General features: G+C 69.8%; 414 protein-coding genes, 3 tRNA genes, 11 pseudogenes and 1 riboswitch (2 of these 429 running past the window's edge). Of the genes and pseudogenes, 180 read left to right on the plus strand and 248 right to left on the minus strand.

Annotated features, from left to right (window positions below; translation table 11 throughout):
- Together OHA11_RS13430 and OHA11_RS13435 are read left to right on the plus strand one after the other, a co-directional pair.
- Positions 1-770 carry the 3' portion of an AIM24 family protein gene (locus OHA11_RS13430; protein ID WP_266495752.1) on the plus strand. 28 nt of this gene lie to the left of the window's left edge, so 770 of the gene's 798 nt are visible here — the last part of the coding sequence; its start codon lies beyond the left edge, outside the window; it ends in the stop codon at positions 768-770.
- A 92-nt stretch (positions 771-862) separates the two neighbouring features.
- Positions 863-1339, plus strand: coding sequence for a MarR family winged helix-turn-helix transcriptional regulator (locus tag OHA11_RS13435; protein WP_266495754.1), 477 nt, complete (start codon positions 863-865; stop codon positions 1337-1339).
- A 19-nt stretch (positions 1340-1358) separates the two neighbouring features.
- Here OHA11_RS13435 and OHA11_RS13440 read toward each other — a convergent pair whose 3' ends face one another.
- Together OHA11_RS13440 and OHA11_RS13445 are read right to left on the minus strand one after the other, a co-directional pair.
- Positions 1359-2804, minus strand: a complete 1446-nt coding sequence (locus OHA11_RS13440) for a HAMP domain-containing sensor histidine kinase (RefSeq protein ID WP_266495756.1) — start codon at positions 2802-2804, stop codon at positions 1359-1361.
- A complete protein-coding gene (locus tag OHA11_RS13445) occupies positions 2801-3466 on the minus strand; it encodes a response regulator transcription factor (RefSeq protein ID WP_266495759.1) in 666 nt (221 codons plus the stop codon). Before OHA11_RS13445 ends, OHA11_RS13440 begins: the two co-directional genes overlap by 4 nt.
- Before the next feature lie 145 nt (positions 3467-3611).
- Between OHA11_RS13445 and OHA11_RS13450 the strand changes: the two genes are divergently transcribed.
- A complete protein-coding gene (locus OHA11_RS13450; protein ID WP_266495761.1) occupies positions 3612-4322 on the plus strand; it encodes a PepSY domain-containing protein in 711 nt (236 codons plus the stop codon).
- A 123-nt stretch (positions 4323-4445) separates the two neighbouring features.
- Here the strand turns inward: OHA11_RS13450 and OHA11_RS13455 are convergent, their stop codons facing one another.
- Positions 4446-8222, minus strand: coding sequence for a helix-turn-helix domain-containing protein (locus OHA11_RS13455; RefSeq protein WP_266495764.1), 3777 nt, complete (start codon positions 8220-8222; stop codon positions 4446-4448).
- Positions 8223-8381: 159 nt separating this feature from the next.
- Between OHA11_RS13455 and OHA11_RS13460 the strand changes: the two genes are divergently transcribed.
- Entirely contained in the window at positions 8382-8798 is a 417-nt protein-coding gene (locus OHA11_RS13460; protein ID WP_266495767.1) for a hypothetical protein, read from the plus strand.
- A gap of 16 nt (positions 8799-8814) precedes the next feature.
- On the opposite strand, the gene meaB is transcribed toward OHA11_RS13460, so the two are convergent.
- Positions 8815-9771 carry a methylmalonyl Co-A mutase-associated GTPase MeaB gene (gene meaB, locus OHA11_RS13465; protein ID WP_266495770.1) on the minus strand — a complete coding sequence of 319 codons (957 nt, stop codon included), beginning with the start codon at positions 9769-9771 and terminating at the stop codon, positions 8815-8817.
- An 83-nt stretch (positions 9772-9854) separates the two neighbouring features.
- The gene (locus OHA11_RS13470; RefSeq protein ID WP_266495773.1) at positions 9855-11057 is read right to left on the minus strand and encodes an acetyl-CoA C-acetyltransferase; all 1203 of its coding nucleotides are present in this window, start codon (positions 11055-11057) and stop codon (positions 9855-9857) included.
- A gap of 146 nt (positions 11058-11203) precedes the next feature.
- On the opposite strand from OHA11_RS13470, the gene mce reads away from it, so the two are divergent.
- From mce to OHA11_RS13505, 7 genes are all read left to right on the plus strand, one after another.
- Entirely contained in the window at positions 11204-11644 is a 441-nt protein-coding gene (gene mce, locus OHA11_RS13475) for a methylmalonyl-CoA epimerase (protein WP_266495776.1), read from the plus strand.
- A gap of 232 nt (positions 11645-11876) precedes the next feature.
- Positions 11877-15725, plus strand: a complete 3849-nt coding sequence (gene scy / locus OHA11_RS13480) for a polarized growth protein Scy (RefSeq protein ID WP_266495779.1) — start codon at positions 11877-11879, stop codon at positions 15723-15725.
- Positions 15726-15907: 182 nt separating this feature from the next.
- Positions 15908-16843 (plus strand): hypothetical protein, encoded by a 936-nt coding sequence (locus OHA11_RS13485; RefSeq protein ID WP_055617802.1) that lies wholly within the window; start codon positions 15908-15910, stop codon positions 16841-16843.
- A 143-nt stretch (positions 16844-16986) separates the two neighbouring features.
- On the plus strand, positions 16987-17979 hold the full coding sequence (locus OHA11_RS13490; protein WP_266495784.1) for an ATP-binding cassette domain-containing protein: 993 nt from the start codon (positions 16987-16989) through the stop codon (positions 17977-17979).
- Positions 17980-17983: 4 nt separating this feature from the next.
- Complete coding sequence (locus tag OHA11_RS13495) at positions 17984-18754, plus strand: ABC transporter permease (RefSeq protein ID WP_266495787.1); 771 nt, start codon at positions 17984-17986, stop codon at positions 18752-18754.
- Between the two features lie 128 nt (positions 18755-18882).
- Positions 18883-20103, plus strand: coding sequence for an ABC transporter ATP-binding protein (locus OHA11_RS13500; RefSeq protein ID WP_266495790.1), 1221 nt, complete (start codon positions 18883-18885; stop codon positions 20101-20103).
- On the plus strand, positions 20100-20915 hold the full coding sequence (locus tag OHA11_RS13505) for an ABC transporter permease (RefSeq protein WP_266495793.1): 816 nt from the start codon (positions 20100-20102) through the stop codon (positions 20913-20915). The genes OHA11_RS13500 and OHA11_RS13505 overlap by 4 nt, the downstream gene beginning before the upstream one ends.
- A gap of 33 nt (positions 20916-20948) precedes the next feature.
- Here the strand turns inward: OHA11_RS13505 and OHA11_RS13510 are convergent, their stop codons facing one another.
- A complete protein-coding gene (locus OHA11_RS13510; RefSeq protein WP_266495796.1) occupies positions 20949-21281 on the minus strand; it encodes an ATP/GTP-binding protein in 333 nt (110 codons plus the stop codon).
- Between the two features lie 218 nt (positions 21282-21499).
- On the opposite strand from OHA11_RS13510, the gene OHA11_RS13515 reads away from it, so the two are divergent.
- Positions 21500-22528: an LLM class flavin-dependent oxidoreductase gene (locus OHA11_RS13515; RefSeq protein ID WP_266495799.1), complete on the plus strand. Its 1029-nt coding sequence runs from the start codon at positions 21500-21502 to the stop codon at positions 22526-22528.
- A 379-nt stretch (positions 22529-22907) separates the two neighbouring features.
- Here OHA11_RS13515 and OHA11_RS13520 read toward each other — a convergent pair whose 3' ends face one another.
- On the minus strand, positions 22908-23300 hold the full coding sequence (locus tag OHA11_RS13520; RefSeq protein WP_266495801.1) for an SCO5389 family protein: 393 nt from the start codon (positions 23298-23300) through the stop codon (positions 22908-22910).
- A 341-nt stretch (positions 23301-23641) separates the two neighbouring features.
- On the opposite strand from OHA11_RS13520, the gene nucS reads away from it, so the two are divergent.
- The gene (gene nucS / locus OHA11_RS13525) at positions 23642-24313 is read left to right on the plus strand and encodes an endonuclease NucS (protein ID WP_266495803.1); all 672 of its coding nucleotides are present in this window, start codon (positions 23642-23644) and stop codon (positions 24311-24313) included.
- Between the two features lie 111 nt (positions 24314-24424).
- On the opposite strand, the gene OHA11_RS13530 is transcribed toward nucS, so the two are convergent.
- The 4 genes from OHA11_RS13530 to OHA11_RS13545 form a co-directional block, all read right to left on the minus strand.
- A complete protein-coding gene (locus OHA11_RS13530) occupies positions 24425-26944 on the minus strand; it encodes an ATP-binding protein (protein WP_266495805.1) in 2520 nt (839 codons plus the stop codon).
- Positions 26945-27422: 478 nt separating this feature from the next.
- Complete coding sequence (locus OHA11_RS13535) at positions 27423-27746, minus strand: STAS domain-containing protein (RefSeq protein ID WP_030672301.1); 324 nt, start codon at positions 27744-27746, stop codon at positions 27423-27425.
- A gap of 223 nt (positions 27747-27969) precedes the next feature.
- Entirely contained in the window at positions 27970-28818 is an 849-nt protein-coding gene (locus OHA11_RS13540; protein WP_266495815.1) for a 3-hydroxyacyl-CoA dehydrogenase family protein, read from the minus strand.
- A 169-nt stretch (positions 28819-28987) separates the two neighbouring features.
- Positions 28988-29629 carry a TetR/AcrR family transcriptional regulator gene (locus tag OHA11_RS13545; RefSeq protein ID WP_266495818.1) on the minus strand — a complete coding sequence of 214 codons (642 nt, stop codon included), beginning with the start codon at positions 29627-29629 and terminating at the stop codon, positions 28988-28990.
- Positions 29630-29719: 90 nt separating this feature from the next.
- Here OHA11_RS13545 and OHA11_RS13550 point away from each other — a divergent pair, with 90 nt between their 5' ends.
- Genes OHA11_RS13550 through OHA11_RS13560 form a run of 3 tightly spaced genes read left to right on the plus strand, consistent with a single transcriptional unit; the run spans position 29720 to position 31873 of the window.
- On the plus strand, positions 29720-30502 hold the full coding sequence (locus tag OHA11_RS13550) for an ABC transporter ATP-binding protein (protein WP_266495821.1): 783 nt from the start codon (positions 29720-29722) through the stop codon (positions 30500-30502).
- Between the two features lie 35 nt (positions 30503-30537).
- On the plus strand, positions 30538-31287 hold the full coding sequence (locus OHA11_RS13555) for an ABC transporter permease (RefSeq protein ID WP_266495823.1): 750 nt from the start codon (positions 30538-30540) through the stop codon (positions 31285-31287).
- A 13-nt stretch (positions 31288-31300) separates the two neighbouring features.
- Positions 31301-31873 carry a cob(I)yrinic acid a,c-diamide adenosyltransferase gene (locus OHA11_RS13560; protein ID WP_266495826.1) on the plus strand — a complete coding sequence of 191 codons (573 nt, stop codon included), beginning with the start codon at positions 31301-31303 and terminating at the stop codon, positions 31871-31873.
- A gap of 18 nt (positions 31874-31891) precedes the next feature.
- On the opposite strand, the gene OHA11_RS13565 is transcribed toward OHA11_RS13560, so the two are convergent.
- Positions 31892-32476, minus strand: coding sequence for a hypothetical protein (locus OHA11_RS13565; protein WP_266495829.1), 585 nt, complete (start codon positions 32474-32476; stop codon positions 31892-31894).
- 152 nt (positions 32477-32628) lie between these two features.
- Between OHA11_RS13565 and OHA11_RS13570 the strand changes: the two genes are divergently transcribed.
- From OHA11_RS13570 to OHA11_RS13580, 3 genes are all read left to right on the plus strand, one after another.
- Positions 32629-33813, plus strand: coding sequence for a sensor histidine kinase (locus OHA11_RS13570; RefSeq protein WP_266495832.1), 1185 nt, complete (start codon positions 32629-32631; stop codon positions 33811-33813).
- A complete protein-coding gene (locus OHA11_RS13575; RefSeq protein ID WP_266495835.1) occupies positions 33810-34451 on the plus strand; it encodes a response regulator transcription factor in 642 nt (213 codons plus the stop codon). The genes OHA11_RS13570 and OHA11_RS13575 overlap by 4 nt, the downstream gene beginning before the upstream one ends.
- Positions 34452-34580: 129 nt before the next feature.
- A complete protein-coding gene (locus tag OHA11_RS13580; RefSeq protein ID WP_266495837.1) occupies positions 34581-36440 on the plus strand; it encodes a glycoside hydrolase family 18 chitinase in 1860 nt (619 codons plus the stop codon).
- Between the two features lie 120 nt (positions 36441-36560).
- Here OHA11_RS13580 and OHA11_RS13585 read toward each other — a convergent pair whose 3' ends face one another.
- From OHA11_RS13585 to OHA11_RS13705, 25 genes are all read right to left on the minus strand, one after another.
- Positions 36561-37007, minus strand: coding sequence for a DUF2550 domain-containing protein (locus OHA11_RS13585; protein ID WP_055614422.1), 447 nt, complete (start codon positions 37005-37007; stop codon positions 36561-36563).
- Positions 37008-37136: 129 nt separating this feature from the next.
- Positions 37137-37511, minus strand: coding sequence for a F0F1 ATP synthase subunit epsilon (locus OHA11_RS13590; protein ID WP_266454205.1), 375 nt, complete (start codon positions 37509-37511; stop codon positions 37137-37139).
- Between the two features lie 129 nt (positions 37512-37640).
- Complete coding sequence (gene atpD, locus OHA11_RS13595) at positions 37641-39077, minus strand: F0F1 ATP synthase subunit beta (RefSeq protein ID WP_266495846.1); 1437 nt, start codon at positions 39075-39077, stop codon at positions 37641-37643.
- A complete protein-coding gene (locus OHA11_RS13600; RefSeq protein ID WP_266495849.1) occupies positions 39077-39994 on the minus strand; it encodes a F0F1 ATP synthase subunit gamma in 918 nt (305 codons plus the stop codon). The genes atpD and OHA11_RS13600 overlap by 1 nt, the downstream gene beginning before the upstream one ends.
- Positions 39995-40014: 20 nt before the next feature.
- Entirely contained in the window at positions 40015-41607 is a 1593-nt protein-coding gene (gene atpA / locus OHA11_RS13605; protein ID WP_266495851.1) for a F0F1 ATP synthase subunit alpha, read from the minus strand.
- A 155-nt stretch (positions 41608-41762) separates the two neighbouring features.
- Positions 41763-42578 carry a F0F1 ATP synthase subunit delta gene (locus OHA11_RS13610; RefSeq protein ID WP_266495852.1) on the minus strand — a complete coding sequence of 272 codons (816 nt, stop codon included), beginning with the start codon at positions 42576-42578 and terminating at the stop codon, positions 41763-41765.
- Positions 42575-43129 carry a F0F1 ATP synthase subunit B gene (locus tag OHA11_RS13615; protein WP_266495855.1) on the minus strand — a complete coding sequence of 185 codons (555 nt, stop codon included), beginning with the start codon at positions 43127-43129 and terminating at the stop codon, positions 42575-42577. The genes OHA11_RS13610 and OHA11_RS13615 overlap by 4 nt, the downstream gene beginning before the upstream one ends.
- A gap of 41 nt (positions 43130-43170) precedes the next feature.
- Entirely contained in the window at positions 43171-43407 is a 237-nt protein-coding gene (locus OHA11_RS13620; RefSeq protein ID WP_019060721.1) for an ATP synthase subunit C, read from the minus strand.
- 73 nt (positions 43408-43480) lie between these two features.
- Positions 43481-44302 (minus strand): F0F1 ATP synthase subunit A, encoded by an 822-nt coding sequence (gene atpB / locus OHA11_RS13625; RefSeq protein WP_266495857.1) that lies wholly within the window; start codon positions 44300-44302, stop codon positions 43481-43483.
- Between the two features lie 225 nt (positions 44303-44527).
- Positions 44528-44965, minus strand: coding sequence for a hypothetical protein (locus OHA11_RS13630; RefSeq protein ID WP_266495859.1), 438 nt, complete (start codon positions 44963-44965; stop codon positions 44528-44530).
- A gap of 295 nt (positions 44966-45260) precedes the next feature.
- Positions 45261-46679 carry an MraY family glycosyltransferase gene (locus tag OHA11_RS13635; RefSeq protein WP_266495862.1) on the minus strand — a complete coding sequence of 473 codons (1419 nt, stop codon included), beginning with the start codon at positions 46677-46679 and terminating at the stop codon, positions 45261-45263.
- Positions 46680-46805: 126 nt separating this feature from the next.
- Positions 46806-48059 (minus strand): serine hydroxymethyltransferase, encoded by a 1254-nt coding sequence (gene glyA / locus OHA11_RS13640; protein ID WP_266495864.1) that lies wholly within the window; start codon positions 48057-48059, stop codon positions 46806-46808.
- A gap of 70 nt (positions 48060-48129) precedes the next feature.
- Entirely contained in the window at positions 48130-48783 is a 654-nt protein-coding gene (locus OHA11_RS13645) for a protein-tyrosine-phosphatase (RefSeq protein WP_266507139.1), read from the minus strand.
- A gap of 23 nt (positions 48784-48806) precedes the next feature.
- Positions 48807-49454 carry an L-threonylcarbamoyladenylate synthase gene (locus OHA11_RS13650; protein WP_055614410.1) on the minus strand — a complete coding sequence of 216 codons (648 nt, stop codon included), beginning with the start codon at positions 49452-49454 and terminating at the stop codon, positions 48807-48809.
- Positions 49455-49538: 84 nt separating this feature from the next.
- Entirely contained in the window at positions 49539-50384 is an 846-nt protein-coding gene (prmC, locus tag OHA11_RS13655; protein WP_266495867.1) for a peptide chain release factor N(5)-glutamine methyltransferase, read from the minus strand.
- Positions 50385-50482: 98 nt separating this feature from the next.
- Positions 50483-51559 (minus strand): peptide chain release factor 1, encoded by a 1077-nt coding sequence (gene prfA, locus OHA11_RS13660; RefSeq protein ID WP_266495870.1) that lies wholly within the window; start codon positions 51557-51559, stop codon positions 50483-50485.
- A gap of 171 nt (positions 51560-51730) precedes the next feature.
- On the minus strand, positions 51731-51952 hold the full coding sequence (gene rpmE / locus OHA11_RS13665; RefSeq protein ID WP_266495873.1) for a 50S ribosomal protein L31: 222 nt from the start codon (positions 51950-51952) through the stop codon (positions 51731-51733).
- 244 nt (positions 51953-52196) lie between these two features.
- Entirely contained in the window at positions 52197-53330 is a 1134-nt protein-coding gene (locus OHA11_RS13670) for an LCP family protein (RefSeq protein ID WP_266495875.1), read from the minus strand.
- A 396-nt stretch (positions 53331-53726) separates the two neighbouring features.
- On the minus strand, positions 53727-55805 hold the full coding sequence (rho, locus tag OHA11_RS13675) for a transcription termination factor Rho (protein WP_266495877.1): 2079 nt from the start codon (positions 55803-55805) through the stop codon (positions 53727-53729).
- A 385-nt stretch (positions 55806-56190) separates the two neighbouring features.
- Positions 56191-57108: a homoserine kinase gene (thrB, locus tag OHA11_RS13680; RefSeq protein ID WP_266495880.1), complete on the minus strand. Its 918-nt coding sequence runs from the start codon at positions 57106-57108 to the stop codon at positions 56191-56193.
- Between the two features lie 375 nt (positions 57109-57483).
- Entirely contained in the window at positions 57484-58542 is a 1059-nt protein-coding gene (gene thrC, locus OHA11_RS13685) for a threonine synthase (protein WP_266495882.1), read from the minus strand.
- 6 nt (positions 58543-58548) lie between these two features.
- The gene (locus tag OHA11_RS13690; protein WP_266507140.1) at positions 58549-59847 is read right to left on the minus strand and encodes a homoserine dehydrogenase; all 1299 of its coding nucleotides are present in this window, start codon (positions 59845-59847) and stop codon (positions 58549-58551) included.
- Positions 59848-60012: 165 nt separating this feature from the next.
- Positions 60013-61404: a diaminopimelate decarboxylase gene (lysA, locus tag OHA11_RS13695; RefSeq protein ID WP_266495885.1), complete on the minus strand. Its 1392-nt coding sequence runs from the start codon at positions 61402-61404 to the stop codon at positions 60013-60015.
- Between the two features lie 26 nt (positions 61405-61430).
- Positions 61431-62513, minus strand: coding sequence for an ArgS-related anticodon-binding protein NrtL (gene nrtL, locus OHA11_RS13700; protein ID WP_266495887.1), 1083 nt, complete (start codon positions 62511-62513; stop codon positions 61431-61433).
- Positions 62514-62935: 422 nt separating this feature from the next.
- Positions 62936-63442, minus strand: coding sequence for a response regulator (locus tag OHA11_RS13705; protein WP_266495890.1), 507 nt, complete (start codon positions 63440-63442; stop codon positions 62936-62938).
- Between the two features lie 140 nt (positions 63443-63582).
- Between OHA11_RS13705 and OHA11_RS13710 the strand changes: the two genes are divergently transcribed.
- Positions 63583-63654, plus strand: a tRNA-Arg gene (locus tag OHA11_RS13710).
- A 479-nt stretch (positions 63655-64133) separates the two neighbouring features.
- On the opposite strand, the gene OHA11_RS13715 is transcribed toward OHA11_RS13710, so the two are convergent.
- Positions 64134-64298: a hypothetical protein gene (locus tag OHA11_RS13715; RefSeq protein WP_266495900.1), complete on the minus strand. Its 165-nt coding sequence runs from the start codon at positions 64296-64298 to the stop codon at positions 64134-64136.
- Positions 64299-64732: 434 nt separating this feature from the next.
- Entirely contained in the window at positions 64733-66625 is a 1893-nt protein-coding gene (locus OHA11_RS13720; protein ID WP_266495903.1) for a S9 family peptidase, read from the minus strand.
- Between the two features lie 563 nt (positions 66626-67188).
- Here OHA11_RS13720 and OHA11_RS13725 point away from each other — a divergent pair.
- The 5 genes from OHA11_RS13725 (at position 67189) to OHA11_RS13745 (ending at position 73267) form a co-directional block, all read left to right on the plus strand.
- Positions 67189-67842, plus strand: coding sequence for a GPP34 family phosphoprotein (locus OHA11_RS13725; RefSeq protein WP_266495905.1), 654 nt, complete (start codon positions 67189-67191; stop codon positions 67840-67842).
- 1222 nt (positions 67843-69064) lie between these two features.
- The gene (locus OHA11_RS13730) at positions 69065-69319 is read left to right on the plus strand and encodes a hypothetical protein (RefSeq protein WP_143638266.1); all 255 of its coding nucleotides are present in this window, start codon (positions 69065-69067) and stop codon (positions 69317-69319) included.
- A 1543-nt stretch (positions 69320-70862) separates the two neighbouring features.
- On the plus strand, positions 70863-72446 hold the full coding sequence (locus OHA11_RS13735; protein WP_266495910.1) for an MFS transporter: 1584 nt from the start codon (positions 70863-70865) through the stop codon (positions 72444-72446).
- Positions 72447-72499: 53 nt separating this feature from the next.
- Positions 72500-72997: an FBP domain-containing protein gene (locus OHA11_RS13740; protein ID WP_266495913.1), complete on the plus strand. Its 498-nt coding sequence runs from the start codon at positions 72500-72502 to the stop codon at positions 72995-72997.
- A 108-nt stretch (positions 72998-73105) separates the two neighbouring features.
- Positions 73106-73267: a hypothetical protein gene (locus OHA11_RS13745; protein WP_266495916.1), complete on the plus strand. Its 162-nt coding sequence runs from the start codon at positions 73106-73108 to the stop codon at positions 73265-73267.
- A gap of 56 nt (positions 73268-73323) precedes the next feature.
- Here the strand turns inward: OHA11_RS13745 and OHA11_RS13750 are convergent, their stop codons facing one another.
- Positions 73324-74520 (minus strand): HAMP domain-containing sensor histidine kinase, encoded by a 1197-nt coding sequence (locus OHA11_RS13750; RefSeq protein ID WP_266495919.1) that lies wholly within the window; start codon positions 74518-74520, stop codon positions 73324-73326.
- Positions 74517-75173, minus strand: a complete 657-nt coding sequence (locus OHA11_RS13755; protein ID WP_190072163.1) for a response regulator transcription factor — start codon at positions 75171-75173, stop codon at positions 74517-74519. The genes OHA11_RS13750 and OHA11_RS13755 overlap by 4 nt, the downstream gene beginning before the upstream one ends.
- 130 nt (positions 75174-75303) lie before the next feature.
- On the opposite strand from OHA11_RS13755, the gene OHA11_RS13760 reads away from it, so the two are divergent.
- The 6 genes and pseudogenes from OHA11_RS13760 to OHA11_RS13780 form a co-directional block, all read left to right on the plus strand.
- Positions 75304-75816 (plus strand): hypothetical protein, encoded by a 513-nt coding sequence (locus tag OHA11_RS13760; RefSeq protein WP_266495923.1) that lies wholly within the window; start codon positions 75304-75306, stop codon positions 75814-75816.
- Positions 75817-75830: 14 nt separating this feature from the next.
- Positions 75831-77048: an efflux RND transporter periplasmic adaptor subunit gene (locus OHA11_RS13765; protein WP_266495925.1), complete on the plus strand. Its 1218-nt coding sequence runs from the start codon at positions 75831-75833 to the stop codon at positions 77046-77048.
- Positions 77045-77758 carry an ABC transporter ATP-binding protein gene (locus tag OHA11_RS13770; protein WP_266495928.1) on the plus strand — a complete coding sequence of 238 codons (714 nt, stop codon included), beginning with the start codon at positions 77045-77047 and terminating at the stop codon, positions 77756-77758. Before OHA11_RS13765 ends, OHA11_RS13770 begins: the two co-directional genes overlap by 4 nt.
- Positions 77752-78942 carry an ABC transporter permease gene (locus tag OHA11_RS13775; protein ID WP_266495931.1) on the plus strand — a complete coding sequence of 397 codons (1191 nt, stop codon included), beginning with the start codon at positions 77752-77754 and terminating at the stop codon, positions 78940-78942. Before OHA11_RS13770 ends, OHA11_RS13775 begins: the two co-directional genes overlap by 7 nt.
- 134 nt (positions 78943-79076) lie before the next feature.
- Complete coding sequence (locus OHA11_RS48515) at positions 79077-79550, plus strand: leucine zipper domain-containing protein (RefSeq protein ID WP_353962951.1); 474 nt, start codon at positions 79077-79079, stop codon at positions 79548-79550.
- Positions 79447-79763, plus strand: a pseudogene (locus tag OHA11_RS13780) (NADP-dependent oxidoreductase); the annotation flags it as partial. The gene OHA11_RS48515 and the pseudogene OHA11_RS13780, both read left to right, overlap by 104 nt.
- On the opposite strand, the gene OHA11_RS13785 reads toward OHA11_RS13780, so the two are convergent.
- The 5 genes and pseudogenes from OHA11_RS13785 to OHA11_RS13805 all read right to left on the minus strand — a co-directional run.
- Positions 79702-81366 (minus strand): MDR family MFS transporter, encoded by a 1665-nt coding sequence (locus tag OHA11_RS13785; protein WP_266507141.1) that lies wholly within the window; start codon positions 81364-81366, stop codon positions 79702-79704. The pseudogene OHA11_RS13780 and the gene OHA11_RS13785 sit on opposite strands and share 62 nt — an antisense overlap.
- Before the next feature lie 282 nt (positions 81367-81648).
- Positions 81649-82302: a TetR/AcrR family transcriptional regulator gene (locus tag OHA11_RS13790; RefSeq protein WP_266495933.1), complete on the minus strand. Its 654-nt coding sequence runs from the start codon at positions 82300-82302 to the stop codon at positions 81649-81651.
- Positions 82303-82531: 229 nt separating this feature from the next.
- On the minus strand, positions 82532-83209 hold the full coding sequence (locus OHA11_RS13795; RefSeq protein WP_266507143.1) for a DUF3159 domain-containing protein: 678 nt from the start codon (positions 83207-83209) through the stop codon (positions 82532-82534).
- Between the two features lie 768 nt (positions 83210-83977).
- A complete protein-coding gene (locus OHA11_RS13800) occupies positions 83978-84739 on the minus strand; it encodes a MerR family transcriptional regulator (protein ID WP_266495936.1) in 762 nt (253 codons plus the stop codon).
- A 221-nt stretch (positions 84740-84960) separates the two neighbouring features.
- Positions 84961-85135 (minus strand): annotated as a pseudogene (locus OHA11_RS13805) (IS5/IS1182 family transposase); the annotation flags it as partial.
- Positions 85136-85147: 12 nt separating this feature from the next.
- On the opposite strand from OHA11_RS13805, the gene OHA11_RS13810 reads away from it, so the two are divergent.
- Positions 85148-85567: a hypothetical protein gene (locus OHA11_RS13810; protein WP_266507880.1), complete on the plus strand. Its 420-nt coding sequence runs from the start codon at positions 85148-85150 to the stop codon at positions 85565-85567.
- Positions 85568-85612: 45 nt separating this feature from the next.
- On the plus strand, positions 85613-85993 hold the full coding sequence (locus tag OHA11_RS13815; RefSeq protein ID WP_266495939.1) for a hypothetical protein: 381 nt from the start codon (positions 85613-85615) through the stop codon (positions 85991-85993).
- A 628-nt stretch (positions 85994-86621) separates the two neighbouring features.
- Here OHA11_RS13815 and OHA11_RS13820 read toward each other — a convergent pair.
- Positions 86622-87185 (minus strand): GrpB family protein, encoded by a 564-nt coding sequence (locus tag OHA11_RS13820; protein WP_266507145.1) that lies wholly within the window; start codon positions 87183-87185, stop codon positions 86622-86624.
- A gap of 298 nt (positions 87186-87483) precedes the next feature.
- Positions 87484-88179 carry a transposase gene (locus tag OHA11_RS13825; protein WP_323186559.1) on the minus strand — a complete coding sequence of 232 codons (696 nt, stop codon included), beginning with the start codon at positions 88177-88179 and terminating at the stop codon, positions 87484-87486.
- 2 nt (positions 88180-88181) lie between these two features.
- Here OHA11_RS13825 and OHA11_RS13830 point away from each other — a divergent pair, with 2 nt between their 5' ends.
- On the plus strand, positions 88182-89033 hold the full coding sequence (locus tag OHA11_RS13830) for a thioesterase family protein (RefSeq protein WP_266495941.1): 852 nt from the start codon (positions 88182-88184) through the stop codon (positions 89031-89033).
- A gap of 361 nt (positions 89034-89394) precedes the next feature.
- On the opposite strand, the pseudogene OHA11_RS13835 reads toward OHA11_RS13830, so the two are convergent.
- Positions 89395-90528, minus strand: a pseudogene (locus OHA11_RS13835) (IS701 family transposase); the annotation flags it as partial.
- Positions 90529-90691: 163 nt separating this feature from the next.
- On the opposite strand from OHA11_RS13835, the gene OHA11_RS13840 reads away from it, so the two are divergent.
- Positions 90692-91629 (plus strand): IS5 family transposase gene (locus OHA11_RS13840; RefSeq protein ID WP_266495944.1). Its coding sequence is split into 2 segments (ribosomal slippage): positions 90692-91136 and positions 91136-91629, totalling 939 coding nucleotides; the frame shifts between segments, so codons are not numbered across the junction.
- Here OHA11_RS13840 and OHA11_RS48520 read toward each other — a convergent pair.
- Complete coding sequence (locus OHA11_RS48520) at positions 91624-92073, minus strand: DUF6283 family protein (protein WP_353962952.1); 450 nt, start codon at positions 92071-92073, stop codon at positions 91624-91626. The genes OHA11_RS13840 and OHA11_RS48520 overlap by 6 nt on opposite strands.
- Before the next feature lie 22 nt (positions 92074-92095).
- Between OHA11_RS48520 and OHA11_RS13845 the strand changes: the two are divergent.
- Positions 92096-92542 (plus strand): annotated as a pseudogene (locus OHA11_RS13845) (transposase); the annotation flags it as partial.
- Between the two features lie 119 nt (positions 92543-92661).
- Positions 92662-92817: pseudogene (locus OHA11_RS13850) on the plus strand (IS5/IS1182 family transposase); the annotation flags it as partial.
- Positions 92818-93067: 250 nt separating this feature from the next.
- Here the strand turns inward: OHA11_RS13850 and OHA11_RS13855 are convergent.
- Both OHA11_RS13855 and OHA11_RS13860 read right to left on the minus strand, forming a co-directional pair.
- Positions 93068-93886, minus strand: coding sequence for a hypothetical protein (locus OHA11_RS13855; RefSeq protein ID WP_266495947.1), 819 nt, complete (start codon positions 93884-93886; stop codon positions 93068-93070).
- The gene (locus OHA11_RS13860; protein ID WP_266495949.1) at positions 93883-94425 is read right to left on the minus strand and encodes a SigE family RNA polymerase sigma factor; all 543 of its coding nucleotides are present in this window, start codon (positions 94423-94425) and stop codon (positions 93883-93885) included. Before OHA11_RS13860 ends, OHA11_RS13855 begins: the two co-directional genes overlap by 4 nt.
- Before the next feature lie 668 nt (positions 94426-95093).
- On the opposite strand from OHA11_RS13860, the gene OHA11_RS13865 reads away from it, so the two are divergent.
- The 6 genes from OHA11_RS13865 (at position 95094) to OHA11_RS13890 (ending at position 101814) form a co-directional block, all read left to right on the plus strand.
- Positions 95094-95450 carry a hypothetical protein gene (locus OHA11_RS13865; protein WP_100599322.1) on the plus strand — a complete coding sequence of 119 codons (357 nt, stop codon included), beginning with the start codon at positions 95094-95096 and terminating at the stop codon, positions 95448-95450.
- 125 nt (positions 95451-95575) lie between these two features.
- The gene (locus OHA11_RS13870) at positions 95576-96310 is read left to right on the plus strand and encodes a CocE/NonD family hydrolase C-terminal non-catalytic domain-containing protein (RefSeq protein ID WP_266495957.1); all 735 of its coding nucleotides are present in this window, start codon (positions 95576-95578) and stop codon (positions 96308-96310) included.
- Positions 96311-97313: 1003 nt separating this feature from the next.
- Complete coding sequence (locus OHA11_RS13875) at positions 97314-98819, plus strand: amidase (protein ID WP_266495959.1); 1506 nt, start codon at positions 97314-97316, stop codon at positions 98817-98819.
- A gap of 23 nt (positions 98820-98842) precedes the next feature.
- Entirely contained in the window at positions 98843-99280 is a 438-nt protein-coding gene (locus OHA11_RS13880) for an HIT family protein (protein WP_124275108.1), read from the plus strand.
- A gap of 145 nt (positions 99281-99425) precedes the next feature.
- Positions 99426-100187: a MerR family transcriptional regulator gene (locus OHA11_RS13885; protein WP_266495964.1), complete on the plus strand. Its 762-nt coding sequence runs from the start codon at positions 99426-99428 to the stop codon at positions 100185-100187.
- Positions 100188-100257: 70 nt separating this feature from the next.
- The gene (locus OHA11_RS13890) at positions 100258-101814 is read left to right on the plus strand and encodes an FAD-binding oxidoreductase (protein WP_266495966.1); all 1557 of its coding nucleotides are present in this window, start codon (positions 100258-100260) and stop codon (positions 101812-101814) included.
- 326 nt (positions 101815-102140) lie between these two features.
- On the opposite strand, the gene OHA11_RS13895 is transcribed toward OHA11_RS13890, so the two are convergent.
- Positions 102141-102857 (minus strand): TetR/AcrR family transcriptional regulator, encoded by a 717-nt coding sequence (locus OHA11_RS13895; protein ID WP_266495967.1) that lies wholly within the window; start codon positions 102855-102857, stop codon positions 102141-102143.
- A gap of 256 nt (positions 102858-103113) precedes the next feature.
- On the opposite strand from OHA11_RS13895, the gene OHA11_RS13900 reads away from it, so the two are divergent.
- A complete protein-coding gene (locus OHA11_RS13900) occupies positions 103114-104874 on the plus strand; it encodes a CocE/NonD family hydrolase (RefSeq protein WP_266495970.1) in 1761 nt (586 codons plus the stop codon).
- Positions 104875-105169: 295 nt separating this feature from the next.
- Here the strand turns inward: OHA11_RS13900 and OHA11_RS13905 are convergent, their stop codons facing one another.
- Complete coding sequence (locus OHA11_RS13905) at positions 105170-105712, minus strand: TetR/AcrR family transcriptional regulator (protein ID WP_266495972.1); 543 nt, start codon at positions 105710-105712, stop codon at positions 105170-105172.
- Positions 105713-105805: 93 nt separating this feature from the next.
- On the opposite strand from OHA11_RS13905, the gene OHA11_RS13910 reads away from it, so the two are divergent.
- The gene (locus OHA11_RS13910; protein ID WP_266495974.1) at positions 105806-106552 is read left to right on the plus strand and encodes an alpha/beta fold hydrolase; all 747 of its coding nucleotides are present in this window, start codon (positions 105806-105808) and stop codon (positions 106550-106552) included.
- Here OHA11_RS13910 and OHA11_RS13915 read toward each other — a convergent pair.
- A complete protein-coding gene (locus OHA11_RS13915; RefSeq protein WP_266495976.1) occupies positions 106521-107897 on the minus strand; it encodes a transposase in 1377 nt (458 codons plus the stop codon). The genes OHA11_RS13910 and OHA11_RS13915 overlap by 32 nt on opposite strands.
- On the opposite strand from OHA11_RS13915, the gene tnpA reads away from it, so the two are divergent.
- Positions 107896-108354 (plus strand): IS200/IS605 family transposase, encoded by a 459-nt coding sequence (tnpA, locus tag OHA11_RS13920; protein ID WP_266495977.1) that lies wholly within the window; start codon positions 107896-107898, stop codon positions 108352-108354. The two genes, OHA11_RS13915 and tnpA, sit on opposite strands and share 2 nt — an antisense overlap.
- 201 nt (positions 108355-108555) lie before the next feature.
- On the opposite strand, the gene OHA11_RS13925 is transcribed toward tnpA, so the two are convergent.
- On the minus strand, positions 108556-109203 hold the full coding sequence (locus tag OHA11_RS13925) for a hypothetical protein (protein WP_266495978.1): 648 nt from the start codon (positions 109201-109203) through the stop codon (positions 108556-108558).
- Between the two features lie 293 nt (positions 109204-109496).
- Between OHA11_RS13925 and OHA11_RS13930 the strand changes: the two genes are divergently transcribed.
- Both OHA11_RS13930 and OHA11_RS13935 read left to right on the plus strand, forming a co-directional pair.
- On the plus strand, positions 109497-110747 hold the full coding sequence (locus OHA11_RS13930; RefSeq protein WP_266507148.1) for a beta-propeller fold lactonase family protein: 1251 nt from the start codon (positions 109497-109499) through the stop codon (positions 110745-110747).
- 292 nt (positions 110748-111039) lie between these two features.
- Positions 111040-111573: a TerD family protein gene (locus OHA11_RS13935; protein ID WP_266495979.1), complete on the plus strand. Its 534-nt coding sequence runs from the start codon at positions 111040-111042 to the stop codon at positions 111571-111573.
- A gap of 104 nt (positions 111574-111677) precedes the next feature.
- Here OHA11_RS13935 and OHA11_RS13940 read toward each other — a convergent pair whose 3' ends face one another.
- Positions 111678-111857, minus strand: coding sequence for a hypothetical protein (locus tag OHA11_RS13940; RefSeq protein ID WP_266495981.1), 180 nt, complete (start codon positions 111855-111857; stop codon positions 111678-111680).
- Between the two features lie 794 nt (positions 111858-112651).
- Here OHA11_RS13940 and OHA11_RS13945 point away from each other — a divergent pair.
- Entirely contained in the window at positions 112652-112861 is a 210-nt protein-coding gene (locus OHA11_RS13945; protein ID WP_266495983.1) for a hypothetical protein, read from the plus strand.
- 24 nt (positions 112862-112885) lie between these two features.
- On the opposite strand, the gene OHA11_RS13950 is transcribed toward OHA11_RS13945, so the two are convergent.
- Entirely contained in the window at positions 112886-113398 is a 513-nt protein-coding gene (locus tag OHA11_RS13950; protein WP_323186560.1) for a sugar nucleotide-binding protein, read from the minus strand.
- Between the two features lie 455 nt (positions 113399-113853).
- Here OHA11_RS13950 and OHA11_RS13955 point away from each other — a divergent pair, with 455 nt between their 5' ends.
- Entirely contained in the window at positions 113854-114873 is a 1020-nt protein-coding gene (locus OHA11_RS13955) for a DNA-directed RNA polymerase subunit alpha (protein WP_266495985.1), read from the plus strand.
- Positions 114874-115060: 187 nt separating this feature from the next.
- Here the strand turns inward: OHA11_RS13955 and OHA11_RS13960 are convergent, their stop codons facing one another.
- From OHA11_RS13960 to OHA11_RS13970, 3 genes and pseudogenes are all read right to left on the minus strand, one after another.
- A complete protein-coding gene (locus tag OHA11_RS13960; RefSeq protein ID WP_266495987.1) occupies positions 115061-115882 on the minus strand; it encodes an MHYT domain-containing protein in 822 nt (273 codons plus the stop codon).
- Positions 115883-116682: 800 nt separating this feature from the next.
- Positions 116683-117534, minus strand: a complete 852-nt coding sequence (locus OHA11_RS13965; protein WP_266495989.1) for an SDR family NAD(P)-dependent oxidoreductase — start codon at positions 117532-117534, stop codon at positions 116683-116685.
- Between the two features lie 10 nt (positions 117535-117544).
- Positions 117545-117880 (minus strand): annotated as a pseudogene (locus OHA11_RS13970) (SDR family NAD(P)-dependent oxidoreductase); the annotation flags it as partial.
- Positions 117881-117924: 44 nt separating this feature from the next.
- On the opposite strand from OHA11_RS13970, the gene OHA11_RS13975 reads away from it, so the two are divergent.
- Positions 117925-118830, plus strand: a complete 906-nt coding sequence (locus OHA11_RS13975) for an AraC family transcriptional regulator (protein ID WP_266495991.1) — start codon at positions 117925-117927, stop codon at positions 118828-118830.
- A 51-nt stretch (positions 118831-118881) separates the two neighbouring features.
- Here the strand turns inward: OHA11_RS13975 and OHA11_RS13980 are convergent, their stop codons facing one another.
- Positions 118882-119739 carry an LLM class flavin-dependent oxidoreductase gene (locus OHA11_RS13980; RefSeq protein WP_266495992.1) on the minus strand — a complete coding sequence of 286 codons (858 nt, stop codon included), beginning with the start codon at positions 119737-119739 and terminating at the stop codon, positions 118882-118884.
- A gap of 100 nt (positions 119740-119839) precedes the next feature.
- Positions 119840-122557 carry an AfsR/SARP family transcriptional regulator gene (locus tag OHA11_RS13985; protein WP_266495994.1) on the minus strand — a complete coding sequence of 906 codons (2718 nt, stop codon included), beginning with the start codon at positions 122555-122557 and terminating at the stop codon, positions 119840-119842.
- Positions 122558-122896: 339 nt separating this feature from the next.
- On the opposite strand from OHA11_RS13985, the gene OHA11_RS13990 reads away from it, so the two are divergent.
- From OHA11_RS13990 to OHA11_RS14000, 3 genes are all read left to right on the plus strand, one after another.
- Positions 122897-123586, plus strand: a complete 690-nt coding sequence (locus OHA11_RS13990; protein ID WP_266495997.1) for a TetR/AcrR family transcriptional regulator — start codon at positions 122897-122899, stop codon at positions 123584-123586.
- Between the two features lie 205 nt (positions 123587-123791).
- Complete coding sequence (locus OHA11_RS13995; protein WP_266495999.1) at positions 123792-125336, plus strand: MDR family MFS transporter; 1545 nt, start codon at positions 123792-123794, stop codon at positions 125334-125336.
- Between the two features lie 80 nt (positions 125337-125416).
- Positions 125417-126628 carry an NAD(P)/FAD-dependent oxidoreductase gene (locus OHA11_RS14000; RefSeq protein ID WP_266496001.1) on the plus strand — a complete coding sequence of 404 codons (1212 nt, stop codon included), beginning with the start codon at positions 125417-125419 and terminating at the stop codon, positions 126626-126628.
- Between the two features lie 152 nt (positions 126629-126780).
- On the opposite strand, the gene OHA11_RS14005 is transcribed toward OHA11_RS14000, so the two are convergent.
- Complete coding sequence (locus tag OHA11_RS14005; RefSeq protein WP_266496003.1) at positions 126781-128016, minus strand: IPT/TIG domain-containing protein; 1236 nt, start codon at positions 128014-128016, stop codon at positions 126781-126783.
- A 368-nt stretch (positions 128017-128384) separates the two neighbouring features.
- On the opposite strand from OHA11_RS14005, the gene OHA11_RS14010 reads away from it, so the two are divergent.
- A complete protein-coding gene (locus OHA11_RS14010) occupies positions 128385-129218 on the plus strand; it encodes a PIG-L family deacetylase (RefSeq protein WP_266496005.1) in 834 nt (277 codons plus the stop codon).
- A 267-nt stretch (positions 129219-129485) separates the two neighbouring features.
- Here OHA11_RS14010 and OHA11_RS48335 read toward each other — a convergent pair whose 3' ends face one another.
- The 5 genes from OHA11_RS48335 to OHA11_RS14035 form a co-directional block, all read right to left on the minus strand.
- The gene (locus OHA11_RS48335; RefSeq protein ID WP_323186764.1) at positions 129486-129776 is read right to left on the minus strand and encodes a VOC family protein; all 291 of its coding nucleotides are present in this window, start codon (positions 129774-129776) and stop codon (positions 129486-129488) included.
- A 287-nt stretch (positions 129777-130063) separates the two neighbouring features.
- A complete protein-coding gene (locus tag OHA11_RS14020; RefSeq protein ID WP_266496008.1) occupies positions 130064-131365 on the minus strand; it encodes an MFS transporter in 1302 nt (433 codons plus the stop codon).
- A complete protein-coding gene (locus tag OHA11_RS14025) occupies positions 131362-132507 on the minus strand; it encodes a PLP-dependent cysteine synthase family protein (RefSeq protein WP_323186561.1) in 1146 nt (381 codons plus the stop codon). Before OHA11_RS14025 ends, OHA11_RS14020 begins: the two co-directional genes overlap by 4 nt.
- Before the next feature lie 142 nt (positions 132508-132649).
- Positions 132650-133063: a hypothetical protein gene (locus tag OHA11_RS14030; protein WP_266496012.1), complete on the minus strand. Its 414-nt coding sequence runs from the start codon at positions 133061-133063 to the stop codon at positions 132650-132652.
- A 266-nt stretch (positions 133064-133329) separates the two neighbouring features.
- Positions 133330-133794 (minus strand): hypothetical protein, encoded by a 465-nt coding sequence (locus tag OHA11_RS14035; protein WP_266496014.1) that lies wholly within the window; start codon positions 133792-133794, stop codon positions 133330-133332.
- Between the two features lie 264 nt (positions 133795-134058).
- Here OHA11_RS14035 and OHA11_RS14040 point away from each other — a divergent pair, with 264 nt between their 5' ends.
- From OHA11_RS14040 to OHA11_RS14105, 14 genes are all read left to right on the plus strand, one after another.
- Entirely contained in the window at positions 134059-134502 is a 444-nt protein-coding gene (locus tag OHA11_RS14040) for a DUF6153 family protein (RefSeq protein ID WP_266496016.1), read from the plus strand.
- Between the two features lie 156 nt (positions 134503-134658).
- Positions 134659-136218, plus strand: a complete 1560-nt coding sequence (locus OHA11_RS14045; RefSeq protein WP_266496018.1) for a multicopper oxidase family protein — start codon at positions 134659-134661, stop codon at positions 136216-136218.
- Between the two features lie 427 nt (positions 136219-136645).
- The gene (locus OHA11_RS14050) at positions 136646-137674 is read left to right on the plus strand and encodes a hypothetical protein (protein ID WP_266496021.1); all 1029 of its coding nucleotides are present in this window, start codon (positions 136646-136648) and stop codon (positions 137672-137674) included.
- A 107-nt stretch (positions 137675-137781) separates the two neighbouring features.
- Positions 137782-139050: an FAD-dependent monooxygenase gene (locus tag OHA11_RS14055; RefSeq protein ID WP_266496023.1), complete on the plus strand. Its 1269-nt coding sequence runs from the start codon at positions 137782-137784 to the stop codon at positions 139048-139050.
- Between the two features lie 189 nt (positions 139051-139239).
- Positions 139240-140637, plus strand: a complete 1398-nt coding sequence (locus OHA11_RS14060) for an MFS transporter (RefSeq protein WP_266496025.1) — start codon at positions 139240-139242, stop codon at positions 140635-140637.
- Between the two features lie 70 nt (positions 140638-140707).
- Positions 140708-141556 carry a xanthine dehydrogenase family protein subunit M gene (locus tag OHA11_RS14065; protein WP_266496027.1) on the plus strand — a complete coding sequence of 283 codons (849 nt, stop codon included), beginning with the start codon at positions 140708-140710 and terminating at the stop codon, positions 141554-141556.
- A 26-nt stretch (positions 141557-141582) separates the two neighbouring features.
- Positions 141583-144003, plus strand: coding sequence for a xanthine dehydrogenase family protein molybdopterin-binding subunit (locus tag OHA11_RS14070; protein ID WP_266507149.1), 2421 nt, complete (start codon positions 141583-141585; stop codon positions 144001-144003).
- Positions 144000-144572, plus strand: a complete 573-nt coding sequence (locus tag OHA11_RS14075) for a (2Fe-2S)-binding protein (RefSeq protein WP_266496029.1) — start codon at positions 144000-144002, stop codon at positions 144570-144572. Before OHA11_RS14070 ends, OHA11_RS14075 begins: the two co-directional genes overlap by 4 nt.
- A 3-nt stretch (positions 144573-144575) precedes the next feature.
- Positions 144576-145301 (plus strand): SRPBCC family protein, encoded by a 726-nt coding sequence (locus OHA11_RS14080; protein ID WP_266496031.1) that lies wholly within the window; start codon positions 144576-144578, stop codon positions 145299-145301.
- Entirely contained in the window at positions 145298-145960 is a 663-nt protein-coding gene (locus tag OHA11_RS14085; protein ID WP_266496033.1) for an isochorismatase family protein, read from the plus strand. The genes OHA11_RS14080 and OHA11_RS14085 overlap by 4 nt, the downstream gene beginning before the upstream one ends.
- Before the next feature lie 74 nt (positions 145961-146034).
- The gene (locus tag OHA11_RS14090; RefSeq protein WP_266496035.1) at positions 146035-146907 is read left to right on the plus strand and encodes an alpha/beta fold hydrolase; all 873 of its coding nucleotides are present in this window, start codon (positions 146035-146037) and stop codon (positions 146905-146907) included.
- 165 nt (positions 146908-147072) lie between these two features.
- The gene (locus OHA11_RS14095; RefSeq protein WP_266496038.1) at positions 147073-147555 is read left to right on the plus strand and encodes a MarR family winged helix-turn-helix transcriptional regulator; all 483 of its coding nucleotides are present in this window, start codon (positions 147073-147075) and stop codon (positions 147553-147555) included.
- 131 nt (positions 147556-147686) lie between these two features.
- Positions 147687-148436 carry an Asp/Glu racemase gene (locus OHA11_RS14100; RefSeq protein WP_323186766.1) on the plus strand — a complete coding sequence of 250 codons (750 nt, stop codon included), beginning with the start codon at positions 147687-147689 and terminating at the stop codon, positions 148434-148436.
- Positions 148437-148562: 126 nt separating this feature from the next.
- Positions 148563-149315, plus strand: a complete 753-nt coding sequence (locus OHA11_RS14105; protein ID WP_266496041.1) for a DUF4142 domain-containing protein — start codon at positions 148563-148565, stop codon at positions 149313-149315.
- Positions 149316-149339: 24 nt separating this feature from the next.
- On the opposite strand, the gene OHA11_RS14110 is transcribed toward OHA11_RS14105, so the two are convergent.
- From OHA11_RS14110 to OHA11_RS14135, 6 genes and pseudogenes are all read right to left on the minus strand, one after another.
- The gene (locus OHA11_RS14110) at positions 149340-149873 is read right to left on the minus strand and encodes a MarR family winged helix-turn-helix transcriptional regulator (RefSeq protein ID WP_266496043.1); all 534 of its coding nucleotides are present in this window, start codon (positions 149871-149873) and stop codon (positions 149340-149342) included.
- A 144-nt stretch (positions 149874-150017) separates the two neighbouring features.
- On the minus strand, positions 150018-151106 hold the full coding sequence (locus tag OHA11_RS14115; protein WP_266496044.1) for a LacI family DNA-binding transcriptional regulator: 1089 nt from the start codon (positions 151104-151106) through the stop codon (positions 150018-150020).
- Between the two features lie 93 nt (positions 151107-151199).
- The gene (locus OHA11_RS14120) at positions 151200-153710 is read right to left on the minus strand and encodes a beta-galactosidase (RefSeq protein ID WP_266496046.1); all 2511 of its coding nucleotides are present in this window, start codon (positions 153708-153710) and stop codon (positions 151200-151202) included.
- A complete protein-coding gene (locus OHA11_RS14125) occupies positions 153710-155476 on the minus strand; it encodes a beta-galactosidase (RefSeq protein ID WP_266496049.1) in 1767 nt (588 codons plus the stop codon). Before OHA11_RS14125 ends, OHA11_RS14120 begins: the two co-directional genes overlap by 1 nt.
- A gap of 72 nt (positions 155477-155548) precedes the next feature.
- A pseudogene (locus OHA11_RS14130) lies at positions 155549-156223 on the minus strand (sugar MFS transporter); the annotation flags it as partial.
- A gap of 218 nt (positions 156224-156441) precedes the next feature.
- Positions 156442-156678, minus strand: a complete 237-nt coding sequence (locus OHA11_RS14135; protein WP_266496052.1) for a hypothetical protein — start codon at positions 156676-156678, stop codon at positions 156442-156444.
- Here OHA11_RS14135 and OHA11_RS14140 point away from each other — a divergent pair.
- On the plus strand, positions 156674-157858 hold the full coding sequence (locus OHA11_RS14140; protein WP_266507151.1) for a cytochrome P450: 1185 nt from the start codon (positions 156674-156676) through the stop codon (positions 157856-157858). The two genes, OHA11_RS14135 and OHA11_RS14140, sit on opposite strands and share 5 nt — an antisense overlap.
- A gap of 481 nt (positions 157859-158339) precedes the next feature.
- Here the strand turns inward: OHA11_RS14140 and OHA11_RS14145 are convergent, their stop codons facing one another.
- The 4 genes from OHA11_RS14145 to OHA11_RS14160 are packed head-to-tail and all read right to left on the minus strand — an operon-like array spanning position 158340 to position 159353.
- Positions 158340-158612: a hypothetical protein gene (locus OHA11_RS14145; RefSeq protein ID WP_266496054.1), complete on the minus strand. Its 273-nt coding sequence runs from the start codon at positions 158610-158612 to the stop codon at positions 158340-158342.
- Positions 158609-158893 carry a hypothetical protein gene (locus OHA11_RS14150; RefSeq protein WP_266496056.1) on the minus strand — a complete coding sequence of 95 codons (285 nt, stop codon included), beginning with the start codon at positions 158891-158893 and terminating at the stop codon, positions 158609-158611. The genes OHA11_RS14145 and OHA11_RS14150 overlap by 4 nt, the downstream gene beginning before the upstream one ends.
- Positions 158890-159081 carry a hypothetical protein gene (locus OHA11_RS14155; protein ID WP_266496059.1) on the minus strand — a complete coding sequence of 64 codons (192 nt, stop codon included), beginning with the start codon at positions 159079-159081 and terminating at the stop codon, positions 158890-158892. Before OHA11_RS14155 ends, OHA11_RS14150 begins: the two co-directional genes overlap by 4 nt.
- Positions 159078-159353, minus strand: a complete 276-nt coding sequence (locus OHA11_RS14160; RefSeq protein WP_266496062.1) for a hypothetical protein — start codon at positions 159351-159353, stop codon at positions 159078-159080. Before OHA11_RS14160 ends, OHA11_RS14155 begins: the two co-directional genes overlap by 4 nt.
- 221 nt (positions 159354-159574) lie before the next feature.
- On the opposite strand from OHA11_RS14160, the gene OHA11_RS14165 reads away from it, so the two are divergent.
- Positions 159575-160729: a helix-turn-helix domain-containing protein gene (locus tag OHA11_RS14165; protein ID WP_266496064.1), complete on the plus strand. Its 1155-nt coding sequence runs from the start codon at positions 159575-159577 to the stop codon at positions 160727-160729.
- Between the two features lie 237 nt (positions 160730-160966).
- Here OHA11_RS14165 and OHA11_RS14170 read toward each other — a convergent pair whose 3' ends face one another.
- On the minus strand, positions 160967-161107 hold the full coding sequence (locus OHA11_RS14170) for a hypothetical protein (RefSeq protein ID WP_266496066.1): 141 nt from the start codon (positions 161105-161107) through the stop codon (positions 160967-160969).
- A gap of 40 nt (positions 161108-161147) precedes the next feature.
- On the opposite strand from OHA11_RS14170, the gene OHA11_RS14175 reads away from it, so the two are divergent.
- Complete coding sequence (locus tag OHA11_RS14175; RefSeq protein ID WP_266507882.1) at positions 161148-161345, plus strand: hypothetical protein; 198 nt, start codon at positions 161148-161150, stop codon at positions 161343-161345.
- Between the two features lie 499 nt (positions 161346-161844).
- On the opposite strand, the gene OHA11_RS14180 is transcribed toward OHA11_RS14175, so the two are convergent.
- Positions 161845-162915, minus strand: a complete 1071-nt coding sequence (locus OHA11_RS14180; protein WP_266496068.1) for a Ku protein — start codon at positions 162913-162915, stop codon at positions 161845-161847.
- Positions 162916-162977: 62 nt separating this feature from the next.
- Here OHA11_RS14180 and ligD point away from each other — a divergent pair, with 62 nt between their 5' ends.
- Complete coding sequence (gene ligD / locus OHA11_RS14185) at positions 162978-163859, plus strand: non-homologous end-joining DNA ligase (RefSeq protein ID WP_266496071.1); 882 nt, start codon at positions 162978-162980, stop codon at positions 163857-163859.
- 121 nt (positions 163860-163980) lie between these two features.
- Here ligD and OHA11_RS14190 read toward each other — a convergent pair whose 3' ends face one another.
- Positions 163981-164784: a nuclease-related domain-containing protein gene (locus OHA11_RS14190; RefSeq protein WP_266496073.1), complete on the minus strand. Its 804-nt coding sequence runs from the start codon at positions 164782-164784 to the stop codon at positions 163981-163983.
- A gap of 90 nt (positions 164785-164874) precedes the next feature.
- Between OHA11_RS14190 and OHA11_RS14195 the strand changes: the two genes are divergently transcribed.
- The 7 genes and pseudogenes from OHA11_RS14195 (at position 164875) to OHA11_RS14225 (ending at position 171173) form a co-directional block, all read left to right on the plus strand.
- The gene (locus OHA11_RS14195) at positions 164875-165381 is read left to right on the plus strand and encodes a protein phosphatase (protein ID WP_266507152.1); all 507 of its coding nucleotides are present in this window, start codon (positions 164875-164877) and stop codon (positions 165379-165381) included.
- A 13-nt stretch (positions 165382-165394) separates the two neighbouring features.
- Positions 165395-165538, plus strand: a pseudogene (locus OHA11_RS14200) (two-component sensor histidine kinase); the annotation flags it as partial.
- A 163-nt stretch (positions 165539-165701) separates the two neighbouring features.
- Positions 165702-166076, plus strand: a complete 375-nt coding sequence (locus tag OHA11_RS14205) for an SH3 domain-containing protein (protein WP_266496075.1) — start codon at positions 165702-165704, stop codon at positions 166074-166076.
- 157 nt (positions 166077-166233) lie between these two features.
- Positions 166234-167730 carry an FtsW/RodA/SpoVE family cell cycle protein gene (locus OHA11_RS14210; RefSeq protein WP_266496078.1) on the plus strand — a complete coding sequence of 499 codons (1497 nt, stop codon included), beginning with the start codon at positions 166234-166236 and terminating at the stop codon, positions 167728-167730.
- A 17-nt stretch (positions 167731-167747) separates the two neighbouring features.
- The gene (locus OHA11_RS14215) at positions 167748-169205 is read left to right on the plus strand and encodes a penicillin-binding protein 2 (protein WP_266507154.1); all 1458 of its coding nucleotides are present in this window, start codon (positions 167748-167750) and stop codon (positions 169203-169205) included.
- Positions 169206-169262: 57 nt separating this feature from the next.
- Entirely contained in the window at positions 169263-169787 is a 525-nt protein-coding gene (locus tag OHA11_RS14220) for a DUF3291 domain-containing protein (RefSeq protein ID WP_266496080.1), read from the plus strand.
- Between the two features lie 120 nt (positions 169788-169907).
- Complete coding sequence (locus OHA11_RS14225) at positions 169908-171173, plus strand: IS701 family transposase (RefSeq protein WP_266493618.1); 1266 nt, start codon at positions 169908-169910, stop codon at positions 171171-171173.
- Between the two features lie 111 nt (positions 171174-171284).
- On the opposite strand, the gene OHA11_RS14230 is transcribed toward OHA11_RS14225, so the two are convergent.
- On the minus strand, positions 171285-172391 hold the full coding sequence (locus OHA11_RS14230) for a ferritin-like domain-containing protein (protein WP_266496082.1): 1107 nt from the start codon (positions 172389-172391) through the stop codon (positions 171285-171287).
- 178 nt (positions 172392-172569) lie between these two features.
- On the opposite strand from OHA11_RS14230, the gene OHA11_RS14235 reads away from it, so the two are divergent.
- Positions 172570-173505, plus strand: a complete 936-nt coding sequence (locus OHA11_RS14235) for a diiron oxygenase (protein WP_266507156.1) — start codon at positions 172570-172572, stop codon at positions 173503-173505.
- A 180-nt stretch (positions 173506-173685) separates the two neighbouring features.
- Here OHA11_RS14235 and OHA11_RS14240 read toward each other — a convergent pair whose 3' ends face one another.
- The 6 genes from OHA11_RS14240 to OHA11_RS14265 all read right to left on the minus strand — a co-directional run bounded on the left by OHA11_RS14240 (position 173686) and on the right by OHA11_RS14265 (position 178274).
- Positions 173686-174318: a GAP family protein gene (locus OHA11_RS14240; RefSeq protein ID WP_266496084.1), complete on the minus strand. Its 633-nt coding sequence runs from the start codon at positions 174316-174318 to the stop codon at positions 173686-173688.
- A 95-nt stretch (positions 174319-174413) separates the two neighbouring features.
- Positions 174414-174836: a hypothetical protein gene (locus tag OHA11_RS14245; RefSeq protein WP_266496086.1), complete on the minus strand. Its 423-nt coding sequence runs from the start codon at positions 174834-174836 to the stop codon at positions 174414-174416.
- A gap of 400 nt (positions 174837-175236) precedes the next feature.
- Entirely contained in the window at positions 175237-175815 is a 579-nt protein-coding gene (locus tag OHA11_RS14250; RefSeq protein ID WP_266496088.1) for an HAD domain-containing protein, read from the minus strand.
- 29 nt (positions 175816-175844) lie between these two features.
- Complete coding sequence (locus OHA11_RS14255) at positions 175845-176537, minus strand: class I SAM-dependent methyltransferase (protein ID WP_266496090.1); 693 nt, start codon at positions 176535-176537, stop codon at positions 175845-175847.
- The gene (locus tag OHA11_RS14260) at positions 176538-177449 is read right to left on the minus strand and encodes a phosphotransferase (RefSeq protein WP_266496092.1); all 912 of its coding nucleotides are present in this window, start codon (positions 177447-177449) and stop codon (positions 176538-176540) included.
- A 75-nt stretch (positions 177450-177524) separates the two neighbouring features.
- Positions 177525-178274, minus strand: coding sequence for a hypothetical protein (locus OHA11_RS14265; RefSeq protein ID WP_266496095.1), 750 nt, complete (start codon positions 178272-178274; stop codon positions 177525-177527).
- A gap of 225 nt (positions 178275-178499) precedes the next feature.
- On the opposite strand from OHA11_RS14265, the gene OHA11_RS14270 reads away from it, so the two are divergent.
- The 5 genes from OHA11_RS14270 to OHA11_RS14290 all read left to right on the plus strand — a co-directional run bounded on the left by OHA11_RS14270 (position 178500) and on the right by OHA11_RS14290 (position 183079).
- Positions 178500-179861: a tetratricopeptide repeat protein gene (locus OHA11_RS14270; RefSeq protein ID WP_266496096.1), complete on the plus strand. Its 1362-nt coding sequence runs from the start codon at positions 178500-178502 to the stop codon at positions 179859-179861.
- 36 nt (positions 179862-179897) lie between these two features.
- Complete coding sequence (locus OHA11_RS14275; RefSeq protein WP_266496097.1) at positions 179898-180410, plus strand: NUDIX domain-containing protein; 513 nt, start codon at positions 179898-179900, stop codon at positions 180408-180410.
- 174 nt (positions 180411-180584) lie between these two features.
- On the plus strand, positions 180585-181310 hold the full coding sequence (locus OHA11_RS14280) for a TetR/AcrR family transcriptional regulator (RefSeq protein ID WP_266496099.1): 726 nt from the start codon (positions 180585-180587) through the stop codon (positions 181308-181310).
- Between the two features lie 10 nt (positions 181311-181320).
- On the plus strand, positions 181321-181677 hold the full coding sequence (locus OHA11_RS14285) for a hypothetical protein (RefSeq protein WP_266496100.1): 357 nt from the start codon (positions 181321-181323) through the stop codon (positions 181675-181677).
- 106 nt (positions 181678-181783) lie between these two features.
- A complete protein-coding gene (locus OHA11_RS14290) occupies positions 181784-183079 on the plus strand; it encodes an NlpC/P60 family protein (protein WP_266496101.1) in 1296 nt (431 codons plus the stop codon).
- Here OHA11_RS14290 and OHA11_RS14295 read toward each other — a convergent pair.
- The 6 genes from OHA11_RS14295 to OHA11_RS14320 all read right to left on the minus strand — a co-directional run bounded on the left by OHA11_RS14295 (position 183076) and on the right by OHA11_RS14320 (position 189712).
- Positions 183076-183717: a DNA alkylation repair protein gene (locus tag OHA11_RS14295; protein WP_266507158.1), complete on the minus strand. Its 642-nt coding sequence runs from the start codon at positions 183715-183717 to the stop codon at positions 183076-183078. The genes OHA11_RS14290 and OHA11_RS14295 overlap by 4 nt on opposite strands.
- 74 nt (positions 183718-183791) lie before the next feature.
- Complete coding sequence (locus OHA11_RS14300) at positions 183792-185045, minus strand: styrene monooxygenase/indole monooxygenase family protein (RefSeq protein ID WP_266496102.1); 1254 nt, start codon at positions 185043-185045, stop codon at positions 183792-183794.
- 39 nt (positions 185046-185084) lie between these two features.
- On the minus strand, positions 185085-185678 hold the full coding sequence (locus tag OHA11_RS14305) for an ATP/GTP-binding protein (protein ID WP_266507160.1): 594 nt from the start codon (positions 185676-185678) through the stop codon (positions 185085-185087).
- A 58-nt stretch (positions 185679-185736) separates the two neighbouring features.
- Positions 185737-186138: a DUF742 domain-containing protein gene (locus OHA11_RS14310; protein ID WP_266507161.1), complete on the minus strand. Its 402-nt coding sequence runs from the start codon at positions 186136-186138 to the stop codon at positions 185737-185739.
- 5 nt (positions 186139-186143) lie between these two features.
- Positions 186144-186647, minus strand: a complete 504-nt coding sequence (locus OHA11_RS14315) for a roadblock/LC7 domain-containing protein (RefSeq protein ID WP_266496104.1) — start codon at positions 186645-186647, stop codon at positions 186144-186146.
- Positions 186644-189712, minus strand: a complete 3069-nt coding sequence (locus OHA11_RS14320; RefSeq protein ID WP_323186562.1) for a nitrate- and nitrite sensing domain-containing protein — start codon at positions 189710-189712, stop codon at positions 186644-186646. Before OHA11_RS14320 ends, OHA11_RS14315 begins: the two co-directional genes overlap by 4 nt.
- 357 nt (positions 189713-190069) lie before the next feature.
- On the opposite strand from OHA11_RS14320, the gene OHA11_RS14325 reads away from it, so the two are divergent.
- Positions 190070-190855 (plus strand): protein phosphatase 2C domain-containing protein, encoded by a 786-nt coding sequence (locus tag OHA11_RS14325; protein ID WP_266496109.1) that lies wholly within the window; start codon positions 190070-190072, stop codon positions 190853-190855.
- A gap of 223 nt (positions 190856-191078) precedes the next feature.
- Here the strand turns inward: OHA11_RS14325 and OHA11_RS14330 are convergent, their stop codons facing one another.
- Positions 191079-191585 (minus strand): MarR family winged helix-turn-helix transcriptional regulator, encoded by a 507-nt coding sequence (locus OHA11_RS14330; protein ID WP_266507167.1) that lies wholly within the window; start codon positions 191583-191585, stop codon positions 191079-191081.
- A gap of 326 nt (positions 191586-191911) precedes the next feature.
- Here OHA11_RS14330 and OHA11_RS14335 point away from each other — a divergent pair, with 326 nt between their 5' ends.
- Positions 191912-192787, plus strand: coding sequence for a lysozyme (locus tag OHA11_RS14335; protein WP_266496111.1), 876 nt, complete (start codon positions 191912-191914; stop codon positions 192785-192787).
- A 207-nt stretch (positions 192788-192994) separates the two neighbouring features.
- On the opposite strand, the gene lon is transcribed toward OHA11_RS14335, so the two are convergent.
- Positions 192995-195412, minus strand: coding sequence for an endopeptidase La (gene lon / locus OHA11_RS14340; RefSeq protein WP_266496112.1), 2418 nt, complete (start codon positions 195410-195412; stop codon positions 192995-192997).
- A gap of 249 nt (positions 195413-195661) precedes the next feature.
- On the opposite strand from lon, the gene OHA11_RS14345 reads away from it, so the two are divergent.
- From OHA11_RS14345 to OHA11_RS14360, 4 genes are all read left to right on the plus strand, one after another.
- On the plus strand, positions 195662-196468 hold the full coding sequence (locus tag OHA11_RS14345; protein ID WP_266507169.1) for a TnsA-like heteromeric transposase endonuclease subunit: 807 nt from the start codon (positions 195662-195664) through the stop codon (positions 196466-196468).
- Positions 196469-196506: 38 nt separating this feature from the next.
- Positions 196507-197511: a LacI family DNA-binding transcriptional regulator gene (locus tag OHA11_RS14350; protein ID WP_266496114.1), complete on the plus strand. Its 1005-nt coding sequence runs from the start codon at positions 196507-196509 to the stop codon at positions 197509-197511.
- A 137-nt stretch (positions 197512-197648) separates the two neighbouring features.
- On the plus strand, positions 197649-198956 hold the full coding sequence (locus OHA11_RS14355) for an MFS transporter (RefSeq protein WP_266496116.1): 1308 nt from the start codon (positions 197649-197651) through the stop codon (positions 198954-198956).
- Positions 198957-198964: 8 nt separating this feature from the next.
- On the plus strand, positions 198965-201616 hold the full coding sequence (locus tag OHA11_RS14360; RefSeq protein WP_266496118.1) for a glycoside hydrolase family 3 C-terminal domain-containing protein: 2652 nt from the start codon (positions 198965-198967) through the stop codon (positions 201614-201616).
- 165 nt (positions 201617-201781) lie between these two features.
- Here the strand turns inward: OHA11_RS14360 and OHA11_RS14365 are convergent, their stop codons facing one another.
- Positions 201782-202672: a rhomboid-like protein gene (locus tag OHA11_RS14365; RefSeq protein ID WP_323186563.1), complete on the minus strand. Its 891-nt coding sequence runs from the start codon at positions 202670-202672 to the stop codon at positions 201782-201784.
- Positions 202673-202839: 167 nt separating this feature from the next.
- Here OHA11_RS14365 and OHA11_RS14370 point away from each other — a divergent pair, with 167 nt between their 5' ends.
- The 4 genes from OHA11_RS14370 to OHA11_RS14385 all read left to right on the plus strand — a co-directional run bounded on the left by OHA11_RS14370 (position 202840) and on the right by OHA11_RS14385 (position 210063).
- Positions 202840-203541 (plus strand): spermidine synthase, encoded by a 702-nt coding sequence (locus OHA11_RS14370; protein WP_266496119.1) that lies wholly within the window; start codon positions 202840-202842, stop codon positions 203539-203541.
- A gap of 112 nt (positions 203542-203653) precedes the next feature.
- Positions 203654-204391, plus strand: a complete 738-nt coding sequence (locus tag OHA11_RS14375) for a response regulator transcription factor (protein ID WP_266496121.1) — start codon at positions 203654-203656, stop codon at positions 204389-204391.
- A gap of 502 nt (positions 204392-204893) precedes the next feature.
- The gene (locus OHA11_RS14380; protein WP_266507173.1) at positions 204894-205958 is read left to right on the plus strand and encodes an ATP-binding protein; all 1065 of its coding nucleotides are present in this window, start codon (positions 204894-204896) and stop codon (positions 205956-205958) included.
- A 307-nt stretch (positions 205959-206265) separates the two neighbouring features.
- Positions 206266-210063 carry a multifunctional oxoglutarate decarboxylase/oxoglutarate dehydrogenase thiamine pyrophosphate-binding subunit/dihydrolipoyllysine-residue succinyltransferase subunit gene (locus tag OHA11_RS14385; RefSeq protein ID WP_266496124.1) on the plus strand — a complete coding sequence of 1266 codons (3798 nt, stop codon included), beginning with the start codon at positions 206266-206268 and terminating at the stop codon, positions 210061-210063.
- 112 nt (positions 210064-210175) lie between these two features.
- Here OHA11_RS14385 and OHA11_RS14390 read toward each other — a convergent pair whose 3' ends face one another.
- The 4 genes from OHA11_RS14390 to OHA11_RS14405 are packed head-to-tail and all read right to left on the minus strand — an operon-like array spanning position 210176 to position 216989.
- Positions 210176-213187: an SAV_2336 N-terminal domain-related protein gene (locus tag OHA11_RS14390; RefSeq protein WP_266496126.1), complete on the minus strand. Its 3012-nt coding sequence runs from the start codon at positions 213185-213187 to the stop codon at positions 210176-210178.
- Between the two features lie 3 nt (positions 213188-213190).
- A complete protein-coding gene (locus OHA11_RS14395) occupies positions 213191-214165 on the minus strand; it encodes a MoxR family ATPase (protein ID WP_266496128.1) in 975 nt (324 codons plus the stop codon).
- Positions 214166-214182: 17 nt separating this feature from the next.
- Positions 214183-216543, minus strand: coding sequence for a trypsin-like peptidase domain-containing protein (locus OHA11_RS14400; RefSeq protein ID WP_266496130.1), 2361 nt, complete (start codon positions 216541-216543; stop codon positions 214183-214185).
- 20 nt (positions 216544-216563) lie between these two features.
- On the minus strand, positions 216564-216989 hold the full coding sequence (locus tag OHA11_RS14405) for a CU044_2847 family protein (protein WP_266496133.1): 426 nt from the start codon (positions 216987-216989) through the stop codon (positions 216564-216566).
- A gap of 226 nt (positions 216990-217215) precedes the next feature.
- Between OHA11_RS14405 and OHA11_RS14410 the strand changes: the two genes are divergently transcribed.
- The 3 genes from OHA11_RS14410 to OHA11_RS14420 all read left to right on the plus strand — a co-directional run bounded on the left by OHA11_RS14410 (position 217216) and on the right by OHA11_RS14420 (position 220050).
- Positions 217216-217398, plus strand: coding sequence for a DUF6104 family protein (locus tag OHA11_RS14410; RefSeq protein WP_018571400.1), 183 nt, complete (start codon positions 217216-217218; stop codon positions 217396-217398).
- Between the two features lie 386 nt (positions 217399-217784).
- A complete protein-coding gene (locus tag OHA11_RS14415; protein ID WP_266496139.1) occupies positions 217785-218930 on the plus strand; it encodes a DUF4097 family beta strand repeat-containing protein in 1146 nt (381 codons plus the stop codon).
- 1 nt (position 218931) lies between these two features.
- On the plus strand, positions 218932-220050 hold the full coding sequence (locus tag OHA11_RS14420; protein ID WP_266496140.1) for a PadR family transcriptional regulator: 1119 nt from the start codon (positions 218932-218934) through the stop codon (positions 220048-220050).
- 285 nt (positions 220051-220335) lie between these two features.
- Here OHA11_RS14420 and OHA11_RS14425 read toward each other — a convergent pair whose 3' ends face one another.
- The 4 genes from OHA11_RS14425 to OHA11_RS14440 all read right to left on the minus strand — a co-directional run bounded on the left by OHA11_RS14425 (position 220336) and on the right by OHA11_RS14440 (position 223885).
- Complete coding sequence (locus tag OHA11_RS14425; RefSeq protein ID WP_266496142.1) at positions 220336-220935, minus strand: Clp protease N-terminal domain-containing protein; 600 nt, start codon at positions 220933-220935, stop codon at positions 220336-220338.
- On the minus strand, positions 220935-221144 hold the full coding sequence (locus OHA11_RS14430; RefSeq protein WP_010984411.1) for a helix-turn-helix domain-containing protein: 210 nt from the start codon (positions 221142-221144) through the stop codon (positions 220935-220937). Before OHA11_RS14430 ends, OHA11_RS14425 begins: the two co-directional genes overlap by 1 nt.
- Before the next feature lie 113 nt (positions 221145-221257).
- The gene (locus OHA11_RS14435; RefSeq protein WP_266496144.1) at positions 221258-222223 is read right to left on the minus strand and encodes a zinc-binding dehydrogenase; all 966 of its coding nucleotides are present in this window, start codon (positions 222221-222223) and stop codon (positions 221258-221260) included.
- A gap of 438 nt (positions 222224-222661) precedes the next feature.
- Complete coding sequence (locus OHA11_RS14440; RefSeq protein WP_266496146.1) at positions 222662-223885, minus strand: NADP-dependent malic enzyme; 1224 nt, start codon at positions 223883-223885, stop codon at positions 222662-222664.
- Positions 223886-224571: 686 nt separating this feature from the next.
- Between OHA11_RS14440 and OHA11_RS14445 the strand changes: the two genes are divergently transcribed.
- Genes OHA11_RS14445 through OHA11_RS14455 form a run of 3 tightly spaced genes read left to right on the plus strand, consistent with a single transcriptional unit; the run spans position 224572 to position 227307 of the window.
- Entirely contained in the window at positions 224572-225534 is a 963-nt protein-coding gene (locus tag OHA11_RS14445; RefSeq protein WP_266496149.1) for an ABC transporter substrate-binding protein, read from the plus strand.
- A gap of 34 nt (positions 225535-225568) precedes the next feature.
- Positions 225569-226516 (plus strand): amino acid ABC transporter permease, encoded by a 948-nt coding sequence (locus OHA11_RS14450; RefSeq protein WP_266496152.1) that lies wholly within the window; start codon positions 225569-225571, stop codon positions 226514-226516.
- Positions 226513-227307: an amino acid ABC transporter ATP-binding protein gene (locus OHA11_RS14455; protein ID WP_323186564.1), complete on the plus strand. Its 795-nt coding sequence runs from the start codon at positions 226513-226515 to the stop codon at positions 227305-227307. The genes OHA11_RS14450 and OHA11_RS14455 overlap by 4 nt, the downstream gene beginning before the upstream one ends.
- Positions 227308-227540: 233 nt before the next feature.
- Here the strand turns inward: OHA11_RS14455 and OHA11_RS14460 are convergent, their stop codons facing one another.
- A complete protein-coding gene (locus OHA11_RS14460) occupies positions 227541-228299 on the minus strand; it encodes a trans-aconitate 2-methyltransferase (protein ID WP_266496154.1) in 759 nt (252 codons plus the stop codon).
- A 98-nt stretch (positions 228300-228397) separates the two neighbouring features.
- Here OHA11_RS14460 and OHA11_RS14465 point away from each other — a divergent pair, with 98 nt between their 5' ends.
- Positions 228398-229027, plus strand: a complete 630-nt coding sequence (locus tag OHA11_RS14465; protein WP_266496156.1) for a CGNR zinc finger domain-containing protein — start codon at positions 228398-228400, stop codon at positions 229025-229027.
- Here the strand turns inward: OHA11_RS14465 and sodX are convergent.
- Positions 228931-229365 (minus strand): nickel-type superoxide dismutase maturation protease, encoded by a 435-nt coding sequence (sodX, locus tag OHA11_RS14470; protein ID WP_266507177.1) that lies wholly within the window; start codon positions 229363-229365, stop codon positions 228931-228933. The two genes, OHA11_RS14465 and sodX, sit on opposite strands and share 97 nt — an antisense overlap.
- 145 nt (positions 229366-229510) lie before the next feature.
- On the opposite strand from sodX, the gene sodN reads away from it, so the two are divergent.
- On the plus strand, positions 229511-229906 hold the full coding sequence (gene sodN / locus OHA11_RS14475; RefSeq protein ID WP_007491258.1) for a superoxide dismutase, Ni: 396 nt from the start codon (positions 229511-229513) through the stop codon (positions 229904-229906).
- A gap of 79 nt (positions 229907-229985) precedes the next feature.
- Here the strand turns inward: sodN and OHA11_RS14480 are convergent, their stop codons facing one another.
- The 4 genes from OHA11_RS14480 to OHA11_RS14495 form a co-directional block, all read right to left on the minus strand.
- Positions 229986-230384, minus strand: coding sequence for a nuclear transport factor 2 family protein (locus OHA11_RS14480; RefSeq protein ID WP_266496159.1), 399 nt, complete (start codon positions 230382-230384; stop codon positions 229986-229988).
- Between the two features lie 170 nt (positions 230385-230554).
- Positions 230555-230803: a hypothetical protein gene (locus OHA11_RS14485; RefSeq protein WP_266496162.1), complete on the minus strand. Its 249-nt coding sequence runs from the start codon at positions 230801-230803 to the stop codon at positions 230555-230557.
- Positions 230797-231623, minus strand: a protein-coding gene (locus OHA11_RS14490; protein ID WP_266496164.1) for an IS5 family transposase whose coding sequence is annotated in 2 segments (ribosomal slippage) — positions 230797-231263 and positions 231263-231623 — 828 coding nt in all. Because the reading frame shifts where the segments join, the coding sequence is not laid out codon by codon here. Before OHA11_RS14490 ends, OHA11_RS14485 begins: the two co-directional genes overlap by 7 nt.
- A gap of 78 nt (positions 231624-231701) precedes the next feature.
- Entirely contained in the window at positions 231702-231881 is a 180-nt protein-coding gene (locus OHA11_RS14495) for a hypothetical protein (RefSeq protein WP_266496166.1), read from the minus strand.
- Between the two features lie 86 nt (positions 231882-231967).
- Here OHA11_RS14495 and OHA11_RS14500 point away from each other — a divergent pair, with 86 nt between their 5' ends.
- Complete coding sequence (locus tag OHA11_RS14500; RefSeq protein ID WP_266496168.1) at positions 231968-232384, plus strand: helix-turn-helix domain-containing protein; 417 nt, start codon at positions 231968-231970, stop codon at positions 232382-232384.
- Positions 232385-232498: 114 nt separating this feature from the next.
- Here the strand turns inward: OHA11_RS14500 and OHA11_RS14505 are convergent, their stop codons facing one another.
- From OHA11_RS14505 to OHA11_RS14520, 4 genes are all read right to left on the minus strand, one after another.
- The gene (locus OHA11_RS14505) at positions 232499-233734 is read right to left on the minus strand and encodes an RNA polymerase sigma factor (protein ID WP_266496170.1); all 1236 of its coding nucleotides are present in this window, start codon (positions 233732-233734) and stop codon (positions 232499-232501) included.
- Between the two features lie 47 nt (positions 233735-233781).
- Positions 233782-234195, minus strand: a complete 414-nt coding sequence (locus OHA11_RS14510) for a YciI family protein (RefSeq protein WP_266496173.1) — start codon at positions 234193-234195, stop codon at positions 233782-233784.
- A 138-nt stretch (positions 234196-234333) separates the two neighbouring features.
- Positions 234334-234597, minus strand: a complete 264-nt coding sequence (locus OHA11_RS14515) for a hypothetical protein (protein ID WP_266496175.1) — start codon at positions 234595-234597, stop codon at positions 234334-234336.
- Between the two features lie 59 nt (positions 234598-234656).
- Entirely contained in the window at positions 234657-235241 is a 585-nt protein-coding gene (locus tag OHA11_RS14520) for a dihydrofolate reductase family protein (protein WP_266496177.1), read from the minus strand.
- Positions 235242-235360: 119 nt separating this feature from the next.
- Here OHA11_RS14520 and OHA11_RS14525 point away from each other — a divergent pair, with 119 nt between their 5' ends.
- A complete protein-coding gene (locus tag OHA11_RS14525) occupies positions 235361-235957 on the plus strand; it encodes a TetR/AcrR family transcriptional regulator (protein WP_266496179.1) in 597 nt (198 codons plus the stop codon).
- A 189-nt stretch (positions 235958-236146) separates the two neighbouring features.
- On the opposite strand, the gene OHA11_RS14530 is transcribed toward OHA11_RS14525, so the two are convergent.
- The 3 genes from OHA11_RS14530 to OHA11_RS14540 form a co-directional block, all read right to left on the minus strand.
- Positions 236147-236785, minus strand: coding sequence for a GNAT family N-acetyltransferase (locus OHA11_RS14530; protein WP_266496182.1), 639 nt, complete (start codon positions 236783-236785; stop codon positions 236147-236149).
- A 474-nt stretch (positions 236786-237259) separates the two neighbouring features.
- Positions 237260-238366: a family 2 encapsulin nanocompartment cargo protein polyprenyl transferase gene (locus OHA11_RS14535; protein WP_266496184.1), complete on the minus strand. Its 1107-nt coding sequence runs from the start codon at positions 238364-238366 to the stop codon at positions 237260-237262.
- A 124-nt stretch (positions 238367-238490) separates the two neighbouring features.
- Positions 238491-239897 (minus strand): family 2B encapsulin nanocompartment shell protein, encoded by a 1407-nt coding sequence (locus OHA11_RS14540; protein WP_266496186.1) that lies wholly within the window; start codon positions 239895-239897, stop codon positions 238491-238493.
- A 264-nt stretch (positions 239898-240161) separates the two neighbouring features.
- On the opposite strand from OHA11_RS14540, the gene OHA11_RS14545 reads away from it, so the two are divergent.
- From OHA11_RS14545 to OHA11_RS14555, 3 genes are all read left to right on the plus strand, one after another.
- Positions 240162-240395 carry a hypothetical protein gene (locus OHA11_RS14545; RefSeq protein ID WP_266496188.1) on the plus strand — a complete coding sequence of 78 codons (234 nt, stop codon included), beginning with the start codon at positions 240162-240164 and terminating at the stop codon, positions 240393-240395.
- A 138-nt stretch (positions 240396-240533) separates the two neighbouring features.
- Positions 240534-241124, plus strand: a complete 591-nt coding sequence (locus OHA11_RS14550; RefSeq protein ID WP_266496190.1) for an N-acetylmuramoyl-L-alanine amidase — start codon at positions 240534-240536, stop codon at positions 241122-241124.
- A gap of 140 nt (positions 241125-241264) precedes the next feature.
- Positions 241265-242203, plus strand: a complete 939-nt coding sequence (locus OHA11_RS14555) for a 1-aminocyclopropane-1-carboxylate deaminase/D-cysteine desulfhydrase (protein WP_266496192.1) — start codon at positions 241265-241267, stop codon at positions 242201-242203.
- Position 242204: 1 nt separating this feature from the next.
- Here OHA11_RS14555 and OHA11_RS14560 read toward each other — a convergent pair whose 3' ends face one another.
- A complete protein-coding gene (locus OHA11_RS14560) occupies positions 242205-243797 on the minus strand; it encodes a Na+/H+ antiporter (RefSeq protein WP_266496194.1) in 1593 nt (530 codons plus the stop codon).
- Between the two features lie 61 nt (positions 243798-243858).
- Here OHA11_RS14560 and OHA11_RS14565 point away from each other — a divergent pair, with 61 nt between their 5' ends.
- From OHA11_RS14565 to OHA11_RS14575, 3 genes are all read left to right on the plus strand, one after another.
- Positions 243859-244119 carry a UBP-type zinc finger domain-containing protein gene (locus OHA11_RS14565; RefSeq protein WP_266496197.1) on the plus strand — a complete coding sequence of 87 codons (261 nt, stop codon included), beginning with the start codon at positions 243859-243861 and terminating at the stop codon, positions 244117-244119.
- Positions 244120-244370: 251 nt separating this feature from the next.
- Entirely contained in the window at positions 244371-244784 is a 414-nt protein-coding gene (locus OHA11_RS14570) for an anti-sigma regulatory factor (protein ID WP_266496199.1), read from the plus strand.
- The gene (locus OHA11_RS14575; protein ID WP_266496201.1) at positions 244781-245929 is read left to right on the plus strand and encodes an RNA polymerase sigma factor SigF; all 1149 of its coding nucleotides are present in this window, start codon (positions 244781-244783) and stop codon (positions 245927-245929) included. Before OHA11_RS14570 ends, OHA11_RS14575 begins: the two co-directional genes overlap by 4 nt.
- 245 nt (positions 245930-246174) lie before the next feature.
- Here OHA11_RS14575 and OHA11_RS14580 read toward each other — a convergent pair whose 3' ends face one another.
- Positions 246175-246624, minus strand: a complete 450-nt coding sequence (locus tag OHA11_RS14580) for a hypothetical protein (RefSeq protein WP_266496204.1) — start codon at positions 246622-246624, stop codon at positions 246175-246177.
- A gap of 271 nt (positions 246625-246895) precedes the next feature.
- Here OHA11_RS14580 and OHA11_RS14585 point away from each other — a divergent pair, with 271 nt between their 5' ends.
- Together OHA11_RS14585 and OHA11_RS14590 are read left to right on the plus strand one after the other, a co-directional pair.
- Entirely contained in the window at positions 246896-247864 is a 969-nt protein-coding gene (locus OHA11_RS14585) for a diacylglycerol kinase family protein (protein ID WP_266496206.1), read from the plus strand.
- 318 nt (positions 247865-248182) lie between these two features.
- Positions 248183-248440 carry a WhiB family transcriptional regulator gene (locus tag OHA11_RS14590; RefSeq protein WP_006380970.1) on the plus strand — a complete coding sequence of 86 codons (258 nt, stop codon included), beginning with the start codon at positions 248183-248185 and terminating at the stop codon, positions 248438-248440.
- 278 nt (positions 248441-248718) lie between these two features.
- On the opposite strand, the gene OHA11_RS14595 is transcribed toward OHA11_RS14590, so the two are convergent.
- The 3 genes from OHA11_RS14595 to OHA11_RS14605 all read right to left on the minus strand — a co-directional run bounded on the left by OHA11_RS14595 (position 248719) and on the right by OHA11_RS14605 (position 252342).
- On the minus strand, positions 248719-250194 hold the full coding sequence (locus tag OHA11_RS14595) for a sensor histidine kinase (RefSeq protein WP_266496208.1): 1476 nt from the start codon (positions 250192-250194) through the stop codon (positions 248719-248721).
- A 401-nt stretch (positions 250195-250595) separates the two neighbouring features.
- The gene (locus tag OHA11_RS14600; protein ID WP_266496211.1) at positions 250596-251228 is read right to left on the minus strand and encodes a TetR/AcrR family transcriptional regulator; all 633 of its coding nucleotides are present in this window, start codon (positions 251226-251228) and stop codon (positions 250596-250598) included.
- Positions 251229-251319: 91 nt separating this feature from the next.
- Positions 251320-252342 carry an SIS domain-containing protein gene (locus OHA11_RS14605; RefSeq protein ID WP_266507179.1) on the minus strand — a complete coding sequence of 341 codons (1023 nt, stop codon included), beginning with the start codon at positions 252340-252342 and terminating at the stop codon, positions 251320-251322.
- Between the two features lie 351 nt (positions 252343-252693).
- Here OHA11_RS14605 and nagB point away from each other — a divergent pair, with 351 nt between their 5' ends.
- Positions 252694-253479 carry a glucosamine-6-phosphate deaminase gene (gene nagB, locus OHA11_RS14610; protein WP_266496213.1) on the plus strand — a complete coding sequence of 262 codons (786 nt, stop codon included), beginning with the start codon at positions 252694-252696 and terminating at the stop codon, positions 253477-253479.
- Positions 253480-253667: 188 nt separating this feature from the next.
- Here the strand turns inward: nagB and OHA11_RS14615 are convergent, their stop codons facing one another.
- The 4 genes from OHA11_RS14615 to OHA11_RS14630 all read right to left on the minus strand — a co-directional run bounded on the left by OHA11_RS14615 (position 253668) and on the right by OHA11_RS14630 (position 258457).
- Positions 253668-255233, minus strand: coding sequence for a glycoside hydrolase family 3 protein (locus OHA11_RS14615; protein WP_266496215.1), 1566 nt, complete (start codon positions 255231-255233; stop codon positions 253668-253670).
- Positions 255234-255240: 7 nt separating this feature from the next.
- Positions 255241-256080 (minus strand): carbohydrate ABC transporter permease, encoded by an 840-nt coding sequence (locus tag OHA11_RS14620; protein ID WP_266496217.1) that lies wholly within the window; start codon positions 256078-256080, stop codon positions 255241-255243.
- On the minus strand, positions 256077-257069 hold the full coding sequence (locus tag OHA11_RS14625) for a carbohydrate ABC transporter permease (RefSeq protein WP_266496220.1): 993 nt from the start codon (positions 257067-257069) through the stop codon (positions 256077-256079). The genes OHA11_RS14620 and OHA11_RS14625 overlap by 4 nt, the downstream gene beginning before the upstream one ends.
- 104 nt (positions 257070-257173) lie before the next feature.
- Entirely contained in the window at positions 257174-258457 is a 1284-nt protein-coding gene (locus OHA11_RS14630) for an extracellular solute-binding protein (protein WP_266496221.1), read from the minus strand.
- A 429-nt stretch (positions 258458-258886) separates the two neighbouring features.
- Between OHA11_RS14630 and OHA11_RS14635 the strand changes: the two genes are divergently transcribed.
- From OHA11_RS14635 to OHA11_RS14675, 9 genes are all read left to right on the plus strand, one after another.
- Positions 258887-259651, plus strand: a complete 765-nt coding sequence (locus tag OHA11_RS14635; protein WP_189837546.1) for a GntR family transcriptional regulator — start codon at positions 258887-258889, stop codon at positions 259649-259651.
- Between the two features lie 199 nt (positions 259652-259850).
- Entirely contained in the window at positions 259851-262028 is a 2178-nt protein-coding gene (locus OHA11_RS14640; RefSeq protein WP_266496231.1) for a carbon starvation CstA family protein, read from the plus strand.
- Positions 262000-262212 carry a YbdD/YjiX family protein gene (locus tag OHA11_RS14645; protein ID WP_266496233.1) on the plus strand — a complete coding sequence of 71 codons (213 nt, stop codon included), beginning with the start codon at positions 262000-262002 and terminating at the stop codon, positions 262210-262212. Before OHA11_RS14640 ends, OHA11_RS14645 begins: the two co-directional genes overlap by 29 nt.
- Positions 262213-262489: 277 nt before the next feature.
- Positions 262490-262705 (plus strand): DUF3311 domain-containing protein, encoded by a 216-nt coding sequence (locus tag OHA11_RS14650; protein ID WP_266496236.1) that lies wholly within the window; start codon positions 262490-262492, stop codon positions 262703-262705.
- Complete coding sequence (mctP, locus tag OHA11_RS14655; protein WP_266496238.1) at positions 262702-264330, plus strand: monocarboxylate uptake permease MctP; 1629 nt, start codon at positions 262702-262704, stop codon at positions 264328-264330. The genes OHA11_RS14650 and mctP overlap by 4 nt, the downstream gene beginning before the upstream one ends.
- A 237-nt stretch (positions 264331-264567) precedes the next feature.
- A complete protein-coding gene (locus OHA11_RS14660) occupies positions 264568-265557 on the plus strand; it encodes a nucleoside hydrolase (RefSeq protein WP_266496241.1) in 990 nt (329 codons plus the stop codon).
- Positions 265558-265642: 85 nt separating this feature from the next.
- On the plus strand, positions 265643-266179 hold the full coding sequence (locus tag OHA11_RS14665; RefSeq protein ID WP_266496244.1) for a GNAT family N-acetyltransferase: 537 nt from the start codon (positions 265643-265645) through the stop codon (positions 266177-266179).
- A 44-nt stretch (positions 266180-266223) separates the two neighbouring features.
- A riboswitch (cobalamin riboswitch) is annotated at positions 266224-266395 on the plus strand.
- A gap of 138 nt (positions 266396-266533) precedes the next feature.
- Entirely contained in the window at positions 266534-268975 is a 2442-nt protein-coding gene (locus OHA11_RS14670) for a ribonucleoside-diphosphate reductase subunit alpha (RefSeq protein WP_266496247.1), read from the plus strand.
- Complete coding sequence (locus OHA11_RS14675; protein WP_266496249.1) at positions 268975-270027, plus strand: ribonucleotide-diphosphate reductase subunit beta; 1053 nt, start codon at positions 268975-268977, stop codon at positions 270025-270027. The genes OHA11_RS14670 and OHA11_RS14675 overlap by 1 nt, the downstream gene beginning before the upstream one ends.
- On the opposite strand, the gene OHA11_RS14680 is transcribed toward OHA11_RS14675, so the two are convergent.
- Complete coding sequence (locus OHA11_RS14680; protein WP_189837538.1) at positions 269940-270176, minus strand: hypothetical protein; 237 nt, start codon at positions 270174-270176, stop codon at positions 269940-269942. The genes OHA11_RS14675 and OHA11_RS14680 overlap by 88 nt on opposite strands.
- 93 nt (positions 270177-270269) lie before the next feature.
- Here OHA11_RS14680 and OHA11_RS14685 point away from each other — a divergent pair, with 93 nt between their 5' ends.
- Complete coding sequence (locus tag OHA11_RS14685) at positions 270270-271232, plus strand: helix-turn-helix domain-containing protein (protein ID WP_266496255.1); 963 nt, start codon at positions 270270-270272, stop codon at positions 271230-271232.
- A 29-nt stretch (positions 271233-271261) separates the two neighbouring features.
- Here OHA11_RS14685 and def read toward each other — a convergent pair whose 3' ends face one another.
- From def to OHA11_RS14725, 8 genes are all read right to left on the minus strand, one after another.
- On the minus strand, positions 271262-271915 hold the full coding sequence (gene def / locus OHA11_RS14690; RefSeq protein WP_266496258.1) for a peptide deformylase: 654 nt from the start codon (positions 271913-271915) through the stop codon (positions 271262-271264).
- 159 nt (positions 271916-272074) lie between these two features.
- A complete protein-coding gene (locus tag OHA11_RS14695; RefSeq protein WP_266496261.1) occupies positions 272075-273055 on the minus strand; it encodes a hypothetical protein in 981 nt (326 codons plus the stop codon).
- A 117-nt stretch (positions 273056-273172) separates the two neighbouring features.
- Entirely contained in the window at positions 273173-274426 is a 1254-nt protein-coding gene (locus OHA11_RS14700) for an HD-GYP domain-containing protein (protein WP_266496264.1), read from the minus strand.
- Positions 274427-274592: 166 nt separating this feature from the next.
- Positions 274593-276032: an HD-GYP domain-containing protein gene (locus OHA11_RS14705; RefSeq protein WP_266496267.1), complete on the minus strand. Its 1440-nt coding sequence runs from the start codon at positions 276030-276032 to the stop codon at positions 274593-274595.
- Positions 276033-276270: 238 nt separating this feature from the next.
- On the minus strand, positions 276271-276591 hold the full coding sequence (gene rsrA / locus OHA11_RS14710) for a mycothiol system anti-sigma-R factor (RefSeq protein ID WP_266496270.1): 321 nt from the start codon (positions 276589-276591) through the stop codon (positions 276271-276273).
- Complete coding sequence (sigR, locus tag OHA11_RS14715; RefSeq protein WP_266496273.1) at positions 276588-277268, minus strand: RNA polymerase sigma factor SigR; 681 nt, start codon at positions 277266-277268, stop codon at positions 276588-276590. Before sigR ends, rsrA begins: the two co-directional genes overlap by 4 nt.
- 256 nt (positions 277269-277524) lie before the next feature.
- The gene (locus OHA11_RS14720; protein WP_266496276.1) at positions 277525-278181 is read right to left on the minus strand and encodes an alpha/beta family hydrolase; all 657 of its coding nucleotides are present in this window, start codon (positions 278179-278181) and stop codon (positions 277525-277527) included.
- A gap of 47 nt (positions 278182-278228) precedes the next feature.
- Positions 278229-279044: an SOS response-associated peptidase gene (locus OHA11_RS14725; protein ID WP_266496279.1), complete on the minus strand. Its 816-nt coding sequence runs from the start codon at positions 279042-279044 to the stop codon at positions 278229-278231.
- Between the two features lie 105 nt (positions 279045-279149).
- Here OHA11_RS14725 and OHA11_RS14730 point away from each other — a divergent pair, with 105 nt between their 5' ends.
- The 4 genes from OHA11_RS14730 to OHA11_RS14745 all read left to right on the plus strand — a co-directional run bounded on the left by OHA11_RS14730 (position 279150) and on the right by OHA11_RS14745 (position 282945).
- On the plus strand, positions 279150-279872 hold the full coding sequence (locus OHA11_RS14730) for a M50 family metallopeptidase (RefSeq protein ID WP_266496281.1): 723 nt from the start codon (positions 279150-279152) through the stop codon (positions 279870-279872).
- Between the two features lie 173 nt (positions 279873-280045).
- Positions 280046-281362, plus strand: a complete 1317-nt coding sequence (gene aroA, locus OHA11_RS14735; RefSeq protein ID WP_266496282.1) for a 3-phosphoshikimate 1-carboxyvinyltransferase — start codon at positions 280046-280048, stop codon at positions 281360-281362.
- A 16-nt stretch (positions 281363-281378) separates the two neighbouring features.
- Positions 281379-282389 carry a ribosome small subunit-dependent GTPase A gene (gene rsgA, locus OHA11_RS14740; protein WP_266496284.1) on the plus strand — a complete coding sequence of 337 codons (1011 nt, stop codon included), beginning with the start codon at positions 281379-281381 and terminating at the stop codon, positions 282387-282389.
- 232 nt (positions 282390-282621) lie between these two features.
- Complete coding sequence (locus tag OHA11_RS14745) at positions 282622-282945, plus strand: multidrug efflux SMR transporter (RefSeq protein ID WP_200395956.1); 324 nt, start codon at positions 282622-282624, stop codon at positions 282943-282945.
- Between the two features lie 112 nt (positions 282946-283057).
- Here OHA11_RS14745 and OHA11_RS14750 read toward each other — a convergent pair whose 3' ends face one another.
- Positions 283058-283669, minus strand: coding sequence for a TetR/AcrR family transcriptional regulator (locus tag OHA11_RS14750; protein ID WP_266496289.1), 612 nt, complete (start codon positions 283667-283669; stop codon positions 283058-283060).
- Between the two features lie 242 nt (positions 283670-283911).
- Here OHA11_RS14750 and hisN point away from each other — a divergent pair, with 242 nt between their 5' ends.
- Positions 283912-284712 carry a histidinol-phosphatase gene (gene hisN, locus OHA11_RS14755; RefSeq protein ID WP_266496292.1) on the plus strand — a complete coding sequence of 267 codons (801 nt, stop codon included), beginning with the start codon at positions 283912-283914 and terminating at the stop codon, positions 284710-284712.
- Between the two features lie 37 nt (positions 284713-284749).
- Here the strand turns inward: hisN and OHA11_RS14760 are convergent, their stop codons facing one another.
- The 15 genes from OHA11_RS14760 to OHA11_RS14830 form a co-directional block, all read right to left on the minus strand.
- Positions 284750-285985 carry a site-specific integrase gene (locus OHA11_RS14760; RefSeq protein WP_266496294.1) on the minus strand — a complete coding sequence of 412 codons (1236 nt, stop codon included), beginning with the start codon at positions 285983-285985 and terminating at the stop codon, positions 284750-284752.
- Between the two features lie 87 nt (positions 285986-286072).
- Positions 286073-286318, minus strand: coding sequence for a helix-turn-helix domain-containing protein (locus OHA11_RS14765; protein WP_266496296.1), 246 nt, complete (start codon positions 286316-286318; stop codon positions 286073-286075).
- Between the two features lie 291 nt (positions 286319-286609).
- On the minus strand, positions 286610-288157 hold the full coding sequence (locus OHA11_RS14770; protein WP_266496297.1) for a YfjI family protein: 1548 nt from the start codon (positions 288155-288157) through the stop codon (positions 286610-286612).
- Positions 288154-288516 carry a hypothetical protein gene (locus tag OHA11_RS14775; RefSeq protein ID WP_266496299.1) on the minus strand — a complete coding sequence of 121 codons (363 nt, stop codon included), beginning with the start codon at positions 288514-288516 and terminating at the stop codon, positions 288154-288156. The genes OHA11_RS14770 and OHA11_RS14775 overlap by 4 nt, the downstream gene beginning before the upstream one ends.
- On the minus strand, positions 288513-289457 hold the full coding sequence (locus OHA11_RS14780; RefSeq protein ID WP_266496301.1) for a bifunctional DNA primase/polymerase: 945 nt from the start codon (positions 289455-289457) through the stop codon (positions 288513-288515). The genes OHA11_RS14775 and OHA11_RS14780 overlap by 4 nt, the downstream gene beginning before the upstream one ends.
- 91 nt (positions 289458-289548) lie before the next feature.
- Positions 289549-290829, minus strand: a complete 1281-nt coding sequence (locus OHA11_RS14785; protein ID WP_266496303.1) for a DNA cytosine methyltransferase — start codon at positions 290827-290829, stop codon at positions 289549-289551.
- A gap of 91 nt (positions 290830-290920) precedes the next feature.
- Complete coding sequence (locus OHA11_RS14790; RefSeq protein WP_266496305.1) at positions 290921-291388, minus strand: hypothetical protein; 468 nt, start codon at positions 291386-291388, stop codon at positions 290921-290923.
- 11 nt (positions 291389-291399) lie between these two features.
- Positions 291400-291708, minus strand: a complete 309-nt coding sequence (locus OHA11_RS14795) for a hypothetical protein (RefSeq protein ID WP_266496307.1) — start codon at positions 291706-291708, stop codon at positions 291400-291402.
- A gap of 203 nt (positions 291709-291911) precedes the next feature.
- Complete coding sequence (locus OHA11_RS14800) at positions 291912-294029, minus strand: ATP-binding protein (RefSeq protein WP_266496309.1); 2118 nt, start codon at positions 294027-294029, stop codon at positions 291912-291914.
- 23 nt (positions 294030-294052) lie between these two features.
- On the minus strand, positions 294053-294607 hold the full coding sequence (locus OHA11_RS14805) for a hypothetical protein (RefSeq protein WP_266496311.1): 555 nt from the start codon (positions 294605-294607) through the stop codon (positions 294053-294055).
- 28 nt (positions 294608-294635) lie between these two features.
- The gene (locus tag OHA11_RS14810; protein WP_266496313.1) at positions 294636-295013 is read right to left on the minus strand and encodes an RRQRL motif-containing zinc-binding protein; all 378 of its coding nucleotides are present in this window, start codon (positions 295011-295013) and stop codon (positions 294636-294638) included.
- Complete coding sequence (locus tag OHA11_RS14815; RefSeq protein ID WP_266496315.1) at positions 295013-296098, minus strand: conjugal transfer protein; 1086 nt, start codon at positions 296096-296098, stop codon at positions 295013-295015. The genes OHA11_RS14810 and OHA11_RS14815 overlap by 1 nt, the downstream gene beginning before the upstream one ends.
- Complete coding sequence (locus tag OHA11_RS14820) at positions 296095-296544, minus strand: Pycsar system effector family protein (protein WP_266496317.1); 450 nt, start codon at positions 296542-296544, stop codon at positions 296095-296097. Before OHA11_RS14820 ends, OHA11_RS14815 begins: the two co-directional genes overlap by 4 nt.
- On the minus strand, positions 296541-296807 hold the full coding sequence (locus OHA11_RS14825) for a DUF6284 family protein (RefSeq protein ID WP_266496319.1): 267 nt from the start codon (positions 296805-296807) through the stop codon (positions 296541-296543). The genes OHA11_RS14820 and OHA11_RS14825 overlap by 4 nt, the downstream gene beginning before the upstream one ends.
- Before the next feature lie 464 nt (positions 296808-297271).
- On the minus strand, positions 297272-297988 hold the full coding sequence (locus OHA11_RS14830; RefSeq protein WP_266496320.1) for a GntR family transcriptional regulator: 717 nt from the start codon (positions 297986-297988) through the stop codon (positions 297272-297274).
- 56 nt (positions 297989-298044) lie between these two features.
- On the opposite strand from OHA11_RS14830, the gene OHA11_RS14835 reads away from it, so the two are divergent.
- The 3 genes from OHA11_RS14835 (at position 298045) to OHA11_RS14845 (ending at position 300360) form a co-directional block, all read left to right on the plus strand.
- Positions 298045-298863 (plus strand): bifunctional 2-polyprenyl-6-hydroxyphenol methylase/3-demethylubiquinol 3-O-methyltransferase UbiG, encoded by an 819-nt coding sequence (locus OHA11_RS14835; RefSeq protein ID WP_266496322.1) that lies wholly within the window; start codon positions 298045-298047, stop codon positions 298861-298863.
- A 343-nt stretch (positions 298864-299206) separates the two neighbouring features.
- Positions 299207-299599, plus strand: coding sequence for a cyclic nucleotide-binding/CBS domain-containing protein (locus OHA11_RS14840; protein ID WP_266496324.1), 393 nt, complete (start codon positions 299207-299209; stop codon positions 299597-299599).
- A gap of 344 nt (positions 299600-299943) precedes the next feature.
- A complete protein-coding gene (locus OHA11_RS14845) occupies positions 299944-300360 on the plus strand; it encodes a Fur family transcriptional regulator (protein WP_266496326.1) in 417 nt (138 codons plus the stop codon).
- 164 nt (positions 300361-300524) lie between these two features.
- Here the strand turns inward: OHA11_RS14845 and OHA11_RS14850 are convergent.
- The 4 genes from OHA11_RS14850 to OHA11_RS14865 all read right to left on the minus strand — a co-directional run bounded on the left by OHA11_RS14850 (position 300525) and on the right by OHA11_RS14865 (position 306037).
- A tRNA-Met gene (locus OHA11_RS14850) sits at positions 300525-300598 on the minus strand.
- A 273-nt stretch (positions 300599-300871) separates the two neighbouring features.
- Complete coding sequence (locus OHA11_RS14855) at positions 300872-302677, minus strand: sel1 repeat family protein (RefSeq protein ID WP_266496328.1); 1806 nt, start codon at positions 302675-302677, stop codon at positions 300872-300874.
- Positions 302678-302994: 317 nt separating this feature from the next.
- Positions 302995-303068: transfer RNA gene (locus tag OHA11_RS14860), tRNA-Met, on the minus strand.
- Between the two features lie 41 nt (positions 303069-303109).
- Entirely contained in the window at positions 303110-306037 is a 2928-nt protein-coding gene (locus tag OHA11_RS14865) for a UPF0182 family protein (protein WP_266507181.1), read from the minus strand.
- A 137-nt stretch (positions 306038-306174) separates the two neighbouring features.
- Here OHA11_RS14865 and OHA11_RS14870 point away from each other — a divergent pair, with 137 nt between their 5' ends.
- Positions 306175-306732, plus strand: a complete 558-nt coding sequence (locus tag OHA11_RS14870; protein ID WP_266496331.1) for a PPA1309 family protein — start codon at positions 306175-306177, stop codon at positions 306730-306732.
- An 82-nt stretch (positions 306733-306814) separates the two neighbouring features.
- Here OHA11_RS14870 and OHA11_RS14875 read toward each other — a convergent pair whose 3' ends face one another.
- The 4 genes from OHA11_RS14875 to OHA11_RS14890 all read right to left on the minus strand — a co-directional run bounded on the left by OHA11_RS14875 (position 306815) and on the right by OHA11_RS14890 (position 310266).
- On the minus strand, positions 306815-307909 hold the full coding sequence (locus OHA11_RS14875; RefSeq protein ID WP_266496333.1) for a PDZ domain-containing protein: 1095 nt from the start codon (positions 307907-307909) through the stop codon (positions 306815-306817).
- Between the two features lie 73 nt (positions 307910-307982).
- Positions 307983-308237 (minus strand): hypothetical protein, encoded by a 255-nt coding sequence (locus OHA11_RS14880; RefSeq protein WP_266496335.1) that lies wholly within the window; start codon positions 308235-308237, stop codon positions 307983-307985.
- 155 nt (positions 308238-308392) lie between these two features.
- Positions 308393-308854 (minus strand): molybdenum cofactor biosynthesis protein MoaE, encoded by a 462-nt coding sequence (locus OHA11_RS14885; RefSeq protein ID WP_266496337.1) that lies wholly within the window; start codon positions 308852-308854, stop codon positions 308393-308395.
- A 299-nt stretch (positions 308855-309153) separates the two neighbouring features.
- On the minus strand, positions 309154-310266 hold the full coding sequence (locus tag OHA11_RS14890; protein ID WP_266496339.1) for an SDR family oxidoreductase: 1113 nt from the start codon (positions 310264-310266) through the stop codon (positions 309154-309156).
- A gap of 190 nt (positions 310267-310456) precedes the next feature.
- Between OHA11_RS14890 and OHA11_RS14895 the strand changes: the two genes are divergently transcribed.
- Both OHA11_RS14895 and OHA11_RS14900 read left to right on the plus strand, forming a co-directional pair.
- Entirely contained in the window at positions 310457-311905 is a 1449-nt protein-coding gene (locus tag OHA11_RS14895) for a zinc-dependent metalloprotease (protein WP_266496341.1), read from the plus strand.
- Positions 311902-312423, plus strand: coding sequence for an NUDIX hydrolase (locus OHA11_RS14900; RefSeq protein WP_266496343.1), 522 nt, complete (start codon positions 311902-311904; stop codon positions 312421-312423). Before OHA11_RS14895 ends, OHA11_RS14900 begins: the two co-directional genes overlap by 4 nt.
- 215 nt (positions 312424-312638) lie before the next feature.
- On the opposite strand, the gene OHA11_RS14905 is transcribed toward OHA11_RS14900, so the two are convergent.
- From OHA11_RS14905 to OHA11_RS14920, 4 genes are all read right to left on the minus strand, one after another.
- Positions 312639-313394 carry an AIM24 family protein gene (locus OHA11_RS14905; RefSeq protein ID WP_266496345.1) on the minus strand — a complete coding sequence of 252 codons (756 nt, stop codon included), beginning with the start codon at positions 313392-313394 and terminating at the stop codon, positions 312639-312641.
- Positions 313395-313407: 13 nt separating this feature from the next.
- Entirely contained in the window at positions 313408-314088 is a 681-nt protein-coding gene (locus tag OHA11_RS14910) for an AIM24 family protein (protein ID WP_266496347.1), read from the minus strand.
- Positions 314089-314101: 13 nt separating this feature from the next.
- Positions 314102-315820: a TerD family protein gene (locus OHA11_RS14915; protein WP_266496349.1), complete on the minus strand. Its 1719-nt coding sequence runs from the start codon at positions 315818-315820 to the stop codon at positions 314102-314104.
- Between the two features lie 143 nt (positions 315821-315963).
- Complete coding sequence (locus tag OHA11_RS14920) at positions 315964-316560, minus strand: M48 family metallopeptidase (protein ID WP_266496352.1); 597 nt, start codon at positions 316558-316560, stop codon at positions 315964-315966.
- A 210-nt stretch (positions 316561-316770) separates the two neighbouring features.
- Between OHA11_RS14920 and OHA11_RS14925 the strand changes: the two genes are divergently transcribed.
- Together OHA11_RS14925 and OHA11_RS14930 are read left to right on the plus strand one after the other, a co-directional pair.
- On the plus strand, positions 316771-317964 hold the full coding sequence (locus OHA11_RS14925) for a TOMM precursor leader peptide-binding protein (protein ID WP_266507182.1): 1194 nt from the start codon (positions 316771-316773) through the stop codon (positions 317962-317964).
- Positions 317957-319360, plus strand: coding sequence for an AarF/ABC1/UbiB kinase family protein (locus OHA11_RS14930; RefSeq protein WP_266496354.1), 1404 nt, complete (start codon positions 317957-317959; stop codon positions 319358-319360). Before OHA11_RS14925 ends, OHA11_RS14930 begins: the two co-directional genes overlap by 8 nt.
- Positions 319361-319550: 190 nt before the next feature.
- Here the strand turns inward: OHA11_RS14930 and OHA11_RS14935 are convergent, their stop codons facing one another.
- The 4 genes from OHA11_RS14935 to OHA11_RS14950 form a co-directional block, all read right to left on the minus strand.
- The gene (locus OHA11_RS14935; protein ID WP_266496356.1) at positions 319551-319874 is read right to left on the minus strand and encodes a hypothetical protein; all 324 of its coding nucleotides are present in this window, start codon (positions 319872-319874) and stop codon (positions 319551-319553) included.
- On the minus strand, positions 319871-320239 hold the full coding sequence (locus tag OHA11_RS14940) for a WhiB family transcriptional regulator (protein WP_266496359.1): 369 nt from the start codon (positions 320237-320239) through the stop codon (positions 319871-319873). The genes OHA11_RS14935 and OHA11_RS14940 overlap by 4 nt, the downstream gene beginning before the upstream one ends.
- 174 nt (positions 320240-320413) lie before the next feature.
- Positions 320414-320728 carry a hypothetical protein gene (locus OHA11_RS14945; RefSeq protein ID WP_266496361.1) on the minus strand — a complete coding sequence of 105 codons (315 nt, stop codon included), beginning with the start codon at positions 320726-320728 and terminating at the stop codon, positions 320414-320416.
- Positions 320729-320892: 164 nt separating this feature from the next.
- Entirely contained in the window at positions 320893-323154 is a 2262-nt protein-coding gene (locus OHA11_RS14950; protein ID WP_323186565.1) for an ATP-dependent DNA helicase UvrD2, read from the minus strand.
- A gap of 303 nt (positions 323155-323457) precedes the next feature.
- Between OHA11_RS14950 and OHA11_RS14955 the strand changes: the two genes are divergently transcribed.
- Positions 323458-323700, plus strand: a complete 243-nt coding sequence (locus OHA11_RS14955; RefSeq protein ID WP_107020145.1) for a mycoredoxin — start codon at positions 323458-323460, stop codon at positions 323698-323700.
- A 12-nt stretch (positions 323701-323712) separates the two neighbouring features.
- Here OHA11_RS14955 and nudC read toward each other — a convergent pair whose 3' ends face one another.
- From nudC to OHA11_RS14980, 5 genes are all read right to left on the minus strand, one after another.
- Positions 323713-324660, minus strand: coding sequence for an NAD(+) diphosphatase (gene nudC, locus OHA11_RS14960; protein WP_266496369.1), 948 nt, complete (start codon positions 324658-324660; stop codon positions 323713-323715).
- A gap of 110 nt (positions 324661-324770) precedes the next feature.
- Positions 324771-326174: a dipeptidase gene (locus OHA11_RS14965; RefSeq protein WP_266496371.1), complete on the minus strand. Its 1404-nt coding sequence runs from the start codon at positions 326172-326174 to the stop codon at positions 324771-324773.
- 10 nt (positions 326175-326184) lie between these two features.
- Complete coding sequence (locus OHA11_RS14970; RefSeq protein ID WP_266496373.1) at positions 326185-329760, minus strand: UvrD-helicase domain-containing protein; 3576 nt, start codon at positions 329758-329760, stop codon at positions 326185-326187.
- A gap of 217 nt (positions 329761-329977) precedes the next feature.
- Complete coding sequence (locus OHA11_RS14975; RefSeq protein ID WP_266496375.1) at positions 329978-333676, minus strand: UvrD-helicase domain-containing protein; 3699 nt, start codon at positions 333674-333676, stop codon at positions 329978-329980.
- 347 nt (positions 333677-334023) lie between these two features.
- Positions 334024-334389, minus strand: a complete 366-nt coding sequence (locus OHA11_RS14980) for an MGMT family protein (RefSeq protein ID WP_323186566.1) — start codon at positions 334387-334389, stop codon at positions 334024-334026.
- Between the two features lie 185 nt (positions 334390-334574).
- Between OHA11_RS14980 and OHA11_RS14985 the strand changes: the two genes are divergently transcribed.
- The 3 genes from OHA11_RS14985 (at position 334575) to OHA11_RS14995 (ending at position 340748) form a co-directional block, all read left to right on the plus strand.
- On the plus strand, positions 334575-337391 hold the full coding sequence (locus tag OHA11_RS14985) for a lysylphosphatidylglycerol synthase transmembrane domain-containing protein (RefSeq protein ID WP_266496380.1): 2817 nt from the start codon (positions 334575-334577) through the stop codon (positions 337389-337391).
- 143 nt (positions 337392-337534) lie between these two features.
- Positions 337535-339085 carry an alpha/beta hydrolase gene (locus tag OHA11_RS14990; RefSeq protein WP_266496382.1) on the plus strand — a complete coding sequence of 517 codons (1551 nt, stop codon included), beginning with the start codon at positions 337535-337537 and terminating at the stop codon, positions 339083-339085.
- A 118-nt stretch (positions 339086-339203) separates the two neighbouring features.
- Positions 339204-340748, plus strand: a complete 1545-nt coding sequence (locus tag OHA11_RS14995) for an alpha/beta hydrolase (protein ID WP_266496387.1) — start codon at positions 339204-339206, stop codon at positions 340746-340748.
- 188 nt (positions 340749-340936) lie between these two features.
- Here the strand turns inward: OHA11_RS14995 and moeZ are convergent, their stop codons facing one another.
- The 7 genes from moeZ to OHA11_RS15030 form a co-directional block, all read right to left on the minus strand.
- Positions 340937-342115: an adenylyltransferase/sulfurtransferase MoeZ gene (gene moeZ, locus OHA11_RS15000; protein ID WP_266496389.1), complete on the minus strand. Its 1179-nt coding sequence runs from the start codon at positions 342113-342115 to the stop codon at positions 340937-340939.
- A 63-nt stretch (positions 342116-342178) separates the two neighbouring features.
- Complete coding sequence (locus OHA11_RS15005; RefSeq protein ID WP_266496391.1) at positions 342179-342940, minus strand: spherulation-specific family 4 protein; 762 nt, start codon at positions 342938-342940, stop codon at positions 342179-342181.
- On the minus strand, positions 342928-343887 hold the full coding sequence (locus OHA11_RS15010; RefSeq protein ID WP_266496393.1) for an NAD(P)-dependent oxidoreductase: 960 nt from the start codon (positions 343885-343887) through the stop codon (positions 342928-342930). Before OHA11_RS15010 ends, OHA11_RS15005 begins: the two co-directional genes overlap by 13 nt.
- A gap of 147 nt (positions 343888-344034) precedes the next feature.
- Complete coding sequence (locus OHA11_RS15015; protein WP_266496395.1) at positions 344035-345330, minus strand: hypothetical protein; 1296 nt, start codon at positions 345328-345330, stop codon at positions 344035-344037.
- Positions 345331-345950: 620 nt separating this feature from the next.
- On the minus strand, positions 345951-347813 hold the full coding sequence (locus OHA11_RS15020) for a DUF3492 domain-containing protein (protein ID WP_266496398.1): 1863 nt from the start codon (positions 347811-347813) through the stop codon (positions 345951-345953).
- A 344-nt stretch (positions 347814-348157) separates the two neighbouring features.
- A complete protein-coding gene (locus OHA11_RS15025) occupies positions 348158-349921 on the minus strand; it encodes a DUF3152 domain-containing protein (RefSeq protein ID WP_266496400.1) in 1764 nt (587 codons plus the stop codon).
- Positions 349922-349928: 7 nt separating this feature from the next.
- Entirely contained in the window at positions 349929-350918 is a 990-nt protein-coding gene (locus tag OHA11_RS15030) for an alpha/beta fold hydrolase (RefSeq protein WP_266496402.1), read from the minus strand.
- Positions 350919-351328: 410 nt separating this feature from the next.
- Between OHA11_RS15030 and OHA11_RS15035 the strand changes: the two genes are divergently transcribed.
- From OHA11_RS15035 to OHA11_RS15050, 4 genes are all read left to right on the plus strand, one after another.
- On the plus strand, positions 351329-351544 hold the full coding sequence (locus tag OHA11_RS15035) for a hypothetical protein (RefSeq protein ID WP_266496404.1): 216 nt from the start codon (positions 351329-351331) through the stop codon (positions 351542-351544).
- 182 nt (positions 351545-351726) lie between these two features.
- Positions 351727-352368, plus strand: coding sequence for a TetR/AcrR family transcriptional regulator (locus OHA11_RS15040; RefSeq protein WP_266496407.1), 642 nt, complete (start codon positions 351727-351729; stop codon positions 352366-352368).
- A gap of 134 nt (positions 352369-352502) precedes the next feature.
- Positions 352503-352730 (plus strand): DUF3107 domain-containing protein, encoded by a 228-nt coding sequence (locus OHA11_RS15045; protein WP_266496409.1) that lies wholly within the window; start codon positions 352503-352505, stop codon positions 352728-352730.
- Between the two features lie 204 nt (positions 352731-352934).
- Positions 352935-353204, plus strand: coding sequence for a hypothetical protein (locus OHA11_RS15050; protein WP_266496412.1), 270 nt, complete (start codon positions 352935-352937; stop codon positions 353202-353204).
- 227 nt (positions 353205-353431) lie between these two features.
- Here the strand turns inward: OHA11_RS15050 and OHA11_RS15055 are convergent, their stop codons facing one another.
- Positions 353432-354169 (minus strand): ferritin-like fold-containing protein, encoded by a 738-nt coding sequence (locus tag OHA11_RS15055; protein ID WP_266496415.1) that lies wholly within the window; start codon positions 354167-354169, stop codon positions 353432-353434.
- Between the two features lie 478 nt (positions 354170-354647).
- On the opposite strand from OHA11_RS15055, the gene OHA11_RS15060 reads away from it, so the two are divergent.
- Positions 354648-357266 carry a DEAD/DEAH box helicase gene (locus OHA11_RS15060; protein ID WP_266507183.1) on the plus strand — a complete coding sequence of 873 codons (2619 nt, stop codon included), beginning with the start codon at positions 354648-354650 and terminating at the stop codon, positions 357264-357266.
- A gap of 183 nt (positions 357267-357449) precedes the next feature.
- Entirely contained in the window at positions 357450-358382 is a 933-nt protein-coding gene (locus OHA11_RS15065; protein ID WP_266496417.1) for an alpha/beta fold hydrolase, read from the plus strand.
- Between the two features lie 244 nt (positions 358383-358626).
- Here the strand turns inward: OHA11_RS15065 and OHA11_RS15070 are convergent, their stop codons facing one another.
- Positions 358627-359529 (minus strand): NYN domain-containing protein, encoded by a 903-nt coding sequence (locus OHA11_RS15070; RefSeq protein WP_266496424.1) that lies wholly within the window; start codon positions 359527-359529, stop codon positions 358627-358629.
- Between the two features lie 260 nt (positions 359530-359789).
- On the opposite strand from OHA11_RS15070, the gene OHA11_RS15075 reads away from it, so the two are divergent.
- Complete coding sequence (locus OHA11_RS15075) at positions 359790-359942, plus strand: hypothetical protein (protein WP_266496426.1); 153 nt, start codon at positions 359790-359792, stop codon at positions 359940-359942.
- Positions 359943-360066: 124 nt separating this feature from the next.
- Here OHA11_RS15075 and OHA11_RS15080 read toward each other — a convergent pair whose 3' ends face one another.
- The 4 genes from OHA11_RS15080 to OHA11_RS15095 form a co-directional block, all read right to left on the minus strand.
- Entirely contained in the window at positions 360067-360672 is a 606-nt protein-coding gene (locus OHA11_RS15080; RefSeq protein WP_266496428.1) for a MarC family protein, read from the minus strand.
- A 234-nt stretch (positions 360673-360906) separates the two neighbouring features.
- Entirely contained in the window at positions 360907-361773 is an 867-nt protein-coding gene (locus tag OHA11_RS15085; RefSeq protein WP_266496431.1) for a PHP domain-containing protein, read from the minus strand.
- Positions 361774-362101: 328 nt separating this feature from the next.
- Positions 362102-362743 carry a DUF6758 family protein gene (locus OHA11_RS15090; protein WP_266496433.1) on the minus strand — a complete coding sequence of 214 codons (642 nt, stop codon included), beginning with the start codon at positions 362741-362743 and terminating at the stop codon, positions 362102-362104.
- A gap of 274 nt (positions 362744-363017) precedes the next feature.
- Positions 363018-363623, minus strand: coding sequence for a suppressor of fused domain protein (locus OHA11_RS15095; protein WP_266496442.1), 606 nt, complete (start codon positions 363621-363623; stop codon positions 363018-363020).
- A gap of 512 nt (positions 363624-364135) precedes the next feature.
- Between OHA11_RS15095 and OHA11_RS15100 the strand changes: the two genes are divergently transcribed.
- Together OHA11_RS15100 and OHA11_RS15105 are read left to right on the plus strand one after the other, a co-directional pair.
- A complete protein-coding gene (locus OHA11_RS15100) occupies positions 364136-365248 on the plus strand; it encodes a magnesium and cobalt transport protein CorA (RefSeq protein ID WP_266496445.1) in 1113 nt (370 codons plus the stop codon).
- Positions 365249-365499: 251 nt separating this feature from the next.
- Positions 365500-366051 carry a hypothetical protein gene (locus OHA11_RS15105; protein ID WP_266496447.1) on the plus strand — a complete coding sequence of 184 codons (552 nt, stop codon included), beginning with the start codon at positions 365500-365502 and terminating at the stop codon, positions 366049-366051.
- A 174-nt stretch (positions 366052-366225) separates the two neighbouring features.
- On the opposite strand, the gene OHA11_RS15110 is transcribed toward OHA11_RS15105, so the two are convergent.
- Positions 366226-366984, minus strand: coding sequence for a hypothetical protein (locus OHA11_RS15110; protein ID WP_266496449.1), 759 nt, complete (start codon positions 366982-366984; stop codon positions 366226-366228).
- A gap of 209 nt (positions 366985-367193) precedes the next feature.
- On the opposite strand from OHA11_RS15110, the gene OHA11_RS15115 reads away from it, so the two are divergent.
- Genes OHA11_RS15115 through OHA11_RS15125 form a run of 3 tightly spaced genes read left to right on the plus strand, consistent with a single transcriptional unit; the run spans position 367194 to position 370282 of the window.
- Positions 367194-368516 (plus strand): CBS domain-containing protein, encoded by a 1323-nt coding sequence (locus tag OHA11_RS15115; RefSeq protein ID WP_266496452.1) that lies wholly within the window; start codon positions 367194-367196, stop codon positions 368514-368516.
- Positions 368506-369105, plus strand: a complete 600-nt coding sequence (locus OHA11_RS15120) for a DUF1003 domain-containing protein (RefSeq protein ID WP_266496455.1) — start codon at positions 368506-368508, stop codon at positions 369103-369105. Before OHA11_RS15115 ends, OHA11_RS15120 begins: the two co-directional genes overlap by 11 nt.
- A gap of 43 nt (positions 369106-369148) precedes the next feature.
- Positions 369149-370282, plus strand: coding sequence for an Mrp/NBP35 family ATP-binding protein (locus OHA11_RS15125; protein WP_266496458.1), 1134 nt, complete (start codon positions 369149-369151; stop codon positions 370280-370282).
- Positions 370283-370567: 285 nt separating this feature from the next.
- Here OHA11_RS15125 and OHA11_RS15130 read toward each other — a convergent pair whose 3' ends face one another.
- The 5 genes from OHA11_RS15130 to sigE all read right to left on the minus strand — a co-directional run bounded on the left by OHA11_RS15130 (position 370568) and on the right by sigE (position 376114).
- Positions 370568-371224, minus strand: a complete 657-nt coding sequence (locus OHA11_RS15130; protein ID WP_266496461.1) for a hypothetical protein — start codon at positions 371222-371224, stop codon at positions 370568-370570.
- A 418-nt stretch (positions 371225-371642) separates the two neighbouring features.
- Positions 371643-372104 (minus strand): sec-independent translocase, encoded by a 462-nt coding sequence (locus OHA11_RS15135; RefSeq protein WP_266496462.1) that lies wholly within the window; start codon positions 372102-372104, stop codon positions 371643-371645.
- Between the two features lie 224 nt (positions 372105-372328).
- Positions 372329-374284, minus strand: coding sequence for a trypsin-like peptidase domain-containing protein (locus tag OHA11_RS15140; RefSeq protein WP_266496465.1), 1956 nt, complete (start codon positions 374282-374284; stop codon positions 372329-372331).
- Positions 374285-374423: 139 nt separating this feature from the next.
- Positions 374424-375380 (minus strand): anti-sigma factor, encoded by a 957-nt coding sequence (locus tag OHA11_RS15145; protein WP_266496467.1) that lies wholly within the window; start codon positions 375378-375380, stop codon positions 374424-374426.
- Positions 375377-376114: an RNA polymerase sigma factor SigE gene (gene sigE / locus OHA11_RS15150; protein WP_266496470.1), complete on the minus strand. Its 738-nt coding sequence runs from the start codon at positions 376112-376114 to the stop codon at positions 375377-375379. Before sigE ends, OHA11_RS15145 begins: the two co-directional genes overlap by 4 nt.
- A 214-nt stretch (positions 376115-376328) precedes the next feature.
- Here sigE and OHA11_RS15155 point away from each other — a divergent pair, with 214 nt between their 5' ends.
- Positions 376329-377027 (plus strand): O-methyltransferase, encoded by a 699-nt coding sequence (locus OHA11_RS15155; RefSeq protein ID WP_323186768.1) that lies wholly within the window; start codon positions 376329-376331, stop codon positions 377025-377027.
- Between the two features lie 144 nt (positions 377028-377171).
- Here the strand turns inward: OHA11_RS15155 and OHA11_RS15160 are convergent, their stop codons facing one another.
- Positions 377172-377339 carry a DUF3117 domain-containing protein gene (locus OHA11_RS15160; protein ID WP_003966491.1) on the minus strand — a complete coding sequence of 56 codons (168 nt, stop codon included), beginning with the start codon at positions 377337-377339 and terminating at the stop codon, positions 377172-377174.
- A 371-nt stretch (positions 377340-377710) separates the two neighbouring features.
- Between OHA11_RS15160 and OHA11_RS15165 the strand changes: the two genes are divergently transcribed.
- A complete protein-coding gene (locus tag OHA11_RS15165; protein ID WP_266496473.1) occupies positions 377711-378517 on the plus strand; it encodes an enoyl-CoA hydratase/isomerase family protein in 807 nt (268 codons plus the stop codon).
- A gap of 130 nt (positions 378518-378647) precedes the next feature.
- On the opposite strand, the gene OHA11_RS15170 is transcribed toward OHA11_RS15165, so the two are convergent.
- Positions 378648-379226 (minus strand): DNA-3-methyladenine glycosylase I, encoded by a 579-nt coding sequence (locus OHA11_RS15170; RefSeq protein WP_323186567.1) that lies wholly within the window; start codon positions 379224-379226, stop codon positions 378648-378650.
- Positions 379223-379576, minus strand: a complete 354-nt coding sequence (locus tag OHA11_RS15175) for a DivIVA domain-containing protein (RefSeq protein WP_266496475.1) — start codon at positions 379574-379576, stop codon at positions 379223-379225. Before OHA11_RS15175 ends, OHA11_RS15170 begins: the two co-directional genes overlap by 4 nt.
- 148 nt (positions 379577-379724) lie before the next feature.
- On the opposite strand from OHA11_RS15175, the gene folP reads away from it, so the two are divergent.
- Entirely contained in the window at positions 379725-380585 is an 861-nt protein-coding gene (gene folP / locus OHA11_RS15180; RefSeq protein WP_266496478.1) for a dihydropteroate synthase, read from the plus strand.
- A 92-nt stretch (positions 380586-380677) separates the two neighbouring features.
- Here the strand turns inward: folP and OHA11_RS15185 are convergent, their stop codons facing one another.
- Together OHA11_RS15185 and dapE are read right to left on the minus strand one after the other, a co-directional pair.
- Positions 380678-381436 (minus strand): TIGR00730 family Rossman fold protein, encoded by a 759-nt coding sequence (locus tag OHA11_RS15185; protein ID WP_055618012.1) that lies wholly within the window; start codon positions 381434-381436, stop codon positions 380678-380680.
- A 106-nt stretch (positions 381437-381542) separates the two neighbouring features.
- Positions 381543-382622, minus strand: a complete 1080-nt coding sequence (gene dapE / locus OHA11_RS15190; protein WP_266496484.1) for a succinyl-diaminopimelate desuccinylase — start codon at positions 382620-382622, stop codon at positions 381543-381545.
- Positions 382623-382947: 325 nt separating this feature from the next.
- On the opposite strand from dapE, the gene OHA11_RS15195 reads away from it, so the two are divergent.
- Together OHA11_RS15195 and OHA11_RS15200 are read left to right on the plus strand one after the other, a co-directional pair.
- A complete protein-coding gene (locus OHA11_RS15195) occupies positions 382948-383895 on the plus strand; it encodes a heavy metal transporter (RefSeq protein WP_266496487.1) in 948 nt (315 codons plus the stop codon).
- Positions 383896-384259: 364 nt separating this feature from the next.
- The gene (locus tag OHA11_RS15200; protein WP_266496489.1) at positions 384260-384697 is read left to right on the plus strand and encodes an ATP-binding protein; all 438 of its coding nucleotides are present in this window, start codon (positions 384260-384262) and stop codon (positions 384695-384697) included.
- Between the two features lie 165 nt (positions 384698-384862).
- Here the strand turns inward: OHA11_RS15200 and OHA11_RS15205 are convergent, their stop codons facing one another.
- Complete coding sequence (locus OHA11_RS15205; protein ID WP_266496491.1) at positions 384863-385957, minus strand: bifunctional succinyldiaminopimelate transaminase/glutamate-prephenate aminotransferase; 1095 nt, start codon at positions 385955-385957, stop codon at positions 384863-384865.
- A 213-nt stretch (positions 385958-386170) separates the two neighbouring features.
- Positions 386171-386491: a ferredoxin gene (gene fdxA, locus OHA11_RS15210; protein WP_019058397.1), complete on the minus strand. Its 321-nt coding sequence runs from the start codon at positions 386489-386491 to the stop codon at positions 386171-386173.
- 142 nt (positions 386492-386633) lie between these two features.
- On the opposite strand from fdxA, the gene OHA11_RS15215 reads away from it, so the two are divergent.
- Together OHA11_RS15215 and OHA11_RS15220 are read left to right on the plus strand one after the other, a co-directional pair.
- Positions 386634-387758 carry a GNAT family N-acetyltransferase gene (locus tag OHA11_RS15215; protein ID WP_266496494.1) on the plus strand — a complete coding sequence of 375 codons (1125 nt, stop codon included), beginning with the start codon at positions 386634-386636 and terminating at the stop codon, positions 387756-387758.
- Between the two features lie 17 nt (positions 387759-387775).
- A complete protein-coding gene (locus OHA11_RS15220) occupies positions 387776-388627 on the plus strand; it encodes a transglutaminase-like domain-containing protein (RefSeq protein ID WP_266496497.1) in 852 nt (283 codons plus the stop codon).
- 124 nt (positions 388628-388751) lie between these two features.
- Here OHA11_RS15220 and OHA11_RS15225 read toward each other — a convergent pair whose 3' ends face one another.
- Genes OHA11_RS15225 through OHA11_RS15240 form a run of 4 tightly spaced genes read right to left on the minus strand, consistent with a single transcriptional unit; the run spans position 388752 to position 392276 of the window.
- Positions 388752-389366 carry a response regulator transcription factor gene (locus tag OHA11_RS15225; RefSeq protein ID WP_266496500.1) on the minus strand — a complete coding sequence of 205 codons (615 nt, stop codon included), beginning with the start codon at positions 389364-389366 and terminating at the stop codon, positions 388752-388754.
- Positions 389363-390547: a sensor histidine kinase gene (locus OHA11_RS15230; RefSeq protein ID WP_266496503.1), complete on the minus strand. Its 1185-nt coding sequence runs from the start codon at positions 390545-390547 to the stop codon at positions 389363-389365. The genes OHA11_RS15225 and OHA11_RS15230 overlap by 4 nt, the downstream gene beginning before the upstream one ends.
- Positions 390544-391284 (minus strand): ABC transporter permease, encoded by a 741-nt coding sequence (locus OHA11_RS15235; RefSeq protein WP_266507187.1) that lies wholly within the window; start codon positions 391282-391284, stop codon positions 390544-390546. Before OHA11_RS15235 ends, OHA11_RS15230 begins: the two co-directional genes overlap by 4 nt.
- Positions 391285-391334: 50 nt before the next feature.
- Positions 391335-392276, minus strand: a complete 942-nt coding sequence (locus OHA11_RS15240) for an ABC transporter ATP-binding protein (protein ID WP_266496505.1) — start codon at positions 392274-392276, stop codon at positions 391335-391337.
- A 190-nt stretch (positions 392277-392466) separates the two neighbouring features.
- Between OHA11_RS15240 and OHA11_RS15245 the strand changes: the two genes are divergently transcribed.
- Positions 392467-393297 (plus strand): MBL fold metallo-hydrolase, encoded by an 831-nt coding sequence (locus OHA11_RS15245; protein WP_266496507.1) that lies wholly within the window; start codon positions 392467-392469, stop codon positions 393295-393297.
- 27 nt (positions 393298-393324) lie between these two features.
- On the opposite strand, the gene OHA11_RS15250 is transcribed toward OHA11_RS15245, so the two are convergent.
- The 7 genes from OHA11_RS15250 to OHA11_RS15280 form a co-directional block, all read right to left on the minus strand.
- Positions 393325-393474, minus strand: a complete 150-nt coding sequence (locus tag OHA11_RS15250) for a hypothetical protein (RefSeq protein WP_266496509.1) — start codon at positions 393472-393474, stop codon at positions 393325-393327.
- A gap of 193 nt (positions 393475-393667) precedes the next feature.
- Positions 393668-396475: a hypothetical protein gene (locus tag OHA11_RS15255; protein WP_266507189.1), complete on the minus strand. Its 2808-nt coding sequence runs from the start codon at positions 396473-396475 to the stop codon at positions 393668-393670.
- A gap of 84 nt (positions 396476-396559) precedes the next feature.
- Positions 396560-396985, minus strand: coding sequence for a DUF6113 family protein (locus OHA11_RS15260; RefSeq protein WP_266496511.1), 426 nt, complete (start codon positions 396983-396985; stop codon positions 396560-396562).
- A gap of 98 nt (positions 396986-397083) precedes the next feature.
- The gene (gene mshB, locus OHA11_RS15265) at positions 397084-398001 is read right to left on the minus strand and encodes an N-acetyl-1-D-myo-inositol-2-amino-2-deoxy-alpha-D-glucopyranoside deacetylase (protein ID WP_266496513.1); all 918 of its coding nucleotides are present in this window, start codon (positions 397999-398001) and stop codon (positions 397084-397086) included.
- A gap of 75 nt (positions 398002-398076) precedes the next feature.
- Positions 398077-398997 (minus strand): hypothetical protein, encoded by a 921-nt coding sequence (locus OHA11_RS15270; RefSeq protein WP_266496516.1) that lies wholly within the window; start codon positions 398995-398997, stop codon positions 398077-398079.
- Positions 398998-399025: 28 nt separating this feature from the next.
- Positions 399026-399991: a helix-turn-helix domain-containing protein gene (locus OHA11_RS15275; protein ID WP_266496518.1), complete on the minus strand. Its 966-nt coding sequence runs from the start codon at positions 399989-399991 to the stop codon at positions 399026-399028.
- A 229-nt stretch (positions 399992-400220) separates the two neighbouring features.
- A complete protein-coding gene (locus OHA11_RS15280; protein WP_266496520.1) occupies positions 400221-400718 on the minus strand; it encodes an ATP-binding protein in 498 nt (165 codons plus the stop codon).
- Positions 400719-400862: 144 nt separating this feature from the next.
- On the opposite strand from OHA11_RS15280, the gene OHA11_RS15285 reads away from it, so the two are divergent.
- Positions 400863-401741, plus strand: coding sequence for a helix-turn-helix transcriptional regulator (locus OHA11_RS15285; protein ID WP_266496522.1), 879 nt, complete (start codon positions 400863-400865; stop codon positions 401739-401741).
- Positions 401738-402010 carry a DUF397 domain-containing protein gene (locus OHA11_RS15290; RefSeq protein WP_266496524.1) on the plus strand — a complete coding sequence of 91 codons (273 nt, stop codon included), beginning with the start codon at positions 401738-401740 and terminating at the stop codon, positions 402008-402010. The genes OHA11_RS15285 and OHA11_RS15290 overlap by 4 nt, the downstream gene beginning before the upstream one ends.
- Before the next feature lie 29 nt (positions 402011-402039).
- Here OHA11_RS15290 and OHA11_RS15295 read toward each other — a convergent pair whose 3' ends face one another.
- The gene (locus tag OHA11_RS15295) at positions 402040-402234 is read right to left on the minus strand and encodes a hypothetical protein (RefSeq protein ID WP_266496526.1); all 195 of its coding nucleotides are present in this window, start codon (positions 402232-402234) and stop codon (positions 402040-402042) included.
- Positions 402235-402430: 196 nt separating this feature from the next.
- Between OHA11_RS15295 and OHA11_RS15300 the strand changes: the two genes are divergently transcribed.
- Positions 402431-404548 carry a S9 family peptidase gene (locus tag OHA11_RS15300; protein WP_266496528.1) on the plus strand — a complete coding sequence of 706 codons (2118 nt, stop codon included), beginning with the start codon at positions 402431-402433 and terminating at the stop codon, positions 404546-404548.
- A gap of 177 nt (positions 404549-404725) precedes the next feature.
- On the opposite strand, the gene OHA11_RS15305 is transcribed toward OHA11_RS15300, so the two are convergent.
- The 5 genes from OHA11_RS15305 to OHA11_RS15325 all read right to left on the minus strand — a co-directional run bounded on the left by OHA11_RS15305 (position 404726) and on the right by OHA11_RS15325 (position 410557).
- The gene (locus OHA11_RS15305) at positions 404726-405847 is read right to left on the minus strand and encodes an ABC transporter ATP-binding protein (protein ID WP_266496530.1); all 1122 of its coding nucleotides are present in this window, start codon (positions 405845-405847) and stop codon (positions 404726-404728) included.
- The gene (locus OHA11_RS15310) at positions 405840-406886 is read right to left on the minus strand and encodes an ABC transporter ATP-binding protein (protein WP_266496532.1); all 1047 of its coding nucleotides are present in this window, start codon (positions 406884-406886) and stop codon (positions 405840-405842) included. The genes OHA11_RS15305 and OHA11_RS15310 overlap by 8 nt, the downstream gene beginning before the upstream one ends.
- Positions 406887-406891: 5 nt before the next feature.
- Positions 406892-407866 (minus strand): ABC transporter permease, encoded by a 975-nt coding sequence (locus OHA11_RS15315; protein WP_266507191.1) that lies wholly within the window; start codon positions 407864-407866, stop codon positions 406892-406894.
- A 37-nt stretch (positions 407867-407903) separates the two neighbouring features.
- Positions 407904-408827 (minus strand): ABC transporter permease, encoded by a 924-nt coding sequence (locus OHA11_RS15320; RefSeq protein ID WP_266496534.1) that lies wholly within the window; start codon positions 408825-408827, stop codon positions 407904-407906.
- Between the two features lie 83 nt (positions 408828-408910).
- A complete protein-coding gene (locus OHA11_RS15325) occupies positions 408911-410557 on the minus strand; it encodes an ABC transporter substrate-binding protein (RefSeq protein ID WP_266496536.1) in 1647 nt (548 codons plus the stop codon).
- A 140-nt stretch (positions 410558-410697) separates the two neighbouring features.
- Here OHA11_RS15325 and OHA11_RS15330 point away from each other — a divergent pair.
- Positions 410698-410802, plus strand: a pseudogene (locus OHA11_RS15330) (dipeptide/oligopeptide/nickel ABC transporter ATP-binding protein); the annotation flags it as partial.
- 28 nt (positions 410803-410830) lie between these two features.
- Positions 410831-411409 (plus strand): Uma2 family endonuclease, encoded by a 579-nt coding sequence (locus OHA11_RS15335; protein WP_266496539.1) that lies wholly within the window; start codon positions 410831-410833, stop codon positions 411407-411409.
- Between the two features lie 51 nt (positions 411410-411460).
- Here OHA11_RS15335 and OHA11_RS15340 read toward each other — a convergent pair whose 3' ends face one another.
- Together OHA11_RS15340 and OHA11_RS15345 are read right to left on the minus strand one after the other, a co-directional pair.
- Positions 411461-411661, minus strand: coding sequence for a DUF397 domain-containing protein (locus OHA11_RS15340; protein WP_266496541.1), 201 nt, complete (start codon positions 411659-411661; stop codon positions 411461-411463).
- 11 nt (positions 411662-411672) lie between these two features.
- A complete protein-coding gene (locus OHA11_RS15345) occupies positions 411673-412557 on the minus strand; it encodes a helix-turn-helix transcriptional regulator (RefSeq protein WP_266496543.1) in 885 nt (294 codons plus the stop codon).
- 134 nt (positions 412558-412691) lie between these two features.
- Between OHA11_RS15345 and OHA11_RS15350 the strand changes: the two genes are divergently transcribed.
- From OHA11_RS15350 to OHA11_RS15360, 3 genes are read left to right on the plus strand one after another with little or no spacing between them, the layout of a single operon-like run.
- Positions 412692-413099 carry an ATP-binding protein gene (locus OHA11_RS15350; protein WP_266496545.1) on the plus strand — a complete coding sequence of 136 codons (408 nt, stop codon included), beginning with the start codon at positions 412692-412694 and terminating at the stop codon, positions 413097-413099.
- A gap of 50 nt (positions 413100-413149) precedes the next feature.
- A complete protein-coding gene (locus OHA11_RS15355; protein WP_266496548.1) occupies positions 413150-413419 on the plus strand; it encodes a hypothetical protein in 270 nt (89 codons plus the stop codon).
- On the plus strand, positions 413416-413799 hold the full coding sequence (locus OHA11_RS15360) for a hypothetical protein (RefSeq protein ID WP_266496549.1): 384 nt from the start codon (positions 413416-413418) through the stop codon (positions 413797-413799). The genes OHA11_RS15355 and OHA11_RS15360 overlap by 4 nt, the downstream gene beginning before the upstream one ends.
- Before the next feature lie 38 nt (positions 413800-413837).
- Here OHA11_RS15360 and OHA11_RS15365 read toward each other — a convergent pair whose 3' ends face one another.
- The 9 genes from OHA11_RS15365 to OHA11_RS15405 all read right to left on the minus strand — a co-directional run bounded on the left by OHA11_RS15365 (position 413838) and on the right by OHA11_RS15405 (position 426368).
- Positions 413838-414314 carry a GNAT family N-acetyltransferase gene (locus tag OHA11_RS15365; protein ID WP_266496552.1) on the minus strand — a complete coding sequence of 159 codons (477 nt, stop codon included), beginning with the start codon at positions 414312-414314 and terminating at the stop codon, positions 413838-413840.
- A 9-nt stretch (positions 414315-414323) separates the two neighbouring features.
- Positions 414324-414749: a VOC family protein gene (locus OHA11_RS15370; protein WP_266496555.1), complete on the minus strand. Its 426-nt coding sequence runs from the start codon at positions 414747-414749 to the stop codon at positions 414324-414326.
- Positions 414750-415043: 294 nt separating this feature from the next.
- Positions 415044-416174 carry an ABC transporter ATP-binding protein gene (locus OHA11_RS15375; RefSeq protein ID WP_266496558.1) on the minus strand — a complete coding sequence of 377 codons (1131 nt, stop codon included), beginning with the start codon at positions 416172-416174 and terminating at the stop codon, positions 415044-415046.
- A gap of 12 nt (positions 416175-416186) precedes the next feature.
- A complete protein-coding gene (locus OHA11_RS15380; protein ID WP_266496561.1) occupies positions 416187-417248 on the minus strand; it encodes an ABC transporter ATP-binding protein in 1062 nt (353 codons plus the stop codon).
- Between the two features lie 10 nt (positions 417249-417258).
- Positions 417259-418236 carry an ABC transporter permease gene (locus OHA11_RS15385; RefSeq protein ID WP_266496563.1) on the minus strand — a complete coding sequence of 326 codons (978 nt, stop codon included), beginning with the start codon at positions 418234-418236 and terminating at the stop codon, positions 417259-417261.
- A gap of 105 nt (positions 418237-418341) precedes the next feature.
- Positions 418342-420147: an ABC transporter substrate-binding protein gene (locus tag OHA11_RS15390; protein WP_266496566.1), complete on the minus strand. Its 1806-nt coding sequence runs from the start codon at positions 420145-420147 to the stop codon at positions 418342-418344.
- 100 nt (positions 420148-420247) lie between these two features.
- A complete protein-coding gene (locus tag OHA11_RS15395) occupies positions 420248-421285 on the minus strand; it encodes an ABC transporter permease (RefSeq protein ID WP_266496568.1) in 1038 nt (345 codons plus the stop codon).
- A 455-nt stretch (positions 421286-421740) separates the two neighbouring features.
- Positions 421741-423648: a translational GTPase TypA gene (gene typA / locus OHA11_RS15400; RefSeq protein ID WP_266496570.1), complete on the minus strand. Its 1908-nt coding sequence runs from the start codon at positions 423646-423648 to the stop codon at positions 421741-421743.
- 221 nt (positions 423649-423869) lie between these two features.
- Positions 423870-426368 (minus strand): ABC transporter family substrate-binding protein, encoded by a 2499-nt coding sequence (locus OHA11_RS15405; protein ID WP_266496572.1) that lies wholly within the window; start codon positions 426366-426368, stop codon positions 423870-423872.
- Positions 426369-426782: 414 nt separating this feature from the next.
- Between OHA11_RS15405 and OHA11_RS15410 the strand changes: the two genes are divergently transcribed.
- The 4 genes from OHA11_RS15410 to OHA11_RS15425 are packed head-to-tail and all read left to right on the plus strand — an operon-like array spanning position 426783 to position 430712.
- Positions 426783-427073 (plus strand): hypothetical protein, encoded by a 291-nt coding sequence (locus OHA11_RS15410; protein WP_266496574.1) that lies wholly within the window; start codon positions 426783-426785, stop codon positions 427071-427073.
- Between the two features lie 59 nt (positions 427074-427132).
- Positions 427133-427954, plus strand: coding sequence for a hypothetical protein (locus OHA11_RS15415; RefSeq protein WP_266496577.1), 822 nt, complete (start codon positions 427133-427135; stop codon positions 427952-427954).
- The gene (locus OHA11_RS15420) at positions 427954-429939 is read left to right on the plus strand and encodes a fumarate reductase/succinate dehydrogenase flavoprotein subunit (protein WP_266496579.1); all 1986 of its coding nucleotides are present in this window, start codon (positions 427954-427956) and stop codon (positions 429937-429939) included. Before OHA11_RS15415 ends, OHA11_RS15420 begins: the two co-directional genes overlap by 1 nt.
- The gene (locus OHA11_RS15425; RefSeq protein WP_266496580.1) at positions 429936-430712 is read left to right on the plus strand and encodes a succinate dehydrogenase/fumarate reductase iron-sulfur subunit; all 777 of its coding nucleotides are present in this window, start codon (positions 429936-429938) and stop codon (positions 430710-430712) included. Before OHA11_RS15420 ends, OHA11_RS15425 begins: the two co-directional genes overlap by 4 nt.
- On the opposite strand, the gene OHA11_RS15430 is transcribed toward OHA11_RS15425, so the two are convergent.
- From OHA11_RS15430 to OHA11_RS15460, 7 genes are all read right to left on the minus strand, one after another.
- Positions 430687-431685 (minus strand): phosphotransferase family protein, encoded by a 999-nt coding sequence (locus tag OHA11_RS15430; RefSeq protein ID WP_266496582.1) that lies wholly within the window; start codon positions 431683-431685, stop codon positions 430687-430689. The two genes, OHA11_RS15425 and OHA11_RS15430, sit on opposite strands and share 26 nt — an antisense overlap.
- A gap of 132 nt (positions 431686-431817) precedes the next feature.
- Positions 431818-434505 carry a SpoIIE family protein phosphatase gene (locus OHA11_RS15435; protein WP_266496585.1) on the minus strand — a complete coding sequence of 896 codons (2688 nt, stop codon included), beginning with the start codon at positions 434503-434505 and terminating at the stop codon, positions 431818-431820.
- 499 nt (positions 434506-435004) lie between these two features.
- Positions 435005-435412: an ATP-binding protein gene (locus tag OHA11_RS15440; RefSeq protein WP_266496587.1), complete on the minus strand. Its 408-nt coding sequence runs from the start codon at positions 435410-435412 to the stop codon at positions 435005-435007.
- A gap of 554 nt (positions 435413-435966) precedes the next feature.
- Positions 435967-436386, minus strand: coding sequence for a (deoxy)nucleoside triphosphate pyrophosphohydrolase (locus tag OHA11_RS15445; RefSeq protein ID WP_266496589.1), 420 nt, complete (start codon positions 436384-436386; stop codon positions 435967-435969).
- A gap of 42 nt (positions 436387-436428) precedes the next feature.
- On the minus strand, positions 436429-436620 hold the full coding sequence (locus tag OHA11_RS15450; RefSeq protein ID WP_266496591.1) for an SPOR domain-containing protein: 192 nt from the start codon (positions 436618-436620) through the stop codon (positions 436429-436431).
- A 463-nt stretch (positions 436621-437083) separates the two neighbouring features.
- Positions 437084-437836 (minus strand): GntR family transcriptional regulator, encoded by a 753-nt coding sequence (locus OHA11_RS15455; protein ID WP_266496592.1) that lies wholly within the window; start codon positions 437834-437836, stop codon positions 437084-437086.
- A 147-nt stretch (positions 437837-437983) separates the two neighbouring features.
- On the minus strand, positions 437984-439288 hold the full coding sequence (locus OHA11_RS15460) for a DUF4190 domain-containing protein (RefSeq protein WP_266496593.1): 1305 nt from the start codon (positions 439286-439288) through the stop codon (positions 437984-437986).
- A gap of 267 nt (positions 439289-439555) precedes the next feature.
- Here OHA11_RS15460 and OHA11_RS15465 point away from each other — a divergent pair, with 267 nt between their 5' ends.
- A complete protein-coding gene (locus tag OHA11_RS15465) occupies positions 439556-440662 on the plus strand; it encodes a threonine synthase (protein WP_266496594.1) in 1107 nt (368 codons plus the stop codon).
- A gap of 128 nt (positions 440663-440790) precedes the next feature.
- Here OHA11_RS15465 and OHA11_RS15470 read toward each other — a convergent pair whose 3' ends face one another.
- The 3 genes from OHA11_RS15470 to OHA11_RS15480 form a co-directional block, all read right to left on the minus strand.
- Positions 440791-443082: a DEAD/DEAH box helicase gene (locus tag OHA11_RS15470; protein WP_266507193.1), complete on the minus strand. Its 2292-nt coding sequence runs from the start codon at positions 443080-443082 to the stop codon at positions 440791-440793.
- A 136-nt stretch (positions 443083-443218) separates the two neighbouring features.
- Positions 443219-444994, minus strand: a complete 1776-nt coding sequence (locus tag OHA11_RS15475) for a helix-turn-helix transcriptional regulator (RefSeq protein ID WP_266496596.1) — start codon at positions 444992-444994, stop codon at positions 443219-443221.
- A gap of 493 nt (positions 444995-445487) precedes the next feature.
- Complete coding sequence (locus tag OHA11_RS15480; RefSeq protein WP_266496597.1) at positions 445488-446096, minus strand: rhomboid family intramembrane serine protease; 609 nt, start codon at positions 446094-446096, stop codon at positions 445488-445490.
- 157 nt (positions 446097-446253) lie between these two features.
- Between OHA11_RS15480 and OHA11_RS15485 the strand changes: the two genes are divergently transcribed.
- Both OHA11_RS15485 and OHA11_RS15490 read left to right on the plus strand, forming a co-directional pair.
- A complete protein-coding gene (locus OHA11_RS15485) occupies positions 446254-446637 on the plus strand; it encodes a hypothetical protein (RefSeq protein ID WP_266496598.1) in 384 nt (127 codons plus the stop codon).
- 51 nt (positions 446638-446688) lie between these two features.
- A complete protein-coding gene (locus tag OHA11_RS15490; protein ID WP_266496600.1) occupies positions 446689-447906 on the plus strand; it encodes a serine hydrolase in 1218 nt (405 codons plus the stop codon).
- Positions 447907-447918: 12 nt separating this feature from the next.
- Here OHA11_RS15490 and OHA11_RS15495 read toward each other — a convergent pair whose 3' ends face one another.
- The 5 genes from OHA11_RS15495 to OHA11_RS15515 form a co-directional block, all read right to left on the minus strand.
- A complete protein-coding gene (locus OHA11_RS15495) occupies positions 447919-448524 on the minus strand; it encodes a hypothetical protein (protein ID WP_266496603.1) in 606 nt (201 codons plus the stop codon).
- Positions 448521-449783 carry an MAB_1171c family putative transporter gene (locus OHA11_RS15500; protein WP_266496605.1) on the minus strand — a complete coding sequence of 421 codons (1263 nt, stop codon included), beginning with the start codon at positions 449781-449783 and terminating at the stop codon, positions 448521-448523. Before OHA11_RS15500 ends, OHA11_RS15495 begins: the two co-directional genes overlap by 4 nt.
- Before the next feature lie 10 nt (positions 449784-449793).
- Positions 449794-450432, minus strand: a complete 639-nt coding sequence (locus tag OHA11_RS15505) for a hypothetical protein (RefSeq protein WP_266496608.1) — start codon at positions 450430-450432, stop codon at positions 449794-449796.
- Between the two features lie 329 nt (positions 450433-450761).
- Positions 450762-451268, minus strand: coding sequence for a helix-turn-helix domain-containing protein (locus tag OHA11_RS15510; protein ID WP_266496611.1), 507 nt, complete (start codon positions 451266-451268; stop codon positions 450762-450764).
- A 320-nt stretch (positions 451269-451588) separates the two neighbouring features.
- Positions 451589-452056, minus strand: a complete 468-nt coding sequence (locus OHA11_RS15515; protein ID WP_266496612.1) for an SRPBCC family protein — start codon at positions 452054-452056, stop codon at positions 451589-451591.
- 380 nt (positions 452057-452436) lie between these two features.
- On the opposite strand from OHA11_RS15515, the gene OHA11_RS15520 reads away from it, so the two are divergent.
- On the plus strand, positions 452437-455370 hold the full coding sequence (locus tag OHA11_RS15520) for an ABC transporter substrate-binding protein (RefSeq protein ID WP_266496614.1): 2934 nt from the start codon (positions 452437-452439) through the stop codon (positions 455368-455370).
- Positions 455371-455472: 102 nt separating this feature from the next.
- Here the strand turns inward: OHA11_RS15520 and OHA11_RS15525 are convergent, their stop codons facing one another.
- Entirely contained in the window at positions 455473-455892 is a 420-nt protein-coding gene (locus OHA11_RS15525) for a hypothetical protein (protein ID WP_266496616.1), read from the minus strand.
- A gap of 270 nt (positions 455893-456162) precedes the next feature.
- Here OHA11_RS15525 and OHA11_RS15530 point away from each other — a divergent pair.
- Positions 456163-456393, plus strand: a pseudogene (locus OHA11_RS15530) (two-component sensor histidine kinase); the annotation flags it as partial.
- 19 nt (positions 456394-456412) lie between these two features.
- Positions 456413-456894, plus strand: a pseudogene (locus OHA11_RS15535) (LuxR C-terminal-related transcriptional regulator); the annotation flags it as partial.
- Positions 456895-456967: 73 nt separating this feature from the next.
- Here the strand turns inward: OHA11_RS15535 and OHA11_RS15540 are convergent.
- The 4 genes from OHA11_RS15540 to OHA11_RS15555 all read right to left on the minus strand — a co-directional run.
- On the minus strand, positions 456968-457393 hold the full coding sequence (locus OHA11_RS15540) for an NUDIX hydrolase (protein ID WP_323186568.1): 426 nt from the start codon (positions 457391-457393) through the stop codon (positions 456968-456970).
- Between the two features lie 179 nt (positions 457394-457572).
- Entirely contained in the window at positions 457573-458244 is a 672-nt protein-coding gene (locus OHA11_RS15545; RefSeq protein WP_266496620.1) for a hypothetical protein, read from the minus strand.
- Positions 458245-458535: 291 nt separating this feature from the next.
- Positions 458536-459201, minus strand: coding sequence for an LppP/LprE family lipoprotein (locus OHA11_RS15550; RefSeq protein ID WP_266496622.1), 666 nt, complete (start codon positions 459199-459201; stop codon positions 458536-458538).
- Positions 459202-459211: 10 nt separating this feature from the next.
- Positions 459212-461373: the 3' portion of a TIR domain-containing protein gene (locus OHA11_RS15555; protein ID WP_266496624.1), read on the minus strand. Its footprint extends 844 nt past the window's final position; the window shows 2162 of its 3006 coding nt (coding positions 845-3006); its start codon lies off the right edge, out of view; it ends in the stop codon at positions 459212-459214.

The following is a 461373-nucleotide window of genomic DNA, read 5'->3' on the forward strand; positions in this document are numbered from 1 at the left end:
TGATCCACGACCCGTCGACACTGCCCGTCGACGACAACGTCAACGCGTACACCTTCTGTGTGGAGCTCAAAGGGAGCGAGTGGTTCCTGCAGAAGGGCAAGATGATCGCCTACTACGGCTCGATGGAGTTCAACGGCATCGGGCACGGCCGTCTCGACCGTCTGGTGCGGACGAGTTTCCATTCGCCGTTGCACGCGAGCGACTGGGTCGTGGCCTCCGGTTCGGGCAAGATGCTCCTCGCCGACCGGGCCTTCGACGTGAACTCCTTCGACCTGGAGGAGGGCAACCTGACCATTCGCTCGGGCAATCTCCTCGCTTTTCAGCCAAGTCTCGCGCTCAAGCAGTCGATCGTGCCGGGCTTTCTGACCTTGATCGGGACGGGCAAGTTCGTCGCCGCGTCGAACGGGCCGGTGGTGTTCATGGAACCCCCGATCAGGGTCGACCCGCAGGCCCTCGTCGGCTGGGCCGACTGCCCCTCGCCGTGCCACCACTACGACCACGGGTACATGACAGGCCTGATGGGCGGCCTGCGTGCCATGACGGGCCTGGGCGGGGCCTCCGGCGAGGAGCACCAGTTCGAGTTCGTGGGCGCCGGTACGGTGCTGCTCCAGTCCAGCGAGGCGCTGATGGCCGAGCAGGCCACGGGCGCGGTCCCGGACCAGGCCGGAGTGCCGGGCGGCGGCGGGACGCCTGGCCACCAGGGGCAGCAGGCCGGCGTACCGCGTCTTCCCGGACAGCTGGGGGACCTCCAGCGTCGCTTCGGGCTGTGAGCGGTAGTCTGCGGAGTGTGACGTCGAACGTGTGCGCGCCGTCACGCCACCCTCACTAGTTCGCTTTTCAACATCTTAGGTAGAATTCATACATGGAGACTGAGACGGCCACTCGCTGGCTGACCGATGCGGAGCAGTGCGCCTGGCGTACCCACCTGGAGGTCAACCGGCTGTTGACGTACCAGCTCGAAAGGGACCTCCAGCCGTTCGGTCTGACGATGAACGACTACGAGATCCTGGTGAACCTCTCCGAGTCGGAGGGCGATCGGATGCGGATGAGCGACCTCGCGACCGCCACCCTCCAGTCCAAGAGCCGCCTCTCGCACCAGGTCACCCGCATGGAGAACGCGGACCTGGTCAGGCGCGAGCACTGCGAGTCCGACCGCCGCGGGCTGTACGCCGTGCTCACGGACCACGGCATGGAGACGATGAAGAAGGTCGCGCCCCATCATGTGGCGTCGGTGCGGCGGCACTTCATCGATCTCCTCTCACCGGAGGCCCTGGCCGAGCTCCACAAGTCCCTGACTCCGATCGCGGAGCACCTGCGAGGGCAGCGCGGGCGTTCGTGACGTACCACCGGTCGGCGGGCTAGGCCAACGGCAGGCGGAGTTCGAACAGGGCTCCGCCTGTCGGCGTTTCCCGGACCGTGAGTGATCCGCCGTGCCGTACGGCGACGTCCCGGGCGATGGCCAGACCGAGACCGGCTCCGCCGTCGTCGCGGGTACGGGACTCGTCGAGCCGTACGAACCGCTCGAAGACCCGGTCGCGCTCGGCGGCGGGCACGCCCGCGCCGTCGTCGGCGACCCCGAGGACCGCCCACTCCCCCGCGCGCCGCACGGTCACGACGACCGAGGACCGCGTGTGCCGCTGCGCGTTGTCCAGCAGATTGCCCAGCACGCGCGCCAACTGCCCGCGCGATCCGGCCACTTGGACGGGCTCCGCGTCCACGGGCCCCGCGTCCACGGACTCCGTGTCCACGCACACCGCGACGCGGTCCCCGACGCGCTGGCTCGCCTCCTCGCGGACGAGGGCCGACAGGTCCAGACGCGTGTCCGCGACCCGCTCCCCCGCGTCCAGCCGGGCGAGCAGCAACAGGTCGGCGGCCAGCCGCTGCAGCCGTACGGTGTCCTCGACGGCCCCGTCCACGTCGAGCAACTCCGGGTGCGCGACGCCCACTTCGAGCTGGGTACGCAGTGAGGCGATGGGGCTGCGCAGCTCGTGCGAGGCGTCGGCGACGAACCGCCGTTGCCGCTCCACGGACTCCTCCAGAGCGGCGAGCGTCTCGTTGGTCGTCCGGGCCAGCCGCGCGATCTCGTCGTGCGTGTCCGGTACGGGGACCCGCCGGGTGAGGTCCTCGGACGCGGTGATCGCGGCCATCTCGCCGCGGATGCCCTCGACGGGTCTCAGGGCCCGCCGGGTGACCAGCCAGGTCACCAGGGCCACGAGTGCGAGCAGCAGCGGGAACCCGATGAGCATGACGGTCAGCGCCGTGCTCACGGCCTCCTGCTCGGCGGTCAGCGGCGCACCCGCGTGGACGGTGAAGGTGCCTTGTCCGTCGATCTCCACCGGCACGGTCGCGAAGCGGTAGTCCGCCGTCTCCCCGTCGATGGTGGCGGAGCCGCTGCTGGAGGACGCGTCCCCGATCTCGCCGGCTTCGAGGGAGTCCTCGTCCTCGTCCGCCTTGTCGTCATCGTCGTCGCCGCTGGTGCCTGCCGGGGCCTGTGGCGTCACCCGGTCGACGCCCGAGCCACTGATGCGCTCCAGGTCCTCGGTGACCGCGACCAGCCTTCCGCCGCTGTCGACGACCTGGACCGGCTCCTCGTCGTCCAACGAGAGGTTGGTGTAGGTCCGCTCGGCCGCGAGCCGGGAGGCCACCTCCCGCGCCGTCCGCTCCGCCTGCGTGCCCGCCTGTCCGCTCAGGTTGGACCACAGGGACAGCAGGACGGCCGCGCCCGCGGCGGCCAGCGCGATGGCCACCACGGCGCTCGCGGCGAGCGTGGCCCTGGCCCGTACGGACCCGAGGACGCGCCTCATCCCGCCTCCATGCGATAACCGGCGCCGCGTACGGTCCTGATCAGCGCGGCCCCGAGCTTGCGGCGCAGCGTGCTGACGTAGACCTCGACGATGTTCGGGTCCCCGTCGTAGGCGAAGTCCCAGACGTGCTCCAGGATCTCGGACTTGGACACCACCTCGCCCGCGCGCCCGACGAGCTGTTCGAGGACCGAGAACTCCTTGGTGGTGAGGGCGATCTCGTCCTCACCGAGGTGGACGCGCCGGGCGGCGGTGTCGACCTTGAGACTGCCGAGCACATGCACGGGCGAGGCCCCGCCCGAGGGACCGCGCCGCCGCAGCAACGCCTTCACCCGCGCCACCAGGACGACGTACGAGAACGGCTTGGTGAGGTAGTCGTCCGCCCCGGTGTCCAGGCCCTCCGCCTCGTCGTACTCGCCGTCCTTGGCGGTGAGCATCAGGATCGGCATGTCGTGCCCGGCGGACCGCAGGGCACCGCACACCCGGTAGCCGTTCATCCCGGGCAGCATGATGTCGAGGATGACAAGGTCGTACGAGCCCTCGCCGGCCATGTGCAGCCCTTCCAGGCCGTCGTGGACCACGTCCACGGCGTAGCCCTCGGCCGTCAGGCCCTTGGCGAGCGACAGGGCGAGCCGCTTTTCGTCCTCCACGATCAACAAGCGCATGCGTAAAGAGTCGCAAACGGAACCTGAAGACGGCTTCAGGGTTCTTCAGCCTGCCTTCAGCGTCGCTCAGCCAGATTGGTCCACGTCGAAACGCACTGAAGACGACCGACATCTGGTTGAAGCGGATGATCCCGGAGGAACTCTCATGAAGCGCAACATTGTCATCGCCACCGTCGCGGCCGCGGCCCTCGTCGGCGGCGGTACGGCAACGGCCCTCGCGGTTACGGGCGACGAGGACACACCGGTGAAGAAGTCCAGCGTGCGGGTGTCGGACGACGACCGCGACAACCGTGACGACCGCGACGACTCGGTCGAGGTGGCCGACGACAACGACAACGATGCGGACTCCGAGGACGCCTCCGAGGCGAAGGCCGCGAAGGTCACCGCGGCCGACGCGATCACGGCCGCGCTGAAGAGCGTCCCGGGTACGGCGGTCTCGGCGGACCTCGACGACGAGGGCACCAGCCTGGTCTGGGACGTGGACGTGCTGTCCTCGGGCGGCGCCTGGCACAGCGTGAAGGTCGACCCGGGCACGGGCAAGGTCCTCGGCTCGCACACCGAGCGGGACGACGCCGACGACACCGCGCAGGCCCGGGCCGCCCTGAAGGGCACGTCCGTCTCCGCCGCGGAAGCCGCGAAGGCCGCCGCCGCGAACGGCAAGGTCACCTCCGTCGACCTCGACGAGGACGGCCGGACCCACGCCTGGGACGTGGACACGACCGCCTCGAACGGCACCGAGAAGGGGTGGAACGTCGACCTGAACTCGGCCAAGGTCACGGCGGACAGGGCGTCGGACGACAACTTGGACGACGACGCCCGTGACAACGACTCGGACGACGACGGTTCGGACGACTGACGACTCGGACGACCGGCGGTCAGCGACCAACGGTCAGCGGACCGGCTGTTCGGCGGCCTCCCCGGTGCGTACTGCCTCCGGGGAGGCCGCGGGGTGACCGGTCCGCCATCCACGCGTCCGGGGTCAGCCGTCCCCGAAGCACGGCGTCCGGTGGTCGAGGCCGGGAAACCTCCGCTCCCACTGGGACCTGCTGAGCGGCGCGGTGATCGTGGCGCAGACCCGTCGGGTCACGGCCTCGGTGTCGGTGGTCCACAGCCGCGCGGTGTACCGGTCCGCCGTGAGCACGGTCCTGCCGTCCCCGCTCACCGTGGCGTCGTCGAACGTCTCGCCGGGGCTCTCCAGCCGCTCCCGTACGACGGGTTCGGGGCGACCCACGTCCCACAGCAGGGCCACGCCGTCCACGCCCGCCGTCATCAGGCCGCGCCCTCGTGACGCGAACGCCAGGGCGGCGATGTGCCCGGTGTGGCCCAGCAGTCGCTGTCGGCGCACGACCCGGGGCCCGCCGGGGTTCTTCGCGTTGATGCGCCTCAGCAGGACGACGCCGTCCTTGCCGCCGGAGGCGAGGAGGCCGCCACCGGCCGCGAACGCCACGTCGGTGACGATGCCTGTGTGGCCCGTCAGCTCCCGCACCGGAGCCTGTTCGCCGTGGCCGCGCGCGTCCCACAGGCGGACGAGGCCGTCGGCCTCGGCCGTGGCGACCAGCGCGCCACCGAGCCCGTGGGCGACGGCCTGCACGCCCTTCGCGCCGTTGAGCCGGGCCCGTACGGTGAGTCGGCCGCGCCGGGAGACGTCCCACAGCACCGCCCCTGTCTCACGGGCCCCGCTGGCCAGGCCGTTTCCGTCGGGGGAGAACGCGACGTCGTTCACCTGGCTCTGGTGGCGTCGACGGTGGTCGAGGCGGTCCGGGTGCGCCGGCCGGGTGACGTTCCACAGGGACACCGTTCCGTCCCAGCTGCCGGTGGCGAGCCGGGTGCCGCTCGGGTCGAAGGCCACGGCCGAGACCCCGGCCGGGTGCGGCAACGTCCCCAGACGCCGGGGACGCGCCGGGTCGCGTACGTCCCACAGCGCGGCCGTGCCGTCCAGCGACGCGGTGGCCGCCCTGGCGTGCCGGTCGTCCAGGGCTACGGCGTACACCTGCCCGGCGTGCCCGAGGAGCAGCGGCAGGGACAGCCACACGGAGGCGACGCCGCCGCTCGCCCCGCCGACGAACAGGCTCCGGCCCTCGGGTGTCCAGGCCAGGGACTGCAGCGGAGTCGGATGCGGGAGGGTCGCCAGCACCAACCCGCCTGCCGCCTCCCGCAGTTGGACCCCGCCGCTGTCCCCCGCGATGGCGAGCAATGAGCCGTCGGGGCTGAAGGCCATGCCCGCCGCGTAGCCGACGGCGCGCTCCGCCCTGACCGGTTTCGCGCAGCGGCCGTCCGGATCGAGGGCGCACAGCCACACCTCACGGTTACTGAGGCCGATGGCGAGTCGCCGGCCGTCCGGGCTGAGCGCCGCCTCGCTGACGCCCACGCCGCGGAACGGCACGGTGGCGGTCTCCCGGTACGCCAGGCGGCCCTCGGCCCGCGCCCACACCGTGGTGCGCCCGTCGGCGGCGCCCGCGGCCAGGCGGGAGCCGTCGCGGCTGAACGACACGGAGTACAGGGCGTGCGAGGCGGCGTCGCCGTGGCCGTCCTCGCCCACCGTGCCGACGACGACCGGACCGCCTGGGGCCGCCGGGTCGGTGAGGTCCCACAGCCGCAGTCCGCCGTCGGCACAGGCGAGGGCGAGCGTGCGCCCGTCGGGCGAGACCCGGGCGTCGCGGCCCCGGCCGTCCGCCCACAGCACGGCTTCCGCGCGGGCCGTGCGCCCGTCGTCGGACACCCGCCACAGCCGGGTCTCGATCGTGTCCGCCACGACGAGACCGCGCCCGTCCCCGGCGAAGGCGAGCCCCCACACCGCATGCCCCGCACCGAGCCGCACCGTGCCGAGCGGGCGTGGCACCGGGCCCGTACGGTCCCAGAGCCGTACGACGCCTTCGCGCGTGCCGATGGCCACCAGCCCGTCGCGCCCGAACGCGAACGCGGACACGGCGTTGCCGTTGCCCGGCAGTTGCGTGGGGTGCGGCAGGCCCGAGTCGGCGAGGAGCGTGCCGCGCGCCCGGAGGAGGCGGGGCGCCTCCTCGTGGGCGGCGACGGAGAGCAGGGCGGCGAGGGCCGGGTCGGCGGTACGGAGCGCCGCGACCCGCTCCGCCATGGCGATGGCGTTCGCCGTCCGCGCCTGGCGCCGGGAGTCCTGCCACTGCACGGCGATGATTCCCGTGGCGACGAGTACCAGGCCCATCAGCCCGGCGAGCGCCGCCAGCGCGCGCCGCAGCCGCCGCAGCCCGCGCTGCGCCTCCCGGCGACCGGCCGCGAGGAACTCCCGCTCCACGGCCCCGGCCCGCCCCGGATGGTCGGCCGACCACTGCTCGGCCACCGCCAACGCGGCCCCTTGGAGCAGTAGTTCGGGGTTGCGGCCGTCGTCCGCCCAGGCACGCGCGGCCTCGGTCAGCCGCTGATGCGTACGCAGTCCCGCCCGGTCCGCGTCGATCCAGCCGGCGAGCCGTGGCCAGGCGCGCAGCAGGGCCTCGTGGGTGATCTCGACCCGTTCGTCGTCCACGGTGAACAACCGGGCGCGGGTGAACGCCTCCAGCGCCTCGTCCGACCCGGGCACGAGCCGGTCCCGCGCCACGCGGCGCCTGCTGTCCGCACCCTCCTCGCCCACCCTGACCAGCTGGAGCGTCAACTGCCGTGCCACATCGCGCTGCTCGACGGTGAGGTCGAGGTAGGTGCGCTCGGCGGTGGCGGCCACGGCGCCCTGGATGCCGCCGGTCGCGCGGTATCCGGCCACCGTGAGGCGCTTGCCCGTGCGCCGTCGCCAGGTGGAGAGCAGGGCGTACGACAGCAACGGCAGGGTTCCCGGCTCGTAACCCTGGCCTCCCGGGTCGAGGTCGTGCAGCAGTACGTCGAGGAGGCCCGGCTCGATGTCCACCCCGGCGAGGGCCGCGGGCCCCGTCACGCACTCGGCGAGTTCCTCGCGGCTCATCGCGCCGAGCGCCATCGTGTCGCGCTGGACGACGCCGACGAGCGCGGGATGGGTGAGGCAGCGGTCGAAGTAGTCGGCGCGGACGGCGAGCACGGCGAGCGGCAGGGCGCACACGGCGTCGATGTACGCGGCGCGCTCCGCCTCGTCCTCGCAGAGCGTGAACGCCTCCTCGAACTGGTCGACGACCAGCAGCAGCCTCCCTGCCCCGGTGGCCCCCAGGGGCTCACCCGCCCTGATCCGCCGGGCGAGTTCGGCCTCGTCGGTCGCGAGCGGTTCCTGGAGGGCGCGGGCCAGGGCGTCGACCGGTCGGCCGGTGGGGGTGACGACGATGCTGCGCCATGGTCCCTCCGCGCGTGCGGGCAGCGCCCCCGCCGCGACGGCCGGCAGCAGCCCGGCCCGCAGCAGCGAGGACTTGCCGGAGCCGGAGGCGCCGAAGACGACGACTGGCCCCGAGGTACGGGCCGCCCGTGCGACCCGGTCGACCAGCGCGGTGGTGGCCCGGGCCCGGCCGAAGAACCAGCGCGCGTCGTCCGATCGGTAGTGGTCGAGTCCTCGGTACGGGCACGGGGTGGCCCGCTGTCCCGGCTGCGTGCCCGGCACCTCGCACAGGCTCCGCAGGGCACCGCCCGCGTTCAGGGCCGTGTCGAGCACGTCGGCGAGGTCGCGGTGCGGGCGCTTGCGGCCGTTCTCCACGTTCGAGAGGTGGCTCTTGCTGTACGCCGTCAGCTTGGCGAGCCGGGACAGTGACACTCCGTTCGCGTCCCGGATCCGGCGCATCGCCGCCCCGAAGTCTTCCGGGCCCGTCTCCTCGTGCATCGCGTTCCCCCAGTTCATCGGCCGTATTCCAGGACCTCTGCGAGGGGGATACGCGCCGTGTCTAGCGTGCCGCTCCGGGGGTGGGCAGTGTGCTGTCAGCGGGCCGGGATCAGCACTTTGAGTGACGGAATCCCATGGCCGGCGATTCCCTTCCTCGACCTGAACGGAGGCATTTCCATGCCTGGAAAGACGAAGCTCGCGGTGATGGCGGCGACCGCTGTGGCGGCCGTCGTGACGACGGTGGTTCCGGCCCAGTCGGCACCGTCCGTGGACGTGGGCGCGGCGCATTCCACGACGTGCTCGGTCGGCGGGTGGCCCAAGAGCGGGGCCCGCGCGGACATCTCGTGGACCAGCCGCACCGCCACGGTCAAGCTCACCGTGTGGGACAAGGACACGTGGCTGCGCCCGACCAAGGCGTTCATCGAGGGTTTCGCGGGACGCACCTACGTCGGTGACCGCGACCTCACCGCCGATGAGGGTCAGCAGACCGCTTCCTTCACCCTCAGCACCAGCAAGCCCGGCGGCATCACGCTGATCAAGCTGTGGTCCAAGTCGGGAGCCAACAACAGCGTCGTGCGCCACTGCGCGCGCTGACGCGACCCGGCGGGGCTCACGCCTGCGTGAGCCCCGCCACCAACTCGTCCGCCGCCCGGTACGGGTCCAGCTCCCCCGCCACGATCCGCTCCGCCAGTGTGCTCAGCCGGCGGTCGCCGTGGAGGTCGCCGATCCGCTCCCGGAGGGCGGTCACGGCGATGGCCTCCACCTCATGGGCGGCGCGGGCGAGACGCCGCTCCGCGAGCACCCCCCGCTCCTCCATCCATGCCCGGTGCTTCTCCAGCGCCTCGACGACCTCGTCGATGCCCTCGGCCCGCGCCGCGACCGTCTTCACGATGGGCGGGCGCCAGTCGCCGGGACCGCGGGATTCGCCGAGGCCCAGCATGTGGTTGAGCTCGCGGGCGGTGGCATCCGCCCCGTCGCGGTCGGCCTTGTTGACCACGTACACGTCGCCGATCTCCAGGATTCCCGCCTTGGCGGCCTGGATGCCGTCGCCCATGCCGGGGGCCAGCAGCACCACACTCGTGTCCGCCTGCGAGGCGATCTCGACCTCGGACTGGCCGACGCCGACCGTCTCGACGAGGATCACGTCGCAGCCCGCCGCGTCCAGGACGCGGATGGCCTGCGGGGCGGCCCAGGCGAGCCCGCCGAGGTGCCCGCGCGTCGCCATGGACCGGATGTAGACGCCGGCATCCGTCGCGTGCTCCGCCATCCGCACCCGGTCGCCCAGCAGCGCACCGCCCGAGAAGGGCGACGACGGGTCCACGGCCAGCACACCGACCCGCTTGCCCTGCCGCCGATAGGCGGTCACGAGCGCCGATGTGGATGTCGACTTGCCGACACCGGGCGACCCCGTGAGGCCCACGACGTACGCGTTGCCCGCCAGCGGCGCCAACGCGGCCATGACCTCGCGGAGCTGTGGGGACGCCCCCTCCACCAGGGAGATCAGCCGGGCCACGGCCCGCGGCCGGCCCTCCCTGGCCTGGGCCACCAGCGAGGCGACGTCCTGCATCACAGCTCCGATCACTAGGCCACTTGGGGTCGGCACGGCATCGCGTACGAGATCACGTACGGGATCACGTACGAAATCGTGCGTCAGGCCTTTGGTACCCGCACGATCAGTGCGTCACCCTGCCCGCCGCCACCGCACAGCGCGGCAGCGCCCACGCCGCCGCCGCGCCGCTTCAGTTCGAGGGCGAGGTGCAGGACGAGCCGGGCGCCGGACATGCCGATCGGGTGACCGAGGGCGATGGCGCCGCCGTTGACGTTCACCTTTTCCGTGGAAACCCCGAGGTCCTTCATTGACTGGACCCCGACGGCGGCGAAGGCTTCGTTGATCTCGATCAGGTCAAGATCCTCGACGCCGATGCCCTCCTTCTTCAGCGCGTGCTGGATCGCGTTCGACGGTTGCGACTGCAATGAGTTGTCGGGTCCCGCGACGTTCCCGTGGGCGCCGATCTCCGCGATCCACTCCAGGCCGAGCTCCTGCGCCTTGGTCTTGCTCATGACGACGACGGCGGCCGCCCCGTCGGAGATCTGGGAGGCCGAACCGGCCGTGATCGTGCCGTCCTTCGTGAACGCGGGCCGCAGCTTGCCCAACGACTCGGTGGTCGTCTCACCGCGGATGCCCTCGTCCTCGCTGAAGACGACGGGCTCACCCTTGCGCTGCGGAATCTCCACCGGAGTGATCTCCGCCTCGAAGAGGCCGTTCTTCCGCGCGGCGGCGGCCCGCTGGTGCGAGAGGGCCGAGAAGTCGTCCTGCTCGGGCCGCAGGATGCCGAGGCGCGTGTTGTGCTTCTCGGTCGACTCGCCCATGGCGATGTTCTCGAAGGCGTCGGTCAGCCCGTCATACGCCATGGCGTCGAGCATCTCGATCGCGCCGTACTTGTAGCCCTCCCGGGACTTCGGCAGCAGGTGGGGGGCGTTGGTCATCGACTCCTGGCCGCCCGCCACGACCACGTCGAACTCGCCGGCGCGGATCAGCTGGTCCGCGAGCGCGATGGCGTCGAGGCCCGACAGGCACACCTTGTTGATGGTGAGCGCCGGGACGCTCATCGGGATGCCCGCCTTGACCGCGGCCTGGCGTGCCGGGATCTGCCCTGCCCCGGCCTGGAGCACCTGGCCCATGATCACGTACTGCACCTGGTCGCCACCGATACCCGCACGGTCGAGGGCGGCCTTGATCGCGAAACCACCGAGGTCGGCGCCGGAGAAGGACTTCAGAGAGCCCAGCAGCCGCCCCATGGGCGTGCGGGCGCCCGCGACGATCACCGAGGTTGTGCTGTTCGTTCCAGACATGAGGTGCGATCCCCTTTCAGCTGCACAGCTGAGGAGTGAACGAGGGTTTACTTCGAATGTACTGAGCGGTACGACGCCCGTCATCCGGCCAGGTGTGTGATCGCGCGCACGTTGCGTAACCACCTCCGGAGCGCTGCACTAGCACCATGCTGACGCGAATCGACCACATCGGGATCGCTTGCTTCGACCTCGACAAAACTGTCGAGTTCTACCGGGCGACGTACGGCTTCGAGGTCTACCACTCCGAGATCAACGAGGAGCAGGGCGTACGCGAGGCCATGCTCAAGATCAACGAGACGTCCGACGGAGGCGCCTCCTACCTTCAGCTCCTCGAGCCCACCCGCGAGGACTCCGCAGTCGGAAAATGGCTGGCCAAGAACGGTGAGGGCGTGCACCACATCGCCTTCGGCACGGCGGATGTGGACGCGGACGCGGCCGCCATCGGGGACAAGGGCGTACGGGTGCTGTACGAGGAGCCGCGCAGGGGTTCGATGGGGTCGCGCATCACCTTTCTGCATCCAAAGGATTGCCACGGCGTCCTGACAGAACTGGTCACATCGGCGCCCGTTGAGTCACCTGAGCACTGACCCGCGTACATAAGGGCCGGTAGGGTTGGGGACGGCCGCCGCCTCTTCGGGGCGGTCGCGGGTCCTCATCGTCAGGATCCGAGGGCCGGGGTCCAGGTTTCGGGGGACAAGCGTCGGGGCGGCAGGGTGCGCTCCGCCGTTGATCTGACACCATTCCCCGGGGGCCCCGTTCGGCGGATGGACGGTGCTCGTTTGGAGAGACTTGCGACCAGGGGACGGATGGGACCGCGCAGTGCGGGGCTACGAACGCCAGGAGCGAGAGCCGGCGGCTGACGTCGACCACCTCTCTCGGTTCGAGGCCGAGATGGAGCGGCTGAAGACCGAGCGGGAGAAGGCCGTCCAGCACGCCGAGGACCTCGGCTATCAAGTCGAGGTGCTGCGCGCCAAGTTGCACGAGGCGCGCCGCAATCTGGCGACCCGGCCTGCCTACGACAGTGCCGACATCGGCTACCAGGCCGAGCAGATGCTCCGTAACGCCCAGATGCAGGCCGACCAGCTGCGCCAGGACGCCGAGCGGGAGCTGAGCCAGGCCCGCGCGCAGACGCAGCGGATCCTCCAGGAGCACGCCGAGCAGGCCGCCCGCCTCCAGGCGGAGCTGCACCAGGAGGCGGTCACCCGCCGCCAGCAGCTCGACCAGGAGCTGTCCGAGCGCCGGCAGAGCGTCGAGTCGCATGTCAACGAGAACGTGGCGTGGGCCGAGCAGCTGCGCGCCCGCAGCGAGCAGCAGGCCCGCCGACTGGTCGACGAGTCGCGTGGCGAGGCCGAGAAGGCCCTGGCCGCCGCCCGCGCGGAGGCCGAGCGGGTCGCCGCGGAGGCCCGCCAGCGGCTGCAGGCCGACGCCGAGCAGGCGCGCGCGGAGACCGAGGCGCTGCTGCGCCGGGCCCGTACGGACGCCGAGCGGCTGCTGAACGCGGCGTCGACGCAGGCCCAGGAGGCCACCGACCACGCCGAGCAGCTGCGCAGTTCGACCGCCACCGAATCGGACAGCGCGCGCCGCCAGGCCACCGAGCTGAGCCGGGCAGCCGAGCAGCGCATCAGCGCGGCCGAGGCGGCGCTGCGCGAGGCGCAGGCCGAGGCGGACAAGGTCCTCGCCGAGGCGAAGGAGGCCGCGGCCAAGGCGCTCTCCAGCGCGGAGTCGGCGAACGAGCAGCGCGCGCGTACGGCGAAGGAGCAGGTCGCCCGGCTGGTCGGCGAGGCCGTCAAGGAGGCCGAGACCACCAAGGCCGAGGCCGAGCAGGTCGTCGCGGACGCCAAGGCCACCGCCGAGAAGATCGTCGCGGAGGCCGAGGAGAGCGCGCGCAGCCTCACCGCCGAGGAGACCGCCTCCCAGCTCTCCAAGGCGGCCCGTACGGCCGAGGACGTCCTGAACAAGGCGTCCGAGGAAGCCAAGTCGACCACCAAGGCCGCGGCCGAGGAGGCCGAGCGGATCCGCGCCGGGGCCGAGGCCGAGGCGGACCGGCTGCGGGCCGAGGCGCACGACATCGCCGAACAGCTCAAGGGCACGGCGAAGGACGACACCAAGGAGTACCGCGCCAAGACGGTCGAGCTGCAGGAGGAGGCGCGCCGGCTGCGCGGCGACGCCGAGCAGCTGCGCGCGGACGCCAATGCCGAGGGCGAGCGGATCCGTTCCGAGGCCCGGCGTGAGGCCGTCCAGCAGATCGAGGAGGCGGCCAAGACCGCCGAGGAGCTGCTCGCCAAGGCGAAGGCCGACGCGGACGAGCAGCGGTCGAACGCGACGACGGAGAGCCAGCGGCTCCGCACCGAGGCCATCGAGCGCGCCACGACGCTGCGCCGGCAGGCCGAGGAGACCCTGGAGCGCACCCGCGCGGAGGCCGAGCGGCACCGGGCGGAGGCCGTCGAGCAGTCCGAGGGCATCACGGCGGAGGCCGAGCGCGCCGCCCGCGAACTGCACGACGACACCGAGCGGGCCATAGCCGCTCGCCAGGCCGAGGCCGCCGAGGGGCTGACCCGGCTGCACACGGAGGCCGAGGAGCGCCTCGTCTCCGCCGAGCAGGCGCTGACGGACGCGCGCGCGGAGGGCGAGCGGATCCGCCGTGAGGCCGCCGAGGAGACCGACCGGCTGCGCGGCGAGGCCGCCGAGCGGATCCGTACGCTCCAGGCGCAGGCCGAGACGGAGGCCGAGCGGCTGCGCAACGAGGCCGCTTCCGACGCGTCCGCCTCGCGTGCCGAGGGCGAGGCCATCGCCGTACGGCTGCGTTCGGAGGCCGCGGCGGAGGCCGAGCGGCTGAAGTCGGAGGCCCAGGACACCGCGGACCGCGTACGGGCGGAGGCGCAGGCCGCCGCCGAGCGGCTCGCCACGGAGGCCGCCGAGGCGCTGTCCGCCGCCCAGGAGGAGGCCGCCCGGCGCCGCCGCGAGGCCGAGGAGCTGCTCGGCGCCGCCCGGCAGGAGGCCGACCAGGAGCGGGAGCGGGCCCGCGAGCAGAGCGAGGAGCTGCTGGCCTCGGCGCGCAACCGCGTGGAGGAGGCCCAGACCGAGGCCGTACGGCTGGTCGAGGAGGCGGACCGCCGGGCGACCGAGATGGTGTCGGCCGCCGAGCAGACCGCGCAGCAGGTACGGGACTCCGTGGCCGGGCTGCACGAGCAGGCCCAGGAGGAGATCGCAGGCCTGCGCAATGCCGCCGAGCACGTGGCGGAGCGCATGCGCACGGAGGCGCAGCAGGAGTCCGACCGGGTCCGCGCCGACGCGTACGCGGAGCGGGAGCGGGCCACCGAGGACGGCAATCGCGTACGGCGTGAGGCGCGGGACGAGGCGGAGGCCGCCAAGTCCCTTGCGGAGCGCACGGTTTCGGAGGCGATCGCCGAGTCCGAGCAACTGCGTTCGGATGCCTCGGAGTTCGTCCAGCGGGCGCGTACGGAGGCGTCGGACACCGTCGCGACGGCCGAGCAGGACGCGTCGCGGACGCGGGCCGAGGCCCGCGAGGACGCCAACCGCATCCGGTCGGACGCGGCGACGCAGGCCGACACCCTCATCACCGAGGTGACGGCGGAGGCGGAGCGGCTCACGGCGGAGACGAACGCGGAGGCGGAGCGGGTCCGTTCCGAGTCCGTGGCGAAGGCCGACCGGCTGATCTCGGACGCGACGAGCGACGCGGAGCGGCTGCGCGCCGAGGCGGCCGACACGGTCGGTTCCGCGCAGCAGCACGCCGAGCGGGTCAGGTCGGAGGCGGAGCGCTTCAAGAACGAGGCCGCCGCCGAGGCCGACCGGCTCATGTCGAACGCCCGCGACGAGGCCGACGACACGCTGGACAAGGCGCGCAAGGAGGCCAACAAGCGGCGCTCCGAGGCGGCCGAGCAGGTCGACACGCTGATCACGGAGACGGCCGCCGAGGCCGACAAGCTGATCACCGAGGCCCAGCAGACGGCGCACAAGACCACCGCGGACGCGGAGGGGCACGCCGACGCGATGGTCGGCGCCGCCCGCAACGAAGCGGAGCGGCTGGTCTCCGAGGCGACCGTCGAGGGCAACTCGCTGGTGGAGCGGGCCCGGACGGACGCGGACGACCTGCTGGTCGGTGCGCGCCGGGACGCCACGGCCATAAGAGAGCGTGCCGAGGAGCTGCGGGACCGGGTCACCGGCGAGATCGAGGAGCTGCACGAGCGGGCCCGCCGGGAGTCCGCCGAGACGATGAAGGCGGCGGGCGACCGCTGCGACGCGCTCATCAAGGCCGCCGAGGAGCAGCTGAAGGAGTCCGCGGCGCGGGCCAAGGAACTGGTGTCGGAGGCCAACTCCGAGGCGGGCAAGGTCCGGATCGCCGCGGTGAAGAAGGCGGAGGGGCTCCTCAAGGAGGCCGAGCAGAAGAAGGCCGCGCTCATCGCCGAGGCCGAGGCGATCAGGTCCGAGGCGGTGCGGGAGGCGCGGGCCGCGGTCGAGGAGGGCAAGCGCGAACTCGAGGTGCTGGTCCGCCGCCGCGAGGACATCAATGCCGAGATCTCCCGTGTCCAGGACGTCCTTGAGGCGTTGGAGTCGTTTGAGGCCCCGTCGAGTGGCAAGGACGGTGGCGTCAAGGCGGGCGCTGCGGCCGGCGCGACTCGTTCGGGTGGCAAGCCGTCGGAGGGCTAGCCAAACGGCCAACTTCTGTGCTTGCCGGAGGCCTTCAACAGGGTCTCTGGCAAGTGCTCCGGCAGTTAGCCACCGAAAAGGGTGTCATTCTCCATATCAATCGGGCTACTGCTCGATGACACACCGTCTTGACCCCTAGGATTCCCCCTATCACCTCACCGGTCTCATTCGACAGGAACCCCATGAGCGACACTTCCCCCTACGGCTTCGAGCTTGTGCGGCGTGGGTACGACCGCGCTCAGGTGGACGAACGCATTTCGAAGCTCGTCTCCGACCGTGACAGCGCTCTGGCCCGTATCACTGCTCTGGAAAAGCGCATCGAGGAGCTCCATCTCGAAACGCAGAACGCCCAGGCCCAGGTCAGCGACGCCGAGCCGTCGTACGCCGGCCTCGGCGCGCGCGTCGAGAAGATCCTCCGCCTCGCCGAGGAGGAGGCGAAGGACCTGCGCGAAGAGGCCCGTCGCGCGGCGGAACAGCACCGTGAGCTCGCCGAGTCGGCGGCCCAGCAGGTGCGTAACGACGCAGAATCGTTCGCTGCGGACCGCAAGGCCAAGGCGGAGGACGAGGGCGTCCGGATCGTCGAGAAGGCCAAGTCCGACGCTTCTCAGCTGCGTACCGAGGCTCAGAAGGACGCGCAGTCCAAGCGTGAGGAGGCGGACGCCCTCTTCGAGGAGACCCGTGCGAAGGCCGCTCAGGCCGCCGCCGACTTCGAGACGAACCTCGCCAAGCGCCGCGAGCAGTCCGAGCGTGACCTGGCCTCGCGTCAGGCCAAGGCGGAGAAGCGTCTCGCGGAGATCGAGCACCGCGCGGAGCAGCTCCGTCTGGAGGCCGAGAAGCTGCGTACGGACGCGGAGCGTCGCGCCCGTCAGACGGTGGAGACGGCTCAGCGCCAGGCCGAGGACATCGTGGCCGACGCGAACGCCAAGGCGGACCGGATCCGGTCCGAGTCCGAGCGCGAGCTCGCGGCTCTGACGAACCGTCGCGACTCGATCAACGCCCAGCTGACGAACGTCCGCGAGATGCTCGCAACGCTCACCGGTGCGGCGGTCGCTGCCGCGGGCTCTCCGGCCGAGGACGAGCCGATCTCTCGTGGGGTGCCGGCGCAGCAGTCTCGGTAGGTACGGGTTGTGGGTGAGCTGCGGGCCGGTTGTGGCTGGTCGCGCAGTTCCCCTCGCCCCTGACGGTGCGCGGGACCCTCAAAGGCAAAGAGCCCCCTGTCGTTGAAGTGGCAGGGGGCTTTGTCGCGTTTTAGCGTGGGCCCATGATCGAGCTTGAGGGGCTTACCAAGCGGTACGGCGAGAAGATGGCGGTGAATCATCTGACGTTCACCGTGCGGCCGGGGATCGTGACCGGGTTTCTGGGGCCGAACGGGGCCGGGAAGTCCACGACGATGCGGATGCTGCTCGGGCTCGACCGGCCGACCGCTGGTGACGTACGGATCGACGGGCAGCACTACGACCACCTCAAGGACCCGCTGAAGTACATCGGGGCCCTGCTCGACGCGAAGGCCATGCACGGCGGCCGCAGCGCGTTCAACCACCTCCTGTGCCTCGCGCAGAGCAACGGGATTCCGAAGGCGCGGGTGCATGAGGTCCTCGACACCGTCGGCCTCACGGCGGTGGCGAAGAAGAAGGCGAAGGGCTTCTCGCTCGGCATGGGGCAGCGGCTCGGCATCGCGGGCGCGCTGCTCGGCGACCCGCGGATCCTGATGTTCGACGAGCCGGTCAACGGGCTCGACCCCGAGGGCATCCACTGGATCCGGAACCTGATGAAGTCCCTGGCCGCCCAGGGCCGTACGGTCTTCGTCTCCTCGCATCTGATGAGCGAGATGGCGCTGACCGCCGACCACCTCGTCGTGATCGGCCAGGGCCGGCTGCTCGCCGACACCTCCATGGCCGACTTCATTCGGCAGAACTCACGGTCGTACGTACGGATCCGGTCGCCCCAGCGGGAGCGGCTGCTCGATGTGCTGCACGAGGCCGGGATCACCGCCGTGGAGACGGGCGGCGGGTCGCTGGAGGTGGACGGCGGGAAGCCGGAGCTCATCGGTGAGCTGGCCGCGCAGCACCAGATCGCGCTGCATGAGCTGAGCCCCCAGCAGGCCTCGCTGGAAGAGGCGTTCATGCAGCTGACGGCGGAGTCGGTGGAGTACCACGCGCACTCGGACCCGGGGCTCGGCGGCACCGGGCCGCCCGCCGCGCCGCCCGCCGGGCAGCAGAGGCCCCAGTGGGGCAACGACTGGAAGAAGGGCTGAATCCATGGCCGCGACCCAGGTCGTCCGGTCCGAGTGGACCAAGATCCGGTCGGTGGCGTCCACGGTGTGGACGCTCAGTCTCGCCGCGGTGGTCACCGTCGCACTCGGCGTGCTCATCTCGCTGCTGTCCAAGAACGAGTTCGACGATCTGAGCACGAACGACCGCCTCTCCTTCGACCCGACGTTCATCAGCTTCGCGGGGATGAGCCTCGGTCAGCTGGCGATGATCGTGTTCGGCGTGCTGGTGGTGTCCAACGAGTACAGCACCGGCATGATCCGTACGTCGCTCGCCGCGGTGCCGCAGCGCGGCGCGTTCCTCTTCAGCAAGATCGCGGTGGCCACCGGACTCGCCTTCGTCGTCGCCCTCGCCACCAGTTTCGTCGCCTTCTTCCTCGGCCAGGCGATGCTCGGCTCGCACCGGGCGTCGATCGGCGACCCGGGTGTCCTGCGCGCGGTCATCGGCGGCGGCCTCTACATGACCCTCGTCGCCGTCTTCTCGATGGGCGTCGCCACGATGCTCCGCAGCCCGATGCTCTCCCTCGGCATCCTGATGCCCTTCTTCTTCCTGATCTCCGCCATCCTCGGCAACGTCTCCGCCACCAAGAAGATCGGCCAGTTCCTCCCGGACCAGGCGGGCAGCAAGATCATGCAGGTGGTGACCCCGGTCGACGACGACGTCCCGTACGGACCCTGGGGCGGCCTGGGCATCATGGTCCTGTGGGTCGTGGTGGCGGTGGCGGGCGGATACGCGCTGCTGAAAAGGCGGGACGCGTAGGCGTAGGCGCAAGAGCAGGGACAACGATTCTGCTCGGCTTTGAGGGGAACCGTCTGCGCCCCGCTATCCTCCTATCCCTTACGGGGGCCTGTGCCCCGAAGTCCTGAACCTTTCGATGGGTGCGGAGAATGATCGAGGCAGTCGGCCTGACGAAGCGCTATGGCGACAAGACAGCCGTATACAACCTTTCCTTCCAGGTAAGGCCGGGTTCCGTCACCGGCTTCCTCGGGCCCAACGGGTCGGGCAAGTCGACGACCATGCGGATGATCCTCGGGCTCGACAACCCCAGCTCCGGCCAGGTGACGATCGGCGGATTCCCGTACCGCAAGCTGCCCAACGCCCCCCGCCAGGTCGGCGCGCTCCTTGATGCCAAGGCCGTGCACGGTGGCCGGCACGCCCGCAACCACCTCCTGTGCCTCGCGCAGCTGTCGGGCATCCCGGCCCGCCGGGTGGACGAGGTGCTGGGCGTCGTCGGCCTCCAGGACGTGGCGAAAAAGCGCTCCAAGGGCTTCTCGCTCGGTATGGGCCAGCGGCTCGGTATCGCCGCAGCGCTGCTCGGCGACCCTCAGGTGCTGCTCTTCGACGAACCGGTCAACGGACTCGACCCCGAGGGCATCCTCTGGGTACGGAACCTGATGAAGTCGCTGGCCGCGGAGGGCCGGACCATCTTCGTCTCCTCCCACCTCATGAGCGAGATGGCCCTCACCGCCGACCACCTCATCGTGATCGGCCGCGGCCAGCTGCTCGCCGACATGAGCATCCGCGACTTCATCTCGCACAACTCCGCCGACTTCGCGCGTGTACGTACGTCCGACACCGAGCCCCAGCAGCGCGAGAAGCTGACGGCGGCACTGACCGAGGCGGGCGGCCAGGTGCTGCCCGAGCAGGACGGCGCGCTGCGTGTCATGGGCCTGCCGCTCCCCCGCATCAGCGACGTCGCGCACGACTCCGACGTACGCCTGTGGGAGCTCTCCCCGCACCAGGCCTCGCTGGAGGAGGCGTACATGCGGATGACGCAGGGCGCCGTCGACTACCGCTCCTCCATCGACCAGCGCGAGGGCCTGGGGCCGGAGCTGCCGCCGGGCGCGATGCCGCCGCCGCAGATGCCGGTGCCGGGCCAGGGCCAGCCGGGCTGGTACGCCCCGCCGTCGCCCCAGCAGGGCGGGCAGCCGTTCGCGATGCCGCAGGCACAGCCGCCCGCGGGCCCGTACGGCGCCCCGGTCGCCCCGGCCGCGCCCGGAGCGGGCGAGCCCAACCCGTACGCCCAGCCCGCCGGCACCCGGCCCACGGCCGCCGCCGCGCAGCCCTCCGCCGCCCCCGACCTGACCAAGCCCGAGGACGCCCGATGAGCACGCCCCAGCACCAGATGCAGCAGCCGGCCGCCCCTGCCCCCAACTGGCAGGGCGCGCCCGGGACTTCGTACACCTCTCCGATTCCGGTCACGCGCACCCACCTCGGTCACGCGCTCGCGTCCGAGTGGACGAAGATCAAGTCGGTGCGTTCCACGATGTGGACGCTCGGTGCCTTCCTTCTCCTGGTCGTCGGCATCGGCTTCCTGGTCGCCGCCCATCTCACCGAGACGGGCTACGACGACTCCCCGTACACGCTCCCCGCCTTCTCCGGGCTGCTCCTCGGGCAGCTCTGCCTGATCACACTGGGCGTGCTGGTGATCTCGTCGGAGTACGGCACGGGCATGATCCGTGCGACCTTCACGGCGTCGCCCCAGCGCCACCGGGTGCTCACCGCCAAGCTGCTGATCTTCTTCGTCGTCGCGTTCGTCGTGTCGGCGCTCGCCATCGGGGTGGTCGGCCTGATCACGTCGGGCATGGACGGCGGGACGTCGGACACGCCGTGGGGCGGGACCGTCCTGATGGGCGCGCTGTACGTGTCACTGCTCGGCGTCCTCGCGCTCGCGGTGGGCTCGATGCTGCGGCACTCCGCCGGCGCGATCACCGCGATGCTCGGTGTGGTGCTGGTGCCCGCGGTCCTGCCCTTGATGCCCAAGAAGATGATGGAGTACAACGCTCCGAACGCGCTCGCCCAGATCTTCCACCTCGACTCCGAGGGCGGGAACGGCGGCCCACAGCTCGTCTTCCTCGCCGTGGTGACCGCGGCGGCGATCGCCGGCGCCTACGTACTACTGGAGAAGCGGGATGTGTAAGACATAGGGGGCACAAGAAAAACGTTCGAAGGACTAGAACCTTGGCGCGTTCCTGGACCGCTGCACCCGTGTGGTGCGGCGGTCCTTCGCGTTCCAGCACGCCTTGTGCCAGTGGCGCCGCTCGTCCACGCCGGAGTGCTCGGGCCAGGCGACCACGTGCGGCAGCCCGGAGGGAATCTGCTGGTCGCAGCCCGGGCAGCGGTACGTCTTGCCCTGCGCGCTCGCACCCGCCACGTGCCGCACGCTCCAGGCCTCGCCCTGCCAGCTCTCCGTCGACTGCCAGCCGCCGTAGCGGTCGGCCGGATCCGCCTCCGCGCTCCGGCCGGAGTCACCGGCACCCTTGGGACGGTTGCGACGCGGGGACACAGGACACCTCACGGAGCTATACAGGGAGCACGGGCTGTGTCCAGCCTACGCGGAGCACCCAGGGGTACGTGTACGTCGCCAACCCCCACAGATCCCCCGCACGGCCGGCTCATTCTGCAGACAATCCGCCAATCTCTCCGACAGGCCGTGTCCTTGGCACGTGTCAGACGGTTATGCGGGATGGGGGAGTCGCGTCGGCACAAGGAGGCAGGAGTGCGATGCGCGTAGGAAGTTTTGTACTGGCGGCCCAGTTCCCGGGGCAAGGTCAGGGGGAGGCACTGCACCGTGCGGTGCGGTCCGCCGAGGTCGCCGAAGAAGCCGGGCTCGACGCCGTATGGCTGGCCGAGCACCACTTCGTGCCGTACGGGACGTGCCCGTCGGCCATCACGCTCGCGGCGTTGCTGCTCGGCCGCACCCGGCGGATCCGGGTCGGCACGGCGGTCAGCGTGCTGCCCACCGTGCACCCCGTGGCGCTCGGCGAGCAGGCCGCCCTGCTGCACGTGACCTCCGGCGGGCGGTTCTCTCTCGGGGTGGGACGCGGCGGCCCGTGGGTGGACCTGGAGGTCTTCGGGGCGGGTCTCGAAGCGTACGAGAAGGGGTTCCCGGAATCACTCGATCTGCTGGTGCGCTGGCTGCGCGACCCGTCCGTCGCGGGCGGGTCCGAGCGCTTCGGCTTCCGTGAAGTCCCTGTCGTACCAAGGCCGTCGGAGGCGCTGACGGGCGGTGAGCGCCCCGAGGTCGTCGTCGCCTGCACCTCACCGGCGAGCGTCAAGCTCGCCGCCGGGCGCGGGCTGCCGATGCTCCTCGGGATGCATGTCGGCGACGAGGAGAAGGCGGAGATGGTCGCGCTGTGGCGAACGCACGCGCGCGACGCGGGGTACTCGCCGGACGAGATCGCGGACGCGGCCCATGTCTCGGCCGGCATCGCCCAGGTCGCGGACCGGCGCACGGACGCGGTCGAGATGCTCCTCAAGGCCATGCCGGGCTGGCTGAAGCAGGGTCTCGACGCCCATGTGACCGTGGACGGCCGCGCCCGCTCGATGCGGGACCCGGTGGCCTACACCGAACTGCTCTGCGGCCTGCACCCGGTGGGCACGCCCCGCCTGTGCGCCGACCGCCTCGCGGCGACGTCCGAGCGCACGGGGATCACGCGCTTCGCGCTTCTCATGGAGGGCTCGGGCGACCTGGCGGCGACCGAGGAGAACGTACGACGACTCGGGGACGAGGTGCTGCCACGACTGCGGTGAGCGGGGCCCCGCCCGGACCCAACGGAACCGCGTCCCGGCCGAGCCGGGATGCTTCCTGGCCCAACCGGCGTACGCCTGCTGGGGATTGGGCCGGGTTGGGTCAGGACAGGCCTGCGTCTGATCGCAACAGGCCCGTATACGACCGCTGCAGGCCCCCGTCCGGTCGCAACAGGCCCGTACACGACGGCTACAGGCCCCCGTCCGGTCGCAACAGGCCCGTACACGACGGCTACAGGCCCCCGTCCTGCCGCAACAGGCCCGTATCCGGCCGGAACAGACCCTTGTCCGGGTCCGATCGGCGCGCGTCACGGGAAGCTTGCCGCCCCAGTACAAAAGCACCTCCCGCGTACGGAGCGGCAAGCCGTGCGTCATCGCCGCCTCAGCAGTCCCGGAACTCCGGCGACTGATTCAACAACTGACTGCGCACCGAGGTGAAGCGAGTCAAGGTGTCGTCCACCGAGCCGTCCAGCGGGAACACCGCCACCCGGTGGCAGTTCTGGAAGGCCAGGCGCACCCCGAAGTGCCGCTGCAGCGCACCGCGTATCGCGTCACTCGCGAGCGCACGCAGCAGCTGGCCGCGCGCCTGCTCATCCGGCGGAGGCGTCTGGTTGTCGGCGAACTTGCCGCCGTCCACCTTCAGCTGGGCCACCAGGGAGCTGATCATCTCCCATGCGTAAGGCAGGGAAATCCGGACGCAGTCGACAAATTCCGCTTCGTCGACCTCGCCTCGCTCGGCCTTTTCGAGTAGGGCCGGTGAGACGTCCAGCGACATGGGTTCTCCTCTCGCACCCCCTCGGCAGAGGGGGTTGACGGACAGGGAAGGAGACCGCGACGCCGAACACGCTGAGTACACGCATCGCGACCTCCCGTTTATACGGTAGGCAACTGTTCGTGGCCGCACCAGGACATTGAGAAACCAGGGGAGACTCAACCTGCACACAACCGGCCACTTTCGAACAGGGCTTATCCGGGGAAACAGGGGCGACGGCGCGAGCTCCGGTCAAGCTGACCGGAGATAAATGGGGCGAACCGAAGGTTCTCGGATGAGGGTGGCGGTGGGCGACGGGTGGGCAGATCGCGCCGACCCGTGCGGGTCGAGTAGCGTTGCCGACCATGCGTCTCGTCATTGCCCGCTGCTCCGTTGACTACGCGGGCCGGCTCACCGCCCATCTTCCGTCCGCCCCCCGCCTCATCCTTGTGAAGGCGGACGGCAGTGTCTCGATCCACGCGGACGACCGGGCCTACAAGCCCCTCAACTGGATGTCGCCGCCCTGCACGCTGAAGGAGGGTTCGGGGGACGACGAGGGTGTCTGGACCGTCATCAACAAGGCGGACGAGAAACTCATCATCACCATGGAGGAGATCCTCCACGACTCCTCGCACGAACTCGGCGTGGACCCCGGCCTGATCAAGGACGGCGTGGAAGCACACCTCCAGGAACTCCTCGCCGACCGCATCGACACCCTCGGCGAGGGCTACTCGCTGATCCGCCGCGAGTACATGACCGCCATCGGCCCGGTCGACATCCTGTGCCGTGACGCCGACGGCCAGACCGTCGCCGTGGAGATCAAACGACGCGGCGAGATCGACGGCGTGGAGCAACTCACGCGCTACCTGGAGCTGTTGAACCGCGACCCGCACCTCGCGCCGGTCCGCGGCATCTTCGCCGCCCAGGAGATCAAGCCGCAGGCCCGCGTCCTCGCCACCGACCGGGGCATCGGCTGCGCGGTCCTCGACTACAACGCGCTGCGCGGCATCAAGGACGACAAGCTGCGGCTGTTCTGAGTACAACTGGTGCGTACGGCATGACAGTGGGCCGGGTCCTGGTAATGGACCCGGCCCACTGTCATGCCTGTGTCGTAGGCGGTTGTCGTAGGCGGTGGCCGTACCCGCCCGTCAGATCACCGACGTCCCGGTCGTGCCGGAGCCGGTCGGCGACCCGGGCGCGGTGCTGTCCGTCGGGCTGCTCGCGGTACTCGTGGTCTCGGCCGGGCTGGAGGCCGGGCCGCTGGCCGAGTCGGAGGTCTCCGGTGTCGTCGGCGGAGTCTCGCTCGGCTCGGTCGGTGTGGGAGTCGGAGTCGGTGTAGGTGTGGGTGTCGGCGTCGGACTGGTCGACGGCGTCGGCGAAGTCGGCGGCCTGGTCGAAGACGGCGGCTTCGTCGGGGACTTCGTCGGGCTCGGATCCTTGGACCCACTCGGGTCGTCCGACGGCTCCGTGCTCGATGTCGGCGTCGGGTCGTCCGAGGTCCCGATGATCCCGTCGTCGCCCGGGTCGGTCGGACGGCTCGTCGAGTCCGCGTCGCTGCTGCCCTTCTTGGGCCGGTCCGCGCCGAGTCCGTCGCCGCCCTCGCCCGCGCTGGCCGACGGGTTGACGCCGACCCGCTCCGACGGCGGCTTGTCGTCCGGGTTCGAGGTCGCGCCCAGCGTCACCACGGTGCCGAGCACGGCGGCGAGGAGCGCGCCCGCGCCCGCCGCCACGAGGTTGCGCCGGGTGCCGTTGACCAGGCCCTGGACGCGGCCGGACTTCCCCGAGGAGGCGGACCCACTGCGGTTCGTGATCAACGTGGCGGGCTCGCCGGGCTGCTGGAGCGACGGGACGGGCGTGTACCCGGCCGGTACGCCGCCGGGCGGCGACGCCGACTCCTCGTACCGCGCGTCGGGCACCTCCTCGCCCGACGTCGAACCGATCCCGGCCGACGGTGTGGTGCCGGTGCGGTCCGCGACCAGCGCGAGGGCACGGCGGCCCGCGACGGTGCCGCGCTTCTCGGCGAGGGCGCTGCGCAGCCCGATCGAGGCCTCCAGTTCGGAGCGGGCCCGGTCGAACTGCCCGACGCAGACCGCGACGATGCCCAGCTCGTGGTGGAAATAGGCTTGATCCGAGACCTCGCCGGACACCCGGGCCGCCTCGGCGCCGGCGCGCAGCGCACGCTCCCAGGCGCTCCAGTGCAACCCCGCGGCGAACGCGGGCGCGGCCGTACGCGCCAGCCGTACGGCGGTGGAGCCCTCCTCGTCGTCCGTCGACGGCACCGTGACCGACTCCAGGGCGGTCAGCGCGGCGAGCACGGCGTCCGCCTCGGCGGCGACCCGCTCCGGGGTGACCGACGGATGCCCCGCCCACCAGGCGTAGTGCTCGGCGGCGCTGAGCGCCCTCTCCTCGGTGTCGGACGCGTACCCGACGGCCTCCAGCTGGGTCTGTACGCCGGCCGCGAGCCGGTAGTGCGAGCCGACCGGGGTGACGAGCGCGCAGCCGACGAGCTCGGCGAGCGCGGCGTCCGCGTGCGTGTCCCCCACCAGGGCGGGCAGATGCGCCTGGTGCGGCACCTCGCCGCCCAGCGCGACGGCGAAGCGCAGCGTGGCGCGCGCCGACTCGCTGAGCCGGGACGCGAGCAGCGCGGCGGGCGCGGCGCCCTCGGCGAGCGACGGCAGCGGTACGTCGTGGCCGTCCTCGGCGTCGAAGGGCGCGTCCACGGGCGCGTCCTCGTAGTAGCCGAACTCGTCGAAGGCGTTCGGGTCGGCGCGCAGTTGGTCGCGCTGCCGCAGCAGTGCACCGGCCTGCACGAAGCGCAGCGGCAGTCCCTCGGACTCGAACCAGAGGTCGCCCGCCCAGTTGGCCTCGTCCTCGGTCAGGACGCGGCCGACGGCGCGCTCCAGCAGTTCGAGACCGCCGCCGCGGCCGAGGCCGCCGAGGAAGACCTCTTCGAGGAGCGAGTCGGTGGACGGCGCGGGAACATCGGGTGTCGCGGAGATCAGGAAGGCGCACTCGGGTGTCGCGTCGAGCAGTTCGTCGAGCGCGCCGCCGCCGAAGTCCACGTCGTCCAGGACGACGACCGCGCCGATCTCGTGGACGAGCGCGAGCAGCGTCGCCCGCTCCGGCCGGTACAGCGGTGCGTTGTAGACGGTGGCGAAGAGGTCGTGCAGGAGATCGTCCGCGGTCCGGCGGTGGCCGCTGAGGCGCACCACGCCGTCCGGTGCGAGGTCCGCGCAGTCGTCGGCGACGGCGTCCAGGAGCGCGGTGCGGCCCGAACCCGAAGGTCCGGTGAGCCGTACGGAACGCCCGCGCGCGAGCAGCCGCACCAGGCGCTCGCGCTCCTCCTGCCGCTCCAGCAGCGGCAGTCTGGGCAGCGAGGGCCCGGGCGGTACGGGCGGACGGGCCGCGCGGGCCAGTTCGGCCCGCTCGGCTGCGCTGAACTTCGTGGGTCGCGGCGGCCGCTCGCCCGGTGGGCAGAGCTCGATCTCGCTGCCGTCGACGGGATTGACGGTGAGCAGCTGGTCGCCCGACACGAGTTGGACGGTGCGGGCCAGTGCTGGCGTGTGCTGACCGAAGTCGGACGTCAGAGGATCGCGCGGCGGGCGCTGTCTGGGCGCCGCGCCGTCGTCATGGCCGTACTCTTCGGGTCCCCGGTTCATCGGGTCCATAGGTCCAAGCCCCCCAAAAGCGTGGTGTGCGGGTCCTGTCGCCGGACTCCCGTCGTCCGCCCGCAGGGCGGGCCGCGCGGCGTCTGGTACGTGCGGTCGCAAGGCGCCGAAAGGTCCTCGTAGCGGAGCTACCAGGGCCTTTCGGCAACGCCGCGAGCGTGCGTGCCAGGCGTCGTGCGGCAGACGGGAGTGCGGCGACAGGACCCAGGCCCCTCCCGGCCTTGCTGCACACTGCGCTGTCGCTTCTGGTCCGGTGCCCGCTCACGGGTTCATCAACGCGGGCAGCCGAACCCTAAACCTTCGCACAGTATCTACGAACACACGGGGTACCGCGCCGTCCGAGACGTCACAGCTTCGTGAGGATTGTGGGCGAGATACGTTTCGTACGGCGCTTCTATACCCGATCTTCGCCGTTTGCGACAGTGACGCGGAGTCACATCCGGAGGTGCCTCGGGGCCGTGCCCCGGGCGACGAGGGGTCACACCCTGGGCAGTGACTCGACCCCGATGCCGCCCTCGATCGCCAGGATCCGGTGAAGCCGGGTGGCCACCAGCAGGCGCTGCATCTGCGGCGGGACGCCGCGCAGCACAAGCCTCCGGCCGCACCGCCCCGCCCGCCGGTGGGCCCCCATGATGACACCGAGTCCGGTGGCGTCCCAGGAGTCCAGCTCTGACAGGTCGAGCACCAGGTCGCCGACACCGTCGTCGACGGCCGAGTGCAGGACCGTACGGGCGTCCGCCGCGCTGCGTACGTCGAGGCGGCCCCCGACGACCAGCTCGGCGTGGTCGCCCCTGATGTACATATGCGCTCCCCGAGAGTGCGTTTCGTACGCTGCGTCTTCGTCATGTCCTGTGTTGCCAGGACTGACTGCCGTACCGGGGCAGAAGTTGCCCTCTGTAAGCGAACCGATACCGAATTCACCCCGAGGAGTGATCGGCGGAAGATCACCCCGGAGTCAGTACGTGTGTCTGTGGGTCTGTCTGTGCGTGTGAGTGTGCGTGTGCCTGTACGTGCGTCTGTGCGTGTCAGTACGTGTAGAAGCCTTGCCCGCTCTTGCGTCCGATGTCACCGGCGTCAACCATCCGGCGCATCAGCTCGGGCGGGGCGAACTTCTCGTCCTGGGACTCCGTGTAGATGTTGCTGGTCGCGTGCAGGAGGATGTCGACACCCGTGAGGTCGGCGGTGGCGAGGGGCCCCATCGCGTGACCGAAGCCCAGCTTGCAGGCGAGGTCGATGTCCTCGGCGCTGGCCACACCCGACTCGTACAGCTTGGCCGCCTCGACCACGAGGGCCGAGATGAGCCGGGTGGTCACGAAGCCGGCCACGTCACGGTTGACGACGATGCAGGTCTTGCCGACCGACTCGGCGAACTCCCGCGCGGCGGCGAGCGTTTCGTCGCTCGTCTTGTAGCCGCGGACCAGCTCGCAGAGCTGCATCATCGGGACCGGCGAGAAGAAGTGGACGCCGACGACCCGCTCCGGGCGCTCAGTGGCCGCCGCGATCTTGGTGATCGGGATGGCGGAGGTGTTGGAGGCGAGTACGGTCTCGTCCTTCACCAGCTTGTCGAGCGTACGGAAGATCTCGTGCTTGACTTCCAGCTTCTCGAAGACGGCCTCGACGACGATGTCGGCGTCGGCGACCGCGTCCAGATCGGTGGTCGTGGTGATGCGCCCCAGCGCCGCCCCGGCCGCGTCGGCGTCCAGCTTCCCCTTGCTCACGAACTTGTCGTACGAGGCCTTGATGCCGTCGGTGCCACGGGTCAGCGCCTCGTCGGTGACATCGCGCAGGACGACGTCCCAGCCGGCCTGTGCGGAGACCTGGGCGATACCTGAACCCATGAGTCCGGCCCCGATGACGGCGAGCTTGCGTGCCACTGTCCGACTCCCCTGCTGCGTATTCCCTGCGGCGTTGACCATCGCGAGACAACCCCGGGTAACACGCTGTCGGGTTGCCTCTTCGGCGGACCCTAGCGCTCGTCAGGCGCTGTGTGACCGGTAAGTAACGCGCGTCACGTCTCATAGGACGGACATCACACCGAGCGGCTCATTCCGGGGCCCGTACGGCGTAGTTGAGGACCTTCTCGCTCAAAAGGTCCTCCATGCCGTCGAGGAGGTTCAGCACCTCCCGCGACACCTCGGCCGGATCGCGGCACGCCATCATCTCGCGGCCGACCGTGCTCATCACCGTCTGGTGGAGCCAGCCGATCTGGCCGGCCATCAGACCGGGCGTCGGATCGTCGGGATCCGCGCCCGTCTCCTCGCGCAGGGCCGCTTCCAGGTCGTCGTGGACCTCCTGCTGGAGGCTCCACAGCCGGGAGCGGAGGGCGGGCGCGTCATGGATGACGCGCATGAAGCGGTCGTACCCCGCCATCAGGCCGACCCGGGGCGAGACGGCCTCGACCTCCTCGCGCAGCTCGCGCAGGACGGCGGCGGCGGCCGACTCCCCGACCTGTCGGGCGCGCACCCAGCGCGAGAGCCGGTCGACGACGCCCTTGCTGCGGTCGAAGAAGAGGTCTTCCTTGGCCGGGAAGTAGTTGTACACGGTGTTCACGGAGACGTCGGCCGCGTCCGCGACCTCGGCCATGGTCACCGTCACGAAGCCGTGCTCCAGGAACAGCCCCGTGGCGATGTCCGAGATGCGCTGCCTGGTCTCGCGCTTCTTCCGCTCCCTGAGCCCCTCTGCCATGGCTTCATCGTAGGCCGGACCGATAATTTCTGGCCTCTCTGAAACTTTGGTGGCATTGCAAAATTTAAGTCCCTCTGTTTTTCTTGGCGCATGCCCATCATCAGCACGGCCGGCCTGGCCCGGACCTTCCAGACCAAACGCGGCCCCGTCGAGGCGGTCCGCGGCATCGACCTCACCGTGAGAGCGGGCGAGATCCTCGGCTTCCTCGGCCCGAACGGAGCGGGCAAGACGACCACGCTCCGGATGCTCACCACCCTGCTGACCCCGACCGGCGGCGCCGCCACCGTCGCGGGCCACGACCTGGCCACCGACCCGGAGGGCGTCCGCCGCGCATGCGGATACGTGGCGCAGTCCGGCGGCGTCGACCCCCAGGTCTCCGTACGCGAGGAACTGGTCACCCAGGGCCGCCTCTACCGCCTGACGAAGGATCAGGCGGTCGAGCGTGCCGAGGAGTTGGCCCGCGACCTCGACCTCACCGACCTCCTCGACCGGAAGACGTCGGCGCTCTCCGGCGGCCAGCGCCGTCGTCTCGACATCGCGCTCGGCCTCACCCACCGTCCGAAGGTGCTGTTCCTCGACGAACCGACCACGGCCCTCGACCCGGCGAGCCGCGCGGACCTCTGGGATCTCGTCCGACGCCTGCGCGACGACTACGGCACGACGGTCTTCCTCACCACGCACTACCTCGACGAGGCGGACGCGCTCGCCGACCGGCTCGTGATCGTCGACCAGGGCGTCGTGGTGGCGGAGGGCACACCGAGCGCGCTCAAGCTCCGGTACGGCGGATCGATCGACGCGACGCTCCAGGACACGTTCCTCGCCATCACGGGCCGCGGCCCGGCACCGGCGGACTCCACCCCCGTAGCCGTCTGACCGCCGATCCCTCTATTCGCCCAGGACGTGACGACATGCTTCTCCAGGACACCGCGCTGATCTTCGAGCGCTATCTCCGCCAGACCCTGCGCTCCAAGTTCGCGATGCTCTTCGGCGTACTGATGCCGCTGCTGTACCTGCTCTTCTTCGGCCCGCTGCTCACCGATCTGCCGCTGGGCGGCGGCGGGAGTTCCTGGCAGATCCTGGTCCCCGGGCTGCTGCTCCAACTCGGCCTGTTCGGGGCCGCGTTCGCCGGTTTCATGATCATCGTCGAGAAGAGCCACGGGGTCGTGGAGCGGATGCGCGTCACCCCGGTCAGCCGGCTCGCGCTCCTGCTCGGCCGGGTGCTGCGCGACGCGGCGGTCTTCGTCTTCCAGGCGGTCCTGCTGGTCCTGGCCGCCCTGGTGATGGGCCTGCGCGCACCGGTCGCGGGCATCCTGATCGGCTTCGCGTTCGTCGCGCTGCTGACGGTCTCGCTGGCCTCGCTGTCGTACGCGCTGGCCATGAAGACCAGTACGCCCCACGCGTTCGGCCCGACGATCAACGCGCTGACCATGCCGTCCATGCTCCTGTCCGGCCTGATGCTTCCCATGTCGCTGGCGCCCGGCTGGCTGGACGCCCTCTCGCACGTCATGCCGTTCCGCTATCTGGTGGACGCGATGCGGGACGCGTACGTCGGCTCGTACGCGACCTCCTCCATGCTGTACGGCGTCCTGGTGGCCGTCGGCCTCACGGGAATCGCCGTGACGGTGGGCACACGAGTGTTCCGGGAGGCCGGGGCGTAACTACGCTGGCCATATGGTCAATCTGACGCGCATCTACACCAGGACCGGCGACCGGGGCACGACGAACCTGGGCGACATGAGCCGGGTGCCCAAGACCGACCTCCGCATCGCCGCCTACGCCGACGCGAACGAGGCGAACGCGGCGATCGGTACGGCGATCGCCCTCGGCGGCCTCGACGAGGAGATCGTCAAGGTCCTCACCCGCGTCCAGAACGACCTCTTCGACGTGGGCGCGGACCTCTCCACGCCGGTCGCCGAGAACCCCGAGTTTCCGCCCCTGCGGGTCGAGCAGTTCTACATCGACAAGCTGGAGACGGACTGCGACCACTTCAACGAACAGCTGGAGAAGCTCCGCTCCTTCATCCTCCCCGGTGGCACCCCGGGCGCGGCCCTCCTCCACCAGGCGTGCACGGTGGTCCGCCGCGCCGAGCGCTCGACGTGGGCGGCCCTGGAGTCCCACACCGAGGCGATGAACCCCCTGACAGCGACCTACCTGAACCGCCTCTCCGACCTCCTCTTCATCCTGGCCAGAACGGCAAACAAGGAGATGGGGGACGTCCTGTGGGTCCCGGGCGGAGAACGCTGAGGGTTCCCCGGCGGAGCCTCACTTCTTGGTGAGGCTCCGCTCCTCCGACGCCCCCTCCCCCGCGGAGCGCTCCGGGGCCTTCTTGGGCCAGATCAAGTAAGTCAACGCCACCACCCCATGAATTCCGGCCACCCGCCAAGCCACATACCGCCAGCTCTCCAACGACTCCGTACGCCCCGAATCCCCGACGTACCAGATAGCGACCTGCAACAACACGGTCGCGACGGCCGCGGCGGTCACCGATCCCAGCCACACCTTGACCTCGTGCCGCGCACGAGCCATCCCGTACCGCGGCGCCCCCGCCGGCCGAGGCGCACCCGCGAGCCGGTGGGCGGCGTGCCCGTCGAGCCACTTCACGGTCCGGTGGCCGTGGCCGACGGTGTAGCCGATGTACAGCGCGGCCAGCCCGTGCTTCCAGCTGGGCTCCGTGCCGTCCTTCAGGTCCAGCGCGGTGACCACCAGCAGCAGGACCTCCAGCAGCGGCTCGCACAACAGCAGGGCCAGCCCCGTACGGGGCATCTTGAACAGGTAGCGGAAGGCCAGGCCCGCGGCCAGCAGCACCCAGAAGCCGACTTCACAGACGACGATCAGCGTGATGATCACGACTCGCTCCTCTCGGTCACCCTTCCAGGCTCCCGGCGCCCCACGCCCCGATCGTCGTCGCCAGTGACGAAACGGCGCTGCATCCTTCGATGTAGGCGGGGACCGTCCCCGGGGATCAGGCGCCGGTCGCGCACTCCGTGTTGGATGGAGTCATGGCCCGCCCAGACCTCCGCCCGCACCGCTTCGACGTGTACCTCGCCGTCGGCGGGCTGCTCGGCGGGCTCGTGTTCTGGTCGCTCGGGTTGTATACGTCGGGCAGCGGGCTGATCTCGATGACCTGGGGCCTGATCCCCCTCACCGTGATGGCGAGCCTGGAGCTGCTGCGCCGCACCCGACCGCAGGTCGCCCTGGTCGTCGGCACGCTCGCGCTCGTCGCCGACCAGTTCACCCCGGGCAACGCGGCGACGATCCTGATGTTCACCGACCTCGCCTACTCGGCCGTCCTGTACGGCACCCCGGCCGCAGCCCGCCGTATCCCGGTCACCACCGGTCTGGTCACCCTGGCCACGACACTCGGCTTCCTGATCTGGTGGCGCGAGCCGCAGGCCCTGCTCGTCGGTGTCGGCACCGGGCTCGTGGCGTTCGGCCCGGCCGCCACGGGCGCGCTGGTCCGCAACCACCGCGACGCCGCCGAGGCGGCCCGCCTGCGCGCCGAACAGACCGCCCTGCTCGCCGAGATGGACCGCACCCAGGCCGTCACCGCCGAACGCGCCCGCATGGCACGCGAGTTGCACGACATGGTCGCGGGCCACCTCTCCGCGATCGCCATCCACTCCACGGCCGCGCTCTCGCTCGACGACCCGGACACCTCGAAGCAGGCCCTCGGCGTCATTCGCGAGAACAGCGTCGAGGGGCTCGCCGAGATGCGCCGTCTCATCGGCATACTGCGCGACAGCAGCGGCGACGCGGAGCCGACCGCCGCGCCCACGCTCGACGGACTCGGCGCACTGGTGGACCACGCCCGTGCCAACGGCCTCGACGTGCACCTCGACTGCACGCACGCCGCGCTTCCCGCCCCGGTCGAGCTGGCCGCGTACCGCATCGTGCAGGAGTCCCTGACCAACGCCCTCAAGCACGCCTCCCCGGGCCGGGTCACCGTGGGCCTGGCCCAGCGGGACCACTCCCTCGACGTGCGGGTGACCAGCCCGTACGGCGGCGGCCGGGGCGACGGCCCACGCGCGCCCGGCTCGGGCGCCGGCCTGGTCGGGATGCGCGAGCGGGTCGCCCTGCTGCGCGGCACGTTCGAGGCGGGACCCGTCGAGGACCCGGCCTCCGCCGACGGCAGGACCTGGACCGTACGCGCCACCCTCCCGATCACCGAAGGAGAATCCGAATGATCCGCGTGCTCGTCGCCGAGGACCAGTCCGCCGTACGCGCCGGTCTCGTCCTCATCCTGCGCAGCGCCCCCGACATCGAGGTGGTCGGCGAGGCCGCGGACGGCGAGCAGGCGGTGGCCCTGGCCCGGGAACTGAGGCCCGATCTCGTCCTGATGGACATTCAGATGCCCCGTCTCGACGGCGTCTCCGCCACCCGCCAGGTCGTCGACGAGGACCTCGCCGACGTACTCGTACTGACCACGTTCGATCTCGACGAGTACGTCTTCGGCGCGCTGCGCGCGGGCGCCTCCGGCTTCCTGCTGAAGAACACCGAGGCACGCCAACTCCTCGACGCCGTACGGACGGTGGCGGGCGGCGAAGGCCTGATCGCGCCCGCGGTGACCCGTCGGCTGATCTCCGAGTTCGCGGCGAAGCCGGTGCGCCGGCCGCCGGCCGACCCGTCCGTTCTCGACTCGCTGACGCGCCGGGAGCGGGAGGTGCTGTCCTGCCTCGGGGAGGGCCTGCCCAACGCGGAGATCGGCGCGCGTCTCGACATGGCGGAGGCGACGGTGAAGACGCACGTCAGCCGCCTGCTGGGCAAGCTGGAACTCCGCAGCCGGGTCCAAGCGGCGGTCCTGGCACAGGAGTTGGGCGTGTAGCGCGGGGCCGGCCGGCCCTTGTAACAAGTAATCGCCCAACACCGCTTCACTGGTCTGGACCTATTGACCTATGGTCCAGACCTTTCTATTGTCCAGCGCACCCCATCAAACTCCCCCAAGGAGACGCGGATGCGCCTCAGACCCAGCCGCAGACCCCGCCGCAGACTCGGATTCGGGCACCGAGCCGTGGCAGGGCTCACCACCCTCCTGCTGCCGCTCGCCGCCCTGGTCGGGCTCGCGAGCCCCGCCTCCGCCGCCACGTCGGCGACCGCCACGTACGCCAAGACCCAGGACTGGGGCTCCGGCTTCGAAGGCAAGTGGACCGTCAAGAACACCGGCACCACGGCCATCGCTTCCTGGACCGTCGAGTGGGACTTCCCCTCGGGCACCTCGGTCACCTCCTCCTGGGACGCCGACGTCACGAACTCCGGCACCCACTGGACCGCCAAGAACAAGTCCTGGAACGGCACCCTCGCCCCCGGCGCCTCCGTCTCCTTCGGCTTCAACGGCTCCGGCACCGGCTCCCCCGCCAACTGCAAGCTGAACAGCGGCAGTTGTGACGGCGGCAGTGTCCCCGGCGACTCCGCCCCCTCGGCCCCGGGCACCCCCACCGCCTCCGACATCACCAACACCTCGGTGAAGCTGTCCTGGAGCGCGGCCACCGACGACAAGGGCATCAAGAACTACGACGTCCTGCGCGACGGCGCCAAGGTCGCCACGGTCACCGGCACGACGTACAGCGACAGCGGGCTGACCGCCGGCACCGACTACTCGTACACGATCCAGGCGCGCGACACCGTCGACCAGACCGGACCGGTCAGCGGCTCGACCGCCGTGCACACCACCGGCGGCACCACCGAACCGCCGCCCACCGGCAACAAGATCAAGCTCGGCTACCTCACCGAGTGGGACACCTACGTCCGCAACTACCAGGTCAAGAACCTGGTGACGTCCGGCACCGCCTCGAAGATCACGCACATCAACTACGCCTTCGGCAACGTCACGGGCGGCCAGTGCGCGATCGGCGACTCCTACGCCGACTACGAGAAGTCCTTCACCGCCGACCAGTCGGTCAGCGGCGTCGCCGACACCTGGGACCAGCCGGTGCGCGGCAACTTCAACCAGCTGCGCCAGCTGAAGGCCAAGTACCCGAACATCAAGATCCTCTGGTCCTTCGGCGGCTGGACCTGGTCCGGCGGCTTCGGGCAGGCCGCGGCCAACCCCGCCGCGTTCGCCCAGTCCTGCTACAACCTGGTCGAGGACCCGCGCTGGGCCGACGTGTTCGACGGCATCGACATCGACTGGGAGTACCCGAACGCCTGCGGTCTGTCCTGCGACACCAGCGGGCCGGCGGCCTACAAGAACCTGATGTCCGCGCTGCGTACGAAGTTCGGCTCGAACAACCTGGTCACGGCCGCCACCACCGCGGACGGCACCTCCGGCGGCAAGATCGACGCCGCGGACTACGCGGGCGCGGCCCAGTACGTCGACTGGTACAACGTGATGACGTACGACTTCTTCGGCGCCTTCGACGCGGACGGCCCGACCGCCCCGCACTCGCCGCTCACCTCCTACAGCGGCATCCCGACGCCCGGCTTCACCTCGGCCGACGCGATCGCCAAGTTCAAGTCGAAGGGGGTCCCCGCGAGCAAGCTGCTCCTCGGCATCGGCTTCTACGGCCGCGGCTGGACCGGCGTCACCCAGGCCACCCCGGGCGGCACGGCCACGGGCCCGGCCACCGGCACCTACGAGCCGGGCATCGAGGACTACAAGGTCCTCAAGACGACCTGCCCGGTCACCGGCACCATCGCCGGCACGGCGTACGCGAAGTGCGGCAGCAACTGGTGGTCCTACGACACACCGGCCACCATCGCAACGAAGATGGCGTGGGCCAAGACCCAGGGTCTCGGCGGCGCGTTCTTCTGGGAGTTCAGTGGCGACACCACCAACGGCGAGCTGGTGACCGCGATCAACAGCGGCCTGAACTAGCGACCGTCAGCACCAACACGTGAGATCAAGCACCACCACGTGAGATCAGGCACCATCAGGCGACATTGACGCTCCCCCAGACTTCGTCCGGGGGGACCCCCAACCAACGAGTGAACGTGGCTACGCCACGTTCACTCGTTGTCCGGGCGGGGCTGCTTCAAGCCACGCGAGAAACCCGGTCAGCGCGTCCTCGCTCATGGCCAGCTCAAGGCGCGTACCGCGATGCACGCAGGCGAGGATGATCTGGTCGGCCAGCAGCGCCAGCTCTTCCTCGCCGTCCGGGGTGCGACGGCCGGCCACTTCGATCGCCGAGCGCTCCAGGACACGGCGCGGGCGGGGGGCGTACGAGAAGATGCGGAACCACTCGATGCGGTCGCCGTTGTAGCGGGCGATGCCGTAGCCCCAGCCTTTGCCGCTGGTGTCGCTTTTCTCGGGGGCGTCCCAGCGGAGGCTGCAGTCGAAGGTGCCACCGGAGCGCTGGATCAGTCGGCGGCGCAGATGGAACACGAAGAGTGCCACCGCCACCAGCACCACTACCAACCCGCACACAGTCAGAGCGAGGACCATCGACACCGACCTCCTCGTCTCCTAGGTAACGGAAAGGAAAAAAGCACCCGCATCGCCTCAGCCGCGACCCGGTCCGGAGCAAGCTCCGGTCCTGGCCGCGGCTGAGTCACTTCTCGTCGCGCGCTGGTTTCAGTGCGTCGACACCGCTCGCAGACGGACGTCCGCGCGGCGCTCGGCGGAGGCATCGCCCTCCGCCTTCGCGCGCTCGAGCTCCCGCTCCGCGCGCTGGACGTCGATCTCGTCCGACAGCTCGGCGATCTCGGCCAGCAGCGACAGCTTGTTGTCGGCGAACGAGATGAAACCGCCGTGCACAGCGGCGACGACCGTTCCACCATCACTCGTACGGATGGTCACCGGGCCCGACTCCAGCACACCGAGCAGCGGCTGGTGACCGGGCATGACGCCGATGTCGCCGGACGTGGTGCGCGCGACGACCAGGGTGGCCTCGCCGGACCAGACACTGCGGTCCGCGGCGACGAGCTCGACATGCAGCTCAGCAGCCAAGGTGGGCTCCTCGGGTCACCACCCGGCTTTCGCTGCCGGGTGTTGGGTCAAAGTCTAATGGGCGTAGTGAGGGGGGCGGGACGCACCCCGCGAGGCGCGACCCCGCCCCCCTCACCGAGAACACGAGGTTCAGGAGACGCCGAGCTCCTTGGCCTTGGCCTTGAGGTCCTCCAGGCCACCGCACATGAAGAACGCCTGCTCCGGGAAGTGGTCGTACTCGCCGTCGCAGATCGCGTTGAAGGCCGTGATCGACTCCTCCAGCGGAACGTCCGAACCGTCGACGCCGGTGAACTGCTTGGCGGCGTGGGTGTTCTGGGACAGGAAGCGCTCCACGCGACGGGCACGGTGGACGACGAGCTTGTCCTCCTCGCCGAGCTCGTCGATACCGAGGATCGCGATGATGTCCTGGAGGTCCTTGTTCTTCTGCAGGATCGTCTTGACGCGCATGGCGGCGTCGTAGTGGTCCTGCGCGATGTACCGCGGGTCCAGGATGCGGGACGTGGAGTCCAGCGGGTCCACGGCCGGGTAGATGCCCTTCTCGGAGATCGGACGGGAGAGCACCGTCGTCGCGTCGAGGTGGGCGAACGTGGTGGCCGGGGCCGGGTCGGTCAGGTCGTCCGCGGGGACGTAGATCGCCTGCATCGAGGTGATCGAGTGACCACGCGTCGAGGTGATGCGCTCCTGGAGGAGGCCCATCTCGTCGGCGAGGTTCGGCTGGTAACCCACCGCGGACGGCATACGGCCGAGCAGGGTGGACACCTCGGAACCGGCCTGGGTGAAGCGGAAGATGTTGTCGATGAAGAACAGCACGTCCTGCTTCTGCACATCGCGGAAGTACTCCGCCATGGTCAGACCGGCCAGCGCCACGCGCAGACGGGTGCCCGGGGGCTCGTCCATCTGACCGAAGACAAGAGCGGTCTTGTCCAGAACGCCGGACTCTTCCATCTCCGCGATGAGGTCGTTGCCCTCACGGGTGCGCTCACCGACGCCCGCGAAGACGGAGACGCCCTCGTGGAGGTTGGCGACACGCATGATCATTTCCTGGATCAGCACGGTCTTGCCGACACCGGCACCACCGAACAGACCGATCTTGCCGCCCTTGACGTACGGGGTGAGAAGGTCGACGACCTTCAGGCCCGTCTCGAACATCTCGGTCTTCGACTCGAGCTGGTCGAACGCGGGGGCCTTGCGGTGGATGGTCCAGCGCTCGCCCTCGTACTGCTCGTCGGTGTTCAGCACCTCACCGAGGGTGTTGAACACCTTGCCCTTGGTGAAGTCGCCGACCGGGACGCTGATGCCCGAGCCGGTGTTGGTCACCGGGGCCTGGCGGACCAGACCGTCGGTGGGCTGCATCGAGATGGTGCGGACCAGGCCGTCACCCAGGTGCTGGGCGACCTCCAGGGTCAGGATCTTCTTCTCGCCGGCGTTGGCCGGGTCGGCCACCTCGACGTGAAGGGCGTTGTAGATCTCCGGCATGGCGTCGACGGGGAATTCCACGTCGACGACCGGGCCGATGACCCGGGCGACGCGGCCCGTGGCAACGGCCGTCTCAACTGTCGTCGTCATTACCTGTCACTCCCCGCGGTCGCGTCGGACAGGGCTGCGGAGCCACCGACGATCTCGCTGATTTCCTGGGTGATTTCGGCCTGGCGGGCCGCGTTGGCAAGTCGGGAGAGTGAAGTGATCAGGTCTCCCGCGTTGTCGGTGGCCGACTTCATCGCGCGGCGCGTGGCGGCGTGCTTGGAGGCAGCCGACTGGAGCAGCGCGTTGTAGATCCGGCTTTCGACGTACCGCGGCAGGAGGGCGTCGAGGACGTCCTCCGCCGACGGCTCGAAGTCGTACAGCGGAAGGATCTCGTCCTTGGTGGACGACTCCTCCGCAACCTCTTCGAGGCTCAGGGGCAGCAGGCGGCTGTCGACCGCCGTCTGCGTCATCATCGAGACGAACTCGGTGTAGACGATGTGGAGTTCGTCCACGCCGCCGTCCGCCGTCTCCTTCTCGATGGCCTCGATCAGCGGCACGGCGACCTTCTTCGCGTCCGCGTACGAGGGCTCGTCGGTGAATCCCGACCACGACTCCGAGACGACACGCTCACGGAAGTTGTAGTGGGCCAGACCGCGGCGGCCGACGATGTACGTGTCGACCTCCTTGCCCTCGGCCTCCAGGCGCGCCGTCAGCTGCTCGGCGGCCTTGATCGCGTTGGAGTTGAAGGCGCCGGCCAGGCCGCGGTCGCTCGTGAGGAGCAGTACCGCGGCACGGGTCGCCGTCTCGGCCTCGGTGGTCAGCGGGTGCTGCGTGTTCGAGCCCGTGCCGACCGCCGTGACCGCGCGGGTGAGCTCGGTCGCGTACGGCGCGGAGGCCGCCACCTTGCGCTGCGCCTTGACGACGCGCGAGGCGGCGATCATCTCCATCGCCTTGGTGATCTTCTTGGTCGCGGTGACGGTTTTGATGCGACGCTTGTAGACCCGGAGCTGGGCTCCCATGAGTCAGGTCCCTTCCGTCGTCACTTGCCGGCGGCGGCAGGGGCGTCCTCGCCGAGCAGCTTGCCGTCCGACGTCTCGAACTGCTTCTTGAAGTCCGCGATCGCGTCGGCGATGGCCGTCAGGGTGTCGTCCGACATCTTGCCGCCCTCCTTGATGGAGGTCATGAGGCCCTGCTCCTTGCGGTGCAGGTACTCAAGGAGCTCCTTCTCGAAGCGGCGGACGTCGGCCACGGGCACCTCGTCCATCCGGCCGGTGGTGCCGGCCCAGATGGAGACGACCTGGTCCTCGGTGGCCATCGGCTGGTACTGAGCCTGCTTGAGCAGCTCGACCATCCGCTGACCGCGGTCCAGCTGCGACTTCGACGCGGCGTCCAGGTCGGAACCGAAGGCGGCGAACGCCTCCAGCTCACGGAACTGGGCGAGGTCGACGCGCAGTCGGCCGGACACCTGGCGCATCGCCTTGTGCTGTGCGGAACCACCGACTCGGGAGACGGAGATACCGACGTTCAGCGCGGGGCGCTGACCGGCGTTGAACAGGTCCGACTCCAGGAAGCACTGGCCGTCGGTGATGGAGATGACGTTGGTCGGAATGAACGCGGACACGTCATTCGCCTTGGTCTCGACGATCGGCAGACCGGTCATCGAGCCCGCGCCCATCTCGTCGGAGAGCTTCGCGCAGCGCTCCAGCAGACGGGAGTGCAGGTAGAAGACGTCACCGGGGTACGCCTCGCGCCCCGGCGGGCGGCGGAGCAGCAGGGACACCGCGCGGTAGGCGTCGGCCTGCTTCGAGAGGTCGTCGAAGATGATGAGGACGTGCTTGCCCTCGTACATCCACTGCTGGCCGATGGCCGAACCGGTGTACGGCGCAAGGTACTTGAAGCCGGCCGGGTCGGACGCCGGGGCGGCGACGATGGTCGTGTACTCCAGCGCGCCGGCCTCTTCGAGGGCGCCACGCACGGAGGCGATGGTCGAGCCCTTCTGACCGATGGCGACGTACACGCAGCGGACCTGCTTGTTCGGGTCGCCGGTGCGCCAGTTGTCGCGCTGGTTGATGATCGTGTCGACAGCCAGGGCGGTCTTGCCGGTCTGGCGGTCACCGATGATCAGCTGGCGCTGGCCACGGCCGATCGGGGTCATCGCGTCGACGGCCTTGTAGCCGGTCTCCATCGGCTCGTGCACCGACTTACGGGCCATGACGCCCGGGGCCTGCAGTTCGAGGGCGCGGCGTCCGGACGTCTCGATCTCGCCGAGTCCGTCGATCGGGGTGCCGAGCGGGTCGACCACGCGGCCGAGGTAGCCCTCGCCGACGGCCACGGACAGGACCTCGCCGGTACGCGTGACCGGCTGCCCCTCCTCGATGCCGCTGAACTCACCGAGGACGATGGCGCCGATCTCGCGCTCTTCCAGGTTGAGCGCGAGGCCGAGGGTGCCGTCCTCGAACTTCAGCAGTTCGCTGGCCATGGCCGAGGGCAGGCCCTCGACCTTCGCGATGCCGTCGCCGGCAAGGGTGACCGTACCGACCTCCTCGCGCGAGGCCGCGTCCGGCTTGTACGACTGGACAAAGTTCTCCAGCGCATCCCGGATCTCCTCCGGCCGGATCGTGAGCTCCGCCATCTGGGTTCCCTGCTCTCCTTGTTGGGCCCGAAGTTTTCTTGGGGGTCTGGGGTCAGCCCCCAGGAATCCTCTGCACGGCCCAACCAGGGCCGTAGTTCTGCGTATGACTGCTTGCTGCGTATTTACGTGTATGTACGTGTATTGAGTTGCTGCCGCTAGCTCGCCATGCGGCGGCCGACGTCCTCCAGCCGGTCCGCGATGGAGCCGTTGATGACCTCGTCGCCGACCTGCACCCGGATCCCGCCGAGGACCTCGGGGTCCACGTCGAGATTGAGGTGCATCTGGCGGCCGTAGAGCTTCGCGAGGGCGGCACCCAGGCGCTGCTTCTGCGTATCGCTCAGCGGAACCGCCGAGGTGACGACGGCGACCATGCGGTTGCGGCGCTCGGCGGCGAGCTTGGACAGGGACTCGAGTCCCGACTCCAGGCTACGTCCCCGGGGCGCCGTCACAAGGCGCGCGACCAGACGCTCGGTCGTCGCGTTGGCCCGGCCGCCGAGCAGGCTGCGCAGCAGCTCGCTCTTGGCCGCGGTGGTGGCGGCGCGGTCGGTCAGCGCGGCCCGCAGTTCGGTGTTCGACGAGACGATCCGGCCGAACCGGAACAGCTCGTCCTCGACCTCGTCGAGCTTGCCCGACTGCTGCGCGGCCGTGAGGTCGGCGGTGTCGGCCAGTTCCTCGACGGAGTCGACCAGATCGCGCGACCGCGACCAGCGGGAGCGCACCAGACCGGCCACCAGATCAGCGGTCGTGCCGCTGACCTGGCCGCCGAACAGACGCCCGGCCAGTTCGGCCTTCGCCTCTCCGGCCTGCGCCGGGTCGGTGAGGACCCGACGCAGTGACACCTCGCGGTCGAGCAGCGCGGTGACAGCGGCCAGCTCACCGGCGAGCGACCCCGCGTCGACGGACGTGTTGTCCGTCAGCGCGTCGAGACGCTCACGTGCGGCGGCCAGGGCCTCGCGGCTCGCTCCGTTCATCGCGACGCCTCGGCCTTCGCAGCGGACTCGTCGAGGCCGTCGAGGAACCGGTCGATCGTGCGGCTCTGCCGGGCGTGGTCCTCAAGGGACTCGCCGACGAGCTTGCCGGCCAGTTCGGTGGCCAGCTGGCCCACGTCCTGGCGCAGCGCGGACGCGGCGGCCTTGCGGTCGGCCGCGAGCTGCGAGTGACCGGCGGCGATGATCTCCTCACGCTGCCGCTGGCCTTCCGCGCGCATCTCGGCGATGAGCGTGGCGCCCTGCTCCTGCGCCTCCTGGCGCAGACGCGCGGCCTCGTGGCGGGCCTCGGCGAGCTGAGCCTTGTACTGCTCGAGCACGCTCTGGGCTTCGGTCTGAGCGGCCTCGGCCTTCTCGATACCGCCCTCGATGGCCTCGCGGCGCTGCTCCAGAACCTTGTTGATGTTCGGAAGAAGCTTCTTGGCGAGGAAGCCGAAGACGATGACGAAGGCGATCAGGCCGATGACCAGCTCGGGAATCGGCGGAACGAGGGGATTCTCCATCTCCTCGGCCGCGACAATGAGCAGCTGGCTCATATCAGTGCCTTTCGTCTAGTGGGCTGTCGTGAATCCGACGACTACTTGCCGTAGACGAACGGCATGACCAGGCCAATGAGGGCGAGCGCCTCACAGAAGGCGAAGCCGAGAATCTGGTTGGCACGGATCAGGCCGGCAGCCTCGGGCTGACGGGCAAGGGCCTGGGTGCCGTTACCGAAGATGATGCCGACGCCGACGCCGGGGCCGATCGCGGCAAGGCCGTAGCCGATGGAGCCGAGGGAGCCGGAGACAGCGGCGAGGGTCTCAGTGGCAGCCATGCTGATTCTTCCTTCTCTGTACGGACCGGCGGGGGTTGACCACCGGACGTTTAGGGGTTTTACAGGGGGTGGCTCAGTGGTGCTCGGCGAGCGCGCCCTGGATGAAAGTGCAGGTCAGAAGCACGAATACATATGCCTGCAGGGCCTGGATGAACAGCTCGAAGGCCGTCATGACGATCACCATGACGAACGAGACACTCGCGTAGGCGATCCCGAGGCCGTTGAGCAGGTACCAGCTGGCGATCGTGAACAGCAGCAGCAGGGTGTGACCCGCGAACATGTTCGCGAAGAGCCGCACCGCGTGCGTGAACGGCCGCACGATCAGGTTCGAGAGGAGCTCGATGAACATCGCCAGGGGGAGAACCGGGCCCAGCGACTTGTCGTATCCGGTGAAGTTCTTGAACGCCCCGACGAATCCGTGCCGCTTGAAAGTCAGCGAGACCCAGGTGACGTAGACGATCGCCGCGAGGACCGCGGGGTACGCGATGATCGAGGTGACCGGGAACTGCGCGAGCGGAACGATCGACCAGAGGTTCATCATCCAGATGAAGAAGAACAGCGAGACGACCAGAGGGACGTACTTCTCGCCTTCCTTCCTGCCGATGGTCTCGTAGACGACACCGCGGCGAATGAAGTCGTAACCCGACTCGGCGACCATCTGCAGCTTGCCCGGGACGACCTTCGGCTTGCGGAAGGCGGCCCAGAAGAAGCCGACGACGATGACCGAGCCGAGCAGCGCCAGGAGCATCGTCTTGTTGAAATAGACGCTGCTGTCCGCATCGCCCACGAGGGGCTCGAACAGGAACGAGTGCAGGCCGGGAGCCGGGAATCCACAGCCGTCAAAGATGTGGCAGTCGGTCTCAAAGGCGAGCACCTGCGTCGGGTCAGCACTCACCGCGGGCTCCTTCAGCGTGGCGCATGGGTACGGCAACCTCGTTGTGTCGGCGCGGCGAACAGCCGCGGTTCGGCACTGGACTGGTGTTACTGATGTGGGGGCGGCTAGAGGGCATCGAGCCTCGCGCTAGGGCAGGCGTCAGCTCAGATGCCCGCGCCCGCGATGCCGCAGTTGGCACCGGACGATAGCAGGATCTCTTACTCGCACTTATCCCGGCCCTACCCCTCACGACGAGTGCCCCGTCTTTTCAGGCTTGTCGCCCTTCGAGGAGTCGGGTTCGACATAGAGGATCTTTGCCTTCATGTGGGCACGCGCCTGGGCGCCGATCCACGCGAGCGTGGTGGCGACCAGCGTGATCGCGAACGCCTTGGGGTTGAACAACGTCGTGTTCTTGAAGGCGGCGACGAAGATGAACAGCAGAAGAATCTGTGCCGTGTAGAGCATCAGACCCATCGCCTGGAAAAGGTGCGGAAGCGATTTGGCGGTGCGCTGCAGAACGTACAACCCGATACCCATGAAGAGGATCACGACCAGCGTCGCAGCGACCGCCCCGATCGCCCCCTTGCCACCGGCGACCACACCACTGACGACGGCGACGATCGCGCCGACGGCAGCTGTGGGCACAGCGGCCTGGAGAAGGATCCGGACGTCGTTGGACGGCATGGCGGCAACTCCGCTTGTCAGGGGGGTAGGTGTCGTCATGGACGAGCGTAGTCCCGGACAGAGAGAGAACCTCACCGCCAATGGACCGTCGCACTGCGGTCCTTCGGCTCTGTCCTGGGTTCTCGTGAACCGTATCACAAACTATTTGATGAGGTCTTTACCTGGTTGGTGTGCTCGGCGTCACACATGAGAGTGAACCTGCACGTCTGTGCACTCAGGAGACCAACTTGTCTGGTATTGGGGCAGTTTAAGGATGTCGTCGTCGTGGCGGCTCTTGCGAGATTCTTACCTCGCGTCAGCGCGACGTTCCGGCCTTGCGCTCTTCCAGGAGACGCGAACGGGGCCCAACAGCCGTCGCCCCGTTGACTCCTGAGACACCGACGACCACCGGAGTGCGGCGTTCCTCACGCTCACCGTCGACGCCTCCGTCGACGCCTCCGTCGACGCCTTGGTCAGCTCCGGCGAGGGTCCCCGCGGGCACCTCGTGCGGTCCGTCACCGTTGGCGTACGCGAGCGACACCGCCGGCTCCGCCGACACCAGGGCCCTGCGGCGGCGGTAGCGCGGCGGCACGAAGCTCTCGGCCCAGCGCGGGGCCCGCGGTGTGAAGCGCGGCAGCAGGAGCAGGACCAGGCCCACCGCGCTGAGCGCCATGATGCCGAGCACGATCCACATGGCCCCGGAGTTCACCGAGTAGGCCAGGGCTCCGAAGGCGATCAGCGCCGACCAGAAGTACATGATGAGCACGGCCCTGCTGTGCGAGTGCCCGATCTCCAGCAGCCGGTGGTGCAGGTGGCCTCGGTCGGCGGCGAACGGGGACTGGCCGCGCCAGGTGCGCCGCACGATGGCGAGCACCAGGTCGGCCGCCGGGACGGCGATGATCGTCAGCGGCAGCAGCAGGGGGATGTAGACCGGCACCGTCTGGTGCACGGCCTCCTTCTCGGACCCGGCGAAGAGGTTCATCGCGTCCGGGTCGACCTGCCCGGTGATGGAGATGGCACCGGCCGCCAGCACCAGGCCGATGAGCATCGAGCCCGAGTCGCCCATGAAGATCCGCGCGGGGTGCATGTTGTGCGGCAGGAAGCCGAGGCACATGCCCATGAGGAGCGCGGAGAAGAGGGTGGCCGGGGCGGCGGACTCAAGCCCGTAGCCGTACCAGATGCGGTAGCCGTACATGAAGAACGCGGCGGACGCGATGCACACCATGCCGGCGGCGAGGCCGTCGAGGCCGTCGGCGAAGTTCACGGCGTTGATGGTGATCACGACGAGCGCGACGGTCAGCAGCGTGCCCTGCCACTGGGTGAGCGAGACCGAGCCGACGCCGGGGATCGGCAGCCACAGGATCGTCAGACCCTGCATGACCATGACGCCCGCGGCGATCATCTGGCCGCCGAGCTTGATGAGGGCGTCGATCTCGAACTTGTCGTCCAGGACGCCGATCAACCAGATCAGGGCGGCGCCGGAGAGCAGGGCCCGCGGCTCGTTGGAGTTCTCGAAGACCTCACTGAGGTTCGTCAGATGGTCCGCGACCAGCAGGCCGGCGCAGAGTCCGAAGAACATCGCGATGCCGCCCAGTCGCGGTGTGGGTTCCCGGTGCACGTCGCGTGCCCGGATCTCCGGCATCGCTCCGGCCACGATCGCGAACTTCCGCACCGGCCCGGTCAGCAGGTACGTCACCGCGGCCGTGATGCAGAGCGTCAGGAGGTATTCACGCACAGGCTTCCCCACAGGTCTCGCTGGCCATCTCAGCCCCACACCCTAGCTTCGTGCGCATACGGTTGGGGACTTCCGGGTAGAGCCGATGGTTGCACGAGTGGCTGTGCACACGTGGTCGGCTACCCCTCATGAGCCGGGATAGGGCGGAAATCTTCCGGTCAGATCCCGCACTTCTTCACGTACGTGACGTCCGGCGGACTCGTCCCGCACGGCCGTCGCGAACAGCGTCGCTATGCGTGCCGTCTCGGCCTCGCCCATGCCCTGGGTGGTGACGGCGGCCGTGCCCAGGCGCAGTCCTCGCACGTCGGGGTGGGGAAGGGCACAGGTGTCGAGGACCACTCCGGCGGCGGCGAGGCGGCTGCGAGCGGTGCGGCCGTCCACGCCGAGCGGGGCCGGGTCGACGGTGAGCAGGTGGGTGTCGGTACCGCCGGTGGTGACCGCGAACCCCTCGGCGGCCAGGCCCCGCGCCAGCACCCGCGCGTTCGCGACCACCTGATGGGCGTACGCGGTGAACGCCGGTGTCGCCGCCTCGCCGAACGCGACGGCCTTGGCGGCGATGGTGTGCATCTGCGCGCCGCCCTGCGTGAACGGGAACACCGCCCGGTCCACCCGCTCGGCCAGTTCGCTCCCGCACAGCAGCATGCCACCGCGCGGGCCGCGCAGCACCTTGTGCGTGGTCGCGCACACGACATCGGCGTACGGGACCGGGCTGGGCGCCGCTCCCCCGGCGACGAGACCGATGGGGTGGGCGGCGTCGGCGATGAGGTACGCGCCGACCTCGTCCGCGATCTCGCGGAAGACGGCGTAGTCGATGTGCCGGGGGTACGAGATCGACCCGCACACGATGGCCTTCGGCCGGTGCGTCCGGGCCAGCGAGCGCACCTGCTCGTGGTCGATGAGCCCGCTCTCGGGGTCGACGCCGTACCCGACGAAGTCGAACCACCGGCCGGAGAAGTTCGCGGGCGACCCGTGCGTGAGGTGGCCGCCGTGCGGCAGGCCCATCGCGAGGACGGTGTCTCCCGGGCGCAGCAGGGCGGCGTACGCGGCCAGCACGGCCGAACTCCCTGAGTGGGACTGCACGTTGGCGTGTTCGGCGCCGAACAGGGCCTTGGCACGCTCCACGGCGATGCGCTCGGCGACGTCGACGATCTCGCAGCCGCCGTGGTGCCGGGCACCGGGGTATCCCTCGGCGTACTTGTTCGCGAGCGGCGAGCCGAGCGCCGTCAGCACGGCGGGCGAGGTGAAGTTCTCGGCGGCGATGAGCTGCAGCGTCGTCGACTGCCGCGTCAGCTCCCCGCGCAGGATCTCGGCCAGCTCCGGATCCTGCCGGCCGAGCACGTCGACCGACAGCGGACCTTCAAGCGTGTGTGCGACCGGCATGGCGGACTCCGGACCTCGGCAGGGGAACGCTAAGTCCAATGTAGAACCGTGGCCCCTGCCGCGCCCGGTGTTACGTCCGAGCGGGCACACCCGTCAGGGCGGTCACCACCGGATCCAGCGCCTGCTGGATCTCGTCCCCCACCGATCTGAAGAACGGCAGCGGGGCCCCGTACGGGTCGTACACCTCGTCCGCCTCCGCCGTCGGGGCCAGAAGCCACCCGCGTAGAGCCGCCGCGGCGCGGACCAGGGCCCGTGCGCGTTCGACCATGCCGTCCTCCAGGGGAGGCAGGGTCGCGGGGTCTATCGCGCGGACCAGGCGGGTGAACTCCTTCAGGGTGAAGGTGCGCAGGCCCGCCGAGTGGCCCATGGAGATGACTTGGGCGCGGTGGTCGCGGGTGGCCGTGAGGACGAGGTCCGCCCGGATGACGTGCTCGTCCAGCAGTTCGCGGCCCACGAAGTCGGAGGGGTCCGCGCCGAAGTCCGCGAGGACCGCCTCCGCGTTGGCCTCCATGGGTGCGCCCTCGTGGCCCCAGGTGCCGGCGCTCTCCACGATCAGGCCGCCCCACAGGGGGTCGCCGAGCCGGTCCGCCAGGGCATGACGGGTCAGCCGCTCGGTGATCGGCGAGCGGCACACGTTGCCGGTGCTGACGTGGAGGATGCGAAAAGCGGAGTCCCCCGAGGCCCCGTCGCCGTAAGCCCCCGTGTACCCCGTCCCCGTACCTATGCCACGCCCCGCGTCAGGGGCTGTCAATTCGCCACCTCGAGGTCGGGGACGACCTTTCGCAGCTCCTCCGCGGACAGGGCTCCCGCCCGCAGGAGCACCGGCACCTTGCCCGTGACGTCGACGATCGACGACGGGACGTTGCCGGGGGTCGGGCCGCCGTCCAGGTACACGGAGACGGAGTCGCCGAGCATCTCCTGCGCGGCGTCGCAGTCCTCGGGGGCCGGGTGCCCGGTCAGGTTCGCGGAGGAGACGGCCATCGGACCGACCTCGGTCAGCAGCTCGATGGCGACGGGGTGCAGCGGCATACGTACGGCGACCGTGCCACGCGTGTCCCCCAGGTCCCACTGGAGGGACGGCTGGTGTTTGGCGACGAGCGTGAGCGCGCCCGGCCAGAACGCGTCGACGAGCTCCCACGCCATCTCGGAGAAGTCGGTGACCAGGCCGTGCAGCGTGTTCGGGGAGCCGATGAGGACGGGCGTGGGCATGTTCCGGCCGCGGCCCTTGGCCTCCAGCAGGTCGGTCACGGCCTCCGAGCTGAACGCGTCGGCGCCGATCCCGTACACGGTGTCGGTCGGCAGCACCACGAGCTCGCCGCGGCGGACGGCGGACGCGGCTTCGCGCAGACCGGTCGAGCGGTCGGTCGCGTCGTTGGTGTCGTATCGCCGTGCCATGTCAGCAAGCCTCCTCGAACACGCGGGCCCCGTTGGCCGCGCATTTAACGTTCTCCACGTCGTCCATGCAAGACGGCGCCGCGGTCATGGCGTCGCCCTGCGGGCGGTCGCGAACCGCGGCCGGTTGTTGAGGTCGGGGTGGTCCGCCGCATCGGCCCAGCCCCGCTCCTCGGTGAAGATCCACGGCACCTGCCCGCCCTGCGTGTCGGCGTGCTCGATGACGACGACACCGCCGGGCCGCAGCAGCCGGTGCGCGGTGCGCTCCAGACCGCGGATCAGATCGAGGCCGTCCTCCCCCGAGAACAGGGCGAGTTGGGGATCGTAGTCCCGGGCCTCCGGAGCGACGTACTCCCATTCCGTGAGCGGGATGTACGGCGGGTTGGAGATGACGAGATCGACCTGCCCGTCGAGGTCGCGGAACGCGTCCAGCGCGTTGCCCTGCCGCAGGTCGACCCTGGAGCCCTCGACGTTCTTACGGGTCCACCGCAGGGCGTCCTCGGACAGTTCGACGGCGTGGACGCGCGAGCGCGGCACCTCCTGCGCGAGGGCGAGCGCGATCGCGCCCGAGCCGGTGCACAGGTCGACGATCAGCGGCTCGACGACGTCCATCGCGCGGACGGCGTCTATGGCCCAGCCGACCACGGACTCCGTCTCGGGCCGGGGCACGAACACCCCTGGCCCGACCTGGAGTTCCAGGTAGCGGAAGTAGGCCCGCCCGGTGATGTGCTGGAGCGGCTCGCGGGCCTCGCGGCGCGCGGTCACCTCCCAGTACCGGGCGTCGAAGTCCGCGTCCTTGACGGTGTGCAGGCCGCCCCGCTTCACGCCGTGCACGAAGGCGGCGAGCTCCTCGGCGTCGTTGCGCGGCGAGGGCACGCCGGCGTCGGCCAGCCGCTGGGTGGCCTGGGCCACTTCCGCGAGCAGCAGGTTCACGCGTCCTCCGGGGCTGTGCTGTTGTCCGTCGAGCGGATGTGTTCCGCGCTGTGTACTCGTCGTGCTTGCCGATACTGCCCGTCGGGCCCGTACGTGCCTTACGCCGCGGCGAGCTTGGCGGCCGAGTCGGCGTCCACGCACGCCTGGATCACCGCGTCGAGATCGCCGTCGAGCACCTGGTCCAAGTTGTACGCCTTGAATCCGACGCGGTGGTCCGAGATGCGGTTCTCCGGGAAGTTGTACGTACGGATCTTCTCGGAGCGGTCGACGGTGCGGACCTGGCTGCGGCGGGCGTCCGCGGCCTCCCGCTCCGCCTCCTCCTGCGCCGCGGCGAGCAGCCTGGAGCGCAGGATACGCATCGCCTGCTCCTTGTTCTGCAGCTGGCTCTTCTCGTTCTGGCAGGAGGCGACGACTCCGGTGGGAATGTGCGTGATGCGCACGGCGGAGTCGGTGGTGTTGACGGACTGGCCGCCGGGCCCGGAGGAACGGTAGACGTCGATCCGCAGGTCGTTCGCGTGGATCTCGACGTCGACCTCCTCGGCCTCGGGCGTGACGAGCACACCGGCGGCGGAGGTGTGGATACGGCCCTGCGACTCGGTCGACGGCACCCGCTGCACGCGGTGCACCCCGCCCTCGTACTTCAGCCGCGCCCAGACGCCCTGGCCCGGCTCGGTGGCACCCTGGCCGCCCTTGGTCTTCACGGCGACCTGGACGTCCTTGTAGCCGCCCAGCTCGGACTCGGTGGCGTCGATGATCTCGGTCTTCCACCCGACGCGCTCGGCATAGCGCAGGTACATGCGCAGCAGATCACCCGCGAACAGCGCGGACTCGTCGCCGCCGGCTCCCGCCTTGACTTCGAGGATGACGTCCTTGTCGTCGCTGGGGTCGCGCGGGACGAGGAGCAGCCGGAGCTTCTCCGTCAGTTCCTCGCGCTGCTTCTCCAGCTCCTTGACCTCGGCGGCGAAGTCGGGGTCGTCGGCGACGAACTCCTTCGCCGTCTCGATGTCGTCCCCGGTCTGCTTCCAGGAGCGGTACGTCGCGACGATCGGGGTGAGCTCGGCGTAGCGCTTGTTGAGCTTGCGCGCGTTGGCCTGGTCGGCGTGGACCGACGGGTCAGCGAGCTTCTTCTCCAGATCGGCGTGCTCGCCGATGAGTTCCTCGACCGCCTCGAACATCTCCGGCTCCAATGGACTGCCCCCGGCTCCGTCATGGGCTCGGGGACGTAGGTACGACATGGGGTCCCCCCGGCTCGCACGAAGTCGAGTGCTGGGGGAAGGGCTGGACCGCAAAGCGCCGGTCCCAGCGCCCCCTGGACGGAGGCGCCGGAGACCGGCGCTGTGAGCTCGCTACTTCTTGGCAGCTGCAGCCTTGCCGAAGCGGGCCTCGAAGCGGGCCACACGGCCACCGGTGTCGAGGATCTTCTGCTTGCCCGTGTAGAACGGGTGGCACTCGGAGCAGACCTCGGCGCGGACGGTGCCGCTCGCGATCGTGCTACGGGTGGTGAACGACGCGCCACAGGTGCAGCTGACCTGCGTCTCGACGTACTCGGGGTGGATGTCGCGCTTCAAGGTGTCTCCTAGTTTCGGGAGGGCGCCGGGTCGCTGCCGCGGGCTGCGGAGCGTGAACCGGGGCCGACGTACCAGTCTGCCAGGACTGGTGCCATCCCCCAAAACCGGGGGTTCGCGTGGTGTATTCCCTGCGGGTCGTCCGTGGCGAAAGGCAGGGGCGCAGCCCCGCCTTTCAGGGGCGCGGGGAACTGCGCGACCAGCCCCCACCGGGCCCGCAGACAACCAACTGCCCCCAGCGGAGCTCCTAGCTCACGACGCCCTTCGCGTCACCCGTAGCCGTACCCTCCGTCGCCGACTTCGGGATCGGGCGGTCGTTCTTCAGGGCGTCCCAGACCTGCCGGGCCTTGGTCTTCTGGACGAGGACGCGGTTGCCGTCGGCCGGGTCGTACCGGACCGGCATCGTGACCATGTCCATCTTCGACGAGCTGATGCCCTTGAGCCCGCCGGCGAAGGAGGCGAGCTCGTTGACGGAGGCGAGGTCGGAATCGGTGGTGACGGTCCTGGTCGCCGTGTCGGCGAGGTCGAACAGCTTCTTCGGGCTGGTCAGTACGCCGATGCCCTTGACCTGCTCGACCAGGGCCTTGATGAACGCCTGCTGGAGCTGGATGCGGCCGAGGTCGGAGCCGTCACCGACGCCGTGCCGGGTGCGGACCAGGCCAAGTGCCTGCTTGCCGGTGAGCTGGTGCGTGCCGGCCTCCAGGTCGAGGTGGCTCTCCTTGTCGGTGATGTTCTTGGTCGTGGTGACCTTGACCCCGCCGAGTTCGTCGATGAGCTTCTGGAAGCCGCTGAAGTCGACCTCGACGTAGTGGTCCATGCGGATACCGCTCATCGACTCGACGGTCTTCACGGCACAGGCGGCGCCGCCGGTCGAGTACGCGGAGTTGAACATCACCTGGGACGCGGCGTCGTGCTCGGTGCCCTTGCTGTCGGTGCACTCGGGCCGGTCCACGAGGGTGTCGCGGGGGATGGAGACCACGCTGGCCTTCTTGTGGCCCTCGTAGACGTGCACGATCATCGCGGTGTCCGAGCGGGCACTGCCGTCGTCGGTCCCGCCGCCGAGCTCCTTGTTGCCGCCGGAGCGGGTGTCGGAGCCGAGTACGAGGATGTCCTGCGAGCCGTTGTCGACGTTCAGGGGCCGGTCGGCGCCGAGGGCCTGGTTGATGTCGACGCTCTTGATGTTGTCGTTGAGCCTGAAGTACGTGTAGCCGAGGCCGGCCCCGCCCAGTACGACGACGCCCGCCGCGGCCCAGGCCGTGACGAGGAGCGCCCTGGGGCGCTGGTTCCGCGGCTTGCGGCGGCGGCCCTTGGCGCGACGGCGCGGTGCGCTGCTGCCGGAATCCTCCGGTGTGCCGGGTTCCAGCATGCTCTCGGCAGACATGTGCTCCTCAGTCCTCGTACGTGCGGTTACCCCCTGCGGTCAGGGTCAGGCGTGGTCATCTGCCGTGACGTCCCTTTCGGGACCCGTTTGCCGTGACGTCCCATTCGGGACCCGTTCGGTCAGACGTCGAAACCGAAAGAAGGGTTGCACGACGCACTGCGACCGAGCTGTGGTCCGACACGCACACTGAGTGAGGGGCGAGGTGCGGCCGCACGCCGTTCACCTGGGCTTTCGATGGCGGACGGCTTGCTTCCGCGGACACATGACGATCTTCACATCTGTGGCGAAGGTCTCTTCACTGCCCATTTCCCCGAGGCTCCGGGCAACGCGAAGGGCCGCCCCCGTACGTGACGGGGACGGCCCTTCGCGGTACCGGCTGGGCCGGCTGTGCTGCCGTCAGTCGTTGCCGTTGCCCGGCATCGGCGTCGTCTTCTGGATCTGCAGCAGGAACTCGGCGTTCGACTTCGTCTGCTTCATCTTGTCCAGGAGCAGCTCGATCGCCTGCTGCTGGTCGAGCGCGTGCAGCACGCGACGCAGCTTCCAGGTGATGGCGAGCTCGTCGCTGCCGAGCAGGATCTCTTCCTTACGGGTGCCGGACGCGTCGACGTCCACCGCGGGGAAGATGCGCTTGTCGGCGAGCTTGCGGTCGAGCTTGAGCTCGGCGTTGCCGGTGCCCTTGAACTCCTCGAAGATGACCTCGTCCATGCGCGAGCCGGTGTCGACGAGCGCGGTGGCCAGGATGGTCAGCGAGCCGCCGTCCTCGATGTTGCGCGCGGCACCGAAGAAGCGCTTCGGCGGGTAGAGCGCGGTCGAGTCGACACCACCGGACAGGATGCGGCCGGAGGCCGGGGCGGCGAGGTTGTACGCACGGCCCAGACGCGTGATCGAGTCGAGCAGGACGACGACGTCGTGGCCCAGCTCCACCAGACGCTTGGCGCGCTCGATGGCGAGCTCGGCGACCGTGGTGTGGTCCTCCGCCGGACGGTCGAAGGTCGAGGAGATGACCTCGCCCTTCACCGACCGCTGCATGTCGGTGACCTCTTCCGGACGCTCGTCGACCAGGACGACCATCAGGTGGCACTCGGGGTTGTTGTGCGTGATCGCGTTGGCGATCGCCTGCATGATCATGGTCTTGCCGGTCTTCGGCGGGGCCACGATCAGACCGCGCTGGCCCTTACCGATCGGCGCGACGAGGTCGATGATGCGGGTGGTCAGCACGCCCGGGTCGGTCTCCAGACGGAGCCGGTCCTGCGGGTAGAGGGGCGTCAGCTTGTTGAACTCCGGCCGCCCGCGCCCGGATTCGGCCGCCATGCCGTTCGCCGAGTCGAGGCGGACCAGCGCGTTGAACTTCTCGCGGCGCTCGCCGTCCTTGGGCTGGCGGACGGCGCCGGTGACGTGGTCACCCTTGCGCAGACCGTTCTTGCGGACCTGGGCGAGGGAGACGTACACGTCGTTCGGGCCGGGCAGGTAGCCCGACGTACGAATGAACGCGTAGTTGTCGAGGATGTCCAGGATGCCCGCGACGGGGATCAGGACGTCGTCGTCGGCGACCTGCGGCTCGTTCGGACCGAACTCCTCGCGACCGCGCCGGCCACGACGGTCCCGGTAACGACCGCGGCGGCCGCGGCGGCCACCCTCGAAGTCGTCGTCGTCCTGTGGGCCGTTGTCACGCTGGCGGTCCTGGCGGTCCTGACGACCGCCGCCCTGCTGCTGGCCGCCCTGACGCTCCTGGCGGTCCTGACGCTGCTGGTTGCCGCCGCCCTGTCCGCCCTGTCCGCCCTGCTGCTCGTCGCCCTTGCCACGGCGGTCGCGGTCGCCGCGGCCTCCGCGGTCACGGTCGCCGCGGTCACGGCGGTCGCGGCGGCCCTGACGACCGTCGGCACCGTCACCGGTGTCGCCCTTGGCCTCGCCCTGGGGCAGGGTCTGGACGGCTGTCTCGGACTTCGGCTCGTTCTTCGCCTCGGCGGTGACCGTCTCGGGGCTGCCGGCCTCGGCGGTCGCGCGGCGCCGACGGCGCTCGGCCGGGGCGTCGTCTCCCGCACGCTCGGCCTCGCTCGCCCTGGAGGGGCCCCCATCGGGCTGGCCGGGGATCTCGATCTGCTGCTGGGCCACGGCCTTCTCGGCCTTGGCCTCCGCCTTCTTCTCGGCGGCAGCGGCGTCGTCGCCCGTACGGGCCTTCGAGGTGGCCCGGCGCTTCGGCTTGGTCTCGGTGGCGGTCTCGGCCTTGGCCGGAGCACCCCCTCCCGCCTGCGCCTCCTTGATGACCTCGATCAGCTGGCTCTTGCGCATCCGCGCGGTGCCCCTGATGCCGAGGCCGGATGCGACCTGCTGCAGCTCGGCCAGCACCATGCCCTCGAGGCCGGTACCGCGGCGCCGACGGGAGCCGGCACCGGTGGCAGGCGCGGAGGCGTCCGTGGCGGGCGCGGCAGCGGTCTCCTCGACACGTGCGCCCATCAGATCGGTGGTGTCGCTCACGAAGGGTCCTTCCCTGGAGCGGACGTCGGCCTGTCTGGCTCGGCGACCGGTTGTGCTGTCCGGCAGTGGTCCTTGCTGTGTGGACCGTGCCGGGGCGGTGGTCCGCCAAAAGGCGGAGGGAATTTCTGGGATGGCGATTCCCGGGGCCGTGGCACTGAGGTGCGGTGTCCATCGGCTCGGTCACGCCGGTTCCGGAGCGTGCTCAGCACCGCTCAGCGCGTAGCACCCAATGCATGGCACAAAGCGATTTGGGGGGCTCCCGGAAGAATGGTTGTCCCGGACGGGGACGTGAAGCACCTCGCCATGGTGGGGTCGGGTGCAGACTTGAGGTTAACACTACCGGATCCAACAAACATTCCCCCTCTCGAAATCCGGCGACCGTGTGTCACGGAGCAAGCGGCAGCACGCTCGCTCCCGTGGCGTCGAGGCCCAGCCGGTTGGCCGCCCAGCCCTCGCCCGCCAGTCGTGCGACCTTGTCGGCCGCGGTGTCGGCGACGAGCGCGAGCACGGTGGGCCCGGCGCCGGAGATCACCGCGGGAATTCCGTCGGCCCGCAGCCGCTCCACCAGCGCCGCGCTCTCCGGCATGGCCGGGGCGCGGTATTCCTGGTGCAGTCGGTCCTCGGTGGCGGGCAGCAGCAGCTCGGGGCGCCTGGTCAGGGCCTCGACGAGCAGTGCGGCGCGGCCCGCGTTGGCGGCGGCGTCGACGTGCGGAACTGAGCGCGGGAGGAGTCCTCGGGCGGTCTCCGTCAGAACCGGTTTCGCCGGTACGAAAACCACCGGAACGATGGAATCGGCGGGTTCCATCCTGATGGCGCGCGCGGATCCGCCCTCCATCCAGGACAGCGTGAAACCGCCGAGCAGACACGCCGCGACGTTGTCGGGGTGGCCCTCGATCTCGGTGGCGAGCTCCAGGAGCGCCTCGTCGTCGAGCTTGCTGTCGCCGCCTATGGTCACAGCGCGTGCGGCGACGATGCCCGCGCAGATGGCGGCGGACGAGGAGCCGAGGCCCCGGCCGTGCGGGATGCGGTTGGCGCAGACGATCTCCAGGCCGCGCGGCTGTCCGCCGAGCAGGTCGAAGGCGGTGCGCAGGGAGCGTACGAGCAGGTGGTTCTCGTCGCGCGGGAGTGTCTCGTTGCCCTCACCCGCGATGTCGATGTTCAGGCCGGAGTCGGCCACCCGGACGACGACGTCGTCGTACAGACCCAGTGACAGGCCCAGGGCGTCGAAGCCCGGACCGAGGTTGGCACTGGTGGCGGGGACGCGCACCCGGACGGCGGCGGCGCGGAACGCTGGACCGGCCATCGCTCGATGACTCTCCTTGAGCTTGAGCTGCGAGATTGTCGAAATCCTGCGAGACATACGAAACAAGCGGAAGACCCGGAGGCCGCAAAGACGGCGCGGCACCGCGGCATATGCGGCGGGCGGGTTAGGTACAGCCTATCGAAGGAAGGTTCTGTGGCGACATAGGGCGCACAGGAGGCGCACGATGCGTGTCGTAAGCCCCTCATGCACCCCCTCTTTTTTTGGAGCTCGGTTCGCCTCCGGGGTGCTACAGCCGGTGTCGAGAGGGCGACCGTGCTCGACCCTCCTTCGTCGGGCCTCCGCGCGCTCGCCCTCTCGACACCGGCCGCACCCCTTCGGCTCACTCGCTGTTGGTGGCCCGGCGTTGGTGTCGGGCTATGCCAGGCCGAGGCGCTCGGCGGCCGTTGCCGCGTCGACCGGGACCGTGACCGGCTGCGGGGCGCCCGCGACGGCCCAGTCGGGGTCCTTGAGGCCGTTTCCGGTCACCGTGCAGACGATGCGCTGGCCCGGGTCGACCTTGCCCTGCTCGGCGGCCTTGAGCAGACCGGCGACCGAAGCCGCGGAGGCGGGCTCGACGAAGACACCCTCCTGCGCGGCCAACAGGCGGTAGGCGCGCAGGATTTCACGGTCCGTCACCTCGTCGATGAAGCCGCCGGACTCGTCCCGCGCGGCCAGCGCGAACTTCCACGAGGCCGGGTTGCCGATGCGGATCGCGGTGGCGATCGTCGAGGGGTCCTTGACGACCTCGCCGCGCACGATGGGCGCGGAGCCGGAGGCCTGAAACCCCCACATGCGCGGGGTCTGCCGGGCGATCCCGTCGGCGGCGTACTCGGTGTACCCCTTCCAGTACGCGGTGATGTTGCCCGCGTTGCCCACCGGCAGGACGTGGATGTCGGGGGCGTCGCCCAGCATGTCCACGATCTCGAAAGCGGCGGTCTTCTGGCCCTCGATACGCACCGGATTGACCGAATTGACCAGCGACACCGGGTAGTTGTCGGAGAGGCTGCGCGCGAGCGTGAGGCAGTCGTCGAAGTTGCCGTCGACCTGGAGGATCTTCGCGCCGTGCACGAGGGCCTGGCCCATCTTGCCGAGCGCGATCTTGCCCCGCGGGACGAGAACGGCACACACCATGCCCGCCCGTACGGCATACGCGGCGGCCGACGCCGACGTGTTGCCCGTCGAGGCGCAGATGACGGCCTTCGCGCCCTCCTCCTTGGCCCGCGTGATGGCCATGGTCATGCCGCGGTCCTTGAAGGACCCGGTGGGGTTCGCACCCTCGACCTTGAGGTGGACCTCGCAGCCCGTGCGCTCGGAGAGCACCTGCGCGGGCACGAGCGGCGTACCGCCCTCGCGCAGCGTCACGACCGACGTGGAGTCGGACACCGGCAACCGGTCCCGGTACTCCTCGATGATTCCGCGCCACTGGTGGGTCATTGCTCGTTACTCTCCTTCAACCCGCATGATGCTGGCGACACCCCGCACGGTGTCGAGGTTGCGCAACGCCTCGACGGTCCCGCTGAGGGACGCGTCGGACGCGCGATGCGTGACGACGACGAGGGAGGCGTCGCCGCCCCCGTCCTGTCGCCCTTGCTGGCGAACCGTATCGATCGAGACACCGTGCTCGGCGAAAACGGTCGCAACCTGGGCGAGAACACCCGGTTTGTCCGCCACATCGAGGCTGATGTGGTAGCGGGTCACGACCTCACCCATGGGACTCACGGGCAGCTGCGTGTACGCCGAGTCGCCGGGCCCGGTCGCACCACTGAGCTTGTTGCGGCAGACGGCGACCAGGTCACCGAGAACTGCGGAGGCAGTCGGCGCACCACCGGCGCCCGGCCCGTAGAACATGAGCTGCCCGGCGGCGTCCGACTCGACGAACACGGCGTTGTACGCGCCGCGCACGGAGGCGAGCGGGTGGCTCAGCGGAATCATGGCGGGGTGCACGCGCGCGGTGACCGATCCCCCGTCGGCGGCCCGCTCGCAGATGGCGAGCAGCTTGATGGTGCAGCCCATCGCCTTCGCCGAGGCGAAGTCGGCGGCGGTGACCTCGGTCATGCCCTCGCGGTACACGTCGTCGAGACGCACGCGCGTGTGGAAGGCGATCCCGGCGAGGATGGCGGCCTTGGCGGCGGCGTCGAACCCCTCGACGTCGGCGGTGGGGTCGGCTTCGGCGTACCCCAGGGCAGTGGCCTCGTCGAGGGCTTCCTGATAGCCGGCGCCGGTCGAGTCCATCTTGTCGAGGATGAAGTTGGTGGTGCCGTTCACGATCCCCAGCACCCGGTTGACCTTGTCGCCGGCGAGGGACTCGCGCAGCGGCCGGATCAGCGGAATGGCACCGGCGACGGCAGCCTCGTAATAAAGGTCCCTGCCCTGCTCCTCGGCGAGGGCGTGCAGCGCGGCACCGTCCTGGGCGAGGAGCGCCTTGTTGGCGGAGACGACGGAGGCGCCGTGCTCGAAGGCGGTGGTGATGAGGGCGCGCGCGGGCTCGATACCGCCGATGACCTCGACGACGACGTCGATGTCCCCGCGTTTGACGAGCGCGGTGGCATCGGTGGTGACGAGGGCGGGGTCGACGCCCTCACGCACCTTGGAGGGCCGCCGCACGGCGACACCGGCAAGCTCGACGGGAGCACCGATCCTGGCGGCGAGATCGTCGGCGTGCGTCGTCATGATGCGCGCCACCTCTGAGCCGACAACCCCACAGCCCAGCAGCGCCACCTTCAGCGGACGCGTACGCATCATCCGACCTCGTTTCCTCATACCGTCACGGTGGAATCAGTCTCACTCACCGGACGGGGGTTTCTATCCCTCGTCCGGATCGTGAGACGTCTATTTCATTTGCGCGAGGGCGAACAACAGGAGATCTTCCGCCCGCTCAGCATTGTGCCGTCATTGTCATTGCTGTCAGCCGACATCGAGACGCAGAAGGTCCTCCTCCGTCTCCCGTCGGACGATCACGCGCGCCTCGCCGTCCTGGACCGCGACGACCGGCGGGCGCAGGGCGTGGTTGTAGTTGCTCGCCATCGAGCGGCAGTACGCGCCGGTGGCGGGCACCGCGATGAGGTCACCGGGCGCGAGATCGGAGGGCAGGAAGGCGTCCTTCACGACGATGTCACCGCTCTCGCAGTGCTTGCCGACGACGCGTACGAGCATGGGTTCGGCGTCGCTCGTACGGGAGACGAGAGCGACGCTGTACTCGGCGTCGTACAGCGCGGTGCGGATGTTGTCGGACATGCCGCCGTCGACGGAGACGTACGTACGCAGCCCGTCGAGGGGCTTGATCGTGCCGACTTCGTAGAGGGTGAAGGCGGTGGGCCCGACGATGGCGCGCCCGGGCTCGACGGAGATACGGGGGGTCCGCAGACGGGCGGCCTCACACTCGCGCGTGACGATCTCACCGAGGGCCTTGGCGATCTCGTGGGGCTCGCGCGGGTCGTCGTCGCTGGTGTAGGCGATGCCGAGGCCACCACCGAGGTCGATCTCGGGAAGCTCGACGCCGTGCTCGTCACGGACGGCGGCAAGGAGAGCAACGACACGACGGGCGGCGACCTCGAACCCCGCCATGTCGAAGATCTGCGACCCGATGTGGGAGTGGATGCCGATCAGTTCGAGCCCGTCGAGGGCCAGCGCGCGCCGCACGGCCTCGGCGGCCTGCCCGTCCGCGAGCGCGATCCCGAACTTCTGGTCCTCGTGCGCGGTGGCGATGAATTCATGGGTATGCGCCTCGACGCCGACGGTGACACGGATCTGCACGCGCTGCCGCGTACCGAGCGACTGGGCGATGTGGGCAACGCGCACGATCTCCTGGAAGGAGTCGAGAACGATCCGCCCGACACCGGCCTCTATGGCCTGAGTGATCTCGTCCGTCGACTTGTTGTTGCCGTGGAAGGCGATGCGGTCGGCGGGCATCCCGGCGGAGAGGGCGGTGGTGAGCTCGCCACCGGAACAGACGTCGAGGTTGAGCCCTTCCTCGTACAGCCACCGCACGATGGCGCGAGAGAGGAACGCCTTCCCCGCATAGAACACGTCGGCGTCATGCCCGAAGGCGGTACGCCAGGCCCGCGCCCGCGCCCGGAAGTCGGCCTCGTCGACGAAGTAGGCGGGGGTACCGAACTCCTCGGCGAGCCTCGCCACACCGATCCCGCCGACACTGACGGAACCGTCCTCGGTACGGGTGACGGTCTGGGCCCAGACCTTCGGGTCGAGGGTGTTCAGATCGGCGGGCGGGGCGGAGTAGTGCCCCTCGGGCAGAACATCGGCGTGACGGGGCCCGGCGGGGTGTGCGGAACGGCTCATGTCTGTTGGGCTTCCTCAGAGATGTTCTAGAGATGTTCAGGTGCGTCGATGCCGAGCAGGGACAGGCCGCCGGCCAGCACCGTCCCGGCGGCTTCGGCAAGCGCGAGCCGGGCACGGTGGGCGGCCGAGGGTTTCTCGTCACCCAGCGGAAGAACGGCGTGCTGAAAGGCGAGCATCGCGTCGGCGGTGCTGACGAGGTGCCGGGCGAGACGGTCGGGGGCGCGGTGACGGGCCGCGGTGGCGAGGGTGTGGGGATAGCCGGCGAGAACGTCGACCAGGGTGTCTGGGGCGTCCGGGGCGTCGGCCTCGCACCGTACGTCGCCGGGGGCACTGGTGAAGCCTAGGTCGGCGGCGTTGCGGGTGAGGGCCCGGGCGCGGGCATGGGCGTACCGGACCCTGAAGAGGGGGTTGGTCTCACGCTGGACGAGGTGGTCAGCGGTGATGCGGGGATGGTCGTGGGACGCGGTGTGGAGGAGCGCCCAGCGGGCGGCGTCGCGACCGAGGGGGGTGGGGTCCTTGGAGGCGGGGACGGGGACGGGGTGGAGGTCGATGTGGAGGTTGGCGGGGAGGGGGGCGCCATCGAGGGCGGCGGCCCAGGTCGGACCGGGCGCGGGATGGGGATGGGGATGGGCCTCGGCTTCGACCTCGCCGGACGTACGGACGAGGGCGCCCTGGGAGCGGAGGATCCGGGCGACGACTTGACCGGTGACGACGGCACGTAGGTCACGAGCGTGACGGAGCTGTACGAGGTCCCCGTTGGGCTCGTCGACGAACCCGTACCGTCCACCGCGCCGCAGAATCTCGGCGACGAGAACCTGCTCCCCGGTGTCGTCGAGGGTGATGTTGAGGAAACCGGGCCCGGTGATGTCGACGCTGGTCAGGCCTTGCATGCCGATGAGGTGCGACCGCAGGATCTCGGCAACCTCGTGGGGCGGGCGACAGGCAGGGCGGGCCAGCTGAAGGGCAACGTTGGTGGCGTAGTCACCGCGGCCGCCGGGCCCCGGGGGCGCGACCTGGGCCCGCTCCGGCACAGGCACGCTGAGCTCACCCGCGTCCACCGCGCGCCGCACGGCACGCAGGACGGTACGGGAGAGCTCGACGGGGGTCACGGGGCAAGCGTAGGCGAGGAGGGGGGTGGGTAGGCGAACGGGTTTGGGGAGGGTCCGGGATGTGGACGGCGGGGCGAGTGCGGGGTTGTGGGCTGGCGCGGGACGGTGGGGGTTGCTGCGCGGGGCAGTCGTGGTGAGGTCGGGACCGCGGCGACGTACCCGCATATCCGCGACCCGTCCCCGGCCTGGCGCGATGACGCGATGACGCGATGACGTGGGATCGCATTGCGGGGAACCCGGCGGGGACGCGCCATCCGCTGCGGGCGGACACGTCGCCACGCCGCCTCCGGCCGTGAGGCGGCCTGAGGGCCAACGACGGTGAGGGTCGTGGGCACCGGTGGGTGAGAGTCTTGGGCCGCTGCTTGGGCCGCTGGTCGCAGACTCAGTTGACCGAACTCAGTTGGCCGACCCGGCTGGCAAGCTCAGCTGCTGGTGCGGCCGGCGCTCTCGGCACTCTCGAAGGACGGACCGGCGGCAGCACCACCGGAACCGGTGGCCGAAGTGTCCCGCCGCGCCATCAACTGGCGTACGAGCCTGACGAGTTCGGCGGGCTCGAAGGGCTTGGCCAGGAAGGCGTCGACGCCGACATCGAGGCCGTTCTCGACCTCGTACTGGGTGCAGGCGCTCACGATGGCAAGGGGAACGTTACGGGTCCGGGGGTCGGCCCGGAGCCGGGCGGCGGTACGCAGTCCGTCCAGCCGAGGCATGACCACATCGAGGGTGACGACATCGGGCCGCACCTGGTGGATGACGTCCAGGCACTCGACACCGTCGGCCGCGGTCACGACCTCGAAACCCTCCAGCTCGAGGTTGACCCTGATCAGTTGCCGGATGACCTTGTTGTCGTCCACAACAAGCACCCGACCCGACGCGCCTGGCACACCTTGAGAGTAGGTCGGCGTGTGGGGCCGCGTCCGGCTTTTCCCCACTTCCACCCCGCTCGGGGGACCCCCGCCCCACCCGCCCACCAAGATCAGAACGACCCTCCCCCACCCCTAAAACCGGTTCATGAAGACCCCGAAAGAGCTGGTAGTGTTCAACCCGTCGCCGCGAACACCGCGCCCGACACGCCCCCGTAGCTCAGGGGATAGAGCAACGGCCTCCGGAGCCGTGTGCGCAGGTTCGAATCCTGCCGGGGGCACTTCACAGAAGGTTGCAAGATCGCGATTGCCTTTCATCCCGGTCTTCTCCTTCTTGTAGTGCTTATCGCGATCGGCGGCATCCCGTGCTAGCGGGATGGCCGCCGTTTCGTGTGTAGCCCATGCGACCGCTTCGATCGTGTCGCCGGTGAGGGTGATGCGACACAGGGCCTCGTTGGCAACCCCGTCGTAGTGGATCTCCAGTCGCAGGGCTTCGAAGAGCCGCCGGGACAGCTCGTCCGGCATGAGGGCGAGATCCAGAGGCGTCACGGGCAAGCGGCTGAGCAGGTCGGGGTTCGGCGCAGGGCCAGCTTGTGACCGCTGACTTCTGCGATCCCCGTCCTTCGTCGTCCGTTCCCAGTAGAAGTCCGACAGGTCCCCCGGACGTGTGATAGGTACCCGGCGCGATCTCCCCGACGTCCTCCGACACATCCTCCTTCTCCAGGCGTGCCACCACGCGGTAGGTGCCGTCCGAATAGGTTCACACGTAGTTGCCCTCTATCGCGGCCAGCGCCGTCTCGCCCACTTTGGGCAAAGCGAAGGCCAGGTATCTGTCGATGACCGAGACGATCACGGACCGGGACTCGTTGGCCGCCCGGTCGGGCTCCAGGGTCTTGCGCAGCCGCGAGACATTAGTGCGCAGCACGGGCACGGCCGCCGTCGGAGGGGCCTTACCCCATACGGCGTGGACGATCTCGGCGGTGATGACATGGCGCCCGCGCCGCGACGGCAGCGCCGCCGGCACCACACGCTGCTGAGGCGAGCCGAGGGTCAGCCCCTCCTCGCCCCGCCATATCCGGGGTGACCCCCCGGCGAAGCGCAGGGAGGCTTCGGTAGCTTTCCCACATCTTGGCTATGGCTGCGCGGGCTCCGTTCCGGTTCGCTGTGTTTCCCTCAGGCGCTCGCGCCTCGCGCTTCCCCGCCGTCGCTTCCCGCAACACCTCCGCAGCCGCTGGACAGAGCATCCGCTAATGGCGGCCCGGAGAATGCGGCCTCCGGGCTGCGGGTCCTCACGCATTTCCTTACGCCAACCGCCAACCGCCAACCGCCGCCCGCCTACCGCCACGGCCCGGACGACGGCTACGTAGCGTCCCGGCCGTGTCCGAGATGCTCGTCCAAGAAGCGCTCCACTGCGTGGTACACGGCGATCAAGTTCTCCGGGATCTCGATGGAGTGCCCTTCGTCCGCCATGAGTATGTACTCGACGGGGACCCCACGTGCCCGGAGAGCCTGGACCATGTTGTCGGATTCTGCCTGCGCTACCCGGGCGTCGTTGGCGCCCTGGGCGATGAGCAGCGGTGTACGGACCTGGTCCACCCGGCTGATCGGTGAGCGGGCCAGCATGTCGGCCTCCTGCTGCGGATCCGCGGGGTCGCCGACCCAGCGGAACCAGTTGGCGGCAAGGGCCGGCCGGACGAATTCCGGCTGGTTGCGCAGGAAGTTGGCGAGGTCAGAGACCCCGAAGATGTCCACCGCAGCGGCGAAGACATCGGGCGTGAAGGTGACTCCGACCAGTGCCGCATAGCCACCGTAGGAGCCGCCCAAGATCGCCACCCGGTCCGGGTCCGCGTATCCCTGCTGGATGGCCCAGTTCACACCGTCGATCAGGTCGTCGTGCATTTTGCCGGCCAACTCCCCGATGCCGGCCTTCATGAACGACTTGCCGTACCCCGTGGAGCTGCGGAAGTTCACCTGAAGCACCGCGTAGCCCCGGTTGGCCAGCAGTTGGACGAGAGGGTTGAACCCCCAGCTGTCTCGGTCCCAGGGACCGCCGTGCACAAGCAGGACCAGCGGCAGCCGGTGCGGCTCTGTCCCGATTGGCAGTGTCAGGTGGGAGGGGAGCGCGAGACCGTCCCGAGCGGTGATCGTCACCGGTGTCATCGGTGCCAGCTGCTCGGGATCCAGGTGGCCAAGGGGCCGGAACAGTAGGCGCCTCTCGCCCGAGGAGTGGTCGTAGAAGTATGTGGCCCCGGGATCGCGGTCGTGGGTGAAGCTGACGACCCACCGCTGCTCGCTCTCGTCGGACGAGATGTGGGCCAGGTCGCCATCGGACAGATTCCTCAGGTTCTCCAAGACCTCGGCGAAGTGCGGGTCCAGTGCGTTGATCACCAGTCGTTCCCCGAGGTAGCGAACTCCGATGAGCTCGCCGGTACGTCGGCTGAAGATGAGCGGCGAGGGCAGTGCGGGAAAGACACGGGCTCGTGTGTCCAGGTCGTACTGCGGGTGGGAATCGACCTCCGTCTCCTCGCCGGTTTCTGCATCCAGCCGGGCCAGGCGGAGTCTGTCCGAGCCCCGGTTCGAACCGAAGAGAACGCCGCCGGCGTCGGCGGTGACCTCCAGCGGATAGACGCCCAGCGGATAGTCCTCACCCTCGAACTGCGCGATGTGGCACAACGTCTGCGTGGCCTCGTTCCAGCGCGAGAGCCGTAGCTCGCCCTGTTCGGTGACTTCACTGGTGAAGGGGCCTTTGCTGCCGCCGTAGAAGAGGGTGGTGGCAGCGCCTCCGGGGTTCTCCGCGAGGGTCCGCAGGTCACCGGTGGCGATGTCCAGCTCGAAGAGGTCGAACGTGGCGGGATTCCGGCTGTTCGAGGAGAACACCGCCTTCCCCGGCCGCCCGGCGGGCAGCTTCAGATCCATGATGCGTGCGCCGGGGAAAGGGGTCAGGTCAGCAGCCCCTGCGTCCGGGGCTTCGAGATCGACGCGGTACAGGTGCCGGTTCTCGTCGCCCCCCTGGTCCCGGGTATAGAGCAGCCACCTCGGATCGTCGGTCCAGTGATAGCTCAGCAGGTTGCGGTCCTCGGAGGTGACCCGCCGCGCGTCCCCGGGCGCGTCGACACTCTCGATCCACAGGTTCAGGTGGTTCCCCCAAGGAGCCAGGTACGCGATCTTGGTGCCGTCCGGCGAGAGGGAGGCCCTCGAACGGACGGGAGGGGCAAAGAGCTCCTCGACGCTGATCGGCTTCGGCAGTGCCATGTGGGTCCTTCCTGTGGCTGTCCCCGGACAGCGAGTGATGAGGCCCTGATGATGGTCGGCAAGGGCTCTGAGTGGGTCCGCAGCCTGGAGCCGGTCACCGTTCAGCGAACGAAGGCTGTCACTTAATGACAGTGTCACTAAGTGACAGCAAAGGCAAGTGCGCCGCACGCCCAGCCGCTGAGGACCGTCGATTGCAGCCCCACCTCCTCTGGGCTGCCGCTCGACTGGCAGTGAACTCGTGGCGCAGGTCACATGCGCGAGGGGTGGGCAATACTGTCACTAAGTGTCAGTATTGCAGTCAGTGACACGACGGTGAGGTCGCGCAGGATGGGCTTCGGGAGAGTTGACGGCCATGAAGATCACGAGCTTCCTGCTGTGAGTCGGGTGACCGTGGTGCGGATTCATGGCGCCTTCGAGCGGCCGCAGTCCCGTCGAGTCAGGAAAAGCGCTACGCCGACAGGTCGACGGCCGAGGCCGGCGAACCCAATATGCCGTCAACGGCCGTTGTAGATCGCGCCATGCAGTAGGAACTGGTCCTGTTGCCACGTATTCAAGGAGTTCATATGGATCTCACGCTTCCGCAGCAGATCTACCTGTGCACCTACGCCTTCACGAAGAATAAGTTTCCGGCCACTCTTCTGCAGTTCCGCGGGCAGCGGGTGCGCGCTGCTGCCCTGACCGAGCTAGTCCTTGCGGGACAGGCTGAGACCGACGGGCGCCGGGTTCGCGCACTTGGAGACCAATCACCGACGGATCCGTTTCTTGCCTCTGTGTGGGAAGAGCTGCACGCGAGGCCGAAAAAGTGGATGGCACTGGTGCACAACACCGCGCACAAGGCGGAGAAACCGGTCGAAAACCAGCTGACGGCTGCTGGGATTATCGAAAAGAAGACCGGCCGCACCTTGAGTCTGCTCGGAGGGAGCAAAGTTGTCTTGCGGCGGGAAGAGGAGGCCCGAGCTGTGCAGCAAGCATTGCGCACGCGGGTCACCACCACTCCCGACCCGTCCACTCTGCCCCTGGCACAAGTGGCACTGCCGGTGATCGCACTGGAGAGCGACGCGACCATGGGGGTCGTACTGAACCGTTCCGAGCGCCGCAAACACAAGGTTACGCTTGAGGAACTCGCCAAGAAATTCGATCGAGAAATACCGGGCCTGCGCAAAGCCCTGTCAAACTCGGTGCTTTCCAGTCGGTCTGTCGGCGGCGGATGGAGCTGAGCAGGACAAACCTAAAAATGCACACGTCCGCAGAATGCGAGCCGAAGTAAAATCGAGCGACATCAAGGCCGGTGCTGGAGACTCTGGTTGCCGCGTTCGCCGCATGGTGGCTGATGGAGCCAAGTGTCGAGTTCACGTCCATCCCTTGGGCTCCGGTTGATCATCGTCGGCGCCACAGTCGTTGTGACGAGTGGCTACGGAGAAAAAATCGCGCCACGGCAAGACAAACACCACAAGGGAACACCGCCGTACCCGGACCGCGTTCCATACACCCCACAAATACCGTCCACGACCGGTGAATTCACCACCGGTGAGCGGGAACCCATCACGCCGCAGCGAGCTTTCCTGGCCGTCTGGCCGACGTCACCGGAACCGCAACCGTCCATCTCGTACTCCCGGCGGGCCCTTGCGCTGCACCCGGGACGGTCGGGGCGCCCTGGGGGCCGTCAAACGGCTTGGCAGTGCACGGCGGGAGCGGCGGTGGAGTGGCCCACTCGGCGTCGTCCAGCTCGGTCACGCGGAGGAATTCGGCGAACTCGCCCGGCGTATCGAGGGTGACGACTGCCCGTGGCAGATGTGGCCTGGTGGTCGGCCGCGCTGTGGTCGGGCATGAGGTCGACCACAGCGGTGCGCACTGCGCCACGGCTGATGCCGTGCTCGCGGGCCTGGGTAGCCGTGGCCGGCCTTCGAGGTACGCGGCGCACGTCGGCGATGGTCCTGCCCGGATAGCCGATCGTGACCACCGCCGTTGCCCTTGGCCTCGGCGACCCGCAGCCCGTCGTAGGTCGCTTCCCGCTGGAGACCGCCCTGCAGTTCGCAGGCGGCGGCGAGGCCCCGCACCATGGACTTCACGTTGGACAGACCCGCGCATCGAGCAGTCCTTGCTCACGGTGTTCAGCCGAGCGAGCGACCGGCTGGGGTGCCCCAGCCCCATCCGTTCAGGTGACGGCAGATCACCTACCAACCCTTACCGCCTTCTTGTGGCCCGTGGACTCTCTCGAGTGCGGTCAAGGTCTGCTGCCACGGCCTCAGCGTAGACACTCTGCTGTGACTCAGGTCACTCCACCGAGGATGGCCACAGAAGTCACTAAATGCCAAACTGGCGCTTAGTGTCACTCCGTAGGCGGCATGTCGATCAAGACACGCTGCAAGCCGCAGAGGCACCACGCACGGATCCCGGGTGCTTTACCTAGGGACAGTGCAGCCAACAGAAGGAGAGCTCATGAAGTCGTGGCGTTCCCGCATCACCGTCGGCCTCGCCGTCGGCGCCGCAGCGATAGCAGTCCCGCTGACCGCCACCAGCGCAGTCGCCGTCCCCCCACCCGGCAGCGGCTGGCACGTGGCTGGCGGTATGACGTATGACTCGAAGAGGCAGTGCGAGGCTGAGGAGCTGCCGAACGCCCAGCACAACGGGTATGACGAGGTGTGGTGCGACGGTCCGGGCGGTCGCGCCGAGTACACCGTCTGGGTGCGCTGACCGCTTCGCAAGGCGCAGAAGAGGCGGCCACCCTGACGCGCTGCGCAGGGTGGCCGCTCCCCGTTGTCTCACCAACAGCCCGGTCCGTCTCCTGCCGTTCGGGCCGCAGGCTCTGGGTGGGGCCCGTTCGCCCGCTGGCCAGCACGGTGGCAACCGCGTCGGGCGCAGGGTCCCCGACATCCCGCTTCCGGTAGAGCTGCCCAACGGCAAGAAAGCGTCGGTCAGCCTGTCGACGAGCTCGCACTCTCGTACTGGGGTACTCCGGGGAGCTCGGGCCCGAAGGCTGGGAGCGCACCGGTCCGTCCAAGCGCTTCCAGAACTTCATGAGGGGCACCGACCTGTTCGACAAGGGCAGGGCTACGCCTTCGTGATGGTTTATACGCGCGGGTTCGGCCGTTCCACCGGCTGTCCCGGGGGTGTCGTTGACGGACTCGATCGGCTGCCGCACCGACTTGAGCAGGCCCTCGCCCCTGCGCTTCTTCTCCCGCTTGAACGAGGGCCGCGGCAGTTCGGCCCCACGCATGACCAGGTCATTCTCGAACTCCTTGGCGGCGAAGCCCTTGTCCGCGATGATCAGCAGTCCGGGCCGGTCGGCGACCAGGTCTTCATCGACGTCGAGCATGGCCTGGAGCACTTCGCGTTCGTCGAGTTTCGGGTTCGCCGGCGCCCACAGGATCGGCATCCCGAGCCCACGGAAGCTGACGCCGAGGTCGTCGACGTCCTGTCTGACGACGTCGCCCCAGAGGAACGCCGCGCTCTGGTCGAGCGAGAGCAGCAGGACTACTCGACACCTGGGTCGTGCTGGACATCAAGCCCCGCGGCGGCCAGGCCGCATACGTGTCGGGGCTGCACCAGCAGCTGTCAGACATCGTCAACGGCCTCCCGCCCGTACTCCCGGCTCGGGGTTGGCACCACCTCTTCCCCCAGAGACTTCCCCCCTCAAGCAATCACCCATGCTTGGCGCGTGTGCGCGCGGGCGGTCGGTAATTCCGGTCGCGCGGTGGCGTCGATGGGATAAGCTGTCCGATGATTTCGCGCGGCAGGTTCTCTGCCGCCCCACTCGACGCGCTCGGCGTCGACACGCACCGCGTGCCCTGCCCGGAAGGAGGCGAGAGACATGGACCGTGCCGAATGCGTTGCGGCCATAGTTGCCTCCGGCCGTGTGCCCTCCCTCCTCTGCGGCGCGCGGTAACTCTTCCCCCTTCTCGTTTCTTGTCTTCGGCATCTTCCTGAGATGCCGCGTCACGAGATGTCCTGGCCTGCCCGGTTCGTCGCCGCGCGGCCTGCGGGGGCGCGTGCCCGAAGACGGGCCCTTCTTTTGCTGGTCACCGTGATCTCGGCACTCTCCGCCTCACGACCAGCAAGAGCGCCGGCGTGAGTGACACGCAGCTGGTGAGGCAGGCCCCGGGTGCTGTCCGCGGTACCCGCTGCCCCACTGCCATGCCGTGTCCCCGTGCTGCGTACACCGGCCCGTCGTCACCACTGCGACCGTCCCTGGCCGGCTGTCTCGACAGCACCTCGACACGAAATGTGCGCAATCGCCATGAGCAAGAAACATCCCGGAGGGGAATCCCTCCCTTCCACCCCTTCCACCCCTTCCACCCCTTCCACGGCCACCGACCGTTCCCCGGACCGCGAGGTTCCCGCCGCGACTCCCGCACCGGATCCGGCACCGGCACCGGCACCGGATCCGAAGCGCTGGTGGGCGCTGGCCGTCATCGCCCTCGCCCAGCTGATGGTGATCCTTGACGGCACCATCGTGAACATCGCGCTGCCCTCCGCCCAGCGCGCTCTCGGCATGTCGGACGCCGACCGGCAGTGGGTGATCACCGCCTACACGCTGGCCTTCGGCGGGCTGCTGCTGCTCGGCGGCCGGATCGCCGATCTGGTGGGCCGCAAGCGCACCTTCGTCATCGGCCTGGCCGGGTTCGCCGCGGCCTCCGCGCTGGGCGGCGCGGCGGCCGGTCCCGGGATGCTGTTCGCGGCGCGGGCCCTGCAAGGTGCGTTCGCGGCGGTCCTGGCGCCCTCGGCCCTGTCGCTGCTGACGACGACGTTCACCGACCCCAAGGAGCGGGCCAGGGCGTTCGGGGTCTACGGTGCGCTGGCCGGCGGCGGCAGCGCGGTCGGGCTGATCGTGGGCGGTCTGCTGACCGAGTACCTGAACTGGCGCTGGTCCCTGTACGTCAACGTGCCCATCGCGCTGGCCGCCCTGCTCGGCGCACCGGCCTTCCTGCGCGACCGCTCCGGCCGCCGGGGCGGGCACCTGGACGTGCCGGGCGCGCTGCTGGGCTGCGGCGGGCTCGTCGCCCTCGTGTACGGCTTCAGCGAGGCCGAACCTCGCGGCTGGACCAGCCCGTCGGTGCTCACGCTGCTCGCGGCCGGCGTGATCTTGCTCGCCGCCTTCGTGTGGTGGCAGAGCCGCGCGGCGAGCCCGCTGCTGCCGCTGCGCATCGTCAAGGACCGTGTCCGGGCCGGATCGCTCGCGACGATGGGCTTGGCCACCATCGGCATGTTCGGCGTCTTCCTGTTCCTGACGTACTACCTGCAGGTCGTCCTCGGCTACCCGCCGGTGCGGACGGGCCTGGCCTTCGTGCCGATTTCAGCCGGTATCTTCATCGGCGCGACCCAGATCGCGGCCCGCCTGCTGCCCCGCACGGCGCCGCGCACCTTGATGTCGTCCGGCATGGTGCTGGCCGCCGCCGGCATGGTGCTGCTCAGCAGCCTGACCGTGCATGTGCAGTACGTCTCGCACGTGCTGCCCGCCCTGCTGCTGCTCGGTCTGGGCATGGGCCTGACCTTCATGCCGGTCTACGCGACGGCCACCGCCGGCGTGCCCGCGCAGGACACCGGTGTGGCCTCGGCTGTCCTCAACACCGTTCAGCAGATGGGCGCTTCGCTGGGCACCGTACTGCTCAACACCATCGCCACCGGCGCCACCAGCCGTTACGTCCACTCGCACGTGCACGATCCGGCCCACGGCGGCGCGACCCTCAACGAAGGCATGGTGCACGGCTTCTCCGTCGCCTACTGGTGCTCGGCGGGCGTCCTGCTGCTCGCGGCCCTGGTAGCGGGCCTCACCGTACGGCACAAGACGCCGAAGCACGCCGGAAACGACGCACCGGCCTAGCGAGCCGGGGTCGTGTCCCGCCACCGTCCACCTCACCCCTCGAAGGATCCTCCATGAAACCCCTGACCGAGCACGACATCCGTACCTCGTTCGTCAACTGCTCGAAGGGCGAGGCCAAGCGCCTCCCCCTGCCCAAGAACCTGGCGGACCTCGACCACTGGGACGACCTGGACTTCCTGGGCTGGTTCGATCTGTCCGCGCCCGATCGCAGGTATCTCGTCGTCGAACGCGCCGATGAACTCGTCGGCCTGTCCCTGCGCTCCGCTTCCGGCAACCGCGGCTTCCAGCGCCGCAGCCTGTGCTCGCTGTGCCTGACCGCCCATCCCGGCAGCGGCGTCTCCCTCATGACCGCCCCCAAGGCAGGCCCGGCCGGCCGCGAAGGCAACTCGGTGGGCCTCTACATCTGCGCCGACCTGGACTGCTCGTTGTACATACGAGGCAGGAAGAAGGCGGCACCGGGCGGGCGCATGGAGGAGTCCCTCACTGTCGAGCAGCAGATCGAGCGCCTGCGCGGCAACCTCGACGCGTTCGTGGAGCGGGTCTTCCACTGAGACCGACAGGGGCTCGACGGCCATCGTCGCCGAGCCCCTGTCCACTCCTTGAACCGCCGTCTCCTCGCGGCTCCTCCGGTCTTACGCGCCGGACGCACGCCGACCGGGATGCCGATCCTGTGGGCGCCGGCGAACCCGAAACTCGACGAACGCGAAGTGTTCCAGGCCATGCTCGACGTCGATGAAGACCTGGTCGCCGACCGGCCCGGACTGCTGATCATCGCGGACGAGGGCTTCGCCTCCGACTCCAGCGCAGCGCAAAGCACTTGAGCTCGTCGGGGGTGCGCCCGAGGCACCGGAGGAAGAGCCCTTCGCGCAGGGGCCTCTCACCGTGGGAGGGTGGTGGTGACCATGAGCCCGCCGCGTTCCCGGGGGGCCGCGGTCACATCGCCGTCGTGGGAGCGCGCGATGGCTCGTACGATCGCCAGGCCGAGGCCCGAGCCCCGCTCGGAGTCGATGCGGTCCGCTCCCAGGCGGCGGAAAGGCTGGAACAGCGCCTCGATGTCCTGGCGGGCGACCACGGGGCCGGTGTTCTCGACCGTGAGGGTTGCGGCGCCGTGCGGGGTGGTGCGGGTGGTGAGGCGGACCCAGCCGTTCGGTTCGTTGTAGCGGATGGCGTTCTCGAGCAGGTTGTGGATGATGCGCTCCAGCATCACGGCGTTGCCCGAGGTGGTGGCGGGCCTGGTGTCGAGCCGGAGGCCGATACCTGCTTCGGCTGCCTGTGACCGGTGCAACTCGGCGGTGTGACGGGCGAGTTCGGTGAGGTCGACGGGTGTCCGGTTGGCGACCTCTGTCTCGCCCTTGGCCAGCGCGAGGAGGCCGTTGATCAGTCTTTCGTTGCGTTCGTTGACGGTGAGTAGTGAGGTGCCGAGGCGTTTGGTGTCTTCGGTTGCGGTCTTGCGGCGCAGGGCCACCTCGATGAGGGTCCGGTTGATGGCGAGGGGCGTGCGCAGTTCGTGGGAGGCATCCGCGATGAAGCGCTGCTGGTCCTGGAAGGACTTCTCCAGGCGTCCCATCATCGAGTCGAAGGTGTCGGCGAGCTGGGTGACCTCGTCGCGGGGGCCGGTGAAGGCCAGCCGCTCACTGAGGTCGCCGCGGAAGGTGATGCGGCGCGCGGTCTGGGAGATGCGGTTGAGGGGACGCAGCACGCGGCCGGCCATCAGGTAGCCGAACAGCGTGGCGACGACGGTGAGCACGCCCAGGGCGAGGGCGCCTTGGCGGAGCAGGGACTGCAGGGTCGCGGCCCGGTAGCGGTCCTGGAGTTCGCGTAGCTCGGGACTGCCGGCCAGTCCGGCGGCGGGCTCCGACGGGAGGTTGTGGGTGGACGCTTCGGGTACCGGGGCGATCCCGCCCTCCTTGGTGATCTGCAGGGCCACGCCGTCGAACCGGTCGGTCAGTCCCGCGTCGAGCAGCAGATAGGTCACGCCGAGCAGGATCACGCCGCAGGCCATGAACAGGGCGCCGTACAGGAGCGTGAGCCGGACGCGGATGGGGAGACCCGGCAGCCGCGAGGTGAGCCTCATGGGATCTGGTACCCCGAGCCCGGGACGGTCTGGATGACCGGCGGCGGCCCGAGTTTCTTGCGCAGTTTCATCACGGTCACGCGGACGACGTTGGTGAACGGATCGATGTGCTCGTCCCAGGCCCGCTCCAGGAGTTCCTCGGCCGAGACGACCGCGCCGTCCGCCCGCAGTAGTTCCAGCAGGACGGCGAATTCCTTGCGTGCGAGGGATACGTAGTGGCCGTCGCGGTAGACCTCGCGGCGGGCCGTCTCCACCCGCAGGCCGGCCCGTTCGTAGGTGGGCGGGCCCGCGGGCTGGGCGCGGCGGGCCAGGGCGTGGACGCGGGCGACGAGCTCCTCGAAGGCGAAGGGTTTGGTGAGGTAGTCGTCGGCTCCGATGGCGAGGCCCTCGATGCGGGAGGGTACATCGGAGGCGGCGGTGACCATGAGGATGCGGGTGCGGCCGCCGGATTCGACGACGGCCCGGCACACCTCGTCGCCGTGTACGACGGGCAGATCGCGGTCCAGGAGGAGCACGTCGTAGTCGTTCACGGAAAGGCGTTCCAGAGCGGAATCCCCGTCGTGCACGACGTCGACGGCGAACGCCTCCTCACGCAGCCCCTCGGCGACGGCGTCGGCCAGCATCCGCTCGTCCTCGGCGATCAGCACTCTCATGATCCCCAGAGTGCCAGAGGCCGGGATAACCAGAACGTAACCGCCCGCGGTTACGGAGGGGATACCGGGCCCCGCCTCTACTGGTCCCCGACGCCGGGAGAGACCCGGCACAGAAGGGACTGCCGAGCGCATGCGTACCATTTCGCGCACCAACTGGGGGCTGCTGGCAGCCATACCGCTGCTGAGCCTGAGCCTGGCCGCGTGCGGGGGCGGCACCGGCGGGAACGACGACGTCGCGTCGGCCGGCGGCGACAAGAAGGTGGGCGGGCAGCAGCTCACGCCCGCGGAGAAGAGCAAGAAGTACAACGCCTGCCTGGCCGAGCGGGGCGTGGCGCCGGGGAGCGGGAAGGCCGGCGAGGACGCGCCCGAGCAGACCGCGTCGCCGGAGGAGGTGCAGGCCGCGCTCGCGGCGTGCAAGGAGTTCGCGCCCACCGCGCAGGACGTGCAGCAGGCACCGAAACCTGACGCAAAGCAGCTCGAGCAGGCGCGCGAATACGTCAAGTGCCTGCGGGCCAACGGCTATGACGCCCCGGATCCCGACCCGGAGACAGGCGGCATGCCGCTCGACCAGGACGCGAACATGGACAAGCTGCAGGCAGCCGCCGAGAAGTGTAAGGACGTCAACCCCGCGGCCCAGCGGTGACGGGCGAGACCGACATGACGCACACACCCGAATCCACCGACGACGAGACGACCCGGATGCACCGGTTTCCCCCTCAGACAGACCCGGTAAAGGATCCGTCAGGGGCCTCGGCGGGCAGGTCACCGGACGGCCCGCGGTACGCCCCACCGCGTCGCCGCCGCGCCCGCACCACCGCCGCACTGATCGCCCTCGCGGTCGTCCTCAGCGGGGCCGGGGTGGCGGCGTACGGCTTCGGCGGCGGCAACGGCGAGAAGTCCGAAAAGAGCAGCGGTCTGCCGCCGGCGACCGCACTGGTGACCCGCTCCGACCTCGCCCAGCAGGACACCGTCACCGGCAGCCTCGGCTACGGCGACAAGCAGCCCCTGACCAGCGGCGCGTCGGGCACCGTAATCTGGCTGCCGAAGCTCGGTGCCACCATCGAGCAGGGCCAGAACGCGCTCAAGGCCGACGGTCGGCCCATCCCCCTCGTCTACGGCGACACACCTCTCTACCGCGAACTGCGCGCCGGCACGAAAGGCCCCGACGTCGCCGAGGTGGAACGGGCCCTGGCCGCCCTCGGCTACACCGGCTTCACCGCCGACGAGGAGTACTCCGACCGGACCGCGGCGGCCGTCAAGCGCTGGCAGAAGCACCTCGGAGTGCCACAGACGGGCACGGTCAAGCCCGCGGACCTGGTCGTTGCCGACGGTGAGATACGCGTCACCGGCCAGGAGGTGAAGAAGGGCCAGACACTCCAGCCCGGCTCACCCGTGCTGACGTACACCGGCACCAGCCGGCTTGTCGCCATCGACCTCGACGCGAAGAAGCAGAAACTCGTCCGCCGTGGCGACAAGGTCACCGTCGTCCTGCCCGACGGTGCACACGCGGCCGGGACCATCACCTCCGTCGGCAAGGTCGCCAGCACCGAAGGCGGGGACGGCGCTCCGGGAGAGGGCGACGGCAAGACCGTCATCAAGGTCACCGTCCGGATCGACAAGAAGGACAGGGGCAAGCTCGGCAGCTACGACGGCGCGCCCGTCGATGTGGAGATCACCTCCGCGGAGAAGAAGAACGTGCTGACCGTGCCCATCTCCGCGCTCCTCGCGCTGTCGGAGGGCGGCTACGGCGTCCAGGTCGTCAAGGGCTCCGTCAGCAGCACGGTCGCGGTGGAGACCGGCATGTTCGCGAACGGCCGGGTCGAGATCACCGGCGCCGGCCTGAAGGCGGGCGACAAGGTCGGGGTACCGCGATGAACCACAACGTCGTACGCCTCGACCACATCACCCGCTCGTACGCCGGCGGCGTCACCGCCCTCGACGGCGTCTCGCTCGACATCCGCCGCGGCGAGCTGGTCGCCATCGTCGGGCCCTCCGGGTCGGGCAAGTCGACCCTGCTCAACATGATCGGCAGCCTGGACCGGCCCAGCAGCGGCACCGTCACCGTCGACGGCCACGACATCGCCGGCCTGGGCGACCGGGAGCTGTCCGCGCTGCGCGCGCTCAGCATCGGCTTCATCTTCCAGCACTTCCACCTCACCGCGGGCGTACGGGCCCTCGACAACGTCGCCGAGGGCCTGCTGTACGCGGGCATCCCGCTCGCGGAACGCCGCCGCGCGGCCCGCACCGCCCTGGAGCGGGTCGGCCTGGGCCACCGGGTCTACCACCGGCCGCACGAGCTGTCCGGCGGGGAGAAGCAGCGCGTCGCGATCGCCCGCGCCCTGGTCGGCGGGCCGAGCCTGCTCCTCGCGGACGAGCCGACCGGCGCCCTGGACTCCCACTCCGGCACCACCGTGATGAACCTGCTGCGCGCCCTGAACGCCGACGGCACCACCGTCGTGATCATCACCCATGACCGGGAGATCGCGGCCTCGCTGCCCCGCCACGTCCACGTTCGCGACGGGCGCATCGTGCACGACTCCGCCCAGAACGCCCAGGGCGACGTTCAGGCGGTGTCCGCATGCTGAAGGTCTCCCGCATGAGCACCCGCGACGTCGTACGCGTCGGTGCCTCCGGGCTGCGCGCCCGCCCGCTGCGGGTCTTCCTCTCCGCGCTCGGCATCGCCATCGGCATCGCGGCGATGATCGGCGTGGTGGGCATCTCCACCTCCAGCCACGCCGAACTGCAGCGCACTCTCGACCGCCTGGGCACCAACCTCCTCACCGCGTCCCCCGGCCGGACCTTCACCGGCGGCGAGGCCCAACTCCCCGAGCGTTCCATCGACATGGCGGGCCGGATCGCCCCGGTCGAGTCCGCAACCGGCACCGGCAAAGTGACGGCGTACGTCTATCGCAACGACCACATCCCGGCCACCGAGACCGGCAGCATCAACGTCAAGGCCGCCCGCCTCGACCTCCTGGACACCGTCGGCGGCTCTCTCGCCCGCGGCAACTGGCTCAACGCCGCCACCGCCAAGTACCCGGCCGTCGTACTCGGCAGCGGCGCCGCCGACCGCCTGGGTATCGGGGAAGTCGGCCCGGACATCCGGGTCTGGCTCGGCGGTCAGTGGTTCAGCGTGGTCGGCATCCTCGACGAGGCGCTCCTGGCACCCGAGCTGAACGACAGCGCGCTCGTCGGCTGGGACGCCGCCAAGCGGTACCTGGACTTCGACGGACACCCCACGACAATCTACGTCCGCACCGCAGACAGCGCGGTCACGTCCGTACGCGACGTCCTCGCCGCCACCGTCAGCCCCGAGGCTCCCACCGAAGTGACCATCAGCCGCCCCTCGGACGCCCTCGCCGCCAAGGGCGCCACCGACAAAGCCTTCACGGGCCTGATGCTCGGCCTCGGCGGCGTTGCGCTCCTTGTCGGCGGGGTCGGCGTGGCCAACACCATGGTCATCTCCGTCCTGGAACGCCGCGCCGAGATCGGCCTGCGCCGAGCCCTCGGCGCACGGCGAGGCGACATCCGCACCCAATTCCTCGCGGAATCCCAGCTGTTGGCAGGACTCGGCGGGATCGCCGGGGTCGTCATCGGGGTGGGCGTCACCACCGCGTACGCCGTCGCGCAGGGCTGGCCGGCAGTCGTCCCGGCCTGGGCGATGGCGGGCGGCCTGCTCGCCACCCTCGCCATCGGGGCCCTGGCCGGCCTGTACCCCGCCGTACGCGCGTCCCGGCTGCCCCCGACGGAGGCGCTGTCCGGGGCCTGATCCCAGGCGGGCACGTCCAAGGTCCGGATGCCCGATCGCGTCGTGCCCGTCCCGCTCCGGGGCTGCTCGGTGATCCTGCTCGATACGAACGAAGACCCGCGTGCCGCAGCACGAGCTGCGGCACGCAGTGGGTCATGACTGTGCACGCGAACGCGCCCCTCACCCCGGAAGGTCGGCTCCGGTTGTGCCTATGCGTCGACGCTGGACGCCCCATCGCGCACATCGCGGCGGAAGCCGTGATCTCGCGTCGCTGCCTGGCGAAGTGGTATGCCCGATGGCGGACACACGGCGAGGACGGCCTGCTCGACCACTCCTCCCGACCGTCTGCCCGCCCTACGCGCACCAGCGAGGGCATCGCCGACCTGGTGGAAGCGCTGCGGCGGCAGACCAAGTACGGGCCCGCCCGGCTCGCCGCAGAACTTGAGCGGCTGCACGCCGTCACCGTGGCGCCGGCCACCGCATCCTCGTGCGTCGCGGCCCAAATGGACTGCGCGACCTCGACCTGCGGGGCGCACCCTTCTCGTCGAGGGTGTCGCGGAAGGCGTGGGGAGCGCGGCAGTCGAGATCGCTGTAGCACAAGGTGCCACCGTGATAGGGACAGCCAGTGAACGCAACCACTCCCCACCTCTCTCGGCGCCGTTCCCCCCACCTACGGCCCCAGGCCCCGGCCTCGCACAGCGCCTCACCGCTCTCGCTCCGCACTGCGTCGACCTGACACTCGACACTGCGGCTCCGGCTCGCTGGTCGACCTCGTCGCGATCACGGGCGACCCGACGCGCGTCGCGACGGTCGCCGACCAAGCAGGCGGGTGGCGTCTGGGCACCCTCCACTGCCTCTGGTCGACGCCTCGGCGAGGTCGGCACGGGGGGTGTCGGCGGGGGCCGGGAGGGCGCGGCCGCCGGCGGCGATGGCGCTCTCCTCGGCGAGTCGCTCCGTGCTGGTGGTCGTCTTGAGTGGCTTCTCTTCGATGAACAGGACGGCGATCAGTGCCAGCAGGGCGAACGGGGTGGCCCAGAGGAAGAGTTCGGCGATGGCGATGCCGTAGGCGTTCTCCACGAGCGCACGCACCGGGGCGGGCAGGGTCGTCGCGTCGGGGACACCGTGCCCGGCTCCGCCTCCCGGCGTGTCACCTGCCGCCGCGCGGCCGTCGGCAAGTTCGGTGGCGACGCGGTGGGCGAGGACCGCCCCCAGGACGCTGGTGCCCACGGTCCCGCCCATGCTGCGCGAGAAGGACAGGACGGAGGTCGCGCTGCCCAGAGTGCCGGCGGGCACGTCGTTCTGCGCGGCGAGGACCAGGTTCTGCGTCAGCATGCCAACGCCGGTCCCCAGGACGGCCATGTAGACACTCAGCAGAACGAAGGGCGTGTGGGATCCGATGGTGGACAGCAGGGCGAGGCCGGCGGTCATGAGGACGGTGCCCGCCACGAGATACCGCTTCCACCTGCCGGTCGCGCTGATCCGGTGTCCGGCGAACGTAGAGGCGGCGAGCGATCCCAGGACCAGCGGCAGACTCATCAGACCGGCAATCGTGGGCGACTTGCCCATGGCCACCTGGAAGAACTGCGAGAGGAAGACGGTGCCGCCGAAGAGGCCGACACCGACCAGCAGGGAGGCCAGGCTGGTCAGCGCCACGGTGCGGTTACGGAAGATGCTCAGCGGGATGATCGGCTCGGCGGCCCGGGACTCGACCCGGACAGCCGCCGCCAGCAGCAGCGTTCCGCCACCGACCAGGGCGGCCGTCTGCCAGGAGAACCAGTCGAACGTGCTGCCCGCCATCGAGACCCAGATGAGCAGCGAGCTGACACCGGCGACGATCAGGAAGGCACCGAGCCAGTCGATCTTCACATCGCGGCGGACGTGCGGAAGGTGCAGTGTGCGCTGCAGCAGCGCGATGGCAAGGAGCGCGAAGGGCACACCGATGAAGAAGCACCACCGCCAGCCGAGCCAGGAGGTGTCCACCAGGAGGCCGCCGATCAGCGGGCCGGCCACGGTGGCGCCGGAGAAGACGGCGCCGAAGACGCCGGAGTACCTGCCCAGCTTCCGCGGGGGGATGACGGCCGCCATCACGACCTGCGTCAGTGCCGTGAGTCCGCCTGCCCCCACGCCCTGCACCACCCGGCTGAAGATCAACGTGCCGACACCTTGGGAGAATCCGGCCAGGAGTGAGCCGACCACGAACAGGCCCAGCGATGTCTGGAGGAGCAGCTTCTTGCTGTAGAGGTCGGACAGCTTGCCCCACAACGGAACGGTGGCCGTCATGGCCAGCAGCTCCGCGATGATCACCCAGGTGTACGAGGATTGGCTCGCCCCCAGCTCAGCGGTAATCCTGGGCAGCGCGTTGGCCACCACGGTTCCGGCGAGGATGGCGACGAACAAACCGGCCACCAGCCCGGAAACCGCCTGAAGCACCTGCCGGGGCGGCATCGTCACCGCTTCCGGCTTCGTCGCAGGGGAATAGTCGGTAGTCACTGGGTCTTCCAATCAAGGACAGCAGGTGGCGTACACACTGGGTACCGAGCGCCACCTGACGGGAATGCTTCGAGGGATCGGGAACGGGCGGTATCCGATCCGGCGCCGGTGGATCGACCTGCCACCCGGCCTGTGTCACACACGGCGAACAGCGCGGGCAGCCCGCTCAGGCGCATGCCGAACGGGACACTCAATGCCGGTGTTCGTGCGACCTGACGGGGTCGTCGCGTACGGACCTCAGGTCGTAGCCGCGTCCCCCACGGCGCCTCCCGTGGCACTGCGGATCGCCTGGGCCAGGAGCTGGTGCGCATGTGCGAACCGGCGCACGTCGGCACCGCCGAGCAGGGCATCGCCGATCTCCTCGTTGACGACTCGTAGGGCGCCCGAGGCGGCCGCCGCGTGCACCTGCACCCTGATGTCGTCGGCCGGCAGGTCAAGTCGGTCGGCGATGCTCCCGGCCAGCTCGCGTTCTACCTGGTCACAGGCCATCAGCCAGGCCGTGCGGAGCGCGGGCTCCCTGCTGCTGAGCGCGATCATCTTCATCGCGAGCACGTCGTCGGCGCGCTCCGCCCTGTCGGCGTCGCGGCCATGCCTGCTCATCTCATCGGCGAGATGGTCGTCGAGGGAGAGTTCGGGTTTCCAGCGGCGCAGGGCGGCCATCTCCCACGCGACGCCATGCAAGATGATCGGTTCGGCGCAGCTCTCCTTGCTCCGGAAGTGCCGCCAGATGGTACGCGTCGACAGACCCACTGCTTCGCCGATCTGGTCGCCGCTGGTCGCGGCAACGCCCTGCTCCCAGAAGAGACGCGACGCCTCCCGAGAGATCATCAACCGGATCCGGCAGCGCCGCCGCTCGCTCATCCCAGGTCCGACGCGATTGCTCACCTGCATGGGGTCACCTCGTCATTCAGCCGTGGGACAAAGACGCCGTTCAGCTGCGGCTATGCCGGCGAAGGGCCAGGAAGTGCCCGGCCGTGTGCTCGCAGCGGCGGTGCGGAGGTCGGCAACCCCACAAGAGACGACGCCCACATCGGCCGTGGTCGCTCCGCGGTGCGGACGCGTGTGCCGGACGGGCCGTGGGGGCCCGTCCGGCACGGACGGGGAGCGGGGAGGGCGTCGGTCAGCTGCGCTTGGCGGGCAGCAGCCCCACGGCCTTCAGTCGCTTGTCGGAAGCCCGGGCGGCCCAGGCGACGGCCAGGAAGCCGACGGCGAGGAGCGGGTAGCCCATGGCGATCTTGGCGAAGCCCAGCGAGCCGACCTCGTCGGCCTGGTAGAGGTACTGCTGGACGGCGAACCGGGCGCCGAAGATGGCGGCCAGCACCAGGGTGGCGATGTCGTAGTAGAACCGCGAACGCTTGTCCGCCCGCCAGACGGTGCCCTTGCCGGTCGTCGAGTTCCAGATCAGGCCGGCCAGGGGCCACCGCAGCACCACGGAGAGGACGAAGGCGACGGCGCCGACCAGGCTCAGCCAGATGCCGATGAGGAAGAAGTCCTTGGCGGATCCCGTGTACCAGGAGATGCCGGCGGCGATCGCCACGCCGAACACGCCGCCGAGCGCGGGCTGGATCGACTCCTTACGCATCAGCCGCTGCACCGCGATGCCCAAGGCGACGAGCAGGGCGGCGAGGATGCCCACCTTGAGTCCACCGGCGTTGTTGGCGACGACGAACACCAGGGCGGGCAGCGCCGAGTAGATGACCCCCTTCGTGCCGCCCGCCTGTTCGAGCGCCGACTTCTTCTTCCGTTGGTCTGCCGCCTGCATGTCGGTCGCCGCCTCCTGGGGACTGGTGGTCTGCATGGTGATCAGCTCTTCCGGGTTCGTCTTGGGGGCGAAATCTTGCGTCACTAAGTGACATCTTGACATCAAGTGACGAAGGAAACCACCTCGCGCGACGTGACCTGAGTCACGCCTCGGCGAAACCCCCGCTCAGCGAGTCGCCCGTCATCACGTGGCGATCAGGGTCCCTACGACGGTGCGGCGATCGCTGTCGCGCGGCTGGCGGAGAAGGGCGCGGGCGGCACCTGTCCCGCGCCCGCCGTCTCGCTCAGTTCGTCGCCCGGACGCCTTGGACGGCTGGGGTGAAGACGCGCGGACGTGAGGGACTGGTGTTGACGGCGTTAATGCTGACCGGACCCTCGGGAGGTGTCCCGCATCGCGCAGTGGTGAACGGATCGAACAGCGCGCTGCCGCCGAACCAAACCTCAGGTCGACCGGCTCCCGCGCGGCGCGCCGACCAGCTCGTGGTCGGATGCGTGGCGTTCGAGCCGTGGCTGATGGGCCTGCCACGGTGCAGCCACACTCCGCCGCTCGCTGTCCGAAGCCTTCCTGGCGGGGCGTCGGTGCGCGGGGCGATCAGCTCGGTGATCTCTGTGTGGGAGAGCCGGATTTCGACGTGCTTTTCACACGTGGGCAGACCAGGCGATGTCGGCATCGTCTGAATCAGGGAGGAGTAGTCCGATGGCTCGAACCCCCGATGCCGCTCCGCTCACGCGAGCCCTCGGCGGCGTCGAAGCTGACCCGCGCACCCTCTCCGGGTGAGACCGGCCCCGTCGCGGGTCACGATCATTACCGCGAGCCGGTGTCCGAGTGGTCCGGTCGAGGCTGGGTGGGCTCGTCCACGATCACGTGGGTCCGGTGCAAAACGTCGAGCTGCGCCGGGTTGTACAGCTCACGCAGGACCGTCTCCATGGTCTCTCGGACGAATTTCTCCCCCCTCGGGTTGTCCGTGTACAGATCGGGCAGGTCCGGGTGGTCCTGCCGCAGCCGGCGCAGGTAGGGCACCATCCGCTCCACGAGGTCTTGGCGGAGGTGCTCGCCTGCGTCAGCGGGCAGTTCGCCGAACTCCCGATTGACCGGGTGAGCAGGCAGATTGCGCACCAGTGCACCGTAGGCCTGCAGCTGCTCCCCGTTCATCAACCGGGTCATGACCAGCAGGAGCGAGCGGTCGGTCTCGGACAGCACCGTTGCTTCGCCGGGCGTGAGTTCCATAGGCAGGTCGGCCGGGGCACGCAGGTCGATCAGTGCCGCGAGTTCGAGCCGGGCCCGCTGCAGCCGCTCGATGGTCGCGGCCAGCTCCGCGTCGAGCGTGCGCAGTGCCTGCCCGGGGTGCTCACCCTCGTCCACCGTCTCCGCGATCTGGTTCAGCGAGAACCCGAGATCAACCAGACGCTTGACCCGCAGCAGGCGGACCAGGTGCGGCACGCCGTACTGCTTGTAGCCGTTGACGCGACGCTCGGGCTCCGCCAGCAGCCCGACCTCGTGGTAATGCCGTACCGCCCGCAGACTGGTGCCGGCAAGCTCGGCGATCTCCCGAGTACTCCAGCTCATAGCTCCCAGCCAACACCGTGCCGCAACGGCACAGTCAAGCCCTCCCCCTGCCGCTCACGATCGGCATCGCGATCGGGACCGGGCTGATGCTGTTCGGCTTCCGGCTCCCGCGCGGTGAACGCTTCACCGCCGCGATCGGCAGCTTGGCCGCGTGGCGGTGGCCGCCGGCATGGTGGCCTGGACCGCCGCGTGGGGCCTTGCGCGCCGAGTAAGGCAGCCGACTTCGAGCTTTTCTTGCCCCGGTCCACAGGGTTCGGACCCGTCAGCTCCCCCCCTTTCAGGGCCCGCATGTTCGCCGAGTCGATCGTAGAACCGCCGGTGGGCTGTCGGGCCCGAAGGCCCGTACTGCGGGGGCAACTGCCGCCATCTGCACCCTGAAGTGGCCACAAAGGGGATCGCCGCAAAGACATGACGCCGCGTGACGAACGGCTCGCCGCCCTGGAGAAAGGGATCACCGAAACGGTCCAGGCCCGCACGGACCTCACCGCACGCCGGATCCTGCACAGCTATGCGGTCTGGCACCACCTGCGCCGACTCCGGCGTCGCATCGGCGACCAGCACACCACTCAGCTCCAGGACGTCAACGTTCGCTGCCATGTCACCGCCGCCGACAACTTCCTCAGCTGGCTCGCCGCCGCGGGACTCGCCCTGGGCACTTGCACGCAAGCCGACCTGGAACGCTGGATGACCGATGCCGCCTTCACCTACCGTGAGGATTCCGGCTACTTCGTCCGCTGGTCCGTACAGCACCGCCATGCCCATGGCCTCACCTTCGGCACCGTCCGCTGGACGGGCCCGCAGGGCACCATCGACAGTGAGAAACGCTGAGCCGACGCACGACGTCTCCTCAACGAGGACACCCTGCCCACGGCGATGGACCGCATCCTGGCCGGCCACCTCGAACACTCCAACGGCGCCCTGACCAACGTTGCTCTCGCGCTCGAGGCGCAAGCCCCCCGCAACGCCCTCACCCAGCGCCACCCGGACCTGAAGAACGAGTTCTACGACAAGATCCGTGCCCGCGGACAGACTCCAGACAGCGAGAAGCGGCTGCGCCAGCAGGTCAGGCGGCTGAAGGAACTACGGGCCGCAGACGCCGAAGAGATCGCCCGGCTGAGAGCCGACGTCGAAGCGCTAGTGGGCGCCCTGCACCAGTGCACCGTGGAAAACCGTGCGCTGCGACAGCAGCAGGTCGATGGTGTCGGCGTGGTGCGGATGCTGCCCGCCCAGCCCCGCCCCGGATCAGAGCCGTGAGGACTTCCGGCCTCAAGCCTCGGCACCGTCCGCCAGCTTGTTCTCGGCCTCGGCCTCGGCTCCGGTGCCGAAGACCCGTAGAACGTGTCAGGTGTCCTCGCCCGCCTCGAGCTCTTGACCTCGTACGGCCTCATACGGCCTCGTACGGCCTCGTAGCTGTTGCCGAAATCCTGGTTGTGCACGAGGAGCGGCACCCAGTGACCCGAGCGGAACGCCGCGACGATGTGCATGGATCCGTCTCGGGGTGGCAGGTGTGCCCCGCCATCTGCCAGGCGGCGTCGATCGATGCCAGGTCTGCGGCCAGGGTTCGGGTGCGTGCTTCCGTGCAGATCAGCCGGGCTTGGGCGAAGAGGCTGCAGAAGGGCGGTACGTGCAGGTCGGCGATGGCATGCGGACCCACGGTGTGGTGTCCGAGGACATCGACGAACCCGGCGTCCTCTGGGGAACACGGCGCCGAACGCCGTAGCGTGCTTCGTGTTCCACGTGGCGAAGACCCAATCCACTACGTCGACTGGGTTAGGTCCCGGCGACGGTGGAAGTTCGTGACTCATGACTGTTCTGCGCCGGTGACGTAGGCGTCGCCAGTCGAACAGATTCACAGATCACAAACCCGTGGCACCATCCCGCGTCATGGGCGAGCTGCCCTGGCTCGAGTCTTGATCGCGAGGATGACGTCGTTCTTGGCGTCGGCGTAGTCGTTCATGTCGTTCCACTGCTGGCTGAGCAGAGCTCGTTTGACACTCTCGTACAGGGCGCGATCGTCTGCATTGGTGCGCAAGTGGTCACGGAAGAGAAGGTACTCGTGCACCGCTGCGTCCCCTCGTTCATATATGTGCACGTGAACGTCGCGAGTCGGCGTACGCACGAGCCGATGTCCTGGCTCGCGAACCCGCAGTTCATAACCTGCGGCCAACAGCCCGTCGAGGTAGTCCTCCTCTGCTGTGATGTCGGCCACCGCGACGACGATGTCCACAATCGGTTTGGCGGCAAGGCCTGGAACCGAAGTCGATCCAATGTGCTCGACATCGACGTCCACTGCCGCCAACGCGTCAAGGATCCGACGCCGGTGATGCAGGTAGACCTCCGCCCACCGGGCGTCATAGCTGCCAAGGCCGACCTTGAGCGCTTCTGGACCACCGATGATCTCGACCGTCGTGACGTCCGGCCGACGAGGCTTGCTGCTGTTCATCACCAACACATCCTTTACGTCTTGCGCCAGTTCACCACCTCGATCGACGGGGCTGCGGTTGGCGGCTTCGTCGAGCCTCGCCGTCGTCACGCGGGCTCGGCGGATCGGGACCTGCGTCGCGCCGAGAGCGGCGACACGTTCCTGCTCGACCCGGAAAAGGTCGATTCTACGTGCAGCGCGACATGTTCGGCCCAGGCACAGTTGTCCTTACTCAGCGGCATGGATTGCGGCGCGCGAACCAACAGGCTTCTGAGGCGGGCCAGAGGACTGTTGGCCCCTCGGATGAGCGGCTGCCCCTCCATCAGCACTGCGGACACTTTGTCGGCGCCGGGGCTAACGATGTCGGCGTCCCTGCTGTGAGGGGGCGGTACGTGAGTTGATGTCCGTTTCTCCCTTTCGGGAGGGGCGAGCGGGCTGGCCGCGCGGCCGCCGGGCTGGGTGAACAAGCCAGCATGGCCCGCGCCGAGCGGCCGGTGATGTCGGTGACGACCGAGGACAGCTTGATCCCGGTGTCCTCCAGGAACATCGCGAGACGATTCACGTCGCGGGCCCGGTCCCGGACAGTCTCGGTGCGATACCGGGTCAGGTCCCGCAGCTGACGGATGTCACACGGCGGAACGAAAGAGGGGCGGACCAGGCCGTGTTCGACCAGCTTGCAGATCCACTGGCAATCCTTCACGTCGGTCTTGCGACCGGGAACCGTCTTGATGTGCCGGGAGTTCAGCAGCCACGGCTCGATCCCCTCAGTGGCCTCGAGCAGGTAGAACAGCGGCTTCCAGTACGACGCCGTCGCCTCCATGCCGATCCGGGCGATCCTGTTCTCCACCAGCCAGTCCCGCACCTCCAGCAGGCCGTCGTTCATCGTGGAGAACGTACGGACCTCGCAACGGGCGCGCTTGCCGGTGCCCGGGACCCGGATGCACACCTTGACATCCGTCTTGCCCAAGTCGGCGCCCCCGCACCGCTCTTCGACCGGGATGACTACTAAGGTCATCATGCATGAACACTCCTGACGATCAGAGGCTCGGTATACAGATCGATGTCCGGGTGCGACAGGCCGATCTTGGTCGAAACGGCTCGGCAAGCACAATCGGCATGGCCCGCTGGCTGGAAGACGCCCGGATCCGGCTGCGGCTGCACCGCTTCGAGCGCCTCATCGGTAAGGGTGGTTTCGGGCCGTACCAGATCTTGCTCGTCGGCCAACGGGTCAACCGGCTTGCTCCGGTCGGCCCGACCGGTACCCACGTGCAAGTGCACACCGGCGTTTGCCGGATCGGGCGCTCCTCATTCACCTTCGAACAGGTGATCATGGTCGACGGCAAGCATGTGGGCAGGGGCGGCGCCACCGTCGTGCTGGCCGACAACTCGGGGCCGCTCCAGCTTCCGGACGAGCTGATCGCCGATCTCGACGAGATGCAGCTACCGGAGACAGCCACGTCGGCAGCTGCCCGTCCACGCCCTGAACGCCTGCAACGTGCCCACTACTCGGGCTGGGTCACGCTGCGTTCCCGGGTCGGTGACGTCGACTCCAATCAGCACGTCAACTTCATCGCATTGGCCACTTGGTACGACGAGGCCGTCGCCACCTTCACCTCGCACTCGATTGGGACAAGTGGTGCGGGCTCGGTGCCAGATCTGCCCCCTTCGTCATACCAGATCCAGTATCTCGGTGAGGTGACCTACCCGGGCGACTACGAGATCGGGCTCACGGTCCGCTCCGTCGACGCCGACTCCGTGCACTACGAACTCGGTATCTTCCACGACAGCACCTGCCTGAGCGTGGCCGACGCCGTCGGCCCACGCGGCGAACTGACCTCCGAAGCCCTGAAGGCGGCCCCGACGACGGACTGACCACAGTTCTCACGGGGACAGGCCCAGGTTCATCCCGGCATCGCGGCGCCACTGGGCCCGATCCGCGACTGCGGAGAAATGCTCTGATTCTGGGACTCAATCCAGCCGACTCCTGGACGCTCTGCTGCCCCGCCCCACACCCCGCCTCGGATCCGTTGCACACGCCCTGAACTGGTGCCTCTGGCGCAGACGACACCAAGCCGCAGCCCGCCGCTGCCACTACCGAAGACGAACCAGCCCAGGCAACGATTTCTGACTGGAGTACTGGTAGGACTCCGTTAGGTCTGTCTCGATCTTGGTGTTGTGTGTGTCCTGCTGGGCAGGGGCTGTTGGCGGGTGGTGCAGATGCCGGTCCAGCACCTCAGGGTGTCCTGGAGGACGTCGAGGGTCTGGTAGAGGGTGAGCCCGGTGTGGGTGCTTTTGGGGCCAGGCGCTGTTCGGTGAGAAATGCGTGGGCGGCGGTGACGAGGGTGACGTGGTGGTGCCAGCATGGCCAGGACCGGCCTTCGAAGTGGTCCAGGCCCAGGCCGTGCTTGAGTTCGCGGTAGTCGTGCTCGATGCGCCAGCGGTCCTTGGCCAGCCTCGCCAGGTCGGCGATCGGGGTGTCTGCCGGTAGCTGGACAGCCAGTGTTCGGTGGGCGCCTCGGCACCCTCGGGCCACTCGATCAGCCAGCAGTCGGGCAGGATGCCGTCCCACCAGCCCTGTTCGGCCGAGGCGGTTGCCCGGATGGGACGCTCGACGGCCTTGCCGGCCGGGCGGACGCGCACGGTGGCGAAGTGGGAACGCAACTGGCCGCGTAAGCCCTGCCGCCAGGTCAGGGAGGTGAACGCTTCCTGACCGAGATCGGCGGTCAGGGCTGCCACCGAGGGTGCGGGCCGGCGGTAGCGAGGCTGGGCCAGCAGCCGACGGGGCCCTTGCAGTCCGGGGCCACGGGCTTCGCGTCGAACGGGTGGGCACTCACGTCCGTGCGGACGGCCCGCACGTAGTCGATTCCCCGCTGGGCCAGGCCGGCCCGTAGGTGGGCATTGGTGCCGTAGGCGGCGTCGGCCACCACGACCGGCGGGCGCATGCCCCAGCCGGCCAGCGTGTCGAGCATGTCCAGCGCCAGCCGCCACTTCTCGCGGTGAGTGATCTCGGGTGGGGTGCGGGTGGCGGTGCGGCGGTCGGTGTCCGCGGCCCACTCCTGGGGCAGGAACAGCCGCCACTGCAGCGGGCAGGAGGCCGTGTCACTGGCGCCGTGGACGCTGACCGCGAGCTGGCAGTTGGCGCGTTGACCCAGGGCCCCGCAGTACTGCGGGGCCACGGCGACCGACGTTCTTCCGTCCTTGGGCACCGACACGTCGTCGATCACCCAGACCGTCGGGGTGATCAGCGGCAGCACGCGCTCTGCGATCCGCCGCTGCACCGGCACCGGGTCCCAGGTCGACTGGTTCACGAACTGCTGCAGTTCTGCTCGTTGCCGTCCGACAGCATCGAGGCCATGACCTGGACCGACTAGGACTTGTCCGGCCGATCATCTTCCGGTTCCAGTACGCGAAGAGCCAGGCTGGTCCCCTTCGGGGCCTGGTGGCTGCATGCCCCAGGCCCCGAGGGGGAGGGTTCATCCGGTGGGGGCTCCAGGGGGTGTCTCTTCGATCAGTGACTCGTTGTTCTGGTCATGCTCAGCAGGGGGGATCTCACGGACGCCGAGTGGGCGGTGCTCGAACCGCTGTTGCCCAGGGGTAACAACCGGTGCGGCCGGTGGCGGGATGACCGACAGGTGATCAACGGGATCATCCACCGGCTCAGCACCGCCTGTCAGTGGCGCAAGCTGCCCGAACGCTCCGGCCCGTGGCAGACCATCCATGAACGCCATGCCCTGTGGCCGGTCGACCGCACCCGGGAACGACTGCTCCAGCACGTCCAAGCCGTCGCTGACGCATCGGGTGACATCGACTGGAACATCAACGTCGACTCCACCTCAATCCGGGCCCACCAGCACGCCGCTGGCGCGCCGACAGCTCCGCCATCAGCACCTCTGGGTGCTTCAAAAGGGGCCTCGCAAAGATCAGTTCACATGCGCGCGCACATGCGCCTACGCCTATTCCTGGCGGAGGCGGAACGGCAGGCGAAGCTCTCGGCCGCTCCCGCGGCGGACTGACCACGAAGATCCACCTGAGTGCGGACGGTAGATGCCGCCCGCTCTCGCTGGTCGTCACGCCCGGCCGACGGGCGGACTGCACGCAGTTCGAGCCCGTCATGGACAAGATCCGCGTTCCCCGGCTCGGCGTGGGCCGGCCACGGCGCCTTCCAGGCAGCGTCGGCGCCGACAAGGCATACAGCAACAGCCTCATCCGCTCCTACCTGCGTCGCCGCGGCATCCGACACGTGATCCCCGAGAAGAACGACTCCAAGGCCGCCCGCTGGCACAGGGCTTCAGACGGTGGCCGACCGCCCGGCTTCGACAAGACCCGATACAAAGCCAGGAACACCGTCGAGCGAGCGATCAACAAGATCAAACAGTTCCGAGCCGTCGCCACCCGCTATGACAAGCGCGGATACGTCTTCCTCGGCACCGTGACGGTCGCAGCGCTCCTCATCTGGCTCCGCTCATGACCAAGAACCGTTACTACACCAGGTCGTTGCGTGCCGAGCAATCTTGTTGATCAGGCGGCGGGCCTCCTTGACTGGCGCAGCGATGCCCGCCCCACCGTGAGCAGCGGCTTCGCTGCCTGAAGGGAACAGGGGCACCGGCGACACGTACTCGACCACAGTCCTGTACGTGGCGGCGTCGATGCAACCGTCGAGCACCGCCAGCCGCAGGGCGAGTAGTTCCTCACCCTCGTGGCATCCAGCCCAGCCAGCACAAACACGCCGGACAGCACTGTCGGCATCGGCCTGATGGCACTGGAACAGCCCTGCGGGCTGGTCTGGAGTTTCGGCGTCGTAGCGCCGGAGCTTCGCGTATTCCTCACTGGCCCAGATCCCTGCGGGTACGTCGCGTCGATAAGGACAGCTCTCGCAGGGGCGCTGCGCAGGGGGGCGAAGTGACGAGGACATGTAGCCAGTGCGGCTGCCCAACGACGTCGACCTGGCCCGCGCTATCCCTCAGCACCCAGACGCTGACATCATCTGCTGCTTCCCCTGACTGAGCATCCAGCTCGGCGCGCGGGTGCTCGCCGAGATCGGGGACGACCGCGAGCGCTTCGCCGACGCCCGCAGCCTGAAGGCGTACGCGGGTTCCTCGCCCATCACCCGAGCCTCCGGGAAGAAGTCGAGCATCACCCGCAGGTGGGTGAAGAACGACCGCCTGAACCACGTCGGCTACCTGTGGGCGTTCTCCGCCCTGAGGACCTCCCCCGGAGCCATGGCCCACTACCGGCGGCGTGACGAGCACGGAGACTGGCACGCAGCCGCCCAGCGGAACCTCTTCAACCGAATGATCGGACAGCTCTACCACTGTCTGAAGAAGCGTGAGCTGTTCGACGAACGCACCGCCTTCCCTACCGAACTCGCCGCCGCGGCTTGACAACTCAAGGTCGTGTGGGTCTGCGCAGACGCGGCATCGCACACGCCATCCCAGAGAAGACGGACCAGCAGGGGCACCGTCACAACCGCGAAAGCCGCGGCGGGCGGCCGCCAGGGTTCGACCAGGAGGCATACCACCGACGCAACACCGTCGAACGCTGTTCCAACCGCCTCAAGGGCTTCCGCGGCATCGCCACAAGATACGAAAAGACCGCCACCTTCTACGAAGCGGCGGTCACACTCGCATCATTCCTGCTCTGGGCAAGGTCCGTGTGAAGACGGACCGTAGCGGGTACCCCGACGGGGACCCGGTGCGGCGGGGTTTCCCCCGTCGCCCGGTGCGGGCGGGGAGCTGTGGGGGGCTCGTGTCACCCCGCCAGGGAGGGGAAGGGAGAGCCTCCCCCTGCCCCCGGTGCCGCGGGCGTCTTCCGGAGCCCCGGCCCGGCCCGGACGGGGCTCCGGGGGCCGCCGGGCGTCGCGAACCGTCGTCCGGCCTCGGCTCCCCGCACTCGGTCTCCCGCTTCGTCTACTTCGTCACCTTGATCCCCTCGTACGCGGTGGACTTCGGCGCCAGGCAGACGAACCAGTCGTAGGGCGAGTGCTTGGGGCTGTGGATGACCGGAACGGCGGCGTTCGCCTCGGTGGCCGCGGACGCACGGCCGACCTTGGTAGACGTGCCGTCCTTCCAGGTGCAGGTGACCTCCCGGGCGGTCTTGGCGACCTGGCCAATCACCAGGCGCGGGGCCGTGCCGTTGCCGGGGAGCAGCGGGAGCGAGACGGTCCCGGACTCGCCGCCGGACAGGACGTCGTCCTCAGGTAGCGCCATGTCCGCGATCTGAGTGGTCTTCGCCTCTTCACCGGTGACCCGGTGCACGAAGTGCGCGACCTTGCCCACCAGTTCGGAGGCCGTGGAGACGTCCTCCGGGCGCTCGCCGAACTCCGCCATCGCCGCCAGGGTGGCCTGGGCCTCCGCCGTGTCCGCCGGAGCCTTCCACACGTCGATGTACACCCTCCACGGCACTCCCGCGTCGGTGCCGCTCGCCAGGGTCGTCCGCATGTGCGGCTCGGACGCCTCCGCGCTGGCGACCGGCCGGCTCGCCGGCGACACCCCCCGGTCCCCGTCACCGGACAGCCCCGTCAGCGCCAGAGCCCCCGTGGAGCCGGCCACGACCAGGGTGGTGGTCGCCACGACCGCCCAGCGACGGGCCTTGCGGCGACGGCCGCCGCGAATCAGCGCCTGGGCGGGGGCTATGTCGATCTTCACCTCGTCGGCCGCGTCGGCCAGCAGGAGTGCGATGTCGTGCTGTGTCATGTTGTGGCTCGTCTCCCAGTCCGCGCTTTTCACTTTCGTCCTCCCTGCGTCACTGTCTCCGCCAGTCCCGATATGGCGCGCAGCTTCGCGATCCCCTTGGCTGCGTTGCTCTTCACCGTGCCGACCGAACAGCCCATCGCCTCGGCCGTCTGTGTCTCGGTGAGGTCCTCCCAGTAGCGCAGGACCACTGCTTCCCGCTGCCGTGTCGGCAGTTCGGCCAGCGCCTTCAGCAGCGTGTGGCGGTCGTCGGCCTGGGCGATCCGGTCACCGGTGTCGGCCACCTCGTGTGTCAGGCCCGCGTCCTCGCTCCTGGGCACCAGGAACTCCCGCAGTTTCCTGCGGTACCTGCGGGCATGCGCGTTGATCATCACTCGTCGTACATACGCCTCTGGGTCGTCGGCCGAGGCGACCCTGTGCCAGGCCACATAGACCTGTTCCAGCGTCGACTGGGCCAGATCCTCCGCGGCGTGCTGCTCCCCCGTGAGCAGGAATGCCGTGCGCATCAGCCGCGGCCAGCGGCCGACGACGAAGGCCTGGAACTCTCTGTCCCCGGCCTGTTTTCGAACCCCCATGAGCACCTCCTAGATGTTCAAAAGAGGCCATGAGAGGCCGAGACCGTTGCCTCACCGCGAATTCTTTTTCCGCGTTCTCGTCGGAGCGGGGGGTGCCTGTTGAGTCGGCACGGAGCGCGGTGCCGGGGTTGCCACCGGTCCGTTCCTCCGTGCCGCTCGCCGAACGCGGCGTACCCGTCTCCGAGTACCGGGCTCTCCACGGACTCTGCCGTTCGCGCGGGGTTGGGGTGGGTCCAGGGGTTGGAGGTCGTGTTGCCTCTGTAGCGGTAGCGGGTGACCGTCACCGCTTGGAGGTCGAACAGTTCGATCCCGTCTGCCGAGGGCTTTGGCCGCAGCGGTGGCCCCGGTCAGCCGGCGCAGTATCAGAGGGTGGTATGCGGGTTGACAGGTGACGGCAAATCACCTGTCAACCCGCATACCACCCTCTGAGCGGAGTACACAAGAACCCGATCTGCGAGCGGTCCCTGAGTCTGCCGCCGCTGTCCCGGGTCCTCACTCGAGCGGCTCTCGGCAGACAACGTTTGCAATGAAGTCTGGCCTGAGTTACGTTGCCGGGCTGACCATTTCAGCCCGGCCAGGCTGTCGAGGTGCCCGGCAAGGTGGGCAAGACCCGCCGCGTGTTAGCGGCGAAGCCCGCGCCGCGGGCTCTACACAATCTGGAGCCAGTAATGACCGACACCGGCAGCATCTCCGACGGGTTCCACACCTTCGACGAGCTGTACGAATTCAGGCTGCTCTACCACGCACACGCAGTCCGGGCGTGGCTGGCCGCCAGGTATCCCGTCGTCCGCTCATGGAAGCACCACGACGGTGAACCATGCTTCGGGGGCGGCTGGTTCATAGTCATGGCCCAGCTCCCCACGGGGCAGGTCAGCAATCACTACCGAGCCAATAGCTGGTCGTTGTTCGGTGACGTGCCCGAGGTAGAGACGGCGCCCGTGTGGGACGGGCACAGCACCACCGACGTAGCTCGCCGGCTGCGCACCCTCCTCAGTGGGGATGGATCTACGAGCGTGGCGAGTTGACGCTTTGCGCCATCAGGAGCGCTCCGCCGATCTGTCCCGGATCGAGGTGCCCTTGCTGTCGGCTGGCAACTGGGGCGGGATGGGACTGCACACGCTCGGAAACGTAGAGGGGTCAGAACGGCTGGTTGCATCGGCCGCCCATCGAGCTTCTCGTGCGCCATCCAGGAGAGAGGTTCGAACAGCGATTCGAGCAGGAGTGGCCGATCGCACGGACCGAGTGGACCGAATACCATCTGTGTCCGGAGACCATGGAGTTGCGCACCTCGCCGGGCGCCTCGGGCACGTTGAGCTACCAGCCGGAGCACGAAGACCTGCGCTTCAGGCTCCCGCCTGCCGGTCACGATCGAGAGTTCACCGGTCCAGCCGCAGCGAAACTGCGGATCTCGTCCGCCACGGCCGACGCTGATCTCTTCTTGAGCCTGAGGCTCTACGACCCGCAGGGCACCGAGGTCACGTTCATCGGGTCCAACGACCCGAAGGTGCCGATCGCGTTGGGATGGCTCCGCGCCTCCCATCGGCGACTCGACACCGACAGGTCCGAACCTTATCGCCAGGTGCACAACCACGACACCATCGAGTTGCTCGTCCCCGGCGAGCCCGTCGACGTCGACATCGAGATCTGGCCGACGAGCATCGTGGTCCCGGCCGGCTACGTCCTTGAGCTGGGCATCGGTGGTCGCGACTACAGCAACCAAGGCACGGAAATCGAGAACGCGATGTACGCGACGACGGGCGTCGGCCCCTTCGTCCACACCGACCCGGAGGATCGTCCGGCAGAGATCTTCGGCGGCACGGTCACCCTGCACTTCGGTCCCGATGCGAAGTCGTACCTGCTGCTCCCGGCGATCCCGGCTCCGTGAGCAGTCGTCGGGCGGATCTGCGCGCACAGCGAGTGGCGGCTGTAAGGAAGTGACGAGGTGGACAGCTTCCGCTGGCGACGCAGATCTGTGGGCCCTGTGGGCCCGGAGCACCAGCCAACGGTAAACGGGTGCCTCGGCGACGCCGTCGCGGAGGCACCCGTCGTTGTGAACCGCCCCGGCGTGCCGGGAGACTGGTTGACCCCGGATTACTGACCATCGATGCGTGATGTCGTCATGGTGAGGCTGGGGACTTGTGGTCTGCATGGTGATCAGCCCCTCCGGGTTGGCCTGGGGACCAAAAGGTCGCCACTAACTGATATTTAGGCATCAAATGACGTGAAGCCGCCTCGCGTGACATGACCTGAGTCACATCGCGGCGAACCCCCCGCCCAGCGAGTCGCTCGTCATCAGGTCACGGTCCGTACGGCGGTTCGGCGATCGCTGTCGGCCCGTCCCGCGCCAGCCGTCTCGCTCAGTTCGCCGCCGACTTTCCGTAGAGGTCGCGGCCGTCGAGGTGGCGCGGGTGCGGGGCGTCGGACGCCGATGTCCGAGGACCTGTGCGAGTACGTCGCGGACGACGTGAGGGTCAGACGCCAGGTCGGGGCCGGGAAGGCCAGACCGCGCGAAATGGCGCGCGTCAGCCGCAGCCCACTGACGACGTCAACTTGCATGGCAAGAAGGCGGACGGGCCTACGCCGGGCCGGCAGCCGGACACCCCTTCTGCCTCCGGTCAGCCCGACCGTCACCGCGTGCCCGCGTCCGGTGCTGCGCCCAGAACTCGGCGTGTGGGGTGATCCCGCTATCCATGAGCTTGAGTGTGCCGTCGCGGCACAGTGTTGACTCAGGCCATGGCTGATCAACATCGCTACGCAGTGTCTGACGCGGTCGTGACCGGTCGACCGAGACCTGCGCGAGGTCGTAGCCGGGACGCCGATGGCCGAGGCCCCGTGACGTTGGACATGCCTCGGACCGGGCCCCTTATCGCTCTGATGGGAGCACTCGTATGGGTATCACTTGGGATGAGTACCGGGAGCACGATGCCGTCGGGCTGGCCGAGCTGGTGAAGTCCGGGGCGGTGAGCCCGGTTGAACTGCTCGGGGCGGCGATTGCCCGTGCCGACGCCGTCGAGCCGACGATCAACGCGATCCGCCACCGACTCGACGACGATGCCCGTGCCCGTGCTCGCAGTCCGCTGGCAGGCCCGTTCGCCGGCGTCCCGTTCCTGATCAAAGACTTGGGCCAGCACCTCGCCGGGGTTCCAACCGGCAGTGGGAATCGATCGCTGGCACGCTTCCCGCGCCCGGAGACGTCCACGGTGGTACAGCGTTGGCTCGACGCCGGTCTGGTCGTGTTCGGCCGGACCACGACCCCCGAATTCGGCGCCCGCGCGATAACCGAGCCGGTCGCGGGGGGCCCGACCCGCAACCCCTGGGACCCGTCGCGGACGCCCGGTGGCAGCTCCGGCGGGTCCGCGGCGGCCGTCGCGGCCGGAGTCGTCCCGGTCGCGGGCGGGAACGACGGCGGGGGCTCCATCCGGATTCCGGCTGCGGCCTGCGGGCTGTTCGGGCTCAAGCCGGGGCGGGGCGTCGTCCCGTCCGGGCCGGAGGTCGACGAGGTCTTCCATGGCGCCGCGGTGCAGGGCGTGCTGTCGCGCACGGTCCGTGACTCCGCCGCGATGCTCGACGTCCTGGCCGGCTCCGCACCGGAGGGCCCGTACCGGGCGGCTCCGGCGGAGCGTCCGTACGCCGAGGCCGTCGTCGACGACCCACGCCCGCTGCGGATCGGGCTGAGCACGGAGTCCCCGCTTGGCGGACCGGTTGATCCGCAGGCCGCCGCCGCGGTTCAGGACGCGGGGGAGTTGCTCACCGACCTCGGACACGTCGTGGAGGAGTCCGCCCCGGCCATCGACGGGCAGCGCCTGGCCACCGACTTCCTCACGGCCTGGTTCGCGATGGTCGCCGCCGAGGTCACGGCCGCACGGGAGTTCACCGGCTGCGGCGAGGACGACTTCGAGATCGAGACCCGGATGATGGCTGCGATCGGCCGGAGCCTTTCGGCGCCGGAGTATCTGGCCACGCAGTCCCGCTGGCAGCAGCACACCCGGGCGCTGGCCGCGTTCCACGAGCGCTACGACATGCTGCTCACCCCGACCATGGCCCGGCCGGCGTGGCCGATCGGCGAGTTCGATCTCGCCTTGCCGGTCCGGCTCGCCGCACGGGGGCTGCTGGCTGCCCGGATCGGCGGTGTGCTGGGGCGGATGAACCTCGTCGAGAAACTGGCCGTCGCGAACCTTGAGCCCGCGCCCTTCACCCAGCTGGCGAACGTGACCGGGCGCCCGGCGTCGTCGGTGCCGCTCTACCGGATGTCGAGTGGGCTGCCGCTCGGTATCCAGTTCGTCGGGCGTCCGGGTTCGGAGCCCGAGCTTCTGGCACTGGCCGCGCAGTTGGAGCGGGCGCAGCCGTGGGCGCATCTCTGGCCGTCGTTGCCCGATTCGCCGTCCGCGGCCTGACGTCTCTGAGGACAATTTCACGTATGACTACTGTGTTCTCACGCATTATCGCTGGCGAGCTGCCCGGACGCTTCGTCTGGCAGGATCCGGAAATCGTCGCTTTTCTGTCCATCGCTCCGTTGCGGCCTGGTCACACTCTTGTTGTGCCGCGGCGTGAGGTCGACCGGTGGACGGACGCTGACGGGACCCTTCTGGCGCGTTGCTTCGAGGTAGCCCAGGCCGTGGGGCAAGGGGTGCAGCGGGCTTGGAACGCTCCACGTGCCGGCCTCGTCATCGCAGGCTTTGAGGTGCCGCATTTGCATATACATGTCGCGCCGGTCTGGGACATGTCCGACTTTGATTTCAGCAAGGCCAAGCAGGAGGAGGATCAGTCAGCTTTGGCCGAAGCAGCAGCAAAGCTCCGTGCCGCCCTGCTGGAACTCGGTTATGAACAGGCACGGGACTTTGACCCCGGAGTGTGAACCGGAACTCGCGCGACCGCGCACTGCCCAGCTGCCGCGAGCCGGAAGCCGAACAGCATCAGCCCGGTCCCGATCGCGATGCCGATCGTGAGCGGCAGGGGGAGGGCTTGACTGTGCCGTTGCGGCACGGTGTTGGCTGGGAGCCATGAGCTGGAGTACTCGGGAGATCGCCGAGCTTGCCGGCACCAGCCTGCGGGCGGTACGGCATTACCACGAGGTCGGGCTGCTGGCGGAGCCCGAGCGTCGCGTCAACGGCTACAAGCAGTACGGCGTGCCGCACCTGGTCCGCCTGCTGCGGGTCAAGCGTCTGGTTGATCTCGGGTTCTCGCTGAACCAGATCGCGGAGACGGTGGACGAGGGTGAGCACCCCGGGCAGGCACTGCGCACGCTCGACGCGGAGCTGGCCGCGACCATCGAGCGGCTGCAGCGGGCCCGGCTCGAACTCGCGGCACTGATCGACCTGCGTGCCCCGGCCGACCTGCCTATGGAACTCACGCCCGGCGAAGCAACGGTGCTGTCCGAGACCGACCGCTCGCTCCTGCTGGTCATGACCCGGTTGATGAACGGGGAGCAGCTGCAGGCCTACGGTGCACTGGTGCGCAATCTGCCTGCTCACCCGGTCAATCGGGAGTTCGGCGAACTGCCCGCTGACGCAGGCGAGCACCTCCGCCAAGACCTCGTGGAGCGGATGGTGCCCTACCTGCGCCGGCTGCGGCAGGACCACCCGGACCTGCCCGATCTGTACACGGACAACCCGAGGGGGGAGAAATTCGTCCGAGAGACCATGGAGACGGTCCTGCGTGAGCTGTACAACCCGGCGCAGCTCGACGTTCTGCACCGGACCCACGTGATCGTGGACGAGCCCACCCAGCCTCGACCGGGGCGGAACGCTACCGAACTTCGTTGACCGCGCCGGTTTCCGGCTCCATGCCGTCGCCGTCGACGGCCGCACCCGTAAGCGACACGCAGGAGTGACAATGCAGTCCCATGCCCATGCAGATGCCCGCGACGCAGTCAGCACTGCCTTGCTGGCTGAGCTGCGGTCCAGAATCCCTGCGGGCCGTGTGCTCACCAACGGGCCGGAGTACGCAAAAGCAGTGGCGTTGTTCAACGCAGCGGTCGATGTCCGTCCTGCTGTCGTCGTGCGGTGCGCGACCACCGCTGACGTGCAGGCCGCGATACGCGCGTCTCGCAACCATGGGGTGCCGATCTCGGTACGCGGCGGGGGTCATGACTTCTGGGGACGGGCGTTCCGTCCCGGCGGACTGGTTCTCGATCTGACTGACATGCGGGGAGTTCAGGTCGACATCGGCCGCTGTTTCGCGACGGTAGGTGGCGGGGCACTCTCGTCCGACGTCGTATCCGCTGCCGAGCGGGCGGGCCTGACGGCGGTCACCGGAACGGCGGGCGCCGTCGGCATGGTCGGCCTCACGCTCGGCGGCGGATACGGCCCCCTGATCGGGCAGTTCGGGCTCGCGGCCGACAACCTGCTCGGCGCCGAAGTCGTCCTGGCCGACGGTTCACGAGTGCACACCGACGCCGACCATCATCCGGACCTCTTCTGGGCGTTGCGGGGCGGCGGCGGCAACTTCGGTGTCGTGACCTCGGCGCGGATCCGTCTGCACCCCGTGCCGACAGTCGTGTCGGGCACCATCTTGTACCCGATCGTCCAGAGCGCCGACATTCTCGCCGACCTCGGTGGGATCCTTCAGGACTGTCCGGATGAGCTGACGGTGGACGTGGGGTTCCTTCCCGGCCCGGACGGGAAGCCGACGGTGTACGTCGCGCCGACCTGGTCGGGGGACATCGAGGTGGGGAACGCCGAGAACGGGCCGGTGCGTGCCCTGGCCAGACTCGGTACACCCGTGCTGGCCGAGATTGGACCGGTCGCCCGTTCCGCGGCGTTGGCCGCGACGGACACCATGTTCCCACCCGGGCGGATGGGCGCGATTCGCACGCGCACCGTCCAGAGCATCTCCGGCTCCATCGCGACCGTCCTGGACCGGGCTGCCCAGGAGTTCACCTCACCGTTCTCCGCGATCGTGTGGCATCAGTTCCATGGTGCCGCCGCCCGTCTGCCCCTCGGCTCGACGGCTTTCGGCCGACGCGAACCGCACCTGATGGTCGAGCTGATCTCTTTGTGGGAGGGCGAAAGCAAGGGCAACGCAGGAGCCGGCGATGGTAGGTCCCCGCACCTGCGCTGGCTGGAAGCGTTGCACGCGGCGCTTGAGCCGTTCTCGTTGCCGGGTGGCTACGTGAACTTCCTGGGGCCGGAGACTCCCGACCAGGTCGCGGAGTCCTACGGGCCGAACACCGAGCGTTTGCTAGCCGTGAAGTCTGCGGTCGACCCGGACTCCGTCTTCGCCGCCACGCCGCTCCCCAGCGGGAGTGCCGACGCCGGTTCCAGGCCCGTGTCAGGCGTGGAACCGGAGCATCCGGGGGTGCCGGCGGTCCCACCGGAGAACGGCATCGGGCCGTCGGACATTGGCCACGTTGGCCTCGGGCTTTCACCAAGGGGGCCGTCCGACGGGTGATCAGATAGCCGGGGAGCGCCTCTGAACTGGGACGGTAGGGCTTGTCGAAGGTCCTGTTCGTCACCCGGGGAGAAGCCCTCCCCGGGTCCAGGACGCCGGGCAGGGTCAGGCGCCACCGGCCGCTGTATCCGGTATGGAGAGCCGGGGTCTTCGTCGGACTGGCCGAAATAGCGCCCTGGGCCACAGAGTTCATATGGGCGCTACGGCGTTGTCGTGCCTTGGGAGATCGGCGGTTGAGCGGCGTACACAGTACGTGCAGCAGCGGCCGTGTCCCCTCCTGCCTCCGCGGCTGAGCCCATCGGAGTGTGCCGCTCAGGGGGCACCGCTTACTCCTGTCGATCGGCGGCGCCCTCGTCCGGCGCTGCGGGCGCCTCGTCGACCTGGACCGGGTCGCCCACGGCGCCCCCGGTGGCCGTGCGGACAGCGTCCGCAATGAAAGCGAAACTCTCGTCACCGAGCTTCCGCGGATCGGTGCCGTCCAGAAGGCCGGCTCCGACGTACTCGTTGATGACTCGCAGGGCGGCCGCGGCGGCCGCGGCGTGCAGACGTACCTGTAGGTCGTCGGGCTTGATTCCGAGGCGAGTCGCGATGACCGCTGCCAGTTCGTGTTCCACCTGGTCGCAGGCCATCAGCCAGGCCGTGCGCAGGGCCGGTTCGGTCTCGGCCAATCGAATCATCTTGACGCCCAGCCCGGCATCGGCCTGCTCCGAAGGGCTGATCTCGCTGACCAACCGCTTCGCCTCCGTGGCGAAGTGCTCCTCCAAAGAGCGGTGCAGCGGCCAACTGCGCAGAGTGGCCAGTTCCCACTCCACGCTCTGCGCAACGATCGGCTCCGCGCAGCTCTCCTTGCTTCGGAAATGACGCCAGATGGTGCGGGTCGACAGGCCCACCGCCTCGGCGATCTGGTCACCGCTCGTGCCGTCGACGCCCTGCGCCCAGAACAGGCGTGCCGCCTCCCGCGAGATCTCCAGACGTACACGACGGCGGCGCTGCTCACTCATCCCGCCACGGCTGCGTTCGGTCGATACCACGTCGTCGGCCATCTTTTCGCCACCCTTTCACCATCGCGCTCACTCAGTGCCATATTGACATTAAGTGACGCTGCACGCCAGCTAGTGCGCGTGCCTCGATCCGGACTCAAGCGCATCCGCTTGCCATATCTGTCACTTAGTGACACTGTCACTAAGTGACAGAGGGGTCCCGCCGCGCGGTGGCCTTTGCCGCTCGCTGTGCAAGGCCGACCTGCGCAGCGAGTGATCCCCTTCCGAGCCCACCCCTACCCGAGCTCCGGAGTACCGCATGAGGAAACGACCAGCCGCCACCGCCGCAGCCCTGCTCACGGCCTGCGCTCTGACCTGCGGCCTCATAGGGGCAGCCGTCGCCGCGCCGGACCAGGCAACCGACGGCGGCCGAACCGGGAGGACGACCGTCGCCACTGCTACCGATTCGATCACGCACGAGGAGAACGGGCGGGTGCCGGAAGGGGCGCGCTGGACCCAGCACTACTTCCCCTCCTCGGACGGCTCCAAGACCGAGCTGCACGCCGACGTTCTGCTTCCTGAGAAGCTCCCCGAGGGCGCGAAGGTGCCCGTCATCATGTCGGCCGGCGCGTACTTCGGCCACTCGGGGGAGTTGGAGGTCGAGGAGGAGCACGCCGGCCCCTCGGAGCGCTTCCGGGACCTCATCGAGGGAACCGACCTGTTCGACGAGGGGTACGCCTTCGTCATGGTGGACACCCGTGGCTTCGGCGGCTCCACCGGATGCCTCGACCTCGGCGGGCCAGGAGACCAGGCCGACGTCAAGGCCGCGATCGACTGGAGCGCGAAACAGCCCTGGTCCACAGGCGCGGTGGGAATGTACGGAAAATCCTTCGACGCCTACACCGGTCTCCTCGGCAACAACGTCAAACACGACGCACTGAAAGCCGTCGTCGCCCAGGAGCCCATCTGGGATCTGTATCAGCAGCTCCACTCCAACGGCGTGCCGCGTCCGAACAGCGTCCAGCTGCCCACCAGCTACAACCGCATAGCGGGCCTGCCTCAGTTGCCGGACGAGGACAAGCGGTACCGGACCAACGCCGCGTACGAGAAGAAGCACCCCGAGTGCCTGGTGCTCAACTCCTTCGGCCCCTCCATCGGTGACCCGGACGACCCGTACTGGAAGGACCGCAGCCCGGCCAGGAAGGCGAAGGACACCGCCACTCCGCTTCTCTTCACCCAAGGCACCGCCGAGACCAACACCCTGCCCGTGGGGATGGAGGAGTTCCTCGACAATCACCGTGGCCCCCAGCGGGCCTGGGTCGGCCCCTGGGACCACGTACGCGGCAATGAGCGCACACAGGACGGGAAGCTCGCGATGGGCCGCGCGACCTGGTTCAAGGAGACACTGTCCTTCTTCGACGAACACCTCAAGGGCATCGACCCGAAGATCCAGTTCCCGAACTACGCCGTCCAGGACAACCTCGGCAACTGGCGCGCGGAGAAGTCCTGGCCCACAGCGAACCGCTCCGCGAACCTCCGTCTCGGCAATGGCTCGTACGTGGACAGCGGAGCGGGTTCGCAGCCGACGTCCCCAGAAGAGGAATCCGGTCGTGACGCTGGGAGCTTCCTCGTCTGGTCCGGGCCTCTCGAGACGGCCACCCGGGTCACCGGCACGCCCCGAATCACCATGACGGCCAAGGGCGAGGGGAACGTCATGGTCAAGCTGTACGACGTGGACGAGGACGGCAACGCTGTCGCATTCGACGAGCGAGTCTCCAGGCTGGACCGGGACCGGCTGGACATCGGCCTGAAGTCGACCGACTGGACCCTGCGGGCCGGTCACCGCCTCGCCGTGGAGATCGGCTCGGTGCGGACCGGCGATTGGCTCGACACCCCCTCCAAGCAAAAGATCCGGATCAGTAACGCCCGTCTCCATCTGCCCTTGGACAACCCGGCTGAAGACATCGCCACCGGTGGCGACCGAGCGCCGTGGCTCGACACCTTCATGCAGATCAACGCGGCGCAGCTGAAGCCCGGCCCAGCCACGTTCTCGGTGCCCCCGGCCCGTGCGCGGCACTGAGGACGCCACACCGCTGGACAGCCTCGTCGCGTTGGCTCACGGGGCGGAGCACAGTTCCCCCACGCAGCGCGGCCGACGACCATGCCGCGGGGCCCCGGCCAGGCCGGTGGGCGGGGCCCCGCGAGCCCAGCATGCGCCCGAGCAGCAACCGGCGACTGGCGGGCATCCGATAAGCCCGCCGTGCTCCGAAGCGCCTTCGCGTCCACATCAAGGAGGGCGGCATGACGAGCGGCACGATGCAGCCTCCGGCCCAACGTCCGAGTTCGGGCCCAGCCCGCGCCCGGAGCCCCGGTCGTCAGAGGGTGGGTGAGAGGCCGGCCCGGAGGATGTCGAGGTAGTTGTCGATCGCGGCCCCCTGCCGCTCCGCCGGGTGCTCGCTGACGGCGTGGATCAGGCCGCACAGGAGCTTGAGCAGGTTTTCGCCGGTGAGGGCAGGGGCAGGGCGGATGCGTGCGAGCAGGTGGGAGGTGACTTCGACCAGCTCTCCCTTGGCCCGGTGCAGAGAGTCCGTCTCGTCGGACCCGGTGATCAGAACGTCGGTGAGGCCCGGTCGCGCCAGGGCGGTCAGGAGTGCCGTGCGGAGGAAGTCAACGAGCGCCTTGGCGGGATCGGGGTGTCCGCCGGCTGCCGCCGCCGCATCGATGAGCTCTCGGACCGCCTCTTCCAGGACGGACTCCCGCATGGCCCGCTGCGTGGGGAAGACCCGATAGACCGTCCCGACCCCCACGCCCGCCCTGCGCGCGAGCTCGTTGAGGGTGAGCGCGATCTCCCCGCCGATGACGGCGCCGCGGGCCTCATCGAAGATCCTCTGCCTGTTGCGTGCGGCATCCGACCTCATGATCCCTCCTTCGCATACCTATGTGGATAACCTATCAGGTGGGTGCTACGGTGAAGTGGATAACCAATCCACTTCACTTCGTCAGGAGCGGCCATGACCGTTGTGTTCATCCATGGAGTACCGGAGACGCCCTCCGTCTGGAACGACCTCCGGGGGCGGATCGACCGCCCCGCCACGACCCTGCGGCTGCCCGGATTCGGCAGCCCTCGCCCGGCCCACCTGGACGGCAAGGAGGCGTACGCCGTCTGGCTGGCGAACGAGCTGCGCGCCCTCGGTGAGCCCGTCGATCTCGTGGGCCACGACTGGGGCGCGCATCTGGTGATGCGGATCGTCTCCGCCTACGACGTTCCGGTACGCAGCTGGGTGTCCGACGTCGCACACGGCTGGCACCCCGACTATCAGTGGCACGAGGCGGCCACCCTCTTCCAGAAGACCCCGGAGGGCGAGGAGCTGCTCGCGTCACTGCGCACCCAGACCCCCGGCAGCCCCAGCTTCGGCGACTTCCTCCGCCCCCGGGGGATGAGCGCCGAACTGGCGGCAGAAGTCGACACCGCCCACGACGAGGAGATGAGCAAGGCCATCCTGACGCTCTACCGCTCGGCCTGGCCCAACTTCTACACCGACTGGGGCAAGGACTTCGACCGCCCCGCTCAGGTGCCGGGGCTCGTCCTGATCCCGACCGGCGATCCGATGGCACAGCCCGCGATGGACCTGGATATGGCCACGCGAATCGGGGCACAGGCAGTGGAACTGGACAACCTCACCCACTACTGGATGCTCCAGGATCCTGATCGGGGCGCGGAGGTACTCAACCGATTCTGGGACTCCCGGCCCGCATGACATCCGGTACCGGTGGGCGACGTCCTCGCGGTGATGAGGTCGCTTGCACGTGAGGGCATGGCCATGATGGCGGTGACTCGCACTTGACGCGCGGTGCGCGCCTGGCGACTGCCCTCCCGGCAGCCGGGATGAGCGCGTGGCCCGTCCGGTACAGGTGCAAGACGTTGCGGGCCGCGTTGTGGTCGGCGTTGCCGGACCATCCGCAGCCGGGGTTCTTGCACACGAACAGGGCCTGGGTCTCCCGGCTGCCGGGTGTGGTGAACCCACAGGCTGAGCAGCGCCGGGAGGTGCCCGGGGCGGGGACTTTGGCCAGGGTGCCACCCCGGCGGGCGAGCTTGTACGTCAGCAGGGTGACCGTGCGGCCCCATGCCTCCTGGCTGATCGAGCGGTTCAGCCCGGATTTCTGGGCGACGTTCGTTCCCGGCTCTTCGACGGTTCCCCTGGCGGACTTGACCATGTTCGTGATCTGGAGTGCTTCCACCACCACGACGCCGTACGTGTCGGCGATCCTGGTGGTGGTCTTGTGCTGCCAGTCCGCGGCCCGGCGCTTGGCTTTCGCGCGGAGTCCTGCGATCTGGTCGTAGGTGTGGTGCAGCCGTCGGGAGGTGCGCTCTTGCGGCTTGCGGTGCTTCTTGCGGCGGGCGGCGCGCTGCTCCAGGCCCAGGAGCCTGGCCCGCTCCTGCCCGGTCAGCCACGCATCGTGTTCGTACGTCTGGCCGTCGGAGAGCGCGAGGGGCACGGTGATGCCGACGTCGATGCCGACCTGCGGCCCCTGGTGGGGTTCCGGGACGGGTTCGAGGGTCTGGACACGGAAGGCGATGTGCCAGCCGAGCGGGTCTTTGACCAGCCGGGCCCCGGTGATCCGGTTCTCCTTGCCCGCGTGCTTACCGACGGGGAGGTCCTTGGTCCAGCGGAAGCGGACACGGCCGACCTTCGGCAGGTTGGCCATGCCCCACCGGCGGTGGACACGGACGATGTTCAAATCCCGGCCCTGCGGCACGTCCACGGTCATCGCGGTGCGGAAGCGGGCCTTGAAGTTCGGGGCGCCCGCCCGGCCGTCCCAGCAGTTCTTCCACGCCTGGAAATACGTTTTCAGCACCGCCTGAGCGGCCTGAGCGGGAAGGACGGCGAGGAAATCGATGTCCTGGCGGGCCTGGCGGATCGCGGCGTCCGCGTTCGCGAGCGTCCGCTTCTCCTTCGGCATCATCTGCCACCACGCGTGCAGGCAGTTCCACATCGTGCGGGCCGCGTGCGCCTGACCGTCGGCCTTGAGCGCCATGGCAGGGGACAGTGCAAGCCGGGCGCGGTGCCCGAACTGCCGTATCTCCACGCCATGATCACTCATGGACGACACTGTGCAGTATTGGTTTGTGTCACCACGCTGGAATCCAAACCCCGATGTACGCACCGGCCGTCACGTCGTCCACAACCTCCATGTCCACTTGGTTTTTGTCACGAAGTACCGGCGGAAGTCGTTCACCGACGCCATGCTGACCCGCACGGAGGAGGTCATGCGCGAGGTCTGCCAGGACTTCGAGGCCGAACTGAAGCAGTTCAACGGCGAACAGGACCACGTCCACCTCCTCGTCCACTACCCGCCCAAGGTCCAGGTCTCCAAGCTGGTCAACAGCCTCAAGGGCGTCTCCTCCCGCAGGCTCCGCCAGGAGTACGACGCCCACGTCCGCCACTATCTGTGGGGCGGACACTTCTGGTCCGGCTCCTACTTCGCCGGGTCCTGCGGCGGGGCACCGCTGACCGTCGTCAAGCAGTACATCGAGAACCAGCAACGCCCCGTCGGCTGAGGACAACACTGCGAACCCGTGCACCAGCGCGGGTCAGAGCAGCCCCGAGATGGCCTTCACCCCCGCCGTAAACGACGGAGCACTGGCCAAGATCAAAGGTAGATGTCCAGCACCTGTTCGGCATGACAGCGGGCAGCGGGCAGCGGGCAGCGGGCAGCGGGCAGCGGGCAGCGGCGACGTGTATCCGATTCGGCGGGCAGGTCATCCTCCAGTCCCATGATCGCCCGTTTGGTGGCGGGGCATGCCGGCCCCGTCGGTGGGGGCGCTGCTTCCGGCCCCCCAGTGGAGCAGCGCGAAGCCCAGGGCGAAGCCGAGCATCGTCCATACGCCGCGTGGCCAGAAGATGTGGCTGTCGACGAAGGACCAGCCGGCAGCGAGGAGCACCATCGTGCCGGGAAGTATTCGGGCGCCGTGCTTCGGGAGCAGCGCGACTGCCGTGGCCACGATGGCGCCGATGAGGGCGTAGGCGCCGGCCTGCCCGAGCGCCTCGCCCATGTCGTAGAGCGGGCGCTTGACCGGCCCGAGAGTCGCTGTCTCGCCGACGTGCTCGACAGCGGTTCCGGCCGCGATGCCGGCGACCGCGTCGAGGCCGGTGTAGAAGGCCGCGTAGACGAAGGCGCCCGCCCAGGCCACCACTGTGGCGAAGCCCGCGAGGCCGAGTCGGGGCCGATGCCACAAAGGGACCAGGAGACCGACCGTGAGCAGCGGAAAGACCGGCAACAGTGCGATGTGCAGCTGTGTCCAGTCCGAGGCCGTCGACCTGGACAGCCCGTGCGGATGCGCGATGCCCGCCGCAGCCAGCACAAGGGGGGCGGCAGTGACGAGGGCGACGCTTCGGATGGTCAACATGCCTGCGAGCGTAGGCACGTGATGTCATCCGATACGGCCGCGTAAGGGTTCCGTAAGACTCTTTGTCTCCGCTTCCGCGCCCTGCCAAGAGGGCACGGCACTCGCTGGATTCGTTGCCTGCCGTACGCGGCGAAGCCCTGTCACTCCGCCATCGGAGTCTCTTACGAGAGTCTGACGCGACGGCTGTTCCAGATCGGCACACCGCTCCCACTGTCCACTCTGGTGCTGTCCACTCCGGTGCCGTCCACAGCCATGGACGGCACCGCCCAGACACAGAGGAACGGGACGTGAACATGCACAGCAGCCGCAGGGACCACCGCCGCACGAGCCAGCCCGCCGGAACACGCGGCGGTCACCGGGTGAAGTCCAGGACACGGCGCATCATGATCGGCGGCGGGGCCATCGCCGCCGCGGCGGCGGTCACCGTGGCCGTGACCGTGGCCTCGGCCAGCCAGTACTCCGGGAGCACTGCCGGGGCCGACCACGCCGTCTTCGTCCAGGGCAACGAGCTGGGCGGCAACACCATCCATGTGTTCGCGCGGGCCGACGACGGCAAGCTGAGTCCTTCGGGGACCTTCGCGACCGGCGGCCAGGGCGGTGACCAGGTCGACGCACCCACCGACTCGCTCGCCTCCCAGGGCTCACTCGTCTATGACGACGCTTCAGGCACGCTGCTGGCCGTCAATGCCGGCAGTGGCACGGTGACCTCATTCCGCGTCGACGGACAGCAGCTGAAGGACCGGCGGGTCGTGGACTCCGGCGGCGAGTTCCCGGCAAGCATCGCGGTGCACGGCACGGTCGCGTACGTCATGAACGCGGGTGGCGAGGGCAGCGTCCAAGGCTTCAAGATCACCAGCAAGGGGCTCAAGCCGTTGCACGGGTCCCACCGGTCCCTGGGGCTGGACAACGAGGACATCCCGCTGTTCTCCAGCTCGCCCGGCGAGGTCGAGTTCACCCCGGACGGCCGCAACCTGGTGGTCACCACCAAGTCCAGCAACACCGTCGAGGTCTTCCCGATGAAGCCGAACGGCCTCCCTGCCGTCGCCGAACCCGTCGTCAACAAGTCGGCCGGCGGCGTCCCGTTCGCGATCAGCTTCGACAGGACCGGGAAGCGGATGATGGTCGCCGAGGCCGAGAAATCCACGGTCACCACGTACCAGGTGAAGCGCGACGGCAAACTGAAGGTCCTTCAACAGCCCCTGGCCAGCGGCCAGGAGGTCCTGTGCTGGCTGGAGCGCGCGGGCAACTACTTCTACGGCGGCAACACCGGCAACTCCACCGTCACCGGCTACCGCATGGACAAGCGAGGCAAGCTGGCCCTGACCAACGAGGTGGGTATCGCCACCCCGCCCTCAGCAAACTCGCAGGGCGTGATCGATCTCGCCGTGACCGAGGACGAGAAGTTCGTCTACGTCCAGAACGCCGTCTCCGGCACCGTCGACGGCTTCCGCGTCGAGGCCAACGGCGCCCTCACCAAGATCACGACGGCCGACGGCCTGCCCGCCTTCGCCGAGTCCGGAATGGAGGGCATCGCCGCCGTCTGACACGGACACGACCATCACGGAGAGCCCTTTGAGGCACCGAAAACGTCCGTGGCGATCTGGAGGGATCCTCCTTCACGCGAGGCATGGACGCCCAGATGATGAGCGCCGCGGCGCCAGTTGCAGCGGTCGGCGCCGCGGGGCCCGCCAGCCGCCTCCCACCGTCCACGGGATGTGGACAAGACGAGCCCAATCGCGAGCTGCCGCACGAGGCTTCAACCGGATGGCCGAGAGCCATACTTGCCCATACAGGGGCCATCTCGTGGTGGCTTGAAATGAGAGGGGCAGCAATCCGGTGAGCAGCGACAGCCATGGAGTCGGGAAGGCCGAGGTCCGGCTCAAATGGGACCCGAGTCCCTGGGATCAGCCACCTCACCATCTCGACATCATCGCCGCGACCTACTCGGCGGAGGCCCCCTACGGGCGGCCGGTGTACGTCGTCCACTTCGACAGCCGCTCACCGGACGGCACCATCAACATGGGCCGGCACAGCCAGACCGGTCAGGGCTTCGGCTACGTCGAAGCGATGACCCTGGAGCTCGATCGCCTCGCCCCCTCCTTCGCACGGGTGGTGGTGGGCGTGGCGATCCACCAGACCAGCGGCCCCAAAACCTTCGGCCACATATCGAACGCCGGAATTCTGGTTGTCGAGGGGTACAGGGAGCTGCTGAAGGACGACTTCGCACAGCTTTCCGGATACACCGCCGCGACGGTCGCGGAGTTCACCAGGGACACCTCCGGAACGTGGGAGTTCCACGAGATGGTCCGAGGGTTCGACAGCGACCCCGCGATCTTCACCGCCGAGATGGGCAGCACCCCCCAGCCCTGACCAAGCAGCAGCGCAGAAAGCGTACGACCGTCACGGTGGTGCCTTCATGAACCCCTGGAACCGAAGCGCCAAGCACCCCCAAAGCGTCACCTTCTCGGCCAGCGCTACTCGTCCGCGTCTGACGGCTGGTCGTAGGAGCTCAACAGCCCTTCGACGCGCTGGTTGTTGATGGGCTGCCGGTCGTACAGGCACTTCGCGTACCGGGACAGGAGAACCTCCACGCTGTCCCCGGCCCGCTGGGCGACCTCGGCCGGGTCCGCGCCCGCGCACAGCCACGTGGACAACGCCGAGTGCCGCAGGTCGTACGGCCGCTTCGCGAGCGGAGTGCTGGTGAGGGCAGGAGGCAGGGCGAGGTCGCGAGTCTCGTGCCAGACCCGGTGGCAGGTGGTGTGAGTGATGATCCGGCGCTGGGCAGGCGGCAGTCCGGCAACGCCACCGCGACCGCCTCCTCCGGCCGCAGACCCGCGTAGTACATGCCTGCGATGAACCCGACCAGCCGACGGCCACGAGCTCGTCTGTAGCCACCGACATAGGAGACGGCACTCAGCAGATCCCGCGCCTGGTATGGGTTGGCCACCACCCGCGGATCCACCGACCCATTCGGCTTGGGCACCCGCCACCGGATCCGCTGCGGCGGATGACTGCCCAACTCGCCCCGCTCCACGGCGTAGTGAAGGGCGTGCACCAGCACCTTGCGCTTACGGCGCATCGTCTCCACCGCCGCCTCACCGCCATCGAGCTTTCGGCGCAACGACTCCAGCGCATCACGCGCCAGGACCGGATCGTGCAGGGCGACCAGCGGCCGGGACGCCTTCGCCACCCACTGCAACACCAGCCGGTCCTCCGCCGGCATCTCCCCCTGCCTCGGCCCGGGCACGACAAAAGCCCAGTGCCGCAGGGCACGGCGCAGCAGCTGCCCGCTCGGCCGGCCAGGAAGGTCCCAGAGCATCGCCACAGTGACGGCGGTCAGCGCCTCGCTGACCTCGTCCCGGGTCTTCGCCGCCCTAGCTGGCCAGTGTGCCCGCGCGTACTCGGTCGCGAAGGCATACCAGCTCAGCTGGGACGGTCCCCGGGACCCGTGGGCAGAGCTGTTCCCCTGGGCCGGGCCCGCGCGAATGGCCCGCACCAGCTCCGCACCGAACTCGCCCGCCAGATCCGCGACCGCGCTGTCGCGGTCCTGCCGTCCATCACCGTGCGGCTGCGCCGAGGGTCGGTCCGCCGGCTGTTCAGGGTCTGGTGCAGCACCGTCGTGATGCTCGTTTGCGTCCATGCCCCCGCCTCCTTCTGATCGGCGGGGGCATGACTGCCCGGCTCATCCACTCGAACATCCCCCGGCAAGAGGGAACTCCGGCGGCGCCTGATTGGCGAGTGTGGATTGTCGGACGTTCGGCATGACTTCCGTCGGATGGGGCAGAAGCACCGTTTCCGCGGCGGCCTTCGCCGCTCCGTACGGGGTGATGGGGTCGGGCCTGCAGTGTTCGTCGTAGGGAACGTGGCTCTTGCCGGAGAAGACGGCGTCGGTGGAGACCTGGATCATTCTGCTTCCGGCCGTCGCCGCGGCGAACGCGAGGCGGGCGGGTCCCTCGGCTGTGACTGCCCAGTCGACCCCGCCGCTCGATGCATTGACGATGACGCGAGGGTTCACCCAGGCCACGACCGCTTCCACGCTCCCTGGATCCCGCAGGTCGAGGCTGCGCCAAGTAACCCCCGGAGCACTGCCGGGCCTGGTCGTATAGGCCGCGACCGTCGGGCGCCCCGCCGATACGGCTTGCCGGACCAGCTCGGTGCCCAGGAACCCGGGCCCACCCACGATCAGCAGCGTCATGAGGCGACACCCTGGACCGGTCAAGGCCCGGTGATGGCGAGAATGTGGGCGGAGGCGTCGGTGCGGGCCGCGTGCGGTTGCGACGAAGCCATCGCCGGCCGCCTACGTCAGGTGCCTGGCCTCGGGCAAACGCTGTGCGTCCGCGATGTCTGCTGGCAGCACCGCGCGCAGTGGGCGCAACGGGGCTCGACAGCCTGGCCCGCAGGCGGGCCGGGAGCGTAGAACGGACTTGCTGCCGTGTGAAGCGTGATGGGCAATCCGAGAGCTGGACGCGCGCAAAGTAGGTGTGGTTGTGGGGGCGGTGGGGGGAAGGGAGGCCCGGAAACCTCCTCGCCGGGGCGGGGAAACGGGCGGTTCGGCGGCTGCGGAGACCGGATCCCCCGTGTCGCCCCGTACCCTTCGTGGTGTCTACGGCGTCAGATAGCGGGCGCCACATCACTGGAGGCAACACCAACGTGCTGATTGCTCAGCGTCCGTCCCTGACCGAAGAGGTCGTCGACGAGTTCCGCTCCCGGTTCGTCATCGAGCCGCTGGAGCCGGGCTTCGGGTACACCCTCGGAAACTCTCTCCGTCGTACGCTCCTGTCGTCGATCCCGGGTGCGGCGGTCACGTCCATCCGTATCGACGGCGTCCTGCACGAGTTCACCACCGTGCCGGGCGTCAAGGAAGACGTCACCGATCTCATCCTCAACATCAAGCAACTCGTCGTCAGCAGCGAGCAGGACGAGCCTGTCGTCATGTACCTGCGCAAGCAGGGCCCGGGGCTCGTCACCGCCGCCGACATCGCGCCGCCGGCCGGTGTCGAGGTGCACAACCCCGACCTCGTCCTCGCCACGCTCAACGGCAAGGGCAAGCTGGAGATGGAGCTTACGGTCGAGCGTGGCCGTGGTTACGTCTCGGCTGTTCAGAACAAGCAGGTGGGGCAGGAGATCGGGCGTATCCCGGTCGACTCGATCTACTCGCCGGTTCTGAAGGTCACGTACAAGGTCGAGGCGACTCGTGTCGAGCAGCGCACCGACTTCGACAAGCTGATCGTCGACGTCGAGACCAAGCAGGCCATGCGTCCTCGTGACGCCATGGCGTCGGCTGGTAAGACGCTCGTCGAGCTGTTCGGGCTTGCCCGTGAGCTCAACATCGACGCCGAGGGCATCGACATGGGTCCGTCGCCGACGGACGCCGCCCTCGCCGCTGATCTCGCGCTTCCGATCGAGGAGTTGGAGCTCACCGTTCGGTCGTACAACTGCCTCAAGCGTGAGGGCGTCCACTCCGTGGGTGAGCTTCTGGCTCGCTCCGAGGCCGACCTGCTCGACATTCGTAACTTCGGTGCGAAGTCGATTGACGAGGTCAAGGAAAAGCTCGCCGGTATGGGCCTCGGCCTCAAGGACTCCCCGCCCGGATTCAACCCGACCGCCGCCGCCGACACCTTCGGCGCCGACGACGTGGACGCGGGTTTCGTGGAGACCGAGCAGTACTGAACGCCTACCCCCGTGAAGCCCAGGAGCCGTCACCCCGTCCTGGGCTTCAGTAGGTAGAACCTGGACCAGTTCCTGGCCGTCGGTCCTCAGCCTGGCGGCGGACACTCCCCCTCATGGCCCCGCGTGGTTGACGGATCGCCGGATCACCGTGAGCCAGGGCTCTGTCCGTCGCTGTGCCGGGAAGCGGTTACCAGGTGGTGTACGGCTGGGACTGCTGCTGGACAGGGTGGGCGGTGCCGGTGCCGTGTGGTGCGGGTGCCGCCCGGTCCCAGTCGTCGTCGCTGAGCATCATGTCGGGGTCGAACATGACAATGCCCGCGGCGATCAGGAGGACCATGAGCGGGCCGGCCAGCATGACCAGGAGGAACGACAGCAGGTGCGTGGATGACTGCGCGGTCGTGGCACCGCCGGTGAGGTGGACGGAGACGGCGGCCATGCCTGTGTAGTGCATGCCGGTCACGGCCACTCCCATGACCAGGCTCGCGCCGAGGCTGGCCCACAGGGCGTGGATGGAGACCGCCGCCCACAGTGCCGCTGTGGCGGCCGCGACAGCGATGGCGACGGACAGGACGACCGTCATCGTGTCGTAGTTGAGGGTGCCGGTGGTGTGGATGGCTGCCATGCCGACGTAGTGCATGGCAGCGACCCCGAGCCCGGTGACCGTGCCCGCCGTCGCCAGGGTCATCGGGGATCGGCCCCGGTGGCCGACGAGGAACACGCCGATGGCGACAACGGCGATGGCGATGGCGAGGCTGAGGAGTGTCTTCGTGGTGTCGTAGCTGATCAGTGCGTTCTGGACGCTGAAGCCGATCATGGCGATGAAGTGCATGGTCCAGATGCCGCAGCCGATCGCTATGGCGCCCAGGGCCAGCCACCCGTTCTTGTGGTGCGGGCGTCGCAGCGACCGTGTCGTGCACCGCAGCCCGAGCGCCGCCCCGAGGCAGGCCATCAGGTAGGCGGCGATCGGGGTCACGGCGCCGTAGGAGAAGTTGGAAACGGTGGCGGTCATGCAGGTTCCCTTCACATGCGTGACGGCAGGCGGCATCGCAGAGCGGTGGGCCGGCGCAGTGGTGCTGTGTTCGCACCCGCCCGGCTTCGTGTTCGCACCCGCCCGGCCGCGGGCGGGCCGTTCCGGACGGAGACAGTGCGGGGCTGCCGTCCAGAAAGGGGCAGAGAGGACGCCGGGGTGCCCGACGGCCGAGGCGCGCGCGGGCGCATCCGTTCCCTCCCCCTCCGCCTCCCCTCCCCCTGCCGCACGCGCGTTGCGGCTCGGCCCGGCGGACATGACCGGCGCGCACGGCAGTCCTGCGGGGAAGCAGGGCACGGGGAACCGGGCGGTCGATTCAAGCCACCTGGCCGAGTTGCGCACGATTCAAACACATGAGGCACACATTCCCTACAGATAAGGGGCAATCGTTCGCCGAATCGATACTTCGCCGTAAGTCGGTGAAGCCGGGGGCCCGCCTGGGCGGTTGTCGCCACCAACCTGCCCGCGCGCGGCGGCAGTCGGCGGTGGGCCCGCCGCGGGTCAGCCTGTCGGCGGAGGACGCGCGAACTCCCGTACGCGGGCGGCCGGGTGGCCGGGCGGCGTGGCTTGACGGGCGCGGCGAAGGGTGGACTCCCGGCCAGACTCGGCGGCTGCGCGGGCGTCAGCCAGGGGCTGGCCTGGTCCGTTCCGACCCACACGTGACCATCAGCGATACCGAGGCCAATGTCGACGCCGACGCCGACGCCGACGCCGATGTCGACGCCGATGCCGTCGCGCACATGGGCTTCTCACCCGTGCGGCCGAACTCGCCGCACGCGACGCTAGACGGGGAATTTCACGCCCGTGAGGTCCTCAGAGACAGCCCACAAGCGCTGTTGGACGGCCACGTCGTAGGAATCCGGGCTGGAGGTGACCAGTTGAGGGTGTCCCCGGACCTCGCCCATGCCCTTGGGCCCGTAGTACTGCCCGCCGAGGACGGCGGGGTCGGCGGCTGCCCGCAGGGTCGGCAGGGCACCCATTGACGCCTTTTGGGTGAACATCGGCGCGAGCCAGGTGAGGGGCATGCGGATGAGCACCGGTGAGTTGCGGACGAGTTCGGTGTTGGAGAGGCCGGGATGCGCGGTCACCGCGGCGGTGGTGCCGTGCGCCGCGAGCCGCCGCTGCAGCTCATAGGTGAACATGAGATTGGCAAGCTTCGACTGTCCGTAGGCGGCGACCCGTCCGTAGGACCGCTCCCAGTGCAGGTCGTCGAAGTGGATCTCGGCCCGGACGCGGTGGCCGACGCTGCTGACCGTCACCACCCGGGAGCCGGCCACGGGCAGGAGCAGGTCCAACAGCAGCCCGGTGAGCGCGAAGTGGCCGAGGTGGTTGGTGCCGAACTGCGTCTCGAAGCCGTCCCGGGTGGTCTGCTTCGGGGTGTACATCACGCCGGCGTTGTTGATCAGCAGGTCGATCCGCTGGTAGCGGGCTCGCAGGTCGGCCGCCGCGGCGCGAACGGACTCCAGCGAAGTCAGGTCCAATGCCTGCACCCTGACATCGCCGCGCATGCTGTCGGCGGCCCGCTTGCCCTTCTCGACGTCCCGCACGGCCAGGACCACCGAGGCTCCGCGCTCCGCGAGCATCCTGGCGGTCTCGAAGCCCAGGCCGGTGTTGGCGCCGGTCACGACCGCCACACGTCCCCCGCTTCGAGGCGTGGTAGCCGCCCAGCAGCGGCCAGGAGGCGAGCCCGCCGGTCGAGGAGATCTGCACGATGTGGCCGCTGCCCTGCTCCCGCAGGTATGGCAGCGCGGCCTGCGTGACCCACAGGACACCGAACAGGTTGGTCTCCAACTGGTCGCGGAGAGCCTGCTCGGTCAGTTCCTCGACGCCCCCGAAGAGGCCGTAGCCGGCGTTGTTCACGATCACGTCGAGGCGGCCGAAGTGCTCCTTGGCCCGCTTGACGGACGCGCGCACCGCGGCCTTGTCGGTCACGTCCAGGTCGAGTGCGAGGATCGCGTCGCCGTAATCGGCGACCAGGTCGGACAGGGTGTCGGAGGTACAGGCCGTCGCTTGGGTTCAAAGGAGTGCTGCTCGCCCAGGTCCCCTCCCGCGGGTCGGACTGGGGCTGCGGCATCGAGCAACTCGGCACGGCAGGGTTCCATCTGATCGCGGAGGGGACCTGCTGGCTGCGTTTCGCCGGGCAGCCACCGCAGCAGCTGGTGCCCGGGGACGTCGTCCTGCTGCCGCACGGCGCGGCCCACCACCTGGCCGGCCGCCCGGAGCAGGCCGCCGTGCCGTACGCGGAACTGGAAGCCGCGCACCCGGCGGGCCGCGAGGGCATCATCGACCTCGGCGGCGAGGGACCCGTCGTCCGTGTCGTCTGCGGCAAGTTCGAGTACGACGGCGACGCCTCGCAGCACCCGGTCCTGTCCGCCCTGCCTCCGGTGATCCACATCCCGGGCACGAGCGCCGACCCCGAACTCCAGGGCGTCATACGGCTCCTGGTCGCCGAGACCACACAAAAGCGGCCCGGAGCGCGGGCCGTCGCCGCCCGCCTGACCGACATCCTGTTCGTCCAGGTCCTCCGTGCCTGGCTCGACACCGCGGGCGCCGACCCGCGGTCGGCACCGCAGTCCTGGCTGATGGCCCTGCGCGACCCGCGTATCGGCGCCGCGCTCGCCCTCATCCACGAGGCGCCCCAGCAGCCCTGGACCGTGGAAAGCCTCGCGCGCGACGTGTCGATGTCCCGGCCGGCCTTCGCCCGGCAGTTCAAGCAACTCGTCGGCGTCTCACCGCTGGCCTATCTGTCCCGCCTACGGATCGCCCTGGCCGCCCGTCTGCTCCGCGACACCGACCAACTCGTCTCCGACATCGGCGAAGCCGTCGGGTACACCTCGGAGTTCGCCTTCGCCCGAGCCTTCGCCCGCGAACGCGGCGTGCCGCCCGGCCGTTACCGACGCACGGCTCTCGCACGGCCCGCAGGTGTGTGAGCCGGCTCGCGACCGCCGCCCCCGCCAACTCGACTCCGCCTGCACGACTGCCTACAGGACCGCCTCCGCCAAGCGGTCGACCTCGTTGATGTCCGCGGTGGCCGGGTTGAATATCAGCTCGTCTATGCCAAGGTCCGCGTAGATCTTCATCGTGTCGCGCAGCGCGTCGACGGTGGACTCTATTCCAGAGGCCATGGCGGTGGCGTTTTGGGCGCCGAGGCTGGAGTAGTAGTCGTGCACGTTGGCGCAGCCCGTGTCCGGGTCGCCGAATGCGAAGTAGGAGACCGCGACCAGGCGCGGTGCGCCGGTGCGGTCGGCGCGCTTCCAAGCGGCGCGGGCCTGTTCGAAGGCGCCGGCCGCCATTCGGGAGGGGATCGCGGGGCCGATGTAGCCCTGGCCCACGCGTGCCATGCGAGCGTACGCGGCGGGGGCGAAAGCGCCGAACAGCAAGGGGATTTCGCGGGTTCCGGCGGGTACCGCGGGATTGTCGCCGTTGAGGGGCTTGCCCTGCCATACCTGGCGGTAGGTCTCTATGTCGGCGTCGAGTCGGCGTCCCCGGTCGCGGTGGCCGTGCCCGGCGGCCACGAAGTCGTCGGCGCGCTCGGGTGTGCCGACGCCCAGGCCGAGAGTGAGTCGGCCCCCTGATACGCCATCGATGCCCGCCGCCTCCTTGGCCAGCAGGGCCGCGGGCCATACCGGTCCCAGCAGCACCGTGCTGATCAAACCGATTCTGCTCGTCGCACCGGCCGCCGCGGCCAGGGCGACGGTGTCCATGACTCCCGGGTAGGCGATGCGGCCGTTCGTCGCCAAGGCGGCGAATCCCAGTTCCTCCGCTCGCGCCGCCCATTTGGGGAGCACGGGGGCGTGGAGGTCGCGCACCTGGTTGGGGAGTCCGATCCCGATCTGCATCAGTGTCCTTCCTGCGTGACGGCCCGATTGCGGCCGAGTCGGATCACTGTGCCGGGCGTCGATCGACATCCGGTCGACGGCGCGTGAAGGGGGTGCGGAGTCACCTCTTCGCCGCGTTCTCCCGCAGGCGGTTGCTCACCTCGTAGACGTGCTGTGCCGCGGCGATGTTCACCTCGGCCAGGTCCGAGCTCAGTGTGGTGAACAAGCGGGCCACCTCGCGGCCGAAGTAGGCCGGACTCTTCGGGTCGTCGTCCGCGCCGGCGACAGCCTCCGACTCGGCGAAGTACTCGATGGCCTCCGCGTCCCGCCCCTGATCCACCAGTACGACCGCCAGCAGCCGGGCGGACATGTAGAGCGCCACCTCGTCGGCGGCGGCGCGCTCACGCAGAATCGCCTCGCGGAGATCGGATTCCGCCGCTGTCAGATCACCGCGGATGAAGGCCAGCCAGGCACGCACATGCCAGGCGTTCCCCCGCCACTTCGCGTTGTCGCCGAGTTCGGCCGCCGCGACCGCCTGGTCCGTGATCCGTTCCAGTTCCCGCTGATGCGCGGGCCCGGCGAAGAGCCCGCTCGTCGCGATCACCGACAGCGAATCGACGACGATCTCCGAAGCGTCGGGGATGTCGCGCAGCACCCGCGCGAACACCGAAATCAGCAGCGTGTGCTCGGTCAGCAGCCAGGTACGCGCCGCCTCGGCGTCGGTGAACCGCAGTCCGGTCTGATGCGCGGAGAGCAGATGCGTGCCGAGCGAGCCGGCCTGCTCGGTCGCACGCATGGCCTGCAGCAGGGTGGCATAGAGGAACACTGCCAACCGCAGCAGCGCCGCCTCGCGCTCCGCGACGGGATCCTCGCGATCAGTACGACGGGCGGCGAACGCCCGTACCAGATCGTGGAAGCGGTAGCGGTCGGCCGAATGCGGTTCGAGCAGACCCGCCTCCACCAGATGCTCGAGTTGCTCCTCGGTCTCCTGCTCGGGCTGGTCGAGCAGCACCGCCGCGACCGCGACCGGGAAATCGGCGGCGTCGAGCAGCGCGCACAGGCGCATCGCCCGGGACTGAGCCGGGGCGAGAGCCCGGTATCCGACCTGGAAGGTGGCCTCCACCGACATGCCTCCGGCCCGCAACTCGTCGAGCTGGTGCTCCTCGGCGCGCAGCCGCAGCAACTGCGCGCCGAGCCCGCGTCCGGGACGAGCCGCCGCACGGGCACCGATGATGCGCAGCGCCAACGGCAACTGCCCGCACGCGTGGACCACCTCCAGCGCGAGTTCCGGGGCGGCGGCGACCTCGGCGCCGCCGGTGAACCGGCCCAGCATGGCCACCGCCTCCTGCTGATCGGGCACCGGCACCTCGAAACGCGTCGCGCCCGGCGGTACGAGTGACCGGTGCCGGGTCGTGATCAGCGCGGCGTTGCCGGGTGTGCCCGGGAGCAGCGGGGTCACCTGAGCGGTGTCGAACGCGTTGTCCAGGAGCACCAGGATGCGGCGGTCGGCGGTCAAGGTGCGATAGGCCCCGGCGCGGGCCGTGCGCGTCTCGGGGATCTCGGCGGCGCGCATGCCGAGTGCGAGCAGGAAATCGATCAGCACATCCGCGGGATCGGCGGGCTGGTCACCATCGCCTCGCAAATCCACGTACAGCTGCCCATCTGGGTAATCGCCGCGGATCCGGTGGGCGACTCGCAACGCGAGCGCGGTCTTTCCCACGCCGCCGATACCGCTCAGCACCGCGAGTGCTACCGATTCGTCATGGGGGCGCAGGGCGGTGCGTACCCGTTCCAGCAGCTGTTCCCGTCCGACGAAGTCGCCCGGTGCCGGGGGAAGTTGCTGCGGGCGAGCGCCGGTCCGTTCCTCCATTGTGGAACCCACCTTGGGAGCCACTTCGGGACCCGCTGTGGAATCCGCTGTGAAATCCGTTGCCGCTGACCGTGATTCATCGGGGTGGGCTCCACGGATTCCACCGATACCGGTGATTCCGGTGATTCCAGTGATTCCAGTGATTCCGGTGATTCCAGTGATTCCAGTGATTCCGGTGATTCCGGTGATTCCAGCGGTATTTGACTCGGCAGGGAACGGGTCGTCGCCTCGGAGTATTCGTGCCTGCAACTCACGGAGTTCCGGTCCCGGGTCCATGCCCAGTTCGGCCGCCATTGTTTCGCGGGCCGTGGCGTAGACCGCCAGTGCCTCCGCCGGCCGCCCGGCGTTGTGCAGCGCACGCATGCGCAGGGCGTACAGGTCCTCCCGCTGCGGGTGGTCGGCGATCAGCGCGGCGAGGTCCGTCGCCACGCGAGTGTGCTCACCCAGTTCGTTGGCGCACTCCAACTGCGCCACCTGGGCGTTCAGTCGCAGCTCGGCGAACCGTCGGCGGTGCCGGTGTGCGTAGGGGCCGGGCACTCCGGGCAGCGGCTCCCCGGACCACAGCGCCAGCGCGGCGTCGAACGTACGCATGGCGGGGCCGGTCTCCCGCGCGGCTCGCAGTTCCTGGCCCTCGCGTATGAGCCGCTCGAAACGCAGGGCGTCGACCGCCTGCTCCGGGATGTCGAGCCGGTATCCGCCCGGGGTGGATTCCAGCCGGGAACGGTCGTCGCCCAGCATGATGCGAATGCGGTAGACGTACGTCTGCACAGAGCGCACCGCATTGCCGGGTGGCTCTTCCCACAGCGCGTCGATGAAGTGGTCGAGGCCGCACTGGCGGCCTTCAGCAAGCAGCAGCCGCACCAGTACCGAACGCTGCAGCGGGCTGCCCAGATCCAGCTCATGCCCGTCGTGCCGGCCACTCAGCAGCCCCAGCAGCCGAATCTCGTACCCATCCACCGCTGTCGCCACTCGGCAGAGTTTAGCGGGCAGGGCGGGAAGGGCCCGATCGGCGCGCGCCGACGCGCGCCGACGGGCGCCGACGAGCGCAGACAGGCTCGGCGGACGGTCGGCGAGCTACGCGGCGGCGTGAGCCAGATCGAGCGGCGGTTCGCGGAGGCCGGTCATCCGGCTGACGCTCCATGCGGTCGAGCCTGCAAGCGGGCGTGCGACCGCCGTCCGAACAAGCGCCACATGAGACGTGCGGGCGGCGGCGCCTTGGTGAGAAAAGCTCGCAGATTCCCAAGTCGCGTGATGTTGGCCGCCTTTCGCCGGCCGTTCCGGGGCGAACATGTTCGGTACGCTCTTGGGATGACCGCCCGACCTGAGCCCCTCAGTCGCCGTGAGCGCCCGGCCAAGCCCGCCCTGACCCGTAGCGGAATCGTCTCCACCGCGGTCCGGATCATGCGTGCCGAGGGGTTGCAGCGGGTCACGATGCGCCGTCTGGCCAAGGAGCTCGACACGGGTCCGGCCTCGCTGTACGTCTACGTGGCGAACACCGCCGAGTTGCACGCGGCGATCCTTGATGAACTGCTGGGCGAGGTCGACCTGGCGCCGGCCACCGAGGGCGGGGACTGGCGCGAGCAGATCGAGGCCGTTCTCGCTTCCTACAGCCACCTCCTCGGCCAGCACCCGAGCCTCGCCCACTCGGCACTGGTCGCCCGGCCCTCCGGCCCCAACTACCTGAACCTGCTGAACGCCCTGCTGGCGCTGCTCAGCCAGGGCGGTGTGCCGGACGACCAGGCGGCCTGGGGCGTGGACACCCTGCTCCAAGTAGCCACCGCCAGCGCCGCCGAGCATGCCGTCCAGGACGATTCGCCCAGTACGGAGAAGGAGTGGGAGGCGGTCGCCGCCGCCGTGGAGAACGCCTCCGCGACCGAGGTGCCACACGTCGCCGCGCTCGGGTCCGAGCTGCTCTCGGGGACCCCGCAGATGCGCCGCACCTGGGCCACCCAGATGCTGCTCAACGGCATCCTGCACACGCCGCGCCCCACATCCTGACCCGCGATGCCCTGACCCGCGGCGTCCGGACCACGACGCCCTGACCTGCGGCGTCCTGATCCGCAGCATCCTGACCACGGCACCCTGACCCGCGACATCCCCGTGGATGCCGTGCCGCACACCCTTCACCGAACTTGTTCGTAGCGAACATGTTCGTTACGCTGGACGCAGTTCACCTCCCGCCATTTCCGAAGGGTGCTCTGCCATGTCCGCATCCACCGCACCTGCGGCCGACGACATACCGGCCGTGCCGAAGAACATCCGCTGGGTCCTGCTCGGCATCATGCTGGCGATGCTGCTGTCCATGCTGGACGGCCTCATCGTCGGCACCGCGATGCCCACGGTCGTCGCGGACATCGGCGGCCTCGACCACATGTCCTGGGTGGTCACCGCCTACACCCTGACCACCACCTGTTCCACTCCGGTGTGGGGCAAGCTCGGCGACCTGTTCAACCGCAAATACATGTTTCTGGGCTCGCTCGTGGTGTTCATGATCGGCTCGGTGCTCTCCGGCCAGGCGTCGTCGATGGGTGAGCTGATCGGCTTCCGTGCCCTCCAGGGGATCGGGGCCGGCGGCCTGGCCGCCGGGGCCTTCGCCCTGATCGGGGCGCTGCTGCCGCCCCGCGAGCACGGCAAGTACCAGGGCATGGTGGCGATCGTCCAGGCCCTCGGCAGCATCGGCGGCCCGCTGGTGGGCGGCTTCATCACGGCGCACCTGGGCTGGCGCTGGGCCTTCTACGTCAACATTCCCGTCGGCCTGATCTGCCTGGTGTGGTGCGGGCTCCTGCTGAAGGTGCCGACCGCCCGCCGCGGCAAGGTCGTCATCGACTGGCTCGGCATCACCCTCATGACCGCGATGATCAGCGCCGTCGTCATGGCCGCGACCTGGGCCGGCAGCACGTACGCCTGGGGCTCCTGGCAGATCCTCGCTCTCGCCGCGGTCTCCGTGGTCCTCCTGGTCGCCTTCGCCGCCTCCCAGAAGCGGGCCGACGAACCGCTGCTGCCGCCGCGGATCTTCAGCGGGCACCGCAACTTCCCTATCTCCGCCGTCCTGCTCGTCGTCGCCGGTGTGGCCATGTTCGGCGGCACGTTGTACCTGCCGCTGTACCAGCAGATCGTGCAGGGTGCCTCGGCCGCCAACTCCGGGCTGCTCCTGCTGCCGCTGATGGCGGGGACCGTCGTCGCCTCCACGGTCGCGGGCAAGGTGATGGCCAAGACCGGCAAGTACAAGATCTTCCCCGTCGTGGGCGCCGCCTCGCTCGCCATCGGCATGGGACTGCTGTCCACCATGGACACCGGGACGTCCCGCTTCACGACCAGCGCCTACATGGTCCTGGTCGGGGTGGGCACCGGCTTCACCCTCCAGATGGCCAACACCATCGCCCAGAACAGCGTCGAACTGCGCGACATGGGCGCCGCATCCGCGGCCACCAGCCTCTTCCGTACCCTCGGCGGGTCCCTGGGCGTCGCCGTCTTCGGTTCCCTGCTCACCCGCGCCCTCCAGGGCAACGGCGGCGCTCCGGTCGAGGGCGGCCACACGGACGCCGCCGCCACACACGCCATGTCCCAGGCGGCGAGGGACGCCTACGCGCACTCCGTGGCCCACGGCACCCAGCAGATCTTCCTGGTCGGCGCGGTCTGTGCCGTGGCGGCCTTCGTCGCGGCCGTCTTCATCCACGAGGTTCCGCTGCGCGGCAAGCCCGCCACCGATCAGCCGACCGGGAAGCAGCCGTCCGAAGCCGCCTCCTGAGCACGGAGGTCCGGGGGGCATGGCCCGCGCCGGATCAGTAGGAAAACACCGCAAATTTTCCATTCTGGAAGGATTTCGCCATGAACACCCGCCACCACCCCATCACGATCATCGGCGCCGGTCTCGGCGGCCTGACCCTGGCCCGTGTGCTGCACGTGAACGGCATCGAGGCCGCCGTCTTCGACCTCGAAGCAGGGCGGCACGCCCGCACCCAGGGCGGCATGCTCGACATCCACACCGAGAACGGCCAAGTGGCGCTGCGCGCCGCCGGGCTCTACGACGACTTCCTCGCTCTCGTCCATCGCGGCGGGGAAGCCACCCGCGTACTGGACAAGCACGCCACCGTCCACTGGGACGAGGGCGGCGAGGACGAGGCCGGCCACGGCGGCGACGAACGCCCCGAGGTCGACCGCGGCCAGCTGCGTCGGCTGTTGCTCGACTCCCTGCCCGAGGGCACCATCCGCTGGAACCGGCAGGCCACCGGCGCCCGCCCGCTCGGCGACGGCCGGCACGAGGTCACCTTCACCGACGGCTCCAGGATCACCACGGATCTGCTCATCGGTGCCGACGGCGCCTGGTCCCGCACCCGCACGCTGGTCTCCGACGCCTGGCCCGCGTACACAGGCATCTCGTTCGTCGAAACCACCCTGGACGAGGCCGACACCCGCCACCCGGCCGAGGCCGCCCTCGTCGGCGACGGCATGCTCTTCGCACTCGACGACGGCAAGGGCTTCCTCGCCCACCGCAAGACCGACGGCAGCCTGCACATCTACACCGCGCTGCGGGCCGCCGAGGACTGGCTCGACACCATCGACTTCGCCGACGCGGACGTCGCGAAGGCGGCCGTCCTCGCCGAGTTCGACGGCTGGGCCGACAGCCTCAAGGCCCTGGTCGCACACGCCGACGGCGCCCTGGTGCCCCGTAAGGTCAACGCGCTGCCGGTCGACCACCGCTGGAGCCGCGCCCCAGGGGTGACCCTGCTGGGCGACGCCGCCCACGTCATGTCGCCGTTCGCCGGCGAGGGCGCCAACCTCGCCATGCTCGACGGCGCGCAGCTCGGTCAGGCCATCGCCGCCCACCCGGACGACACGGGCAAGGCGCTCGCCGCCTACGAGGAGGAGCTCTTCCCCCGCAGCGAGGGCAAGGCCGCGGAATCGGCCGGGGGGCTTGAGCTGTGCTTCGGCCCGGACCCGCTCCCTCAGCTGCTCGGGGTCTTCTCCGGCGGGCCCGAGGACACGGACGCGGACAGGGGCAGGGACGGGGACAGGGACAGGGACGGGGACAGGGGGTGACCCGCACGTCTCCTCACGGGCGAAGCCTCCGCCACTGCCGCATCGGCGGACGCTTCGCCGCCCTGGCCTTCGCACCCGACGGCCCGTTCACGGTTTGACCCCGTAACCCGTAGCCCGTGCCCCCGTGACCCCGTGACCGCGCCGAGCACCGGTCACGTGTAGGAGAAACGTCCCCCCGGAACGGCGCGCGAAGTACCGATCATGTTGGTGACGCGGACGTCGACTTCGCCCCTCCCGACGGGCGCCTTCGCGGTGATCTGGCTCGGGGAGTTGACGGTGACGTCGGCGCGCAGGACCGGGACACGGCCGAAGTCCACGAGGCTGTCGTCGGTGAAACCGCTGCCGTTGATGGTGACCTTGGTGCCGACGGGTCCGGAGGCGGGGGACACCTCCTGCACCGCCGGTCCGGCGGGGGTGAGAGGCGCGCCCAGCAGGGTCAGATACGTGGGGTTGGCGTGCTGGAAGGCGACCTGCCCCAGGAATTTCTGGAGTGCCTTCGGGTCGCGCACCGAGTAGTCGGAGTTCACCACGATGGGAGTTCCCGGCTGGACATACACGTTGCCGTGGGTCTGCTTGGCGATCGTCGCCAGGAGAGCCTTCATCCCGGCGTCCGCCGCCGGTCCCGGCGGCGTCGGGTACCAGCCCTCGGCGACGGGGATGTCGGCCCACGCCAGCGGGACCAGGTCGTAGGCGTTGACGTGGCGCTCCTGGAGGCTCCAGGTCAGGGATTCGACGTAGTCGGCGAAGTCCTGCAGCCCGGCGGTGGGGGCCGCGAAGGTGACGAGAGCGAACTTGGGTGTCTGCTGCCAGCTCTGCTGCTGGAGGTAGGGGCCCAGCATGGTCGCGAGGCAACCGCCCAGGCTGTGCCCGGTCACATAGACCGTCGCGCCGGTCTTCGGCCCGGTGAGGTCGTCGAGCATCTGCGCGAGCGTCACGCCCGAAGAGGCGCCGACCTCCTGCGTACCCTGCTGCTCCACGATCCGCCGGAACGCGTCCATGGATCCCTTGGCGACCTCGACCTGACCCGATGATCCGCCGGTGTCGAACTCGTCCGTCTTGCCGACTTCGAAGTCCTCCAAGAGGTCGAGCGGATCGGAGAAGACCGTCCCACGGACGACCAGGGCGAACTCGCTCGGGCTGGCGGAGTTCCAGGCGATGTACGCGAGGTTCCCGTTGTCGGGGGTCAGCCCGAGCCACTGCAGCTGCCAGGTACCGCCGGTCGCGAGACCTGGGTCGCCCAGCTGCGCCGTGATGCCGCGCATGATGCGCTGTTCGTGCTCCTCCTGGGTTTCCCCGGACGGACGCGGGGTCGCCGCGGCGGCGGCGATCGCGGACAGGGTCATGCACACCTGGGCCGGTGTTCCACCGGTCTGCCGTGCTGTCGTCATACTCACTCCTGGGAACGCACCGAAACGGAGCGGGATCGAACGCCCGCCGAATTGACCCCATTCACACTATTTTCAACTGATGCGCGCAGCATCTCGGGGGCTTCGGTGACGCGGCGGATTTCAAGCCGCCGGCCTGGACGTACTGCCCAGGGACGTTGGACAGGGCGCTTTCCCTGGAAGGCCAGGCGGCACCGCCGGGAACAGCCGGTCCGGCCGGCACGGTTGCATCGACCGAGGGACCGGCGCCGCACGGGCGGGGAACAGGGAGACCACGAGATCGTCCACCCCACCAGGATCCGGGCCCCAGGATCGCGGTACACCCGCCGCGTTGCTTGGACCAATACGTATTTCCGCAGGAGGACTGTTTCATGGCTGACCGGCCCTTGACGCTCATGGCAGTACACGCCCACCCCGACGACGAGGCCACCGGAACCGGAGGGGTCCTCGCGCGGTACGCGGCGGAAGGCATCCGCACGGTTCTCGTGACGTGTACCGACGGCGGTTGCGGTGACGGACCGGGGGGTGTCAAGCCGGGCGATCCCGGCCACGATCCGGCGGCCGTCGCCTTGATGCGACGTCAAGAACTTCAGGAGAGCTGTGACGTCCTGAAGGTCAGCGATCTGGAGATGCTGGACTACGCCGACTCCGGGATGATGGGCTGGCCGAGCAACGACGCCCCCGGATCCTTCTGGCAGACCCCCGTGGAGGAAGGCGCGGCTCGACTCGCGGAACTCATGCGGCACTACCGACCCGATGTGGTCGTCACCTACGACGAAAACGGCTTCTACGGCCACCCCGACCACATCCAGGCCCACCGCATCACGATGGCGGCGCTGGAGATGACCGCGCTGACACCAAAGGTGTACTGGACGACGATGCCCCGCTCGGGGATGCAGCGGTTCGGGGAGATCATGCGCGAGTTCCATCCGGACATGCCGGAGCCGGATCCCGCCGAGGCCGCCGCGATGGCCGAGATCGGCCTCCCCGACGACGAGATCACCACGTGGGTGGACACCACCGCGTTCAGCGGCCAGAAGTTCGACGCGTTGGCCGCGCACGCCAGTCAGGGCGAGAACATCTTCTTCCTCAGGATGGGCAAGGAGAAGTTCGGCGAGTTGATGGGCATGGAGACCTTCGTACGTGTCCAGGACGCCACCGGCGCGGCCGTACCCGAGAACGATCTCTTCGCCGGACTGCGCTGATCCGCCCGTCCGACCGGCCGGGAAAGCTCATCGACCGCACGGCGTGATCGAGCGGGTCACACACCCGGAGGCTTGTCCACGCGAGTTCCGAGTCAACAACCCACGTCACAAGCCCGCTTCCTCGGCGGTCTGCTCCGATCAGGACAGACCGCCGGGGAAGCGACACGAAGCTGAGGCCCCGATGTCCGGCACGCCGTGCGGCAACGGAAAGCAGCGGGTCACGAGGGCGGTCTCCGACACCAGCCGCGAGGCCCTACAGGAAGGTTCCTAAGCCGGAAGGCCCAGCAGCCGCTTCGCCGCCGACCATGCCTCGGCCAGCAGTTCAGTGCGTGACTGAGCCGGCGCGGAATCGACTCGGGGCCCCAGCAGGCGTGCGGTGCGCTGTGCGACGTGGCAGGAGACCTCGATGAGACGGCCCTCGGGGTCGAAGAAGCGGAATCCGTACCCTCCGCCGGGGGTGTCCTGCGGCCGGGGTTCGCGGTCGATGTGGACACCGGCGGCGATGAGCCGCTCCGCGAGGGCTGCGACGGACGCGGCGTCCCCGGCGCCGAAGGCGATCGGACCAGCTGAAACAGATGGAAGGCTTCCTCAACCAACCGTTCTGATCACATCGGCGTCGCACTCTTCACCCACGTCACGAGAGTCCGCGCGTGAGAACACCGCGGACGGGTACGAGGAGGTGCGCCGGACCCCGGCATACGACGCTGCCGGGGTCCTCTGTGTCGTCCTTCCTTCGTGTCGTCCTTCGTGTCCTCCTGGGCTGACCGGGCGGGTCAGCCCAGGAGGACGGCCGCTCGTACGGACTGTCGGAGCTGGTCGTGCTCGGGGGCTCCGATCAGTGCGGATCAGGCGGCGACGGGCTGCGGTTCAGGCCCCTGAGGCTCCAGACGGCTGGTGCGGTGCAGGCCGTACAGGGCGGCGGCGCAGGCGAGGCCGAGCGCCACCAGCGAGATCCACGGCAGCGCCGGCATCCCCGCCTCGCGGGCGGCGTCGAGGGCGGCGCCCGTGAGCAGGTTCCCGAGGGTGATGCCGACCCCGCAGATGGTGTTGTACAGCCCGTAGTGCGTGGCGACGAGCCGGTCACCGGAGAGGCGGACGATGGTGTCCATCTCGAAGGGGTACGCGATCATCGTGCCGACCGCCAGCAGCAGCGCCGCGAGCGTCGGCGGCACCCCGGCCAGCAGCCACAGCCCCACTCCGGCCTCCGGTACGGGCACGGCGGTGGCCGCCAGCAGCGGCACGAACGCCAGCCCCATGACAGCCAGTCCCCAGCTCAGCGCCTGCCCCGGTGCGTACCGGGCCCTGCACCAGGCGGTCACCCTCGTCTGGCCGAATATCGTGCTCAGCCCGGAGACCGCGAAGAGAACCGCCACCGCCGCCGTGCCGAACTCCCCCTCTCCGCCAAGGCGTCGCACCTCAAGGGGCAGCGCGAGATAGACCTGGAACGTCAGCACGTACGAGCCGATCATGGCCCCGGAGAAGAGCAGGAACGGCCGGTTGGCGAGGATGCCTCGCCACTGGGCCAGTACACCGTCCCGGCCCCCGTGCTCCTTGCCCTTGGCGTCCTCGGCCCGCCGGGCCGGCAGCGCGCGGATCTGCACGATGCTGAGCAGCGCGAAGATCCCGGCCGCGACCAGGCAGGTGATGCGGAAGTCGACGCCGGTCAGCACCATTCCGACCAGCGGGCCGAGCAGGATCCCGGCCTGGTAGAAGACGTTGAACAGCGCGAACGCCTCGACCCTGCGCTCCTCCCCCGCGTCGGCGGCGAGGTAGGCCCGGACCGCCGGGTTGAACAGCGCCCCCGCGAGCCCGGTCGCCGCGGAGGCCGCGATCAGCGCGGCCAGCGAGTCGACCAGGCCGAGCGTCGCGAAGCCGACCGTGCGCAGTACGCATCCGGCGATGATCATCGGCTTGTAGCCGAGGCGGTCGGCAAGCGTCCCGCCCACGAGGAACATGCCCTGCTGGCTGAAGTTCCGTACGCCGAGAACGAGTCCGACGACCCAGCCGGCCAGCCCGAGGGTGCCGGACAGGTGAGCGGCCAGGTAAGGCATCAGCATGTAGAAGCCCAGGTTGATGGTGAATTGATTGACCATCAACAGCTGAACGCTGCGTTCGTACGTGCGTACCTGGGCGAGGGTGCCCTTCACCGGCTCTCCTCCTCCGCGGCGTCGGGCCGGCCGGACGGTTCCGGCCCGACGGGTGTCACGGCCTCCGCCTCCGCGCCGGCCAAGGTGAGCGGGTCGGCCACGGTGGTGCACCGAGTCCAGCGGATGACCTCCTTCTCGTCCGCACGTCCGATCACCTCCGGCTCGGGCACGGGCGGAGAGTCGAGCAGGCCATGGGCGGCGCAGTAGTCGTCGTCGAACACCGTCCCGAGATAACGCTGCGGCCCGTCGGGGAAGATCGCCGCGATCCGGCTGTCCGCGGGCAGGGTGCGGGCCAGCCATCCGGCGACCAGTGCGACCGCTCCCACGCTCCACCCGCCGGTGGCGTAGTGCGAGGTGGCCAGCTCACGGCAGGTCCACACCGCCTCCGCCGGAGCCACCCAATGGACCTCGGAGAAGGTGTCGTAGGCGACGTTGCGGGGGTAGATGCTCGACCCCAGGCCGCGCATCAGCCGCGGCCTGGCCGCCTGACCGAAGATCGTGGATCCGATGGTGTCGACACCTACTACCCTCAGCCCGGGGTAGATCTGCCTCAGCACCCGGGAGACACCGGCCGAGTGCCCGCCCGTGCCGACGCTGCACACCAGGACGTCGATGTGGCCCATCTCGGTCGCCAGCTCCAGGGCGAGCGGGGTGTAGGCGGTGGTGTTGTCCGGGTTGTTGTACTGGTCCGGGCACCACGAGCCGGGGTGCTGCGCCATCAACTGCTGAACGCGCTCGCGGCGGGCCTGCTGCCAGCCGCCGGTGGGGTGGGGCTCGGAGACCACGTTGACCTGGGCGCCGTACGCGGTCAGCAGCCGGGTCATGGACATCTCCAGGCCGGGGTCGGTGACCAGGGTGACCGGGTGGCCGTAGACCATTCCGGCCAGGGCGAGGCCCAGGCCGAGGGTGCCGCTGGTGGACTCGATGATCCGGGCGCCGGATCCCAACTCGCCTCGGCTGCGGGCCCGCTCCACCATGTGCAGACCCGGCCGGTCCTTGATCCCGCCGGGGTTGAAGCCCTCCAGCTTCGCCCAGAAACCTCGGTCCGCGGGTGTCAGCGGCTGCGACACCCGCAGCAGCGGGGTGTTGCCCACCAGCGCCGACAGGGCGGACCGACCCGGCGTGACGGCGGTGTTCGTCATTGACTGCATCGTTTTCGCTCTCGCTCGATGAATGCGCGGTGCGTGCTCATCTCGCACCACGGCCACACGGCGGACGGTCCGTCCGGGCGTGCGAAGCCGTGGCGCGGCAGCCGGTACGGGCGCCGGCCGCGGGCGAGAGGGTCTAGATGCGCCACCGGCAGGTGCGGACGAGCTCGGTTCTGCCCGTACGTCTTCCGCCGAACCGGTACGGCCGACGGCGTGCGAACGGCCGTACCGGCACGAGGACCGCGGAGGCACCGACGAGCGCCAACGCCCCCGCGTCGGCAGGCGGATGCTGAACAGCCTGGGCGGCCGTCGTACGGACGGCTCCGTCCAGGCCGCACTCCTCGCCCTCGTGGTGGCGATGCGGTCCGTGGGGCACCGCGGCGCTCGCCACCGGGGCCGACACAGTCGTGACGGCAGGTGCCGGCCGGTCCGTCTCTTCAGACGGCCCGTGTATGAGGGCGCACAAGCCGATCAGCGTCAGCAGGGCGGCCCGCAGGAGAGCCACGCGCAGCCGGGTGACGCGCGGGCGCGGCCGACGGGAGTCGGCCAAGGCCCACGGTGCGTGCGTGGTCGCAAGTGCAGGGAAGCGTGTCGGCACAGGTCCTCCGTGCTGCCACCGTCTCCTCAGCCACGGCGGCAGCCATGGCGGAGGACGGGGGCAGGCATGGGTGGGGGCGGGACGGCATCGACGAGGCAGCACCAGGTCCCCGGCGGGTGTGCGGGATCCGGTGGTCGTCGCGCGCGTCGGCGGCGGACCGTTCTCGTCGCCCGTTGAAGCGGGCCGACCGGAACAGCCAGGAGAGAGGACCGCGGCTTCTAGACCTGCTGGACGACAGACATTCTCAGGGACATCGGCGACGCGGCAGAGAGCACCGGCTCGTTGAGACCCCGCTCGGCCGAGGCAGGGCCGACAGCGGACGATTCGCCAACCGATACCGCAAAGCAGGGTGGTGTCACCACCGGTCCCTGCGGCGGCTGGCCGGACACACAGTGCTGGCCCGGATGCGATGAGCCGTAGCCGTCATCCGGCTTGCCCATCGCGGCGGGCCGGGACAGTACCTGCGGGTCCGTGGCGTCGAGGGCCTCCTCGGCCACCTCGTGCACGGGCTCGGCGGCGCTGGTCGCCGGATGTCCCTCGACGCTCTCGACGTGCAGTCCGTGCCCGAACACGAATCCGATCACGACACCGAACAGCAGCACGGCCATGGCCAGTACGCGCAGCGACGGACCCGCAGACACACGGGCCCGCGCCATGCGCGGGGGTAACCAGGCCGTAATCATGCCGTGATGGTAGCGGCCCGCAGACCCTGATCCGCCAACTCCCGTACGACAGCGCGTTAACGAGCCAGACACATGACCGATTTGCATCGGCGATCCCGAGCGGACAGCAGCGACTGGTGCGCGGCGGGCGCGCCCGTCCGCCGCGCACCAGTTCCTCGCCACCAGCCCCTAACCCGCCCCTTATACCCATACGGGGTATGGTGCCGGACACGCTCCCAGAAGGTCTCGCAGAAGGTTCGGACGCCCGCGATGACGGTACGAGAGATGGCTCGGTCACGGACCGGCGGCACCGTCCGCTGGATACGCGGCATGCTCGTCACCGCGTGCGCCGTACTCGCGGTGCTCCTCGTACTCGCGGTGCTCCTGCACCACGAGCTGCCCGCCGCACCGGTGGTGACACCCGCGACGCACGCCATGTCCGCACCGGCACCCGCCTCGGCGTCCGCCGCCCACCACGCCACCACCCATGGGGGCTCAGCAGAACCCGGCAGCGCGGCGCATGGCACCGACGGCGCCGCCTGCCCCTCCATGGCCATGCAGCTCTGCGTCGCCGCCGGCGTCGGCTCCGTACAGCTCGCGTCCCCGTCCGAGTCGCCGACCTCGGCCGTCCCGGCCCAGTACGCGGCGGTCGGGGGCACGGACCACATCGCGCGATCCGTGAATCGCGCGCCACCCGATCTGTCAGTCCTCTCTCAACTGCGCATATAGGCGGCGCCCCACGGCTTCCCGCGTCCTCGCGACGCAGGCGAACCGTGTCCGGACACCGCCCGAAGGCTCATTGCGCGCATCACGCATCACGGGCCACGCGCCGATCGCCGCGCGCGCCACGCGTAACGCGCCACGCATCGAGAAGAGGACCTCCTCGTGAACAGCATCAACCGTCGCACCGTCCTGCTCGCCGGACTGGGCGCGGCAGGCACCGGCCTACTCGCCGCCTGCAATGACGACAACCCCGGCAGCCCCTCCCTCCTCAGCCCTTCCGGTTCCCAGGTCGCCCGCGCGGAGAAGCGGCGGAGCGGCTCGGGCCGGGTGCACCGCGTCACTCTCACCGCCGCCCCCGGCACGCTCGACCTGGGCGGCGGCGTCACGGCCAAGTCCTGGGCCTTCGACGGCCGGGCTCCCGGCAAGGAGATCCGGATCTCGGCAGGTGACACCCTCGCGGCCGAGCTGTCCAACCAACTGCCCGGCAAAACCACCACGTCCATCCACTGGCACGGGCTCGCGCTGCGCGGCGACATGGACGGCGTACCGCCGGTCACGCAGACCGCCGTGCGAGCCGGGTCCACTTTCACGTACCGGTTCATCGCGGACGCCCCCGGCACGTACTTCTTCCACCCGCACGTCGGCGTCCAGCTCGACCGCGGCCTGTACGCCCCGCTGATCGTCGAGGACCCCAGGGAGCCGCTGTCGTACGACGACGAGTGGGTCGTCGTCCTCGACGACTGGCTGGACGGCGTGACCGGCACACCCGACGAAGCCTTCACCGAACTCGGGCAGGGCATGAGCGGCATGGACGGGATGGAGGGCATGGAGGGCATGGACGGGATGGCAGAGAAGAAGTTCATGCTCATGGGCGCGGAGAGCGACCTGCTCGGCGGCGACGCCGGAGATGTGGCATACCCGTACCACCTGGTCAACGGGCGCGTGCCGACGGATCCGGCGGTCTTCAGCGGCAAGCCGAGCAGGCGCGTGCGGCTGCGCATCGTCAACGCGGGCGGCGACACCGCGTACCGGGTGGCGCTCGGCGGTCACAAGCTGACCGTCACCCACACCGACGGGTTCCCCGTCGCACACCAGCAGGTCGACGCCCTTCTGATCGGCATGGGTGAGCGGTACGACGTCCTGGTCACTCTCGGCGACGGTGTCTTCCCGCTCGTCGCCCTCGCCGAAGGCAAGAACGCAGCCGACGGGAACGCACGTGGCAAGGACGCCGGCGGTATGGCCCTGATGCGTACCGGATCGGGCGGTACGCCCAAGGCGACCGTACGGCCGAAGGAACTCGACGGCATGATCATGACCTCATCCCAGCTGCGCGCCGCCGACGACGTGCGCCTGGAGCCCCGGAAGGCCGACCGGGTCCACCGCATCGAGCTGACCGGCGGCATGGGCAAGTACGACTGGGGCATCAACGGCAAGCGGTACGACATGGCCGACCCGACCGCGAACCCGCTGCTCGTCGAGGAGGGACAGCGCGTCCGCCTCGACTTCGTCAACGCCACCGACATGTGGCATCCGATGCACCTGCACGGCCACACCTACCAACTCGGCGACACCGGCCCACGCAAGGACACCACCATCGTCCTGCCCAAGCAGAAGGTGTCCGTCGTCTTCGACGCGGACAACCCCGGCCAGTGGCTGCTCCACTGCCACAACGCCTACCACGGCGAGGCCGGAATGATGGCGCTCCTGGCCTACGAAGCCTGAGCCTTCGACTACCCCGGGTGAGCGCGGGCGGGGCGGGACGCGACAGTCCCGCCCCGCCCGCTCGACGCACTCGATGCGTGAGCCATTCATTTTCGTGAGGCCGAGGACGGGCCGGAATGTCCCGAATTTCCTGACGGGCCGTCATGAAATAACCGTGTTAACTCGGCGTGCAACCTCTTGCCAAGTAGAGATAGTACGTGTTCGGATTATCTCCGTCGGGCGGCACCCACCGTCCCGAAACCGCTGCTCAGGTCGTGTGTCGCGGGTCTGTCCCCCCTGCCTGCGCTCCCCGTTTCCCCCGTCTCTCTCCCCGATTCCCCGTCTTCGCTCTCCCCTTCCGTCGCCCTGCCGGAGTGCGCCTGCGCCATGCCCGCCGGCCGTGGCGGAGCGCGATCCGTACCCCTCTGCGAACCCTGGAGGAAAGCCCGTGTTCGATCTTTCGTCCGTCGATCTGCTCGACGCCTTCACACGTGAGCTGCGGCTGTGCAAGGTACGCAGCGGCGAGCACGTCGTGGTGCTGTCCGAGCCCGGCAGCCGCGGTGACTACGTCGCGGCCGCCTTCGGCGCCGCCAAGGCGTGCGGGGCGCATGTCATCTCCGCGACCGTGCCCGGCGGCAGCCCCGCGCCGATGCCCAGCACCCACACCGGTGCGGGTCCGGGCCTGGTCTCCGTACTCAACGACAGCACCGCGCAGGACCTGCTGAAGTCGGCCGACCTGGTCGTCGACCTGACCCGCGAGGGCTTCATCCACGCGCCCGTCCAGCAGGAGATCCTGCGCGCCGGAACCCGCATCATCTTCGTCTGCGACGCCCCCGACGTGCTGATCCGCAACCTCCCCAAGGAGGGCGACAAGGCCGAGGTGCTGGAGGGCGTCGACCTGCTCAAGCGGTCGTCCGTCATGCGGGTCACCTCGGACGCGGGGACCGACCTCACCGTCCAACTCGCCGGATCCAAGCCGGAGTTCCAGTGCGGCTTCGCCGACGATCCGGGCCGCTGGGACCACTGGCCCAGCACCATGGTGCTGTGCTGGCCGGAGATCTCGGACGGGCAGATCGTGCTCGCCGAGGGCGACATCCTGCTGCCCTTCAAGGAGTACGTCCGTTCCCCCGTCACCCTGCAGATCGCGGGCGGGCACATCGAGAAGGTGTCCGGCGGCGCCGAGGCCGAACTGCTGTCGACCTTCTTCGACGACGCCCAGGACGAGTGGGCGCGCAGCCTCTCCCACATGGGCTGGGGTCTGATGCGTACGGCCGACTGGTTCGCCACGGCGATGTACGGCAAGGACGACCTGATGGGCATGGACGCCCGCGCCTTCGCCGGGAACTTCCTGTGGTCGACCGGGCCGCATCCGGTCCTCGGGCGTGAGTCGTACGCCCACCTCGACATCGCGATGCGCGGCTGCACCGTCACCGTCGACGACGTCGAGGTCGTCACCGGCGGAAAGCTGCCCGACTAGGGACTCGCCGCCGGCTGACCCGCCGACGGAACCGGCCCGCACGGCACCGGCTTGCGGTGGCCGCCCGCGCACGAACCACCCGTACACGCCCGCCAGTTGGAGGAAGAGTGGCGTCCAGTCAGTCGTACGAAGTCACCGTCGTCGGGGGAGGTCTCGGCGGGCTCACCGCCGCGCTGGCCCTTCGGCAGCGTGGTCTGCGGGTCACCGTCCTGGAGCAGGCGGCCGAGCTCGGCGAGGTCGGCGCGGGCATCCAGACGGCGCCCAACGCCAGCCGGATCCTGATGGGGCTGGGGCTGCGCAGGCAGATGGAAGCCATCCACACCGAACCGCTCGATCAGGTGCGGCGGCGGTGGAAGGACGGCGGCATCGTCGGGCTGACCTCGCTGGGGCAGCGCTGCAAGGACCAGTTCAACGCCCCGTACTGGCACTACCACCGGGCCGATCTGCACCGCATCCTGCTGGACGCGTGCGTCGATCCGGACGGCCCCGGCCCCGTCGTGGACGTACACACCGCGAGCAAGGTCGTCGAGCTGGACCGTACGGACCCCGCGCGCCCCGTGGCGGTCACCGACGACGGGCGCCGCCACGCAGGCGACGCGCTCATCGGCGCCGACGGCATCCGCTCGCGGACACGTGACCTGATGGGCCTCCCCGACACCCTGCAGTTCTCCGGCGAGATGGCCTACCGGGCCCTGATCCCGGGCGAGTTGATCGCCGCCGACCCGGCGACGCGCTGGCTCATGGACCGCTACCAGAGCACCATCTGGTACGGACCCGACCGGCACCTCGTGCACTACATCATCCGCGGCGGCGAGTACCTCAACGTCGTGGCGTGCGTGCCCTGCACGGACGAGGTCGCCGAGAAGTGGAGCGTGTCCGCGACCGCGCAGGACCTCGTGGACGCGTTCCCCGGCTGGGACGACCGGGTGATGTCCATGTTGTCCAAGGCGAAGGAGGACGTCTCCGCCTTCGCCCTCTACCACCGGCGCCGCGACCCGGTGTGGATGGACGGCCGGGTCGCCCTGCTCGGCGACGCCTGCCACGCGATGCTCCCCTACCAGGCACAGGGGGCCTCGCAGGCCATGGAGGACGCCGCCGTACTGGCCGAGGAGCTCGGCGCGGTCACGGCCGACGGGGTCGAGGGGGCGCTGCGCCGCTACGTCGACCGGCGCGCCAAGCACGCCGGCATGGTCCAGGACGCGTCGCTGCGCAACAAGACCTTCTACCACCTGCCCGACGGCCCCGAGCAGCGGGCCAGGGACGAACAGCTCAGGAACTTCGACGGGGAGTCGGACCTGTCCTACGACTGGCTCTGGTCGGGCACCCCGCTCAACGACCCGGATCTCGGCGCGTTCTCCTACCCGTTCGCCCGCTGAACCCGGCCCCCCAAGAAATAGAGAGGCTGCCCCCTCCCCTTCAAGCCCCTTCAAGCCCCTTCAAGACAGCCGCCCTCCCCCTCCAGACCGCCACCCCCCTGATTCATCCGACCCGCACGTCGGAGCCCCGCGAAAGACGCGTCCGCAATCGTGCGGCACGTACCAAACACGCAACACCGTGGAGCGAACGTGAAAACAGGCGATCAGATCGTTCAGGAACTGCCCTGGAGATGGCCCGTCCAGGGCAAGATCTTCATCATCGGTGGCCTCGGCTACCTCTTCGACGCGTACGACATCGCCCTGAACGGCTTCCTCATGCCGCTCGTGGGTGAGCAGTTCGACCTCTCGCTGAGCGATCGCGGGCTCGTCGCGACCGCCAACCTCGTCGGCATGGCCGTCGGTGCCATCGCCTGGGGCTCGATCGCGGACCGCATCGGCCGGAAGAAGGCCTTCAGCGTCACGTTGCTGATCTTCGCCCTGTTCTCCGTCCTCGGTGCCCTCTCGCCCACGTACCCCGTCTTCCTCGCGCTGCGCTTCCTCGCGGGTATCGGCCTCGGCGGCTGTATCCCCGTGGACTACGCGCTGGTGAGCGAGTTCTCGCCGCGCAAGTACCGGGGCCGGATACTCACCGGGCTCGATGTGTGGTGGCCGGTGGGCGTCACGCTGTGCGGGTTCGTGTCGACGGCGCTGCTGGCGGTCGACGGGAACTGGCGGTGGATGCTGGCGACGATGGTCCTGCCCGCGCTGCTGCTGTTCTGGGCGCGCCGTGGCATCCCGGAGTCGCCCATCTACCTGACGAAGAAGGGCCGCGAGGTCGAGGCCCGGAAGGTCATCGACGACCTGGTCGCCCGCACCGGAGCCCCCGTCGTGCCGTACGTGATTCCGGAGCCCGTCGCCCAGACCGGGCCGCGCGGGGTGGCCGCCGCGGCCGACCAGCTGCGCCGCATCTGGAGCTTCAGCCCGCGCATCACCTCCGCGGCCTGGGCGCTGTTCGCCACCATCATGCTGGTCTACTACGCGGCCCTGAGCTGGATGCCGACCATCCTGCGGGAAGAGGGTCTCGGTGACACGGCTGCCTTCATGAAGACCACCCTCATGAGCGGGGTCGGCATCGTCGGTGTGCTGGTGTCCACGGCCCTCGTCGACATCGTCGGCCGCAAGTGGATCATCGGGCTCTCGGCACCGGTCGCGGCCCTGGCCCTGGTCGTGTTCGCGCTGGTGATGGAGATGCCGACCGGGTCCGTCGTGGCGATCGCCGTCTTCGGCTTCCTGATCCAGCTCACGATTCCCGTCCTGTACGCGTACGCCTCGGAGCTGTACCCCACCGAGTTGCGGGCCAGTGGCTTCGGCTGGGCCTCGTCGGTCAGCCGGGTGTTCACCGGATTCGCCCCGATGCTGTTCGGCTCGCTCATGTGGCCGGTGCTGGGGCTGCCGCTGACCTTCGCGGTACTGGGGATCGCGGTGCTGCTGGCCGTCGTGTGGATGGCGTTCGCGGCGCCGGAGACGAAGGGCCGGGCCCTGGACGCCGACGAGGAGGAGACGCCGGCCGCCGCGCGGGTGGGGGTCGCCGAGCAGGCGGCCCTCTGAGATACGGCCTGTACTGGGGTACATCGGCACGACCCCGTACGGAACTCACGGAACGCACGACAGGAGGACCATGAAGCCCGCCCCCTTCCAGTACCACCGGGCCCGCGACGTCGACGGAGCCGCGCGGCTGCTGGCCGAGCTCGGCGACGACGCCAAGGTCATCGCCGGCGGGCAGAGCCTCGTCGCGATGATGAACTACCGGCTGGCCCGGCCCCGGCACCTCGTCGACATCGGCGGACTGCGGGAACTGGACCGGATGCACCGGGACGCCGACGGCGGACTGCGCATCGGGGCGCTCACCACCCACCACACGGTGGAGACCGACCCGGCCGGGGTGCTGGGGGCGGGCTTCGAGGTCCTCAAGAAGGCCATGACCTGGATCGGGCATCTGCCGATCCGTACCCGTGGCACGGTCGGCGGCAGCATGGCGCACGGCGACGCCACCGCCGAGTGGTGCCTGCTCGCGATGACACTCGGCGCGGAGTTCGTGGCACGCGGCCCCCGGGGCGAGCGCACGATCACGGCCGGGGACTTCTTCCTCGGCTACTACACCACCGCCCTCGACCCGGACGAGCTCCTCGTCGAGATCGTCTTCCCCCGACCCGCGCCGCACGCCGCGCTCACCGAATTCGCCGAGCGGCGCGGGGACTTCGCCCTCGTGGCCGCCGCCGTCGACCTCGATGTGGAGGACGGTGAGGTGCGCGGGGGCCGGGTGGCACTCGGCGGAGTGGCGTCGGCCGCCGTCCGAGTGCCGGAGGCGGAGGCGGTGTTGGCGGACGGCGGCTCCTTCGAGGCGTGCGCGTCCGCCGCGGCGGAGGCGGTCGAGCCGCCCGCCGACGCGTCCGGCAGCACGCACTACCGCAAACAACTCGTCCGGACTCTGATCCGGCGCGCCTGCGAGGAGGCGGTGTCCCGATGAGCGAAGTCCCAGCGAGCCAAGCCCTCATGACGGAACTCCCCATGAGGGAACGGGAGTTGTTGGTGGGCAGGTCGGTCGCGCGCCGTGAGGATCCGCGGCTGCTGTCCGGGCGCGGCCGGTTCGTCGACGACATCGCGCTGCCCGGCATGCTGCACGCCCAGTTCGTGCGCAGCACGGTCGCCCACGCCGAGCTCGCGTCGGTGGACGTGTCCGCGGTACGCGAAGTCCCGGGCGTCGTCGCGGTGTTCACGGCCGAGGACCTGGAGCTGGGCGACATCGTCGCCCAACTGGGGCGCCCGCTCTCGGAGTTCGTCCCGACGGCCATGCCGGTCCTCGCCCGCGACAAGGTCCGCTATGTCGGGGAGCCGATCGCGATCGTCGTGGCCCGCGACGCCTACGCGGCGGAGGACGGTCTGGAGGCGGCGAAGGTCTCGTACGCCACACTGCCCCCGGTCGTGTCCGAGGAGGCGGCACTCGCCGACGGCGCCCCGCTCGTCCACGCGGAGGCCGCGCACAACACCCTGGTGGACGTCTCACTCTTCGCGACGGACGGCATCGACCAGGTCTTCGAGTCCGCGCCCTGCGTCGTCGCGGTCGACGCGACGACCGGACGGCAGAACGCGCTTCCGCTGGAGACCCGGGGCGCCGTGGCCCACTGGGACGACCGCGAGGAACAGCTCGTCCTGCACACCTGCACCCAGATCCCGCACCAGGTAAGGACGGTGACGTCCCGCAGCCTGCGCCTCGACGAGCGCGCCGTGCGGGTCGTGGTGCCCGACATGGGCGGCGGGTTCGGCCAGAAGTGCGTGGTCGGCCGCGAGGAGATCGCCGCGGCGGCGGCCGCGCTGCGGCTGCGCCGGCCGGTGAAGTGGATCGAGGACCGCAAGGACGCACTGTCCGCGTCGTTCCTCGCCCGCGAACAGCACTACCGGGCGCGCGCGGCCTTCGACGCCGAGGGCAGGATCCTCGCGCTCGACACCGACGTGGTCTGCGACATGGGCGCGTACTCCTGCTACCCCTTCTCGGCGGGCATCGAGCCGCTGATGGCGTCCGCGGAGATGCCCGGCGTCTACAAGCTGCCCGCGTACCGGGTGCGGGGCCGCGCGGTCACCACCAACAAGGCGCCCACCGCGCCGTATCGCGGCGTGAGCCGACCGCAGTACGTCATGGTCATGGAGCGGCTCTTCGAGCGCGCGGCACGCGAACTGGCCCTGGACCCGGTCGAGATCCGCCGCCGCAACGTCATCACCGACTTCCCGTACACGGGCGTCAACAACATCACCTACGACCCGGGCTCCTACCTGGAGTCGCTCAACCTGTGCGAGCTGCTGGTACGGGAGGAGGGCTGGTACGAGAAGCAGGCCGCGGCGGCGGCCGAGGGCCGGCACCTCGGCATCGGCTACTCGTGCTTCAGCGAGCGCACCGGCTACGGCTCCGCGGCCTTCGCCCAGCGCAAGATGAAGGTGGTGCCCGGATTCGACATCTCCGAGGTACGGATGGACACCAGCGGCGCGGTCTCCTTCACCACCGGCACGATGAACCACGGGCAGAGCCACGAGACGACGATGGCGCAGATCGTCGCCGACGAACTCGGCCTGGACATCGCCAAGGTGAGGCTCCATCAGGGCGACACCGACCGCATCACCTACGGCTTCGGCACCTTCGCCAGCCGCTCCATCACCATCGGCGGCAGCGCCGTACGCCTCGCCGCGGCGAAACTCGGCGAGAAGCTGTGCGCGATCGCCGCGGCCCGTTGGGGCATCACCCCCGACGAGGTGGAGCTGGGCGAAGGCGCCGCCCGCCGCCGCGCCGCCCCCGACACCCCTGATATCCCCAACGCGCCCGACCTCCTCACTTATGAGGAGATCGCCGACATCGCCTACCTCCAGGCCCACCTGCTGCCGAAGGACATCGAGCCGGGCCTGTCGGCCACGGCCACCTTCGACGTCTTCAACGACGGCACGTTCTCCAACGCCACCCACGCCTGCGTCGTCGAACTCCACGCGGGCACCGGGCAGGTGGAGATCCTGCGGTACGTGTGCGTCGAGGACTGCGGTGTCGCCATCAACCCGCAGGTCGTGGAGGGGCAGTGCCGGGGCGGCATCGCGCAGGGCATCGCGGGCGCGCTGTTCGAGCAGGTGACGTACGACGCGCAGGGCGAGCCGTCGGCGACCGGCTTCATGGACTACAAGGTGCCCACCGCGCACGAGATCCCCGATGTGCTGATCCATCACCTGGAGACGCCCTGCGCGTTCACCGAGACCGGCGCGAAGGGGGCCGGCGAGGGCGGCACCATCGGCGCGCCCGCCGCCGTCCTCAACGCCGTCAACGACGCCCTGCGCCCGACCGGCGTCGAACTCGACCACACGCCGATCACCCCCGAGACCGTGCACCGCGCCCTGAACAGCACTCGCAACAGCGCTCTGAACCGGGAGTTGTCCTCATGAACACCGACCCCGTGGTGACACATCCGCAACTCCAGCTCATCACCCTCGACGTCAACGGCGAGCAGCACGAGGTGGTCACCGAGCCCCGCCGCACCCTCGTCGACGTACTGCGGCACGACCTGCGGCTGACCGGTACGCACGTCGGATGCGAACACGGCATCTGCGGCGCCTGCACGGTCCTGGTCGACGAACGGCCCGTCCGCGCCTGCCTGATGTTCGCGGCGCAGGCGGAAGGGGCCCGGATCCGCACGGTCGAGTCGCTGTCGGACGACGGTGGTGGCGGCGGAGGCGGGGCCGGGGGCGGCGAACTCAACGATCTGCAAAGGGCGTTCAGCGAGCACCACGCACTCCAGTGCGGCTTCTGTACGCCCGGGTTCCTGATGCTCGCCGAGGGGTTCCTCGCTGAGCGGCCCGAGGCGACCAAGGAGGAGATCCGCGAGGTGGTGGCCTCGAACCTGTGCCGGTGCACCGGCTACCAGACCATCGTCGAGGCGATCGACGCGTGCGCGACGGCCCGCCGCGGGGCCTGCGCCAACCCCTGTGACAGCTCTGCCGGCAAGGAGCACTGACGTATGCAGCTCACCAACACCGTCCCGATCAAGGCCTCCCCCGACGACGTCTTCGCTCTCATGAACGACGTCGAACGGGTCGCCTCCTGCATGCCGGGCGCCACGCTCGACGGGCAGGACGGCGACACCTGGCGGGGCCGGGTGAAGATCCGGGTGGGTCCCATCAGCGCCTCCTACACGGGCACGGTCCGCTTCCTGGAGATCGACGCCGAGCGGCGACGGCTGCGGGTGCACGCCCGCGGTACCGACACGCACGGCAGCGGGGACGCGGAGGCGGAGGTCTCTCTCGAAATCCTCGCGGCGCCCGAGGGTTCGCTGCTCCAGCTCTCCACGGACCTGGTGATCCGCGGCAAGATCGTCCAGTTCGGCAAGGGCGCGATCGTCACGGTGTCGGACCGGATCCTCCAGCAGTTCGCCCGCAACCTGGGGAGCCTGCTGGACCAGGACCAGGTCACCGGGACCGCCTCGCCCGGCGCCTCCTCGCCCGGCGCCGCCCTGCCCGGGACCGCCTCGCCCGAGGCATCGCCCCCGACCAGCCGTCTCGCCGCGTCGCAGTCGGCCGCCGCGCAGGACTCGGACCTCGACGGCCTGGCGATGCTGCTCGGCCCGCGAGCCGCCACGTACGGCCTGGTGGCCGGGGCGTTCGCCCTCGGCGTCCTGGAGGGCTGGCTGCTCGGCCGACTCAGCGCCCAGGCACGGGAGTTGCGGGCACTCAGGAGGACATCATGAGCGAAGCTCGGTACGGGCAGGAAACGGAACGGACCTACGAGCGAGCCGGTTTCGGCGCACCCGTACGCCGCGGCAGCCGCCCCGCTCTGATCGTCGTCGACCTCACGCGCGGCTTCACCGAACCGGGCTTCCCCTCGGGGGCCGACCTCACCCAAGTCGTCAGCGCCACGGGCGAGTTGATCGCGGCCGCCCGCCCGGCCGGCGTCCCGGTGGTGTTCACCGCGATCGCCTACACACCGGCCGAGGCGGCGGGCGACGCCGTCACCTGGCTGCACAAGGCGCAGGGCATGCGAAGCCTGGTCGAAGGGGGCGAGGAGGTCGCGCTCGACCCGCGGCTGCCCCGGGCGCCACAGGACCACCTGATCGTGAAGAAGGGCGCCTCCGCGTTCTTCGGTACGTCCCTGGCCGCCCTGCTGACCGGCCTCGGCCGCGACACGGTTCTGGTGTGCGGGGCGACGACGAGCGGCTGCGTACGGGCCACCGCCGTGGACGCCGTGCAGTCCGGGTTCTCCGTACTGGTGCCGAGGGAGTGCGTCGGCGACCGCGCGCCCGGTCCGCACGAGGCGAACCTCTTCGACATCCAGGCCAAGTACGGCGACGTGATCGGCGCCAAGGACGCGATCGGGTACCTCGACGGACTGCCCAGGACAGCCCCGTAGCCCCAGTTGCTCCCCACCGACTCCCATCTACTCCCCATCTGCTTCCCATCTGCTCCGCGCCATTGGAGATCCCCATGCCCCCACCCCCACCCCCGCCGCCGCCCCCTCCCACCCGCCTGCTGGCGCAGTCCGCGATGGCCGATCTCGCAGACGTCCCCGCCACCAGCCGCTGGGTGCGCTCGGGCGGCACACGCCTGCACGTCCTGGACTACGGAGGCGACGGCGTCCCGCTCGTCGTGCTGCCCGGCATCACCAGCCCGGCCATCGCGATGGACTTCGTGGCCCGTGAACTGACGCCACTGGTCCGGCCGTTGGTCGTCGACGTCCGCGGGCGCGGGCTGTCCGACGCCGGCGGCTCGTACGGCCTTGAGGAGTACGCCGAGGACACCGAAGCCGTCGTCGCGGGCCTCGGCCTCGACCGCCCTGTCCTCTTCGGACACTCCATGGGCGCGCGGATCGCGGCCGTGACCGCCGTACGGGCCAAGGTGGGGCTGCGGGGCACCGTACTGGGCGATCCGCCGATGAGCGGCCCCGGTCGTGGGCCCTATCCCACGCCACTGGAGGCCTTCCTCGACCAGTTGGCCGAGGCGCGGCGGGGCACCGACGCGGATGAGGTGGCCCGGTCCTGGCCGCGCTGGCCGCGCCGGGAGCAGGAGCTGCGGGCCCGTTGGCTGGCGAGTTGTGACACGGAGGCCGTCACGGCCACGCACCGCGGCTTCGAGAGCGAGGACTTCTTCGACTGGTGGCCCTCCGTTCCCGGGCCCACGGCACTGCTGTACGGCGCGGACAGCCCGGTCGTCACCGCTGAGGGCGCGGCGGAGGCGGCCCGGCTGCTGCCGTCCGCCGTACTGGCTGAAATCCCGGACGCGGGCCACATGCTGTTCTGGGACAACCCGCCCGCCGCGCTCGCCGCCCTGCGCGAAGCACTGCGCCCCATGCTGAGCTGACGGCGACGTGCGAGTCCCCCGAGGCGAAGGCCCGCCGAACCGGCCGCAGATCCGACGGCGGATCCGACTGGAGACGCGACGGAAGACGCGGCTGGCGATGCGACGGGCAATCCCCCTGCCGATGCGACTGCCGAAGCGATCAAATGCCGTGCTTAAGTGGGCTCCATGGGTGACGAAACCGCAACCACGACGTCAGCGCCTCCCGGACCGCCTCCCGCGCTCACCGCCGCGCCCGGCTACCAGGTGCGCCGCCTCTACCAGGCGTATCTCGCGGTCTGGATCCGTGCCGTCGACCCGACGCTCACCGGGCCGCAGTTCGCGGTGCTCCAGGCGGTGGAAGCGGCCCCCGGCAGCGACCAGCGGTCCATGGCGTCCGCGGTCTCCCTGGACACGTCGACCATGGCGGACGTCGCCCGGCGGCTGGAGAACCGGGGCCTGATCGTACGCAGGACGGCCGCGGACGACGGCCGCCGCAAGCTCCTCTTCCTGACGGAGGAGGGCGAGAAAACCCTCCACGGCGCGAACCGCCGCGCCCGCCAACTCGACGAACGGCTTCTCGGACCGCTCGCCCCCGAGCAGCGCGAAGAAGTCATGCATCTGCTCACGTCCCTCGCCGACCACTGGGAGGGACTGGCCGAGGACTCGTAATCCGCCGCGGCGGACAGCGGATCCCCGGTCGCCGCCCCCGTACGTGCACCACGTACGCCGGACCCCCGGAGGACCCCGTGACCACGACCGCGACTACGACTACGACGGCCACGACCGACCACCACATCGGCATGATCGTGCCCAGCTCGAACCTGACCATGGAGACGGAACTGCCGCGCATGATGCGGCAGCGCGAGTCCCTGGTTCCGGAGGACCGGTTCGTCTTCCACAGCAGCCGCATGCGGATGCGGCACGTCACGCCCGAGCAGCTGCGCGCCATGAACGCGCAGACCGGACGCGCGGCACTCGAACTCGCCGACGCCCGGCCGGACGTGGTCGTCACGGCCTGCCTCGTGGCGATCATGGCGCAGGGGCCGGGCTACCACTGCACCGCCGAGGACGAGATCACCGGTGTGCTGCGCGCCGAGGACTCCCAGGCCCCGGTGGTGTCGAGCGCGGGAGCCCTCCTCGACGGCATCAGGGCCCTGGGAGCCGGCCGGGTCGCGATCATCACGCCGTACATGAAGCCGCTCACGCGGCTGGTGGCGGACTACATCGAGGCCGCGGGCATCGAGGTCGTGGACGCGCTGAGCCTGGAGGTGCCGGACAACCTGGCCGTCGCCCGTCTCGACCCCGTCGACCTGCGCGAGCACTGGCGGCGCCTGGACCTGTCCGGAGCCGACGCACTCGTCCTGTCCGCCTGCGTCCAGATGCCGTCGCTGCCGTCGATCCAGGCGGTGGAGGAGGCGTCGGGCCTGCCGGTGCTCTCGGCGGCCACCGCCACGACGTACCGCATCCTCGGCGAGCTGGGCCTGCCCACGGTCGTTCCCGGCGCGGGCAGCCTGCTCAGCGGACAGGTCCCCAGCCCGGCGGGAGTCTGAGCCAATACTGGGCAGCCGTGTGATGTGAAACACATAGCATCATGCAAACTTTACTCTGAGCAATGATTGTCGCGCGCTCCTCGTCCGTACCTCCTGGTGTCCGCCCCGTCCCCCACAGGAGGCACCATGCGCGTCACCCAACGCACGGCAGGAACCGCATTCTTGATCGGTGGGCTGGGTCTGACGCTCGCCGCGCTCGCCTACCCCGCGATGCTGGGGGTCGAGAACACGGCCACGAACACCGAAAGGGTCATCGCCAACACGCGGTTCGGGCCGTTGACCGAGGCAGACCGGGACTTCGTCATCAAGGTGCGGGCGGCCGGGCTGTGGGAGCACCCGCTCGGGCTGATGGCGATGGAGCGGGGTACGACCCCGGAGATGAAGGAGGCCGGGAAGCACCTGGTGGCGGGGCACTCCGGGCTCGACGAGATGTGCCGGAAGATCGCTCCCGAGCTGGGCATCACCCTGCCCAACCAGGCCAGCCCCCAACAGCAGCAGTTCGTGGCGACCGTGGACGGGAGCACCGGCAAGCAGTTCGACACGACCGCGGTGAACATCATGCGCGTGACCCACGGGCAGATCTTCCCGGCCATCGCCAAGATCCGCGCCAGCACCAAGAACACCATGGTCCGCGAGCTGGCCGACCTGGCCAACGACACCGTCCTCGACCACATCACCGTGCTGGAGAGGACCGACCTGGTCAACTACGACCAGGTCAACTTCCAGCAGACGAGCCCGCCGAAGCTCCCCAAGGACGAGGTCACTCCGCCGCCGCCCCAGCCGGGTTCGCCCGTTCTCGTCCTCAACGAGCCGCCGGGGCTGGACGTGAACACGACCTCTCCGACGCCCAGCCCCAGTCCCAGTCCCAGCGTCGGGTGATCCGGCAGAACCGGGCGGGGCGGCTCAGACCTCGTGCGTCGCCGCCACGTCCACCCAGCCCAGGGGGTACGGCTCGGCGTCGTCCAACGCCGGGGCCAGGGGTTCGCCGCCCGCCTCGTTGAACGCGGTCAGCGCCTCGACCAGTGCCTCCCGCTGTTTCGGGGTGAGCCGTTCGACGATCGCGGAGATCTCGGCGCGCCGACGGGCGGTGACGTTCGCGACGGTGTGCCGCCCCTCCTCCGTGAGCCGCAGCAGGGTCTCGCGGCGGCTGGCGGGGTTGGTCTGCCGGTCGGCGAGCCCGGCGGCGATGAGCCGGTCGACCATGCGCATGGCGGTGGACGGCGCGACCTGAAGCAGATCGGCGAGCGTGACCAGCTTGGTGTCACCGCGCGTGGCGAGCACCATCAGCATCCGGACCTGCGGCAACGTCACCCGCTCCTCGACCTCGGCGAGCGAGCGCGCCGACACCGCGACAAGAAGGCGGGAGGCGGTCAGCACCGCGTGGGTCACCGCATCGACATCGTCCATGGCCCCGACGGGGGTCTCGCGCTCCGGCATGGATCCTTTCTATCCCGCCGAGAGGCCTGCCCACGCACCGGATCCGCACAGTTCTTCCTGCCCCATGCCCCGGCCCAGGGCAGATGCCCCAGCCAGGCCCCACGCCCACGCCCACGCCCCGAGCCCCGAGCTCCGAGCTCCGGGTCAACGACCCGGCGCAGGCCCCGTACTCCTCCGCACGATCAGTTCGACCGGTACGACCCGGTCGACGGCCGGTTCCAGCGGGCCCTCCAGCTGGGACAGGAGCAGGCGCAGGGAGCGGGTGCCGATCTCGGGGAAGTCGGTGCGGACCGTGGTCAGCGGGGGGAGCAGGTGCGCGGACTCGGGGATGTCGTCGTAGCCGACGACGCTGACGTCGTCCGGGACGTGGCGGCCCGCCTCGTGGAGGGCGCGGAGGGCGCCCAGGGCCATCTGGTCGTTGGAGGCGAAGATCGCGGTGACGTCGGGGCGTTCGGCCAGCCGGCGCCCCAGTTCGTAACCCGAGTCGGCACTCCAGTCACCGAACAGCGGCTCGGGAATCTCGGCTCCCGCCGCTTCCAGCGTGGCCCGCCAGGCCTCCACCCTCCGGTCGGCCGACAGCCAGCCCGTGGGGCCCGCGATGTGCCAGACCGTGGCGTGGCCCAGCGCCAGCAGGTGTTCGGTGGCCATGCGCGCGCCCGCGCGGTTGTCCGCCGTGACAAAGGACGCGTCCTTGCCCAGGTCGTTCTCCAGCACCATCAGCGGGGTGTCCAGCTGTGCCTCCGCCAGTGCCCTGCCCACCCAGCGCTGCGGGGCGATGGCGATCACCCCGTCGGCGCCCTCGGCCGACAGCGTGTCCACGGCCCGTACGACGGTGGCCCGGTCCGCCGTGTCGAGCGCGATGGAACTCACCAGGTAACCGGCCTCCTGGGCCGCCGTGTTGATCGCCGTCAGGATCGAGGCGGGACCGAAGCGCGCCGCGTCGAAGGAGATCACTCCGAGCATGCGGGTTCTGCCGCTCGCCAGGGAGCGGGCGCTGCGGCTCGGGCGGTAGCCGAGCGTGCGCATGGCCGTCCGGACCGACTCGCGGGTCTCGGGGCGGACGGACGGGTTGTCGTTCAGTACGCGGGAGACGGTCTGCTTGGAGACACCGGCCAGGCGCGCCACGTCTTCCATCACCGGGCGCGCGCCCGCGAAGTTGCGCCGGCTGCGGCCCTTGGGGAGGTCCTGGGGAGGGCCTTGGGGCGGCGCGCCGTCACCGGCACTTCGGGTCATGACGGGTGATGTCCTTCGGGCTCGTCCCGGCGGTCGTGCCCCGCCCGGCTGGCCCACAGGATAGGCCGCCGAACGGGACAGCCGCCCGGCGGCTCAGCCCGCCCTCGCCACCCAAGTACGGGCCACCACCCACTCGACGCGCCCGACGCACGCCACCGATCCCTCACCTCCGCCGCTCTGCGCCGCCACCGCTCCCCCGGTGCCGCCCGTCTCCCCCGCCACGTACACCCGGGCGTCCGGGTGGCGGGGCAGCACCCGCAGCCGCAAGCCCTCCTCCCGAAGGGTTTCCTCCCGAAGGGCGCCCTCGGGAAGCCGATCCAGGGCGATGTCCCAGACCCGCCCCGAGAAGAACTGGTCCGCCACGAGCGTGTCCCCCACATACGCCCGCGCCACGTCTCCGGTCCAGTGGACGCGAAGCAACGTGCCCGAACGCGGAAGGCCGTCCGGTACGGCGACGACGTACTCGGCCGCCGCCGTGGTGTCGAAGTACTTGTCGGCCGGGGCGCTGGCCCGCCCCAGCACACCCGTGACCGGCTCGGGGGCCGGGCCCACGGCGGCCCGAACGAGCGTGACCGAAGCCGCCACAAGGGAGTGACCGCCATCAGCCCGCACGGTGTAGCGAGTCAGCACCCCGTCGACCGACTCCCGAACGACCGGCCCAGCCACACCAACCACGTCAACCACACCAGCCACCCCACTCACCCCACTCACCCCCATCACCACAGGCGCCCGCTCCGGCGCAGGCAGTACAGCGAACGACGGTTCCCCGACCCCCCGGCTGTGCACCCGCACCTCGCCCCGACCACCCTCCGCGTGCTCGTCGAAGACGACCCCGTCGCCGCAGAGCACCAGCCGCTCCGCTCCCCACGCGACACCCCGGTAGACGGTCCGCGCGGTCAAGGCGTCCAGCACCAGCAGGCCGACCCGGTTGCCGTCCGTCGTGATGACCTCGACGAGGGCGTCGGTGCCGGGCCGCAGCCCGGTGATCAGGACGCGACCGCCGACGGAGGTGACCTGCCGCGTCGGCGCGTAGACCGACTTCACCGTGCTGGTGTCCAGGGCGAGTTCAGGGGCGATCCCGTCGACGGCGGCCAGCACCAGGACCGTACGACCGTCCGCGTCGACCGTGCACACGGGCTGGGCGGTGGCCCAGTCGAGCCGCAGCCCGGCCACGTCGAGCCGTAACGGCCAGCAGAACGAGGCACCCTGAGGGATCGTCACCGCCGTGCTGGGAAACGTCAGTTCACCGGCGTCCGGGAACTCCACCGTGAACGACGTGTCGGGATGGTCCGGCAACGGCTCGTGCGGCTGGTGGTTGTTGACGAAGAGGAACCCGGAGTGCCCGTCGGCACGGACCGCCCACCTGAGCGTCTCCCGGTCGTGCTGCCCGGCGGGCCGCCGCTCGGGAAGCACGGACTCCATGGGCGCGATCAGATGACCGAAGTCGGCCAACATCAGGTGCTGCAGGCGCAGTTCGTCATAGGTGGGCCGGTACTGGCCGTACTCGCCGAGCGGCGCCTGGAAGTCGTACGTCAGGACGGGGAGGTCGTTCGGATAGCCGGTGGCGTGGGACTCCTGCAACGAGGTCCGCTCCCCGGCCGGGTTCGTACCGCCGTGGAACATGTAGTAGCCCTGCCACACCGAGCCGCAGCCGATCTTGGTGAGGCCGAGGGCACCGATGTCGGAGGCCTCGACGCGCGGCCTGCGGTGGTAGGCGACCGCCATTCCACCCCCCAACTCGCAGGTGGCCCAAGGGAATCGGTCGACGAGGTCCGCCGGTTCGGCACCGCGCACCGACGTCGGACGCAGGTCGGCGCCAATGCCCTCGTCATCACGCTGGTGGGTGAAGAAGAAGTGCTTGCGGCAGGTGTCGGGCCAGCCGCCGTCCGCCTCCGTCCAGAACGCCTCGGGGTAGCCGCCGTACAGCGGAAGCAGTTCGTCGGGCGGGAGTTGGACCCCGCCCCACGCGGTGGACGTCCAGAGCGGGGCGCTCAGACCGGCCTCCTCTGCCATGCGCTTCAGCGTCAGCAGATGGCCGGGCCGGTCGTACAGCTCATTCTCGATCTGGATCGCGACGATGGGACCGCCCTGCGCACGCTCCAGGCCACGTAACTGCCCGGCGATCGCCTCGAACCAGGCACGTACGGGGGCCAGGTAGGCAGGATCGTCGGTGCGCGGGGCACAGGTGCGGGCCAGCAGCCAGTCGGGCAGGCCACCGTTCCGCACCTCGGCATGGGACCAGGGCCCGATGCGCGGAACGAAGTCCAGACCATGACGGCCACAAAGCGCGGCGAAGCGCCGCAGATCCAGGTCGCCGTCGAAGCGAACGTGACCCTCGATCTCCTCATGGTGGATCCAGATGACGTAGCTCGCGACGGCCGTCACCCCGCCCGCCTTCATCTTCAGGAGTTCCTCCTCCCAGTCCCGGGCCGGGTAGCGGCTGTAGTGGAACTCGCCGGAGACCGGGAACCAGGGCCGCCCGCCCCGGGTGAGGTACCGGCTGGTGACCTCGATCGGATCGGCGACGCCGGGAGCGTCGGAGAAGGGGAGATGGCCGACCAGCGGAGATAAAGCGGGCGAAGGAACACGCACGTGATGGGGCATCAGGGCTTCACCGGGCCAAGGTCGGGCGTGTCGGTGAGCAGCGCGCGAAGACCGATCGTGGCCTGCGACTCCAACAGGACCAACTCATTGGAGCCCGGCCGGAGTACGGGTGCGGGGACGTACAAGGTGCGCTGCGGACCACGGTTCCAGTAGCGGCCGAGGTGGAAGCCGTTGACCCAGGCCTGGCCCTTGGTCCAGCCGGGCAGGGAGAGAAAGGTGTCGGCGGGCCTGCGGACCTCGAACGTGCCCTGGTAGAAGGCGGGACCAGCGTCCGCAGGCGCCTCGGAGACCGGAGCGAAGGACACCGCGCCCAGATTGTCCAGGGACAACGGATGGCAGTCCCAGCCGTGCAACGCGATGCCATTGAACGCGACAGGACCGAGCAGCCCCTTGGCCGCACCGATACGCGGACCGTAGTTGACACCGCCCATGTTCTCGACGAGGACGTCCAGCGTGGCGCCGTCCCGCGGAAGACGCAGGGGCAGAGCCTCTTCGTGGCGTTCGCGTTCGAGTACGCCGACGGGGGCGCCGTCCACGAAGACCTGGGCGCGGTCACCCACCCCACCCACGAAGTGCAGCACACCATCACCGTGAACGGGGACCGTGGTGCGGTAGAGCACATACCCGGCCAGCAGGCCCAGCTCCTCCGCCGTCACCGGGTCGGCGTCGACACGCACAGGCTTGGCGAGGGCGCTCACCTGCGGCAGCAACGAGGCCCGCCGGTCCAACTCCACGGCGGTGACCGGGAGTTTGCGAGACGTCGCCGGAGCCGGCTCCTCGGGGACTTGCGCGTGGCGGGCGATCACCTCGCGGAAGGCGTGGTACTTGGGGCCGGGGTCGCCGGACTCGGTGAGGGCGGCGTCGTAGTCGTACGACGTCACGATCGGCTCGTACGCGTGGTCGTGGTTGGCGCCGTTGGTGAAGCCGAAGTTGGTCCCGCCGTGGAACATGTAGATGTTCACCGAGGCCCCCGCCGAGAGCAGCCGGTCGAGGTCGGCGGCGGCATCGGAGGCATCGCGCACATGATGCGGCTCGCCCCAGTGGTCGAACCAGCCGATCCAGAACTCCGAGCACATCAGGGGCCCTTCGGGCTGGTGGGCCCGCAACTGCTCCAGAGAGTGCACGACCCTGCTGCCGAAGGTGGCGGTGGCGAGGACACCGGGCAGACCGCCGGCCGCGAGGTGCGCCGGGTTGGCCTGGTCGCAGGTAAAAAGAAGTTCCTCGATGCCGCGTGAGCGCAGGGACCGGGCGAGGTGTTCGAGATACGCGGTGTCGTCGCCGTACGCCCCGTACTCGTTCTCGACCTGTACGGCGATCACCGGGCCGCCGTTCGCGGCCAGTTGGGGCACGATCGGAGGCAGCAGCAGGTCGAGATAGCGGTCGAGCGCGTCCGTGAAGCGGGGGTCGCTGCTGCGCAGCCGGATGTCGGGGTCGGTGGTGAGCCAGGAGGGCAGGCCGCCACCATCCCATTCCGCGCAGATGTACGGGCCGGGCCGCAGCAGGACATGCAGGCCCTCGGCGCGGGCGAGGCGCAGATAGCGCGGCAGGTCGAGGAAGCCGTCGAGGGCGAGGGTGCCGGGCTCCGGCTGGTGGAGGTTCCACGGCACGTACGTCTCCACCGTGTTGAGGCCCATCAGACGGGCCTTGCGGAGCCGGTCGGTCCACTGGTCGGGGTGGATGCGGAAGTAGTGCATCGCACCGGAGATGATGCGGAACGGCTCACCGTGGAGGAGGAAGCCGTCGGACGACGTCGTCAGAGCGGACATACGGGTAACTTCCTTTCGGTTCAACCGAGTTCAGCCGGATCCGGTCGTGCCGGACCGGAACGGAAATGTTCTTCAGCGGATATGGCCGCCGACGGCCCGCGTGGCCCGGATCAGCCACACCGTGGCGGCCAGGCACAACGCCGAGACGGCGCTCAGCAGCAGAGGCACGGCCCGGACACCGGACCACTCGATGGCCCGGCCGAGCGCGGGCCCGGCCGCGACACCGCCGATCATGGACGCGGCGATGACCACCGCGCCCGCTCTACGGGCCCGCGGAGCCGCCTTGTTGAGCCAGGGCAGCCCGGCGGGAAAGATCGGCGCGATGAACAGCCCGACACCGGCGTACGCGTAGGGAGCGAGCCCCGGCACAGCGGCCAGCAACAAGCAGACGGTCATACCCGCACAGGAGACGGTGATGACGACCGGGGCGGAGTAGCGAAGCGCGATCGGCGCCACGAGAAATCGACCGAGAGTCATCATCAGCCAGTACGCGGAGGTGGCGGTGGCGGCAACTCCGGCACCGTAGCCGACGGTCTCCAGATGGGTGGGTTCCCACCCACCGACACCCGCCTCAATACCCACGTGCAGAACGTAGAGAGCAACAAAAACACCAAGTACGGACCCAAGACTGCGCCCAAGAACCTGCCCCCCTCCACCGCCACCGGCCCCCGGTTCACCATGGGCCGGATGCGGCACATGATCACGAACACCCTTGAGACAGACGAGCAACGGCAGCTCCACGGCGGACGAATCTGTCACGCGGTCACTCACGCGAACTCCAGTCGACGGCCCACACTCCCATGGGCGACGAGCCACCCCAGACACACCCGGGAGCGCTACAAGCACCATGATGTTACCGGTAACTCAGCGCGTCAAGATTCCGCCCCAAGACAGTGCGGCGGGGCCACGCCCCTCTGACCCCTTCAGCTCCTCCAGCCCCTCCGACGTTCGACGAGCGGGGTCCGTCAGGACAGCGTGGTGTGCAGGGCCGCGTGGAGGCGGGCCGTGTCCGTCCAGTGCTGGTTCCTGGTCGGCGGCACGCGCCAGTGCGGACCGGGGGCGTACGTTCGGTGCCGGGGCGGGATGGCCACGTGGGAGCCCGTACCAAGGATCTGGGCCGGAGGGAGCTGCCAGCCGGCGGCCTCGCCCGGCGGGACGAGCCAGTAGAGGACGCCACTGCCGCCGTACCCGTCCCCGATCACGGCTCCCGTGCGCGGCCCGGTGACACGGGTGGAGCTCCCTGGCGGTGTGGAGGCCTGGGCCGTCAGCCGTACGGACCTGCTGAAGAGGCTGCTCACCGACCCGCGGGTGTCGAAGGACCCGCGGCAGCACTGGCCGCTCTGGATCAACGGGGAGATCTCCCCGGAGTGGCCGCTGTTCACGTGGGTCGCCGTGCAGAACATGTTCACGGCGTACGGCGGCGAGCACAAACGTCTGCGGGCCCTGGTGTCGAAGGCGTTCACCGCTCGCCGGGTGGCCGCGCTGCAGCCACGTATCGAGGAGATCACCAAGAGTCTGCTGGACCGCATCGACGAGGCCGGGCGGCGGGGCGAAGTCGTCGATCTGCGCGAGGAGTTCTGCTATCCGCTGCCGATCCAGGTGATCAGCGAGCTGTTCGGACTGCCCGAGGAGAAGGGCGCGGAGCTGCGGGCCGTCGTGGACGGCGTCTTCAACACCGCCGCCACCCCGGAGGAGGTCACGGACATCTACACGAGGCTGTACGCGGCCCTCGGCGAACTCGTCGCCGCCAAGCGGGAGTTACCCGGCGACGACCTCACCTCCGCGCTCATCGCGGCGCGCGACGACGAGGGCGGCACGCGGCTGAGCGAGCAGGAGCTGCTCGACACGCTGGTGCTGATGATCAGCGCGGGGCACGAGACCACGGTCAACCTCATCGACAACGCCATCCACTTCCTGCTCAGCCACCCCGAACAGCTCGCGCACGTCCGTGCGGGGCGTGCCACCTGGGACGACGTGGTCGAGGAGACCCTGCGGGTCAAGGCTCCGGTCGCCAGCCTGCCGCTACGGTACGCCGTCGAGGACCTGGCGGTGGGTGAACTCGGTGGCCCGGACGGTCTGGTGATCGGCAAGGGCGAGGCGATCCTTGCGGCGTACGCCGCGGCCGGGCGCAGCCCCGAGGACCACGGGACTGACGCCGACCGGTTCGACGTCACCCGGCTGGGCAAGGGGCACCTGGCCTTCGGGCACGGGGTGCACTTCTGCCTCGGCGCGCCGCTCGGCCGCATGGAGGCGCGTATCGCCCTCCCTGCCCTTTTCGAGCGCTACCCGGACCTCCAACTCGCCGCGTCCGAGACGGAGTTGGCCCCGGTTGCCTCCTTCATCTCCAACGGCCATCGGTCTAAAGCGGGTCTTCGAAGTTGAGCGGTGCGCAGCGGCGAGGCCGCTGGTCCGCACCTGCCGCCAGGGCGACGTTTGGAAGGTTCGGGACAGTTCTGACGGCTGCCACCAGGCCTTACGGAGGCCGCGAGTGTCCCAAATCTTCCAGTTACCCGACGGGCCCACCGCTCAACTTCGAAGACCCCGTAAGCGCGGTTGCCGCACGGTGACCGCATTCGTGTGTCGTCGTACGCTGCGGACACACATCCCGCCGCACCCCCTCGGGCCGGTGGGGGACGACCGACCTCGGCCCCCGGTAGGGGCGCGGGGAACTGCGCGAACAACCCACGACCACCCGCCCCCCACGTCTGAGGGCATGAGATGGCCCCCGACCGCAGCCGAAGCGTGTGCGGTCGGGGGCGCTACCCGCACCGGACGGGGGAGGCCGGTACGGGGGCATGCGTTGCTGCCCTTGCGCCTCGCGGCGCCCAGGAAGCGGCAGCCATCCGGTGTGGTGCGGGGACGCTCAGACGTCCTGGGCGTCCTTCTCGCCATAGGGGTTGCCCTCCGCCGGAGTCACACACCAGAACGTCTCCGCCTTGACCTTGAACCGTCGGTGATCAGGGTTCAGACCCGTGTGCTTGAGTGCCCAGACCTCCACCGGCAGACGCTCGTTCTCAGTGACAGCGGGCTCCGCCCCGCAGGACGAGCACACAACGGAGTAGACGCCTTCCGGGGTGTCGTCGTCGGTGTCCGCCCCCAGGGTCCATGCGGCGGCCTTGATGATCGAACGCGTCACAGCGCCCTCCTGCTCTGCCGGTTCGCCTCGGCCACCTTGGCGCTCAGTGCGTCGGCGGCCTCAACCGCTTCCCGGCAGTCCGGTGCGTCCCTGGGCACCGGGTGGCCGTCGAGGGCGCGGCACAGGGACGCGTGCAGGTGCTCGGCTTCGACCAGGGAGAGCAGAAGCTCAGCCTCTGTCGCCTGCTCCCCGCTGCGGGACAGTCGCAGAGGGACAGCCACCCGGCCGTCGTCGGTGCGGTGCGCGCCGCTGCCCGGAGTGCCTTCGATACCCAAGGTCATGGCGTCCTCCCAGTCCGCGCGAGGCGGTATGTGCCCCACCGTTCCCGTCCGGTCTCGCAGCCGTCCTGAGCCTTGTGCTTGTCCTTGCAGTCGGCGCACTTCTTCGTGTGCTCGAACCACAGGCGATAAGCGCGCAGCATGGGCAGTTCGGCGTTTCCCGCGCGCGACTCGACGCTTCCCGTACTCATCGGCTTGCCTCCGCGAACTGCCGTACAGAAAAGTCCTGTTGGTGTTCCTCGGGAGGGAGAATGTAGGCGCGTACGAGTGTGCTCGTCTCGCCCTGGGCGTGTACGGCGTCCAGCGGGGCGGGGGTGCGTCCGGCGCGGCGCAGACGGGCGAGCACCAGTAAGGCGCCCCAGATTTCCGGCGACGGCTGCATCGCGTGCGCGGGCGCCTTCGCGGGCTGGTCGGGGATGGAGTGCGTGCCGGGCTTCCGGGGCCCGAACAGCAGGGCTCTCACTCATTCGAGTGGGCGTGATAGGACGGACATCGTTGGCGCTCCTTCGCAGCGTCGACCATGCCCCCGGCCGGTCGCACGGCGCGGGGGTGCTCTGTTGCAATTGGTCAACGCGCCCGCCGGTCCGGCGACTTGCACACTTCTTGCACAGGTGCCGGGCGCGTTGCAGGCGCCTTTGGGACCATGGCACGTGAGGACGTCACCGAGCGGGGAAGACGCAAGGTATGAGCGCTACACAGGTACCCGGACCAGGCGCCAACGTCGCGGCGCGTCGGAAGGATCTCGGGCTCAGCCAGGTCGCCATAGCCCGACGGGCGGGAGTGTCGGTCTCTCTGCTGAGCAAGATTGAGGTGGGGGACCGAGCGCTCACCCAGGGTGTAGGCGCAGCGCTGGCCCGTGCAATGGATCTCACTCTTGATGAACTTCTGGGAAGCGCCCCGGAAGAGAACCTGAATGAGCTGAACTACGCCATTCGTAGGTTCGATATCCCAGGGGAACCGCCGGAGCATCCTGAGCGGCTGCAACAGGAAGTCGATAAACTCAACCAACTCCGCTGGAATACGGAACTGGCTCGGATTCAAATTCGTCTGCCGTCCCTCCTTGCCAACGTGACGAGTCATGCCCACCTGACAGGAGAACCGAGGGCATGGACTCTGGTAGCGGATGTGTATGGAGTCATCTACTGGCTGGCCGCGCGCCACAGGTGGATGCACCTGGCTGAACTTGCCACAATGAAACAACGAATTGCCGCAGAGAGGGCGGATCCCATTGCGGCAATCGTCGCGGCTCGTGATGACGCCGGCACGTTCCTCAACTCCGGCGACTTCACTGGTGGATTGGCCATCATTGATCGGGCGGTTGTTCAGGCAGAATCGACGCTCACCGGACGAGAGCGCGCATTCGGGCTCGGCGTTCTGCACCTGCGAGGCTTGACCCTCGCCGGACGCCTGAAGGACAAGCAGACGATGAAGCGTTATGTTGAGGCGGCATGGCGAGCGGCTGACGAATTTCCCGAGGAAGTCGCAAAGCATGGTATGCAGTTCGGCCCCGAGCAGACGGCTACCCATGTCATCTCGACTTCCTCAGACATGGACCAGCACCGTAAGGCACTGGACACCGCCGAAGATCTGATTCGGGCGGGCATGACACTTCCGGCGAACCGAGTAGCCCCGGTGTATATGAACCTGGGCCGGTCCCAGCTAGCACTAGGGGACCAGGACGGCACTATTGACAGCCTGGAGAAGGCTTGGGCCGCCGCCCCTGAGATGGCCAATGTGCACCCTACAAGTCTGGAACTGACGCGCGTTCTCGCTTCTCAGCACAAGCGCAGTAACCCGCGATTGACCAACCTCGTAAAGAAGGCTGGGATCATTCTCTGATACATCCGTCGCGCATGAAGATATGCATCTACCGTGCCCGTAGGTTCCGCACAGGCCGCACGTGAGGTTGGGTCCTGCGCAGCCGTCAGTGCGGCATACAGCGATCACGGCTGCCGCCTCTGCTGTGTGGCGAACTGCATGACGAGGGAGCCCAAGCGGGCGCACGGGCCTCCGTCTTCGAGCGCGTGTCATCGAAGGCCGAGTGAGCCCGTATCGCGCGGCGTCACGCGGAGATCATCAGCGGCCGGAGTGGTGCGCGAGCCAGTCCATGGCGGCCTCGCCGGTGTTGAGGACGGAGATGTGTCCGTCGTCCGGGCTCAGTCGCAGTTCTGCCGCGGGGCAGTGGCTCGCGAGCCACTGGCTGTGCGAGCTGGGCACGACCCGGTCCTGGCCGCCGTGCAGGAAGAGGACCGGCGCGATGACCTGCCCGGGGTCGAATCCCCGCGACCACCAGGTCGCCGAGCAGTCGAAGAATTACCGGTACTCCACCAACCATCAGGTCGTCATCCATGCCAAGAGGTGGAAGATTCTCCGCGACTGTCGCCTCAAGGGCGACGGTGTCGATCACGCCATGCTCAGCATCGCCCGCCTGCACAACCTCGCTCCGACCAGCTGACACATACCCAACAAAGCCGCCGCCTGCCGAAAATTCGCAGCGATTGGCCGATCACTATGACCGAGAATCACGGTCCCGCAAGGCGCTCACACCGTTGACATGGGCGAAATGCTGATAAGCATGAGCCTGGCGGCGCCCATCGCGAAGCCCCCGGGTAGCCGCCCCTTCGATCCGATGCGCTTCGGGATTGAGCGGTAACCATCGTCGCTCCCGACGTACAAGCAAGTTCATGGCGACGGCCAGAATTGACGCCACGGCCGCCAGCGCCACCACCACGTAGCCCATCTTCCTCCGCAATCGCCTCAGACAGTCGTCATGATCGGCGAAACCCGGCTTCGCTCGACGAAGACTGCCTGACCACCGTACCCACCTGGTCACTCGACGTGAACGGCAGGTTCCGGCATCAAGACTCGGCTGAACTCTGCCGTCTTCCGGCAACGCCCAGCCAACCCAGTCTCACTTCGCTCCCGGTGGGTGCGTCGGACATACGGGACAGCTTTTAGGCCGAGGTTCTCTTGTGCGGGGCGGTTTTTTTGGCCGCGGGCTTCTTCGTGGCTGTTTTCTTGCTGGAAGCCGTCGTGGCTTTCTTTGTTGCCGCCGTTTTCTTCGCGGCCGTCTTCTTCGCAGCCGCCTTCTTGGTCGTGGACGTCGACTTCCTGCCGGCGGCCTGCTTGGGCGCGGCCCTGGAGGACTTGCGGGCGGGCGTCTTGCGGAGGGGCTTGACCTCGGCCGAGGCCGCGGCCTTCGCCTCGCCCGCTCCCTCGTCCCCGCCCGCACCCTCGCCGCGCGCGACCCGCGCCTGCCGAACACTGCTCTCCAACGCGGCCATAAGGTCAATGACCTTGCCGCCCCCCGTCTCCCCAGCGGGAACAGCGGGCATCTTCTCGCCGGAGGCCTTCGCCGCTATGAGCTCCTCCACCGCCTCGCGATAGTCGTCGTGGAGCTCGTTGAGGTCGACCTCCCCCAACGTGTCCATCAACGCGTCCGCGAGGTCGAGCTCCTTGTCCCGGACCGTGACGCTCACGTCTGGGGCGACACTCTCGGGCGCCCGGATCTCGTCCGGCCAGAGCAGCCCGTGCATCGCGATGACGTCGTCGACGACCCGCAGCATGCCGAGCCGCTCCCGCCCCCGCAGGGCGTACTTCGCGATGGCGACCTTCTGGCTGCGCTTCAACGCCTCCCGCAGGAGCGTGTACGGCTTGGCCGCCGGCACCCCGTTCGCCGCGAGGTAGTACGCCGTGTCCATCTGGAGCGGATCGATCCGGTCGGCCGGCACGAAGGCGACGATCTCGATCGTCCGGGCGGTCGGGATGGGCAGGGATGCCAGATCGTCGTCAGTGATCGGGATGATCGAGCCGTCCGCGTCCTCGTACGCCTTGCCGATCTCGGGCGCCGACACCTCCCGCTCCTCCAGCTCGCACACTTTGCGGTAGCGAATACGTCCACCGTCCTCCAGATGGATCTGACGGAAGGAGATCGAGTGGCTCTCGGTCGCGTTCACGAGCTTGATCGGGATGCTGACCAGGCCGAAGGAGATGGCGCCGTTCCATATGGATCGCACGTGCAGCACCTTTCCACTCGGTTGAGGATGGATTCATGCGTTTGATGATGAATCCATGGGATTGTCATCGTATGACGGCAATCACGGAGGTGGAGGGGCGAAGGCTCGCGCTGAGCAATCTGGAGAAGGTCCTCCATCCGGCGACCGGCTTCACCAAGGGCGAGCTGCTGCACTACTACGCGACGACCGCCGAAGCCCTGCTGCCTCACCTCCGCGACCGGCCGCTGTCGTTCCTGCGCTACCCGGACGGGCCCGGCGGCCAGGTCTTCTTCGCCAAGAACGTGCCGCCGGGTACGCCCGAGTGGGTCACCACGGCCGAGGTGCCGCGGTCGGAGGGACCGGCCCGGATGGTGCTGGTCCAGGACCTCGCGAGCCTCGTCTGGGCGGCGAACCTCGTGACCGAGTTCCATACGCCGCAGTGGCTGATCGACGCGCCGGGCGAGGCCGACCGGCTCGTCTTCGACCTCGACCCGGGGGCGCCCGCGACCGTCGTCGAGTGCTGCGAGGTCGCGCTCTGGCTGCGGGAGCGGCTCGCGGCGGACGGGATCGAGGCGTACGCGAAGACGTCCGGGTCGAAGGGCCTGCATCTGCTGGCGGCGCTGCGGCCGACGCCCTCCGCCCGGGCGACGGAGTACGCGAAGGAGCTCGCGATGGAGGCGGAGAGGGCGCTGCCGCGGCTCGTCGTGCACCGGATGGCGCGCAGCCTGCGGCCGGGCAAGGTCTTCGTCGACTGGAGCCAGAACGTGGCGCGGAAGACGACGGCGGCGCCCTACACGCTGCGAGCGCGGGCGGAGCCGACGGTGTCGGCGCCGGTGACGTGGGCGGAGGTCGGGGAATGCGGGTCCGCCCGCGAGCTGACCTTCCTGGCCCCGGACATCGCACCGCGCCTACGGGACCACGGCGACCTGCTGTCCCCGCTGTTCGACAAGGACCATGCCGGCCTCCTGCCCTGATCACGGCCGACCGACCTCGGCGCAGCCCACTCACCTCAGCCCAGCCACCTCAGCCCAGCCCAGCCACCTCAGCCCAGCCCAGCCACCTCACCTCAGTCCAGGCCAGGCACGGATCGCGGTCTCACACCCGCGTCCACGTATGCCGATCCCGGGCCATCGCATGCAGCGCCTCGACATCCGCCGGCTTCAGGGTCCCGCCGAGGCGGGCCAGCATCGGAAGGTCCGTGTCCGTCAGGACGCGGGCCTCCCGCAGCGGGCCGGTGACGTCGAGGGCGGACGGGCCGAAGACCGCCAGGACCGGGCGGACCTCCGCGGTCAGCGCGTACGAGGCGCGGTTGGCGTCGGCGCGGACGGCGCGGAGCAGCGGGGACGGCTCGCGGCGGCCGATCGCGACCATCGGATCGGACACGAGGACCCGCTGCTTACGGGCGTACAGAGCGCGGACGGCGAAGAGCCCGCCCGGGCCGATGACGAGATGGTGGATACGGTCGCCGCCCGGGAGCGGAACCGAGTGCAGGGTGCGCCAGCCCGCCCCCTCCAGCCGGTCCAGGGCCTCCCCGACCGCCTGCTCCGCCGCGAGCCCCCGCCGCCGCGGATCGGGCCGCATCCGGCGCGGAGCCGCCGGTTCGCGGTCGAGCGCGATCTGGAGCGCCTCGCCGGGCCGGTTCGGCGCGAGGTCGTCGTCCGGGTGCAGGGACAGCCGCGCGAGCTCCGCGGGCGTGGGCACCGGCGGCGGCCCCACCGTCACCGCGCCGGTCAGGAACGGTCCGAGCACGTCGAGCACGTCCTCGCGCCGCTCCTCGCTGAGCAGGTTGACCCTGGCCGCCTCTCTGTCGTACCAGGCGACGTTCCTGCCGTCCGTGAGACAGACGTACAGCCGCTCCTGGCCCTGTCGCCAAGCCGGTATGACGCGCAGTTCGTTCATGCACCATCACCCCACGACCATGGGAACAGGCGGGGTGCTCCAGGGGCAAGAAGCCGGTTACCTTTGGGAGCAGTGGAGTGGGAGGCGCCGTTGCGGGCTCGCAGGAACCAACCCGATGCACCGGCCCCGGACAGCCCGTGGAGCGAGATCGTGCCCGGCCTGTGGATGGGCGGTCACGAGTACATGGGCCGGACCGGGGAACCGGAGTTCGCCGTCGTACGAGACGAGTTCGACCTGGTCCTGACCCTGCTGCGACTGCCCGGCCACGGCCCCGACCCGGGGGTGGAACACCATGTGTGGCCGATCCCCGACGGGCCGTTGGACGGCACCCAGCTGGCGGGTGTGATGCGCCTCGCACGGACCGCCGACGAGGCGCGCGACGAGGGCCGGCGCATCCTGGTCCGCTGCTACCACGGCTACAACCGCTCGGGCCTGGTCGTCGCCCAGGCCCTGATCCGCGCGGGCAGCACGGCCGAGGACGCGATCCGCCTGATCCGCGCCCGCCGCTCCCCGTGGGCCCTGCACAACGAGCTCTTCGTGGAGTACCTCCGGGCGGGCCTCGACACGGCCCGGCTCCTGGAGGAGCTCGCCGAGTAGCTGAGCCGGCCTGCCGCAGCGGTTCCGTACCGAGGGTGGCTCGAACGGGCACGGGCTGGGGCTCACCATCGCGCTGGGGCAGGCGGGGGTGTTGGGGGCGAGGCTCTGTTTCGCGAACGCGATGGATGGTGGAGCCCTGGCGACGCTGACGCTTCGCCAGGGCTCCGGTCGACCGACAGAGTTCGGGGCTGCGGGGCCCCTGAGCAAGTCGGCGATGAGCAGTCTCTGTCTCCGATGGCCCAGTGTGACGGGCGGGCGCCGCAGGCTGCTCCTAATGTGGCGATTAGTCAGCTCTGCCCACCTTTCTGGAGGAGCCAGCAATGTCCCTGCGTACCGCTCTCATCCGCCTCGGCATAGTCGCCGCCGGCAGCGCCCTCGTCGTCGGAGCCGTCGGCCCCGCCGCCGCGAACGACGACTGGGGCCAGAACAACGGCAGCCACCACAGCGGCAGCCACCAAAGGCTCTACAAGGGCGTCGTCACGGCGCCCGGCGGACTGAACCTCCGCGACAGGCCGACCCGCAGCAGCGCCATCATCGGCTTCGTGGGCCACGGTGAGCAGGTCTCCATCTTCTGCAAGGTGAGCGGCGAGAACGTCAAGGGCAACAACCTCTGGTACCTCCTCGCGGACGGCACCTGGGCCTGGGCGACGGCTCGCTTCATCGACAACATCGGGCCCGCCCCGAGCTGGTGCTGAGTACTCCGCTGATGCTGAGTACTCCGCTGGCGCTGAATGCTCCGCGGGCACACGTCGACCGCCCCGCACTCCCGCAGGGGCGGTCGACGTGCACCCGAGGAGCATGTTTGACCCCATATAGCGGGACATTGAGTGACTCCCTTGCTACGTTCCGGACATGCTCTCGCCCGGAACGACAGTGCAGGCGGACCCGCCGGCTCCCGTTGTACGCCTCCCCCGGCGCCGTGGCATCGAGTTCAGCCTCATCGTCGTAGCCGTCCTGCTCTCCGTGTACGGCTACTGCGCCGTCGGCATCGCCAGGACCGGATCCGTCCCGCCCGGCGCCGCCGGCTACGGCGCCGGGCTCGGCGTACTCGCGCTCCTCGCGCATCTCGCGGTGCGTCTGCGGGCCCCGTACGCCGATCCGTTGTTGCTGCCGATCGCCGTTCTGCTGAACGGGCTGGGCCTGGTGCTCATCTACCGGCTCGACCTGGAGACCCCGGCCGACCGGGCGGCGCCGACGCAGCTCGTCTGGTCGACGCTGGGCGTGGGCCTGTTCATCGCGGTCGTGGTGCTGCTGCGCGACCACCGCGTGCTCCAGCGCTATACGTACGTGTCCGTCGTGACCGCGCTCGTGCTGCTCGTCCTGCCGGTCTTCTTCCCCTCTGTGAACGGCGCCCGGATCTGGCTCAGGATCGCCGGATTCTCCATCCAGCCGGGCGAGTTCGCGAAGGTTCTGCTGGCGGTCTTCTTCGCCGGCTATCTCGCGGCGAACCGCAACGCCCTGGCGTACACCGGGCGTCGTGTCTGGCTGCTCCAACTGCCCACCGGGCGGGTCCTCGGCCCGATCGTCGCGATCTGGCTGCTGAGCGTCGGCGTGCTGGTCCTGGAGCGGGACCTGGGCACCTCGCTGCTCTTCTTCGGCCTGTTCGTGGTCCTGCTCTACGTCGCCACGGGCCGCACCGGATGGATCGCGGTGGGGCTGCTGCTGGCAGCGTGCGGTGCCTTCGCCGTCGGCTGGCTGGAGCCGCACGTGCACAGCAGGGTCGAGGACTGGCTGCACCCGTTCGCGTCGATCGAGGCGGGCCGGGGCCCGAACCAGCTCGCCCAGTCCCTCTTCGCGTTCGCGGACGGCGGACTGCTGGGCACGGGGCTCGGCCTCGGCCACTCGATCCTCATCGGCTTCGCCGTCAAGTCGGACTTCATCCTGGCCACGGCCGGCGAGGAACTGGGCCTGGCGGGCCTCTCCGCGATCTTCCTGCTGTACGGACTCCTGGTCGAGCGCGGCTACCGGGCGGGCCTCGCCCTGCGCGACCCCTTCGGCCGGCTGCTCGCGGTCGGCCTCGCCTCGATCGTCGCCCTCCAGGTCTTCGTGATCGCGGGCGGCGTGACGGGGCTGATCCCGCTGACCGGGATGGCGATGCCGTTCCTGGCGCAGGGCGGTTCGTCGGTCGTCACCAACTGGATCATCGTGGCCCTGCTGTTGCGCCTCAGCGACTCGGCACGCGGCGGACCCGAGGCGGCGAAGGCCAAGGCAGAGGCCAAAGCAGAGACCAAGGCAAAGGCCAAGGCAAAGGCCAAGGCCAAGGCCAAGGCCAAGGCCAAAGCACAGGCCGGAGGAAACGCCGAAGGCAAGGCCGGAGGAGAGACCGAAGAGGAAAGGGTCGCGCCATGACCGGGAACGGCCGCCCCATGACCCGGTACATCCGGCACGCCGCCGCCTTCTGCGCCCTGCTCCTGCTCGCCCTCCTCGTCAACGCCACCCGCATCCAGCTCGTCCAGGCCCGCTCGTACGACGAGAACCCGGCCAACCGCCGGCACACGATCGCCCGTTACGGCCAGCCGCGTGGCGACATCCTCGTCGGCGGCAAGCCGGTCACCGGCTCCAAGGACTCCGGCGAGCAGTTCCGCTACGAACGGACGTACAAGAACGGCCCGTTGTACGCGCCCGTCACCGGCTTCGCCTCGCAGGTGTACGGGACGAATCTGCTGGAGGACACCGAGGACGACCTGCTGGCGGGCACGGACCCGCTGCTGTCGCCGCTCCCCCTGTGGAACGACCTCACACGGGCCCGCAACCCCGGCGGCGACGTCGTCACGACCCTCGACCCGGCCGCGCAGCAGGCGGCGTACGCGGGACTCGGCGCCCGGCGGGGCGCGGTGGCCGCGCTCGAACCGTCCACCGGTCGGATCCTGGCACTGGTCTCCACCCCCTCCTACGACCCCGAGGAGCTCTCCGGTACGGACTCTGCGGTGGCCCGGGCGTGGATGCGGCTGAACGAGGCGGCCGACAAGCCGATGCTCAACCGGGCCGTGCGGCAGACGTATCCGCCGGGCTCGACGTTCAAGGTGGTCACCGCGGCTGCGGCGCTCGACTCGGGAGTGGTGGAGGACGTCGACGAGCCCACGAAGTCCCCGGACCCGTACCGGCTGCCGGGCAGTTCGGTCCGGCTGGTGAACGAGGTCGAGGGGTGCGCGGACGCGTCGCTGCGGTACGCCTTCGCATGGTCGTGCAACACGGTCTTCGCCAAGCTGGGGGTGGCTGTGGGGGCGGCCGCCATGCGGGCCAAGGCGGCCGAATTCGGCTTCAACGACCGGCAGTTGAGGATCCCTTTCGGGGTCTCCCCCAGCACCTTCGACACCCGGGTGGACGAGGCGCAGCTCGCGCTCTCGTCCATCGGCCAGTACAACACCCGGGCGACGCCGCTGCAGATGGCGATGGTCGCCGGGGCCGTCGCGAACAACGGCTCGGTGCGTACGCCCCACCTGGTGGAGCGGACGACCACGGACGACGGCGACACGGTGTCGGCCACCGGGCAGCACACGCTCCGCCAGGCCATGAACCCCGCCACCGCCGTACGGCTGCGCGAGCTGATGACGGACGTGGTGGAGCGGGGCACCGGTACGCACGCCGCCATCCCCGGTGCCACGGTCGGCGGCAAGTCGGGCACCGCCCAGCACGGCATCCACAACTCCGGTACGCCGTATGCCTGGTTCATCGCCTGGGCGAAGGCGGACGACTCGATGGAACCGGCGGTGGCCGTGGCGGTCGTCGTCGAGGACGCGGAGGACGAGCGGGGCGACATCAGCGGGGGCGGGGACGCGGCGCCGATCGCGCGGGCCGTGATGGAGGCGGTGCTTGCGCCGTAATGTCCGCTTCGCGAGACGGGGGTGTTGTTCGGTTCAGGACCGTCCTACCGTTCGGTCATGACTCAGCCCACAGCCGCGTACGAACTCGCCCAGGTCAACATCGCCCGGCTCAAAGCACCCCTGGACTCACCGCAGTTGAAGGACTTCGTCGACGCCCTCGACCCGGTGAACGCGGTCGCCGACGCCTCCGACGGTTTCGTCTGGCGTCTGGAGAGCGACTCCGGCAACGCGACGGACGTGGCCGTCTTCGGCGACGAGTGGCTGATCATCAACATGTCGGTGTGGCGGGACACCAATGCCCTCACCGCGTTCATGTACCAGGGGCAGCACCGCGAGCTTCTCGCCCGGCGGCGCGAGTGGTTCGAGCGGGTCCAGGAGGCGATGACCGTCCTGTGGTGGGTGCCGGCCGGGCACCGGCCGACGGTCGCCGAGGCGGAGGAGCGGCTGCTGCATCTGCGGGCGCACGGGGCCACGGCGTACGCGTTCACGCTGCGGACGTCGTTCCCGGCCGGGGAGGCGGCGCCGACGCCCCTGTCGGAGGAATCCCGGGTCCTCCCCGACGTGGAGGAGTGCCCGGTCTAGGCCCTGTCGTCAGATTCCGTCGTTCGCCCCAAGGGACTTTGCGGACACGGCCTAGTAGGGCTTGGTCAGGTCGGTTGTTGTGGTGCGTGTCCTGCGGGCCCGGTGTGGCGTTGAGAGTGTGTGACTCCGGACGAGATTGCTGTGGTGCGTGGTGAGTTGGAGACGTTCGCGGCGGAGGTGTTCGAGCCGTTCGCGCGCAAGGATCAGCGCCGGTGGGGGCAGGTTTATGTGCGGGGGCTGCTGACCGACGGGCAGCGTAAGTCGGTCGAGCCGATGGCCGCCCGGCTCGGGGAGGACGGCAATCGTCAGGCACTGGCCAACTTCATCACCACCAGCCCCTGGGACCCGGCGCACATCCGGGCCCAGCTCGCCTGGCGGATGGAGGAGACGATCGGGCCCAAGGCCCTCATCTTCGACGACACCGGGTTCCTCAAGGACGGGATGGCCTCGGCATGCGTGTCGCGGCAGTACACCGGCACCGCGGGCAAGGTCACCAACTGCCAGGTCGGCGTCTCACTCCACCTCGCGTCCGACCACGCCTCGGCGGCGGTCAACTGGCGGCTGTTCCTGCCCCGGACATGGGATCCCGCCTCACCGGAGGCCGATGCGGACAAGGTCGCCCGCCGCACCGCCTGCGGCATCCCGGACGATGTCGGGCATGTGGAGAAGTGGCAGCTGGCCCTGGACATGCTCGACGAGACCCGCTCGTGGGGGATCGAGGTGCCGCTGGCCGTCGCGGACGCCGGATACGGCGACGCTGCCGCGTTCCGGCACGGACTGCAGGCCCGCGGCCTGAACTACGTGGTGGGGATCTCCACCACACTGTCGGCCCAGCCCGCCGACGCGGTGCCGGTGGCCGGGCCGTACTGCGGGACGGGACGCCCGCCGCTGGCCAAGTATCCCGACAAGCCGCGGTCGGTGAAGGAGCTGGTCATCGCGGCGGGCCGGAAGGCTGCCCGGCCGGTGCAGTGGCGAGAGGGCTCCCGGCCCGGCACCGGCCGCTTTGGCCGTAAGCGGATGTACTCCCGCTTCGTGGCCTTGCGCATCCGGCCTGCCGGACGCGAGGTCCGCCAGGCCACCGACGGCCCGGAACTGCCCGTGTGCTGGCTGCTGGCCGAATGGCCCGCCGGTGAGAACGAGCCGGTGCAGTTCTGGCTGTCCGACCTGCCCTCCGGCATGCCTCTGACCACGCTGGTCCGCCTCGCCAAACTCCGCTGGCGCATCGAGCACGACTACCGGGAGATGAAGCAGGCCCTGGGACTTGCCCACTTCGAGGGCCGGACCTGGGGCGGCTGGCACCACCACGTCACCCTCGTCTCCGTCGCGCACGCCTTCTGCACCCTGCAACGACTGGCCCGGGCCCCAAAAGACCCAGCACCGGCCTGAGCCTCTACCAAGTCGTCCGCGAGCTACAGACACTCCTCGCCCTCTGGACCGGTGCCTGCCCCACCTGCCACCGCAACATGCCCACACCGATACGAATCTGACCAAGCCCTACTAGGTCTCCGCGCCGGCCTCGATGGCCTGCTCCACCTCCGCGACGCGCGCCCGTTCCTCCGTCGCGAAGCGTTCCGCGTCCAGTTGTTCGGCGAGTTCCTCGTCCTGGGCCATGAGGAGGTCGAGGTTGGAGTTGCCCATGTCGAAGACGCCCATGTCGACGTAGGCCTGCTGGAGGCGTTTGCCCCACAGGCCTATGTCCTTGACGCAGGGGACTATGCGGGAGAACAGCAACTGCCGGAACAGTGCGAGGAATTCGGACCGTTCGCTGTACTCCTCGGCCTCCGCCTTGGGGATGCCGAAGTTCTCCAGGACCTCGACACCGCGCAGCCGGTCGCGCATCAGGTAGCAGCCCTCGATGACAAACTCCTCGCGCTCACGGAGTTCGGCGTCGGTGAGCTGCTTGTAGTAGTCGCGCAGCGCCATGCGGCCGAAGGCCACGTGGCGGGCCTCGTCCTGCATGACGTACGCGAGGATCTGCTTGGGCAGTGGCTTGTCCGTGGTGTCCCTGATCATGCCGAACGCGGCGAGGGCCAGGCCTTCGATGAGGACCTGCATACCGAGGTAGGGCATGTCCCAGCGGGAGTCGCGAAGGGTGTCGCCGAGGAGCGACTGGAGGTTGTCGTTGACCGGGTAGAGCATCCCGATCTTCTCGTGGAGGAAGCGGGCGTAGATCTCCGCGTGGCGGGCCTCGTCCATGGTCTGGGTGGCGGAGTAGAGCTTGGCGTCGAGGTCGGGGACCGATTCGACGATGCGGGCCGCGCAGACCATGGCGCCCTGCTCGCCGTGCAGGAACTGGCTGAACTGCCAGGAGGCGAGGTGCTTGCGGAGCTCGCCCCGGTCGCGGTCGGTCATCTTCTCCCAGTGGGGCGTGCCGTGGATCGAGATCGACTCGTCGGGGGTACCGAGCGGATCGTACGGATCCACCTCCAGCTCCCAGTCGATCCGCTTCTGACCGTCCCACTGCTTGTCCTTGCCCTTCTGGTAGAGGGCGAGCAGGCGGTCGCGCCCTTCGTCGTACTCCCAGCTGAACCGTGCCGCGCCGGTCGCGGGCACCTGCCAGAGGGGGCCTCCGGGGTCCTTGGCGTACAGGTCGTAGGTCGGCATGTCTCGCAGGCTCACACGTAGTAGACGGCGGGTCAACAAGTCGCGCGGGAGGGATTGACGGGCTTGCTGACAGGCAGTCTCATAAGGGGTGACCGACGGTAACTCTGAGGGCTTCCTCCCGTACGACGAGGTGGGCGACGAAGTGAGCGGCAAGGCGGGCAACGAGGTGGGCACAGCCATGACGACCGTGACGGTGGGCAGCGTTGATGGTCCGCGCGATGCGCTCGGGCTGCTCAAGGACCGGGAGCAGGTGGCCGAGCGGCTGCTCGACTCCGCCGCGAAGCACTCCTTCGACCCGGACAAGGAGCTGGACTGGGACGCGCCCTTCGAGGAGGGGAAGTGGTTCTGGCCGCCGGAGTTGGTGTCGCTGTACGGCACTCCGCTGTGGAAGCGGATGAGCGAGGAGCAGCGGATGCTGCTGGCGCGGCACGAGGCCGCGGCGCTGGCCTCGCTGGGGGTCTGGTTCGAGATCATCCTGATGCAGCTGCTGGTGCGGCACATCTACGACAAGGCGGCGACGAGCGCGCATGTGCGCTATGCGCTGACCGAGATCGAGGACGAGTGCCGGCACTCGAAGATGTTCGCGCGGCTGATCACGCGGGGCGGGACGCCGTGGTACCCGGTGAGCCGGACCCACCACAACCTCGGGCGCTTCTTCAAGACGGTGTCGACGACGCCGGGGTCGTTCACGGCGACGCTGCTGGGCGAGGAGGTGCTCGACTGGATGCAGCGGCTGACGTTCCCGGACGAGCGGGTGCAGCCGTTGATCCGGGGCGTGACGCGGATCCATGTGGTGGAGGAGGCCCGGCATGTCCGGTACGCGCGGGAGGAGCTGCGTCGGCAGATGGTGACCGCGCCCCGGTGGTCGCAGGAGTTCACGCGGGTGTCGTCGGGGGAGTTCGCGCGGATCTTCTCGGTGGCGTTCGTCAATCCCGAGGTGTACGGGAACGTGGGGCTCGACCGGCGCGAGGCGATGGCCCAGGTGAAGGCGAGCGGGCATCGCCGGGAGGTCATGCAGACGGGGGCGAAGCGGTTGACCGACTTCCTGGACGACATCGGGGTGTTGCGGGGCGCGGGGCGCCGGCTTTGGCGGGCGTCGGGGTTGCTGGCCTGAGGGGTGTCGCCGGCCTGCGGTGTTGCTGGCCTGAGGGGTGTCGCCGGCCTGCGGTGTTGCTGGCCTGAGGGGTGTCGCCGGCCTGCGGTGTTGCTGGCCTGAGGGGTGTCGCCAGCCTGCGGTGTTGCTGGCCTGAGGTGTCGATGGGCCCGCGATGGGCACTCCTCGGCATCGCACGCGTCACAGGAGGAGGAGCAGGATGAAGACCCCACAGACGATGATGTTGACCAGCCAACTGTGGGAGTTCATCCAGTCCCGGAACTTCGGCATGGCGCTCATCGCCCGCCGCCGGAAGAGCAGCAGGCCGAGCAGGGGCAGGGCGGCGACCAGTACCGTCAGCCCGATGAAGGGCAGCGCCTGCGCGTAGTTCGCGTCGGCATGGGCCAGGTGGACACCCACGGTCGCCATGACCACAATGTCCGAGGGCATCAGGAGGATCAGGAGCAGACCTGTCTTGAGCGCCCTTCTGGGGTCGGCCGTCATCAGGGTCCCGAGCCACTTGGGCGGCTCGGCGGTGGCCCGCGTCAGCCAGTTCTTGACCGCGAGAACGATCAGCAGACCGACGAGGACGTACTCGATGATGTGACCGACCGACCCCTTGTCGTCGGGGTCTCCGAGATCGATGGAGGACCCGAGCCAATTCCCCAGACCCAGCATGATCGCCACGCCGGCCGAGACCGCGGTGGCGACACCGAGCAGGAAGGCCAACGACACGCGTACCGGTCGCGGGGTGGTGACGAAGATGATCGCCGACATGATCTGAGGTCCGGCCATCATGGTGATGGCCAGCGGAAGGATGTCGAGTCCGTCCATGTCTCTCCCGCCCGGGGCGTCGCCCCCGACTCAGTCGGCCGGATCAGTCAGCCGCATCAGTCGTTCGGCTCAGTCGGCTGGCCCAGTCGGTCGGCTCAGTCGGTCGAAGGCTTCCGCTTGACCACGCACAGCGCCCAGATGACGAACCCGTACAGCGCGATCAGCGTGAGTGACCAGACGGGGTAGTACGGGATGGAGAGGAAGTTGGCGATGAGCAGCAGCCCCGCGATGCCCACACCGAGGACCCTCGCCCAGATGCGCGCCGAGAACAGGCCGATGCTCACGATCATGGCGATCGCCCCGAGCGCCAGCTGGATCCAGCCCCAGCTCGTCAGGTCGAACTTGAAGACGTAGTTGGGCGTAGTGACGAAGACGTCGTCCTCGGCGATCGCCATGATGCCCCGGAAGAGATCGAGCATTCCGGCGATGAACAGCATCACAGCCGCGAAGACCGTCAGGCCTCCGGCAGCCGCCGCAGCGTCTGCCGAGCGGTGATGGTGGTGGGTCGTAGTGGCCATGGCAGGACCTCCGTCCCTCACGCGGCCGCAACCGGCAGCCGCTCATGACCGGGCTTCCACCTGGCCGCATGTGGAGTCCGGCATTCACATGATCGCGTGTTCGGTCGTTGATCGCATACTGTCGCCCGCGCCGTGACCTGGTGCCCGGAGCCCCGTCAGGGCCGACCCGAGGTGGCGAGGTCCCATTGCCACAGGAATGACCTGGTCAGCGATGTGCGAGCAACTGTCCCTGACCATGCCGAGCGGATCCTTGCCGTCCCGGCCCGGCCAACGCTCGCTGCCGTCCTCGCCGACACCGAAGCCCGCCGAAATGCCGTGCCCAGCCGGCACTGCCAAGCCAGAACGGGCCCTCGCCTTTCGTGGTGGCGAGGGCACCAACGTGCCCTGTGGTTTGTCTCCGCTATGCGGTTTCGGCTTCAGGCGGAAGGCCTGGGACATGAGCCGGTGCAACGAGCAACAACGCGGCCCACGTCAGCACCTCGACCAGGTGCTCGGCCAGCAGCCCAACGTGGGGATCAGGCTGGACAAGCGCGGTCGCATGGCCGCGGGCGGTGCGTTCTGCGGCCCATTCGTGGTCGAGGTTGGTGAAGTCGTCGTCGATCCAGATGACGGGCGCGTCGACGAGCCAGGTGTTGACGTGGTCGCGTTTCCACAGGTAGCCGTTGGGGTGACTGGTGGTGATCTGCGGGCGTGGGAGGTCGACGTATGGCAGGGGCGGTAGTCCAAGGAGCGGCCCGACGAGGGTGGTGGCGTCTTGGCGCCAGCTGGTGCACCAGAAGGGGGTGACCAGGCCGGTTTGGATCACCTGCATGAGCAGGGGGCCATGCGCGGGGTTGAGCCAGATAGTGACTGGGGCGTCGGCGCTTCGGTCCGTGGGCACCACGTCGTGTCGGTTGTGGGTCGCCGGACTGGCCCCTTCAGCGTCCGGGAAAGGTATGAGGACGCCGTCGACGTCGAGGAGCAGGTAGGGCGTGCGCATCGGTTTCTCCCAGGGAGCCGGGGTGGGGGTCAGAGCTTGCGCGCGGTGATCAGCAGGGTGGTGGGTCGGCGGCCGTGGCGGGCGTCGTGGAATTCCTGGGCCGAGGTGAGCCAGAGGCCGGCGCGTTCGAGGTGTTTCTCCCAGCGGTTGGCGTCGAAGTCCCAGCGGGCGATGGGTAGTCGGGTGCGGTCGGGGAGGGTGACGTAGTCGCGGCTGGGGCGGTCGTCGGTTGAGGGGCGCCTGCCGCCGCGCTGAGGGTGGGGGACCGAGAAGGCGAGAGTGCGCCCGGGTTTGAGGTGCTGGGCGATGGCCGGGAGCAGCAGCTCGGGGGCTACGAGGCCGACGGTGCCGAAGACCGAGTAGATGGCGTCGAAGTGTTCGTCGGAGGCTTGCAGGCAGTGCAGGGCGTGGCCGGCGACGAAGGTGAGGTTGTTCAGTCGGCCGTAGTGCGAACGTGCACGACGGACTTGTAGACCGACGAGGTCGACGCCGGTGACCTGGGCGCCGTGGCGGGTGGCGAGGTGGGCGGCGTTGTGGCCGGGGCCGCAGCCGAGTTCCAGCAGCCGCTTAAGGCGCAGATCCGGGCCGAGGATGTCGGCGCCGGGTCCGCTGCCGGGTCGCGTGGTCCATTCCATCCGGGCGGGTACGGACAGTGGCTCGGCGGGGCTGGCCGTGGTGCGCTGGAGAGCGTGGACGTACCAGGGGGAAGCCTGGGCGAGCACCTAGACCTCCAGGAGGTGGAGGACGTCAGTGAGGTGACGGCGTACAGCCTTCATGTAGGCGGGGTCGGTGGCCGGGTCGTTGATCCAGCGGACGGACTGCTCGATGAACCACTCGACGGCCCACGTGCGATGCCAGCCCAGCGCCCACTTCTCAGCGGGCAGCCCGCCCCGTTCGGCGAGAGCGTCGGGAGTGCCACCCTCGGTGACGTAGGTCTCCAGGAAGACCCGCAGGCGCACCGAGTCGGGGGTGTCGAGGGTGCCGTGCCAGCTGGCGAGGTCGAGCAGACCGGGGCCGGTGAAGGCACGGGCGAAGTCCAACAGCCGCCAGCCGTGCCGGCCGATGTGGAGGCTGGTGGGGTGGAACTCGGAGTGCACCCAGCCGAACGGCGCCACCGTCGTACCGGCCGAGCGTGTCTCGGCGGCCTGGGCGATCCGGTCGAGAGCGTCTTCGACGTCGTCCGTGTCCTGCCACCGGTCGGCTTTGCGGAGTTGGCCGAGGTGTTCCAGGGCTCGGCTCGGCAGGGTGCGCAGTCGTTCCTGGTCCAGGACGGGCAGGGCGGAGGCGGTGCGGGTGCCGTGCAGGACGACGGCTGCGGCTGCGCCGTCGAGGTCGTCGGCCTCGCGGATGGGGGTTCCGAGGTCTTCGAGCAGCATGCCGAGCCAGCCGTCCAGGACTGCGGAGGCGTGAACGGTGGGCACCGGGACCCCGAGGGTGTGGGCCAGTCGGAGGGCTTGGTCCTCGCTGTCGAACGGCCTCTTGGCGTACTTGAAGATGGCGGTTGTGCCGTCGGGGAAGGTCAGACGCTCGACGCCGGACATGGACCACACGCGCACCTCCTCGCGAACGGCAGTGGTCCGGCCAGCCAGAGTGAGCAGGTTGTCGAGGAGTTCGGTGCTGGGGTTCGCGGTCACGTGGGGGCTCCAGGGAGTTGGTGGCGTCCGGGGCGGGCAGAGGTGCCGGCCCACCCCGGAGCCAGGACGGTGGTGCTACGCGGCAGGGCTCACGCGGTGGGCGTAGACCTGCTCGATCCAGCCGACCTTGAAGGCGGCGAGGTCGTCGCTGAAGGCGGCCATCGAGGCACCGTAGGGCGCCACAACACCACCGCTCTGGTCCGGCACGGACTGGCAGCCGTGCACGAGCCGTCCGCCGAGGGCGGCGTGGGCCTTGACGGACTCGATACGGCGATGCCCGTTGAACCAGCCGCCGTGGTAGACCTCGTCGAGCATCCCGCCCGTCTCGTCGTCCAGGTCGAAGACCACGGAGGTGGCGGCGGGGAAGAACCAGCACGGGCCGACGTTGGAGATGTGCCCGTCCAGCTCGACCTTGTTGAGCGCCATCAGCGTGGCCGCCTCGCGCAGGATCCGCAGGTGGTCGGCGGTGAACTGCGGCAGGCCGAGGGCGGGAAGGTGTTCGTCGCGGAAGAGGTACGCGTACACCTCGTAGGCGGTGGCGAGCACCTGGGCAGCGTCCGAGGTGGACTCAGCGTGGGCCTTGATGAATTCCAGGGCGAGTTGCTCGACCGTGCTCTCGGTCGTCTCCTCCACGTCCAGGAGCTGGGACTTGACCAGCTCCCAGTCGGCGACGAGCCACGTGCTGGACTCGAAGCGGAAGAAGTACTCGGCCGGGTCGATGGTGATGCGTCGGCCGTCGACCCGGATGCCGGGCAGGCGGCTCCAGCGCTCGTCGAACGCCTCGGGCAGTACGACCGTGATGGCCGCGGTGTCGATGGTGGTCACCGTGTCTCCGTCTCTGATGGGCCGAGTCCGGGCACAGGAATGCCCGAACCCGGTGTGGGCGTACGGCACTTCGGGGGCCGCCCGGCCGAAGGGGGAGCCTGGTCACGGTGTCGGAACCGTTGCCGGGCGGCTGATGATTAGTGAACACGCAGTCACGCACAGTGGGTACGGTGAGAGGCCGTTGAAGCGGTATACGGGGTTTACAGCGCCGGACGGGAGGCAAGCGTGGCAGCGTCGAGAGAACCCACCTCCCGTCTGCGCGAGATCATCGACGCGACCGGCTGTACGTACGAGGCTCTGGCAAGAGACGTCCGGCGCGTCGCGGCCGAGAACGGCGAGATCCTCCAGACCAACAAGTCGGCCGTCTCCCACTGGGCCAACGGCACCCGCCAGCCCACCGGACGAACCAGTCAGTACCTCGCCGAAGCCTTGTCACGCCGAACGGGCCGCATCATCACCCAGACCGAGATCGGTCTACGCGCACCTGATGGCGAGGAGTCGGCCGAAGGGGATCCTGTCCTGGCCGCAACTGACCTCGGCCGGGCCGATGTTGAGCGCCGCCGCTTCCTCGCGGTGGCCGTCTTCACCACCGCCGGTTTCGCCATGCCGCTGGCCCACGACCACGAGGCCACCGCCCGCATGCTCCGCGCACGCACCGGCACCTCCCTGGTCGGAACGGAAGACGTGGACGTCGTACGGCAGATCACCGCGGCCTTCAGCGCCGCAGACGAACGCCTCGGCGGTGGCCACGGCCTGACCACGGTCACCGCGTACCTCGCCGACACCGCCGCCCCCATGCTCCGGGGCCGCTACCCGAGCGAAGCCTTACGACGGGCAGCCTTCGGCGCCGTGGCCGAACTCGCCTACCTGGCAGGCTGGAAGCACCACGACCTCGGCCAGGAAGGCGCCGCCCAGCGCTACTACCAGGTCGGCTACCAGCTCGCCTGCGAAGCCGATCCCCACGGCCACGCTGTGTGGATGATGCGGGCCCTCGCCCACCAGGCACTCAGCCTCAAGCAACCCCACCACTGCGTGGACCTCGTCGAAGGTGCCCTCACTCGCGGCCTCGGCCACGTCGACGGCCAGACTGAAGCCCTCCTCCACATCACCCACGCCCGCGCCTTCGCCTTCGCCGCCGTCGGTGAGAAGCCCGCAGCGGCCCGCGCCCTGCTCGCCGCCGAAGACGCTCTCCTGCGCGACGACGTTCCTCAGCCCAGCTACTCACGCGTCAGCGGCCCCGCTGCCGGCACCGTGGCCAGCCACACCGCCCGCACGCTTACCGACCTCGCCGATCACATCGGCACCGAACAGCAGCACCGAGACGCCCTGATCCGCTGGGACCCCGACAAGTACAAGCGCGTCCACGCCCTCACCTACGCCGACCTCGGCGACAGCCTCGCCGCCCAGGCTCGCGCCGACGAGGCAGTCGCCGCCTGGGCGCAGGCACTGACCCTCATGGAGGGCATGACCTCCGACCGCACCCGCAAAGCCATCGCCTCGCTCCGCTCCACCCTCTCCATCTACCAGCGCCGCAAAGTGCCCGGAGCCACCGAACTCGCCCGCCGCACACGCGAATCACTGGCCTAAGCTGCCCACCAAACGGCCGACGAAGGGACACCAGCCGTGGCTCAACGGACAACGGACGACCAGCCCAAAGCCCTGCCGCCCGCCCTCGAATCCATGACGCTGCTGGTCGCCGCCGTCATCGTCCACGACAAGGCCACCAACCGCGTCGTCCTCCTGCAGCGCAGCCAGAACGCCAAGTTCGCCCAGGGCATGTGGGACCTCCCCGTCGGCAAGAGCGAACCCGGTGAGCCCATTACGGAGACAGCGGTACGCGAGCTGCACGAGGAGACCGGCCTGACCGTGAAGCCGGAGTCCCTGAAGGTGGCCCACATCATCCACAGCGCCTGGGGCGTCGAAGCCCCCAACGGCTTCCTCACCGTCGTCTTCGCCGCCCACGAATGGGCAGGCGAACCCGAAAATCGCGAACCGCGCAAACACTCACAAGTTTGTTGGGTGGATATCGACGATGTCCCTGGCGATTTTGTGGACACGACCGCCAGTGCCCTTCGCCACTATCTGAACGATGGCCCGGACGTTTCTTTGGAGGGCTGGCCGGACAGCACAATTTAGTCCACCTGCCCGTCCGGCCTCTCCTCACAGCTCCCGCACCCTCGCCCAGCCCGTCCGGCACTTGAGGACGAGGCCCTTCAGGCCGATGAACGGGGATCTGGGGGGCGGCAGCCCCCGGGGAAGGGACGGGTAGGGGCGGCGAGGGTGGGGCCGGGAACGGTTACGCTGCCCGACATGACCTCGGAGGTTCCCACGCGTGCGTACCGACGGCTCAGTGTCGAGGAGCGGCGGAGCCAACTGCTCGACGCGGCACTGTCGTTGTTCGCGGCGCGGACCCCGGAGGACGTCTCCCTGGACGACGTCGCGGAGGCGGCGGGCGTCTCGCGCCCCCTCGTGTACCGGTACTTCCCCGGCGGCAAACAGCAGCTGTACGAGGCCGCGCTCAGGTCGGCCGCGGAGGAGCTGGAGCACTGTTTCGCCGAGCCCCCACAGGGCCCGCTCACGCGCCGCCTCTCCAACGCCCTGGACCGCTATCTCGCCTTCGTGGACGAGCACGGAGCCGGGTTCAGCGCGCTGCTGCAGGGCGGCAGCGTCGTCGAGACGTCGCGGACCACGGCCATCGTGGACGGCGTGCGCCGGGCCGCCGCCGAGCACATCCTGAGTCATCTGGAGGTCGAGGAGCCGGCACCCCGGCTCCGGATGACCGTCCGGATGTGGATCACGGCGGTCGAGGCCGCCTCCCTGATCTGGCTGGATGAAGAGAAGGAACCGCCGCTGGACGAGTTGCGGGACTGGCTCGTCGAGCAGTTCGTCGCGTGCCTGGTGGCGACCGCGGGGCGCGACGCCCGGACGGCCGGTGCCCTACGGGCCGCACTGGCGATGGAGACCGCGGACGGCCCGCTGGGCACGTTCGCACGGGGCGTGCTGCCCGTCGTGAGCGACGCGGCACACCTGCTGTGACACTGGCTGCGTGAAGAGCGAAGACACCCCGTTCGAAGGCGGCCCCCTGGACGGCCGGGTGCTGCCGGTCCTGCTCGGCCTGACCGGACACCCGCCGAAGGTGTACCGGGTTCCGGTCCCGGACAACGCCGGTGGCCCGCCGACCGTGCTCGTCTACCGACGCGTACAGGCGAGTACGAGCAAACGGCTCGGGCTGCACCAGGGCTGGAAGTACGCGTACGACCCCGAGGGCGGGAGCGGCGGGAGCGGCGGGGAAGGCGGCAGGCTCCGGTGGCCGTGGTCCAGGCCGGAGTCCGCGCCCGACACCGCGGCGCGCATGAAGCCAGACGCCACGCCGGACGGCAAGTCGGACGACACCGACGAGTGACCTTGTTGGGCCGGATCGCCCACGCTCGCCGCGCGGAGCTCGCGCGCGCGTCTGAGGCTCGCGGTGCGGAGGAGCGGAGGGACCGCCCCGCACCGGAGGTGATGACGTGTCAGGAAGGCTTCTGCGGTTGGTCTGTACGGCGGCGATCGCGGCCGGCGCCGTCCTCGCACCGGGCCCGGCGGCGGCGTTGCCCGAGCCCGGCGAAAGCTCCGTACCCGAGCCCAGCGGGAGCTCCGTACCCGAACCCGGCGAGAGCGCGGCGCCGGATTCGGGTACGGAGCTCCCGGATTCCGCCCAGGAGGGCGAGCCCTCCGTCGCCTCGTTGCTGACGGACCTTCAGCGGCTGTACCGGGAGGCCGAGAAGGCGACCGAGACGTACAACGCGACCGAGGAGAAACTGAAGCGGCAGCGGACCGAGGTCGCGAAGCTCAACGGGCGTCTCTCCGCGGCCCGGCTCTCACTCCAGGGCAGTCGCGGCGCCGCGGGACGGCTCGCCAGGCAGCAGTACCAGGCCACGAGTGAGATCTCCTCGTACGTACGGCTGTTGCTCGCCCGCGATCCGCAACACGCCCTCGACCAGGGCCAGGTGATCCGGCAGGTCTCGCTGGAGCGCGCCGGAACGGTGAACCGGCTGGTCGCGAACGAGCGCAGGACCGACGAGCTCGCGCGTCGGGCCCGGGCCGCCCTCGACCGCCAACTCACCCTCGCAGAACGGCAGAAGAAGGACCGCGACCTCGTCGGAGAGCGCCTGAAGGACGTCGAGGACCTGCTCGCCTCGCTGACCCCCGAACAGCTCGCCCGGGTGGCCGAGCTGGAGGAGTCGGGGGTGGCGAAGGCGCAGGACGAGTTCATGGCCTCGGGCGCGTTGAGCAGTGAGCGGCCGCCCTCCCGGGAAGGGGACGAGGCGCTCCGGTACGCCGTGGAGCAGATCGGCAAGCCGTACGAGTGGGGCGCCGAGGGCCCGGACACGTTCGACTGCTCGGGCCTCACGTCTCAGGCCTGGGGCAGCGCGGGCCGGTCCATCCCCCGCACCAGCCAGGAGCAGTGGGCCCAGCTGCCCCGCGTCGAGTTGGGCGAACTGCGACCGGGCGACCTGGTCGTCTACTTCCCCGAGGCCACCCACGTCGCCCTGTACCTGGGCGACGGCATGGTCCTCCAGTCCCCGAGACCGGGGGCGACCGTCAAGGTGTCCCCCATCGCCGCCAACCCGATCCTGGGCGCGGTCCGCCCGGACACCGAGGCGGAGCCCCTGCCGGACTACACCCCGCCGCAGCTCCCCGAGGGCGCAACGGACGGTTCTGACGAGGGCTACCGCGCGCCCTCCGACCCGGGGACCTCTTCCCCAGAGGCACGGGGAACTGCGCGACCAGCCACAACCGACCCGCTCCCGCTCCCTCACTAGACGTGCTGTCGGCGCACCATCTCGGTGATCCAGACGGGCGCGAACGGGGACGTGCAGCCCGGGGAGGTCGGATAGTCCTTGAGCACCTCCAGGCGCTCACCGATCTCGATCGCACGGACGCGATACTCGGCGTGCTCGATGCCGATCTGAGCCAGGCAGTGGTTCATCGCCCACTGCAGGCGATCCGGGGCGTCCTTCATCTCCGCCTCGACGACATCGAGCAGTGCGGCGAGGTCGAGGCCCTCGGGCTTCTTCGCCACGCGTTCGGTGGTCAGTGCCCAGCCCGCACTGGCGACCACGGGATCCGGATCGGCGGACCAGACCAGGCGCAGCTCTTCGGCATGCGGGTTCTTCTTCACCACGTAGTTCACGAGCCAGTCGTGCACCTTGGGTGTGCGCGCCTGGCGCAACATGGCGTCCAAGTCGTCACGCCCGAACGCCTTCGGGCGGCAGATCAGGATCGCCAGCAGCCTCGCCGCGGTGTCATCCGTCGCCCAGAGCCGGCACGCGAGCTCCTGCTGCGTCTTCAGCCGCTTCGCGAGCGCGCGCAGCTTGCCGAGATTCACACCGTGATCGTCACCGTGCCGCTCGTTCACCTCGCGTGCCTTCGGGTCCTCAAGGTCGGCCAGCTCGGCCATCACCTCGGCCACCGTCGTCTCGGCCACCTCGGCCTCCTCTCGCTCATGGAGCGGGATTCAGCCTACGAGAGGGGTCAGCCTCCGGCCACCGACGCCAGGTACGCCCCCGTCTTCTCCGGCTCGTAGAAGAAGTTCTCGAAGTCCGACGGGTCGTTGAAGCCGTTCGCGAAGCGGTTGGCGACCGGTGGGAGCTGGCCTGCCGCGCCGATCAGGTTGAGGACGTGCTCCGGCGGGGCGCCGAGCATCGCGTTCGTCCACTTGGTCACGTGCTGGGCCGTGTCCCAGTACCGCTCGAAGGTGTTGCGCATCCACGTCGCGTCGAACTCCTTGTCCCCGTGGGAGAGGATCGAGTCGAGGTACGAAGCGGCGCACTTCGAGGCCGAGTTGGAACCCTGGCCGGTGATGGGGTCGTTGGCGACGACCACGTCGGCGACGCCGAGGACCAGGCCGCCGCCGGGCAGCCGGCCTATGGGGTTGCGGACCGTGGGCGTGTAGCGTCCGGCCAACGTGCCGCCGGCGTCCGTGAGTTCGACCTTGGTGGCCCGCGCGTACTCCCACGGCGTGAACCGCTCCATGAGTTCCAGGGTCAGGGAGAGGTGTTCGGCCGGGTCCTTGACGCCCTGGAAGGCGTCCAGCGGGCCGCCGGGTATGCCCTCCCAGAAGAGGATGTCCGCCCGGCCCGAGGTGGAGAGGGCGGGCATGACGAAGAGTTCGCCCACGCCGGGGACCAAGTTGCAGCGGACCGCGTCGTATTCCGGGTGCTCCGGGCGCGGGCCCAGGCCGTGGACGTACGCGACGGCCAGCGCGCGCTGCGGCTCCGCGTACGGGGAGCGGGAGGCGTCGCGGCCGAACATCGAGACCAGTTCGCCCTTGCCCGCCGAGACGAGGACCAGGTCGTACGTACGGGAGAAGTAGTCGAGGTCGCCGACGGCCGCGCCGTGGATGACCAGTTGGCCGCCGCGCTGGGCGAACGTCTCCATCCAGCCGGCCATCTTGACGCGCTGGTCGACCGACTGGGCGTACCCGTCGAGCCTGCCCACCCAGTCGATCGCCCGCTGGGTCGGCCCCGGGTCGTGCGAGCCGGGGGCGGCGACCGAGACGCCGAGTCCTTCGATCTTCGGGGCCTGGGACTCCCAGAAGTTCAGCTGGAGATCGCGCTCGTGCTGCAGGGCCGTGTGGAACATGCACTGCGTCGACATGACGCGGCCGGTTCGGATCTCGTCCGCCGTGCGGTTGGACATCAGGGTGACCTCGTACCCGTTCGACTGGAGTCCGAGGGCGATCTGGAGTCCGGACTGGCCGGCTCCGACGACGAGTATCTTCCGCATGCCTGTCCTTCTCTGCGTACGTCTGATTCCGGGTAGGTCTTATTCCGGGCTGACTTCGAGTGCGTGGCCGACAAGGGCCAGCAGGGTCTCGATCGCCGAGAACCTGCGGCGCGCGTCCATGATCATGACAGGTATGTGTGGCGGAATCGTGAGGGCCTCGCGTACGTCTTCCGGCTCGTACTTCTCGCTTCCGTCGAAGTGGTTGACGGCCACGACGTACGGCAGCCCGCAGCTCTCGAAGTAGTCGAGGGCCGGGAAGCAGTCCTTCAGACGGCGGGTGTCGGCGAGGACCACCGCGCCGATCGCCCCGCGCACCAGGTCGTCCCACATGAACCAGAACCGCTGCTGCCCCGGTGTGCCGAACAGGTACAGGACCAGGTCGTCGTCGAGTGTGATGCGGCCGAAGTCCATGGCCACGGTGGTGGTCAGTTTCTCCGGGGTCGAGCTGAGGTCGTCGGTGTCCTCGCTCGCCTCGGTCATCAGCGCCTCCGTCTGGAGGGGCGTGATCTCCGAGACGGCGGTGACGAGGGTGGTCTTGCCGACGCCGAAGCCGCCGGCCACCACTATCTTCGTGGCGATCGGGGCGCGCGTACGGTCCTGCTGCCAGGCCTTCAACTCCTCGTCGGGCTCGATGAGTTGGGAGGACGTGGCGAATTGCCCGTATCGGGCGGAATCCGAGACGCGGGAGGCGTCAGAGACGACGGAGTCCACTCAGCACCCTTTCCAGCAGAGCGCGGTCCGGCTGTCCCGGGCCGTGACCTGTTCCGTACACACGGATCTTTCCCTGGTCCGCCAGGTCGCTGAGGAGCACCCGGACCACGCCGAGCGGCATCTTCAGCAGGGCGGCGACCTCGGCCACCGTCCGCATCCGGCGGCAGAGTTCGACGATGGCCCGCATCTCCGGCATCACCCGGGTGGAGAGGGAACCATTCTCCAACTCCCGCCGCTGCTCAGGAGCTTCGATCGCCGCGACGAACGTCTCGACGAGCAGGACGTGCCCGAAGCGCGTACGGCCGCCGGTGAGCGAGTACGGGCGTACGCGGGCGGGTTTTCTGTCCCCGCCGCGGACCGGGAGCCTGGGCGTGCCGCTCAGGTCGCTCACTTGGCCGCCTCCATCGTCGTGGCCTCGATCGACTGCCGCAGCTCGCTGCGGAGTTCGGGGGTCAGGACGTGTCCGGCGCGGCCCACGAAGAGCGCCATGTGGTACGCGACGACGCTCATGTCGCAGTCCGGGGCGCCGTGCACACCGAGCAGCGAGCCGTCGCTGATCGACATGACGAAGAGGCCGCCGTCCTCCATCGCGACCATGGTCTGCTTGACGCCGCCGCCGTCCATCAGCTTGGCGGCGCCGATGGCGAGGCTCCCGATGCCGGACACGATGGTGGCGAGGTCCGCCGCGGAACCTCTGGGGCTCTTGGGCCTCTCCGTGCTGCGGAGGCGCGCCTGCTCGTTTCTCCCGGGGTCGGAGGAGAGCAGCAACAAGCCGTCGGAGGAGACCACCGCGACGGACAGGAGTCCCGGCACCTCCTCGACGAGGTTCGTCAGCAGCCAGTGCAGATTGCGGGCCTCAGTGCTCAGTCCGAAGGTACTGGGCGAGATCAACTGCTTGCCTCCTCGACTGTGTCCCCCTGGGTTTCTACGGCATGCACGGCGGACGGCTCCAGCTCCGACGTCTGTTCGGCGATCTCCGCTTCGACATCACGGCGGCCGTTGTTCGCGCCCTGGTGGAATCCGCCGAGCCTGCGGCGCAGGGCCTCGGCGTCCACGGACGCGCTGCGCGGCCTCGCCGCGGGCGCGGGTGCGGAGATCTTCGGGGTCCGCTTGGGCAGCCCCTTGTCGGTGACCGGCTCGTTCGAGTCGTTCGGCTCGTTCGACTCGCCGGCTGCCTGCGGTACGTGCGGCTCGTGCGCCGCCCGCCGCCTGGGCGGCTCGTCGGGGACGCGCTCGTGGGTGTCGGGGCCGATGGCGTACGGATCGGTGCTCGCCTGGGCGGGGATGGTGACGGACGGGGTGGCGGCTTCGGGTTCGCGGGGTCCCGCTGCCTGGGGTTCCGCTCCCTGGGGATCCGCTTCGCGGACCTCGGCTTCGCGGGCCTCTGCTTCGCGGACTTCGGCTTCGGCTTCGGCGGGCTCGGACGATTCCGAGGGGCCTTCGGCCGGGGGCACCGGTGCCATGAGCACCATGGTCGTCTCGGGGCCGGTGGCCTCGGGCGGGACGACGGGCTCAGCAGCGGCAGCCGTGTCTTCGGGCTGGGAGGACTGCTCCTCTTCGACCCCGCCCACCGGGCTCGCGTCCTCGTGGTCCGCGTGGTCCGCGTGGCCTGCGTGGCCTGCGTGGTCCTCGTTGTCCTCGTGTACGGAACTCTCGGCGGGGCCCGCCCCGCCGGAGTCCCGCAAAGAGTCCTCCGCCGCCGCGATCAGCGGGTCGCGGTCCGAGCGGGCGTACAGGACGTTGGAGTTGACCTCGGCGTCCGCACCCGGGAGGGTCAGCGCGGAGGCGCCGCCGGCCATGGCCGACGAGGGGACGGTGGCGGCGGGCGGGGCGGCGAACAGCGCCTTGGGCAGGACGACGACCGCGGTGATGCCGCCCTGCTTCTGCTCGCGCAACTGCACCCGTACGCCGTGCCGGTGGGCGAGACGGGCCACCACGTACAGGCCGAGCCCGAGTCCCTCGCCGCTCTCCTGGTCGTACGCGTCCATGGGGTCGAAGTCCGAGAGGCGGGCGTTCAGCTGGGTGAGCCGGTCGCCGGTCATGCCGATGCCCTCGTCCTGGACGGAGAGCATGACCTCGCCGCTCTCCAGGAGCCAGCCGGAGACCTCGACGGGCATCTCGGGCGGCGAGGACGACGAGGCGTTCTCCAGGAGTTCGGCCACCAGGTGACTGATGTCGTCCGCGGCGAACCCGGCGAGGTGCGCGTGCGGCGGCAGCGCGGCGATCCGTACCCGCTCGTACCGCTCGATCTCGCTGCCGGCGGCCCGGACGACGTCGACGAGCGGAACCGGGCCGGGGTGCTGGTGGCCATGATCGGCGCCCGCGAGAACCAGCAGGTTCTCCGTGTGGCGGCGCATGACGGTGGCGAAGTGGTCGAGACGGAAGAGCGTGGCGAGCCGGTCGGGGTCCTGCTCGCGCTCCTCCAGGCCCTCGATGACGCCGAGTTGGCGCTCGACGAGACCGAGCGTGCGCAGGGCGAGGTTGACGAAGGTGCCGTGGATGCTGGTGCGGATCTGCTCCAAGTGGGCGGCCGCGTCGGCGAGTTCGGAGCGGAGGCGGTCGCGCTCGTCGGCCATCTTCTGGCGCTGGCCGACGAGGTGCTTACGGTCGCTCTCCAGGGTCGTCAGCCGCTCGTGGGCCGCGACGGCATGCGCGTGGAGCGCGTTGACGGAGCGTACGGCCTGGGCGAACTCGTCGTTGCGGCCGGTGAACTTGACCGGCGCCTCGGTGGCCGGTCCGGCGGCGAGGCGGGCCGAACCGAGGCGCAGGACGGCCAGCGGACGGGTGAGCGAACGGGCCATACCCGTGGAGACGCCGACGGCGAGCAGCATCAGGGCGCCGAGGATCGCGATCCGGATCTCCAGCGCGGTGACGTCGTCGTCCCGCAACTGGGCGAGTTCCTCGGCCCGTTGGGTGTTGAGGGAGGCCTCGACTCCGCGCATCTGCTCGATGCGGGCGGAGAGCGCGGCGTCCAGCTTCTTGGTGTCGGTGTCGAGTTGGGAGTCGGAGAGGGTGGGCCGCCCGGCGAGGCTCGCGAGGTACTTCTCGGCGGCGGCGACCTCGGAGCCCGTCACCGTGGAGTCGTACGAGGCACGGTCGGCCTTCGGCCCGGTCTCGCGGAAACCGGCGAGCGCCGCCTGCTCGCGGACGTTGGCCTGCATGGCGGCGGCGGTGAGCGCGTCGCGCTGCTTGGTGTCGGCGGCCGTCGAGCTGGTGCTCGTCTCGGGCAGACCCGTGATCGGGTCGGTGGTGGTCCGCGTGGAGGCGGGGATGTTCAGGGCCGCGAGGAGCAGGCCGCGGGTCGCGGCGGCCTGCTGGACCGCGGTGTCGAGGTCGGCGAGGGCGTGCGCGCCGGCGCCCGCGCGGGGCGGGAGCATCTCGGCCAACTCCTCGGCGAGGCCGTGGAGTTCGGTGAGGGCGGCGGAGTACGCCTGATGCGCTTCGAGAGCGGTGCTCTTCCCGGTGAGCGCCGCTCTGCGCACGGCGGCGATGCCGTCGAGGGTCTTGCGGAACGCGGCGGGCGCGTCGGCCTCGACGGCTTCCGCGCGGAGTTCGTCGACCTGCCGGTCGACGCGGGCACTGCGGCGCTCGGAGGGGCCCTGGCCGTCGGGACGGCCGGCCGCGATGTAGGAGGTGACCTCGTCGCGCTCGTCGGCCAGCGAGTGGGCGAGCGCCAGCGCGTCCTTGGTGCGCCCGGCGAGCGTCACCAGGTTCTGCGAGTCGTTCAGCTCGCTCGACGCGGCGATCACGGACGGGCTACCGGCTCCGGCGATCGCGGCGGCCACGACGGCGACGGCGACGATCAGCCGACTGCGTACGTGCCGGGGACGGCCGCGGCCCACGGCGTCCGAGGTGTGCTGTGCGGTCGGTGAGTTCGGCGTGTGCCCGGAGGCTTCACCCGAGGTCGACTGCCTGCCTTTGCGCCGAGGCCGCGTTTTCTGCACCGGTGCTCGCATTCTTGACTCGTGATCCCCATGGGTCCGGTGACGATCCGTCAACTCGCGCTTCGTCCCGGTAACGGCTCCCGACCCTCCCAGTGCCGGTGGGCAGTGGTCGCGCATCACCTGACCCGCCACACGAAGGAGTGAACATCCCCGAGGAGCGGCCCGGCAAGTCTCCGTGGCGCGTGCGACACCCTTGCGCGGCGGGCCGGTTGGACGTCCACAGCGACCGGTGGCAAGATGCGCCGCCACGCTTCAACGGAGTCGGTGATTCCCCCTCAAAGCAGGCGCCTGACCTGCCGGTCAGTGTCAATTCGCCGACGGTTGCCAGCCTTTGGCGAAGCTTGTGAAAGCCTCGTGCAGACTGGCCGAATGCGCTCGGAACTGATCTCGGTACCCGGTGACCCCGCCCGCCCCGACGAGGACTACGCATCGCTCGGCCTTCCGGCCTCCGGACAGGGCGGTTCGCTCATCGTCCTGGACGGCGTGACACCACCGTCCACCGACTACGCCTGTCTGCATTCCGTCCCTTGGTTCACGGCCCGCCTCGGCGGATCCCTGCACGAACTGTCCGTTTCGCGACGAGATCTGACGCTGACCCAGGTGCTGGAGCAGGCCATCACGCGTACCGCCGACGCCCATCGAGCCACCTGTGACCTTTCTCACCCACGCACCCCACAGGCAACCGTCGCGCTGGCCCGCTGGTCCCCGGAATCCGTCGAGTACCTGGTCCTCTCGGACTCCGCCCTCCTCGTGGAATCCCCCGCCGGCGTGGTCACCCCGCTCCTCGACGACCGCCTCTCCCGCGTCCCCCGCGCCACCCTGACCTCCCACTCCGCCACGGACGCGACCCTCCGCAACAAGGAGGGCGGCTTCTTCACGGCGGCGGCGGACCCTTCGGCGGCGGCACGCGCGGTGACGGGCACCTTCCCCCGCCCCGAGGTCCGAGCCCTGACCGCCCTGACGGACGGCGCGACCCGCTGGGTGGAAAAGTTCCGGGAGGGCGACTGGACGGACCTGTTCGCCCTGGTCCGCAAGGAGGGCGCCCAGTCCCTGATCGACCGCGTACGGGCGCTGGAACGGGCGGATACGAAGCGCGCGTTCCTGGGCCGCTCGAAACAACATGACGACGCGACGGTGGTGTACGTGGAGTTCTGAGCCGATCGACGGTGGCGTACGTAGAGCTGTGAGCCGATCGACGGTGGCGTACGTAGAGCTGTGAGCCGCTCGACGGCGACCTACGCGGGGCGGCGAGCCATTCGGGGCGGTCCGTTCAGACTTACGGCGACCTGGGCGCGCCCCTGTCCTTCAGGGGCGCGGGGAACTGCGCGACCAGCCCCCACGCACCCGCGGACAACACACAACCCTCCCCAGCCCCCCGTCACCTCTCAACCCCCCGATTCAGCCGATGCAGCAACCGAGCCAGCTCAGCCACTTCCTCCCGGTCCCAGCTGGCAAGCTCCCGCACATACCGCGCCCGCCGCGCCTCCCGTACCGCACGAAACCGCGCCCGCCCCTCCTCCGTGAGGTGCACGAGCCAGGCCCGCCCATCCGCGGGATCCGGCTCGCGGGCGACCACACCCATCTCCTCCAGGGCCCGCAGCTGCCGCGACATCGTGGCCTTGCCGACGCCGATGTAGGCGGCAAGCTCCGTGGCCCGCTGCCGGCCGAGTTCCTCCAGCCGTACGAGGAGGCCGTACGCGGAGGACTCCAGGTCGGGGTGGACCTCACGGACCATCTCACCGGAGTTGGCACGGGCACGCCGCAGCAGGACGGTCAGCTCGCGTTCCAGAGCCAGGAACTCCTGGTTCGCCCCGCCCTGGTCCACACCACTCGCCGGGGCACCGGATGCCGTCCGGTGCCCCTCGCCGTTCCCGCCCTCGTGCATGTCAGCACCCATGACCCGGTTTTCCCGATCGTGAAAGTTTCCACCAAACGCCGCCATTGCCGCAGCTGGGCCAGTATTTCGCAGGAATAGACCAACGGCAGCCTCCGGACCCTCTTCCTACCCCGCCGCCCCGCTGCGTAGCTTCGTTGGCCAGCTCCAGTGGCATGCCCACGCCATCACTCCTTCGCCACAGAGTCCGGCGGGTCAACGGTGGCCCGGCCCCACCAGCACGTACAAATACATCACCCAGTACTACCTGGTACCGCCCAGCACCACGGACCCCCACGGAGCACCACCGAGCACCACCGAGCCTTCGGAGGCACGCCATGCCCGTGCACAGACCCGGAACGGCCCAACGGTCGCGCGGCCACCACGGCCCGCACGCCCAGCGCAGGACGCGGCTCTCCGCGACAGGAATCCTGCTCGCCCTCCCCTCCCTCCTCCTCTCGCTCCTCTTCTCCCTCCCCCTCGCCGCCCCCGCCCAGGCGACCGACGACCCTCCCCGGGGCTCCGCCTACATGGGGATGGGCGTCATCCCGCACGACGGCCAGGGCGGTCTGCCGGCCGCCCGCGCCACGCAGACGGAGGGCGTGGACGTCAGCAGCCACCAGGGCAACGTCGCCTGGCCGACCCTGTGGAGCAGCGGGGTCAAGTGGGCCTATGCGAAGGCCACCGAGGGGACGTACTACACGAATCCCTACTTCGCCCAGCAGTACAACGGCTCGTACGACGTCGGGATGATCCGTGGCGCGTACCACTTCGCGACCCCCGACACGACGGGCGGTGCCACCCAGGCCAACTACTTCGTGGACCACGGAGGCGGCTGGTCCAAGGACGGCAGGACCCTGCCCGGCGCCCTGGACATCGAGTGGAACCCGTACGGCGATGCCTGCTTCGGCAAGACGCAGAGTGCGATGGTCACCTGGATCCGCGACTTCCTGAACCAGTACAAGGCCCGCACCGGCCGTGACGCCGTCATCTACACGGCCACCAGCTGGTGGACCCAGTGCACCGGCGACTACGCCGGCTTCGCCTCCGCCAACCCGCTCTGGATCGCCCGCTACGCCTCGGCGGTGGGCACACTCCCGGCGGGCTGGAGCTACTACACGATGTGGCAGTACACCTCCTCCGGCCCGACGGTCGGCGACCACAACAAGTTCAACGGGGCCCTGGACCGGGTGGTGGCGCTGGCAAATGGCTAGCGAGAACAGCGCTCCCGGCCGGGGGTCCGGGGGTTGTCCCCCGGGAAGACACAGCAGCGGGGCACTGGACCGGGTGGTGGCGCTGGCCAACGGCTGACCCGCGCACGGCAATGCCCCGCGCATCCGTACTCGGAAGACGTACGTACGCGGAAGGCCCGAGCCCCTCATGAAGAGGGACCCGGGCCTTGCGTTACCGGTGGACGTCCGTCACGCCGCCACCGGAACCTCCGTCGCCGCGCCGTTCGTCGCCGGGGCGAGCGCCAGTTCCAGGACCTGGCGGACGTCCGTGACCGCGTGGACGTCGAGCTTGTCCAGGACCTCGGCCGGGACGTCGTCCAGGTCGGGCTCGTTGCGCTTCGGGATCACGACCGTCGTGACCCCGGCCCGGTGCGCGGCGAGCAGCTTCTGCTTCACGCCGCCGATCGGGAGGACCCGGCCGGTGAGCGAGACCTCGCCCGTCATGGCCACGTCCGTGCGGACGAGGCGGCCGGACAGGAGCGAGGCGAGGGCCGTCGTCATGGTGACGCCGGCGCTCGGGCCGTCCTTCGGGACCGCGCCGGCCGGGAAGTGGATGTGCACGCCCCGGTCCTTCAGGTCGCCCACCGGCAGTTCGAGCTCGGCTCCGTGGCTCCGCAGGAAGGAGAGCGCGATCTGCGCCGACTCCTTCATGACGTCACCGAGCTGACCGGTGAGGGTCAGACCCGCCGCGCCCGTCTCCGGGTCGGCCAGCGACGCCTCCACGAAGAGGACGTCACCGCCCGCGCCCGTGACCGCGAGGCCCGTCGCCACGCCCGGCACCGCGGTGCGGCGCTCGGCCGGGTCCGTGGCGGACTCGGGCACGTGGTGCGGCCGTCCGATCAGCGCGCGCAGATCGTCGGCGCCGACCGTGAACGGCAGTTCCCGCTCGCCGAGTTCGTGCTGTGCCGCCACCTTGCGGAGCAGCCGTGCGACGGACCGCTCCAGGTTGCGGACGCCCGCCTCCCGCGTGTACTCGCCGGCCAGCTTGCGCAACGCGCTCTCGTCCAGGGTGACTTCGGCCTTCTCCAGACCGGCCCGCTCCAGCTGACGCGGCAGCAGGTGGTCCCGGGCGATGACGACCTTCTCGTCCTCGGTGTAGCCGTCGAGCCGCACGAGTTCCATACGGTCGAGCAGCGCCTCCGGGATGGCTTCGAGCACGTTCGCCGTGGCGAGGAACACCACGTCGCTCAGGTCGAGTTCGACCTCCAGGTAGTGGTCCCGGAAGGTGTGGTTCTGCGCGGGGTCGAGGACTTCGAGCAGGGCCGCGGCCGGGTCGCCGCGGTAGTCGGAGCCGACCTTGTCGATCTCGTCCAGCAGGACCACCGGGTTCATGGACCCGGCCTCTTTGATGGCCCGCACGACCCGGCCGGGCAGCGCGCCGACGTACGTACGCCGGTGGCCGCGGATCTCCGCCTCGTCCCGTACGCCGCCCAGGGCGACCCGGACGAACTTGCGGCCCATGGCGTGCGCGACGGACTCGCCGAGGCTGGTCTTGCCGACGCCGGGAGGTCCGACGAGCGCGAGCACTGCGCCGCCGCGGCGGCCGCCCACGACACCCAGACCCCGGTCGTTGCGTCGCTTGCGCACCGCCAGGTACTCGGTGATCCGCTCCTTCACGTCCTCCAGACCGGCGTGCTCGGCGTCCAGGATGGCCTTGGCGCCCTGGATGTCGTACTCGTCCTCCGTCCGCTCGTTCCACGGCAGTTCGAGCACCGTGTCGAGCCAGGTGCGGATCCAGGAGCCCTCGGGCGACTGGTCGCTGGAGCGCTCCAGCTTCTCGACCTCCTTGAGCGCGGCCTCGCGGACCTTCTCGGGAAGGTCGGCGGCCTCGACGCGGGTCCGGTAGTCGTCGGACTCCTCGCCCTCCGCCTCGCCGTTCAGCTCGCGCAGCTCCTTGCGGACGGCCTCCAGCTGGCGCCGCAGCAGGAACTCCCGCTGCTGCTTGTCCACGCCTTCCTGTACGTCCTTGGCGATGGACTCGGCGACATCCTGCTCGGCGAGGTGCTCGCGCAGCTGCTCGGTGGCGAGCTTCAGCCGGGCCACCGGGTCGGATGTCTCCAGGAGCTCGACCTTCTGGGCGGTCGTCAGGAACGGTGAGTAGCCGGAGTTGTCGGCGAGCGCGGACACGTCGTCAATGGCCTGGACGCGGTCCACGACCTGCCAGGCGGCGCGCTTCTTCAGCCAGTTGGTGGCCAGCGCCTTGTACTCCTTGACCAGTTCGGTCACGGCGCCGGGCAGCGGATCGGGCACGGTCTCCTCGACCTGGACGCCCTCCACCCACAGAGCGGCTCCGGGGCCGGTCGTACCGGCGCCGACGCGCACCCGGCCGCGGCCGCGGATCAGGGCGCCGGGGTCGCCGTCGGCGAGGCGTCCCACCTGCTCGACGGTGCCGAGCACCCCCGTGTTCGCGTACGTCCCGTCGATCCGTGGAACAAGCAGCACCCTCGGCTTGCTGGTCCCACTGGAACGCGCGGCGGCCTGTGCCGCCTCCACCGCAGCCCGTACATCGGTGTCGTTGAGGTCCAGAGGCACCACCATGCCGGGCAGCACGACCTCGTCGTCGAGCGGCAGCACGGGCAGAGTGAGCGGTGCGGATGTCAAAGCCATGATCTTCCCCTCGACAAGCAAGTTGAGCTACACCCACTCAATGCACTTGAGCCCCCTCATGTTCCCGGAAGGGTGTTCGCTATGAGCGATCATTCGCCGGTGATGCCCGGGCAGTGCGGTTCGAGGACCTGGCGCCGGTACGCACGTTCAAGTCGTACAAGGGCCAGCGGCATCTGCCGGGCCTGTGGTGGTCGTCCGCAGTGGGCGGGGCACATCGGATACGAGTCCTGGCTGGAGCGCGACCATGTGATGCTCCTGGACTCCGACCCGTCGGTGGTGGGGATCTCGTCTCAGCCGTTCTGGCTGTTCTGGTGGTCGGATGCGGACAAGGGCGTCCCGCACGCGCCGGACTACTTCGCCCGCCGCGAGAACGGCACGGCGCTGGTGGTCGACTGCCGTCCGGCTGATCGGCGCAAGCCCCGGGACGTGTTGAGGTTCGAGGCGACGCAGGCAGCCTGCGCCCAGGTTGGGCGGGAGTTCCGGCTGGTGGGGGTGCCGGACGCGATCGTTGTGCGTAATGTGCGCCGGCCGGCGGGCTACCGCCAGCCCCGCCACCGGCTGGAACCCGTGGCCTCCGAGCTGCCGGCGGCGTTCGCCGAGCCACAGCCAGTGATGGGCGAGGCCTCGGCTCTCGGGGACCCGATCAGGGTGCTGCCGGTGCTGTTCCACCTGCTGTGGTCGCACGAGCTGACGGCGGATGTGTCGGTGCCGCCGCTGCCGCACCACCGCTACGTCCGCACCCGCCACAGCGTCTGGATCGGCCCGCCGGATGCCGACCAGCCCGCCGTCAGCCTTCCCGGCCTGCCGGAAATTGCCGACGCCCAGCCGGGTGGGTGGCCTGGCGGCGCCGCTCGCCGTTCTGCCCGGCGGCGGCCAGGATCCGATCGCATGGTGCGGCAGGTAACATTCTTGGTCCATTCGTTCGTCCGCCGACAGGTCGGGCGCACGAACACTCGGGTGAACTCTCCACTCAACGCGTGCGCTGAGCTGCTCAAACTCCAGCCATCGCCCCGTACAGCCGAAGGGCGAGGCCTGGCCGAGTCGGGGCGCTCGTAGACTCGGAGGGCCGAGGGCGGAAGATCATGGGAGTTTGGGTGCCGGAGCACGAGCGACGAAGCACGAGCGCTGATGTGGCGCGTGTCGCCGGGGTCGCTCGTTCCACCGTGAGCTACGTGATGAACAACCACCCGCACCAGAAAATCTCCGAGCCCACCCGTCGGCGTGTTCTCGAGGCGGCGGAGCAACTCGGGTACCGCCCGTCCGCGGCGGCGCGAGCTTTGCGGCGTGGCCGGACGGACTTGGTGCTGTGCCTCATGCCGGACTTCCCTGTCGGCCACACCCTGGGCTCCTTTCTTCCCACGCTGTCCACCGCGTTCGGTCGGCACGGGTTCACGTTCGTGATACACCCGACCACCCCTCACGAACAGCCGCTGCGTGAGGTTTGGCAGGCCATCGCCCCAGCGGCGATCGTCAGTCTGGATGCCCTCGGGGCCGCCGACCTGGCCGACGTGCGCGATCTCGGCATTCCCGTGGCGGAGGTCGTCTACGAGCCCGTCGATGACGGCTTGGCCGGGATTACCTTGCCCAACCTGCAGTTCGGCACGGTGCAGGCGGAGTATCTGATTGCCACGGGGCACACACGAATCGGTTTCGCGTATCCGGCGGACGAGCGCCTGCGCAGGTTCGCCGAGCCACGGCTCGCAGGGGTCCGCGAGGCATGCCGAGCCGCCGGCCTCCCGGAGCCGGACGTCCGGACGGTGGCTCTGGACGTCGACTCCGCGGCATTGGCGGCCTCGGCCTGGACCGGGGCGGAGCCCTCCATCACCGCCGTCTGCGCTTACAACGACGAGACCGCGATCGGGCTGCTCGCTGCCGCCAGGTCGCTCGGCATGGCGGTGCCCACAAAGCTCGCCGTGATCGGTGTCGACGACATCCCGACGGCCGTGTTCGCGGATCCGCCCCTGACGACGGTGCGTGCCGACTTCGCCGGCTACGCCGAGCGCTTGGCGGATCTCGTCGTGGCGGCGACCAACGGCGTACCGGCAGCGGTTCCGACGCCGGCGGGGACCGTCGAGCTCATCACGCGTCACAGCGCGTAATCTCCGCGCGAGCGCGCGACCCGTAATCCCTCGTGATTTTCGACTCCCCGACCCTTGTGGGCCCGAGGGTTACTCCCGTACGGTCTCGCTACTGACTCGTGTCAGTGACACGAGTCGGTAATGAGTCGGAAACACGTGTGGCTCAGATCTCGCGATGTCCTTGTCCCGAGGAGCGTGTGCAGATGTCCCAAACCGCGCCGTACACCACCGAAACCCCTACCGAGCCCACCGAGCGCGTGGGGATGGGGTTCCTGATCATCCTGGCCTTGGCCTACATGGGGATCTTCCTGGGTCTGCTGACCCCGGTCATCGTCACAATGGCGCTCAAGCTGACCGAATTCGGCAAGGACAGCCTCTCCGGCAACCTGTCGCTCGTGCTCGGGGTCGGCGCGGTGTTCGCCCTGGTCGGCAACCCTCTCTTCGGAAAGCTGAGTGACCGGACCACCAGCCGGTTCGGCCGGCGACGGCCGTGGCTGATCGGCGGCGTGATCGGTGCGCTGATCGGGCTCGCCGTCGTCGCGACCGCGTCGAGCGTGGGCCTGCTGCTGGTGGGTTGGTCCATCACCCAGGTCTCGTTCAACGCCGCGCTTGCGGCACTGGTCGCCGTGCTGCCCGATCAAGTGCCGGTCAGTCAGCGGGGCCTCGCGTCGGCGTACCTCGGTGTGGGCATCCCGGTGGCTGCGATCGTGGGCACGTACATCGTCGCGGGGGTCGAAGGCGCGTTCCTGAAGTTTCTCGTGCCCGGGCTGATCGCCACCGTACTCATGATCCTGCTGGTCGCGGTTCTTCCGGACAAGCGGATCGCGAAGGGCAGCGTAGCGAGATACACCTTTGGCGAGTTCGCGCGCAGCTTCTACGTCAGCCCCCGCAAGGCTCCTGATTTCTCCTGGGCCTGGCTGAGCCGCTTCCTGCTCTTCATGGGCCTGTCGTTCTTGCTCACCTACCAGGTGCCCTACCTGCTGGAGCACCTCGACGTCGCGGAGAGCCAGATCGGCGACCTGGTCTTCCGCGCCACCCTCGTGCAGTCCGCGGTGCTGATCGTGGTGAGCTTCATCGCCGGCCCGGTCTCCGACCGCATGCGACGGCGCAAGGCGTTCGTCTTCGTCGCCGCAGTGATCTATGCGGTCGCCCTGGCGGTCATCGCCTTCTCCCCGGACTACGACACGTTCCTGATCGGAATGGCGATCTCCGGCGTCGGCCAAGGCATCTACATCGCTGTCGACCTGGCCCTGGTCACCGACGTGCTGCCCAGTCAGGAGACGGCGGCTCGCGACCTCGGGGTGTTCAACATCGCCAGCGCCGGCCCCCAGTCCCTCGCACCCTCTGTCGCACCTTTGTTCCTGGCGATCGGCGGGCCGGCGAACTTCGTCTCGCTCTTCAGCGCGGCAGGCATCTTCGCCGCGATCGGCGCACTGGCCATCATCCCCATCCGAAAGGTGCGGTAGCCGCGGTCATGAACAGTCACAACAACCCGAGCTGGGCCGACAGCCGAGTCGAGAAACTTGTCGGGACACTCGTCTCGGCCATGACCGTCGAGGAGAAGGTCGCCTTCGTCACCGGTGACCTCAACTTCGACTACGGCTTCTACAGCGCGCCGCTGGAGCGGCTGGGCATTCCCGCGCTGCAGATGGCGGACGGTCCCGCAGGAGTCCGGATCAACCGCGCGGATGTTCACGATGGCCGGGCCACGTCGCTGCCGGCACCGATTGCGCTGGCGGCGACCTGGGATCCTGGGCTGGCGCATCGCTTCGGCGCCGTGATCGGCGCCGAGTGCCTCGCCTCCGACCACAACGTCTCGCTCGCTCCGGCCGTCGACATCGCACGCGTACCGCTCGCCGGACGCACCTTCGAGTCCTTCGGCGAGGATCCCCTCCTGACCTCGGACATGGGCGTTGCCGTGGCACGCGGCATCCAGTCGCACCCCGTCCAGGCCTGCGCCAAGCACTTCGCCGTCAACAACCAGGAGTACCAGCGCGCCACCATCGACGCCGTCATCGACGAGCGAACCCTGATGGAGATCTACCTGCCGCCGTTCGAAGCGCTCGTTCGCGACGGCGAGGTCGCCTCGGTGATGGCCGCCTTCAACCGGATCAACGGCGACCACGCCTGCGAGAACACCGAACTGCTCAGCACGATCCTGCGCGAGCAGTTCGGTTTCCGCGGCTGGGTGATGAGCGACTACGGCGCGAACCACAGCACCGCCGCCTCCGCCAACGCGGGTCTCGACCAGGAGCAGCCGGCCGCCGGTCACTGGGGCGAGCAGTTGGCCGAGGCCGTCCGCGACGGCCGGGTGGACCCCACGGTCCTCGACACGATGGTCCGCCGCATCCTTACCCCTCTGGTCGGCCTGGGACAGCTGGACCGGCGCCCTTCCATCGCGCCGTTCCCCGTGGAGACACACCACGCGGTGGCCCTCCAGGTCGCGGAGGAGGGGACCGTGCTGCTGCGCAACAACGGCCTGCTTCCGCTCGACACCTCAGCGCTGAGCTCGATCGCGATCATCGGCCCCGACATCGACGCGGCTTCCGCACAGGGCGGCGGCAGCTCGCTGGTCAAGCCGATACATCAGGTCAGCCCGCTGAAGGCGATCCTCCATCGCCTCGGCGACGACGTTCGGGCAGACTGGGCCTACGGAACAGACGGGGTCACCCCCGCGGCGCTCCTGCCGGGACCCGACCCGTTGCCGTCGGACCTGCTGTCCCCCGACGGCGGCGCCGAGCCGGCGCAGCACGGGCTGCGTGCCCAGTACTGGACCAATCCCACGTTCTCCGGTGACCCGTTCCTGGAGCGCGTCGACCCTCAGATCGACCTCAACGTCGGATTCTTCAACTTCGAGGGCTTCAACGCCTCCTCTGCTCGGGTCGACAAGCTTCCCGGCGACCTCAACGGTCAGATCTCGGTGCGCTGGACGGGCGACCTCAGCGTGCCGGCCAGCGGCACGTACTCCCTGTCGGTCACCGCTCTGGGGACTTTCGAGCTGTCGCTCGACGACAGAGTCCTGATCAGCTCCGGCGAGCCTGTCGGTGGCGAGAGCGCCACCCGGGCAGCCGAACCGCTGTACCCCTACGGGCAGTTGACACTGCAGGGAAGTACCACCCAGCCCGAGATACACGACGTCGAGGTCCCGCTCGTCGCCGGAACGCGCTACCGGCTGCGAATGGACTACGCCGCCGGCTCACCCGAGCAGGGCTTCCTCACCGGGGCGCAGGTCCGCCTCGGCTGGCGCCCACCCGCGGGCGTCGTCTCGCCGGCCATCGCGTCGGCGGCGGCGTCGGCCGCCGCCGCCGACGTCGCCGTAGTGGTCGTTCGGGACTACGAGTCCGAACATGCCGACCGACCTCACCTGCACCTGCCGAACGGACAGGATGACCTCGTCCGCGCGGTCGTCGCCGCCAACCCGCGCACGGTGGTCGCCGTGATGACCGGCGCGCCCGTTGACATGAGCGCGTGGATCGACGAGGCAGCCGCCGTCCTCCATGCCTGGTACCCCGGGCAGGCCCAGGGTGAGGCCCTCGCACGCGTCCTCTTCGGCGACACCGAACCCGGCGGTCGGCTGCCCCTGACCTTTCCCAGAGACCTCGCCCACACCCCCGTCACGGACCCACGGCAATATCCGGGAACCGGTGGCCAGGTCGAGTATGCCGATGGCGTCTTCGTCGGCTATCAGGGTTATGCCCAGCACGGGCTGGACCCCCTGTTCCCGTTCGGGCACGGCCTCTCCTACACCACGTTCGCTTACGACGACCTCGAGATCAGTCCCGGCGGCCCAGACGACCTCGCGGATCTGACGGTGACCGTCACCAACACCGGCGCCCGTCACGGGTCGGAGGTGATCCAGGTCTACCTCGGGCGGCTACCCGCGCCCGTGCCCACGCCGCCGCGCCGACTCGCCGCCTACCGCAAGGTGCGGATCGCCCCCGGCCAATCCGAGCGGGTCCACCTCACCATCCCCGCGCGGGCAGCCTCCTACTGGGACGTCGACGCACACGACTGGGCACGAGCGAAGGGCGACATAGAGATCTTTGTCGGTGCGTCGTCCGGCGACCTGCGCCTGTCCACGACCCTCCCGCTCCGCCAGGCGGGTCTGTCCGAATACGTCCAGTGATCGAAGGCGGTCAGCGAGCGGCCGACCTCCTGGCCCCAAGCGGTCTGGAAGCTGTGCCCGATCGCGGCCGCTCGACGCGTTCACGGGCAGGCCCGTGCCGTACGAGGGGTCTCCGGGCTCCCTGCCACCGTCCTGGAGCCGACCACCCCGGAAAGGTGACGAAACTCACATAGGAACCCGCGCCTCCGCAGGCCGGTCCCGTCGGGCCCGGCGCACGAGCGGCCAGGTGGCCACCCCGATGGCCAGCGCCATCAGATGCCCCCAGTTCGTCATCGGATCCGTGAACGCGATCAGGTCGCCGAGGACCATCCAGCCGAACACACCGAGCAGGGCCCAGCGCAGCCACGGCGTCAGGAGCCCGGCCAGCGCGCCGATGCTCGCGGCGACACCGAAGCTGATGCCGTAGTCGTAGCGCTGGAGCGAACTCCCCGGGAGGTGCCCGGCGAGGACGGAGAGGCCGATGGGGACCTCGGTGGCCAGCGTCGCCAGGATGTGCCCCAGCAGGAAGACGCCCGCCGTACGCCACCCGCCGATCCGCCGCTCCAACGCGGTGAGCACCAGCAGGAAGGCGATGACGAACACCGACGTGAGGCCGCCCGCGATCCACAGCGCGCTGGCGACCAGCACGCTCACCGGGGACTGCACCAGGTGCACCACATCGGTACTGGACCCCTGGAGCACCTGGGACACCAGATGCGGGTCTCCGTACTCGGCGAAGAGAGAGGTCATCGCGAGGACGACGGCGTACCCGAAGGTGAAGGGAGTTCCGGTGGGTGTGGGCAGCAGCCGCCAGGGCCGGACGCGGCGAAGGCGCGAGGGCCGGACGCGGCGAAGGCGCGAGGGAAGGGGCAGGGATTCGGCGGGTCCGGCCGCGACGGGCGCGCTCCCGGCAGCGGCGACGTACACGCCCTCGACGGCGACGGTCCGCTGCCGCGGGATGCCGTCGAGCCCGGGGGCGGGAGCGACGTCCGGATCGACCGCGGAAGGGGTGTCCCGATCGGCTGCGGGGCCGGTGGGAGTCGTCGCCTCCGCGCCGCTCGTCACAGGGCTGTTCACCGTGGGACTCCTTCCGTCACCCCCAACCCTCGGCCCCCCGCGACCAGGCTGTCTGTGACCGGCACCACGAAACAGCCGATTCACAGCCAACCCTCATAACTCTCCTGGGCAGTGCGGCCCGGCGCAATTCAGCGGCACCCGCGGAGGGAACTTGCCAGGATGACCGCATGACCACCTCGTACGACACGCCTTACGACACCCCTTCCGGCGCTCCAGAAGTCATCGACCGTCGCGAGGGGCCGTACGGCGAGGTCGTGCTCCGGCGCCACGGCGGGCTGCTCCAGATCATCGCCAACGGCTGTTTCCTCATGGACACTTCCGACGGCCGCTCGGAGAGACGGCTGGTCGACGCCGCGCTCGGCGCGCTGGACGGACGGCCCGGTCCCGACGTACTGATCGGCGGCCTGGGCGTCGGCTTCTCGCTCGCACACGCGGCCGACGAACCGCGCTGGGGCCGGATCGCCGTCGTCGAACGGGAGACGGCGGTCATCGACTGGCACCGCTCCGGGCCGCTCGCCGAACTGTCGTCGCGTGCCCTCGCGGATCCGCGTACGGAGATCATCGCGGCCGATCTCGTCGCATACGTCAATGAGACGTCCGACACGTACGACGCGCTGTGCCTCGATATCGACAACGGCCCCGAGTGGACCGTCACGGAGGGCAACGAATCGCTCTACTCGGAGTCCGGACTCGCCGCGTGCGCAAGGGTGTTGAGGCCCGGCGGGGTACTGGCGGTGTGGTCGGCCCGACCTTCGCCTGATTTCGCAAGAACCTTGAGAAATGCCGGATTCCGACAGGTGCGTACCGAAGAGATCCCGGTTGCCCGGGGCGTTCCGGACGTCGTTCACCTCGGGATCGGGCCTGGATAGCCGAGCGGTGGTAACTGCCCGTACTCTGCTGACCTGACGCCGATCATTCAAGCGTCAAGCGCAGTCATGGAATCACCCCACTGATTCCGGAAAGCACACTCAAGGGCGGGCGATGGAGCAGACACACACCTCGCACAACGGCACGGCGGCCACGCCGGGCGCTCAGCGCCGGGTGCTGGTGGTCGAGGACGACCCGACGATCGTGGACGCCATCGCCGCCCGCCTTCGTGCCGAGGGATTCCTCGTGCAAACAGCGGGTGACGGACCGGCCGCCGTCGACACGGCCGAGGCCTGGCAGCCCGACCTGCTGATTCTCGACATCATGCTGCCCGGCTTCGACGGCCTGGAGGTCTGCCGCCGGGTGCAGGCGGCCCGTCCGGTGCCGGTACTGATGCTCACCGCGCGCGACGACGAGACGGACATGCTGGTCGGGCTCGGCGTGGGCGCCGACGACTACATGACGAAGCCGTTCTCGATGCGCGAGCTGGCGGCGCGCGTGCACGTGCTGCTGCGCCGGGTGGAGCGGGCCGCGCTGGCCGCGTCCACGCCGCGCTCCGGCATCCTGCGGCTCGGCGAGCTGGAGATCGACCACGCGCAGCGTCGGGTGCGGGTGCGCTCCGAGGACGTGCACCTCACACCCACCGAGTTCGACCTGCTGGTCTGCCTCGCGAACACGCCGCGCGCGGTGCTCTCGCGCGAGCAGCTGCTGGCCGAGGTCTGGGACTGGGCCGACGCGTCCGGCACCCGGACCGTGGACAGCCACATCAAGGCGCTGCGCCGGAAGATCGGCGCCGAGCGTATCCGTACGGTGCACGGGGTGGGCTACGCCCTGGAGACCCCGACGCCTTAGAGTCGGGCACCCTGGTTGAGGGGGCGGTGTCATGAGCGGTCTCGGTGCGTGGCGCAGGAGCGTGCTGGGCGGTGCGGGATCCCGCACGGCTCGGCACAGGCACTCCGACTCGGGCCCGGTCTCGGGCAGGCGCTCGGGGACGGGTCCGCACGCCGACTCGGGGACGGGTACGTACACCGCCTCGGGTACGAGTGCGTATGCCGACACAGGTGCGTATGCCGACACAGGTGCGTACGGCGACACAGGTGCGTACGGCGACACGGACGCGTTCACCGACTTCGGTCCGGGATGGACGGCCGGCCCGGGTGCGCCGTCCCCCAACGGACCGAGCCCGGCGTTCGGTTCGGGCTCGGTGTCCGGGCTCAGTCCGGCACCGGACTCGAGTGCGGCGTCCGGGTCGGCGTCGGCCCCCGGGACGGCTTCCGCGTCCGCGGCGACGTCCGCTTCCGCGGCGGGATCGGCTGCCGCGGCGGGATCGGCGACGGGCACCTGGTGGGGCGACATGCGCCCCTTCTCGATCAAGACGAAACTCGGCACGCTGGTCGTCGTCTCGGTCTTCATCACCACCGGTCTGCTGATGATCGCGGTGCGCACCGAGACCGAGCTGCGCTTCATCACGGTCTTCTCGATGATCGCGACGCTGCTGATCACGCAGTTCGTGGCGCACTCGCTGACCGCCCCGCTGGACGAGATGAACACGGTGGCCCGCGGTATCTCGCACGGCGACTACACCCGCCGGGTCAAGGGCGCCGACCGCCGCGACGAGTTGGGCGACCTGGCCCAGACGATCAACCGCATGGCCGACGACCTGGAGGCCCAGGAGCGCCAGCGCAAGGAACTCGTGGCGAACGTCTCCCACGAGCTGCGCACCCCGATCGCGGGCCTGCGCGCGGTCCTGGAGAACGTGGTGGACGGTGTCTCCGCCGCCGACCCCGAGACGATGCGTACGGCCCTGAAGCAGACCGAGCGACTGGGGCGGCTCGTGGAGACGCTCCTCGACCTCTCCCGCCTGGACAACGGCGTCGTACCGCTGCGCCAGCGCCGCTTCGAGGTGTGGCCGTACCTGTCCGGCGTCCTGAAGGAGGCCAACATGGTGGCCTCCGCGCGCGCGGGCATCGCCTCGGGCTCCGGCAGCCACACACGTACGGACGTCCATCTGCACCTCGACGTCTCGCCGCCCGAGCTGACCGCGCACGCGGACCCGGAGCGGATGCACCAGGTCGTCGCCAACCTCATCGACAACGCGGTCAAGCACAGCCCGCCGCACGGCCGGGTCACGGTGAAGGCCCGGCGCGGCGACAGTCCCGAGTCGCTGGACCTGGAGGTCCTGGACGAGGGTCCGGGCATCCCGCGCTCGGAGTGGCACCGGGTCTTCGAGCGGTTCAACCGCGGCGGGGTCGTCGCCCCGCACGGTCCGGGCAGCGACGGCGGTACGGGCCTGGGGCTCGCGATCGCCCGCTGGGCGGTGGATCTGCACGGCGGCCGGATCGGTGTGGCCGAATCCCCTCGGGGCTGCCGGATCCAGGTCACTCTTCCGGGAGTGTCCTCGCTTGACAGGTTGACGTAGGGTTCAATTCGAGAGCCCAAGATCCATGAGTGAAACGTGTGATCGGGCAGCAGGACACGTGTCATCCCGCGGTCCTCGTACGGAGGCTCGGCCTTTTGGGGTCGCAGTCCTGAGTCGGCGTGTCACCGACGTGTCGGTTCGGCATCGGAACCTCGCTTGTTTCCCGCCATTTCCGCCACCGAAACACGCTTTTCGATGTGACTTACGCGACGATGACCAGGCCCGGACTGACCTTCAGGGCTGGGGAGGCGTAGCCTTTATTCCCGCTGTCCATCACCTTGTGAAGCGGAAGAGGGCGGTTGCCGCCGTGTCGCCACAGTCCCCCAGTAACTCGAGCACCTCGACAGAGGACCAAGCCGGGAAGAATCCCGCTGCTGCGTTCGGTCCCAATGAGTGGCTCGTCGACGAGATCTATCAGCAGTACCTCCAGGACCCGAATTCGGTAGACCGAGCCTGGTGGGACTTCTTCGCCGACTACAAGCCGGGCGGCGTCGCCGCCTCGGCTCCGTCGGGTACCGCGGCCGCGGGGGCCGCGGGCACCGCCACCCCGCCGAAGGCTCCTCAGGCCGCCCCTGCCGCACCCGCGGCTCCGGCCCCGGCCGCCCCCGTTGCGCCGAAGCCCGCGGCTGCCGCGCCGGCGAAGCCCGCCGCCGCTGCTCCCGCCCCGGCCCCCGCGAAGCCCGCCGCGGCCAAGCCGGCCGCCGCGAAGGCAGCGCCCGGGGGCCCCGTGTACTCCGAGGGTCCGGAGTACGTGACGCTGCGCGGACCGAGCGCCGCGGTCGCGAAGAACATGAACGCCTCGCTGGAGCTGCCCACGGCCACGTCCGTGCGCGCGGTCCCGGTGAAGCTGCTCTTCGACAACCGCATCGTCATCAACAACCACCTGAAGCGCGCCCGGGGCGGGAAGATCTCCTTCACCCACCTCATCGGCTACGCGATGGTGCAGGCCATCAAGGCCATGCCGTCGATGAACCACTCCTTCCTGGAGAAGGACGGCAAGCCGACCCTGGTCAAGCCGGAGCACATCAACTTCGGCCTCGCCATCGACCTGGTGAAGTCCAACGGCGACCGCCAGCTGGTCGTCGCGGGCATCAAGCGAGCCGAGACGCTGAACTTCTTCGAGTTCTGGCAGGCCTACGAGGACATCGTCCGCCGTGCCCGTGACGGCAAGCTGACGATGGACGACTTCACCGGTGTCACGGTCTCGCTGACCAACCCCGGCGGCCTCGGCACCGTCCACTCGGTCCCGCGTCTGATGCCCGGTCAGTCGGTCATCATGGGCGTCGGTTCGATGGACTACCCGGCGGAGTTCCAGGGCACGTCCCAGGACACCCTGAACAAGCTCGGCATCTCGAAGGTCATGACGCTCACGTCGACCTACGACCACCGGGTGATCCAGGGCGCCGCGTCGGGCGAGTTCCTCCGCATCGTCGCGAACTACCTCCTCGGCGAGAACGGCTTCTACGACGAGATCTTCGAGGCCCTGCGCATTCCGTACGAGCCGGTCCGCTGGCTCAAGGACATCGACGCCTCGCACGACGACGACGTCACGAAGGCCGCCCGCGTCTTCGAGCTGATCCACTCCTACCGGGTCCGCGGCCACGTCATGGCCGACACCGACCCGCTGGAGTACAAGCAGCGCAAGCACCCCGACCTGGACATCACCGAGCACGGGCTCACCCTGTGGGACCTGGAGCGCGAGTTCGCGGTCGGCGGCTTCGCCGGCAAGTCGATGATGAAGCTGCGCTCCATCCTCGGAGTCCTGCGCGACTCGTACTGCCGCACCACCGGCGTCGAGTTCATGCACATCCAGGACCCGAAGCAGCGCAAGTGGATCCAGGACCGCATCGAGCGCTCGAACACCAAGCCGGAGCGCGAGGAGCAGCTGCGCATCCTGCGCCGGCTGAACGCGGCGGAGGCCTTCGAGACCTTCCTGCAGACGAAGTACGTCGGCCAGAAGCGGTTCTCCCTGGAGGGCGGCGAGTCCGTCATCCCGCTGCTCGACGCGGTGCTCGACAGCGCGGCGGAGTCCCGTCTCGACGAGGTCGTCATCGGCATGGCCCACCGCGGCCGCCTGAACGTCCTGGCGAACATCGTCGGCAAGTCGTACGCGCAGATCTTCCGCGAGTTCGAGGGCAACCTCGACCCGAAGTCGATGCACGGCTCCGGTGACGTGAAGTACCACCTGGGCGCCCAGGGCACCTTCACCGGTCTGGACGGCGAGCAGATCAAGGTCTCGCTGGCCGCCAACCCCTCGCACCTGGAGGCGGTCGACCCGGTCCTGGAGGGTGTCGTCCGCGCCAAGCAGGACGTCATCAACAAGGGCGGCACGGACTTCACGGTCCTGCCCGTCGCCCTGCACGGCGACGCGGCCTTCGCGGGCCAGGGCGTGGTCGCGGAGACCCTGAACATGTCGCAGCTGCGCGGCTACCGCACCGGCGGCACGGTCCACGTGGTCATCAACAACCAGGTCGGTTTCACGGCGGCGCCCGAGTCCTCGCGCTCCTCCATGTACTCGACCGACGTGGCCCGCATGATCGAGGCCCCGATCTTCCACGTGAACGGCGACGACCCGGAGGCCGTGGTCCGCGTGGCCCGCCTGGCCTTCGAGTTCCGTCAGGCGTTCAACAAGGACGTGGTGATCGACCTCATCTGCTACCGCCGCCGCGGTCACAACGAGTCGGACAACCCGGCGTTCACCCAGCCGCTGATGTACGACCTGATCGACAAGAAGCGCTCGGTGCGCAAGCTCTACACCGAGTCCCTCATCGGTCGCGGCGACATCACCCTGGAAGAGGCCGAGCAGGCCCTCCAGGACTACCAGGGACAGCTGGAGAAGGTCTTCACGGAGGTCCGTGAGGCGGCGAACGCGCCGGCCGAGGCCCATGTCCCGGACGCGCAGCCCGAGTTCCCGGTGACCGTCACCACGGCGGTCTCCCAGGAGGTCGTCAAGCGCATCGCCGAGTCCCAGGTCAACATCCCCGAGCGCGTCACCGTCCACCCGCGTCTGCTGCCGCAGTTGCAGCGCCGCGCGGCGATGGTCGAGGACGGCACGATCGACTGGGGCATGGGCGAGACGCTGGCCATCGGCTCCCTGCTCCTGGAGGGCACCCCGGTGCGCCTCTCGGGCCAGGACTCCCGCCGCGGCACGTTCGGCCAGCGCCACGCGGTGCTCATCGACCGGGAGACCGGCGAGGACTTCACCCCGCTCCAGTACATGGCCGAGGACCAGGCCCGCTACAACATCTACGACTCGCTGCTGAGCGAGTATGCGGCGATGGGCTTCGAGTACGGCTACTCACTCGCGAGGCCGGAGTCCCTGGTCATGTGGGAGGCGCAGTTCGGCGACTTCGTCAACGGCGCTCAGACGGTGGTGGACGAGTTCATCTCGTCGGCGGAGCAGAAGTGGGGCCAGACGTCGGGCGTCACGCTCCTGCTCCCCCACGGCTACGAGGGCCAGGGCCCGGACCACTCGTCCGCGCGTCCCGAGCGCTTCCTCCAGATCTGCGCGCAGAACAACATGACGGTCGCGATGCCGACCCTCCCGTCGAACTACTTCCACCTCCTGCGGTGGCAGGTGCACAACCCGCACCACAAGCCGCTGGTGGTCTTCACCCCGAAGTCGATGCTCCGCCTCAAGGCGGCCGCGTCGAAGGCGGAGGAGTTCACGACGGGCGGCTTCCGCCCGGTCATCGGCGACGCGTCCGTGGACCCGTCCGCGGTCCGCAAGGTCGTCTTCACCGCGGGCAAGGTCTACTACGACCTCGACGCGGAGCGCATCAAGCGCGGCTCGACGGACACGGCCATCATCCGCATCGAGCGCCTGTACCCGCTCCCGGGTGCCGAGCTCCAGGCGGAGATCGCCAAGTACCCGAACGCCGAGAAGTACCTGTGGGCCCAGGAGGAGCCGGCGAACCAGGGTGCCTGGCCGTTCATCGCCCTCAACCTGATCGACCACCTGGACCTGGCGGTCGGCGCGGACGTCCCGCACGGCGAGCGCCTGCGACGCATCTCGCGCCCGGCTTCCTCGTCCCCGGCGGTCGGCTCCGCAAAGCGCCACCAGGCCGAGCAGGAGCAGCTGGTACGGGAGGTGTTCGAGGCGTAGACCTCGGACGCACGAGGCGCACGAGGTACACGAGAGACGTACGAGGCGTACGGCATCTCGCGGGGCCCGTTCCCAGATCCGTCTGGGAACGGGCCCCTGCCTGTGGGCCGTGTCAGTCGGGGGCGCCTGCGGGAGGGGCGAGTTGTGCCCGGAGCTCCTGGTACGCGTCGTCGGCGAGCGCCCCGAGCTCACGGTCGTCCGCTTCCCGCGCTTCCCGCACGGCCTGGCGCCAGTGCTCGGCCACCTCATGGAGCAGCGCGAAGTCCCGTGTGCGCCATGCCAGCTCGTGCTCGGCGCGGCCCAGCTCGTAGCAGGCGCGGGCGTGGATGCCGGGTGGCCCCTCGGCCCGGGCGGCATGGGCCAGGGCCTGTACGACGTCGCGCAGGTCGGTGTTCTCATCCGTCCGCGCGAAACGCACCTGCAGGGCCCGGCCGAGAAGCAGGTAACGCCGTACGGTCGCCGGCCCGCTCCCGACCGTGCCACGCGCCGCGTCCCCGAGTACCTCGACCGCCCTGTTCGCGACCTCTTCCCCGCCCTCCAGGCCGACCATGTCGAGCAGCGTCTCGCCCCATTCCTCCATCAGGGCCGATCGCTCGGGATCCCCCTCCCGCGCGTGGACGGCCGCACGGTCGAAGGCCTCGGACGCCTGACGAAGAGCGCCGGGGTCCTGCCCGGCCTCGTACCGTGCCCGATGGGTGCGGGCCATACGCAACAGCACGGGTACGCGCATGTCGGGGGCGAACTCCGCCGCGCGCTCCGCCTCTTCGAGCGTCCGCAGGACGACGGTCCCGTCCGCGCCGCCCGTCTCCCGGGCGCGGGCCAGGTCCATCAGCAGGGCGGTCATCCGGGCCGGTCCATCGGGTTCCGCCGCCAGCACGTCGCGGGCCGCGGCCAGTTCCTCGGCCGCGTCCGTCGCGTACTGCCGTGCCCGCGCCGGGGTCGTCCCGGCGATGTCCAGCAGGACCTGGCCCAGTTGGATGTGGAGATCGGCGGTGCGCGGTGCCCAGAACGACTGGGCACCGCCGATGGCCCGCAGTGCGCCGGCCGCCTCGTGCAGCAGTGCCTGGTCGCCCTGCGAGCGCCACAGCTCGTGCAACACGTCGGCCCGTTCGAGCACCACCTTCAGTCCGGGCCCCGTGTCGGGCGCGAGCTGCCGCGCGGCGCGTACGAGTTCCCTGTTCGCGTCCTCCAGACACGCCTCGGCCCCTCGGGTGTCCCCCGCGGTCTGCCGCAGGCGGGCACTCTCGCGCAAGAGGCGCCCGAGCGTGAGCCGGGCGGTGCCCTCCCACGGGGCCGTCGGCGTGCTCGGCCGGCCGAGGCAGCGCAGCACGACGCGTCGGCCTTCGCTCAGCAGGGCGGGGTCGCTCTCCAGTTGGTAGAGCGCCAGCAGCGCCCCCGCGAGTTCGGCCTCGGCCTCGCCCGTCCTCGCCCCGGCAGACCCCGCCACCAGATCCCGCAGCAGGTCAACGGCCTCCACCAACGCCCAGCCGTCACGCTCGCGCTCAAAGTTCGAGATCAGCTCGCGCGCCCGTACCAGCCCCTCTCCGGAGGACAGGCGGGGCGGCTGAGGGGTGGGCATGAAGCGCCGTACGACCTCGGCCGACACGGCGGCGAACGGTGCGGGCACACCATCGGCATCGCTGATGTCGTCCGACGGGCTCCGCCGGAAGACGGCCGGCGACTCGCTCCCGGACAACTGGGCCAAGGCCAAGGCCGGAAAGTTGGGGGCATGCCGCCCGAAGTGGGTCTCGACGTACTCCGAACAGTGCTTGAGCACCAGCGCGGCCTCGTCCCTGGCGAGGCTTCCGAGAAGCAGATCTCGTACGCCCGGGGCGAAGTCGTACCATGTCTCGCCCTGCGTGCCGGCCGGGTTGGCGTGCGACAGGATGCCGCCGAGCAGTACCTCCGCCAGCTCTGTCGGCCCCGACTCGCCTTTCATCATTGCTTGTTGGACGAGAAGCATCACGGGCAGCGCGAGTGGTGCGGCCGCCAGATAGACCGCCAGTCGCTGAGCCGTGGGCGAGGCGTCGGCGCGGAACCGGGCCAGCAGTTCGTGAGCCGTGCGCCGCGGTCCGTCAGCCGCCGGTACGGGGGGATGGTCCGCCCGCACCCAGGCCGCCGCGCCTTTGACACGGGTCGGCCCCGTGCCGGTGAGCAGACGTGCCCAACGCCCGAGGGCTTGCGACCACGGTGGCAGCACAGGGACGGGCAGTGCCCCCTCGCCTGCCGACAACGGCGCGCCGTCGGGGATGAACGCGCACTCCAGGCCGTCCCGGCCCCGCAACTGGATCATGCCCGGGCCTGGCAGGAGTGCGGTGCGCGACCACAGTCGCTGCGGCAGCGGTTGCAGCACCGCGACAGGTGCCCGATGCGCGGCGAGCCGGTTCAGGAAGCGCTGCGCCGCCCCGCTGCGCCAGAGCGGGCCCGCACAGTCACTGATCAGCAGGGTGAAGGTGCGGCTGGTGGGATCCAGGGCCGCCCACGCCGGGCGCGGGCGCTCACCGGTGCCCCGGCCGGTGGCCACGAGGAGTGTGCCGTCCTCGGCCTGGTGCAGTTGGTATCTCCGTACGTCATGGAACGCGCCGATCCGGGCGAAGACCTCCGTCAGTTCCTTCGCGGCCCTTTCCCACACGACCATCGACGACGAGGAGTCGAAGAGCAGTTGCAGTGAGGAGGCACGGCGGGTGCCGCCCCTGAAGACGGGCACGGTGATCCCCGTACTGGCCGTCAACTCCGCCGTGGCGTCCTCGTCCAGCATCGCGGTGGCGGAGCGAGCCGCGCCTCGGTGCCGCTGCAGTGGTCGCAGCGCCCGTTGCATGCCGAGCAGACCGGGCAGCGAACCCGGTGCCGACAGTGCGGCGGGAGGCACATGGCGTGGGGGAGCCACTTTGGGCGCGTCCAACACGTCGTCCCGCCGCTCGCCCTCGTGTCCCGTGGGCGCGAGAAGGCCGGGCGGCCGCCCCGAAGGCGCCCAGTGTGGCGTTCCCGACGCATCGGGCGCCGTGCTGCTCCCGTCCACCCACCGCGACAGCCACACGGCATCGGCGAGCGAGAGCGCGTCAGGCTCGCAGTCGCCGGCCCGCAGCCTGCGGATCAGCTCCTCCATGGGCACGCGCGTCGCCACGGATCATCCCTGCCTGTCCAGGGGCGTCATGAGCAGCTGGGCGAGGCGCTGCCGGGAGAAGGCCTCGTCGCCTGTGAAACCGGCCAGGTACACGGCATTGAGCAACTGGTCGACGGCGAGGAGGCCATCGCGAGACCGCTCGAGGTACTGCCAGATGAACTCCTCGCTCTCGCGGCTCGCCGCGTCACCCAGGTGCGCCTGGACCATCGATGCCAACCGCTCGTGGTTCGGCTGCCGCAGCTCCAGACGGAGGCAGCGTCGCAGCAGGGGTGGGGGGAAATCGCGTTCGCCGTTGCTCGTGAGGACGATGACGGGGAACGAGCGGCAGCGGATCCGGCCGTCGCGGATCGTGACGGGCCGGCCGTCGGCGGTGAGCACCTCGGACTCGGGGGTGCGGTCAGCGGCACGTTCCAGTTCGGGGATGGCGAACTCGCCTTCCTCCAGCACGTTCAGCAGATCGTTGGGCAGGTCGACATCGCTTTTGTCGATCTCGTCGATGAGGAGCACCCGGGGCCTGGCCCAGGGCAACAGCGCTGTGCCCAGGGGGCCGAGCCGTACGTAGCGGCCGATGTCGGCCGCGGCCCCCTCTAGTTGGGCGTCCTGGAGGCGGCCGATGGCGTCGTAGGCGTAGAGGCCGTCCCGGAGCGTGGACCGGCTGAACACCGGCCAGGTCAGGACTCGGCCGAGCCCCAGCTCGTGCGCGATCGCGAAGGGAATGGTGCTCTTGCCCGAGCCCGGCGCACCCGTGATGAGCAGTGGACGCCGCAGGTAGAGCGCGGCGTTGATGATCTCCAGCTCGTCGATCGACAGCCGGTAGGGGGCGTGATGGCCGAGGCGCCGGACGGCTACCCGGTCAGGGTCGCGGTCCGGGGGAAGGGCCGGCTCTCCGTCGAAAGCCCGCCAGGGCGGCGGGGGAGGCAGCCGGTCGATGTCGCCGTGCGGCTCCCCCGTCCCCCGGTAGATCAGCCAGTCTGTCACTCGTCGCTCCTCGGCCGTCACGGTGTGTCCAGGAGATCGGTCATGATCGCGGGTCGTTGTTCTGGATCGTGGAGCACCGCCAGGCCTCGGGCCCAGCGGGAGTCCGGGTGGTGCGGGTCGTCCGGGGCGGGCCTGTCGTCCGGGGCGAGCGATGCACGCAACGCGGCTACGGCGGCGGGCAGTTCCCCCGGACTCCCGATCCCGCCCACCAGTCTTCCCACCTCCGCCGCGAAACGCTCGCCCAGTTCGGGTGAGGCCTCCTCCCGCCGCCACACCACGGCGGCGGGGCCGGAGTCCAGGACGCGCCGGAGCGCTGTGCCGGCTCGGCCGCCGCCAACGGGCCCGCTGTGGAAGAGAACGGTATCGACCACGTCGGAAGGCTGCCGATCACCTTGGGCGAGGAGCGGTACCGCCCTCATGGCTCGGCCGGTGCCCCACAGAAGGTGTGCGCCTCGGGCGCCCGTGCCTGTTGCGGGGCGGTCGAAGGAGCGCTGGTCCACGACGTTTACGGGACGGACAACTCCCAGCCGGGACGTCTCGTGGCGCGAGGAACGGCTCAGCACCCACTCATCGACCGGGATGTCGAACAGCTCCTGGGGGAGCAGCACTTCGAGGGGAGCGACGTGCTCACCCGCGTCGGCCCGCAGGAACGCCTGGCGCAGTGCGTCGAGCAGGTCCGGCGGAGGGGCGCCGAGTTCCCGATGGTGGAACGGCCGACCGAGGGCCACGAGTTCCACGTCACCGGCATGGCCGACGAGCCGTACGGTCCAACCGTAGTGATCCTCCTGCCACCAGTCGGCGCGGAACTCCAGCAGAACCGCGGCCAGGTCGTCGAGGGGGTCCAGGGGGAGGGTCTGTTCGGCATCGGGACGGGGGCCGGATGCGCTGTGCCGACGAGCGCGGTCGGATGCGGAGCGCCAGGAAGTCCGGCGCGGGACTCGGTGCTCGTACGAAGGGAGCATCCCTGACCGAGTGAACGAACCGAAGGGGTCGGGCGGGTCGAGGGGGTGCAAGGGGGCGGCGAGTGGCGCGGTGAGCGGCACGTCGACGCCTTCGAGTGCGGGCTCCGGCTCCGCGACGCGGACGGGCGCCTGCGGCGCGTCCGCCCGCTCGGACGCGTTCCCCGGCTCGGCTCCCGGCATGCCCTCCGGGACGGCTTCCGGCACGGCGATTCGTGCCACGCGACGCACGCGGATCTCGACCGGTTCGGGCGGCTGCCCCAGGAGCGCCAACTCCTCCCGATCGGCCTCGGGCAGGGACGCCGCCCGGTCGAGGGCCCAGCCGCGCAGAGCGATGGCGGGCTCGGGGGCCCTCGCGTACTCACTGTCGGCGACCAAGATCAGGTAGGAGAGGACGGCCTTTTCCGCACTGCTCGGATGTGGGTCGTACAGCAGCCCGGCCCCGTCCCTCCAACTACGCGGCATCGCGATGCCCGAGATGCGCTGTCCGGGGCATGCCTCGTCGACCAGCCTCTCGATGGTCCCTACGTCGGGTGCCGGAGGAAGCTCCGCGAGCAGCCCCAACGCCTGGATCCGGTCGAGCGGACGCCAGCCCCTGCCGGAACTGGGCAGGCCGGACTGCACCGTCGCCCAGCTCTGGCTCCCGACTCCGTTCTGCCGCTGGGTGAGCCAGTGCCACTGGTCGTGAGCGAGGATCAGCTGCTGATAAGGGTCCTGGCCGAGCGCGCCGGCGGAACTCAGTTCGCGCAGGGAGGTGATCCTCACGCAGTTGCCGCCGCCCTGCTTGTTGTTCCGTGCCTTGATCACGCCGACGACCGCACCGCGTCGCGGGTCGACCAAGGGGCCCCCGGAGAGCCCTGCCTTGATCTCCCCTCCCTCGTCATCGAGGCGCATCACATGCGAACCGTGGATACCGGCGACGCTGCTGTTCCCCTCCCAGAGGCACAGGGAGCCGTACTCGTCCCGCGCCCAGCCCCCGTACAGCAGTTTCCCGCCGAGCCCGCTGGGTGGTGTGGACAGATCGGAGAGCCATACGCAGGGGTGCTCGACCGGCTCGGTGAGTTCGACGACCGCCAGGTCGGGCGTGGGCCACAACCTCCGCTTGGCCTCCGGCACTTCGTCCACTCCGGGCACACAGTGGAGGAGGCGCCCCGGCACCGTCGCCGTCTCTTCACCGGCCCCGCGGCGGTACGTGATTCTCAGCGCCTCGTTCCCTCGCCACACGCGGCTGCTGCCGGAGGCCTGGGCGAAGATGTGGGCACAGGTCAGCACCCTGCTCGGGGCAATGAAGAATCCGCTTCCCCACAGCTCTGAGGCATCCGGCTCCGAGGCAGCCGATGGCTTGTGTGCCGGCGTTCCGTGGATTCGCACCGTGGCGTCGTTCACCATGCTGCGCAGTTGCTCATGGGCTTCGGGCATGGCGTCGACCAGCGCTCGGTTCAGTGGCCGGGGCCGTCCGGTGCGCCGGCCGGCCCCGGATCCGTTCCCGTGCCGACAGCGGCGCCGTCAAGAGCCGCACCGCCCCTACCGCGGTCCCGGCCATCACGCCAGGTGAGCGTCACGACGACGGATGCCTTGGCCTCACCGTCGGTGAGGACACTCACCACTCTCCCCGGCTTCGCCGCGAGCTCCACCCCGAAGGCCACGCTCACCTCGTCGGGAGCCACCGCCGCGGTGGCCTCCCGCATGGTGGTGGCGACACCCTTCACCAGCTCGGTGAGACCTTCGACCCGGGCCGTGAGCGCCTCCGAGAACCCCGTGTCCGTGTACTCCTCGGATCCCCAGGCCAGCAGTTCTGTGTCTGTGACCCGCGCTTGTACGACCGTGCCGTCCGGCAGCTCGATCTGCGTCACCTCATCGGCCATGCGCCCCGCCCCTCCGCACCGGGACTTCAGCACGTGATGCCGACCCCGTTGACAACGGCCTCGATTATCCGACGGACAGCACCTCGCGCGCGAGACTCCGAGCACATTCCTCGGCCCGGATCCCACCGGACCGCGCCGGATCCCGCCGGATCCCGCCGGATCCCGCATGAGTGGGAGCCGGTTAGCCTGGTGACGTACGTTTCAGTCGACTTCTTGCGGAGCATCCGTGTACTTCACCGACCGTGGCATCGAGGAACTGGAGAAGCGGCGCGGCGAGGAAGAGGTCACCTTCGAGTGGCTCGCCGAGCAGCTGCGTACGTTCGTCGATCTCAACCCGGACTTCGAGGTGCCGGTGGAGCGGCTGGCGACCTGGCTGGCACGCCTGGACGACGACGAGGACGAGGAGTAGGTCCGGCCGGGGCTGACGACCGGGAGGGCCGGCCCGGGGGACTCACCGGGAGAATCGACCGGCGGGCTGCCCCGGTCAGCAGTGAGGGCGCATGGGCCGTACGCCGGTCCGGGCGCCCTGTGCGCCACCAGGAGCGCGTCCCGCCGCGAACCAGCCAGGCCTCTGCGTCGGCGTACGCCCACAAGCCGCCCCGTCAGAGGGCGCGCACCTGCGGAATCCGCGACTCACGAGGCAACACGCGCACGGATTGGGCGCTTTTGTTCCGACTATTCCGCCCTGAATCACCAGAACAAGTGCCTTGACTTCGCGAATCCGCGATATATCGTGTCTAGTGGAAGACGCGATATGGCGTGTCGTGTCCCGCCTTGGTCAAGGAGGTCAGCACCATGTCCGAGTGGTCCGTCGCAGAGCCCAGCAAGCTCACGTTCGACGAACCGGTGACGGCCCTCCATGTGCGCATCGCCAATGGAACAGTGAACGTCGTGGGGGCCGACGAAGGTTCCACCCGTCTCGAAGTGTCCTCGATAGAGGGACCGCCCCTGATGGTGACCCAGGAGAGCGGCACACTGACGGTCGCCTATGAGGACCTGCCCCGGAAGGGCTTCCTCAAATGGCTCGACCGCAGGAGCTGGCGCAACAGCGCGGTGATCTCCCTGGCCGTTCCGGCGCGCACGCGCGTCGAGGTGGGCGTGATCGGCGCCACCGCCGTGGTCTCAGGTGTCGAGGGGCCCGCGGTGGTGAAGGGCGTCTCCGGTGACACGACACTCGTAGGACTCTCCGGCCCGGTCCGCGCGGACACGGTGTCGGGGAACGTGGAGGCACAGGCCCTCACCGGTGACCTCCATCTCAACTCCGTCTCCGGTGACCTCACCGTCATCGAGGGCTCCAGCCCCTCCGTGCGGGTCGAATCGATCAGCGGCTCAGTGGTCGTCGACCTCGACTCGTCGGGGCGGCCCAGCGACATCAGCCTGACCAGCATCTCGGGCGAGATCGCCATCCGCCTGCCACATCCGGCCGATGCGGAGGTCGAGGTGGACTCGACGAGCGGCACGGTCTCCAGCGCCTTCGAGAACCTCCGGATCAGCGGCCAGTGGGGCGCCAAGAAGATCACCGGCAGGCTGGGCGCCGGGAACGGACGGCTGAAGGCGACCACGGTCTCGGGCTCCATCGCCTTGCTGCGACGGCTCCCTCCGGAGGACGAACCGTGGGACGAGGGAGCGGATTTCAAGAATTTCAGGAAGGGGACGGCCTTCGGGGAAGATGGGCCGGAGGACACGGTTCCGGACGGCGGTGTCGGCACCGGGCCGGAGCGTGCCGGATCGGAGCACATCGGACCGGAGCACATCGGACCGGAGCGTGCCGGACCGCACGTCGAACCAGAGCACGTCGGACCAGAGCACGTCGGACCGAGCGGCTCACCGACGGACGGTGCCGCCAAGCCCCCGACCCGCGGCTCCACCCCTGACTCCAGCCCCACCGAGCATTCCGACGCCGGCGTCACCGACGACCCGACCCACGAGAAGGGGCTCTGACATGCCTCCCGTCTTTGCCCACGGCCGCCTGCGGCTCTACCTGCTGAAGCTCCTGGACGAGGCACCGCGCCACGGCTACGAGGTGATCCGACTCCTGGAGGAGCGCTTCCAGGGGCTGTACGCGCCGTCGGCCGGCACGGTGTACCCCCGGCTGTCCAAGCTGGAGGCCGAGGGCCTGGTCACCCACACCACCGAGGGCGGGCGCAAGGTCTACTCGATCACGGACGCGGGCCGGGCCGAACTGGCCGACCGCAGCGGCGAACTGGCCGACCTGGAGCTGGAGATCCGCGAATCGGTCGCCGAGCTGGCGGCGGAGATCCGTGCCGATGTGCGCGGCGCGGCAGGTGACCTGCGCCGGGAGATGCGGGCGGCGGCGAGCGAGGCACGGCGGAGTGCCACGGAAGCCGGCGCCAAGGGGAAGCGCGGTGAACACGAGGGCGCCTTCGGGGACTTCACGGACCTCGGCGACAAGGAGGCCTGGCGCGCCGCGAAGGACGAGATGCGCCGCGCCAAGCAGGAGTGGAAGGAGCAGGCCCGGCGCGCCAAGGACGAGAGCCGACGGGCCCGCGAGGAGGCCCAGCGGGCACGCCACCAGGCCAAGGAGGCCCAGGAGCGGGCCCGGACACAGGCCCAGGAGGAGCTCCAGCGCATCGCCAAGCACGTCCAGGACCAGGTGCAGGACCACTTCACCCGGGGCGACTGGCCGACGGGCACACTCGAGGGCCTGACCGAACTGGCCAAGGAATTCGGGGAGTTCGGAAAGGACTTCGGCAAGGAGTTCGGGAAGGACTTCGGCTTCGGCCGACCGGAGGCGGGGAAAGGTACGGGAACTGGAGCCGGAGCCGAAGCGACAGCCGGAACCGGGGCTGGGGCTGAGGAACCCGACTACACGGTCACTCCCGAGGACTTCCCCGCCGAGTACGAACCCTCCTGGGCCCACGAGGACTCCACCGGCGACCCCGCCCGCGACCTGGACCGCCTCCTGGACCGTTTCCGCGACGACATCCGCGACGCGGCCCGCGACCACGGGGTGACGGAAGAGCAACTGCGTGACGCCCGACGCCACTTGTCGACGGCGGCGGCGCACATTGGTGCGGCACTGCGGACGCCGAGGGCCTGAGCGGAGGCGGACCACACGGGCAGGGGTACCCCTCGACTCCCGAGCACCCCGCGGAGCCTGGCTCCGCCGCCGGGGCCACCGCGGCCGGCTCCCACGACAGCCCCGTCGCGACGGGCTCCACCGACCAGGCCCACCATCACCAGCCACGCGACGCACCCACCGCGGTCGGTCCCACGACGAACCCACCGCGACGAGCTCCACCGACAGACCCACCACCACCGGCTCGCGTGACCGGCACCCGCGACCGGATCCCGGCGGCGGGCCCTCAGCCCGCCCTAGCCCGCTCTAGCCCGCCTTGGCCTCTCCCCCGCCGTAAAGCACCCGCCTCAGCGACGCGTACGTCACCCCGTGGTCGGCCAGGACCTCCGCGGGGACGCCGGGGCGGGCCGTGAGGGCGAGGAGGAGGTGTTCGTCGCCGATGTACCGGTCCCGCTGGGCTAGAGCCATCCGCAGGGACTCCGTCAGAAGATCCTTGGCCCCCTGAGCGAAGGGACGATGCCCGCCGACGAACCCGGACCACCCGGACCGCCAACCCCTGCCCCGCCCGGCAGCACCCTTCCCGCCGTCCCGCAACGCGCCCTCGCCATGGGCCTCTTCGACCCGGGAGACGATCTCCGAGACGTCGATGCCCAGCCCGGAGAGCGCGTCCGCGTCGGCGCGTGACATCCCGCCGCGACGCCGCGCCTCGGCCAGTGCCTGCTCGACGGACTCCCTGCGCCCCGCAAGCCCCAGGGACATGAGGGCGAACGACGCGCGGCTGGCCTCACGGTCGAGCAGGGCAAGCAGCAGATGCTGTTCCTCGACCGTCTCCGCGTTCAGCCGCTCGGCGTGGCCGACCGCGCCGAGCACTACCGCCCGGGCGTCCTTGGTGAACCGTTCGAACATCACTGCCTCCCGTACTTCTTGTGCACGGCCTGCCTGCTGACACCCAGTTCCGCGGCGATCTCCTGCCACGACCAACCCTGATTGCGCGCACTGCGCACCTGCACCGCTTCGAGCTGCTCCAGCAGCCGCCGCAAGGCGGAGACGGCCCGCAGCCCGATCCGCGGATCGCGGTCGCCGGCACGCTCGGCGAGATCCGTTGCTTCGGTCATGGTGTCAACGTAGATTGACATACCCCGCCATGTCAACCACAGTTGACATGGCGGGATGCGCGAGGAGGAGATGAGGAGGTGAGGAGGTGATCAGGGGGCTGGTCAGAGGTCGATCAGGAGGCCGTCAGAACGACCTTCCCGAACAGCCCGCCGGACTCCATCCGCTCGAAGCCCTCGCGGGCCCGGTCCAGCGGAAGGACCTCGTCGATGACGGGACGGACACCGGTGGCGGCGCAGAAGGACAGCAGGTCCTCCAGCTCGTCCTTCGTGCCCATCGTGGAGCCGACGACCTTGAGTTCGAGGAAGAAGATGCGGGTCAGTTCGGCGTGCGAGGGGCGGTCGCCGCTCGTCGCGCCCGAGATGACCACGGTGCCGCCGGGCTTCAGCGACTTGACCGAGTGGGACCAGGTGGCCGCGCCGACCGTCTCGATGACGGCGTCCACGCGCTGCGACAGCCGCGCCCCGGACTCCACGGCCTCCACGGCCCCGAGTTCCAGGGCCCGCTTGCGCTTCGCCTCGTCCCGGCTGGTCGCGAAGACCCGCAGCCCCGCCGCCTTCCCGAGCGCGATCGCGGCGGTGGCGACACCGCCTCCGGCGCCCTGCACGAGAACGGAGTCACCGGGACGTACACCGGCGTTGGTGAAGAGCATGCGGTACGCCGTCAGCCACGCGGTGGGCAGACAGGCGGCCTCTTCGAAGGAGAGCTCCTTGGGCTTGGGCAGGACGTTCCAGGCGGGCACGGAGACCTGTTCGGCGAAGGTCCCCTGGTACCGCTCGGTGAGGATGGAGCGCGGCTCCTTCGGGCCGACCCCGTGTCCTGTCTGCCCGATGACGGAGTGCAGGACGACCTCGTTGCCGTCCTCGTCGACCCCGGCGGCATCGCAACCGAGGATCATCGGCAGCTTGTCCTCGGCGAGCCCCACGCCACGCAGCGACCAGAGGTCGTGATGGTTCAGGGAGGCGGCCTTGACGTTCACGGTCGTCCAGCCGGCCCGGGCCTCGGGAGCGGGCCGCTCCCCCAACTCAAGGCCGTTCAACGGCTGGTCCCGGTCGATACGAGCAGCGTAGGCAGCGAACATGCCCTCGACCCTAGGCTCCACCGGCCTCCCGACGGAACCACGTTCCCCTGTGACACGCGTCCCGCCGGGTGGGTGGGTTTCGGCCGAATGCGTAAGTGCGGGCCGGTGGGGGTCGAGCGCGCAGTTCCCCTCGCCCCTAAAAGCGGGGCCGCACCCCTGCTTTTGTCTTTCAGGGGCGCGGGGCCGCATCGATGTGCGGCTCCGCCGCGATGGGGGTCCCCCCGCTCATGGGGGTCCCCCCGCTCGAGCGAAGCCGAGAGTGGGGGAGCGACCAGCCACGAACAACCCTCACCCACCCACAACCGTCAGCGGCACCCCGTACACACCACCCACCCGGCCGAACCCCCGAGCAAAAAATCACCACGCACAAAAAAATCCGGGCCCCGCCCACCAGGACAGGACCCGAACCTCAAGCACAAACGACAAACCACAAACGACCTACCGCCGAGCCACACCCTCAGCCCGAGCCGCCGCCGCGACCGCCGCGGTGACGGCGGGAGCGACCCGCTCGTCGAACGGCGACGGAATCACGTAGTCCGCGGCAAGGTCGTCCCCGACGACCGCAGCCAACGCCTCCGCCGCCGCGATCTTCATCCCCTCGGTGATCCGAGAGGCCCGCACCTGAAGCGCCCCGGCGAAGATCCCGGGGAACGCCAGCACGTTGTTGATCTGGTTCGGATAGTCCGACCGCCCGGTGGCGACGACCGCCGCGTACTTGTGGGCGACGTCGGGGTGCACCTCGGGATCCGGGTTCGCCATGGCGAACACGAACGCGCCCTCCGCCATCGAGGCGACGGCCGGCTCCGGCACCGTACCGCCGGACACCCCGATGAAGACGTCGGCCCCGGCGAGCGCGGACTCCAGCGAGCCGGACAGTCCCGCCTTGTTGGTCATGGCGGCCAGTTCCGCCTTGACCGGGGTCAGGTCGTCCCGGTCCGCCGACACGATCCCCTTGCGGTCCGCGACCGCGACGTCCCCGAGCCCCGCCTCCAGCAGGAACTTGGCGATGGCGACCCCGGCCGCGCCCGCGCCCGAGATCACCGCCCGCAGCTGCCCCAGGCTCCGCCCGGTCAGCCGCGCGGCGTTCCGCAGGGCCGCCAGCGTGACGACGGCCGTGCCGTGCTGGTCGTCGTGGAAGACGGGGATGTCCAGCCGCTCCTGGAGCCGCTTCTCGATCTCGAAGCACCGGGGCGCCGAGATGTCCTCCAGGTTCACACCGCCGAAGGACGGAGCGAGCCGCACCACGGTCTCGACGATCTCGTCGACGTCGGTGCAGGCGAGCGCGATCGGCACGGCATCGACCCCGCCGAACTGCTTGAACAGGATCGCCTTGCCCTCCATCACGGGGAGCGAGGCCTCGGGCCCGATGTCACCGAGCCCGAGCACGGCGGTGCCGTCGGTCACGACGGCGACCACGGACGACTTCCACGTGTAGTCGTGGACGAGCTCCGGCTGCTCCGCGATGGCCATGCAGACCTTCGCGACGCCGGGCGTGTACGCCAGGGACAGGTCGTCCTTGTCACGGACGGGCACCGTGGCCTGCACGGCCATCTTGCCGCCGCGGTGCAGCGCGAACGCCGGGTCGAAGGAATCGAGGGGCTCGGCCCCGCCTTCCTGATCCGTACTGCTGTCGCTGCGAGGATTGACGATCTCCGCTGCCACTTTGTTTTACCCCTTAAGTCTTCAATGGTTGAGGGTCTCCGCTCCGGGTGAGGAGCGGGCGGGCACCGCGTATGTCCCTGATGACGGTTACGTACGGGTACGTACGGGCCATACGCGACGGGCGCGCCGCACACGCGCCCTGAGCCCCGGATGAGGGGTGTAAAGAACCTTCTTACCGGACGGACGGCACCCAGACGAGTCCATGACGCGAAGGCCACACGTCGCCGGTGGAAGATCACACACCAGAGGATCGTAGGCCCGGCACCGGAGGATCGCAGGCCGGGCAAGGGGAGGACCACGGGCCGGATACCGGACGACGAAGGTCACATACCGACGACATTCGAGTGACGTCACGCATCGGCGAATATGCCGAACGCGCCCACTTTGCGAACAAGTCACCGATACGCACCGAAGCACCGCGAGTGCGGAGAAGCGGTCGCCCGTTTCGCCCAGTACACCGGAGATCCTCCGGCCGTGGCGGGGGGTTTCCCGCACAGGATCCGGCTTCGACGGACCGGCCCGGTCCGCTTCGGGGGTCACCCGTTATCCGATTTTGACATGGCGGGCACCCTGAAGGCGTAAGTCCGAATGGCAAGATGCCCTAATCACACGAGGTCGCGACACCCGAAGGTGTGTGTTCTCGTCGACCCATCGGCAACTCCACCCACCCGCCGGAGGAACCCACCATGACCGCACGCTCCACCCGTCGTACGACCCCCGCGCAGTCCCGGATAGCCGCGGTCGGTGCGATCGCGGTCGCAGGCGCCCTGCTGCTCACCGGCTGTGGTGACCAGACCAAGGAGAAGGACAGCGGCAGCTCGGACACCGCGGAGTCCAGCGCGGCCCCGCTCGCCGACCAGCTGCCCAAGGCCATCCGCGACAAGGGCGTCATCAAGGTCGGATCGGACATCGCGTACGCGCCGGTCGAGTTCAAGGACAGCTCCGGCAAGACCGTCGGCATCGACCCCGACCTCGCCGACGCGATGGGCAAGGAGCTCGGTGTGAAGTTCGAGTTCGAGAACGGCACCTTCGACACCCTGATCACCGGCCTGCGCTCCAAGCGGTACGACATCGCCATGTCCGCGATGACCGACACCAAGGACCGACAGGAAGGCATCGACAGCGAAACCGGCAAGAAGGTCGGCGAGGGCGTCGACTTCGTCGACTACTTCACCGCGGGTGTCTCGATCTACACCCAGAAGGGCAAGGACCAGGGCATCAAGACCTGGTCCGACCTGTGCGGCAAGAAGATCGTGGTGCAGCGCGGCACGGTCTCCGAGGACCTCGCCAAGTCCGAGGCGAAGAAGTGTACGGGCGGCAAGACGATCTCCATCGAGTCGTTCGACAACGACCAGCAGGCCCAGACCCGCCTGCGCTCGGGCGGCGCCGACGCCGGCTCGTCCGACTTCCCGGTGGCCGCGTACGCGGTGAAGACCTCGGGCGGCGGCAAGGACTTCGAGCTCGTCGGCGAGCAGGTCGAGGCCGCTCCGTACGGCATCGCGGTCGCCAAGTCGAGCACCGAGCTGCGGGACGCCCTGAAGGCCGCGCTCGACGCGATCATCAAGAGCGGCGAGTACGACAAGATCATCACCAAGTGGGGCGTCACGGACGGTGCCGTCAAGGAAGCCGCCGTCAACGGAGGCACGTGACCGCGGGTAACGCGGACACCGAAAGGCAACATCCGTGACTGCTGACATCGACAAGACCACGGGGCCGCAGGACACACCCCCGGCCGGACCGGAGGCCATCAAGGCGATCCCGGTCCGGCACTACGGGCGGTACGTCTCCGCCGTGGTGGCCATCGCGCTCCTCGTCTCGATCATCTACGCCTTCTCGCAGGGCAAGATCAACTGGGGCGCGATCCCCGACTACTTCTTCAACGACCGCGTCCTCGCCGGCGTGGGCAGGACGCTCATGCTGACCGTGCTGGCCATGCTGATCGGTGTCTTCGGCGGCATCCTGCTGGCCGTGATGCGCCTGTCGACGAACCCGGTGACCTCGTCCATCGCGTGGTTCTACATCTGGTTCTTCCGTGGTACGCCGGTGCTGGTCCAGCTCATCGTCTGGTTCAACCTGGGCCTGGTGTTCGAGTACATCAACCTCGGTCCGATCTACAAGGACTACTGGTCCAGCTTCATGACGCCGCTGCTGACGGCGCTGCTGGGCCTGGGCCTGAACGAGGCCGCGTACATGGCCGAGATCTGCCGTGCGGGCCTGCTCTCGGTCGACGAGGGCCAGACCGAGGCCAGCCACGCGCTGGGCATGAGCCACAGCAAGACCCTGCGCCGGATCGTGATCCCGCAGGCGATGCGCGTGATCGTGCCGCCCACGGGCAACGAGGTCATCAACATGCTGAAGACGACCTCGCTGGTCTCGGTGATCCAGTACTCCGAACTACTGCGCGTGGCCCAGGACATCGGCCAGACTTCCGGCGCCCCGGCGGAGATGCTGTTCCTCGCCGCGGCCTGGTACCTGCTGCTGACCTCGATCTTCAGCGTCGGCCAGTACTACCTGGAGCGCTACTACGCCCGCGGCTCCAGCCGCAGTCTGCCGCCCACCCCGTGGCAGAAGATCAGGAAGAACGTGCTCTCCCTGTCGAGCCGTACGAGCCGCAAGGGGGCCACGGCATGACCGACCAGCTGAGCAAGGCGGCCCCCGGTGCCGCCCCCATGGTCAAGTCGGAGGGCGTGCACAAGTCCTTCGGCCCCCTCGAGGTCCTCAAGGGCATCGACCTGGAGGTGAAGCCGGGCGAGGTCTTCTGCCTCATCGGCCCCTCCGGCTCGGGCAAGTCGACGTTCCTCAGGTGCATCAACCACCTGGAAAAGATCAACGCCGGACGGCTGTACGTCGACGGGGAGCTGGTCGGCTACCGCCAGAAGGGCGACAAGCTGTACGAGCTCAAGGACAGCGAGGTCGCGCTGAAGCGGCGGGACATCGGCATGGTGTTCCAGCGCTTCAACCTGTTCCCGCACATGACGGCGCTGGACAACGTCATGGAGGCGCCGATCCAGGTCAAGGGCGTCAGCAAGGCGCAGGCGCGCGAGCGCGCGGGGCAACTGCTGGAGCGGGTCGGCCTCGCCGACAAGGCGGGCAGCTACCCGTCGCAGCTCTCCGGCGGCCAGCAGCAGCGGGTCGCGATCGCCCGGGCCCTCGCGATGGACCCGAAGCTGATGCTGTTCGACGAGCCCACCTCCGCCCTCGACCCAGAGCTCGTCGGCGACGTCCTCGACGTCATGCGCGACCTCGCCGAGTCCGGTATGACGATGATCGTCGTCACCCACGAGATGGGCTTCGCCCGGGAGGTCGGCGACTCGCTGGTCTTCATGGACGAGGGTGTGGTGGTCGAGTCCGGTAACCCACGGGACGTGTTGACGAATCCGCAGCAGGAACGGACGCAGTCGTTCCTGTCGAAGGTGCTCTAGCCTCCGGCGGTTTGGCGGGTATACGCGGTATGCGGAGGGGCGGTACGGGAATTCCCGTACCGCCCCTCCGCGTTCGGCTTGCACCGGGCCGGTTCCCCACCCACCCGGTCAACCCCCGCCCACCCAGCCGGTCCGGCGTTTGAGGACGAGGCCGTCCAGGTCGATGAGGGGGGTCTGGGGGCGCAGCCCCCAGGGACGGGAAGGGCAGGGGCGGCGAGGGCGAGAACAACCCGCTACTTGAGGGCCAGGATCAGTGCGTCCGACGGGGAGCGCCATACCGCGCGGGACTCCGCGAAGCCCTTTTCGCGCAGTACGCGCGCGTGCCATTCGGCAGAGGGGGTGTCACCGTCCGCGTGCTCGCCGTAGATCTCGAAGCGGCGAGCCGTGGGCTCGGCGAGGACGGGATCCTGGGCGGCGAGCTGCCACCACTCGGTCCAGCCGAGCACCCCGGCCTCCTTGGCCAGGTTCATCCGCGCATGCCGCTGCGCGCTGTCCGCCGCGTTGATCTGCGGAGTGGACTCGTCGATCATGTGGTCCGCGTTCATGAACACACCGCCGTCGCGAACGAGTTCCGCGACCTGACCGTAGAGGACCGCGAGGGGTTCGCTGTGCAGCCAGTGGAGGGCGGTGGCGGTGAGAACGGCGTCGTAAGAGTCGTACGGCAGCTTCGCGGGCCAGTCGGGGTCCTTGAGGTCGGCCGTGACGAAGGTGACCCGGTCGTCACCCCGGAAGGTGCCCTCGGCGATGGTCAGGAGCGCGGGGTCGAGATCGACGCCGGTACTGACCGCCTGCGGAAACCTTTCGAAGAGGCGGGCCGTGATACTTCCCGTACCGCACGCGAGGTCCAGGACGCGCGGCTCGGGACCGACCAGCGCCTCGACCATGTCGAGCATGACCCGCAAGCGCTCCTCGCGGTCCGGGAGGTACCACTCCTGCTGCCGGTCCCAGCTCTCCTGCCAGGCAGCCCAGTCGGCTCCGATGTCGGTCGTCATGGATACCCCTCTCCCCTCCAGCATGTAATACCCTGGAAGCACAATTAGCCATTACCCGTCCGCACCACGACCATAGAGTGCCCCCGTAAGGACTACAAGTGGAACTGGCCTATTACTCGGATTTCGCCGTGCGTCTCGTCAACAGCGAGGAACCGGCCCGGGGCAAGGACGCGCTCACCTCCGTCGAGGCCGTCCGCGACCTCTTCGGCGGCAACGCGTCGGCGGCCCGCCGCGCCGCGGACGCGGACGTCACGCGCTTCCGGGGCGTACGGGCCCGGCTGCGCGCGGTCTTCGAGGCGGCCGACGGCGGCGACGAGACCCTCGCCGTGGACCTGCTGAACTCACTCCTCCTGGAGTTCCCGGTGAGCCCGCAGATCTCCGGCCACGACTTCCGGGACGACGACGGCCGCCCGCTGTGGCACATGCACCTGGCGGACCACCCGTCGAACGCGACCGCGGGGTACGCCGCGACCGCCGCGATGGGCCTGGCCTTCCACCTCACCGAGTACGGCGTGGACCGCCTGGGCCTGTGCGAGGCAGCGCCGTGCCGCAACGCCTACCTCGACACCTCGACGAACCGCTCCCGGCGCTACTGCTCGGACCGCTGCGCGACCCGGGCGAACGTCGCCGCCTACCGCGCCCGAAAACGCCTGGAGGCGGACCGGTCGGACAGCACGGGCCGCGCCGCGGACAGCACCCAGCGGGCGACCGCGAACGGCGAGCGCTGACCCGGCTTGAGCGGCCGGAACCTGAAAAGGACGCGGCCCAGCACCAACTCGTCGGGCACAGGCCCGTAGTCAGTGCTGTCCCCGCCCGCGTACGTGTTGTCCCCGAGCACCCACCAGCCGCCCTCGCGCCGCTCCGCGGCGCGTTTGACGACGAGCAGGTCCTGCTGGAACGGATGACGCAGAACGACCACGTCACCGGGCCGGATCCGGCCCCCGTGCCGTATCACGAGCAGATCGCCGTGATACAGCGTGGGCACCATCGACGGCCCGGTCACCTCGGCCCATCCGAAGGGCTGATTCGCCCCTCCGCGCTCGGTCTCCTGCGACAGCTCCGGCATCACCGGCACCTCCCCGGTTCTATCCTCCACGAGTCCCAGTCTCACCCTGGACTTTTGTCCTAAGCCCATGGGGGCACTCGCGAAAACCCGTCCCTCACGGAGTAATGTCCCACCTGAGAAGACGATCACGAGGAAGGACAGCTCAATGCTCTCCCGCCTGTTTGCCCCCAAGGTCAAGGTCAGCGCACACTGCGACCTGCCCTGCGGTGTGTACGACCCGGCCCAGGCCCGCATCGAGGCGGAGTCGGTGAAGGCCGTGCAGGAGAAGATGGCCGCCAACGACGACCCGCACTTCCAGGCTCGCGCCACCGTCATCAAGGAGCAGCGCGCCGAGCTCGCCAAGCACCACGTCTCGGTGCTCTGGAGCGACTACTTCAAGCCCCCGCACTTCGAGAAGTACCCGGAGCTGCACCAGCTGGTCAACGACGCCCTCAAGGCCCTCTCGGCCGCCAAGGGTTCGACCGACCCGGCCACGGGCCAGAAGGCCCTGGACTACATCGCCCAGATCGACAAGATCTTCTGGGAGACCAAGAAGGCGTGACACAAGCCTTCCGTTTTCGCGATGGAGGGGCCCGGCCGATGTATTGGCCGGGCCCCTCCCGCGTTCCGACATCGGTCGATCAGCCGGCGGTGGTTTCCGCGGGGAAACCGGACTGACGGATGACCTCGGCCCTGCTGTAGTAGTCGCCGGTGGTCACGATCTGGTGCCCGCGCATCTGGAGGACCGTGACGACAGGCACGGAGAACGGCTTGGGTGCTCCGGCCACCTGTCCGCTGAACGTCCAGTCGATCACTATGACGCCGCTGCGGGCGGATGCGCAGTTGACCATGACGGCGGCTCCCTGGATGACCTCCTTGGCGCGGTTGGCCCACTCGATGGTCCCGTCTCGGCCGAGGTAGTCCTTCGCGCCGAAGGCGTGGTCGGTGTAGCGGGCGCCGTTCTCGACGTACAAGTCAGCCAGTCGCTGCGGGTCTTCGGCGTTCCACGCGGCCCCCCAGGCCACGACGATGGCCGGCAACCGCGAGTGCTTCCCGTGCTGGCCCGCCGCTGCGGACTGCTTCGGAATACTTCTGATTGCTGCGGACCAGCGGATTGCTTCGGACTACTTGTGCGGTGGTCGCACGAGTCGAACGACGGCTCAGCGACCATGAGGCCGGCGCCCAGGCGCCGGGTCAGGGGCCAGCAAGTTCACGCGGTTGGCTCGGGATCCGGGTCGGGATCCGGGTCGGGGCCCGGGTCGGCCTGGGTCGTTTCCGGATGTGCCGTTCCCTCGGTCAGGACCTTCGCCCACCGCGGCTTCGAGCCGCCGACGTCGGTGAGATCCGTGAGGCCGACGGCGACGATGAGGTGGCAGAGCTGGCCGTAGGCCATGAACTGCTGTACCGCGCCGTCCGGGGCCCCCGCCCGCTCATCGGCGGCACTTAGAACTCCTAACAAAGTGCCAGGTTTTTCAGTCGTCGCCAGCAGATGATGCCGCAGGCCAGGCTGAGGAAGGCTTCGTGGATGTCGTCGCGGATCTCCCAGCGGATGCGTAACCGGCGGAACCAGTGCAGCAGCGCGAAACTCTGCTCGACGACCCACCGGTGGACGCCCAGCCCCGAGCCGTGTCCGGTGCCACGGCGTGCGATGACGGGGGTGATCCCGGCCGCCCGGACCTGCTTGCGGTACTTGTCGTGGTCGTAGCCGCGGTCGGCGTAAAGGGTGTCCGGCCGCCGGCGGGGCCGTCCGCGTCGGCCCCGCACCGGCGGGACGGCCTCGATCGAGGGCATGAGCTGGGTGACGTCATTGCGGTTTCCGCCGGTCAGGGACACCGCCAGCGGAATGCCGTGCGCTTCGGTGATCAGATGGTGCTTCGAGCCTGTTCGGGCACGGTCGACCGGGCTCGGTCCGGTTTTGGGCCGCCCTTCATGGCCCGGACATGGGAGCCGTCGATCACCGCCCGCGACCAGTCCAGCGCGCCGACGGCGTGCAACTCGGCCAGCAGCGACTCGTGCAGACGCTGCCAGACTCCCGCGTCGTTCCAGTCCCGCAGACGCCGCCAGCAGGTCATCCCCGAGCCGAAGCCAAGCTCCTGGGGCAGGAACTCCCACGGAATGCCGGTGTACAGCACGAACAGGATGCCGGACAGAACCTTCCGGTCGTCCAGACGCTTGCGGCCGGGGTGATCCGGCCGGCGCGGCACGACCGGCAGCAACGGCTCGATCCGCGCCCACAGCTCATCCGGCACGATCCACGGCGGCTCCTGACCCTTCCTCATGCACCGGTCAACAAGGCCACAACCACCCACATTCCAGGGCCACTTTGTTAGGAGTTCTTAGGGCGTGGACGTGCAACGTCAGCAGGTGCGGTCGGAGATGAGCTCGGCGTAGGCGTCACCGAGCGCCGACAGCACGACCTCGGGCTCCTCGCCGGACATCCGGTCCGCGACCTCGCCCCTGGTCGCGAGGATCCGCTCGTGGCAGTGCTCCAGCACCGCCAGGAACAGGCCGAGCTTCCCGTCGAAGAGCCGGAACACATACGCCTGGGACAGAGGCCCTGTCAGCGGAGGACGCCCTATCAGCGGCCAGGGGCCTTGTCAGTGGGCCGTGGCATGCTGAGGGCATGAACCTGGACGACCTCGTCCGGCTGCGCAAGGCACGTGACCGGATGGACCGTGAGTACGCCGAGCCGCTGGACGTGCCCGCGCTCGCGCGCACGGCACTGATGTCGCCGGGCCACTTCCAGCGCAGCTTCCGGGCGGCCTTCGGCGAGACGCCGTACGGCTATCTCATGACGCGCCGCATCGAGCGTGCGAAGGCGCTGCTGCGGCGCGGCGACCTGACGGTCACGGAGGTCTGCATGGCGGTCGGGTGTACGTCACTGGGCTCGTTCAGCTCCCGCTTCACCGAGCTGGTGGGCGAGTCCCCGAGCGCGTACCGGGCCCGGCCGCACGACCAGGCCGCGGCGGCTATACCCGCGTGCGTGGCGAAGATGTACACGCGGCCCGCGCGCGGCCGGGCGTCCGAGTCCCGGTCCTGATGACCCCAAAGCCCCAAGCCTCAAAGCCCTGAAGCCCCGAAGCCCTGAAGCCCCGAGGCTCTGCGGCCCTGAAAAGGGCATGGGCACGCTTCAGGTGGTCCGGTGGTCCGGTGGTCAGCTGGTCAAGCGGGCCGCGCGCGCCCTGAGGTAGCGCTGTTCCGGGAGGCTGAGGGTCTTGGCGGCGGCCGACTCGTACGCGGCGCGGGCGGCCTCGGTGTCACCGGCGCGTTCCAGGAGGTGGGCGCGGACCGCGTCGAGGCGGTGGCCCGTCGACAACTCCCCTTCCAGGGAAGCCAGTTCGGCGAGGCCCGCCCTCGGGCCGTGGACCATCGCGACGGCCACCGCGCGGTTGAGGCGTTCGACGGGACCGGGGACAAGGCGTACGAGCAGGTCGTAGAGGCCGAGGATCTCCCGCCAGTCGGTGTCGTCGGGCGAGGCCGCCTCGTCGTGGACGGCGGCGATCGCGGCCCTCAACTGGTAGGGGCCCGGCAGCGGTTGGGCCAGGGCCCGCGTCACCAGCGCCACGCCCTCGTCGATCACCGCCTTGTCCCACAGCCCACGGTCCTGCTCGTCGAGCGGGACCAGTTCGCCGTGCGGTCCGGTGCGCGCGGCGCGGCGGGCATCGGTGAGGAGCATGAGCGCCAGCAGGCCCGTCACCTCGCAGTGACCGGGCAGCAGCGCGTGCACCGTACGGGTCAGCCGGATGGCCTCGCCCGCGAGTTCGGCCCGCTGGAGCGCCCGGCCGGACGTGGCCGTGTAGCCCTCGTTGAAGATGAGGTACAGGACGTGCAGGACCTCCGGCAGCCGCTCCTCCCAGTTCTCTGGTCGGGAGAAGCTCGCGCCCTTCACCTTCTGCTTGGCCCGGCTGATCCGCTGCGCCATCGACGCCTCGGGCATCAGGTGCGCGCGGGCGATCTCGGCCGTCGTCAGACCACCCACCGCACGCAGCGTGAGCGCGATCCGCGCGGGTGGGAGCAGATCGGGGTGGCAGCAGAGGAAGAGGAGGGTGAGCGTGTCGTCCTCGGACGGGGCGCGGTCGGCGCCGGGCGGCGGCGCCGTGAACGCGTCGCGCGGAGTGAGCGCCGCCGCCCGCTCCTCCCGCAGCCGGCGCGCCTCCTCACTGCGCAGTACGTCCGTGAGCCGCCGCGAGGCGACCTTGATCAGCCAGCCGCGCGGATTGTCGGGCATCCCGGCATCCGGCCATTGCCCGGCCGCCGCGAGGAGCGCCTCCTGTACGGCGTCCTCGGCGGCGTCGAAGTGCCCGTACCGACGCACGAGCGCGCCGAGGACCTGGGGCGCGTGGCGGCGCAACAGGTCCTCGACCTCGGTCGTACGTCCCGACGGTCCCAAGGATCGCAACGATCCCGGCCGTCCCGACGAGCGTCTCGGAGGACCGCTCACACGTCCCCGCTGCCGTCGCCGATCTGGCGGATGACCAGCGGGTACTGCTTCGTGCCCTCGGGGACGGGGCACTCGAGGACCCGGGCGGCGATCTCCGTGACCCGGTCCAGGCTGGCGCAGTCCAGGACCCAGTACCCGGCGAGCACTTCCTTCGTCTCGCCGTACGGCCCGTCGGTGATCACGGGCTTCCCGTCCGGGCCCCGCTCGACGAACCGGGCCTTCGCGGGCTCCGTCAGACCCTGGCCGTCGATCATCTCGCCGGTCTCGGCCAGGTCGTTGTTGATCGCGCCCATGTGCGCGTACATGGTCTGGATGTCCTGCTCGGTCCAGGCGGGTGCGCCGTCGGACGGCTTGCCGGTCTGGGCCGCGTAGTCCGCCTGCGTGCCCTGGATCATCAACAGGTACTTCATGAGTCCGCTCCTTCGGTTCGGGCCACCCGCGGTGGGCGGCTCTCACAGGGGACGTCGGAGCCGGGCCGCGCTTCTCTACACCTCGCGGAAAAAACTTCCCACGACTTCCCACGACTCCTCACGGGCGGCGGCAGGCACTCAGAAATCCCGCTCCGTGGGCGTCTGGGGCGGCTGGGGCGCCTCGGGCGGCCCCGGCTCGCTCGTCAGGACGGGCTCCGACGTGACCCGGGAGTCGGCCTTCCCGGCCTGCTCGGCCTCCCCCTCCTCGTACTCCGTGCACGCGGGGTTCTGGCAGGGGCCTGCGCCCCACACGGGCACGAAGACGCCCAGGGTCTTGTGCCGACGCACGACCGTGTCCACGGCCTGCTTGCAGACCGGACAGACGTACTCATCGCTGGTCATGCCCCCAGGGTATTGCGGGAGTGGCCGCGCCGACAGGCGAGTGACGCCCCGCCCCGGAATCAGCGCTTCCTGCTGTACGTCCGCACGACCGCCCCGTTCTTGAAGGTGCGCGTCTCGCCGAGCGTGAACTCGCCGACGGCGAACCCGGAGCCGAACATCGGCATGCCGGAGCCCAGCACGATCGGGTACGTCTTGATGACGAGCTCGTCGATCTCGTCGATCAGCTCGCCCGCGAGCCGCGAGCCGCCGCACAGATAGATACCGAGGCCGCCCTCCTCCGCCTTGAGCTCGCGGACCTTGCCGACCAGGTCGTCGGAGATGATCTCGACGTGCGGGTCGGGCGACTCGTTCAGGCTGCGCGAGGCGACGTACTCCCGCATATGGGCGAACGGGCTGGTGACGCCGAGCTCCAGCGCGATGTCGTAGCTGGCGCGGCCCTGGATGATCGTGTCGTACTTCTGGTTCGCCAGGTCGTCCATGCCGGTCGCCCGACGGCCGTGCGTCGACATCGTCTCCGGGTAGTCGGTCTTGAGGAAGTCGAAGAACTCCTCGTCCACGAACGGATACATCATCGCGGCGTCCCCGCTCGGGTCACCGATGAAGCCGTCGATCGAGCAGGCGATGAAATACGTGAGCTTTCGCAAGCCGGTCTCTTTCCGTAGGATGCGTGAACCACTCCATTCATAGTGCTTCAGTTGTAGTGGTCGCAAGGGAATTTCCGAGCACCATCCTTACGGGACTCAAGCAGGAGAAGGGATTCCGCGTGGCGAGCAATCCGGAGCGCCGGGCCGCCCTGGTCGACGCCGGTGTGGAGGTGCTGGCGCGCGAGGGGGCGCGCGGGCTGACGTTCCGCGCGGTGGACGGTGAGGCCGGGGTCCCGGTGGGCACGGCCTCGAACTACTTCACCGGCCGCGACGACCTGCTCCGCCAGATCGACACCCGGATCCACGAACGCCTCGCCCCGGATCCGAAGGTCCTGGCCGACCTGATGACGGCGCCGAGGGACCGCGCCCTGGTCACCGCCTTCATGCACGACCTCATGGCCCGCGCCCAGCACGACCGCACCGGGTATCTGGCCCTGCTGGAGATGCGCCTTGAGGCCACCCGCCGCCCCGAACTCCGCGCCTCCTACACGAAGACGATCCGCGCCGACCTCGAATACGGCATGGAGTTCCACCGCGAGGCAGGCCTCCCGGGCGGCGACGAGACGGTCGCAGTCCTGTACCTCGCCATGCTCGGCCTGCTCCTGGAACACCTGACGCTGCCGGGCGTTCTGGAGGGGGTCCTGCCCGGGGTGACCGTCCCGGCCGGACTGGTGGAGCGGATCGTCACGACGATCGTGCCGGAGCGGGACGACTGAGCGGAGTGGGCGTCTGTCACGTGCGCCCCCTGGGGCACATTCCTAGGTCGTGTCCGCAAAGTCCCGCCTGCCCGGCGGGCGGACGACGGGACTTTGCGGACACGACCTAGGCCGCGCCTCTTGGCCACACGTCAGGGGCCACCCGAGGGGCGCGGGGAACTGCGCGACCAGCCCCCGCCGGCCCGCGGACTACGAACCGACCTCCCCGCGAAGCGATTCACTCCGCGGCTCACGCCACATGGGCCACATCGACGGCCCCTCCGGAAGATCAAGCGTGCTGCCCATGAAGGCGAACCCGAGCCGCTCATAGAGCGCCCGACTCCGCTCGTTGCTCGCCTCCAAGTAGGCGGGCAGCCCCTCCCCGTCACACCGGTCCAGCACATGCTGGACAAGCGCCGTACCGAGCCCCTCCCCCTGCCTGCCGGGCGCGACGGCGATCATCCACAGGTACTCGTGGGCCCGCCCCTCCGGGTGGATCTCGGCGGTCAACCGGCCGATCAGCTCGACCCGTTCGTTGTCGGGATCGACGGCCTCTCGCACCTGGGCGGGCACGTCCTCGTCCTCGCCCTCCTCATGCGCGGCGTCCGCCGCCTCCGCGGGCACCGACAGCCACAGCGCACAGGCCGAACCGTCCTCCGTGACATCCACGTACCCCTCGGCGAGCGTGGCGTCGAGGAAGGCCTCCATCAGCAACGGATGTGTCCGCCGCCGGTACTCGGCGCCGGGAAAGACCCAGCCGCTCACCGGGTCGTCCTGGAAGGCCTCGTCGAGGAGCCGTGTCACGGCCTCCCGGTCGTCCTCGCCCGCTCTTCGTATCGCCACTCCCATGGCCCGCCCCTTCGGCTCAACCGCCCACGCCCACTCAGCCGTTGAAGGTTAGGCGATCACTTCGTCCGAAGGCGACGGGCCCCGCACACCGTGGGGATGCGCGGGGCCCGCCCTAACCGGAACCTCTCCGCCTCACCGCGTTGTCAGGTGCCGCGCGGCGAAGTCGGCTCCGGCGTCTCAGAGGCGGTACCACTCCAGGAACCGGCCGGCCCGGGCGCCGACGGCCGGACCCAGCGCGGCCTCATCCACCGCGCCGGCCCAGCCATCCGCCCGGTCTGCACCGTCCCGCCCGTGGAACCACTCCCGCTTCCGACGCCGTACGGCTTGGGCTGCCGCGTCCCCGCGGGCACCGCACGGCGTCGGCCGCCTGCGCTCTACATGTGTCCCGCCCTTCGGTCACCCTTCACTCGTCACCCCGTCGGCTATCGGCTATCGGCTATCGGCCATCGGCCATCGGCTGTCGGTCGCCCGAACTCACGAGCTCCGGCGCGTCACGAACTCCGCCAGCGACAGAAGACCTCCCGCCGCCTCCGGATCCGGGACCGCCCGGGACAGATGGTGCAGGGACCGGGCCATCCGGTCGGCGGCCTGGAGCTGGGCCCAGTCCCGGCCGCCCGCCCGCTCGACGGCGAGGACCGTGCGCTCCAGATCGCCGTCGCGGTACGGAACCCGGTACAGCTCCGCCAGTTCGGCCGCGTCCGGTGTGCCGGAGGCGAGCGCGGCGACCACGGGGAGGGACTTCTTGCGGGCCATGAGGTCCGCCCCGGCCGGTTTGCCGGTGCGGCTCGGGTCCCCCCAGATGCCGATCACGTCGTCGATGAGCTGGAAGGCGAGGCCCGCCTCCCGTCCGAAGGCGTCAAGGGCCTCGACATCCTCGTCGTCGGCGCCCGCGTACAGCGCCCCGAGCGCGCACGCGCAGCCGAGCAGAGCCCCCGTCTTGGCCTCGGCCATGGCGAGCACCTCGTCGAGCGTGACGTCGTCGGGGCCGCGGCGCTCCATCGCCGTGTCCGTGTGCTGGCCCGCGCACAGTTCGACGACACAGCTCGCGAGCCGCGCGGCCGCCGCCGAGGACGCCGGATGCGGGTCCTCGGCGAGCAGCCGATGGGCCAGCGCCTGCAGGGAGTCCCCGGCGAGGACCGCGTCCGCGTCGCCGAACACGGCCCACGCGGTGGGCCGGTGCCTGCGGGTGGTGTCCCGGTCCATCACGTCGTCGTGCAGCAGCGTGAAGTTGTGCACCAACTCCACCGCGGCGGCCGCTCTTACAGCCGTCTCCTGCTGTCCGCCGAGCGCCCGGACCGCGGTCAGTACCAGCGCGGGCCTGATCGCCTTGCCCGCGTTGCCCGCCGCCGGACTGCCGTCCGCGTGCTCCCACCCGAAGTGGTAGAGCGCGATCCGTCGCATCGGGCCGGGCAACGACTCGATGGCCCGGCGCAGTTCGGGGTCGACCGACGTCCGGGACCGCTCCAGAATCCCGGCGGCCTCCTGCCCGTCGGGCGAACCCAGCCGTCCACCGGGCACCGGTCGTCCTCCCGCTTCCGGTCCTTCGACGGCCGGTAACAGGCTCTGTTGCGTCTCCGTCATGAGCTCACCCATGGATCCGTCTGGGGGAGTTCGCGGACGGTGGCGATTCGGCCGTCGCTGGGCGCGTACCCCTTCGGTCTACCCGCGCCGGCGGGCGGGGACACGGCACTCGGCGTACGGGACGTCACCTCCAGCGGCCGATCTCGACGTTCTCCAGGACCCCGAGGGCGTCGGGCACCAGGACCGCGGCCGAGTAGTACGTCGTCACCAGGTACGACATGATCGCCTGCTCGCTGATACCCATGAACCGTGCGGACAGGCTCGGCTCGATCTCGTCCGGGATACCGGCCTGCTGGAGCCCGATGACGCCCTGGTCGGCCTCGCCCGTACGCATCGCGATGATCGAGGTCGTCCGGGCCTCGGTGACCGGGATCTTGTTGCACGGGAAGATCGGCACGCCGCGCCAGGTCGGGATGCGGTTGCCGCTCACGTCGAGGGTCTCCGGGACGAGTCCCCGCTTGTTGAGCTCGCGGCCGATCGCGGAGATCGCGCGCGGGTGGGCGAGGAGCAGCTTGGTGCCGCGCCGCCTGGTGAGCAGTTCGTCCAGGTCGTCCGGGCTGGGCACGCCCTCGTGCGGCTGCAGCCGCTGGTCGTACTCGCAGTTGTTGAGCAGGCCGAACTCCCGGTTGTTGATGAGCTCGTGCTCCTGGCGCTCCTTCAACGCCTCGATCGTGAGCCGCAACTGCTGCTCGGTCTGGTTCATCGGCTGGTTGTAGAGGTCGGCCACGCGCGTGTGGATGCGCAACACGGTCTGGGCGACGCTGAGTTCGTACTCCCGTGGTGCCGCGTCGTAGTCGACGTACGTCCCCGGGATGGCCGGCTCTCCGGTGTGGCCGGCGGCGAGGTCGATCTCCTTCTCGCCGTACGTGTTGGCGCGCTGCTCGGGAATCGCGCGCAGTTGCCGAAGGTGCTCGCGCAGGGAATCGGAGCGCTCCGCGATCTGGTCGAGGTCCTGGCGGGGCAGCGCGAGGACCGTACAGGCGGTCACCGCGCGGGCCGTGTACTCCCAGATGGCATCCGGGTCGGTGATCGCCTGGTCGCCGAAGTAGGCGCCGTCGGCCAGGACGCCGAGAACCGCGTCGTCCCCGTACGGACCCGTGCCGATCTTCTCGACCTTGCCGTGAGCGAGCAGGAACACCTCTTCGGCCTGGCCGCCGAAGGAGGCGAGCACCTCGCCCGGCTGGAACTCCCGCTGCTGGCAGCGCTGCGCCAGCTCGGCGAGCACCTCCGGGTCCTCGTACGTGCGCAGGGCCGGCAGTTCGCCGAGCTCCGCCGGGATGACCTGGACGCGGTCACCCGTCTTAACGAATGTGACGCGACCGTCGCCCACCGAGTAGCTGAGCCTGCGGTTCACACGGTATGTGCCGCCCTGCACGTTCACCCACGGCAGCATGCGCAGCAGCCAGCGTGAGCTGATCTCCTGCATCTGTGGCGCGGATTTGGTGGTGGTGGCCAGGTTCCGCGCCGCGGATGTGCCGAGACTCTTCTGCGGCTGATCCTGGTCCGCGCGGATCTCTTCGCCTACCGACATGAAAATGTCCTCCCCATCGTGCAACGAGCTGCGCCGAGAAGCCTTTCATCACGGACCGTGGCGGTGCTATTACACGAAAGAGCGGGAATGGATCTTCGGGAGCAGGGCATAACGGATGGCCCCGCCCGGCCCCGACATGTCCGGGCGGCCGGGCGGCGCGGCGGCGTGGATCTTCCCGAACGGGAACTCCAAGATCGAGCCGTCCGTTCAACCGGCGACACGGACGAACGATCACGAACGATCACGAATGATGAGGAGACGGCGATGGCAGGCTTCCTGGACCGCGCCAAGGAACAAGCACAGCGCGGCCTCACGCAGGGCAAGCAGAAGATCGACGACGTCCAGGCACAGCGGGCGGGCGGCGATCTGCTGAAGAGCCTGGGCGCGGCCTATTACGCGGAGCGGCACGGCAGCGGCTCCCCCCAGGCCACGCAGCAGGCCCTCCAGGCCCTGGAGAGTCACATCGCGACGCACGGGGACAGCTTTCTGCGCTCCTGAGGCGGTCCGCCCGCACCGCTGACCGGATCGGCTCGCACGCCGTGCGAAGAAGTGGTCCCCACCGGGGAGTTCCGGTACAAGCAGCGGTACGAGACGGCCGCGACGGGTGGCCGCCGCGCCCTGTGTGAGGAGGCGGTCATGGCCTCACCCATGTCCGCGGGCAGCTTTCTGAGTCGGCTCAAGGCAGAAGGGCTCACCGTCGTCGAGGTCGGCGACTGGGAGCATCACAACCGCAACCACAAGGGTCCGTGGGGCCCGGTCCACGGGGTGATGATCCACCACACGGTGACGTCGGGAAGTGAGCGCACGGTCGAGATCTGCCGCAACGGCTACAGCGGCCTGCCCGGCCCGCTGTGCCACGGCGTGATCACCAAGGACGGCCGCGTCCACCTCGTCGGCTACGGCCGTGCCAACCACGCGGGTCTGGGCGACGACGACGTCCTGCGCGCGGTCATCGCGGAGAAGGGCCTCCCTCCGGACAACGAGGCGAACACCGACGGCAACCGCCACTTCTACGGCTTCGAGTGCGAGAACCTCGGCGACGGCGAGGATCCCTGGCCCGAGGCCCAACTCGACGCCATCGAGCGCGCCGCGGCAGCGGTCTGCCGCCATCACGGCTGGACGGAACGCTCGGTCATCGGTCACCTCGAATGGCAGCCGGGCAAGATCGATCCCCGCGGCTTCACCATGTCCGCCATGCGGGAGCGCGTCGGCGCCCGCCTGAAGTGAAGTGACGTACGCCGTCACGGGCGCGTGCCGTAGCACCCTGCGGGTGAGTGGGGGCTGGTCACAGCCCCGCGCCCCTGAAAGACGGGGCACGGGAACGACCGGCCCAGGCCCCGCAGGGGACGGTGTCCGACAATGGGTGGGTGATCGGTCCCGAGATCCCCGAAGCACTCGGCCTGGGCGCCCTGCGGCCGCGGCTGCCGTCGCCGGTGCGGGAGGCCGTGGACGAGCGGTTCGCGCGGCACGGTGTGCGGCTGCTGCTCAAGCGGGACGATCTGATCCACCCGGAGCTGGTCGGGAACAAGTGGCGCAAGCTGGCCCCGAACCTCCGGGCGGCGGCGGGCCGCACGGTCGTCACCTTCGGCGGCGCGTACTCGAACCATCTGCGGGCCACGGCCGCCGCGGGCCGTCTCCTCGGCCTGTCCACCGTGGGCGTGGTCCGCGGCCAGGAGCTCGCCGACCGCCCCCTCAACCCGTCCCTGGCCCGGTGCGCGGCCGACGGCATGCGCTTCCACTTCGTCGACAGATCGACGTACCGCCGCAAGAGCGAGCCGAAGACACTGGCCGCGCTTCTCCGTGCGACGGCCGCCGAGGACGCGTACGTGATCCCGGAGGGCGGCAGCAACTCCCTCGCCGTACTCGGCTGTACGACCCTCGGTGCGGAGCTGCGCGACCACGGTGGCATCGACGTGGCCGCGGTCGCCTGCGGCACCGGCGGCACCCTCGCCGGCCTGACCGCCGGCCTCGGCCCGGGTCGGTCCACCCTGGGCATACCCGTCCTCAAGGGCGGCTTCCTCGACGCGGAGATACGCACGCTCCAGGACGAGACCTTCGGCGGCCCCCGCGGCGACTGGTCGCTCGACGACCGCTTCCACTTCGGCGGTTACGCCCGTACGCCACCCGAACTCGACGCGTTCGCCGCCGACTTCGAGCAGCGCCACGACCTGCCCGTGGAGCGTCTCTATGTCGCCAAGTTGCTGTACGGACTTGTCGCTCTCACGCAGGAGGGCGCGTTCCCGCGCGGGACGACGATCGCGGCGGTCGTCACCGGCAGCCCCCAGGCCGAGCCCAAGGGCCCTTGACCTACGTAGCCTCGCGGAACGCCGCCGCCTCCTCCAGGTCCAGGCGCCGCAGCAGGGTCCGGAGCATCTCGTCGTCGATGTAGCGGCCGTCCCGGAGTCTCACGAACATCTCCCGCTCGGCGCCGATCATCTCGCGCGACAGCCGCCGGTATGTGTCGTCCACGGTCTCCCCGGTGACGGGGTTCACCGTCCCGAGCCGCTCCCACACGGCGTTGCGGCGGCGCTCCAGGACCGAGCGGAGCCGGTCGGCGAGCGGGGGCGGCAGCATGTTGCGCTCGTCGTCGAGGAGCTCGTCCAGACGGCGCTCCGCGACGCGGGAGGCCTGCGCCTGGGCGTTCGCCTCCGCGAGCGTCTCGGCCTGCAGGTCCCGTTCGGGCAGCTTCAGCAGACGGATCAGCGGGGGCAGGGTCAGGCCCTGCACGACCAGCGTGCCGATCACCGTCGTGAAGGTCAGGAAGAGGATCAGATTGCGGCCCTGGAACTCCTCGCCCTCCGCGGTGAGCGGGATCGAAAAGGCGATGGCGAGCGAGACCACGCCTCTCATCCCGGCCCAGCCGATGATGAAGGGCCCCTTCCAGGTGGGGTCGTCCTCCCGTTCCCGGATCCGCTTGGACAGCAGGCGGGGCAGGAAGGTCGCGGGATACACCCACACGAAGCGGGCCACGACGACGACCAGGAAGACGGCCACCGCGTACCAGGCGGCGCTCGATCCCTCGTACTCGTCAAGGCCCTCCAGGACGACCGGGAGCTGCAGGCCGATCAGCGCGAAGACCGCCGACTCCAGGATGAACGCGACCATCTTCCACACCGCCTCCTCCTGGAGCCGGGTCGCGAAGTCGACCTCCCAGTTGCGGTGCCCCAGGTAGAGCGCGACGACGACCACGGCGAGCACTCCGGAGGCGTGCACCTGCTCGGCGACCGCGTACGCGAAGAACGGGATCAGCAGCGACAGGGAGTTCTGGAGCAGCGCCTCCGTCAGGTGCGTGCGCAGCCAGTGGAGCGGCACCATCAGGACGACTCCGATGCCGATGCCGCCGATCGCCGCGAGCAGGAACTCGCCGATGCCGCCCGCCCAGGTCGCGCCCTCGCCGACGGCGGCGGCGAGCGCCACCCGGTAGGCGGTGATCGCGGTCGCGTCGTTCACCAGGGACTCGCCCTGCAGGATCGTGGTGACCCGTGAGGGCAGCCCGACCCGGCGCGCCACCGCCGTGGCCGCCACCGCGTCCGGCGGCGCCACGACCGCGCCGAGCACCAGGGCCGCCGTCAGCGACAGATCCGGCACGATCATGTACGCGGCCCAGCCGACCACGAGCGTCGCGAAGAGCACATACCCGACCGACAGCAGCGCGACCGGCCGGAGCTGCGCCCGCAGATCGAGGTACGAGCTGTCGGTGGCCGCCGTGTAGAGCAGCGGGGGCAGCACCAGCGGCAGCACGATGTCGGGGTCGATGGTGTACTCGGGCACCCCGGGCACGTACGAGACGATCAGGCCGGCGGTGACCAGCAGCAGCGGTGCGGGGACCGGGGTGCGGCGCGCGGCGCCGGCGACGACGGCGCTCCCCGCGACCAGCAGGAGGAGGGGCATCACATGCATCGGCTTCGGCCCGCCTTCGTTTCCGCGCGGTTTTCCGCACGCCCGACGTAATCTGGCAATCATGAAACAGTGCACGCACGCCGACGCGCTGCCGCATCCAGAACCCGAGCCGCTGAGCGAGACCTGCCTGGAGTGCCTGGCGGTGGGCTCGCACCCGGTGCAGTTGCGACTGTGCCTCAACTGCGGACACGTGGGCTGCTGCGACTCATCGCCGCTGCGGCACGCCACAGAGCATTTCAAGGAGACGGAACACCCGATCATGCGTACCTTCGAGCCCGGGGAGAGCTGGCGTTGGTGCTTCGTCGATCACGTGCTGGTGTGACGCCGGACCGGGACGGTTCGACCCTCTGACGTCTGGGTACGTCAACCCGGCGCGCGCTCTTCCCAATTGGGCCCGCACAACCCTAGCCACTGTGCGTATACATAGGTTTACTATGAGTGACAGCAAGGGGTTGGGGTCCCGGGGACAGGAAACCTGAGAGCGCGATAGCGTCACCGCTGAACCACGTTGCGCGTTACCCCGGGGGGCGACCCTCGGCCCCCGAAAGAGCTTGTACCACCTTGGAGGTGAGGGTGTCCCAGATCGCAGGCGAGCCCGCGACCCAGGACTTCGTGGAAGTCCGGCTGCCGGCTGCGGGTGCCTACCTGTCGGTGCTGCGCACGGCCACGGCCGGCCTCGCGGCGCGTTTGGACTTCACCCTCGACGAGATCGAGGACTTGCGCATCGCCGTGGACGAGGCATGCGCGATCCTGTTGCAACAGGCGGTGCCGGGCTCCGTGCTCAGCTGTGTCTTCCGCCTGATCGACGACTCGCTCGAGGTGACCGTTTCCGCCCCCACCACCGACGGCCACGCCCCGGCACGGGACACGTTCGCATGGACCGTGCTGTCGGCCCTCGCGGGCAAGGTGTCCTCTTCGGTGGCCGCGGACAAAACCGTTTCGATCAGCCTCTACAAACAGCGCGGCGCGGGACCCGGGCCGGCGTGAGGAACGGGGACGGGCCGGTGCGGGACGAAGAGCGCGGCACACGGGAACTTCCCGCCGAGGGCGAGGGCGGCCTGACCGGGCCGCGGCGCCCGGCGGAAGGTGTCGACGGCATCCCCGAGCAGCAAGCCCGGCCGCATCCGGAGGACGACGCCTCCTCGGCGGCCGAAGCGCCTCAGCGGGAAGAGCCGATCGACAAGGACGGGCGCGCGGCGCCCTCCGGCAGTGACGGGCGACAGGATCCAGACGTCGCCGCGCAGAGGGGGTCCCCCCGGACGGAGTCTGGGGGAGCGTCCTCGGAAGGGCGGCGGCGGGTGACGGGCGGGATCATGAGCGAGCAGCACGAGCACGAGCGAAATGCCGACAGCGGCGCGTCAGGCACACAGCGCGACCCCCACGACCGCAGTGGGGCGCGGCTCAAGTTCATCGAGCTGCGCAAGCTGGATGCCACCGGCCCGGAGTACGCGGAGCTGCGCAACCAGCTGGTCCGGATGCACCTGCCGCTCGTCGAGCATCTCGCACGCCGCTTCCGCAACCGCGGCGAGCCGCTCGACGACCTCACGCAGGTCGCCACCATCGGCCTGATCAAGTCGGTCGACCGCTTCGACCCGGAGCGCGGCGTCGAGTTCTCGACGTACGCGACTCCGACGGTGGTCGGCGAGATCAAGCGGCACTTCCGCGACAAGGGCTGGGCGGTGCGCGTCCCGCGCAGGCTCCAGGAGCTGCGCCTCGCGCTGACCACGGCGACGGCGGAGCTCTCGCAGCGGCACGGCCGCTCCCCCACGGTCCACGAGCTGGCCGAGAAGCTGGGCATCTCGGAGGAAGAGGTCCTGGAGGGCCTGGAGTCGGCCAACGCGTACTCCACGCTGTCCCTGGACGTCCCCGACACGGACGACGAGTCCCCGGCGGTCGCGGACACGCTGGGCGCGTACGACGAGGCCCTGGAGGGCGTCGAGTATCGCGAGTCGCTCAAGCCCCTCCTTGAGGACCTCCCGCCGCGCGAGAAGCGGATCCTGCTCCTTCGCTTCTTCGCCAACATGACCCAGTCCCAGATCGCCCAGGAGGTCGGCATCTCCCAGATGCACGTCTCCAGGCTGCTGGCCCGCACCCTGGCCCAGCTCCGCGAAAAGCTGCTGGTGGAGGAGTAAAAGACCTCGCGCCCCTGCCGCAGGGGCGCGAGCATCCGCGCATGTTCAGCGGCGCGGACACCGGCGCTTCCCTCAGGGGCACGGGGAACGGCCAGGTTTTAGGAACGCGGGGACCTTGCGTCTGCCTCAAGGGCACGGGGCACGGCTGGCTTGTCAGGGGCGCGGGCAACCACGCGATCAGCCACAGCGGACCCGCACACGCAGTACGCCCTCACCGGGCCCGGACTACTTCGGTGCACCCCGCACTACTTCGGTTCCCGAACCCCACCGGGCCCGGTGATCCCCAACGCCCGCGTCGTCTCCGGGTTCACGATCAGCACCAGCGCCGCGACCGCCACCACCGCCAGGGCGATCCCCCCGGGGATGGCGAGACTGTCGGCCTGGAGCAGGTTGTACGCGACGGGCAGCGCCATGATCTGCGTGATGATCGCCGGCCCCCGGCTCCAGCCGCGCCGCAGCAGCAGCCCGCGCGCGGCGAGCAGCGGCAGCAGCGCGAGCACGATCAGCGTCACACCCCCGGTGACGGCCTGGCTGCGGTCGTCCGGGTGGCCCGTGAGACCCCTCACAAGGATGTAGACGCCGCCGACGGCGAGGGCCAGCCCCTCCAGCGCGGCCAGCGCGGCCGCGGCGGTCAGCCGCCCGGGACGGGGTTCGGCGTCGGAGGTGTCCGGGGTGGATTTCTGCTCAGCGCTCACCTCTGAAGAGTAGCCCTCACCCCTTGCCCGCCAACGGCCCCGGGGCCACGCCGCGGGCACTCCACGGCCGAGCCGCGGGCACCCCACCGCCGAGCCGCGGGCACTCCGGGGCCAATCCGCAGGCACGCCGCAGGCACTCCGCGAGACCTCCCCCGGCCTCCACGCGTGCGCCCGGGGCACGGCCACCGCACCCCCGCCCCACACCCCGTGCTCTCACCTGACCCTTACCTCGGTATGGGCCGAGTACCACGCGGTAGGTACGCTGCATCGCATGCGTGCACTTCTCGTGGTCAATCCGGCAGCAACCACCACCAGCGCACGCACGCGTGATGTCTTGATCCACGCGCTGGCAAGCGAGATGAAACTCGAAGTGGTCACCACCGAGTACCGCGGGCACGCCAGGGACCTCGGCCGGCAGGCCGCGGACAGCGAGGACATAGACATGGTCGTCGCCCTCGGCGGCGACGGCACGGTCAACGAGGTCGTGAACGGCCTGCTGCACAGCGGCCCCGACCCCGACCGGCTGCCCGGCCTCGCCGTCGTCCCCGGCGGCTCCACCAATGTCTTCGCGCGCGCCCTGGGCCTGCCGAACGAGCCCGTGGAGGCCACCGGCGCCCTCCTCGACGCCCTGCGCGAGGACCGGCAGCGCACGGTCGGCCTGGGCCTCGCAGCAGGCACCCCGGGCAGTGCGGACGAAGGCATCCCGGCCCGCTGGTTCACCTTCAACGCGGGCCTCGGCTTCGACGCCGGCGTGGTCGGCCGCGTCGAACACCACCGCGAGCGCGGCAAGCGTTCGACGCACTCCCTCTATCTGCGCCAGGCGATGCGCCAGTTCTTCGGGGAGACCCACCGTCGGCACGGCACCATCACCCTGGAACGGCCGGATGCCGACCCGGTGGCCGATTTGGTGCTGTCGATAGTCTGCAACACCGCTCCGTGGACGTATCTGGGCAATCGCCCGGTGTACGCGTCGCCTAAGGCCTCGTTCGATACCGGCCTCGACGTACTCGGCCTCAGTCGCATGTCGACGGCCGCGGTTGCCCGGTATGGCACCCAGTTGCTCACTTCGTCCCCCGAGCGCGGGCCCCATGGGAAGCATGCGGTGTCCCTCCACGATCTGACCGACTTCACCTTGCATTCGAAGGTCCCGCTCCCCCTGCAGATGGACGGCGACCACCTTGGACTGCGTACGAGCGTGACGTTCACAGGCGTTCGCCGTGCACTGCGTGTGATTGTGTGAGCGGAACGGGCTAAAGTCCTTCCACTCGAACGTTTAGGCCAGGGTCCACCCCATGGAAGTACGGCTGTGACCTAGTCGACACCGAGGAATCAAAAAAAACTTTCCGGTAGGGGTTGTATCCGCCGCCGAGGTTTGCGAGTCTCTACGTGGCGCTTGGGACGGCCCGCCACATCGGCCCCGCAGAGTGCCAGAACCCCTCCTCAATTCACAGGACCACACCAGTCCGCCTGGTAGTCGGCTCTTCACTTGTTGAGGGATTCGTGAAAGCGTTCACATTCACAAGCAACGTGCATGTAATACCAAGGAGAGGTAGCAGCCATGGACTGGCGTCACAACGCCGTTTGCCGCGAGGAAGACCCCGAGCTCTTCTTCCCCATCGGCAACACCGGTCCTGCGCTGCTGCAGATCGAGGAAGCCAAGGCCGTCTGCCGTCGCTGCCCCGTCATGGAGCAGTGCCTGCAGTGGGCGCTCGAGTCCGGCCAGGACTCCGGCGTCTGGGGTGGTCTCAGCGAGGACGAGCGCCGCGCCATGAAGCGCCGCGCCGCCCGCAACCGGGCCCGCCAGGCAACCGCCTGACACAACCCGCCCCACACGGCCTGAGCTTGGCGGCGCGTACAGCGAGTACGCTTCTCCCGCCCCCGAGCCGCAGCGCGCAGTACCCCCGATGCGCAGATAGCAACGAGCACCCTGAGCCCCGGACCGGAAACGGTCCGGGGCTCATTGCTGTTTGCGGCTGCGCGTTTGCCTGTTCACGGCTGCGTCTTCGTGAGGGTTCCTGCGGCCGCCGGGATCCCCCGGCAGCTCGGATGACTACGCAGCGTGTGCGTGAAGTAATGGTGCGGATTACTCGGATGTTACTTGTGGGGCGGCACCGGAATGTCCAGGACGACCTGCGTTCCGCGCTCGGGGGCCCGGACCATGTCGAACGTGCCGCCCAACTCCCCCTCCACCAGGGTCCGTACGATCTGCAGGCCCAGGTTGCCCGAGCGGTGCGGGTCGAAGCCCTCGGGCAGACCGACGCCGTCGTCCTGGACGGTGACCAGCAGGCGGGCATCCTTGGTGGAGCCGCCGCGGACCGCGGACACCTCGACCGTGCCGCGGTCGCCCTCACGGAAGCCGTGCTCCAGCGCGTTCTGCAGAATCTCCGTGAGGACCATGGAGAGCGGGGTCGCGACCTCGGCGTCGAGTATGCCGAAGCGTCCGGTGCGCCGGCCGACGACCTTGCCCGGGGAGATCTCGGCGACCATGGCGAGCACCCGGTCGGCGATCTCGTCGAACTCCACGCGCTCGTCCAGGTTCTGGGAGAGCGTCTCGTGCACGATGGCGATCGACCCGACCCGCCGGACCGCCTCTTCGAGGGCCTCACGGCCCCGGTCGGACTCGATCCGGCGGGCCTGGAGGCGGAGCAGGGCCGCGACCGTCTGGAGGTTGTTCTTCACCCGGTGGTGGATCTCCCGGATGGTGGCGTCCTTGGTGATCAACTCGCGCTCGCGGCGCCGCAGTTCGGTCACATCACGCAGGAGTACGAGCGAACCGACCCGGGTGCCCTTGGGTTTGAGCGGGATGGCGCGCAGCTGGATCACGCCGTCGCCGCTCTCGATCTCGAACTCGCGGGGCGCCCAGCCGCTGGCGACCTTGGACAGTGCCTCGTCCACCGGGCCGCGGGACGGGGCGAGTTCGGCCGTGGTCTTGCCGAGGTGGTGGCCGACCAGGTCGGCGGCGAGGCCGAGGCGGTGGTACGCCGACAGCGCGTTCGGTGACGCGTACTGGACGATGCCCTCGGCGTCCAGCCGGATCAGGCCGTCGCCGACCCGCGGCGAGGCGTCCATGTCGACCTGCTGGTTGGGGAACGGGAAGGAGCCCGCCGCGATCATCTGCGCGAGGTCGGACGCGCTCTGCAGATAGGTGAGTTCGAGCCGCGAGGGCGTGCGCACGGTGAGGAGGTTGGTGTTGCGGGCGATGACGCCCAGGACGCGCCCCTCCCGGCGCACGGGGATCGACTCGACCCGTACGGGAACCTCCTCGCGCCACTCCGGGTCGCCCTCGCGCACGATCCGGCCCTCGTCCAGGGCGACGTCCAGCATGGGACGGCGGCCGCGTGGGACGAGGTGGCCGACCATGTCGTCCTGGTACGAGGTGGGGCCGGTGTTGGGCCTCATCTGGGCGACCGAGACATAGCGGGTGCCGTCCCGCGTGGGGACCCACAGGACGAGGTCGGCGAACGAGAGGTCGGAGAGCAACTGCCACTCCGAGACCAGCAGGTGCAGCCACTCGAGCTCGGAATCACCGAGAGCGGTGTGCTGGCGTACGAGCTCGTTCATGGAGGGCACGAGTGCGAGCGTACCCGGCGCATCCGGCATGTTCCGAAGTCAGCCACCCGCGCGGGCCCGGAAACACCCGCGGGCCGCGGCGCCTGAGAGGGACCCTCAGCCCTCCCGGCACCGCAGCCCGGAGCAACATCGGCCGCGGGGTGTGCGGTCCCGTTCGGCCGAAGGATGAGGATCCGGTGCAGTCAGGGCAGAGAGCGCCGGCTCCTCGATCCGTCTTCCTGTGCGGGGAAGACGGAGGCTTGGTCATTCGGACGGCTTGATCAACTAATTGCGTTCTCAAGCTTTGTACGATTCTGGACTAGACCACTCTCGGCTGTCCATGCGTTCGCGGATGTTTGTTGTTGTCTCTTTATCCAACAACCCGCGTCCTACAAACACCACGCAGCCTAACGCCGGGCGGTTCACGAGTGGGGCCAGATTCGCGCGGCGAGTTCGGCGAGTGCTTCCAGCTCTCCTTTGCTGGCGCCGTCCCGGGCCTGTTGGGACATGCCCTGGATCATGGCTCCGGTGTGCCGGGCCAGGGCCGCCGCGTCGGTGTCCGCGGGCAGCTCGCCCGCCGCGACGCCCTCCCGGATACGGCGCTCGATGGCGGCGATGCCCGCGATGCGTCGCTCGCGGAGGGATTCCTCCACCCCCGGAGTGGTGCAGTTGGTGGCCGCGTGGATCACCAGACAGCCGCGCGGACGGCCGGGCGCGGTGTACTCGGCCGCGGCCTCGCGGAGCATCCGGTCCACCGCGGCACGGGCCGTCGGCTCCTCGGCGAGGGCGCGGTCGCCGAACGAGCCGTACCGCGCGCTGTACGAGTTCACGGCCTCGTCGAAGAGCGAGCGCTTGTCGCCGAAGGCCGCGTAGAGACTGGGGGCGCCGATGCCCATGACCTGGGTGAGGTCCGAGACGGAGGTCGCTTCGTAGCCGTGCTCCCAGAAGGCGAGGACCGCCTTCTCCAGCGCGGCGTCGCGGTCGAAGGAGCGGGGGCGGCCGCGATGCCTGGCGGCCGGCCCGGCGGCACCTTTGATGTCCCCGCTGCTCACCATGGATGGAATTATATAGCGGGTACTAGAGAAATAGCGGGCTCGGGTTGGACGGGCCATCCGGTTGGGTGCGACAGGAGGCTGCCCCTCCGGTTCAGCGGGTCTCCGTGACCTTCGCGAGGGCTCGGGGGGCGTCCGGGTCCTGGCCGCGGGCGATGGTGACCTCGTACGCGAGGAGCTGGAGCGGAAGGATCTCCAGGATCGGCTGGACCTCCTCGGCGACGCCCTCGGTGGGCAGGACGAAGCCGGCGGAGGCCTGTTCGACCTGGGGCCGGGGGCCGATGACGACGAGGTCGGCGCCGCGCCCCCGCAGCCGGTCGAGCACGGGCTGGAGTGCCGCGCCACCCTTGCCGTCGGTGACGACCGCGATGACCGGGGAGATGTTGTCGACCATGGCGAGCGGGCCGTGCAGCAGGTCCGCGCCGGAGTACGAGAGGGCGGGGATGTAGCTCGTCTCCATCAGCTTGAGGGCGGCCTCCTTGGCGGTGGGGTAGCCGTAGCCGCGGGAGGTGATCACCATGCGTTCGGCGAAGCGGTAGCGGGAGGCGAGGGTGCGGATCTCGTCCTGGCGGGCGAGCAGGTGCTCGGCGAGGTCGGGGAGCACCTTGGCCTGGGCTCCGTCGCCGCCGCGCAGCCCTTCGACGAAGAGGTAGAGGGCCAGGAGGGAGGCCGTATAGGTCTTGGTCGCGGGGAGTGCCTTCTCCGGCCCGGCCATGATGTCGATGTGGTACTCGGAGACGGCCGCCAGGGGCGAGTCCGCGTTGTTGGTCACCGCGAGCGTGATGGCGCCGGCCTCGCGAGCGGCTTTGGTCGAGGCCACCAGGTCCGGGGAGCCGCCGGACTGGCTGACCGTGATCATCAGCACGTCGGTGAGGTCGGGGCGGGCACCGTAGGCCGTCGTGGTCGACATGGAGGCGAGGCCGCACGGCAGGCCGAGGCGGATCTCCAGGAGGTACTTGGCGTAGAGGGCGGCGTTGTCGGAGGTCCCTCGGGCGGTGAGCAGGACGAAGCGCGGCTTGCGGTCGGCGACCCGCTGGGCCACCTCCTGGATGCGCGGGGCCCCCTCCTCCAGGATCCGCCGCAGGACGGCGGGCTGCTCGGCCATCTCGCGGGCCATGATCAGGCCCGGGCGGTCGGACTCGGCGGGCGTCGGCTGCGCGCCGGGCTGGGGGTCCGGCGGGGTGGCGGCCATGGTGTTTCCTCCTGAGCACGGGTGCGGGGTGGGCCTGAGGGCTGGTGCGTGGTGGGCCTGAGGGCGGGTGCGCGGCGGGCGGGGCCCAATGCTGCGGGGGCTGCGGGGAAGGGGGTGGCGGGGCTCGTTCTCGCGTGCGCAGGGCCCATTCCACTCCCCCGGGGTCGGCGGCGCCCACTCAGGTGGCTGGAGAACCGTTCTGCTAGATTGGTCTATACCACATGTTCGGTTGTGTCATTGTGTCCCCTCTTCAGACTTCAGAACGGCAGGCCCAGCGTGGAAGTTGTCATCGTTTCGGACGCCAAGGCGGGTGGCGAGCTCATTGCCGAGGCCATGGCGGAGCTGCTCCGGCACAAGCCCGACGCGCTGCTCGGGGTGGCCACCGGCTCGACGCCGCTGCCCATCTACGAGGCGCTGGCGGCAAAGGTGGGTTCCGGGGCCGTGGACGCCTCGCGGGCGCGGGTCGCGCAGCTCGACGAGTACGTGGGGCTGCCGGCCGAGCATCCCGAGTCGTACCGGTCCGTGCTGCGGCGTGAGGTGCTGAAGCCGCTGGGGCTGGACATGGACGCGTTCATGGGGCCCGACGGGACCGCCGAGGACGTGCGGGCCGCGTGCGAGGCGTACGACAGGGCGCTCGCCGAGGCGGGCGGGGTCGATCTCCAGCTTCTCGGGATAGGGACCGACGGGCACATCGGGTTCAACGAGCCGTGCTCGTCGCTCGCCTCGCGTACGCGGATCAAGACCCTGACCGAGCAGACGCGGGTCGACAACGCGCGGTTCTTCGAGGGCGACATCGCGCAGGTGCCGCACCACGTGATCACCCAGGGGATCGGGACGATCCTGGAGGCGCGGCATCTGGTGCTGCTCGCCACGGGTGAGGGCAAGGCGGACGCCGTGGCGGCGACCGTCGAGGGACCCGTCGCCGCGGTGTGCCCCGCGTCGGCGCTCCAGTTGCATCCGCACGCCACGGTCGTCGTGGACGAGGCCGCCGCGTCCAAGCTGAAGCTCGCGGACTACTTCCGGCACACGTTCGCCAGCAAGCCGGACTGGCAGGGTATTTAGGCAACTCGATCGGCAACTCGCCTGGCAACTGGCCTGCCGACTCACTTGGCGAATCGCTTCACGATACGAAGGTGCCGGGTCCGCTCGTGGTGGACCCGGCACCTTCATCCGTGCGGCGACCCGCGCCTTCGTTCCGTCGGCTCACGTCGCCACCGGCGCACGCCCCCGGCGGCTTCCGCCCAGTCGGCTCACGCCCCGGCGATCGCCTCCGCCGCCGCGAGGCCGCAGACGCGGGCCGCGCCGTGCGTGGCGATGTGCAGGGCACCCTGGGGCGGCGACTGTGGCACGCCCATCTCGACCACGACCGTGTCGGGGCGGGCGGCGAGCAGGGTGTCGAGGGCCTCGGCCATCCAGGCGTGGCGGTGGACGTCCCGGACCACCGCGACCACGCGACGGGAGCCGGCGGCCGCGAGCGTCTCGGCCCCGGCCCGCTCCCCCGTGAAACTCCCGGTCTCGGTGCCCGGCAGCATGCGCTTCAGGTCGGCGGCGATGCCCCAGGGGGTCTCGTCACCGACGGCGATGTTGGCCACGGGGGTGAGGGCGGCGACGTACGGAGCCTCGGTGACGGGCGTGAAGTGCGCTCCGCGCGTGATCGTCAGCGCTCGCCGGGCCGCCACCAGACCGACGTCGGAACCCGCCTCGGACCTCGCTTCGGACCCTGCTTCGGACCCGGATTCGGTGGACGAGCCCGGCCCCGAAGTCCCACCCGGCGCGACGCCGTTCAACTCAGCCCCCAGAGTCTTCGCTGCCGTCCAGGCGGCCAGTGACCGGACCCGGGTCGCCGCGTCCGCGAGACGTTCCTCGGGGAGTTCGCCGGAGCGGACCGCCGCGACCAGGGCGTCGCGCAGGCGGAGGACCGTCGCCTCGTCCGAGAGTCCGCCGCCCACGCAGATCGCGTCGGCTCCGGCGGCGATCGCGAGGACGCTGCCGCGTTCGATGCCGTAGGTCGCGGAGATGGCCCGCATCTCCATGCCGTCGGTGACGATCAGGCCGTCGTAGCCGAGTTCCTCGCGGAGCAGGCCGGTGAGGATGCGGCGCGAGAGGGTCGCGGGGTGGGCGGGGTCCAGGGCCGGGACCAGGATGTGCGCGCTCATCACGGCGCGCGTGCCCGCCTCGATGGCGGCGCGGAACGGCACCAGTTCGCGGGACTCCAGGACCGGGAGCTCCGCGTCGATGCGCGGCATCGCGTGGTGCGAGTCGACCGCCGTGTCGCCGTGGCCCGGGAAGTGCTTGGTGCAGGCGGCGACCCCGGCGGACTGGAGCCCGGAGACGTACGCGGCCGTGTGCCGGGCCACCAGTGACGTGTCGGCGCCGAAGGACCGTACGCCGATGACGGGGTTGTCGGGGTTGGAGTTGATGTCGGCCGACGGCGCCCAGTTGAAGTTGACGCCGCAGGCGGCCAGTCGGCGGCCCAGTTCGTGGGCCACCGCCTCGGTCAGGGCGGGGTCGTCGACCGCGCCCAGCGCGTGGTTGCCGGGGAAGGAGGATCCCGTACGCACTTCGAGGCGGGTCACGTCACCGCCCTCCTCGTCGATGGCGACCAGGACGTCGTCGCGTTCCGCGCGCAACTGGGCGGTCAGGGCGGCGACTTGGGCGGGTGAGGCGATGTTGCGGCCGAACAGGCCGACGGAGGCGAGGCCTTCGCCGAGTCGCCGCAGCAGCCAGGAAGGGGCCGAGGTCCCGGTGAAGCCCGGCTGCAGGACGGCGAGGGCGTCGCGGGTCAGTGTGTCCGTACTGGAGGCGATGGTGGTCATCGGGTCGTTATCCCTTCACCGCGCCGGAGGTGAGTCCGCTGACGGCCTTGCGCTGGAGGAAGACGAAGAGGACCAGGATCGGGATGGCGAAGAGCGAGGCCGCCGCCATCGTCGCGCCCCAGTCGTCGCCGAACGTCGACTGGAAGCTGGAGAGCCACAGGGGGAGCGTCTGCTTCTCGGCGTCCTTGTTGAGGATCAGGACCAGCGGGAATTCGTTCCACGCCGTGATGAAGCCGAAGAGCGAGGTCGCCATCAGTCCGGGGGCGAGGAGCGGGAAGATGACCTTCACGAAGGCCTGCGTACGGGTGCAGCCGTCGACCATCGCCGACTCCTCCAGCTCCTTGGGCACGGCGGCGACGTAGCCCCGCAGCGTCAGGATGGTGAAGGGCAGCACCATGATCATGTAGAACACGGTCAGCGGGACGAGGCTGTTGAGCAGGTCGGCGTCACGCACAATGATGTAGATCGCGATGACCATGACCTCCCAGGGCGCCATCTGCGCGATCATGAAGGTCAGCAGGAAGCCGCGCCTGCCCTTGAACCGCATACGGGCCAGCGCGAAGGACGCGAGCAGCGCGATGACGAGGGAGAAGACCACCGCGAGGACCGTCACGGTCAGCGAGTTGCCGACCAGGGTCCAGAAGTGGTCGGCGTCGAGGGCCCGTTGGAAGTGGCCGAAGGTGATGTCGGTCGGCAGGAAGACCGGGTCGTCGGCGATGATGTCGCCGGTCGGCTTCAGCGAGGTCGCGAACATCCAGTAGACGGGGAACGCGAAGACGACGAAGAGGACGAGGGCCGTCGCGTTGGGCCAAAGCCGGGACACCGTAGAAGAAACAGGGCGCTTCACAGCTCGTCCTCCTCTTGCTTGAGAACGGTACGCAGGTAGTACGCGGTCAGGCCGAGCAGGATGAGGATCGTCAGGAACGAGATCGCCGCACCCATGCCGTAGTGCTGGTTGCCGGGGCCCTCGACGAACGCGTAGATCGGCAGGGTCTCGGTGAGCCGGTCGGGTCCGCCGGAGTTCATCGCGAAGATCTGCGGGAACGCCTTGAAGACCCAGATGACCTCAAGGAAGGTTGTCGCCCACAAGAACGGCCGCAGGAACGGGAAGGTCACGTGGGTGAAGCTCTTCCACATCCCGGCGCCGTCGATGGAGGCGGCCTCGTACAGCTCTTTGGGGATGGTGGTCGTGGCGGCGTAGAGGTTGATCGCCACGAACGGGATGGACTGCCAGACGATCAGCAGGGTGATCACGGAGAAGGTGGAGAACTGGGTGCCGAACCAGTTGTAGTCGGCCATCGACGACCAGCCCGCCTTGGCGAGCAGCCAGTTGACGACGCCGAAGCGCTGGGCGAACAGCCACTGGTAGACGGTGGTCGCGGCGATCACCGGCATCGCCCAGGCGAGCACCAGGCCGAGCAGCAGCAGCAGCCGCATGCGCTTGCCGAGCCGCGCGAGGAGCAGTCCCACGAGAGTGCCGAGCAGCATGATGAGGACGACGTTGGCGGTGGTGAAGACGACCGTCCGCTGGACGACCTTCCAGAAGTCCGAACTGCCCAGGACTTCCTTGTAGTTGTCGCCGCCGTTCCACTCGGTGAGGTGCAGGATCAGCTGGCGCGGGTTGAGGTTCTGGAACGACAGCATGCCGTTCTTGACCAGCGGCCAGCCGAGCAGCACCACGGTGACGAGCAGTGCGGGCACCAGGAGCAGGTAGGGAGCGGCTGCGCCTGCGCGCTTTCTGGCCGGCCCCGGATCGCCGGGCGGGGATACGTCGGTCTTACGGACACCGGGCGCCGCGGCCGTGCCTGTGTCCGTGCGTTCGGTCTGCACTGACATGCTCGCCATCTCTTCCACATCGCGAATCACGAAGCGCGCATCACGGATCGACGGATGCGCCGGCGCGCCGGGGACGGACGGAGCCGTCCCCGGCGCGGAGGTGATCAGCTGCTCTGCGCGAGCCGCTTGTTGATCTCGGCCTCGACCTGCTTGGCGGCCTCGGCGGGCGACTTGCCCTTCAGAACCGCGGTCATGTAGGCCTTGATCGGGTTCGGGTCGTTCTCCACGGCGGCCCACGCGGGGATCAGCGGCGTGGTGCCACCGCCGGCCGCTGCCGGGGCCGCGGCCACGGCGGCGGGGTTGGCCGAGAGGTTGGTCTGCAGCGACTCCTTGTTCGGGATGACGCCGTTCTCCTTGGCGAGTGCGCCCTCGAACTTGTCGGACAGGGCCAGCTTCAGGAACTCCTTGGCGAGCTCCTGCTTCTTGCTGCCCGCGGCGACCGCGAAGTTGGAGCCGCCGAGGAAGACGCCCTCGGGCTTGTCGGCCGTCTCACCGGGGATGGTGAAGTAGCCGATGTCCTTCTCGATCTTCTTGTTGGCGGCGATGGCCGTGCCGGCCTCCCAGCCCATGCCGATGAAGGCGCCGACGTTGCCCTTGGCGAACACCTCGGCCTGCTGCGGGGTCGCCTCGTCCTTGTCCTTGGGGGCCTTGGAGAAGGCCTGGTACTCCTGGTAGATCTCCATGGCCTTGCCGACCTTCGGGTCCGCGAGGTTGGAGACGTACTTGTCGCCGTCCTTCTTCACCAGGTCGGCGCCCTGGCCGATGGTCAGACCGTCGAAGAAGTACCAGTTCTGGCCGGGCAGGTAGATCGGCTCGGCGTCGGTCTTCTTGTCGATGGCCTTCAGGTCCGCGAAGAACTCGGCCCGGGTCTTCGGGGTGTCCGTGATCCCCGCGTCGGCCCAGACCTTCTTGTTGTAGACGACGACACGGTTGGCGAAGTACCACGGGGCCGCGTACTGCTTGCCGTCGAAGACCGAGGACTCGTTGAGGGCCTCGGTCCAGTCGGCGCCGATCTCCGACTTGAGGTCCGACAGGTCACTGAGACCGCCGGTGGCCGCGTAGGCCGGGGTCTGCGTGTTGCCGACCTCCAGGACGTCCGGCGGGTTCTCCTCGGAGAGCGCGGTGGTGATCTTCTGCTGAATGCCGTTCCACTGCTGGGTCTCGAACTTCAGCTTGGCCTTGGTCTGCTTCTCGAAGGCCGCCGTCAGATCCTTGGTCCAGCCGGGCGGCGTGGAGCCGTCCATGGCCCAGACGGTCAGGGTCTGCCCCTTGAAACCGTCGGCCCCCGTCTTGTCGCCACCGCCACTGTCACCGTCGTCGCCGCCGCAGGCCGCGATCGACATCAACATGCCCGCGACACCGACGGCCGCGATGAGCTTGCGCTTCACGTCATCCTCCTCAGGGATGCCAGCAACCCCCCTGCCCACCGCGTGAGTTACGACGAGTACTGCCCGTGGGGCTGGGACCTGGTCCTCAATGGTTTAGACCAGTACGGGGAGCTTGGCCTAGACCTAGAAGGGTGTCAAGGGTCGAAAACCCACTCAGGACCGTCCGTTACGCGACCTACATATGAAAGGACCTTTCAGTGCACGGGCGACGGAACAGGCGGCGCTCGACGCGCGTCCCCGCAGCACCGGCGGCACATCGGCATTGGCCCGGGCCAATATCGTGGACTAGACCAAAAGGAACCCCGACGGTATATAGAGGGGATCACGGAGCGTGCGGGAGGACACCCGCGCGGCAAGCCGTGCCACGATGTGAGCCGTGGCCGACGCGCATGTCGGCCGCATCGGCACCCGGAGCCGGGAAGGCAGAGTATGAGCACCGACGTCAGCAGTGCGGAGAACGAGGGTGGGGCACCCATCCGTACCGCGCGCGTGCCCAAGTACTACCGCCTCAAGAAACATCTGCTCGACATGACGGAGACGCTGCCGCCCGGTACGCCGGTACCGCCGGAGCGCACGCTCGCCGCCGAGTTCGACACCTCGCGCACGACCGTGCGCCAGGCCCTCCAGGAGCTGGTCGTCGAGGGCCGCCTTGAGCGCATCCAGGGCAAGGGCACGTTCGTCGCCAAGCCGAAGGTCTCGCAGGCGCTCCAGCTCACCTCGTACACCGAGGACATGAGGGCGCAGGGTCTCGAACCCACCTCGCAGCTCCTGGACATCGGCTACATCACGGCGGACGACACGCTCGCCGAGCTGCTCGACATCACCGCGGGCGGGCGGGTGCTGCGCATCGAGCGGCTGCGGCTGGCGAGCGGGGAGCCGATGGCGATCGAGACGACGCATCTGTCCGCGAAGCGGTTTCCCGCGCTGCGGCGGTCACTCGTCAAGTACACCTCGCTGTACACGGCGTTGGCCGAGGTGTACGACGTGCATCTCGCCGAGGCCGAGGAGACGATCGAGACGTCGCTGGCGACTCCGAGGGAGGCGGGGCTGCTCGGTACGGATGTGGGGTTGCCGATGCTGATGCTGTCCCGGCACTCGCTGGACAGGGGTGGGCTGCCGGTGGAGTGGGTGCGGTCGGTGTACCGGGGGGACCGGTACAAGTTCGTTGCGCGGCTTAAGAGGCCTGTGGAGTAGGCGGGTCGGGGTGGGTGCGCGGCTGCGGGTTCGTTGTGGCTGGTCGCGCCCACGCGGCGGAGCCGCAGATCGACACAGCCCCGCGCCCCCGAAAAGCAAGCGAGTTGCGCCTACGCATACCGACTGGTGCACGTGGTGTAGCGCTGCTCCCCTTCCTGTTCTACCGTCCTCCCGTCACCCATGGACGGGAGGACGACCCGTGCGCACCGACAGCCCACAGACGGCATCTCCTGAAGGCCCTCGCAAGGCACGTCCGCAAACCATCGTCATCTGGACCGCCGTCGCGCTGGTGTGCGCGGCCGGCTGGTCCGTCCTCGCACTCGCCCGGGGCGAGGAGGTGTCGGCCGTCTGGATGGTGGCCGCCGCTCTCGGCTCGTACGCCATCGCCTATCGCTTCTACTCGAAGTTCATCGCCTACAAAGTCCTGAAGGTCGACAAGACCCGGGCCACGCCCGCCGAGCGGCTCAACAACGGCATCGACTTCCACCCCACCGACCGACGCGTCCTGCTCGGCCACCACTTCGCGGCGATCGCGGGCGCCGGCCCCCTGGTCGGACCCGTACTGGCCGCGCAGATGGGCTATCTGCCCGGCACCATCTGGATCATCGTCGGCGTGATCTTCGCGGGGGCGGTCCAGGACATGGTCGTCCTGTTCTTCTCCACCCGCCGGGACGGCAGGTCCCTCGGGCAGATGGCACGCGAGGAGATCGGCCCGTTCGGCGGCGCGGCGGCCCTGCTCGCCGCCTTCGCCATCATGATCATCCTGCTCGGCGTGCTCGCGCTGGTCATCGTGAACGCGCTCGCCCAGTCGCCGTGGGGCACCTTCTCCATCGCGATGACGATCCCGATCGCCCTGCTGATGGGCTTCTACCTGCGGGTCCTGCGGCCCGGCCGGGTCAGCGAGGTCTCGCTGATCGGTGTCGCCCTGCTGCTGCTCGCGCTGGTCGCGGGCCGCTGGGTCGCCGAGTCGTCATGGGCCGACACGTTCACGCTCGCGCCCTCGACACTGGTGATCTGGCTGGTGGCGTACGGCTTCGTCGCGTCGATCCTGCCCGTGTGGATGCTGCTCGCGCCCCGCGACTACCTCTCCACCTTCATGAAGATCGGCACCATCGCGCTGCTCGCGATCGGCGTCGTCGTCTCGATGCCGACGCTGAAGATGGACCCGGTCACCGACTTCGCCACGCGCGGAGACGGGCCGGTCTTCGCCGGTTCGCTCTTCCCGTTCGTCTTCATCACCATCGCGTGCGGGGCCCTGTCCGGCTTCCACTCCCTCATCTCCTCCGGTACGACGCCGAAGATGATCCAGAAGGAGACGCAGGTCCGGATGATCGGGTACGGCTCCATGCTCATGGAGTCGTCCGTGGCCGTGATGGCGCTGATCGCGGCGTCCATCATCGACCCGGGCCTGTACTTCGCGATGAACGCGCCGGCCGGTGTCATCGGGGACACGGTCCAGAACGCCTCGCAGGTGGTGGGGAGCTGGGGCTATCAGATCTCCCCCGAGGACCTGGCCGCCGCGGCGAAGAACGTCGAGGAGGCGTCCCTGCTGTCGCGGACCGGTGGCGCGCCCACCCTCGCGATCGGCGTCTCGGAGATCTTCTCCGAGGTCACCGGGGGCGGCCTGCGCGCGTTCTGGTATCACTTCGCGATCATGTTCGAGGCGCTGTTCATCCTGACCGCGCTCGACGCGGGCACCCGCGTGGGCCGCTTCATGCTCCAGGACACGCTCGGCAACCTCTACAAACCCTTCAAGAATGTGAGCTGGAAGCCCGGACTGGTCATCACCAGTGGCATCGTCTGCGGTCTCTGGGGCTACTTCCTGTGGGTCGGCGTCCACGAACCGCTCGGCGGAATCAACCAGCTGTTCCCGATCTTCGGCATCTCCAACCAGCTCCTCGCGGCGGTCGCCCTGGCCGTCTGCACGACCCTGCTGGTGAAGTCCGGACGCCTCAAGTGGGCCTGGATCACGGGGATTCCGCTCGCCTGGGACGCCACGGTGACGTTGACCGCGAGCTGGCAGAAGGTGTTCTCCAGCGACCCGCGCGTCGGCTTCTTCAAGCAGCGCTCGGTCTACCAGGACGGCATCGACCGGGGCGAGCTCATCGCGCCCGCCAAGAGCATGGACGACATGCACACGATCGTCACGAACTCCACAGTCGACGGCGTCCTGGCGGCGACCCTCGCCCTGCTCATCGTGATCGTGATCGCGGACGCGACAAGGGTGTGCATCCGGCACATACGCCGTCCCGCGCTCTCCACGCTCAGCGAGTCGCCGTACGTCGAGTCGAAGATCGTCGCCCCGGCCGGGCTGATCCCGACCCAGGAGGAGAAGGAGGAGGCACGCGATGCGGTCGGCGCTGCACCGGGCGGCTAGCCGGGCGGTCAGGGGCGTGCGCTGGTACGTACGGGAGCTCACCGACGAATCGGCGTACGACCGCTATGTCGCGCATGTGCGCGAAGGCCACCCCGACGCGGCGGTGCCGTCGCGGCGGGAGTTCGAGCGGATGCGCACGGACCGTCAGGAGGCGGACCCCCGACAGGGCTTCCGCTGCTGCTGAGCACCATGTGCGCCGACGCCGAGCGCCATGTCCGCTCACTGCCGGGCACCGTGCTCGGCAGTGAGCGGTCGTGAGCGGAACACGGAATCCGTTATGCGGACAGGGCTTCCATAAAGCGGAACCGTCCCCTAGATTTCCTGCGCGTTGCACAGGTGATCAGTGAGGGGACGGAGCCCGCCGTATGTCTGAAGCGTCGGATGCGCCAAGAGCGCCCGAAGGGAAACCACCGGCGGCGACCCCGCCGGCCGTGACACCGCCTGTCGTTACACCGGTCCGCGTGGTGATCGCCCTCTGCCTGATCGCGCCGTTCGTGGCGCTGCTCTCGGTGGGCTCGTACGCGAAGGTCGACCCGGCCTTCATCGGTATCCCGTTCTTCTACTGGTACCAGATGCTCTGGGTGTTCGTCTCGACCGCGCTCACGATGATCGCGTACCAACTGTGGAACCGTGACCAGCGCGCCCGCAAGTCCCAGAAGGAGGGCGCGTCCGCATGAACGACGGCGTGAACGGCGTGGCACTCGCCGTCTTCATCTTCTTCTTCCTGGCCGTCACGGTCATGGGCTTCCTGGCCTCGCGCTGGCGCAGGGCCGAGAACGAGCAGAGCCTCGACGAATGGGGCCTGGGCGGGCGGTCGTTCGGCACCTGGGTGACCTGGTTCCTGCTCGGCGGCGACCTCTACACGGCATATACGTTCGTGGCGGTCCCGGCGGCGATCTACGCGGCGGGCGCGGCCGGCTTCTTCGCCGTCCCGTACACGATCATGATCTACCCGCTGATCTTCACGTTCCTGCCCCGCCTGTGGTCGGTCTCGCACAAGCACGGCTACGTGACGACGTCGGACTTCGTACGCGGACGCCACGGCTCGAAGGGCCTGTCGCTGGCCGTCGCGGTGACGGGCATCCTCGCGACGATGCCGTACATCGCGCTCCAACTGGTCGGCATCCAGGCCGTCCTGGACGTGATGGGCGTCGGCGGCGGCGAGGACACCAACTGGTTCGTCAAGGACCTGCCGCTGCTGATCGCCTTCGGTGTGCTGGCGGCCTACACGTACTCCTCCGGCCTCCGGGCCCCCGCCCTGATCGCGTTCGTGAAGGACACGCTGATCTACATCGTCATCGCGGTGGCGATCATCTACATCCCGATCAAGCTGGGCGGCTTCGACGAGATCTTCGCCAAGGCGGGCGAGGCGTACAGCCAGACCAACCCGGCGACGGGCGCGCCACGCGGTGCCCTGGCACCGGGCGAGGCGGGCCAATGGACGTACGCCACGCTGGCGTTGGGCTCGGCATTGGCCCTGTTCATGTACCCGCACTCCATCACGGCGACCCTGTCCTCGCGCAGCCGTGAGGTGATCCGCCGCAACACCACGATTCTGCCGCTGTACTCGCTGATGCTGGGCCTGCTCGCGCTGCTCGGCTTCATGGCGATCGCCGCCGGAGTCAAGGTCTCCAACGGTCAGTTGGCGATCCCGCAGCTCTTCGAGAACATGTTCCCGGACTGGTTCGCGGGCGTCGCCTTCGCGGCGATCGGTATCGGCGCCCTCGTCCCGGCCGCGATCATGTCCATCGCGGCGGCGAACCTCTTCACGCGCAACATCTACAAGGACTTCATCCGGCCCGACGCGACGCCGGCCCAGGAGACCAGGGTCTCCAAGCTGGTGTCGCTGCTCGTGAAGGTGGGCGCGCTGGCCTTCGTCCTGACCATGGACAAGACCGTGGCCATCAACTTCCAGTTGCTGGGCGGCATTTGGATCCTGCAGACCTTCCCGGCGCTGGTCGGGGGGCTGTTCACACGGTGGTTCCACCGGTGGGCGCTGCTCGGCGGGTGGGCGGTCGGCATGCTGTACGGCACGGTGGCCGCGTACGGGGTGGCTTCGCCGACGCAGAAGCACTTCGGTGGTTCCTCGAAGGAGATTCCCGGGATCGGGGAGATCGGGTACATCGGTCTGACGGCGTTCGTCCTGAACGTGGTCGTGACGGTCGTGCTGACCTTCGTCCTGAGGGCTCTCAAGGCCCCCGAGGGCATCGACGAGACGTCCCCGGAGGACTACACGGCGGACGCGGGCGACAAGGGTGTCCGGGTTGAGCTGCCGTCGGCTACGGCGGGGGCTGGGCACTAGCCTTTTTTCGCCCCCGCCGCCCCTACCCATTCCCGTCCCTTTCGGGGGCCAGCCCCCGAACCCCCGCTCCTCAAACGCCGGAGGGGCTGATTTTCAGCCCGTCCGGCGTTTGAGGACGAGGCCGTTCAGGCCGATGCAGGGGTCTGGGGGCGCAGCCCCCAGGGACGGGACGGGTAGGGGCGGCGGGGGCGACAACTCCCCCTGGCCACACGCCAGTCCGCGGCTACGCTGGTCGGCATGAGCGTCCGTTCACCGATCGTCCTCGACAGCGACCCCGGCATAGACGACGCCGTTGCCCTCCAGTACCTGCTCGGCACGGGCAGATGGGACCTCAGGGCCTACACCTCCGTGGGCGGCAACCTCCCCGCCGAACAGACCTACCGCAACGCCCGCGCCCTCGCGAGAGCCCTCCGCATCGACACCGACGTCCCGGTCCACCGCGGAGCCCCCCGCCCCCTCACCCGCCTCCCGTACACGTCCGCCGCCCACTTCCACGGCCCCGCCGGCCTCGGCCACGAGACACTGCCCGACTCGACCGCCGCACACCTGCCGGAGTCCTCCGCACAGGCGCTGCTGCGGCTCTCCCGGGAGCACGAGGGCGAGTTGACCGTGTGCGCCACCGGCCCGCTCACCAATGTGGCCGTGGCACTCCTGGAGGACCCGGACTTCGCCCACCGCGTCAAGAAGTTCGTGTTCATGGGCGGCACCGCCCGGGTGCCCGGCAACATCACCCCGGTCGCCGAGTTCAACATCTGGGCGGACCCGGACGCGGCCGAGGTGGTCCTCTCGTCCGGCATCCCGTTCACCATGGTCGACCTGGACGCCTCGCACCGCTGGCTCTTCGGCCTCGCCGACCTCGCCGCGCTGGAGGCGGCGGGCCCTGGCGCGGCCCTCGCGGCCCGGCTCCTGGGGGTCTACATCGACTCCTACCGCCGCCACGGCGGAGGCGACTCCTGCCCGTTGCACGATCCGCTCGCCGTGGGCGTGTGCGCCGACGAGTCGTTCGTGACGCTCGCGGAGGGAGCCGTCGTCGTCGAGTGCGCCAGCGAACTCACCCGCGGCCAGACCGTGTTCGTCCCCTCGGCCGCCCAACGGAACTACTACACCGAGTCGCCCGCCCTGACCGCCCGCACCCGCCACACGGGCCGCGTGGCCCTCGGCGCGGGCCCACGCGACTTCACCAAGGACTTCGTCACGACCCTCCCGCAGTGGCCGTCCGTGGCCTGAGCCCGCCTTCGGCCGTCCCCGGCACCGGCGGGTGCGGGAGAAACCCGGCGGCCCGTTGTCGTACCCCTCCGGCACACTGCACAGCATGGACATCGTGATCAGGCAGGCGAGACCCGAGGAGTACGAGTCGGTCGGCGAGATCACCGCGCAGGCCTATCTCGGAGACGGGCTGCTCGACTTCGGGGAGAGCGACGAGTATCTGGGCGAGCTGCGGGACGTGGCGAAGCGGGCCGAGGCCGCCGACGTACTGGTAGCCGTGATGGGGGCGGAGGCAGGGGCGGGGGCAGGGGCCGGTGAGCGGGTTGTCGGCGGCGTGACCTTCGTCCCCTCCGGCGGGCCCATGGCCGACATCGCGCGCGACGGCGAGGCCGAGATACGGATGCTGGCGGTCGCGAAGGCGGCCCGCGGGCGCGGAGTCGGCGAGGCCCTCGTCCGTGCCTGTGTCGCCCGCGCCCGGGCCACGGACGGCTGCGTACGCGTCGTGCTGTCCACCCAGCGCACCATGCACAGCGCCCACCGCATCTACGGACGCCTCGGCTTCACCCGCGCCCCCGACCGCGACTGGAACCCGATCCCGGACCTCGACGACATCATGCTGCTCACGTACGAGTTGACGCTCTGACACGTTCCGATACACCCTCCGAAGCCGACACGACACAACATGTGGGGGTGCTTCCCCAGCCCGGCACAAGATGTATGCTCATGCTCGCTGTCGCCGCAGGGGAATCCGGTGCGAATCCGGAACTGTCCCGCAACGGTGTACTTGTGCATGTCTGTCCCCAGTGGAGAGCTGTGCGCACGGCCAGTCCGAGGACCTGCCGACAGCGTGCCCAGGCCGTCCGGCCCGGGTGCCATGACGTCCGGGCCTCGCGGAGTGGGCCGGTGGACGCGGCGTACCGCTGCGCAGAGCGTGTACCCCCGTGTGCCCCGAACCCCTCTCCCCGCAGGCCCCGTGCCGAGCGAGGGAGAGCCCCACGTGACCATCGCGCCAGCCGATCCGGTCTCAGCGAATGCGCCCCTGAACCAGCAGGACAGGGCCGAGGCCGACGGACCGGGAGCCGTGTTGCTGCGGACCCTGACCGACCTCACCGCCGACCTCCCCGACGCCGATCCCGGCAGGGTCGCCGCCGCCGCGCTGCGCGGCCGGTCCTCCGTCGGAGCCGCCGGGGTCACCGCGGAGCTGCGCGAGTTGGCCACGGAGGCGGCCGCGGGCCTCATCTCCGAGGACCCCGTGTACTCGAAGCTGGCCGCCCGCCTGCTGACGATCAGCATCGCCGCGGAGGCCGCCTCGCAGGGGGTCCGGTCCTTCTCCGAGTCCGTCGCGGTCGGGCATCGCGAGGGCCTGATCGCCGACCGCACCGCCGAGTTCGTACGGACCCACGCGGCCCGCCTGGACGCGCTGATCGACCTCGAAGGCGACGACCGCTTCGGCTACTTCGGCCTGCGCACGCTGCACAGCCGCTACCTCCTGCGGCACCCGATCACCCGCCAGGTGATCGAGACGCCCCAGCACTTCATGCTCCGGGTGGCGTCCGGTCTCGCCGAGGACACCGGGCCCGACCCGGAAGCGCGGACGAGGTCCGTCGACGAAGTCGCCGCGCTCTACGGGCTGATGAGCCGCCTCGACTACCTGCCGTCCTCCCCCACCCTCTTCAACTCCGGTACGCGGCACCCCCAGATGTCGTCCTGCTACCTCCTCGACTCCCCGCTGGACGAGCTGGACTCCATCTACGACCGCTACCACCAGGTGGCCCGGCTCTCCAAGCACGCGGGCGGCATCGGCATCGCGTACTCCCGTGTCCGCTCCCGCGGTTCCCTGATCCGCGGGACGAACGGGCACTCCAACGGCATCGTGCCGTTCCTGAAGACCCTCGACGCCTCGGTGGCCGCCGTGAACCAGGGTGGCCGGCGCAAGGGCGCCGCCGCGGTCTACCTGGAGACCTGGCACTCCGACATCGAGGAGTTCCTGGAGCTGCGCGACAACACCGGTGAGGACGCCCGGCGTACGCACAACCTGAACCTCGCGCACTGGATCCCGGACGAGTTCATGCGCCGGGTGAACGAGGACCGCGTGTGGTCGCTGTTCTCGCCGTCGGACGTGCCCGAGCTGGTCGACCTGTGGGGCGAGGAGTTCGACGCCGCGTACCGCAAGGCGGAGGAGCAGGGCCTCGCCAAGAAGACGATCCCGGCCCGCGACCTGTACGGCCGCATGATGCGCACCCTCGCGCAGACCGGCAACGGCTGGATGACCTTCAAGGACGCCGCCAACCGCACGGCCAACCAGACCGCGCTGCCCGGCCACACGGTCCACTCCTCCAACCTCTGCACGGAGATCCTGGAGGTCACGGACGACGGGGAGACGGCGGTCTGCAACCTCGGCTCGGTGAACCTGGGTGCCTTTGTCGACACGGCACCCGGGGCCACTGACGTCATCGACTGGGAGCGGCTGGACGCGACCGTCCGTACGGCCGTCACGTTCCTCGACCGGGTCGTGGACATCAACTTCTACCCGACCGAGCAGGCGGGCCGCTCCAACGCCAGGTGGCGGCCGGTCGGCCTGGGCGCGATGGGCCTGCAGGACGTCTTCTTCAAGCTGCGGCTGCCCTTCGACTCCCCGGAGGCCAAGGCGCTCTCCACGCGGATCGCCGAGCGCGTCATGCTCGCCGCGTACGAGGCGTCCGCCGACCTCGCCGAGCGGAGCGGCCCGCTGCCCGCCTGGGAGAAGACCCGTACGGCACGGGGCGTGCTGCACCCCGACCACTACGACGTGGAGCTGAACTGGCCGGAGCGCTGGGCGGCGCTGCGCGAGCGGATCGCGGCGACCGGGATGCGCAACTCCCTCCTCCTCGCCATCGCGCCCACCGCCACCATCGCGTCCATCGCGGGCGTCTACGAGTGCATCGAGCCGCAGGTCTCCAACCTGTTCAAGCGCGAGACGCTCTCCGGCGAGTTCCTCCAGGTCAACTCCTACCTGGTGGCCGAGCTGAAGAAGCTCGGCGTGTGGGACGCGCAGACCCGGGAGGCGCTGCGCGAGGCGAACGGCTCGGTGCAGGGCTTCACCTGGGTGCCGCAGGACGTGCGCGATCTGTACCGCACGGCGTGGGAGATCCCGCAGCGCGACCTGATCGACATGGCGGCGGCCCGGACCCCGTTCCTGGACCAGTCCCAGTCGCTGAACCTGTTCCTGGAGACGCCGACCATCGGCAAGCTCTCCTCGATGTACGCGTACGCCTGGAAGTCGGGGCTGAAGACGACGTACTACCTGCGCTCGCGCCCGGCGACACGCATCGCCCGTGCCGCGGGTTCCTCGTCGGCCGCGGCAGCCCCCATTCCCGTACAGGCGACTCCCGCGACTCCCGACGAGGACGCCGTCGCCTGCTCCCTTGAGAACCCCGAGTCCTGCGAGGCGTGCCAGTAATGACCACCGCTCCCGAGAACACCCAGAACGCCGAGTACACCGGAAAGACCCAGAAGAACCTGCTCGACCCCGGCTTCGAGCTGACCCTCCGCCCCATGCGCTACCCGGACTTCTACGAGCGCTACCGGGACGCGATCAAGAACACCTGGACCGTCGAGGAGGTCGACCTCCACTCGGACGTGTCCGACCTGGCGAAGCTGTCACCGGGTGAGCAGCACATGATCGGCCGGCTGGTCGCGTTCTTCGCGACGGGCGACTCGATCGTGTCGAACAACCTGGTGCTGACGCTCTACAAGCACATCAACTCCCCCGAGGCGCGGCTGTACTTGAGCCGTCAGCTCTTCGAGGAGGCCGTGCACGTCCAGTTCTATCTGACGCTGCTCGACACGTATCTGCCGGACCCGCAGGACAGGGCCGCGGCCTTCGACGCCGTGGAGAGCATCCCGTCCATCCGCGAGAAGGCCGAGTTCTGCTTCAAGTGGATCAACGAGGTCGAGAAGCTGGACCGGCTGGAGACGCAGGCCGACCGCCGCCGCTTCCTGCTGAACCTCATCTGCTTCGCCGCGTGCATCGAGGGGCTGTTCTTCTACGGTGCCTTCGCGTACGTCTACTGGTTCCGCAGCCGGGGTCTGCTGCACGGTCTGGCGACGGGCACCAACTGGGTGTTCCGCGACGAGACGATGCACATGAGCTTCGCCTTCGAGGTCGTGGACACCGTCCGCAAGGAGGAGCCTGAGCTCTTCGACGACCTGCTCCGGGAGCAGGTCACCGACATGCTCCGGGAGGCCGTCGAGGCCGAGCTGCAGTTCGCGCGCGACCTGTGCGGTGACGGCCTCCCGGGGATGAACACCGACTCGATGAGGCAGTACCTGGAGTGCGTCGCCGACCAGCGTCTGACGCGCCTCGGCTTCGCTCCGGTGTACGGCTCCGAGAACCCCTTCTCCTTCATGGAGCTGCAGGGCGTTCAGGAGCTGACCAACTTCTTCGAGCGCCGGCCTTCGGCGTACCAGGTGGCGGTGGAGGGTTCGGTCGGCTTCGACGAGGACTTCTGATCCTTGCGGTGTCCCTGCTCGGCCTCCCTGAGCTGACGGTCGATGCGCCGGTCGCGCACGATGCCGATCACCGAGGGGAGGACGAGCAGGACCAGGATTCCGAGGACGAAGAGCATTGAGATCAGGCCTTCCAGCTGTGTCGTTTCCATGGACACCACTGTCGCGCCGATTGCTCCTTACCGTGAGTGGCAGGACTGCCGCTCACCCTCGATTTCCTGCCAGATCGGGTGCACACTGGCAGCATGCTGAAGAACGTGGCCGTCGTCCTGCTCAACGGCGTGCATCCCTTCGAACTCGGCGTGGTCTGCGAGGTGTTCGGCCTCGACCGCAGCGACCAGGGCCTGCCCGTGTACGACTTCGCGGTCGCCTCCGCCGAGGGGCCGACGCTGCGCACGCACGCCGGCTTCTCCGTGCACACCGAGCACGGGCTCGAACGGCTGGAGAGCGCCGACCTGATCGCCGTACCGGCCGGGAACACGTATGCGACCCGGGAGTATCCGCCGGAGCTGCTCGACGCGCTGCGCCGGGCGGTCGAGCGGGGTGCCCGGGTGCTCAGCGTCTGCTCCGGAGTGTTCGTGCTCGCCGCCGCGGGGCTCCTCGACGGGCGGCGGTGCGCCGCGCACTGGCGGCACGCGGACGAACTCGCCCAGCGGTATCCGCGCATCGACGTCGAGCCGGACGTCCTGTACGTCGACGAGGGCCCGGTGATCACCTCCGCCGGCACCGCCGCCGGCATCGACGCCTGTCTGCACATCGTGCGCGAGGCGCACGGGCCCGAGGTCGCGAACGCCATCGCGCGCCGCATGGTGGTGCCGCCGCACCGCGACGGCGGCCAGGCCCAGTACATCGAGCGGCCGCTGCCGCGCTCGCAGTGCGACACGGTCGGTGAGGTGCTCGTCTGGATGGAGCGCCACCTCGACAAGGAGGTGACCGTCGAGCAGCTCGCCGCTCGCGCGCTCATGTCCCCGCGCACGTTCGCCCGCCGCTTCCAGCAGGAGACGGGCACGACTCCGTACCGCTGGCTGCTGCGTCAACGGGTGCTGCTGGCCCAGGAGTTGCTGGAGGGTACGGACGAGACGATGGACTTCATCGCGGACCGCACGGGATTCGGGACCGCGGCCGCGCTGCGCCACCAGTTCGTCCGCTCGCTGGGCACGACCCCGAACGCGTACCGGCGCACGTTCAGGGGCACACAGGCCGCCTGAACGCGCGCCGGTAGCGTGATGGCGGTGGTTCAGTCGTTCGCGACGACGGGGTACCGCGGCTCGTTCTCGGCCATCTGCCGCAGCGCGTCCTTGCGCTCGCGCTTGGAGAGCCGGTCGATGTACAGGTACCCGTACAGGTGGTCCGTCTCGTGCTGGAGACAGCGCGCGAAGTAGCCGGTACCGCGCACCTTGATCGGGTTGCCCTTCTCGTCCTGCCCGGTGACCTCGGCGTAGTCGGGCCGGGCGAGCGGCACGTACGCGGTCGGCACGGACAGGCAGCCCTCGTTGCTCTCGTCCAGCTGGCGCCGCTCGGCGGGCAGCTCGACGAGCACGGGGTTGCAGACCACGCCGACGTGCCGCTTGCCCTCATCGTCCGGACAGTCGTAGACGAAGACCTTCAGGTCGACGCCGACCTGGTTGGCGGCCAGGCCCACGCCCTCGGCGGTGTGCTGGCTGGCGAACATGTCGTCGACCAGCTTGGCGAGGTCGTCGCCGAACTCCGTGACGTCCTTGCACTCCTTGTGCAGTACGGGATTTCCCACGACCGTGATGGGCCGCGAGGAACCGCGCCCGCGATAGGCCGCCTCACGCTCCCCCGCGTCGTCCTCACTGTCGATGACGAAGCCCTCGTCGTCCACGGGGAGCACGCCCACGTGCTGCTGATCGATGTCCTGCTGCGCCATGACCGACGTAAGCCTTCCTCGGAAACTGGGTGGTGATGCTGATACAGGGTACGGGGGGCACGCCCCTGAAAGGGGCGCGGGACTGTGCCGATATGCGGCTCCGCCGCGGGGCGCGACCAGCCACGGACGGCCCGCAGCCGACAACGGTCCGCGCAACCCCTAACAAACCTCTTCGAGATCCCGCCAGTCCCGGGACTCAGGACTGTCGGCAACCCACCCGTCCAACAGCCCCTTCACCAACGAGGCGGGGGCGGCAAGCCCACACTCCCGCTCAGGCACCCACAGTTGCCCATCAGTGCGATGCCCGAGCGGCCCCGGATGCCCCGGCTCACTGTGATCATGCGGATCGAGATGCTCGCCGTCCCCCTCGTCGGACGGCATCCGCGACTCGGAACACATCCGGCAGAGCAGCCGCACGGAGGACGACCAGTCCTCGGCAGCGAACCCGGCGTCGGCCGCCAGCCGTTCCAAGGCGTTCCGGTCGTCCTCGGTCTCGGCTTCCAGAAGCACGACCCAGGTCGGCACGGGAGAGGGCGCCCACAGCTCGATCTCGTCGAACACGGGATACGCGTGCCCCGCGGCGGTCGTCCGCTCGCCGTGCGGAACCCCGTCGTGCAGCACGACCTCGCCCCAGCGCCGCCCGGAGGACGGCAGCGGAATGGAGAGGACCTCGATCCGGGCGGGGTCGAGCCGCCGCCCCCACACCACCTCGGCCTCGCCCTCGGGAGACAGCCGTACGGCCGCACTGCCGAGGTCCATGCCCACCGGTTCTCCCGAAGCGGTGGCGCCGCCGGGCACCCGCAGCCCGTAGGCCTGCCAGGCCCGCCGGGCCAGCGGCCAGTCCTGGAGGGCGGTGGCCGCGATGCCGACGTTCCACCAATCAGGGGCCCCGGTCTCCCGGTCGAGCAGTGCCACGGCCCTCAGACCGGCCGCCCGCGCCTGCTCCCAGTCGTGCCGGAACTTGTGCAGCAGCGCGAGGTTGAACCACGACTCGGACAGCCAGGGCTCCAGGTCCGCGGCACGCGTGAGCAGCGCTCCCGCGTCCTCGTACCGGCCGTCGCCGATCAGCGTGAACGCGCGGTCGGTGGCCTGCCGCCATGAGGCGGAGGGCCGGTGCCGTCCCTTGCCGAAGATCCTCACGATTCCCGCCTGCCAGTTCGTTGAAGAGCGTGCAGCCTCGGGCTGGACTGTGCCCCCTGATGTCCTCTTCCTCGCATCCAACCACGTACGGTCGGACGCCCGCTCATTACCCATGGGTTACCCAGCCAGGGGCAGCATAAGACTGCCCCTCGCGAGCACCCTGGCCAGCGACTCCACGACCTCGGGCTGATAGTCCCGGGCGGTGCCGAGCCGCAGTTCCGCCAAGGCTTTGAGGGGCCCGCCGGGACCTGCTTCCCGGACTTTCTCCTCGTACGCGTTCACCACCCGTACGATCCTGGCACTGACCGGCTGTTCGCGGTACGGGTCCGCCTGCCGCTCCACCACCACGGCGACCTCCGCGTCCACCCCGGTCTGGCGCACCACGGCGCCGCCGAGCAGGGCGATGCGCCGCTGGTCGGCGGGGGCGAGGACGGCCGTGGCCCCCGCGGGGACGGGATCGACGAGGGACAGCTGCCCGATGTCGTGCATCAGGGCCGCGTACTCCAGAACGGTCAGTTCGGGCTCGGAGAGCCCCAGCTCACGGCCGACGGCCCGGCTGAGCGCGGCCACGCGTCTGGCATGCCCGGCCGGGGTGTAGCCGGCGATCTCGGTGGCCCGGGCGAGGGAGGCGATGGTCTGGCGGTAGGTGGTCCGCACGGCCGCGTACCGCCGGAAGGACAGCTGGGTGAGCAGCAGCGGCAGGGAGAACACGGGCAGCGCCCACAGGCCGGCGACGGCGACCGCGAGCGCCATGACGGCGCCGGTCGCGCAGACCGCAGACCCGATGCCGAGTGTGCCCCGCAGTTCGTCCCGCAGCAACGGCCCGAACGGCCACCGGGTCCGCGCGTGCGCCATGGCGGCGGCCAGGACGGCGTCCCACAGCGCGGTCAGCACGAGCAGCGCGACGACGAGGGCCGCGTACGTGGGTCCGTCGCCGGCCCACTCCTTCAACCTGCCCTGGTTGTAGAGGGGTTGGAAGCACACGGCGGCGAAGGCGACGGTCAGGACGCGGCGTGTGAGGTGGTCGGCGGTGGGCCCGTGCCCCTTGGCCACATGCGGCACGCACCCCACCAGCGAGGCCGCCACGACGACGGCGACGACCTGCGGAACCCCGTGGTGGGTGGTCTGCCCGCCGTTCTCCCCGAGCAACGCGTACGCGAGGGCCCCGGCGGCCCCGAGCGGCGCCGCCTCCCGCTGCTCGGCTTCACCCCACCGAGCGAGCTCCCCCACGGCGATCAGCAGTCCGAAGGCGAGGGCGCCCCCGCGTTCGTCGAGGCCGTGCCAGAGGGTGACGCCGAGGGAGACGGCCACGAGAAGGGCGGCGGTGGCACGGGCGAGGGTGAGCACTGGCAGGGGGCGCGGAGGTTTCACGGGAACCTCGGGCGGGCGGTGCGGGTGGTGACTCGGCGGGCGGAGTGGAGGGCGGATGCTCGGCGGCGCACAGACACGCGGCAGGCGGAAGCCGAGGAGGGGACTCGGTCGGGCAGGCAGGCGTGGGGGCCGGTGGCTCGTGAGGGCGGCGGGATGCCTGGGGCGGTCATGGCGTGGGTCCGCCGACGCTTTTGCGGTGACCTGAGGGCGTGCTGGAAACGGGCGGAGTGGGTGGGTAAGGCTCGTCGCCCAGCGGCAACCGCAGCGGCGTTTCGTCCGCCGTCACGGCAGGATGCCACCCCCGCCGACCAAGGCCCCGTACCAACGCCTCCACCATCCGCGGATCGAACTGCGCACCCGCACACCGCTCCAACTCCTCCAACGCGGCGGCCACAGGCCGCGCCCGCCGGTACGACCGAGTGGACGTCATCGCGTCGAAGGCGTCCGCGACCGCCACCACCCGCGCGAACTCCGGGATCTGGCCCCCCTTCAGCCCGTACGGATACCCGCTCCCGTCCAGCCGCTCATGGTGATGCAGGATCGCCGACCTCGCCTCCCCCAGAAAGCCGATCCCGCGCACCATCTCGTGCCCGTACTCGGGATGCAGCTCGATCACCCGCCGCTCCTCGGGCGTCAGCGGGCCGTCCTTGCGCAACAGCCGCGTGGGAACCCCGAGTTTGCCCACGTCGTGCAGGATCCCGGCGAACCTGAGCACCTCGGCCCGCTCGTCGTCCATGCCCAGTTCACGCGCGATCACCATCGACGCCTGGCCCACCCGCTCACTGTGCCCGCGTGTGTAGCCGTCCTTGATGTCGACGGCCTGCACGAGCGCCCGGATGGTCGCCTGATGGGCGGCCCGTTCCCGGTGGTACTGCGCGAACACCCACCACGACACGTACATCGGCAACAGCACGAGCAGCGCGGCGACCGGCCCGTACCGGCTGCGCCAGAGCACCGCCATCATCAGCCCGGCGAGCCCGTGCACGGCGACGGGCGCGAGCGAGCGGAGAAAGAGACCGCGCCACGCCGTCCGGACCGGCGCCCTCCCCCGCTGCCCGAAAGGCGTGGGAGGTGCCCCCACGGCGAGCACCAGGATCCCCCCGTCGAGCACGGTCAGCACCAGGCAGAACGCCACGACAGCCGCACCGGCGGTCACGAGAACGTACGGGAAGTCGGACGAGAGGACCGCGTCCCGCCCGCCCAGCGCCCCGTGCACCCACGAGGCGGCCCAGGCCGCGAGCGCGAGCTGCCCGGCCCGCCACACCCGCCGCAGCCACCGCGGCCGCTGCTCGACCCGGGCCGGCAGCGCCCCCGTCAGGGCCACGAGCGCCGCGGCGGCAGGCGGCAGCAGAAAGGCCGCGGCGAGGATCACGGGCGTCTGCCACCTGGGGGAACCACCCGCTTCCCCGGACACCCTCGCGCCCTCGGGTGTGCGACCCGCCGCGAACCGGCTTCCGGCGAGCCGTTCGCAGCCCGCGCAGAGTGCCGCGAAGAGCAGCACCGCACCCCAGGGGGCGTGCGCGGCCCGTACCGGGACGACACAGCACACCGCTGCGAGCGCGGTGCAGACGACGTAGACACGCGCCCACGGCGAAACCGGCCGCATGGCGCTCCCTTCCCTGTGGCCCGGCCCTCCGGCACAAGCCCCTTACAGGCCTTGAGACATGGAGGACGACGATAGGGCGGCCGGGCACGGCTCGGGGAAGGCATGGCACGATTGGCCGGGCACGGGAGGCAGATTCGCCCGTTCGAGTGAGCTCACACGGCACCGCAGGAACCACAGGGACCCGCAGCGATCACAGGGGACCCGCAGGGACCACAGGGCCCCGCAGGAATCGGAACCCTCAGCCCTCGGTGGCAGCGCCGCTGATGTCGGCGACCGTGGTGACGTCGTGCTCGGGCACGGTCTCGCCGGAGCGGATCAGCTCGATACGGCCCATGACCTTCGCCCGCAGATCGGTCGGCACGTCGTCATGGCCGCAGCACCGCTTGACCAACTTCTTCACGGCCTGCTCAAGGCCGTACTTCTCCAGGCACGGGGAGCACTCCTCGAAGTGCACCTCGAACTTGGTGCAGTCGGCATCCGGCATCTCCCGGTCGAGGAACTCGTAGAGATGATCGAGTACTTCACTGCAGTCCGTCTCGTGCGGCTCTCCGCAGCTCATGAGCCCGAGCCTTTCGTTCCGTCCGAATCCCCGGCGCCCGCCGGGACCAGGCCGCGGTCCTTCGCGTAGTCCTCGAGCATGCCGCGCAGTTGGCGGCGGCCCCGGTGCAGCCGGGACATCACCGTACCGATGGGTGTCCCCATGATGTCCGCGATCTCCTTGTACGCAAAGCCTTCTACATCAGCGAGGTAGACGGCGATGCGGAATTCCTCGGGGATCGCCTGCAGCGCTTCCTTGACGTCCGAGTCGGGCAGGTGATCGAGCGCCTGCGACTCGGCGGAGCGCAGACCGGTCGACATGTGCGACTCGGCGCGCGCCAGCTGCCAGTCCTCGATCTCCTCGGCGGCGGACCGCTGGGGCTCGCGCTGCTTCTTGCGGTACGAGTTGATGAAGGTGTTGGTGAGGATCCGGTACAGCCACGCCTTGAGGTTGGTGCCTTCGCGGAACTGGTGGAAGGACGCGTACGCCTTCGCGTACGTCTCCTGCACCAGGTCCTCGGCGTCGGCCGGGTTCCGCGTCATGCGCAGCGCGGCCGAGTACATCTGGTCGAGGAACTCCAGCGCGTCCCGCTCGAAGCGCGCACTGCGCTCGGCGGTCGACTCGCCGCTGCCCGTGCCCTCGGGCTGCTCCGCCTGGCCGTGTTCGGTCCCTGCGTCGGTCCCTGTGACCGGACCCACCTCCTCCAGAGTCTGGGCAGGACCGAAGCCGGTCCTACCAGATTCGGAGGATAGACGACGATCCGGCCCGCCCGCCGCCCGAATAGGGGTGGTCTTCGCCGCACGCAGAACCGACCAATCCAGGTCAGCCTTACTGCTACGGCTCGGGCAGATGGTCGAACCCATGCGGCGGACTTCCTCTCATGCGACTTCTCACAGCACGTGTCGTGCTGTCTGGTTCGCACAACAGTGGTCCGGAGCTCAGCATTCCCGGGGGTCACCCGAGTGAGGAGGTCCACTTCAGTACGCCGTCGGTGACGATCTTCAGGGCCTGGTCCTGGTCGATCGGGGCACGCTTCGGCACGGCGAAGCCATGATCGCCGTACGGCACCTCGACCAGCTCGTACGCACCCTCGGAGGACTCGTACGCGCCCTCCGGGAACTCCTCCGGCCTGCCGAACGGGTCGTGGCCGCCCTGGACGACGAGCGTGGGCACCCCGGAGCCGAGCAGCTCGTCGGCCCGGGACTTCTCCGGCTTCCCCGGCGGATGGAGGGGGAAGCTGAGCGCGAGGACGGCGTGGGCGCCGAGTTCGGTGGCCGTGCGGCAGGCCACGCGGGCTCCGGCGCTGCGGCCGCCCGCGATCACGGGCAGTCCGGGCTTCGCCAGGGCGGGCCACACGCCTCGCCATCCCACGTCCAGCGTCTTCGGCGCGGGCGCCACCTTCTTGCCCGCGACCCGCCAGGGCTGCTCGACGAGGGCCACGCTCACACCGTGCGCGGGCAGCTCGGCGGCGAGCGCCCGGAGGTCGCGCGCCTCGATCCCACCGCCGGCGCCATGGCTGACGGCCAGCACCAGCCGCGCCGCCCTGGCCCGGTGCCAGGTGACACGGGCCGTACCCGCGTCGGTGTCGATGGTCTCGATGATCTCTGTCACTTGATGTTCTCTGTCACTCGATGATCTCTGTCGCTTGATCCGTCACGTCAGAAGAGTGTGCCCTCTTCGGGCCCCTCCAGCTCCTTCAGCAGCTCCGGCCCGTTGTTGCGGACGTTGCTCACCGCGATCGAGACGGGGTACGCCCGCATCAGCCCCTCCGGCGGCGGGACGAGCAGGGAACGCAGGTCCTCGACGTCCGTACGGGACGGGTCGAGCCACGAGTCCCAGCGGTCCGGGGTCAGCATGAGCGGCATCCGCGGGTGGATGTCGGCCAGGGCGCGCGGCCCCTCTTCCGGGGCGACGGCGAGCGGCGCGGTCTCCGCCTCCGTGGTGATGACGGAGCAGGTCACCCACCAGGCCCGCGGATGGTCGTCGGGCAGGGTCCTGTCCCGCCAGAACTCGTACAGCCCGGCCATGGCGAAGACGGATCCGTCGGCGGGGAGTACGAAGTACGGCTGCTTGCGCGGTCGCTTCTTCTTGCCCTCGACCTCCAGGTCGCGCTCGCCGGTGCCGGTCACCCACTCGTAATAGCCGTCGGCGGGGATGACGCAGCGCCGGGTGGCGAAGGCCCGCCGGAACGAGGGCTTCTCGTGGACGGTCTCGGCGCGGGCGTTGATCATCCGGGCGCCGCCCTCGGGGGTCTTCGACCAGGACGGAACGAGGCCCCACTTGAGCTTGCGCAGTTGCCGAACCGGCTTCGGGTCTTCCGCGTCCTTAAGAGGGCGGTCCAGGACCGCGTAGACCTCTTTGGTCGGAGCCACGTTGTAGTCGGGGTCCAGAGCCTCCTGAGGCTCCCACTTCTCGATCTCAAAGATTCCTGCGAGATCCTCGGGCCTACGACTCGCTGCATACCGTCCGCACATACGTGCAACACTGCCAGGCCCGCCCGTCTCCCGACCACCACCCCTCAAAGACGGCGCTGCGCGCCGGCCCCTTTCGACTGCCTGCCAGAGGAGCCCAACCCCACAATGGACAGCATCGCCGCCACCTCGCTGGCCTCCCTCTGGGACGAGGTTTTCGGGAGCCAGCCCGACCCGGACACCTGGGTGGTCATAGCCACGATGGTCGCCGCACTGGCCGTGATCGTGCCGCACAACATATGGCGGCTCTCGCGCAACGCCATCACCATCGCCCACGAGGGCGGCCACGGTCTCGTCGCGCTGCTCACGGGCCGCAGCCTCAGCGGTATCCGGCTGCACTCCGACACCAGCGGCCTCACCGTCAGCCGCGGCAAGCCGACGGGTCTCGGCATGATCCTCACGGCGGCCTCGGGCTACACCGCTCCCCCGCTGCTCGGCCTCGGCGGCGCCGCGCTGCTGGCCGCGGGCCACATCACGGCCCTGCTGTGGCTGGCCACGGTGCTGCTCGTGGCGATGCTGGTGATGATCCGCAACGCGTACGGCGCCCTGACGGTCCTCCTGACCGGCGGCACGTTCGTCGTGGTCTCGTGGCTGGCCGGCCCCCAGGTGCAGGCGGCCTTCGCCTACGCCGTCGTCTGGTTCCTCCTCCTCGGCGGCGTGCGCCCGGCCTTCGAACTCCAGGTCAAGCGAAGCCGAGGCGGAGCCGGCGACTCGGACGCCGACCAACTCTCCCGCCTGACCCACGTCCCGGCAGGCATGTGGCTGTTCCTGTTCCACGCGGTGTCCTTGTGCTCACTGTTGGGCGGAGGCAGGTGGCTACTGGGGCTGTGAAGGCTCCCCCGGAGGGGGGTCTTCAGGGGCGCGGGGAACTGCGCGACCAGCCACACACACGCCGCAGCCGCCCGACCACACCAACCTCCCGAGCTCTTGGGCGCACCCCCACGGAGTGGTTCCGCCGCTTTCGATCAAGATCTCCGTTAGTGGCTAGCCACTAAAGTGAGGGCATGCCCGTTAACGCCGCACACACCGCCCTCTGGCCCGCCCCGCACGCGAGCGGAGCCGTCGACGCGACGGTCCACGTGCCCGGGTCCAAGTCGGTCACCAACCGCGCCCTCGTCCTCGCCGCCCTCGCGGCGGAGCCCGGCTGGCTGCGCCGCCCGCTCCGCTCCCGCGACACCCTCCTGATGGCCGGCGCCCTGCGGGCGATGGGCGTGGGCATCGAGGAGGGCGTGGGCCCCGACGGGTCCGGCGAGGCCTGGCGGGTCATCCCCTCGGGCCTGCACGGCCCGGCCACGGTCGACGTCGGCAACGCCGGCACGGTGATGCGCTTCCTGCCCCCGGTCGCCGCCCTCGCGGACGGCCCCATCCGCTTCGACGGCGACCCGCGTTCGTACGAGCGCCCCCTGAACGGTGTGATCGACGCGCTGCGTGCCCTCGGTGCCCGTATCGACGACGACAGCCGCGGCGCGCTGCCGTTGACCGTGCACGGCTCCGGGGCGCTGGAGGGCGGCCCGGTGGAGATCGACGCGTCCTCGTCGTCCCAGTTCGTGTCGGCGCTGCTGCTGTCCGCCCCGCACTTCAACCAGGGCGTGGAGGTACGGCACACCGGCTCCAGGCTCCCTTCCATGCCGCACATCCGGATGACCGTCGACATGCTGCGGTCGATCGGTGCCCAGGTGGACACCCCGGAGTCGGGCGGCGAGCCGAACGTCTGGCGGGTCACACCGGGCGCGCTCCTCGGCCGCGACCTGACGATCGAGCCGGACCTGTCGAATGCCCAGCCGTTCCTGGCGGCCGCCCTGGTCACCGGCGGCCGGGTCGTCATCCCTGACTGGCCGGTCCGCACCACCCAGCCCGGTGACAAGCTGCGCGAGATCTTCACCGAGATGGGCGGTTCCTGCGAACTGACCGACCGGGGCCTGGAGTTCACCGGCTCCGGCTCGATCCACGGCATCGACGTGGACCTCGGCGAGGTCGGCGAGCTGACCCCGGGCATCGCGGCGGTCGCGGCCCTCGCCGACTCCCCCTCCACCCTCCGCGGCGTGGCCCATCTGCGCCTGCACGAGACGGACCGGCTGGCCGCGCTCACCAAGGAGATCAACGAACTCGGCGGTGACGTCACCGAGACCGCCGACGGCCTCCACATCCGCCCGCGCACGCTGCACGGCGGGACCTTCCACACGTACGACGACCACCGCATGGCCACCGCGGGCGCGATCATCGGCCTCGCGGTCGAGGACGTACGGATCGAGAACGTGGCGACGACGGCGAAGACCCTGCCGGACTTCCCCGATCTGTGGGCCGGAATGCTCGGGAACTGACGGGCGGACCGGGATCATGCGCCGTTACGGCAAGCACACCGACGAGGACGACATCCGCCAGCGCCCGAACCGCAAGGGCAACCGGCCTCGTACGAACATCCGCCCCAAGCACGAGGAAGCGGTCGAGGGCATGGTCCTCACCGTCGACCGGGGCCGCCTGACCTGCCTGGTCGACGACCGTGTCGTCATGGCGATGAAGGCTCGCGAACTGGGCCGCAAGGCCGCGGTCGTCGGCGACCGGGTGGCCATCGTCGGCGACCTGTCCGGCGAGAAGGACACGCTGGCCCGGATCGTCCGCATCGAGCCGCGCACCTCCGTCCTGCGCCGCACGGCCGACGACGACGATCCGTACGAGCGCGTGGTCGTCGCCAACGCCGACCAGTTGGCCATCGTCACAGCCTTGGCCGACCCCGAGCCGCGCCCTCGCCTCATCGACCGCTGCCTGGTGGCGGCGTACGACGGCGGTCTGGACCCCCTGCTGGTCCTGACGAAGTCGGACCTGGCATCTCCTGACGAACTCCTGGAGATGTACGGGGCGTTGGGCGTCCCGTACGTCGTGACGAGCCGTCAGGAGCTGGAGAGCGGCGAGGCGTTGGACCGCGTGCACAAGCAACTGGACGGCAAGATCACGGCCTTCGTCGGACACTCGGGCGTCGGCAAGACGACGCTGGTCAACGCGCTCGTGTCGCGCGAGCGGCGGCGTTCGACGGGCGTGGTCAACGCGGTCACCGGCCGCGGCCGGCACACCACGACGTCGGCCCGGGCGATCCCGCTGCCCGACAACGACGGCTGGGTCGTCGACACTCCGGGCGTACGGTCCTTCGGCCTGCACCATGTGGACCCGTCGCGGGTCATCAAGGCCTTCCCCGACCTGGAGCCCGGCACCGAGGGCTGTCCGCGCGCGTGCAGCCACGACGAGCCGGACTGCGCGCTGGACGAGTGGGTGGCAGAGGGCCACGCGGACCCGGCACGCCTCTATTCACTGCGCCGACTGCTCTCCACGCGCGAGCGACGAGAGGGCGACTGATCTCGCGACCGCTCCTGTCGCTGATCCCGTCACTGGTCCCGTCACTGGTCCCGTCGCTGATCCCGTCGCTGATCGCATGACCGATCCCATGACCGATCGCAATTCCGATCCCGGTGACGATCGCCGCGTGACCTCAGTGTTGTTTGCATCCCCGCTGCGACGGTAAAGGCATAATCGCACCAAGCGGGATGCAAGCGAGACGAAGCGGTCACGGAGCGTGGGAGGGCATCACATGGCGTGGCTGCTGGTTGTCGTGGCGGGGCTCCTGGAGACGGGTTTCGCCGTCTGCCTCAAGCTCTCCCACGGCTTCACGAGACTCTGGCCCACGGTGGCCTTCTGCATCTTCGCGCTGGGCAGCTTCGGCCTCCTCACCCTGTCCCTCAAGAAGCTCGACGTGGGCCCCGCCTACGCGGTCTGGACAGGCATCGGCGCCGCCGGCACCGCCATCTACGGAATGATCTTCCTCGACGACCTGGTCTCCACTCTCAAGATCGTCTCGATCAGCCTGGTGATCATAGGAGTCATCGGCCTTCAGCTGTCGGGCTCGTCCCACTAGCGAACGGCAAGCGACGCGGCCGGTCGTCGGCCTGAACCCACCCACGCCCCGCAGCCGCGCTCAACTCACGGACCGCACAGCCCCGCTCGACTCACGGACCCCACAACCGCGCTCAACTCACGGACCGCACAGTCGCCAGAGCGTCCCGAACCATCCCCGCCGTACCGCCCTCCCCGGCAGGGGCGAGCACGCACGACACCCCCAACCGCGCCGCGAGTTCACAGGCCCGGGCCACCTCCCCGGCCTCGGACTTCGAGGCCCCGGGCGCGGTCAGCGACGCGACGGCACGATCGCGCACAAGGGCCACGAAGTCACCGGGCGAGGGCAACGGCCCATCGGCCCGCCGCTGAGCGGGCACGGCCGAGGAGGACGGCACCGCGGACAAGGTGGGAGACGGCAGCCTCTCCGCCCAGCACCCCGTGAGCATCGCCCGCACCAACACGTTGCCCCGTGCCGCCGAGACCGTCCACTCCGCCGCCGCGGCGAGCCGCTCCCGAGGCTCCGCCCGACTCACCAAGGCCCGCTCCACCCCCGCGAGATACGCATCGGCCTCCCGACGTACGAGGGCCCGTGCGAGCCCCTCCTTGCTCCCGAACTCGTTGTAGAGGGTCTGCCGGGACACCCCGGCCGCGGCGGCCACATCGACCATCCGCACGGCGGACCACGGACGGCGTCCGAGCGCTGTGTAGGCGGCGTCCAGTAGGGATTCCCGCGCTGCAGGCATCGTCGCCTCCCTGGGGCGATCGGCTCTGCGCTTCAGAGTTGACGCGTGCGGGGGCACTGTCAAGGGTTCGCGGCATGACCGGGGGGCGCGGGGCTCCGCAAGGGGGCGCGGGTCTGTTCCGGTCCGCGGCTCGGCCGCGGAGCACGCCCGGCCGCGTCCGACCCGCCCCCGACCCTCACCCGTAACACAACCCCGGTCTCCCCCCGTTCCCCGCGGAGCGTCACGGCAGATACGGTTCGCTCATGCCCGACTATCGCGATGACCTGCGCCTCGCCCATGTCCTGGCGGACGCCGCCGACGCCGCGACGATGGACCGGTTCAAGGCGCTCGACCTCAAGGTCGAGACCAAGCCGGACATGACCCCGGTGAGCGAGGCCGACAAGGCCGCCGAGGAGCTGATCCGCGGCCACCTCCAGCGGGCCCGGCCGCGCGACGCGATCCTCGGCGAGGAGTACGGCGTCGAGGGCACGGGCCCCCGCCGCTGGGTGATCGACCCGATCGACGGCACCAAGAACTACGTACGCGGCGTGCCCGTCTGGGCCACGCTCATCGCGCTGATGGAGGCGGTCGAGGGCGGCTACCAGCCGGTCGTCGGGGTGGTCTCCGCGCCCGCGCTGGCCCGCCGCTGGTGGGCGGCGAAGGGGCACGGCGCGTTCACCGGCCGCAGCCTGTCGTCCGCGTCGCGGCTGAAGGTCTCCCAGGTCTCGCGCATGAAGGACGCGTCCTTCGCGTACTCCTCCCTGGGCGGCTGGGAGGAACGCAGCCTGCTGGACGGCTTCCTGGACCTGACCCGCGAGGTGTGGCGCACGCGCGCGTACGGCGACTTCTGGCCGTACATGCTGGTCGCCGAGGGCTCGGTCGACATCTGCGCGGAGCCCGAACTGTCACTGTGGGACATGGCGGCGAACGCGATCATCGTGACCGAGGCGGGCGGCTCCTTCACGGGCCTCGACGGCCGCCCGGGCCCGCACAGCGGCAACGCGGCGGCATCGAACGGCATCCTCCACGACGAGCTGCTGGGCTATCTGAACCAGCGCTACTGACGCCGCTTACGGCTTGACCTGCACGTTTCCCCTATCCTCACCCCTCCTGGGCCGTCGTGGGGCCGTCATCGGTCTTCGGGCCGTCCTCGAACGCGCGGTTCACCGCCTCCCTCGTGCGCTTCTCGCTGCTCGGCATCAGGTGGGTGTACGTCCGCAGCGTGAAGCCGGGGTCATGGTGTCCCAGGTACTCCGACAACGCCTTGATGCTCTCCCCCGCGTCCAGCAGTACGGACGCGTAGAAGTGCCTCAGCGCGTGCATGCCGTTCTCCCTGCCGCGCGGGACACCCGCCTTATCGAGAGCGGGCCGCCACGCCTTGAGGTTGAAGGTAAAGCGATTCACCGCGCGCCCCTCGGCATTGGGAAAGAGCAGGGGCGCAGTAACCGGTGAGCCATCGACCGACCGCCACGGCAGCGTCACGGCCAAGGGCGGATACTGCGCGATATGAGCCTCCAGCGCGCGAGCGACGCTCTCCGGCAGGGGGACCGTACGCGCCTTGCCGCCCTTGGGAAGCGCGAACACCTGCTTCGTGGCGATGAGCTTGACCTGGCGGACGATGTGAACGACCCCTTCGACGAAGTCCACATCGTCAACGGTCAGGCCGAGCGCTTCGCCCTGGCGCATGCCGCACCCGCCGGCCACGTCCACCATGGCCCGGTACCGCTCCGGCAGGTTCGAGCGCACGGCCAGCACGCGCTCAGGCGCCCACGGCGCGATCCGGCGAGGTTCCGGCTTGGGTGCCTTCACAGACGACGAACGGCACGGGTTGTGCGGGATCAGGCGATCGTCGACGGCAGCCGCCAACATCGCGTTGAGATTCGCGAAGATGACCCGCTGATAGGCGGGGGCCAATCCCCCGTCTTCGAGCTTCCGCAGCCACTCCCGGATATGGATCGGCCTCAGCGCGTCGAGTGAGCGGCTGCCCAGATGCGGCAGGACATGCAGGCGGATACGCGTCTCCGTGCTCACGAATGTGCTGGGGTCCATGGTCAGGGACGCCAACCACCGTTCGGCGTGCTGCCGCACGGTGAGGCGACCGGCCCGAGGGTCGATGTACTGCCCGCGCGTCATGTCCGCCTCGATCCCGGACAGCCATTTCTCAGCGAGTCGCTTCTGTCCATCGGGGAAGCTCTTGGACTTCTCGGTACCGTCGGGGCCGACGTACCGGGCCCGGTAGCGCAGGCCGCTTCCGTGGCGGTCGCTCTTGACGCGGGCGGTCTTGCCGTCGGTGTTGGTCTCGGTCTTGTACCAGCGGTCTTGGATGTGGCCTGCCATGCGGGGGCGGTTCCCTTCTAGGCATGGGAAGGGAGGGCCACGGTGTGGCCCTCCCTCGGGGTGTTGAGCTGTGCGGCTGTGGCTGGGTCAGGCGGCGGCCTGGTCGTCGGTCTTGCGGTCGGTGACGTAGGCGCGGACGTCGGCGGGGTCGTAGCGCAGGTGCTTACCGATGCGGAACCCGGGTGGGCCGGTGCGCTTCTTGTGCCACTGGTAGACGGTCTCTTTGGGCACCTTGAACATCACGGCGATGTCGTCGGGGGTGAGGTATTGGTCCGGAAGGCCGCCCCGGAGGGCGGCGCGGGGGTCTGGTCTCGCGGGGGCAGGCGCGCTCACAGGAGCCTCCGAGCTGATGGCAGGGCTGCATTCCGCTGACAGAACTGACAGAACCTCGCCGCTAGGGCGCTGACCTGCTGCTTTGATGGGTTCTGGATCTTTGACAGAACTGAATTAAAACCTGACAGAACCTCGCCGGGGGAGGTTCTGTCACCGGACCCCCGGAGTCGCTGCCGGAGGTTCTGTCGAGTTTTAATTCAGTTCTGTCAGAACCGCGATCATGGTTGTTCGTGCAGGTCAGCAGCTTGGGTGGGGGGTTGTGTCAGTTCTGTCGGTGGTCTGGGGGTTGTGTCACGCTCCGCGTGCGATGCGGGGGTGGGTCTCGTAGCGGGGCGAGGGCGGTCGGCCACCCTTGCCGGAGCGGGGCGGGGGCGGGAGCTGGCGGATCCAGCCGTGTTCTTCGAGCAGGGCCAGGGCGGGGTCCAGGTCGCCGATGGCGGGGAAGTCGGCTGGGCGCAGCATCCGGAACAGTTCACGTTTGGTGAACTGTGCGGGGTTGCTGGTGACGAGTTGCGCGAGGACGGTCACGGCGGATTCGTGGGCGGGGTCGGCGCTCATGACGCTGAACACGTCCAGGGCGTGCGCGGTGAAGTAGACGCCCAGCTCGGTTGCGGCGGCCATGGTCGATGCCTCGATGGGCTTGTGCCATCCGTCCTCGGGGTGAGCCGCGAGGTGCAGGAGTCCGGCGATGCGGGCCACGGCGCCGTCCCGTTTGGACGCCCATTTCACGATCGGTGCGAAACTCCCGTCCGGACCGAGACGTGATTCGGTGACCTTCTGAAAGGCCAGGAGTACCGCGTCGGCTTCCGGGGTGAGCTGGACGAGGGCCGGGTCGGTCCAGTCCGCCAGAGCGAGCGTCAGACCCGCCAAATGCTTGGCGTAGGTGACGGCCACCTGCTCGTCCAGCAGCGCCGGAGTCAGGTTGCGGTAGCCGACCAGGGACAGGGGCTTGGAATAGAGGAAGCGGGCCAGAAGCCCACGCCCATCTGCCCCGTCGATGCGGCTGAGTGCGTCCAGGACTTCCGGCTGGACCGCCAGGCCGATCGTGACCGCCGGCGAGTCGACGTGCTGGGCACTGCGGCCCTGCCGGTTGACCCGGAGCATGTCCCCCGCGTGGCCCTTGAGGAACATGCCCATGTTGGGCTTGCCGGTGTAGCGGCCGGCGATGATGTCGAACAGCTCCCCCTCGGCGCTCAGGCAGGAGATGCGCCCGCCCTGCTCGTCCAGGAGCGTGCCGACGTTCTCCGGCGTCACGTCGTCCGCGACGAGTTGCGGTTCGGCGGGGATCCTCATCTTGTCGGCGTCCTGGGCCAGTTGGACGGCTTCGGCGGTCAGAGTGTCGCGGTGTTCGGGCTCCGCGCCGGCTGCCTTGCCCGCGGCTTTCTCGGCCGCGGACTTGGCCAGCCTCGCCAGAGTCTCCGCTTCCGCCCTCACGGGTCCGGAGAGTTCGATCAGGGCCTTCTCCGCATCGAGCAGCGGTTGGACCATGAGGTCGAAGACGGCGGACTTGCGGTTGCCGGGGGGCAGGGCGACGGCGGTATAGAGGTTCACGGGCTCACGCCAGTGACCGCGTACGCACACCTTGACCCGCCCGCCGGCGGCGGTGGCCAGGACCGCCAGGGCCAGGCATCCGGCGAGGTCCGCCGGAGTCTGGGTCTCCTCCGCGACACCGCGCACCATGGCGCCCAGCCATGCGGGGAGGACGTCCACGGGGAAGTCCGGAAGCGGCGGGCGGGCCCTCAGGGGGACGGGCTCGTCCCAGGCGGGGCCGGTGATCTGCTCGGGTTCGATGTGCTCGAACCCTTCCCACAGATCCGCGTTTGCGTCGTTGGTCGTCATGCGGCGGCCCTGCCTTCCGACGTGGCGTTCAACAGCGGGCATGCGGTGCGGTGTTCGCCATGAGCAGCGACCAGTTGCAGGACGGCAGCACGCCCGATGGCCTGCCGCTCATAGCCGCACGTGCACCAGGAGCGCGCGGACGGGGTGACGCCCCAGGACGGCGGCGCGACGATGCGGAGCCAGGCCACAGGACGGCGCCCGTCATCCCGGCGCGGGTCAGGGCGGACAGCAATGGGGACGCCTACGGCGACGCCCTTCGGCTCGCCCACGACCGTGCTGTCCACAGGCTGTGGGGCGGCATGCAGCCGGGAGGCGGCGGGGGTACGGCAATCCAGGTGGGGGGAGTTGGGGCCGGTCATGAGGCTGTCTGCCGGGGTGTGGCGTGGGTGATGACCCAGTCCATGGCGCTGCGGATGGTGGTGCGGCACTCGGCCGACGGGAGTCCGGTGGCCTCCCCCGCCGCCTGGATTGCCTGCTCTGCCGCCTCCCTGGGGAGGCGGCCCCATGCGACGAACCGGGCCACCTTGCAGGCGCTCTTGTGGAGTGTGTTGTTGCGGCCGTGCGGCCCGCCCTCGGTTGTTGCCCGGATGACGGCGCATTCGCGGTCCAGGGCGGTGTTCGCTGCCCGGGTCCCGTTCCGCACGGGCGCGAGCGTCACGTGTGCGGGCTTGGGCTGTGTGGTGAGCAGGGAGGCCAGCCATGCGGGCAGCGGGGCCACCGGAGCGTCGTCGGCAACCTCGTACGTGCCGTCCGGCGTGGCGCTGCCGGGGGCGACGACGTATCCGCCCCACGCGCGGGTGTCGATGTGCTTGCCGAGCCGGTCCGCGCTGCACTTCAGCCGCATCCCGGGTGGGGCGGTGAAGTACAGGTGTTCCCCGTCGCGTGCGGTCCGCACGCGGTAGGTGTGGGGGACGGTCTGTCCGGTGCGCTCGCAGAGCGCCGCGAGGGAAGTCGCGCCGTCAGGCGCTCCTTTCGGCTCTTCGGGCTTGCACACGTCCAGGTCGATGACGAGCAGTCCGGCCGGTCCGGTGGCGATGCCCACGTTGTACGGGCGCATGGCCCACGTCGCGTGGATGAGTGCCGGATCGGTGGTGGCACGCTGCTCCGGCTTGCGGTGCCCGTTCGCGCAGCGTCCGGTGCCGGGGCACGTGCGCTCCGGGTGTCCGGCCGGGCGCTTCGCGTACGGGTGCAGCGGAATGACGGGCCAGCCGCGTTCCGCCGAAGTGAGGGCGGAGGCGAGCAGCGGCAGACAGGCCAGATCCACCGGTAGGGCTCGCGGGAGGATAGTGGGTTGGGTCATGCTGGATGCCTCCAACAGGTCTGTTGCGGACTGGTTGGCAAGGGCGGCCCCGTGATCTTTGGCGAGATGAGGGGGGCCGCCCTTGGCGTAGCTAGGCGACGTCCAGGGCGAGCTGGGTCGGGCCGGGGTCTGCGGTTTCGGGTGCGGAGCCGGCGGCGAGCAGTGCGCGGTAGGCGAGTGCTGCTTGGTGGATGACGACGCCGTTGCCGAGGATTTTGAGCTGGTCGGAGCGGGACAAGCCCAGTTCCGGGCTGGTGACCCAGCCGGGATCGGCGCCCATCATCCATTCCACGAACGCCGGGGATAGCCGGCGGTTGCCCTTGGTGCCCGCCTCGGTCGGCTCCGGTGCGGGGCGTCCCAACACTGCCTCCCACCGGCGGATAGCCGGTCCGTAGTCGGTGCCGTTGGTGGCCACCCACTCCCCGTCCAGACGGACGGCCTGCCCGGGGAGGTAGTAGTTGCCCGCCGTGTCGCGCTGGTTGGGGCCGCCGTGAGGGCCGTCGGACGCCTTGGGGGTGGCCAGCAGGTTGACGACCACCTCATTGAGTGGCCGGGAGTTGGTCTCCAGCAGGTTGGAGGCGCCGGACTTCCAGTCACGCGCGGCGGGGGTGGGCAGCAGCGTGACGGCGGTGCGCAGGTTCATCCCGCCCTGCCGCTTGTGCGAGGTACCGGGGCCGCCGGTTCCGTCGGCGGCGGCCGGGGTGGGCAGCAGCCTCAACCGTCCGTCGGGGGCAGCAAGAAGACCACTTCGTCCTCCAGCGTGGGCCCGTGCCCGCCCGCCCTGCGCTTGTCCGGATGCTGCGGTCCCCCGTTGCGTCCCAACTGTGAGGTGGGGGTCTTCAGTAGCGGGATACGCGACGGCGAACCAGCGGTCGCGCCGGTGGCAGGCTCCGACTTCGGGATCTCCAGCGCGTAGGCACATCCACCGCGCGTCGTACCCGAGCGCGGCCAGGTCGGTGGCGACGACGTCGAGTCCCCGGCTGCGCAGGGCGGCGACGTTCTCCAGGAAGACGAGGCGGGGTCGAAGATGGCGAATGGCGCGGGCGATGGTTTTCCAGAGTCCCGAGCGGTCACCGGCGATCCCTCCCCGAGGTCCGGCGTTGGAGATGTCCTGGCAGGGGAAACCGGCGGTCAACGACGCCGGGCGCGGCATCGTGGCGGCCAGGGCCGCGAAGTCGACCGCGGTGATGTCACCCAGGTTGCGGGCATGGGGCAGGCGCGCGGCGAGCAGCCGGGACGCGGCCGGGTCCTTCTCACCGACCAGGACCGTGGGCAGGCCGGTGACCGCTTCCACGGCCTGGTCCAGCGCGGCGGAGCCGGTGCAGAAGCTGATGTTGCCGCCCTCCGGCGACGCGAGGGGGTCATGGGTCATGCTGGATGCCTCCAACAGGTCTGTTGCGGACTGGTTGGCAAGGGCGGCCCCGTGATCTTTGGCGAGATGAGGGGGGCCGCCCTTGGCGTAGCTACTGGTCGTTGGTGGTGAGGCTGAGGGCGTACTGCCGGCGGACGTAGTCGCGCGGGTCGCAGGTCACGTCCGGCTGGTCGAGGTTCATCAGGTACACGGCCGCCGCAACGGCGGTCTCGGTGACGTCGCCGGGGGTGTCGGGCTCGTCCAGCAGTGCGATGCGGTCGAGCAGGGCGGCCTTGCGTAGGTAGAAGTGCCGGTCCAGCTTGGTGAAGCACTCCCGGGCGGCGATGGTGCGGGCCGTCCATCCGATCTCGCTGAGGATGCTGGGGGCGTTGGCGTACGCCTGCTCAGGCGTGGGCCAGGACTGGGGAGGGGTGGGGTGGTCGGCCCGGACGTAGAAGCGGTGCCGCTTGCCGCCGCGGGTGGGGTGGACGGTCACGGTGCCGGTCGTGAACGTGCGGTCCAGTGCGGCGACGATGTGGTTGGTGTCGGTCGGGTCGCAGATGACGCGGATCTCGAACATGGCTTCCTTCGCTACTTGGTGGGGCGGGCGAGGCGGAGGGTGATGCCGCCGATGCCGAGCGAGCCGGCCGCGCCCCCGACGGTGGCGGCGGTCTGGGAGGCGAAGTCGAGCAGCGCGAAGAACGCGGCCACGAGGCCGAAGACGCCCATCGTTGCCGCGCCCGCGATGGCGATCGGGTAGAGGTAGTGGCGCAGTGGGCGCCCGGTCCGGTCGGTGGTCTGGACGACGATGACGACTGGTGCTCCGGTGGCTTCGGCGCGGCGGTAGGCGTCGGCGGGGATGTGCGGGGCGATGACCCCCGGCGGGTCGCGGTGGTTCATCCGGAATCCCTTCTCGGAACGGTTCAGGGAGGCAGAAGCACCCCCTGAGGTAGGCGTGTGGAGGGGGTTTCAGGGGGCTGACCTGCGGCGCCTCCCTGCCTCCCTGAACGATCATTTATGCAGGTCAGAGGGAGGGAGGCGGGTCAGGGAGGGGTTCAGGGAGTTCTCCCTGCCTCCCTGCCCCGCCACCGGTCGGCTCCCTGTCACTCAGCGGCGGAAGCGGAACCGTCGCCGTCGCGGTTGGCGAGGGCACGGGCGAGCCGGTCACGGCCAACGACCATGACCCCGTCGGACTTGTACGGCCCGGCTCCGGTCCCGTCGAGGACGCGCTTGAGGTCGATGAACGACCAGCCGCCGTAGGCGTCCGCGTTGAGCGTGCCGAGCCGGGACAGCACGTCTTTCGTGCGGACCCGCTCCGCCGTGCCGACCACGGATGCGATGTCCGCGAGCGGGTCACGGTCGGGGTCGCGGTCGACGGCATGCAGGGTGGTGACGCCGTCGCGCAGGGCCTTGGCCCGCTCGATGATGGCCTTGGCCGCGTCGTCGTCGATGTAGTGCGTGCGCACCGTGAGGGACGCCTGCCCGGCGGGAATGTCGATGCCGTCGGAAGCAACGACCAGGGTTCCCCGGTCCAGCCCGGGACGCAGCAGGTTCGGCGCGGCCCCGCCGTCCACGGCCTTGTCCCCCAGCGCCATGCGGGCCTGCGACTCGGTACCGAGGGCGAGGGAGGCGCGGGTGTGGGCGCCCTCGCGGACCAGCTTGGGAAGGTTCTGATCGGTGGGGTCCTGGGTGCCCTGCCACATCAGGACGTTGACCGCACGGCCCTGGTTGTGAATCTTGCGGACCGCCATGAAGTAGCGGGAGTTGGCCTTGGAGCCGCCGTACGGCCGCTTGTCTTCGTCCTTGGCCGGGCACATGAACGCCATCTGCGCTTCGTCGACCAGCACGATCAGCGCGGGGAAGACGGTGCCGGGCGGGGCCTGGATCCGGCGGTTCATCTCATCCACCGCGCCCTCGACCATCTCGGTCACCTGGATCACGTGCTCATCCGTTGGTCCCTGGATCAGCACGCGGGCGCGACCGTCGAACATGGCCCAGTCACCGACGCCCTTGAGGTCACCGAGCAGGAACTCGACCGAGCGGTCCAGTGCGAGCCACAGGGCGAGCGACCGCAGGGCGACGGTCTTGCCCTGGTTCGACAGACCGGTGATCAGGAGGTGGCGCTGATACAGGCTCAGCGCCGCCGCGTCCCCGCGCAGGTCCTGCCCCCACGGGGCGCGGCCCTTGCCGTAGTCGGCGGTCATCGTCTCGTCGGTGACCAGCGGAGACGGGCCGATCGGCTCATCCAGAGCGCCGGAGTCGGCCACCCACAGCCGCACCGTGCGGGCCGCCTGCGGGATGGTGATGAACACCTCGTGTTCGTGCCGGGTGAGGTTCTCCGCGAGCTTGCGGCGTCGCTGCTGAACCTCGTTCGTCGACACCCCCGAGGGCAGCGTCACGTCGACTTCCACGCCGCATCCGGCGATCCGGATCGGTCCGAGCATCGAGGCGCCCGCGTCGCCCATCTCCTTGATGGCGCCCCGCAGGGCGGGTACTCCGAGGTCGCGCAGGGCCTTGACCACGATGGACGGGGTGATGGGCTCGCCCTCGCCGGAGCGGATGTTGTCCGGCAGCGCCCACGCGGGGGCGGCCTGCTGCTTGCTGCCGACCGTCCACAGGGCGAGCAGGGCGAGGAACGGGCCGATCGTGAGCGCGGGTCCCCACACGACCTGAACGATGGTGATGACCAGGCGGATGAACTCGATCACGGCCATGATCGGGGTGATCACGTCGGCAATGTCCTTGTTGGCGATGGCCAGCACCACCCCGAGGGCGACCAGCGAGCCGATGCCCAGACCGGTGCCGACCAGGGCGCCCTTGGCCGCGTCGATCGGGGAGGTGAGCAGGTCCATGCGGCGGCGGTGCCGTGCGTCGCGGAAGTGCTGCAACCGCTCTTCCCACTCGCCGGCCAGTTCCATGTTCCCCGCGGCCTCGGCCGCACGCAGGAAGCGTTCGTAGCGGGCGCCGGTGCGGCCGTCCCACGTGCGGCGGGCCACGATCCGGCCCCCGCCCCACACGTAGAGACTGTGCCGGGCGACCGCCCGCGCACCGGTCTTGGTCCGGTCGTGCGTCACGGCGGTCTTCACGGCGCGGCCGGAGCGCACCCACAGCGGCACCAGCGGAGCGGCGGGCGCGTCGGGCACTACGGTCAGGGTGGTCACCGACGCATCCTGAGCAGGCATTTCACGGTCTTTGTGCAGGTGAACGACGTTCTCTGTCATGAGGGTTGGTCTCCTGACGGGGTTCAGGCAGCGACGGCGGGAGCGAGCTGGTTTGCGAGGTACTCGTGGCCGTAGGCCTCGTGCTCTTCCTGCTGAAGGAGGCGCTCGTGTTCGCGTGCGTGGCGGTGGGACTGGCGCTCGATACCGAGGCGGTCGCGGGTGTCGCGCACGGACCGCTCGATCACGTTCTTGCGGCTGAACTGCATGGCGTGGACCAGTTCGTGCACGAGGGTGATGGCGAACTCGGCCTCGTTGGGGTGCTTGTCGGCGTCGATCAGGACCAGCACGCTTCCGTCGGGGCGCGGGATGGCGCGGCCGGCCGCGATGCGGGCCAGGTGCTTGCCCTCGCTGACCGCGCGCCGCATCGCGCGCCGGTCGGCACTGCCCGCAAGGGCGATGTCGGCGGCGGCCCCCAGTTCGGCCATGCCGCGCTCGGTGGTGAGGGTGACCTGGACATCGGGCATGCTGCCGGGCACGGCCCGGTTGACGATGCGTACGGCTTGGTCGGTGAGGCGCTTGGCGGTGCGCAGGGTGGAGCCGTAGCCGGGCAGCTTGTGGGTGCTCACGGTGGTCTTCACGAAGTCTCCGTCTCGAAGATGTCGCAGCTCAGGCGGCACGGCCGTCGGGGTAGGCGCAGGGAATGCACATGCCGAGCGAGCCGGGGATGACGTATCCGGCATCGAGCCGGCAGGCGGGGCAGGTACGGCGCGCCAGGTTGGCCTTGGCGAGCGCGGCCCACTTGCCCGGCGTCATCGGCCGTACCGGCTTGGCGTGGTCGAGGCGGTAGAGGTAGGCGACCAGCGGTCCCCGCCGGAAGCGCGGGCGCAGTACCTGCGCGGCCACCGGCTGCCCGCCCGGACGCAAACCCCGCGCCCGCAGTTGGCGGAAGGTGGCGTAGCCGTCGGGGGCGTAGCGCCATGGGTAAGTGGGGATGCCGTGGCGGGCGCCGGTGGGGTCGTAGCACTTGCCGTAGAACCCGGACATCAGCCGGTCCGCTCGGCGAGAAGCGTGTCCCGCAGCATCCGGGCGTTGGCCGGCGAGGTGTGCACCTCACGGCGGATGCCCTCGGCGGTCACCCTCGTGTCCGGCCATCCGGCGGTCACCTTCCGAGCCTCGTCGAGCAGTTGAGCCGGGGTCCGCTTGGGTCGGGGCGATCGGGCGGCGTCGGGAAGCCGGCCGGTGGCGCCACGCGGGCGGGTCGACTCGGCCGCGACCGGACGCGGTGCGGGCGTCGTGGTCGGGGCGCCGATCGCGGGAATCGGTTTGAGCGGAGGGATCGACTTGCCCAGGTCGACCGCGACCGGATCCGGCACGGTCAACCGCGTCACGGTCACGACCGGAGCCGGGGTCGATTCGGGCAGGTCAGCCATAGACCGTTTCCTTGCGGTCTCGGTGGATTCCTCCGCATTGGCGACCGGTGCCGGATCGAGGGCAGGGGCGTTGAACATGGAGGCGAGCGCGGCGTCCGCTCCGGCGGTGATCCGGTCGCGCTGAACGTCCAGCAGCCTCGATCCGAGTGCCGTGTCCCCGATGCCGACCTTGCGGGCCAGCCGCCATGACTTGCGCTCCGACCACTTCTTGACCCGCTCGCTGGGGTGCTGTGCGGCGCGGGCGCGGTGGTAGGCGAGCGCCTGGACCAGGTCGGCGGTGCGGCGCTCGTTCTCCGCGTCGCGGCCGTCGGTGTGCACGACGATCCGCCGGGCCAGGAACGCCATGCCCTCCGCAGAGACCGACATGCCCATGGGGGTCAGGGCGTAGATCACGGTGCGGCCGGCGTCGGGTGCGGCCATCGCGCCCATGACGGCGGCAGCCGCCGGCAGCGCCCACAAGCCCGCCCGCACGATGCGCGGGGAGGACTGTCCCAGCATGGTCAGCCCCAACAGGACCAGGGCCAGCACGGCGGTCGCGCCCTCACCGGCCGCGAGCGCTCCGAGCGCGGTGCCCTTGCCGTAGGAGTGGCCGATGTTGCTGTACGTGCCGATCCCACCGAACACGCCCGTGGCCAGCATCGGCACGAACGCGGCGGCCAGGACCCCGGTCTGAACGCGGGTCAGTTTGACGCTGCTCATCGGGCACCCCCGAGGGCGAGCAGGGCGGCGAGGATGAGCAGCGCCCCGCCGGCGCAGGTGAGGTCGACCGCGCGACGCAGGCCCGTGAACTTGGCCAGCGCGATACGGGACAGATTCGCGACATCCGCGCTCAGATCCTGCGACAGGGTCGCGGTGATCTGTTCGGCGGTGAGCGTGGCCCACAGCGGGAAGCCGTGGCGGCCACGCAGGTTGGGGCGGACCGACCGCAGCAACAGACCCGCCGCGGCGACCAGCAGCCCCATGCCGAGTCCACCGGCGATGCAGGCGTGAAGGGGAAGGGGAAGGGGGAGGTCCTTGGCGACCGTCCATGAACCGGCGAGGACCGCACCGACGAACGCCAACAGCAGACCGGTCTTCGTGTCGGTCCGCGCGATCTCCGCCTTCACCTCCGCGTGAGCGGCGGCGAGGGTCTGAGGGGTGCTCATGCGGACACCCCCGGAATGTGCATCGTGGTGAGGTTGGCCGCCGCGAGGCGGGCAGCCAGCACCTTGCGACGGGCCCGCCGGATACGCCGCGCGTCCACCTCGTTCGGCGTCCGGTCCAGCGCGATGATCTGCGCGTCCAGCAACTCAACTTCCGCCCGAATGACGGGCATCTCGTGCTCAATCGCGTCCAGCTCCGCGAACGTCGGCTCACGGTCAAACTCGGCGGCGGTAACAACCGCCTGAACAGTGACGATGTGCCTCATGGGTCGTGGTTCCTCTCACAGGTGGAACGGCCCGAACAGCGGCCCCGGGTCTAGCCACCCGGGGCCGCGCGCCGTTGAAGTCGGATGTCCGGCTCCCCTCAGCGCTGCTCGTACGAGACGAGCAGCGGAGGCAACCGGCCGCAGCCGTTGAGCTGCGGAAAGGTCAGTCGCGCTGTACCGCACACGGGACAGAACCCGCGCACGCCGCCCTCTTGCTTGCAGAGGTGGAGCGGCTACCTCAGACACACTGTTGAGTTTTCAATCAATGCGCGCTCACTTCGTACTCACCCCTGCGGGCTTTCCTCCGGGCACATCCATAGACTGGACCGGTGGACCGGTCCAGTCAACCCATGAGTCGTCCAGCGCGTCGAAGCGTGGGGCATTTCCGCTGCTCAGAAGCCCAGGAAAAAACCAAAAAAGCTGGACCGGCGGACCGGTCCAGCTCCACTGCGGGTAACTCAGGCCTACATGGCATAGGTGTCCACCTGTTCGTAGTGAGCGGAGGGTGTAACCCCCTCTTCGCACACGAGCGGGAGCCCGTCTTGGTCGTAGGCGGTGTGCAGAAGGACGGCGACGGCTGTCCCCTCGGGCAGCGCCAAGTGGTGAGACTCGGACTCGGTTGCCAGCCGTACCGTGGTCACGTCCACGCCTTCTACCGGGTAGCGGCCGGTCTGTCGGCGAACGTAGCGAGTCGTTCCTTCGGCGATGGGGGCGGTCTGCGCCAGTCGGGGGGAGGCATCCGCGACCTCCGGCGGGAACCACGCTTCCGCGTAGCTGTGTGGACTCCCGTCCGGGAGCTGGTGGAGTCGGATGCGCCGTAGTGTGACGACCCCCGAATTCATGCGTAGCGCGGCTGCTACGCGCACCGGGGGCTCGCTCCAATCCGGCTCACCGACCCGCACGAAGGGCATGCCGCCGGAGATGCGAGCGGAGCCCGAACGCCGTGAGCCGACGGGGCGAGCGACGGGCGTTTCCGTCACTACAAAGCCTGTCCCCTGCTTGGCCACAACCACGCCATCGTTCCGAAGCACGTCCATGGCCTTGACCGTGGTCGCACGCGACACCGACCACTGTTCTGCAAGGTCCCGCCCGGACGGCAGGGTCTCGCCCGGAGCAAACTCGCCGGCGGCGATGCGGGCGCGTAGAGACTCCGCGATCTCCTCGTACTTCAGTAGTGCCATGGCTTCCCCTTTGGCTGATGCTGGACTGGTCCACCGGTACACACGATACTGCCAACATGTCGGAACTCGAATTGGCTCCCTCTGTCCTGCGCTTCTACAGCGAGACCGTGGACGAAAGCAGTCGCCTCTACCACTCAGCTGACGGTCGTCTTGAGCTGGCCCGGACTAAGGAACTCCTACGTCGCTTCCTGCCACCGGCGCCCGCGCGCGTACTGGACGTGGGAGGCGGGCCCGGGGTGCATGCGGAGTGGCTGGTCAAAGACGGATACGCGGTTTCGCTGGTGGACCCCGTTCCCCGCCATGTTGAGCAGGCGTCCGCGATCTGCTCGGCGTCGCTCGGAGACGCGCGGGCGCTCGATGCGCAGGACGACAGTTATGACGTCGTTCAGCTACTCGGCCCGCTCTATCACCTGCCCGATGCCGCCGACCGTCACAAGGCACTCTCTGAGGCTCGGCGCGTAGTGAAGCCGGGTGGGCTCGTTGCCGCAGCGGCGATCAACCGCTACGCCTCGCTCTTCGAGCACGTCACGTACGCACACCTGCATACCGAGCGCATTCAACAGGCGATCTCGAAGATTCTCGCTACGGCGGTGCACGACGGCCCTCACTTCACCCTGGCCTACTTCCACCGCGCTGAAGAACTCGCCGATGAGCTTCGGGAGTCAGGCCTTGTCGACGTGGAGGTTTTCGGCATTGAGGGTCCGGCATGGTCGCTGGTCAAGGCGGTTGAGCAACAGCCAGGAGAGGGGCCTACCGACGACCTGATTGCTTCCGCCGTGACGGCCGCGCGGATGGCTGAGCCGTACCCGGAACTGCTTGCAGCTAGCTCACACCTGCTCGCAGTGGGGCGGGCTCCCGCACGCGTAGCTGCCTGACCCGTATCGCCGCAGGTCACGACCTGCGCGCGGGGCCGTCTGTGGGCCGTCCGAGGGTGGCCGACGACGACCAATGACGACCACTGACAACGGCTACCGTGCAGCCCCCCAGGGGGATGCAGGGCTGCGCTGCACCCCACCACAAGGGCGGTTCAGTACCAGCGCTACTGAGGGGTCCGGGGTCACTGGGGTCGTCTGGGGCACCAGCGCACGGAATGCGCGCCCCAATCCGGCCGCACGCGCCCTCTTGTTGACCGTCTCTTTAACTGCGACCCTGAGAGTCCCCCCACTTGTGAACTTGTGAATCCGTTAACGAACGGATTCGTAGGAGGTGGCTCCGTCCATGCTCGTCCGCGACGCCATGAGCACGGTGGTCCTCACCATCGGACCCGCTCACACCCTCAAACAGGCCGCCGCGCTGATGTCCGCGCGCCGCATCGGCGCAGCCGTGGTCCTCGACCCCGACGAGGGCGGGCTCGGCATCCTCACCGAACGCGACATCCTCAACTCCGTCGGCCTGGGCCAGAGCCCGGACACCGAGCGGGCACACGCCCACACGACCACCGACGTGGTGTTCGCCGCCCCGACCTGGACACTGGAAGAGGCCGCGCTGGCCATGTCCCACGGCGGCTTCCGCCACCTCATCGTCCTCGACCACGACGAGCCGGTCGGCATCGTCTCGGTCCGCGACATCATCCGCTGCTGGGCACCGATGCGACAGCACGCCCCGGCCTGAAACACGCCCCCATCACCCCCGGAAGCAACCGCAACCAACCAGAACCAACCGGAACCAACCGCCGGCAAGGCGAACGGGCCGGACCCCCGTTACGGGAGATCCGGCCCGCTCTTCAACGGCAAGCGTTCCAGCGCCGGCGCCAGCCGCGCAGTTGCCTGGACCGCGGCTTCCAGCCACTTGCCGAAGTCTCCGTCAGGTCGACGTCGGCCCGAGGTCGACCCGACGTCGAACCAATCCAGCCCCAGCCCATCCTCGATCTCACAATAGACAATATCTAATTCAAGTAGAGCTCCAAACTCACACCTGTTCGGAATCTGGTCGTCCTTGCTGTTAAGCTGATGGGCATGAGTGACCTGTTGGAACGACTCCGCGGACGCGGCTGGCGGATGACCGCGCAGCGGCGCGTCGTGGCCGAGGTCCTCGACGGCGATCACGTCCATCTGACGGCCGACGAGGTCCACTCGAGGGCCGTCGCCAAGCTGCCCGAGATCTCCCGGGCGACCGTCTACAACACGCTGGGTGAGCTGGTCTCGCTCGGCGAGGTGCTGGAAGTCGCCACGGACAAGCGTGCGAAGCGGTACGACCCGAACGCTCACCGTCCGCACCACCACCTGGTCTGCGCCCAGTGCGGCGCGATCAAGGACGTCCACCCGGACGGCAACCCCCTGGCCGACCTCCCGGACTCCGAGCGCTTCGGCTTCACGGTCTCGGGCGTAGAGGTGACGTACCGGGGTGTGTGCCCGAACTGCGCGGCGGCCTGACCGCCGACACGACGATCCCCGATCCTCGATCTCCGAACCCTGAAGCAAAGCCCCGGCCCACGAGAAGGCCGGGGCTTTCCGCATCCTCCGGCGGACCGCCCTCCCGCCGACGACAGACAACACCGAAGGCCCGGAACCGTTGGTTCCGGGCCTTCGGTCTTCAGTAGCGGGGACAGGATTTGAACCTGCGACCTCTGGGTTATGAGCCCAGCGAGCTACCGAGCTGCTCCACCCCGCGCCGTTGAACTGAACAGTACGTCACCACCGCCGACCAGCGCAAATCAGTTCCCGCGCCCCTGATGGGGCGCCTTCACGGCCCAGTCCCGCACCATTCAGCCTGTCCGGCGCTTGAGGACGAGCGCGTTCAGCGCGATACGGGGGTTCGGGGGCGGAGCCCCTGAGTAAGGGACGATGGGGCCCCCGCTCGAGCGAAGCCGAGAGTGGGGGAGGGTAGGGGCGGCGGGGGCGGGGTAGGGGCGGCGGGGGCGAAAAGGCCAGCCCCGCCACCCCCTCACGCAGACAACTCCTGCCGCAACGCATCCCGCAACCGAGCCGCCCGCTCAGAAACCTCACCAGGCCCGAGCGACACCGCACGATCAGCCCACCGCTGCCCCTCCGCAAGCTCGCCACGACGCGCGTAGACAAGAGCAAGCCGCAACGCCGCCCGCCCATGCCCCGCGTCAGCGGCCCGAGCCCACCACAGGGCAGCCTCCGGCTCACTCCCCTCCCGGGCAAGCAACAGCCCAAGATTGAACGCCCCGTTCCGGGACCCCGCCTCCGCGGCCACCCGGTACCACCGAGCCGCGTCCACCACGTCCCCGCGCGCTGAGGCGAGCATCCCCACCCGCACCTGCGCCCGCCGATGCCCCTGGGAAGCGGCCCGCTCGTACCACTCCTCGCACTCGCTCTTCTCGGTGGCCGGCTCCCCCAACTCGTGCGCGGGCGCGGGCGGGCGCCGCGCGTCGAGCACGGTGGCGAGCCGATAGGCCGCCTCCGCGCTCCCCCCGCCCGCGGCACACCGAAGGTGCCGCTCGGCAGCCCGCTCGTCCCCGTCCCGCAGGCGCGCGATCCCCACCTGGAGCGCGGCCTCGGTGTGCCCGGCGGCAGCGGCCCGCTCGTACCACCGCAGGGCCGCCTCGTCCTCGCCCCGCCCGGCGTGCAGGATCCCGAGGTTGAAGGCGGCGTCCACACTCCCGGCCTCCGCGGCCTTGGAGAACCACGGCTCGGCACCGGACGCGTCACCGACCTGCAGCAGCAGAATGGCCAGCGCGTTCGCGGCCTCCCGGTGTCCCGCGTACGCCGCACGCCGGTACCACTGCTCGGCCTGCGCGGTCCGCGCCTGCTCGGCGCAGAGCAGCCCGAGGTTGTACGCGCCGTTCACATCGCCGGCGTCCATCGCGGCCCGGTACCACCGCTCGGCGGTCTGCGTCTCGCCGCGCTCGGCGTGCAGCGCGCCCAGCGCGTTGGCGGCGTTCCCGTCGCCGTCCTGGGCGGCCCGCAGCCACCACACGGCGGCGCTCTCGGTGTCGCCCGCGTCCCGCAGCAGGAACCCGAGCGCGCAGGCGGCCCGCGCCTCGCCGTCCTTGGCGGAGGTCAGATACCAGCGCCCGGCCTCCTTGAGCGCCCCACGCCTCTCCAGGATCGCTCCCAGATGCAGCGCGGCCCGCCGGTGACCGCGCGCGGCCGCCTGCCGGTACCACTGCTCGGCCTGGGCCGCGACGGTCTCCGCGGCACTGTTGTCGCCCTCGTCCTCCTGTGCCTGCGCGGACTTGCGGTCCAGCGTGCGCGCAAGCCGGTACGCCGCCTCGCGGTGCCCCCGCTCGGCGGCCGCCCGCATCCAGTCCCCCGCGCCGGAGTCACCGCGGTGCTCCAGGAGGTCGGCGAGCGCGTACGCGCCGAGGGCGTGCCCCTGCTCGGCGGACTGGCACAGCCAGTACTCGGCGGCGGGCTCGTCCCCGCGCTCGCGGTGGTGGCGGCCCAGCGCGTGCGCGGCGGCCGCGGACCCGGCGACGGCGGCGATCCGCCACCAGCCGGCCGCCTCCTCCGCGTAGCCGCGCTGGTGCAGGAGGACACCCAGGTTGTTGGCCGCGGCGCGGTCACCGGCCGCGGTGGCAGCGCGCAGCTGAGGCTCGGCCCCGTCGAGATCACCGCGGCGGAGCAGCATGGCTCCGAGAACGCTCATCGCCTCGACGTCGCCCGCCTCCGCGGCGAGTCGTCGGCGCGCCTCCTCCGCAGCCTCGCCGGTCTCGTCCCGGTCGGAAGGCTGCACAAACCGCCCTGTCTCCAACAGAGTTGCCTTGTCCCCCATAACGTCCATCGTCGCACCACCTGCAACCTGGGTACACCTGGTATACCGCAGCCAGTGAGGTCACTTCAGCGTTTTGTCGACATGCCCACAGAGAGACAAGTGAAACACAGATTTCCCAACTCCAGGCGGATGGCGCAGCCTTCACCGCAGCAGCACTGATGAACGACGAGCACACGCACACGATCCCCACACGGCCCACACCCAGCCCCCGCACGATCCACGCGCAAAGCCCTACACTGCCCGCGCGCACAGGCCCGTATAAGAAGGACCCGGACCGCACACATAGAAGGACCCGGATCCTGAGGATCCGGGTCCTTCTACTTCAGTAGCGGGGACAGGATTTGAACCTGCGACCTCTGGGTTATGAGCCCAGCGAGCTACCGAGCTGCTCCACCCCGCGCCGTTGTGTTGCAACCGTACCACGGCGCGGGGCGGACCTACTCAACTGCCCTGGTCACCGTCCTGTTGACCGCTTGCTTCCTTGTCGGCGTCGCTGTTGCCGCCACTGGCCGAGCTGGCCTTCTGCTCAGCCTCGGAGGCGCGCTGGATCGCGTCCTGAAGGTCCTCCTGGGCCTTGCCGTACGCGTCCCAGTCACCCTTCTTGAGCGCTTCCTCGCCGGCCTTGTAGGCGTCCTCGGCGTCGGCGATGGCCTTCGCCAGGTCGGTGTCGCCCGTCGTCGGTGGCTTCGGGGTCTCACCTTCCTCGGGTGGTGGCTCGGTGGTGTCCTCGCCGTCCACTCCGAAGACCGTGTTCAGCCCCTCGGCGAGGGTGTCCTTGAAGACGGTCTGGTCGCCGTAGGCCACACCAACCTTCCTCAGCAGCGGGTAGTTGGACGTGCCGCCTCGTGCGTACACCGGCTCGATGTACAGGAACCCGCCGTTGAGTGGCACGGTCAGCAGGTTTCCGTACTCGATGTCGGAGTCGGTTCCTCTGAGGTTGCGGACGAACTCGGCCACGTCGGCGTTGCTGTTGAGCTCGCTCTGCACCTGTTGTGGACCTCGGACGGTGGAGGTCACTCTCAACAGCCTTATCGTGCCGTAGTCCTTGCTGGCCGCATCCGCGTCCACCGCCATGAACGCCCCGAGGTTCGGGCGCCCGTTGGGCGTGAAGGTCGTGGTCAGCGAGAACTGCTGCGCGCTCTGCCCGGGCATCTTCATGCTCAGGTAGTACGGCGGGACCGCACTGCTGTCCTTGTTGGTCGGGTCGTCCGGCACCTGCCAGGCGTCACTGCCGCTGTAGAACTGGGCGGCGTCGGTGACGTGGTAGCGGGTGAGCAGCTCGCGCTGGACCTTGAAGAGGTCCTGCGGGTAGCGCAGGTGCTCCATCAGCGACCCGCTGATGTCGGTCTTCGGCTTCACGGTGCCCGGGAACGCCTTCATCCAGGTCTTCAGGACCGGGTCCTTGGTGTCCCACTGGTAGAGCTTGACCGAGCCGTCGTACGCGTCGACGGTCGCCTTCACCGAGTTGCGGATGTAGTTGACCCGGTTCTGCTGCGCCACCACCGCCCGCTGATTGTCGGTCAGCGAGTCCGCCGTGGTGTCCCCCAGCGTCGTACGGGACGCGTAGGGGTATCCGTTCGTCGTCGTGTAGGCGTCGACGATCCACTGGATCTTGCCGTCCACGATCGCCGGATAGGCGTCGCCGTCGATCGTCAGCCAGGGGGCCACCGCCTCGACGCGCTCCTTGGGCGTGCGGTTGTAGAGGATCCGGGAACCCTCGCCGATCGCGCCCGAGTAGAACATCTGCGGCTCGCCGAAGGCCACCGCGTACGCGGCACGGTTGAGCGGGTTGGCGAGGTTGACACCGCTCTTGCCCTTGTAGCTGGTGGTCTTCTCGCCGTTCTCCTCGTAGTCGAGCTCCTTCTGCGGGCCGCCCACGATGGAGTACTGCTCGGTCTTCTCCCCGTAGTAGATCCGCTGCTCGTACTTGGGGAGTTCGCCGGTGGTCGGCAGCCCCGACTCGGAGAAGTCCGGGGAACCCGGCGGATCGGAACCGGTGGCCGTGCCCTTGGCCGCGACCGCGCCATAGCCGTGGGTGTACGTGAAGTGGTCGTTGATCCAGTTGCTCTTCGGGATGCCGTTCAGGTTCAGCTCGCGCAGACCGATGACGGTGTCCTGCTCCTTGCCGTTGGCGTCCGTGTAACGGTCGACGTCGAGCGTGGAGGGGAACTGGTAGTACTTGCGCTCCTGCTGGAGCTGCTGGAACGCCGGGGAGACGACGTTGGGGTCGATCAGCCGGTAACTGGCCGCCGAGTCGGCGTCCTTGCGGATCTGTTCGGCGTTCCCCGTGCCGCCCTTGCCCGTGTAGTCCGTCACCTTGGCGTCGTCGATGCCGTAGGCCTCGCGCGTCGCCTTGATGTTCTTCTCGACGTACGGCGCTTCCTTGGCCTGCTCGTTCGGCTGGACCTGGAACTTCTGGACGATCGCCGGGTACAGACCGCCGATCAGGATCGCCGAGAGCACCATCAGACCGAAGCCGATGACGGGCAGCTGCCAGGTGCGCCGCCACAGAGTGGCGAAGAACAGCAGGGCACAGATGACGGCGATGCAGAAAAGAATCGTCTTGGCGGGCAGATACGCGTTCGCGTCGACGTACCTGAGGCCCGTCCAGTTGTCCGTGGCCTTGAAGTCACTGGACTTCACCGCGAGTCCGTACCGGTCGAGCCAGTACGCCACCGCCTTCAGCGCGACGAAGAGGCCGAGCAGCACCGAGAGATGCCCGGTGGCCGCGGCCGTGGCGCGCGCTCCGGGGCTGGTGATGCGCAGCCCGCCGTACAGGTAGTGGGTCAGCGCGGCGGCGATCACCGAGAGGATCGCGGCGGCAAAGCCGAAGCCCAGCAGGAAGCGGTACCAGGGCAGGTCGAAGGCGTAGAAGGCGATGTCGAGGTGGAACTCGGGGTCCTGCTGGTTGAAGGGCACCCCGTTCACCCACAGCAGCCACGTACGCCACTGGCCCGCCGCGGAGGCGCCCGCGATCAGCCCGACCAGCGCGGTGATCCCGAGAAGGATCCACTTCTTGTACGGAGCCACGCCCATGCGGTATCGGTCGAGGCTCTGCTGCTCCATCGACATGGCGCTCAGTGGCGGCCGCAACCGGTGGGCCAGCCAGATGTTCACGCCGACGGCCGTGGCCATCAGCAGTCCGAAGACGAAGAACAGACCGATCTTGGTCCACAGGGTCGTCGTGAAGACGGACGAATACTTGACCGATCGATACCAGAGCCAGTCCGTCCAGAACCCCGCGAACATGACGAAGGCCATGGCCAGCACGGCCAGTACGCCCAGTGTCATGAGCAGGGTCCGGACGCGCCGGGACGGTCGGCCCACTCTGATCCGTGGCCCCGTCGGGCCTCCGCCGCGGTCCGGCATCTGGAAAGCCAAGGTGCGCACCTCGAAGTTCGCTGTTGGTATCTGGGGGCCCCGCAAACGCCGGGCCACATCTATGCAACTTACTGATGCTTTACTCGGTTCCCGCTTCGGGGGCCGAACGAGGCAGGATTGTGACCATGTCCAACACCGCCTCCTCAGGCACCCCTATGGCGGCCGGGCCACTGACCCGTGCCGTCCTCGAGATCGACGAGTACGTTTCGGGGCTCGGCTGGGACCAGCCCGCCCGGCTCTTCGCCCTGGTCGACACCGGCCGGCTGCGTTCCCAGGAACCGGGGCTCGCCGAGCGTCTGGGTCTGACCGAAGACGCCCCCGAGGGCACCCTTACCCCCATTGAGCAGGACGAACTCCCCGCGGGCAGCCCGCTGGACGAGTTCCTCGGCACCATCGCCTGGCCGGACGCGGTGGTCGGCTGCGCCCTGTCCGTGGAGCGGCTGATGCTCCCGCCGTCCGCGGAGGGGTCCGTCCCCGACGGGCTCGACGAGAAGCGGCTGGCGAAGTGGGTCGCCGAGCACCCGGAGCGTCAGGAGGTCCGGATGACCGTGGCGGTGCTGCGCGGCGGGAAGCGCGAGTCGGCGCTGCGGCTGCGCAAGAAGGACGCGGCGACGGACGTGCTCACCGGATCCGACCTCGTACCGGGCCTGGCCGAGGCCCTGACGGCGACGTTCGCAGAGTAGACCTCGCCGACCGGTGCGCTGGGTGGGGTCGGGGAAGTGAGGCACGCCGTCACCTCCCCGAGCCCACCCAGCGCTCAGCGCATCAGCTCTTGGCGCACTTCGGCAGGTCGGCCGTGTCGCCGCCGCGGATGTCCGTGAGGGCGCTCATCGCGTCGTCGATGGTGTCGACCTTGATGAGCGTGAGCCCCTTGGGGACGTCACGGGCGGCGGCCGCGCAGTTGTCCTTGGGCGTCAGGAAGTACTGGGCTCCCTTGGCGCGGGCGCCGACGGTCTTCATCTCGATGCCGCCGATCGGGCCGACCTTGCCGTCGTCGTCGATGGTGCCGGTGCCTGCGACGAACTTGCCGCCGGTGAGGTTGCCCGGAGTCAGCTTGTCGACGATGCCGAGGGCGAACATCAGGCCGGCGCTGGGGCCGCCGACGTCGGCGAGCTTGATGTCGATGGTGAACGGGAAGGTGTGGTCGGTCCCGGCCGAGATACCCACGATCGCGCGCTGCTCGCCGTCGTCGTCGGACTTGGCGGTGGTGATCGTGATGTCCTGGGTCCTCGTCGCCGTCTTGTTCTCCTTCTCGGCGGCGGCCTGGTCCTTGGCGGGCACGATCGTGAAGGCGACCTTCTCGCCCGGCTTGTGCTTGGTGACCAGCTTCGCGACGTCGTCGGGCGCCTTCACCGTCGTACCGTCGACGGCCTTGATGACGTCACCGGCGTGCAGCTTGCCCTCGGCGGGGGTGTCCTTGACGACGGTGGAGACGATCACCCAGGACTTCACCGGGATGTCCAGCTCCTCGAGAGCCGCGACCTTGGCGCTCTCCTGGGACTGGCTGAACTCCTCGGCGTTCTCCTGCGTCGACTGTTCCTCGGTCTTGCCGTCCGGATAGAGGGTGTCGTGCGGAACGACTTTGTTGTCATGGGCCAGCCACCCGGACACGGCCTCGACGAGGTTCATCTTGTAGTCGGCGCTGGTGACCCGGACGGTGGTCATGTTCAGATGCCCGCTCGTCGCGTACGTCTTGCGGCCGGAGATCTGGAGCACCGGCTCGCCGTCGTGCTCACCGAGTGTGTTGACCGTCGGACCCGGTGACATCTCCGAATACGGCACGTTGATGAAGACTCCCGCGCACAGGAGCGCGATCAACATCAGGGTGGAGGCGAGCATCGTCGCGGTGCGGCGTGGCATGGAACGACAGTACGGGACCAGTCTGTCAGCGCACCGTCAGGGCCGTCCGTCCGGGGACCGACCCGGTGGCCGCTCAGGCGTCCGTACGCAAATGCGCCGACGCCTCCGGCACCTCCGAAGTATCCGACTGCCCCCCGGCTTCGCGCTTCTCCATGGCTTCGCGCTTCTCCATGGCCTCACGCTTTTCCATGGCCTCGCGAAAGCGTGTGTAGCCCGCGAGCTCGGTGCCGTCCCCGATGGTCTTCCGGTTCCGTCCGGCCCAACCGCCCCACAGTCCGGCGCCGATCGCGGCAAAAAGCGGAATCAGCAACCAGGCGAGCGCCGCCATGCTGACCTCCCAACCCCACGAGCGACCGCAACTGACTGATCAGCAGATTAACCATCCGCATGCTCAACGCTCACGGCAGGGGTTGGATTACGCAACCGGAACGACGGACAGGAGTGGCCACTGGGACGCACCGGGCCTCAGGTGACCCGTGAGACCTAACAGGCCCCGACCCACTCCTCCGTACCGTCGGAGAACTTCTGATGCTTCCAGATCGGCACCTCGTGCTTGAGATCGTCGATCAACTTCCGGCAGGCCTCGAAAGCCTCACCCCGATGTGGACAGGAAACGGCGACGATTACCGCGAGATCGCCCACGCTCAGGTCTCCGATCCGGTGCACAGCGGCGAGCGCCCGCACCGGATACTCGGCAACGACCTTCTCGGCGATCCGCCGCATCTCCGCCTCGGCACTCGGATGGCACGAGTACCCGAGCGTGTCGACGTCGGCTCCCCCGTCATGATTCCGCACGGTCCCCACGAAAAGCGCGGTCCCTCCGGAGGCATCGTCCCCGACAGCACGGAAAACCTCGTCCAAGGAGAGGCCGGTTTCCCGAATGGCCAGCAACTTGATGGGCTCCGCCGCAACCTGCTCACCAGGATGATCATTCATGGGTGCCATACCCCCATCGTGCCCCACCCCACCAACCTCACGGAATAGCGATTTCCCCCGCACACGTCTCAGCCCGTCCGGCTCGCTTTCGGCCCGTCCGGCGTTTGAGGACGAGCGCGTTCAGCGCGATACCGGGGGCCTGGGGGCGGAGCCCCCAGAAAGGGACGATGGGGGTCCCCCCGCTCAGGGGGTCCCCCCGCTCAGGGGGTCCCCCCGCTCGAGCGAAGCCGAGAGTGGGGGAGAAGCCGAGAGTGGGGGAGGGTAGGGGCGGCGGGGGCGAAAACCCCCACCCCACTACCCCACCAGACTCAGATCCGCCGCCGAGCCTTCCGAGCCCGCCGCACCAACGCAGCCGTACCCAACAGAGCGACCGTCGCCCCCGCAGCCCCCGCGGCGGTGGCGTCCTTCCGCCCCAGCCGCCGCCCGGCCACGGTATGCCGCCCGGCAACCTCCCCAAGGAGCTCGGCCAGCACCTCCTCGTTGGTCCACTGTGGCCGCCACCCGGCATCGTGCAGCCGGCTCCCGCTCACCACCCAGGGATACATCGTGTAGGCGAGATCCCCGGCCGGAGACGGCGTGAGCCCGATCCGGTGCAGCCGAGCCGCGGCCCCCAGAGCGACGGCGGACGGCAACTCCATCCGCCGAATCCCGCTGAGCTCCTCGATCTCCTCCTGCTCGAGCCACCCGTCGCACCCGACAGCCAGCTCCCCTTCGACCTTCTCCAGTACGGCGTACTCCAGGGCCGCGCACAGATCCTCGACATGGCAGAACTGCCATGCGGGCCGAGACCCGGCGACAACCAGCAGCCGGGGCGACTCGAAGTACCGGGTGAGCGCCGTATCGGTCCCCCCGACCAGCACGGCAGGCCGTACGACGGTGACGTTGAGCCCGGGATGCGCGCGCGGCGCCCGCCGGGCGAGCCGCTCGACCTCCAGCAGGTCCCCCACCCCCGTGGCCTCCGCGGTCGCCCGCAATTCGGCGTCTTCGGAGAGGGGCAGTTCGTTGTCGGGCAAGGCTCCGTAGACCATCGCGGAGGTGCACAGCACGACACGGTGCACCCCGGCAGCGGCGGCGGCCGTCAGCACGGTCTGCGTGCCCCGCACGTTGTACGCCGTACGGGCCGCCGGATCCGTCTCCAGGTCGAGGTCGAGCGCGAGGTGCACGACGACGTCCGCGCCGCGCAGTTTCTCGGCGATCGCCGGATCCCGGACATCCAGGATGTGCCACTGCGCGGCCGCGCACTCGCCGCGCCGCTCGTCGATGGCGATGACCTGCTTGATCTCGTCGCTGGCGGCGAGCCGCTCGGTGAGCATCGCGCCGATTCCGTCCGCGGCGCCGGTGATCGCGACGACTGGGCCGCGTACAGCCGGATTGGTTGAAGGGTTTCGCGCTGCGCGAACCTGTGGATCTGGGGAACTCACCGGGCGTCTCCAGCGGTTGTCTTCAGTAAGAACGCGCGTGACGCGTACGTACCAGGTGGCATCCATCCTGCCGCAGCCGCTGTGTCGGCGAAGCACCGAGGCCCGAACCGGTTGGGGTGTCTACGCTGGGTGGTGATGTAGGGCAGCCGCCGTCGGAGCGAACCGGCGGCCTTAACAGCCGAGGAATCCCGTGAGTGACACCCCATTCGGATTCGGCCTTCCGCCGGAGGAGCCGGACGACGGCGACGAGGGCAAGAAGAAGGACCAGCAGAGCGGTGGTGGTCAGGGACCTGCCAACCCGTTCGGTTTCGGGCCCGGCGGACCGGGCGGCCTGGGGGCGGACAACCCGCTCGCAGCCATGTTCGGTTCGCTGAACCCCAACGATCTGGGCGCCGCGTTCCAGCAGCTCGGCCAGATGCTCTCGTACGAGGGCGGGCCGGTGAACTGGGACATGGCCAAGCAGATCGCCCGCCAGACGGTGTCCCAGGGCACTCCCGACGGCACCAAGGACGCGAGCATCGGCCCCGCCGAGCGCACCCAGGTCGACGAGGCGGTGCGCCTGGCCGACCTGTGGCTGGACGACGCGACGTCGCTGCCGTCCGGCGCCGGTTCCGCGGTGGCCTGGAGCCGCGCGGAGTGGGTCGAGGCGACCCTGCCCGTGTGGAAGGAGCTCGTCGACCCGGTCGCCGAGCGGGTCGGCGCGGCCATGGGCGATGTCCTGCCCGAGGAGATGCAGGCCATGGCGGGCCCGCTCCTGGGGATGATGCGCTCCATGGGCGGCGCCATGTTCGGTACGCAGATCGGGCAGGCCGTCGGCGTGCTCGCGGGCGAGGTCGTCGGCTCGACCGACATCGGCCTGCCGCTCGGCCCGGTCGGCAAGGCCGCGCTGCTGCCGCTGAACATCCAGGCGTTCGGCAAGGACCTGAGCGTCCCCCAGGAAGAGGTGCGGCTGTATCTCGCCCTGCGCGAGGCCGCCCACCAGCGGCTCTTCGCCCACGTGCCGTGGCTGCGCTCGCATCTGTTCGGCGCGGTCGAGGGGTACGCGCGCGGGATCAAGGTCGACACGGCGAAGCTGGAGGACGTGGTCGGCCAGTTCGACCCGCAGAACCCGGAAGAGCTGCAGCAGGCACTCCAGCAGGGCATGTTCCAGCCGGAGGACACACCCGAGCAGAAGGCCGCCCTGGCCCGCCTGGAGACGGCGCTCGCGCTCGTCGAGGGCTGGGTGGACGCGGTGGTGCACGCGGCCGCGAAGCCGCGTCTGTCGTCCGCCGATGCTCTCCGGGAGACGCTCCGCCGCCGCCGTGCGACGGGCGGCCCCGCCGAGCAGACCTTCGCCACGCTGATCGGCCTGGAGCTGCGCCCGCGCCGGCTGCGGGACGCCTCGCGACTGTGGGCCTCGCTCACGGACGCGCGCGGTGTCGACGGCCGGGACGGCCTGTGGGCGCACCCGGACATGCTGCCGACCGCCTCCGACCTGGACGACCCGGACGGCTTCGTGCACCGCGAGCAGCTGGACTTCTCCGAGCTCGACAAGATGCTCGGCGAGGCCGCGGACGGCAGGACCGAGAAGCCGAACCTCACGAAGGACGAGCCCAAGGACGACGAAAAGGGCGACGAAAAGGGCGACGACGACAAGTGAGCCTGTACGACGACGCCGTCCTGGTCCTGAAGGACATCGAGGGCCAGGAGGAGCTGCGGCAGGCCTATCTCGACCATCTGGAGGCGCATCCGGACGGCATGTGGAAGGCCTGCACGGCCGGACACGTCACGGCGAGCGCCCTGGTGATCGACCCCGGGCACGGCAGGGTGCTGCTGACGCTCCACAAAAAACTGCGGATGTGGCTCCAGATGGGTGGGCACTGCGAGCCCGGCGACGCCACCCTGGAGGCCGCCGCCCTGCGTGAGGCCACGGAGGAGTCGGGCATCGCGGGCCTGACACTGCTCCCGGGCGGACCCATACGCCTGGACCGGCATCCCATCCCGCCGCCGTGCAACTGCCACTTCGACGTGCAGTACGCGGTCGTGGCCGAGCCGGGCGCCGTCCAGGAGATCAGCGACGAGTCCCTGGACCTGCGCTGGTTCCCGTACGACGAGGTGGCGAAGGTGGCCGACGACTCGGTCGTACGCCTACTGGGGGCAACACGAGCAAGGCTCTGACGAACGGGTAAGGGGCGGCCGCAATAGCGACCGCCCCTTACACCGACGCCCTCCAGGGGCGCGGGGCTGTGACCTTGTGCGACTCCTCCCCCACTCTCGGCTTCGCTCGAGCGGGAGGACCCCCATCGTGGGCGCGACAAGCCACGACGGACCGGCAGCCGTCCACGGGCCCGGGCCCGTCCGCGAAACGCTCCGAAGAGCGCCCCGCGGAGGCCCTAACTCCAGACGTTGCCCTGGTTCTGCCCCCGGGCTCCCTGCTGCCCCATCCCGTACTGGGCGGCAACGCCCGACCCGATCACCGCGTTCTGCGGCGGCAGCATCTCGCTGGGCTGGACGAGCGCGTAGCCCTGGCCCATGAAGCTGAGCTCCCAGCCCTCACCGGTGTTGCCACGGCGCCGGAACACCCCGGAGGAGTGGGTCTGGGCCTGCATCTGTACGCGCAGACTCGTGGACCAGGCGACGATGGCGTCGGCGTCGCAGTTGACGTACCGGTCCGGCGTGACCTGAAGCATCAGGGGCATTCCGGAGGTCATCAGGGCGACCTTGCCGCGCCCGGTGATGTTGAGCTGGTACTTGCCGGACCCGGAGATCCCGTACTGGCTGTCCACGGCGATCACCTCGTGGTGCAGCGCGGAGTCCATCGCGAGGACGTAACTGCTGTCCACGGTGAGGCCGTCCTGCTCCACGTCCACCACATGGATGCGCTGGGCGAGATTGGCCAGGTAGACGGTGCCCTGCCCGTGGCAGCGCATCAGGTCGAGGCCCTCTCCGGTGTGCGCGCGCGAACGCTGCTGCCCGGAGTTCTGGAACTCGGCGTCGAACTCCACAAGACCCTGGTAGGCGACCATGGTGCCCTTGCGGGCCAGCACGTCGTCGTGGCCCTCCAGGACGACGCGCAGCATCTGCTTGTTCTGCAGGCTGTAGCGCTCCTGGGACTGCTGGTCGTTGTAGGCGAAAAGCGGGCTCTGCATGGTGTGCTCCCCCTCAGCCCCGTACCCGGAGGCGGTCGGTGCTGTCCTCACTGGGCTGGACGACGACGATGCCCTGTCCGGAGAAGGCCATCTGGAAGGCCTCGCCGCTGCCCCGCCCGATGAGCGACTGCGCCTTGAAGCTGCGCTTGCCCTTCACCTTGAGGTTCGGGGACCAGGCGACGAGCGCGTCCGGGTCGACGTACGTCTCGTCCTCGCCGCCGCCGCAGTCGACGACGATGGGCTTGCCCCGGGAGGTCAGGGCGACCCAGCCCTGCCCGGAGATCTTGGTGTTCCACAGGCCCTGTCCGGCGAACTTCGCCAGCCCCTTGACGCGTTCGACGCCCCAGGTGAGGTGCGCGTCGAAGGCGAGCAGGTTGGTGGCATTGACGGAGATCCCGTCGCCGTTGAGGTTGATGACGACGACGTTCGCCCCGTAGTCGGAGAGGTAGAGCAGGCCGTCTCCGGAGCACTTCATCAGGGGTGCGCCCTCGCCGGTCATCCAGTCCTTGGCGATCTGGCGCACGGCCGGCGGATTCGGCTCGTACTGGACGAAGCCTTCGTAGGCGACCATCGACCCCACGCGCGCGAGGAGGTCGTTTCCGGTCTGCATGGCGACCTTGAGCATGTGGTTGCCGTGGTTCTCCATGCGTGCGGCAACGGGTGCCGGGGCGAAGCCCGCGAGCTGCTGGTTCATTGGACGGGCTCCCTCAGACCTCGTACGGCTGGACGACGATGAAATTGCCGGGCGCGCCGCGGAATTGGAGGTTCACGCTCTCTCCGGTGTCGCCGGGGTAGGCGTTGCGGCGCATCCGTACCTGGCTGGAGACGATCACCTGGGACGCGGCGGACCACGCGACGACGGCGTTGCAGTCCGCGAACGTCGTCGGCGTCACGGGCAGCACCACGGGCACGCCACGCGTCTTCACGACGATCGTGCCGGTCCCCTGGAACTGCATCGTGAACAGCGCGCCTCCGGGGATGCCGTGCCCTTCGACGCGGCGCACCTCGTACTGGAGTGTCTCGTCGAAGGCGAGGACGTTCTCCGCGGAGACGCAGACGGCGTCGCCCTGCAGTTCGATCGGGTGCAGCATCGCGGAGTTTTCCGCGAGGAACACCTGGCCGCGGCCCGAGCAGCGCATCAGCTGCATCTCCTGGCCGGTCGCGTTGCCCACGATCCGCCCGGAGAAACCGGCGCCCTTGTAGCTGAAGTCGACCTTGCCCTGGTAGAGCACCATGCTGCCCTGGCGGGCCAGTACGGCCTGGTCGCCGCCCATGCCGAGGTCGACACGGACCATCTTCTTGTTCTGCTGGGTCCAGCGCTGCCCGGTGGGCGTCTCCTTGTAGGCCTGCAGTGCCGCGGTGACACCGGCGCCTCCCTGGGGGGCGCCCTGAGGTACTCCGTAGGCGGCGGGCGCACCCGGCGCACCGGTCTGACCGGGCACCTGCCCGAACGGCGGCTGCTGACCGTAGCCGGGAGGCGGGGTCGGCTGGCCGTAGCCCGGGGGCGGGGCGGGTGCCTGAGGCGCCTGGGGCTGTCCGTAACCGGGCGGCAGGGGCGCGGTCTGGCCGGGGGCCTGGCCGTACGGAGGCTGCTGCTGGCCCGGCTGCCCGTAGGGCGCGGGGGCGGGAGGGGCAGGGGCCGGCGGCGGTACCGGCGCGCCGCCGGGCGGGGTCATGGGCGCGATGATGGTCGGCGCGGCATGTACCGAAGGCGCGGGGGCCGGCGGTGGCGTGGTCCCCCGGGGCGGTGCGAAACCCTGGGCGACGGGCTGCGGAGCCGGGACGGGAGCCGGCGAGGCTGGGCCTGCCGGGGCGCCGAACGAGGGCGGTGCGGCAGCCTGGGCGGGCGGCGCGAACGACGGTGCGGCGGCCTGCGGCGCCGGGGCTGCGGGCTCCTCTTCGGCGACCTCGCCGCCGAAGTTCTTCAGGAGCGCGTCGAGCCCGCCGTCGAAGCCCTGTCCGACCGCGGCGAACCGCCACACGTCCTTGAGGTAGAAGTCGCCCAGCATCACGGCGCGTTCCGTGGAGAACTCGCCGCCGTTGAAGGAGTAGCGGGCCACTTCCTCGCCGCCCGCGACGATACGGAGGTATCCGGGGGCGACCTGCGACATCTGTCCGGCGCCGTCGATCGTCGCGGTGAAGGACAGCTTCTGGATCTGTGGCGGGATCCTGTCGAGCGTGACGCGGAAGGACTCCGTGTCGCCCGCCTGCGCGCCGAGAAGCTGGATGGACTCCTCGGGAGTCTTCGGCTGATTGAAGAAGACGAAGAACCGGTCGTCCGACAGCTGTTCGTCGGCGTCCAGACCGAAACAGCTGATGTCGAAGGTCAGCCCGGGGCCAGTGATCTGCACACCTACGTACAGATCGGTGCCCGCGGTGAGGTCACTGATCTTGGCCTTGTGGCCGCGTTGGAATTCCCTGGCCATGCGTAACGACCGTCCCCCATCCCGAATGCGAGTGCGTCGCGTCAGGCTAACGGCAAAATCCAGCCGCGGACGAAGCCGGTACAGACCCGGTACAGAATCCCTGCCTCGCGCGGTCCGGGCAGGGTTTCGGCGTCAGGCCGAGGTCACTCGCCGCGGGCCGTCGGCAGGTGGGGCAGCCGGTCGGCGGCGACCACTCCTTCGAGGTAGCCGCGGGCCCGTTCGGTCCGCGGATAGGCCTCCAGGAGCCGCCAGAAGTCGGCGCCGTGGCCGGGCACGAGCAGGTGCGCGAGTTCGTGGACGAGGACGTAGTCGACGACGTATTCGGGCATGCCCTGCAGCCTGTGCGAAAGGCGGATACTGCCCTCGGCGGGGGTGCACGAGCCCCAGCGGGTGTTCTGATTGGTGACCCACCGGACCGAGGTGGGCAGGGCCCGGCCGTCGAAATACAGGTCGGAGAGGCGCGCGGCACGCTCGGACAGCTCGGTGTCGCCGAGCACGCGTTTGTTCTCCTGTGCGGCGAGCTTGTCGAGCATGACGGTGACCCAGCGCTGCTCCTCCGCCTCGGACATGCGGGCGGGGATGAGCACGACGGTGCGATCGCCTTCACGGTACGCGGAGACCGTTCTGCGCCGTCGCGCGCTCCTGCGGACCTCGATCGCGCTCGCCCCCGAGCCGCTTGGCGGCTGGCTCGTCGTGCTGCGCTGTGGGTTTCCGGCACGGTGCAGTGGGTCGGCGGGCACGCCCCGACGTTACCCGTTGCACACAGGGGAAGTCCCGCCTCCGGGGCGCATCGATGCCGAACCGCACCCCACGCGCTTGATTTGTACGACGAATACCCACCGCCTGTGGACAACTTTCGGCACGTGCCGGGCAATGCGGGCATGCTGGCATTCGACCGGCGGAGCAGGACGAACACCCGCCGGCACAACGGGGACGTACGGGGGCCGGTCATGCATCCGATGGTGAAACCCGCGCTGCGGCGCGGCTGGCGGGATCTGAACACTGTGCAGTTCGGGATGGCACCCGCACACGCGATGGTGCTCGGCCCGATGGACACAGCGACGGGCAGCCTCCTGACCTTGTTCGACGGCACACGCGGGCTGCCGCTCTTACGCGACGAGGGGCGCCGCATGGGACTGCCGGACGGCCATGTCGACGGCCTCGTGGAGCGGCTGGCCCGGGCGGGGCTGCTGGACGACGCGACAGGGGGCGGCCCGGCCGCCGACGCTTTGCGCAAGAAACCGGCGGTTCTCGACCGGCTGCGGCCCGACGCCGCGTCGCTCTCCCTGGTCGCTCCGGAACCGGGCGAGGCCATGCGCCGGCTGGCGGCCCGCCGCTCACTGCGCGTACAGGTGCGGGGCGCCGGCCGGGTGGGCGTGGTACTGGCCGCGGCGCTGGCGGGCGCGGGCGTGGGCCAGGTCGATGTGCACGACGGCGGCTGTGTCGAGCAGTGGGACGTGGCTCCGGGCGGGCTGCCCGTCGAAGCCATCGGCGAGCGCAGGGACGAGGCCGCACGCCGTGCGGTGCGCCGTGCGGCACCGGACCGCGCGCCCCGGAGCCGCGGCGCGCGCTCGGCTCCCGAAGCAGAGGATCCGGGTCTCTCTCTGGTGATCATCGCGCCCCGCGACGGTCTCGCGGTCCACGCGCCCGACCCGTCGGCCACCGAGCCCCTGATCGAGTCCGGAACACCGCATCTGTACGCCGGGGTCGTGGAAGGCACAGGCGTCGTCGGTCCGCTCGTCCTGCCGGGCGACACGGCCTGCGCGGGCTGCCTGGACCTGGGGCGCACAGACCGGGACCCGACCTGGCCACGCTTGCTGGCACAGTGGCGTTCCGGCCAGTCCCGTCATGTACCGGCGTGCGATCTGACACTGTCCGCCGCGGTCGCCGGGCTGGCCGCGGGGCATGCGCTCGCTTTTCTGGACGGGGAGTTGCCGTCGAGTGCGGGGGCCCGCTGGGAGGTTTCGGTGCCTGGTTTCCACTGGCACGCGAACCCGGTGTGGCAGCATCCCGCATGCCGCTGCGGGGCCGCGGAGAAAGGTAAGGGGGAGCAGACCTCGGACGACGAAGGGCCGCACGAGACAATGGCCGGGCAACAGCCGCACGCGGCACGGCTGTCCGGTACTTGGAGGGCGCATGTCTGATCTTCCCCGGAAGGCGGTCACCCGAACCGCCAAGCTCGCCGCACTACCGCTCGGCTTCGCCGGGCGGGCGACCTGGGGACTCGGCAAACGAATCGGCGGCAAGTCCGCCGAGCTCGTGGGTCGCGAGCTGCAACAACGCACGGCGGAGCAGCTTTTCAAAGTGCTCGGCGAGCTCAAGGGCGGCGCCATGAAGTTCGGGCAGGCCATGTCCGTCTTCGAGTCGGCGCTGCCCGAGGAGGTCGCGGGTCCATACCGCGCGGCGCTGACGAAGCTCCAGGAAGCGGCCCCTCCGATGCCGACCCGCACGGTGCACTCCGTACTGGCGGAGCGACTCGGCGAGGACTGGCACGACCTGTTCCTGGAGTTCGAGGACAAGCCCGCCGCGGCTGCCTCGATCGGCCAGGTACACCGGGCGGTGTGGCACGACGGCCGGGAGGTCGCGGTCAAGGTGCAGTACCCGGGGGCAGGCGAGGCCCTCCTGTCCGACCTGAACCAATTGAGCAGATTTGCCCGCCTCTTGGGTCCGTTGATTCCCGGAATGGACATCAAGCCGCTCATCGCGGAGCTGCGCGACCGGGTGTCCGAGGAGCTCGACTACGCCCTGGAGGCACAGGCACAGCGGGCGCACGCGGAGGAGTTCACGGACGACCCGGATGTGCTGGTGCCGGCCGTGGTCCACCAGTGCGAGCAGGTCCTGGTGACGGAGTGGATCGACGGAATCCCCCTGTCCGAGGTGATCACCGACGGTACGCAGGAGCAGCGGGACCGGGCAGGCCAGCTCCTGGCCCGCTTCCTCTTCTCCGGCCCGTCCCGCACCGGCCTGCTGCACGCCGACCCGCACCCGGGCAACTTCCGCCTCCTGCCGGACACCCCCGAAAACAGCGAAGACACCGAGAGCCCCGGCGGCAAGGCCGGCTGGCGGCTCGGCGTCCTGGACTTCGGCACGGTGGACCGCCTGCCGGGCGGCCTGCCCCCGACGATCGGCAGCTCTCTCCGGATGACCCTCGACGGCGAAGCCGACGCGGTCTACGACCTGCTCCGCGAGGAGGGCTTCGTCAAAGAGTCCATAGAACTCGACCCGGACGCCGTACTGGACTACTTGCTCCCCATCATCGAGCCGGCCCAGGCCGACGAATTCACCTTCACCCGCGGCTGGATGCGCAGCCAGGCGGCCCGTATCGCCGACCCCCGCTCCCCCGCACACCAACTCGGCAAGCAACTCAACCTGCCCCCGGCGTACCTGCTGATACACCGGGTGACCTTGAGCACCATCGGTGTGCTGTGCCAGTTGGGGGCAACGGTGCGCCTGCGGGATGAACTGGAGGAGTGGCTGCCGGGGTTCCTGCCGGAGGACGAAGAGACACTGGCGGAGGGGGAATCAGCAGCTGAGGCGTGAGCTTGGGCTGGCGTTCTATGGGCGGGGCGGGCGGGGTGGGGTGGGGAGGGGAGGGGGAGGGGGGAGGGGAGGGGCCCCGAAGGAACTCCAAGGCACAACGCACCGCGGGGACCGGCCCCTTCGGACCGGCCCCCGCGATCAGTTGTTGTTGCTGTTGCCGTTGTTCCAACGGCTTTGCTTCATAGCCGCGTTACTGCATGACCGCCATGGCCAGAGCGCGGCGCGCGCGGCGCGACGCGCGCTCGGCCCGGCGCTGCATGCGGCGGGCCGTCACCAGGCGCATCGCCCGGCGTTCCTGCTCCGCCTCATGCAGCCGGTCGTGCATATGCGCACGAGCCAGGGCTTCTGGGATGAGTTGCATCTCTCGGGTCCTGTTCTGGCGCGTGTCATGCGCGCCGGTGGAGGTGAAGTCTGGAATTGCGGAGCCGGCGGGCTCGCTGGTGGACGGCTTCATCGGGACCTGCTTCTTGGGGTCGTGCGTCAGGGGGCGATCGATCGTTCCTAGGGTGTTCATGCCGCAACCGGGTTCTTGCGCGGGCGGCCACGCGGCCGCTTCCGGGCGACAACGACACCCTGGACGAAGAGTTCGCCGCCCCAGACGCCCCAGGGCTCACGCCGCTCCTTGGCGCCGGCGAGGCAGGCCTCGATCAGCGGGCAGGTGCGGCAGAGGGACTTGGCGTACTCGACATCGGCCGGCGACTCGGCGAAGAAGACCTCCGGGTCGTAGGAGCGGCAGGGGACGGGCACGCCGAGGTTCTCGATGGCGTCGTCGAGCGCGGTGAGCGCAGTGAGCGGGGTCAAGGTGGAGTCCTCCGTGAGGCCGGGCGGGGCGATCGTTTCGGAAGGCGGTACGGACGGGGCGTGCGCTTCGAGTTGCACGGTTGGTCTTCCTCGTCTGGTCGTGCCGGCCGGTTGGCCGGTTGGCGGCTGGTACCGGGTTCTTTTCTTGTCCCGAGGCCCCTTCGCTCTGTTGTCCCTGATCGGGGACAAACAGAAGGGCCGCGGATCCCGGGTGGGGTTCCGCGGCCCTGAAGGCGCCGGCCTGATCGTCGATCAGGCTGGATCACTCCAGGGTTCAGGCCCACGGAAGGCCCACATCGTGTGGTGCGACTGCTTGGCGGCTCCGGCACCGGCAGCCTCAAAGGCATAGGCCTTCGCCTGTGCCTCTACTGCTTCCAGTGCCTTCATCGGTCGCTCATTGCGCTCACGGACAGGGAGTCCCGCGAGAGACATGGAGGACGCCGGCCGGACGGCAGGGGCGCCGGACAGACCGGTGCCCAGGTTCGAGAAGCCGAGCAGGCACGTGGAGACGACCGAGCGATCGGTCAATTTGGCAGTGGTGACGGAGCTGCTGTTGATGCTGATCACGGGAATCGCCTCCTCTCGGCGTCTCTGGGGTCCGGGGTGAGCCGGGCCGACGGTTATTAAGTACAGCACGGAACCAGGGCCTTCGAGAAGGCCGCCGCTTCCGTGCTTTAGAACCTATGGGGATTGCTGGGGCATGCGCAAACTATTTTTTCGACGAGTTTGAATCAGTCGCCGTCCTCACCACTCTCAAGCTCTTGACCTGCACAGATGGCGAGTACGTCGGCTCCGTAGCGGTTCAGCTTGCGGGCGCGGACGCCTGGGATGCGGGTCAGCTCAGCCGGAGTGGACGGCACCGCTTCGGCGATGGCCATCAGTGTCTTGTCCGTGAAGACGCAGAAGTCCGGCTGACCGCTGCGCTCCGCCTGCACCGCCCGCCAGTCGCGCAACCGCTCGTAGAGGCCCTCGTCCATGTCGGAGGGGCAGTCCTCGCAACGCATCAGTTTCATCTCGCCGGCTTCGTTGAGGGTGCGGCCGCAGACCCGGCAGCGGGCGGGGGTGCGGTTTGCCCGTCGGGGGACGCCGGGAACGCTGCCCGGAGCGCCGCGCTCGATACCGCCCGAGCCACCGGGGCCTGCTGTGCCGCCGCGGTTCGCCGTGGTGACGGAGCCGGGGCGCAGTCCGTCGAGGAAGCGGCTGGGGCGCCGGTTGGGCCGACCGCCGGGTGAGCGGGACAGGGCCCAGGAGACGGAGAGGTGTTCTCTGGCTCGGGTGACGCCGACGTAGAGGAGACGGCGCTCCTCCTCGATCTGTTCGTCGGTCTTCGCGTAGGTGATCGGCATCATGCCTTCGGCGACACCGACCAGGAACACGACGTCCCACTCCAGGCCCTTGGCGGAGTGGAGGGAGGCGAGGGTGACGCCCTGGACGGTCGGGGCGTGCTGGGCGCCGGCGCGTTCGTCGAGTTCGGCCACGAGATCGCCGAGTGTGGCGTCGGGTTTGGCGGTGGCGAAGTCCTGGGCCAGATGGGCGAGGGCGGCGAGGGACTCCCAGCGCTCCCTGACGGCCCCGGAGCCCGCGGGGGGCTGATGGGTCCAGCCGTCTCCGGACAGTACGGCTCGTACCTGCGAGGGCAGGTCGGGGGCGTCGTCGAGGAGTGAGTCGTTGCCCCCGAAGCGGGCTGCTCCGCGCAGGGCGTGGATGGCTCGCTTCACCTCGGGACGGTCGAAGAAGCGCTCGGCTCCGCGCAGTTGGTAGGGCACTCCGACGTCGGCGAGGGCTTGTTCGTAGATCTCGGACTGCGAGTTCGTACGGAACAGGATCGCGATTTCGCTGGCGGGGATGCCGGCGGCGATGAGGTCGCGGATGCGGCGGGCGGCGCCTTCGGCTTCGGCGGGCTCGTCGGCGTACTCGGCATAGCCGGGCTCGGGGCCTGCGGCGCGCTGGGAGATCAGCTCCAGGCGGTGGTCGGCCGCGCGACCGCGGGCTTGGGCGAGCAGGCCGTTGGCGAGGTGGACCACCTGAGGGGTGGAGCGGTAGTCCCTGACCAGTTTGACGACCGTGGCTCCGGGGTGGCGGGTGCGGAAGTCGAGGAGGTGGTCGGGTGTTGCACCGGTGAACGAGTAGATGGTCTGGCTGGCGTCGCCGACGACGCAGAGGCTGTCGCGCTCGCCGAGCCACAGGTCGAGGAGGCGCTGCTGGAGGGGGCTGACGTCCTGGTACTCGTCGACCACGAAGTGCTGGTACTGGGCGCGGACCGCTTCGGCGATGTCGTGCTGGTCCTGGAGGATGGCGACGGTCAGCAGCAGGACGTCCTCGAAGTCGATGACGCCGCGGTCGCGCTTGAGGTCTTCGTACGCGGCGTAGAGCTGGGCGATCTCGGCGCGGTTGCGGGGGGCTTCGCGGCCGGCCTTGGCCGCGGCGGCGGCGTAGTCGGCGGGGACGGTCTGGGTGACCTTGGACCATTCGATCTCGGCGGTGACGTCCCGCAGTTCGCCACGGTCGAGGCGGACGCGGCAGGTGGCCGCGGCGTCGGCGACGAGCTGGATCTTGCGGTCGACGATTCGCGGCAGGCTGCCACCGACCGCTTTCGGCCAGAAGTACTGGAGCTGCCGCAGGGCGGCGGAGTGGAAGGTGCGGGCCTGGACTCCAGAGGCACCGAGTTGGCGGAGGCGGCCTCGCATCTCCCCGGCGGCGCGGTTGGTGAAGGTGACGGCGAGCACGCTGGAGGGCTGGAGGATGCCCGCGCGCACTCCGTAGGCGATGCGGTGGGTGATGGCGCGGGTCTTGCCCGTACCGGCTCCCGCCAGCACGCACACCGGGCCGTGCAGGGCGGTGGCGACCTCGCGCTGCTCGGGGTCGAGCCCTTCCAGTACCGCGTCGGCCGTGTCTGGGGCCTGCGGGAAGAGGGTGGAATGCGTTGCTGCTGTCACCCCGCCATGCTGCCAGGTCGGCGGAGACGGGTGCGCCGGTTGTCCACAGGGAGGCACTCGCAGTCGTACTAATGCGGCAGGTGCTGAGCCTGCTTGTGCTGGTGCGGGCGGCGCTGAGCCTGCTCGTGCCCGTGCGGCAAGCGCTCAGCCCGCTTGTGCGGCAGGCGCCCGGCTCGCCGACGCGGCGGGAGTCCGGTCCGGTAGTGCCGACGCCGCCGCGGCGGTGCCGACGCCGCCCCTTCACGCGGCCCCCTTTGTGGACCTGCTCTCCCCGCCGCCCCGGATGGGAATGGCGGCCCGGTCGCGTACGTTCCATCCACTGCGAACACGCACCCCCAGCAGCGAAGGAGCATGAGAGACATGCCGGGCACTGTGACGATGTACAGCACCACGTGGTGTGGCTACTGCCGTCGGCTGAAGAGCCAGATGGACCGCGAGGGCATCACGTACGACGAGATCAACATCGAGCACGACCCGGCGTCCGCGGCCTTCGTGGAGAAGGCGAACGGCGGAAACCAGACAGTTCCCACCGTTCTCTTCCCGGACGGTTCGACGCTGACGAACCCTTCGCTGGCGCAGGTCAAGCAGAAGATCGGCGCGTAGCCGGTACGTGCCTCAGGCGGCCGCTCCGCGCGTCGGCAGGGGCTTGCCGTACCAGAGTTCGATCAGGCGGGCCGCAATCGAGATGCCGTACGGAGGCAGGACCTCCCCGGACTCGAAGGCGGCCCGCAGGTCTTCGCGGGAGAACCAGCGGGCTTCGTGGATCTCCTCGCCGTCGACGTTGATCTCCGACGAGGTGGCGCGGGCCATGAAGCCCAGCATGAGGCTGGAGGGGAAGGGCCAGGGCTGGCTGGCGATGTATTCGACCTCGCCGACGGTGACGCCGGCCTCTTCGAAGACCTCGCGGCGGACCGACTGCTCGATGGACTCGCCGGGCTCGACGAAGCCGGCGAGGGTGGAGAAGCGGCCTTCGGGCCAGTGGACCTGGCGGCCGAGGAGGATGCGGTCTTCGTGATCGGTGACGGCCATGATCACGGCGGGGTCGGTGCGCGGGTAGTGCTCGGCGCCGCAGGCGGGGCAGCGGCGGATGTGGCCGGCCGCGGCGATCACCGTACGCTCGCCGCAGCGGGAGCAGAAGCGGTGCAGGCGCTGCCAGTTCTCCAGGGCTACCGCATGCACCATCAGGCCCGCGTCGCGCGGTGAGAGGAGCAGGCCGGCCTCGCGCAGGCCCGCCGCGCGCGCGGACTGGTCCATGCGGCCCGGAAGGGCGTCCTTCTGGAGTGCGAAGTAGCTGACGCCGTCGTCGTCGGTGCCGAGGAAGTAGCGGTGCGCTTCGGTGAGGGGCGCTTCGAAGGACGGGGTCATGACGAGTTCGGTGGTGCCGTCCGCTGTCTCGTCGATGAGGACCTGGCCGCCGGAGACCACGAAGGCGCGGGTGGTGGGGTGGCTCCACGCCGCGGCGAGCCAGGCCTCGTCGAGCCGGTGGTGGGCGGCCCGGTCGATGCCGCTCGGGGCGGTGAGCGAGATGGGACGGTCGGCGGTGTGGTCGGTCCAGGTGGTCACGGGTGCTTCCAACTCCCCCGGTGGAACGGTTGTTTCGTCGGGTGGTTCAGCCGGATGTATGGCGGGTGGTTCGGCCGGATGTGTGGCGGGACGTGTGCGACGGGGCTTCTTCAGTGTGCATCGCGCCAGTTCTGGGCCAGTTCGCCCCACAGGTAGGCGGTGGTTTCGACGCCTTTGAGGAGCAGGTCGAGTTCGACCTTCTCGTTCGGGGCGTGCCAGCCGTCGGACGGGACGGAGATGCCGAGGAACAGCACCGGTGCGGCGAGGACGTCCTGAAGGTCCGCGGCGGGCCCTGAACCTCCCGCGCGGGTGAAGCGGATCTCCTGCTCGAAGGCGCGGCCCATGGCGCGTGCGACGGATTGCAGTGCCGGGTGGTCGAGCGGTGTGAGGCACGGGCGGGTGGCGGCACCGAAGGTGATCTCGTGGCGGATGCCGGCGGGCATCCGCTCTGCGGTCCAGGCGCGGACGATCTTCTCGATGTGGTCGGGGTCCTGTCCGGCGACGAGCCGGAAGGAGAGCTTCACCATGGCCGAGGACGGGATGATCGTCTTGCTGCCGGGGCCTTGGTAGCCGCCGCCGATGCCGTTGACCTCGGCGGTCGGCCGGGCCCAGATCCGCTCCAGGGTGGTCTGTCCGGCCTCTCCGTGGGTGGCCGTCGACTTGGCGGTGCGCAGCCACTCGGCCTCGTCGAAGGGCAGTTCGGCGAAGAGTTCCCGCTCGCGGTCGGTGAGTTCGGCGATGCCTTCGTAGAAGCCGGGGATGGCCACGCGCGCGTGCTCGTCGTGCAGAGCGGCGACGAGGCGGGCGGCCGCGGTGGCCGGATTGGGTACGGCGCCGCCGAAGGCGCCGGAGTGGATGTCCTGGTCGGGCCCGTAGAGCTCGATCTCGCACTCGGCGAGGCCGCGCATGCCGGTGCACACGGTGGGGGTGTCCTCGGACCACATGCTGGTGTCGGAGACGATCACGGCGTCGGCGGTGAGGCGCTCCTTCCGCTCTTCGACGAGTGCGCGGAAGTGCGGGGAGCCGGACTCCTCCTCGCCCTCGATGAGCAGCTTCAGGTGGACGGCGGGGGTGGTGCGGCCGGTCGCTGCGAGGTGGGCGCGGACGCCGAGTGTGTGGAAGAACACCTGGCCCTTGTCGTCGGCTGCCCCGCGCGCGTGGAGGCGGTTTCCGCGGACGACGGGCTCGAAGGGGTCGGTGTCCCAGCCGTCCTCGCGGGCCGCGGGCTGTACGTCGTGGTGTCCGTAGACGAGGACCGTGGGTGCCTGCGGGTCGTCGGAGGGCCACTCGGCGAAGACGGCGGGGGCGCCGGGCGTCGCCCAGACCTCGCAGGTCGGGAAGCCGGTCTCCTGGAGTTTCGCGGCGAGCCAGTCGGCGCTGCGCCGTACATCCGCGGCGTGTTCGGGCTGGGCCGACACGGACGGGATGCGCAGCCACTCGGCGAGGTCGTCGAGGAAGGCGGCGCGGTGCTGCTCGATGTACGCGCGGACGGCGCTGTCCGGAGTCTTGCTCATGGTCACGAGCCTAGCCGTCCACGCGCGCGTGCTGGTCCGGCGGTTCCCCGGGGACCCCATCGGGTGGTTCTTCCAGGAGGAGCCGCTCCAGCGCGGCTCGGTCGGGCAGGCCCTCGGGGCGTACGACCTCGCCGCTGCGCACGTACAGGAACGCGGTCTGTACGGATTCCAGGGGTACGCCGTGCTGCTCGGCCCAGGCGAGCCGGTAGAGGGCGAGTTGGAGCGGATCGGCGTTACGGGTGCGGTTGGTCTTCCAGTCGACGATCTCGTACGTCGTCCCGTTGCCGTCGACTTCCTTGTAGACGGCGTCGATGCGGCCCCGTACGACGCGTCCGGCGATCGCGAGTTGGAAGGGTGCCTCGACGCGGTGGGGGGTGCGGTGGGCGTACGGGGTGCGTTCGAAGGCGTCCTTGAGGGCTTCCAGGTCGCGCTCGTCGGTGATCTCGGCCTCGCTGCCGGGCAGTTCCTCCGGCTCCAGCATCGGCAGCCGCAGTTCTTCGAAGCGGGCTTCGACCCAGGCGTGGAAGCGGGTGCCTCTGCGGGCGGCCGGCTGGGGCGGGCGCGGCATGGGGCGCGCCAGTTCCTGTGCGAAGGCGTCCGCGTCGGCGGCCAGGCGCAGCAGCTGGGAGACGGTCAGAGAAGCCGGCAGGGGTACGTCCGTGACGCGCTCGCGGGCGCGTAGGAGCTCTCCGGTGAGGGCGTCCAGGTCGCGGTCCCAGGAGGCGACGGTGCGGGCTTCCTCCGGGGTGAGGTGCCTGGTCTCGGAGACTGGGCGCGACGTCTGCGGAGGGTGCGGGCGTGCGTCCAGTGAGCGGGTGGGGTGCGCGTCCGGGGACTGGGTGGGGTGCGGAACCCTGGGACGGTTCGTTGTCCACGAGTCCCAGTCTCCCCGGGCTGCCTCGTCTGTGGAATCGGTCTCTTCGTGGAGGTCGTCCCCGTAGGGAAGCTCATCCGGGAATTCGTCGCCCCCGTAAGGGGCCTCGTCGTAAGGCGGTTCGTCGTCCTCGGGTGGAGGCGGCCAGTCCGGGTCGTCGTACGAGTCCGGGGCGTGGTGGGACGAGGGGTGGGCCGTCTCGTGGGAGTGGCCGGACTCCAGGTGGGCCAGGACCGTCTGTGCGGCCGCGCGTCGGCGGGCCATCGCCGCGTCGTCGAGCGGGAGCGGCCAGGCGTGGTCGCCGCCGGCCTCGTGCAGCGCGGGGTTCTCGTCGTTCTCCTCGGGTTCGTCCGCCCAGGCCTCGATCTCGCCGTGTCCAGCCTCGCAGTGCTCGTAGAGGGCGTGCAGGAAGTCGGAGGGGCCGCGGGGCTTCTTCTGGGAGGGGCCCCACCAGTGGCCGGAGCCGAGGAGCAGGGAGCGGGGGCGGGTGAACGTGACGTAGCCGAGGCGGAGTTCCTCGGTGTGCTGGTGTTCCTTCATGGCCTCGTGGAAGGCCTTCATGCTGCGGGAGTCCCAGTCACCGATGTCCGGCAGGGTGTCGGCGTCGCCGCGGAGCTCGTGCGGGAGGACCTTGCCCTGTGCGGTCCACTTCTCGCGGCCCTGGCTGCTGGGGAAGGTGCCGGTGACGAGGCCGGGGACCGCGACGACGTCCCATTCCAGGCCCTTGGACTTGTGCGCGGTCAGCACCTTGACGGTGTTCTCGCCGCCCGGCAGGGCGTTGTCGAGGCCCTTCTCGTACTGGGCCGCGGTGCGCAGGAAACCCAGGAAGGCGAGGAGGGTGGCTTCGCCGTCGTTGGCGGCGAAGGACGCGGCGATGTCCAGGAAGTTGGAGAGGGTCTCGCGTCGGCGGGCGGCCAGGGCGTGCGGGGACGCGGAGAGCTCCACCTCCAGACCGGTGGTGGCGAGGACTCGGTGCAGTACGTCCATGAGCGGGTCGGAGAGCGAGCGGCGCAGGTCGCGCAGTTCGGTGGCCAGCCGGGCGAACCGTACGCGGGCGTCGGCGGAGAAGGGCAGTGCGTCGGCATCCCCGTCGCCTCCGAGGGGTGTCTCCAGGAACGTGTCGAGGGCGTCCGCGAGCGAGATGATCTCGGCGGGGTCGACGCCCTCGACCGCGGCGGCGAGCCGTCGGTCGGGGTCGTCGTCGGCCCCCACGCGCGCGTGCGACACGAGAAGGCGGGCCCGGCGTCCCAGGAGGGCCAGGTCGCGGGCGCCGATGCGCCAGCGCGGGCCGGTGAGCAGGCGGACCAGCGAGGCGTTGGCTCCCGGGTCCTGGAGGACCTCGCAGACGGCGACCAGGTCGGCGACCTCGGGCAGGTGCAGCAGCCCGGAGAGGCCGACGACCTCGACGGGGATGTCGCGGGCGACGAGGGCGCCCTGGATCTCGGCGAAGTCGGTCGCGGTGCGGCACAGGACGGCGATCTCGCCGGGCGCCTTTCCGGTGCGTACGAGGTGGGCGATGGAGTCGGCGAGCCAGTCCATCTCCTCGGCGTGGGTGTTCAGCAGGGCGCAGCGCACGATGCCGTCCCGCTCGGCGCCCGGGGCCGGGCGGAGTGCCTCCACGCCCGCGTGCAGGGCGCGCAGGGGCTCGGCGAGGCCGTTGGCGAGGTCCAGGAGGCGGCCGCCGCTGCGGCGGTTCTCGCTGAGCGACTGGCGGGTCGCGGGGTGGCCGTCGGCGTGGGCGAAGTGCTCGGGGAAGTCGTCGAGGTTGGCGACGGAGGCGCCTCGCCAGCCGTAGATCGCCTGGCAGGGGTCTCCGACGGCGGTCACCGGGTGGCCCGTGCCGCTGCCGAACAGGCCCGCGAGGAGGATGCGCTGGGCCACGGAGGTGTCCTGGTACTCGTCGAGCAGGACCACTCGGAACTCGTCGCGCAGGATGCCGCCGACCTCGGGGCGCGTGCTGGCGAGGGTCGCGGAGAGGGCGATCTGGTCACCGAAGTCGAGGAGGTCGCGCTCGCGCTTGGCGGCCCTGTAGCGGCTCACCAGCTCGGCCAGTTCACGTCGGGCGGCGGCGGTTTCGGGGACCTTGCGCAAGTCGGTGTTGGTGAGCTTGACGCTCTCCAGGTCGTGCAGCAGCCGGGCGTCGTAGGCCCGCAACTCCTCGGGGCGCACAAGGTGTTCGGAGAGTTCGGAGTCGAGCGTGAGGAGGTCGCTGACCAGGTCGGGGAAGGAGCGGGTGAGTGCGGGGTAGGGTCCCGGGGCCTCGCGCAGGACGCGCGCGGCGAGCTGGTAGCGCGTCGCGTCGGCGAGGAGACGCGCGGTGGGTTCGAGTCCGATGCGCAGCCCGTGGTCGCTCAGCAGGCGGCCCGCGAAGGCGTGGTAGGTGGAGATGACGGGCTCGCCGGGCGAGTTGTCCGGGTCGATCACGTCCGGGTCGGTGACACCCGCCTTGATGAGTGCTTTCCGTACGCGCTCGGCGAGTTCGCCCGCCGCCTTGTTGGTGAACGTCAGTCCGAGGACCTGCTCGGGGGCGACCTGTCCGGTGCCGACCAGCCACACCACGCGCGCGGCCATCACCGTGGTCTTGCCGGAGCCGGCGCCGGCCACGATCACCTGCGGGGCGGGCGGGGCGGTGATGCAGGCAGTCTGCTCCGGGGTGAACGGGATGCCGAGGAGCTCCTTGAGCTGCTCGGGATCAGAGATACGGGCTGGCACGTCAGAGAGGCTAGCCGCGCCCACTGACAGCCGGTGCCCAATCGATGGCCGGGCCGGAGGATGTGCTGGTCAGCACACGTGGTGCCGTACGTCACTTCGTGTACGGCAGGAGCCCTCAGGTCGGCGGAGCCTTCAGTACTGCGGATGCCCGCACGTCCTTCAGGAGGCGTCCGCGCACCGTCACCACGACCCACCCCCTGTCGGCCGCCACGCCCTCTCACTCGACCACGTGCCGCCCCTCCGGCCGCGCGCTGCACGAGGCCCGGAACGCGCAGTGGGTGCAGTGCTGGCCGGTCGTCGGTGTGAACCGTTCGTCGAGGACCTTGCCCGCCGCGGTGGCGAGGAGGTCGCCGACCCACTCTCCCTCCAGCGGCACTTGGGCCTGCACCTTGGGGAAGGTCTCACCGCCGTCCTTCTTGGGGGCGCCCTGACGGAGTTGAACGAGTTCTGCGCCGCCGGAGTCGGGACGTTCGCCCTCGAAGGCCTCGTCAACGGCTCCTTCGCGGACGGCGAGCTGGTAGACGGCGAGCTGCGGGTGGTGGGCCACGTCGGCCGCGCTCGGTGCCTGTTTGCCGGTCTTGAAGTCCACTACGTAGGCGCGGCCTTCGGTGTCCCGCTCGACGCGGTCCATGGAGCCGCGGATGCGTACTTCGTAGGAGCCCGCTTCGAGGGTGACGTCGAAGTCGTGCTCGCTCGCCACCGGCGTACGGCCCGTGCGGTCCATGACGTGCCACTTCAGGAAGCGTTCGAGCGCCACGCGCGCGTGCTCCTTCTCCTGCGCCGACTTCCAGGGCGCGTCGAAGGCGAGCGCGTCCCACACGGAGTCGAGGCGCTCCATGAGGACGGCGAGGTCCGCGGGAGTGCGGCCGGAGGCGACCTCGTCGGCCAGGACGTGCACCACGTTGCCGAAACCCTGGGCAACGGTCGCGGGGGCGTCGGCCTTCACCTCACGACCCAGGAACCACTGCAGGGCACAGGTGTTGGCGAGCTGGTCGAGGGCGCTCCCGGACAGCACCACGGGGTGGTCGCGGTCGCGCAGCGGCACCTTGCTCTCGGTCGGCTCGTACATGCCCCACCAGCGGTAGGGGTGGGCTGAGGGCACGAGGGGGCGGCCGTCCTCGTCGCCGAGCGCGGCGAGCCTGGCCAGCCGGCGGGCCGCGGCTTCCCTGAGGGTGTCCGAGACGCGCGGGTCGACCGTCGTGGCGCGCAGTTCGGCGACGAGCGCGGCGACGGACAGGGGGCGGCGGGGACGGCCTGTTATGTCCTTGGGTTCCACGCCGAGTTCGGTGAGGAAGCGCGAGGGTTGGTCGCCGTCGTCGGCCGGGGCCTTCACGGCGGTGACGACGAGGCGCTCACGCGCGCGCGTGGCGGCCACGTAGAACAGACGGCGCTCTTCGGAGAGGAGCGCTCCCGGGGTCAGCGGCTCCGCGAGGCCGTCGCGTCCGATGCGGTCGGCCTCCAGGAGGGAGCCGCGGCGGCGCAGGTCGGGCCACAGCCCTTCCTGGACACCTGCCACGACCACGAGGCGCCACTCCAGGCCCTTGGAGCGGTGCGCGGTCATCAGGCGTACGGCGTCGGGACGTAGGGCCCTGCGGGTGAGCGTGTCGGCCGCGATGTCCTCGGCGTCGATCTCCTCCAGGAAGTTGAGGGCGCCGCGACCGCCGGTGCGTTCCTCCGCGCGGGACGCGGTGGCGAACAGCGCGCATACGGCGTCGAGGTCACGGTCCGCGTTGCGCCCGGCCGCGCCGCCGCGCCGGGCGGCCCGCTCCAGGCGCTGCGGCCAGGGCGTACCGTCCCACAGCTCCCAGAGCGCCTCCTCGGCCGTACCGCCGCCCGCGAGGCGTTCCCGTGCCTTGCGCAGCAGGGCGCCCAGTCGCTGGGCTCCGCGCGCGTACGCCGGGTCGTGGGCGACCAGCCGCTCCGGCTCGGCCAGCGCCCGCGCCAGCAACTCGTCGGAGGGCGGCGGCACATGGTTGCCCGCGGCGCGCTCCTCCTCACGCAGGGCACGGCCCAGGCGGCGCAGATCGGCGGCGTCCATGCCGGCCAGCGGGGACGCGAGGAGGCTGAGCGCGGTCTCGGTGTCGAGCCAGGGTGCGTCCGGTTCACGCTCTTCGGCGGCACCATCGGGCTCCTCGTCAGGCGCGCCGCGTTCTTCGGGTGCCGGGCCGACAGCATCGGGAGACGCGTCCGAGTGCCCCTCCTCCGCGTGTTCGCCCGCCTCGCCTCGTACGCCCGCCTCGCCTCGTACGCCCGCCTCGCCTCGTACGCCCGCCTCGCCTCGTACGCCCGGCTCGCCTCGTACGCCCTCCTCCGCGTGTTCGCCCGCCTCAACTCGTACGTCCGCCTCAACTCGTACGTCCGCCTCAACTCGTACGTCCGCCTCAACTCGTACGTCCGTCTCGGCTCGTGCGTCCGTCGTCTCCACTCGTACGTCCGTCTCGGCTCGTGCGTCCTCGTCAGGGCGTACCTCGTCGCCGGCCCGTACGTCCTCGTCGGGACGCATGCCCACCGCGGCACCCGCCGTCTCCGCCGTGGCCACGGCCCTGAGTGCCGTCAGGAGCGGCGTCACCGCCGGTTCGTGCCGCAGTGCCACGTCGTCGCCGTCGATGTCGAGGGGGACACCGGCCGCGGTGAGGGTGCGGCGAATCGTCGGGATGGTGCGGGAGCCCGCGCGCACCAGGACGGCCATCTCGTTCCAAGGGACGCCGTCCTCCAGGTGGGCGCGGCGCAGGATGTCGGCGATGTTGTCCAGCTCCGTGCCGGGCGTCGGGTACGTGTGGACCTCGACGCGGCCGCCGTCCCGTACGGCGGCAAGCTCCCTGTGGGCGCGTACTTTCTCCGCGGGAAGGCGGGTCAGGGGCATGCGCTGGGTCAGCAGCCGGGTGGCCGCCAGGAGGCCGGCGCCCGACCGGCGTGAGGTCCTCAGGACCTCCACCGGTGCCGAGGTACCGTCCGCGCGCGGGAAGGCCTCCGGGAACTCCAGGATGCCGTTCACGTCGGCGCCCCGGAACGTGTAGATCGACTGGTCGGGGTCACCGAAGGCCACCAGGGTGCGACCACCGCCCGCGAGCGCGTGCAGCAGCCGTACCTGCGCCGGATCGGTGTCCTGGTACTCGTCCACGAAGACGGCGTCGTACTGGGCGGCCAGGCGCTCGGCGACCTCGGGGCGTCGGGCGAGCAGCACCGCGCGGTGCACCAGTTCCGCGTAGTCGAGCACTCCTTGCATGTCGAGGACGTCGAGGTACTCGGCCAGGAAGGCGGAGGCGGCGAGCCAGTCGGGGCGGCCGATGCGCCGCGCGAAGGCCCCGAGCGCGTCGGGACCGAGGCCCAGTTCACGGCTGCGGGCGAGGACCGCGCGGACCTCGTCGGCGAAGCCGCGCGTGGTCAGACAGGCACGGAGCTCGTCCGGCCAGCGCACGTGGGCGAGGCCGAGCCGCTCCAGGCCGGGCTGACCCCCGAGCAGTTCCCGTACCGCCACGTCCTGTTCGGGGCCGGAGAGCAGCCGCAGCGGCTCCACGAACAGGTCGCTGTCCTGGTGGGCGCGGACCAGGGCGTAGCAGAAGGAGTGGAAGGTCGTCGCCTGGGGCGCACGGGCCGCTCCTATGCGCAGCGCCATGCGGTCGCGCAGTTCCACGGCGGCCTTGCGGCTGAACGTCAGCACCAGGACCCTCTCGGGGTCCGCGCCGCGCGCGATCCGGGCCGCCACGGACTCCACGAGTGTGGTCGTCTTGCCGGTGCCCGGACCTGCGAGGACGAGCAGCGGGCCGTGATCGTGGTCAACCGCCGCGCGCTGCCCTGCGTCCAGCAGAGGGGGAGCCACCCTGGCCGGCGGAGTACGCACCAGTCGGTAAGCGCCACGGGCCCCCTGCCGCCCCTGGGGGTGCGGCAGGCGCCTGGTGGAGGAAGAGGAGCTCACGTGGTTCGCCGGTCCTGGTGGTTGTGCTTGGGTCTGTCACTGTCGACGCGGAGCGCCGTCTTTCAGGGGTGGAGCACCGTCTTTCAAGGGTGGAGCGCCGTCGTTCAGGGGTGGTCGTGGGGCGACGGGTGGAGGAACCCGCGCGCGATGAGGGCGGTGGCATCGGGATGAACGGGATGCGCGCCGTCGACGCTACGCCGGTGGATGCCGTGGAAGCAGGGCTTCCTCTTGTTCCCTCCCGACACACGCGTCTCCCGCCTCACGAACGTACGGCATGGCACGGACGTGCCTCGCTTCCCCCGTACGGGCCACTGGTGCCCCTTCCTGCCGTCCGATGCCGGAAGCTGTCAGGTGTGACACTCCGTGCGCGCGCCGCCGTCCCACCGCGCCCGTTTCATGTCGACCCGCGGGAGATGGCCCTCGGAGGACCTGCTCGCCTCCTTCAGGGGCGTGCCCTCCGCGCGGTAGTGGCCGAGCGCCTCCAGCTCGTGGCCGGGGAGCAGGATGCCGTCCGCGCGTATGACCCGCCACCACGGAACGGCTCCTCCGTAGAGGGCCATGACGCGGCCGACCTGTCGGGGACCGCCCTCCTCCAGCCATTCGGCGACATCTCCGTACGTCATGACACGCCCGGGCGGGATCAGCTCTGCGACGTCGAGGACCCGCTCCGCGTACTCCGGCAGGGCGTCCGCCGGAAGGCTCTGCTCGCTCATCCGCCCCATCCTGCCCCAGACCACCGACAGTGTGACGCGCTGGCGACTGTGCGTATCCCTCGCCCCGGAGTAGCGCTTGGGGCAGACTGTGCGACCCCGCATTGCACCCTGATGCCCCCCTGTGTCGGTGGGGCATGCCACCATCGTGCGGGCGGTTACTGGTGATACGAGATCAAGAAGAGACGATGAAACAGCAGGGCGTGCACCCCGAAGACGCGGAGGGCACCTCTGGGGTTTCGTCGCGCCCAGACACCGGTGACGACATGGACGAGCACACTCCGGACGCGTCCGAGAAGGCGGGTCAGGCCAGGAAGACGGACGCCGAGAAGGAGGCGGACGCCCACAGGAAGGGCGCCGACGAGGGGGCGGACCTCACCGACGACGCCCACAGCGAAGAGGTCGAGGGCGACGAACCGCTGCTCCCCGCGCGCGTGCACCGCCCCTCCGATCTCATGCGTCTCCTGGTGGGCGTGCTCGCGGTCGCGTTGTTGCTGGCGATCGCCGCGTTCGCGCACGGCACGACGTCGGGACTGGCGCAGGACATCAACAAGGGCACCGACGAGGCACCCGACCTGCTCATCAAGATCGCGGGGCTCGCGTCGAGCATCGCGATCCTCCTGGTGCCGGTCGCCTTCGCCATCGAGCGGCTGATCAAGCGCGATGGGCTGCGCATCGCCGACGGTGTCCTGGCCGCGGTCCTGGCGCACGGAGTGACGCTCGCCACCGATCTGTGGGTGGCCAAGGCGGCACCGGACTCGATCCAGAAGGCGCTCACGCAGCCCTCGCCGAGCGACATCCACGCCCTCACCGACCCGGTGCACGGCTATCTCGCGCCGGTCATCGCGTACATGACGGCGGTCGGCATGTCGCGTCGGCCGCGCTGGCGCGCGGTGCTGTGGGTGGTACTGCTGCTCGACGCCTTCTCCATGCTGGTCACCGGCTACACGACCCCGTTCTCGATCATCCTGACCGTGCTGATCGGCTGGAGCGTGGCGTACGGGACGCTGTACGCGGTCGGCTCGCCTAACGTGCGGCCCACGGGGCGGACCCTGATGGCGGGCCTGCGGCACGTCGGCTTCCACCCGGTGAGCGCGGCCAGGGACGAGACTCCGGAGGCCCTGGACGGCGACCGTGGCCGCCGGTACTTCGTGACGCTCCAGGACGGCCCACCACTGGACGTCACAGTGGTCGACCGTGAGCAGCAGGCGCAGGGCTTCTTCTACCGCGTGTGGCGCCGTCTGACGCTGCGCGGCATCACCACACGCCGCAGCCTCCAGTCACTGCGCCAGGCACTGGAGCAGGAGGCGCTCCTCGCGTACGCGGCCATCGCGGCCGGAGCCAACGCGCCCAAGCTGATCGCGACCTCCGAGCTCGGCCCCGACGCCGTGATGCTGGTCTACGAGCACATCGGGGGGCGCACGCTCGACTCGCTGCCGGACGAGGAGATCACCGACGACCTGCTCCGGGACACCTGGCACCAGGTGCAGGCGCTGCAGTCCCGGCGCATCGCGCACCGCAGGCTCGCCGGCGACGCGATCCTGATGGATCGTTCCGGCACGGTCATCCTCACGGATCTGCGCAACGGAGAGATCGCGGCCGGCGAGCTGCTGCTGCGCATGGACGTCGCTCAGCTGGTGACCACGCTCGGCCTGCGCATCGGCGCGGAGCGCGCGGTGGCGTCGGCCGTCGGGGTGCTCGGCCCGGACGCGGTCGCGGACTGCCTGCCCATGTTGCAGCCCATCGCGCTCACGCGCTCCCACCGCGCGACGCTGCGGAAGCTGGCCCGGGAGCGGTCGGAGCGTGAGCGCGAGGCCGTCCTGGAAGCCTCCCGGCAGGCCAAGCTGGCCCGCGCCGAGGAGCACGTGGACGCCTCCGAGGAGACCGGGCCCGTCCTGGAGAAGCCCGACAAGAAGCACGACAAGAAGGCCGTACGCGCCGAGCAGCGGGCCGAGAAGCGGGCCATCGACGAAGCGCTGGAGGAGGCACGCGAGGAGGATCTGCTCACCCAGATCCGTCACCAGGTACTGCTGATCAGGCCGCAGGCGCCCGTCGAACCGGCCCGTCTGGAGCGCATCCGGCCGCGCACGCTGATCAGTTTCATCGCGGGCGCGTTCGGCGCGTACTTCCTGCTGACGCAGCTCACTCACATCGAGTTCGGCACCCTCTTCGACAACGCCGAGTGGGGCTGGGTCGCCGCGGCCGCGCTCTTCTCGGCGCTGAGCTACTTCGCGGCGGCCATGAGCCTGCTGGGCTTCGTGCCCGAGCGGGTGCCGTTCATACGGACCGTGGCCGCGCAGGTCGCCGGGTCCTTCGTCAAGATCGTGGCGCCCGCGGCGGTGGGCGGTGTCGCCCTCAACACGCGGTTCCTCCAGCGCGCGGGGGTGCGGCCGGGGCTCGCGGTGGCGAGTGTCGGCGCGTCGCAGCTGTTCGGGCTCGGCTGCCACATCCTGATGCTGCTGTCCTTCGGCTATCTGACCGGAACCGAGAAGACCCCCTCCTTGTCGCCGTCCAGGACGGTCATCGCCGGTCTGCTGACCGTCGCGGTCCTCGTCCTCGTGGTGACCTCGGTACCGTTCCTGCGGAAATTCGTCGTCACGCGCGTGAGGTCGCTTTTCGCGGGTGTCGTACCGCGCATGCTGGATGTGCTGCAGCGGCCGCAGAAGCTCCTCACCGGCATCGGCGGCATGCTCCTGCTGACGGCCTGTTTCGTGATGTGCCTCGACGCGTCGGTCCGGGCGTTCGGGACCGAGGGCACGCCCTCGCTGAGCATCGCCAGCGTCGCCGTGGTCTTCCTCGCCGGAAACGCGCTCGGTTCCGCGGCGCCCACCCCGGGCGGCGTGGGCGCGGTTGAGGCGACCCTCACGGTGGGTCTGATCGCCGTCGGGCTCCCCAGTGAGGTCGCGGCGCCCGCCGTCCTCCTCTACCGTCTCCTCACGCTGTGGCTGCCGGTGCTGCCGGGGTGGCTGTTCTTCAACCACCTGACGCGCAAGGGCGCGCTCTGACTCCTGGGGGCGCCCTCTGGAAGACGCCCCCTGGAACGATCCCTGGGACACGAGAGAGCGCCCTCCGCAGACAGGCTCGGGTGCCCTCACCCGCACGGCCCGTGCCCCGAGCGCCCCACCTTGAGCGACCCCAGGATGGGGTCATGGCGAACCCTTCCCCGCTGCGCGCCACTGCCCTGACCGCCACCGCTCTTCTGCTGTCCGCGGCCCTCGCGGGATGCGGCGGCGACGGTGACTCCGAGGACGAGGACCTGTCGGCGCAGAAGCTGAGCTGGGAGGACTGCCCGGAACCGTCCGAGGCCGAGGGCGGCGGAGAGGCCCCGTCTCCCCTGTCGGACGGTGACACGTGGAAGTGCGCGACCCTGAAGGCGCCCCTCGACTGGGAGAAACCCAAGGGGGACACGATCGGGCTCGCGCTGATCCGCGCGGAGGCGAGCGGCGCCAAGGACAAGCGCATCGGCTCGCTGGTCTTCAACTTCGGCGGCCCCGGCGGCTCGGGCGTGACCACACTGCCCGCGTTCGGCCAGGACTACGAACAACTGCGCACCCGCTACGACCTGGTCAGCTTCGATCCGCGGGGCGTCGGCCGCAGCGCGGGCGTGAAGTGCGAGAGCAACGAAGAGCTCGACGAGTACTTCCAGCAGGACGCCACCCCCGACGACGCGGCCGAGCAGAAGACGCTCCTGGACAGCACCAAGGAGTTCAACGCGGCCTGTGAGAAGAACTCCGGCAAGTCCCTCCCGTACGTACGCACCACGGACGCGGCCCGCGACCTGGACCTGATGCGGCAGGTCCTCGGCGACGACAAGCTGCACTACTTCGGGATCTCGTACGGCACGGAACTGGGCGGTGTGTACGCCCACTTGTTCCCCAAACGGGTGGGGCGGGCCCTCTTCGACGCGGTGGTGGACCCGACTCAGGACCCGGCGCAGGGATCGCTCGGGCAGGCCAAGGGCTTCCAGCTCGCGCTCGACAACTTCGCCGAGGACTGCACGTCGAAGACGGAGGACTGCCCGCTCGGCGACAGCGCCCAGGACGTCAAGGACCGGATCGCCACCCTGCTCAGGGACCTCGACCGCAAGCCCATCCCGGGCGTCTTCCCCCGGCAGCTGACCCAGACCGCCGCCACCAGCGGCATCGCGCAGTCCCTGTACTCGCAGGAGTTCTGGGAGTACCTCACCGAAGGACTCCAGCAGGCGTACGACGGTGACGGCAGGGTGCTGATGCTGCTGGCCGACTCGATGAACGGGCGCAACCAGGACGGCGAGTACAGCAACATCGCCGCCGCCAACGTCTCCATCAACTGCGCCGACGACAAGCCCCGCTACACCACCGCCGACGTGCGGGCGAAGCTTCCGGAGTTCCGCGAGGCCTCGCCCCTCTTCGGCGACTATCTGGCGTGGGGTCTGGTCGGCTGCACCGACTGGGCGGTGGCGGGCGCCGCCGACCACCCGGACGTGAGCGCGCCGGGCTCGGCCCCGATCCTCGTGGTCGGCAACACCGGCGACCCGGCGACGCCTTACGAGGGCGCCCGCAAGATGGTGGACTCACTGGGCAAGGGCGTCGGGGTCGAGGTGACGTACAAGGGCCAGGGGCATGGGTCGTACGACAGCGGAAACAAGTGCGTGCGCGACGCCGTGAACGGCTACCTGCTGGACGGCAAGGTCCCGCCGACCGGCAAGGTCTGCTCATGAAGTAGCAGGTCAGAGGGTTATCCACAGGCCTCCGCAGTGCTCGCGGTGATCTGCCTACTATGGCCTGACTGTCATCCGCGACATCCGGCGGACGACGCCCGCGAGGGGGGATGTGTTCATGGCGCGTATCGCACGGTGGACGGCTCTGGCCGCCGCCGCGTTGCTGGTGGCCGGCTGCAGCGGCTCGTCCGGGGGCGGTGAGGACGAGAGCAAGGACGACGGCAGGCCGCCTGCCGCGGCAGCCTCCGACACGACGGGTCTGCCCGCTTCGCTCACCTCGCAGAAGCTCGACTGGAACAGCTGCGAGGCCACGGCGAGCGGCTCCACGCCGGGCGACGACTGGCGGTGCGCGACGCTCAAGGTGCCACTGGACTGGTCGAAGCCGGCCGGCGAGACCATCGGCCTCGCGCTGATCCGCAGCGAGTCGAGTGGTTCCCCGGAGAAGCGCATCGGCTCGCTGCTGTTCAACTTCGGCGGACCGGGCGGTTCGGGCGTCGACTACCTGCCGCCGTACGGACCCACGTTCTCCGCGCTCAACGAGCGGTACGACCTGGTGAGCTGGGACCCGCGCGGCGTCGCGGCCAGCGAGGGCGTGCGCTGCCGGGAGAACAAGGAGATCCAGACGGCCGAGTCGGTCGACACCACGCCGGACACCTCCGCCGAGGAGACCGCGTTCCTCCAGGACGCGGCCGACTTCGGCAAGGGCTGCCAGGAGTCGGCGGGCAAGCTCATGGGCCACGTCTCGACGACCGACACGGCCCGGGACATGGACCTGATGCGCCATGTCCTCGGCGACCAGAAGATGCACTACTTCGGCATCTCGTACGGCACCGAACTGGGCGGCGTGTACGCCCACTTGTTCCCCAAGAACGTGGGGCGCCTGCTCCTCGACGCGGTCGTCGACCCGAGCGCCGGCATAGTGGGCCACGCCAAGAACCAGGCCAGGGGCTTCCAGCGCGCCCTGGAGGACTACCTCAAGTCCACGGGCGAGGACCCCGAGGAAGGCTCCCAGAAGATCGCGGACCTGCTGAAGCGCATCGACTCCGAACCGCTGTCGACGGCGAGCGGCCGCGACCTCACCCAGCAGCTGGCCCTCACGGGCATCATCTACCCGCTCTACAGCAAGTCGTCCTGGCCCGCCCTCACCAGCGCGCTCGCGGCGGCCGAGGACGGCGACGGTACGGAACTGCTCGCGCAGGCGGACAGCTACAACGACCGTGACGCGTCGGGACGCTACGGCACGACGACGCATTCACAACGGGTCATATCGTGCTTGGACGCCAAGGAGCGGCCGACGCCCGAGGAGGCGCGGAAGCTGCTCCCCGAGTTCCGGAAGATCTCGCCGGTCTTCGGCGATTCGATGGGCTGGGACACGGCCGGCTGGTGTCACGACTGGCCGGTGGCCGGTCAGCGCGAGACGCCGGAGGTGAGCGCGCCCGGCGCGGAGCCCGTCCTGGTCGTGGGCAACACCGGCGACCCGGCGACGCCGTACGAGGGCGCCCGCAAGATGGCCGACGAGCTGGGCAAGGGGGTCGGTGTGCAGCTCACCTGGAAGGGCGAGGGACATGGGGCGTACGGGAGCGGGAGCGACTGTGTCGACAGCACGGTGAACGACTACCTGCTGGACGGGACGGTGCCGGAGGACGGCAAGGTCTGCGAGTAGCCGGCCGGGCGGCCCCTACCAGGAAAGTCCGGTCCGGGGCGGTCGCGCCCTGGGCAGTCGCGCCCAGGGCGGTCCTGTCCGGTGCCGTCCTGCGCGGGACGGTCCTGCCCGGGACGGTCCTGCGCGGGGCAATGGAAACGGGCCCGGCACACCCGGTGCCGGGCCCCTCCTCCGAAGAAGGCGTACGCCTAGTACACCGGCTTCTCCGGCTCGATCTGGTTGACCCAGCCGATCACGCCGCCGCCCACGTGCACGGCGTCCGCGAAACCGGCCGACTTGAGGACCGCGAGGACCTCCGCGCTGCGGACACCCGTCTTGCAGTGCAGGACGATCTTCTTGTCCTGCGGGAGGGTCTCCAGGGCGGTGCCCATGAGGAACTCGTTCTTCGGGATCAGCTTGGCGCCGGGGATCGAGACGATCTCGTACTCGTTGATCTCGCGGACGTCGATGATCTCGATGCTCTCGCCGTCGTCGATCCACTCCTTGAGCTGCTTGGGAGTGATCGTCGAGCCGGCGGCCGCCTCCTGGGCCTCCTCGGAGACGACGCCGCAGAAGGCCTCGTAGTCGATGAGCTCGGTGACGGTGGGGTTCTCGCCGCAGACCGCGCAGTTCGGGTCCTTGCGGACCTTGACCTGGCGGTACTGCATCTCCAGGGCGTCGTAGATCATCAGGCGGCCGAGGAGCGGCTCACCGATGCCCGCGAGGAGCTTGATGGCCTCGTTGACCTGGATGGAGCCGATGGACGCGCACAGCACACCGAGGACGCCGCCCTCGGCGCAGGAGGGGACCATGCCCGGCGGCGGGGGCTCCGGGTAGAGGCAGCGGTAGCAGGGGCCGTGCTCGGACCAGAAGACCGAGGCCTGGCCGTCGAAGCGGTAGATCGAGCCCCACACGTACGGCTTGTTGAGCAGCACGCACGCGTCGTTGACCAGGTAGCGGGTCGCGAAGTTGTCCGTGCCGTCGACGATCAGGTCGTACTGGCTGAAGATGTCCATCACGTTCTCGGCTTCGAGCCGCTCTTCGTGAAGGACCACGTTCACGTACGGGTTGATGCCCAGCACGCTGTCGCGGGCCGACTCGGCCTTGGAGCGGCCGATGTCCGCCTGGCTGTGGATGATCTGGCGCTGCAGGTTCGACTCGTCGACCTCGTCGAACTCCACGATGCCGAGCGTGCCGACGCCCGCGGCGGCCAAGTACATCAGCGCCGGCGAGCCCAGGCCGCCGGCGCCCACACAGAGCACCTTGGCGTTCTTCAGCCGCTTCTGCCCGTCCATGCCCACGTCGGGGATGATCAGGTGGCGGGAGTACCTGCGGACCTCGTCTACGGTGAGCTCAGCAGCTGGCTCGACCAGGGGTGGCAGCGACACGGGGACTCCGTTGGTCGGTCAATCACTACAGTTGTTCTCCCCGTAACACTGCCACGCCCTTCTTCATTCCGAGACACCTGTTCCGATCCGCGAGACGATCTCGTCCCAGTAGCCGGGCATGCTCTCCCAGGGGTCGGCCGAACCGCCGTGGTCCGTGCGGTCGGTGAAGTAGATCGTCGAGGCTCCCTGCCAGCGGGCGATGCGCAGCGCCTCGTCGAGATGGCCGCGGGGCACGCTGTGCACGAAGTGGCAGAAGCGCTCGGGCGGGTACTCGGCGGTCCACTCCGCCACCTGCGACCAGCGGTAGTCGCTCCAGGGTCCGGTGAAGGTCACCAACTGGTCCGCGGTCTCGGCATATCCGGGATAGGGATGCGTGCCGTGGCCGAGGACGATGTGGCCCTCGTGGCCCCCGTCGCCGAGGAGCGCGCGCAGGGTGTCGGCCGTACGACGGATCTCGGGGAGTGCGGTCCGCTCCGTGGGACAGCGGTCCAGGAGGAAGCCGTCGACCTGGTACCAGTCGAGATAGCGGTGCGCGTCGGAGACGAGCTCGCGGAAGGCTCGTACGCCGTACGTCACGTCCAGGCGGCCGAGGACCCGGACGCCCGCGTTGCGCAGGCGCCCGGCCGCCTCCAGGCAGCGGGGGTCGGGGCGGCTGCCGGGGCCGTCGGCGACGTTCAGTGCGACCCAGTGCAAGGGGGTTCCGGGGCGGGTGAGTTCGCCCCATTCGACCGGGGCGACAAGGGGGTGCGCATAGCCGGGGATACCGAAGCCGACCCGTAAGTCGGTGCTCGCGGTGCCCGTTGCGGTGCTGGTCAGATGCGGCATGCCGCCTCCATCCAGATGTCGGCGAGGGATTCCTCGAGGTTGATCCGGGGGCGCCAGCCGAGCCGGTCGCGTGCGGTGCGCACGTCGGCCTGCTGCCAGCTGCCGCAGCCGTCCGGGTAGGGGTACGCGGCCGGGGCCGTGTGCTCCGGTTCGGAGCGGGGGTGGCCGATGGATGGCCTGACCGGGACGGGCGGTGCGTCGAGTTCGTGCAGGGCACCGCCGTAGCCGGCGACGCGCGCGAGGACGGAGGCGGCGTCGCGGAGGCGTACGGCACGACCGGATCCGATGTTGATGACGCCCTGAGCGGCGGAGAGGGAGGCGGCGTGGACGGCACGGGCGACATCGCGTACGTCGATGAAGTCGCGTTGGACGCCGAGGCCACCGAGTTTGAGTTCGCCGTCGCCGGACTGCATGGCGCGGCGCATGGCCTCGGCGAGGCGGCCGAGGGGCGAGCCGGCCGGGGTGCCGGGCCCGGCGGGCGAGAACACCCGCAGGACGACGGCGTCCAGACCGGACCCGAGGACCAGTTCGGTGGCGGCGAGTTTGCTGACGCCGTACGGGCCGCCGGGGCGGGGTACGGCGTCCTCGGCCGTGGAGGAGCCGGGCTGGCTGGGGCCGTACTCCGCGCCACAGCCGATCTGCACGAGGCGCGCTCCGCAGCCGCTGCGGCGCAGGGCTTCGCAGACGGTGGCGACGGCGACGGTGTTGTGCCGGGTCAGCTCGCGGGCGCCGCCGCGGGTGGCTCCGGCGCAGTTGACGACGACGCCGGGGTGCACCGCGTCCAGGAAGCGGGTGAGCGCGCCCGGGCTGCCGCTGGCGAGGTCGAAGCGTACGTCCGCGTCGTCGCCCCGGCCGAGTGCGGTGAGCTGCACGGCGGGGTCGGCGAGGAGGCGGTCGGCGACGAACCGGCCCAGGTATCCGTTGGCTCCGATCAGCAGCACCCTCATCGGGCGGCTCCCGGGGCGGATTCTCCGATGCGGAGGGTGATCATCTGGCGTTCTCCTTCAGGGTGTTGCCGTGGGTCGTGCGGAAGGCCCGCGGTGTCGGCCCCGCGGGAAGGGCGCTCGGCACGGGGGCCGGGCGCCGGAGACGGTTCACGGCGTGTCGCCGTGTGCCGCGTGGGCCGAGGCCCGGGTGAGGGTCTTGGTCGCGTGGATCAGGAGGACCAGCGCCGCGCCCCCGCACACGAGGGCCGGGACGGATCCCGGTCCCCAGGCGGCGGCCACGGTCTCGACGGGCTGGGCCAGGAGCGAGCAGCCGGGCAGACGGCCCGCGAAGACGCTGGCCAGCGCCGCCGTCTCGGCCATGCCCGCGGCCGCGAGGATGACGGCGGGAGCATGGGTGAAGCCGTGCGCGGTGAGGAGCCGGGCGAGCAGCAGCAGCGCCCCGAGGGCACCGGCTCCGGCGTACGCGGGGGACTCGCCCAGCCATGCCCCGCTGCCGGCGAGCAGTACGCCCAGAGCGCAGAGGAACAGGCCGAACACGCCCAGGAGCGTGGGCCTGACGGAGGAGGCGAACTCTTCCAGGCCCCGGCTGGTGGCGAGTAGGCGCCGGGCGCGTACGGCGAAGAGGTGGGCGCACCAGGCCGCCGGGACGACGGCCAGGGTGAGGGCCAGGACGGAGGCGAGGGCGATGGGCCAGGGGCTGCCGGAGCCGCCGGTCGGCGGTCCGTCGGGGCCGCCCTCGATGCCCGCGGCGAGCAGGCCGTCACCGAGGAGTGCGTAGGCGAGGAGCCCGCAGGTCCACGCGCGCGTGGAGGTGGTCGGGTGCCACGCGCGTGCGGCGCGCAGCGGGCCGCGGCGTACGGCCGCGCGCAGGGCAAGGGAGACGGCGAGTACGCCCACGACGGTCACCGCGAGACGCGGCCGTCCCTCCGTGAGCCGAAGTCCGGTCACGGTCGCCGCGCACAGGGCGCCCGGCAACAGGGTGAGCAGGGCCCAGTCGGCGCGCACCCTGGGGGTGTCGGGTGCCTCGGACCGCGGTGCGGTGTCACCGACGCGGGGCACGCGCGCGTACATCTCCTCGGCGAGCGAGAACACGTCCCGGTGGCGGAAGCGCGTGGCGGTCCGGTCGGTCACACCGTGCGCCTCCAGCCCCGCGGCGATCTCCAGTGGGTCCACCGCGTGCTCGCACAGTTCGCGGTGGCGGTGCATCAGGGCCTTCACGGGGTCGACGGCACCGCGCCGGGCGGAGAGTTTGCGGTCGGCGGGAGGTCCAGTGGTGGGTGCGGAGGGTCTGCCGTCAGGATCAGCCGGTTCGCTCACGGGAGCGAAGGAGCTGTCGTCGGCGGCGGCACCTTCCCGCCCGTAAACGGAGGCCTCGCGGCCGGCGCGAGCCGGTTCACTCCCGGAGTCCGAAGCCTCGCGCCCGGCGCCGGCCCGCTCGCTCACGGAGGCCGATGCCTCACGGCCGAGGCCGACCCTCTCACTCCCGCAATCCGAAACGTCAAGGCCAGCGCCAGGCCGCTCACTCCCGTAGGCGGAAACCTCTCGGTCGACGACAGCCCGCTCGCTCCCGGAGCCCCATGCCTCACGGTCGACGACAGCCCGCTCGCTCCCGGAGCCCCATGCCTCACGGTCGGCTTCTGGCCGCTCGCGCCCGGAGATCCATGCCTCACGGTCGGCTTCTGGCCGCTCGCGCCCGTAAGTCGAAACCTGACGGTCAGTGGGAGTCCGCTCGCTCCCGTAGGTCGGAGCCTCGCGGTCAGTGGGAGCGGTTTCGCTCGTGTGAGCCGTGTCCGTCGTCCTAGGCGCGGCAAGGCGGACGTCCGTCACGCTGGATGTTCTGGACGTTCCATGCCGGGCATCCGCGACCCGCGACTCCCCCAACTGCACGTCCACCACGCGGATCTCTCCCGGTTGGACGTCGACCACCCTCGTCTCGCCCACCTCGGCATTCGTGATCCCCGACTCCTCAACGCCCATCAGCCGCTCCTCGGACCGCGCGTCCCATGCACCGGTGCTCCCCGGCGCCCGGGGTCCGTCCGCGCGCCCCGTCCGTCGCTGTCCGTTCACCACGCCCCCTCCCTCGCAGGCACGGCCTCGCCGGAAGCGGCTCCCGAGGAGGACCCGAGGGGGACGCCCCGGGCCGGCGGTCCCGCCGCCCAGCCCGGCCCGGGTCTGCCCGCGACCGGTCGTGTGCCGGAGTCGGCCCACCGCCCGGGCACGTGGGCCTCGGCCGTTACGGCGAACGGCAGGGGCTCGCCCGAGGCGCCGACGACGACCCGCCGGACCGGACAGTGCGTGACGATGTCGAGGTAAATGCCGTGAAATGCTGTGGTGTTCTGCTCGACGGTGAACAGTTCGAGTGCACGCGCGCGTGCCGCCGCACCGAGGCGCGCACGGCGGTCCGGGTCGCGCAACAGGGAGACGCACGCCTCGGCGAGCGCCCGCGGGTTGCGCGGCGGCACCACGAGACCCGTACCGCCGATGACCTCCACCACCGCGCCGACATCGGTGGACACCGTGGCGCGCCCGCAGAACATCGCCTCGACGAGGCTGATCGGGAAGCCCTCGACGACGCTGGACAGGACGACGACGGCGCCCGTCGCGTAGGCCTCCGGGAGGGTCGGTACGTCCGGTCCGCCGATCTCCTCGAAGGAGACGGGGCTGTCGCCGACGCTGTGCACGCCGTCGGCCCCGTCGGGGAAGAGTTGCGCCGCCAGCGTCTTGCAGTGCGCGAGATAGGTCGCGCTCTCCAGCCCCTCGGCCGGCGCGCCGACGATCCTCAACCGCGTCTTGGGCTCCTGCATGCGGATCTCCGCGAAGGCGTGCAGCAGCGAGATCAGGTCCTTGGCGGGTTCGATGCGCCCGACCCACACCAGGGTGTCCGCCTCGGCGGTTTCGGCACTCTCGCCCACGTCCGAGAAGCGGGAGGCCTCCATGCCGGGATAGACGGTACGGATCTTGGCGCGGTCGGCGCCGCAGCGCTCCTGCCAGCGGCGGGCGTGCGTGTTGCCGGGCGTGATGACCTCGGCCTGCCGGTACGTCTCGGCGGCGAGCCGACCGTAGAACGCGGCGAGCAGCGCCCGCGCCGAGGACGAAGCCATCCGGCCCGCCAGATCCTCCCGGGCACCGAGATAGTGCGCCCGCAGCTGCACGCCGTACTCCGTGACCAGCAGGGGTATGCCCGCGAAGTGCCGAGCCAACAGCCCGGGCAGGGCCGCCGCGCCGCCGGACGTGGCGTGGCAGAGGTCGACCGAGCCGAGCCCGTCGTCCTCGTACCAGTCGAGCGACAGCGGGCGCAGCGCGCGCTCCACCTGGGCGGCGACGGCGAGCAGGTCTGGTACGCGGGCGCCGCGTGCGGCACGCAGTGCGCCGGGCGCGCGACAGGCGCGCTCCAGAGCACGCACGGCGGTCTCGGAGCGCAGGGCGCCGACCAGGCCTCCCTCGTCCCGGGCGAGTTCCGCGAGCCCGTACAGCGCATTGCCGAAACGGTCCGCCACACCCCCGGAGGCACCGTCGGCCACTCCTGCGGAACCGGCCGACCTCACGGATCCCCGCGTCCCCGCCGTTCCCGACGTCCCCGCCGTCCCCGGCGACGCAACCGAACCCGCCGACTCGGCGGACCCCGCGGGCGCGTCCCCCGCGCACACGGCCGCCGCCAACTCCCCGTAGCACTCGGCGAACCGCCGCCGCGCCCGTCGTCCGTACCCGACACCGTCGTCGTCCGCGGTCCACAGCGGCGCGGTGCGTACGCGGCTGACCTGGGGCGGGAGCTCGATCCAGCCCTCGTCCTCCTGCCGCTCGCTGCGGCTGAGCGCGTAGATGTCGAACTCGTGCTGCCCGAGCCCGCGCACGAGCCGGTCGCACCAGAGCCTGGCGTCACCGCTCACATACGGATAGCCACCCTCCGTAAGCAGTCCGATGCGCACGAGCGCACCCCCGATCTCCCGTATGGGGAGCCGCCGTTGACCCGGCGGCTCACAGCGGGACGAACGTATGCGGACATGACGGTGGCGCGATGGACGGTTGTCCATCGCACCACCAAAAGGGGTGAACGGTCGTAACTTTCCCGTGCGGGTCGCGTTCTGTCGCGCTAAGAGATCAACCGAACACGTTTCGTCATGGCGCGGCCGGTTGTTGACGACGGGTCATACGCCGCGCTGTGGGCGGGCCCGAGTTCGACGATTCCTGTCCGGTTCCGCGGAATGCCGTCAGTTCCCGGGAAAGGCCGCCAACTCCCGGGAAAAGCCCGTCAGTTCCCGGGGAAGTCCCGTCAGCTCCCGGGGAAGGCCCAGGGGTTGGGCCGGCAGCGGATTCCGTCGTGGTCAAGGAATTTGGTCTGCTGCTGCATGACGGGAGCGAGCCCGCCATCCACACTGCAGCTCACATGGCCGAAGCCGAGCCGGTGGCCGACCTCGTGGTTGATCAGCATCTGGCGGTACGGGTACATCTTGTCGCCGTACGTCTCGGCACCCTGGGCCCAGCGATACGCGTTGATCATCACGCGCTCGGTGGCGGCCGAGTCGCAGGAGACGTTGTCCTCTTTGGTGTCGAGGCCCGACTTGGCACACCAGAACGCCGTCGTCCCGGGACTTGCCAGAGTGATGACGAAGTCGGACTTCCCGGAGGAGACCCGCTCGAAGGTGCGGTCGCCGTCGTGGGCCCAACTCCGGTCGTCGTTCAGGGTTTTCTGTACGGCCTTGGCGAAGAGCCCACCGTCGAGACCGAGGCCCTTCTCGACGTCGACGCGATAGGTGTACTTCCGCCCGCTTCCCGGCGCCTTGTCGAATCCGGAGACCGCGGCGAATTGCCCGGAACCCTTGAGATCGGCGGCCAGCGGATATTTCGTCGCCATCTGCTGGGCGTACGACAGCGTGGCCACACCCTCACCCGCACCCGCCGACGCGGACGGGACCGGCCGGCCGTCGGTGCGCGACGCGGAGTCCTTGACCCCCTCATCGGCGTCGCTCGCGGTCTGCGGGCGTGCGGAGTTGTCATCGCGCCCGTTGATGGCCTGCGCGGCCACGACGACCGCCAGGACGGTGATGACCGCGGCGGCCGCGATACCGGTGAAGGCCCGGCCCTTGCCTCCCCTGGCCTTCTCCGGCCGCGACTCTGGGGGCTCCTGATCGCCTGGGCGCGTCCTGTGCTCGACCTCGTCGTCCCAGGCGGTGGCGGAGGTGCCGAAGGCGTACGGGTCCGCGCGGAGCGCCGCCGAGGCGGCCGAGCGGGGCGCGAAGGGGTCGTCGACCTCGTCGAAGGCATCGAGGTAGGCCTGCCGGGCGCCGCGGGCTCCCGCCGGGGGCGGCGCCTGCCGCTGCCGGGGGACGGTCGGACCGAGGCGACCCTGCGGCACGCCTTGACCTTGGCCTTGACCAGGGCCTTGGCCTTGACCTTGGCCTGGACCGGGTCGGGGTCCAGGTCCAGGTCCGTAGGGAGGTCCCTGCGGGGATGCCCGAGGTACTCCGTACCCGACGCCCGTCCCCGGCGGCCCACCCCTCAACTCGCCCCAGGAACCGCCGGTTTCCCGCTGCTCGGGATGTCCACCGCGCACCCGCGGTACGCCATGAGCGGGGGTGCCGTCGGGATAACGCGGCGTGCCGTGCGCCGGAGTCCCGTCGGGAAGTCGGGGAAACCCATGCGCGGGAGTGCCGTCGGGAAGCCGAGGCACTCCACCCGTGGGCGGGCCGGCGGAGAACCTCTGAGGTCCCCCAGCGGGCGCGCCACCCGCGAAACCTGAGGCCCCACCCGGGGCCCCACCAGGAGGCATCCCGCCCCCGGGCCGCTGAACTCCCTGCCCCGGAAGGGCTTCCGGCCCTCGGGGCGTCCACCCGTCGGGCAGCCGGGGCACGCCCCGGGACGGCGTCCCGCCCATCGGCGGCGGCGAAGGCTGCTGTCCGGCGGGACCCTGACGACGCCCGGCCCGTTTCCTTGTCTGCGGTTCCGGTTCCGGTTCTGGGCGGGCAGCGGGAACTACAGGTATGTCGGCGGTGTCCCTCTTGGGGGCGGATCCGCGGCGGCGGCTGTGACGTCCCACGGCCGCCTCAGCTCCTCACGCCGGTGGCGCCGATGTCGGCCAACTCGCCGGTGTCCGCGAGGAGTTCACGGAAGGCCCTGGCGACGCTCTCCGGGTACTCCATCATCGCCACGTGCCCCGCGTCAGGCAACGACAGCAACCGGGAATCGCGGAAGGCGCGTGCCGCCGGCTGGGCCATGCGGTACGAGACGAGCTGGTCACGGCCCCCGTAGACGAGGAGCGTCGGCGCGAGGACACGCTCGGCCTGGCGCCACAGTCCGTGCTGACCGCCCAGCGTGTACGCGTTCACGATGCCGCGTGCCGAGCGCGCCATGGCGTCCCAGAAGTAAGGGAGGGCGAGCCTCCGCTCCATCTCCTCGACCGCGTTGCGGAACCCCTCGGGCGTGACCATGCCGGGGTCGCCGTAACAGAGCGCCGTGACACCTCGTACGCGCTGTTCGGCTGACCAGCCCTTGGTGAACCTGGTGAACAGGCCCGCCACCCCGGGCAGAGCGAGCAGCGCCGTCGGCATGGCCGTGCGCTGGACCCGGATCTCCGGGAGCGCCGGTGAGACGAGGGTGAGTGTGCGGACGAGATCGGGCCGTACGGCGGCGACGCGCGTCGTGACGGCACCGCCCATCGAGTTCCCGAAGAGGTGCACGGGCCCGCGCTCGGACGCGTCGAGATAGCGGATCACCGCACGCGCGTGCCCGGTCACCGAGTAGTCGCCGTCGTCCGGCGGCGGCGAGTCTCCGAAGCCCGGCAGATCAACGGCCTCGCTGTCCACGAGGCCGTCCAGGAGGGGCATCAGCGCCGACCAGTTCTGCGAGGAACCGCCCAGCCCGTGCACGTACAGCGCGGGCGCCAGTCCCTTCCGGGCCGGCGGTCTCGCCCGGACCGTCAGCGTGATCCCGGGGAGCCCGACCGTGCGCAGCCGCTCCCCCGCGGCCACCCTGACGGTCCCGACCTTGGGCACGACGGAAGTAGCCATTACGGACGGCAGTTCGGTCGAAGACATGCGGCAATGTTACGAGACCATCACACCTCAGATCGTGTGTTCGCAGTCACAGATCCGGTGTCGCCCGGTGGCCTGGGCCGATGCCCGGGTCAAGGCGGAACCCCGAGACGGAAGGCGGTACGCCGAAACGGGCGGAGGCCGGACCGATGCGCAGCCGGGGACGGGACACCTGCGCAGCCGGAACCGGACGGCGGCACGAGCAAGAACCGGACCGCGACAGGGGCAGGAGCCGGACGGCGCCACGAGCGAGGACCCGACGGCACCACAGACGGGACCGGACAGCGACGCAGGCAGGGGCGGGGCGGCGGCGCGATCACATAGCGTCCCGATCTCGACTCTCATACCCTTCGTAGACGAGGGCACTCGTACTCGCACAAGAGCGCACTCGCACCCACTCGGGAAGAGGACACATGACTGTCGACCCCACCGACCCCGAGACCATCGAGGACTCCGACGACACCGAGTTCGATGTCGAGGCCCCCGAAGCCGACGCGGCCGAACAGCGCGCGGACCTGGCATCCCACCGCGACGTACCGCCGACGGACGCGGACCCGGCCAGCGCCAACGAGGCGGACCTCGCGGAACAGGCGAGAGTCGTCGAACTCGACGAGGACGACTATCGCTGAGCCGAGATGATGCGAACCGAACAGACGCGACCGCCCGGTATACCCCTTGATCGTGCGCTCTGCGGGGGTTTCACCGGCGTCCGGTCCGTGAAATTCTCCGCTCGCACCGCGCACACCACGGTTACCGAAAAGTACGATGGCGATGCGGCGCTCACCGCATGTGGACGATTTTGGGAGGCGGCGTGACAGCCATCGAGCAGACAGAGGCGGCACGCCCGCGGGGCACACGCCTGCCGCGCCGTGCCCGACGCAACCAGCTCCTCGGCGCCGCCCAGGAAGTGTTTGTTGCGCAGGGATACCACTCGGCCGCGATGGACGACATCGCCGAACGCGCGGGCGTCAGCAAACCAGTGCTCTACCAGCACTTCCCCGGCAAGCTCGACCTCTACCTCGCGCTGCTGGACCAGCACTGCGAGTCACTGCTGCAGGCCGTACGGGCCGCCCTGGCGTCCACCACGGACAACAAGCTGCGCGTGCGGGCGACCATGGACGCGTACTTCGCGTACGTGGAGGACGACGGCGGCGCCTTCCGTCTGGTCTTCGAGTCGGACCTGACGAACGAGCCCGCGGTGCGCGAGCGCGTCGACAAGGTCACGTTCGAGTGCGCGGAGGCTATCTGCGAGGTCATCGCGGAGGACACCGGTCTCTCCAAGGCGGAGTCGATGCTGCTGGCCTCGGGCCTCGGCGGACTCGCCCAGGTGGTGGCCCGCTCCTGGCTGCACAGCGACCGCAGCGTGCCGCGCGACCAGGCAGTGCAGTTGCTGACCTCGCTGGCGTGGCGGGGCATCGCCGGTTTCCCGCTGCACGGCAACGAGCACCACTGACGTCACTTTGTTCCCACCCGATGTTCGCTCCTGGCGTTCTCGGGCGGACCGTGTACGTCCCCTCACCGGGCTAATGTGTGCTGCGTACGGCGCGGACGAACGCGCACATCAGTGACCGTCGGAGGGACATAGCCGTGGAGGTCAAGATCGGCGTGCTGCACGCGCCCCGCGAGATCGTTCTGGAGAGCGGTCAGACCCCGGAAGAGGTCGAGCGCGCGGTGTCCGATGCGCTGGCCGGCAAGTCGCAGCTGCTCAGTCTCGTGGACGACCACGGCCGCAAGGTCCTGGTCCCGGCGGACCGCCTGGCCTACGTGGAGCTCGGCGAGCCGACGGCCCGCAAGGTGGGCTTCAGCGCGCTGTAGGGCGATGAGAAAGGGGCTCGGTGGCAGCTGCCACCGAGCCCCTTTTCCATGCGTTCGTCTCTCCCGTTTCCAAGCGCTCGCCCCTCGTGCCCGTGCTTCACATCTGGAGCACAAGTCGCCCACAGATGAGGATTGCATTCCGCAGGTCACGGGTATGACGGGCTACGACCGAAGTGCACACGGCCGTGCGGGAGGGACCCCCTGATGTTCTTGGAAGCGCTCGGCTCCGCGATCCTCGGTCTGGCATTGGCATGGGCGGCCGCGTACCGCCTTTCGCACCGTCTGCCCGCCCGACGCCTCGTCATCCCGACGGGCATCGCGGGAGCCCTCTTCGGCGCCTTCCTCACCCATACCGCCCTGGGATCCGTCGGCTACCTGCCGGTGATGCTCGGCGCGGTGGCGGTCTCCGCCGCGTCCATCTCCCTGCTCCTACGCCCCGCGGGAAGACTCAGCCGCCACTCGGCAACGGTATGAGCGACGAGTCCGACGGTTCCGATTCAACGGACGCCCACTAGCTTTTAGGGGCGCGGGGCTGTGACATATGCGGCTCCTCCCCCACTCTCGGCTTCTCCCCCACTCTCGGCTTCGCTCGAGCGGGGGGACCCCCATGAGCGGGGGGACCCCCATCGTGGGCGCGACCAGCCCCCACGCACCCGCAGAAAACAAACAACCCGCAGAAAAACGAACCGGCGCCAAAAAGGTCAGGCGGCCAGCCCCAACGCAGCCATCCGCTTGGTGTGCGCCTCAGTGATCCGCGAGAACATCCGCCCCACCTCGGCGAGATCGAACCCATCGGCCACCCCACCGACGAGCATCGTCGACAGGGCGTCCCGGTCGGCAACCACCCGCTGGGACTGCGACAGCGCCTCCCCCATCAACCGCCGCGCCCACAGGGCGAGTCGCCCGCCCACGCGCGGGTCCGCGTCGATGGCGGCCCGCACCTTCTCGATGGCGAACGACGCGTGCCCGGTGTCGTCGAGCACGGCCAGCACGAGCCCCCGCGTATCGGAGTCGAGCCGGGCCGCGACCTCCCGGTAGAAGTCACTGGCGATCGAGTCGCCGACATACGCCTTGACGAGCCCCTCCAACCAGTCCGAGGGCGCCGTCTGCTTGTGGAAACCGTCGAGCGCGGCGACGAACGGCTCCATCGCCTGCGTCGGCTCCGCCCCGATCTCCGTGAGCCGGTCCCGCAACTGCTCGAAGTGGTGGAACTCCGCCGACGCCATCTTCGCCAGCTCCGCCTTGTCCGCGAGCGTCGGCGCCAGCTTCGCGTCCTCCGCGAGCCGCTCGAACGCCGCCAGCTCCCCGTACGCGAGCGCGCCGAGCAGGTCCACGACCGCGGCGCGGTACTGGGGGTCGACGGATGCCTTGGCCCAGTCCTGGGCGGCGACTCCGGTGGGTGCGGCAGATGCGTCGGAAGCGTTGTCAGGCGTCGTCATGAAGCGCACAATAGCCCGCTCACCGTACGACGGAAGGCCCTGGTCAATCAGTGTGACGACGACTACGTGACCAAATCCGCCATCGCATATGCGCGATTCCGGGGTATGGTGGTAATGCGCTCGCTGAGTTGATCTACGTAACTCGACGGGCCGCACGAATGAGGATGCCCGGTCGGTGGCCCGATCGGCTCCGACCAGACAGCCCTCCACGTCAGTACGGCACAGTGCGTACGACATCCGGAGGGACCCTCAGCGGTACGAGAGCTCGAGCGTCGGCAGTGGTCCCATGCCACCCGGCCCGCTGGTCAAGAGCGGCCGACGTCCCCGGCACGGTCCCGACACGACCCCCGCGCTCGCCTCGCACCGCGTACACAGAAGAGGCAGCACCCTGACTACCTTCCGAGAGCTCGGGATCCTTCCCGAGACAGCCGAAGCCCTTGAGGCCGTCGGCATCACCAGTCCCTTCCCCATCCAGGAGATGACGCTCCCCGTTGCCCTGACCGGCACCGACGTCATCGGCCAGGCCAAGACCGGCACCGGCAAGACGCTGGGCTTCGGTCTTCCGCTCCTCGAGCGCGTGACCGTTCCCGCGGACGTCGAGGCGGGCCGGGCGCAGCCCGAGCAGCTCACCGACGCCCCGCAGGCCCTCGTCGTCGTCCCGACGCGCGAGCTGTGCACCCAGGTCACGAACGACCTGCTGACAGCCGGCAAGGTCCGTAACGTACGCGTTCTGGCCATCTACGGCGGCCGGGCGTACGAGCCGCAGGTCGAGGCCCTCCGTAAGGGCGTCGACGTCATCGTCGGCACCCCGGGCCGGCTCCTCGACCTCGCGGGCCAGAAGAAGCTCAACCTCAAGCACATCAAGGCACTCGTCCTCGACGAGGCCGACGAGATGCTCGACCTGGGCTTCCTGCCCGACGTCGAGAAGATCATCAACATGCTGCCGGCCCGCCGCCAGACGATGCTGTTCTCGGCGACCATGCCGGGTGCGGTCATCGGCCTCGCGCGCCGCTACATGTCGCAGCCCACGCACATCCGCGCCACGGCGCCGGACGACGAGGGCCAGACGGTCCGCAACACCCAGCAGTTCGCCTACCGCGCGCACAACATGGACAAGCCGGAGATGGTCTCGCGGATACTGCAGGCCGACGGCCGCGGTCTCGTGATGGTCTTCTGCCGCACCAAGCGGACGGCGGCGGACCTCGCCGACCAGCTCCAGCAGCGCGGCTTCGCGTCCGGCGCGGTCCACGGCGACCTCGGCCAGGGCGCCCGCGAGCAGGCGCTGCGCGCCTTCCGCAACGGCAAGGTGGACGTGCTCGTCTGCACCGACGTGGCCGCGCGCGGCATCGACGTCGAGGGCGTCACGCACGTCATCAACTACCAGTCCCCCGAGGACGAGAAGACGTACCTGCACCGCATCGGCCGTACGGGCCGCGCGGGTGCCAAGGGCATCGCGATCACCCTCATCGACTGGGACGACATCCCGCGCTGGCAGCTCATCAACAAGGCGCTGGACCTCGGCCTGAGCGACCCGCCGGAGACGTACTCCACGTCCCCGCACCTCTTCGAAGAGCTGAAGATTCCCGCGGGCACCAAGGGAGTTCTGCCGCGCGCCGAGCGCACCCGCGCCGGTCTCTCGGCCGAGGCGGTCGAGGACCTCGGCGAGACCGGCGGGCGTGGCGCGCGCGGCCGCGGTGGCCGCTCCGGCGCCCCGGCGTCGGCCCCGGCCGCCGAGCGCGACCGTGACCGTGACCGTGACCGCTCGGCGCGTACGCCGCGCCGCCGTCGTCGTACGCGCAACGGCACGCCGCTCGACGCCACGGAGCAGCAGACCACGCCGGGGACCACGGAGTCGGCCTCTGTCGGCCCGACGACCCCGACCACCCCGGCCGCCCCTGCCACGGAGCCGCGTACGCCGCGCCGCCGTCGGCGGACGCGTGCCGGAGGCGCTTCGGAGGCGGCCGAGACGGCCGTCGCCACGGCCGAGGGCACCGTGGCCGAGGCCGCCGCACCGGTCGCTCCGGCCGAGCCGGTGGCCGCGGAGACCAAGCCGCGCCGCCGTCGTACGCGCCGGACCGCGGAAGCCGCTCAGCCCGAGCTCGCCGTAGTCGAGGAGGCCACCCCGGCCGCCGTCGCGGCCCCCGTGGCCGAGGCGACCGAGGTGTCCGAGCCCAAGCAGCCGCGCCGCCGCACTCGCAAGGCCGCCACGGCCGCCGAGACGGCGGTGGACACCGCCGAGGGCCCGGCCGCCGTCGAGGTGGCGGAGGTCGCCGAGACGAAACCGCGCCGCCGTACGCGGAAGACCGCCGAGGTCGTCGAAGCCGCCGAGGCCGTGGTGGAAGCCGTTGTCGAGCCGGTGGAAGCCGTCGAGGCCAAGCCGCGCCGCACCCGCAAGGCCACGACCACGGCCGCCGCCGAGGCCGCCCTGGACACCGCCGAGACCGCGGAGGCCAAGCCGCGCCGCCGGACCCGTAAGGCCGCCGCCACGGCCGTCGAGGTCGCTGAAGCCGCCGAGGCCGCCGAGGCCGCCGAAGCGGCCATCCCGGCCCAGGCGGCCGAGGAGACCGAGGCCAAGCCGCGCCGCCGCACCCGCAAGGCCACCACGGCCACCACGGCCACCACGGCCACGGAGACCGCCACGGCCGCTCCGGTGGTCGAGGTGCCTGCCGCGGAGGCCACGGCCACGCCTCGTCGGCGTACGCGCAAGGCCGCCGAAGCCGCCGAGACCGCGCTGGACACCGCGGAAGGCACGACGGTCGAGGCGCCGGTGGCCACGGCGACGAAGCCGCGCCGCACCCGCAAGGCCGCGGCAGCCGCCGAGACCGCCGTGGACACCGCGGAGGCGGCCGAGGCCACCGAGACGAAACCCCGCCGCCGCACCCGCAAGGTCGCGGCCGCCGAGGCCGGCATCCCGGCCCAGGCCGCCGAGGTCACGGACGCCGCCACGGCCGAGGCCCCGGCCAAGCCGCGCCGCACCCGTAAGACGGCGGCCACGGCCGCCGCCGCGGACGCGGTCACGGCCGAGGTCGCGCCCGAGGCCAAGCCCCGCCGCCGCACGCGGAAGACGGCAGCGGCCGCCGAGACGACGGAGAGTTGACGCTCACACCTGACGGCCCGGTCCCACTTCGGTGGGGCCGGGCCGTCGGCGTTCCCGCGCACGCCGCACGATCGCGCCCCCGCGGTTGTCAACGGTCTGCCTTGTGGCCCGTCCCATGGCCCGTCGTCCCCCGGCCGCCGCCCGGCATGCCGCCCGAAAGGTTCCCCGGATAGCCTCCTCCTCATGAGCAGGCCCGCCACCTTCGTCCCGCCCTCCGGGGCCCGCGCGTATCGGCTCGCCACCGCGCGCGGGGAGTTCGCCGTGATCGAGGCGGGCAGCCCCGACAAGGGCACCGCCTTGCTGCTACCAGGGTTCACCGGCAGCAAGGAGGACTTCATCTCGTTGCACGAACCACTGGCCGCGGCCGGATACCGGACCGTCGCCGTGGACGGGCGGGGCCAGTACGAGAGTCCGGGCCCACGGGACGACGAAACGCCCTACGCGCTGGGCGAGTTGGCGCAGGACGTCCTCGCACAGGTCGACGCGCTGACCGATTCCCGAGCCGGCTCCCTCACCGACTCCCCGGGAGCCAGCTCCCTCACCGACTCCCCGGCCGACGCCCCGGAGAACCGTGTCCACCTCGTCGGCCACTCCTTCGGCGGCCTCGTGGCCCGTTCGGCCGTGCTGCTGGACCCGGCCCGCTTCCGGTCGCTCACCCTGATGGCATCGGGGCCCGCCGAGATCTCCCCCTCCCAGCAGCAGCGCGTGAAACTGCTGCGGGACGTGCTCGCCGTGATGGACATGGGTCGGGTATGGGAAGCGATCCAGGCCCTTGAGCCCCCGGAGGACGCCGCGGGCGAGCTGGACGCCGGTCTCGACGACGAGGACATCCTGAAGCGCCGCTGGCTCGGCAACAGCCCGGCCCAACTCATCGCAGCGGGGCGCCAGTTGTGCGAGGAGCCCGACCGCGTGGCCGAACTGGCCGCCGTACGGCTGCCCGTACACGTCCTGTCGGGCGAACGCGACGACACCTGGCCGCTGCCGCTCCTCGACGACATGGCCGTACGCCTCGACGCGCACCGCACGATCGTCCACGGAGCCGAGCACTCGCCCAACTCGGACCGCCCTTTGGAGACGGCCGAGGCCCTCGCCGCGTTCTGGGACCGGGTGGGCTGACGCTCTGCCGGTGGGTTGTACGGCTGCGGGCCGTCCGTGGCTGGTCGCGCCCACCCGGCGAAGCCGCACATCGACGCACCCCCGCACCCCCAACGGAGCGCTCCTCGCCGACCGCGCAACGAAACGAACCGTCCGCGTCGGCCCGGGAAGCGGCAGACGGGCCTAGGGGGTGTTTCGAAAGTCCCGCACAGCACCCACGGCGCCCGGCACGCGCTCTCGCTGCACCGGACTTTCGAAACACCCCCTAGTACTGCCCCTGCAAGTGCTCCCAGAACCCGTCCCGCAGGCATCGCCGCAGGTCCGCCTGCCCCCGCAGCGAGTACTGCAGCAGCCCCTCGGCCTCCACGAGCAGGTCCTGGTCGACCGGCCCGGGCAGATACGGGTGCCCGGGCAGCAGCTCCGCCAGCGCGTCCCAGCCCCGCGCGGACAGCCACGTCGCGGCGATCTGCGCGCCCACGAACCGCACGTCCTCGCGCGAGGGGCGGCCCGCCGCCGACGTGTCGTACGAGGCGGCGGTCCGCCGGGAGACGTACGGCTTGAAGAACTCCAGGTCGAAGGTGCGCTGACTGTCGACCTCCCAGAGCAGCGGCTCCGCCTGGTTGCGCCCCTCCGGCGCCTCGATGCCCCACAGGTGCACGCGGGCCCCGTACCCCTGCGCCGCCTCGACCGCCGAGACCAGGTCCTCGTCGCCGCCGATGAGCGCCGCGTCGCTGATGGCACGGTGCCGGGCCAGTGACTCCAGATCGGTACGGATCAGGGAGTCGACGCCCTTCTGCTGGTTGTTGGCATTGAGGTTGCCGAGCCGGACCTTCACGTCGGGCAGCTCGGCGATGGACTGCTGCTCCGCGGTGTGGATGCGGCGCCGCGCCCCGTCGTACCAGTAGACGCGCAGCAGTCTGCTGTCCGCGAAGATCGTGCGCGCCCGGTCGATGAGCGCCTCGATGAGCCCCTCGGCGTCCAGGTCGAAGGCCCGGCGGTCCTCCGTCCCGGCGACGAGCCGGCCCGCGGCCGCGTACAGATACCCGGCGTCGACGAAGATCGCATGAGTCGACGGCGTCTTCGCCACCTCGGCGAGCATGCGCTGGAGCAGCTCGTTCGTGCGGTCGATACGCACACCGAGCACCGCTGGATCCAGTTCGTCATTCATATGCGCCTCATTGTCGCAGGCGGTCACGGGACGAACACAACCGGTCCAGAAACGGGCTGGAATTGCCGGTCCGGACGCGGGTCCGGCACAGGTCCGGAACAGGTCCGACACAGATTCGGACACCGGTCGGATACCAGTCAGTAGTTAGCCGTTCGAAAAATTTCTTTAGCGTAGGGAATGTTTGTAACACGCATGCCGTTGGATCCCTACGTAACCAAGTAGTTCTCCTCAGGAGGATGACCAGACGAAGGGAGAAGCCTGTGCGCTTCGAAATCATGCGCCTTGACGACGTCGACGGAAGCCCCGTGGACAGCACCGTCGTGGACGCCGCCTCCGTCAACCGGATCGTTCAGCAAGCCGCCGCCATCGGGCAGCGCCTCTGGATCCGCCCGACCAACACCCCGGCTTCATAACGCCGGACAGACTTCAGAACCCCCGTACGGCACCGACGCCGTACGGGGGTTCTGCGCGTGCGGGGGGTGTGCGGGGCGGCGCACGTACCGGGGGGGTGTGCGGGGCGGCGCACGTACGGGGACTTCAGCTGCTCTCGATGACCAGCGTGATCCCGTTGATGATCTGCTGCACGGCGATCGCGGAGAGCATCATGCCCGCGAGCCGGGTCACCAGCACGACACCGCCGTCCCTGATGACGCGGATGATCAGCAGCGAGTACCGCATCACCACCCACAGCACGACATGGATGGCGACGATCGCGGCCCACACCGACACGTGCGTCGCCACGCTGTCGGCCTTCTGCACGGCCAGGATGACGGACACGATCGCGCCAGGTCCGGCGAGCAGCGGCATGCCCAGCGGTACGAGGGCGACGTTGACGTCCTTCGTCTGCTTGGGCTCGTCGGTCTTGCCCGTGAGCAGGTCGAGCGCGATGAGCAGGAGCAGCAGGCCGCCCGCGATCATCAGCGCGGGGACGGACACGTGCAGGTAGTTCAGGATCTGATGCCCCAGCAGCCCGAAGACGGCGATGACTCCGCCGGCCACACAGACGGCCTGGAACGCCATCCGCTTCTGCACCTTGGCCGGACGTCCGGCCGTCAGCGCGAGGAAGATCGGGGTGATCCCCGGGGGATCCATGATGACGAAGAGGGTGAGGAAGAGGGAGCCGAAGACGGCGAGGTCGAACACGGTGAGCCTTGCGGGAGGAGGGACTTACGGGAAGGCGCTGGAACGCACGCGGGGAACGGTGAGCACAGCCCGCAGCGCAGGCGGGAACAGTGGGCGCAGCCTGGCGCGCAGGGCCCAACCGGCGGCCACAACCTGGGCCACCGCCTGAAGTTCAAGCGCAGGGCACCTTCCGGCGCACCCCGAGCGGAACGGAAGACGGAAGAACGGAAGAACGGAAGAACGGAAGAACGGAAGCTAGCGCTCGGCGCTTCCGCCGGCCCCCGGCACGGGAAACGCGCCGGTCGCCCGCCGGGTGATCTCCCCGTAGATCTCGGGATCCGTCGTGAACTCCCCGAGCACACATGTCTTACGGCTGCCGTGATAGTCGCTGGACCCGGTCGCCAGCAGCCCCAACTCGCCCGCGAGCCCCCGCAGTCGGGCCCGGGTGGCCGATTCGTGGTCCATGTGGTCGACCTCGATCCCGTCGAGCCCGGCCGCCGCAAGTTCCGCGAGGGCGGACTCCGGCACGGTCAGCCCGCGCTTGGACGCGGCGGGATGCGCGAAGACGGTCACCCCGCCCGCGGCCTTGACGATCCGGATCATCTCGAAGGGGTCCGACTCGTGCTTCTCGACGTAGGCCCGCCCGCCGTCGGCGAGCCACTCGGTCGTGAAGGCGTCGGAGACGCTGGGCACCACGCCGAGCTCGACCAGCGCAGTGGCGATGTGCGGCCGCCCCACGGACCCGCCGGCCGCGACGCGCTCCACCTGCTCCCAGGTCACCGGGACGCCCAGCTCCTGGAGCTTGCCGATCATCGCCTGGGCCCGCGGCACCCGGTCGTCGCGTACGAGCTCGCGCTCGCGCAGCAGCTCGGGCTCCTCGGGGTCGAAGAGGTACGCCAGCATGTGCAGCCCCACACCGTCGAGACGGCAGGAGAGCTCGGCCCCGGTCACGAGGGTCAGCCCGGCGGGCACGGCCGCGATGGCCTCCGCGTACCCGCGGGTGGTGTCGTGATCGGTCAGCGCGACGACGTCGAGCCCGGCGGCGGCAGCGTTGCGCACCAGCTCGGCGGGGGTGTCCGTACCGTCCGAGGCCGTGGAGTGGCAGTGCAGATCAATACGCACGACACAAACTCCAGACACGGGAAGAACAGCAGAGACGGCTCAAGGATAACGGCCACCTGGACCGCCCCTGTCACACCCGAAGCGGGGGCGCACCCCCTACAGGCAGTCTTATGGCAGCAGGCCCGCTCTTTTCAGGGGCGCGGGGCTGCATCAATATGCGGCTCCTCCCCCACTCTCGACTTCTCCCCCACTCTCGGCTTCGCTCGAGCGGGGGGACCCCCATGAGCGGGGGGACCCCCATCGTGGGCGCGACCAGCCACACCCAACCCGCACCCGGCAGACCACAGGAACCCCCACCCAGTAGCCGCCCACCCCACCCAGCGGAGCGCTACGGCTCAAGAATCCGCGGCGACAACGCCCCACAAGGCAACAGATCCACTTCCGCCCCCGCGTCCCGCAGATCCGTCAACACCAGCTCGTCGTACATCAACAACCCCGACTGCTCGGGCCAGACAACCGCCCACAGCCACAACCCCCGCGCCTCACCCGCGAAAACGGCCCGGTCGTCGGGCGTCCCGGAGACATGCCACAACGGCGTCGGCCGCCCCGCGGCGAGCAGCTTCGCCTGGGCGGGCTTCTCGACGCTCATGTACGGCCCAGGATCGGGCCCGTCGATCCCCGCGTACCGCGCGCCGAGCCCGACGCCGAGCTCCTCGGCGATGAGGACCAGCTCCCCTATACCGCCGAGCGGCCCCGGCCCGGAGCACGCCACGGCCGTGGCGCGACCGCCGCTGCGGTCGTCACCGGCGAACGCCGCCCCCGTGAAGAGCCAGCCGACGGGCAGCGGCCACGGCATCCACACCGGTACGCGCGCACGGTGCACCACCACACCGAGGGCCTCGACGCTGGGCGGGATCACGGGCTGCAGCGGATGCACGATGCCGTGCACATCGCACTGCCAGGAGTCGGCGAAGAGGCCGGGAGCCCTGACCCGGCCACCACACTTCGGGCAACTGGGTTCGCCCCTCATAGGGCCCAACGGTCCTCCCCGTCTTTCGCCGCGTCAAGGACGATCACCCGTCCGGCGTGTGCCTGTCACGTTCCCCCCACCTCGGATCACCTCCGAAATGTAGATGCAGGTCACATTCATCAGCCGACCCAATTTGACCGAGGACAGAGTCGCCGTGTTTGCCAACTGACGCATTTAGGCCACGGGTTGGTGACGTTGCTCACCCGGGCCGCACCCGGCAGCGCCCCGGATCAGTCCCGGATCAGTCTCGGATCAGTCCCGGCGCCGCCCCGGCTCAGTCCAGCGGGACGGACTTGCGTACGGGATCACGCAGGTCGGTCCCGTTCGCGAGCCAGCGCTCCTGGAGGGCCCCCGCGCCGTGCACCCGCTTCCACGCGGCCTCGTTCGGCGTCATGGGGAGCAGCGGCAGGAAACGTACGGGATCCAGGGGTGCGTCGAGCTCCAGATCCTCGACCAGGCCGCCCGCCTCGGCGACCAGTACGGAGGTGAAGGGGGCGTCCGGCCACAGGGGCCCGCCCACGTCGAGCGAGGCGCCCGGGGCCACGACCAGGCCCTCGACCTGCGGGGACGCGGCCAGTACGGCGAGGGGGCGGAGCACCTTGTCGGTGTCGGCGGCGCCGGCCCGTACGGAGAGGACCAGCTCGGCGCGCGGGCCCGCCACCGGGTCGGCGACGACCGCCGTGGGGTCGGTCATCGGCCGGGCGGACATGCCGAGCGTCGCGTAGCGGACGATCGCCTTCTCCGTGCCGTCGGCGGTTCCGTCGGTGAAGCGGAGCACCTCGATGCGGTCCGTGCCCAGGAAGGTCACGGCGGCGCGCGCGTCCGGTTCGCCCAGCGCGGTACGCAACCGGGCCTCCACCAAAGGAAGAACATCAGCCATGCGCCGAGCATAGAACTCGTCAGTAGCGGACGAAGCGACAGCTTGACACTTCAGTCGGCTGATAGTCTTGGCCGCTGGTCGGGGCAGCACGCAGAAGCGTCGCTCTCGAGTCCCGACCCAAGTCTCGACAGTCTCGACGCATGAGACTCCCCTACGGGGGATGGACCTCCCCTACGGGGGACCGGCCGGAGGAGGTGGGGCTCCATGGATCGAAGTCGACCGTGCAGTACCACCCGCTCTTCCGGCTGCTGAGTCCCTCTCAGCTCCAGAGCTCACGCTCTACTGGCTGCCACCTCTCGCACTCGCGTCATGGCGTCCGGTGCACAACGGAAGAGCACTTCGTTTTTCCTGATCTGTCTGAATTTTTCTGATCTGTATCAGTAGCGAAGCTGCCACCGCGACGGTGCGGTGCTCCCCGCTTTGTGGACGTGCCAAACATCCGCAGTCAGGACGTCCCCATTCCGGGCAGTCTCAACCGTTGCCGGCCGCTTTCGTTCGCGAAGGAGCCAGCCATGTCGATGATCCGTGACCTGCGTGCCGCGGTCCGCACCAGCTCGCAGCGCAAGGACGGCGGCGCGTACGACAGCACCCGCGACGCCGGGGCGAGTTCGGCCGTCGTGGACTGCGCGGTCTACCGCGACGGCGTCCGTCTCCCGTCCGCCGACGGCCTCACGCCGCGTGCGGCGATCCGGCAGGCGCGGCGGGACGGCGGGTTCGCCTGGATCGGTCTGCACGAGCCGACCGAGGCCGAATTCGCCGGTGTGGCCGCCGAGTTCGGGCTGCACCCGCTGGCCGTCGAGGACGCCGTCCACGCCCACCAGCGGCCCAAGCTGGAGCGGTACGACGACACGCTGTTCGCCGTCTTCAAGACCATCCACTACGTCGAGCACGACGAGCTCACCGCCACCAGTGAGGTCGTCGAGACCGGCGAGGTGATGTGCTTCACCGGACGGGACTTCTTCATCACCGTGCGGCACGGCGGGCAGGGCTCGCTGCGGGCGCTGCGGCACCGGCTGCAGGACGACCCCGAGCTGCTCACCAAGGGCCCCTCGGCCGTCCTGCACGCCATCGCCGACCACGTCGTCGACGGGTACGTCGCGGTCGCCGACGCCCTCCAGGACGACGTCGACGAGGTCGAGACCGAGGTGTTCTCGCCCGGGCGCCGGGGCGGGGTGTCGCGCGGTGTGGACTCGGCGCGGATCTACCAGCTCAAGCGTGAGGTGCTGGAGTTCAAGCGCGCGGTGTCGCCGCTGATGCGGCCCATGCAGCTGCTGAGCGAGCGGCCGATGCGGCTGGTCGACCCCGACATCCAGAAGTACTTCCGCGATGTCGCCGACCACCTCGCGCGGGTGCAGGAACAGGTCGTCGGCTTCGACGAGCTGCTCAACTCGATCCTCCAGGCCAACCTCGCGCAGGCCTCCGTCGCGCAGAACGAGGACATGCGCAAGATCACGTCCTGGGCGGCGATCATCGCCGTTCCGACGATGGTGTGCGGCGTGTACGGCATGAACTTCGACCACATGCCGGAGCTGCACTGGCGGTACGGCTACCCGGTGATCATGGGCATCACCGTGGTGCTCTGCCTGGGCATCCACCGCACGCTGAAGCGCAACGGCTGGCTCTGAGGGGCCCGGCACCGGACGAGGGCCCGGCACTAGGCCCTGTCGTCAAATTCCCGTCTGCCTCGCGACGCCATGCACGCTCCCCCACTGCCTTAAGGGCGTGGGAGGTGCCCCCACTCGCCGCACCGGGCGCAGCCCCAAGTACGTCCAGTACGAGGGACTACGCCCGGCGCACCGAGAGCACGCACCTGACGCCGCGAGGCCGTCCTTCGGGCGACGACGGGAATTTGACGACAGGACCTAGGCTGACCCTCATGACGGATCAGCTGCTCGACCAGGCCCTCGTCGAGGAGGCCACGAAGAAGTCCGGGCTCGTCTGGGTGCGGGGGCTTCCCGTCCAGGGTTCCCTCCAGGGGGACGGGGCGTCGGGCGGCGCGCCCTCCCAGGCGCTGTGGCACGTCTGGCACGACGGGGCCGTGTGTCTGGTCGGGGACGGGCCCGGTGAGCAGCCGTTGCCCGGGCTCGTGGACGGGGGCGAGGCCGTCGTCACCGTACGCAGCAAGGACAAGGGCGGTCGCCTGGTCTCCTGGTCCGCGAAGGTGGTGGAGCTCGCTCCCGGGTCCGAGGAGTGGGACGCGGCTGTCGGCGAGCTGAAGGGCAAGCGGCTGAACGCTCCGGACGGCGAGGCCATGCCGGGGCGGTGGGCTCGGGAGTGCCGGGTGGTTCGGCTTGCGCCGACGGGGTCGACTGCGTCGTTGCCGGACGGGTCGTTGGCTGCGGCGCCGTTGCCTACGTCTGCGACTACGCGGCAGGCGATTCCGGCGGGGTTGCCGCGGCTGCTCTTCAAGAAGCGCAAGCGCGGCTGAGCGGCAGCGCTCCGCGGGGTGCGTTGTCGACTGCGGGTGCGTGGGAGCTGGTCGCGCAGTTCCCCGCGCCCCTAAAGACAAAAAGCCAGGGGCGCAGCCCCGCTTTTTACGGGCGCGGGGAACTGCGCGATCGGCCACGACGTACCCGCACCCGACCCATAAGTCCAACCCCCCTCAGGACGACGGGAGTTGCTGCCCGTAGTCCACCGTGTCGTCCTTGTCCGGGGCCTTCAGGGCGAAGTCCTTTCCCCAGTCCGTCAAGCGAAGCGTCCCCGCTCCGCCGGCTCGGACGAGCAGGAGAGGGTACGGCTTGCCCTCCAGGGAGACGTCCAGTTCGCCGCCGGAACCCTTGTCGCCGGTGATGCGGATCGTGCGGAGGCCGCTCTGTTCGTGGTGGCCCTCGGTGGCGAGCTCGCCGTGGAGGGTGAGGAGGCCGTTGAGGAGTACGTCCTTGTCGGTGAAGACGCTGAGCTGCTTGTAGGCGGGATCCCCCTTGGGGACCTTCACGTACTTGCCCTCAAGCTTGCCCGCGGCCGTCGTGTCGGACGTACCGTCGTCGTTCTTGCCGTCCTGGTGGTCCCAGAAGTCCGCGTCGGCCTTGATGAAGAGGTGCTCGTCGACGCGCAGGAGCTGGAACGTCACCCCCTTCGAGGTGACCGAGCCGGTACCGCCGTCACCCTTGAGCTGCATGTCCAGCTTGTACGTGCGCTTGTTGCTGATCACGGCCCCGGACAGTCGTACGGTCTCGGCGGCCTGGGCCGCCGACCGCGTGGTGCTCTGGATCTTGGCCGGGGGCAGTTTTCCGACCCCGTTCGTGCCCGCGTCCGGGTCGTCCCCGGCGCACCCCGTCACCCCTGTCCCCGTCACGACCAGCGCGCACACGGCGCTCGCCAACGCGGCCCGACGGGTACGTCCCTGGGGAATCGCAGTCACAGGTGGCGCTGCCTCTCATACGGCTGTCCTCAACGGCGTACCGCAGCGTACCGGGGCCTCCTACGCCACTCGGAGCCAGTCCGTCCGCGCCGCTCACCAGGGCGTATCCGACCGGGACGGGCTAGCCTGAAGCCCACCCGAGCGGACATGACATAGCAAAACACCCGTACTGAAGCGCGTACGGGGGATGCGGAGAAGGAGGCGCGGGCATGGCGTCAGGCGCGTCCAGGATCTTCGTCTCGCACCTCTCCGGAATCGCCGTCTTCGATCCGAACGGCGACCAGGTGGGCCGGGTGCGCGACCTGGTCGCCATGCTGCGCGTCGTGCGGCGGCCCCCTCGGCTGCTCGGGCTCGTCGTCGAACTGTCCACCCGTCGCCGGATCTTCCTGCCCATGACCCGCGTGACCGGCATCGAGTCCGGCCAGGTCATCACCACCGGCGTCCTCAACGTCCGCCGCTTCGAGCAGCGGCCCACCGAGCGGCTGGTCATCGGCGAGCTGCTCGACCGGCGCGTCACACTCGTCGGGACCGACGAGGAGGTCACCGTCCTCGACGTCTCCGTCCAGCAGCTGCCCGCCCGCCGCGACTGGGAGATCGACCGGGTCTTCGTACGGAAGGGGAGGACCGGCGGTGCCTTCCGGCGGGCCAAGGGAGAGACGCTGACCGTCGAGTGGTCGGCCGTCACCGGGTTCTCGCTGGAGGAGCACGGGCAGGGCGCCGAGAACCTCCTCGCCACCTTCGAGCAGCTGCGCGCGGCCGACCTCGCGAACGTCCTGCACCATCTGTCCGCCAAGCGGCGCGCGGAGGTCGCGGCGGCCCTGGACGACGACCGGCTCGCGGACGTCCTGGAGGAGCTCCCCGAGGACGACCAGATCGAGATCCTCGGCAAGCTCAAGGAGGAGCGCGCCGCCGACGTCCTGGAGGCGATGGACCCCGACGACGCGGCCGACCTGCTCGGCGAGCTGCCGGAGGACGACAAGGAGCGTCTGCTGGCGCTGATGCGCCCGGACGAGGCGGCGGACGTACGGCGGCTGATGGCGTACGAGGAGCGCACGGCGGGCGGTCTGATGACGACCGAGCCGATCGTGCTGCGTCCCGACGCGACCGTCGCCGACGCGCTCGCGCGGGTGCGCAACCCCGACCTCTCCCCCGCGCTGGCCGCCCAGGTGTACGTGTGCCGCCCGCCGGACGAGACGCCGACGGGCAAATACCTGGGCACGGTTCACTTCCAGCGGCTGCTTCGCGATCCGCCGTACACCCTCGTCGGCGCGATGCTCGACGACGATCTGCAGCCGCTGGACCCGGACGCCGAGCTGCCCGTCGTGGCGGGCTTCTTCGCGACGTACGACATGGTCGCGGCGCCCGTCGTCGACGAGAGCGGCTCGCTGCTGGGCGCGGTCACCGTGGACGACGTACTCGACCACATGCTGCCCGAGGACTGGCGCGAGACGGAGTTCCACCTGGACGAGGAGACGTCCGCGGAGATGTCGGCCGCGGAGCTGCCCGCCGAGGGGGACGCGCATGGCTCCTGAGCGCGAGCCCGCCCGCGAACGGGCCGCCACCGGCGCGACCGCCGCCCCCCGGCCTCGCACGCGGCTGGATCAGCCGCAGCGTCCGCGGCGCAGGCTGCTGCCCGAGTACGACCCGGAGGCCTTCGGCCGGCTGTCGGAGCGGATCGCGCGGTTCCTGGGCACGGGACGGTTCATCGTCGGGATGACGGTCGTCGTCGTCCTGTGGGTGGTGTGGAACGTGTCCGCGCCCCGTTACCTGCGCTTCGACACCTACCCGTTCATCTTCCTGACCCTGATGCTCTCGCTCCAGGCCTCGTACGCCGCCCCGCTGATCCTGCTCGCGCAGAACCGGCAGGACGACCGCGACCGGGTCAACCTCGAACAGGACCGCAAGCAGAACGAGCGGTCCATCGCGGACACCGAGTATCTGACCCGGGAGATCGCCGCGCTGCGCGTGGGCCTCGGCGAGGTCGCCACCCGTGACTGGATCCGCTCCGAGCTGGAGGACCTGGTCAGGGAGCTGGAGGATGGGCGTACCGACGGGCGCGGCGACGCTCGTGTCGTATTCCCGGCGGAACGCCCTCGGGGACGTGACGTAGACGACCGGTGACAGGCTTTCCGGCGCCGGTGGGAAGCGCCGTACCATCGACACCATGGCTACGGAAGACGCGGTGCGTGAAGCACTGGCGACAGTGAACGACCCCGAGATCCATCGTCCGATCACCGAGCTCGGCATGGTCAAGTCGGTGGAGATCGGTGCGGACGGTGCTGTCGCGGTCACCGTGTACCTCACTGTCTCCGGCTGTCCGATGCGCGAGACCATCACGAAGAACGTGACGGACGCCGTGGCGGCGGTCGAGGGCGTCACCCGCGTCGAGGTGACGCTGGACGTGATGAGCGACGACCAGCGCAAGGAGCTGGCGTCCGCGCTGCGCGGCGGCCAGGGCGAGCGCGAGGTGCCGTTCGCCAAGCCGGGTTCGCTGACGCGGGTGTACGCGGTCGCCTCCGGCAAGGGCGGCGTCGGCAAGTCGTCCGTGACGGTCAACCTCGCGGCGGCGATGGCCGCCGACGGCCTCAAGGTCGGTGTCGTTGACGCCGACATCTACGGCCACTCCGTGCCCCGCATGCTGGGCGCCGACGGCCTCCCGACCCAGGTCGAGAACATGATCATGCCGCCGTCGGCGAACGGCGTGAAGGTCATCTCGATCGGTATGTTCACCCCCGGCAACACGCCTGTCGTGTGGCGCGGCCCGATGCTCCACCGCGCCCTCCAGCAGTTCCTCGCGGACGTCTACTGGGGCGACCTGGACGTGCTGCTCCTGGACCTTCCGCCGGGTACGGGCGACATCGCGATCTCGGTCGCGCAGCTCGTCCCGAACGCGGAGATCCTGGTCGTGACGACGCCCCAGCAGGCCGCCGCCGAGGTCGCCGAGCGGGCCGGCTCGATCGCCGTCCAGACCCACCAGAAGATCGTCGGCGTCGTCGAGAACATGTCGGGCCTGCCCTGCCCCCACTGCGACGAGATGGTGGACATCTTCGGCACGGGCGGCGGCCAGTCGGTCGCCGACGGCCTGACCCGCACCACCGGCGCCACCGTCCCGGTCCTCGGCTCCATCCCCATCGACGTCCGCCTCCGCGAGGGCGGCGACGAGGGCAAGCCGGTCGTCCTGACGGACCCCGACTCCCCGGCCGGCACGGCCCTGCGAGCCATCGCGGGCAAACTGGGCGGCCGCCAGCGGGGGCTGTCGGGCATGTCGTTGGGAATCACCCCGCGGAACAAGTTCTAGGGCTTCGCCCATGGCCCTGCGGCCGCTTCTTGTAGGGCGGCTGCGGGCCCGGTGGGGGTTGTTCGCGCAGTTCCCCGCGCCCCTAAAAAGCGGGGCTGCGCCCCTGGCTTTTTGTCTTTGGGGGCGCGGGGCTGTATCGGCATGCGGCTCCTCCCCCACTCTCGGCTTCGCTCGACCGGGGGGACCCCCATCGTGGGCGCGACAACCCCCACCGGGCCCGCAGCCGACGAACGACACCGAGGAGGGCACCTCAGCAGACGGTGCCCTCCTCGCTCAGCCCGCCGCCTAGGCGTACGTAGCGATGTCCTTGATCATGGCGAAGCCCAACCCGTACGCACTCATCCCCCGCCCGTACGCCCCCAGGTGGACCCCTTTCTCCGTGGACCCCGCGAGAACCCACCCGAACTCGGACTCGCGGTAGTGGAACGGCGTCGGAACCCCGTCCACGGGAAGGGACAGCGCCGACCAGTCGGACCCGGTCAGATCGTCCGCGAGGACCCACGCCGTCTCGGTCTGCTGGTCCAGCCAGTCGTCCCGCAGCGTGTGGTCCATCTGGCCGGGCCAGGTGAAGGACAGCAGCCCGACCCCCGCGAGCCAGGCCGCGGAGGACACCGAGGTGGCCTCCAGCAGGCCCGTGCCGTCGGCACTGCGCCGCACCGGGTTGGCCGCCACGGTGACCACCACCGCGAACCGCTCCTTGTCCTCCGTGGTGTCGCCGCGTACGGACGGTTCGTCGCCGTGCCCGATCGAGCCGTGCTCAATGGCTCCGTCGGCCGACGCGCCGACCTGCATCAGCCAGCGCGGTCCCGTGAAGGCCTCGTCGAGGCCGTACCACGGGAAGGGCGCCAGCAGGTAGCCGTCGACCGTGCGCCGGGCGGAGGGGCCCTGTTGTCCGCCCTCCGCAGCCGGCGCCTGCGCGCCTACCCGACTTGTCGTCTCCATCAGCCCGGACGCCTCCTCGCTCTAGTCGGACCGGGCGGCCCGCCCCCCTTCGGGCGTCCTTCCGGTCCGCACAACAACTAGGCAGAATAGCCACAGCTCTGCGGCAAGCAGCGAAACCAGTCGGCTCGTGGGTCGCGTACGCGTCAGATCCGGCCCACTGTGAGCAGGTCAAATGCGGGAGATGTACGGGAAAACGGCGGGTGCGCAACCCGGGTGAAGCACGTTCGGGACGGCGGGCGTGCCGTCCGGGGACGACCCGCGGGCGTACGCCTCGGGCCTTGGGGCTCCGAGCCTCGGACCTTGGGCTCCGGGCCTCGGACCGTGGCCGGTTCAGGTGGGTCCGGGCGGGCCCAGGTCAGCCACGATCGGCCCAAGCCAAGTCAGCCGCGGCCGGCGCGGTCGGCCGGCCGAGCCCGGCTCAGGTCGCGTCGGCGTCGAACGGCGGGCGCTCGTCCTGGTCGAGCTTCTCCCGCTTCTTCGTCATGTCGACGGAGCCGCCGGTGGATCCGGACGAGGAGGACGACGAGGACGACGACGAGGAGGCGGAGGACTCGACCTCGCGGCCGTGCACCGCGTCCGTGACGTCGGCCATCTCCTTCTTCAGGTCGAAGCCGTTACGGATCTCCTTGAGCCCCAGCTCGTCGTTGTCCAGCTGCTTGCGGATGAACGTCTTGGGGTTGAGGTCCTCGAACTCGAAGTCCTTGAACTCCGGGCCGAGTTCCTCGCGGATGTCCGCCTTGGCGCTCTCCGAGAACTCGCGGATCTTGCGGATGGTGCGCGTGACGTCCTGGATCATCTTCGGGAGCTTCTCCGGGCCGAAGACGAGCACGGCAAGGACAACGAGCGTCACGAGCTCGAGCGGTCCTATGTCATTGAACACCTTCAGCTCCTTGCGATGTCCTCGGCCCTCGGCGGGTCTTTCCGTGGTCCGGGCCGGGTCCACGGTACCCGGCGTTCCTGTCTGTCCGGTACTGTCCTGGGACCTCCGACCGCGTGTACACGTCGGGTTTTCCAGGATGTTTGCCTGATGGGGCCTGGGTTCGGCACGCTTCCTGTGAAGTTCCTGTCGGTTGGCCCACTCGTTCGGCCCGCGGGATCGTTCCGTCAGTCACCGTCGGCGGAGCCGAGGACGAGAGTGACCTTCCTCTCCTTGCCGTCACGCTCCAGGGTCAGCTGCAGACGGTCGCCTGGGCGGTGGGCCCGGGTCTTGACGATCAGCTCCTCGCCGGAGTGCACGCGCTGCCCGTCGACCCGGGTGATGACGTCACCGGGCTTGATGCCGGCCCGTTCGCCGGGGCCGCCCTGGTTGACCGGGGGGTCGCCGTCATTGCTCTTGGTGCCCACGCGGGCACCGTCGCCGGTGTAGTCCATGTCGAGCGTCACGCCGATCACCGGGTGGGTGGCCTTGCCGGTGTTGATGAGCTCCTCGGCGACGCGCTTGCCCTGGTTGATGGGGATGGCGAAGCCGAGGCCGATCGAACCGGACTGGCTGCCCTCCAGGTCGGAACCGCTGTCGGCGGAGCGGATGGCGCTGTTGATGCCGATGACCCGGGCCCTGGAGTCGACCAGCGGGCCGCCCGAGTTGCCGGGGTTTATCGGGGCGTCCGTCTGCAGCGCGTCGACGTACGAGATGTCGCTGCGGTCGCCCTCCTCGCCGCCCGCCGTGATGGGGCGCTCCTTGGCGCTGATGATGCCGGCGGTGACGGTGTTCTCCAGGTCGAAGGGGGCGCCGATGGCCACGACGGGGTCGCCGACCTGGACGTTGTCGGAGTTGCCGAGGGCCAGGGGCTTGAGGCCCCTGACACCGCTCACCTTCACGACGGCGAGGTCGTAGCCGCTGTCCTGACCGACGACCTTGGCCTTGGCGGTCTGGCCACCGCTGAAGGTCACGGATATCTCGCCGCTGCCGTCCGCCGGGTCGACGACGTGGTTGTTGGTGAGGATGTGGCCGCGCTGGTCGAGCACGAACCCGGTGCCGGTGCCCTGCGCCTCCGACCCGCTCACATGCAGGGTCACCACGCTGGGCAGCGCGCTGGCCGCGATCCCCGCCACGCTGTCCGGGGCCCGTCCCTTGGCCTCGGTATCGGCCTGGGGCAGCACGATGTCGTCGATCCCGCCGTTGCGCTCCAGATACGCCCCTACGGCCCCGCCGACGCTCCCGGACACGAGGGCGAGCAGCGCGGCCCCGAGAACCAGCGCCCGCTTCGTACGCCTGCGCCGCCCGGCCGTGGTCTCGACGGCGGCCCCGTTCTGCTGGAGGGGGGCGGCGGCCCAGGGGTCGTAGTTCTGCCAGGGGGCAGGGGGAACCGGGGCAGCCGAGCCGACCAGGGTCGGGAGGGCGTAGCCAGGGGGTGCGCCGGAAGGCAACGCCGATCCAAGAACACCCTGCGCGCCGCCCGACTGCGTCGAGGCACCCGAGGCGCCCTCGGGCCCCGCGCCCACAGGAGCGCCCTGCGACGGAATCACGGCAGCCTCAACGGCCGTGCCGTGCACGGAAGTCGCACCGTGCGCGGGAGCCGCCCCATGCACGGGAGTCATCCCATGCCCCGAAGTCGTGCCGTGCGCGGGAGTCATCCCATGCCCGGAAGTCGTGCCGTGCGCCGGAGTCGTCCCGGGATGCTGGACCGGAGGCGCGGGCGCCCAGGGGCCGGGTCCGCCGTAAGGCGGCGTGCTGTAGGGATCCGGGTCGTGCAGAGGCTTGGGCCGCTCAACGGGCGCGTCGACGCCACCGCTCGCGTCGCCCGACACCTGGCCCGGCGCCACGATGGAACCGGCCGCAGGGGCCTCGCCGCCAACGACAGCCTCAAGACCGTCGGAACCGGCGGCATCGACGACATCGGCAGTCCCGCCACCGGGGGCACCAGGGGCACCGAGGGCACCAGCTCCGGCAGGCTTCTCCAGTTCGAAGTCACCGTCCATGTCGCCCCCGCCCCCGCCCTCACCCCCGTGAAACCCACTCGTGCCGTCCCCCGCGGAAACCGGGTCCGCCGGAGCGGAATCCGGTACGTGGGTCCGGGGCCTGCTCCACCACTTCGGCTTCGTGGGCTTCCCCTCGTCCATGCTCTCCCCACACCTGACCCGCGGCTCGACGCGTCGGCGGTTCACCGCGGATTGTCCACTCCGCGTCCGGGTTCCTGCTGCGGGCGCGGCCCATCCCTGGATTCAACCAGGTTCACGGGCCGCGGCGCAGAGGGCCGGTTCAGCCAGGGGAGGAAGGCGAAGGTGAGGCGGACGAGTCGGACGGTTGCGCCAGGGGCAGCACGGGCGTCTCGAACTCCGACGCCGTCGACCACGCCGTCAGCGTGACCGGAGGGGTGGGGTTGAAGGGACGTATGAGCGGGGACATGGCTACGGCACCGGCCACCACCGGGGTGGTCAGCGCGTACAGCGCGTCTGCGCTCTGCACGACCGGCGTGGGCGTGCCGGTCGCGGGCACGCCGGGCAGCAGCGGCGCGGACATCTCGGTCTGCGCGCCCCCCTCCTCGGCGAAGGAGCGCTGTCCCTGTGCGAGCAGCGGTGCGACGGAACGGCGGCGCTGCGAGTCGGGGTTGGACGCACCGCCCGTGTTCGGGGTCCGCATCGGGGTCACATTGCTTCCGGAGCCGGATGCGCCGCGGGCGTCCGTGGTGTCCATCGGCACGCCCGTCGACACCCCGCCGAGCGCGATCGCGGCGAGCGACACGGCACCGGCCGCGGCGGCCGCGAAGCGCAGTCCCCGTGAGGCCGACCGCTCGGCCTCACGCCGGCTTATGTCATGGATGCGGAACCCGCGCTGCTCCGAGGGCAGCACGGCGGCATGCGGCCCGGACGGCACGTAACCGAAGGAGTCCGGTTTCATGCCGAAGACTCCGGACGTACCGAACCCTCCGCCGCCCAGCCGCGAACTGTCGCCGTCCGGGTCGCCTCCCCCGGGCAGCCCCTGGAGACGGGCCAGGAAGCTCTCCGAGGGGGGTGGCGGAGCTACCTCCGCGAATACGTTCTTCAGTCGTCGCTGCTCGTCGGCCTCGGCTTTGCACTTCGCGCACGTGGCGAGGTGTGCCAGGACACGCTCGCGCGCCTCGTGACCGAGCTCGCCGTCCACGAGGGCGGAGAGCCGGTCTCCGAGGTGCTGCTCGGTAAGGGGCCGATCGGCAGGATTCAGCCGTGATCCACTCACGCGCTCGCGCCCCCTCCTCCCAGAGCGGGCACTCCGGTGACCGCGAAACCGCGGCGCCCGGCACGGGCCTCGGGTGCACGGTGGGCGAGCGCCTTGCGCAGCTGGGAGCGGCCGCGGTGGATCCGGCTGCGGACCGTGCCGAGCTTGACGCCCAGGGTCGCGGCGATCTCCTCGTACGACAGTCCCTCGATGTCGCACAGGACGACCGCGGCGCGGAACTCCGGGGCGAGTGTGTCGAGAGCCTGCTGGACGTCCGCGTCGAAGTGCGTGTCGTTGAAGACCTGCTGCGGGGAGGGCTCGCGGCTGGGCAGGCGCTCGGCCGCGTCGTCGCCGAGGGCGTCGAAACGGATGCGCTGCTTGCGGCGGACCATGTCCAGGAAGAGGTTGGTGGTGATGCGGTGGAGCCAGCCCTCGAAGGTGCCCGGTGTGTACGTCGACAGGGAACGGAAGACCCGGACGAAGACTTCCTGGGTCAGGTCCTCGGCGTCGTGCTGGTTGCCCGTCAGGCGGTAGGCGAGCCGGTAGACCCGGGCGCTGTGCGTGCTGACGATCTCCTCCCAGGTGGGCGGAGTCCACGCCGGCGAGTCCGCGTCGGACGTGAAGGTCGCGGTCTGAGCGGAGTCAGGGATGGGGGTCCCCCCATTCGAGCGCAGCCGAGAACGGGGGAGGAAACGGTCAGCGGTGTCGTTCACAGATTTCGGCTCACCCGCTGATCCGAGTAGGCGCCGAAGCACCCCTCCCCGATCCACAGGCGCAGCCGCACCTCCCCTGTCGGCTCTGGTGGTGTCCGGTGGAGCCCCTACCATAGCCACCTCGCCCGTTAGCTCCGGATAAGCGGTTTTACGAGAAATTGATACGCGCTCATATGGTCGCGCCAGCACTTGCTGGGTGTCCTGATCCATCTGCTACCCCCGCGTAGTTCTCCACCCCCTCTCAACGCCTGGTCCCATCTGCGGGTTCCCGGCGGCAACGGATACAGTCACGCCCAGGCAACCACGGGGACAGGAGAGGGCCATTACCGGCAACCGGCTGACGAGCTGGGCGTTCGCCGACGCCTTTGTCGCCGAGGACGAAGCACTGCACTGGGCCCGGGACCGGGCCCGGGAGGCAGGGCTGCGCTCGGTGTCACCCGGCACGGGCGCCGCGCTGCGACTGCTCGCCGCCACTGTGGGCGCCAAGGCGGTCGCGGAGATCGGGACCGGGACCGGGGTCTCCGGGATTCATCTTCTGCACGGCATGCGGCCGGACGGTGTACTGACGACCGTGGATCCGGAGCCGGAGCACCAGCAGTTCGCCCGCCAGGCCTTCCGCGCGTCCGGCTTCGCGAGCAACCGGGCCCGCTTCATTCCGGGCCGCGCGCTGGACGTTCTGCCCCGGCTCGCGGACGCCGGCTACGACCTCGTCTTCTGCGACGGTGACCGTCTCGAGTGCCTCGACTACCTCGCTGAATCGTTGCGCCTTCTGCGGCCCGGCGGCTTGGTCGTCTTCGAGGGCGTCTTCGCGAACGGCCGGACCGTGGAGTCGGGCCCGCAGCCCACGGAGGTCCTGCGGCTGCGCGAGCTGCTGCGCACGATCCGCGAGAGCCAGGAGCTGATTCCCTCGCTCCTGCCGTCCGGCGACGGCCTGCTGTGCGCGGTCAAACGCTGATCCCGCACCTCGCCGGACCGCCCAAAAACCCCTGCTGACCTGCGTGAACATGCGGGGCATACCTCGCTGGCGCACCCTGAAAACCCACTGCCCCGGCATCACTTTGGATGCCGGGGCAGTGGACAGGTATGGTCGCGTTCCGCGTCAGCCGACGACCTTCTTGAGGGCGTCGCCGAGCGCGTCGGCCTCGTCAGGGGTCAGCTCGACGACGAGCCGACCGCCGCCTTCGAGCGGAACGCGCATGACGATGCCCCGCCCCTCCTTGGTCACCTCGAGCGGGCCATCGCCCGTCCGCGGCTTCATGGCCGCCATGCTCGTTCCCCTTCCTGAAACCAGCTCATCGTCGCCGACGGCCCCACTGAAGGGCACGCATCCTCTCGTCGGACACGCGTCACCGGCATCGAACACATTGCTTCCAGGCCATTATCCCGCATCTCAGGACCCGATGACCAACATCAGTCGGCATCGCTTGCGCAACGCACTTGAGCAAAACCACTCAATTCGCCGAAGTGGCTGCGATACTGCGCCGCTGTCGCACCGCTGCATGGACTTTCGGACGCCGGAATTCTTTGACGCAGGTCACATGTCCGAACCCCGCTGCCCCTCATGATCTCCGCCATGCTGTCCTCAGACCAGAACGTACCGACGGGTACGACGGAGCCGCGACACCTGAGGGGACCATCATGGCCGACACCGTGCTCTACGAGGTGAGCGACGGACTCGCGACGATCACGCTGAACCGCCCCGAGGCGATGAACGCGATGAACATCGAGACCAAGGTCGCCTTCCGCGAGGCGGCACAGGCGGCCGCGGCGGACGACTCCGTACGGGCCGTGCTGCTCACCGCCGCCGGTGACCGGGCCTTCTGCGTGGGCCAGGACCTCAAGGAGCACATCGGCGGGCTGACGACGGCGCGCGAGTCGGAATCGGGCGAGGGTGTCATGAGCACGGTCCAGGAGCACTACAACCCGATCGTGCGGGCCCTGACCGGGGCGGCGAAGCCGGTAGTGGCGGCGGTCAACGGCGTCGCGGCCGGTGCCGGCTTCGGTTTCGCGCTCGCGGCGGACTATCGCATCGTTGCCGACACGGCTGCCTTCAACACGTCGTTCGCCGGGGTCGCGCTGACCGCCGACTCGGGGATCTCCTGGACGCTGCCGCGGGTCGTCGGGCCGTCGCGGGCCGCGGATCTGCTGCTCTTTCCGCGCAGCATCACCGCGCAGGAGGCGTACGAGCTGGGGATCGCCAACCGGGTTGTGCCGTCTGCCGAGCTGGCGGCTGAGGCGGTGAAGGTGGCTCGGGGGCTGGCCGAGGGGCCGACCTTGGCGTACGCCGCGCTCAAGGAGTCCCTTGCGTTCGGGCTCTCGCACTCTCTGGAGGAGACGTTGGAGAAGGAGGACGAGTTGCAGACGCGGGCCGGGTCTTCTGAGGATCATGTGATCGCTGTGCAGGCGTTCGTCAACAAGGAGAAGCCGAAATATTTGGGGCGGTGATCGTTTGTGGGGAGCTGCGGGTTCGGTGGGGGGCTTGTCGCGCCCACGATGGGAGTCCCCCCGCTCGCGAAGCCGAGAGTGGGGGAGGAGCCGCATGTCGATACAGCCCCGCGCCCCTGAAGGGCGCTCCTCAGTGGACCCTTGCTACACAGTCCTGCAAGTGGTCGTCCACCAAGCCGCAGGCCTGCATCAAGGCGTAGGCCGTTGTGGGGCCCACGAAGCGGATGCCTCGTTTTTTGAGGGTCTTGGAGAGGGCCGTTGACTCGTCGGTGACGGCCGGGACGTCGGCGAGGGCCTTCGGGGCCGGGCGTGTTGTCGGGTCCGGGGCGAAGGACCAGATCAGTTCGTCCAGCTCGCCCGGTGCCCATTCCGTGAGCACCCGGGCGTTGGCCACCGTCGCCTCGATCTTGGCGCGGTTGCGGATGATGCCCGGGTCGCCGAGGAGGCGGTCCTTGTCGGCGTCCGTGAACGTGGCGATCTCGGCGATCTTGAAGTCGGCGAAGGCGGCGCGGAAGCCCTCGCGGCGGCGCAGGATCGTGATCCAGGAGAGGCCCGACTGGAACGCCTCCAGGCACAGCCGCTCGTACAACGCGTCGTCGCCGTGGACCGGGCGGCCCCACTCCTCGTCGTGGTACGCCACGTAGTCCTCGGCCGACAGGGCCCAGGGGCAGCGCAGGGCGCCGTCGGGGCCCTTCTGGGTGTCGCTCACCGGTGGTCATCCTCGGCGGGCTTCTCCAGGGAGGTGCCCCGGGCCGCGTGCGCCGCTCCGGCCAGCGCCGCTTCCAGGTCGGCGATCCGGACGTCCCGCTCGGCCAGCTCGGCACCGAGGCGGCCCAGGGCGTCGTCCACGTCCGCCATGCGGTAGCCGCGCATCGTGAGCGGGAAGCGCAGGGCCTCGACGTCGCCGCGGTGCAGGGGGCGGTCCACGGACAGCGGATCCCGCAGGCGCTCCGGCGGGACCTCGGGAAGTGCGGCGCTCTCACCGCCTCCCACCACGGAGAGAGTCACCGCCCCGACCACCACGACGAGGGCGACGACCAGGAACAAGAACATGTACATCGCTGAGGTCCCCACGCTCTGGTGCCGACGCGGACGCGTCGGCGCGGAAAGTGTCAGGCTCCGATCGTGCCATGCGACTCTGACAGTTAGGGTCGCAGGCGGCGGAACGGCGACATCCGCTGCCGACTACTGGGAGAGGTCACAGGGGATGCTCAGGCTGGGCAGGCGCGAGTTCGAGGCGCACGAGCCGGTGATCATGGCGATCGTGAACCGGACCCCGGACTCCTTCTACGACCAGGGGGCCACCTTCCACGACGAGCCCGCGCTCGCGCGCGTGGAGCAGGCGGTGTCCGAGGGTGCCGCCATCGTCGACATCGGCGGGGTCAAGGCCGGGCCGGGCGAGGAGGTGACGGCCGAGGAGGAGGCGCGGCGGACGGTCGGGTTCGTCGCCGAGGTGCGGCGCCGTTTCCCCGACGTGGTCATCAGTGTCGACACGTGGCGGCACGAGGTGGGCGAGGCGGTGTGCGAGGTGGGCGCGGACCTGCTCAACGACGCGTGGGGCGGGGTCGATCCGCTGCTCGCGGAGGTCGCCGGGCGGTACGGGGTGGGGCTGGTGTGTACGCACGCCGGTGAGACGCAGCCTCGGACTCGTCCTCATCGCATCGCCTACGACGATGTCGTGGCCGACATTCTTCGGGTGACGTCGGCGCTGGCCGAGCGGGCCGTGGAGGTGGGGGTGCCGCGGGAGTCCGTGCTCATCGATCCCGGGCACGACTTCGGGAAGAACACGCGGCACAGTCTTGAGGCGACGCGGCGTCTTGGGGAGCTGGTGGACACAGGTTGGCCTGTGCTGGTCTCGCTCTCCAACAAGGACTTCGTGGGCGAGACGCTCGACAGGCCGCTGAAGGAGCGGGTGGTCGGGACGCTCGCGACTACCGCCGTGTCGGCGTGGCTGGGGGCGCAGGTGTACCGGGTCCATGAGGTCGCCGAGACGCGGCAGGTGCTGGACATGGTGGCGTCGATCGCGGGGCACCGGCCGCCGGCGGTGGCCCGGCGGGGGCTGGCGTAGGGCCTTTTTCGCCCCCGCCGCCCCTGCCCTCCCCCACTCTCGGCTTCGCTCGAGCGGGGGGTAGGGGGGCGGGGGCGAGAAAAAGGCTGCCCCTACCTCCCCGCCTCCTTCGACACCAACGCCACCGCCTCGTCCACGTCGTCCGTGAGGTGGAACAGGAGCAGGTCCTTTTCCGAGGCCTTGCCCTGGGCGATCAGGGTGTTCTTGAGCCAGTCCACCAGCCCGCCCCAGTACTCCGTACCGAAGAGCACGATCGGGAAGCGGGTGACCTTCTGGGTCTGGACGAGGGTGAGCGCCTCGAAGAGTTCGTCGAGGGTGCCGAGCCCGCCGGGCAGCACCACGAACCCCTGGGCGTACTTCACGAACATCATCTTCCGCACGAAGAAGTAGCGGAAGTTGAGCCCGATGTCGACGTACTGGTTGAGCCCCTGCTCGAAGGGCAGCTCGATGCCGAGGCCGACGGAGATGCCCTTCGCCTCGCAGGCGCCCTTGTTGGCCGCCTCCATGGCGCCGGGGCCACCGCCCGTGATCACGGCGAAGCCCGCCTCGACCAGACCGCGCCCGAGCGCGACCCCCGCCTCGTACTCCGGAGAGTCCGCCTTCGTCCGCGCCGAGCCGAACACACTGATCGCGGGCGGGAGTTCGGCCAGCGTGCCGAAGCCCTCGATGAACTCCGACTGGATGCGCAGCACCCGCCAGGGATCGGTGTGGACCCAGTCCGACGGCCCGCCGGCGTCCAGCAGCCGCTGGTCCGTCGTGCTCGCCTGCACCTGCCCCCGCCTGCGCAGCACGGGGCCCAGCCGCTGCTCCTCCGGTGGCCGCTTCTTGCCCTCCGGGTTGCCAGTAGCCATGTCCGCTCCCTCCACGCGTGCGGGTCGTTCCACCCCAGCGTAGATCTACGCGGGTTACGGAGGGGGGACGCCGACATGTCCGCCGTGAACCGCCGTCAGGTACGGGTCAGGCGGTCAGCCACGCCCTCAGCCTCTCCTCGCCCGCCAGGATCTTCGCCGTTTCGACGCGTTCGTCCCGCTTGTGTGCCAAATGCGGGTTGCCGGGACCGTAGTTGACCGCCGGGACGCCGAGCGCGCTGAAGCGGGAGACGTCGGTCCAGCCGTACTTGGGCTGGGGGGTGCCCCCGACGGCCTCGATGAAGGCGGCGGCCGCGGGGTGGGAGAGGCCCGGCAGCGCCGCGCCACTGTGGTCGTCGACCACGAACTCCGCGATGTCGCAGTCGGCGAAGACCTCGTGGACGTGGGCCAGCGCTTCGGCCTCCGTACGGTCCGGCGCGTAACGGAAGTTGACGGTCACCACGCACTCGTCGGGGATGACGTTGCCCGCCACTCCGCCCGAGATGCCGACGGCGTTGAGGCCCTCGCGGTATTCCAGGCCGTCGATGACCGGATAGCGCGGCTCGTAGGAGGCGAGGCGGGCGAGGATCGGGGCGGCCGCGTGGATGGCGTTGGAGCCCATCCAACTGCGCGCGGAGTGTGCGCGCTCGCCCTTCGTCCTCAGCAGCACCCGCAGGGTTCCCTGGCAGCCGCCCTCGACCTGGCCGTCGGACGGCTCCAGGAGGACCGCGAAGTCGCCCTGCAGCCAGTCGGGGTGGGCCTCGGCCACATGCTTCAGACCGTTGAGGTGTGCGGCGACCTCTTCGTTGTCGTAGAAGACGAAGGTGAGGTCGCGGTTGGGGGCCGGGACCGTGGCCGCGATCCGCAGCTGGACGGCGACACCCGACTTCATGTCGCAGGTGCCGCAGCCCCACAGCACGCCGTTCTCGTCGAGGCGCGAGGGCACGTTGTCGGCGATCGGGACCGTGTCGATGTGGCCTGCCAGGATCACTCGCTCGGCCCGGCCCAGGTTCGTACGCGCCACGACGTTGTTGCCGTACCGGTCGACCGTCAGGTGCGGCAGGGCTCGCAGGGCGGTCTCGACGGCGTCCGCGAGGGGCTTCTCCGTGCCGCTCTCCGAGGGGAAGTCGACGAGCTGCGCGGTGAGCCGGGCGGCGTCCAGGGCGAGGTCAAGTTGGGTGTCGGCCATGCCGTCGACCCTAACGCGGCGCGCGTCCGGGCCCGGCCGGCGACCGGGCGACGACCGGGCGGAGTGCCGGGCAGCGGTCGAGCCCAGGTCGAGCAGGAGTAGGGCGGCGGTCGGGCGGTGGTCGGGCCACAGCCCTGTATCGGACTCCCGGCCGTTTCGGCAAACCGGCACGACTTCCGGGCCCCAGGATTTTCCACAGCTCCACAGATTCCACACAGTACTCTCCAGTATCTTGTTGCAAGTGGCAGCGCCTTCCCCCACTTCCGCCCGTTCCTTACGCCCTTCGCGCCGCGGCCGTCTTCTGCGTTCGGGAGCCGCTTTAGCCGTGTTACTCGCCCTCGCGGGCTATCTCGCCGTGCAGTACCTGACCGGGAGCAGGGGCGAACCGAAGTGCAAGGTCGTCGCGGGCAACGGCGACGGAGAGTCGTACGAGTTCACGGCGGAACAGGCGGTGAACGCGGCGACGATCACGGCGGTCGGCACCCTCCGCGGCGTGCCCGAGCGTGCCGTCACGATCGCCCTCGCGACGTCCCTCCAGGAGTCCGCCCTGCTCAACATCGCCCACGGCGACCGGGATTCACTGGGCCTGTTCCAGCAGCGGCCGTCGCAGGGCTGGGGCACCGAGAAGGAGATCCTGGACCCGACGTACGCGGCGGACGAGTTCTACGAGCACCTGGAGAAGGTGCCGGACTACACGAAACTGCCGCTCACCATCGCCGCGCAGCGCGTCCAGCGCAGCGGCTATCCCGAGGCGTACGCGAAGCATGAGCCGGACGCCACGCTCCTCGCCGCGGCCCTGACCGGGCGCGCGGCCGGCACCCTCACCTGCGAGGGACGGCCGAGCACAGCGCCCGACGGCCCGGAGACGGTGCGTTCCGCGCTCGTCCGGGACTTCGGGCGCGACGTGCTCCGGAAGGTGGGCGCGGAAGCCACCGCCACCTCACCGGCTGCCACCTCACCGGCCTCCGCATCGGCATCGGCATCGGCATCGGCGGCCGTACCGTCCGTCTCGTCCACCGGCGCGAGCAGCCCCGGCGGCCCGCAGACCGTGACCTTGACCGTCCCGAAGGCCCCCGCCGCGCAGGGCGGGGCGCTGCGGCGGGGCTGGGCACTGGCGCACTGGGCCGTGGCCAACGCGTCCGCGCTGCACGTCGACCGGGTCTCGTACGCGGGCCGGGCGTGGACGGCGGGCAACACCCAGAGCGAGTGGCGCGACGACGGATCGGGTGCGCGGAACGCCACGGACGAAGTCCGAATCGTCACCGGTCAGTAGTACGGGCCGTCACCCGTTCGGGGCACTACCGGCGCGGCATCTCGACGGCCCGCCAAGGTTTTCCTCCGGCGCGTCCCGCGTCTCCCGCGAATCCGCAAAATCCCTTGGGGACAAAGGGCCGTAGCGATTCGGCAGACTTTCTCACCGGGCGTTCTTTGCCCGGGTTTCTCCGCAGCCGATAATGCGACGCATTGCCAACTCTTTACATTGGGCCACCGCAACCTTCGCGGACTTCGAGCGGTAGTCACTGCGTCCGAGCCCGGAACGATCAACAGCCGGTCGATCAACGGAAGGCCGACATCCAGTCGGTCAACTGCCGGGCACGGCACGACACTTCACCGTTCTCTTCCGTCAAAGGAGCATCATGTCCCTCCCCCTGACCCGCCGGATCGCCCGTGCCGCGCTGCTCGTCGCAGCGGGAGCGGCAGCCGGGGTCGGTGCGGCCGGCTCCGCGAGCGCGGCCGAACTGCCGGCCACCCCCGACCTCGGCGGGCTGACCGCGCTGGACAACGCGGGCACCACCGTCGACGGCGCCACGCAGAACGCCACCGGGCTCGCGGGTGACGCGGGCAGCAAGGCCGTCAAGAAGGCCGTGCCGACCGCGGGCAAGACCGGCGGCAAGGCCGTCAAGACCACGACTCCCGCCGCCCAGAAGACCGCCGGGGATGCCGCCGGGACCGCGGGTGACGTGCTCGGTGACGCCGCGGGGGCCACCGGTGGTGGGCTGCCGACCGATTCCGTTGCCAAGGGTGGGCTGCCCGGGGCGGAGCAGCTGCCGCTGAAGGGGCTGCCGCTCGGCTAGCCGCCTGGGCTGTGTCGCGAAGGGGTTCAGGGAGTTTCCCTGAACCCCTTCGTTTTTGCCCGGTGGGTGGGTGCGGCTGCGCTGTGGCTGGTCGCGCCCACGCGGTGGAGCCGCAAATCGATACAGTCCCGCGCCCCTAAGAAACGCCCCCGCCCGGGCAATTAATCAAGTCAGGCGGGCTACCGCCGCCCCTACCCGTTCGTCCGTTGCCGTGAGTGCCACGCGTACGAAGGTGTCGCCTGCCGGGCCGTAGAAGTCGCCCGGGGCCACCAGGATGCCGAGGTCCGCCAGGTGGGCCACCGTGTTCCAGCAGGGCTCGTCCCTCGTGGCCCAGAGGTAGAGGCTGGCCTCGCTGTGTTCGATGCGGAAGCCGTGGGCCAGGAGGGCGTCGCGGAGGGCGGTGCGGCGGGCCGTGTAGCGGGCGCGCTGTTCGTGGACGTGGGTGTCGTCGGAGAGGGCGGCGACCGTCGCGGCCTGGGTGGGCGCGGAGGTCATCATGCCGCCGTGCTTACGGATCTGGAGCAGGTCACCGAGGACCGCGGAGTCACCGGCCAGGAACGCCGCGCGGTAGCCCGCCAGGTTCGACCGCTTGGAGAGCGAGTGGACCGACACGATCCCCTCGTACGAGCCGCCGCACACCTCGGGGTGCAGGACCGAGACCGGGTCGGCCTCCCAGCCCAGCTCGATGTAGCACTCATCGGAGAACACGAGGATGCCGTGCTCGCGCGCCCAGGCCACGATCCGGGTCAGTTCCGGGAGGGCGAGCACTCGGCCGGTCGGGTTCGACGGGGAGTTGAGCCACAGCAGCTTCAGGCCGGTGGGGTCCAGGTCCGTCGGGTCCTCGTATGCCACGTAGTCCGCGCGGGCCAGGCGGGCGCCGACCTCGTACGTCGGGTACGCCAGGCGCGGGTAGGCGACCCGGTCGCCGGGGCCGAGCCCCAGCTGCGTGGGCAGCCAGGCGACCAGTTCCTTGGAGCCGACCACCGGCAGGACGTTGCGGTGGGTGAGGTCCCGTGCGCCCAGCCGTCGCTCGCACCAGCCCACCAGGGCGTCCCGCAGCTCCGGCGTGCCCCACACCGTGGGATAGCCGGGCGAGTCGGCCGCCGCGACCAGAGCTTTCTGGACCAGGTCGGGCACCGGATCGACCGGAGTGCCGACGGACAGGTCGACGATGCCGCCCGGGTGAGCGGCGGCCGTCGCCTTGAAGGGCTCCAGCTTGTCCCAGGGAAAGGTGGGAAGCCGGTCGGAGACTGCGGACACGGGTTCTGCTCACTTTCTCGTACGAACGTACGGACGTACCGGTGGCCCGTTCTGCGGGCGCGTCCTGCGGGCGCGTCCTGCGGGCCCGTCCTACGGGTGGCGCGTCGTACGGGGTGGCGGCTTCGTACGGCAAACGCCTCGGTCCCGTACGGCGGCAGGCCGTACGGGACCGGGGCGGCACTCTACGGCTGGGCGGGACCCCAGCGTACGTACTTACTGGTTCTGCGGCGGCAGCGCTGCGACGAAGGGGTGGTCGCGCTCGATGAGTCCCAGTTTGCTGGCACCGCCGGGCGAGCCGAGCTCGTCGAAGAACTCGACGTTCGCCTTGTAGTAGTCCTTCCACTCCTCGGGAGTGTCGTCTTCGTAGAAGATCGCCTCGACCGGGCAGACCGGCTCACAGGCTCCACAGTCGACGCATTCGTCCGGGTGGATGTACAAGGACCGGGAGCCCTCGTAGATGCAGTCGACCGGGCACTCCTCGATGCACGCCTTGTCCTTGACGTCGACACAAGGCTGCGCGATGACGTAGGTCACGCTGTCGTTCCTCCTCGATAGGGCGCTGGCGAGCCGTCTTCAGGCCTCCGCCACCTGGCGCGCGGGAGCGCGGCGTCGTCGATGCCCACACCTAGTATCTCCGTTCTTGGGCATGATCCGAACAGGAGGGTTGGACTGAGCTGTGGAATTCTCCGCACACTTCCGGCTCAAGGTCCGCGTTACCCGCGCTGACGTGGGAAAACGTGTCTCGGTTCGACGGTTGCACGAAGACGCTCCTGAGGGTGAGAAGTTCACCGACACGGTTGGCGTTCTCACATCATGGGATGACGGTGTGCTCCTGATCACACGCCGGTCCGGGGAGAGTGTCCGGATTCCGGAGTCGGCGCTGGTGGCGGGCAAGGTCGTGCCCTCCGCGCCCGCCCGCCGCCGGGGTCCGGCGGCCTCGTACGAGGAACTGGCGCGGGTCTCCGCACGGGCCTGGCAGCCGGTCGAGCGGGAGCGGCTCGGTGAGTGGGAGCTGCGGGCCGCCGCGGGGTTCACCCGGCGCGCCAACTCGGTGCTGCCGCTCGGCGACCCGGGCGTCCCGCTGGACGAGGCCCTGTCGCTCGTACGGGAGTGGTACGCGGCCCGGGGGCTGCCCGCGTACGTGCAGACCGCGACCGGGGCCGCGGGCACGCAGGAGCCGCTGTGCGCGGAGCTGGAGGCGCGGGGGTGGGTGCGTGAGGTGAGCGCGGAGATGTGGATCGGCGCGCTGGCGCCGATCGGTGATCTCCCGGACCCCGACCCGGACCGGGCCGTCGTGCTGGCGCGCGAGGCGGACGAGGCGTGGCTGGGCCGCTACCAGCGCAAGGGCGTGAGCGGGGTGGCCCTGGAGGTGCTGGGCAGCGGGCCCTCGGTGTGGTTCGCGACCGTGCCCGGCGCCGAACCGGGCATACCTGCGGCCATCGGCCGCTGTGTGGTCGACGGGCGCTGGGCCGGTTTCGCGGCGGTGGAGGTCGATCCGTCCCTGCGCCGCCAGGGCCTGGCCACCACGGTCATGGCCGCCCTGGCCCGCCAGGCCCTGTCCGAGGGCGCCTCGGCGGCCTGGCTCCAGGTGGAGGCCGACAACGCGGGCGCCCGGGCCCTGTACGCGGGGATGGGCTTCGCGGCGCATCACGCGTACCACCACTATCGCGGGCCCGCGGCACCGCGCGGCGGGACCCCCATGACCCCCGCTGGTGCCGACGAACACATCGGCCAGGGCCCCGGCGGCGAAATCCGTGGAGAAGTCCGTGGCGGAGCCACACAGCGGTATCGATCGGCGTGAAAGGGCACGAGGCAGCTATGCGTCCTCTTCATCCTCCCGGGCCCGAGCGGAGCGCCGCGTGGCGGCGGCGGTTCGGCGACGAGGCGCGGGCCGAGCGGCCCGACCTGTCGGCGTTGTGTCTGCTGGTGGGCGCCCAGGCGGACGGGGGGCTGGACGAGGCCGGGATGGACGCGGCGCAGATCGAGCTGGACCGGCTGGCCGGGGAGCTGCCGTTCGGGCCCGGCGGGCCGCGGTCCTGGGCCGCGGCGCTCGCCGAGCATCTGGGCGGCCGTTGTGGGTTCCGGGGTACGCCCGGTGACTATCAGCGGCTGGACTCCTCGCTGTTGCACGAGGTGCTGCGGCGGCGGCGCGGGCTGCCGATCCTGTTGTCGGTGGTGTGGATGGAGGTCGCGAGGCGGGCGGGGGCGCCGGTGTACGGGGTTGCTCTGCCGGGGCATTTCGTGGTCGGGTTCGGGCCGCCGGAGCAGCAGGTTCTCGTTGATCCGTTCGACGGTGGCCGGGTGCTGACCGGGACCGATGCGGAGCTGCTGGTGGCCGGGGCGACGGGGGCGCCGCTGGATCCGTCGATGCTGTCGCCCGCGGATCCGTTGGACGTCGTCCTGCGCATCCTCAACAATGTCCGGGCCTGGGCGGCGGCTCGGCCCGAGCAGTCCGATGTGGCCCTCTGGGCCGTCGACTTCTCCCTGTTGCTGCCCTCGCATCCCGCTCGGCTTCGGTACGACCGGGCCCAACTGCTCGTTGAGCGGGGGGACTTCCTTGCGGGGGCGACGGAACTCGATGCGTACGCGGAGGTTGTGGCGGCCGTTGACTCGTCGGCGGCCGACAGGGTTCGGCGGCAGGCGCAGGCGGCTCGGGCGATGCTCAACTGAGTTTTGGCTGAGCCGCAGCTCTCTTGCCCAGGCGCCGTAGGGCTGTTGTCGTCGTGCGGCCACGGGCGCGTTGTGGCTTGTCGCGCAGTTCCCCGCGCCCCTACGGGGCGCCCCTGAAGGGGCTCTACAGCCAGCCCTTTTCCCTCGCGATCCTGACCGCCTCCGCCCTGTTCCGTGCCGCCAGTTTTTGGATCGCGGTGGAGAGGTAGTTGCGGACCGTGCCCTGGGAGAGGTGCAGGGTTGTCGCCAGTTCCGCGTTGGTGGAGCCGTCGGCCGCCGCGCGGAGTACCTCGCGTTCGCGGTCCGTCAGGGGGTTGGCGCCCTCGGCCAGGGCCGCCGCCGCGAGCGCGGGGTCGATGACGCGTTCGCCGGTGAGGACCTTGCGTATCGCTTCGGCGAGTTGGGCGGCGGGCGCGTCCTTCACGAGGAAGGCGTCGGCGCCCGCCTCCATGGCGCTGCGGAGATAGCCGGGGCGGCCGAAGGTCGTGAGGATGACCAGCTTGAGCTCGGGGAACTCCCGGTGGAGCTCGGCCGCCGCCTCGATGCCGGTGGCGCCCGGCATCTCGATGTCCAGGAGCGCCACGTCCACGTCGTGCCCGCGTACGGCGGCCAGCACCTCGTCGCCGCGCGCGACCTGTGCCACCACGTCGATGTCCGGTTCGAGGCCGAGGAGGGCGGCCAGGGCCTCGCGGACCATCGACTGGTCCTCGGCGAGCAGGACCTTGATCGTTCGGCTCATGCCCCGGATCCTACGGCTGGGGTGGCCGCGGGAACGCGGGCCAGTAGCCGAAACCCGTGCCGTGCGCTTCCCGCCTCCAGCTCCCCGCCCACCTTCTCCAGCCGCTCCCGCAGTCCGGTCAGCCCGTTGCCCGGACCGCTGCCAACCCGGTTGCCCGGACCGCTGTCGGGCCCGCCTCCGTCGTCCTCCACGCTCAGCTCCAGCACCGGTCCGTCGAGTGTCTGCCGCCGTACCAGCTCGACCACGCAAGCCCGGGCCCCACTGTGGCGTACGACGTTGGTGACGGCCTCGCGCAGTGCCCACGCCAGCACGGACTCGGTGTCCGAGGTGACGCCGGTGAGGTCGGGTTCGGCCGGCAGTTCGGCCGTGATGCCCGCCGCGGTCAGGGCGACCCGCGCGCCCGCGAGTTCACCGGGCAGCCGGGGCCGCCGGTAGCCGGTGACCGCCTCCCGTACGTCGACCATGGCCTGGCGGCTGACGTTCTCCATGTCGGCGACCTGCTGGGCCGCCTTGTCGGGGTGGTCGGGCAGCATCCGGCCCGCGAGCTCGCTTTTCAGCGTGATCAGCGAGAGCGAGTGGCCGAGCAGGTCGTGCAGGTCGCGGGCCAGCCGCAGCCGTTCCTCGTTGGCGGCGAGCTGGGCGACGGTGGCACGGGCCTCGCGCAGCTCGATCGTCGTACGGATCAGGGTGCGGACGCCCACCATCGCGAATCCTCCGAGGAGCGCCGGAAGGAGCAGCGAGGCCAGGTACTCGTCCCCCTCCGGTACGGAGAAGGCGATCACCGTCATCAGCGCGGACACGCCCGGGACGGTCAGCCGTGCCAACCGCGGTGGCAGTGCCGCGCCGGACGCGACCGACACGTACACGAACAGGACGAGCCACTCGCGGCCGAGGGTGAGCGAGAGGATCGAGGACTGGGCCGCGAGTACAGCCAGTGAGCCGAGCACCACACCGTTCGTCTCACCGCGTCCGGCGCGGAAGATCAGGGCGAAGTACCAGACGACGAAGGCCACCAGGCCGATGACGCCGAGGACGCGGACTCCGTCACTGTGCCCGCCGTGCAGCAGGTCGCTCACGGGCGCGCTCAGGTAGGCGAGCCAGATGCTGGTCCACAGGAGCTTGACCGCCCGCTGCTTCCGGTTCGTGGGGCGCTGCCCGATGCCGATCTCCACGCCGCTCACGCCTTCAGCGTGTCCTTCCTGTACAGCCAGGCCGCGCCGCCCGCGAACAGGACGAAGGAGACGGCGAGGATGGCGAGGTCCTTCGCGTGCGGGGCCTGGCTCTGTTCGATGGCCTGCCCGAGGGCAGCGTACGCGTGCGTGGGCAGCCACTTCGCGATGTCCTGCAGCCAGCCAGGGAAGGTCGTCGTGGGCATCCACAGGCCGCCCAGCATGGACAGGCCGAAGTACACGATCATCGTGATCGGGCGGACCGCGTCACCACTCGCGAGGTAGCCGATGGCGACCCCGAGCGCGGCGAAGACGAGGCTGCCGGCCCAGATCGCGCCGGTGAGCGCGAGCCACTGCCAGGCGTCCAGGCGTACGTCCTTCACGGCCGCCGCGACCACGAAGACGATGACGATCGACGGCAGGCTGATGACGGCGGCGCTCGCGGTCTTCGCGAGGACATAGCCGCGTCCCGGCAGGCTCGTGAGCCGCAGCTGCCGTACCCAGCCGCTCTCGCGCTCCTTGGCGATGCGCTCACTGTTGCCCATGAGGACGGCGGTCAGGGCGCCGAAGGACGCCATGGAGACCATGAAGAAGGTCGGCAGCGTGAGCCCGGTGCCGTCGACCGTGGTGGTGCCGTCGGCGCTGCCCGCGATCAGCAGGAACAGGCCCGAGGGGTAGATCACCGAGAAGAACAGGAACTTGCGGTTGCGCAGGGCGCGGGTGATCTCCAGCTTGATCAGGCTGTTCATGCCAGACATGCCGGACATGGCCTTCACGGGGTTCATGGCGTTCATGGCGTTCATGAGGTGCGCGCCTCCTCGGCGGCGGTGATGGCGACGAAGGCCTGCTCCAGACCGAGCCCGGCCACTTCGAGGTTGCGCGGGTAGACGCCGAGCCCGTACAGGGCGTGGACGGTCGCGTCGGCGTCGGAGGACTGGACGCGGACCGTGTGGCCCGAGACGTCGAGCCGGGTGAGGAAGGGCAGGGCGCGCAGCGCGGGCTCGTCGATCGGCCCCTCCAGGTCGAACGCGATCCGCCGGGCGCCGGCCTTCGCCTTGATCTCGGCGGCGCTGCCGTCCGCCAGCAGCCGCCCCCGGTGCAGGACGAGCACGCGGTCGGCGATGGCGTCGGCCTCCTCCAGGTAGTGCGTGGCGAAGAGGACCGTCCGCCCCTGGTCGGCCTGCTCGCGCATGGTGGCCCAGAAGGCCTGACGGGCGGAGACGTCCATGCCGGTCGTCGGCTCGTCGAGCACGATGAGGTCGCTGTCCCCGGCCGTGGCGAGCGCGAAGCGGACACGCTGCTGCTGGCCGCCCGAGAGCTTGTTGACCTTGCGGTCCGCGATCTGTGTGAGGCCCGCGCGGGCGAGCACGTCCGGCACGGGGAACGGCTTCGGGTGCAGGTCGCGGGCGAGCCGCACCAGTTCGCGGACCGTGACCTCGTCCATCAGCCCGCCGCTCTGCAGCATCGCGCCGACGCGCCCGCCGACGATGGCGTCCCGGGGGCTGCCGCCGAACACCCGCACCGAGCCGCTGTCCGCGTGCTTCAGGCCGAGCAGCAGGTCGAGCGTGGTCGACTTGCCCGCGCCGTTCGGCCCCAGCAGGGCCACGGTCTCGCCCGGGTGCAGGGCGAGCGTGAGCCCGTCCACGGCCCGTACGCTTCCGTAGGTCTTGGTCACCTGATCGAACCCGACCACCGAGCCGTTGGCCGCCGCGGTCGCTGTCGCTGTCGCAGTTGCTGTCATGTGAGCCAGCGTGGCGCGAGGCGGGTCCCGTCCGGCAGTGTCGGCCGTCGTGACTCCCGGATGACAGATGTCATGTGGGGGGGGTACGCACAGGTATTCAGGAGTACGCAGAGGTACTGAGGTACTGAGGTACTGAGGTACTGAGGTACTGAGCCACTGAGGAGTACCCAGAGGTATTCAGGGGGATCGCATGAAGCTCACCGTGCTCGGCGGCTGCGGCGCCTGGCCGACCGCCGACCAGGCCTGTAGCGGCTACCTCGTCGAGGACTCCGGTTTCCGGCTGCTCCTCGATCCCGGGTACGCCACGTTCCCCCGTCTCCTCGACCACATCACCGCGCGGGAGGTCGACGCGGTGCTGGTCACCCACGGCCACCCCGACCACTGCGCCGACCTGAACCCCCTGCTCCGGGCCCGCGCGCTGGCCGAGGCCCCGCCGCAGCCCGCACTCCCGCTGTACGCACCGGAGGGCGCCCTCGACGCCGTCCTCGCCCTGGACCGGCCGGGCATGCTCGCGCCCGCGTACGACCGCCGCGATTTCGTCCCCGGCGACCGCCTCACGATCGGCCCGTTCGCCGTCGAGACGGTGTCCCTGCCCCACCACGTGCCCGGCGCCGGCCTCCGGCTGACCGCGGGAGGCAGCGTCCTCGCGTACACCGGCGACACCGGCCCGAGCCCCGCGATCGCACGGCTGGCGCGGCACGCGGACATCCTCCTGTCGGAGGCGACGTACCCGTACGAGGTTCCCGCCGAGGACGCGGCCTGTCTGCTCACCGCGCGACTGGCCGGACGGTACGCGGCCGAGGCCGGAGCCGCGCGACTACTGCTGACGCATCTGTGGCCAGGGACGGACCCGGCGATCGCGCTGCGGGCCGCGGCGGAGGCGTACGGGGGCCCGGTCGCCGTCGCGACACCCGGCCTCGTCGTCGAGACGACCGGGCCCGCACCGACGACCACGGCCACCATCACGGCCACAACCACAATCGCGGCCACGGCCACGACTACGACTACGACCACCGAGTAAGGGCCAGGGCTCCCCCTCTCCCCCGGCTCAGATCCTCTTGGCTCTCAGCGCCTCAAGTGCGTTCGCCACCGAGTGGAGGAAGGCCGCGTACGCGTGCGTGCTGCACGGGAGTTCCGGGTTCCAGGGCGCCACGGTCACGGCCGAGGTGAGGGTGCGCCAGGCGGGTGCGGACTCCAACTCCCCGGCCGGTACGGCGTTCCCAGCCCATACGGCACCCGCCCCTTAGACACCCGCCCGACGCGGGACCACTCGGGTCACGATGAGCCGAACGTCAGAACGGGACAAGGGGACACCCGGCCATCGCCGGGTGCCCCCTTCAACCATCAGCTCAACCGGTCCGCGCAACCAGTCAGCTCCAACCGGTCCGCGGCTAGTTGGGGTTGGTCTCGATCACTCCGATGCGGTCCGCCGGCGTCTTGCCGACAAGAGCCTTGCGCATCGCACCGACCACGTCCTGGGGGGTCACGGCGGTCTTGCTGCCGTTGCCCCGGGTGATCAGTACGCCGTCGAACGAGTCGCGGTACCGCGACTTGAGCACGGGCAGGTCGTAGTACTCGACCAGCTTGCCCTGAGCGTTGGCCTTGACGCTGATGAACCTCCACAGGGAGATCTCGGGGCTGAACTCGACTGACACCCCGCCGGCCTTGATCGTCACGCTGGCGGACATCACCGGCTCGGCGAACGCCTTCATCATGCGGTCGACCTCGGCCTTGGTGACCTTGGGCTCCTTCGTCGTGGTCGGGACCTTGACGGGCGCCGCGTTCCCGGTCTCGACCTGCGCGCGGTACGCCTCCTCGACGGACTCCGTCGACCGGCCGATGTCGATGCCCTGGCCCGCCTTGCCGTAGACGGCGACGGCCTTGCCCGGCTCGAACTTGATCGTGCCCTCGGTCGCCGAGCCGGAACCGCCCGCGGCGCGCTCCAGAGCGGCCGCCAGCTTCTCCTCGTCGACGGGCATCACGGGGTCGACGACTCGATGGTTGCCGAGCAGCGAGCCGATCACCGAGACGGGGTTGTAGTCGCTGCCCGCCGCGGCCCGTACCGTCGCCTGGCTGTCGAACTGGAGGCCGGCCTGATCCGGCCTGAGCGCGACGGTGTCGCCCTCGACCGAGAGCTGCAGCGGCTTGGCCGCCCCCGCCTTGAAGGCGTCGTCGAGCTTCTTGACGGCCTCGTCACGGGTGCCGCCGCCGATCTCGATGCCGAGCACGGTGGTGCCCTTGGGCACGTCGGAGTGGTTCATCAGCAGCCCGGCGCCGTACGCGAGCCCGCCCAGGCCCACCACTCCGGTGACCAGGAGCACCAGCTTGTTGCGGCCCTTTTTCTTCGGCTTCGACCGGGTGGCGGCGGGCGCCACCGGCGAGACCGGTTCAGGGAGCTTCGGGGGCTGGTGCTGCAGCGGTCCATCGCTGCGCGCGCCCGGTCCGAACGGTGAGTTCGGGGCGGACGGCACGACCGGGATGCCGCTGGTCAGCGTGTGTCCGGAGACGTTCTCACCGGTGCCGCCGTAGCCCGGCGTACCGGGTTCGGGGGCGGGCTTCTGCGGAGTGAGGATCGCGGTGTCGTCGCTCATCCCGCCGCCGGGCCCCGAGGAGAAGGCCATGCCACTCTGAACGCCCTTGCCACCGGGGAAGCCCGAGGCGTCGTGAGCGCGGGGGCCGTCGTGTCCGCCAGGCCCGCCGGGTCCCGCGTGACCGCCAGGTCCGCCGGGGGCACCAGGACCGCCGGGGGAACCGGCGCCGTTCTGGACACCGGTGGCACCGGGTCCGCCAGGGAAGGCCGAGCCGTGCTGAGCACCGTTGGGCCCGGGGAAGGCCGAACCGCTCTGGGCGCCATTGGGCCCCGGGAAACCCGAACCGCTCTGGGCACCGTTGGGCCCAGGGAAACCCGAGCCGTCCGGTGCTCCGGGACCGCCGGGGCCCCCGGGCCCACCGGGTCCTCCGGGAGCGCCGTGGAACGCCGCGGCACCCTGGCCGCCGGGCAACCCCTGGCCGCCCTGGCTGCCCTGACCGGCCTGACCGGCCTGACCGGCCTGACCGTTCTGGTCGCCCACGCCGCCACGGATGCGCGGGCCGCCAGGCCCACCGCCCTGACCGCCAGCTCCAGGCCCAGGCCCAGGCCCGCCAGGGAAACCCTGGCCACCGGGACCGCCGGGACCACCCTGGCCGCCGGGACCGCGCACACCGCCGGGCGGCGTCAGCTGACCGGCGCCGGTGACCGGTCCGCCGGTCGGGCCCGAGGGTCCGCCCTGGCCGCCGGAGAAGTACGGAAGTCCGTCGCGCCGTGGCTCACCGCCGCCGACGCCGTCGCCCGCGCCGTCCGGCGCGTACGGCGACGAGCCCGGCGCGCTGCCCAGCGGCCCCGCCGCCAGTGCCGCGGACACGTCGAAGGAACCGGTGCCGCCGCCATGGCCGGGCGCCACAGGCCCGGTACCGCCCGCGCCGGGCAGCCCCGCGCCGTTCGTACCGCCGGGCCGGGCGCCGCCGGGCCGAGCCGCACCACCGGCGCCTGAACCGCCTCTGGGCGCACCGGAGGCAGAGGGACGCGCACCAGGCGTACCGGGCGTACCGGGCGCCCCTGAAGCGCCAACTCCCGCCCCGGACACCGCCGCCGAGCCCTGCGCAGCCGAACCGCCGGGCGTCCCGGCGCCGTTGGTGCCGCCACCGCCCGGACCGCCCTTGGGCGCACCGGACTTGCGTGGCGCGAACCAGTCGCTCGTCTTGTCCTCGGCGCCGCCGCCGGTGGGCAGGCGATGGGATCCGGTGTCGGAGTCCACGGGCCCGACCTGACCGGTACTCGGTCCGGTGTCGACGGGGGCCGGCGCGGGCACACTCGTACTGTCGGAGGAGTCTCCGCCCGCGACGGGTGTGCGCACGACGACCGGTGGAATGGGCCGGGATCCGGGGATGTTGATCCGGATCCGGGTCGTCAGAGTGGTCTCGGTCCTGGGCTGTTCCGGCCGGTCGGCAGCGGAACGCCCGGTGTCGGCGGCGTCGTCGGAAGCCTTGGGCGTTCCGTACGGCGGAGTCCCCGACGGGTATGCGGTTCCGCCGCGCCCGTTGGGCCCGGAGGACGAACTGTCAGTTTCACGACTCAAGGCAGGTTCTCCTGGTTGGCTCCACCGCCCGTGTACTCGACCTCGATACCTCGATTCGGGCGGCTCGGCGGCGCGCACCACCATACTGGCCACTTGTCACCATCATCTTGCGGCCACAGCTGAAACCCACACCGGACTTGCACCTGCGCACCGCGGCGAAGTGGTACGTCACTTGGCAAGTCGGGCGGCGGGCCCCTCCGGTTGCCGCCCCCGGCCAAGGGTGGCGCACATCACAGCCACGGCCATACCGCCGAGCAGGAAGAGGTAGGAGCCCGCTCCCGCGGCGAAGAGGAAGTCTCCCTCCGGGCGGCTCGCGGTGAGCAGGACGACGGCGATCATCCATCCCGCGGCGGGTGCGACCGAACCGCCCCGGCCACCCGTCGCCCGCGCCCCGCCGAGGAAGAGCCCGGCCGCGCCGGCCAGCGCGAGCAGCAGCCCGCCCGGGAACAGGCCCGCCTGGACCAGTGCACCGGCCGCCCCAACCACGGCACCCAGCACGAAGAGCCCCAGGTGGACGACGATCCGTCCGGCCGAGGGCGCCCGCAGCGGCTCGGCGAGCATGCTGCCCGCGGCCGGCCTGTTCGCCGTACTCATCTCTCACTCACCTCAGTACGCATCAGACATCCCCCAGGACTCATCGTGCACCCACTCGTTCCCGAGGACCTACTGTGCACCGGCTCGTTCCTCACGACTCATCGTGCACCCGCGTCAGCGGTACCGGCGAACAGGTCCGTCTCCCGCTCCGGCCCCACGCGCTCCCCACGCTCCCCGCGCACCCCGCGCACCCCGCGCACCAACTCGTAGTACTCCGTGGCGAACAGCGGCTGCGCGAGGTGGTTGGAGAGCGCGAACCACGGTTCGGTGACCTCGATCTGGGTGGCGTGGGCCCGCATCGCGGCGGCCTTCGCGGCGGCGAAGGCGGTGCCGTCGATCTCCGTGGTGATCAGGGAGTCGTCCACCACGCCCGGCACGTCGTCGACGGCGGCGGAGGCGGGGAACGGCAGTTCGTCCAGTACGTCCTTCAGATGGGCGAAGCGTTCCTCGGCGACCGAGCGCGGTACGCGGTTCCAGTAGATCTTCGCGATCGTCCACGGTTCGCCCATCTCCGGGCGGACGCCGGGGTCCGCGGCCAGGTCGGCGGCGCGCATGGCGACGCGGTGGGTCTGGATGTGGTCCGGGTGGCCGTAGCCGCCGTCGGTGTCGTACGTCACGAGCACTTGGGGGCGTGACTCGCGGATCACCCGGACAAGTTCCGCGGCCGCCTCGTCGACATCCGCCTGCCAGAAGCAGCGCGGGTCGTCGTTGTCGGGGAGGCCCATCATCCCGGAGTCCTGATACCGCCCGGCGCCGCCGAGGGAACGGAAGTCGCTCACACCCAGCTCGCGCATCGCCGCGCCGAGCTCGGCCAGACGGTGCGCGCCGAGAGCCTTGCCCGACAGGTGGGCGAGGCCGGGCGGGATGACCTCGCCGCGCTCACCGAGGGTGCAGGTCACAAGCGTGACCCGGGCGCCCTCGGCCGCGTACCTGGCCATGGTCGCGCCGTTGTTGATCGCCTCGTCGTCCGGGTGCGCGTGCACCAGGAGCAGACGCCGGGAGGGCAGTTCGGTCATGGACCAACCCTACGAGGGGCTGGCGCTCTCCTCGCCACCGCCGGTGGGTTCACACCCCGACGGCTCCCGCAGGGCTCAGGCGTCTTCTCCCGCGTCGGTAAAGATCTCTTCTGCGGATGGCGCGGTGACGGCGCGGGTGAGCAAGCGGCGCAGGAGGTCGGGGTCGTCGCAGCCGGTGACGCGCTCGCGGATCTCGTCGGGGACATCGAGGCCGCGCGTCTCCAGGACGAGCAGGACGTCCTCGGCGGCCGTCTGAACGCGAGCTTCTGCGCGCCCCTCGTCACGCCCCTCGTCACGGATCTCTTCCGAGAGCCAAGACTTGTAGAAGGAGAGGTCCACGGCCATCAGGTTCCTCCAGAGTTCCACGGCCCGGCGGTTGCCGCTCAAGCCTTGTGCGGTGAATTCGATGATGGGGTCTGCGACTGCTTCGGACACCTGCTGCAGGGCGCTGGACAGTGCTTTCAGTATGTCACCGACGTCCGGATCCTTCGCGTGAGTGATGGCGGACAGCGTGGTCAGCGCCAGGTCGGCGCCGGCCTCGTCCGGATCGGTGATCACGGGCATGTTGTGCGGACCCGCCACGAGGGGGCGGAGGGTGAGCGCGGGCCACTGCCGAGGGCTCAGGGATACGGGCCGGGCAGCCCATTCGGCTGTGGCTCGGTCCTGGCAGACGACCAACAGCAGGACCGGGATCTTGTACTTGGCGCACAGGAACGACAAGTAATAGGCCCAGCTGGAGGGCTTGTCAGGGTCCTTCTTGCCCTGCGATTCGATGGCCAGCAGGAACGAGTCCTCACCTGTTGAGCCGTCGCTGTCGAAGCGCAGCAGCGTGTCCACACGGCGCTCGACCGGCCTGGCCTCGGTGAGGTCGGTGGGCATGACCGTGACGGATGCGGGCGGGGCGAAGGTGAGGCCGAGGACCTGGGAGACACCTGTGAACAGTCCCGGGTAATCCTGGAAGATGCGGTGCATCGCCTCATGGGGCGGGCTGACCATGCGGTTCCTTACGTTGTCTTGCACAGATTCAGACGAGTGCGGGTGCAGTGGTCCGGCAGTCGTGGCAGCGGCCCGGCTCTGGTGCGCGGAAGGCGCGGTCGCAGCCGTCGCAGTTCTGGAGTGGGTGCCGGACGCCCGCCGACGGTGGGGTGCGGGCGCGGTATGGGGCTGGCGGCGGCAGCTGCGCGGTGAGGCGGTGGGCCATGAAAGCGGCAGGGCGTCGTAGACCCTCGGGTGGCAGGTCGGCGGTGAGCGCCTGTCGTACGGCGGTGGGGCTGACGTCGCGCTCCAGCCAGGCGGCGACGCCGGGGGCGAGGTGGGCGGTGTCGCAGGCGGAGAGGAGGAGGCACGGGTCGTGGCGGCGGAGTTCCGCGAGGAGGTCGGCGGCGGCCTGGAGGAGGGCGGGGGCGGGGTACGCGGGGCGCGGTACGGCGGGGAGGGGCTTGCGGGGTGCGCGCTTCTTCGGCCTCTCCGGCTTGTCCGGCCCCTCCGGCTTGTCCGGCCCCTCCATCCCCTCGGGCTTCTCCGGCTTCTGTGAAGTGACGGGCCCGTGGTCGGCGGCTTCCGGGCCGTGGTGGCCCGGCTGGTTGCAGGAGATCGTGCGGGTGACGATCCGGCCGCCGGGGATGCGTCGCCGTTCGCGGCGCAGGTAGCCGTGGGCCTCCAACTCGCGCAGGGCGGCGGCGATACGGGTCGCGCCCTCGGGGAAGCGGGCGGCGAGGGTCTTGATGTCGACGCGAACGCCTGCCGGGAGGGACTGGATGTAGACGGCCAGCCCGATCGCGAGACCCGAAAGCTCCGGGTGCTGGGCGAGATGGTTGCCGATCACCGTGAAGCGGGTGGAATGGCGGGCGTTGTCGTGGGTGAGGCCGCCGTGGCCGGAGTCCCGGGAGTCTCCGGAGGCTCCGGAGCGGAGGTGCCGCCGGTTCGGGCGATTGTTGGCGGCATGCCGGGACTGGGCGTGCGGGAGCACGCTAATGTCGTGCGTATCCATCGGGAAGCCTTCTTCTTCCTCGGTGGTCAGGCCCTCGCATTGGGATTGCCGTCCCGGCGGGGGCCGTCGCATGTTTGCGGTTGTGTTGCGCAGAGCGTAGGCCAGGCAACCAGCCGAGAATCCAGTCGAGTTGGTGATGTTCACTCGCGCGAGTGAGAGGCATGCCGACGTGGGCGGGAGGCGGGAGGCGGGAGGCGGGAGGGTAGGGGTGGGGCTTGGTGGGGTCCTTTCACCCTCGTGTTTCTTTGGGAAGAGCGCCCCTGGCACCGGAGCTCGCGTTTCCGCGGTCCGGTACCTGGTCCCGTACGACGTTCACCTCCGCCCAGACCGTCTTGCGTGGGTACGGCCCCAGGGTTACGCCCCAGCGGTCGGCCAGTGCCTCGACGAGGACGAGGCCTCGGCCGGACTCGCTGTCGGGCGCGGGGTCTTGGGGGCGGGGCAGGCGGTCGCCGCAAGTGTCGGTGACCTCGATGCGCAGGGTGTCGCCGACGACGTAGAGGGCGAGCCGGAAGTCCCGGCCGCGAACGCGGCTGTGGGTGGCCGCGTTGGCCGCGAGTTCGGCGACGAGTTGGCGCGCCGGGTCCAACGGGAGTTCCCAGGAGCGGAGTTGCTCGGTGGCGAGCAGGCGGGCGAGGCGGGCTCCGCGTGGCGTGGGTGACAGTTGCACGCTGAAGTTGCGGATGGGGTGGTCGAGTCGGGCCTCGGGGGCGGCGGTTTTCTGGATCACGTCACTCAGAGTGGCCGCCCGCGCCTACCGTGAACAGTGACAACTCCGTTGCGTACGGTGACTGTCCGGTCGTGTCCGGGCTGTCGGCAGCAGCCGTGCGGGTAGGGGGCGTCGTGGCACGGTCGTACGACGGAGGGGTACGGGATGCAGCAGGTGGACGGCAACGCGGTGCGGCTCAAGAGCGAGGCGGACGAGCCGGGTTGGGAGGTGGACCCGGACGACGAGTGGGGCGTGGCGGTCATCGCGACCGTGGGTCGACAGCTGAAGCTGCGACGGGAGGCGGCGGGGATGCGGGCCGCCGAGTTCGGGGTGGCCGTCGGGTACGGCGAGGACATGGTCTACAAGATCGAGGGCGGGACGCGGATCCCTCAGCCCGAGTATCTGGACAAGGCGGACGAGGTGCTGGGGGCCGACGGCTTGATCTCAGCGATGAAGGAGGACGTGAAGAAGGTCCGCTATCCGAAGAAGGTTCGGGAGCTGGGCAAGTTGGAGGCCATGGCGGTCGAGATCGGCGTCTACGAGTGCAACATCGTCGCCGGGTTGTTGCAGACTCCGGAGCATGTGCGGGCCGTGATCGGTGCGGCGCAGCCGCCGTACTCACCGGACGACGTGGAACGCATGGTGGCGGCTCGTCTGGCCCGGCAGTCGGTCTTCGAACGGGACCCGGCTCCGTCGATCCACTTCGTCATGGAAGAGGCATCGCTGCGGCGTCCCATCGGAGGCACAATGGTGTGGCGACAGCAGCTCGAACGCCTTTTGGAAGTGGGGCGGTTGCACAACGTCGTGCTTCAAGTGATGCCGATGAACTGCGAGGTCCACTCCGGTCTGGACGGACGGATCGAGTTGCTGAAGTTCCCGGACGGCACGGCGGTGGGACGTTCCGACGGCGCGTTCAACGGTCGCCCGACCTCGGACCCGAAACGGCTGCGCATCCTTGAACTGCGGTATGGCACCATCCGGGCGCAGGCCCTCCCTCCGCGGGAGTCGCTGATCCTCATCGAGCAACTGCTGGGAGAGACATGATCCGCAAGACCGCTGCCGGGGACGTATCCGAACTGGCGTGGTTCAAGAGCAGCTACAGCGGCGGCAATGACGGCGAGTCCTGCGTCGAGGTGGCGCTGGACTGGTTCAAGAGCAGCTACAGCAGCGGCAGCGAGGGTGACTCCTGCGTCGAACTCGCCACCACCCCAGGAACCGTCCACGTCCGCGACTCCAAGCAGACCAACGGCCCCCGCCTCCAGCTCTCGCCGGAGGCCTGGGCCGACTTCGTGCCGTACGTGTCCGAGGGCTGACCGACCTCGGGGGTTCCGGGCGGCGCGGGTCAGAACTTGAGGTCCCCGATCATGCCCGCGATGTTCGTGGTCAGGTCGTTGATCGTGGGTGCGATCGTCGAGCTGGCCAGGTAGAAACCGAACAGGACACACACGATGGCGTGAGGCGGCTTCAACCCTGATTTCTTGATCAGGATGAAGACGATGATCGCCAGCAGCACCACCGCCGAAATCGAGAGTGCCACGGCGGTTCACCTCCAAGGATCCCAGGGACGCGGGGGGGGTCAGGGGGGTCGGGGGGTTGGGTTGTGGGGGGCAGTAAATCCTTACAACAGCCAGCAGGTTGATACCCACACAGCTGTAGTGATCATAACTATTCGCCCGTGCGCATCGATCGGCGCACGGCCGCACAAGGGGGCGCATGGCCAATATGGTCGGAGCATGACGACCGAGCCTCTCTCCTTTCCGCGCCGGCAGGCGCGCACCCTGCGCTTCACGCTCGGCGCGCCCCGCGCGTTCACCGTGGCGCCCGACGGTTCCCGTGTCGTGTTTCTGCGATCCCCGTCCGGTACGGACCGGGCGAACCAGCTGTGGGTTCTCGATGTGGCAGGCGGCGAGGAGCGTCTCGCCGCGGATCCACGGACGCTGCTCGGGGGCTCCTCGGAGCGGCTGTCGGCGGCGGAGCGGGCCCGGCGCGAGCGCAGCCGCGAGGGCGGGGCGGGCATCATCGGCTACGCCACCGACACGGCCGCGGAGCTGGCCTCCTTCGCTCTGTCGGGGCGGCTCTTCACAGCCGAGTTGCGGGCCGGGACAGCACGTGAACTCCGCGTCCCGGGGTCAGTGTTGGACCCGCGCCCGTCCCCCGACGGACGGCTCGTCGCGTACGTGTCCGGGGGCGCCCTGAGGGTCGTCGGCGCCGAGGGAGAGGACGACAGGGCGCTCGCCGAACCGGAGTCCGACACCGTCACGTACGGGCTCGCCGAGTTCATCGCGGCCGAGGAAATGGGCCGTTCGCGCGGGTTCTGGTGGTCGCCGGAGTCGGACCGGCTGCTGGTCGCGCGCGCCGACGACGCCCCCGTGCGCCGCTGGTGGATCTCCGATCCGGCCCAGCCCGCGCGGGATCCGCAGCAGGTCGCCTATCCGGCGGCCGGGACGGACAACGCGGAGGTACGACTCTTCGTGATCGACCTCGAAGGGGCGCGCACGGAGGTGGTGTGGGACCGGGCCCGCTACCCCTATCTGGCGCGGGTGCACTGGTCTGCGGCCGGAGCACCGCTGCTGCTCGTCCAGGCGCGCGACCAGGCGAGCCAGCTCTATCTGGCCGTCGATCCGGACACCGGGGCGACCCGGATGGTGCACGCGGACGAAGATCCACAATGGCTTGATCTTTTCCCCGGAGTGCCGAGCTGGAGCCCGAGCGGACAGCTCGTACGGATCGCCGACGAGGGCGGGGCGCGGGTGCTCGCCGTCGGTGAACGCCCCCTGACCGGACCGCAGTTGCAGGTACGAGCGGTGCTCGATGTGTCGGACGACGACGTGTTGGTGTCCGCGTCGGCCGGGGCGGCGGCCGTCGCCCCGGAGATCGGCGAGGTGCACGTCTACCGGGTCAACGACCTTGGTGTGGAACGGATTTCATCGGAACCCGGCGTCCACTCGGCGGTCCGCGCGGGCGGCGTGACCGTACTCGTGTCGGCCGTGCCCGACCGGCCGGGCGCCCAGGTACAGGTGCTGCGCGACGGCAAGCGGGCGACGACCGTGGCCTCGTATGCCGAGGACCCCGGGCTGAGCCCGCGCGTGACGCTCGTGGAGGCGGGCGAGCGCCGTGTGCCGTGCGCCGTTCTGCTCCCCACGGGCTACACCGACGGTCCGCTGCCGGTGCTGATGGACCCGTACGGCGGACCGCACGGGCAGCGGGTGCTGGCCGCGCACAACGCGTATCTGACCTCGCAGTGGTTCGCCGACCAGGGGTTCGCCGTGATCGTCGCGGACGGGCGGGGCATGCCGGGTCGCTCGCCCGCCTGGGAGAAGTCGATCAAGGATGATCTCGCGGCGGTCGTCCTCGACGACCAGATCCACGCGCTCCGGGCGCTCGCCGAGCGCTTCCCGCTGGACCTGGACCGGGTGGCGATCCGTGGCTGGTCGTTCGGCGGCTATCTCGCGGGGCTCGCTGTGCTGCGGCGCCCCGACGTCTTCCATGCGGGCGTGGTGGGCGCGCCGGTGACGGACCAGCGGCTGTACGACACCCACTACACCGAGCGGTATCTCGGGGATCCGAACACGCGGCCGGAGGTGTACGCGGCGAACTCGCTGATCGACGACGACGGTCTGGTGGGGGCCGCCGAGCCGGTCCGGCCGATGATGATCGTGCACGGTCTCGCCGACGACAACGTGGTGGTCGCGCACTCCTTGCGACTGTCCTCCGCGCTGCTGGCCGCGGGCCGCCCGCACGAGGTGCTGCCGCTGTCGGGGGTCACTCACATGACCCCGCAGGAGCAGGTCGCGGAGAATCTGCTGCTGCTCCAGGTGGACTTCCTGAAGCGGTCCCTGAACCTGGCGTAGCGAGCCCGCCGCAGCGAGCCTGCCGTGGGCGTGCGACCGGCCGGGGAGACATGGCGCGCCCCGGCCGGTCTACGGCACCCGCACGGCCGTACGTTGTTCAGACTGACGCGTCCGTATATCGGTATCGGGTCAGTGAAGTTGCCTGCGTGTTAACGAAGTTGATGCCTATTTGTCATGCTATTTCGCGTCGTCCATGGGCTCGTCCGGGATCTTGTCCGAGGTCTTGTCCGGGATCTTGTCCACGGGCTCGTCAAGAGCCCGGTCCATCCGCTCCTCCGGTGGGACCACCTGTTTCTCCTCCGCGAAGTGGCATGCCGAGGCATGGGCCGCGGGACCGGTCTCGTACCGGAACTCCGCGGGCACCGCGAGCAGCGGGACCTCGAAGGTGCACCGCTCCTGGGCCTTCCAGCAGCGGGTGCGGAAACGGCAGCCGGAGGGGATGTTCGCCGGTGAGGGCACGTCGCCGAAGAGGATGATCCGCTCCCGGTGCTCACGGGCCTCCGGGTCCGGGACGGGCACCGCGGACAGCAGGGCCTGTGTATAGGGATGCGTCGGGTGGTCGTAGATCTCGGCGTCCTTGCCGATCTCCACGATCCGCCCGAGGTACATCACACCGACCCGGTCGGAGATGTGCCGCACGATCGAGAGGTCGTGCGCGATGAACACGTACGACAGGTCGAACTCGCTCTGGAGCCGGTCCATCAGGTTGATGACCTGGGCCTGGACCGACACGTCGAGGGCGGAGACCGGTTCGTCGGCGACGATGATCTCGGGGCGCAGCGCCAGACCGCGTGCGATGCCGATGCGCTGGCGCTGGCCGCCGGAGAACTGGTGCGGATAGCGGTTGATGTACTCGGGGTTGAGCCCGACCACGTCCAGCAGGTCCTGGACCTTCCGGCGCCGGTCGCCCTTCGGCGCGACCTCGGGGTGGATCTCGTACGGCTCGCCGATGATGTCGCCGACGGTCATCCGCGGGTTGAGCGAGGTGTACGGGTCCTGGAAGACCATCTGGATGTTGCGGCGTACGGCCTTCAGCGCGCGGCCGGAGAGCCGGGAGACGTCCTCGCCCTTGTACGTGATCGCGCCGGCCGTCGGCTTCTCCAGGCTGACCAGCATCCTGGCGACCGTGGACTTGCCGCAGCCGGACTCGCCGACGATGCCGAGGGTCTCGCCGGCGCCGAGCTCGAAGTCGACGCCGTCGACGGCCTTCACCGCGCCGACCTGTTTCTTGAAGACGACGCCCTGGGTGAGCGGGTAGTGCTTGACCAGGCCGCGCACCCGGAGGATCGGGTCAGCCATGGAGGCACTCCCGCCAGAAGTGGCAGGCACTCACGCGGTCCGGGCCCGCCTCGGTCACCTCGGTCACCTCGGTCGCCCCGGTCGCCCCGGTCGCCCCGGTCACCTCGGTCACCTCGGTCACCTCGTACAGCGGCGGTACGTCGGTCCGGCAGACGTCCTGGGCCAGCGGGCAGCGCGGGTTGAAGGCGCAGCCGGGCGGGATGTGCATGAGGTTCGGCGGCAGGCCCTTGATGGCGTACAGCTCCTTGCCCTTCTGGTCGAGCCGCGGGATCGACTCCAGGAGGCCCTTCGTGTACGGGTGCGCCGGGGCCTTGTAGATGTCGTGGACCGGGGCCGACTCGATGATCCGGCCCGCGTACATGACGGAGATCCGGTCGGCGACGTCCGCGACCACGCCGAGGTCGTGGGTGATGAGGATGAGCCCCATGCCGAGCTCGCGCTGGAGCTCGGCGAGCAGGTCCATGACCTGGGCCTGGACGGTGACGTCGAGGGCGGTGGTGGGTTCGTCGGCGATGATCAGGTCCGGTTCGAGGGCCAGCGCCATGGCGATCATGATGCGCTGGCGCATGCCGCCGGAGAACTGGTGGGGGTAGTCGCCGACGCGGGCCGACGCGGCCGGGATGCGCACCCGGTCCATCAGCTCGATCGCCTTGGCCCTGGCGGCCTTCCTGGACATGCCCTGATGGACGGTGAACATCTCGCCGAGCTGGGCGCCGACGCTGAGCACCGGGTTCAGGGAGGACAGCGCGTCCTGGAAGATCATCGCCATCCGGGCGCCGCGGACCTTGCGCCGGTCCTCCTCCTTGTACTTCAGGAGGTCCTCGCCCTGGAAGAGGACCTCGCCCGCGGTGATTTTCCCGGGCGGGGTGTCGAGGATGCCCATGATCGCCTGGGCGGTCACGGACTTGCCGGAGCCGGACTCGCCGAGTACGGCGAGCGTCTCGCCCTCGTCCACGCTGTAGCTGACGCCGTTGACGGCCTTGGCGACCCCGTCCCTGGTTCTGAACTCCACGTGCAGATCGCGTACTTCGAGCAGCACGGCCGTCACCTCAGCTTCGGGTCGAGGGCGTCGCGCACCGCGTCGCCGAGCATGATGAACGCGAGGACGGTGACGGCGAGGGCCCCGGCCGGCCACAGGAGCGCGTGCGGGGCCGTGCGGATGTACTGGGACGCCGAGGAGATGTCGATGCCCCAGCTCACGGTGGGCGGCTTCAGCCCGACCCCGAGGTACGAGAGGGTCGCCTCCAGCGCGATGTACGTACCTAGCGCGATGGTCGCCACGACGATGACCGGGGCGACCGCGTTGGGTGCGATGTGCCGCAGCAGGATCCGGGAGTTGGAGGCGCCCAGCGCCCGGGCCGCCTGGACGTAGTCGTTCTGTCTGGTGGTGATCACGGAACCGCGGGCGATACGGGAGAGCTGCGGCCAGCCGAGCAGCACCATGAACCCGATGACCGGCCAGACCGTGGAGCTGGTGACGACGGACAGCAGCACCAGGCCGCCGAGGACGACGGGGATCGCGAAGAAGATGTCGGTGATCCGGGACAGGATCGCGTCCGACCCCCCGCCGAAGAACCCGGCGAGCCCGCCGAGCAACGAGCCGAGGATCGCGACCCCGAGCGTGGCGCACACTCCGACGGTGACGGACACCCGGGCCCCGTACACCGTGCGGGTGTAGACGTTGCAGCCCTGACCGTTGTAGCCGAAGGGGGCGCCGGGCTGGGAGCCCTCCTGGGCCTTGGCGAGGTCGCACTTGAGCGGGTTGCCGGGGGCGATCACCGAGGGCCACAGGGAGATGAAGACCAGGAAGACGATGATGAGCGCCGAGATGATGAAGACGGGGTTGCGGCGGAGGTCGCGCCAGGCGTCGGACCACAGGGAACGCGGCTTCTCTGAAGGCTCCGGTCCGCCCGGGGTCTTCTCCAGCGAGGTGGCCTCCTGCGTGGCCAGGTCCATCGCGCCGCCCATGCCTGTCGCGGCGATGGCGCCGTCCTCCGGGGCGCGGCCCCCACCCGACATGTGCGGCTCCCGCGGCATCGGCTCCGGCGGCATCGGTTCAGGCATAGCGGATCCTCGGGTCGAGTACGGCGTACAGGAGGTCGACCAGCAGGTTGGCCACCAGGAAGACGAGCACGAGGACGGTCACGAAGCCGACGACGGTCTGGGTGTTCTGGCGCAGGATGCCCTGGTAGAGCTGGAAGCCGACGCCGTGGATGTTGAAGATGCGCTCGGTGACGATCGCGCCGCCCATCAGCGCGCCGATGTCGGTGCCGATGAAGGTGACCACCGGGATCAGCGAGTTGCGCAGCAGATGCCGGGTGACGACCCGGCGCCGGGGAAGGCCCTTGGCGACGGCCGTACGGACGTAGTCGGCGCGCCGGTTCTCCGCGATGGAGGTGCGGGTCAGCCGGGTCACGTACGCGAGGGAGACGGACGCGAGCACCAGTCCCGGCACGATCAGCTCGTCGAAGGGGGCCTCCGGGGAGACGGACGGACTGATCCAGCCCCATTCGACGCCCAGCAGCAACTGGAGCAGCAGACCGGTGACGAAGATCGGCACCGAGATGACGACGAGGGTGCCCAGCAGGACCCCGGTGTCGACGGGACGGCCGCGGCGCAGTCCGGTGACGACGCCGAACGTGATGCCGATGACGATCTCGAAGAAGATCGCGACGATCGTGAGCCGGATGGTGACCGGGAAGGCGGTCGCCATCAGCTCGGTGACCTCCTGCCCGTTGAACGCGGTGCCGAAGTCGCCGGTGAAGACGTTGGCCATGTAGGTCACGTATTGCTGCCACACGGGCTTGTCGAGGCCGAACTCCTTGCGCAGCTGGGCGGCCGTGGCGGGGTCGCACTGCCGGTCGCCGCACAGGCCCGCGATGGGGTCGCCCATCACGTTCACCATCAGGAAGATCAACAGGGTGGCGCCGAAGAAGACCGGGATCATCTGCAGCAGACGCCGGATCACGTACCGTCCCATGAGGGCTCCGGAGGTAGGCGGGGGCACCCGGTACCGGCCACCCGTGGGTCGACGGGTGGCCGGTACCGGGTGCCCCCGCGGGCTCAGCTGACCTTGATCTCGTTGTAGACCGGGACGCTGAACTGGTTGAGCGCCACGTCGGAGACCTGCTCCGAGTAGCCCGCGCTGCCGTTCTGGTACCAGAGCGGGATGGCGCCCATGTCGTCCCGCAGGACCTCCTCGGCCTGCTGGAAGAGGCCGACGGCCTTGGCCTGGTCGGTCTCCGCGTTGGCCTCGTTGACGAGCTTGTCGAACTCGGCGTTGGTCCACTTGCCGTCGTTGGACGAGGCGTTGGTGTAGTACAGCGGCTGCAGGAAGTTCTGGATCAGCGGGTAGTCCATCTGCCAGCCGGCCCGGAAGGGGCCCGACATCTTCAACTGCGTGATCTGGTTGCGGAAGTCGGCGAAGGTGCCGACGGGGTTGCCGACGCAGGCCTTGTCGTTGTCCAGCGCGTTGTTGACGGAGTTGCAGACGGCGTCCACCCACTCCTTGTGGGAGCCGGTGTCCGCGTTGTACGAGATCTTGACCTGGCCGCCGGGCAGCCCGCCGCCCTCCTCGATCAGCTTCTTGGCCGCGGCGGGGTCGTACTCGCAGGCGTCACCGCACAGCCCCTCCTTGTAGCCACCGTCCTCGCCGAGGACGGGCGAGGTCCAGTCGGTGGCGGGCGTCCGCGTTTTCTGGAAGATGGTCTCGGTGATCTGCTCACGGTCGATGGCCCGGGACAGCCCCGTGCGGACCTTCTCCATGCCGGGCTTGTCCCAGGCCTTGTCGTAGAACGGGAAGGCGAGGGTCTGGATGATGCCTGCGGGCGTGTTGATGTACCGGTCGCCGAGGTCGCTCGGGGCGTTCTTGAGCTGGGAGGCGGGCACGTCGTCGACGAGGTCGAGGTTGCCGGCCATCAGGTCCGTATAGGCGGTGTTGTTGTCGGTGTAGACCTTGAGATCCACCCCGCCGTTCTGCGCCTTGTCCGTACCCGGGTACGCGTCCCACGCGCGCATCTTCATCACCGAGCCCTTGGCGTACGAGTCGACGGTGTACGGGCCGTTGCCGACGGGCTTGTCCAGCCAGGCGGCATGGTCGTCGAAGAACGCCGTGGGCAGCGGCGAGAAGGCCGAGTAGCCGAGGGTGTCGGGGAAGGTCGAGAACTTCTGGTTGAGCTTGACCGTGAAGGTGTTCTCGCCGGTGACCTTGAGGCCGGAGAGGGTGTCGGCCGTCTGCTTACTGCCGTCCTCGGGGTGGACCTTGTCGTAGCCGTCGATGTACCCGAAGAAGTAGGCGTTCTTCTGGTTGTTCTTGAGACTGGCGCCGTAGTTCCAGGCGTCCACGAACGACTTGGCGGTGACGGCCTCGCCGTTGCTGAACGTCCAGCCGCTCTTGACGGTGACGGTGAAGTTCGTCGAGTCCGAGGTCTCGATCTTCTCGGCGAGCATGTCGTTGGCCTGGCCGGTCTTGGCGTCGTAGCGCTTGAGACCGCGGAAGAGCATGTCGAGGACCTTGCCGCCCTGCACCTCGTTCGTGTTGGCCGGCTCCAGGGGGTTCTGCGGGTCACCCCACGAGGAGCTCACGATCCCGGAGCCGTCACTGCCGCCGCTGCCGCCGCCCCCGTCGTTCCCGTCGTCCCCGCAGGCCGTCGCGACGAGAGCTACCGCCGCCGCGCATGCGGCCCATCGGGCGTGCGTGGCTCCACGCATGGAGTGCCTCCTCTTCAGTGCGCTGTGGCTCCGGCGCGGGAGCGCTGTGCCTGTAGCGCCCAATATCGGGGCATAAGTCATATGACGCACATTCATCCCACCCTTCCGGGTGGGGGCATCGACCGGATGCACGCATGACGCCGCCGGGCTGCCGCTTCCGCACGCGCTGCTGGAAGGCGACGGAGAGGTGCGCGTCGGAGGCGCCGACGCGGGTACGGGTCGAGGGGAACGGGGTGGGGCACCTGAGGCAGCGGCCTCGCTACTTTCAAAGGCATGGACTACGCAAAGATGCGCGCGATCGCCGAGGAGCTCATGGCATACGCCGAGCACCTTGAGGGATCCTGGCGCGTGGAGATCGGGCCTTCTGGCCCGTTTCTCGCGATGAGGAGCCCCTCGAAGCGGCATGCGGGGGCGATCCACCGCATCCGCCGGCAGCTCGACGCGCAGCTCCCCGCCACCCACCCCGGTTACGTCTGCGAGAACGGTCCCGAGATCGAGCACCCGTCGATCGGCCGTATGCGGCGCCCGGACGCGGTCGTCATCCCCGAGGACGCGCTCGACGAAGAGGGCCTCGCCGTGGACGCGACGCAGGTGTTGGCGGTCATCGAGATCGTCTCGCCGTCGAATCCGAACAACGACTACGTCGAAAAGCTCGCCGAGTACCCGGCAATGGGCATCGCCCACTGCGTGATCGTCGACCCCCGCACGGGCACCATCCAGGTGCACTCCGCCCCGTGCAAGAACCACTACCAGCGCAAAGACCCTTACATCTTCGGCGATACGGTGCCCTTCGGCCCGTGGAGTGTGGAGACCGGCGCTTTTCGCCGTTACGGCAGGGCGGGGTCGAGCTGAAGGGGTGAGGCGGGGCTCGGGTTCGCGGCGGGTTCGGCGGCCGGGATGGAGTCAACTGCCGGGCAGTTCCCCGCCCTTGACCCTGACCCGGTCGAGCAGCGCCGCGAGGGCGGACGGCGCCGTGGCGATGACGGTGCCGGGGGTGTCGCTCTCGCGGAGGTGGGGGGTGCCGGTGGGGTCGAGGGCCACCTCGACGCAGGTGTCGGCGCCGCCTTCGCTGTAGGTCGACTTCTGCCACCGCAGCCCGGTCATGCTCGCCTTCTTCAGAGGAGGGGATAGGGGAGTCTCTGGATCAGCCCCAGGGAGTCCTTGGCGAGGTGCCCCTCGGGCGGTACGGACACGTCCATAGGCGGAAGCGCCGCGTGCCGCAGCCTAGCGAACAGGTCCGTGTACCGAGCAAGGGCCTCAACATCTCCCAGGTACAGGGACTGTTCGACGTGCGCGACGATCACGGTACCGAGACGCTTCACGGGCGGCAGAAGCGTTGTGAAGGACGTGCCGAACGGCACGGGTCCGTCGAAGGGCAGCACTTGAATGGTGACGTGGGGCAGGCGTGACAGTTCAATGAGCCGCACCAGTTGCTCGCGCATGACACGCTCGTCTCCGTACGACGGGTGCAGCGCGGCCTCATGGACGATCGCGTGGACCCGCGGAGCGTGCTCCCCTTGGAGGATCCGCTGGCGGGCGACTCGAAACTCGACCGCCAGGTCGTGCTCCGCGTTCCGCGCCTTCGCGTACCCCTGACGGTGGATCACCGAGGCGTACGACTCGGTCTGGAGCAACCCCGGCACGAAGAACGGTTCGTAGCAGACGACTTCAGCAGCCCCGTCCTCCAACTCGGCCAGATCGAGGAGCGAGGGACGCACCCGGTCCCGGTACTCCGTCCACCACCCCTTGCCGGACGTGGCGCCCAGCTCAATCAAGGCATCCACGTAGGTGGAGTCCTCGCCACCTGATGCCGCAGCAAGTCGACGAAGCCGGTCCGCGGACAGGGCCGTCCGCCCCGCCTCGACGGTGCTGATGTGAGATGCATTCATCCCCATCACCCCTGCCGCACGCGCTGCGGTGAATCCGGCCCCCTCACGCATTGCTCGCACCTCAGCGCCGAAACGTCGCTGTCGATACGTCGGGTTCACCCTCAGCCCCATGCCGCCTCCTTATCGCCACCCACTGAAGTATCCAACAACCCATCTCCCCCACAAGGAGGTTGAGTATTGGCAACCACAACCGCTACCTTACGTATGGCTTCAGTCACAGCAGGCACACAACTGGAGGCTGCAACATGCGCACGCCCAAACCCCTCACCCCCCTCTGGACCTACGGCATGTCCATCCCCCACGACCCCCGTGCCGTCGGCGTGGTCCGGGCCACGATCCGCAGCATCCTCGCCGCCGCAAAGCTCAACTGCATTGTGGACACGGTGGAGTTGCTGGTCTCGGAGGTCGTCACGAACGCCTACCGCCACTCCTCCATGGAGGCCTACGTCAGCATGGAGCGCACGCTGGAGGACTTCCGCGTCACGGTCTGGGACCACGGTCCGGGTACGCCGACGCCCAGCACTCCCGCCAACGGCGACGAGTGCGGACGCGGGCTAGGCATCATCGAGGCATGCGCCGACGAGTGGGGCGTACGGGACTACCCGTACGGCAAGGCGGTCTGGTTCACCGTCGCCCCGAAGGAGGAGACGTGAGCCCCGACAAGCTCCCCAGCATCGGGTATTCCCGCCGGTATACTCACGCCATGGACACCACGATCAAGGTCGACTCCAAGACCCGTGACCGTCTCGCCGTCCTCGCGGAGGCCCGCGGTACGACCATGCGCCACCTCATCGAGCAGTTCGCCGAGAGCACGCTCACCCCGAGCGAACTGGCGGAACGCGCCGCCCACACGTCCGAGTACCTGGCCGAACACTTCGGCGTCACCGTAACCGACGAGACCAGCGCCGAGGTCCTGCGCAAGGTCCGCGGCCAGGTCGTCGCCCACTACGCGACGGAGCAGGGCGCCGCGTGATCCGAGAGCACTACGTCCTCGACGCCGACACCCTGCTGGCGCTGGGCGGGAACCGGCAGGTCTCCGGCCTCGTCCACGCGGCCCGCCTCGAACCGGACGTGTTCCTGCATACGCCCGTACTCTCCGTCGTCGAGGCCGAGCGCGAGCGTCCCGGTATCGCCGTCCACATCGGGCAGCTCGGCATCGCAACGGTCGACCTCGACTACCCCGCCACTGTGACCTGCTGCCAACTGCACCACGAGGGATTGCCGTTCGGCTTCGCCGCAGCCGTCGAGGCGGCGCATCGTGTGGGCGAGGAGTACGAGGAACCGTTCATCGCGACCGTCAGCCCTGGCTTCTACGAGAAGCGTTTCGCCCGCGTCGTCGACCTGAACCGTTGACCCGACGGGACACCGTCTCGGCTCTGGTGCTCCTCGGCTCACGGGTTCAAGTCCAGCTCCCCCACGACCTGGTCGCCGCTCATCTCTCCCGTACGGCGGAAACCGAGCCCCAGGTAGAACGGCTCCGGGCCGCCCTCGCCCTCCGCCCAGGTGACCGTCACGAGGCGGGTACGGCCACGGCGGCGGACCTCCTCGCAGACGGACTCCACCGCGAAGCGACCGTATCCGCGCCCCTGCTTGCCGTCGGCGATGTTGAGGCGCCAGAGGCCGGACCGGGGGCGGTCGTTGGGGTTGTCCGGGTCGAAGCGGACGTCGAAGAAGGCCATGACGAAGCCGACGAGTTCGTCGCCGTCGTAGACCAGTCGGGGCCAGGCGGTCTCGGGCTGCGCGTAGGCCTCGGCCAGGGACTTCACGACCGGGGAGACGAAGCGTTCCTGGTCGTGGCGAACCTTGAGGGCGATTGCGGCCTCGACGTTGTCCGGGGTGACCCTTTCCAGGCGGAGTGACGAAGACATCCCCGCGCCTTAGCCGGCGAAGCCGGCCGAGTCGGCCGGGCTGCCGGTGATGCGGTCCAACTCCCCCCGCTCCACGCAGAACTCGTTGCCCTCCGGGTCCGCCAAGAGGACCCATCCGCCGCCGTCGGGGCGGGTCCGGTCTGCGATCAGCCGTGCTCCCAGGGCTAGCGCCCGCTCGACTTCCGCCGCCCGGGTGCGGCCCTTCGGCTTGAGATCGAAGTGGATGCGGTTCTTGGCCGTCTTGCCCTCCGGGACCCGGACGAAGAGCAGCCTCGGTCCGCCTTCGGGGTCCTGGAGCAGCGCCTCAGGGTCACCGGGCTTGTCGTCGTCGGCCAGGGGCCGGCCGAGCAACTCGCTCCAGAACAGCCCGAGATCGTACGGGTCTCCGGTGCAGTCGAAGGTGATGCTGTGGATGCTCGGGTCCAACTGACTCAACTGGCCCCTCCAGAGGGCTTGTCGCACGTCGCCGCCAGACGGGATTTTACCTTCGCCGCCCCTACCCGTTCCCATCCCGATGCTGAGGTGAAAAATCCCGCACGAGCCGGAGCGCGGCAGTTGATCGTCAGGCTGTTGGCGAATCCCGCCGGACCTCCAGCAAGTGTGCGGTGAGTCCCAGCGACACGCCGTGAACCCGGCGTGTCGCTGGGACTCTCGCAACAATTGCCTCGCCCGACGGATTCGCCAACAGCATCGGGACGGGTACGGGCGGTAGGGGCGAGAGACGCGACGTCAGTTCTTCTCCGCGTCCTTCTGCGCGTCCTTCTCCAACGCCGCCAACGCCGGGTCCAGGACGATGTCCTCGTCCCGCGCCTCCGTCGTCGGGTCCTCCGGGAAGTGGCAAGCCGTCAGGTGGCGGTCCCGGTTGCCGGAGATCTGGACCAGCGGGGGCTCCTCGCTCGCGCACTTGTCCTGCGCCTTCCAGCAGCGCGTGCGGAAGCGGCAGCCGGACGGCGGATGGATCGGTGAGGGCACGTCGCCGGAGAGCCTGATCCGCTCCCGGTCCTCGGCCTCGTCGTCGAGGGCGACCTCCGGAACCGCCGACAGCAGCGCGTGCGTGTAGGGGTGGCGCGGCCGGTTGTAGATGGAGTCCCGGTCCCCGACCTCCACCACCTTGCCGAGGTACATCACCGCGAGGCGCTGCGAGAAGTGCCGGACGATGGCCAGGTCGTGGGCGATGAAGAGGAAGGCGATGCCCATCTCCTCCTGGACCTTCTGGAGGAGGTTCACCACCTGCGCCTGGATCGACACGTCCAGGGCCGACACCGGCTCGTCCGCCACGATCAGCTTCGGGTTCAGGGCCAGGGCTCGGGCCACGCCGATGCGCTGACGCTGACCGCCGGAGAACTCGTGCGGGAAGCGGTTGTAGTGCTCCGGGTTGAGGCCCACCAGTTCGAGGAGTTCGCGTACGCGCGTCTCGCGACCGCCCGGCGGGTTGATGCCGTTGACCTCCATCGGCGACTTGATGATGGTGCCGACGGTCTGCCGGGGGTTCAGCGAGGAGTACGGGTCCTGGAAGATCATCTGGATCTCGGAGCGGACCGGGGCTATCTGCTTGCGCGAGGCGTGCGTGATGTCCTGGCCCGCGTACGTGATCTTCCCGGCGGTCGGTTCCAGGAGGCGCGTGATGAGCCGGCCCGTCGTCGACTTGCCGCAGCCGGACTCACCGACCAGGCCGACGCTCTCGCCGACGCCGACGGTCAGGTCGACCCCGTCCACCGCCTGTACGGCTCCGACCTTGCGCTTGATCGGGAATCCACCGTAGATCGGGAAGTGCTTGGTCAGGCCCTCGACGGAGAGCAGCGGTTCGCCGACTCCGTCGACGGGGCCCTGCGGTTTCGGCAGGGTGAGTTTGTCGCTCATGTCTCGTTCTCCCTAGCCCAACCGGGGTTTGATCTGCTCGATGAAAAAGGTCGACTGCTGCTGCGCGTCGAGATGGCACGCGGCGCCCCGGCCCTCGGAAAGCTCCGGCCGCTCGTCCGAGCAGCGGGTCCCGCCGACCTCGGCCGTGAAGCCGCAGCGCGGGTGGAAGGGGCAGCCCGACGGCGGGTTCAGCAGGCTGGGCGGCGAGCCGGGAATCGGCGTGAGCGCCTGCGCGGTGTCACCGCCGAGGCGCGGCATCGAGCTCAGCAGGCCCCAGGTGTAGGGGTGCTGGGGGGCGCGCAGCACCTCGCGTACGGTGCCGCGTTCCACGGCCCGGCCCGAGTACATCACCAGCAGGTCGTCGGCCATGGTGGAGATGACGCCGAGGTCGTGGGTGATGAAGATGATCGCCGAACCGAACTCCTGCTGGAGGTCCTTGAGCAGGTCGAGGATCTGCGCCTGGACGGTCACGTCCAGGGCCGTGGTCGGCTCGTCCGCGATCAGCAGGTCGGGGTCGCAGATCAGCGCCATGGCGATCATCGCGCGCTGGCGCATACCGCCGGAGAACTGGTGCGGGTAGTCGTTGAAGCGCATGGCGGGCTGCGGGATGCCGACCTTGTCGAGCATCTCGATGGCCCGCGCCTTCGCCTCCTTCTTGGAGGCGCCGGTGTGCTTCATGAACGGTTCCGCGATCTGCCGGCCCACCGTGTAATACGGCGAGAGCGCGGTCAGCGGGTCCTGGAAGATCATCGCGACCTTGTTGCCGCGGAGCTTCTCCATCTCCTTCTCGGTCGCGGTGACCAGTTCCTTGCCGTCCAGGACGATCTCGCCCTCGACGGTGGAGGTCTTGGGGTTGTGCAGGCCGAGGACGGTCAGGTTGGTGACGGACTTGCCGGAGCCCGACTCTCCCACGATGCCCAGGGTCTTGCCGCGCTCGACGTCGAAGGAGAGCCCGTCGACGGCCTTCACGATGCCGTCCTCGGTGGAGAACCGCACGCGCAGGTCGCGGACCGAGAGGAAGGCCTCCGGCCCGCTCGGGGCCTTCTCGCCTTCGGTCTTGGTCAGTGTGGTCACGGTATTTCTCCTAGGCGAGGCGCACGCGCGGGTCGATGTAGGCGTAGGCGAGGTCCACGATGATGTTCAGGATCAGGATGAAGAAGGCCCCGAACAGCATGACGCCCATCGTCAGCGGAAGGTCCTTGGTCAGCGAGCCCTCGACCGCGAGACGCCCGATCCCGGCGAGGTCGAAGGTGAACTCCGTGACCACCGCGCCCGACAGGAGCGCGCTGAGGTCCATACCGATGATGGTGACGATCGGGATGAGTGAACCACGCCAGGCGTAGCGGAAGAAGACGTACCGCTGGCGCATGCCCTTGGCGCGCGCGGTGCGGACGTGCTCCTCCTGCAGCTGCTCGATCATGGTCGAGCGCGCCATACGCGTGTACTGGGCGGTGAAGATCGTGGCCATCACGGCCCAGGGGATCAGCATGCCCATGAACCAGCCGCCCGGATCGTCCGTGAACGACACGTACTTGGGGTTCTCCAGCCAGCCGGTGTTGTAGACGAGCAGGCTCAGGACGATCGGACCCAGGAAGTAGATCTGGAACGAGCTGAGCACCATCGAGGCGCCACTGACCGCCTTGTCGACGGCGGTACCACGCTTCCAGGCGGCCAGCAGACCCGTGCCGAGGCCGAACAGCAGGAAGATCACCAGGCCGCCGATGGTCAGCGAGAGCGTCAGCGGGAAGCGGTCCATGATGGAGTCCCACACGAAGTCGCCGCTGTCGAAGGAGACGCCCAGACACGGGGCGGAACAGTGTCCCTGCGGGAAGTCCCGGCCGAACATGACGCCTCTCATGAACTCCCAGAACTGGGCGGTGATGGGCTTGTCGAGGCCGAGGTTCTCGCGGATGACCTCGATGTTCTCGGGGGAGCAGTTCTTGCCGCAGGACAGCTGCGCGAAGTCCTGGGGGATCGTATAGAACAGGAAGAACGTGAAGGCGCCGATCAGGAACATGATCACTACGGCGCCACTCAGCCTGCGGATGAGGAACTGAAGCATGGCGGGTGGGTGCTCTCTTCGAAACGCGGCGGCAGGAGGGGGATACCGTCCGTGGGGGTGCGCTCCGCCTGGCGCACACCCCCACGGATCAGCCGAGCTGACGGATTACGGCTGCTTCAGGAACAGGTCGTTGATGTCGATGTAGCTCGACTCCGTGCTGTACCGGGCACCACCGATGTTCGACCCGTAGAGCTGGATCTGCTTCGAGTAGTAGACCGGGGCGCCGGGGTTGATCTCCTCCACGATGCGGTGGTGAGCCTCTTCCCACGTCTTGGCCGCGGCCTCCGGCTCCTCGGTCAGGGCCTTCTGGATGAGGGCGTTGACCTGCTTGTCGTTGATGTGCGAGTAGTTCGGCGAACCGTCAGCGACCTGGGTGCCGTCGTAGACGGGGGTGATGACCGTGCCCGGGGACGGCCAGTCCTGGCCCCAGCCGGTCATGTACAGGTCGTACGGGTTCTTCAGCTTGCCGACCTGCTCGTAGAAGGTCGCGCGGTCGATCTCCTTGGCCTGGACGTCGAAGCCGATCTTGTTCAGCGCGTCCTTGATGATGACCATCTGGGCCTGGCCACGCGGGGTGTTGGAGTAGGCGTAGCTGAGCTTGGTGCCCTCCTTGACCCCCGCCTCCTTCAGCAGTTCCTTGGCCTTCGCCGGGTCGCCGTTGGGCTTCTTCAGCTTGCCGAACGGGTCGTAGGTGGGGTCGAAGCCCGGCAGGGTCGGGGCCAGCAGACCACCGGCGACCTCACCGCCGTACCGTCCGCCGTCCGCCTGGACCATGGACTGGTTCGGGATCGCGTAGGTGATCGCGTCGCGGACCTTCTTGTCCTTCATGTTGGCGCTGTCGAGGTTGAAGGAGAGCTGCCACACGTAGGGCTGGTATCCCTGGATGGTGCGCTTCTTCGCCGCCGCGTTGCCGATGACCGTGGCGAGCTGGGCCGGGTCCACCGAGTCCGTGAACTGGATGGCGTTCTTGGCCTCGCCCTGGTCGGCGAGCAGGCGCTTGGTCTGGCTGGCCTGGTCGATGGTGTTGGTGAAGTTGTAGCCGTCGACGTACTGGTGGCGCACCGAGTCCGTCTTCGCGTCCCACTGGGTGTTCTTGACCAGCGTCACCGACTTGCCGGCCTTGTACTCGGAGATCTTGTACGGGCCGAGCGAGGCCGGGGCCTTGTCGTACTTCTCCTTCGTGTCCTGCTTCTCGGGCACGATGGCGTAACCGGCCATGGCCAGGGCCTGCGGAAGGTCCGGCTGGGCGGCCTTGAAGTGGAAGACGACCGTCTTGTCGTCGGGGGTCTCCAGGACGGAGTCCGGCAGGTGCTTGCCCTTGAACGGGCCGTCCGGCAGGGCCTTGCGGTACTCGGGGCCCGAGAGCCAGTTCTGGACGTACGTCGGGCCGTCGAAGATGAACTTGGCGTACTGCCGCTCGATGGTGTGGCGGACGTCGGCGGACGTGATGACGTTGCCGTCCTCGTCCTTGATGCCGTCCTTGAGGGTGTACGTCCAGGTCTTGCCGCCATCGGACGACTTGCCGGAGTCGGTGGCGACGTCACCGACGACGGTCAGGTTGCCCTTGTCGTCCTCCTGGAAGTTCGTCAGACCGCGGTGGACCAGGTTGGCGAACTGGCCCGCGTCGCTGACGTAGATCTGGCCCGGGTCCATGTGGGTCAGGTCGGACTGCTGGTAGACGTTGATGGTGCCGCCGGTCTTGGCCCCCGCCACCGCTTCGGCCGGACCGTTCGACGCCTGGGCATCACCGTAGGCGACAGGCGTCGACTGCGCGGCGGCGTCGTCCTTGGACTTGGAGTTGTCCTTGGAGTTGTCCTTGCCGCTGTCACTGGAGCAGCCGGTCAGCGCCAGCGACCCCGCTGTGATGGCGACGGCTATAGCGCGCACGGTGCGCGTTCTGATGGGCTTCATGATGCCGATGCACCTACCTGTCGATAGTTGTCCACGAGTACTGCCTGACGGTCCGGTCTCCCGGAACGGGGGTGGCAGTCCCCCCACCACCAATGGACGGTTAGCGTCCGGTCTTGGGGTCGAAAGCGTCCCGGACGGAGTCGCCGAGAAGGTTGAAGGCGAGCACGAAGACCACCATCGCGATGCCCGGGAAGAACATGAACATGGGGTCCTGCTCATAGATCCCGGCACCGATGGCGAACATCCGGCCCCAGTCCGGTGTCGGCTCCGTGAAGCCCACACCGACATATGAGAGGAAGGCGATGGAGAGGATCGAACTGGGCAGCATGTAGGTGCCCTGCACGAGGATCGGCGTGACGATGTTCGGCAGGATCTCCTTGCGCACGATGCGCGTCGGAGAGGCTCCCGAGACCTTGGCCGCCTCGACGAACTCCCGCTCCCGCAGGGAGAGTACGGAGCTGCGCACCAGCCGGGCCATGCCCATCCAGCCCAGGAACCACATCACGAGGATGATCGCCACGGCGCGCAGATAGGTGGGGGTCTCGTCCTTCGGGGAGACGAACATCGCGGTGACCACGGGCATGAAGGCGATGAAGAACAGCTGCTGCGGGAAAGCCAGGAAGAAGTCCGTGACCCGGCCCAGCCAGTAGTCGACCTTGCCGCCGAAGTAGCCGCTGACCATACCGATGACGACGCCGGTCAGCACGCTGAACACGGTGACGAGCACGGCCATGTAGAGCGAGGTGCGCATGCCGTACAGCAGCATGGTGAACACATCGCGCCCCAGCTTGGGCTCGACGCCGAACCAGAAGTCACCGGAGATGCCACCGTACGACCCGGTGGGCATGGCGAAGTCGTCGAGCAGGAAGGGGTAGTCGGGCTCCTGCGCGTAGAGCGTGTATGGATCCTTGCCGTACACCATCGATACGACCGGAGCGAGGGCGGCGATCGCGAAGAAGAAAATCACTACGACCGCGGAGACGACTCCGGTACGGTCCCGCTTGAAGCGATGCCACATCAACTGCCCGGGGGAGCGGCCCTCAAGCTTCGCCGCCTCGGCGGGGTCGGGTTTCGACGCGAGCTCGGGGTCCAAGGCCGCCGACGGCCCGGAGCCCTCGGCCTTGGTTGGACTGGTCATCTTTGTTCTTCCCCCGGGGGATGGAGAGTTGAGCGCAGCACAGATACCGGCGGGTTCTGTGGTTTCAGGGAACTTTCACCAAGTGGGTCAACGCGCGTCAAGGGCGGAAGACATAGGGATCTCCCTACCGTCCATATTTTGAGCAAAAATTGCAAAGATTGACACCTGCGCGCGCTTGACAGGTGAGACGAGAATCCGGCAATGCGGACATGACTGACGAAAATTTCGTTTACGCGTCCGAAACTTGATTGGCCGAAGCCCGATATGCGAACGCCGCCACTTCGATTCCACCGTGGCCCGAACTGAGACGATTTCGCCGTCCCACCGCGTGTACACGTACGCCCTATGTGTACGGGCATGCCGAAGGCCCGATCCCCCGCCGTGCGGAGAACCGGGCGTTCAGAAGGCCCTCAGAGGCACCCAGGAGCGTGCTCCCGGGTGCCGGAACAGGCAGGTCAGCCGTGCTTGGCGCGGCTCGCGGCGCGGGCGCGCTCGCGGCCGTCCAGCTTCACCTTGCGGATGCGAACCGACTCCGGGGTGACCTCGACACACTCGTCGTCGCGGCAGAACTCCAGGGACTGCTCCAGGGAGAGCTTGCGCGGCGGGACGATCGCCTCGAACGAGTCGGCCGCGGCCGACCGCATGTTGGTGAGCTTCTTCTCCTTGGTGATGTTCACGTCCATGTCGTCGGAGCGCGAGTTCTCGCCGACGATCATGCCCTCGTACACCTCGGTGCCGGGGTCGGTGAACAGCACGCCGCGCTCCTGGAGGTTCGTCATCGCGAACGCGGTGACGGCGCCGGCACGGTCGGCGACCAGGGAGCCGTTGTTACGGGTCGTCAGCACGCCGAACCACGGCTCGTGGCCCTCGTGGATGGAGTGGGCGATGCCCGTGCCACGCGTGCCGGTCAGGAACTCCGTACGGAAGCCGATGAGACCGCGGGAGGGAACGACGAACTCCAACCGCACCCAACCGGACCCGTGGTTGGACATGTTGTCCATCCGGCCCTTGCGGACGCCCATGAGCTGTGTGACCGCGCCCATGTGCTCCTCGGGCACGTCGATCGTCATGCGCTCGACGGGCTCGTGGACCTTGCCGTCGATCTCCTGGGTGACCACCTGCGGCTTGCCGATGGTCAACTCGAAGCCCTCACGGCGCATCTGCTCGACCAGGATGGCCAGCGCCAACTCACCGCGGCCCTGCACCTCCCACGCGTCCGGGCGCTCGGTGTCGAGCACGCGCAGCGAGACGTTACCGACCAGCTCGCGGTCCAGACGGTCCTTGACCTGACGGGCGGTGACCTTGCGGTCCTTGACGGCGGCCTTCGCGGAGGCGCCCTTGCCGGTACCGCCACGGCCGACCAGCGGCGAGGTGTTCGTACCGATGGTCATCGAGATGGCCGGCTCGTCGACCGTGATGAGCGGCAGCGCGATCGGGTTCTCGGGGTCTGCGAGGGTCTCGCCGATCATGATGTCCGGGATGCCGGCGACCGCGCAGATGTCACCCGGGCCGGCCATCTCGGCGGGCTTGCGGGTGAGCGCCTCGGTCATCAGCAGCTCGGTGATGCGGACGTTGGACATCGTGCCGTCGCGCTTGATCCACGTGACGGTCTGGCCCTTGCGCAGCTCGCCCTGCTCGACGCGCAGCAGCGCGATACGACCGAGGAAGTTGTCGGCGTCCAGGTTGGTGACGTGCGCCTGGAGGGGGGCCTCCGTGTCGTACTCCGGGGCCGGGACGTGCGAGAGGATCGTGGAGAAGAACGGCTCCAGGCTGTCGCTGTCGGCCGGGACGGTGCCGTCCTCCGGCTTGGTCAGCGAGGCCACGCCGTCCCGCGCACACGCGTAGACGATGGGGAACTCGATCTGCTCCTCGTCCGCCTCCAGGTCCAGGAACAGGTCGTAGGTCTCGTTGACGACCTCGTCGATCCGGGCGTCAGGGCGGTCGGTCTTGTTGATGCACAGGATGACCGGCAGACGCTGCTGGAGCGCCTTGCGCAGGACGAAGCGGGTCTGGGGCAGCGGGCCCTCGGAGGCGTCGACGAGCAGCACGACCGCGTCCACCATCGACAGACCGCGCTCGACCTCGCCGCCGAAGTCGGCGTGGCCCGGGGTGTCGATGATGTTGATCGTGATGACGTCGCCGCCATCCTTCGGGTGGTACTTCACGGCCGTGTTCTTGGCCAGGATCGTGATGCCCTTCTCACGCTCCAGGTCGTTGCTGTCCATCATGCGGTCGTCGAGCGACTCTGCGGCGTGCGCGGCGAAGGCACCGGCCTGCTTGAGCATGGCATCGACCAGGGTGGTCTTGCCATGGTCGACGTGGGCGACGATGGCGACGTTGCGGATGTCGTGGCGCGTGGCCATATTGAGGCGCTTCTCCCGGAGTGAGTGAACGGCTCCCGCTGCGCGGGGCCCGCCGGGCTTGAACACGCCACGGCCTTACCCCATCGTACGGGGCCGCTGCCGCTTGGGCTGCGCGGGCTGGGTGAGGTCGGTTGTCACAGCGCGGCCGAGTGGGGCTGAGCGCGCCCCGCGGCGGAGCCGCAAATGTCACAGCCCCGCGCCCCTGAGGGGCGCGGGGTCGCTCAGGAAGATGGGCTCACCTGCGGCTTTGTGCCCTTCCTCAAGAAACCCATGTCCTCGTACACCGGGGTCTGGAAGCCGAAGGCGCCCGCGTTGGCCAGGGTGGTGCGGGCCGCGGTCAGCTGGGGGCGTTGGTAGAGGGGGATCGAGCCGGCGGCGGCCCAGATACGGGCGTCCGCCTTGCGGACCAGGGAACGGGCCTCGTCCGGGTCGAGCTCGGCGATGGCCTGATCGAAGAGCTGGTCGACCTGGTCGGTGCCGACCCGGGTGTAGTTCTGCTCGACGTTCAGGGAGCCGTCGGCGGCCGGGACCGGCTTGGAGTAGATCGGGCGGGCGTCGGTCGCGGGGAACGCGGACGCGGGCCAGGAATACAGCGCCAGGTCGTACTGGCCCGACGCGATGTGATCCTTGAAGTAGCTCTCGTCGGCGACCTTGGAGATCTCCGTACGGATGCCAATGCGTTCCAGCATCCGCGAGATCCGCTCACCGACCGCCCGCAGCGACTCCGAGCCGGGGCCCGAGGGGAGCACGAAGCGCAGCGTCAGCGGCTTGCCGTCCTTGGCGAGCGGTCCGGCCGCGGCGCCTCCCGGGGCGGCCGTGCCCTTCGGCGCGTACGCCCCCGGGGCGCTGCCGTGCTGCAACTGCGACTGCGACTGCCCTTCGCGGGCGAGATGCTGCTCCACGGTGCCGGACGTGCCGGGCCCGTCCTTCTTCTGCCTCTTCTCCGTCTCGACCCTGCCGCGAACGCCCAGCACGTAGGCCTGGTCGAGGAGCGCGACCCTCTGCAGATCGGCCAGGGGCACGGGCGCGAGCATGGCGGAGCCGCGGTGGTCGCCCGGCTTGTTGTCCCCGGGCTTTCCGTCCTCACCGACGATGTACGTACCGTCGTCCCCGGAGCTGTCGGTGCCTTCGGAGCTCTCGGAGCCTTCCGAACTCGCGGAGCCGTCAGCGCTGTCCGAGCCGCCGGAACTGTCGGAGCCGCCGGAGCCTTCGTCAGTGTCCGAGTCCGCGCCCGAGTCCGAGTCCGAGGCAGCGGACGCCTTCGGCTTCTCCGCGTCGTCCGGCTTCTCGGAGGCCTCGGCGCCGGCCGCCTTCTTCTTCTCTTCCTTCTCCTTCGCTTCCTCCTTGACGGGACCGCCGGACACCCACCCGGCGTCGGCCAGCAGCGCCTGCGCCTCCTTGGTGTCCTGGCCGCCCAGCGCCCCGCTGTTGTCGGCGTACGCCTGCTGTCCGGAGAGCGCGAGATGGCTGCCGACCGGATCGGCGGGCAGGCCGAGGGGCTTGAGCACGACCCGGGCGAGCTCCTTGCGGTCGAGGGCGCGGGCCACGGCCCGGCGGACCCGCTCGTCGGCGAGCGGCCCCTCTTCCCCGTTCAACGCGAGCTGGGTGAAGGCGGGTTCGAGGGACTTGCGGACCTCGAAGCCGCGCAGGGACGCCTGCTCGTCCGCGTACTTCGCGATGGCCTTGCCCCGCTTCCGGCGGGCCAGGATCTCCCCGTCGGCCGCCTCCTCGTCGGAGCCGTGCGCGATCGCCCAGGAGCGCAGCGCCCTGGCGGGCGTGAGAGCGGCGCCGGGGCCGTGCGCGAGCGGCGCCCCCTTGCCGCCCTTGCCGTTCTCCTTGTCGCGGGCGGCGAGCGTGATGCGGTGGGCCTCCGAGGAGCCGATCTCGGCCAGGTCGACCTGGCCTTCGGTGAGCGCGGCGGTGCGCTTGTCACGCGGTACGGCGCGCAGGACCAGCGCGGAGAGCTTGGCGGGGCGGCCCCACCAGCGCGGGTTGCGCTTCAGCGTGACCTCGCCGGCGTTCTTGTCGACGGTGGCGACGGCGAAGGGTCCTGCGGTGACCTTGAGCTTGCGGCGGGCGCTGTCGTTGAAGGCGTCGGGGGTGGCCATGACGTCCTTCGGGTACAGCGGCGAGAAGAGCGACTGCCAGTCGGCGTACGGCTTGCTGAAGGTGACCCGCACCTCCAGGTCGTTGGCGCCGCGTTCGATCTTCTCGATGCGGTCGTAGCCGGCGTTGCGGGCGGTCCAGTACGCGGTGTCCTTGCCGGACAGGGCGCGCCACTGGGCGGCGAAGTCGGCGGCGCCGATCTCGCGGCCGTCGCTCCAGACGGCCTGCTGGTTGAGCTTGTAGAGCACGACCTGTCTGGGTTCGCGGTCGACGACCTTCGCGGACTCCAGGTAGTCGGGGTTGCGCTGCGGCCGGCCGTTCGCGTCGAGCCGGTACATGGAGGGCAGCACGGCGCCCGCGACCTTGGAGGTGGCGGCGTCCGCGTCGGCCTGGAAGGCGTTGAGCGTCTCCGGGACCGCGTCCACGGCCCAGCGCAGGGTGCCGCCGTCCGCGATCAGAGCCCGCCCGGCGGGGGCGATCTCCTGACCGGCCGCGGGCCTGCCCGCCTCGTCCTTCTCGCTGCAGCCGGCCAGGGCGGGCACCGCGAGCACGCCCGCCGTGAGGAACGCGACCGAGCGCATCACCGCGCGCGGTCCGACGCCGTCGTGGGTCATGACTGGATACCTCCGGGGCGGTGCTGATCACGTCGGGCAGTACAGGTCAGGCCGTGTGATGTAGATCACGTTCGGCGGTATAATGGTGCTGATCAGATCTATCGCCCCACTGAAGGGGAGAGTCGCCGCCTCGGGGCGGCGACACGGCGGCCGGCCCACGGAAGCCCACCCGTGCGGCCCAACGTTTCCGCGCGTCGGGGCGCCTCCGGTCCGCCCGGGGGCGCACGCTCTAGCGCGCGAGGGGACTCGGGGAAGTGCGGGTGCGTAACCGCGCTTCCCGGAGCGCCTTCGAGGACGACACGATCCGGTAATCCATGCAGATCCCTTCCCAGGGGCCGATGTGACGCGCAACACTCGCAGGCGCATGAACGTTGCCGCCTTGGGCCAGAGGGTCCGCGGAAGTGAGGGCACGCCATGTCCGTGCACGATGACCTGACGTCAGTCCAGCGCTGTCTCGACGACCTGGTGAGGTCCGTGAAGCGCCTGGAACAGCAGATGGGTGGCGGCGGCCTGGAGATGCGCAGGGTGCGCACCGACGCCGACCACCTGCGCGAGAGCGTGGCACTGCTGCGCGAGGCCGCCCCTGAGCTCACGAAACCTCGGCGCCCCGATCTCGTTTCCATCCCCGACACCCCGTACGACAACACCCTGTGGACGGACTCCGACGACGAGGGTCTCGGCTCCCGCGACCGCCGCGCCCCATGAACACGCCGGCCGACCGGCGAGCGAGGCGAACCGGGCCCTGAAGAGAAGGTGCGCTTTCCTTGGCCACTGGTACGGAACCCCAAATGAACAGCGGCGGCGTACGGACCCGTACGCGCGCCGCGATCGCCGCCCCGCATCTGCGGACCGACCGCTGGTGGCTGGCTCCCGCCGCCACCGCGGCCGGGCTGCTGGCGTTCGTCGTCTACTCGACGTGGCGGGCGTTCGCGAACAGCGACTACTACGCGGCCCCGTACGTCTCGCCGTTCTACTCGCCCTGTCTGGCGGAGAACTGCGAGCCGATGCGCTCCGGACCGAACTGGGAGATCTTCGGCAGCTGGTGGGGCCTGTCCCCCGCCCTGATCGTCCTGATCTTCCCGCTCGGCTTCCGGCTGACCTGCTACTACTACCGCAAGGCCTACTACCGGGGCTTCTGGGCCTCGCCGCCGGCCTGCGCGGTCGCCGAGCCGCACAAGACGTACACCGGCGAGACCCGCTTCCCGCTGATCCTGCAGAACATCCACCGCTACTTCTTCTACGCGGCGGTGCCGGTCGCCGGGATCCTCACGTACGACACCGTGCTCGCCTTCCGTGACGAGCACTACGAGTGGGGCCACATGGGGCTCGGGACGCTCGTGTTCCTGGTCAACATCACGCTGATCTGGGCGTACACGCTGTCCTGCCACTCCTGCCGGCACATCGTCGGCGGCAAGCTCAAGCACTTCTCCAAGCATCCCGTGCGCTACAAGACCTGGCAGCTGGTCGGGAAGCTGAACGCCCGTCACATGCAGCTGGCCTGGGCGTCCTTGGTGAGCGTGGCGCTCGCCGACTTCTACGTGTTCCTGGTCGCCTCCGGCGCTTTCGACGATCCGAGGTTTTTCTGATGTCCGTGGTCGACCGGCAGGAGTGGGACGTCGTAGTGGTCGGCGCCGGTGGCGCCGGCCTCCGTGCCGCCATCGAGGCCCGCGAGCGCGGCGCCCGCACGGCAGTGATCTGCAAGTCGCTGTTCGGCAAGGCGCACACGGTGATGGCCGAGGGCGGCATCGCGGCGGCCATGGGCAACGTCAACTCCGGGGACAACTGGCAGGTCCACTTCCGCGACACGATGCGCGGCGGCAAGTTCCTCAACCAGTGGCGGATGGCCGAGCTGCACGCGCAGGAGGCCCCCGACCGGGTCTGGGAGCTGGAGACCTGGGGCGCCCTCTTCGACCGTACGAAGGACGGGCGGATCTCGCAGCGCAACTTCGGCGGGCACGAGTACCCGCGGCTGGCGCACGTCGGCGACCGTACGGGCCTGGAGCTGATCCGCACGCTCCAGCAGAAGATCGTGTCGCTCCAGCAGGAGGACTTCAAGGAGACCGGGGACTACGAGTCGCGCCTGAAGGTCTACCAGGAGTGCACGGTCACCCGAATCCTGAAGGACGGCAACAAGGTCTCCGGGGCCTTCTGCTACGAGCGCGAGTCCGGCCGTTTCTTCGTCCTGGAAGCCCCCTCGGTGGTGGTCTCCACCGGCGGCATCGGCAAGTCCTTCAAGGTGACGTCGAACTCGTGGGAGTACACGGGTGACGGGCACGCGCTGGCGCTGCTCGCGGGTGCGCCGCTGCTGAACATGGAGTTCGTGCAGTTCCACCCGACGGGCATGGTCTGGCCGCCGTCCGTGAAGGGCATCCTCGTCACGGAGTCCGTGCGCGGGGACGGCGGGGTCCTGCGGAACTCCGAGGGCAAGCGGTTCATGTTCGACTACATCCCCGACGTCTTCAAGGAGAAGTACGCGCAGTCGGAGGAGGAGGGCGACCGGTGGTACGAGGATCCGGACCACAACCGCCGCCCGCCTGAGCTGCTCCCCCGGGACGAGGTGGCGCGGGCCATCAACTCCGAGGTGAAGGCCGGCCGCGGCTCCCCGCACGGGGGCGTCTTCCTGGACGTGTCGACGCGGATGCCCGCCGAGGTGATCAAACGCCGACTGCCGTCCATGTACCACCAGTTCAAGGAACTCGCGGACGTCGACATCACCGCCGAGGCGATGGAGGTCGGGCCCACCTGTCACTACGTGATGGGCGGGATCGCGGTCGAGTCGGACAGCGCGTCGGCGCGTGGCGTGCCCGGTCTGTTCGCGGCCGGGGAGGTCGCAGGCGGGATGCACGGCTCCAACCGGCTCGGCGGCAACTCCCTCTCCGACCTGCTGGTGTTCGGGCGGCGGGCCGGTCTGCACGCGGCGCAGTACGCCACGGGGCTCACGGGTTCCGCCGAGGGGCGGCCCCTCGTGGACGAGGTCCAGATCGCCGCGGCGGCCGCGGAGGCCCTGCGGCCCTTCTCGGCCGAGGGCCCCGAACCCGGCGCCGGCAGTGCTGATCCGGGGGACGCCCCCCAGACCCCCGGTGGCCGCCCGCCGGAGAACCCGTACACCCTCCACCAGGAACTCCAGCAGACGATGAACGACCTCGTCGGCATCATCCGCCGCGAGGCGGAGATGGAGACGGCCCTGGAGAAACTCGCCGACCTGCGTGTACGGGCCCGGCGGGCCGGGGTCGAGGGGCACCGGCAGTTCAACCCCGGCTGGCATCTCGCGCTGGACCTGCGGAACATGCTGCTCGTCAGCGAGTGCGTGGCGCGGGCCGCCCTGGAGCGGACGGAGTCGCGGGGCGGCCACACGCGGGAGGACCATCCGACGATGGATCGTGCGTGGCGGCGCGTGAACCTGCTCTGCCAACTGGTCGATCCCTCCGGGGGGTTGGCGGCGACCGACCCCGTGCGCGGGCAGATCGATCTGGTCCGCGAGACCACCGAACCCATCCGCCCCGACCTGCTCGCCCTCTTCGACAAGGAGGAGCTGGTCAAGTACCTCGCCGAAGAGGAGCTCTACGAGTGAGCAGCTATGAGGCCCGCTTCAAGGTGTGGCGCGGGGATACCGAGGGCGGCGGCCTGGAGGACTTCGGCGTCGAGGTGAACGACGGCGAGGTGGTGCTCGACATCATCCACCGCCTCCAGGCGACCCAGGCACCCGACCTGGCCGTGCGCTGGAACTGCAAGGCGGGCAAGTGCGGTTCGTGTTCGGCGGAGATCAACGGCCGCCCCCGGCTGCTGTGCATGACCCGGATGTCGGTGTTCACCCGCGAGGAGACGATCACCGTGACGCCGCTGCGGGCGTTCCCGGTCGTACGGGACCTGGTGACGAACGTCGGCTTCAACTACACGAAGGCGCGGGAGGTACCCGCGTTCGTGCCGCCCAAGGACCTGGGCCCCGGTGAGTACCGGATGATGCAGGAGGACGTGGACCGCTCGCAGGAGTTCCGCAAGTGCATCGAGTGCTTCCTGTGCCAGGACACGTGCCATGTCGTCCGCGACCACGAGGAGAACAAGACGGCGTTCGCGGGCCCGCGCTTCCTGATGCGGGTGGCCGAACTGGACATGCACCCCTTGGACGCGGCCGAGGAGAGCGGCCTGGACCGCAAGAAGACGGCCCAGGACGAACACGGCCTCGGCTACTGCAACATCACCAAGTGCTGCACCGAGGTCTGCCCCGAGGGCATCAAGATCACGGACAACGCCCTGATCCCCTTGAAGGAACGGGCGGTCGACCGGAAGTACGACCCGCTGGTGTGGCTGGGGTCGAAGATCATGAGGCGGTCCTCAGGAGCGTGAGGGTCTGTTCGAGGCTGTGCTCCGCGATACCGCGCATGGACGCCGGGTCCGGGAAGTCGCCGACGTCGAGGAGGCGCAGAGGGCCGGCGACGAGGGACAGATGCATGGCCAGGCGGTAGAGGCGCAGCCGGTCCGCGTCCAGGCCGTCGACGCGCAGGGCCTCGTAGTGCTCCTGGAAGCGCTGGCGCAGGAACACGTGCTCCCACTCGGCGTCGAAGTAGAGCAGGCCCTCGATGTCGATGAGCGCCGGGTGGCCGTTCGCGTCCACGAGGACGTGGTCGGGGCCCAGTTCGCCGTGGATGAGGGTGTGGTGGGTTCGGGGGCCCACCGCGGCGGCGAGGGTGTGCAGGAGGTCGTGCAGGGCCTCGCGCACGGCGGCGATCCGGTCTTCGCGGCCGGCGGCCTCCGCCAGGTCGCTCAGGGCGCGGTCGCGTACGACCTGTTCGCAGGAACTCCCTTGCGGGACACCGCCGTTGTCGACGAGGGCGACCTTGCCGAAGCGGGGCGCCCGGTGGGCGTGCATGGTGCGCAGGGCCTCGGACAGCTCGCGCAGCGGGGCCGCGGCCGCCTCGGGATCGCGGTGCAGCAGTTCCTCCAGGCTGCCACCGCGTATGTCCTCCACGACGGCCGCGTCCGCCGGCAGGTGCGCGTGGGTGCGGTCGGCGAACAGGAGGCGCGGAGTGCGGATGCCGACTGCCGTGAGCCGGTCGTACGAGGCCGTGAACAGGTCGATTCCGGAGGCGTGCGAGAACGGGTCGCGGTCGTCCACCGGGCCCGATGACCAGTAGTCCTCGTCCGGCGACCAGACGTACGCGACGGCGGTGGTGTCGTCGTCGAAGGCGAGGCGGTAGACGCCCTTCTTGGTGCCGCCGCGCAGCCTGGACACACCGGCCAGGCGGCGGGTCCGGCCCACGGCCGCCCGGGCGAGGGGGGTGAGGTCGTCCCGGGTGAGTTCCCTGCGTGCGTCGGTCATCGGTCGATCATGTCAGCGCAGGGGGCGGGCTTCTGTGGTTGCTGCGCCTTCGGTGGCGGGGGGCGGGGCCGTGGCCGCGGGTGGTACGCGGTTCGTCCTCGGTCCTCAGAACGGCGGTAACGCCCGGTCGCCTCAGAACAGGCTCAGCAAGGCCTCCGCCGGGTCTGCGAGGCCCGTTCCGCCGTTCGGGAGGGGGAGTTCGAACCACACCGTCTTGCCTCGCGGGGTGCGGCGGGAGCCCCAGGCCGCGCTGAGGAGGCCTACCAGTTGGAGGCCGCGGCCACCCTCGTCCGTGTCACGGGCGCGGCGGCGGCGGGGCTGGACGAGGCCGGCGTCCCAGACCTCGCAGACCAGGGTGCGGTCGAGCAGGAGGCGCAGACGGATCTCGCCCTCGCCGTAGCGCAGGGCGTTGGTGACGAGTTCGCTGACGAGGAGTTCGGCCGTGTCGACGAGGGGTTCGAGGTCCCAGCTGAGCAGCTGGCCCCGGGCGTACTCCCGGGCGCGGCCCACGCTGCGCGGCTCGCGCGGCAGCGTCCAGTCGCCGACCGACTCGGGCGGCAGCCCCTGGACACGTGCCATCAGCAACGCGATGTCGTCCTCGCCGTGGTGCGTGTCGAGCGTGTTGAGAACGTGGTCGCAGACGTCCTCCAGCGGGCTGGAGGGGTCGGTGAGGGCGCCCACGAAGGCCTGCAGGCCCTCGTCGAGGGGGTGGTGGCGGGATTCGACCAGTCCGTCCGTGTAGAGCGCCAGAAGGGCACCCTCGGGGAGTTCCACCTCCACCTCCTCGAAGGGCTCGCCGCCCACGCCGAGCGGCATCCCCGGCGGTACGTCGAGCATGAGCGCGTTCTCTCCCGGTTCGACCAGGACAGGCGGGAGGTGGCCCGCGTTGGCGAACGTACAGCGGCGGGTGACGGAGTCGTAGACCGCGTACACGCAGGTGGCCAGGTAGACCTCGGAGAGGTCGGCGTCGCGGGACTGGCGGGCACCGCGCGTAGACTGCTGGGTTCCGCCGGGCGTTCCCAGGCCGCGGGCGATCTCGTCCAACGCGGAGAGGACCTCGGCCGGTTCGAGGTCGAGCAGCGCCAAAGTGCGTACGGCCGTGCGGAGTTCGCCCATCGCGACGGCCGCGCGCAGCCCGCGGCCCATCACGTCACCGACGACCAACGCCGTGCGGTGGCCGGGGAGTTCGATGACGTCGAACCAGTCGCCGCCGACCTCCGTGGCCGCGTTCCCGGGAAGATAACGGCACGCGATGTCCAGGCCGGAGGCCTCCGGGTCGCCCGGGGGGAGCAGGGAGCGCTGCAGTATCAGGGCGCGCTCGTGCTCCCGGCGGTAGAGGCGGGCGTTGTCTATGCAGACCGCGGCCCGCGAGGCCAGTTCGACCGCGAGGGAGCTGTCACGTTCCCCGAACGGCTCACTCCCCTTCGTACGCGAGAACTGGACCAGACCGACGACCGTGTCGTGGGCGACCATCGGGACCGCGAGCGTGGACTGGATCAGGCCGCCCTCCTCGGCGGCGACGGACTGCGGCCGGCCGGTGCGCAAGGCGTCGGCGTAGGGGGAGTTGAAGGCGTAGCGGTGGACCGCGCCGACGTTCACGGGCTCCGGACCGCCGAGGAAGGGGGCGTCGGACACGGCGCTGGCATAGGCGACGCGGCGCAGCTCGGCGCTGCCGTCGGCGAGGCCGGGCGGGGTCTCGTCGCCGGCCAGAAGCCCCTGGTAGAGGTCGACGGAGGCGAGGTCGCAGAAACCGGGGACGGACACGTCGAGCAGCTCGCGGGCCGTGGTCTCCAGGTCGAGCGAGTTGCCGATGCGCGCGCCCGCCTCGTTCAGAAGGGCGAGATTGCGCCGGGCGTGCGCGGCCTCGCGGGCGGCGGCACGGCGCGCGGTGATGTCGACGCCCAGCCAGGCGATGCCGATCGGACGGCCCGAACCGCCGTGTACGCGATAGAGGTTGATGGACCAGAAACGGCGCTCGCTGGAACCCGGCACGGTACCCGTGACCAGCATTTCCGTCACCGAGTCGCCGGTCTCCAGGACCCTGCGCAAGGTCGCGGAGACACGATCGGCCTCGCCCGGCGGCAGGTAGTCCCTGACGGTGCGTCCGCGATGGTCGTCGACGCCGCCGCCGAAGAGCGAGGCGAACCGGTCATTGGCCTGACGGATGCGCAGGTCCGGGTCGATCAGCACGAAACCGAAAGGAGATTGGCCGAAAATAGCCTGCGAGGCGGCAAGATCCGTCTCGATTCTGCGGAGAATGCGTACATCCACGACGATGCACACGGCGGCCCGCTCGCCCTCCTCGGTCCGCGTCGGCATGACGTAGACCTCGGCGAGCCCTTCGGCGGTCTGGCCGGTGCCATCGGGGTCGGGCAGCCGGAAGGGGACTACACCGGTCCACTCCCGACCGTCGAGGACTTCGGCCATCTTCCGCTGGCCCAGCTCACGCTTGTCCTCGGCGAAGAAGGCCTCGATGGGATCCATGCCCACGGCCCGCTCGGTCGTGATGCCGAAGAGCTGCTCGGCGCGCAGACTCCACTGGTCGACGAGGCCGTCGGGGCCGATGGAGAACGAGGCGACCTTGATGTAGTCGTAGATCGATCCGGGCGGGCTGTTCTGCCACACGACCTCGCCGGGCACTTCGCCCGGCAGCTCACCGGACACCCCACCGGACACTTCGCCGGGTACCGCGCCCGCCCCCGCACCCCGCGCCTCGCCCGGCTCTGGCACCGGCACGGCGCCATCGCCTGTTGTCGCATCAGCCATCGCGCCGCCCGACGGATCCTCGGACTCCGTGGCCTTCGCTGGTATCTCGCTCACGCGAACCGTCCCCTCCAGCTCACCGCGTCCGGCACCGGTCACCGGAGGCGGCTGCCCGCAGTATCCAGCACTACGGTGCCGCACAACACGGTGTTCACGATCACAGCACGGTCCCGATGCTTTTAGGACCGGCCGCGACAAACACTCCCAGTCTTCTAACCATGTGAGACCCCGTCGAACCACAGACTTGGGGGTGGCGCGTGTGTACGGGTGGGTTCGGGGTGACTCGGGTGCCGTGGGGGGTGGCTGGGAGTCGCTTGGGAATCGCTCGGGAGTCGCCTGGGAGCCGCTCGGCTTTGGCTGCGGATTGGCCCGGGAGCGGCCGGGGATGGGCCGGGGATGGGCCGCTGTTCGACTGCGGGGCGACTACGAATCGGCTCGGGATCGGCCGCTGGTCAGTGCGAATGGGCTGCGCGCCGGCTAGCGATTGACTTGGGACCGGCAGGCCGACTTGGGACTGGCCGGCCGACTTGGGACTGGCCGGCGGATCGACTTCCGGTCAGCTCGGGAGTGCCAGTTCGAACCACACCGTCTTGCCCGGGCCGCCCAGTCGGGTGCCCCAGCGGCGCGAGGAGTTCGCCACGAGCTGAAGGCCTCGGCCACTCTCGTCCTCGGGCTCCGCGTCACGCTCCAGGGGTGGGTCCGGGAGTGGATCGGAGACCTCTACGAGCAGGGCGTCCATCGGTTCCGGGGGGCGGACGAGGCGTACGCCGATGGGGCCCGTGGCGTGCCGCAGGGAGTTGGTCACCAACTCGCTGACCAGTAGCGCGGTCACGTCCGCGAGGGCGTCGAGGCCCCAGGAGTGGAGCTGGCCGCGGACTGCGGCGCGGGCGGTGCGCACGGCGCCTGGATCCGCGGGAAAGGTCCACTCGGCGATGTCGCCCTCGGTGTGGATCACGCAGATCACTCCCAGGCCAGAAGCGGACCATGTCCGTTTTCATGGGGTTAATGGGCACATACCCGATATCCCGGGCGGAGTACCGTGCGCAAGGGCGCACGGTGGTGCGAACAGCGCACTCGGCGCTCGTCGCAGCCGCCACATGCGCCTCGCGAGGCCGAGCGTCCCACGTACGGTGTGCGTCCCGCATCCCGCAGGCCCGAGTGCGCGAAGTTGTGATGGTCACACCTTTTCTTCGCCCTCGCCGCCCGCACCCGTTCCCGCCCCTGGGGGCTCCGCCCCCAGACCCCCGGTATCGCGCTGAACGCGCTCGTCCTCAAACGCCGGACGGGCTGGGTGGGTGAGGATGGGTGGGAAGTTCGAGTGGGTGCGACAACGGCCCGGAAGCGGGGCGCAGCCCCCGCCTTCCAGGGGCGCGGGGAACTGCGCGCCCAGCCACACCCAACCCGCACCCGACAACCCTCGGGCACGGGGTCTGGGGCGGAGCCCCAGAGGGACGATGGGGCCCCCGCTCGAACGAAGCCGAGAGTGGGGGAGGGTAAGGGCGGCGGGGGCGAAAACCCCTACCCCCCAGCCGCCCCACTCCCCCAAGCCCCCCTCGCGACCTCCATCACGGCCGCCACATCCTGGTCCAGCCACTCCACGTCCCAGAGCTCGTCGGGAGTCAGCCAGCGGAGCTCGTCGTGGTCCTGGAGCGCCTTGGGCGCAGGCGAGCCAGGGAGAAACCGCACGGTCCAGACGTGGAGGACGTACGGCGACCTCAACGGCCACTCACCCGGAACACGGGCGAGCACCTCCGCCTCCACACCCAGTTCCTCGCGGAGCTCCCGCACGAGCGCCCCCTCGGACGTCTCCCCGGCCTCCACCTTCCCTCCGGGCAGCTCCCAGCGCCCGGCCAACTCGGCGGGCGCACTGCGGCGGGCGGCAAGGAGACACCCGTCGCCGAGCACGGCGGCTCCCACCACCACGATCCGTTCGGTCATGCGCCGGAGCCTACGGGAGCCGCGCGGGCACCCTCACACGCGTCAGTTCGAGCCGTTCTGCTCGCTCTGCCCGATCCGCTCGACCCAGTAGAGCTGCTTGTGTCCACGGTCGTCGAGGCTGTCCGCGATCTTCTGGGCCTCGGCCCTCGTCGCATACCTGCCGACGCGGTATCGGTTGCCGCTGTCGTCCTGTCGTATGACGAGCCAGGGAAGTGTGATCGTGCCGTCATTCATCGCACCCCTCCACTCCCCGCCCCCGGCCCGCGCCCTGCCTCGTGCCATAAGGAAACCGCAATCCGCATATGCCGGAGCCTACGCCTAACCTTCACGCAGCGAATACGGATTTTCACAAAGAGGTACGCCATAAGGTGCCCGAGAGGTACGCAACCGGCCAGCACAGAGGGGGCGCATCCTCGCGGATACGCCCCCTCATTCCCTTCAGGCTCCCGTCGGCGGTACCGAGACCGGGCCGAAGGCCCGCCACGAGAACGACCGAATTCCACCGGTACCGGTACCGGTACCGGTACCAACCGGCACCGGCACCAGCGCCAGCGCCGGTACTGACACCGGCACCCCGCACCGGCGCCAGCACCCACAACCCACAATCGGCGAGCGGCAAGCAGGAAGCGGGAGGCGGGAACCGTCACGCGATCGGTCGGCTCAACCCCCGACTCGAACCGCCAGAACCCCCGCCCACCTATTTCACCGGCAGGTGGTAGGCGATCCGGTACCGGTCCGCCGGTACCACCACGTCCGCCGTCTCCACCGGGCGCCCCGACGCGTAGTACGTCCGCTGGATGACGACCACGACATGCCCGGGCACACCCCCCAGCGCCGACAACTCCTCGGCGAGGCCGGGCCTGGCGCCCACCTCCTCCGTGACGTTGTCCACGATCACGTCGATGGCGGCCATGCGCTCGACGACGCCCATGCCGCCGAGGGGGCCCTCCTCGGGGAGCATCACCGGTGTCCGGCCCGTGACCGCGAGGGGCTCCCAGGAGGTGGAGAGCATCATCGCCTCGCCCGCGTCCCGGAAGACGTACTTCGTGCACATCACACGGTCGCCGGCCTGGATGCCGAGTCGCTCGGCGATGGCGCCGCTCGCCTCGGCCTGCGCGCTGTGCGACTCCCACGTGCCGCGCGCGGAGACGTCGGCCTGCTCCTGGCGGAACGGCGTCGCGCCGCTGTCCGGCCGGTACCCGGAGCGGGCGACACTGCGGGGCACCGGACGCTCGCGCACATACGTGCCCGACCCGGAGCGGCCCTCGACGAGGCCCTCGGCCATCAGGACTTTGCGGGCCTCCAGGGCGACCGTGTCCGAGACCCCGTACTCCTCGCGGATTCTGGCCTGTGACGGGAGCCGTGTGTGCGGTGGCAGCGATCCGTCGACGATCTTCTTGCGAAGATCACCTGCGACGCGCAGATACGCCGGCTGCTCACCGAATGTCACTGGCCACTCCCGTCAGGTTGTACAGACAGCTACAGGGTGGCAACCGTGGGTTGTACCAGGCAAGCAAAGGCCAGAGAATCACTCGATGTGATGACATGCGGCCGCCATGGGCTTTACGCAGGCACTTTCTCCCCGCTATGGCCGCCGTCACACCTCCGCGCCACCGCCTCCTGTGCCACCTCCCGTACCGGTGCCCTCATCTCCGCCACCCTCGCCACCCCCGTCACTCTCGTCGCCCTCGTACGACTCCGGTGGCGCCGAGGCGAGGCCCAGAGCCTTGCGCGTGGTGACCGCCTTCTTGGCGTCGGTGAGTTCCAGCGCCTTGCCGTAGTGCTCGTAGAAGGCGTCCGCGTCGGCGGCCTTCGCCGCCTCCGCCCACTCTCCCCGCGCCTTGTCGAGGTCCTTGACCAGCGCGGCGACCGGCTCCTTCGCTTCGGTCGGCCAGTCGTGGCCGCGCAGCATTCCGATCTGCTCGGTGATGGCGCCCGAGACCTTGGTCGCCCACTCCTTGTGGCCGGGCAGGTCGTCCTCGACGTACTCCTCGTCCGGCGCCGCCTCCATGGCCTCGTTGAGGACCTGGGCCGCCTTCAGATAGGCGAGCTGGTCGGCGTCGAGGGTCGTCCCGTCCTGGCGCAGCGAGCCGGTCAGGCTGCCCTTCTCGTCCACGTTGCCGAACAGGCAGCTGATCTCGCGGTCGCCGAGGCTCCAGCTGTCCCGGGTGGGCGTGAAGTAGTAGATGTCGACGTTCTCCGGGATGGCCCAGGAGTCCATGGCGTAGGCGTACTGGAGCGTGTAGCACTTGTCGGCGGCCTCGGCGATCGCTTCGTCACCGGGGTAACCGCCGCCCGCCATCGTGAAGTTCGCGAAGACCTCGCCGTCGTGCTCACCCTCGCAGGACACCGTGTCGACGTCGTACGCCATGCCTTCCAGCGAGCCGCCCGGCGCGTCGAAGCACTCGCCCTCGTCCACGGAGAACGTGGCGCCGTTCCCGCCTGCCTCGCGCGCCCCCTCCTTGAAGCCTTCCCAGAAATCGGCCGCTCCGCCGGTGGCGAGCGCGAGTGCGAGGATCGCGGCGCCGATGCCCGACAGGATCATCCCGGCGATCGCCATGCCCTTGCCGCGCTCGCCCTTCTTCCTGATCTGCCCCAGCGCGAAGAACCCGAGGACCAGTCCTACGAGGGGGAGGAAGCACAGGATGCCGAGGACGAGGGCGGCGATGGCCAGGCCGTTGACCGGCGCGGGGCCGTTGCCGTTGTACGGCGGGTAGCCCTGGCCCTGGCCCTGGCCCCAGGGCTGATACCCGTACGGGCCTGGTCCTGGGCCCTGCGGTGCGTACGGCCCCTGCGGTGGATACGGCCCCTGACCCTGATACGAGCCGTACGGTCCCTCGCCGTACGGTCCCTGGGGTTGGCCCTGAGGCTGCTGCGGCCCAGGGGGCGGGGGTATCTCCACTAGTACCTTGCTCCTCGTCCGAGTGGGGTGCCTGGGTGGGGTGCCTGGGTGATGAGTCCGGGTGGTGCGAGAACTGACGTACGACAGGGCGCATGGTAAGCGCGGGGCGGCTGGTGACGGAATGCGGGGGACGAGCCCTGCGCAGACTCAGCCCAGACTCAGCCCAGACGCAGCGCAGACGCAGCGCAGACGTAGCGCAGACGTAGCGCGGGGGCCAAGCGCAAGTCACGACAGTGCGTCATCAATCGGTGCATCTAACCTGCCGACATGACTCCCTTGCCGGATTGCTTCTGCCCGGTGGACGGCACGCGCGTCCCGGTGGACTCGCTCGCGTGGTGCTGTCCGGTCTGCCGCGGCCCGCTCGACCTGGACTTCGCGCCCACGCCCGCCTCCCTCAAATCCCTCGCGGGCCGGGTGAATTCCCTCTGGCGGTACGCGGAGTGCCTGCCCCTGTCGGCCCCCTCGGTGTCGCTCGGCGAGGGCCGCACCCCGCTGATCCCGCTCAAGGACGGCGTTTCAGCCAAACTGGACTTCCTGATGCCGACGCTCTCCTTCAAGGACCGCGGGGCCGTCCTGCTCGCCGAGTTGGCCCTGCGGCTGCGGCCCGTCCGGGTCGTCGCGGACAGCAGCGGCAACGCGGGCACGGCGGTCGCCGCGTACTGCGCCAGGGCCCAACTGCCCTGCACGGTCTACGTTCCTGACGGTACGTCCGCGAAGAAGCTGGAGCAGATCGGGGCGCACGGGGCCCGCCTCGAAGTGGTCCCGGGCGGCCGGGAGTCGGCCGCGCGGGCGGCTCGGGAGGCGGCGGACGAGGAGGGCACGTTCTACGCCTCGCACGTCTTCAACCCGTACTTTCTGCACGGTACGAAGACGTACGTCCACGAGCTGTGGGAGGACCTCGGCGGGCGGCTCCCCGAGGTGATCGTCGTGCCCGTCGGCAACGGCACGCTCCTGCTCGGCGCGTCCCTCGCGGTCGCCGAGCTGCACGCGGCGGGAATGATCGACCGCCGGCCCGCCCTGTACGCGGTCCAGTCCGCCGCCGTCGCCCCACTCGCCCATGCCTGGCACGAGGGCGCCGACGACCTGGTCGGGGCGACCCCGACGGCGCCCACGTTCGCCGAGGGGATCGCGATTCCCCGCCCGCCCCGGGCCCGGCAGATCCTGCGGGCGGTGCGGCAGTCCGGCGGCACGTTCCTCACGGTGACGGAGGACCAGATCCGCCATGCCCAGCGGGACCTGGCCTCGCAGGGTCTGTACGTGGAGTCGACGGGGGTGGCGTGCTGGGCGGCGGTGCGGGAGGGGGCGCTGGGCGCCCGTACGGCTGTCGTGCCGCTGTGCGGGGCGGGCCTGAAGACGGGGCTCGCACGTCCGTAGGGCTTCGTGTCGTGTCTCGACTGCGGGTGGGTGGGGGCTGGTCGCGCAGTTCCCCGCGCCCCTGAAAGACACGGGGCTGCGCGACCAGCCCCCACCGGCCGGCACCCGAAGAACACCCCCCCAGCCCCCTACTCCCCCCGCGGAGCGCCCCCGCCGGGGACGGCCAGCCGCTGCTGTTCCTCCTCCACGATCCGACGAGCGATCGTGCCGTCCGAGACATCGACGGCATCCGGCGTCGCCTCCGCGACGTCACTGCGGCGGGCGTACGCGTCGAAGAGGCGGGCCTTGTTCTCCAGGATCCGCAGCAGCCGGTCGTCCACGCTGTCCGTCGCGAGCAGCCGGTGCACCTGGACGGAACGGACCTGGCCCATGCGGTGGGCCCGGGCGACAGCCTGGTGCTCCAGGGTCGGCTTGACCTGGGGCTCGCAGAGGATCACGACGGACGCGGCCTGGAGGTTGAGGCCGACGCCGCCCGCCTCGATCTGGCAGAGCAGCACGGCATGACCGGGCGCGGCCGTGAACTCGTCGACGAGCTGCTGTCGCCGGGTGGCGGGCACCCCGCCCGCGAGGGGTCCCAACACGCCTTCCCCTACGGCCTGTTGGACCGTGGCAAGGACGTCCCGGAAGTAGGAGAAGACGACCACCTTCAGGTCGTTCGCGGCGGCCTCCGCGACGAGTTCGCGCAGCCGCTGGAGCTTCGCCGACTTCTCGGCGTGCGCGTACGCGGCTCTGCGCATCGCCATGAAGTTCCCGGCGGCGACGGCCTCGCGGTAGGCGTCCTGGTCGGCGGCGCTGAGCTCCTCCCACTCGTCGACCTGGACCAGCGCGGGCAGTTCGGTGAGCACATCCTGCTGGTTGCGCCGCAGATAGGCGGGGGCGACGGATCTGCGGAACGTGTGCGGGCCCGCGACGGCGTCACTGCCCTGGATGGCGGGCACCAGCTCGGGCTGGAGGTAGCGGACGAGGGTGCGGAACTCCTCGACGCGGTTCTCCATCGGCGTACCGGTCAGGAACAGGACACGCTCGCACCGGTCGGTCCAGAGCGCGACGGCGCGGGAGCGACGGGCGTCGGGGTTCTTGACGTAATGGGCCTCGTCCACGACGAGCGCCGCCGGGGCAGCGGGGGTGGCGGGGACTCCTGCCGGGCCCTTCACACCCCTCTCGCTCCTCGCCCCCTTCACACTCTTCCCGCCCTGCGCGCCCTGCGCCGGGTCCGGCAGGCTGTGGAGTACGTCGAAGGTGGTGACCGCCACGCCACCGCGCTGCCGCCACTCGGCGTACGCGTCCTGCCGGTCGGGGCCGTGCACGGGCACCGCGCGCAGGGTGCTGCGGGAGCGGATCTCGCGCGTCCAGTTGATCAGTACGCTCGCCGGGCACACCACCAGGAAGTGGGTGTGCCCGTCGGCGGCGAGATGCGCGAGCACGGCGATGGCCTGGACGGTCTTGCCGAGCCCCATCTCGTCACCGAGGACCACTCTGCGCTGGGCGAGCGCGAACCGCGCGCCGAAGGACTGGTATCCGCGGAGCGAGACCCGGCGGTGGGTGTCGTCGAGCCCCTGCGCGTGCACCCGGTCCGCGACCTCGGCCGGCAGGAACCCCTCGGCGGCCTCGACATCGGGCGCGCTCCCCGCGATCTCGGCGAGCTGGCTGTAGTACTCCGGGGACCGCAGCTCGAAGTCCACCCACGCCTCGACGTCGGACGCGGACTCCCGCAGCAGGTCGGTGGAGGCCTGTGTGAGCAGCATCGGTACGCCCTTGGCGAGGGCGTCGGCCGTCAGTGCGCGGAGTTCCGCGACGGCGGCGAGTGCGCTCTCCCGCCTGGCCCGGCCCGTCAGGGCCATCCGCAGCCGCCCGGTGGCCGGCCGGGCCGCCGGGAGAAGCGACGTGAGCCCGCGGTCGAGCTCCACGGCGGCGTCCACGGCCCGGCGCAGCTCGGGTCCGGCCTCGACGAGCCGGCGCAGCGCGATGACGAGGGCGGTGGTCCGCGGCTCGGGGTGGTCCACGTCGATCCGTACGGACACGGTCTCCTCGACCGCGCGGGCGATCTGCCGGGCCGCGGCGAGTGCCTGGTCGGCGGTCTGGGCGCCGACGCCCGGTATCTGCCGCAGCTCGTACCGGCTCGCGTCGAACACGGCCCGCACCGACCCGAGCCCCGCCGCCTCGACGGCCCCGAGCCTGAGCCGCCCCTCGGTGACGTCCTTCAGGCGTGAGACCGGGATGCCCTCCAGCTCCTGGGCGACCAGCTCGGCGAGGACCGGCGCGAGGGCCGTACGCACCAGGTCGAGCGCCCGTGCGTGATCGCCGAGCACCCCTCGCGCGAGCCCGTGCAGCCGCTCGCCCCGCCCGACGACCGCACGGGCCTTCCGCCCCGCCGGTACGGGGCTGTCGACCGCTCCCTCGCCCTCCGCACCCTCCGCCATGACGCCCCTCGTGCCGTACCCCGTGTGCCGTACCCCGCGATGAGCGGACATCCTTCCACGGGGGACTGACACACGGCCCGGACCGTGCGGCAAGGGACCGGGCCATACGGCAAGGGGCCGGGCCGTGCGCACGGGGTCAGGTTCGGTCGGTGGTCTCCAGCAGCGGGCGGCACTGCGCCGCGAGCCCCGACATTCCGTACGCCTCCGCGCTGCGCAGCGCCTCCTCCAGGAGACGCTGGGCGAGGGCGGCGTTCCCGGGGCCGGCGACGCCGCGCAGCGCACGGGCCCGGGCCAGCCTGAGGCGGGCGAGTTCCGGCTGCGACGAGCGGGCCGGCACGGCGGCCTGCCGGAAGTGGGCGAGGGCGGTCTCCGGTTCGCCGGCGGCCAGGGCCAGCAGTCCGCAGGCCCGCGCGGTCGAGCCGACCAGCACGGTGGGCCAGCCGGCGAGCGCGATCTGCTGTCCGTCGTGCGGCGCCAACCGCTCGCGCAGTCCCGGGAGCACCTCCCTCAACTGGGCCTCGTATCCGCCCTGGACGTCCAGGGCGGCACAGACCTCGGCGAGTACGACCAGCGTGGGCACGGCCCAGCCGGAGGGCGGGAACCGGCTGAAGGCCGCGGTGTCCGCGGCGAAGCCCACCAGCAGGTCCGCTCCCTCGGCGTGCTGCCCCGTCTCGCAGAGGGCGAGCGCGAGACCGGCCCGCCAGATGGGGAAGTAGCCGTGCCGTTCGACGTCCTCGGCCAGGTCGGAGGCGAACAGCTCCGCCATCCGGCCCTGTTCGCGCAGCAGCCAGAAGGCCTGGCCGAGGCGGGTCTGGCGCAGGTTGTCGGCGGGCACCGCGAGATCGGCCCGCAGGCGCTCGATGTACTTCGGCGACTCGCCGAGAATCCAGTCCGCCGCCCCTTCGAACCTGCCGTGCCACAGGTCGAGCAGGGCGTCCAGGGTGTGCCGCTGCCAGATGGCGAGGGCGCTGCGGGTGTCGGCGGCGTACTTGCGGTACTGGCTCGCGGTGGCCATCGCGCTGTAGACCCTGCCGGTGCGCAGCTGGTCGATGACGAGGGCCATGAGGGCCTCGCCGCGGAAGTAGGCGGAGTCGTGGCGGACCGCGGCGTCGTGCAACTGCTGGGACAGCGACAGGGCGTCGGCGGCGGGCGTGAAGTCGTATCTCGCCCAGCGGCATTCGGTGAGCACTTCGCAGCGCACCTCGTCGTCCCGGCCGTCCTTCGGTAATCGGCTCAGCGCGTCGTCGGCCAGCCTCGCCCCTTCCTCGGGGCCCGTCCGGCCTGCCGCGGTGTCCTCGCTGACCGCCATGGACACCTTCTTCGCCAGGTGGGCGGTGAGGCGCAGCCGCAGGCCGGCCGCCTCGGCTCCGCCGTCGCCCTGTAACGCGGCCAGGCTGTCCCTGATGAGATGGAGCAGTGCGTGGTCGACCTGTCCGGGGTCGGACCAGCGGCGGGCCATCCTGATGACGGCCTCGGCCCGGGCCCGCGGATCCCCTTCGGCACTGCGGTGCGCGGCCCGGTAGTGGCGGTCGGCCTCCCGCATGTCGCCGGTGGTGTGGCTCAGATCGCCGCGTCTGAGCAGCCGGTCGAACTCGTGGCGCCGCTGGGCTTCCGCCGACCGTCTCTCGCTTCCTCCGGCCGGTCCGGCCGCCCGTCTGCCGGGCCCGCTCCGGACCGCCTTCGGCAAGGAGTCGAGGCTCGGCGGCGCCAGGCCGGTCAACGCCCCCTTGGCATCCAGCACTTGGTCGCACAGCTGTGCCAGCTCGACGGACGCCCGACGCAGACCGGTCTCGACCCGGCTCAGGAAGCTGCGGCTGCAGTGCACCTTGCGTGCCAGCTCACCCAGCGAAAGCCCTGCTGCGATACGGCGTCGGCGTAACTCGGTACCGAACGCGTTGTGCTCGATCGTCATCCCCCCAACAGCCCCCTGTCCGCCCCCGTGTTGCCAGATATGCGCTGGCAACAGTCGCCCACTCCACAACGCCACGGAAAGGAACGAACCTGTCCATGTGGAGCTTACTGGGAGCAAGGGGTTGGTCACCCGCGGAACAGGAGCACTGGTCATGGGTCCGGACGGTCCCGCGATGGGTCCGGACGGTCCCGCGATGGGTCCGGACGGTCCCGAGGGGGTGGCGACAGCCGGCCGGGGCATGCGCGGCACCGATTCCGCCCGGACATACGGGGTCGGTTTCGCCCGGTGGCCTCACGAGTTCGTCACCGGCGAGCGCTTGGGGGAAGCGGCTCGCCGGTGACGTCCTGGCCCGACCCGCCGTCGGAGTCGGGACAGGGCACTTTCGGTCCGGGGCGTGCGGGGGGCGCTCCGGGCCGAAAGTCCGTATGCGGGAGTGGAATCGACCGAACGCGGGCGCCCATATCGCCCATATCACCTGTATCGCCGGTATCGCCTATACGTGGGCGGCGCGAGGGCGTCGGAACGCGAAGGCCGCGGCCACCCCGCCGATGAGTCCGAAGAGGTGTCCCTGCCAGCTGACGCCGGCCGTCGTCGGCAGTACGCCCCACAGGATCGAGCCGTAGACCGCGCCGACGAGGAGTCCTATGACCACGTCACCGATCCGGCGGTCCACGAAGCCGCGGACGAGCAGATACCCGAAGAGACCGAAGACGACGCCGGACGCGCCCGCGGTGACGGAGTGTTCGGGTGCGGTGAGCCAGACGCCCAGACCACTGACGAGGACGGTCACGGTGACGACAGCCAGGAAGCGGCGGATGCCGGACAGCGCGGCGAGGAAGCCGAGGAGGAGCAGCGGCACGCTGTTCGCCGCGAGATGGTCGAAGCCGAAGTGCACGAAGGCGGCGGGCACGATGTCGCGCAGCTCGCCGAACTCGCGCGGGGTGATGCCGAACGTGTCCAGTGCGTGGCCGGTGGCCGCGTCGATGGCCTCAAGGACCCACAGCAGGGCGACCCAGCCACCCGTCACCAGGGCGGCGCTCTTGGCCCGCTCACCGCGCGAAGCCGGTGCGGGAAGGGTCACGTCGTACGGTCGGTACGCCATGGGAGACCTCCTGGCTGCCCTCGTGTACCGCTCAACGTACGGGCGGCCCGGCCCGGTTCCCGCCGCACCACCGGGAAGCGGAACGACGGTGACCACTCTCGGTCTCGTACTTCTTACGCATGGTGACCGTGCGCCTTCGGCCTCACTGTGATCTGCCATGGACAACGGATCACAGGCAGCCCGGGAGACCCGCATAGTCGAACTGGTCGTGCCCGGCATCGGCCTGGTGGACCGCACGGAGGCGCTGGAGCCTCCGGCCGTCCGCCGGATCAGCGGGGACGAGAGCGCCGGCTGGTACGGAACGGTGGCGGAGGCGAGAGCGAGAGCGGGGGCGGGGGCGGGGACGGACGACGACGGCTCCGAGCCGCCGGTCGAACGGCAGGTGTACGACACTGGCCACTCCGCTGCCGGGTCGTCGCGAAGCTCCTCAGGACCACCTCAGGCCAGCCCCAGGAACCCGTGCGGCCCGTGCGGCTCCGAACGAGTGAACTCGCCGGAACGCGTACCGGACGGGGGCCTCCGCCCGGGGTCCGGATGGTGACGTGGCCGTTCGAGCCGAGCCACGCCCTTGATCTGGAAGAGGCGCCCCGACATGCGACGTACCACCCGCTCCCGCCGTCTGTTCGCCGCAGCGCTGCTCGTGGCGTCGGTGCTGGCCCCGATGACGGCGATTCCCGCCACGGCCGTCCACGCCGTGAACGTCCATGCCGCCGGCGTCGACCGCTGTGACAAGGGCGAGTGCCCGTCCCCGGGGCTCGGTCCCGAGCTGACCGCCCGGCTGGACAAGGCCGTCGACGACGTCCGCCGGGAGGCGAACATCCCCGGCGTCATCGTCGGGCTGTGGATGCCGGGCGAGGGAAGCTACGTCCGCGCGACCGGAGTCGCCGACACCGCCACCCGCGAGCCGATGACCACCGACCCGTTCATGCGGATCGGCAGCGAGACGAAGACCTTCACGGTCACCGCGCTTCTCAAGCTCGTCGACGACCGCCGGATCCGGCTGGACGACCCGATCTCCAGGTACGTCGAGGGGGTGCCGGGCGGTCGCCGGATCACGCTGCGCCATCTCGCCGAGATGCGCAGCGGCCTGTTCCCGTACAGCGCCGACCCGGACTTCGCGAAGGACCTGTTGGGCGATCCGAGTCGGTCGTTCACCCCGCGGGAGGTGCTCGCGTACGGCTTCAAGCACCCGAACACCTTCAAGCCGGGGCAGGAGTTCCAGTACTCCAACAGCAACCTCGTCCTCCTCGGCCTGGTGATCGAGAAGGTCGGCGGTCAGCGCCTCGCCGACTTCATCGACAGGCAGGTGCTCCGCCCGGCCCGTCTGCGCCACACACTGTTCCCCAAGGGCGCCGAGTTCCCCGAACCGCACGCGCGCGGCTACACCAACCAGACCCTGAGCGGCGAGATCGAGGACTCCACGGACTGGAATCCCAGTTGGGCCTGGGCGGCCGGGGCGATGATCTCGGACCTGCACGACCTGCGCCGCTGGGCCAGGATCGTCGCGACGGGGACGCTGCTCAGCCCACAAACCCAGCGGGAACGGCTCAAGATGCTGCCGACCGGCTTCCCCGGCACGAACTACGGCCTGGGCATCTTCGAGTCCGACGGCTGGATCGGACACAACGGCTCCATCCCGGGCTACGAGAGCGTGACCGTCTACCTCCCGTCGAAGAAGGCCACGTTGGTGGTCCTCGTCAACACGGACGTCCCCCACGAGGGCCAGGAGCCGTCCTCACTCCTCGCCCGCGCGATCACCGCGATCGCGACCCCGGGCAACGTGTACGACCGGCCGGTACCGCCGCGCTAGGGCCTGTCCCCGTCAGCGCAGCAGCCCGAACGTCGCCCCCGCCACCGCCGCGCCCAGCGCCGCCCCCGCCACGACCTGGGCCGGGGTGTGGTCCCGCAGCGCGATGCGGGACCAGCCGACCAGGACGACCAGGGGGAAGGCCGCCAGCGGCCAAGGGCCGTAGTCGAGGGCGAGGATGGCGATGCTGCCGGAGGAGACGGCGGCGTGGACGGAGATCTTCCACGCGAAGGTGATGGCCATGAGGACGACCAGAGTCGAGACCATCGCCGCGATGAGCGCGATCATGGCCGACGGGGCATCCATGAGGCCCATCAGCAGGGTGCCGGTGGTGACCGAGCAGATGATGAAGACCATGACCACGAGCCGCTGCTGCCGCTGACCGAGGTGACGGTCGGCCCAAGTACCGCGCCGGACACCGAGCTTGATGAAGAGCACCGGGATGACGGCCGCGAACAGCGCGCCGAACAGCCCCCAGCCGACCCCGGCCAGTCCGTCGGTGTGCCAGCCGACGACCAGGGTGACGACGAGGATCCAGTTCTTCGGCTCGAAGTGGTCGGTGACGAGCCGGGCGGCGCGGGACTCCGGAGGAGCGGCGGAAACGGTTTCGGTACTGGTCACTGGTGGGCTTTCTGCTGGGCGGAGCGGTGGCTGCTGTCGGAGCACTCGGGGGTGGGGGTTCCGTCGGTGCTGTGGGGGCTGTCAGTGCCGTGCGTGTTCTGCGTGCCGTGCGCGCTGTCGGTGCCGTGCGTGCGGACGAACTCTCGTACGGTGTTGCCGGCTCGGGCTGCCTCGATCCGCCGCAGCCATTGGGCCTCGACTTCGAGGTCGAGGGCGGCGTCATCGCCGGCGGAGCCGACGCCGCGGCGCTGGACGGCGTCGGCCGGGGCTCGGCCCGCGAGCTTGGCGCGGCGGGCGGTCTCGATCCAGCAGGCCTCCGCGATGTCCCGCCGGGCGGCGGGCGCGGCGGCCTCGGCGGCGTCCCGCTGGGCGGCCGAGACGTACGGCTGGAGGGCGAGGATCGCATCGCGGATCTCCACGACTCGGCGGTGCAGCCGCATCCGTAGCTCCCGGCGCCGCAACTCCTCGCCCAGTACGACCTCGGGAACGGCCCCGGTCAGGTCCTGCCAGAGGGGGCGCAGCGCGCGCAGGTACCGCCAGTGCCGGGCCGCCCGCCAGGCCACTCCGACGGCAGGGACGGAACTGCCGACGAGGATCAGGCCGATGGCGGCGTGCTTCATCGCGTCGGTGACCGTGCTCGCGTCCGCGTCACTGCCGGGCCCTGCCACCTCGGTGAGGCGCAGCACGAGGTAGACGGCGCGGGACAGCGCGTACGCCACCCCGGCCGCCGTGCCCGCGCCGAGCAGCCGCAGGCCGGTGCGCAGCCAGCCCGCGCCCGCGTGGCGACTGGAACCCCAGAAGAGCCAGGTGGCCATGGCCATCGCCGTACCCAGGTAGGCGAGCCAGACGAGCAGGTAGGCGGTGGCGGGGACGGATCCGGCGCTGCTGTCGAAGAAGTCCTCGGCTTCGCTCCGGCGCGGCACGAAGGCGAACAGTACGGTCAGCACGGCCATGGTCGCCCCGGCGGCGAACATCCGACGCCGTACTCCGGTACGGCTCTGAGGCCGGGCGATGACGTACACGAACTCCAGGACCGCGCCCGACGCCGTGATGCCGAGGTACTGCTTGAGCAGGGTCGACAGATTGTTGACGCCGGTGCCGCTGTCGATGGCGTGCATGACGGCCGGGGTACGCAGGGTCATGGCGAGCGTCAGCGCGGCGAAGGCGACCCACAGGGTGCGCTGCTTCGACGACCGTACGGCCGAGGGGGCCCGCCAGATGGCGACCGCCCACAGCAGGATCAGAACCACGGTGGTCATGCGCACGCCCTCACGGTCTGGGGTCTCGGGGAGTGGTTCTGTGGTCTCGGGGAGTGTCTGTGGAGGTGCGGATGGGGTGGCCGAGGGCGTCGCCCAGCCGTTCCAGCACGGGGTTCGTGGTGGCCTCGCGGTCGAGGATGCGGTGGCTGAGAATCGTCGCCAGGAGTTCGGCGTCCTTCTCCTCGTTGTCGCTGTAGCTGGTGCGCCCGAGGATGTGCAGCACCTGGTCGAGGTCGATCCCGAGGTCGTCCTCGTCGTCTTCCTCGCCCGCGACGCGCGCGATGTCCTCGCCGTCCTCGCCGCCCTCGCCGCCCTCGCCGCCCGGCAGCAACCTGGTGGCGTACGCGGGCCGTTCGGTGCCCGGGCCGCCGTGGCCGAGAAGCAGGTGGGCGAGTTCGTGCAGCACGATCTGGAGCTTGTGCAGGGCGCTGGTCGCCGGCTCGTAGAAGATCAGGTCCGCGTTCTCGGTGGCCACCAGAACCCCGCAGGGCATGGTGCTGTCCGGGGCACCTTCCAGAGCGACCAGGCGCAACGGGCGGCCCCGCTGAGCGGCGATACCCTCGCACAAGGCGTCGAGGTCGAAGGGGCGCGGGATGGTGACCACGTCGGCGGTGGCCTCACAGCGGGCGCGGCGGCGCGTGATGTACATGCGATCCTCGCTGGCCGGACGGACCGGGGCCGACCGGATGTCCCTGGTGTGCACGGCGTTCGGCCGAAGCGTTGTCCGCCAGGCGGAGCGAACGGATTTTCGCACGAGCCTAAGCGGTGGCGTGCACATGCTCAAGCCGCCCGGGGTCGGACGTGCCGCGCACCGATACATTCCGGCCGCGGACGACACACACCAGACCCGCGCCCCACGCCCCACGCACGTCAGAATCGTGCCCGCGCACGACAGGCCCGTATCCCGTGCGCGTCAGCCCGCATCCCTGGGCGCGTCAGGCCCGCATCCCGCGCACGTGAGCCCGCCCCCCGTGCGCGTCAGGACTTCGTGTCCCGCGCCCCGCCGGGCGGTGGCTCCGGCAGCCCCTCCAGCCTGCGCGCCTGGTCGATCACGCCGCGGATCGCCTGGATACTGCCGGCCGACAGGCCGTTCATGCGCAGCGCGACGTCCCGCACCTCGCCGTCCTCCAGGATCTTCACCAACTCCCGCTGAGCCCGGGTCAGCTCCACCCGCTCCTTGATCCGGGCGAGCTTGGCGTCGACCCGCTCGGCCACCGCGTCGTCGAAGAAGTAGGTCACCGGGACACCGAAGAAGCCCGCGATCACGGTGAGGGTACTGACCTTCGGATCCACGATCTCGCCCTTGCGGATCTTCTGGATCGTGGCATGCGACACCGTCGGCCCGTCCGGCCCGGCCTTCGTACGGATCCCCTCGGCGATCTCCATATAGCTGAGCGGGCCCCGGTCCGCGGGATGGATGGTGCCGATCAGGTGGTCGAGCTTCTGGGCGATGGTGCGCCCGCTCGCCGGATTCCGGCTCTCCACCCGATCACCTCTCTCTGCGCGCGTTCGCCCGTGCGCCGAAGTTTACGAACGAGGATAGCGGCACGGGATCCATAAAGTTTGATTGACAATCATGTAGGGCCGTCGGCATGCTGAGGGAGGCCCGTAAAACAAAGTAGACGGCGTCGTGTGCGAGCCACGGGGGAGCGCGTACCCCGCCGTCAACAGCGGGAGCGGGTCGCGGGGGAGGGGATCGGGTCGGGAGCGCGGGGGCGCTCCCGACCCTGTGCGGGGTGCCCATCACGGGCGATCGCTCGGGAATGGCCGGAATGTGAAGTCCCCCCGGAAGGGACGGACTTGAGTCAGCCCGCCGCCTCGACATACGACGCCAGGTTGGCCAGCGACGAGGCGATCCCCGCCTCGTGGTCCGCCTGATCGATGCCGACTGGTACGTCCGTGGCGGTCACGGTCACCTCGGTTCCGTCCCCGGCGGCAGCGAGGGACCAGGTCATCGTCATGGTGCCCGCGTACGACGGGTCGTCGGCCTCGAACACCGCCCGCTGCACCACGCGTTCCGATGGCACCAGATCGGCGAACCCGACGTCGACGACATCCGTCGCATCCGAGGTCTTGCCGGGGCTGTCGGTGGGGTCGAGGTAGGTGAGCACCATCCGGAACCCGCCACCGGGCCGGGGATCCCACCGCTCGACCCGCCCGCGCATACCCTCCGGCGGCAGCCAGGCCTCCAGCGACGCCCGGTCGAGGAGCGCGCCGTAGACAGTCGCCGGTGGTGCCGCGATCACCCGGCTGGCGCGGTCGGTCCTACTCATGAGGGCGCACCCATGCCGTCTCATGAGGGCGCACCCATGCCGTGCCGTCGGTCGGATGTACGGCGGCTGCCGCGTCTCCGTCAGCCACTTGCGCGTCACCGTTGACCACCTGTGCGCCTCTTCCCATGGCGAATCAACATACAGAGGACATACGCGAGTTGTCGCCCCGCCACATCCGGCAGCTTCCGCCGCTTCCACCGCTTCCGCACGAGACACTCGGGCCACACCAGCCATACGGGCCACACGGGTCGCCCCACCGCAGTCGACACGAGAGATCCACACCCGTCACGCAAGCCCCGCATCCCACCCGGGAACCCCTCAACTCGCCCTGGGCGTCGGTACATTGAGATCGCCGATGCCGAGTACGAGTGGGGGCGCGGATGCGCGACACGGTCCTGGACGGCCGGTACACGCTCACGGAGCGGATCGGCGCGGGCGGTATGGGCGTGGTGTGGCGGGCCAGGGACGCGCGGCTCGAACGCCCGGTGGCCGTCAAGCTGCTGAGCCTGCCGCCGGGCACGGTCGGCGCCGAGCGGGAGCGGCTGCTCGCCATGTTCGGGCGGGAGGCGCGGGCCGCAGCCGCACTGGACAGCTCGTACATCGTGCCGGTCTTCGACCACGGGACGGACGGTGAAGTCCCCTACCTGGTCATGCCGTTGCTGTCGGGCCGGACCGTGGGCGAGTTGCTGGCCGACGGGCCGCTGCCGCCGGAGCGGGTCGCGGTGCTCGCCGCGCAGGTCTGCCGGGCTCTGGCGACCGCGCACCGGGCCGGCATCGTGCACCGCGACATCAAACCGGCGAACGTGATGCTCACGGACGAGGGCATGGTGAAGGTGCTCGACTTCGGCATCGCCAAGTTCCTCGACGCGACGACCGGCGGCCGCCTCACCGCGACCGCCGACTCCCCCATCGGCACCCTCTCCTACATGGCGCCGGAGCGCTTCACGCGGGGCGCGGACGACGGCCGTACGGACGTGTACGCGCTGGGCTGCACGGTGTACGAGATGCTCACCGGTGCGCCGCCCTTCGAATCGACGTCTGCGCCGGCGCTGATGCACTGCCATGTGTACGAGACACCGCAGAAGCCGTCGGTACGGCGTCCGGGGCTCGCCCCCGAGTGGGACGAACTGGTGGGGCGGATGCTGGCGAAGCCGGTCGGTGAGCGGCCGACGGCGGAGGAGGCACGAGCGGCGTTCGAGACACTGGCCCTGCCTGCGCCACCGCGCCCCGCATCCGCCATGCCTCCGGCCCCACCGGCCGCACCGGCCCCTCCACTTGATCACGCCGCACCTCCGGGGCAAGGCTCCGCCTCAACCGCACCCGCGAGCCCGGCCGACGCAACTCCCGCACAACACCAGCCCGCACAGCACCACCCCGCGCCCGCCTCACCCCCACAGCAACTCGCCACGAGCGATGCAACCCCCCAACTCCACCCCGACCCCACCTCGTACCTGCTCGCACCACCTCTCCCCAAGCCGCCGCCCACTCCCCCGACCACACCTACAGCCGCTCGTCGGCGCGGGCGGCGGATCGCCTGGGTCGGTGCCTCCGCGGTCGTCACCGCGCTCGTGATCGTGTTCTCGGTCGTCCAGCCCTTCGGCGGCGACGACGGCGACAGCGACGAGGCGGGCGGGAAGAACGGCGCGGGCGGGCCCAAGGCCGGCACGGTGGCCCCGGTGGCCAAGACCCAGACCCTCACCCTCGGTTCCGCCGCCGACTCCAAGGGCCCCGCCCGGGCGGTGACGGGCGCCCGCAAGGGCGGCACGGTCACGGTCCTCGAACCGGGCAGTATCACCACCCTCGACCCGGGCAACATGTGGTCCGGGACCGACCGGTTGATCTCCCGCCTCGTCTACCGCAGCCTGACCGCCTTCAGAACCCAGCCCGACGGCTCCGTCCGCCTCGTCGGGGACCTCGCCCAGGACACCGGCCGGTCATCGCTGGGCGGCCGCGACTGGACTTTCACCCTCAAACCGGGCCTCACGTACAACGACGGATCGCGCGTGCGCGCCCAGGACTTCGCGTACGCGATCAAGCGCGCCCTCGACCCCGACGCCTTCGCGATGGGCGACCGAACCCTGCGCAACTTCCTGTTCGGTCCCGAGGACGCGGACGGTATCGGCACCGAGCACGAGATGCCGCCGGGCGTCATCGAAACCCCGAACGACAGCACGATCGTCTTCCACCTCGACGGCGCCCACCCCGACTTCAACGTCGTCCTGGCCGGCCCGGGCGGCGCGCCCATGCCGGAGCGGGTCGCCGACATCTCCGGCACCTCGACACTCCTGCCGTCGACAGGCCCGTACCAGGTCAGCTCCTTCACCGACGCCAAGAACCTCACACTCACCCGCAACCCGAAGTGGCGCGCGGACACGGACCCGGTGCGCACCGCGTACCCCGACCGGTACGAGATCACCGGCGCGCTCACCCTCGACGAGATCAAGACCCGTATCCGCGCGGCCAGTTCGGACTCGGGCTCGGACGCCGACTCGGCCGTGATGACGTTCTCCGGCTCGCTGGACAAGGACGGGCTGGGCACGGCGGACGGCGCCGCCGACAGCGGCACGGTGCGGGTGACGTCACCGGCCCCGTACGTCCATGTGTACTCGGTCGACACCAAACGCATACCGAAACTGAAGGTCCGCCAGGCCATCGCCACCGCGTACCCGGCGGCCGACGTCCTGGCCGCGAGCGGCGAGGACGGCCTCGCCTCCAGCCACCTCATGCCGCCGGGCATCCCCGGTTCGCGCGACTTCGACCTGTACGGGGCCGGGGCGCACGGTGACCCCGACGCCGCCCGCGCGCTGCTCACCGAGGCCGGCGAGTCGGGTTTCCCCCTCACCCTCGCGTATGCGACGACCGCCGACGAAGCACGGGGTGAAGCGGTGAAGAAGGCCCTGGACAAGGCCGGTTTCCGGGTGACGCTGAAGAACGTCGACGTCTCCGACATCTACGAGAACATCGGCAAGGGCGAGTACGACCTGGCACGCCTGCCGATGAACAGCAGCGGCCTCCCGTTGGCATCGGCGTTCCTGCCGGACTCCTTCGACGGCCGCTACACCTTCCCGACCACCTCCAACTTCTCCCGGCTCAACAGCACGGCGGTCAACAACGCGATCGACGAGGCCAACGCGACGGCCGACGTGGCTGCCGCGGGCGAGAAGTGGTCCACCGTCGACCGCCGGGTGATGGAACAGGCGGCGGCCATTCCGGTGTACGTGCCGGTCCGTACGTTCCTCTACACCTCCAGGCTGAAGGGGCTCCAGGTGGACCTGGACGGCCTGTCGCCGCTCAACGCGTACGTGACCAAGTAGCGGCTGTCGGCCTGGCAACGGCTGGGGCCTGCCGGTGGTCACACGTTCCGGCAGTCACGGGTTCCGACGGTCACAGGTTCGGCCGGTCACAGGTTCCGGTGGTCAGCGGGCGCGGGTTTCCAGCAGGACGTAGAGAACCTCCCAGGGCCCGGACTCGTCCTTGGTGGCTCGGCGGGGGTGGAGGACCGCCCGGGCGCCCGCGGTGTAGACGCAGGAGTAGCCGTTGAGGGGGGTCTCTGTGTCGAGCCAGGAGTCGATGTCCTGACTGAGGTCGAGGGCGCGGCAGGCGGGGAGGGCGGGCGGAGCAGCCGCGGCGGGCAGGACGCGGGCGTCCTTGTAGTACTCCAGGCCCTCGCCGAAGCGGCAGAACCACTCGTTGCCGAACGACCCGCCGGCCGTGTCGTTCTTCTCCGCGATCCGGGGCGGGGACGTCGTGTCACCGAGCCAGAGGCACTGGTCACCTTCGAGCCGCGCGACCTGCGCCTTCTTGCCGGGGTAGGCCTTCTCCAGGGCTGTCTTCACCTGGGCCGCGGACTGGGGCCGCAGGATGGGCGAGGCCGTGGCGGAGGGGGTTGCGGTGGAGGGGGCCGTGGCGGAGGGAGGCGTGGCGGAGGCCGAGGCAGCAGAAGTGGCCGAAGGAGCCGAGGAGTTGGCGGACCGTGATGGGGCCGGATCGGAGTCACCGCAACCGGTCAGAACAACTGCCGCAAGACACACGAGTAAAAGTCGCCGCATCACTCCACCCCCGCCACTGCACACCACCACGGACCTGGCCACGATATCGGTCATGTCCATGCCCACTCGGGAGCCGAGGTCCAAATGCGCCACGCCGCAAGGGAGATCACTGTGGAGGTCAGTACGTACGGTTCCGGCTCGCGGGCCGGGTCCCCGGGCGGAAGCGGGCGCGGCCTCGCCGGTCTCCGCGAACGGGTCGACGCACTGGACGGCGACTTCAGCGCGGGCCGGCGGAAGGCCGGAGGCTTCGTCGTACGGGCGCGGATACCTGCGGGGAGCCGATCATGACGGGCGGAGAGCCGGTTGTGTGCCGGTGCTCGACGGCATCGAGGCCACCCGCCTGCTGGCCGGCGCCGGGGTGCCGCATCCCGCCAAGGTGCTCGCGGTGACCACGTTCAACCTGGACGAGTACGTCTACAAGGCGCTGCGCGCGGGGGCGAGCGGGTTCCTGCTCAAGGACGCGCCGCCGGCCCAACTGCTCCAGGGGATCCGGACCGTGGGCACGGGCGCGGCACTGCTGGACCCCGAGGTGACACGCCAACTCGTGGGCAGGCACCCGCCCGCATCCGCCCCGCCGTGGGCACATCACCCGACATCCCACTGCCGCTCGCGAACTGGAGGTCCTTCGCCTCATCGCGAACGGCCTCTCCAACGGCGAGATCGCCGCGACCCTCCTGATCAGCCCGGAAAACCGTCAGACCTTCGTCTCCCGCATCCTCGCGAAACTCAACCTCCGCGACCGCGTCCCAAGCAGTCGTCCACGCCTACCGCCAGGGCCTGGTGACCTGACGCACCCAGACTCAGCAGCTACCGGGCCCTCGGGGCCATCGGGACTGCCATGCCTCACGCGCCTGGCGTCGGCTCACCTCTGTCCATGTGAGGCGGCCACCGCCAGGATCAGGGCGGCGCTGGGCGCGCACCGCACGCGGCCGTCGAGAGTCTCCCGCACGGCGTCGGCCAGGGACACATGGTGTACGCGCAGATCCGCTTCAGACGGTTCAAGGGCTGCCGCCCCGGAGTTCAGATGCTCGGCGCGCCACAAATGTACCCGCGCAGGAGTCGCGCCAGGCAGCGGGAAGAGGGTTCCCTGGCTGGTCCAAGCGCCGCCCCGATAGCCGGTCTCCTCGGCCAGCTCACGGCGAGCGGCGGCCTGCGGATCTTCGTCGTCCGGATCCACCGCTCCGCCGGGTAGTTGCCACAGGGGCCCCACGAGGTAGTGGTACTGCTCGACGACGAGCAGCCGGCCGTCGACCAGGGCCGCGATGCGCACCTGATCCGGCGTTTCCACCCAGTCATAGAGTCCTTGCCCACCGTCGGGGCGCGTCACTACGTCACGCTTCACTCCAAGGCGGCTGGTGGAGAGCAAGCATTCTTGGCTGTGACGTGTCCATGGGCCTCGCTGCTCCATGGCCGTACCGTACGGCATCGTCATCCTGGCCTCTGCTCGCGCTACTCCGGGTAGTTGCTCTACTCCCGGGCACTGGGCAGCAGAGGTGAGCCCTCTCCACCGGGCCGGGCAGCTGCCGTACCCAGCATGGCTTCTGCGTCCCGAACTCCGGCCAACCGCGCGAAGGCCAGCACGTACTCCAGAGCGTGCTCCTGTACTTCTCGCAGATCCGCACGGCATTCGGAGGCCTGCGGCCACTCCGACTCGGATCGACCGGGGTGAGCGTCCTCGAAGGCACGCAGACGTGGGTGCCATTTCGAGAGGAACGGACGAAGTTCCGTGTTGAGGAAGTTCACCGCCAGGGCCTCCACGGTGAGGCCGGCGCTCACGTGCGTCGAGGGGCGGCTGACCTTCAACGTCTCGCGAGTGGTCGCGAACAGCCCGTACAGCGACGACATGGTCTCCCTGAGCAGCCCTTCGTCATCCTGGAGCCGCTGCACGGACACTCGTGTCACCGACTCGATGAAGAGCTGCCAGGCGACCTGTCGCGCTTCGTTGTTCACGACGAAAGTCAGCTCGCTCAACTGCGGCACGCTGACGCGTACTTCGGTCAAGCGGGCCGCACGCCGGTAGACGTCGAGGCCGACGGCCACCAGTGCGCCGGCGAGTCCTCCCGTCACCGCGAACAGGTAGGTGCCTCCCGTACGAGTGATCGCATACACACACATGCCGACCGCAGCACCAGAAATCATGGAAAGGCCAATGCGCCACAAGCGCCCTGCCGTCATCCCCCGCCTCGTCCCTCTCTCAGTTGTTTCACGCCCGCATCGCCCCACCCGGACGCATCCCAGGCCGCACGTGAGCACCGCAGCAACACCACCACTCACGCCCTAGGTCGTGTCCGCAAAGTCCCGCCTGCCCGGCGACGCCTGGCACGCCCTAGCGGCATCTTCCGTCATGCCACTCCGTATGGGCAGACCCCCGGCCCACCATCCCTCGAAGCCCTCCGAAGGCTTACCCGTGCCCTCCGAGTCGGTGGTGCCTCACGCACCTGTCTGTTGGATGAATCGGTTTCCGTCCCAGGTGAAGGAGCGACGCAGGCGTTGAGAGGGGCAACACCTAGGGTCGTCAGGGCCATAGGCTGCGAGATGAACGGTGACGGAGTTGCCGGAGAAGGAGAGATCACCAGCCGTCACCAACATCCGGCCGTTCACCGTCTCCTCGGCACTCAGGAGCACGGCGATGCGCCTCGGTGCCTCCGGAGACGACGAGCCGTCGAAGACCTCCACCTGGTGGGGCCAGGTGGAAGCCCGGTGGGCGCAGTCGAACGTGACGAACGCATCGGGAACACCCGTGCCGCGGACGTCGGCGAACTGGGTGTCCAGAATCTCGATTCCTTCGTTGCCCGCGTCAAGACAGTCGATGTCGTCGATCACCCGGGTCCAGTCCGTGGCGGACAGCGGTGGTTCGGCGGGCGAGGCGGACGAAGCCGTGGGTGGTTCGGCGGTCGAAGTCGCCGTGTTCTCCAGGACGTCGTCAGGAATCATCCCCGTCGGGGAAGCACTGTCCGTCGGGGAAGCGCTGTCCGTCGTGCCTGCGTCGCCCGGCTGATCGCTGCATCCGCCGAGGAGGAAGCCCGCCGACAGCAGCACGGTGGCGAGCAGCCGGAATCGGCCGATACGCCGGTCGCTCGGTAAGAGGCGTGTCAACGCGTCCTCCCTATCGGGGCTGGAGCGGAAGAACGGGGTAAGTGCGGGCTTGGTCCGGTCTGGAGCAGATCCCGGCGACCGCGTCGGTCGTGCCGGTCAGTTCGGGTGTACTCCGGGTCCGGTGGAGAGCCTTGTCGACCAGACGGCAGATCTCCTGCTCTGTTCTGCCCTGCCAGAGCCGCACCACCCCGTCCTCACTGCCGCTGACGAGCCGAGTTCCGTCCGGGGACCAGCTCAGCGTGGTGACGCCGACGGAGTGCGCGTCCTCACGCCGCTGAAGCGACACGCCGCGCCGTGGGTCCCACACGCGGATGGTCCCCGCGCCATCGCCCGAGGCCAGGCGCGTGGAGTCCGGGGACCAAGCCAAGGACTCGACCCGGCTGTCCCCTGCATCGAGGAGGATCCGAGCAGCCTTGCCGGTGTCACCGTCCCAGAAGCGGATCGTGCCGTCCACGTCGGCTACCGCGATGAGTCTGCCGTCCGGAGACCATGCCATGTCCCGGGCCAGGTGCTCCGAAGCCTGGGGAGCCGGGCCCCACTGCTGCCCGCTGACCGCGTCCCACAGGTGCAGGGAACCGTCGGCCATGGCGGCGGCCAGACGCCGGCCGTCGCCAGACCAGGCCACAGACCGGACCTCGGCCTTCAGCCCGTCCCCAGCTCCCGCCCCGCCGCCTTTGGAAGTGGACCGGGGCTGCTGACGCACCAACTTGCCGGTGGCGGCGTCCCAGACGCGGACGCGACCTTGATCCGTCCCGGACGCGACTCGGGTGCCGTCCGGGGACCATGCCGCAGTGACGGACCATCCGCTGCCCCACCAGGGTTTGAGGGCATCCGTCCCGGTGGTCACGGACCAGGTCCGCAGACCGGTGCCACTCACTCTCAGCAGCCGACGGCCGCTCGGGTCCCACGCGATGTCATGGACTCTGTCGTCGGAAAAGCGCTGTCTCTGCGGGCTGCCGGGGACAGGTACCCCGGTTTCCGCGTCCCAGATCCAAACCGTGTCGTCGCTGCCGCCGCTTGCGATGCGGTGCCCATCGGGCGACCAGGCCACGGCGAGTACGGAGTCGGTGGGGCCGCGCAGGCGCATACTGCGCTGCGTCGTTGTTCTGACCTCCCACAGGCGAAGAACGGTTGTCCGCGGCCCTTCGATGTCGTCCACGTCACCGCCTTTGATGAACACCCCGGCCAGGAACCGGCTGTCAGGAGACCAGACGAGCGAGCCGTCCAGGGAGTTCTTGCTGTCACGGGCGAGCGCGGACCCGACTGCCGTGCCGCTGGCCGGATCCCACAGGCGAATGGTTCCGTCGAAGTGGGCGACGGCCATCCACTCACCATTGGGCGACCAACTGATCTCTCGGGCCCTGTTCTCCCATCCGTCAGCAGCGGTTGCCGACGCCTCCCCCGTGCGGGCATTCCACCAAGTGAGGCGGCCCTTCTCGTCTCCGGTGACGATACGGCGGCCGTCCGGGGACCAGGACAGGCTTTCGGCACCCTCCTTCCGCTGCCCCGACCAGATCAGCGAGCGCCGGTCCACGTCCCAGATCCAGATGCGCGAAGTGCCGGCAGCGGCAAGCCGTCCGCCGTCAGGCGACCACGCCAGTTCGAAGATCTCGGCCGAAGTGCTGCCGGGCAACGGCTTCCCGCGCCGTCGGCCGGTTCCGGCGTCCCAGAGCCTCACGCCGTCGTCGCTCGCCGCCGTGGCCAGCAGATCGCCGCCCGGGGCAAGCCTGCTGTTGCGCAGCGACACCCCGTCAGCCACCCCCGCGCCGAAGGTGAAAGGACCTGCGGTGACTCTGCCGGAGACGGCATCGCGTATGACATACGAATTGCCCGACGTGCCACCGAGCATCTGCATCAAGAACCGGCCGTCCTGGCTCCACTGCAAGTCGTAAGGCGATCCGTCACCGCCGAACGAGTCCGTCGGCCGCCACAATGGGACGGCGCCGATGCCGTCTCGCACGGACCAGCGTGCCATTCCGCTCTCGGCACTGGCCACCCACACGTTCGAGCCGTCGGAGGACCAGCGCAACTGGGTGCCCCAAGATGAGGTGACCGGCACCTCACCGACCAGGCGTGTGGTCCACGATTCCAGCCCCTGCACCGCCTCTCCGAAGGCGGTACGTGCCTCCGGAAGAGCCGGGCTGACCCGTAGTTCGGCGGCGATCGCGAAAG

Origin of the sequence: Streptomyces sp. NBC_00878 (assembly GCF_026341515.1) — a bacterium.
Classification (GTDB): domain Bacteria; phylum Actinomycetota; class Actinomycetes; order Streptomycetales; family Streptomycetaceae; genus Streptomyces.

Bases quoted from the DNA above. Each gene is read 5' to 3' on its own strand.
- OHA11_RS14680 (WP_189837538.1), bottom strand. From the start codon at position 270,176: ATGGAAACGACACAGCTGGAAGGCCTGATCTCAATGCTCTTCGTCCTC.
- OHA11_RS15050 (WP_266496412.1), top strand. From the start codon at position 352,935: ATGTTCTTGGAAGCGCTCGGCTCCGCGATCCTCGGTCTGGCATTGGCA.
- dapE (WP_266496484.1), bottom strand. From the start codon at position 382,622: ATGGCCGACACCCAACTTGACCTCGCCCTGGACGCCGCCCGGCTCACC.
- OHA11_RS13580 (WP_266495837.1), top strand. From the start codon at position 34,581: ATGCGCCTCAGACCCAGCCGCAGACCCCGCCGCAGACTCGGATTCGGG.
- OHA11_RS13530 (WP_266495805.1), bottom strand. From the start codon at position 26,944: ATGGACCCGATGAACCGGGGACCCGAAGAGTACGGCCATGACGACGGC.
- OHA11_RS14515 (WP_266496175.1), bottom strand. From the start codon at position 234,597: ATGACCAGCGATGAGTACGTCTGTCCGGTCTGCAAGCAGGCCGTGGAC.
- OHA11_RS14320 (WP_323186562.1), bottom strand. From the start codon at position 189,712: ATGCGAGCACCGGTGCAGAAAACGCGGCCTCGGCGCAAAGGCAGGCAG.
- OHA11_RS15485 (WP_266496598.1), top strand. From the start codon at position 446,254: ATGGACAACGGATCACAGGCAGCCCGGGAGACCCGCATAGTCGAACTG.
- OHA11_RS14430 (WP_010984411.1), bottom strand. From the start codon at position 221,144: ATGACCGAAGCAACGGATCTCGCCGAGCGTGCCGGCGACCGCGATCCG.
- OHA11_RS14175 (WP_266507882.1), top strand. From the start codon at position 161,148: ATGACCTGCCCGGGGTCGAATCCCCGCGACCACCAGGTCGCCGAGCAG.
- OHA11_RS14370 (WP_266496119.1), top strand. From the start codon at position 202,840: ATGACCACCTCGTACGACACGCCTTACGACACCCCTTCCGGCGCTCCA.
- OHA11_RS15465 (WP_266496594.1), top strand. From the start codon at position 439,556: ATGACTCCCTTGCCGGATTGCTTCTGCCCGGTGGACGGCACGCGCGTC.
- OHA11_RS15225 (WP_266496500.1), bottom strand. From the start codon at position 389,366: ATGAGCCGAACGATCAAGGTCCTGCTCGCCGAGGACCAGTCGATGGTC.
- OHA11_RS15005 (WP_266496391.1), bottom strand. From the start codon at position 342,940: ATGCCGCATCTGACCAGCACCGCAACGGGCACCGCGAGCACCGACTTA.
- OHA11_RS14995 (WP_266496387.1), top strand. From the start codon at position 339,204: ATGGCGCGTATCGCACGGTGGACGGCTCTGGCCGCCGCCGCGTTGCTG.
- OHA11_RS13905 (WP_266495972.1), bottom strand. From the start codon at position 105,712: ATGAGGTCGGATGCCGCACGCAACAGGCAGAGGATCTTCGATGAGGCC.
- OHA11_RS14935 (WP_266496356.1), bottom strand. From the start codon at position 319,874: ATGAACACCCTAGGAACGATCGATCGCCCCCTGACGCACGACCCCAAG.
- OHA11_RS14080 (WP_266496031.1), top strand. From the start codon at position 144,576: ATGCAGCTCACCAACACCGTCCCGATCAAGGCCTCCCCCGACGACGTC.
- OHA11_RS14725 (WP_266496279.1), bottom strand. From the start codon at position 279,044: ATGTGCGGACGGTATGCAGCGAGTCGTAGGCCCGAGGATCTCGCAGGA.
- OHA11_RS15445 (WP_266496589.1), bottom strand. From the start codon at position 436,386: ATGACCGAACGGATCGTGGTGGTGGGAGCCGCCGTGCTCGGCGACGGG.
- OHA11_RS14035 (WP_266496014.1), bottom strand. From the start codon at position 133,794: ATGATTACGGCCTGGTTACCCCCGCGCATGGCGCGGGCCCGTGTGTCT.
- OHA11_RS15010 (WP_266496393.1), bottom strand. From the start codon at position 343,887: ATGAGGGTGCTGCTGATCGGAGCCAACGGATACCTGGGCCGGTTCGTC.
- OHA11_RS15300 (WP_266496528.1), top strand. From the start codon at position 402,431: ATGACGACCGAGCCTCTCTCCTTTCCGCGCCGGCAGGCGCGCACCCTG.
- OHA11_RS13925 (WP_266495978.1), bottom strand. From the start codon at position 109,203: ATGTTGACCATCCGAAGCGTCGCCCTCGTCACTGCCGCCCCCCTTGTG.
- OHA11_RS14925 (WP_266507182.1), top strand. From the start codon at position 316,771: ATGCATCCGATGGTGAAACCCGCGCTGCGGCGCGGCTGGCGGGATCTG.
- lon (WP_266496112.1), bottom strand. From the start codon at position 195,412: ATGGCTTTGACATCCGCACCGCTCACTCTGCCCGTGCTGCCGCTCGAC.
- OHA11_RS15240 (WP_266496505.1), bottom strand. From the start codon at position 392,276: ATGACAGCAACTGCGACAGCGACAGCGACCGCGGCGGCCAACGGCTCG.
- OHA11_RS13555 (WP_266495823.1), top strand. From the start codon at position 30,538: ATGCTTCTCCAGGACACCGCGCTGATCTTCGAGCGCTATCTCCGCCAG.
- OHA11_RS14980 (WP_323186566.1), bottom strand. From the start codon at position 334,389: ATGAGCGAGCAGAGCCTTCCGGCGGACGCCCTGCCGGAGTACGCGGAG.
- OHA11_RS14380 (WP_266507173.1), top strand. From the start codon at position 204,894: ATGCGCCCCTTCTCGATCAAGACGAAACTCGGCACGCTGGTCGTCGTC.
- OHA11_RS14230 (WP_266496082.1), bottom strand. From the start codon at position 172,391: ATGCCGACCTACGACCTGTACGCCAAGGACCCCGGAGGCCCCCTCTGG.
- OHA11_RS13585 (WP_055614422.1), bottom strand. From the start codon at position 37,007: ATGGTCCTCGCTCTGACTGTGTGCGGGTTGGTAGTGGTGCTGGTGGCG.
- atpA (WP_266495851.1), bottom strand. From the start codon at position 41,607: ATGGCGGAGCTCACGATCCGGCCGGAGGAGATCCGGGATGCGCTGGAG.
- OHA11_RS13520 (WP_266495801.1), bottom strand. From the start codon at position 23,300: ATGTCGCTGGACGTCTCACCGGCCCTACTCGAAAAGGCCGAGCGAGGC.
- OHA11_RS14090 (WP_266496035.1), top strand. From the start codon at position 146,035: ATGCCCCCACCCCCACCCCCGCCGCCGCCCCCTCCCACCCGCCTGCTG.
- OHA11_RS14245 (WP_266496086.1), bottom strand. From the start codon at position 174,836: ATGGCCACTACGACCCACCACCATCACCGCTCGGCAGACGCTGCGGCG.
- OHA11_RS13980 (WP_266495992.1), bottom strand. From the start codon at position 119,739: ATGCAGATCGGGATCGGACTCCCCAACCAGGTGCGCGACCTCCACGCC.
- OHA11_RS14600 (WP_266496211.1), bottom strand. From the start codon at position 251,228: ATGGTGAGCAGCGGGGACATCAAAGGTGCCGCCGGGCCGGCCGCCAGG.
- OHA11_RS14325 (WP_266496109.1), top strand. From the start codon at position 190,070: ATGCGCTCGGAACTGATCTCGGTACCCGGTGACCCCGCCCGCCCCGAC.
- OHA11_RS14220 (WP_266496080.1), top strand. From the start codon at position 169,263: ATGACTCAGCCCACAGCCGCGTACGAACTCGCCCAGGTCAACATCGCC.
- OHA11_RS13895 (WP_266495967.1), bottom strand. From the start codon at position 102,857: ATGGCCGACGACGTGGTATCGACCGAACGCAGCCGTGGCGGGATGAGT.
- OHA11_RS14110 (WP_266496043.1), bottom strand. From the start codon at position 149,873: ATGCCGGAGCGCGAGACCCCCGTCGGGGCCATGGACGATGTCGATGCG.
- OHA11_RS13860 (WP_266495949.1), bottom strand. From the start codon at position 94,425: ATGGGGGTTCGAAAACAGGCCGGGGACAGAGAGTTCCAGGCCTTCGTC.
- prfA (WP_266495870.1), bottom strand. From the start codon at position 51,559: ATGTTCGAGGCGGTCGAGGAACTCATCGGCGAGCACGCCGATCTGGAG.
- OHA11_RS13620 (WP_019060721.1), bottom strand. From the start codon at position 43,407: ATGGCTGCCACTGAGACCCTCGCCGCTGTCTCCGGCTCCCTCGGCTCC.
- OHA11_RS14770 (WP_266496297.1), bottom strand. From the start codon at position 288,157: ATGACGACCAACGACGCAAACGCGGATCTGTGGGAAGGGTTCGAGCAC.
- OHA11_RS15405 (WP_266496572.1), bottom strand. From the start codon at position 426,368: ATGACCCACGACGGCGTCGGACCGCGCGCGGTGATGCGCTCGGTCGCG.
- OHA11_RS13575 (WP_266495835.1), top strand. From the start codon at position 33,810: ATGATCCGCGTGCTCGTCGCCGAGGACCAGTCCGCCGTACGCGCCGGT.
- OHA11_RS14905 (WP_266496345.1), bottom strand. From the start codon at position 313,394: ATGCAGAGCCCGCTTTTCGCCTACAACGACCAGCAGTCCCAGGAGCGC.
- rsgA (WP_266496284.1), top strand. From the start codon at position 281,379: ATGCGCCGTTACGGCAAGCACACCGACGAGGACGACATCCGCCAGCGC.
- OHA11_RS13450 (WP_266495761.1), top strand. From the start codon at position 3,612: ATGAAGCGCAACATTGTCATCGCCACCGTCGCGGCCGCGGCCCTCGTC.
- OHA11_RS15395 (WP_266496568.1), bottom strand. From the start codon at position 421,285: ATGACCAGTCCAACCAAGGCCGAGGGCTCCGGGCCGTCGGCGGCCTTG.
- OHA11_RS14760 (WP_266496294.1), bottom strand. From the start codon at position 285,985: ATGGCAGGCCACATCCAAGACCGCTGGTACAAGACCGAGACCAACACC.
- OHA11_RS15235 (WP_266507187.1), bottom strand. From the start codon at position 391,284: ATGAACAGCCTGATCAAGCTGGAGATCACCCGCGCCCTGCGCAACCGC.
- rsrA (WP_266496270.1), bottom strand. From the start codon at position 276,591: ATGAGCTGCGGAGAGCCGCACGAGACGGACTGCAGTGAAGTACTCGAT.
- OHA11_RS14500 (WP_266496168.1), top strand. From the start codon at position 231,968: ATGAACCTGGACGACCTCGTCCGGCTGCGCAAGGCACGTGACCGGATG.
- OHA11_RS13770 (WP_266495928.1), top strand. From the start codon at position 77,045: ATGAACCACAACGTCGTACGCCTCGACCACATCACCCGCTCGTACGCC.
- OHA11_RS15375 (WP_266496558.1), bottom strand. From the start codon at position 416,174: ATGAGCGACAAACTCACCCTGCCGAAACCGCAGGGCCCCGTCGACGGA.
- OHA11_RS13825 (WP_323186559.1), bottom strand. From the start codon at position 88,179: ATGATGACCTTAGTAGTCATCCCGGTCGAAGAGCGGTGCGGGGGCGCC.
- OHA11_RS15385 (WP_266496563.1), bottom strand. From the start codon at position 418,236: ATGCTTCAGTTCCTCATCCGCAGGCTGAGTGGCGCCGTAGTGATCATG.
- OHA11_RS15390 (WP_266496566.1), bottom strand. From the start codon at position 420,147: ATGAAGCCCATCAGAACGCGCACCGTGCGCGCTATAGCCGTCGCCATC.
- OHA11_RS14965 (WP_266496371.1), bottom strand. From the start codon at position 326,174: ATGAGCAAGACTCCGGACAGCGCCGTCCGCGCGTACATCGAGCAGCAC.
- OHA11_RS13790 (WP_266495933.1), bottom strand. From the start codon at position 82,302: ATGCAGGTGAGCAATCGCGTCGGACCTGGGATGAGCGAGCGGCGGCGC.
- OHA11_RS15065 (WP_266496417.1), top strand. From the start codon at position 357,450: ATGAGCAGGCCCGCCACCTTCGTCCCGCCCTCCGGGGCCCGCGCGTAT.
- OHA11_RS15320 (WP_266496534.1), bottom strand. From the start codon at position 408,827: ATGGGACGGTACGTGATCCGGCGTCTGCTGCAGATGATCCCGGTCTTC.
- OHA11_RS14215 (WP_266507154.1), top strand. From the start codon at position 167,748: ATGACCCGGTACATCCGGCACGCCGCCGCCTTCTGCGCCCTGCTCCTG.
- OHA11_RS14115 (WP_266496044.1), bottom strand. From the start codon at position 151,106: ATGACCCGAAGTGCCGGTGACGGCGCGCCGCCCCAAGGCCCTCCCCAG.
- OHA11_RS13460 (WP_266495767.1), top strand. From the start codon at position 8,382: ATGCCTGGAAAGACGAAGCTCGCGGTGATGGCGGCGACCGCTGTGGCG.
- OHA11_RS14865 (WP_266507181.1), bottom strand. From the start codon at position 306,037: ATGCCGGACCGCGGCGGAGGCCCGACGGGGCCACGGATCAGAGTGGGC.
- OHA11_RS13890 (WP_266495966.1), top strand. From the start codon at position 100,258: ATGCAGTCCCATGCCCATGCAGATGCCCGCGACGCAGTCAGCACTGCC.
- OHA11_RS14665 (WP_266496244.1), top strand. From the start codon at position 265,643: ATGGACATCGTGATCAGGCAGGCGAGACCCGAGGAGTACGAGTCGGTC.
- OHA11_RS13570 (WP_266495832.1), top strand. From the start codon at position 32,629: ATGGCCCGCCCAGACCTCCGCCCGCACCGCTTCGACGTGTACCTCGCC.
- nucS (WP_266495803.1), top strand. From the start codon at position 23,642: ATGCGTCTCGTCATTGCCCGCTGCTCCGTTGACTACGCGGGCCGGCTC.
- OHA11_RS14335 (WP_266496111.1), top strand. From the start codon at position 191,912: ATGCCCGTGCACAGACCCGGAACGGCCCAACGGTCGCGCGGCCACCAC.
- OHA11_RS15500 (WP_266496605.1), bottom strand. From the start codon at position 449,783: ATGACCACCGTGGTTCTGATCCTGCTGTGGGCGGTCGCCATCTGGCGG.
- OHA11_RS14800 (WP_266496309.1), bottom strand. From the start codon at position 294,029: ATGACAGAGAACGTCGTTCACCTGCACAAAGACCGTGAAATGCCTGCT.
- OHA11_RS15090 (WP_266496433.1), bottom strand. From the start codon at position 362,743: ATGAGGGGCGAACCCAGTTGCCCGAAGTGTGGTGGCCGGGTCAGGGCT.
- OHA11_RS15315 (WP_266507191.1), bottom strand. From the start codon at position 407,866: ATGTCGGGTGGGGGCCGCGCCCCGGAGGACGGCGCCATCGCCGCGACA.
- OHA11_RS13545 (WP_266495818.1), bottom strand. From the start codon at position 29,629: ATGGCAGAGGGGCTCAGGGAGCGGAAGAAGCGCGAGACCAGGCAGCGC.
- OHA11_RS14000 (WP_266496001.1), top strand. From the start codon at position 125,417: ATGAACACCCGCCACCACCCCATCACGATCATCGGCGCCGGTCTCGGC.
- lysA (WP_266495885.1), bottom strand. From the start codon at position 61,404: ATGAGCCGTTCCGCACACCCCGCCGGGCCCCGTCACGCCGATGTTCTG.
- OHA11_RS14400 (WP_266496130.1), bottom strand. From the start codon at position 216,543: ATGCCCGAAGCCCATGAGCAACTGCGCAGCATGGTGAACGACGCCACG.
- meaB (WP_266495770.1), bottom strand. From the start codon at position 9,771: ATGCAGGACGTCGCCTCGCTGGTGGCCCAGGCCAGGGAGGGCCGGCCG.
- OHA11_RS15480 (WP_266496597.1), bottom strand. From the start codon at position 446,096: ATGGCGTACCGACCGTACGACGTGACCCTTCCCGCACCGGCTTCGCGC.
- OHA11_RS13900 (WP_266495970.1), top strand. From the start codon at position 103,114: ATGAGGAAACGACCAGCCGCCACCGCCGCAGCCCTGCTCACGGCCTGC.
- OHA11_RS15325 (WP_266496536.1), bottom strand. From the start codon at position 410,557: ATGCGTGGAGCCACGCACGCCCGATGGGCCGCATGCGCGGCGGCGGTA.
- OHA11_RS15055 (WP_266496415.1), bottom strand. From the start codon at position 354,169: ATGACGACGCCTGACAACGCTTCCGACGCATCTGCCGCACCCACCGGA.
- OHA11_RS15355 (WP_266496548.1), top strand. From the start codon at position 413,150: ATGGACACCACGATCAAGGTCGACTCCAAGACCCGTGACCGTCTCGCC.
- OHA11_RS14010 (WP_266496005.1), top strand. From the start codon at position 128,385: ATGGCTGACCGGCCCTTGACGCTCATGGCAGTACACGCCCACCCCGAC.
- OHA11_RS13435 (WP_266495754.1), top strand. From the start codon at position 863: ATGGAGACTGAGACGGCCACTCGCTGGCTGACCGATGCGGAGCAGTGC.
- OHA11_RS13730 (WP_143638266.1), top strand. From the start codon at position 69,065: ATGAAGTCGTGGCGTTCCCGCATCACCGTCGGCCTCGCCGTCGGCGCC.
- OHA11_RS14910 (WP_266496347.1), bottom strand. From the start codon at position 314,088: ATGAACCAGCAGCTCGCGGGCTTCGCCCCGGCACCCGTTGCCGCACGC.
- OHA11_RS13495 (WP_266495787.1), top strand. From the start codon at position 17,984: ATGGCCGCGACCCAGGTCGTCCGGTCCGAGTGGACCAAGATCCGGTCG.
- atpD (WP_266495846.1), bottom strand. From the start codon at position 39,077: ATGACGACGACAGTTGAGACGGCCGTTGCCACGGGCCGCGTCGCCCGG.
- OHA11_RS15290 (WP_266496524.1), top strand. From the start codon at position 401,738: ATGATCCGCAAGACCGCTGCCGGGGACGTATCCGAACTGGCGTGGTTC.
- OHA11_RS15220 (WP_266496497.1), top strand. From the start codon at position 387,776: ATGCGTCCTCTTCATCCTCCCGGGCCCGAGCGGAGCGCCGCGTGGCGG.
- OHA11_RS14280 (WP_266496099.1), top strand. From the start codon at position 180,585: ATGACCTCGGAGGTTCCCACGCGTGCGTACCGACGGCTCAGTGTCGAG.
- ligD (WP_266496071.1), top strand. From the start codon at position 162,978: ATGACGGCAATCACGGAGGTGGAGGGGCGAAGGCTCGCGCTGAGCAAT.
- OHA11_RS14530 (WP_266496182.1), bottom strand. From the start codon at position 236,785: ATGGGAGTGGCGATACGAAGAGCGGGCGAGGACGACCGGGAGGCCGTG.
- OHA11_RS15070 (WP_266496424.1), bottom strand. From the start codon at position 359,529: ATGAATGACGAACTGGATCCAGCGGTGCTCGGTGTGCGTATCGACCGC.
- OHA11_RS13610 (WP_266495852.1), bottom strand. From the start codon at position 42,578: ATGAACGGAGCGAGCCGCGAGGCCCTGGCCGCCGCACGTGAGCGTCTC.
- OHA11_RS13875 (WP_266495959.1), top strand. From the start codon at position 97,314: ATGGGTATCACTTGGGATGAGTACCGGGAGCACGATGCCGTCGGGCTG.
- OHA11_RS14425 (WP_266496142.1), bottom strand. From the start codon at position 220,935: ATGTTCGAACGGTTCACCAAGGACGCCCGGGCGGTAGTGCTCGGCGCG.
- OHA11_RS13755 (WP_190072163.1), bottom strand. From the start codon at position 75,173: ATGAGAGTGCTGATCGCCGAGGACGAGCGGATGCTGGCCGACGCCGTC.
- OHA11_RS15115 (WP_266496452.1), top strand. From the start codon at position 367,194: ATGGCGTCAGGCGCGTCCAGGATCTTCGTCTCGCACCTCTCCGGAATC.
- OHA11_RS14605 (WP_266507179.1), bottom strand. From the start codon at position 252,342: ATGGCCCGCGAGATGGCCGAGCAGCCCGCCGTCCTGCGGCGGATCCTG.
- def (WP_266496258.1), bottom strand. From the start codon at position 271,915: ATGGCGCAGCAGGACATCGATCAGCAGCACGTGGGCGTGCTCCCCGTG.
- OHA11_RS14345 (WP_266507169.1), top strand. From the start codon at position 195,662: ATGCTCCTGGACTCCGACCCGTCGGTGGTGGGGATCTCGTCTCAGCCG.
- OHA11_RS14745 (WP_200395956.1), top strand. From the start codon at position 282,622: ATGGCGTGGCTGCTGGTTGTCGTGGCGGGGCTCCTGGAGACGGGTTTC.
- OHA11_RS14565 (WP_266496197.1), top strand. From the start codon at position 243,859: ATGAAACAGTGCACGCACGCCGACGCGCTGCCGCATCCAGAACCCGAG.
- OHA11_RS15260 (WP_266496511.1), bottom strand. From the start codon at position 396,985: ATGAGTACGGCGAACAGGCCGGCCGCGGGCAGCATGCTCGCCGAGCCG.
- OHA11_RS15140 (WP_266496465.1), bottom strand. From the start codon at position 374,284: ATGGACGAGGGGAAGCCCACGAAGCCGAAGTGGTGGAGCAGGCCCCGG.
- OHA11_RS14510 (WP_266496173.1), bottom strand. From the start codon at position 234,195: ATGAAGTACCTGTTGATGATCCAGGGCACGCAGGCGGACTACGCGGCC.
- OHA11_RS14205 (WP_266496075.1), top strand. From the start codon at position 165,702: ATGTCCCTGCGTACCGCTCTCATCCGCCTCGGCATAGTCGCCGCCGGC.
- OHA11_RS13740 (WP_266495913.1), top strand. From the start codon at position 72,500: ATGAAACCCCTGACCGAGCACGACATCCGTACCTCGTTCGTCAACTGC.
- OHA11_RS14785 (WP_266496303.1), bottom strand. From the start codon at position 290,829: ATGACCCATGACCCCCTCGCGTCGCCGGAGGGCGGCAACATCAGCTTC.
- sodN (WP_007491258.1), top strand. From the start codon at position 229,511: ATGCTCTCCCGCCTGTTTGCCCCCAAGGTCAAGGTCAGCGCACACTGC.
- OHA11_RS15350 (WP_266496545.1), top strand. From the start codon at position 412,692: ATGCGCACGCCCAAACCCCTCACCCCCCTCTGGACCTACGGCATGTCC.
- OHA11_RS14250 (WP_266496088.1), bottom strand. From the start codon at position 175,815: ATGCGCACGCCCTACCTGCTCCTCGACGTCGACGGCGTCCTCATACCT.
- OHA11_RS15165 (WP_266496473.1), top strand. From the start codon at position 377,711: ATGGCCGACACCGTGCTCTACGAGGTGAGCGACGGACTCGCGACGATC.
- OHA11_RS14235 (WP_266507156.1), top strand. From the start codon at position 172,570: ATGACGACCGTGACGGTGGGCAGCGTTGATGGTCCGCGCGATGCGCTC.
- OHA11_RS14445 (WP_266496149.1), top strand. From the start codon at position 224,572: ATGACCGCACGCTCCACCCGTCGTACGACCCCCGCGCAGTCCCGGATA.
- OHA11_RS14300 (WP_266496102.1), bottom strand. From the start codon at position 185,045: ATGCGGAAGATACTCGTCGTCGGAGCCGGCCAGTCCGGACTCCAGATC.
- OHA11_RS14930 (WP_266496354.1), top strand. From the start codon at position 317,957: ATGTCTGATCTTCCCCGGAAGGCGGTCACCCGAACCGCCAAGCTCGCC.
- OHA11_RS15125 (WP_266496458.1), top strand. From the start codon at position 369,149: ATGGCTACGGAAGACGCGGTGCGTGAAGCACTGGCGACAGTGAACGAC.
- OHA11_RS13455 (WP_266495764.1), bottom strand. From the start codon at position 8,222: ATGAACTGGGGGAACGCGATGCACGAGGAGACGGGCCCGGAAGACTTC.
- OHA11_RS13865 (WP_100599322.1), top strand. From the start codon at position 95,094: ATGACCGACACCGGCAGCATCTCCGACGGGTTCCACACCTTCGACGAG.
- sodX (WP_266507177.1), bottom strand. From the start codon at position 229,365: ATGCCGGAGCTGTCGCAGGAGACCGAGCGCGGAGGGGCGAATCAGCCC.
- OHA11_RS13600 (WP_266495849.1), bottom strand. From the start codon at position 39,994: ATGGGAGCCCAGCTCCGGGTCTACAAGCGTCGCATCAAAACCGTCACC.
- OHA11_RS14105 (WP_266496041.1), top strand. From the start codon at position 148,563: ATGCGCGTCACCCAACGCACGGCAGGAACCGCATTCTTGATCGGTGGG.
- OHA11_RS13550 (WP_266495821.1), top strand. From the start codon at position 29,720: ATGCCCATCATCAGCACGGCCGGCCTGGCCCGGACCTTCCAGACCAAA.
- OHA11_RS14095 (WP_266496038.1), top strand. From the start codon at position 147,073: ATGGGTGACGAAACCGCAACCACGACGTCAGCGCCTCCCGGACCGCCT.
- OHA11_RS14375 (WP_266496121.1), top strand. From the start codon at position 203,654: ATGGAGCAGACACACACCTCGCACAACGGCACGGCGGCCACGCCGGGC.
- OHA11_RS15335 (WP_266496539.1), top strand. From the start codon at position 410,831: ATGGACTACGCAAAGATGCGCGCGATCGCCGAGGAGCTCATGGCATAC.
- OHA11_RS13990 (WP_266495997.1), top strand. From the start codon at position 122,897: ATGACCGCCCGACCTGAGCCCCTCAGTCGCCGTGAGCGCCCGGCCAAG.
- OHA11_RS14645 (WP_266496233.1), top strand. From the start codon at position 262,000: ATGCGGTCGGCGCTGCACCGGGCGGCTAGCCGGGCGGTCAGGGGCGTG.
- OHA11_RS14460 (WP_266496154.1), bottom strand. From the start codon at position 228,299: ATGACGACCGACATCGGAGCCGACTGGGCTGCCTGGCAGGAGAGCTGG.
- OHA11_RS14025 (WP_323186561.1), bottom strand. From the start codon at position 132,507: ATGACGAACACCGCCGTCACGCCGGGTCGGTCCGCCCTGTCGGCGCTG.
- OHA11_RS15515 (WP_266496612.1), bottom strand. From the start codon at position 452,056: ATGAGTAGGACCGACCGCGCCAGCCGGGTGATCGCGGCACCACCGGCG.
- OHA11_RS15450 (WP_266496591.1), bottom strand. From the start codon at position 436,620: ATGAATGACGGCACGATCACACTTCCCTGGCTCGTCATACGACAGGAC.
- OHA11_RS14590 (WP_006380970.1), top strand. From the start codon at position 248,183: ATGGACTGGCGTCACAACGCCGTTTGCCGCGAGGAAGACCCCGAGCTC.
- OHA11_RS14885 (WP_266496337.1), bottom strand. From the start codon at position 308,854: ATGGCACCCATGAATGATCATCCTGGTGAGCAGGTTGCGGCGGAGCCC.
- OHA11_RS13515 (WP_266495799.1), top strand. From the start codon at position 21,500: ATGCGCGTAGGAAGTTTTGTACTGGCGGCCCAGTTCCCGGGGCAAGGT.
- OHA11_RS14125 (WP_266496049.1), bottom strand. From the start codon at position 155,476: ATGTCCGCTCTGACGACGTCGTCCGACGGCTTCCTCCTCCACGGTGAG.
- OHA11_RS14155 (WP_266496059.1), bottom strand. From the start codon at position 159,081: ATGAGTACGGGAAGCGTCGAGTCGCGCGCGGGAAACGCCGAACTGCCC.
- OHA11_RS13500 (WP_266495790.1), top strand. From the start codon at position 18,883: ATGATCGAGGCAGTCGGCCTGACGAAGCGCTATGGCGACAAGACAGCC.
- OHA11_RS14405 (WP_266496133.1), bottom strand. From the start codon at position 216,989: ATGGCCGATGAGGTGACGCAGATCGAGCTGCCGGACGGCACGGTCGTA.
- OHA11_RS15285 (WP_266496522.1), top strand. From the start codon at position 400,863: ATGCAGCAGGTGGACGGCAACGCGGTGCGGCTCAAGAGCGAGGCGGAC.
- OHA11_RS14880 (WP_266496335.1), bottom strand. From the start codon at position 308,237: ATGGCGGCGCTCGCCTGGTTGCTGATTCCGCTTTTTGCCGCGATCGGC.
- OHA11_RS15345 (WP_266496543.1), bottom strand. From the start codon at position 412,557: ATGGGGCTGAGGGTGAACCCGACGTATCGACAGCGACGTTTCGGCGCT.
- OHA11_RS14685 (WP_266496255.1), top strand. From the start codon at position 270,270: ATGCTGAAGAACGTGGCCGTCGTCCTGCTCAACGGCGTGCATCCCTTC.
- OHA11_RS14705 (WP_266496267.1), bottom strand. From the start codon at position 276,032: ATGCGGCCGGTTTCGCCGTGGGCGCGTGTCTACGTCGTCTGCACCGCG.
- OHA11_RS15430 (WP_266496582.1), bottom strand. From the start codon at position 431,685: ATGACCGACGCACGCAGGGAACTCACCCGGGACGACCTCACCCCCCTC.
- OHA11_RS14870 (WP_266496331.1), top strand. From the start codon at position 306,175: ATGTCCAACACCGCCTCCTCAGGCACCCCTATGGCGGCCGGGCCACTG.
- OHA11_RS15130 (WP_266496461.1), bottom strand. From the start codon at position 371,224: ATGGAGACGACAAGTCGGGTAGGCGCGCAGGCGCCGGCTGCGGAGGGC.
- OHA11_RS14675 (WP_266496249.1), top strand. From the start codon at position 268,975: ATGACCACCGCTCCCGAGAACACCCAGAACGCCGAGTACACCGGAAAG.
- mctP (WP_266496238.1), top strand. From the start codon at position 262,702: ATGAACGACGGCGTGAACGGCGTGGCACTCGCCGTCTTCATCTTCTTC.
- OHA11_RS13795 (WP_266507143.1), bottom strand. From the start codon at position 83,209: ATGCAGACCACCAGTCCCCAGGAGGCGGCGACCGACATGCAGGCGGCA.
- OHA11_RS15270 (WP_266496516.1), bottom strand. From the start codon at position 398,997: ATGGTCAGCCCGCCCCATGAGGCGATGCACCGCATCTTCCAGGATTAC.
- glyA (WP_266495864.1), bottom strand. From the start codon at position 48,059: ATGCCGGTCGCACACACGCTTGAAGGTCCGCTGTCGGTCGACGTGCTC.
- OHA11_RS14070 (WP_266507149.1), top strand. From the start codon at position 141,583: ATGACGGAACTCCCCATGAGGGAACGGGAGTTGTTGGTGGGCAGGTCG.
- OHA11_RS13910 (WP_266495974.1), top strand. From the start codon at position 105,806: ATGACCGTTGTGTTCATCCATGGAGTACCGGAGACGCCCTCCGTCTGG.
- OHA11_RS13560 (WP_266495826.1), top strand. From the start codon at position 31,301: ATGGTCAATCTGACGCGCATCTACACCAGGACCGGCGACCGGGGCACG.
- OHA11_RS13785 (WP_266507141.1), bottom strand. From the start codon at position 81,366: ATGCCGCCCCGGCAGGTGCTTCAGGCGGTTTCCGGGCTGGTGGCCGGT.
- folP (WP_266496478.1), top strand. From the start codon at position 379,725: ATGCTCAGGCTGGGCAGGCGCGAGTTCGAGGCGCACGAGCCGGTGATC.
- OHA11_RS13745 (WP_266495916.1), top strand. From the start codon at position 73,106: ATGCCGATCCTGTGGGCGCCGGCGAACCCGAAACTCGACGAACGCGAA.
- OHA11_RS15410 (WP_266496574.1), top strand. From the start codon at position 426,783: ATGTCCGTGCACGATGACCTGACGTCAGTCCAGCGCTGTCTCGACGAC.
- OHA11_RS13775 (WP_266495931.1), top strand. From the start codon at position 77,752: ATGCTGAAGGTCTCCCGCATGAGCACCCGCGACGTCGTACGCGTCGGT.
- OHA11_RS13505 (WP_266495793.1), top strand. From the start codon at position 20,100: ATGAGCACGCCCCAGCACCAGATGCAGCAGCCGGCCGCCCCTGCCCCC.
- OHA11_RS14585 (WP_266496206.1), top strand. From the start codon at position 246,896: ATGCGTGCACTTCTCGTGGTCAATCCGGCAGCAACCACCACCAGCGCA.
- OHA11_RS15245 (WP_266496507.1), top strand. From the start codon at position 392,467: ATGAAGCTCACCGTGCTCGGCGGCTGCGGCGCCTGGCCGACCGCCGAC.
- OHA11_RS13445 (WP_266495759.1), bottom strand. From the start codon at position 3,466: ATGCGCTTGTTGATCGTGGAGGACGAAAAGCGGCTCGCCCTGTCGCTC.
- OHA11_RS13485 (WP_055617802.1), top strand. From the start codon at position 15,908: ATGAGCGACACTTCCCCCTACGGCTTCGAGCTTGTGCGGCGTGGGTAC.
- OHA11_RS14830 (WP_266496320.1), bottom strand. From the start codon at position 297,988: ATGGCACTACTGAAGTACGAGGAGATCGCGGAGTCTCTACGCGCCCGC.
- OHA11_RS14810 (WP_266496313.1), bottom strand. From the start codon at position 295,013: ATGTCCGGGTTCTACGGCAAGTGCTACGACCCCACCGGCGCCCGCCAC.
- OHA11_RS14120 (WP_266496046.1), bottom strand. From the start codon at position 153,710: ATGCCCCATCACGTGCGTGTTCCTTCGCCCGCTTTATCTCCGCTGGTC.
- OHA11_RS14330 (WP_266507167.1), bottom strand. From the start codon at position 191,585: ATGCACGAGGGCGGGAACGGCGAGGGGCACCGGACGGCATCCGGTGCC.
- OHA11_RS14840 (WP_266496324.1), top strand. From the start codon at position 299,207: ATGCTCGTCCGCGACGCCATGAGCACGGTGGTCCTCACCATCGGACCC.
- OHA11_RS14635 (WP_189837546.1), top strand. From the start codon at position 258,887: ATGAGCACCGACGTCAGCAGTGCGGAGAACGAGGGTGGGGCACCCATC.
- OHA11_RS14190 (WP_266496073.1), bottom strand. From the start codon at position 164,784: ATGAACGAACTGCGCGTCATACCGGCTTGGCGACAGGGCCAGGAGCGG.
- OHA11_RS13725 (WP_266495905.1), top strand. From the start codon at position 67,189: ATGGATCTCACGCTTCCGCAGCAGATCTACCTGTGCACCTACGCCTTC.
- OHA11_RS13885 (WP_266495964.1), top strand. From the start codon at position 99,426: ATGAGCTGGAGTACTCGGGAGATCGCCGAGCTTGCCGGCACCAGCCTG.
- aroA (WP_266496282.1), top strand. From the start codon at position 280,046: ATGCCCGTTAACGCCGCACACACCGCCCTCTGGCCCGCCCCGCACGCG.
- OHA11_RS14455 (WP_323186564.1), top strand. From the start codon at position 226,513: ATGACCGACCAGCTGAGCAAGGCGGCCCCCGGTGCCGCCCCCATGGTC.
- OHA11_RS14560 (WP_266496194.1), bottom strand. From the start codon at position 243,797: ATGCATGTGATGCCCCTCCTCCTGCTGGTCGCGGGGAGCGCCGTCGTC.
- OHA11_RS15275 (WP_266496518.1), bottom strand. From the start codon at position 399,991: ATGGATACGCACGACATTAGCGTGCTCCCGCACGCCCAGTCCCGGCAT.
- OHA11_RS15545 (WP_266496620.1), bottom strand. From the start codon at position 458,244: ATGATTTCTGGTGCTGCGGTCGGCATGTGTGTGTATGCGATCACTCGT.
- OHA11_RS13735 (WP_266495910.1), top strand. From the start codon at position 70,863: ATGAGCAAGAAACATCCCGGAGGGGAATCCCTCCCTTCCACCCCTTCC.
- thrC (WP_266495882.1), bottom strand. From the start codon at position 58,542: ATGACCCACCAGTGGCGCGGAATCATCGAGGAGTACCGGGACCGGTTG.
- OHA11_RS13960 (WP_266495987.1), bottom strand. From the start codon at position 115,882: ATGACCGCCACCGTTTCCAACTTCTCCTACGGCGCCGTGACCCCGATC.
- OHA11_RS13630 (WP_266495859.1), bottom strand. From the start codon at position 44,965: ATGCCGTCCAACGACGTCCGGATCCTTCTCCAGGCCGCTGTGCCCACA.
- OHA11_RS15185 (WP_055618012.1), bottom strand. From the start codon at position 381,436: ATGGCTACTGGCAACCCGGAGGGCAAGAAGCGGCCACCGGAGGAGCAG.
- OHA11_RS15340 (WP_266496541.1), bottom strand. From the start codon at position 411,661: ATGACCGGGCTGCGGTGGCAGAAGTCGACCTACAGCGAAGGCGGCGCC.
- OHA11_RS13800 (WP_266495936.1), bottom strand. From the start codon at position 84,739: ATGAGCTGGAGTACTCGGGAGATCGCCGAGCTTGCCGGCACCAGTCTG.
- OHA11_RS14005 (WP_266496003.1), bottom strand. From the start codon at position 128,016: ATGACGACAGCACGGCAGACCGGTGGAACACCGGCCCAGGTGTGCATG.
- OHA11_RS48515 (WP_353962951.1), top strand. From the start codon at position 79,077: ATGACTGTGCACGCGAACGCGCCCCTCACCCCGGAAGGTCGGCTCCGG.
- OHA11_RS14775 (WP_266496299.1), bottom strand. From the start codon at position 288,516: ATGACCGGCCCCAACTCCCCCCACCTGGATTGCCGTACCCCCGCCGCC.
- OHA11_RS14415 (WP_266496139.1), top strand. From the start codon at position 217,785: ATGTCCGAGTGGTCCGTCGCAGAGCCCAGCAAGCTCACGTTCGACGAA.
- OHA11_RS13765 (WP_266495925.1), top strand. From the start codon at position 75,831: ATGACGCACACACCCGAATCCACCGACGACGAGACGACCCGGATGCAC.
- OHA11_RS14040 (WP_266496016.1), top strand. From the start codon at position 134,059: ATGGCTCGGTCACGGACCGGCGGCACCGTCCGCTGGATACGCGGCATG.
- OHA11_RS15520 (WP_266496614.1), top strand. From the start codon at position 452,437: ATGCGCGACACGGTCCTGGACGGCCGGTACACGCTCACGGAGCGGATC.
- OHA11_RS15305 (WP_266496530.1), bottom strand. From the start codon at position 405,847: ATGGCTGACCCGATCCTCCGGGTGCGCGGCCTGGTCAAGCACTACCCG.
- OHA11_RS14615 (WP_266496215.1), bottom strand. From the start codon at position 255,233: ATGACCACCATCGCCTCCAGTACGGACACACTGACCCGCGACGCCCTC.
- OHA11_RS13880 (WP_124275108.1), top strand. From the start codon at position 98,843: ATGACTACTGTGTTCTCACGCATTATCGCTGGCGAGCTGCCCGGACGC.
- OHA11_RS14780 (WP_266496301.1), bottom strand. From the start codon at position 289,457: ATGACCCAACCCACTATCCTCCCGCGAGCCCTACCGGTGGATCTGGCC.
- OHA11_RS14420 (WP_266496140.1), top strand. From the start codon at position 218,932: ATGCCTCCCGTCTTTGCCCACGGCCGCCTGCGGCTCTACCTGCTGAAG.
- OHA11_RS48520 (WP_353962952.1), bottom strand. From the start codon at position 92,073: ATGTCCTCGTCACTTCGCCCCCCTGCGCAGCGCCCCTGCGAGAGCTGT.
- OHA11_RS14240 (WP_266496084.1), bottom strand. From the start codon at position 174,318: ATGGACGGACTCGACATCCTTCCGCTGGCCATCACCATGATGGCCGGA.
- OHA11_RS15420 (WP_266496579.1), top strand. From the start codon at position 427,954: ATGTCCGTGGTCGACCGGCAGGAGTGGGACGTCGTAGTGGTCGGCGCC.
- OHA11_RS15105 (WP_266496447.1), top strand. From the start codon at position 365,500: ATGACGGATCAGCTGCTCGACCAGGCCCTCGTCGAGGAGGCCACGAAG.
- OHA11_RS14815 (WP_266496315.1), bottom strand. From the start codon at position 296,098: ATGAGCAGCGTCAAACTGACCCGCGTTCAGACCGGGGTCCTGGCCGCC.
- OHA11_RS15475 (WP_266496596.1), bottom strand. From the start codon at position 444,994: ATGACGATCGAGCACAACGCGTTCGGTACCGAGTTACGCCGACGCCGT.
- OHA11_RS13750 (WP_266495919.1), bottom strand. From the start codon at position 74,520: ATGAGGCTCACCTCGCGGCTGCCGGGTCTCCCCATCCGCGTCCGGCTC.
- OHA11_RS14855 (WP_266496328.1), bottom strand. From the start codon at position 302,677: ATGGACGTTATGGGGGACAAGGCAACTCTGTTGGAGACAGGGCGGTTT.
- OHA11_RS14915 (WP_266496349.1), bottom strand. From the start codon at position 315,820: ATGGCCAGGGAATTCCAACGCGGCCACAAGGCCAAGATCAGTGACCTC.
- OHA11_RS14625 (WP_266496220.1), bottom strand. From the start codon at position 257,069: ATGTCAGTGCAGACCGAACGCACGGACACAGGCACGGCCGCGGCGCCC.
- OHA11_RS14150 (WP_266496056.1), bottom strand. From the start codon at position 158,893: ATGACCTTGGGTATCGAAGGCACTCCGGGCAGCGGCGCGCACCGCACC.
- thrB (WP_266495880.1), bottom strand. From the start codon at position 57,108: ATGGCCGGTCCAGCGTTCCGCGCCGCCGCCGTCCGGGTGCGCGTCCCC.
- OHA11_RS13760 (WP_266495923.1), top strand. From the start codon at position 75,304: ATGCGTACCATTTCGCGCACCAACTGGGGGCTGCTGGCAGCCATACCG.
- OHA11_RS15160 (WP_003966491.1), bottom strand. From the start codon at position 377,339: ATGGCGGCCATGAAGCCGCGGACGGGCGATGGCCCGCTCGAGGTGACC.
- OHA11_RS13915 (WP_266495976.1), bottom strand. From the start codon at position 107,897: ATGAGTGATCATGGCGTGGAGATACGGCAGTTCGGGCACCGCGCCCGG.
- OHA11_RS14790 (WP_266496305.1), bottom strand. From the start codon at position 291,388: ATGTTCGAGATCCGCGTCATCTGCGACCCGACCGACACCAACCACATC.
- OHA11_RS15505 (WP_266496608.1), bottom strand. From the start codon at position 450,432: ATGTACATCACGCGCCGCCGCGCCCGCTGTGAGGCCACCGCCGACGTG.
- OHA11_RS14065 (WP_266496027.1), top strand. From the start codon at position 140,708: ATGAAGCCCGCCCCCTTCCAGTACCACCGGGCCCGCGACGTCGACGGA.
- OHA11_RS14660 (WP_266496241.1), top strand. From the start codon at position 264,568: ATGAGCGTCCGTTCACCGATCGTCCTCGACAGCGACCCCGGCATAGAC.
- OHA11_RS14550 (WP_266496190.1), top strand. From the start codon at position 240,534: ATGGCCTCACCCATGTCCGCGGGCAGCTTTCTGAGTCGGCTCAAGGCA.
- OHA11_RS13810 (WP_266507880.1), top strand. From the start codon at position 85,148: ATGACGCCGCGTGACGAACGGCTCGCCGCCCTGGAGAAAGGGATCACC.
- OHA11_RS14100 (WP_323186766.1), top strand. From the start codon at position 147,687: ATGATCGTGCCCAGCTCGAACCTGACCATGGAGACGGAACTGCCGCGC.
- OHA11_RS13440 (WP_266495756.1), bottom strand. From the start codon at position 2,804: ATGAGGCGCGTCCTCGGGTCCGTACGGGCCAGGGCCACGCTCGCCGCG.
- OHA11_RS13720 (WP_266495903.1), bottom strand. From the start codon at position 66,625: ATGGCACTGCCGAAGCCGATCAGCGTCGAGGAGCTCTTTGCCCCTCCC.
- OHA11_RS13995 (WP_266495999.1), top strand. From the start codon at position 123,792: ATGTCCGCATCCACCGCACCTGCGGCCGACGACATACCGGCCGTGCCG.
- hisN (WP_266496292.1), top strand. From the start codon at position 283,912: ATGCCCGACTATCGCGATGACCTGCGCCTCGCCCATGTCCTGGCGGAC.
- OHA11_RS14545 (WP_266496188.1), top strand. From the start codon at position 240,162: ATGGCAGGCTTCCTGGACCGCGCCAAGGAACAAGCACAGCGCGGCCTC.
- OHA11_RS14540 (WP_266496186.1), bottom strand. From the start codon at position 239,897: ATGTCGGTAGGCGAAGAGATCCGCGCGGACCAGGATCAGCCGCAGAAG.
- OHA11_RS15100 (WP_266496445.1), top strand. From the start codon at position 364,136: ATGTCGATGATCCGTGACCTGCGTGCCGCGGTCCGCACCAGCTCGCAG.
- OHA11_RS14990 (WP_266496382.1), top strand. From the start codon at position 337,535: ATGGCGAACCCTTCCCCGCTGCGCGCCACTGCCCTGACCGCCACCGCT.
- OHA11_RS14085 (WP_266496033.1), top strand. From the start codon at position 145,298: ATGAGCGAAGCTCGGTACGGGCAGGAAACGGAACGGACCTACGAGCGA.
- OHA11_RS14835 (WP_266496322.1), top strand. From the start codon at position 298,045: ATGTCGGAACTCGAATTGGCTCCCTCTGTCCTGCGCTTCTACAGCGAG.
- OHA11_RS14730 (WP_266496281.1), top strand. From the start codon at position 279,150: ATGGACAGCATCGCCGCCACCTCGCTGGCCTCCCTCTGGGACGAGGTT.
- mce (WP_266495776.1), top strand. From the start codon at position 11,204: ATGCTGACGCGAATCGACCACATCGGGATCGCTTGCTTCGACCTCGAC.
- OHA11_RS14295 (WP_266507158.1), bottom strand. From the start codon at position 183,717: ATGGCCGAGCTGGCCGACCTTGAGGACCCGAAGGCACGCGAGGTGAAC.
- OHA11_RS13930 (WP_266507148.1), top strand. From the start codon at position 109,497: ATGCACAGCAGCCGCAGGGACCACCGCCGCACGAGCCAGCCCGCCGGA.
- OHA11_RS14825 (WP_266496319.1), bottom strand. From the start codon at position 296,807: ATGAGGCACATCGTCACTGTTCAGGCGGTTGTTACCGCCGCCGAGTTT.
- OHA11_RS14795 (WP_266496307.1), bottom strand. From the start codon at position 291,708: ATGAACCACCGCGACCCGCCGGGGGTCATCGCCCCGCACATCCCCGCC.
- OHA11_RS15365 (WP_266496552.1), bottom strand. From the start codon at position 414,314: ATGTCTTCGTCACTCCGCCTGGAAAGGGTCACCCCGGACAACGTCGAG.
- OHA11_RS15200 (WP_266496489.1), top strand. From the start codon at position 384,260: ATGTCCCTCCCCCTGACCCGCCGGATCGCCCGTGCCGCGCTGCTCGTC.
- OHA11_RS14985 (WP_266496380.1), top strand. From the start codon at position 334,575: ATGAAACAGCAGGGCGTGCACCCCGAAGACGCGGAGGGCACCTCTGGG.
- tnpA (WP_266495977.1), top strand. From the start codon at position 107,896: ATGGACGACACTGTGCAGTATTGGTTTGTGTCACCACGCTGGAATCCA.
- OHA11_RS13670 (WP_266495875.1), bottom strand. From the start codon at position 53,330: ATGTCTGCCGAGAGCATGCTGGAACCCGGCACACCGGAGGATTCCGGC.
- OHA11_RS15030 (WP_266496402.1), bottom strand. From the start codon at position 350,918: ATGTCTTCGACCGAACTGCCGTCCGTAATGGCTACTTCCGTCGTGCCC.
- OHA11_RS14955 (WP_107020145.1), top strand. From the start codon at position 323,458: ATGCCGGGCACTGTGACGATGTACAGCACCACGTGGTGTGGCTACTGC.
- OHA11_RS13815 (WP_266495939.1), top strand. From the start codon at position 85,613: ATGGACCGCATCCTGGCCGGCCACCTCGAACACTCCAACGGCGCCCTG.
- OHA11_RS15095 (WP_266496442.1), bottom strand. From the start codon at position 363,623: ATGGCTGATGTTCTTCCTTTGGTGGAGGCCCGGTTGCGTACCGCGCTG.
- OHA11_RS13830 (WP_266495941.1), top strand. From the start codon at position 88,182: ATGAACACTCCTGACGATCAGAGGCTCGGTATACAGATCGATGTCCGG.
- mshB (WP_266496513.1), bottom strand. From the start codon at position 398,001: ATGACCGAACTGCCCTCCCGGCGTCTGCTCCTGGTGCACGCGCACCCG.
- OHA11_RS13535 (WP_030672301.1), bottom strand. From the start codon at position 27,746: ATGTACATCAGGGGCGACCACGCCGAGCTGGTCGTCGGGGGCCGCCTC.
- OHA11_RS13950 (WP_323186560.1), bottom strand. From the start codon at position 113,398: ATGACGCTGCTGATCGTGGGTGGGCCCGGGTTCCTGGGCACCGAGCTG.
- OHA11_RS13470 (WP_266495773.1), bottom strand. From the start codon at position 11,057: ATGTCTGGAACGAACAGCACAACCTCGGTGATCGTCGCGGGCGCCCGC.
- OHA11_RS15175 (WP_266496475.1), bottom strand. From the start codon at position 379,576: ATGTACATGTTCTTGTTCCTGGTCGTCGCCCTCGTCGTGGTGGTCGGG.
- OHA11_RS14075 (WP_266496029.1), top strand. From the start codon at position 144,000: ATGAACACCGACCCCGTGGTGACACATCCGCAACTCCAGCTCATCACC.
- OHA11_RS14535 (WP_266496184.1), bottom strand. From the start codon at position 238,366: ATGACGGAGACGCAACAGAGCCTGTTACCGGCCGTCGAAGGACCGGAA.
- OHA11_RS15060 (WP_266507183.1), top strand. From the start codon at position 354,648: ATGACGCTCCCCGTTGCCCTGACCGGCACCGACGTCATCGGCCAGGCC.
- OHA11_RS13690 (WP_266507140.1), bottom strand. From the start codon at position 59,847: ATGCGTACGCGTCCGCTGAAGGTGGCGCTGCTGGGCTGTGGGGTTGTC.
- OHA11_RS15490 (WP_266496600.1), top strand. From the start codon at position 446,689: ATGCGACGTACCACCCGCTCCCGCCGTCTGTTCGCCGCAGCGCTGCTC.
- OHA11_RS15035 (WP_266496404.1), top strand. From the start codon at position 351,329: ATGACTGTCGACCCCACCGACCCCGAGACCATCGAGGACTCCGACGAC.
- OHA11_RS15470 (WP_266507193.1), bottom strand. From the start codon at position 443,082: ATGGCGGAGGGTGCGGAGGGCGAGGGAGCGGTCGACAGCCCCGTACCG.
- OHA11_RS13490 (WP_266495784.1), top strand. From the start codon at position 16,987: ATGATCGAGCTTGAGGGGCTTACCAAGCGGTACGGCGAGAAGATGGCG.
- OHA11_RS14845 (WP_266496326.1), top strand. From the start codon at position 299,944: ATGAGTGACCTGTTGGAACGACTCCGCGGACGCGGCTGGCGGATGACC.
- OHA11_RS14360 (WP_266496118.1), top strand. From the start codon at position 198,965: ATGAACAGTCACAACAACCCGAGCTGGGCCGACAGCCGAGTCGAGAAA.
- OHA11_RS14750 (WP_266496289.1), bottom strand. From the start codon at position 283,669: ATGCCTGCAGCGCGGGAATCCCTACTGGACGCCGCCTACACAGCGCTC.
- OHA11_RS13615 (WP_266495855.1), bottom strand. From the start codon at position 43,129: ATGAGCCAGCTGCTCATTGTCGCGGCCGAGGAGATGGAGAATCCCCTC.
- OHA11_RS15255 (WP_266507189.1), bottom strand. From the start codon at position 396,475: ATGGTGGTGCGCGCCGCCGAGCCGCCCGAATCGAGGTATCGAGGTCGA.
- OHA11_RS14435 (WP_266496144.1), bottom strand. From the start codon at position 222,223: ATGTTCGCTGCCTACGCTGCTCGTATCGACCGGGACCAGCCGTTGAAC.
- OHA11_RS14820 (WP_266496317.1), bottom strand. From the start codon at position 296,544: ATGAGCACCCCTCAGACCCTCGCCGCCGCTCACGCGGAGGTGAAGGCG.
- OHA11_RS14875 (WP_266496333.1), bottom strand. From the start codon at position 307,909: ATGCCACGCCGCACCGCGACGATGCTCGCCTCCACCCTGATGTTGATC.
- OHA11_RS13650 (WP_055614410.1), bottom strand. From the start codon at position 49,454: ATGGCACGGCGATACGACACCAACGACGCGACCGACCGCTCGACCGGT.
- typA (WP_266496570.1), bottom strand. From the start codon at position 423,648: ATGGCCACGCGCCACGACATCCGCAACGTCGCCATCGTCGCCCACGTC.
- OHA11_RS14210 (WP_266496078.1), top strand. From the start codon at position 166,234: ATGCTCTCGCCCGGAACGACAGTGCAGGCGGACCCGCCGGCTCCCGTT.
- OHA11_RS15120 (WP_266496455.1), top strand. From the start codon at position 368,506: ATGGCTCCTGAGCGCGAGCCCGCCCGCGAACGGGCCGCCACCGGCGCG.
- OHA11_RS14165 (WP_266496064.1), top strand. From the start codon at position 159,575: ATGAGCGCTACACAGGTACCCGGACCAGGCGCCAACGTCGCGGCGCGT.